Origin of the sequence: Spiroplasma endosymbiont of Cantharis nigra (genome assembly GCF_964019925.1) — a bacterium.
Lineage (GTDB): Bacteria > Bacillota_I > Bacilli_A > Mycoplasmatales > Mycoplasmataceae > Spiroplasma_A.
Map to the genome: position 1 here is coordinate 115,343 of NZ_OZ026470.1, position 461,373 is coordinate 576,715.

The following is a 461,373-nucleotide window of genomic DNA, read 5'->3' on the forward strand; positions in this document are numbered from 1 at the left end:
GTAGTTTTACTTTATATTTTTCTTCTAAATTTCTTACGCTTTTTAAGAAATGATATCGAGCAATAATACTTGCACAAGCCACAGAGATGTATTTAGATTCAGCTTTTGTTTCAAAATAAATATCTCTTATTATAATTTTTTGATCAGACAAATAATTATAATAATTTTTTTCAGTGGCAAATTGATCCATAATTATTGGTATTGTTTTTAAATCATCATTATTTCTAAATAATCTTTTTAATGCTTGGTTATGACAAATAGCCTTTAAAATATGAGTATTTTTATAAATATCATAAGCTTGATTATATTTTTGATTCTCTAAAATGTATACTTCTCAAATAACTTTATCTGTTATTTTCTTAAAAAGAGAATATATATTTGAATCTGTCATTTTTTTTGAATCTGTTATTTCAGCTAATAAATCAGGATATTTTTTCTTAAAATCCTTTTCCACATAGGCACAACAAGTTACTAATGGACCAAAAAAGTCTCCCACTCCAACTTCGTCACAACCAATATTTGGCAATTCAAATGATTTAATTACATTTTTAGAAGATAGTGCTTGTTTTAAGTTATATTTTAAACTAAATTCTAGGACATTATTTCCTTGAATTAGTATGGTATTTGTATGATAAACACTTATAACAAGACCATTAATTTTTAATAAAAACTTTATATTTAGGTTATTTGAGGGAGTTAAAAAATTCTTATTTTCTGCAATAATTTTAGTAATTATTTTCTCATCTACATTTTTAAAACTTAAGCTTTTCATATTTTTTCAGTCTTTCTAGATAAATTATAATGTAAAATATGGGTTATTATAAAATAATAAAATTGGTATAATTAAATTTAAGTAAGAATGGAGGTAAAGTTTAATGATTAATATAGGACCTTGATGACTATTTGATATATTGGCTTTTTCCATTATTATTAGTTGTACAGTTTTTGGTATGACAAAGGGTTTTTTTATTACCTTTTATGTATTAATTTTACAATTAATAGTTGTTATTATCTTACTTTTTGTTCCAGCATTGCTAACAAATGCTTTAAACCCATTGCTAATGCAATTATGGGTTAAATTAAAGTTTGTAGATGTTTTCTCCTATTTTGGTGACACGATAAGTAAATTAATTAGTTCATTGTTACCAGTTGGAGAAAGTGGCTCAACATTACCAATTAGTGGATCAGGAACTGGTTATGAAATTTTAAAAACACTATCTGGATTAGTATTATATCTTATAATGTGTATTTGAATTTTTGTAATAATAAATTTAATTGGTCTTATTTTATATAGAACATTTAAAAGAAAAATTAGTAAAATTAAAGTTGTTAGAAAAGTTGACACATTACTTGGAGCATTTAATGGTCTTGCTATTGGTATGACTTTATCAATGGGAGTAAGTCTTGTTGTAAGTTTTCCTTTATTTCAAACCGAAAATCAAAAAATTGGCTTAACAGATTTTTCAAATATGACAGAAGAGCAAATAAGAGATGTTTTTTTAGATGGTAATGCCTATAAAAAATACTCTATATCACGTAAAATTGCCTCACCATTACCATCAATACCTTTATTTACTTTTACTTATACAAATGCTTGTGTCAGTAAATATGTAATAAGTCCGTTATCTGTTATGGGAATGCAATTAATTACAAATCAATCAATGCCTAAATTAAAAAACTTCTTTTTAGTATATGAAGATGTTATGGCAGAAGGGTACGCAACAGCTAATCCACTTAAGTTTCCAATTTCTGCATGTATTGAAACAATGCCGCAAGATACACGTGCATTATTTAGATTAACTTCAGAAATGATGTTGATGGGTTCAACAATATTTGTCAATGGTTTAGAAAGTCCAAAAGCAACAGTTACAAGTGTTGAATTAATTAATGCTTTTGATAATTATTATTTATCATCTGGTAAAGAGGAAAGTAAAATACATGATGGTTGATTAGATTCTAATGAATTGGAAAAATTTTATAAATGAGCTCAAGAAAAAACAAATAACGAGGGTATTGAAGCAAATCCATTTATTAAACTTGCAGATAATTTAGATAAAATAACTAGTTCAGAGTCAACTGCAAAACAAAGATATCTATCAAAAGTATTAAGAGATGCAAAAATGACTTATAATTTCTTTAAAAGTATTAATTATGTAAATGCTACTACTAGAAATAATTTAGACTCAGTACCATTTTTATCAACGATATACACAGCAACTTATTTAATTGAGGGATTTGAAATTACTCCTTCTGGGGAAATGAAATTAGGAGAATTTTATGACTCAAAAATTCCTAAGGATGGAGTTAAAGCTTCAAATAATGATATTGAAAAAATAGAACATTATCAGGAATTTTGAAGAAATAAAGATAATAAAGGATATAGTGGAAGTTATTGAATAGAACATTATTTTGATTTTGCAAAAGGATACTGAAATTAATTATGGCAAAAATTGGTATTGATATTATTGAAAATGAAAGAATAACTTTAAATGAGAATTTTCTAAAAAAATTTTTACATAAAGAAGAGATAAATTTACTTAATAATCTTGAAAGTAATGAAGCTAAATTACAATTTGCATCGGGGAGATGAGCAGCTAAAGAAGCGCTTACTAAATGCATAGAAAAACCATTAAAGATTAATGAAATAAATATTATTTATAGAAATAATAAACCTATTATAGAAAATAAAGAATTTAAAAATATTGAATTATCTATTAGTCATGAAAAAAAATACTCCGTTGCAGTAGTTTTGAATTTGTAATAAAAAGATCAAATAATATATAATTAGTAATAATCATAATTTCAAATATTATATTGAGATATTTTTAGCGGTCTTTTTAAAAAATATAGAAGTAAAATTAATTTTAATAATCTATAAAATTAATAAAAAATAAACAAGATAATATCAAGTAAATTTTTTTACTCTGATAAATATAATTATTATTTAAATAAAAGTTAGTCATAACTAATTAATTATAATTGACCATTTATTATCTATTAAAACATAATTCTGATAAAAGCTTATTAATGGCATATATTAAAAAATTTAACCATATATATAACTGAATATAATCCTCTATGTATAGAGTTAGAATAAAAAAATTCTAATATAATCTATATAGAAGAGGATTTTTTATATGGCAAATTTTAAAGGAAATAAATCTAATATGGTATCTTTGGAAACTAAAATAGAAGTTGCAAAGGATTGAGCAATTAATCAACAAAGTTGAAAGAAATTAGCAAAAAAACATAATGTCTCATATTCTGCTGCAAGAAAATGAGCTTTAGGATATGAAGAATATGGAATTGAATATCTCAAGAAGATTTCTTCAAGAAAGGGACAAACCGCAGGAATTAAAAAAATTGATATAGAGTTAAAAAATAGCCCATTTAAAAAAGAGATTATGGAACTTAAAAAGAAAAATAAACTTTTAGAAATGGAGAATGAGATACTAAAAAAGTTCAATCAATTCCTGGAGGATTCAGAAAAAAACAGCAATTAAAGTATAACTATATTGAGAAAAATAAATCTAATTGACCAATTATTTTTTTATGTAAAGCACTTAAAACAACACAATCAAGTTATTACAGGTGAGTAAAAAAAGAAAAACCTACATTTAATTATAAGTTTGATGAGGCTTTAGCCGATTATATTTTAGAGATATTTAATTATTATAATCATATTTATGGTTATCCTAGAATCAATATAATTTTAAAGCGTTTTTATAATATCAATGTTTCAAATAAATTAGTTTATAAATATATGAAGCTTTTAGGACTGAGATCAAAAATTACAATAAAGAAAAGTATAAAACCAAAAGAGATTAAAGTTAGAAATTCTAAATACCCTAATATTGTTAATAGGCAATGAAATAGTTTTGATAAAGGTGAATTATTTGTAACGGATGTTACATATTTGCCTTATGGTTATAATAAGTTTGCATATTTAAGCATTATGAAAGATGTTAATACTGGGTTTATAGTTGGATATGATATATCTATGAGAAATGATAATAAAATTTATTTTAAAACATTGAAAATGGCTGAGGGCTATGCTAAAAAATAAAAACTTAATAATTCACTCAGATAATGGCTTTCAATATACTTCAGTTTTTAGTCAGATGTATTGTAAGATGAATAAAATCTCTATATCTTTAAGTAGACCTGGAAATTCACTAGATAATGCTGCTTGTGAAACTTTTTTCTCTTCTTTAAAAACAGAGTGATATCAAAAGAACTTGAGTTCTTTTCAAGAAGTATACAATAATGTTTTGGAGTATATTCAATTTTATAATTTCAAAAGAATAATGGTAAAGCATGAAAAAACACCATGAGAAACATGGTGTTCTAAATAGAATAAAAAAACCTATTCTATACTTGACATAATATGATTACCATATATATAACTTATTTTTTATTTTAAAGTTGTATTTTTTCTTTTTTTCTTTAAAATCATTTTTATAATATAAAAATGATTTTAAAGGGGAAAAACATGAAAAGATTATTAAGTTTATTGGGAACAGTGAGTTTAGTTGCAACTTCATCTGCAACAGTAATATCTTGTGGAGGTACAGTACCACCAACAGTGATACCAAATGAAAAATTAGCTTTAATTGAAGAATTAAAAAAAGATTTAGATAGTGTTATTGAAAGTTATTGATTAAAAATAAATAGTAATTTCTTTGATCTTACATCAAATCAAAGTAGTAGTTATAATTTCATACAAATGAAAAAAATTAAAGATTTATTAGGTAATAATCAACAAGAAGCTTTAATTGGTGATAAATTGTCAGAAAATGATAAAAAATCATTAATAAGTGATATTCAAAAAATTGTTCAAGAAGATAATTTTAAAAAATTTTTATTGGATAGTATTGATTTTAAAAAGTATTCTATCCTTTTAGAAGGAGTAAATTTATATAATGGCTTTAATGTTGATTGAAATACATTAGAAATAAATTATACTGAAAATTCAATAAATAATTCACAAAGGGAAGATAGTTTTCTATCTTATATAAAAGTAAATTTAGTATTTAATTTTCAATATTTAGATTCAGAGGGTCAAATTGCTTCTTATAAAAGTTTAAAAAATTTTATATTTACACTAACTTCTAATGAATTATTAATTACTGCAATTAGTAATTTAGAAAAGGGTATTAAAAGTGATTACTTTTTAGAAAGTCAAGATTATAGTTGATTAGATGCAAAAAGTTTTGGTTATAATGATGATCAATATAAAAAAGTATTTTTACCAAAAAATAATGACTTTAAAAATATTTATGAAGGGCAAGCATTTAAAGAAAATATTATAACTTATATGAAAAGTAAATACTTTAAACAAATTCCATCAGTACCATTAGAATTTAATGGAGATATTATTTTTGACAAATTTATTAAAAAAGATTTTGTAAATGCAAATACTGCTAAAAAATATGATTGAAAAGATAGTATGAGCGGTGGTCAACAAATGTACAATAGTATATTTAGTAAATTTGAAAATAACTCTAAAGCACAAATATTTGGAGTAGATTCTGATATTAATACGTATATGTACAATTATTTAAGAGATAATTTTATGAATTTTCAAAAAGATTATTTAGTAAAATTTAATAATTTTATTAGTAATCTTGAAAAAGAAGCTTCAATAGAAAATTCAAAAATTAAAGATGAAATTAAAAATAATTCTATAAGTTTTGGAGAAGTGAAATTAAAGGGATTATCAATTAAAATAAATGAATATTATATTCATCCAATTAATGATTTATCTATTTTTACATCAATTGCAGTATCAAATCTTGAAACTAAAGAGAATAGAGAAGAGGCAGCTTTTTCTTCATTATTTGGTGCAATGTATTATAATATGATTTCTGGAATAAAAGAGTTTCAAAGTATTTTTGATATTAAACCAAGAGGAGAAGAAGATTTACCTATAGCTAGTTTTTCTGGATATGGAAGCTCTGTTTCAGGAGATGCAGATAATATTTGAAATGGAATTCAGGTTAGCGGAAATCAGTATCCGCAGAACCTTAATAATAGCTTAAGTTTAAATAATACAAATCTAAAAAAACACAGAGATATTTTATTAGAGAATTCAAATCAAAATGTATTTAATTGAGCAGTTGTAGGAAACACAATACCTACATATCATAGAATTGATAAAACAGGAGTAATTCAAGCTGGATATTATTATGGTTTTAATGAGAATGAATTGGAATGGGCATTTAAGCAAAATTTTATTAATGTACAATTTCTTATTAAAGGAATATGAAAACAAAATAATGGTAGAATGTTTATTAAAAGAGCTGAAAAATAAATAATTAATCAATTTTTAAATTTTAAATATTTCATAAGGGGGAAAACATGAAAAAATTATTAAGTTTATTGGGAACAGTTAGTTTAGTTGCAACTTCATCTGCAACAGTAATATCTTGTGGAGGTACAGTACCACCAACAGTGATACCAAATGAAAAATTGGCTTTAATTGAAGAATTAAAAAAAGATTTAAATAGTGTTATTGAAAGTTATTGATTAAAAATAAATAATAATTTCTTTGATCTTACATCAAATCAAAGTACTATTTATAATTTCATACAAATGAGAAAAATTAAAGAGTTATTAGGTAATAATCCAAAAGAAGCTTTAATTGGTGATAAATTATCAGAAAATGATAAAATATTATTAATAAAAGATATTCAAAAAATTGTTCAAGAAGATAATTTTAAAAAGTTTTTATTGGATAATATTGACTCTAAAAAGTATTCTATCCTTTTAGAAGGAATAAATTTATATAATGGCTTTAATGTTGATTGAAATACATTAGAAATAAATTATACTGAAGATTCAATAAATAATTCACAAAGGGAAGATAGCTTTCTATCTTATATAAAAGTAAACTTAGTATTTAATTTTCAATATTTAGATTCAGAGGGTCAAACTGCTTCTTATAAAAGTTCAAAAAATTTTATATTTACACTAACTTCTAATGAATTATTAATTGCTTCAATTAGTAATTTAGAAAAAGGTATTAAAAGTGACTACTTTTTAGAAAGTCAAGATTATAGTTGATTAGATGCAAAAAGTTTTGGTTATAATGATGATCAATATAAAAAAGTATTTTTACCAAAAAATAATGACTTTAAAAATATTTATGAAGGGAAAGCATTTAAAGAAAATATTATAACTTATATGAAAAGTAAATACTTTAAACAAATTCCATCAGTACCATTAGAATTTAATGGAGATATTATTTTTGACAAATTTACTAAAAAGGATTTTGTAAATGCAAATACTGCTAAAAGCTATGATTGAAAAGATAGTATGAGCGGTGGTCAAAAAATGTATAATAGTATATTTAGTAAATTTGAAAATAATTCTAAGGCACAAATATTTGGAGTAGATTCTGATATTAATACATATATGTACAATTATCTAAGAGATAATTTTATGAATTTTCAAAAAGACTATTTAGTAAAGTTTAATAATTTTATTAGTAATCTTGAAAAAGAATCTTCAATAGAAAATTCAAAAATTAAAGATGAAATTAAAAATAATTCTATAAGTTTTGGAGAAGTGAAATTAAAGGGATTGTCAATTAAAATAAATGAATCTTACATTCATCCAATTAATGATTTATCTATTTTTACATCAATTGCAGTATCAAATCTTGAAACTAAAGAGAATAGAGAAGAGGCAGCTTTTTCTTCATTATTTGGTGCAATGTATTATAATATGATTTCTGGAATACAAGAGTTTCAAAGTATTTTTGATATTAAACCAAGAGGAGCTGAAGATTTACCTATAGCTAGTTTTTCTGGAAATGGAAGTTCTGTTTCAGGAGATGCAGATAATATTTGAAATGGAATTAAGGTTAGCGGAAATCAATTTACGCAAGAACTTAATAATAGCTTAAGTTTAAATAATACAAATTTAAAAAAACACAGAGATATTTTATTAGAGAATTCAAATCAAAGTATATTTAATTGAGCAATTAACAGAGATAGTATTGGTGCTTGACATAGAGTTGATGACATAGGAATAGTTCAAGGTGGATATTACGGATCTTTTGCTGAGAATGAATTAGAATGAATATTTAAACAAAACTTTATTAATGTGAAATTTCTTATTAAAGGAATATGAAAAGAAAATAATCGTAAAATGTTTATTAAAAGAGCTGAAAGTAATTAGAAGGCCTTAAGAATATGCAAGAAAAGGAAATTTTATATAGTAAGGTTCCATTTAGAATTTTACTATTATTTAATATTAAAAATATTTTCAATGAGTTAGTATTTGTAATTTTAAATTTTATGTTATTAATAAGTTCAATTATTTTTGGTATTATAACTTTATTCATGAAAGAACAAGAAAAAGTAGTTTTAGCTTTTAACTTTTATATATTATTTTATATATCTTGTTTTTTATTTATTCTAATTTTAAGGATGGTACAGTTTTTTTATCATAATAAAATGGAAGATAAGACTACATTTATTTCCATTTCAAATCAGGTTTCTAGAACAAATTTTTTTATTAGTCAATGATCAATAATTTATATAACAGTTTTATTAAATACTCTTATGACATTTATTTTAATTAATATTATAAATATTGTATTTAGTGGTTTTATTATTAATCCAGTTCTTTTAAGAATTACACTAGTATTTTTAATTTACACTCTAGTTTCTGGTTTTTTAATATTGAATTTTATTATATTTTTAATATTTATATTTTCATTACAAACTACAACTATTATTTGTACTTTAATATTATCACTAACATTTATTGCAAATTTACCAACAAACTTTCAAAAGACAAATGAAAAGTCAATGACAATAAAGTTTAATAATAATCAATTATTAACAGTTCCTGATTTATATGAGGCCTTTGACTTTCAACATTATGTTAGTCAAAATAAAATTAAATATAATTTTTTATCAAAATATACAAATGATTTTTTTATAAAAAATGAATATCAATTTAATGAATTTAATACAAATGAAAATATAATTAAGCAAAGAGTTGAAGAGTTATGAAATGATTTAGGAATAATAAAAAGAGAGCCATTAGTAATTGAAAGAGATAATTTATTTATAAATAATTTACCAAGTAATGATTCTAATATTCCAATTGATTGAGCAATTAATGATGAATTAAGTCTTAAGTTGACTTTAGAAAATACTTTTATTTCTATTGATGAGTTAAAAATATTAGTAGATTCAGAGCAAAATAAAGAAAAACAACTAATATTAGAAGATTTATATAATTTTTCAATATACATAAATAATGAGTTTAAAGATTTACAAAAAGAAAAGGTTGACTTATTTGAGACATTCATTTTTATGGAGAACTCAATTGATAAAAATAGTATCACTAATAAAAGTAAAAATAATTTAACTAACTTTAAAAAAGATTACTTATTATCAATGTATAATTATCAACTTGCAGGTACTTTTAAAGAAGCATTTACTTTAAAAAATGATGAAAATACCTATTCTTTAATTAGAAACGATTTAAACTTTGACTTAATGCTTTGTACTAGAATACTTGAACAATATTTTATTAAGTATACCGACAGATACATTGAATCAACAACATACTCTGTAAATAAAACAGCTGCAGATTGAAATAAGTATTATTCAACAAGAAAAAAATTAAATCTTTTTTCTTATATTAACATTTTTAATGGAATGTGATCAAATTATACTTTACACTCTGGTTTCTCTTATAGTGACTTTTGGTTTTTACCATATTCTGAATCAAAAATAACTTTTGATAATCAAAAGAGCTCATTTTTAGGATATGTTGAATATACATTTAAACTTAATGATAAAAATATAATTGAAAAGGATACTTATAATAATTATTTTAATCCTCTATACTTCATAATAGTATTATCTTTGCTTTCTATATTCAATATTTCTTTTGCAATTATTAAATTTAAAAAAATAGATATTAAATAATAAGGAGAAAAAATGAATAATAATGAAAATATTATAGAAATACAAAATTATATTAAAAAATTTAAAAAAAATTCTATAGGAGAAATCTCTTTTAAGTTTAAAAGAGGAGAAGTTACAGCACTTCTTGGAACAAGTGGTTCAGGAAAAAGTGTTTTAATTAATTCAATAATAAGTTGTAACAAAAAATATAGTGGAGTTATAAAAATAAATGACAAGAATATTAATGGAAAAAATGGTTATCAGGAGAATAAGGGAATAGGATTTTATACTCAAATTGATTTTTCTTTACAAAATATTTCGTTAAATAAATATTTAAAAAATATTTGCTTAATTATGGGTTTAAAAAAGAAATTTATTAAAACTCAAATTGAGTATTGAGTTAATTTCTTTGGTCTTGAAGATGCAATTGAAAAAAAAGTTAAAGATTTTTCATGGGGAATGAAAAATAGAGTTAACTTAATTTTGACTTTTTTAAAGAATCCAGAAATAATTATTCTTGATGAACCTGGAGCTAATTTAGACTCATATTGAAGAAATAAAGTTAAAAATCTTTTAATTAAATTAAAAGAAGAGGGCAAAACAATTATAATAACTGCTCATAACATTGATGAAATTAATGAGATAATTGATAATTATTTAGTTATTGACAGTGGAAAACTAATTTTTTCGGGTTCAAAACAGGAATTAAATGTTTATAACAAATACAAACTATTTTTGCAAGATAGTTTTGATACATTAGCATTTAGAGATTTTTTAATATCTAAAAAAATTAAATCATTTAAGTATAATGAAGTTGAAAATTCTATTATTTTTGCAACTAATCAATTAAAAGAAATTAATTGAGTATTTGTTTATTTTATTAGTAAATCGATATTAATACTTAATCTTGTTAAATTGCCAATAAACATGGAATCAGTTCATAAAGCAATTGAAGATAAAGAAACAATAAAAAAAGAGAACAGTAATTTAAAAGTAGATAAAAAATAAGTTATATATTATTTTAAAATTTATTCAACAATTAGTATTTAACTACTAATTGTTTTTTTATATATAAATATTTTTTAATTTAATCTTAATTTACTCATTAACAGTACTTGAAGATAAAAAATGACTATACTTTTATTTGTTCTCATATATAATCTTAAATGGTGATAATATGAAACAATATTTGGATTTGGTAAAACAAATTTTTGAAACTGGAGAAAAAAGATTAGATCGAACAAATACTGGAACTATCTCAAAATTTGGAACTCAATCAAGATATGACTTACGAGATGGTTTTCCATTAGTTACAACTAAAAAAGTCTTTTTTAAGGCAATAGTGCATGAAATACTTTGATTTATTAGTGGTGATACTAATATTAAATATTTAGTTGATAATAAAGTAAATATATGAAATGAATGACCTTATGAAATTTATAAAAAGTCTAAAGATTTTAAAAATGAAAGTTTAGAGGAATTTATTCAAAAGATTAAAGAAAGTAAAAGATTTGCTGATAAATATGGAGATTTAGGACCAGTTTATGGCAAGCAATGAAGGGATTTTAATGGAATAGATCAATTTAAAAATTTAATTAATGATATTAAAGAAAATCCTTTTTCAAGAAGACATATAATTTCTGCTTGGAATCCTGCTGAAATCAAACAAATGGCTTTGCCACCATGTCACTCACTATTTCAATTTTATGTATCAAAAGATGGCTTCTTAGATTTGCAACTTTATCAAAGAAGTGGGGATATATTTTTGGGAGTTCCATTTAATATTGCTAGCTATTCCTTATTATTAGAACTTGTGGCAAGTGAATGTAATTTAAAAGCTCGATATTTCATTCATACAATTGGTGATGCACATATCTATTCAAATCATGTGGAACAATTAAAAGCACAATTAATAAGAGAACCAAAAAAATTAGCAACTTTAAAAATTAATTCCAATAATAAATCAATTTTTGACATTAAATTTGAAGATATTAGCTTAGAGGATTACGAAAGTCATCCAGCATTAAAAGGAGCTGTGGCAGTTTAATGATTTCTTTAATATGAGCCCAAAGTAAAAATAAGATTATTGGAAAAGATAATAAGTTACCCTGAGATATAAAAGAAGAAATGCAGCATTTTATTAATTATACAAGAGGAAAAACTATATTAATGGGGAGAAATACATGGGACTCACTTTCAAAAAAACCATTACCCAATAGAAAAAATATTTTAATCACTTCAAGAGAATTAGAAAAGAGTTATAATAATTTAGAAGTATCTAGTAATTTAGAAGAAATTTTAAAAAAATATAAAGTAAAAGACGAAGAGCTTGTTATTATTGGCGGTTCTCAAATTTATAAAAGTGCATTAGAGTATGCAGATAAACTAGTAGTTAGTATTATAAATAAAGATTATCAAGGAAATATTTTTGCACCTCAATGAGATGAAAGTATTTTTAGACTAATCAATAAGATAGAGTTTAGTGAATTTACGACTTATTACTATGAAAGGTAACATTTATGCAAGAATTAGAAGTTAAAAAAGAAATTGTATTAAAGCAAGAAAAAGAGAATCAAGAAGATAAAGATAAAAAAGAAATGGCTTATGTAAGTAAGTGAAGACTATTTACAAATGCTTGAAGTATTTGAAGAGTAACAGCAAAAGCAAAAAAAATAACAAGAAAAATAAAGCAAGATCCTAACTTATATTCTGAAGAGTGAAGATATAACTGAGTTAAAAAGAAAATTAGAAAGGTTTTAAAAATTGCTAATGTGCAAATTGATGTAATTGGAATTGAAAACTGATTAGATCGTGGAATAGTATTGGCTCCAAATCATCAATCAAATTTGGACTCAATTTTAATGTTAGCAATTAATAATTTTTCATTACAACAACCTGTTGCTTTTATAGCAAAACAAGAATTATGAAAAACTAAAATATTTAAGCATTTTATGAATTTAACAGATAATGTTCCTTTAGATCGCAATAATCCAAGAAGTGCATTGAGTGCTATGAAAGAGGCAAAAGAATTAATTTCTGATTATAAAAGATCAGTTGTAATTTTTCCAGAAGGGACTCGTAGTGCAAAACAAGAACCAGAAGAGTTTATGTCAGCAAGTATGAAATTAGCACAGATGGCATATGTACCAATTGTGCCAGTTTCAATAATTGATTCTTATAAATTATTTCAAAAAAGAAAGCATGGTAGATTTGTTATTAAAGTGGTTTTTGGAAAACCAATGATGCCAGAAAAATTTATTTCACTTAAAACTGAAATGTTAACAAAAAATGTGCAAAAAGAAGTAGAAAAAAATATCAATTTATATAAAGATTGAGATCCTAAAAAATTAGGTCTTCAACCAAAAAAAGTAGATAAAAAAAATAGAACTAATTTTTATTAATTTATATAAGTAGGAGAGATAAGAATGAATTTTGCAGAAATCATCAATAAAAAGAAAAATAAAATTGAATTAACTTCTCAAGAAATTTTTTGAGTGGTTAATTCTTTTGTTAATAACACATTAAAAGATTATCAAATGGCAGCATTTAATATGGCAATTTGATTTAATGGAATGAGCTCATCTGAAATTGCCAATTTTACACAAGCAATGATTAATTCAGGAATAACTTATAATTTAGATGATGTAGTGGGTTTAAAAGCTGACAAGCATTCAACTGGAGGAGTTGGTGATAAAACAAGTCTTATTTTTTCTCCACTAGTTGCTAAGTTTGGAGTCAAGGTTGCAAAATTATCGGGGCGAGGTTTGGGACAAACTGGAGGAACAATTGATAAACTTGAAAGTTGTCCAGGGTGAACTGGAGAAATTAGTGAAGAAAAGTTTAAAGAAATTTTAAATACAGTGGGAATGTCAATTATGAGTCAATCAAGTGATATTGTTCCTGCTGATAAGAAATTATATGCTTTAAGAGATGTTACTGGTACAGTAGATTCAATTCCTTTAATAGCTTCAAGTATTATGTCAAAAAAACTTGTAATCCCTGCTGATAGCATTATTTTGGATGTAAAAATGGGTAGTGGAGCTTTTATGAAAGATTTAGCTAGTGCTATTGCCTTATCTAAAGCAATGATAACAATTGGAAAAGAACACAAGAGAAATGTTAGTGTTATGATTACAAATATGGATCAACCTTTAGGAAGAGCTATTGGTAATGCAATTGAAGTTAAAGAAGCTTGGGATACATTAAATGGAAAAGGGCCACAAGATTTAGTTGAATTATGTGTAACTGCAGCTGGTTTAACTTTAGTTCAAAATAAGGTTTTTAAAGACCTAAAAACAGCTAAAAATGAATTAACTAAGGTTTTAAACGATAAGAGTGCTGCTTACTTGCTTAGAGACTTTATAGAGGCTCAAAATGGCGATTTTAGTGTTATATTAGACTATGAAAAAAATTTCTCAACAAAACATGTAATTGAAATTAAGGCAAAAAAAGAGGGATATATTGCATTTTCCTCAGCAGATGAACTAGGTTATCTTTCAATGCATTTAGGAGCAGGTAGAGCTACAAAAGAAGAAAAAATAGATTTTGCTGCTGGAATTTACTTAAATAAAACTACAAATGAGTTTGTTAAATCGGGAGAAGTTGTAATGACACTTTATACAAATAGAGATGATATAAAAGTTTTCAAACAAAAGGCAGAGGATTTAATTTTAATAAAAGATAAGGCTCAAAATGAAAAGTTGATTTTAAAATTATTAACTAACGAGAATATTTAATATTTTCAAATTTCCATTTAATAACCATTGAAATTTAAGAAAATTTAAAATATAATAAATAAGTCTGGAATAGTTTTAAAAATCATTAGCCCATAATGTTTATTTAGCCCTATCAAATGAACATAATTATTTAGATTTATAATATTAGCTATTCTAGAAGTTTTAAATAAGTGCTCCGCCCAGAGTGCTTTTTTTTATTTCTTTTGAAAAAATATTGACTTTATATTCTATTTTTTTGTATAATTGAAAAGGTTCTTACTTTTACAAAAAAAGGATAATTGCTGACTTAGCTCAGTTGGTAGAGCAATTGACTAGTAATCAATAGGTCGAAGGTTCAACTCCTTTAGTCAGCACCACAATTTTATATTTTATATCTATGGGGAGTTAGCGAAGTGGCTAAACGCGGGTGGCTGTAAACCATCTCCTTACGGTTCGGCGGTTCGAATCCGTCACTCCCCACCAGTAATTGGGCTATAGCCAAGCGGTAAGGCAAGGGACTTTGACTCCCTCATGCGCCGGTTCGAATCCTGCTAGCCCAGCCATTTATTTTTATTATTAACGTCTCGTTAGCTCAGTCGGTAGAGCAACTGGCTTTTAACCAGTGGGTCATAAGTTCAAGTCTTATACGGGACACCATTTATTTTTATTATTAATCCCCGGGTGGCGGAATTGGTAGACGCACTGGACTTAAAATCCAGCGACTTTAAGCGGTCGTGCCGGTTCAAGTCCGGCCCCGGGGACCATTATTACGGACTTGATTAAAAAAGCACTTTATAAGTGCTTTTTTTATTTCTTTAATTTAACTTTAATTTAAATCTTTATAATATAAATATATAAAAACAAAAGGGAACAAAGCAATGAAAAATTTTTTAACTTTATTTGCAATTACAGGTCTAATTGCTTCTACAAGTACTATGGTAATATCGTGTGAAGAAAAAAATCCAAACATAGTAAAAATATATGATTACAATGGAAAACTTGTTGATAAAGTCGATAAGACTACTATTAAGGGATGATATTGTTTTGGAATACAATCTAACAATTCAAGCTATCTTATAATACGTTTTAAAAACGGAGAAGAAGAATCATTAAAGGAATATGGAGAATTAGCTGGAGAAGTGGATTGATGAAATATCTATTTATTCAAATTAATTTGAGATATAGATATAGAGCTTTAAAATTAATAATAAGCTTTGCAATAAATAAAAATCTTCTAAATTTAGAAGATTTTTATTTATTTATTTTTAAAACTATTAACTGAATAACTATTTATTAAATCATCTTGTTCAATTAAGTAGTTAAATTTATATGTGTTTGCTAGTTCTTCTCCTGGATCGGTACCTGGATCGGTTGGATCTGGTCCTTCTGGATCAGGTGTTTCTCCTCCACCAGTTGATTGCCCTTTATCGACTTTATCAATAAATACTGTTTCTTGATCGCTGTTATTCATTGCAATAATTAATGGTTCAAATAATTCATCAATTATTTTTTCTGTTCAACCTTGTTCTGATGAACCAAAACCAACTTCTCAAGAAACTAATTTACCATTTCTAATAATAATAAACATTGGTACTCCATTATTGTTATTAAAATAAGTCTTTACTTTCTTTTTAGATTCATTGTATGCAATTTTATCGTTTATTCCAGTATTTCCAAAAACTTTAGTTTTATAAATTTCAGTTACTTCTTCAATCATTCAATCTAAAATATTTTTACTTCATTTTTCATTGAATTTATTTTGAACTTCTTCTGTTTTGAATTCCCTAAAGTCTACTTTATTATTTAACTTTTCACCATAAGCTGTCATTGAATCTGGATAATTTGGTCCTTGATTAACAACTTTTTGTTCATAACTTGTATTTAGTTCATTCATTTTTGAATCAAATTTATCACTATAATCTTTTTTAGCATTATCAAAGTCCTTACAATGTGGACAATCATCTGCTCCCATATATAAGATAAATGACTCTTTATTATTAATTCAACCTTTAAATTCATTAAATTTTTTGTTTGAACTACAAGAAATAACAGCTAAAGTTGATGTTCCAACTAATGCTGTTGATGAAATTATATTAAGCAATTTTCTCACTTTTCTCACTCCTAAATTACTATTATTATTTTACACATATTTAAGCATTATTGCTTTATTTATTAAAAAAATCATAAAGATAAATATTTTTAAAAATTGGTATAATTTGGTTAATCTTAAATAAAAGATTTTTTAAGGAGAATATATGAAAGATAAATATATTGAATTTGCAGAAATTTTTAAAACTCTTGGAGATCCTACAAGGCTGCAAATAATAAATATGATCTGCGATTGTGGATGTAGTAAATGCGCACAAAATATTTTAGATAATTTAAATATAACACAACCAACATTAAGCTATCATATGAAGATGCTTGAAAAGGCGGGATTGATAACATCTTTTAAAGAAAAAAACTCTAAAATCTATAAAGTTAATAGTCAAGTTATTGACGAATTAAAACTGTTTGTTTCTGAAATTCAAGTTGAAAAAAGTTTACTATTTTGTTCAAATTGTAATGAAAAAAAATAGAGTTCTTTTTTACAAGAACTCTATCTTTTATTTTCCACATTGACAATTTGTACAAGTACATACTTCACAAGTACATAATGAATAAATTCCTAACATAGTGCCTCCTTAAGATAGTTATCTATATAGATAACTATCTATATAGATAATACTACATATAGCTCACAGTGCAACAATATTTTAAAAATCTAGTTTTTTAAATAGTTTTATTTTTAAATAAAATAAATGAAAATTTAAAAAAAACCAAGAATTAATGATTTTTTTTGGTATTATTAATTTGCTTATTATCTTAAAGACAGTACCAAAAGGAGGCTTAAGACTATGCGTGAAGGAGTTATTTTACGTTGTGCAACTTGTAAAGAAGAAAACTACATAGCAAAAAACGACAAAAGAAAAGAAAAGATTGAAGTTAAAAAACATTGCTTTAAATGTAATTCACACCAAGTTCATAAACAAAAAAAATAGGGATAGAAAATACTTTTTATAAGGTTTTTTCATCCCTTTTTTTGTATAGTTATATATAAGGAGTTATTAACTATGAAAAAAGACTTATTAAACAAAATTTTAAAAGAAACAGATGCAGATGCAATTTTATTATATTCACCTCAAAATAGATATTGATTTTCAAGATTTCATTCATCATTAGGATATATTTTATATACAAAGAATAAGTCTTACTTATTTGTAGATGGTAGATATATTACGGCTGCAGGAAACTCAAAGTTATTAATAAATATTGATGAAATAGTTGAATTTGGAAAATTGTATGACTTATTAAATAATAAAATTAAGGAAAATAATGTAAAAACCATTGTATATGAAAGTGATTGAGTTTTTGTCAAAGAAGCTCAAATTTTTCAAAAGCATTTAAAAGCAGAAGTTATTTCACATAATTTTGATGCAATAAGAATGGTTAAAGAAAAATGAGAAATTGATCAAATTAGAGAAGCTTGTGATATCACTCATAAAGTTTTTTTGGAAGTATTAGATTTTGTTAAACCAGGTATCAGTGAAAAACAATTAGCAAGATTTGTAAGTGATTCATTTTTAAAAAATGGAGCTGAGAAATTAAGTTTTGATACAATTGTGGCTAGTGGTGAAAATGGAAGTATGCCTCATGCAGTACCAACTGATAAAATAATTGCTGAAGGAGATTTTGTCACATTAGATATGGGATGTTACTATAATGGCTATTGTTCTGATCAAACAAGAACATTTGCTGTTGGAAATTCAAATAATGAAAAGTTAAAAGAAATCTATGAAATAGTTTATCAATCACAACAGTTAGGAATTGAAAGTATTAAACCAGGAATTAAGGGAAATGAAGTACATAAAATTTGTTATGACTATATAGAGTCTAAAGGTTATGGTCAATATTTTACTCACGGAACTGGTCATGGTTTAGGAATTGAAATTCACGAAGAGCCTTATAATTCAGTTGCAGGAGATAAAACTTTGCAAGAAGGTATGTGTGTAACTGTTGAACCAGGAATTTATATTCCTGGAATTGGGGGAGTAAGAATTGAAGATGATATCTTAGTTACAAAAACTGGTTATGAATTCTTAACAACACCATTGAGAGAATTACAAGTAGTTAAATAAAAAAGAGGGATATTCATTAAAAAATTAGAACATGTTGCTTTCATTTTAGATGGTAATGGAAGATGGGCAAAAGAAAAAAATAAGCAAAGAACTTATGGGCATAAAATTGGCATGGAAAATATTTATCCAACAATTTTGGATGCAAAAAACTATGGTATAAAATATGTTTCAATGTTTTGTTTTTCAACAGAAAATTGAAAAAGACCACAACAAGAAGTTAATTATTTAATGCAATTTCCATCTGAAATTTTTTCAAAAAAACAACAAGAAAAATATTTAAAAGAAGGTATTAAAGTTGTATGAATTGGTAGAAGAAATATAGTACCTGAAAAAACTCGAAAAGCTTTAGAAGAAATGGAAGAAAAAACTAAAGAGGCAAATCAAATTATTGTTCACATTGCTTTAGATTATGGTTCTTTTGAAGAGGTGGAAAATTGTTTTAAAATAGTGTTTAATGATATTAATAGTAAAAAATTATCAATTGAAGATTTTTCTATTAATACAGTTATAGATAATTTATATACAAAAAATGCTCCTCAAATAGATTTACTAATTAGAACTGGTGGGGAAAAAAGATTGAGTAATTTTATGTTACTTCAATTAGCTTATGCAGAACTATATTTTGTAGATACATATTGACCAGACTTTAAAAAAAACGATTTAAAATTAGCTATTGAAGAATATAATAATAGAAATAGGAGATTTGGGGTTATTCAAGATGAAAAAAAATAAAGATAAAAATGAGTTTGAAATGCCTGAAACAGTTGAAGTTACTCCAGATATAAATGGTGAAATTGGTAAAAATCGTTTCAAACTTCCATCTGCTAAACGTAATTTTAAAATAAGAGTTCTTTCAACAATAGTACTTTTAGCATTACTTTTAGGTTTTGTTGTTTCTGGAGCAATATATACTTCATTGAAAACTTATACAGATTTAAATGCTGAAGCTGCTTCATATACTTCAATCATTCTAACTATTGGTTTACTTTGAATATGTATGTTTGAAATGAATAAAACAATGGGATTTAAAAAATGATATTATCAAGTGCTAATGAATATGTTTGCTTCAGCAATATTTATTTTTCCTTTAAGTTTTCAAATGTATAATTTCTCATTCTACAGATCAATGAGTTTGGATACATGATTAAAAGCATGACAATTTCCACTTTTAGTTACAATTTATTTGATTGTGACAATTATAGTTGGATTTGCTGATAAGAAAATTGATGTTAAAAATGCTTTAATAAACTTTGTTATGACAATGGTTATAATTATGGGATTAAAAGCATTTTCAATTTCTTCTTTAGGATTAGTAGAAACAATTAATTCAGAAACTAATGAAGTTAAATTTAGTGCCAGATTCTCATTTGTTACAATTGTTTGAATTTGAATGATGATTATTTTAAGTGATTCATTCCAATATATTGGTGGAATGAGATTTGGAAAAACTAAATTAAGTCCAAATATAAGTCCTAAAAAAACTTGAGAGGGTGCTTTAATTGGACTTGGAGTTGCTGCAGGTTCTGGAATTATCTTTGCAATGATTTTTAAATTTGCACCACCACTACAAAACTTTCAACCATTAAGAGAACCAATGCAATCATTGGGTGGTCAATCAATTGCTCTTGAAATAATTGTTTATATCTTATTGGCAATTGTCTTTCCAATAATTGGATTGTTTGGAGATTTATTATTTTCATGAGTTAAAAGACAAGTTAACATTAAAGATTACTCAAACCTAATTCCAGGTCATGGTGGTGCTTTAGATCGAATGGATTCAATCTTATTTTCATTATTTATATTATTTATCTTTATTAGTAGTGTTGCCTAATTAAAGTGAAAAATATTGTATTATTTGGAGCTTCAGGAAATATTGGTCAACAATGCATAGAATTATTGCAAGAAAATAAAGATAAATTTAATTTAATAGCTTTGAGTGTTGGTGAAAATGATTCAAAAATTGAATCTTTTTTACTTTCTTTCCCAGCAATTAAAAAAGTATATTCAAAAAAGGAATTAAAATATTTAAAACTAAAATATCCAAAGGTTGATTTTTTAACAAATAATATTTTAGATATTTTTAGCAAGGATGATGAAATAATTATTAATGCTTTAAGTGGCTTTTATGGTTTACAAGTTACATTAAAAACAATTGAAAATAACTTAGTCTTATTAAATGCAAATAAAGAATCATTTGTTACTGCTGGAAACTTAATAAATAATATGTTAAAAAAAAGTGAGACAAAAATATATCCTTTAGATTCAGAACATTGTGCAATTTTTCAATGTCTAGAAAAAGAAAATCAAGCAAAAGTTTTATTTATAACAGCATCAGGGGGAAGTTTTAGAAACTTAACTTTACAAGAAACTAAAAAAGTAAGTTTAGCTAAAGCTCTAAAACATCCTAATTGAAATATGGGTTCAAAAATAACTATTGATAGTTCAACAATGTTTAATAAGGCTTTTGAAATCCTTGAAGCTTATCATTTATTTGGAATTAAAAACATTATAACTTTATTACATCCTCAATCAATAATTCATTCAATGGTTGGTTATAATGATGGGTCAATAAAAGCACAACTTTCGCTCCCTGATATGAAACAAGTGATAAATTATTTTTTACACTTTCCTAAAAAAAATTCATATTATAAGCAAAAAGAAATAGATTTTAATGATTTAATAAGATTAGATTTAAAAGAAATTGACCAAGATAGATTTAAACCAATTAAGTTTGCTTTACAGTGTTTGGAGTTAAATAATTCAAAATCAATTGCTTTAAATGCGGCAAATGAAATATGTGTTGAATACTTTTTAAAGGAAAAAATAAATTTCTATCAAATAACTGAAATAGTTGAAAAAATATTTAAGGAATGTGAAAATATTGAATTAATAAGTTATGAAGAAATACTAAAATATGACAAAATTATTAGAGAAAAAACAATTAAAAGAATTGAGGGATAAATATGAATGAAGTTAGTAGTGGAATGGTAGTTCTAGCTTTCTTTATAGGAATAGTGATTATGCTTTTACTAATTACTATTCATGAATTAGGACATTTAATTTTAGCTAAAGTTGCTAAAGCATATGTCTATGAATTTTCAATTGGATTTGGTCCTAGACTTTTTGTTATCAAAGGCAAGGAAACTTGAATCTCAATAAGAGCATTTCCTCTAGGGGGATATTGTTCAATTGCTTCAGATAAAAGTGATCCACCAAAAGATAGAGAAGATATTGTAGTTCCTGATGAGAGAAAATTAGATTATATTGCTAGATGAAAAAAAATGTTTTTTATTTTAGCAGGACCTGCTATGAATTTATTTGTGGCCTTACTTTTATTTACAACCATTTTTGCAGCGGTAGGTGCTAAAAAAAATGACATGACTTATTTTGGAGCAATTTATGATCAAAATAAAATAGCTGCGCAAGCTATTTTAGAAAATGAAACACAAACAGAAAATAATATTAATTATATCGGTCAAGAATATATCATTTGAGGATGAAAAATGACGGCAACAGAAGAAACAAAAGAAGTTATTCTTTTTGATAATATCTGTAGTGATTTAGAAAGTACAAGAGAATGTAATGCTAAAATAAATGAAGTTGATAATCAAAAAGCTGTCAGTTATACAAAGACAGTTTATAACTTCATTGATAATTTACCTCTTTCAAAAGATAAAGAGAATGTTAAAATTCAATTTATGTATAAAAAAGTTGATCCATATAGTGGAGTTGCTTTAAAAAATTATGAGCAGGGAAAATTGACACAATTAAAAGAATTTGAACCAGCAAGTAGTATTGGAATTAGTGCTCCAAGTAGAATTTATAAAACAACAGCTCAAGCATATGGTGCTGGTTGGGGTGAAACATTTAAGGCTTCTATTTCAATTTTAGAAGCATTTGGAAATATATTTACAGGTAAATTTTCAAATCTAGTAGGACCAGTTGGAGTTGCTAAACAAACAGCAACTTTACTTTCAAGTCCTGAACAGTTCTTTATTTATGTGGCTACAATTAGTGCAAATCTATTCATCTTAAACTTAATTTTCATACCACCACTTGATGGATATAGATTACTTGAAAATTTTATTGAGATGGTTATAAGAAAAGAGTTGCCAACAAAATATAAAGTAATTGTTAATGCAACGGGAGCTATTTTATTTTTAATATTGTTTATAATGATAACAATTAAAGATTTCATAGTATAAATATATAAAAGGGGGAAAAATAAATATGCATAAACAAATTAAGGATCTGTTTGATAGTTTAAACGTTTTTTTAAATTCAGATGAAGAAGCATATTTTGAGCAAGCCCATTTTTATAAAGAAGCTGAGTTTAGTCAAAGTGCAAATAAATTAAGAGTCTTTATTAAAATTAAAGATTTTTTACCAATTCATTTATTACATAAAATTGAAACTATTATGTTAATAAATACATTAGTTTCTACAAAATTAAATTTTTGAGTAGAAAATGAATTATACTCAAAGGAATTAATTTGAAACCATATTGAGTATGTAAAAGAACAAAAAGCAGAAGTAAAAACAGGTACTATTAAAATTCTTTCACCATCAAATGTTGATTATATAGAAGAACATAGAATGGTATTTTTTAATGTATCAAATGAAACTGAAAAATCACTTTTAGAAGAACATAAACAATATTATAAAAATAAATTATTAAAATATGGTTTTAGAGATATTGATTTAGAAATTAGAGTAAAAGAAAATTTAGAAAATGATGTTTTGGAATCAATTAGAGAAAAGTATCAAAAGGCAGCTGAATATATCCCAGATACTCAAAAAAGTAATTTTGAAACTCAAAGTCTCTCATCATCTGTAAAGTATAAATATAAATCAAATAATGATATTTTAAATACACCAACCTATGAATCAATAATTGATTTGGAAGAAGATGCTCAAAATGTAACAATTCATGGAGAAGTTATTTCTAAGAATATTAGAAAATCAAAAGCTGGAAGAAATGTTTATAATATTGCAATTACTGATGGAACCTCATCTGTAATGTGTATTTTCTTTCAAAGAAATAATGACCCAACTTTTTTTGATGAAATAACAGAAGAAACAAAAAGTAGTTTAATGGGCTTTGAAAACCAAATTATAAATAAGGGTGATTGAGTTTCATTTAATGGAAACTTCAATTATTCTTCTTTTGATAAAAGTTATATTTTTTATATTAGTAAATATAAAAAAATTGAGTCTAAAACAGTCTATAGAAAAGATGATGCAAAAGTTAAAAGAGTTGAACTTCACACTCATACAAAAATGTCAGTTATGGATGGTGTAAGTAGTGCCAAAGATTATATTGAGTGTGCAAAAAGATTTGGGTGAAAAGCAATTGCAATAACAGATCACTTAAATGTACAAACTTTCCCTGAGGCTTATTATTCTTTATTAAATGTTAATAAGGGAGTAAGCGACGAAGAAAAAATTAAATTAATATATGGAAGTGAACTTGTCATGTTAAATGATGAGTCATGAGTTGTAAAAAACCCAAAAGGTAAAAAGTTAAGAGAAGCTAAATTTGTTGTTTTCGACTTAGAAACAACTGGTCTTTCTCCAGAATTTGATGAGATCATTGAGTTTGGAGCTAATGTGTATGATTATGCAAAGGGAACTTCAAAAAAGTATGATATTTTTATTAAACCTAAAAAGTCTTTAAAAAAATTTACAACTGATTTAACTGGTATTACAACTGAAATGTTAGAAGATAAAAACTCAATTGAAGTTGAATTTAAAAATATAATGGATATTATTGAAGATGGTATTTTAGTTGCTCACAATGCCAATTTCGACTTTAATTTTTTACAAACATTTGCAAAAAAGCTTGGTTATGGAGAATTAAAAAATACAATTATAGATACATTGTCATTAGGAAGACTTTTACAACCAAGATTAAAAAATCATAGACTTGGAACTGTTGCAAAGGCTTATCAAATTCTTTATGATGAAAAAATTGCTCACCGTGCTGATTATGATGCAGAGGTTTTAACTAATATGTATGAGCATATGTGAACAGAGGCTAAAAAAATAACTCCAATTGATATTGACAGTGATTGAAATAAATTTAATAAAGATAAATATGAAAATGAAAACTTTAGAAGAACAAGAGGTTATCATATAAATGTTTTAGCAAAAAACCAAAAAGGTCTAAAGGATTTATATAAGTTAATTTCTCATTCGCATACTGAAAGTTTTTTAGGATCTCCAAAAGTCTTTCAATCAAAAATTTTAGAAGTTAGAAATGGAAATAATATTTTAATTGGAAGTGGTTGTGTTAATGGACTTGTTTTTGAAAATGCTAGAACAGGAACTTTTGAAATGTTAGAAAATGCTATACAATTTTTTGACTATATTGAAATTCAACCTTTAAGTGTGTATAAGAAATTAATTCAAACAGAAGATTTAACTAAGGAAGAATTAAAAAATATAATTCTTAAAATTATTGAAGTTGCAAAAAAACTAAATAAGCCAATAATTGCAACAAGTGATGCTCATTATGTAGAACCAAAACTTAAAAAAATTAGAGATATTTATATAAACACAAAAGGATTAGGTGGTGCTTATCATCCTCTTTATGACTTCAAACAAAGAGTTAAAGATAATCCAGATCAACATTTGAGAACAACAAAAGAAATGCTTGAAGAATTTAAGTGATTAGAAAATAGTGAACTAATTAATGAAATTGTTCTTGAAAATCCAAATAAAATTGCTGATATGATAGATGAAAATATAATTCCAATTAAAACAGGATCTTATCCTCCAAATATTGAAAACGTAGATAAATTATTAACAGACGAGTGTTATAAAAATGCAAAAATTCTTTATGGAGAAGAGTTACCTGAAATTGTAAAAGAAAGATTGGAAAAAGAGTTACTTTCAATTATTAAACATGGTTTTGCAGTTGTTTATTGAATTAGTCATTTACTTGTTAAAAAATCAAATGAAGATGGTTATTTAGTTGGAAGTCGTGGTTCTGTAGGAAGTTCATTTGTAGCAACAGTTGCACTTATTACAGAAGTTAATCCACTAAAGCCTCACTATAGATGCATAGAATGTAAATACTCTGATTTTAAGACCCCACAAGAAATTAAATGTGGTTATGATTTACCAGAAAGACAATGTCCAAAATGTAATACAAAATTATTAGGTGATGGTCATGATATTCCTTTTGAGACTTTCTTAGGTTTTGATGGGGATAAAGTTCCAGATATTGATTTAAATTTCTCAGGAGAGTATCAACCAATAGCTCATAATTTTACAAAAGAAATTTTTGGAGAAAATAATGTTTTTAGAGCAGGAACAATTTCTACTGTTGCTGAAAAAACAGCCTTTGGTTTTACAATGGGATATTTTGAAAAGCAAAATCTTGATTTTGATTTAATTAGAAGAGCAGAAATTGAACGATTAGCAGCTCTTTCTACTGGGGTTAAAAGAACAACAGGACAACATCCTGGGGGAATTATTATTCTACCAAAAGAATATGAAATTGAAGATTTTACCCCAGTAAATTATCCAGCAGATGATGAACAAAGTGATTGAAAAACAACTCATTTTGATTTCCATTCCATTCATGACAATTTACTAAAAATGGATATACTAGGTCACGTTGACCCAACAGCTTTAAGAATGCTTTATGATTTAACTGGTTTTGATCCAATTAAAGTTCCAACAGATGACAAGGCGGTTTATTCTTTATTTTCTGAACTTTCAGCTTTAAATATTGAAGCTAATTCACTTCTGGGTGAAACTACAGGAGCAATTGGACTTCCTGAATTTGGAACACAGTTTGTTAGAAATATGTTGAAAGAAACGAAACCAAAAAATTTTGCAGATTTAGTACAAATATCAGGATTAAGTCATGGAACAGATGTATATGTTGGAAATGCACAATCCCTAATTAAAGAGGGTGTAGCAAATATTTCTCAAGTTATTGGATGTCGAGATGACATTATGGTTTACTTAATGGCTAAAGGTTTAGATTCATCTACTTCTTTTAATATTATGGAAAGTGTTAGAAAGGGAAAAGGTCTTTCAAAGGAATGAATTAATCTTATGAAAGAAAATAATATTCCCGAGTGATACATTAATAGTTGTTTAAAAATAAAATATATGTTTCCAAAAGCTCATGCTACTGCATATGTTTTGATGGCTTATCGTGTTGCTTGATATAAAATCTATTATCCAGAAGAATACTATGCTGTTTGATTTTCAACAAGAGCTGATTTCTTTGATTTGGAAACAGTATTAAAAGGAAAAGAAGCAATTATTAAAACAATGGAAGATATTAAAAGTAGACAAAATAATAAGTTGCCTGTAACGGCAAAAGAAAATGCAATGTTAACAATTTTTGAAGTTGTCTTAGAGATGCTTGCCAGAGGAATAGAAATTACAAATATTGATTTTAATATTTCTGAGGGAGAAAGATTTGTTATTATAAAAAATGATGAGGGAAAAAAATTATTAGTACCTTCATTTAACGTAATTGATTCATTAGGTTTTGCTGTGGCAAATTCAATTGTAAATGCTCGAAGTGATAGACAAATAACAAGTGTTAATGATTTAAAATTGAGAACCCAAGTTACTCAAACTCAAATTGAAATTTTTAATAAATTAAAAATTACAGAAAAATTGAAAGATGATGAACAACTTTCATTTGACTTTTAAAATGAAAATCATTATCTTTTTTTATTTATTAACTTAAAATGCTATAAAATTAATTTATAAAAGAGGTAAATATGTCATTAGAGATTATTAAAAATAAATATTTAGAAAATATAAAAGAAATTCTTAAGGAGTGTGACTTTTTACTTTATGAACTTAATATTGTGAATGATTTTGACTCAAAAGTACTACAGATTCTAGTAGAAAATCAAGATATTAGTAAAAAAAATATGGATTTTGATTTATTAATAAAAGCTAATGAGAATATCTCAAACTTTTTGGACAATATTAAGGAATTAGATGATACATATATTTTGGAAGTAGCCAGTGCTGGTGCTGAAAGAAATGTTAAATCATTTGAAATATTAAAGCATAATATTGGTAGTTTCTTTTATTTAACAGTAAAAAAACCAATTGAAGTATTTACAGAATTTTCTGGAACTTTAACTGAAATTAAAGGAGAAGAATTACTGTTTAGTTTTTTTATTAAAGGAAGACCTAAAAAAGTTAGTTTAAAATGAACGGATATTGAATTTATAAGATTCGCTGTTAAATTTTAATTTAACTTTTTTTATTTTTTAAGCGATAAATTAAATGGTGATAAAATTGGAATATAAATTTTCAATACAAAAAAGTGAAAATGATTGTGGCATAGCAGTATCAACTATGTTAATAAATTATTATCATAGTAAAAATTTTGGAATTAAAGAAGTTAAATTTGATAATTCTTTAAGTGATGATATGTTGAGTTTATATGATATGGAGCAACTTTTAAATAATTATAATATTGAGATGACTTCCTATGCATGTAATTATGAAGAATTTAAAACTATAGAGATTACAAATCCAATAATTTTAAATGTTTTAAATAAAGAAAAAAATGAGCACTTTATAATTATTTATAAAAAAAGAAAAAATAATTATTTGGTTGCAGACTCCAATTTGAAAGATCTAAAGTGATTGAGTGAAGAGGAATTAGAACATAGTTATCAGGGTTTTTTATCTTTAACAAAACCATATAATAAAATAAAATTTAAATCAAAAACAATTTTGAATTGATTTACTTTTATTAAACAATTTAAAATAGAAATATTTATGTTATTTTTAATATCTATTCTTTTAAATTTACTGATTTTAATTACAAATAATTTTTTAAAGATATATATGGATAATATTGCAATAAAAAACAATCAAGGAATGAAAATCCTTTTTCTGATTTTTTTATTTGTTTTTATTATTCAAGTCTCAATTTCTTATTTTATAAATAAAATAATTTTTAGTATTAAAACAAAAGTAAGTAAAAATATATTTGTTCTATTTAAAAATAAAATGATAAATTTAGATATTGAAAAGTTTAACTCTAACTCTAAAGAGGAATGATTAAAAAAACTTGAGTATATCAATCTTTTATCTGATTTTATTGTTAAATCTAGTATTTCTTTTCCTTTGGGATTAACTCTTTTTTTAATGTCTTCCATTTTTCTAATTTTAATTTCTCCTCTAATATTAACTTTGGTTTTAATTCAAAATACAATATCTGTTTTTCTCTCTGTGCTCTTATTTTTTATTTTAAAAGAATATAAAATCAAAAAAGAAAGAGAATTAATTAATTTTTCTTATAGTTATAGAGAAATCTTGGATGGGTTTGAAGAAATAAAATATAAAAATATTGAAGAGGAAATAAAATCAATCAACTATAAAAACTTTAACTCTTCTGTAAAACAATCCAAAAATATTTTTAATTTAAATAATAAAGCAGAGTTAATTTTTTCCTTATTAAATAAAATATTTTTCTATTTAATATTTTATATTTCTATAATATATATAAATCAAAATAAATTTAGTGTAGCAGACTTGTTATTTTATACTTCAATAAGCTTTTATATAAATATTTTTTTCAACCAATTAACAAGTTACATAGTTGATATGCAAGAAATAATAATTGCAGATAAATCATTAAATTTTATTTTTTTAACTGAGAAAATTGAAAATGATTATATAGATATTAAGGAAATAAAAGCTATTGAAGCAAAAAGTTTATATAGTTATAAATCGGATAAATGTGCTTTAAATAATTTTAGTTTTAAATTTGATAAAAATACATTTGTTCATGGTAGAAGTGGAAGCGGGAAAACAACTCTGTTAAAAATACTATCGGGACATTTCAAAAAATATGAAGGAGAGGTGTTACTAAATAATACTGTTAACACTAATAAAATTAATATAAAAACTTATCAGAAGAAAAATATTTATTTAGGTCAATATGATTATTTATTTAAGGGAACAGTTTGAAATAATATTCAACAATTTAAAAATAAAATAAATTTAGATATACTAGAAAATTTTAAAATAATAGAAATATTAGAAAGAAATAATATAGATATAAATAAAAAAATTTATGATAATGGAATAAATCTTAGTAAAGGTCAAAGGCAAATTATTAATTTTCTAAGTTTATTTTTTACTAATAAAGATTTATATTTAATTGATGAACCTTTAAGTAATGTTGATAAACATACTGCCTATTACTTATTTAAGTTATTTATGGAGTTAAAAAAAAGTTCTTTAATAATTATGTGCGATCATGATATTGCATATTCTAAATATTTTGAAAGTAGAGTAGAGGTGATTTAATGAAAAAATATTTGAGAGTGCATTTTTCCTTATTATTTATACTAGTGATTTTTATTATCAGCTTAGTTTTATTAAAAAAACAACAAATATACACTGGTTCAATTTTTATTCAAGAATATATTAATGAAGATGGGACTATTAATGCTGATTTATATTTAATTAGCAATAATAGTTTGAATATAACTCTAATTGATTATATAATTTTAGAAACTAATCAAGGAAATATGTATGTTTATTCTTCTAATCTTGAGTATAGTAACTCTTTAATCAAGATAAACATAAATAATATAGGAAGTATAAAATATCCTTCAAATAATGTTTTAATATTTGGAGAAAAAATATCATTACTTTCTTATTTATTATCAAATGTTTTCTAAAAAAAGAGGAATTATTATGAAGGATTTATTGGAATTTAACTACAATACAGATGAGAATTTAAAAGGTTATGAAGTGCTTTTTAATAAATTATTAAAAGCTGCTAAACAAATATTAGATATTAATCAAAGTCTTAGTTTTTCAGTAAATTATATTGATGAAATTAAATCAAGACAACTTAATATGGAATATAGAGAAAAAGACTATGTAGGAGATGTAATTTCATTTCCTATTGATGATGATTTTGGTATATATAATCAACTAGATTTTAAAGAAGTGGGTGATATTTTTATAACATTTAGTGAAGCTAAAAATAAGGCATTAAAATATAAGCATAGTATTGAAGTTGAAATGGCTTGATTATTTGTTCATGGACTTTTACATATTTTAGGATATGATCATGAAATTAGCATAGAGGACGAAAAGGTTATGTTTGATTTAACAGATAGAATTTTAGATAAAGAAAATATCAAGTATAAAATGTCATTTTAATGGCATTTTTTTTAATGTAAAGTATAATAATAAAGCAGAAAAAGGTGTAATAATATGTCAAGAAAAAATGATATTAAAAAGAAATCAAAGGTTGGTACAAGAGTAAAAAATAAATTTGCAAATGCCGCTAGAGGTATTTTTACTGCTTTTAGAGAAGAGTCGACATTAATTGTCTATCTAATTATTGTTATTTTTGCAATTGGATTAGGGATTTGAGTTGGTTTAGATACAACTCAATGATCTATTGTTATTCTAACAATTGGAGTATTGACAGGTTTTGAATTCGTTAATACATCAATTGAAAACTTTGTAGATCTATTAAGTTTTGAATATAATATTCAAGCAAAAAAAATTAAAGATATTTGTGCAGCAGCTAGTATTATTAATGCACTATTATCTGTTGTTATTGGTTTTTTAATATATCTGCCAGCATTAATAACAACTATTGAAAACTTATTTAAGTAAAATGGAGAAAAAAGATGAATTTAAAAAAAGACGAAGTTTATGAAGAATTAAAGATATTAAGAAAAAATGCCTATGCACCTTATTCAAATTTTAGAGTAGCTTGTATTATTTATTTAAAAAATGGTCAAAAAATAAAAGGCGTTAATGTTGAAAATGCAGCTTATAATCCTTCAATTTGTGCTGAAAGAACTGCTTTACCGCAAATGATAACTCAAGGCTATAATAAAAATGATGTTGAATTAATAGCACTTTATACAGATTCGGAGGGATTTGGCTCTCCATGTGGAACTTGTAGACAAACTCTTTCTGAATTACTTTTAGAAAATCAGACAATATGGGTTTATAATAAAAAAGAATTTATTAATTCATATAGTGTTAAAGATTTTTTACCATATGCTTTTTCAAGTACAAATATTGGTTAAGAATCTTAAATTAATTTAATGAAAAATAAAAACTATGTATAACAGACATTAAAGTAGGATTATAGTTTTTTTAATATTTATATAAAAAATAATAATAAGGGAGGGTATTAGTATGTTTTATAGAAATAATGATTTTTGAAATGAAAAGGGAGCAGAATACATATCTTCTTATCTAAACTTAATAAAAATTGAAAATTCAAAAGAGGAAATCTTTGAATTACTTGTAGAAAACGATTATACTGATGAAGAATTATTAGAAGAATTTGATGTTGAATTTTTAAATCACATTAAAGCTTGAGAAGTAGTTAGAAAAATGGTTTTAAAAATTAGAGAATATGAAGAAAGTTTCAAAAAAAGATTTGATGAATTAATTCTTGAGGAACTAATAGAAATATATGAATATTTGGATCCAAGTAAAAAATACTCTTATATGTTTAAAGGTGAAAATGATAAGAGTAAAGAGTTTTTAAAAAAATTAAAGAAAATTATTGAAAAACTAAGTATTGTTGAAACTTTCGATTCTGTATTAGAGTATTTATTAGCTGCAGCATTCGACTTAACTTCACATCAATTTCTTGGTGAAAAAACATTTTTATATTTTTTCTGATTGTTTCAAGCTGCAATGATTTCTAGAAATCATGGAATTGCTGTCTTTGAAGAAAAATATGAATTAGATAGAATCTTAGAATTAAGTGAACAAATTGTAATTTATGCAAGACAAAATAAATCAAGAAATTTCTCATATTGTTCAGAATTTAGAGAATTTGTATCTTTATGTAGAGATAAAATTGACATTTTTTCTAATTATGAAAGACATAAATACGAGTAAAAACTGTAAATAAAATGGTAGGACTATAAACTATAATCTATTAAAAAATTTTTTAATAGATTATAGTTTTTTTATATTTCTAAAAATTTCCAATATATATTAAAATAATGGAAATTTTATGATTAAATAGATTTGAAGTCTAGAGCTTCTGAAAGAGGGAAAAAGTGGAAAAATTATAGAGAAAAATTTTTATTACATTTAATTGAATATTTACAGACTATATAGAAAGAGAATACTTATGACTAAAAATAATTATGATATTTGTATAATTGGTGCTGGAATTATTGGAGCGTCAATTGCAAGAGAACTATCTAAATTTAAGCAGAGGGTTATAATTTTAGAAGCCAATGCTTCTTTTGGTTTAGAAACTACCACAGGAAACTCAGGATTAATTCATGGAGGTTTTGATCCAACTCCTGGAAAATTAAATGCAAAGTTAAACTTACTTGGACGAAAGAGATATAAAGAAAATTGATTTAAGGAATTAGATTTTAATCATAAGCCTGTTAACTCGCTAGTTTTGACTTTTAATAAGGAAGAAGAAAAACACCTTGATATGTTAATGGAAGGTGGTTTTAAAAATGGATGTACAAAAGAAGAAATAACTTTAATTAATAAAAAAGAGATTCAATTACTTGAACCATCTATAAGCAAAGAAGTAACAAAAGCTTTATTATGTACTAGTTCTTTTATTATTAATCCAGTGGAATTAACTGGTGTACTTCTAAAAAATGCTAAAAAGAATGGAGTGGATGTTAAATTTAATCAAAAAGTTATTTCTATTAAGTATGAAAATAATATTTTTGATATATCATCTGAAAATGCAAATTATAAGGCGAAGATTATTATAAACTGTGCAGGACATTTTGCTGATAAAATATCAGCTCTAAGTGGTTATAATGATTTTCAACTCTCAACTAAAAGAGGTGAATATATAGTTTTGAAAAAAACTAAAGAAAATCAAGTTAACAATGTTTTATTTATGGTTCCAACAATTCATGGTAAGGGTGTAATTGTTGCTAAAACATTGGAAGGAAATTTACTAGTAGGACCAACATCTGAAGATAATGTTGCTAAAGAAGATATTAACTTAATAACTGAAGAGAAATTTAATCAAATAAAGGAAATAGGTAAAAAAATAATACCTTCTTTGGATATGTCAAAAATCATTTCTAGATTTGCAGGATCTAGACCTATTTATAAAGAAACAGATGATTTTTATATTCAGTATGCAAAATTTAATAATAAGTTTATAAATGTGGCTGGAACAAAAAGTCCAGGTATTTCTTGTGCTCCATCAATTGCTGATTATGTAATTGATATGGTTAAAGAGCAAATGAATTTGGAACTAAAATTAAATTGAGATAAATATGAAAAAAATATTTTATTTTAATAATGAGGGAAATAATTTTTATTATTCAACTTTAATATAAAGAGTCTCTTTAATGTATATTAAAAAATATTTAATAATACATTAATAATTTTTTAGTGTAATTTACTAACAAAAAATGAATTATTATAAATATTTCATAACTTTATATGAAAGGAAAAATATAATGGAAAAATATATTGTAACTTTAGATGAAGGAACAACTAGTGCAAGAACTTTGGTTGTCAATAAAAATGGTGAAATAGTAGCTTCAAATCAAAAGGAGTTTTCTCAAATTTACCCTCAAGAAGGATGAGTTGAGCAAGATGCGGTTGAAATCTGAAATACACAAAGAACTACATTAGTCTCTGCATTAAATTCAAAAGATATTGCTCCTGAACAAATTGAAGCAATAGGAATTACAAATCAAAGAGAAACAGTAGTGGTTTGGGATAAAAATACGGGTAATCCAATTTATAATGCTATAGTTTGACAAGATAGAAGAACAGATAAGTTTTGTATTGAATTGGCAAAAACTCATAAGGATATAATTAAAGAAAAAACTGGATTAGTAATTGATGCTTATTTTTCAGCAAGTAAAGTAAAATGAATTTTAGATAATGTAAAAGATGCAAAACAAAAGGCATTAAATAATGAATTATATTTTGGAAATATTAATACATGACTTATTTGAAAACTTACTGGTGGAAAGGAGTTTTATACTGATCATACAAATGCTTCAAGAACAATGCTTTATAATATTTCAACTCATGAATGAGATGAAGATTTATTAAAATTATTTGATATACCTTTAAGTATGTTACCTAAAATAAAAGGTAATAGTGAGGTTTATGGTTATACATTTCCTGAACTACTATCTAAAAACTCAAATCATAAAATAGCAATTGCATCTTCAATTGGTGATCAACAATCTGCTTTATTTGGTCAAATGTGCTTAGAATCTGGTGATATTAAAGTTACATTTGGTACTGGAGCATTTATTCTAATGAATACTGGTGATAAAAAAATTGACTCAAAAAATGGATTATTAACAGTAATTGGTTATTCAATTAATAATAAATTTACTTATGGTTTAGAAGGATCAGTAATGATGGCAGGCGCTACTTTACAATGATTAAGAGATGATTTAAGAATAATATATAAAACACAATTAAGTGAGTGATATTCAGAACAAGTTAATGATGATAGACAAGTTTATTTTGTTCCAAGTTTTTCAGGTTTGGGTTCTCCATATTGAGATCCTTATTCAAGAGGAGCTATATTTGGTCTTGATAGAGGTGTCAAAAAAGAACATATTATAAAAGCAGCTCTTGAATCAATTGCATTTCAAACAAATGATGTTTTAGAAGCAATGAGAGATGATTCAAAAATAAATATAAAAAGTATTAAAGTCGATGGTGGAGCTTCAAAAAATAATTACTTAATTCAATTCCAATCTGATATTTCAGAATCCGAGTTAATTAGACCTAAAAATGTAGAAACTACAGCAATGGGAGCTGCATATTTGGCTGGCCTTGCTGTGGGCTATTGAAAGGACATTGATGATATTAGAGAAAAATGAAAAGTAGATAAAAAAGTTGAACCAAAAAGAGATTCTTCAAAATTAATTAAAGGGTGAAAAGAAGCAGTTTCAAGAACTAGAAATTGATTAAAAGATATTAACAATTAGAAATTTAAATAGAGTACTTAGCAAATATAAAATTTATTCTTAAGAAAGGATTAAAATATGAATTGATCTGTATTGATATTAACAGAACTATTTGGTACGGCATTACTAATTATTTTAGGTAATGGTATTGTAGCCAATGTAGTTCTAAAAGGAACTAAAGGTAATAATAGTGGATTTTTAGCTATAACTGTAGGATGGGCATTAGCTGTGTTAACAGCGGCCTTAATTGCTAACGCTTTTGGAGGAGTAGCACATTTTAACCCAGCTGTCACAATTGCCATTGCTATTTCTGATAAAAGTAAGAACTTAGGTTTTGGAGGTTATGTTGGACTTTCGCCAGTTGCACTATTCTTTTTAGTAATTTTAATTCAATTTATAGGAGCTATGATCGGTCAGTTAATTGTTAATTTTGTTTATTATAAACATATTAAAAATACTTTAAATTCACTTAAAGTTGAAGACCAATCAAATGTACTTGCTATGCATGCAACAATTCCAACTGAAAGAAACCCATTATTTAATTTTGCTATGGAGTTTTTAGGAACAACAGTTTTAATAGTTGCTATATTGTCTTTTGGAAAATTTGCAAATGGAAATGGATTGCCAAACTATTTTGCACCGATATTAGTTGGAACAACAATATTAGCAGTGGGGTTATCACTAGGGGGAACAACTGGTTATGCCATTAATCCCTTTAGAGATTTAGCTCCAAGAGTTGTTCATTCATTAATGCCCTTTAATAATAAAGGAACATCAGATTGAAAATATAGTTGAGTGCCAGTATTAGCACCGTTATTAGCTGGAGTTACAGTAGGATTGTTATTTTTAATATAATTTATTAAAAATGTTAGTAATTGTCTTTTAAATTTTTTTAAAAAACTTACTATAAGAAAATATATGTAATAAAACTAGGTTTTTACCTAGTTTTTTTATATAATTTTATAAGATTAAAGGGAGAAAAAAGATGATCAGATTAGATACAATAGTAACTGATGTTTTAGCTGCAATTGGCTTATTTATAATAGTATTTTCTCCTTTGATATTTTCTAAAATTCAAAGAAAAATTTTGAATCAAAGATTACATACATCAATTGATGGTGAAAAACTATTTGAAAAGCTTAAATATGATCTTAAGTTATCAAAACTAACAGGAATTAATAAAAAAAGACTTTACAAAGATATTGATTATGCAAAGACTATTTTTAGAGGAGCTATGGAATATAACTCAAGAGAATTAGTTTGATATTTTAATGAATTATATGCAAAAACATACATTCACAAAACTATTAAGAAAAAGGCTGTAATTTATACATGAGTTTGAATAGTAACTATTGGAGTTATTATGGGAGGTTCATATTTAGATATTCTTTCATGACTATTTGATATGAAAAAACTTAATTCTTCATCAGGGATTGTATCAATTTGAATATTATTTTTTTGTGCCATGGGATTTAGTATCTTTATTAAATATCTAGAATTTTTTAAGGTAAAGAAAGTTATAAATGATGAAGTTAGACAAATAAATTTAACTAAGAAGGAAAAAGTTTGAAAAGACTATTTAATAATTTATTGAGTATCTTGTGCAGTTCCTTTTATTGGTTTTGCATTAATTTTAATAAATATTTTATTTATGTAATTATTTTTTTAGAGAAAAGGTGGTGAAAATATGAAAAAGACTGATTTACTAATTAGAGGAAAATTAGGAGAAATTATTACAAAGAGATTTCTAAAATCAAAGCATGTTAAAATGGTTTCTGAAGGGGATTATATTGCAAGATTAAGAGCTTGTTGTAAAGTAATCTACAGTATTCCAATTCAAGCAATCTGAATTGGCTTTTTCTTTTATGCACGTATTATTGTTCAAAAACATGTTGCAAATACACCATCAATACCCGAAAGTGAACTGTGATTGTATACTGATCAAATTAATGTTTTAAATACTTTTATTTTGATTCAATCATATCATCTCTTTATAATGGCTTGTGTTTTAATCGTTATGCTTAATATGACCATGTCTCGAGGCACTTCGATATTTACAGCAATATTTAATGTTTTGTATATATCTGAAGCACTTCTTTATGGTAGTTTCTTATTCATTCTTGATTGAGTTGGTTTACTTCATAAATTTCAAAGTCCACAAGAATTATTAATGGCAATAAGAACTCAATGATTATGAGTTATTGCAATATTTATTGCAGTCTTTTCTTGATTACCTTTAAAATCAGTTTTTGCAGATGTAAATATGTGAAATAGAGAATGAATTAGAGTTGATCGTTATAGAAAAACTGAAGATAGAGAAAATGGGTTTGTATTTAAAACTTGAGTAACACCTGGAGAAATTAGTGCAAGAAGATTAATGATCTCAACAGGGTGGTATCTAATATTTACAGCAAGTATTTTTCACTTAATGGATATATTTGCAAATACACAATTTAATACTGTAAAATATGTTTTATTAGTTGCAGGTTATATTATCTTTTTATCCGCCTATGTAGTACCATATAATAGTTTAAGTTTAATTTTTTATTGAACCAACTTTATATTCTTATTTTCTTTTACAGTTTATGGCTTATATATGGTTCAAAATGTAGCATGACAATGAACAATGTGATATTTATACTTATATCTATTATTAATAATCCCTTGTATAATTTCGTTTAAATCAGCTGTAAGATATACTTGAACAATTAAAGACAAAGAAGAAATTAAGGCAGTTGTTTTAAATATGTTTGAAAGTGAGAGTGCCTTTGAACAATTTATAGAAGAACGCGATAGTAAAGAAGTAGTTAAACAATCAGAAGATACACTTTAGGAGACAATACATTGGAAAAAATAAGATCAGGATTTATTAGTATTATAGGTAGACCAAATGTTGGTAAATCAACATTATTAAATACTTTATTAGGAAAAAAAGTTTCAATTGTTACTAATAAAGCACAAACAACAAGAAATCGTATTAATGGAATATTAACTCATCAAGATGCTCAATATATTTTTGTAGATACACCAGGAGTTCATAAAGCTCAACATGAATTGGGAAGATATATGAACAAAGTAGCTTTATCTTCAACAAAAGGAGTAGATGTTATTTTATTTTTAGCACCTAGTGATGAATTTATTGGAGAAAATGATAGATTTATTTTAAATGCTTTAAGGGAAAGAGATGTACCAGTATTTTTAATTATTACCAAAAGTGATTTACTTTCAGAAAGTCAACTTCTAAATAAAGTAGAAGAATGAAAACAACAAGATTTTGAATTTGAAAAAATTCTTAGTGTTTCATCAACAATGGGAAGTAACTTAGCAATGCTTTTAGATGAAATTAAAAAAAGCTTACCTGAAACAGGAATTAAATTTTATCCTGATGAAACTTTTACTGATCAACCTGAACGTTTTTTAATTCGTGAGGTTATTCGTGAAGAAATTTTATTGCAAACAGAACAAGAAATTCCACATTCAGTTGCAATTTTAATAGATATTTTAGAAGAGAAAAAAGATATTATTAAAGTAATTGCTTCAATAATATGTGAAAGGCAAAGTCAAAAGGGAATTATTATTGGTAACAAAGGTAGCAAAATAAAATCAATTGGTATTAATTCTCGTGAAAAGCTTGAAACATTATTTAACAAAAAATTCTATTTAGAGTTATTTGTTAAAACAAAAGAAAAATGAAGACAATCAGCATCATTAATCAAACAATTGGGATATGACAAAGATAGTTATTAGGTGATGAAAATGGGAGCAACAAAAATAAATGCAGTAGTTATTGAATCTAGTGATTTTGATGATTATGCCAAAATTGTTAAAGTATTTAGCAAGCAATTTGGTAAATTAAGCTTTATAGCTCCAGGTGTTAATAAATCAACTTCAAAGAATAAATATTCAGTTCAAACTTTTAGTTGAAGTGACTTTGAAATCTTTAAATCAAGAGGCGAAGATAGAATAAGTAAATTAAAAACAGGAGTTTTAAAGAAAGAATATTTTGATATAGCTAAGAATTATAATAACTATGTTTATGGATCAATTATTTTTAAAATTCTTGATCAAATAGAACAAATTAGTAATAAAAATTATAAGATTTTCAAAATGCTAATTTTTGTTTTAGAAAATATAAATAATAATAAAAATCCATTTATAAACTATTTATTTTTTATTACTCATTTAATTCAAGAAACAGTACAACCTTTTAGGTTAAATGGTTGCATTAGATGTAAAAAAACAACTTTTCCAATTGTAAGATTTGAATATAGTGAAAATGGGTTTATTTGTGCAAGATGTCTATGACCTGGTGAAATTGTTCAACCAGAGTCATTTATAAAAGTACTTTCAAATATTCATAAAAAGACAATTCACTTTAATATTGAACAAAAGTATGAGTATATTGATTTAATAGTTATTCACAATATTGTAATTAACTATTATGAAAATAATTTAGGATTTTATTTAGGCCCAATATATCTATTAAAAAATACAGTAGCTTTAAATGTAAATGAAAAAATAGCAGATCATTATAAATAACACTTATAATGTATTGACAAGACTAATTTAATGTAAGAAAATGCATAAGTATCTCGATATGTGCAAACATCAAGTTTGCTTTTTTTATTGTTAGGAGAAAAAATGAAGGTAGAAATAGAAAAACTAATTTCGCATTTAAAAACACAAGGTTTTGTATTTCCAGGATCAGAAATTTATGGTGGTCTTGCTAATTCTTGAGACTATGGACCGTTAGGTTCAGAAGTAAAAAATAAATTAAAAAAACTTTGATGGGATTTTTTTGTAAGAAGAAATGAATATAATATTGGTTTAGATTCATCAATAATATTAAATCCAAAAGTATGAAATGCATCGGGTCATTTAGGTAATTTTAATGACCCATTAATTGATTGTAAAAAGTGTAAATCTCGTTTTAGAGCAGATAAGTTAATTGAAGAAAAATTTAATGATATTAATGTTGGTGGATGAAATAATCAAAAAATTGAAGAATTTATCAAAGAAAAATCAATAAATTGTCCAAAATGTAACGCTAATGATTTTACAAATATTAGACAGTTCACATTAATGTTTAAAACAAATCAAGGTGTTGTTGAAGATGAAGCATCTACAGTATACTTGAGACCAGAAACAGCTCAAGGGATTTTTGTGCAATATAAGAATTCTCAGCGAGCTTTAAGAAAAAAACTGCCTTTTGGTATTGGACAAATTGGTAAATCATTTAGAAATGAAATAACACCAGGGAATTTCATTTTTAGAACAAGAGAATTTGAACAAATGGAATTAGAATTTTTCTTTTCACCCAATGATAAAACTGATTGATTTGAATATTGATTAGGAAAAGTTAAGTTTTTTTTAGAAAAAATAGTACTCATTGATGAAAAAAAATATTCAATAAGAGAACATGAAAAAGATGAGTTAGCTCATTATGCTAAAAGAACAGTGGATATTGAATTTGATTTCCCATTTGGGAGAGGTGAATTATGGGGTATTGCTCATAGAAGTGATTTTGATTTAAAACAACATCAAACCCATTCTGGACAGGATTTAACTTATTTAGATCCAGAAACAAATGAAAAATATTTAGCCAATGTAATTGAACCAAGTGTTGGAGTTGAAAGATTACTCTTAGCAATTTTTTGTCAAAGTTATGTTGAAGAAAAAATTGACAGTGGAGAAAGAATTGTAATGAAACTTCCTTATAAACTTGCTCCATATTCAATAGCAATTATGCCTTTGCAAAAACAGCAAAATAAAAGGGCAAAAGAACTTTATGATAAAATGTTAATTGATTTCGATGCAACATTTGATGAAACAGGAAATATAGGAAAACGCTATAGAAGACAAGATGCAATTGGAACGCCATATTGCATAACTATTGATTTTGACACTGAAACAGATAACAGTGTTACTGTTAGAAATAGAGACACTATGATTCAAGAGAGAATTGAAATTAAAAGTCTCAAAGAGTATTTATTAAAAAAAATACTTTAAGTAAGGAGTGATAAATTTGGCAATTTCACAGAATCAAATTGATTCAGTTTTATTAAAAGCTAATATTGTGGATGTTATTGGCAAATATATTGACCTTCAAAAAAAGGGAAGAAACTATGTATCAATTTGTCCATTTCATGATGATTCAGATCCATCCATGAATGTATCCCCAGATAAAAAAATTTTTAAATGCTTTGTATGTGGAACTGGTGGAAATGTTATTACGTTTGTACAAGAATTTAATAATATAACTTTTTTTAAGGCACTTTCCTTAATTGCAAAAGATTTAAATATTAAAATTGATGGTTTAAAGGAATTTGAAAATAAAGTAAAACATAATTCAAAAGAGAGTACTTTATTTGAAATAAATAAAGCTGCCGCGAACTTCTTCAATGGTTTATTAATTTCTTCACTTTCAATTAAGGCTAGAGATTACTTAAAAGAAAGACAAATTAGTGAGCAAGAAATTGAAAGATTTAAAATAGGTTTTTGTCCAAAAAATGTAAAAGTTTATGATTATTTAATTAAACTTGGTTTTTCACAAGAAAACATTTTTGACTCAGCAATAGTTTATAAAAGTGGAGTAGATTACAATTGTACTTTTGAAAATAGATTAATTTTTCCAATAACTGATGAAGACTCAAATATTATTGGTTTTTCTGGAAGAGTAATTAATTCAAATGATTCTCCAAAATATAAAAATAGTAGTGAAAATTTAATTTTTAAAAAATCTCAATTGGCTTATAATTTTGATAAGGCAAAAAAAGAGGCTAGAATTAAAAATGAAATAATTATTTTGGAAGGCTTCATGGATGTTATAAGTTTAGAAGCCATTGATATAAAAAACTCAGTTGCTATTATGGGAACAACAATGAGTGATTATCATTTAAAATTATTTTCAAGAGTAGCTAAGAAATATAAATTGTTTCTTGATGGAGATAAAGCAGGAGTCAACGCAGCATTAAAAATTTCTCAGTTTTTACTTGAAAAAAATATTGATGTAACAATTGTGGAAAATAATACTGGTAAAGATCCAGATGAACTAGTTAAAGCTGGAGAAAAAAATTTAATTAATCAAATGATTGAAAATAGTTCCCATCCTGCAAACTTTGCTACTAGATTTTTTTCAAAAGATTTAGATATAAAAAACTCTTTAAAGGTTAATGATTTTATTGAAAAAGTTATTACAGTTCTGAAATATGAAAGTAAAGAAAACATTGTTGAATCAGTTGTTGCAAATTTGGCAGATATTACAAGACTTGAAAAAAGTACTATATTTAAAACTTTAAACAAAGCAACTAGTAAAGTAAAATCTAGTATTTCAAAAAATATAGATGTAAATTATCAAGAAAATAATATGGTTGACTTTAACGAGGGACAAGATTATATCAACAGAATGTTAAATACTTTTGTAAATGATGAAAATAGTCAATTTGAAATTCCTGAATATGGTTATGAAACTATTAAGAAGGATAAAATAGTACAATCTAATCTTCAGCAAGTTAAAAAAAATCATTCTAAAAATTTTGCAGAGGCTGCAATTGTTTGAAATATTTTAGATAATGATTCTTTACTTGATAATTTGGATAGAAAAATAAATAATATTGAAAATATTAATGTTAAAAGAACAATAAACTTTATAATTGAACAATATAAAAAAAATGGCTATGTTGGTCATAATTGAGAACAAATAGCAAATGAAATAAAAAAACTAAATAAAAATTATTGTGAATATATTTTTGAAATTAAAAATAGACATTTCACGGCTTTGCAAAAAACTTTATCACCCAAGGGATTAGAAGATTGTTTTGACGCAATAGAACTTTATAAAATTGAAGATGAAATAATGCTTTATAGCGAAAAAATTAATTCAACTCAAGACAATGAATTAAAAATTAATTATGCAGAACATAGAGAAGAATTATTAAAACTTAGAAATAAAATATATGAAAAAAGGAGAAAAATATAATGGCACTAAACTTAAAAAAATTTGAAACAATGGAAGAATTTAAAGACTATCTTTGAATTTATTTAGATAAAAATGACAATGAGATAGCACAAGAGGAAATTCAAGAAGTTATTTTTAAAAAATTTCAAGATATAGAAGAAGAAGAAATTAGTTTACTTTTTGATGAATTAGCAAAAAGAGAAGTAGTATTTACAGATGACCTTATTGAAGAAGAACTAGATGAAGATGAAGAAGAAGAGGATGAAGATGATGCTGATGAACTTGAAGGTGAGTTTAGAAAAAGAGATAAAGAAAGAAAAGATTTAAAAAAAGCAAACGAAAATAATGCTCCTGTTAAATATCGTGTTGGGGGAATTAGTAATGAAACAAAAATTCAAGATATCATTAAATCATACTTTAACCAAATTGGAGCTTCAAAAATTTTAACAAAAGATGAAGAAGTTCAATATGCAAAAATGTTAGAAGATAGTGACCCAATAATTGCTAAAGAAGGTCGAGATAAATTAATTACTTCAAACCTTAAATTAGTTATTTCTGTTGCTAGAAAGCATTTAAATAGAGGACTTGATTTTGCTGACCTAATTGAAGAAGGAAACATTGGGTTAATGAAAGCAGTTGATAAATTTGATTATAAAAAAGGATTTAAGTTTTCAACTTATGCAACTTGATGAATTCGTCAAGCAATAACAAGAGCTATTGCTGACCAAGCAAGAACAATTCGTATTCCAGTTCACATGGTAGAAACAATTAATAAACTTACAAGAATTGAAAGACAATTAACTCAAGAATTAGGAAGAGATCCAACTTCAAAAGAAATTGCAAAAACTTTTGGTAAAGGAATTACTCCACAAAAAGTTATTGAAATTAAAAAATTATCAATTGAACCAGTTAGTTTAGAAAAACCATTTGGAGATGAAGATGATACTCACTTTGGTGACTTTGTTGAAGATAAAGATATTTCTTCACCAGATGAATATGCTGAAAAAGAAGCTTTAAGAGAAGTAATCGATGAAGTATTTTGTGATATTCTTGCACCAAGAGAAGAAAAAGTTGTAAGAATGAGATTTGGAATATTGCCAACTAAATTAAGAACATTAGTTAGATTAGCAGAAGAATGTGATGATGATAGTTTTGAAGATTTAAAACAAGAAATTGCTAATTTAGATATTCACTATGATACATCAATTGAAAGAATTCAAAAATACAAAAGTGCTATTATCCAATTACATCTTTCAAAATTTGATTCACCTAAAACTTTAGAAGAAGTTGGAAAAGAATTAAAAGTTACTAGAGAAAGAATTAGACAAATTGAAGCAAAAACAATTAGAAAATTTAAACCATCTGCATCAAATCCTAAAGCAAGAGTTTTAAGAGATTTCTTTAAAGGATAAGAAATGAGTTTTCTTACACCAAGATTATTTTCATTGGCAAAGTTAATTACAGAAGGAGAAGTTGTAGCTGATATTGGAACAGATCATGCATATCTTCCTATTTATCTTGCCAAAGATGGTAAAGCAAAAAAAATATATGCAACGGATGTTGCAAAAAAACCACTTGCTGTAGCAACAAACAATATTGCTTCATTTGGAGTTACAGATAAAGTTGAAACAATCCTTGCAGATGGAATTGAGTGAACAATTTCTAAGAACATAAAACTTGATTCTTGTATTATTGCAGGGATGGGCTCTACATCAATTTTAGATATATTAGAACAAGATAATGAAAATATTTATTCTTATGTTATTGCACCTAATACTAATTTAGAACCAATTAGAAGTTGAGCCAAAAAATTTAAATATTTTGTAGAAAATGAAATAATTGTTGAAGATAATAAGATTATTTATGAAATAATAAAAATTAATAAATTTGCTGGAACAAAAATTAAAAGTAAAAAAGATATTATATTTGGACCTTTATTAAGGCGTGAAAAAAATAATAAATTATTTTTACAAAAATGATTAGAAGAAGAACAAAAACTTTTAAATTTGTTACAACATGTACCTAAAAAAGATATGAAATATAAAGAGATTGGAAAAAAGAAAAAAATTATAAATAAACTTCTAAGAAGGAGAAATTTAATTAATGAATAAAATAAAAGCAAATGCTTTAATTAACTATTTAAATGATGTATTTCCACAAAAAAATGCATCTGAATGAGATAAGGTAGGATTACAATTAGAAGAGGTATATAACTTGGAAAGTCAAGATGAGATTGAACATATAGTTATTTGCCTTGATGTAACAAAAGAAGTAGTGGAGTTTGCAATTGCAAACAAGTCGAATTTTATTATTAGTAGACATCCATTTTTATTTTTTGACTTGGAAACAGAATTAAAAAATTTAGCAAAAAAGGAAATTTATGAATTATGTATAAAAAATGAAATTCAATTATTTTCTATACATACTAATTACGATAATAGTGATAAGCAAAATATTATTGATTTAATTGAAACACAATTAAATGTAAAAAATGTCGAAAAGGTGGGAGTATTTAATGAAGGTTATAAAATTAAATTATTAAGCTCATTAACTTTAAAAGAAATAATTGAAAAGTTAAAATTTATTTTTGGAAAACAACAAGCACTTTTAACAAGAAATTCAAATTTAGAAAAAGAAATTAATTATATTTTTCTAACACCAGGTTCTGGGGCATCAACTATGATGGACTTACAGTTACAAAATGAGTTTTTTGTAACTGGAGAGGCAAAGTGAAATGAATGACTTTATGCTGATCAAAATAAAATGGACTTATTGACTCTAGGACATTATATGGAAAATCATTTTATTGATGATTTAGAAAATAAATTATTAAAAACATTTAATGATGAAGTTAAAATAAGTGCCTTTGATATTAAAAATACTTTTATCATTTTATAAAATATATTAAAAAAACGAAATTAAGTAATTTCGTTTTTTATTTCCTCAAGATATTTTATAACCTGATTTTGAATAATACTTGATGTAGAAGCTCCTGCAGTAACAGCCACTGTATCAATATTTTCTAAGTCATTAATTTTAATATCTTCTTTACGATTTATTCTTATCGATTTTATTCCTTTATCTGATGCCAACTCTACTAATTTCATTGTGTTATTACTTCTTTCATCTCCAACAACATATAATAGGTCAACTTCCTTTGGATTTAAATCAAGTATTGCTTGCTGTCTTACAAGAGTGGCCTCACAAATATCATTTTTAAAAATGGCATTTTCATATTTTTCTTTTATTTTTTTATAAATTAAATCAGTGTCAATTATTGACAATGTTGTCTGATTTGTTATAAAAATATCTTTATTAGATATATTTAAATTTTCAACTTCTTGAGTGTTTGTTACTAAATGGATTTTTTTATTATCTAAACTTGTTAAAGCTATAGTTTCAGGGTGAGAATGTTTACCAATAAATACAATATCAAAACCAAGATTTAAGTATTTTTTTATTATATTTTCTGTTTCTAAAACTCACTCACATTTAGTATCTACAATAATTAATCCTTGTTCTTCAGCTACCTTTAAAACTTTTAAATCAGTTCCATGAGCTGAAAAAATAACAACACTTCCTTTAGGAATAGTTTTTATAATATCTAAACGAGACTTTTTTCAATCATCAATAGCTATTATGCCAAGTTCCTCTAGTTCATTTACTATTATTTTATTGTGTACTAATAGACCAATCATATATATTTTTTTATCTGGATATGCTTTTACTGTATCTTTTGCCATTTTTATAGAAATTACAACTCCAAGACAAAAACCACGCGGTGTTACTTTTAAGACTTTCATTAAATACCTCACTTTTATTATTTTACTATTTATTTAATAGTAAAGGTAGGAAAGTATAACTTTTGTTTTTTAAAAGCAATTTAAAGTGTAATTTTTCTCTTTTTATAAGTTATACAAAAAGATAAAAGTATATAAAAAAGTTATTAAGTTTATTTGGGTAGATTTTCTCAGCATTATTTTCAACATTAAGTTTTAATTTTTGGTTTGATACTACACTACAAATTAAATTTAGTTTTAAAGAAAATTTTTGTAATTCTAATTTAAAAACAATCTCATGAGTATAAAAAATATCAACTGTTGAAGATATATACTAAGCAATTTCAAAAGTTTAATAAAAACTTCAAGGTTGAGAATGCTTAGTAGGGTAAGAATATTTATTTCTTAAGGATCAAAAAAATTAAAAATATATTATTAAAGTTGAGGTAGATAAGGAATCCACAAGACTAATTAGAAAAGTGAAATTTACATATAAGATATAAAAAAAGAAAAACTATAATCAAGAAAAAGAAAAAAATGTTAAGTAGTTTTCCATTGCATTAAAGAACTTATTTTTTTATTTGTAATAGTATTGGTAAATCAAAAATTAATCTTTTCAAGAAGTATATAATAATGTTTTACAATATCTTCAGTTTTGTAATTATAAAAATCTTTATTTAGATTTTTCATATCAAACTATTTTATAATACAAGAATTTTAAAAATATTTTATAATTTTAATTACTATTTTTGTAATATAGATTGTACTTTTAAAAAAGTATAAAATATAACTTATAATTATAAATTATTGAGGAGAAAACATGAAAAAATTACTAAGTTTATTAGGTGGAGTTAGTTTATTTGCAACTACAAGTGCTAGTGTAGTTGCTTGTGGTAATACAACAACAAAGCCAGAAAAAATAGATTATAACAGACTAATTAAGGACCTTGAAAAAGATGTTAATAACATTTTTGTAGAACATTTAGAGAATAATGTTTATAAAAATTTAATAGGTTTAACTATTAATGAGAAAGAGAACAAGTTTTTAAATAGAACTACTATTAAAATATTTAAAGGTAAACCTGCAAGTGAAATAGGAGAAAAAAACTTAGCTCTTTTAGTTGAAGATATTAGTAACATATTAGAACTTAAAGAATTAGAATCTAAATTAAATGAATTAAAACTTGTTAATAAGTACAATATCCTTTTAAATGATGTAAATACTTTATACAAGGGGATTGTTTTTGATTGAAACACTTTGGATATTAATTCAAATGAAAGCAATGATATATATTTAGCTAATGTTTTATTGAATTATAAAATAGAAGTTCAATACAAAGGAGAAAAAGAAATTGAAGTATTAAGAATTAGTGAATCATTTAAATATACACTAACAAATGAAGAAAAAATAAAAAACTCATCAGATAATTTTTATAAAAATATTACAAAAGATTATTTTTCAACACAAGATTTAGATGCTCAAAAATACTCAAATTTACTTTGAAATGATATCAAAGGTTCAAAAAGTAAATTAGATGGATATGGAGATATTGAAAAAGAAATTGATAATTATTGAAATAATACAGCGAAACAAAATGGATTTACAGATTCTATTACTGAGTTTATTAAAGCTAATTATTTTAATGAACTGCCTACTTTACCTCTTATATTTGAAACAGATAATTTTTATAAGAGTACAGTTCTAAATGAAACTTCTTTATTTAACTCGATTAATAAACCAAAAGCACTTGAAGATTATGAGTCAATTAAGTTTGATTATAAAACTGAAGTAGGTCAATTAATGTTGGAAAGTATTTTTAGAAAAAATCCTGATATTAGTCCGACAGATTATCTATTAAGAAGTAACTATTTTACTGAAAAAAATCTTGATGTTTGAACAAAAGATTATAAATTATTAAAAGAAGAGTTTATTAAAAAATTAAATGGAAACTTAGAAGAGTTTGAAAAAACTGAACAATATAAGAGCTCATTTTCAATGGGTCACGTTAATTTAACTGGACTTTCAATTAATTTTCCTGATGATAAATATATTCATTATTTACCTGATTTTAAAATTGCTATTAATTATATAATTGATAGCAATCAAAGTTCAGATGAAATTTTGAATGATCTGAATGAATTTTCTGTAAATTCAATTAAGGCATTTCATGAGGTTTATGGAGTGGATTATGATTATGATTATTTGCAAAAAAATAATTCAGAGGAAGATATTCTAATGGCTATTAAGAAATCTGATTTTACAAATTCAATTAAATTTGAAAAAGATTCTATAGGTGGAGTATCATTAATTAATAAAGCTTTGTCATTAGATATTAATGAGACACTACCTTATAGAGAAAAACTGTTAAAAAAATCAAATTTACCATTGGATTCAATATATTTATTCGATTTTAGAAATTCTTATTCTTCTTCTGATAGTCCATCAATGATTTGTTGCAGTAAATACTTTAGAAATTATGATAGTGAAAGAGGAGTATTTTTTAACATTTATAACCTTAATAACAATACAATGTGGGAAGCTAAGCAAATGTATTGAAATTTAGGTTACCTAAATCTTCACTTTGATTTAGATAAAATAATGGATGGAATAAAAACTTTAGAGGAAAAAGACTTTATTGTATTTTCATAAAAAGTATTGGTGTCTCTAAATATAAATAAAAATAATACTGCATCAAGTATAAAATAATGTTTTTATAAAGAGATCACCTATAAGAAATTTAATAGTTTGCAAATATTGCAAACTATTTTTATATTTATTTTATATTTAAAGGCAATATTTAATTTTTTTGATTTGATAAGATATAGATAATAAGCAATTAAGTCCCAAAATATAAGATTTATCTAATAGATATATCTTGCAGTTTTTTATTAAGGAAATAGTAATCAAATCCTTTAAATGAGAATCAATATTTTGGTATTTTAATAGCTAAAATGATTATTAGATAAACGTCTTAGTACTTTTTATTCATAGGTTTAATTTTAATTAAACTAGATTTTAAATGATATTTGCAATTAATGCGTAGTGAATCTTATCTCACACTTTGTATCTCTAATTGCTCTTTAAACTTTGTCTATTATGTTAAAAGTATAGTATATCTTAAGACTCTGGTTTAAGACATATTTTAAATATAATTGCATAATTAATCTTAGTTTTTCTTGTTTCATGGTATTTAATAGTGGCTCTCTCATAAAACCTGCATTTACTGATTATAAAGGAGGACAAAGTCGCTTGTTAATATGTAGGGATATAATCGCTTATTACTCATAAAAGAGAAAGTAATTTTTTCTTTTTTCTTAAATTAAAAGAGAGATTTTCCTTTAAAATAATATTATGGAGTAAAAATATGAAAAAAATTAGTGAGTTTTTAATAAAATTAAAGCCATATAAAAGACTATATAAAATGTTTTGAATGATATTAACAATTACAAGTTTGTTAGTTTTTCAAATTTTTATGTTGTCGCTTTCATATGCTGTTCCACATGCCAATGGGGGATTTCATTATTGATTTAAGGGATTACATTCATTGCTTGGTGAGTCAAGACATGAACCTAATTCAAGTCAAGGTTTTATCTTTGCAGCAACAATAATTGGCTATATTCCAATTATTCCAATTATTCCATTTTTATATTTCACATTTACCAATTGGTTAATTCAAGAGAAACTAAGTGATAAGTTTATTGATGTTCCAAAAAGTAAATATTTATATTGATCAACTTTTATTCATTTTTCAGCAATAGCATTAGTTTTTTTAATAGTTCCAGGACTTTTAACTTATCTTGGTGGAGGAGGAATTCTTCCTCATCAAGCCTTTATAGCTGTGCAAAATACTTTTAGTGACAATGTTGGTGAAAGAATTGGTGCAATAAGTGGAATTTTATATTATGGTGTTGGTTGTCTATTTGCCACAATTATAATTTTTTGAGTAATATGAATGATGCTTTCTTGAGTTGGTAAACAATTTCAAAAACTTATTGATATGTTTAATAATTGAAGGTATTCAAGAAAAGAAATGAAACGTGAATTAAAACTTCAAAAATTAGAAGCAAAAGCAAACAAGAAGAAAAAACAAGAATAAGAAGAGTATAATAAAATAAAATTGAAAGGAAGTTAAGTTATGAAAAAGTTGTGTTCAATTTTAGGTTCATTGAGTTTGGCTGTATTTTCATCTGCAAGTGTTGTTGCTTGTAAGGGTGGTCTTGATCTTAGTTTAAATTACACTGATGAAGAAAAAATTATGTCTATTTATAACTTGACAACCAAAGATTTAGTTAAAAATGGTGTTAAAATAAAAACTTTAGTATCTCCTGAAGATATTGATGCTGTTATTAAAGCACTAGAACTGAGTGAAATTGTTAATGAAAATCCTAATGGAAGCTTATTAAAAAGCAGTTTGGGTGTTTTTATTATGTCAAATCAATTATTAAATGAAATATCTTCAAAAGTTCCTGGATATGGATGAATTTCAAATAAATTAACTTGACAATCACAATGGTCAATAAAAGATTTAATGGCAAGAGAGGATTTGTCATTATTTAATAATGTAAGTGGATGAATGTACAAGGGAAAAGAAGAAGATGATTCAAAATGGTCTTTATCTGTGACATTCTTAAATGAAGATAAAACTGGTTGAAATGGTGTTGAACCTGCTAAATATGCAAGAATTAATATAAATAGAAAACTTGTTGCAGATGATTTTGGAACAGTTAATAGTGATTTTTCAAATAAGAATGTAGTATATGGTGGTAATACTGCTAATGCTCAAGATAGTTTTTTAAATCCCAATAATCCTGATTTAGGTGTAATTTATCAAGGTTATGCTAATTCGTCTAAATTAATTGACTTAGAAAAAATTTTAAGTGATGATATTGGAACAATTCCGATTGGCTTTTTTAATTATTCACCTAGTGCAACTGATTTTGTGAATAATAAAATAATTTTATTAGATTTTGTAAATAAAGCTTTACAAGCAAGTAAAAAAGAAATTGAAGAGAGTTTAAATGATTATCTTTTAAATAACCCAATTTACTTGGGAGAGGGTTTAGCTGTTGAAGAAATTAATAATATTATAAAAAATCAAATATATATTATTTTAATGACTAATTCAATTGATAGAGAAAATTTAAGAGATAAAGAAGGAAAACCATTATTTGTTGATGAAGCAGAGCAAGCAGAAGCTTTAATTATAGTTAAATCAATGATAAATAAACTTAAAAAATTATGTGAACAAATGTTATTATCTTATAATACAAAATCTAATTCACAAAATATTGAAAAATTAATTAATATGTTAAACACAATTCAAAATGAAGATGGTAGGTTTAAAACAGTTAATAAAAATGATTTTAAAGAAACTCTAAAATTAGTAATTGAGAACTCAAGAGATGAAAATAATCCTAATTCATATCAAAAGGCTTTTTATAATGGAGAAGTAAATGCAACTTTATTTAAAGTTGAAGATCAAAGTAATGAACAAAAGCCTCTAACATTAATCACTGATTATTTGGATTTTGGTTTCAATGATCAATACAAATTTAAAGTTCAATATTGAGGTAATTCAACACCAATTAGCGGGGGAGAAGATCAATGATATTCTCCTGATGAGCAAAGAAATAAGGATGAATATATTGCAGATAAAGGTTTTAGAAATATATTCTTAACTCATAGATTTGACAATTCAGAAACTTCAAAAGATAGTGCTCAATTACTAAAAAAATATGATGAAAATGTAGGGATAACTTATGATATTTTTGACTTTGATGAATCTATTGCAAATCCAACTGATGAACAAATAGAAGTAAAAATGCTAGAAAAATTAAAAGAAGCTATTAAATTAGATCCAGAAGCTTCAATTGAAAATGTAACAGCAGATTCATGAAGAATTTATCATTTAATGGCGTTAATAAATAGTAAGGCAAATGAAAAAATAAAGTCTTTATTTTCATATGATAAGAATAATAAAATAGGAATTCATGAGGGTAATATCTCACTTGATTATTGAAATAAAGCACCAGGTGATTATGCTAAAGCTGATGATGATATTGCTTTTGCAGAACTGATTAAAGAAAATCAAGTTCCTCTTATTGTTACTGATCAAAAGTATAATAGTAGCAATACTAATAGAGAAGATATTTATAATTCAGGAGTAGAGTCTATTTGAACAAATAAATTAGAATTAAACATTTATGCAGGACAAACAAATATTTATGGAAAAAGATATGATCAAGATATAAGTGATATAAATAATTGATGAACTCAAAAAGATAGAATATATTGAAGTTTTAATTCACTAGTTTCAATGCCAGATCAATATAAAAGTAAATTAATAGAATACTGACAAAAACATGTTTCAAATAATCCAAAAAATCCAGATTATAAACCTTCTTTATAGTGAAAAATAGCAGTAAAAATAAGAAATTAACTATTTAATTAGTTATTAGTTAATTTAAAAAATAATGTAATAATACTAGTAATTAATTGCATTATTGTTTATAATATATAACTTTAAATAAGAAGTAATATTATGTTATAATAAATATATAGAATTTTAAAATAAGTGGGGGTTAAAAAATGTATATTATAAATTATATTGACGGAAATTATTGTGTAATTAATACTCTCTCTAATTTATTAGTTGCTAAATTCATTAAATTAGAAGATGCAACAAATTTCATTCAAGCAGCAAATACTATCAATTTTGGTTTTCCAAATAATATGAATAAATTCTCTAACACGGCACCTCAAAATGTACCTGTTGCTAGAAATAATACTCGTATAAAAAGAACTTATGATTGTTGCTCTCATGGAAAATGCCAACAAAATCATAATAAACCTGATGAAACAATGATAGTTGTTAAAAATATGAGTGAACAAAATAAAATATTGCAAAAAAAATTAAGAGATCTTAATAGTAAAATTAATTCAGTTATTGAAGAGAAAACAGCAATTTTAAACGAAAATGAAATTTTAAAATCAATTATTGTAAACTCTGATGATGACGATGATGATGAAATAATTGAAAAAGTAGAAGTAAAACAAGAATTTATTCCTCAACCTCCAATTATTGAAGAAGAATCTGAAGAGGATGAAGATGAAGAATCTGATGAAGATGAAGAAGACGAAGATGAAGAATCTGAAGATGAAGAAGATGAAGAAAATGAATTAGAAGATGATGAAATAATTGAAAATAACACAGATAAAGATACTAAGGAAGTTGAACTAGAAACAGCAGAAAAAGTTTATTTAAATAGGGAAAACGTGGACACACCCAAATCTAAAAAAGAATTAAAGAAACTTAAAAAAGAGCAAAAAAAGGCTTTAAAAAAAGCAGACTAAAATTTACAAGATATTAATAAAACGAAAAAAAAGCACTTTAGGGAAGTGCTTTTTTTATATATTATTATTAATCATGCTTTCGCATATTATTGATTTGCTAATAATTAAAAAGATATGAATGAGTAATGAAAGGTCACATAAAAGGCTATGAAAACAAAGTGACCTAATCGAAAGAAAGGATGTTATATTGAATTAAAGAATGAGTTTTTACAAACTATTGACAAATTTGTATTATCAAAATTTAATATTCATAGCCCTGTCCAAAGGACATAATTAAATATATCAAAAAAAACTCTAAAAATCAATTTTTTTTTAAAAAACTTTAAAAAGTAATATGTTTTTAAAATTTAAAAATATAAATAAAAATTGTATATTTTTTAAATATAATGTTTATATCTTAGAATTGAAGTGAAAAAAATGCAAAACTATATATGTGAAAATTGTAAAAAACCAGCATCTTACAAAAAAATTAATCAAGTAAATATATTAGTTTTTATTTGTAAAGATTGTATTATAACTGCATCAGGTGCTAAAATAGCAAATAGTAACTCTAAATGTAATGAGTGCGATAAGGATTCAAATTATATTGTAATCAATCAACTAAATAGATTAAAACAAATTTGCGAAGAATGTTTATTAAAACAATATCAAAAAATTTAATATTAACTATTTTTATAGTCAAAAAACTTGAGACTTTAAAATTAGTTAATATATTTTTTATAAAAACATTAGTATAAAGGCAATTAAACAGAAGTAATAAAAGCTCTGTTTTCCTTTAAATAACTTGCTCAAAATTGTATAATATTTCTTTTAGAAAATTGTATAATATTTATATTATTAAAGGATAAATATGAACTCAATATATACAAGAATTGATAACTTAGGCAGAGAAAATAGAAATACAGTATTTAGAATAATATCTAGAAAAATTTTAGAAGATTTTTCAAATGGGGTTTTTAGAAGTCAAGAAGATCTAGCATATATTTCTAATTGTTCTAAAGCAACTATAACTGCATTTTCCAAAGCAGCTTTAGTTAGTGGATATAGAGAGTTACAAATAAGGCTAAAAATTGAATATGAGAATAATTTTACTTTAAATAAATCGAATGAAAAATTAATTGATAATAAGGCTAAAAATGATTTTTTTCTAAATAATCAATATTTAGAAAAGTGAACAGTTGAAAGCTATGAACAAATAAGTAATTTTTTCTTAACAAACCTGGAGCATAAAATTCAGGTTTTTTCTGGTTATCAAACACTTTACTCAACTAATTTTCTTGAAGATGTTTTACAAAAAAATAATATTGATGTATGAACATTAAAGTTGGATAAAGATATTATTAGCATTAAAAATATAAACTATGAAAAAGTAAAATCAATTTTTATTTTATCTGGAAGAGATACTAACTCATTAAAAGGTTTTTTTGAGTATGTCTATAATAAAAACTCAAATATAATTGTGATTGCTTCTTTAAATTGAGAAAAGTATTTACAGTCAAAAAAGGCTAAAGCAATTTTTTTTGATAATGAACATTTTAATAGAAACTATATTGATAGAAATTTTCAATTAATATATCTTTGAAAATATTTAGATTATCAAATGAGCCTAATAAACTAGTTTGCTCTTTACAAACTAATTCATTTAACTTTCATATACACATATAATTTGCAAAAATATGTATGGAGGTTTTTATGGATTATAAAAAAGAAGATATTAAAGAAATAACCTTTTTAATAGGTGGTGTTGAAAACATAGAAAAAGTATATCATTGTATGACTAGACTTCGTTTTGTCTTAAAAGATGATAAGCTTTTTGATACCCAAGCTATTAAAAAACTAAAATTTGTACAGGGAGTAATACTTTCTTCAGGAGAGTTTCAAATTATTATTGGAACAAGTGTTAATAAACTTTATAAATTATTTTGTGAGCAAAATGCAATAACAACTGATTTATCAAAAAAAGATACTTCTAAGTTAGAAGTTAAGAAACCTAAAAAATCATTTTTAACATTTATATCACAAGTATTTGCCCCTTTATTAATTGTATTGGTTGCAATTGGATTTTGAGAAATGTTACGTATGCCCATATTTTTGGCATCTAATACAAGTGATGAGAAATGACTGCAAGATTTAAATGAATTTACAGAAACTATTTCGAGAGGTTTTACATATTTCATAGTTATAGGGGTAGCGTGATCAACATTTAAAGTGATGGGTGGTAATGAAATCTATGGTATTGTTATTGCTGTTATCTTATGTAACCCTAAACTTACTGCTTTAAGTGATCTTAAAGTTGAAAACGGTCAAACTATATTAGGTCAAATGCCTGGATGAAGCATTTTTGGAGATGTTGTTTATCCATGAAAAATTTCTTTTGAAGGTTTAGTTATTCCCATGGTACTTGTTGCTTTTATGGGTGTAAGTATACAAAAACTATTAGCAAAAGCTAATTTTGGAAATTTTAGAATGTTGATTGAACCCTTAATAGTAATAATTACTACAGCTTTAATTTCTATTTTAATTATTGCTCCAATTGGTTTATTATTTACAAGTTATTTATCAATTGCATTTAAATACTTAATGACAAATAATATTACAAAATATATATTTACTCCAATTATTGGGGCTCTATATTCTCCAATGGTTATATTTGGAATTCATAGAACTATTACACCAATAATTATGCAAGATATTGCGCAATTTAAAGGTAGTTTAATACTAGGTTTATTAATTCTTTCAAATGTCTCTACAGCAGTAGCCACTTTTGCCTTTGGGTTAAGATATAAAAATAATAGTAAAGTAAAACAAATAGCTTGAACAAATGCTACTTCTGGATTTATTGCAGGAGTAACTGAACCTTGCATATACTCAATAGGGCTAAAATATATTTTCCCCATGTTAGGTGCAGTAATCGGGACATATTTTGGATGTTTATTATATACTGCTTCGGGAGTATGAACATCAACAGCTCCCTTTGGTTTCTTAGGAGTAATAGGATTTATTTCAGGACCTCCCCAAGAGATTGAGTTAAGTACATGAGTTGGGGGCAGTGGTTTATGAGGAGCTCTTAGTATGCTAACAACAATTCTTGTTAGTTTCTTTAGTACTTTATTACTTTCAAAAATAAAATTCTTTAATAAAAGAACTTTAAAAATATTCAAAGAAGAATATGACTTTGACTTTTATAAAGTTAATAGTGAAATTATAAAACTAAGACAAGATTATAAAACTGAATTAAAGACTTATTTAAAAGAAAATGAAAATAAAAAAGAAAATCATATAAAAATTAAAGAGTTGAAATTAGATTATAAAAAAAATATTAACTTATTAAAAGGAGCAGAAAATGAAAAAAATTAGTAAAGATTTAATGTTGGGGTGTTCTATATCAGCAAATCAAGCAGAGGGTGCTTTTGATGTTAATGGAAAAGGACTTTCGATTGCCGAACTAAGAAGGTATAACCCTAATTTAGATAGAAAAGATATAAATACTGAAAGAAAAATGACAAAGGCAAAATTAAAAGAGGCTTTAAATGATAATGGAACTTATATATATCCAAAAAAAATTGGTGTTAATTTCTATGAGAGATATAAAGAAGATATAAAATTAATAGCAGATATGAAAAATGATTGTTTTAGAACTTCAATTGCTTGAACAAGAATTTTTCCCAACGGAGATGAGAAAGAACCAAATCAAAAGGGATTAGAGTTTTATGACGATTTAATAGATGAGTTAATAAAAAATAAAATAGAACCTATTATTACAATTTCTCATTATGAAATGCCCTATAATTTAGTTGATAAATATGGCGGGTGAAAAAATCCAATTTTAATTGATTTTTATACTAATTTCTCAAAAACAATTATGCAAAGATATAAGGATAAAGTTAAATATTGAATTCCCTTTAATGAAGTGAATGCAGCAAATTATAGTGTTTGAGCGGGAGCTGGTTTGCTAGATGATGAAGATTCAAATATTTTAGGTTTATCAATGATTGCATTACACAATATTTTTATTGCTAATGCAAAAACAATAAAAATTGGTAAAAAGATTAACAAGAATTTCTTATTTGGTTCTATGGTAGCAACTCTATTAAGTTATGCTGAAAATTGTGATCCACAATTAGTATTAAAAACTGAAAAAGATCAACAACTAAAAATATATTCTTTTTTTGATGTTATGCATAGAGGAGAGTATTCAAAATTCTCATTAAACTTGTTGAAAAAATTATCAATTGATTTAAAAATTACACAAGAAGATAAAAAATTACTTAAAGAAAATACATGTGACTTTTTAGGATTTAGTTATTATATGAGTGGAGTAGTAAATCAAATTGAAGGAGAAGTAACTGAGGGAAACCTTGCAAAAATTGGAAAAAATAAATTTTTAAAAGCAAATGAATGAGGGTGACAAATTGATCCAATTGGTCTAAGAATTTTAATGAATAGATTATATGACAGATATCAACAACCATTATTTATATTAGAAAATGGAATTGGCTTTGATGAAAAACCTGAGAATGGCAAAATTAATGATGATTATAGAATTGAATATATTAAAAATCATTTAGAGCAAATTCAAAATGCAATAGATGATGGTGTTGAATGTATTGGATATACTGCTTGAAGTTTAATGGATATTATTTCACATGGGACAAGCGAAATGACAAAACGCTATGGATTAGTTTATGTTGATCAAGATAGTTTTGGAAAGGGTACACAGAATCGAATTCCAAAAAAATCTTATGAATGATATAAAAAAGTTTGTTTATCTAGAGAAATTTAATTACAAAAAATGTTATTTTAGAATAACGTTTTTTTTATAAGGAGCTAAATATGGGAGTAGAAAATAGCTTAAAAAAAGGTATAATAAAATTATGTTTTAATGAGGAAAAATATGAGAAAACATTTTAATAAAATAGCAGGTAATAATGGTTTTTTTGATTTTGAAGAGAAATTAAATTTTTTTGAATATTTTGATATTAATAATAATGATTTAACTAATGCCTTTGATGTATTAAAAAAATATGAAAAAAATATGAAAAACTTAAGAAATATGATGGAAAATCAAATTATTGAAAGATTCAATTTTTATGTCAATAACTCTTTTAATAAAAAGGATAATAGTTTTGTTGAAAATAAAACAGAACAAGAAAAAAAGCTCTCAAAGGCATTAGTAATTAGTGCTATTTTTTTAGCAGCTAGATTAATTTCTCAAGAATATATTACATTGAGTACCTCAAATGAATTTTTATATCAAGATGAAAATAATTCTGATAGTAGTTTTAATTTCAAAAATTATAAAAATAGCTTAAAGGGTTTTTATGAAACCCTAACAGCTTGAGGATTATATTTTACAGATGATTGTATTGAAAATTTAAGTATTTTATCAAGAATGGATGAGTATATTAAAAAAGATGTTTATTCAATGAAAAGATATAAAGATATTTTTTTATATCTTTGACTTTATACTCATGTTAAAAATTCTTGTGATTTAACTACATATAAAAATAATGCAAGTGAAATAAAGTCATTCTTTCCAAAGATAACAGGAAATGCTTTAGCTCCTTTAAATTATGAATATATCTTTGATCAAGGAGAATATCCTGATGAAGCTGAAATAAGAAAAAATATTATTAATGACTTTAAAGCATGATCGCTTGAAGCATATGATAATGTAATTAATAATCAAATTAAAAAATATTATAAGAGTGCAGATTTTTTAGAAAATCTTAATTTTGAAGAATATTTTAACTTAGTAGATTTACTAAAAAATATGTATTTAAAAAGAAACTTTTATTCTCTTGGTGACATTCAAGCAAATATGGCTCAGGAAAGTTCAGATGCTGGTTCAATAAATTACTCAACTGAGCAGATAGAATTAACAAGCAATTATTTAGTATTTAATAAAAATTCAGGAGAGTTTAATAATAAAAATATTGATGAATATTATAGTTTAATTTATAAGAAACCAATACTTTCTTTTTTAAATCAAAATAAAGCTAAAATTTTGATAACTTATCCAGAGTTTTTATGAATGGCAAAGCATATGCAAAAGAGATATCATTTCTTTGATAGCAATATTTCAAACAAGTTTTTTTTAATGTTGAAAAAGGATTATTCTTTGATACTAAATCAGCAATTAAAGAAAATTGAAAGAAGATTTAATAATATTAAAGTTTTTAATGCAAATGAACTTTTGATTTTTAGGCCAAGTGATGATAAAGAACAAAATAATAGCATTGCTAACAGTATTATTTATGATCCTTGATTAAACAAAATATTTGTTATATTAGTAAATTTCTTTCCTCCAGAAAATATTGATTGATTAAATGAAAAAAGAACAATTGATACTTTATCTGAAAATTCAAATTATGTTGCAAATATATTTTCAGAACCTTTAAATTTTGTTTTAAAGGAATTGAAGAAAATAAAGAAACAATTAAAAAAATTGGAACTTAAATTTAGTGATGAAAAAACTGTTGAAGTAGAGGGAATTTTATTTGTCAATGACATTTTAAATGCTATTCCTAAAGTTGAAGTAAATGGAGTGAATGTTTATGTCAGTTCAATTTCTGCAATGGAACATTTTACAAATAGTTATATTTATAAAAAGTAACTTATTTTTAACACTAACAATGTGATTATTTTTGTTCAATGTTGTAAAATAAGTTTGGAGGATATAATATTATGAAATTACCTTATATTGGAAGTGACTTGGATGGAACTGTTGTTCAAAATAGTGACTTTAAAATATTGCAAAGCACAGCTAAAAACATCAATGAATACCAAAGTTTATCAAATAATAAGCTTTTTGTAGTAACTGGAAGATCTTTACAAAATATAAAATATTATATCAAGCAATTAAATATTAAACTGCCAGTTATTTGTTCTAATGGGGCTGTAATTGTAGATCCAATAACTTGAGAAGTTTATTATGAACAAGTTATGGAAAAAGAAATTATAATTGATTTATTAAAATATGCTATGGAAAATGATTTAGATGTATCTTTATATACACCAACTAGTGTTTGTTCATTATCAATTGCAGAAAGAATAAAAACCTATAAAAAGCTTTATGGTCATTATCCAAAAGATTGCCAACCTGACTTTATTTTATATGAAGATTATAATCAACTACTTGAAGATATTAACAATGATGTTCATAAAATTATTAGAGTAATGTATTCACTTGATTATGAAAAAGAAACACAAGTTGCTAATAAACTAAAAGAATATTTAGAGTCAAAAAATTTGTATTATCCAACAACTATTATTCAATCAAGAATTTTAATTGATGCAATGCCAAAGGGGATAAATAAAGCCACAGGTGTTAAAAAATGAGCTGAAATAATGAAAGTGGATCTAAAAGATATAATTGTTATTGGAGATAACAACAATGATTTAGAAATGATAAGTGAAATGCCCTTTGGAATTGCTGTGGGAAATGCCCATGATGAAGTTAAAAAGAAGGCTTGAAAAGTAATTGATAGAATTGAAAATAATGGTGTGGGTAAATTTCTAAAGGAATTAATTAGTAAAGGATAATAAGATGAAAAGAATTGCATTATTTGGGGGAAGTTTTGATCCAGTTCACAGTGATCACATAAATATAATCAAGAGCTGTAAAAAAAACTTAAACTTTGATGAAGTTTGAATAATGCCAGCTTATGTTAATCCTTTTAAAAAACTTTCAACTTCAAGTGTTACTCAAAGATTGGAAATGCTGAAAATAGCAACTCAAAATTTAGATTATGTAAAAATTAAAACTTATGAAATTTCAAAGCAAACTTCAAGTTTTACATATGATACAGTTAAATATTACAAAGCAAAATTTCCTAAAATGAAGTTTTCCTTTGTAATGGGTTCAGATCAATTAGATGACTTTGAAAAATGAGATAACTTTAAGCAATTAATTGAAGAAATAGACTTTAAAGTCTTTTTACGAACAAAAGACTTTAATCAAATTATTGTTAAGAAGTATAATTTAGAAACTTTTGAATTTGAAAATAATTATCTAAGTTCAACAAAAATTAGAAATCTTGTTGATTTGAACTTACAAATTAAAGAAGTTAATGATTATGTTAACAATAATTTAATGTATTTATATGAAAGAGTTGAAAGTAAAATGGATGAAAAGAGGTATTTTCATTCACTTAATGTAGGTCAAATGGCTATGGAATTAGCTAGATTGAACAATTATGACTTAAATAAAGCTTTGATTGCTGGAACGCTTCACGATATAGCAAAAAGGTGAAGTAAAGATGAGATGAAAGCCTCTCTTTTAAAGTATAATAAGGCCTTATTAGAAGAACCAGAACCAACATGACACTCGTTTGTCGGAGCTTATCACTTAAAAAATGATTGGTTATTTAAAGATCAAGAAATTATTCAAGCAGTCTACAATCATACTGTAGGCTCAAAAGATATGACTATGCTTGATATGATAGTTTTTTGTGCAGATAAGATTTCATCAGAAAGAGATTATCCTGGAGTTGATAATTTGAGAGCCTTAGTAAAATCTGATTTATTAACTGGTTTTAAGCAATTGCTTAAAAACCAATATGAAGTAGCTGTTAAGAAACATTCTAAAGATTCAATTGGAAGAAATTTAATTGAAGCTTATAACTTTTGAGTTAGGGAGAGTAAATAATGAAAACCTATGCTATTTTGTTTGCAATGAAAGAAGAAGCTAAAAGTTTAATTGAACATCTTTCACCAAAATTAGTAGAAGTTGAGCACTTTGAAATTTATCAAAAAGATAATATTTACATTGCAATATCTAAAATTGGATTAATTAATGCAGCAAGTTGCTTTACTTATATTAATCAAAAATTTACAATTGATTACTTTATTAATGCAGGTTTAGTAGGTACATTTTCTAAAAAATTAAAGTCTTTAGAACCAATTGTAGTAAAAAAATCATATTTAGGTAATGCTGATGCTAGGGGATTTGGCTATAAATTAGGTCAAATTCCAGGAATGGAGCAATATTACTGTTCAAATGATGAGCTTTTAAGTTTATTTGAAGCTTTTCCACAAGTAGATATTTGTTCAAGTGATATTTTTATTAACTCCCAAGAAAAAGTGGATGAAATTATTGCTCCAATTAGTAATTCTATAGCAATTTTTGATATGGAATGCTTTGGTTTTTATCAAGCAGCATATCTATTTAAAATGCCAATAATAGCTTTAAAATTAGTAAGTGATCATATTGATAATGGTAGCAATGAGTTACAATTTAATGATATTTTACAAAAAGGTAGTTTAAAACTTAGTCAATTACTTTTAAATATTATAAAGAAATAAATATTATTCTAGATATAGATTATAATTTATTTGGAAGGAAGTGACTAGTCATGGAATGTACAAAAGATTGCAAAGATTGTAATTGTAAATGTGAATTTGATGATAACTGTGCTAACTGTCAAATGTGTTCAACTGACACAAATCACGGTTAGTCAAAATGATTAAAAAAACCTAAAGATTTTTAGGTTTTTTTAATGCTTTAGTTACTATTGCTTAAATTTTTTACGCCTCATTCAGAAAGTGAATCTAATATTGGTTTTAAACTTAGACCTAAATCAGTTAGAGAATAGGTAACTTTTACTGGAATAGTTTCTTCAACTTCACGACTAATTATTTGCATTTTTTCCAAATGCTTTAAAGTTTCAGTTAAAACTTTAGTAGTTACACCATTAATTTTTCTCTTTAGTTCATTAAATCTTTTTTCAGTTGTTAATAATTCTCTAATAATAAAAATAGTTCACTTATTTTTTAGAATAGATAAACTAAATTCAACAGGACATACTTGCATTTTTAATTACTCCTTTTTAAAGTAAGTTACTTTAAAGTGCCTACTTACATTGTTATTTATTAATAGTTATTATAACAAATAAGGGAGGTGAAAAAAATGGCATTAGACTTAAATAACGTAGTTGAAGTTACTAACGGGGATTTTGGTGAAATTGATAATCAATTAAAACAAGGAAAAACAGTTTTAGCAGCTTTACAAAAAGGTGAATTATTAACACAAGCATTAAGTAAAGGTGAAATGAATGATGGATTTGCAAAAATAAAGTTCAAAGAAACAAAAGAAAATTGTGGAACTTGTGGTTGTCAAAAACCTGCAGATACTTTAGTTTATCTTTGAAGATAGTTATAAAACTTTAAATAAACTATTACTTATGGACAGTAATTTTGTATAAATAAACTAGAATCTAACTCATTAAAAAAGTTAAATTATGGTTTATTTTTTATTAAAATGTCTTAAAATAATAGAGAAAGGAATGATAAAAGGATGAAGTGATGAATTAGTGACTTTGATGGAACTCTTACGTTAAAAGAAAATAATCATAAAATTTCTCTTGAAGATGAGAATTTTGTTAAGCAGTGAACAAAATCAAATAAATTTGTAATTGCTACAGGTAGGGGTTTTTTAGAGTTGGATGAAATAATCAAAGAAAAGGGCTTTGATGTAGAATATCGAATAACTAATAATGGAGCTGCAATGTTTAAAAATAGTGAGTCTATTTATGAACTGTCAATTCCAATGAAAGAAAGAAAGCAAATATTAGAAAATCTTAAAAAACTGCACAAGTTTTGTGGTATTAAAATTTCAGATACAAAAAATACTAATATAATATCTGGGATTGAGGAAGTAATTCCAAGATTTAAAGAAACATTAGTACTTCCACATTGATTTAATGTAGAAGATCGATTTCAAGATTTTATGGAAGAAATTTTACAAAATGAAAAATTAAACAATATTTCATTATATGCACATGTTCCAGATTTTGATTTAATAACTGACTTATTTAAAAATGTAGAAGGTATTAAAATAGTTAAAACAGCGCCATTTGTATTAGAAATAATGCATGAAGATGTTTCTAAACATTTAGGGATCAAATACTTACAAGATAAGTATAAAATTGACAGTAATGATATTGTTGTAAGTGGTGATGGTGACAATGATTTTGAAATGCTAAAGAGTTTTGAAAACTCATTTGTAATAAAATCAGCTACACCATTAGCGTTAAGTGCTGGTAAAACTAAAATTAGTTCAGTTAGTGAAATTGGTAAATATATTAAATAAATTAAATAAATGTGAATCTAGTTTAATTTATTTTGTAAACAAAAAGGGTTTTTATTTTATTTAAATGCTTAACAAAATAAATTTTATCCTATAGAAGATTATTTAAATATTTATATTTAAATTGTAGTAATAAAAAACCTCTGAAATTAATAAAATTTTTAAGTTTAAAACCAATTAATTATAAATACTAAAAGTAAAAAATTAATCCACAAGAAAAAGAAATAAGTATTTTTAAAAATGTAATAGATTTAATTTTAAAAAAGAGAGGGGGAAGTAATAAATGGAAACAACTTTTAGAAATATCAAATTAATAAATATCGAAGAAGATATAAAATTATATAATTTATTGTTTGAGAAAACAAGTAGGAATAGATCGTTCTCATTTAGACAACTTTCAAATGAAGAGATCATTTTCCCTTCATCTAATCTGGGTTTTGAAATTATATATAATAAAAATGGATATTGTAAAAGAGTTGAATATAAAATAACAAAAATGAATTGAGAAAATGAAGAAGATTTAAAGGCTTTTTTTGAGGATATTAAAGACATTTTGGAAAAATCTGTTCAAAATGTTCCAAAATTGGCAACTAGATTTGGTCGAGAGACAATACAAATTAAGGATTTACATTTTTATCAATGTGCAAATGAGCATCATATTGCAAGTGTCAATTCGCTTCTTTATTTTAATTTTTTAGAGAAAATAAAAAATAAAAAGGAATATAGCATACTAGATTTTGGGATTGATATTTTTATTCGATTAGCTGATACACAACACTTACCTAATGGAAATAAAAGAAATGCAGTTTTATTTTTAATTTCTTTTTTGCAAACAAGAAATATTTATCTTCTTTTTTCTTGAAATATTAACAAAGAATATTTAGATTCATGAGAGGAAATTGTTACAATTGCTGCAACACATTATTATCAGAAAAAAATTATAGATGAATTTGGGGAATTAATAGACTTTGAGCCAATTGGAGAAAAAATAGATTATGAAGAACTACACAGCTATATAAAAAAACATATATTATCTATTGCATATATAAAAATTTAGTATATATTTTTATATATAAGAGGGGGGAAGTTAGTAAATGATAGATGAAAAAGATTTAAAATTTGCAAAGTATGAGTTTGATAAAAATGAAAACTTAGAGTGTGTTGAAGAGGTTGCTAATAACCCAAAACTAAAATCAGTATTTGAGAATTTAAGTACTAGATAAATTAGGTTTTTATTTACTTTTTGGTAATTATTATTAAATACTAAATTATTAAGTTTCTAAATACAAGAACTAGTTAATGGTTCTTGTATTTTTATTTTTAAAAAGTATCGGTATTAACACTTTTGTGTGATTTTTTTTAATTTTTTTAATTTTTTTAAAAAATTATTACATTTTTCAAATCTAAGAACACATTTAATTTGAAACATTATGTAAGTATAATTTCCAATTGACAAGAAATATACTATAAATTGTTTAAATAGATTTTAATATTAACTTATTTAATTGCTCCTTTTTAGTTTTTCTGTTTTTTAAACTAGTCTTTATATCACCTTTTAATTATAAATATTACTTTTAATTAAATAATTTTAAAATATAATTAAAGAGATAAGAGGTATAAAATGGAAAATCATTATAAACAAATTAGCAGTTTAATATATGACTTTACCAAACCTCCAGGAACAAGCATTGATGGAGATTTAGAATTTTATAAGTCTCAACTTTTACCAATTCAGGGAAAGGTATTAGAAGCAGGAGTAGGTAATGGCAGATTGTTCATTCCGCTTTTAAAATATAAAGTTGATATTGTTGGTATTGATAAGTCACAAGAAATGATCAATATTTGTCAAAAAAATTTAGAAAAAGAGAATTTAACAGGTCACTTAATTTGTCAAGATTTAGAAGAATATAGAGAACTTGAAACTTATGATTATATTATAGTTCCTAATGCAACTTTCAATTTGCTTGAAACAAGAATTAAAGCTAAAAAAGTTTTAAAAAACTTCTATGATTCTTTAAAACCACAAGGGACCATTATTATTGACTTAATACTGCCAATTGAGTTTAAAGCAGGAAGTAATCATGAATATAGTCACTATATTGATGATCAAACAATAGTTGTAAAAAATTTAAGTAAGGAAATTAATTGAATTGAACAATATAGCATTAATCAAATTGATTATTATATTAATGAACAATTACAAGAAAGCCAAGAGTTTAAATTATCTTGATATGGGTGTGAAGAATTTTGTAATATATTAACAAATATTGGTTTTAATGATGGAGTTTTTATTATAAACTATGGTAATAAAAGAAACTTAAATGTTAAAACAATTACATTTATTTTTAAAAAAGTTTAAAGAAAGAAAAAGGTAAAAAAGTATGAAGTTAGCAGTAGATATTGGTGGAACATCGATTAGGTTTGCTTTAATTGAAAATAATCAAATAATAAAAAAAGAAGTTATTGATACAGATGGCAATAACATGCAAAAAAACTTAGATGAAATTAAAGCAACAGTTGATAGTTGAAATGAACCAATTGATTTTATTGGTATTTGTTGTCCTGGGCCCTTAAACTTAAAAAGAGGAACAATTTTAGTTACTTATAATTTACCTGATTGAAATAATAAATGTATTTTACAAGAATTTAAAGAACTATTTGAAATTGAAAATGTCAAAATAAACAATGATGGTAATGTAGCTGCTTTAGGTCAATTTAGCATAAGAAAGAATTTACACTCACTTTTATACTTTACCTTTTCAACTGGAATAGGTGCTGGTTTCATTAATCAAGGAGAAATATTTGAAGGTTTTAGTGGGGCTGCTTTAGAGATAGCTAATGCTTTACCAATATATAATAGTGAAAATTCAAATAGAAGTGGTATTGAATTTTTAGCAAGTGGTAAAAATATTTGCTTACAGTTATCTAAATTAGGAGTTGAAGTTAATTCATCAAAAGAGGCTTTTGACTTATACAAAAAAGGTGATAATCAAATTGTTAATGAATTTTTTTCAATGATTGAGGAAAAATTAATAAGTTTAATATCTACTGCAATTTACTTTTTTAATCCAGAAATAATAGTATTTGGGGGAAGTGTGGCAATGTTTAATCAAGACTTTTTTGAATCAATATTTAAAAAAGTAATTGAAATTACAGCAGATATTGGCTATCAAACAAGATTTGAATTTGCTTTGGATTTAGATGATTCAACTTTATTAGGTTGTTGTCAAATGTAGATAAATTTGTTTTTTTGTTATAAACTCTTTAAGTATTTTAAGCAGAAAACAAAGAAAATAAAATTGTAGAACTAGTTAGAATAAGTTATTATATATAAAGTAATTTACTAATAAAAAAATTAGAATTTTTGATGTAATTTAAAGAAAGGTTTACTAATCTATGAAGGGAATAAGTTTATTTTCTAATGTTGGAATTGGCGAATATTTTTTTAAAGATAGTGGAATTAAAATTGTAGCAGCAAATGAATTAATTCTCAAAAGAGCAGAATTTTATAAGCATATTTATCCTGAATGTGATGTTGTATGTGGAGATATAACAGATAAAAAAGTCTTTAATAAATTAATTAATATTTATAAAGAAAATAATTGTGAGTTTCTAATAGCAACACCTCCATGCCAAGGAATGAGTATCGCTGGCAAAATGGACAAAAAAGATATTAGAAATCAATTGGTTAAGTATGTTATTGAATTTATTAAAATAGTTCAACCGAAAAATATAATTATTGAAAATGTAGCAGGAATGCCAAATTTTCCCATTACAGTAAATTCCAAAGTTCTTTTAATTAAAGATTATATTAATGATTCTTTAATTAAAATGGGGTATTTTATAAATTTTGGAATTTTAGATGCAGCAGATTTTGGAACACCTCAGTCAAGAAAAAGAAGTATCTTTTTAGCTTCTAAGTATGCGCCTTGAAATTTTCCAAATAAGGTCCCTAAAATAAACGTATTAAATGCTATTGGAGATTTACCATCTTTGGAGTCAGGAGAAGATAGTGGAATAAAATATCACAAAGCAAAAATTCATAATGATAATCATATAAAATGAATGAGAAATACACCATCAGGTAAAAGTGCTCACAAAAATGAAAATTACTTTCCTATAAAAATAGATGGTTCAAGAATAAAGGGGTTTTCAACAACATATAAAAGAATTGATTGATATAAACCAAGCCCCACAATTACTATGTGCAATGGAGCTATTTCAAGTCAAAATAATGTACATCCTGGAAGATTGAAAAGAGATGGTACTTATTCAGACGCAAGAGTTTTAACTATTTTAGAGCTTATGAGATTAACTGGATTGCCTGATAATTGAAATATTCCCAAATGAGCTTCAGAAAATATGATTAGAAATGTTTTAGGAGAATCGTTTCCTCCAAAATTCTCACAAAAATTATTAGAAAAAATGCCTAGAGGTTATGCAGATGGAAAAAGAAATAAAAATAGATAAGTGACAAGCACCAGGAAATTCAAAGATATTTGATTATGATTTTGTTGATATAAAAAATAAAAAAACTTATATTAGAGATAGAACAATTAATATATTATCATTTTTTAATAAAGTGAAATCTATTAAAATGGACAAATTATTAGAAAAAGAAATTTTGATTTTTTTAATAAAAAATATGAAAAACTTTGATAAAAATAATTCAAATGTAAGACATTTCTGAAGGCCACTTTTATTTTATGGTTTTTTAAAAGAAGTAAAAAGAGACAATAAAAAGTATATAGAGTTATCCTTTGAAGGTAAAAAATTTTTAGAGGAATATTTAAAGGGGAATTTTGAAACTGCAAAAGAAAATTTTATATATTCCTTAATGAAAGTTTCTTATCCAAATGCTGCAACAAATGAAGTAAAATTATCTTTATTTCCTTTTAGAATCATTTTTAGAATTTTTCTTGAAAAGAAAATTATCTCTAAAAGCGAAATGGATCATTCAATACCTTATATTACAAAAAAATCTGATATTGAAGAAATTTTAGCTAATAAATTTAATGAGAAAAAAAAGTATGATAAATTCAGAACATGAGTTATTAATTCATTAGTTGACCTAAAAATTTTAAGTTTTGATGGTAATTTTTATTCATTATGCGAAAATACTAGAGATTATGTATTAAATTATATTGATTTTAAAGATGATTTAGATTTATATTTTTTTGATTCTTATATTAAAAATACATATATAGACAAATTAAATTACTATAATTATTCAAAAATTAAAAGAGATATAAAGCTTGTAAAACAAGTTTATGAGAGAGATAACTACAAGTGTTTTTTTTCAAAAGAGCATTTTTCATTTTTTACAGAAGATGGAAATATGTACTTAGAGGCTCATCATATAATTCCGATATCTCTTACACCAATTTATAAAATAAAACTTGATCTACTAGAAAATATGATAAGCCTTTGTCCTAATTGTCACAAAAGTATGCACTATTCTGAAAATATCAACAAATATATGATGCTAGAAAAAATTAAGAAATTTGAAAATAGTTTTTTTAAAGAAAATTTATATCTCATGGAAGATATACAAGATATCTACTTAAATAATTCATATTTAGGAAGAAAGTAATAAAATTAATAGTAATGAGTTTATATGATTTGAAAAAACGTTTTTTTATTAGTAATCATATTATGTCAACTATAGAATAGATCTTTTATTATATTTAGAACACCATGTTTTCATGGTGTTTCTTATAATTTACCATTATTCTCTTAAAAATATAGAAATCTCCTTGTTTTTTCTAATAGATATACATATCCAAATATAAATCCAGTATTAAATATTTCATAATACTTTAGTATTCAAACTTATTATAACTATAAGGTAAGTATGTAACATTAGTTACAAATAATTCACTTTTTTTAGTCCTTTCATAAAACATCCATTTATTGATTATAAAGGAGGACAAAGTCGCTTGTTAATATGTAGGGACATAATCGCTTATTACTCATATTAAACTTTATTAGAATGTTATCAAATGTAGATAAATTTGTTTTTTTATTATAAAATATTTATACGTTCTAAAGTAAAATATTTTAAAGAATAAAAACTAAAAATAATTTCTAATTACTGAAATTAAAGAAAAAAAGATTAAAAAATATTTTTTTCAACCTAATTTAATAGAAAACAGAAAAGCTTTAGAATTTGGAGTGAGGTTAATACTTTTAATTCCACCAAAAGTACCAAAATAAGAATGGTAATTTTATATTAATAGGTAAAGAATTATGTATTTTAAAAAAATACAAATAGTGTATGAAATAGGTAAAAAACATGAAATAAGTATCTTTATTTTGTAGAATCGGGGTTCAAAACTTTTTAAATTATATTGGAGAGGGTGTTTTTTTTAGGACAAGAATTATTTGAAAATAGATCTAAGTTTTATAAAAATAGTGAGGTTATTATTGTAGATATTACTAATAAAAAAAATTATAATAAATTTATAAATAAAAGTAAAAAATATTATCTTGATTTATTAAAGGCAAATCTACCCTATTAGTGTAAGTTAACTGCCGTAAAATAAAATTAAGAGATAAAAGAAATGAATTATTCCTGTATGTAATTGAAAAAATTCTTGATATTAATTCGACTATATTTTTTAGAAAATATCGAACCTTTTTAAAAGTAAAAATATTTTATGAAAACAAACTCCAAAAAATTATAGATATAATATCATGTTAATTATCAAATCTATATCATATTTATATCTATAACTTTTTGGAAATAATGAGATTATAAATATACCAGATAATTGAAAAAATTCTAATTGTATAGTGAAAATTTTGTAAGAAAAATAATTGGTGAGTGGATCTATACCACCATTAATGACTAAAAGAATTATAGAGGTATTAATAAATGATAACTAAAAAAGCTAAGTATGGAATTAATTATCCAATGCTTAAAGAAATAGGCAGAATGCAATATTCAAACTATATAAATGCAATTAGTGAGCTTGTAGCTAATTCAATAGATGCTGATTCAAAAAATATTTATATTTTTATTAAAAAGAATAAAAATTTAAAAGGGGAAATAAGAATTGTCGATGATGGATTTGGTATGAGCGAAAATTTTATTTTAGAAAATTATGTAAAAATAGGTTTCAAGAAAAGAAAAAATGACTTATATAGAGATAAAAAAACTATGGGGAGAAAAGGAGTTGGAAAATTAGCTGCACTTTATCTAAGCGATAATTTTATATTAACTTCAAAAACTGAAAAGGATTCTAAATTAAGCACTTGAGAGTTTATTTATGAAAAAAATAAACAGAATAATATTGAGGAAGAACCTACATTAAATAATATTGATAACAATAAATACAAATTTAAAATTGAATCAGATCTTAATTTTAAATCAGGAACAGAAATATTTATGAGAAATGTGGATTTCAATAAATTTGACGTCGATAAAGTAAAAGAATTAAAAAATAGCTTAACTAAAATGTTTACATTAGAAGGACTTAAAGAAATTAATTTAATGTTTTGTTTAGAACATTTTGATCCAAAAAAAAGTGAATGCTTGAAATTAGAGAAGACAATTGATTTTGAAAGGCTTATTAAAGTTAACTATATAAATATTAATGAGAAATTTAATAGCCAAATTACAAAATTTAACGAGCAAGAATTTTCCTTAAAGGCAGAAGAAATTAAACTTGACAAAGAGATAATTACAGATGACTTAGTTTCTCAAAAAGTGACTCTGAAAAAAGAATCAATAAATTTAAATGATGACTCAAATTTTGTAAAAATTATGAATGAAGATATTAAAAATGTTGAACTTGATGAATCAGATGGTTATCAGGATATTAAAGCAGATAATATTAAAATTAAAGGTTGAATTGGAATTGTTGACTCCATAAATAAAAAGGCTTGAAATGAAAAAAAATGTCAACCTTTTGAAAACAAAATTAGATTATATATTAATAAAAAACTAGCTTATGAAAATATATTGGACTACAAACCTAAGAATCAGGTATTTGAGAAATATATTGAAGGTGAAATAGAGTTTGATCTTTTAGATGATTCTAATTATATAGATATAACAACTACTAATAGACAGGATTTAAATAAGGAAGACCCGAGATTTGTTAGATTATACGATTTAGTTAAATACATTATTAGTGATTTAGTTAAATTTAGAATTAACTCAGTTCAAAAAATAGAAAAAGAAAATAAAATAAAGAAAGATAAAATTGTTAGCAATATAAAAAATAACATAATAACCAATGTTTCTAGTCATATTGAAAGTGATGTAACAAAAAAAATAGTATCTGATGTTTTAAATAGAGATTTAATAGGAGATATTTTAAAAAAGGAATCTAAAATATTTATTTCACATTCTAGTCAAGATAAGTGATTTGGAGATTTTTTAAGGGATATGTTAATATACTTTGGTTTAAAAAGAGAGGAATTATATTATACATCCGATGAAGGAATCAGTGAATATAAACCAAAAACTAATATTTATGATGATATGAGAGAAATTTTAAAAGATAAAAAAACTTATATTTTATATTTAGTTACTGAAAATTTTTTAGGAATAACCGATGAGACTAAACATAAAAGTCAGGTTACTCTATTTGAAGCAGGAGCTGGATGAGTACTAAAATATGAGGATAATTCATATACGCTGCTTGGTGATTATGATAGTATTGAAAAATATTTAAAGCCTATTAATAGAGTACATGATACATCAAATTTCATTGCTAATAATAATTTAATTAAAATGAGCTTAAATTTTTTTAATAAGCATCTTCTGAATTTTTTTAATGATTTATTTAAACATATAAATCAAAATAGAAAATTAATAGGGGAAAAAGAAATCCCCACATTAGTTTTTGCTAAGAATGAAAAAGATAAAGTATATCAAAAAATTGAGAAATTTTGAAATGGATATATTAAAAATAAAAGATTAAAAAAATAATATAGGAGTATAACAATATGATTTGAGAAAAAATTTTAAAATTTAATAAGGAGTTTAAAAGCATTTCTGGTTTAAAGCCGTTATTAAAAGTAAATGACCAAAAAACTCTTGAAGTAAAAAAAATACTGAAATCCATTGCAGAGGAAATAATGCTGTTTTTTAATTTAGATAAAAATAAAATAAATTTATCAATAGGCCAAGGGAATATTACTTTCACTCCATGAATTGGAATAGATGAAACAAATGACTTATTTATGACTATAATTTTTTATCCAATAGAAGATGGACTAACAATAAATATTTGCCAAAAAACAGAAAAACTTACAAAAAATAAAGAAGGTAAGCAGCTGCTTATAAAAAATAGAGAAGTATTGAGTAATTATTTAAATAATAGCTTTAAAGATTTAAATTGAAAAAATTCTTATCCAAAGTCATTTGAAGAAAATAAATGAGATAGAGGGGCGAGTTATTCAAAAAGTTCACCAATTTCTATATTTCTAAATATTGAAAAATCTAATTTTGAAGAATTTAATAATTATTTTTTAAAAGTAAAAAATTTCTTTGATTTTATTAAGAAAGATTGAAAGTTTAAATTTGCAACTCCCGATAACTATATCGATATTTTTTCAAAGGAATCTAAAAAGGATTATAACGATGTGTTTGATGTAATTGATAAATATTACTCTTATAGTTTTTTTGAATCAAAAGATATCTTACTAAATTTAAAGGAGTTTGATATGGAAAATACAAAAAAAGCAAACTATAATGGAATTAATAGATTAAAGCATAAAGAAATTTTAAATAATAAAGTCCTAAATGGAGATAAAGCTGAAGATCATGTTGTTTTTTTTGAAAAAAAAAGTCTTATAAATGAAAATAGATTAGATCTCGCGAAAATGGTAAGAAAACTTGATACAGATGGTGACGGTTTTGATGTTTTAAGTTATTTTCCTGATGGAAAAATAAAAAGAATAGAGGTAAAATCATCTAAGAATGTTAAAAATAAAACCATTTACATAAGTCAAAGAGAATGAGAACTTTTTGAAAGTGCAAAATCAATAATTTACTATGTAAATGAGAGTCATAGACAGGTTAAAATAATAAAATTTAAATATCCAGATTTTAATAAAAAAAATTTAATTCCCACTTTATATAAAATCAATTTTTAAAAAAATGTGTGGATAATAAGCCATTATGTCTCAAAATACAAGTTTTATCTAATAAGTAGATCTTGTGTTTTCTCTTTTCTATCAAAAAAAATCAGTTTGTTGCTTTTCAAAGAGACTCAATTTTGGGTATTTTAGTAATTTCAAATTTCTCATTAGATAATGTTTTTATACTTATATGTGAGCAATTATCTCCCACTTGAATAAAATTGTAGATGTCATTTCTAATTAACTCATAATTTCTTTATTACTAGTTTCAATAATCATTACTTTTAACTTTGGTTTAAAGTAATTGGAGTAAAACCTTCAAATATAAATCACTTATCTTTTGTAAAACTAATACTGTGGCCATTATCAATAATTCTTTCACTTCGATAAGAGAAAACAATATCCTCCTCTTTAACAAATTTTCTAGTTACTGATTCTAATTATCTAAAGGTATTGAGAAATCTTTATTGTATTCCTAAATAAGATGGAGTAAATAATTATTTAATTGTTTAAGATTTTTCAAATCTAAGAGTCTAATTATTTGAGGCCTTCTTCTTTGTAATGTTCCAAAAAATTTCTCAGCTAAAGCTTTTTCTGAGGTATAGAAGTTATTTTTGTACTTACTTCAAGAAAGTGGAAAGTAAATGGCAATTGTGCATTGAAACATTATCCCCAAAATGGTCTCAATTATTTTTACTACTAAAAACGTTTCGATTATCACTAACATTTAATTTTGGTAAGCCATAATGTTTAAAGGTTTTTTTATAAATATTATAATAACTCTTAGTAGTTTTTTGCTCCTTGAAATAACCTCCCAAAGTCCTTTTACTAGATTTATCAATTACAATATGTAAATGACATTTTAAGTTTTTAATTCACTGATGATTTGAAGATCAGTTTCATAGATTTCTTCAAATTTTCTAATTTTTTTTTGCCTAGGATGAGGTTTGCTTGTTATAATTGAATTTAAAAGATACTCGCTTGTTAAATTTTCTTGGTTTTGTCCTTTAAATTTTTACCAATATCTTTTTTTGTTTTTCTGTTAAAAGCCTAAATTAAGATATTTCTTCTATTAATATTTGTCTGACTGCAGAGTAACTTATTTTACTTTCTCAGTTTAATTCTTAATAATTTTTAATACTAAAGTCATAATATTTAGTTTGAAATAATTTTATTATTGCATGTTTAAAGAGTGCTAAATTTAATTGTTATTTTACGAATAAAAAACTTATTTTCAAGCTTTTGATATTTTTTAAGTTTTTGTCATGTGTGTCTAAAACTATAACCTAATTTATAGGTTATATTTTTAAGAGATTCTTTCTTAAAGATAGTTCCTTAATTAATCTTAGTTGTTTTTGTTTCATCTCATTTAATAGTAATTCTTTCATAAAACCTCAATTTATTAACCATAAAGAAGGATAAATTTGCTTGTTAATATATAGGGAAATAACAGATTATTACTCATATTTAACATAACTTTTTTTATTCATATAAAAAAATAAAAAATATATAGTGTTATAATTAAATCAGTTATAAAAGGAAAATATCAATGGAAATTAAAAAATTATCTGCACTTCATTTATTATTGTCTAATTCGCAATTTGTAATACCGACTTTTCAAAGACAATATAGATGAGGCTTAGTTCAACTTGAACAATTTATTGAGGCATTAGAAATTATTAGAAAAAAAGATATTGACGAATATTTTATTGGAAGCATTATATTTTCTGAAAGACCAAGTAAATTAATTGTATTAGATGGTCAACAAAGGCTTACTACAATGTTTATATATACAGTAGCTTTTTCAAATTTTTATAAAAAGCATAATAGTTTATTATGAGATGAAAATAATTTATTTAATTTAGATAATAAAATAAGATTTATTAATAATAAAATTAAATTGGAATCATTAGATGATGATAAAATTTTTTTATCTCAGTTATTCAATAATGAAATAAATGAGTTAGCTAATAATAAAATTGCAAAAGCATACATATTTTTCATAAATTATTTTCAAAAAAATATTAGTTCTATCGATGAGCTCAATTTTCTCAATCTATTTAATAAATTATCTATAGCATTTATAAAAATTGCTGATTCAAAAATGGACCAATTAACTTTTGAATCAATTAACTCAACTGGAAAAGCGTTATCTTTAACTGATCTAGTGAGAAATTTTATATTAATGGGTTATAAAGATCCCGTTACTCAACATTTAATAAAAACTGAAAAATGAGATATCTGATCTAAATTATTAGGTGAAAAAATGGATGATTTTTTAATTAAATTAGTAACAATATGATCTGGTAAACAACCTTCAGTAAATTCACAAAAAGATGGAGAGAAAATGCAAAATAATTATAGAGAAATTTATGATTTATTTAAAAAATATTCTTATGAAAAATTTAAAAATAATTATGATAATTTAATTTTTGATATTCACTTATATGTAACTTCATATTTAATTATATTAAAGGGAAAATTTGAGGGTATTTTTTCAAAGAAATTTGAAAGAGATACAATAAATTTAAAATCATTCAACTCGTTTAATATTACAGGATATCTGCAAATTTATTTAGTAAAAAAGATGCTAATGGAGTCAATTTCAAATGAGGAACTTGAAAGATATACAAATTTGATAGCAAATTTTTATATAAGAAGAATTGTATTATTACCATCTTCAGGAACAAAGGATATTCAACGAAAATTTCCTTTAATTGTTAAAAAGTTGAGAGATAATGAGGATGTTTATAGATCATGTATAAATTATGAAAGTATTTTAAAAAAAGAACTATTTACTTCAAATAGTGAGAATCAAAATGCTGAAAATAATTATGAAATTTTAAAACAAAATAAATTATATGATTTCTCTGATTTGAGCTTAACAAAAGAATTAATATCAAAATATTATTTAGACAAAAGTAATTTTAATTATAATAATAAATCTGATGAACTTTATGAAGACTTTCTATTATTTAAATCTTTAACTAATGGAATTATTAAAAATAAAATTATATCTAGTTCTGAAAAGAAGGATTTGGGTCTAGTTGAACCAGAGCAAGTTATAAAAATAGAAAGAATGATTGGAAGTTTTTTTGTATTTGATGAGAAGCCCAAAAAGGGTCAAAAATATGAAAATAATATTCCTTTACTTACTTTAAATTATTTAAAAAATTCAATGAAATATGAAGATATTGTTAAAATTGATAAGAATTTATTTGAAAATAGATCAAATAAAATAATTGAGCATTTTTTGGAACAATATCCATACCCTGAGGAGGAATAAAAAATGGACAGAAGTGGTGGATTAAATTTAGCTGGACTTTTAAAAACATTTACAACTGATAATTATTTTCTAATAACAACTATTGGAGAATTTATTGATAATTCAATTTCTGCATGTCAAATTGCAAATCTTAAGGAATTACACTTTGAAATGATAGTGGATTATGAAGCAGAAAAAATATTTTTTATGGATAACGGTCCTGGAATTGAATCAAAAGATATTAAAAATAAATGAATTCTTTTTAATAAATATGATCAACTTGATAATATAGGTTTTAATAGAAAGCATGTCGGTTTTAAAAGGGGAGGATTTTGATTAGGGAAAAAAATAGAGTTATATACAAAAACATTATTATCTGAAAGTGGAACATATTTGGATATTGATGAAATTATATCAAAAGAAAATGATAGTTTTTCTATTGAAAAATGTATGGAAATTCAAGAAATTAATAATCAAAATTTGGTAATATTTAGAAATTTAATTAGTAAAATTTCTAAGCATGGAACTGGTACAATTTTTGCAATCTCAAAAAGTTATTTTGAATCTGCAAAAACTTTTAATGATAAAATTTTTCCATTAAAAAATTCATTCAAAATTGATGGTAAATATAAAGATAATAATATTTTGTTATTTCTTTACTTGAAATATTATAAGTTTATTGAAGGAAATGAGAATTTAAAATTAAATATTGAAATAAGAACTACAGTTAAAGATCAAAAATTGTCTATATCAAAAAAAGATTTAAAGCTTGGGAATTATATTTTTAATAAGGAGGACTTTTTAAACCAGTTTGCAAATTTTGATTTTGATGCTTTGGAAAAAAAATATTCAGACTTCTATGGAACAAATGTTCAAGAGGAGTATTTAAATACGTTTGGAATAAATATTGAAAAAATTATAGAGGATCTTAAAAAGGGTATTGCATCTTGAAAATTTAAAATGCCATATCACTCTATGAGAGGTGAAAGCAAGACGGAATTGCTAGATGTAAGCTTTTCATTTCTAAATAATAAATACATTGAGGAATTCTCTGTACAAGATATTTTTTCTGGAATTGTATTGATGCAAGATGGAAGAGCGATAAATATGGGAAATTATAATAAAAAAAATCCAAGCACAAGTGTTTTCTCAAGAATTAGTCAGAAAATAATTGGCTTTAATAGAACTGGAGATTATGTAACTCTTGATAAATATTGAACAGCTGAAATTAATTTGGATACAGATAATGAAATTCTATCAAGAGAATTTCAACCTATTGATGATAAAAGCAAGTTTGCTAATTCAGAAGTAATTCAAGATATTACAAAAGCATTCTCTGATTTTATATCAAGCAAATTATTATTAAATCAAATTGGTAATGAAATAGTTGATCATCAAAGATCAGAAAGTAATAGAGTATCTTCATCAAAATCTAAAAAAAATTTAAAAATAAACTCTATAACTATTAATAGTGAAAAGGAAATTGTTTCAAATAACATAGAAAAATTTATAAAAAAAAGTGAAGTTAAAATTGGTATTTCTGAAAAGTCATCGAAGGATAAAAAATATTTTACTTTACTAAATAAGACACTAAAGTTTAGATTTGAATTTACAAATAAACAGAGTAAGATGATTGATTTTAAGTATAGTTTTGATAGGGTTATAGGAGAAAACTCATTGTTAATAACTTATAATTTGAATTGCCATTTTTTTAATAAATCAAAAAATTTGGAAGAAATTTATTATAAAACTGCTTTTATGATGAGTATACAAATTGCTGAAGAATTATATTTAAATCTTCAAACTTTTGAAACTAACTCTAGAGCAGAGCAAGAAACACAACATTTTATAAATAAACTTTTAGTATTTAAGGAATATTCATATGAATAAGGTTTGGGAAATTGATTTAAATTTTTTTAAAAAAAAATTAAAAAATAACAGTACACAATTACCAGAATATATAAAAAGTGATTTAGTAAATGGAATAATAGAAAAATTAAAGGGAACTAATAATTTTTCTAACAATTATTTTGAAAATATTGTTGAAACTAATTTGAAAAGAATAGATAATGCTATCAATAATATATTTAATAATAAAAAAGGACTACTAATTTTTGGAAAAGTTCAATCTGGTAAAACTATTAACTCAATCTTTACCACCGCAATGTTATTTGATAAGGGATATGATATAGTTATTTTATTATGTGGAACAACTAATATTTTAAAAAAACAAAACTCTGATAGATTTGAAGAGTTTAAATTTCATTTTAATGATAATGGTTTTATTAAAATGAAAACATTAGCAGATAAAAACATAGTATCTTTTATTGATGATATTGGAAATAGGAACTTTAAATCAAAAATTTTTATACCAATATTAAAAGAGAAAACTAATTTAGAAAATTTAATTAATATAGTAAACACATCTGTTTTTATCAATAAATGCAAAATTGCTATAATTGATGATGAGTCAGATATTGCAAGTATTAATTATAATTTTATGGAAAAAGAACAAGAAGAAAGAAAAATTCCTGTTCTTATTAAAAACTTGTTAAGTAAAGTTGAAAATTCAAACTACATAGCTGTAACAGCAACTCCATACAATAATATTATTTTTAATAGACAAATAAAAGATGAGGGAATTAAAATTGATTATATTATAGGATTAGAAAATGATCTAAATTATCATGGTTTTAATTTTTTTCATCAGAATAAGAGTAAATATATAATTGAAGTAAAAAATAAGGAAATGAAAAAAAATATAATCTCACTTATTGAAATTTTTAAAGAAAATTATAATTCATATATTGAAAAAAAAGAAAATTTTTCTATTCTTATTAATACATCTGTTTCTACGACTGAACATTCAAAAATAAATAGGATTTTAAAAAAGGAACTTGAGATTTTATCTAAAGAATTAGACTTATTGAGTGATAATTACTCAATAAATATTTATAATTCAAAAAGTGAAGATGAGATATCTTTTTCCAAAAAATTTAACTTTATAATTGGGGGTAATTTACTAAGTAGAGGTATAACATTTCCAAATCTAGTTTTAGAGCTAATTACAAATTTTAATGAAGATGGATTTAACCCATCAACAATGATACAAAGGTGCAGGTGATTTGGATATAGAGATAAAGTTAAGGAAATAATTAAGATATTAATGCCATCTGACCTATCTAAATTTTATAGTTGTATAAGAAATGTTGAAAATATGCTTTTTGAAGCAATTGGCAATGGCATAGAAGTAGATAATTCATTTGTAGAGAAATTAGCAGGAGAATTTGAAAGAGAAGGTATCAAGTGAAATGCATAAACTCATTCCAGTAGAAAAGTTTAAAAGTGAATATTTTGATGTTTGTGATATAGAAGTAGAAAAATCACTAAAGTATAGAATAATAAAATTTAAGGAGCAATATGTAAATAGTCTTCAAGATACATATCTGCCAAACTATGAATGAACTTTGACTATGAATAAGAACTTGGAGTATTTTAGTGACACTCCTTTTAAAGTAGATGGAGTGGAAGATAAAGTTGTTGAAGTTATAAAGTACAATGTAATTGCTAAAGAAAATGATAATGAAGTACAGGAAGACTTTTATGCAACAGATGAATTTACAATAGATTTGTTAAGGGCAATAGACATAATATTTGAAAATAAGAGAATGAATCTTGGATGGATCTTAAATTATTATATAAAAATGTTTGATGGAAAAGAATTAATTAAGGAATATTATTTTTTTAAATTTGGAGAAATAATATTCCTATCAAAATTTAAAAATGATAAAATTAAAATAAACAAATTAATAGAAAATTTTAATAAAAAACTAGGATTTGATTTTTATGATAATAATGGCGGAGCTAATTTTAAAATTAAGGTAAAAAATAATACAGATAGAAATTTTAAAATTAAGTATGATACTTTTTCTGAGCATAAAGAAACAGATTTTTTAGTTTGTATTAATTTAAATATTTCTAAAGTTGGTTATTTATTAAGTAAATTTAGTGAAGATTTAATTCCTTTTCTTGAAAGCAAAGATAATATTGACAAAATAAAGGGTATTATAATTTATGCAAAATTTATGGAAAATAAATTATTAAACAGTTTACTTTCAGTTGATATTGAAAACTCTATTGTTGATTTTTTTAGTTCTAATGATTTACCATTGATATCTTCAAACTCTAATAATATTTTTAATTTAGTTTTTGAAATTGATGCTAATAAACAATCCAATATACAATTAGAAAGTTTAATATTTTAGATTCTCTATTTTTTTAAAGAAGATATTAAAATATAAATAAAAGAAATTTTATTTTTGCTAAAAAACTAATTATTAATAAGGGAATAGGTTTTAGCTTCAAAAGATTTAGAATACAATTTACTAATTCCAGAATTAGTAAATATTAAAATCAAAGAAAATTAAATGAGATAAACAACTGTTTTTTTCAGAACAAAATATAAGCAAAATAATAATAAAATTGCTAAGAATATCTTAGATAAAATTTATGAAAAGGTAACACAAAAAAGACTGAAATTAAATATAAGTATTTACTTCTTGTTTTAGATATTTTCAAGGAGATAAATTTAAAATCTCATAATAATATTTTTGTAATAAGAAAAGCATATAAAGAATTATATGCTTTTCTTATGGACATTTTAAAAATAATATTTTTGCAAGAATTTAGCAAATTTCACTCTAACATTTTTCAAAAAACTGGTGAAAATAATTTATTGAATAAAATAGATAAGCTTCAAAAATTAAAAACACTTTTAGATAATACAGAATTTTGGAAATTCCAATCTGAAGTTTTTTCCTTATTATAAGAATACTTGTGAGTTGTTCCTTAATTAATATTAGTCGTTCTTATTTCTTGGGATTTAATAATAATTCCTTCATAAAATCTCCATTTATTGATTATAAAGGAGGCCAAAGTTGCTTATTAATATGTAGGGACATAAGCGATTATTATTCATAAGTATATAGTATTTTTTATTAATATTTCTATAATAATGGAGTTATTTATAAAATATGAGTGTACTAAAAAAACAATAGAATTTTATTTTGTTAATTTGAAGTTATAATTATTTTGAAAGTTCATAATATATTTAGAATTATAGGGGTAAAGAATGATAAAAAGCATTAGAGAACAATTAATTAAAATAAGTCAATCAAATATTAATGATTCATCGACGGTGATTTCAAAAGAAATTATTAAAAGTTATGATAATTATATTTTTTTAAGTCAAAAAGAACTTGCAAATAAATGTTTTGTTTCAGAATCATTAATTACATACTTTTCCAAAAAAATGAATTATTCAGGATATCGTGAGTTAATATCGCGTTTAAAATTAGAGCGAGATATATATAATATGGATAAGCCAATTAAATTGGACGATAACTCAATTGTAAATTATCGTTTAGAGTTTGAAAAAACTTTAAGCTCAATTGATGCTCAGAATTTAGAAATAACAAAAACTATTAATTTACTTAAAACTGCTAAAAGAATATTTATTTTAAGTAGTTATGATCAAATTAATAATGCTGAATCTTTATTTAATATTATGCAAATACAAGGTAAGAATGTGCATTTTTCTAGATATCGAAAAACTAATGGTTATTATGTTAATGAGTTAAAAGAAGAAGATGTTGCATTTTTTTTAGTATCTGGATTAGATAATAATAGTTTAGTGAATTACTATGAAAGATTATTTGAAAAGAATTGTAAAAGAATTGTTATTGTTTCTAATAGTCAAGCATATAAATTTAAGCAACCTGATTCTTTAATAGTTATTCAAAATATTGAAAAGCACGAAATCTATGAAACTGCTCGTTCTGCTTATATTTATTATTTATTAAATTTTATTTTAATAAATATTTAGTATTTTAAACTACTTCAATGATTTTGCATTCATTTAAAGTAGTGTTTTTTTTATTGCAATTATTATATTTAACTATTAAATAATTAATGAAGGAGAAGGGAAAAAAAGGATATGAGAATTAATTTATATGCACCTTGTGATGGGATAATATATCCAATCGAACAATTAAATGATGGTGTATTTTCACAAAAAGCTCTGGGTGATGGTTTTTTTATTGAACCTACAAATAATATTATTTGTTCACCACTTGAAAAGGCAAAAGTTAGTTTGATCTTTGAGACACAACATGCTATTTATGTTGAGAATGAAGACTCAAGACTATTAATTCATATGGGAATTGACACAGTCACTTTAAATGGTGAAGGGTTTAAGACATCAGTGAAATTAAACCAAAAAGTTAAAAAGAATGATATTTTATCATCTGTAGACTTTACAGTTTTAGAAAAAAAGCAATTAAACAAAGCAATTATAGTAGTAATTGATTCACAAAAGGGTGAATCAATATTAAATTTAAAAATATCAAAAGAACAAGTTAAACAAGGAGAATTAATTGGTTACTTAGAAGTTAACCAAAACATTATAAATAAAGAAAAGAGCAATCCTTGAAAAGATATTAGTAATGATATTTTAATAAATATTGGGGGAAAAGATAATTTTAATTCCTATTATAATTGCATGACAAGATTAAGAATAAAAATTAATGATAAAAAATTAGTTAATGAAAAGGAACTTAAAAAAGTTGCTAAGGTTAAAGGGATAAATTGAAATGGTGACGAGCTTCAAATTATTATTGGTGGTGATGCTTACAAAGCAAAAGATCAATTTGATTTCATTTTAAAATCAAAAGATATTAAAACTGAAAAAAAGCCTTTTGGTAAAAAAATAACTCAATTTATTTCAAATGTCATGATACCAGCTTTACCTGTTTTAATGGCAACAGGAATAATTGCAGGAATTCAAGCTTTATTAGCTCAATTTGGTTGAGTTCAAATTCCAAGTGCTGAATTACCAGAGACACAATTAGACTTATTCTCAATGCTTTTATTTATTGGTTCTAAAGTTGGTTTAGAAATGATTGGAGTTGTATTTTGTTACAATACTGTTAAGTACCTTGGAGGAGATCCCATAATGGGAATCTATTTAGGAGTGGCTTTAACCACAAGACATTTCTTAGGTTCTGGCTTTGGTGAAGGGGCTTTAAATTGACAACATGATGGTAAAGGATATTATCTATTTAAATTATTTGGTAATAAAATTTATATTAAAGGTTATGAATCTAGTATTATTCCTTTAATAACTGGGGGAATTTTCTTATTTTATGTTGATAAATTTGTTAAAAAGTGAATGCCTGGTGCAGTTGATATTGTCTTTAGACCAGCCATTGTCTTTGCTACAAGTTTTGTAGCAACGCTATTTGTGATTGGTCCAATTACAGGTATAATTGAACAACTACTCGGTCAAAGTGTTATTGCTATTGGTGATCTACCAATTGGTTTAGGAGTTGCTATATTTTGTGGATTTTGACAAGTTTTGGTATTAACAGGAGTACATATTGCTGTTGCTAATGCTGTTAAATTTCCAATAATGGCGAATCAAGGTTCATCAATGTTAGCAGCTGGTTTTGGAATTGCTATTTTGGCTCAATTTGGTGCATGTATTGGAGTATTTTTAAGAACCAGAGATCAAAAATTAAAACAAGCTGCAGCAGGAGCTATGCCCTCAATAATTTTTGGGATTAGTGAACCAACAATTTATGGAGTTAATTTACCAAAAATAAGACCATTTGTGTGTGGTTCAGTTGCTGCTTTCTTTGGTGGAATGTTATCGGGGATTTTAAAATTAGATGCAGATGTAATTGGTGGTGGTGGTTTTTTACAAATAATGTGATTTACAGATGGTATTTGAGAAATGGTTCTTTATTTACTTGTTTTGATTGTAACAATTATCATTGCTTGTCTCTTAACTTTAACATTCTATAGTGAAAGAAAAACTGAATTGAAGCAAATAAAAGAACTAAATAAATCAATTAAAAAATTCTTTGTTACAAATAATATAGTTTCTAAAAAGGAATATAATTCATTATTAAGTAAAACAGAAAAAACTATTATAGATGATCTTATTAATAATAAAAAAGAATATTTTGAATATGAAAAGTTAAGTTTAGAACAGCTTAAATTAAGACAAAAAATGGAGGATAATGAAAATAATAAAAATAGAAATTATGAAATTAAATTAAATGAACTTAAAGTTAACTTAAAAGAACAAGAGGTTAAGATTAATAATTTGAATAACAAAATAGATAAAAAAATAGATAACTATTTATTAGAAGTTTCTAAAGTGTCTAAAAATTCTGATATTGTTCTTTTAAAAAACGATTATGTAAATAGTTTAAATTCATTATTTTCTACTTACAATAATTTGGAATTAAGGGAAAGTCATTTAGAAGTTATTAAGTTAAATTTTAAAAGTAAAGTAATGTACATATTTAAAAAATAAAAGGAGAAAAAATGAAAAAAATAGATAAAAATTTTTTATGAGGAGCATCAACAAGTGCTTATCAATTTGAAGGTGGATATAATAGTGATGGTAAAGGTCTTTCAATTCAAGACGAGAAGGAAATCCTAAATAAAGAGACATCAGATTTTAAAATTGCTTCAGATCATTATCATCATTGAAAGGAAGACGTTGCCTTAATGGGTGCAATGGGTTTTAAGTCTTATCGTTTTTCAATTTCATGAACAAGAATAATTCCTAATGGTATTGGTAAAGTTAATCAAAAGGGAATTGAATTTTACAGTAATTTAATTAATGAATTATTAAAAAATAAAATTGAACCAATAGTAACAATGTTTCACTTTGATATGCCAAATGAGCTTGAAAAAATTGGAGGATGAGGAAATCGAAAAGTAATTGATGCTTATGTTAATTACGCAAATATTTTATTTGATAACTTTGGAGATCGTGTAAAATATTGAATTACAATTAATGAACAAAATGTTTTATTACTTCAAGGACCAATTGTTGGAATTAAAAGACCACAAAATTGCAATGTTTTACAACATGTCTTTCAAATGAATCATAATATAACAGTGGCACAATCACTTGTTATGCAAGAATGTCATAAAAGGTTTGCTGCTAAAGTTAAAATTGGAACAGCTCCAAATATTTCATCAATTTATCCTGCAAGTTGTAAACCAGAAGATGTTATTGCTTCCAAAAATGTTGCTGTTTTAAGAAATTGATTTTATCTTGATATTATTGTTAAAGGATATTATAATCGAATTTTATTAGCACTTTTAGAAGAACAAAATGCCATGTTCGAAATTAAAGCTGGGGATATGGAAATAATTCAAAAAGCTAATCTAGATTTTATTGCTTTTAATTATTACACAACAACAACAGTAAAAATGAATGAAAAAATTGCCAATTATAAATTACCTATTCAAGAACGTATTTTTGGTTTTCCTGGTTTTGGAGAAACAGTATCAAATAAAAATTTAAATAAAACTCAATTTGGTTGAGAAATTGATCCAAAAGGGTTAAAAGTTACTTTACTAGAATTACAAGAAAGATATAATTTGCCAGTAATTATTACTGAAAATGGGATTGGAGCATATGATAAATTGGAAAATGAAAAAATTATTGATGATTATCGAATTGCTTATTTAAAGTCTCACATTGAAGCAATTAAAGAAGCAATTAATGAAGGTTCTCAAATATTTGGTTATAACTGTTGAAGTGCATTTGATTTAATTTCAGTTCACGAAGGAATTTCAAAAAGATATGGTTTAGTTTATATTGATCGTGATGAAAAGGATATTAAAGAAGCCAAAAGAATTAGAAAAAAAAGTTCTTATTGATATGAACAAGTAATTAGAAGTAATGGTGAAGAGTTATAAGTTTAAATATCTAAATTAATAAATTTTGGCATGAATTACAATATACAAATAAAGAGGCTTTTGACAAATATTGCAAATATAAATTTAGATTATTTGAAATAAAAGAATAGACACCCCCCAAAGAGATTAATAGTCTCAATAGAAAGGTTGTCTATTTTATTTTTAAATATATTGTATTCCTACAAGTCTATAGGGAGTAATGTAGTAAAATTACAATTAGTAAATAGATAATTACTAATTGTGATTTTAGAAAGGAAAAAAATATGGTTGTAGGAATAGTTACTGCTTTGTTAATTTTATGTTTTGTTTTTTTGATTTTAGGCTTATTTATTGCTAGAAAGGGCGATGTTTGAGGAATAATGATGGCAACAATTGGTTTTCCAATTTTTGGTACTGTGTGAGCTTTTTGTTTGTATGAAAATAAAAAAAATATAGAAGCAGAAATAAAATGAAAAAATTTAAATGAAAATATTAATTTCATATTATTAGAATTAAATAACAAAGATTAAATAATAATTTTTTATGAGATATTTACAAAACTAATGTCTATAAAAAATTATTATTACTTAAAGCATATATTAAAAGAAATGTAGTTTAACCTTTTCTTGGACATATTTTTTTAGATAATAAGCGATTATTTCCCAAAATAGAAGATTTATTAAATAAATAGATCTTGTATTTTTCCTTTTCTATCAAAAACATATCAGTTAATTGCTTTCCAGGGAGAGTTAATTTTGGATATTTTAGTAGTTTCAAATTCTTCATTTGATAGTGTTTTCATACTTTCATGAAATGTTCATCTTTAACTTGAATAAGATTGTAAATGTCATTTCAAATTAATGCATAGTGTTTTTATTTATTGTTTCCATAATCATTACTTTTAACTTTGGTTTAAAGTAAATTGGAGTATAGCCCTTACATATAAATTACTTAGCTTTTTTAAAACTAATACTATGACCATTATCAATAATTCTTTCACTTAGATAAGAGAAAACAATGTCTTCATCTTGATCAAATTTTCTAGTTACTGATTCTAACTGCTCTAAAGGTATTGAGAAATCTTGATTGTATTCCTGAATAGGATGGGGTAAATAATTATTTAACTGCTTAATATTTTTTAAATCTAGGAGTCTAATTATTTGAGGTCTTCCTCTTTTGTAATGTTCCAAAAGTTCTTTCAACTAATGCTTTTTCTTGAGGGATTGATGTTGTTTTTGAATTTACTTCTAAAGAGTAAAAAATAAATTGCAATTGTGTATTTGAAACACTATCACCAAAAAGGTCACGCTTATTTTTACTACTAAAAACATTTCGATTATCACTAACATTTAATTTTGTTAAATCATAATGTTTAAAGGCTTTTTTATAGATATTATAATAACTTTCAGTAGTTTCTTGTTCGCTGAAATAACCTAACAAAATCCTTTTACTAGCTTTATCAATTACAATATGTAAATGACATTTTAAGTTTTTAATTCATTGGTGATTTGAAGTATCAGATTCATAAATTTCTCCAAATTTTACAATTTTCTTTTGCGTAGGATGGGGTTTGCTATTTATAATTGACTTTAAAAAATACTTGCCTGCTAAATTTTCTTGGTTGGTTTCCTTTAAAATTTTTACAAATATCTTTTTTTGTTTTTCTGTTAAGAGTATCAATTAAAATATTTTCTTCTATTAATATGTGCCTAATTACAGATTAACTTATTTTCTTTTTTCAAGTTAGTTTTTAATATAAAGTTATAATATTTTGTTTGAAATAAATATTTAAAGAATTGCTGAATTTTATTTATAGGTATTTTATTGGTATTTTTATGAATAAAAGCTTTTGCTCCAATTTCTTGATATTCTTTAAGTTTTATTCTTGTGTGTCTAACACTATAACCTAATTTAAAGGCTGTATTTTTAATAGAGTCTTTTCTTAAAGATAATTTCTTAATTAATCTTAGTTGTTCTTGTTTCATGGTAATTAATAGTAGTCCTTTCATAAAGGATCGATTTATTGATTATAAAGGAGGGCAAAGTCTCTTGTTAATATGTAGGGACATAATCGCTTATTACTCATAAAAGAACTTCATAAAAAGAGAGATTAAATTCCTAAGGAGAAAGATAATATAGTAAAATATAAATAATGATAAATAAAAAAGGAATATTATTATGAAATATAAAGGTGAAGAAAAACAATTATTAAATTTTTTTGAAAGTAAAGGAATGAAGATTACCCTTAATAAAGGCACTATTGATCTTTGCGCTGAAAATAATTCAGGAACTATAGTAAATTGATATAAAAAAAGTGGAACCTTATATATACAAGGAACTAAAAATGAGCAATTTTCTGTTGATTTAGAAAATTTTATTAATGGAGCAGAGAATGAAAATTTTAAAACTTTAAGCCATAATATATATATAGTACATGGACACGATTTAGATGCTAAGGAACAATTGGAAAATATTTTATTAAAATGAGATTTAAAACCAATTGCAACAATGGATCAGCCAAGTTCAGGGGGAACAATTATTGAAACTTTAATAAGAGATTTAGAGTCTTGTGATTATGGCATAGTATTATTAACTCCTGATGATGAAGGAAATTCTAAAAAAGATGGTCCTGAAAGCAGACGCCCAAGAGCAAGGCAAAATGTTATTTTAGAGTTGGGAATTTTATTAGGAACATTAGGAAGAAAAAATGTAATGGTGGTTAGAAAAAGTGATATTGAAGAACCTTCTGATATTCACGGAATTTTATATAAAGCTTATAGCGAAAAAGTTTCTGAGATTAAAGACCATTTAAGAAAAGAGTTTAAAGCAGTTGGAATACAGATAAAGGAATAGTATTTAGTTGATACAAATTAAAAGAGTTTAGAACAATTGTAGTGTAACCTTTTTTCGGACACATTTTAAAAATATTTTATATATTGATATAAAATATTTGTGAACGAAGAGAGGTTTTATTTTGACTAAGTATTCAATCGATCAAAAAATTGAATTAGTATTAAATTTTTATAAATCCAATTTGTTATTATCACAATATTCAAAAGCAGTAGGAATTGATAAATCAAGATTGAAAAACTGAATAAAAACTTATGATGAAAATGGAAGAAGTGGCTTCAAAAAGTCCTTTAAAGCAAATAATGAGGAGATTATAAATTTGAAAAAAGAGCTTAAAAAATGAAAAAGAGAAAGTGATGATTTAAAATTAAGAGATGAAATGTTTAAAGAATTAAGAGAAATGATTGATAGAAAGAAGTAAATAAGTGAGAGTTAAACACATTTAAATCAAAAGTAGTTTATAACTTTACAATTAAATACCCAAATATTGCAATTAGAAGACTTTGTAGACTAATTGATCTAGCAAAAAGTACTTACTATGATTGAATATCAAAAGGTAAACCAAAAATTAAGGTTATTAATTGAGATTTGGTTTTGAGAGTTAATGATATTTATAAAAATGAAGTTAAAATCTATGGATCTAGAAGATTATTGAAGTATTTAAATTTAAATTGTAGTCATAAAAAAGTTCTGTGAATAATAAAGTTTCTAAAGTTAAAACATAATAACTATAAAATACAAAAGAATAAATCAGTTACTCTAGAAAAAATTGGTAAGTTTCCTAGATTATTTAAATATCAAACGGATTTGAAAAATTATTGAGATATTTTTTCTGTAGATATTACAGAGAAAATAATAGCAGGATGCAAACTATATACTTGCGCTTTTTATCATGTAAACACTAAAAAAGTTTATGGTTTGGTAACTAAAAATATTAAGGGTATGAAGTTAGTATTAGAGTCATTTTTTAATATGGTTAATGAGTTTGGAACATTTAAACCAAACTCAATTATTCACTCTGATAATGGTTCAGAACTTAAATCTTATCAATATCCTTTAGCTACAATGTGATTTGATTTTGGTTTAAGTATGTCTAAAATAGGCAGATCAACGAACAATGGATATATTGAAGGTTTTTGAAGCAGTCTTAAAAGAGAAGCAATCAAGGAAGGTTATAAATACAATGTTGTAAATGAATATATTTATAATTTGAAAATGTATCAATATTTTTATAATACTAATAGAGTTAGTTATAAAATATAGGTGTCCGAAAAAAAGGAACAGTACACTCATAAAAATAGTTATTAATATTGTATAATACATAGGGAAAAGACATTATAAAATGTATAATTATTAATATAAAAGGAATGGTAAAAAAATGGAATTTAAAATAATTTGTCCACATTGTAAAAAAAGTATAACAAAAGAGGATTTTGCATCAGATGAGCATTCTATTCTTGAACTTCAAAAATATTTTAAAAGTGAAGAAGAGGAATTTAAAAATAAACTTAAGAAAGAATTAATAGGCGAATTTAATGAAAATTCTAGAAGATTAATTTTAGAAAAGGAAAAAGAGATTTCTGATAAGAAAATTGGAGAAATTAAGAAAATTGAAGATGAGCATAAAAAGGTTATTGATAAATTACAAGAGGACTTAAAGAAATTAGAAATTGAAAAAGAGACTTTTGATAAAAAAACAAAGTTACTTATTAAAGACAAAGAGTTGGAAGTAACAAAACAAAAACAAGAAGAAATTGATAAATTAAAAGATGAATTAAAAGATTTTGAAACAAAAATTAAAACTAATGAAGGAGATCTAAAAAATAAAATTTTAGAAAAAGAGAAAGAGATTTCAGATAAAAAAATTGGAGAAATTAAGAAAATTGAAGATGAGCATAAAAAGGTTATTGATAAATTACAAGAGGACTTAAAGAAATTAGAAATTGAAAAAGAGACTTTTGATAAAAAAACAAAGTTCCTTATTAAAGACAAAGAGTTGGAAATAACAAAACAAAAACAAGAAGAAATTGATACTTTAAAAGATAAATTAAAAGATTTTGAAACAAAAATTAAAATTAATGAAGGAGATCTAAAAAATAAAATTTTAGAAAAAGAAAAGGAATTTTCTGATAAAAAAATTGGAGAAATTAAGAATATTGAAGATGAGCATAAAAAAGTTATTGATAAATTGCGAGAAGATTTAAAGAAATTAGAAATTGAAAATAGTAAATTTAGAATTATTCCTCCTAAAACTATGGGTGAAAATTTTGAAAAAGAATTTAAATCAGCAATTAAGGAAATATTTTTAAATGATAATATTGTAAAAATAACTTCAGGAAATAAGCGTGCAGACTTTAAACAAGAAATATTTGAAAGTGAAAAACATATAGGTCAAATTATTTATGAAGTTAAAGCTGGTGAAAATTGAGATGATAAATGAATTTCAAAATTTGAAGAGGATATAATTTCTAAGTCTGCAAAATACGGTGTTTTAGTTGCTAATTCTTTTAGAACAAAATTTTTAGATGTTCCTTTTGAAAAAATTCCAGGAAAAAATATTTTTGTTACGGATTATACAAGTTTCTCATTTGTAGCACATATTTTGAGAATTTTAATAATTAAAGAACATACTCTTTCTTTAAACTCAGAAAATTCTGAATTTAGAGAAAAAATGACAAATTTTATAGAATGAAGGGATCAAAAATTCTCTCAAATTGTTTCAGCAATAATTAAAAATTCTGACTTAATAGTTACATCAGCAAGTAATTTAGAAAAAATTAAAAAAGATATAATAGATTCTGCTAATATTATCAAAGAAAATATTATAAATAAAATTCAAGTTGAATTGGATACATTAATTTAGTAAAACATATTTATAATGCAAATAGAAACTAGCTTTGCGGGTAGAATCTATTTTTTTTATTTCGGAATTATAATAAGTCTTTAAAAGTGTTTCTTTATTTTTTTAAAGATAATCTTAAGTAATTGTAGTAATCAATGTACTTATCAATTTCTCTTTTTAATTTAATAGAAATAGTTTTTTAATGTTTGAGGGCTCTCGGGCTTAATTTGTAATAAATGTTTCAAAGAGACATTATTTACTGAGTTATCAGATCTTGATAAAGATATTAATATATTTTAGTCTCAATTTTCATTGAAACTTGAAGGCCAGTTATAAAGTCTGAATAGACATCTTTAATTATGTTCAAATATGCAAGTGAAACTTGCAAGGGAAAATATAACTAATATCAGTAACTCTTAGTTACTTTTGTTTTTATTTTTTTATTGTCTTTTAACTATAATTCTTAACAAACTTTGTTCTGAATCTCTGGTTTTTTTCAGTTTTGATTCTAATAAGTGAAGATATATTTAATTTCTTCATTGATTTATAGACATACTGATTAACACTATATTCACAGCATTTCAATAAAAAAGTAAGGCAATGATAACCATATTTATCTTTTTCTGGCTTATAAGGTTCTGATACTATTTAGTATATTCCAGATTCCCTTTATACTTAAAAGTATGAATTTTATTTTAAACTCGCAAATAATTTGATCTTCTAGTTGCATTAAATCTTTTTCATAATGAAATGAAGTAAATCTACTTTTTTAACTTTCAAATAACTAAATAATTTTTGTATTTACTTACCATTCAGTTAGTATAACTGTTTTAAAATTGCATTTTATAACTCAAGTTACTTACTTATTTTTAAGTAAATAGTTTATTGGAGCACTAGTTCTTTAGTTATTATATTTGCCACAAGATTTTTATGGTTGCTTTAATACATTTATAATTTTATATTTATTTTAGTTACCTATAAGTTACTCCTTGTTAATAGTGCTATTTAACTATTTCTAATTTAATTTCTTTGTCTGCATGAGAATATTTGCTCCTAATTGTTCTGAACATAAAAAAATTTTTCTTGTATTGATTAATAATAAATCTTTTATTTAATATTTTACATACTTAGAAAATTATACTCCCTTTTCATAAAACCTCCCTTTATTTATTATGAAGGAGGATAAACTCGCTTGTTAATATGTAACGACATAATTGCTTATTACTCATAAATAATTTATAGTATTATTTATAAAAGTTTGTAGATAATAAGCGATTATGTCTCAAAATACAAGATTTATCTAATCAATAGATCTTGTATTTTTTCTTTTTCTATCAAAAAAATATCAGTTAGTTGCTTTTCAAGGAGAGCCAATTTTGGGTACTTTAGTAGTTTCAAATTCTTCATTAGATAGTGTTTTATGATTTCCATGTAAGCGTTCATCTTCAACTTGAATAAGATTGTAAATGTCATTTTCAATTGATGCATAATGTTTTATATTTATTGTTTCCATAATCATTACTTTTAGCTTTGGTTTAAAGTAAATTGGGGTAAAGCCTTCACAAATAAATCACTTAGTTTTTTTAAAACTAATACTATGACCATTATCAATAGTTCTTTCACTTCGATAAGAGAAAACAATATCTTCATCTTGATCAAATTTTCTAGTTACTGATTCTAATTGGTCTAAAGGTATTGAAAAATCTTGATTGTATTTCTGAATAAGATGGGGTAAATAATTATTTAACTGTTCAATATTCTTTAAATCTAAGAGTCTAATTATTTGAGGTCATCTTCTTTGTAATGTTCCAAAAGTCCTTTCAACTAATGCTTTTTCTTGATGTATTGAAGTTGTTTTTGTATTTACTCCTAAAGAGTGAAAAATAAACTGCAATTGTGTATTTGAGACACTATCACCAAAATGGTCACGATTATTGTTACTACTAAAAACATTGCGATTATCACTAACATTTAATTTTGGTAAACCATAATGTTTAAAGGTTTTTTTATAGATATTATAATAACTTTTAGTAGTTTTTTGCTTATTGAAATAAACTGCCAAAATCCTTTTACTAGCTTTATCAATTATAATATGCAAATGACATTTTAAGTTCTTAATTCATTGATGATTTGAAGCATCAGTTTCGTGGATTTCTCCAAACTTTAAAATTTTCTTTTGCGTAGGATGAGTTTTGCCTGTTATATTTGAATTTGAAAGATACTAGCGTGTTAAATTTTCTTGGTTGGTTTCCTTTAAATTTTTACGAATATTTTTTTTGTTTTTCTGTTAAGAGTCTCAATTAAAATATTTTCTTCTATTAATATGTGCCTAATTGCAGAGTAACTTATTTTCTTTTTTCAAGTTAGTTCTCAATAATGTTTAATACTAAAGTCATAATATTTTGTTTGAAATAATTCAATTATTTCATCTTTAAATAATTGTTGAATTTTATTTATAGCTATTTCATTGGTATTTTTATGAATAAAAGCTTTTGCTCCAATTTCTTGGTATTCTTTAAGTTTTCTTCTTGTGTGTCTAACACTATAACCTAATTTAAAGGCTGTATTTTTAATAGAGTCTTTTCTTAAAGATAATTGCTTAATTAATCTTAGTTGTTCTTGTTTCATGGTATTTAATAGTAGTACTTTCATAAAACCTCCATTTATTGATTATAAAGGAGGACATAATCGTTTATTATTCATAAAATATTTCAGATTATTATTAATAAAAGTTATATAAATATTAATCGATATGATAAAATATTTTATGAATTAATTAAATTGTGCAAATTTTATTAAGTAAGGGTTTTAAAAAGGTACTTGTTCTTAGGGAATATGTTTTTAATAATATCTATATTTTTATTTTTTGCAGTTTAAAAAGTAAATTTTAAATTAGGCTTATAAAGCTATTTTTAAAATAAAAAGGAAATATTATGAAGAATATAGATATTATTAAAAAGTTTAAAATAAGATTAATTAAAACAAATAAATCGGGTACATTATTTTATAATTCTTTTTTAGAAACCCAAAACTCAATTGATTTAAATGATATATTAAAAGTTCTTAATCTAAAAGAGGATATATTAAAGATGTTTTTAAAAAGGAATATAAAAATTGATTTCTCTGATTTGAATTTGAAGGATATTGATAATAAAATCTTGGAACTCGTAAATGAGCACAGAAGTCAAACAATTGAAGAGTTAAGTTTTAATATAACAACAGTAAAGCTTTTACATGAAAATAAAATTTTTACTGTTGAAGAACTTATACAAACAGAAGAAGCAAAAATAAGAAATTTTATTTCGTCTAATACAAAGAAAATTGAAGATATTATCAATACAAGAAATGAAATTATAAACTTTTTAAAATCAGACGATAAGAAAAAGGAAATTATTAAAATAAAAACTAAAAAATCTAATAATCTATTATCAAGATTTAAAAAAATTGATAAAAAAAGCAGACTGCAAATTGAGCAAAAAAATATAAAGGGATTGGGAATTGGATATCCTTATATTACAGGTAAGCTTTCATCGGGGAAGGAAGAAATTTTTAGAGCTCCTTTATATATTTGAGATATTGATATTTCATTAGTTGGATCAAACTTAGAAATAAAAATTGGTGACCCAGTATTAAATAATTCCATACTTTCTATAATTGCAACAAGTAACAATATTGAATATGATTTTAGAGAACTTGAAGATAATAATTCAATATTAACAAATGATTATATAGAAAATTTAATTAAATCTATCTCAGTAAATAAATTTAAAAATCCTTACAATGATAGTTTACTTCACTCCTCATTAGAAAAACCAAGAAAAAATTCTAATAGTAAAAAAATAGATTATGAGGATTCAACTATAACATTAAATAATATAATTAGTTTTGGTATGTATGATGTAGCTTCATCATCAATATTGGGTGCTTATAATATAATTGAAGAAAAAGGAGATTTAGAATTTATAAATGATTTAGTAAAAACAGAGTATGATTGATTAAGTAATGTAAAAAATGAATATAAAGATGAAAATATTAAATTAATTTCATACTTAGATAACTCTCAGAAAATTGCTGTGGCAAACTCTATTAAGAAATCATCATATATTTGAGGACCTCCAGGAACTGGGAAATCTCAAGCTATAACAAATATATTAGCAAATTTAATTTATTCTAAAAATAAAACTTTATTTATAACTGAAAAGCAAGTAGCATCTGAGGTTGTATATGATAGAATGGGTAAATTAAATAATTTCGCTCTTAAGTTATATGCAAAAGAAAATAATCAAAGTTTTCACACAAAAATTAAAGCAACTGTTAATATAGTGGCAAATTATATTAGAGGATCAAGTTCAGAATTTAATCGTATAAAGGCAAGTAGGGATAGTCAAAGTGATTTAATTAAAAATATTGAGACCATTTTTGAAGAAATAAAATCATATAAAAATTTTATTTCTATGCAACAATCCTTAAAATATTTAAATATAGTAAAAACAATTAATATTAAGGAAAATCAAGTTTTGATAGATAGATATCTAAACTGCAGTTTAAAATATGCTAAAAAACTATTTGATATAATTGATAAATCTTTAAATAATTTAAGTGGTGTAGATTTAGCTAAAGAAATGTTTACATTCTTATGTTATATAAATAATAATTTTAATAATGATAGTGAATATTTTAAATATAGAGAAAAATTTTTTATTTTCAAAAAAGATAATCAATTATTTAATTTTATTGAAGATTTGAGTGTTGTTAATGAAAAAGAATTAAAAAATTATAAAAATAGCTTTCTCGATGTATTAAAATATGAGAAGTTTTTTGAAAACTTTACAGAAATAGAAACAATTATGCACTTTTTATCAGAGTTCAAACCGGAAGATTTAAATTTATATTTTGATTTAATCACTTCTCATAAAGATATGGAAAAAAACAATAGTATATTTAAATTTATTGAACATATAAATGATAATTTTGAAAATATTATTGATGAAAGTTATATAGATTTACTGAAACAAAATAAAATGATAAAAAATAGTAAGTTATTGTATAACAGAATTAATAATAAAGTAGATACATATAAAATTAAGTTATCTCAATATTTTAAATTTAAAAAGTGAAAAAAGGGAAGTCTTAACTTTTTAAATCAATTTTCCTTATTAATAACTAATGCGAATCAAACAAAGAAAATATTGAGGCTAATAACAGAACCAAAAAATAAAAAAATTTTTTTTCAATTAAATGATTTTGAATTTTTTAATATAACAAAAATAACTTATGAAACACTAAATTCATACTCTGATGAAAATATCAATACTCAAAAAATAATTTTTAACCAACTTAAATCTAATAATATTTATTTTAATATATATCAAGATTTTTTAACATTAGAAGATATTAAAAAAATATATTTAATTCTAAGTGAAATAGATTCGGAAAATAATTTTATAGATTCAAATTTATTTAAAGATTTTATAAGAAATATTAAAGATAATCAGGAATTATATCAGTTTTATTCAGAAGATTTAAATTATAAAAAAATTAATCATATATGAGCTCTAATTTATGAAAGAGTCAATGAAAATCAAATTAAAATTATTAAAGATACATATATGGAAAAAATGTTGAATTATTATCAAAAAATATCTGAGGGTGGAGAAAATGAAATATTTTTTGAACATTTAGAAAATATTAAAAATAAACTTTTATATCCGAATTCTAATCCATATTCTACTATGTTTCGACAATTAATTAAGAAAATAGATTCTGTTAAGGTAACCGTTAGAAAATCTACATACTTTAAAAATTATCTTCCAATTTTAAAAATTATCTTCCCAATATTTATTTCTTCTCCTGAAGAAATATCTAATAATTCTGTAATTCCACTTAATAAAGCAGAATTTGACTTTGCAATATTTGATGAAGCATCACAAATTTTTACCGAAAAAGCTATACCTGTTATGTATAGAAGTAAAAAATTTATTGTTTCTGGAGATGATAAACAATTACCACCAACTAGCTTTTTTAAGGCAAAAAATTATGATGATTATGATTTATTAGAGGAAAACGTAGAAAATCATGAAGAAGGAGAAATAGTTGATGCACTTCAAAATGAAAGTTTATTAGATTTCTCAAAACCTCGTTTTGAAAATTTTATGTTGAAATATCATTATAGAAGTAAATTCAAGGAGTTAATTAATTTTTCTAATAAAAAATTTTATAATAATGAATTAGTAGTTGTGGATCAACCTGAAAATTATAAATTACCTATAGAAGTATTTTTTGTCTCTGGAGTTTGAGAAAATCAGAAAAATATAGTTGAAGCTAATAAGGTTATTTCAGTTATTTTGGATTTAATAAACAATAAATACTCAAATTTAATTGGCAAAAGTATAGGGGTAATCACTTTTAATCAAAAACAACAAGAATTAATTGAAAATAAATTAGAGGAAATAGCCTATAATAATGAAAAACTAGCACAGCTTATTAATCCTAAAAACTCTGATGAATATTTGTTTATTAAAAACATTGAAAATGTTCAAGGAGATGAGAGAGATATAATAATTTTCTCTATAGGTTTTGCCATGGATACAAATGGTGTTTTTTCAAATAGATTTGGTCCAATTGGACAAAATGGTGGAGAAAGAAGACTTAATGTAGCTATTTCAAGAGCTAAAGAAAAAATGATTGTTATAAAATCAATTAATTCAAATATAATAACTACTAAACATCCTAGTTCTACTTTATTTAAGGAATTTCTTGAGTATGTTGAAAGACTACAAAATATTGATAACTCATTAGATCTTTCAAATGTTATTAACTATAAGAATGAAAAAATAACCAATATCTTTTTAAATGATGTATTTGAAGAAATATCAAGAAATTTGCCAGATCATTATTCAGTTATAAAGAATTTAAAAGTTGATAAGCATGAAATAAACTTAGTTATTAAAAATAATTTATCAAATGAATATTGTCTTGGTATAATGCTTGATGAATTTGAAAAATTTCTTAATGAAGAAGAAATAAGAGAGCAATTTAATTTTTTTAATTTTTTAAAGGTTAGAGGATGAGAAATTAAAAGAATTGTTTCAACAAATTGATATAGTTCTATAAATAACAAAAATAGAAGTATTATAATTGATAAAATATTAGAGATACTACAAAAAATGTAGAGTTTATTTTGCAACTATTATAATAATTTTAGAATTTAAAGTATATTTTGCTATATTTTCCTAACTTTAGAAAATTTTCATCTTGTAGGGTTGGGGTCTATTTGTTATATTTAATTTTTAAAGATACTCGTGTTTGAAATTTTCTTGGTTCAATGGCTTTAAATTTCTACTGATATCTTTTTTTTGTTTTCATTTTTTATAGTTTTAATTAAAATATTTTTCTTTATTAATATATATCTATTTACAGAGTAACAAATTTTACTTTCTCAGTTTAATTTTCAATAATTTTTAATGATAAGGTCATAATATTTAGCTGAAATAAGTCTATTATTTGATCTTTAAATAATTGTTGAAGTTTATTAACAGGTATTTTATTGGTATTTTTATGAGCTCCAATCTCTTGATATTCTTTAAGTTTTCTTCTTTTGTATCTAATACTATAACCTAATTTAAAGGCTGTATTTTTAATAGAGTCTTGTCTTAAAGAAAATTGCTTAATTAATCTTAGATGCTCTTGTCTCATGGTATTTAATAGTAGATTCTTCATAAAACCTCCATTTATTGATTATAAAGGAGGATAAAGTCGCTTTTTAATATGTAGGGACATATTCGCTTATTACTCATAAATTCCAATTCTATAATCCATTAAAATTATAAAAAAACTAAGAATTTGATTTATAATTTTAATGGAAAGAAATTTTAAGAAAATTAAATAAGTCATAATATATAAATTATCTCTTTTTCAATTTATATATATGGACTTCTTTAAATGCATATAAAAGGGGAAAAAATATGAAAAAAGTAAATATAGGATTAGATTTAGGAATTGCTTCTTTAGGTTGATCAATAGTTGAGATAGATACTAAGGAAATTATTGATGCAGGAATTTATCTATTCGAAGAAGCAAATAATTCAAACTCTTCAACAACATCAAGCTCTGATAGAAGAGCAATAAGGTCAAGAAGACGTATGTTAAGAAGAAGAAATTTGAGAAAAAGAGACTTATTAATTAAATTTAAGGAGCTAAATTTAATTAATAGTACTGAAGATTTTTATAAAATTGATAGAAATATTGACTATCTAGAAATCAGAAAAAAAGCATTAGTAGAACAAATTAGTAAAGATGAGTTAATGTTAATACTTTTTAATTACCTTAAACATCGAGGTAGTTTTAATTTTAAAGATGATTTACAAGAAATTAAAAAAATTAGTGATGATGAAATATCTATTGAAGATATTTCATCAAAAAAGTTATCGCCAATTGAGCTCCACTTATCTTTTAAGGAAAAATATAATAAATATAGGGGAGAAAAAATTAAAAATGATGAAAACTCTTTAATAAATCATGAATGATATATTGAGGAAATAAATTTAATTTTCGATAAGCAAATAAGTTTTGATAAAAGTTTAGAAAATTTAAAAGAAGAATTTTTTAAAATTTATAATAGAAAAAGAAATTACTATGATGGACCAGGATATCAAAATAAGAAAAATAATATTTTAAGCCCCTATGGTTGAAAAGATGAGATAGATTTTTTTGATAGACTAGCTGGAAAAGACACTTATGATAATAATGAACTTAGAGCTCCAAAACATTGTTTAACAAGTTACTTATTTAATATATTAAATGATTTAAATAATCTAAAAATTGAATCATTAGAAGAAGGTTTATCAAGAGAACAAAAAGAGTATATTATTGAAAGTGCTATTAATCATGATAGCAAAAAAGCAAAAAACATTAGTTTAAAAGAGATTGCTAAATTCTTACAAGTAGATTCAAATACAATTAAGGGCTATAGAATAAACACTAAGGATGAACCAATTTTTACAGAATTTGAATCTATTAACAAAATTAGAAGAAAATTATTAGTTGATAATGAAGATTATAGTTTTTTATCATTAAAAAATATAAATGAAATTGACAAAATTTGTGAAATTTTAACTAAATATCAATCTATTGATAATAGAGTCGAAGAATTAGTAAAATCACTATCGCATTTTTTGACAAAAAGACAATGTGAGTTAATTGGAGAAATTTCATTAACAGGGACACATTCTTTATCAATTAAAACAATGAATAAAGTAATTGAACATACTTGAACTGAAAATAAAGAGCAAATGGAAGTTTTTAAAGATTTGGGAATGAAACCAGATTATAAATTCTCTAAACTAGCATTTACTAATTTAAAAACTATTCCTGTATTTAGAAAAAAAATTAGTGAAATGTATATTTCTCCAGTGGTTAAAAGGTCTTTTATTCAAACTCTAAATTTAATTAAAGAAATAGAGAAAAATTATAAAAATATTGAGATTAAAAATATTGTTATTGAATTAGCTCGTGAAAAAAATTCAGAAGATATTCGTCTATTTAAAACTAGAATTAATAAAGAAAATGAAGATAATAAAAAAATAGTTAATAGTGCCTATGGTTTAGATTTCTCATCTTCTAATTCTAGTAGTTTTAAAGGACCATCAAAAAATACTTTACTAAAATTTATGCTTCTAAATGAACAAGATAATAAGTGCATTTATTCTGGTAAAACTATTGATATTGATAGATTAAAAACTGATGAAAACTATTGTGAGATTGATCATATAATTCCTCTATCAAAGTCTTTCGATGACTCACGTACAAATAAAGTTTTATGTCTTAGAGAAGAAAACCAAAATAAAGGTCAAATGACACCTTATGAATATTTTAGAAAAATAGGGAGAAATTGAGAAGAGTTCAAGATGAGATGTTTAACTACTTATCTTTCTAAAAATAAATCAAAGTACTTTTTTACTAAAGTATATGAAAATTTATTTCTTGAAGATGATTTAAATACTTTTGCAGCACAACAAAAATTTATTAGTAGAAATTTAAATGATACAAGATATGCAACAGTTGAGGTTAAAAACTATTTAAATTTTTTCAAAAAAGAACTAAAAAAAGAGTGAAAAATTAAAGTTATTAATGGTAAATTTACTGCATATTTGAGAAATAAAGTCTTTTATATTCAAAAAGATAGAAATCAATTTAAACATCATGGAATTGATGCAACTATTATAGCTTTATCTTCTTTAATTAAATTAAGTAAATCTAAAAATATTTTGGATATTTTAGAACCTAATTTAAAAGACCAAGAAGAATCAATTGAATTAGACTATGATAAATTGAAAAGCGAATATGCAGTATTAGGTAGCAAAATTGATAATTTTGATTATAAGTTTTCTAAGAAAACTTTAGGTAGAACTAACTTAAATTTATTTGATGAAACTATTTACTCAGCAAAAGTTATAGATAATAAAGTTTATAAGAAACGTAAATTTGACCTTTTTGAATCAAATGGTCAACAACTTGATAAACATTTAAATAAAAATTTTGAAAATGTTTTAATGTATCAAAATGATAAAAAAACTTTTTCATACTTAAAAGAGATTTTTAATGAGTATTATAATAAAACTTGAAAAGATGAAAATAATAAGGAACATAAAATTACAAACCCATTTGTCTATTATAGAGATATTTTGGGTAAAAAAATAGAAAAACAGTCTAATGAAGAAAAAAGACCAGAAATTACAAAGATTACGTACTTACAGGGTGCTGAGATATATTATGATATAAGTCATAAGTATAAAAACATTAAAAAAGATAAAAAAGTTATTATGACCTCAATGAACTCGTTAGCTTGAGATTTATTTTATAATAAGCACATTAATAAATATAAAATATTGCCAATTAATGCAAAAGTTGCCTATTTTAATTTTATTTCTAATGATAAAAGGGATATAGTAATTAATGAAGAAAACTATAAGAAATGTAAACAAGATATAAAAATTACTAAGGACTTTCAATATCTATTCAGACTAAAAAAATATGATGAAATTGAATTTGATTATGATGGGGTTCATGAGAGATTTATTATTGTGGGATTTGATTTAAACAAAGAAAGGATGGAATTAAAATATATTAATAGATTCAATGAAAAAAGTGAAAGAAAATCAATTAGTAAGGTTAAAAATCTTATTAAAATAAATTCAAATATTACAAAAACAAAAATGAAAATTTTTAAATAATTAAAAAATTTATGTTATTATAAATATGTATATGAAAAAAGTTCTACTACTACATAATTTTACAGGACTGTCATATATAAGGCTTTAATGCCGGACACGAGGGTTTTTAACCCTCTTTTTTTATTTTAAAATAAGAAAGGGGGATATTTAAATGTCCTGAAAAATTATTGTTATAAAGAATGGTGAAAGTACTAGTCTTTTTTTAAATAATTTAGTAGTTAAACAAATTAATAATAATTTACAAATTCCATTAGGAGATATTAATGTTGTAATTTATGAAAATTACAAAACAAACATTACAACTAGAATATTAGCAAAATTGGCTGAATATAAAATTTTAACAATTATTTGTGATGAAAATTTAATGCCTGCTTGTATTATGCAACCATATAAAGGAAATTTTCAGCAACAAAAAATAATTAGAGATCAATTAAATTGAACTAATAATCAAAAATTAATATTTTGAACTTATATTGTAAAAAGTAAATTGGAATCACAAATTGATATATTGAAGAAGAATAATAAGCCAAAAGATAGATGACAAATCATTTTTAATTATATTGATGAGATTAAAAAAGGAGATCCAACAAATAGAGAAGCACATGCTGCAAAAATCTATTTTAATACTTTATTTGGAAATAATTTTAAGAGAGATGATGAAAATCATATAAATAGTGCATTAAATTTTGGATATATTATATTGAGATCAGCTTTTTGCAGAGCAATTGTATCAAAGGGATTGCATCCGACAATATCGCTTTTTCATCACAATAAATATAATTCATTTGCTTTGGCAGATGATTTAATGGAGCCTTTTAGACCAATTGTTGATGACTTTGTTTATCTTAATATTACTCAAAATGATTATTTTTCTAGAAATGACAAAATAGGTTTAATTAACTTATTAAATTCACAAATTATTTTTAACTCAAAAAAGGTATACTTAACTCAAGCAATTAATGAATATGTTGATAAGGTAATAAATCACTTTGAAAAAAACGACTTTCAAAATTTTATTTATCCATTAGTATCATCAGTTGAATACTATGAACTATAGATTTATGAGATTAATGGTTTTTTATGATTTACCTTTTGATTCAAAAAATAATATAAGAGATTATAATCGCTTTAGAAATAATTTACTTAGTGAAGGTTTTCAAATGATGCAATTTTCAATTTATACAAAAATGTGTCCTAATGATGATTCAGCTAGATATGCTGCTAAAAGAATAGAAAAAATATTGCCGTCTTTTGGTAATATCAGACTTTTAGCTATTACAGAAAAACAATATCAAAAAATAAATATTTTAAGAGGAAAAAAAAGCAAACAAGAGTTATTAATTGATTTAAGGAGGTTTTTAGAACTCTAATGAAAATTAAAATTAACAATTATAATGATATAAAATTTAATCTACAAAATAAAAATATCTTTATATTAAATGATCAAGATTTAAATAATCATCTCTGAAATATATTTGAAAATATTACAAATAGTAAGTTAGATACGAATGAATATAAAATACTATTTGAAGATAATGATATAATTATCAACAAAACAACTCATAAAATATTTAAAATTCCTAGTTATCTTGATTTTTACAAGGATATACAAAATAATAACAAAAGTATATTTAAAGAATTAATAGCATTAGTTTTAAATAATGATTTATTTGAAAATGAAAATTTAAAGATTTTACTATCAATAATTCATACTCTTGATTTAACAGAATTAACAGGTATTAATACATTAAAAGTAAATTTAGAAAAAGTATCTAAATTAAATGTTGAAATAGGAGTAAATGATTTTTTAGTGAATTATTTGGTAGATAATGTATATCTAAATTTTATAAATGAGAATGAAATTATTAATAATAAATTAAATCAAAAAACTTTGAAGCAAATTTACTTGGAAATATTAAAATTGCTTGGACAATTAAATAATAAAGATTATCTCTACTTCTTTAATAATCCTTTTGAAGGATTATTTATTGAAGAAGAAGAAAGTTTTATTCAAAATATTAGTATGTTAAATAATTTCATAATAGTTACAGATAGACTTCATACTTTTGATTTAGAATTAGTAAAGAATATTAAAATATGTATGTCAAAGATAATTGATATCTCAGATATTATAGATAATATTGAAGAATATATACTCTATTCTGATATAAGTAATCAAAATATTTTTTTGGAGTATATAAGTACGTTGCTATTTAAATTAATAGATAACAATGTTTTTTTATATAAGGAATATACTAATAAAATGTCTCTAATTTTTAATATAAAAGAGATGGAAATATTGGAAGCTATATTTAATAGATAAAATTTAAACTTTTATGAAAAAACACTTGATTTGAGGTTATGGCACCCTGTAAAATTATGTAGTAGTAGAACTTTATTCTTTCGTCTATATATTTTTTATAAGTTATGGCACCCTGTAAAATTATGTAGTAGTAGAACAATTCTAAATTAAAAGTTTTATTTTTATAAGTTATGGCACCCTGTAAAATTATGTAGTAGTAGAACTTTAAAAAAACCAGAAGATAAAAAAATCAAGTTATGGCACCCTGTAAAATTATGTAGTAGTAGAACCACCAATATACTGGTTGTAATCCATAACCAGTTATGGCACCCTGTAAAATTATGTAGTAGTAGAACAATTTTGTATCATACTCAAAAAATGAGAACGTTATGGCACCCTGTAAAATTATGTAGTAGTAGAACGCTTTTATGATTTTTACTCATTGAAAAGCTGTTATGGCACCCTGTAAAATTATGTAGTAGTAGAACGTTAATGAAAGCGATTGATTTTTATTACACGTTATGGCACCCTGTAAAATTATGTAGTAGTAGAACGTAAGAGTACATTTGCATTTGATATTGGAGGTTATGGCACCCTGTAAAATTATGTAGTAGTAGAACGAAAAATCAATTAATGCTCTACCAGCACGAGTTATGGCACCCTGTAAAATTATGTAGTAGTAGAACGCTACTAATGAATTAGACCCAGATAATGATGTTATGGCACCCTGTAAAATTATGTAGTAGTAGAACAGTTGAATAAAAAGTTATCATATTTCCACTGTTATGGCACCCTGTAAAATTATGTAGTAGTAGAACAATAAATTAAATACAGCAATTATTAATATTGTTATGGCACCCTGTAAAATTATGTAGTAGTAGAACCATAGAATGTAATGGAAAAGTATGTTAAGTGTTATGGCACCCTGTAAAATTATGTAGTAGTAGAACTGAGTATTTGTTGTTGTCAAATGTTGATATGTTATGGCACCCTGTAAAATTATGTAGTAGTAGAACAATTAATCTAAATTAATTACTCCTTAATTCGTTATGGCACCCTGTAAAATTATGTAGTAGTAGAACATATTCTCACTTGTTTGAAATACCAGAGAAGTTATGGCACCCTGTAAAATTATGTAGTAGTAGAACAAAATGAGAAGGTTACTTCTGAGTTGGAGTGTTATGGCACCCTGTAAAATTATGTAGTAGTAGAACTCTATATTCCAACTTTGATTATGTAAATATGTTATGGCACCCTGTAAAATTATGTAGTAGTAGAACAAAATGAGAAGGTTACTTCTGAGTTGGAATGTTATGGCACCCTGTAAAATTATGTAGTAGTAGAACAGGATTCTCTACAAGGTCAGGATTCTCTCTGTTATGGCACCCTGTAAAATTATGTAGTAGTAGAACGAATATACATAATTACACAAATAATACGTAGTTATGGCACCCTGTAAAATTATGTAGTAGTAGAACTAATAGGGTATGCATAAAACAATACATAGAGTTATGGCACCCTGTAAAATTATGTAGTAGTAGAACCTTCCAGCATTAACAATTCCATTAACAGCAGTTATGGCACCCTGTAAAATTATGTAGTAGTAGAACAGATATTAAAGGTATAGATTTAGGTTGTTTGTTATGGCACCCTGTAAAATTATGTAGTAGTAGAACGCAGAAAAGAGATGAGGTTAATCAGACTTTGTTATGGCACCCTGTAAAATTATGTAGTAGTAGAACCTCAATCATGACAACAATACAGCATCCACCGTTATGGCACCCTGTAAAATTATGTAGTAGTAGAACGTTTTGGCAAAATACTTGCTCGTCATAATCGTTATGGCACCCTGTAAAATTATGTAGTAGTAGAACTTTATCAGCATCAATCTTCGTCTATGCATTGTTATGGCACCCTGTAAAATTATGTAGTAGTAGAACAAAAAGAATATTATCATTCTAATGCTTTAAGTTATGGCACCCTGTAAAATTATGTAGTAGTAGAACGCATTAGAAGCAACCAATACTCACTTAGTTGTTATGGCACCCTGTAAAATTATGTAGTAGTAGAACTCCACCAAATACACCTTGACCAAAGTTAATGTTATGGCACCCTGTAAAATTATGTAGTAGTAGAACACTTTAAGCAAAAATATTGTTTCTTTTCCTGTTATGGCACCCTGTAAAATTATGTAGTAGTAGAACTTAAATTAACATCATTTAATGCAGGTAGTGGTTATGGCACCCTGTAAAATTATGTAGTAGTAGAACTAATTTATTAAAGCTCTCTTGGTCTATTGGGTTATGGCACCCTGTAAAATTATGTAGTAGTAGAACCTATATTACTTTGTTTTTCTAAAATTTCTTGTTATGGCACCCTGTAAAATTATGTAGTAGTAGAACAAAAAGAATATTATCATTCTAATGCTTTAAGTTATGGCACCCTGTAAAATTATGTAGTAGTAGAACGCATTAGAAGCAACCAATACTCACTTAGTTGTTATGGCACCCTGTAAAATTATGTAGTAGTAGAACGCTTTCATATCTCCAAACCAAATCATCGGTGTTATGGCACCCTGTAAAATTATGTAGTAGTAGAACTCCACCAAATACACCTTGACCAAAGTTAATGTTATGGCACCCTGTAAAATTATGTAGTAGTAGAACACTTTAAGCAAAAATATTGTTTCTTTTCCTGTTATGGCACCCTGTAAAATTATGTAGTAGTAGAACTAATTTATTAAAGCTCTCTTGGTCTATTGGGTTATGGCACCCTGTAAAATTATGTAGTAGTAGAACTTTATCAGCATCAATCTTCGTCCATACATTGTTATGGCACCCTGTAAAATTATGTAGTAGTAGAACTTATTACCAACAATCCATACCAACCTATCTGTTATGGCACCCTGTAAAATTATGTAGTAGTAGAACATTCTCCTTTGTCCTTAGGACTACTTATATGTTATGGCACCCTGTAAAATTATGTAGTAGTAGAACATTGAATTATTAGATTGAATAGATTACTATGTTATGGCACCCTGTAAAATTATGTAGTAGTAGAACGTTTATCAATTAAAGGTAATATACCTATGTGTTATGGCACCCTGTAAAATTATGTAGTAGTAGAACTTATAAAACAATGGATTTAATGGAATGAAAGTTATGGCACCCTGTAAAATTATGTAGTAGTAGAACAGCAAAAATTGAAGATAGTTCTTTAATATCGTTATGGCACCCTGTAAAATTATGTAGTAGTAGAACTGCTACTAAAAAATCTTGTCATGTTCATAAGTTATGGCACCCTGTAAAATTATGTAGTAGTAGAACGAAAAAGAACAAGATAGTATATTTGAACCTGTTATGGCACCCTGTAAAATTATGTAGTAGTAGAACAGGTTGAAATAACCTATTTAAAAAAGTGCTGTTATGGCACCCTGTAAAATTATGTAGTAGTAGAACTCTTTCTAATTGTTTAGCACATACTGCAGTGTTATGGCACCCTGTAAAATTATGTAGTAGTAGAACTGGATTAGGATTATCAACACCTTCAAGGTAGTTATGGCACCCTGTAAAATTATGTAGTAGTAGAACTGTAATTCTTGTTTTGTTTTCATAAGAACCGTTATGGCACCCTGTAAAATTATGTAGTAGTAGAACTAAAGATTGATTTATAGATTATTCAGATAAGTTATGGCACCCTGTAAAATTATGTAGTAGTAGAACATGATACAGAATTCAAAATCTAAATCATTCGTTATGGCACCCTGTAAAATTATGTAGTAGTAGAACATATAAAGTAGGAATTTGTCCTAATTGTGAGTTATGGCACCCTGTAAAATTATGTAGTAGTAGAACAAAGTTGGGTACTCAATATCAAGTTTTTTAGTTATGGCACCCTGTAAAATTATGTAGTAGTAGAACAGATTGTAAATAGTTATTTATATTATGGTTGTTATGGCACCCTGTAAAATTATGTAGTAGTAGAACTTAAATTAACATCATTTAATGCAGGTAGTGGTTATGGCACCCTGTAAAATTATGTAGTAGTAGAACTCTTGCTTTATTTTTGTTTTCAGTTAATTCGTTATGGCACCCTGTAAAATTATGTAGTAGTAGAACAAATTCCCACAATTATAGCAAAAATGAACTGTTATGGCACCCTGTAAAATTATGTAGTAGTAGAACTCTATATCTCAGCTTTGATTATGCAAATAAGTTATGGCACCCTGTAAAATTATGTAGTAGTAGAACACAAGGTAATTGTTAAAAAAAAGTCAGTAGGTTATGGCACCCTGTAAAATTATGTAGTAGTAGAACAATTACAAAATTATTATTCAGTCAAGGGATGTTATGGCACCCTGTAAAATTATGTAGTAGTAGAACAATTACAAAATTATTATTCAGTCAAGGGATGTTATGGCACCCTGTAAAATTATGTAGTAGTAGAACCAGATTTTTAAAATTATGTAATATACACTTGTTATGGCACCCTGTAAAATTATGTAGTAGTAGAACTTAAAACTCTTGAGGAGTTAATAAAATTAAGTTATGGCACCCTGTAAAATTATGTAGTAGTAGAACAAAAATAAATAAACCATTATTATCATAATAGTTATGGCACCCTGTAAAATTATGTAGTAGTAGAACAGCTTCACTGCCAAAAAATGCAGATACTCCGTTATGGCACCCTGTAAAATTATGTAGTAGTAGAACAAATTCAAAATCTCAAGTCCCATTGATATAGTTATGGCACCCTGTAAAATTATGTAGTAGTAGAACAATAAAGTTATGAAAATAATCTATTCAATTGTTATGGCACCCTGTAAAATTATGTAGTAGTAGAACAAATTACTAAATATAGTGGAAAATACTTTAGTTATGGCACCCTGTAAAATTATGTAGTAGTAGAACACATATATACAGTAATAACAAATATAGAGAGTTATGGCACCCTGTAAAATTATGTAGTAGTAGAACTCTTTATATCTTAAAAAGATATATAAGTCTGTTATGGCACCCTGTAAAATTATGTAGTAGTAGAACAACTTGATCTATGATTAAATTTGTATATTCGTTATGGCACCCTGTAAAATTATGTAGTAGTAGAACGGTGAAGAGTTTTATTATAAAATTAGAGTAGTTATGGCACCCTGTAAAATTATGTAGTAGTAGAACTTTGACCTTTTGGAAACATTGCACTAAATCGTTATGGCACCCTGTAAAATTATGTAGTAGTAGAACTAGAAAAGGTAATTTAAAACCTTTAACTAAGTTATGGCACCCTGTAAAATTATGTAGTAGTAGAACAAATATATGCTTAGAGACTTGTAGAGAGATGTTATGGCACCCTGTAAAATTATGTAGTAGTAGAACGAAGCACTAATAAGAAGAAAAGAAATGCAAGTTATGGCACCCTGTAAAATTATGTAGTAGTAGAACCGTTACTTTTTCATTAATGCTTTATTCAATGTTATGGCACCCTGTAAAATTATGTAGTAGTAGAACTTTTGAAAAATGTTCTTCGCACACAACTTGGTTATGGCACCCTGTAAAATTATGTAGTAGTAGAACTATAAAACCTTTATATCTTAAAGCTTTGTGGTTATGGCACCCTGTAAAATTATGTAGTAGTAGAACTCTCAAAAGATGTTGGAATTAGAAAAAGTAGTTATGGCACCCTGTAAAATTATGTAGTAGTAGAACAATCTTGTATCATACTCAAAAAATGAGGACGTTATGGCACCCTGTAAAATTATGTAGTAGTAGAACGGAGAAAAGAAAAATGATAAAAGACATTAGGTTATGGCACCCTGTAAAATTATGTAGTAGTAGAACGAATTTATTTAAATCTTCTAAAATATCATAGTTATGGCACCCTGTAAAATTATGTAGTAGTAGAACCAAATCAAAATCAAATTTCTAATCTTATTAGTTATGGCACCCTGTAAAATTATGTAGTAGTAGAACAGCAACACCACCAGTTGAACCACCAATTTAGTTATGGCACCCTGTAAAATTATGTAGTAGTAGAACTTTATTGATGAATTTAATTTATCTGGTTCTGTTATGGCACCCTGTAAAATTATCTAGTAGTAGAACAATATCTAATCCAGATATAAAATGAGAGGTGTTATGGAACCCTGTAAAATTATCTAGTAGTAGAACAATCTCCATTATGGTCTGAACGGATGGACTGTTATGGCGCACCCTGTAAAATTATGTAGTAGTAGAACTTTTTATTGATGTATAATAAAACAAAAGTTGTTATGGCACCCTGTAAAATTATGTAGTAGTAGAACTTATTTTAAAAACAGATGTAATATACTTATGTTATGGCACCCTGTAAAATTATGTAGTAGTAGAACTTCATCTCTTGTTAATCATTTAATGAAAACGTTATGGCACCCTGTAAAATTATGTAGTAGTAGAACAATAAAATACTACTTTACCAGTTTCTTTATGTTATGGCACCCTGTAAAATTATGTAGTAGTAGAAATTTCTTGTTAGAAGAACATATTAAAATTAGGATATTTAAAATATTTCTTAAATTAATATAAAATATTTATAAGTTTAAAAAACTTAAATAAGAAATAAATACATTAGATACTTAATAATTCAAATCAAAAATATAAAGCCTATTTTTTATTTTATATTAATTAACATTTTTTTTGTTCAAATAAAATTAAAATAAATTTATTTGATAGAGGAGACTTATAGATGAATATATTGAATTTAATCAAAGAGAAGGAAAATGAATTATCTCCTCAAGAGAAAAAAGTTATTTATTTCATAAGAGATAATCTAAATAACTTTAGTGATATTTCAATAAAAAATATCTCAAAGCAATTAAATGTTCAAGAAAGTGTAATAACTAAAACCTTATCTAAAATAGGAATAGGGGGTTTTAAAAATTTAAAGCATATTTTACAAGATTCTTACTATTCGGTTGACAATAAATTAATAAATAAGCAAAGTATTGATATATATTTCAACAAGATAATTGAAAATATTAACTCAATAAAAAAATTTCTTAATAGTGATTCAATTTTAGAATTATCAAATTTAATTACAAGTAATAATCCAGAAATTATTTTTTTTGCAACGGGTAAAACCGCAAAAGTTATTGAACCATTTTTCTTTAATCTATTAGAGTTAAATTTTAAAGTAAAGTTAGAAACATCTTTATATAATCATCAAATATATGATGTGGAAAATAAACTTGTAATTGTTTTCACTATTTCTGGAAAAAACTCAAAGGTTTTTAGATATTTAAATTTGATTAAAGAAAGAAAACCATTAAGAATTGTAGGAATAAGTACAAATGAGTCTTTTGCAAATGATTTATTAGATGAACATATTTATGGCACTGTAAAAAGTTTTTTTACAGACAATAGTAGATCAACACCATTAATAGAAAAATATACAATTCAATTAATATGTGATGCACTTTTATTAATGATTATTTCCAAGTCAAGTAATAAACATTTGGAAATGAGAGAAAAAATTGCAACTAAAAATAAAGAGTAATTTAAATAATTTATATTTTATGTAAAAAATATAAATTATTTAAATTAGAAAATTACCTTTAAATGAATAAAATTTATTTGGGAGGTAATAATGAATAAAAAGATTAAAAAAGCAAAATTTAAAAGTTTTCTTACTAATTTACGAAGTGGTTTAGAACAATTTGGGAGAGCTATATTAGTTCCAGTAACAGTTATTCCACTTTTAGCTTTAATAGGTTCAATTGGTTATGCAGGTCAAGCAATTGCAACTGAAGTGGGAACTTATAGTGGTGGTACAAAAATTGCTTTAGATGCTATTAAAAATATTGGTATGATAGCAATTACAAATATTGACTTTTTAGTGGCTATTGGGTTAGCTGCTGGACTTGCAAAATCTGAAAAGGTTTCTGCAGCTTTATCAGGTATTATGGCATATGCAGCAATGCACTTTGCTGCAAATTTAATGCTTCAAGTTGTTTATCCAGAAATGTTAAAAAATGCAAAAGAGTATGGTTTGATTACAAGATTTGGAGTAGTTTCATTTCAATATAGTGCTTTTGGGGGAATGGTTGCAGGACTGATTGGTTATTATATTCATAAGCATACTTATAAATTAAAATTTCCAGCATTTCTATCATTTTTTGGTGGACCAAGATTTTCACCAGTAGCGTCAACTTTAGTAGCATGATTTATTGGTATGCCAATAGGGGTTGCTTGAATATATATTAATCAAGGTTTAAAATCAATTGGTGAATCTTGACAACATATGGGAGCAGGAGCACCGCTCTTATATGGAATGGCAAATCGAGCTTTAATTCCCTTTGGCTTACACCAAGTGATTAATTATTTCTTATATTATACTTCAGTTGGTGCAACTTGAGTAAATGGTGAAGGCGTTGCTATTGAAGGGATTTATAATATTGCTATTGCAAAATTAGGAGAAGGTGTCTTTATTACTGCAAAAGATACTTGGATTGTTAATGGAACGTTTCCAACTAATATCTTTAGTTTAGGGGGAGCTTCAATGGCAATGTATATGTGTATTCCAAAAGAGAATAGAAAAGTTGCTGGTGGAGCAATTATTTCAGCAATGCTAGCTTCAGCTTTAGCTGGAACTACCGAGCCAATTGAATTTACATTTTTATTTACAGCTCCTGTATTATATGTATTACATGTAATTTTTACAGGAATGACTTATATGAGTATGTACTTATGTGGCTTTGCACAAGTTTCTACCAGGGGTAGTGGTATTATTACGTGACTGGCAGTGGATGCAATGAACTTTAAAAATATTCAAAATGTTTGAGGTTTATTTATAGTAGGACCAATTGCTGGAGCCATATATTTTGGATCATTTTATCTATTAATAAAAAAATTTAATTACAATACACCAGGAAGAGATGGTCAAATAGCTGTAATGGGTGAACAAGATAATTCCAAAATACAAGAAAACATTTTAGAAAAAAACGAAGAAAAAGCAAGACCTAAAAATAATAAAAAAGAAGAATATGATGAAGAGTTTATTTTAAATATTATTAATGGATGTGGGGGAAAAGAAAATATTAAGATAATGGCAAATTGTATTACAAGATTAAGAGTGACATTAATTGATAAAGAAAAATTTAATTTAGATATAATTAATAAAACAAAACCTTATGGAGTTAAAGAAATAGGAAATCAAAAGCAAATTATTTATGGTCCCAGAGTTACTAATATTGCAACTATGGTTAGAGAATATTTAGGAGTTGAAGACTAAATGCCTTTTATAAAAATTACAAATAATTTATATCTAGGTGATCAATTTTCAAATAAACTTAAAACAAAACATAAGGAATTAAAAATAAGTAATATATATTATGATATGTTAAAACACCAATATGCAAATAAGCAAAATACTATTTATAATGATTATTTTGTAAAAATAGATGATAAACTAGCTTTGAATTTATTAGACTCACATGATCCATCTGATTTTAATGACTATAAGTTTGCCTTAGCAATAAAGTTTATCAGCGAAAATATTGAAAACAATTTAATTTATACACACTGTCAACTTGGTGTTAGTAGAAGTGCTTCAACTATATTCATATATTTAGTAATTAGTAAAACTTTAAATTTTAGTAGTTTTGAACAAGCTTTAAATGAATATTTAACAAAAATATATCCTTATATGAAAGTTAATTATGGTGTTTATAACTATCTAAAAAATAATTTTCCGTATACCAAAGTTAAAAACCTTTCTAAAAAGACATGAGGTGATTTACTTGCATATTAGTTATATTGATTTTGATTGAGATAAGGTAATTGCATATGATAATAATTTTAATGAAATTTTTAGAGAAAGTTGTTTAATTCTAAGGGACTTAAGAAATTATGAAGTACTTTTTATTGGAGAAGAAGCAATAAAAAATTTAAAAAAAGAGGGAAACTTTATTGCAATAAACTTTACAGAAAACTCAAAAATTGTATCAGAGGAAGACTTTATATTGTTTATTAGTTATTTTAAAAATAAATATAAGCTAATTGATTTTCCAATAATAATTGATAGATATAAAAAAGCAAATTTTTTTGAAACAAATAATTTAAAATTTATTGAGCTATCACAGTTTTATTCAAATAGAGGAAATGAATTTGGTTTTATTGATTTGAGAAATTCAGATTTAAATATATACAATAAGGAATTAAATGAACTATTTAAATATAATTTAGGAAAAATAAAAATATTGAATTTATTAAATAGATATTTTTATTTAAATTTCAATTCAACTTTAAATACAAAAAAAACAAAAGATTTATTAAAAAAAATATGTGAAGGTGAAAAAGTTACTAGTGTTACTTGTAGAAATTTTAGTACAGGTCAAGATAATGATATTTTAATTACAAACGTAAAAAAACTAACAAAAGAATTAGAAAAACAATTAAGTGCAATTTTAAAAGATGTATTTAATTTTAAAAGATATAGTATGAATTTGGATGCACAGGAGGTATTAAATTATGTTAATTAGTTTAATTATATTTCTAAGTATTTCTACTATTTTATTTATGTGTTCATTTATAATTTTATTTATAAATAAACATAAAAAAAATCCTAATTTTAAATTAGAAAGTAATAATAAGTCTTTTATTAAGTTTATGCCAATAGCCTTATTTTGTTCAGGTTTACTTGTTTTATTTGTGGGACTAGCCACCTATATATAGATTATAATTGGATACTTTTAAAACATATTCCATAAATTTGTGAATATGTTTTTTATTAGAGTATATTGCTCTACGGTATTGATGAGGAATCCAAGTGGAAAGTATTTAGTTTAAAATAACTCTAGTATTTCATCTTTAAAACATTGTTGAGTTTTATTTACAGATATTTTATTAGCATTTAATAATAGTTATTTTATAAAATCTCTATTTATTCATAATAAAGGAAGAAAAAAGGTGCTTATTAGTGTTTAGGACATAATTATTTATGCTTATAAAAATACTTTATTATAATAAAAATATTTTTATTATAATATATAATTATTATAGGTATAAATAAAAAAAGGGGTAAAAATATGAAAAAATTATTATCAATTTTATCTGCAATAGCATTTACTGCTTCAACATCATCAGCTGTTGTAAGCTGTAATTCAACTTCAGATAATACAAAAAACATTGATAAGATTATCAAAAAGAAGGATTTAGGTAAAATTAACAATGTAAGTGAGAATATTTTAAAAAAAGCACTTAAAGAGAATAATCCAAAAGTGGATGTTGATAAATTAGCACTAAAAGATGTTGATTTATTTAATGGAAATGCAGTATTTGTTGCCAAAAATAAAGCAGCTGATTATTCTGGAGAAGCTCGTGTTAAATTTGATTTTGGTAATAGAAAAGCAGATTCTCAATATTTATGAGAAGCTATTACAAATACTTGATTGGGAACAATTGACAAAAATGATGAAAAAACAATCAAAGAAGAGTTAAAAGGACTTAATCCTTTACTTAATACAGACCAATTAGAAGTTAAAAATATTAATTCATGAGGGGCTACAATTGAAGCAAAGAGTGATTCAACTCTTTATAAAGGTCAATCAACAGTTTCTTATAGTGTAATTAATGATGCATCTTCTTCAAAAAAAGCACTTTCTTCTGTAGTAAAAAACAGTTGATTAGGTGATATTAGTGTTGGTGCAAACAAAGAAGAAACTGAAAGAAATATATTAACTGCTTTAGAGCAAAAAAATAGTGGCATTAAAACTAGTGAGTTAGAAGTTAGATCAATAAGTGATTGAGGAGCACAAGTAAGTGCTAAACAAAACTCAGAGGTATATCAAGATGAATGCTATATTAGTTTTACTTTAAAAGGAAATTCAGCAGGTCAAGGAGCAGGAGCAACTTCACTTTATAATGAAGTTAAAACAACATGATTGGGTAGTGTTTCAGATACAAAAGAAGCAACAATTATGGAAGCTGTTAAAAGAAGTAATCCAAACTTAGATACTAGTAAATTAACTTTAAAAGGTACTAATCAATATAACTCAATTTTAATTCCTAATGAGGAAGGTAAATCTAAATATAAAGATGAAGTATGACTTTCATATGGTATTTCAGAAAATGCTAAACCATTTGAAAAAGAAGAATTAAGTAAAGTTATTGAAAATAAAAACTTTGATACAAATTCAGCTATTAAATTAGCAGAAGGTGAAGAACTAAAAGATTTAAAAGTAAAAGAATTAGTTTACAATTCAAATAGAAGTATAGATTCAAATCAAATTGAAATCTCTGATATAACAGAAATTTTAAGTGATAATAATAAATATCAAAAATTCTCAGCAAAAGTAAATGCTAAAGAAAACTCATATAGTTATAAAGGATCTACTGAGATTAATTTCTATACTTCAACAACTGTTATAGAGGCCAAAGAATTAAGCAATGTTATTGAAAACAATAAGTTGGGTGAACTTAATGAAAATACAGAAGCTACAATTCTAAGTACTTTAGTAGAAAAAAACCCAAACTTAGACTTAGGAAGTATTGAAGTTAAAAATATAACACAAACAAGTGCAACTATTAATTCTATTAGTGAAAGCAAAATTTATAAAGGTTCTGTTGAAGTTAACTTTACAGTTAAACAAGAAGAAGTTGTACCTGAAAATAAAAAAGATTTAGCCGATGACTTAAAAGTAACTGATTTAGGAGAACTTGATGACGCAAATACATCAACAATCTTGGATGCAGTTTATGGCAAAAATAAAAATGTAATAAAAAATGAAATTGAAGTTAAAAATATTACTGCAACTGGAGCAAAAATTAAAGCAAAAGCAAAATCTGAATTTTATAAAGAAGAGTCTGAAGTTTTAATTACTTATACTTTAAAAGCTAATGGTGAAAAACCAAAACCATCTAATGACGCTTTATTAGTAGGATACTGATATGAGTGAGGTGGAGCAGAACAACACAATAATCCAGTTGATCTATTAAATAGTAATGAATTATTAAATTCTGCATATAATGTAATTGATATTTCATTCTTATATACATGAGAACCATATGCAATGCCTACTTTTGAACCATTTAGTCCAACAAGCAAAACTAGAATTAAAGAAGGAATTAAATCTTTACAAAATGCTGGTAAAAAAGTAATTCTATCAATGGGTGGAGCTACTGGTGGAGAAATGAGATTTAGACAAGATCAAACTGATCAATTAACTGCTACATTTATTAAGTACATGGATGAATATGGTTTTGATGGAATTGATATAGATTGAGAAGGTGGAGCACTTGGGGATAGAGAAAGTCAACAAACTACAATCTCAGCTTTAAAAGAAGCTAAAAAAATTCAAAACTCAAAGGGTAAAGAATTTATGTTAACAATGGCTCCAGAATTACCGTACTTAAAATATAATACAGAAGCTGGTAGTCAAGGAAGTTATATTCCTTTCTTAAAAGGACTTGATGGTATTTATGATTTTATTAATCCTCAATACTATAATGGATGAGCATTTGGAACATTTATTGATCAAGAAGAAAAAGACTATTTAGGAGTTAATAAATCTTATATTTCAAATGATGATAGTGAGTATAGAGGAGAATTCTACTACTTAGTAACAAAATATTTAACAACAAAATATAGTTCTCAAAATGATTTCTATGAAAAAATTCCAACAAATAAATTTGTTTTAGGAGCTGCTACTAATGAAGCTGCAGGTAGAGGTGCAGCAACAAGAGAATCAATTTATAAAGCATATGTTTTATTAGAAAATGACAATATTCACATTCGTGGATTAATGACATGAGCTATTAACTTTGATGCTGTTGCAAATTGAATGTTTGAAGCTTGATTCAAAGAAACTTGAGGAAATAAATAGTTTATAGTTAAATTTAAGTAAATCAAAGAACTTATACAAATTATATGTATAAGTTTTTTTATTCTAATTTTTAATAAATTGTAATACTAAAGTCATAATGTTTAGTTTGAAATAATTCCATTATTTCATCTTTTAAAGATGCTAAATTTTACTTGCAAGTAATGTATTGGTATTTTATAAATAAAATTTCTAGTTTCAATCTCTTTATTCTTTTTAAGTTTTCATCTTGTATATCTAATACTATAAACTAACTTAAATCATTGTGTTTTAAAGGAGTCCTTTCTTAAAGATAATCCATTAATTAATCTTAATTGTTTTTGCTTCATTATATTTAATAGTAGTTGTTTCATAAAAAAATCATTTATTGATTATAAAGGGGAACAAAGTTTTTTGTTAACATGTAGCGAAATAATTGTTTATTACTCATACTATAATTTGAAAATGTGTCAATATTTTTATAATAATAGAGTTAGTTATAAACTATAGGTGTCATAAAAAAAATGACAATAAATCTCTTTAAATTGTTTTTCCTCTAATAATTACTTGCTTTTTTTTTTTTTTTTTAAAATATACTAAAAATAGTTTTAAAAAAAGGAGAAAATAAAATGAAAAAATTATTAGGTTTTTTAGGAGCAATTACATTTATTGCATCAACAAGTACTAGCGTTATTGCATGTGGTAATAAGGAGATTACTGATCCTGCTACAGATGAAAATGTCTTTGAGGAGTTATTTAAGAATTTTGAAAATGATATTCAAAACTCACTTAATAGTCATTATTCAGAAAAAAGTTTAGGTTTTTCTGTAATGAATGACAGTGTTGAAGAAAAGGGATTTACTTTTTTAAAGGAAAGTAAACTTACTGAAGTTGGTAATGGAGATCACGTATTAGAAGGGGAAAATCTTAATAGTTTTAATCATGACTTAAACCTTTTATTAGATGATACTGCTTTGAGAATAAAAATAAATGCTCTAGCAAATCAACCAGAATATAACTTATTAACATCAGGATTATCAAATGGTATTTATAATGGTCTTATTATAAAAGATAATAAAATTGGTATTAATATTAAAAGTGGAAATGAAAACAATACTGATGCCCAAAGTAATTTTTCAGCAACAGTTTCATTTTCAATAGCAATTGATATAAATTATATGAAAAATAATGAACTGCAACGTAAAAATAGTGATTATTTATCTTTAACATTCTCATTAATAAATAATGAAGACATTAGTGAAGCAATTAATGATATTCAACTATATTTAGGGGAAGAATTATATAAAAGTGCAAATTCACCACTATTTTTAACAGATTCAAAATTAGGTATAGCAGACTATGCTTTTAAAGAAGATATTAAAGATGATGTAAGAGAATATACTAATAAGTCTTCAAGTTCAACACAAGGAAGCTTTAAAAACCAAATAGCCAAAGTTACAAAAGAAATTTTGGATGAAAAATCTACAGTTAGTGGTTCACAAGTTATAGCCAATGAGCAAATGTCTACTGAAAATATTTTATGAGAAAAGCAATATGCTAAATTTAATGCCACAAATGCAAAAGCAATAACTACTAAATCAGATATTTACAACAAAATTTTAGTTAATAAAGATCCAAATATTACTTCTGCTCAAAAAGAAGAAGTAATAAAAAACGAGTATAATAAACAATTAGATGATACTAACTTTAAAAAAAGTTTTGAAACTTTTATAAAAGCTAGAGGATTTAGTTCAGTTGAAAGTAAAACTAATTTTGAAAGTGTTTTAGGTTTTGGAACTTTAAATATAGGTGGTTTACAAATTAAAGTAGCAGACGATATTTATGAAATACCAACAATAGTTTTAGGTTTTGACTATAGTGTTGAAAATGATGATAACTCTTTATTTAAAAGATCAGATTATTCAAAACAAATTTTAAATAGTATGGAAGCTTTTAGAAGTTCATTTGATATTAGTTATAGTGATGATGCTATTATGAATTTTTCAGACGAAAGAGTTTGAGTTAGAGCAAATGAGATATTTAAAGACAATAAAAATGATTTTTCAAGATCACAATTAAACTATTTAATTGGAGGTTCAGGATTTGAAGATAGTCCAGAATACAATAATGAAATTGCAAAAAATGGAAAAATGGGATATTTTAATTTCTACTTAAACTCAAGTGCAAGATTTTTATTAACAGAAGAAGGAATTAAATACAAATCAGGTAGTGCAAATGGTAATAAATTATGCCTTCAACTAGGAGTATTTTTCATTGAGATACGTTTTAACTCAACTGATAATGATCTACTATCAAAAAATGGAGGATTTTTATTTAAAAAGGGTGTAAGATAATATGATAGCAGAAAATAAAAATTCAATTCCTCTAAAAAAACTTATTGGATTCAATCTTAAACTATATTTAAAAGACAAATCAATTATTATTTTGTCTTTTATTATTTTATTTTTAACTTTATTTTTTAGTATTTTAATATCAGTATATAAAAAAACAAATGCCAATATTGTAGTTTTTTATAATTACTTTTTTATAATTACTTTTTCAGTTTTATTATTTCTTTTGATTTTAAGAATGATTCAGTTAATGCTTAATAATAAGATTGATGATAAAACATTTTATTTAATGATTTCTACTAATATTTCTAGAAAAAAAATAATATTTACATTAGTAATATCTACATTAATCTATATTTTAGCAATTCAAACAGTTATTTTTTTGTTACCCAATATTCTTTTTTCACTTACAACTATAAAAATTAATGAAGTTTTATTAAGAATTACTTTGGTTCACTTTATTTATGCTTTGTGTTATGGTTTTTGCTTAACTTCTTTTTTCATATTTTTATCAGCTACATTAAAAATGCAAGTTTCAACAATCTTATGTTCACTTATTTTGGCTACAAATTTTATTAATAGTTTACCAGCCCAATTCATGAAGGAATCTGAAAAAAGTATTGTATTAAGTTTTGAAGGTGGACAAGCATTTCAAGTTACTGAAATTTATAAGGCATTTGATTTACAAGAACATATTAAAGAAGAACAAATTAAATATCCTTCACTTAGTAAATACATTAATAATTTTTTTATACAAAATGAATTACTATCAGGACAAGCATTTCAAGCAGCAAATATTGTTAAACTAAGAAAACAATTTTGAACTGAATTAGGTTTAATAAATAATGAACCTAAAAATTATAGTTTGACTGATCAGAAACTAACAAAAACTCCAGATAACTGATCTAAAGCAGATTGAAAAATTGGAGATAAAGTAGATATTAATTTCTCACTTGAAAATACTTTTATTACTAGAGAACAATTAAAGCAATTATCAAATGATTCAAATAATGAAAATCAAAAAATTTTAATTGAGTTTTGAAATTTTATGAATTACATTAATAAATACTTTATTGATGATTTAAATTTTCAAAAAAACTTTTATCAATTATTTGAAGATTTTACTTCAATAGTAGAAGGATCTGATATATCTTATATAGAAAATAAAACTTCAAGAACTTTAAGAAATGCTTTAGAAGTAGAAAAAAATGATGAAGAAATTATTGTAGGAGCTAAAAATGATTTAACAAGTGAGCTTATAAAATCAATGTATACAAATTACTTAGGAAGAAATACTAGTGGAATTGCTTTAAGTGAGTCAGCAAAAATGGATGATCTTATTTATTCAGAAGAGGGTTTATTTAGTCCAGTTATGTTAACTGCCAGAATTATTGAAGACTATTTTATTAAGTATTGCTCTATTTATACAATTGCAACTACAAAAGCTATTTCAATGAATAAAAGCTATTTTGATTATCAAAAGGCAAGAACAAAAAATGAAATATTTTTTCAAATGAATTTTATTGCAAATAATTTATTAAATTTCACATATTATTCAAGAAATGCTTCAGATGAAATTTGATTTAATGAAGATAATACTAGTGTAATCAATTTTAATAATCAAGATAATTCATTTTTACCTTATAAACTTTATTCCTTTAAAATAGGTAAAAATGACTTTGGATTAGATTATATTGAGCCTTTATCTTATGAGAATTTTATTCCCCCATATATATATTTAATTATTCAACTTATTTTTGCAATTTTTAATTTATTTATTTCTATCTTACTATTAAATAGAAAGGATTTAAACTAATATGAAAAATTCAACTATAATTAAATTTGATAATTTTTTAAAAAAGTTTAAAAAAAGTGCAATAGGACCAATTAATTTTGAAATTAAACAAAATCGAATTGTTGCTTTTCTTGGTAGTAGTGGTAGTGGTAAAACAGTAATTTTAAACTCTTTGATTGGAGCTACTAAAAAATATAGTGGTGATATTTTTATTGATAAACATAATAGAAAAAAAATTGGTAATCATATTTTAAATAAGCAAATTGGAATTTATATTCAAATGGATTTTTCATTATATGATATGAAAGCATATAATTTTCTAAAAACTATGGCATCAATTTATGGAGTTAAAAAAGAATTAATTAATGAGAAAGTTAAATACTGAATGGAGTACTTTAGTTTATGAGAATCAAAGGATAAAAGTCTTAGAAATTTTTCATGAGGAATGAAAAATAGAATAAATTTTATTTTATGCTTTTTAAAGGATCCCAATATAATTATAATGGATGAGCCAGGAGCAAATCTAGATTCAATTTGAAGGAATAAGGTTAAAAACTTATTAATTAAATTTAAAAATGAAGGAAAAACAATTATTTTTACAGTTCATAATATTGATGAGATGACTGATATAATTGATGACTATATTATCATTGAAAGAGGAAAATTAATATTTTTAGGATCAAAAGAAGAATTAAATATTTATAATAAATATAAAGTATTTTTAGATTCTGAATTTGAAGTAGAAGAACTAAGATCATTTTTAAATAAACGCAATATAAAAAGTTTTAAATTTGACTTACAAGAAAATTCAATTGTGATTGCTACAAATAATACAAAGGAAATTAATTGACTATTTTTATTTTTCTTGAAGAAAAATATTCCAATAAAAAATTTAGTGAAGTTACCAGTAAATATGGAGTCAATTCATAAAGCTTTAGAATCAAAAAATTAGCATTTAATGATAATAGTTTTTTATATAATATTTCAGAATTAATTTATATACTTATAAAAATATAAGTGAAAATATTTTTATTTGAATTAAACATTTAATAGTCTATTAAATGTTTTTTTATATTTAATAAGTAATTAAAGTACTTTAAGCTTTTAATTTAAAACAATATCTTTAATTAGTAAATATATAATAAAAATATTGTATTTATCAATTAGGGATGTTGGGCGGGTTATGAAAGAAAGGGAAATTACAATTAATATATGAAAAAAATATTAAATCTTTTCGGAATTGTATCACTATCATCAGTTAACTTACTTCAGAACTCTTGAGTGAAAAATTCAAAAGAAGATATTAAAATATCAAATAAAATTAATCAGCAACTGAATAGTAACTCTTGTGATTGTTCAGATGTAATAACAAGCTATAAAGAATTTATAGCCTATAAAAGTGATTCTTATATATCACGAGTTAATCAATTATCTTTAGATCAATGAACTCTAAATTTTTTATTCAATGCTTTTAGAGCTAATCCAAAATTGGATTATACAGATGTGGAGAATTTTTTATCCAATTCAATTTTAGACTTTTCTTATAGCAAAAATACCAAAGCAAAAGAAGCAATATCTAAAGCAATAATAAGTCATGGTTTTAAATATGCCAATTATCAAGTTGGTGGAGTTTTTATTAAAGTGGAGGAAAGAAGGTATGATTCACCTGGTTATGAATGATGAATTAATGGTTTGGAAGTAGGGATTTTTGACACAACAAAAAGACAACCGTTAGAACAGGAAATATACTCTGATATAAAATTTAGTAAAGCTTTAAACTTATCTGAACCTTTTGAAAGAAAGACAATTGAGAGTGGAGGATTAATGAGTTATCATTCAATGCCAAGATTTGCATCGAATATCTCAATGCTCAAAGAAGATTTTGCTTATCTTTCTTTTCCTGATGCTAAAATGGAAGGAATTCTAATTGATGAATATAATGAAATCTATCAAAGATATAACTACTCAAAAGCTTTTAATGGATCAGATTTATATCAATCATTTAAAACCTATGATTTAAAATGGAATGGAAATAATGAAAATGAGTATTATTTAAATACAGAATTACAAGAAACATTTACTTATCAAAAGTTAGATCCATCCATTTTTCTAATTAATGATACTGAAGTTAAATTAATTTTTAGACAAAACTCTGAATTTAAAAATAAATATGACATTTGATTAGAAAATAAACATCATTTTCAAAATTATCGTCCTTTTTTTGAAGAAACCTCTATGACTTTTAATTTTAATTTAAATAATAAAATAGCTTTTTTTAATACATTAGAACTAAAAGAGGTTGAGAATGTATACAATAAAAAAATATTAGCAAGAGAAAAAAATCTTTCAAATGAAAGAATATTTCCTCCAATAGGGGGAAGTCCATTTTTAACAAGAATTATTTATGACGACTTTCATAATGACTTTTGAGGAATGGAAGTCTATTTAAATAGAGAAGCACTTAACTCACTTGCTAATATGATTTGTATTGGAAAAGATAATAATCAACCTTTTATAAACATAGTAAGAGAATTATTAATGTTAGCGGCACCCGAATATTTTGAATACACAATTGAAGAACAAAATTTAATTGTAACTCAAATTGATGCAGCAATTAGAAATAGATATGATAATCATCCAAATTATTTATCTCTTTTCTTTAATGAATTTTATTATAATGAAGAGGCTACAATTGGAGTTTGAATTCAAGCAAAGAACTTTGAAAATGGAGATCCTAATAATGTTGACTATGATATAGAAAATTGAGATTCTCCACCTCATAATTAGATAGCAAGATTTTAATAAATTTATATTTTTATAACTAATATATAAAAAGTAAATATTTATTATGGGAATTAGATATTAAAAAAAGCAGACTGATAATCTGCTTTTTTTAATGAACTATTTTGATAGTTGGTATAAAGTCTTAAATAAACCTTCTATAGATATAAGTTTTTCAAAGTTTCCAGTTTCAACAATTCCTTTATCTTGTTCTAATACATAAATTTCATCAAAGTTTTTAATTGTGCTTAATCGATGGGCAATTGAAATTGTTGTTCTTCCTTCCATTAGTTTTTCTAACTCTTTTTGAATCTCAGATTCAACAATATTATCAAGTGCACTTGTAGCTTCATCTAAAATTAATATTTCAGGATTTTTTAAAATAAGTCTTGCAATTACAAGCCTTTGTTTTTGACCACCACTTAATTGTGCACCACGTTCAGATAGAATTGTTTCATATTGATTTGGTCATTGCATAATTAATTCATGCATTTTTGCCTTTTTACAAGCTTCAATAATATCTTCATTAGTTTTATTTTCTAATCCATAGGCAACATTTTCAAAGATAGTACCACTTAAAATTTGTGGTTCTTGATCAACATAACCAATTTTATCTAATCATGATTTTAAATTTAAATCCTTTAATTTCATTTTATTATTTATTAGAATTTCTCCTTGTTGAGGATCATAGAAGCGCAATAATAATTTTGCTATTGTAGATTTCCCACTTCCTGTTGGTCCAACAAAAGCATATTTTTTACCTTTGACTAATCTAACATTTAAATCTTTAATAACATGCTTATCAGTGTCAGGATACATAAAATCAATATTTTTTAGTTCAATAGAATTAATTTTTTCATTAATTTCTTTTTCATTAAATTTTTCAATAGTAATTTCACTTTTTAAAATTTCACTAACATTGTTAGCTGAAATTCTGGCATGGGGAACAGCTGAAATTACTTGTCTTAATTGCATAATTGGAATTGTCATTACAATTACACCTGTTGTAAAAGCAGTAATAATACTGATTAAAGATTGAGTATTATTATAGAATAGAAATACTCCAAAGATAATAGAGGCCATTGAGAAACTACCAATCCCTCCAATTATTAATGCAGAAGGGACTTCTGAAGCAAAGAATTTTTTCTTTTCTTTTTTTGAAACTCTTTCAATCATTTCATTAAAATGATTTTTCTCATGTTTAAATGTTCCCATAGATTTTATTAATCTAATACTGTAAATTTTTTCACTAATATCATTGTCTAAATTTTGTGTAATTTTGCTAATTTTTTTAGTAGCACTATTTGATATTAAAATAGTGATAAAGATTATTATCATAAATGCTAATAATAGTCCAAAAACACAAAGTGCTAATTTTCAACTAATATTGAACATTAGAATAGCTGAAAATAGGATTGTAACTGTTGAAAGTAAATAAATAATTGGAGCTTCTTTAATAAAAGAAGAGACAATTGAACTATCCTTAATAATAGTTGAAATCAATTGACCAGCTTTATTAGAATTAAAATAATTTAAATCTTGATCAACTATTTTATTAATTAATTTAGCTTTTAATTGATTTTCATAGGCTTGAGCAATATAGCCACTTACAATAAAGTTTAAGTAAGAAAGCATAACAACGAAAATAACATCAACAATCATTGAATAGGCAAGAGTGAATAGTTTAAAATCTCCTCCTAAAATCTTAATATAAAGTTTGTTACCATCATAATAAACAAAATCATAAAAAAACTTTTGAATGATTTGCTCATAGACATTAGAACCTAGTGATATTGCACTAAGCATTTGTTCTAATTCTTCTTGTGTAATTTGAAGTCCAATTTCTTGAACTATTTCATAGATATCTGTTGTATTAATTGATTGCATAGAATCAAGAACACTTTTTGATACTAATAAAGCTGTAATAAGTTCAATTGCTTTAATATTTCATATGAATAATAAAGCAATTGAAATTGTTAAAGTTAACATTAAAAAAGTTAAAACCTTTTTATTTTTCATAGCTTGAAATAAGTGAGAATAGAGTTCAACTTTTTTTCTTTTTTTAATAACCATTTTTCAATTCCTTTCTTTTTTTCTTTATAATATTTAATAGTTATAAAATGATTTATTTTTAATAAAATCATTTATTTCAAATAAACTTACTTGTTTCATTTGAAATAAGATAATCTTATAACATTATTAGTGGGGTGTCAATGAAAAAACAATATAATTTAGATAATTTAAGTACCCTTGTTAAAGGTAATTTAGTTATCATTATAATAAGTAAAAGAATCAGTAAAGATATGATGAAAAAGTATCCAGATCTCTATTCATTAGCATATCTGCATTTAATGTTTATTAAAAATGTTGAAGGAATTAGTCAAGTAGAACTAGCGGATTTAACTAATACAAATACTTCAACCATGCACAGAAACATTAAATCATTAACTGATAATAACTATATTTTCAAAAGGATTTCTACAAGAGCAAATGAAAATGAAATTTACTTAACTCAAAAAGGTGAACAAGTAGTAAAAGATATAATTGAATGAGTTAATGAATATGAAAAAGAAATGGGTTTTAATGAAGAAAATACAATAGAATTAACAATGATGTTTAAAAAAATAATCAATAAGTATTCTGATTTTTAATATCAGAAATTATTAAAACAATTTAAATAATAGCTTATTAAAAAGCTATATGAGAATAGGCAAAATAATAGATCTTTTAATAGTATGCTATCTTTTTATCATCTTTAAATTCCCAATAAATAACACTTTTATATTTGAATTTTATACAATAAGTTATAAAATAATTATGTAATTAAATAAACTATAATAATTTTTTAGTTTATAAAATTATAAAATAGGTATTAATAATAAAGGGGTAAATTATGAAAAAATTATTAACAATTTTGGGAGCAAGTTGTTTATCAATTACAGCTAGTTCTAACGTAGTTTCTTGTTTTGATACTACACCAAAAATTAAACATACATTCGCTGATGAATTTGACATCTTTGAACTTGGCGATATTTCAGGACAAGAAGATGTACCAACATTGGAAACAATATATGATGCTATATTCAAAGCTCATGAAAATGTTATTGACTGAAGATTAACAGTCGAGTTTGAATGAATTGTATTTGTAGATACACCAACAAATGAATCTTGTATAATTAAAGTAATTGATAAAATGGCTGTTCCTTTTCATACAGGAGAAGTCACATTTACATATAAATATCAACAGATATTGGAACCTGAAATTTCTTAAGATTTTTTTCTTGAACAAAGAGATATTAAAAGAAGAACTGGTTCTTTAAAAGAAATAAGTAAATTCTCAAATTTAGTTTCTAATTGAAAATGAATTGCAAATTTAACATTATCATCTCAATTAGCTTATACTGATTTGAAAAGTTATGGAGCAAGTAGTGGTCAAGGATTATGCGAATATATAGCATTAAATATTTTAATAAATTATTCTCAAATATTTGGTAAGCATAATTTATATTCTACTTATAATAAAAATAAATATTTTTATCAGTTAAATTCTAAAGATGTAAGGCATTATGAATATGGTAGTGGTAATAAAAAAGCGATTCCTTATTTAATGTATGATAAAATTCGCTCAGATAAAGGGGGAAAATGAACTGACATTCGTGAAGGTAAAAGTATGAGAAAAATTATGAAGAAATGACTAAGTGATTATTCAAATAATTTAATTGATGATTATTCAGTTAGTTGATCACATACTTCAAAACCTGAAACTTGAATAAAAAAATATAATAGACCAGTATTACTTTCATTTTTTGCTAAAGGAGAGGCGCATTCAATTGTAATATATGGTTATAATAGTTCGACTGAAGAATATGCAGTTAATTATGGTTGACCTGGTATTGATAATGGGAAGCAAATAATTAAAAAATCTGAAATATGATCATATTTCAGTATGGGCTTTTGATATGGTCTAAGAGATAAATAAAATTAAATAATTTATTTGTCCAAAATAGTCAGTCAAGAAAATGGATAACTTTAAAAAGACTAAGCAGTTAATAGAAAGGTTGTCAATTTTTTCTGGCCAAATAATAGATCTTTTAAGAGTATTCTAACTTTTTATCATTTTTAAATTCACAATAAATAGCACTTTTATATTTGAATTTTATACAATAAGTTATAAAATAATTATGTAATTAAATAAGCTATAATAATTTTTTAGTTTATAAAATTATAAAATAGGTATTAATAATGAAAGGGTAACATTATGAAAAAATTATTAGGATTATTAGGGGCAAGCTGCTTATCAATTACAGCTAGTTCTAACGTAGTTTCTTGTTTTGATACTACACCAAAAATTAAACAAACATTTGCCGATGAATTTAAAGTTTTTGAGCTTGGTAATATTTCAGGAGAAGAAGAAGTACCAACTTTGGAAACAATATATGATGCTATATTAAAAGCTCATGAAAATATTACTGACTGAAGATTAACAGTTGATTTTGAATGAATTGTATTTGTAGATATACCAACTAATGAATCTTGTACAATTAAAGTGATTGATAAATGAGCTATTCCTTTTTATACAGGAGAAGTCACATTTACATATAAATATCAAAAGATATTAGAACCTGAATTTTTTTAATTTATTTCTTGAACAAAGAGATATTAAAAGAAGAACTGTTTCTTTAGAAGAAATAAGTAAAATCTGAAATTTAGTCTCTAATTGAAAATCAATAGCAAATTTATAATTAGTATCTCAATTATCTTATACTGATTTGAAAAATTATGAAGAAATGACTAGGTGATTATTCAGTTAGTTGATCACATACTTCAAAACCTGAAACTTGAATAAAAAAATATAATAGACCAGTATTACTTTCATTTTTTTAAGGGTGAGGCGCATTCAATTGTAATATATGGTTATAATAGTTCAACTGAAGAATATGCAGTTAATTATGGTTGACCTTTCAGTGATAATCGAGTACAAATAATTAAAAAATTTGAAATATGATCATATTTCAGTATGGGCTTTTAATATGGTCTAAGACATAAATAAAATTAAATAATTTATTTGGCTTTTTTAAATTTTATATTTAATTTGAGAGTACTAAAAGTTTTCAATTTACCAGTAGTTAAAATCTACTGGTTTTTTTAATTTTTTTAAAATAAAAAAATATAAAAGAGATTTTGAATTACTAATTAGTTCTTATATGAGTGAAGTTATTTTAATAACTAAAAGTCTAATAATTTATTATACTCCTTTAAATATAAACTTTACTTTTTTTATCTTTTGCTTGCTTTTTTTTTTTTTTTTCTATAATTAACCTAGATTATTAACAATAATCAAAGGAGGAATAAAAATGAAAAAATTATTAAGCTTATTAACTGCTTTTAGTTTAGTTGCAACAAGTAGTGTAACTGTAGTTGCTTGCGGAGACAAAACAGTTGAACCCCCAATTACTGAAGATAATAGTCAATTAATTAAGGAGTTAAAAACTGAAACTAATGAGATTTTTAAAAAGCACTTAGAGAATAATGTTTATAAAAATTTAATTGGATTACCAGAAATGGAAGTAAATAATAAGTTCTTAACTAAAAACAAGATTAAACAATACCAAGGTAAAACAGTAGGAGAAATTGATCCTTATGATCTACAACAATTAGAAATAGATATGAAAAAAGTTTTAGATATTAATGAGCTAACAAAGTCACTAAATCAATTAAAAAATGTAAACAAATATAAAATTCTTTTAAATGATGTTGAAAGTTTAATTAAAAATCTAATTTTTGATTGAGATACATTAGTAATTAAGGCTCATGAAGAAGATAAAATATATTTAGGAAATGTAATTATTGATTATAAAATTGAAGTTCAATATAAAGGAGTCAAAGATATTGAGACTTTTAATATCAATGATAATTTTAAGTATACTTCAACTAATAGTGAAGCCCTGAAAAAAGGAAGTGATGACTTTTATCAAAATATTGCTAGAGATTACTTATCTTCTGAAAATGCTATTGATAAAAAACATACAAATTTAAAATGAAATGATATTAAAGGTTCAAAAGATGAGTCAGATGGTTATGGAGTTTATGATGCTGAGTTTAAAAAATACTATCAAGACAATGCAAAGACAAACGGATTTGAAGGCTCAATGACTAATTTTATTAAAAATAATTATTTCAGTGAAGTAAGTAGTTCATTGCCACTTTCTTTTGAAGGAGATTTAATCTACAGATCATCTGACATGAATAAATACTCAATGTTTAATTCAATAAACACTGTAAAAAGTTATGAAAATGCCAACTCAATTAAATTAGATTATAAAACTGATGAGGGAAAGATATTGCTAAATACTATTTTTAGAAATGATCCAAATAAACCAGAAACTCAACAAGCATTAGTAAATAGTTATTTTACAAATGATAATTATAAAACTTGAGAAGAGCAATATAATCTTGCAAAAGAAAATTTCTTAAAAGAATTATCAATTGATAAAGAATCTTCACTTGTCCAGACAAATGAGTTTAAAAGTTCATTAGCATTAGGATATGTTAATTTAACTGGTCTATCAATTAATTTAGCAGATGGTAACTATATTCATGAATTACCTGATTTTAGAATAGCTGTTAATTATTTAATTGATGTTCAACAACCAACAAGTAAAGTTTTAGATAACTTATCTAAGTTTTCTGTAAATAGTTTAAAAGCGTGACACAAAACAATGGGAGTAAGTTATGGCTATGTATATCCAGAATATAATTCTGCTCAGGATTTTTTAATGGTTATTAAAAGTTCAAATCTAACTAATAGATTTGTAGAAAAAAATAAGACCACAGCTTGATACAATAATAACTCCTTCAATTTCTATTTAAATCTAGGCTTAAGCAACAGATTTGAATTTACAGAAGATAGATTAAATATGCTAAATCAAGCTAAACTTTCTGAAACTTCAATATATTCTTTAGGATTGCAACAAAAAATACATTCAAGTTCAGATAATGTATGAAATTATACAGACTTTGATTGAATTACAGATAAAAATGGAATTAGTTTAAAATGAAATGATGGAAATAGGAATATAAATAATAGCATTATGCTTTGAGATTTAGGTTATATTAATTTTTATATTGATTTAGATCAAATTACATTAGGTTCTAAAACTTTAGGTCAAAAGGACTTTATTAAATTTATCTAATGGAATTTAATAAATAATGAAAAAAATTATACCAGGCATTTGAATAATAAAATATAGTTTTAAATCTATTATAAAAGAGAGATCTTTTATAATATTTAATGGACTATATTTATTGTTTTCTTTTCTAATTGCAATTTATTCAGTTTTTCAAAGAAATAATAGTAATTTCTTGTTAATTTTTGATTACTTTGTTCTATTAACTATTTTTATAATATTATTTATTTTATGTTTACGATTGGCTCAATATTTTTATGTTGTGAAAAGAGACGATAAGACTTTAAATATAATAGTCACTCAGCAATTATCAAGAGCTAAATTATTTAGTTATCAATTTATGGCATTTATTTTATTAATGTTTTTTAATATATTAATTACGTATTTATTGATAAATCTTATTAATATGCTTTTTTTAGTGCAAGTAAATTTCTTTTTACTAAGAGTTACAACAACTTATTTTGTTTATGCTTTTATAAGTTGCTTATTTTTAATTAATTTTTTTCTACTAATATCTTTATTTGCAAATATTCAAGTTTCAACTATTATAGCAACTTTAATATTGGCAAGTTCTTTTATTAGTAATTTACCTTATACTTTTTTAATCCAAGGTGAAGAAAATAAAAGCATAACTTTTTCTTATAAAAATGCAAATACCGCCATGTCAGTCAATGAGATATATGATTCTTATAATCTTAAAAATCATGTTTTAAATAAAAAAATTAAATACTCTAATTTGAGTTTTGAAATATATAACAATTTTATAGATAATCAATTTGAAACAGATCCAAATTCAATAAATAATAATTTTAGTAATGCTTCTAGCATTCAAAAAAGAATTAATTTTTGATTGGATTTGGGCATTGTAGAAGAAAAGCAACAGATAGTAGAATTAAATGAACCTACAAAAATTATTGCAGTAAATAATAATTCACAATTATCAAAATGAAAAGGTGATGAAGTTAATTTAAAGTTTGAATTAAAGTATAGATTCTTAACAGTTGAAGAGTTAGAAAATAAAATTAAAGCAAATTCCTTTAGTAAAGAACAAGAAAAAATTATTAAAGAGTTTATTGAATTTACAAATTTTATAATAAAAATTAATAATAATTTTCAAGATAAGTTCTATGATTTATTTGATGTATTTATTTTTCTTAATGAAAAGGATAATATTGAGAAAAACTATATAAAAAATGTTACCAAGCCAGAGGAAGAAAAAATGTTATTAAATGATAAAAACATAGTGGAAATTTATCAAAGCTATTTCTCATTTTCTGATAATAAATTGAGATTGGAAAGTTCTAAAGTAAGTAATTTAATACAAGAAACATTATTTTTTCCAACAATGTTAAGTATTAGAATTTTAGAAAACTATTTTATACGTTATACAAATAATATGGTTATTTTTGAAAATAGCAGTGTAATTAAAAACGAAAATTGAACAAAATATATTAAATCAAGAAATTTATATAATATTTCATTTCAATTTAATTTTATTTCCAATATGTTGCAAAATTATACATATTTTGGTGGGAGAAGCTATGATCATATATGATTTGAACCAGAGAGTTCAAGTAAAATATACTTTAATAAGCAAGATAACTTGTTTATTTCTCAGCCATCTTATGTGTTTAAAATTGATTCAGACAACAAATTAGATTCTCAAACATATAATAATTTCATTAAACCTTATTATTATGTAATTTTTCAAGCCATAATTACTATTATTAATTATTATGTTGCAAAAAATAAATTTAGAAAGTTAGATTTAACAGGATAAAGTATGGAACAAATAATAAAATTTGAAAATTATATAAAAAAATTTAAAAAGAAAGTTATTGGTCCTTTGAATTGTTCAATTCAAAAAGGAAGAATAACAGCTTTGCTTGGAAGTAGTGGTAGTGGTAAAACTGTTGTAATCAATTCATTATTAGGAATAATTAAGGAATTTAAAGGAGATATTAAAATTGAAAATATCTCTAGAAAAAAGGGCAGATACTTTTTAGTAAATAGTAAAATAGGTTATTATACTCAAATGGATTTTTCATTATATGTTGTAAGTGCCTATAAGTTTTTATTGGATATGTGTATAGTGATGGGTCTAACTAAAGATACTTCAAAAAAAAGAATTGAATATTGAATGAAATATTTTGATATTTGAGAGTCAAGAAATAAGCCAATTAGAAGTTTTTCATGAGGAATGAAAAATAGAATGAATTTAATATTGTGTTTTATTAAAGAACCAGAAATTATTATTCTTGATGAACCGGGAGCTAATTTAGATTCGTATTGAAGAAATAAAATTAAAACATTATTGATGGACGCTAAAAAAGATGGCAAAACAATAATAGTTACTGTTCACAATATTGATGAAATAGCAGATATTATTGATGATTTTATAATTATTGATAATGGGCAAGACATATTTAATGGTTCAGCTGAAAAATTAAATGTTTATTCAAAATATAAAGTATACATAAGTGAACAATTTGAAGTACAAAACTTCAGAAATTTCCTATTAAATAACAATATCAAATCCTTTAAATATGATGATATTGAAAATTCTTTAGTAGTTGCAATTGAGAATTTCAAGCAACTAAACTTCTTATTTTTATATTTAATTAAAAATAATTTGCCCTTAAAAAACTTGCTTAAATTACCCATTAATATGGAAGCTATTTATAAAGCTTTGGAAAATTAATTTCATAGTTAACTTTAATTATGTAAGTATTGATTATATTGACAAAATTATATTTTTTAAAAAAAGAACTTGCTTTTTTTTTTTTTTTTAAAATATACTAAAAATAGTTTTATGAAAAGGAGAAATAAAATGAAAAAATTATTAAGTTTATTAGGTACATTAAGTCTAGTTGCTACAAGTAGTGCAACTGTAATAGCATGTGGTGGTGATAAAACAGTGGATCCAAAAATACCTGATGATAATAGTGAATTAATTAAGGAATTAAAGGTACAATCTAATGATATTTTTCAAAAACATTTACAAAATAATGTTTATAAAAATTTAATTGGTTTACCAGAAATGGAAGTAAACAATAAATTTTTAACTAAAAATAAAATTAAACAGTATCAAGATAAAACAGTAGAAGAAATTGACTCTTATGATTTACAACAGTTAGAAATTGATGTAAATAAGGTTTTAGATATTCCCGAGTTGACAAAATCATTAAATGAATTAAAAACAATAAATAAATATAAAATTCTTTTAAATGATGTTGATACTTTGGTTAAAAATGTAATTTTTGATTGAGAAACGTTAGTAATTAAAGCCTATGAAAAAGATGGTGTTTATTTGGGGAATGTAATTGTAGATTATAAAATTGAAGTTCAATATAAAGGAACTACTAATATTGAATCTTTTAATATTAGTGATAATTTTAAATATACTTCAACTAATAATGAGGCTTTAAAAAAGGGAAGTGATGATTTTTATAAAGGAATTGCAAAAGATTATTTTTCATCAGAAGATGCTCTTGACAAAAAACATACAAATTTAAAATGAAATGACGTTAAGGGTTCAAAAGATGAATCAGATGGTTATGGTAATTATGATGCCGAGTTTAAAAAATATTATCAAGAGAATGCTAAGACAAATGGTTTTGAAACTTCAATGACTAATTTTATTAAAAATAATTATTTTAGTGAAATAAGTAGTACATTGCCGCTTTCTTTTGAGGGAGATGTTATTTATAAATCTTCAGAAATGAATAAATATTCATTATTCAATACAATAAATACTGTAAAAAGTTATAATGATTCAAATTCAATTAAATTTGATTATAAAACTGATGAAGGAAGATTAATGCTGAATACTGTTTTTAGAAATGATCCAAATAATTCAGAAACACAACAATCATTAGTAAATAACTACTTTACAAGTAATAACTATAAAATCTGACAAGACCAATATATTATTTCAAAACAAAATTTCTTAAAAGAATTGTCAATTGATAAAGAATCTTCTATTGCTCAAACAAATGAGTTCAAAAGTTCATTGGCATTAGGATATGTTAATTTAACTGGCTTATCAATTAATTTAGCAGATGGTAGTTATATTCATGAGTTACCAGATTTTAGAATAGCAGTTAATTATTTAATTGATGTTCAGCAATCAGATAGTAAAATTTTAGATAATATGGCTAAATTTTCTGTAAATAGTTTAAAGGTTTGACATAAAACAATGGGAGTTGCTTATGGTTATCAATATCCTGAATATAATTCTGCTCAAGATTTTTTGATGGTCATTAAAAGCTCTAATTTAACTAGCAGATTTGTTGAAAAAGATAAAACAACAAGTGGAGGTAATAATAACTCATTTAATTTTTATTCAAATTTTGGTTTAAGTGATAGATTTGAATTTACAGAAGATAGATTAAATATGTTAAATCAAGCAAAACTTCCTGATAATTCAATATACTCAATAGGATTACAACAAAAAGGATTATCAAGTCCAACTAATGTATGAAACTATACAGACTTCGATTGAATTACAGGGAAAAATGGATTGAGCTTAAAATGAAATAATGGAACTGGAAATATAAATAATAGTCTTATGCTTTTTGATTTAGGTTTTATTAATTTCTATATTGATTTAGATCAAATAACATTAGGTTCAAAAACATTGGGTGAAAAAGACTTTATTAAATTTATATAATGGAGTTTTTGTAAACAATGAAAAAAATCATACCAGGAATATGAATAATAAAATATAGTTTTAAATCAATTATAAAAGAGCGATCTTTTATAATTTTTAATGGACTATATTTATTATTTTCTTTATTAATAGCAATTTACTCAGTTTTTCAAAGGAATAATAGCAGCTTCTTACTAATTTTTGATTATTATGTTTTATTAACTATTTTTATAATATTATTTATTTTATGCTTGCGATTAGCTCAATATTTTTATGTTGTAAAAAGAGATGATAAGACTTTAAATATAATAGTCACTCAACAATTATCAAGAGCTAAATTATTTAGTTATCAATTTATGGCATTTATTTTATTAATGTTTTTTAATATATCAATTACGTATTTATTGATAAATCTTATTAATATGCTTTTTTTAGTGCAAGTAAATTTCTTTTTACTAAGAGTTACAACAACTTATTTTATTTATGCTTTTATAAGTTGCTTATTTTTAATTAATTTTTTTCTACTAATATCTTTATTTGCAAATATTCAAGTTTCAACTATTATAGCAACTTTAATATTGGCAAGTTCTTTTATTAGTAATTTACCTTATACTTTTTTAATCCAAGGTGAAGAAAATAAAAGCATAACTTTTTCCTATAAAAATGCAAATACCGCCATGTCAGTCAATGAGATATATGATTCTTATAATCTTAAAAATCATGTTTTAAATAAAAAAATTAAATACTCTAATTTGAGTTTTGAAATATATAACAATTTTATAGATAATCAATTTGAAACAGATCCAAATTCAATAAATAATAATTTTAGTAATGCTTCTAGCATTCAAAAAAGAATTAATTTTTGATTGGATTTGGGCATTGTAGAAGAAAAGCAACAGATAGTAGAATTAAATGAACCTACAAAAATTATTGCAGTAAATAATAATTCACAATTATCAAAATGAAAAGGTGATGAAGTTAATTTAAAGTTTGAATTAAAGTATAGATTCTTAACAGTTGAAGAGTTAGAAAATAAAATTAAAGCAAATTCCTTTAGTAAAGAAAAAGAAAAAATTATTAAAGAGTTTATTGAATTTACAAATTTTATAATAAAAATTAATAATAATTTTCAAGATAAGTTTTATGATTTATTTGATGTATTTATTTTTCTTAATGAAAAAGATAATATTGAGAAAAACTATATAAAAAATGTTACCAAGCCAGAGGAAGAAAAAATGTTATTAAATGATAAAAATATAGTAGAAATTTATCAAAGCTATTTCTCATTTTCTGATAATAAATTGAGATTGGAAAGTTCTAAAGTTAGTAATTTAATACAAGAAACACTATTTTTCCCAACAATGTTAAGTATTAGAATTTTAGAAAACTATTTTATACGTTATACAAATAATATGGTTATTTTTGAAAATAGTAGTGTAATTAAAAACGAAAATTGAACAAAATATATTAAATCAAGAAATTTATATAATATTTCATTTCAATTTAATTTTATTTCCAATATGTTGCAAAACTATACATATTTTGGTGGGAGAAGCTATGATCATATATGATTTGAACCAGAGAGTTCAAGTAAAATATACTTTAATAAGCAAGATAACTTGTTTATTTCTCAGCCATCTTATGTGTTTAAAATTGATTCAGACAATAAATTGGATTCTGAAACATATAATAATTTCATTAAACCTTATTATTATGTAATTTTTCAAGCCATAATTGCTATTATTAATTATTATGTTGCAAAAAGTAAATTTAGAAAGTTAGATTTAACAGGATAAAGTATGGAACAAATAATAAAATTTGAAAATTATATAAAAAAATTTAAAAAGAAAGTTATTGGTCCTTTGAATTGTTCAATTCAAAAAGGAAGAATAACAGCTTTGCTTGGAAGTAGTGGTAGTGGTAAAACTGTTGTAATTAATTCATTATTAGGAATAATTAAGGAATTTAAAGGAGATATTAAAATTGAAAATATCTCTAGAAAAAAAGGCAAATACTTTTTGGTAAATAATAAAATAGGCTATTATACTCAAATGGATTTTTCATTATATGTTGTAAGTGCCTATAAGTTTTTATTGGATATGTGTATAATGATGGGACTAACTAAAGATATTTCAAAAAAAAGAATTGAATATTGAATGAAATATTTTGATATTTGAGAGTCAAGAAATAAGCCAATTAGAAGTTTTTCATGAGGAATGAAAAATAGAATGAATTTAATATTGTGCTTTATTAAAGAACCAGAAATTATTATTCTTGATGAACCGGGAGCTAATTTAGATTCGTATTGAAGAAATAAAATTAAGACATTATTGATGGACGCTAAAAAAGATGGCAAAACAATAATAGTTACTGTTCACAATATTGATGAAATAGCAGATATTATTGATGATTTTATAATTATTGATAATGGGAAAAACATTTTTAATGGTTCAGCTGAAAAATTAAATGTTTATTCAAAATATAAAGTATACATAAGTGAACAATTTGAAGTACAAAACTTCAGAAATTTCTTATTAAGTAACAATATCAAATCCTTTAAATATGATGATATTGAAAATTCTTTAGTGGTTGCAATTGAGAATTTCAAACAACTAAACTTCTTATTTTTATATTTAATTAAAAATAATTTGCCCTTAAAGAACTTGCTTAAACTGCCCATTAATATGGAAGCTATTTATAAAGCTTTGGAAAATTAGCTTTGTTTTAAATTTAATTATAGTGTATTGATTATATCGACCAAATTATATTTTCATAAAAAATTTCTTGCTTTTTTTATTTATTTTTAGTATATTAAAAATAGTTTTATATAAGGGAGAATATAAAGTGAAAAAAATATTAAGTTTATTAGGTACTGTATTAAACTATGCGTGTTTTGAAGGAATTACAACAAAAAATGAATTGAGCTTTAAATGAAATAATGAAACTGAAAATATAAACAATGCTTTTGTGCTTTTTGATTTAGATCAAATAACATTAGGCTCAAAAACATTGGATGAAAGCGACTTTATTAAATTTATATAATGGAGTTTTTCTAAACAATGAAAAAAGTCATACCAGGAATATGAATAATAAAATATAGTTTTAAATCAATTATAAAAGAGCGCTCTTTTATAATTTTTAATGGACTATATTTATTATTTTCTTTATTGATAGCAATCTATTCAGTTTTTCAAAGGAATAATAGTAGTTTCTTACTAATTTTTGATTATTATGTTTTATTAACTATATTTATAATATTATTTATTTTATGTTTACGATTGGCTCAATATTTTTATGTTGTAAAAAGAGATGATAAGACTTTAAATATAATAGTCACTCAACAATTATCAAGAGCTAAATTATTTAGTTATCAATTTATTGCATTTATTTTATTAATGTTTTTTAATATATCAATTACATATTTATTGATAAATCTTATTAATATGCTTTTTTTAGTGCAAGTAAATTTCTTTTTATTAAGAGTTACAACAACTTATTTTGTTTATGCTTTTATAAGCTGTTTATTTTTAATTAATTTTTTTCTACTAATATCTTTATTTGCAAGTATTCAAGTTTCAACTATTATAGCAACTTTAATATTGGCAAGTTCCTTTATTAGTAATTTACCTTATACTTTTTTAATCCAAGGTGAAGAAAATAAAAGCATAACTTTTTCTTATAAAAATGCAAATACCGTTATGTCTGTCAATGAGATATATGATTCTTATAATCTTAAAAATCATGTTTTAAATAAAAGGATTAAATATTCTAATTTGAGTTTTGAAATATATAACAATTTTATAGATAATCAATTTGAAACAGATCCAAATTCAATAAATAATAATTTTAGTAATGCTTCTAGCATTGAAAAAAGAATTAATTTTTGATTGGATTTGGGAATTATAGAAGAAAAGCAACAGATAGTAGAATTAAGCGAGCCTACAAAAATTATTGCAGTAAATAATAGTTCACAATTATCAAAATGAAAAGGTGATGAAGTTAATTTAAAGTTTGAATTAAAGTATAGATTCTTAACAGTTGAAGAGTTAGAAAATAAAATTAAAGCAAATTCCTTTAGTAAAGAAAAAGAACAAATTATTAAAGAGTTTATTGAATTTACAAATTTTATAACAAAAATTAATAATAATTTTCAAGATAAGTTTTATAATTTATTCGATGTATTTATTTTTCTTAATGAAAAAGATAATATTGAGAAAAATTATATAAAAAATGTTACCAAACCAGAGGAAGAAAAAATGTTATTAAATGATAAAAACATAGTAGAAATTTATCAAAGCTATTTCTCATTTTCTGATAATAAATTGAGATTGGAAAGTTCTAAAGTAAGTAATTTAATACAGGAAACATTATTTTTTCCAACAATGTTAAGTATTAGAATTTTAGAAAATTATTTTATACGTTATACAAATAATATGGTTATTTTTGAAAATAGCAGTGTAATTAAAAACGAAAATTGAAAGAAGTATATTAAATCAAGAAATTTATATAATATTTCATTTCAACTTAATTTTATTTCCAATATGTTGCAAAATTATACATATTTTGGTGGGAGAAGCTATGATCATATATGATTTGAACCAGAGAGTTCAAGTAAAATATACTTTAATAAGCAAGATAACTTGTTTATTTCTCAGCCATCTTATGTGTTTAAAATTGATTCAGACTATAAATTAGATTCTCAAACATATAATAATTTCATTGAACCTTATTATTATGTAATTTTTCAAGCTATGATTGCTATTATTAATTATTATGTTGCAAAAAATAAATTTAGAAAGTTAGATTTAACAGGGTAAAATATGGAAGAAATAATAAAATTTGAAAATTATATAAAAAAATTTAAAAAGAAAGCTATTGGTCCTTTGAATTGTTCAATTCAAAAAGGAAGAATAACAGCTTTGCTTGGAAGTAGTGGTAGTGGTAAAACTGTTGTAATCAATTCATTATTAGGAATAATTAAGGAATTTAAAGGAGATATTAAAATTGAAAATATCTCTAGAAAAAAGGGCAAATACTTTTTGGTAAATAATAAAATAGGCTATTATACTCAAATGGATTTTTCATTATATGTTGTAAGTGCCTATAAATTTTTATTGGATATGTGTATAATGATGGGTCTAACTAAAGATATTTCAAAAAAAAGAATTGAATATTGAATGAAATATTTTGATATTTGAGAGTCAAGAAATAAGCCAATTAGAAGTTTTTCATGAGGAATGAAAAATAGAATGAACTTAATATTGTGTTTTATTAAAGAGCCAGAAATTATTATTCTTGATGAGCCTGGAGCTAATTTAGATTCGTATTGAAGAAATAAAATTAAAACATTATTGATGGAAGCTAAAATAGATGGCAAAACAATAATAGTTACTGTTCACAATATTGATGAAATAGCAGATATTATTGATGATTTCATAATTATTGATAATGGGAAAAACATTTTTAATGGTTCAGCCGAAAAATTAAATGTTTATTCAAAATATAAAGTATATATAAGTGAACAATTTGAAGTACAAAACTTTAGAAATTTCTTATCAAATAATAATATTAAATGTTTTAAATATGATGATATTGAAAATTCTTTAGTGGTTGCAATTGAGAATTTTAAGCAATTAAATTTCTTATTTTTATATTTGATTAAAAATAATTTGCCCTTAAAAAACTTGCTTAAATTGCCCATTAACATGGAAGCTATTTATAAAGCTTTGGAAAATTAAGTTTGTATTTAAATTTAATTAGATAAGTATTGATTATATTGACCAAAGTACACTTATTTGCTAATATAAGTGAATAAGGGAGACAGATATTATGATATTAACATCAGCTTCAAAATTACTGGCAAATGATATTCTTGGCTGAGTTGGTTTTGCAACAAGTTTTTCAATGCTATTGCCTCAAGTGATTAAGGTATGCGTGACTAAAAATACAAAAGCTCTATCTCCAATTATGTTCTTTTTAACTTTTCTAAATGCTTGTATTTGAACTAGTTATGCATTTATTAAAGATCCTGTTGACTTACAAGTAGGTTGCGCTAATTTATCTGCAATGGTAGCTTCACTCTTCATATTGTCCTTTATTATTTCAAATAAAGTAAAAGATAAAATGACCTTGAATAGACTTAAAAAAGATAAAAAGACAAATGAAAATTTGGAAGAGATGTCAGCTATGAAAATAAAAAATGAAAATGAATTACTAAGTGAAGAGATAATTAATATGCAAGAGAAAATTGAAAAACTTCAAGAAAATGTTGAAATACTTGAAGATCAAGTTGAAGAATTGGAAGAAAAAGTTTAATTATTATATATTAATAATACATTTTTTTTTTTTTTTTATCAAAAAATAAAATTAATTTTTTTGATAAAAATATTTTTATGTTATAACCCACAAAAACAAAGTCCTTAAAGTAAATTATAATAATAGTAGCTTGAAATGTGTGTGGGGTGCTTTCAAAAAAAGTATGGAGGAATAAAAAATGAAAAAATTATTAAGTTTATTAGGAGCAGCTGGTTTAGTTGCTACAACAAGTGCAACAGTTGTTGCATGTGGTGGAGAAAAAGTAGTAGATAAATCTCTAGAAATTTCAAAACTTGAAGCAAAAACTATAACAATTAATGTTGGTACAAAAACTGATAAAGCAGTTGTTAAATCAGTATCTGATGCAAAAGATAAATCAATTTTAACAGTAGCTGCTGGTGAAGTTGCTGATAATGGTGATGTAGTAATTACTGTAACACCATCTGAATTACCAACTGAAAAAGATGTTAAAGAAGTTTTAACAGTTACATATGGTGTTGAAAAAGATGGAAAACAAGAAGTTTTAACAACAACAAAAATTAACGTTACTGTTAAAAAAGAGGAAGCTACAGTTCCTACATTAGTAAAAATTGAAACTCATGTAACAGTTAATGAATTAAAAATTACTGAAGTTAAAACTGCAGAAGCTTACTTAACAGATGTTAAAGGAAAAAATGCTAAATTAGAAGTTGCAGAAGTAACAGCTACATTAACAAAAGCTCCTAAAGCAGCTGTTGAAGCTGAGGGAGAAAACCCAGTTGTACCAGCAGTAAATGGTGAATTAACAATTACAGTTAATGAAGGTTCAAAAGTTTATGAACAAGGGTCAATTAAAATCGCTTTAAACTGATAATCAATTTTAAATTAATACTTAGATTTTTATAAAGAGATTCTTTAATTAGAGTCTTTTTTTTATTTTTATAAATTAAACTCAAAAAAGTTGCAAAGTTAATAATATCTACTAATTGAAAATAAAATTATTTTTCAGTGTTGTAATTTTTAAGTCACAAATTAGTTATAATAGAACTAGACTTGAGTGAGAAACAAGGTACTTTTATTATAAAAATAATAAAAGGAGAAAGAATGAAAAAATTATTAGGATTATTAGGAGCAGCTGGTTTAGTTGCTACAACAAGTGCAACTGTTGTTGCATGTGGTAAAGAAGATGATGGGGAGAAAATTGAAAGCTTAGAGTTTTCAAATCTTGAGCCTAAAAAAATAACAATAAATTTAGGGAAAAAAACTGATAAAGCAGTTGTTAAATCAGTATCAAATGTAAAAGAATCAATTTTAACAGTTACTTTTGGTGAGGTTGGTGATAATGGTGATGTAGTAGTTACTATAACACCATCTAAATTACCAAAAGATAAAGATGTTAAAGAAACTATAACAATTACATATGGTATTGAAGTTGAAGGGAAACAAAATGTTTTATCAACAAAAAAAATTAATGTTACTGTTAAAAAAGATACTTCAGTAGAAGTTAAAGAAGTTTTAACAAATGAAGTTCAAAGCATTTTAGATGCAGCAGTAAAAGAAAAAGAATTTAGTACTAAACAAGAAGCTGTTAATGTTGTTAAAGCTGCTCAATTAGGAGAAGGTTTACAACTTGATGGTGAACCTACGACTAAGGGTGACACAGGTGATGTAACTGTTAATGTTGTTGTGAAAGCAAAAGATGGTTACAAAATTAAAGATGGAGAAGAAACTAAATTCTCTGTTATTGCAAAAGTTACTGGAGTTATAAAAGAAGTTTCAACAAGTGGTGTAAAAGCTGCATTAGAAGCAACCACAAGTGGAAAAGAATTTGACAATAAACAACAAGCTATTGATGCTGTTAAAAAAACTCAATTGGCAGAAGGTTTAGAGTTTGATGGTGATCCTACAAGTGAAGGTGAAACTGAAAATATAACAATTAATGTTGTTGTGAAAGCAACAGAGGGTTATAAAATTAAAGATGGAGAAGAAACTGAATTCTCTGTTAATGCAAAAATTAAAATCCCTTTAAAAGAAGTTTCAACAAGTGGTGTAAAAGCTGCATTAGATGCAACTACAAGTGGAGGAGAATTTGATAATAAACAAGCTGCTATTGATGCTGTAAAAGCAGCTAAATTAGCAGAAGGTTTACAAATTGATGGTGAACCTACAAGTGAAGGTGAAACTGAAGATATAACTATTAATGTTGTTGTGAAAGCAACAGAAGGTTATGTTATTAAAACTGGAGAAGAAACTAAATTCTCTGTTAATGCAAAAATTAAAGTGCCTTTAATTGAAGTTTCAACAAGTGGTGTTCAAAGTGCATTAGAATTAACTACAAGTGGAAAAGAATTTGGTAGTAAACAAGAAGCTATTGATGCTGTAAAAGTAGCTCAATTGGCAGAAGGTTTAGAAATTGATGGTGAACCTACAAGTGAAGGTGAAACTGAAGATATAACTATTAAAGTTGTTGTAAAAGCAAAAGATGGTTATGTTATTAAAACTGGAGAAGAAACTACTTTCTCAGTCGTTGCTAAAATTAAATCAGCTTAGTTATACTAAATAAATATCAAAAAAAAGATTCCTTTAAGAATCTCTGAATATAATTCTCTAAGTATACAAATGATAAATAAAACATTTATTATTAATTTATACAAGGAGAATTTTTTATGTCAAGAACAGTTGGAAGTAAATCTACTCATCTAGACCCAAAAATTAAATTAGAAATAGTTAAAAAACATTATGAAAAAGGAGTAAATTATAGATTGCTAATAGCAGAATATCCATATTCATATTCTGCTATTAGAAAGTAATGTGTTGATTATGAAATATTTGGTAGGAATTTATTAATTTCTAACACAGGTAAGCATAAAAATCATGTGGGGAATAATGTAATTAAAGATCCAATATTGTGAGAGAACTTTTTACTTAAAAAAACAAGTAAAGGAAACTGAGTTAGAAAATGAAGTTTTAAAAAAGCTATGTGAACTGATGTGCAAGTAAACACAAAAATTATAGTATATAAAAAGTATTTTGATATTTGAAAGTTAAAAAGTAGATTTACTATCATTTCATTATGCAAGAGATTTAATGTAACTAGAAGATCATATTATTTCTGAGTTAAAAATAATAAGCCTATTTTTAAGTATAAAGAGAATCTGGAATTTAATCGATTAGTATTAGAAGCGTATAAGGCAGAAAAAGGTAAATATGGTTATCCACGCCTTACTCCTTTAATGGTTCATTTATATATTTGAGTATAATTAAAGATGTTTACTCAGTTTTTATTGTTTGTCATCAAGTTCCAATGAAAAATCATAATAAAATATATCAAGATACATAAAGAGAAGTAATCTCATATAAAAAGGAATTTGGTATAATAATAATTAATTCTAATAATGGGTATCAATATACTTCAAATTGAGTAAGGCAATTTTGCAAAAAAAGAAAAAGAAAAAAATATTTTTATCAAGACCATGTAACTCAGTAGATAACGCTGTATGTTAAAAATTTTTTCACAAATTAAACTTGAGAGTCCCTAAACTTTAAAACAAACTGTTTTCATTGAGTTAAAAAGATAGATTGAAAAGTACAATGATTATTACAATTACTTAAGATTATCATTAAAAAATAAAGGAACATCCTTTGAAGAAGATTATAAGTCAGAAATAAAAAGACCAACAAATAATGATTTGTTGGAAAGTAAAATTTTCAATAAATTGTTTGGTATACTTGACTAATTATATTTATGCATGTAAAAATAAGTGTTTTGTTTTAACTCCACAATATAAATATTTTTAAATTACACACCATCAACTCCAATCTTTTCTAAATATTTATTAGAACTATATTCTCCTTTTATAAGAACTAATGAGATATATTTCTTATGAGTACTTATTTCTATTCTTGTTTTTGATTTAACAGAAGTTATTTCTAATTTAATTTCTTGGTCTGCATGAACAAATTTACTTCCAACTGTTCTTGAAATAAAATTTTTTCTTGTATACAAAATAATAAATGTTTTATTTATCATTTTGTATACTTAGAGAATTATATTCATATTTTTACCTGCATATGGCTTTTGCTCTAATGAAATTAGTTCATATTAAGTTTGTAACTCAATATAATAGTAACTTTTGAGATGTTAGAAGACTTAATAAGAAAAATGGATTTAGTTAGAATAGAGAAATTATTATGCATAGTGATTTAGGTTCTGCATTTACAAGTAAAGAAACAGAAACATTTTGTATGCAACATAATATAATTAGATCAAATTCGGCTTCAGGATTTAAAGGAAATCAATTTGTAGAGCAAAGCCTTAGATAAGTCAAAAAATATTTTTATTTAATATTTGGTAATAAATTTAATAATGATCAGCATTTTGGAAGTAATATATATAAATTTGTTAAAATTTTTAATAATACAAATATGATCTTAAAAAATGAATGTACACCAAACAAAATGATTCAAAATTTTAGGAAATAATGTTACTTAGCTCCCCAATACCCAATATCATATTAACAAAGTTATATTTTTCAAAAAAGCAGTTGCTTTTTTTTTTTTTTTTTAAATATACTAAAAATAGTTTTATGAAAAGGAGAAATAAAATGAAGAAATTATTAGGATTATTAGGAGCAGCTGGTTTAGTTGCTACAACAAGTGCAACTGTTGTTGCATGTGGTAAAGAAGATGATGGAGAAAAAATTGAAAGCTTAGAGTTTTCAAATCTTGAATCTAAAAAAATAACAATAAATTTAGGTAAAAAAACTGATAAAGCAGTTGTTAAATCAGTATCAAATGTAAAAGAATCAATTTTAACAGTTACTTTTGGTGAGGTTGGTGATAATGGTGATGTAGTAGTTACTATAACACCATCTAAATTACCAAAAGATAAAGATGTTAAAGAAACTATAACAATTACATATGGTGTTGAAGTTGAAGGGAAGCAAAATGTTTTATCAACAAAAAAAATTAATGTTACTGTTAAAAAAGATACTTCAGTAGAGGTTAAAGAAGTTTTAACAAATGAAGTTCAAAGCATTTTAGATGCAACAGTAAAAGAAAAAGAATTTAGTACTAAACAAGAAGCTGTTAATGTTGTTAAAGCTGCTCAATTAGGAGAAGGATTACAACTTGATGGTGAACCTACTACTAAGGGTGACACAGATGATGTAACTGTTAATGTCGTTGTTAAAGCAAAAGATGGTTACAAAATTAAAGACGGAGAAGAAACTAAATTCTCTGTTATTGCAAAAGTTACTGGAGTTATAAAAGAAGTTTCAACAAGTGGTGTAAAAGCTGCATTAGAAGCAACCACAAGTGGAAAAGAATTTGAAACTAAACAAGAAGCTATTGATGCTGTAAAAGCAGTTAAATTAGCAGAAGGTTTACAAATTGATGGTGAACCTACAAGTGAAGGTGAAACTGAAAATATAACAATTAATGTTGTTGTGAAAGCAAAAGAAGGTTATAAAATTAAAGATGGAGAAGAAACTGAATTCTCTGTTAATGCAAAAATTAAAATTCCTTTAAAAGAAGTTTCAACAAGTGGTGTAAAAGCTGCATTAGATGCAACTACAAGTGGGAAAGAATTTGATAATAAACAACAAGCTATTGAAGCTGTAAAAGCAGTTAAATTAGCAGAAGGTTTAGAACTTGTTGGTGATCCTACAACTAAAGGTGAAACTGAAGATATAACAATTGATGTTGTTGTGAAAGCAAAAGAAGGTTATAAAATTAAAGATGGAGAAGAAACTGAATTCTCTGTTAATGCAAAAATTAAAATCCCTTTAAAAGAAGTTTCAACAAGTGGTGTTCAAAGTGCATTAGAAGCAACCACAAGTGGAAAAGAATTTGACAATAAGCAAAAAGCTATTGAAGCTGTAAAAAATGCTCAATTAGTAGAAGGTTTAGAAGTTGTTGGTGATCCTACAACTAAAGGTGAAACTGAAGATATAACAATTGATGTTGTTGTGAAAGCAAAAGAAGGTTATAAAATTAAAGATGGAGAAGAAACTGAATTCTCTGTTAATGCAAAAATTAAAATCCCTTTAAAAGAAGTTTCAACAAGTGGTGTTCAAAGTGCATTAGAAGCAACCACAAGTGGAAAAGAATTTGACAATAAGCAAAAAGCTATTGAAGCTGTAAAAAATGCTCAATTAGTAGAAGGTTTAGAAGTTGTTGGTGATCCTACAACTAAAGGTGAAACTGAAGATATAACAATTGATGTTGTTGTGAAAGCAAAAGAAGGTTATAAAATTAAAGATGGAGAAGAAACTGAATTCTCTGTTAATGCAAAAATTAAAATCCCTTTAAAAGAAGTTTCAACAAGTGGTGTTCAAAGTGCATTAGAAGCAACCACAAGTGGAAAAGAATTTGACAATAAACAAAAAGCTATTGAAGCTGTAAAAAATGCTCAATTAGTAGAAGGTTTAGAATTCGATGGTGAACCTACAAGTGAAGGTGAAACTGAAAATATAACAATTAATGTTGTTGTGAAAGCAACAGAAGGTTATGCTATTAAGACTGGAGAAGAAACTGAATTCTCTGTTAGTGCAAAAATTAAAATTCCTTTAAAAGAAGTTTCAACAAGTGGTGTTCAAAGTGCATTAGAATTAGCTACAAGTGGAAAAGAATTTGATAATAAACAACAAGCTATTGAAGCTGTAAAAAATGCTCAATTAGTAGAAGGTTTAGAACTTGTTGGTGAACCTACAAGTGAAGGTGAAACTGAAGATATAACTATTAAAGTTGTTGTGAAAGCAAAAGATGGTTATGTTATTATGACTGGAGAAGAAACTACTTTCTCAGTTGCTGCTAAAATTAAATCAGCTTAGTATACTAAATAAATATCAAAAAAAAGATTCCTTTAAGAATCTTTTTATTTTATTCAAAAATGACATCCTTATTGATTCAAAATTCATATGCTGGAATTTCAAATTCTTTATCATTTACCTTATAAATTGTGTTATTTGCTTTTTTACTTTTTCTTAAATGAATAGCTAAGTTATCTTTAATTTTAGTAAAATTTGGATCAATATCTTTTGTTATACCAAGAGATATAATTCTTTGAATTTCTTTTCTTGCATTGTAAAAAACACTTTGAGCTTTTTTAATATTTTCGTCACTTAGTCTAAATAACTTAAAGTTTAAAACCTGGTTATTTGTCTTATCAATCATTATTACAATATAGGTTTTTAAAATTATATCTTGATAAAATGTACTTTCTTCAAATTCATCATTTAAAATTTCAAAAGGATCTAATTCATAATTGGTTGAGATTTGTTCTTGAAGGTTACTATTATCAGTTAATTTATGAATTAACTTATAATTAGTTACTTTAATAAAGTCATACATTGCTCTATTATGTTCTTTTAAATAATTTTCAAAAGCCATTTGGTGTCATTGGTTAGCTTTTGATTGGGTATATTTAGAGATGTCTGTACCAATAATACTTGTTAGATACTCTTCAATTTGTTCATTTTTAAAATCTGCAATATCATTAACTTCTTTTTCTTCAAATATTTCATTTAAATAATCAATCTTTCTGATTTTTTTTGAAATAATTTCTTTTAAGAAATTAATATTAAATGAATAGTTTCTAAATCTTACTAAAACATTTGAATAGGGTTGTTTTTTTAAATCAATTCTATTTTGACTTTTTGTTGAAGCTGACAAAATATTTGTAAATCCTTCATTTAAATCTTCAGCTTTACCTTTTTTAACTTTTTCTTGAATTGCTAATCAATCATTAACAATTAAAAAGAATTCTTTTTGTCGACTAATATCAATAATAAAAGCATCTTTAATTTTATAATCTAAAAAGTCTTTTTCATAATCATGAATATAGGTCATGATTAGCAATAATTGATTTTTATTAATAAATCTACTTGTTTTAAATGTTTCATTAACGATTTCATCGTAATAAATGTCATTTAATACCATTCTTTCTTTTACAATTAATTCCCCATATTTATTATATTTTAATGCAACTGGTTTTAATTCTAATTGTAGATCTTCAAAGGTATATTCCATTTTACTCATTAAACCAATGTCAAAAACAGCTTGTTGAATAACATGTTTTACTTTTTCTTTATTATAAAAGTATCTTATTCTATCTAAATTATTACCAGCTAATTCTCTTAATGTTTTGCCAATAGCTTTTTGTGCTACTTCAAAGACTTCTAATAAGTCTTGTTTATATTGTTTATCATCCATGATATTAAAGTTCCTCTTTACTACTTGATTATAAAGTAATTTTTTACTTAATGGTCTATCAATAAGCAATATTTAGCTTTAATTTTCTATTTAGATTCAAGAGAATATAGAAACTTATGCTTTAAAATAATTATTTTAAAGCACTAGAAAATGTCAATAAGAAGTGGATTGTTGAAAATAAATTAATAATTGACTGAGAATAATTAATTTGTTAATAAAGGTATTTTTAATAAAGTTTTAGTTTGTATCTTTCTTTCAAATATAATATTTATATTGAATTGAGGGTAAAAAATGCAAGTGAAAATAAAAGAATTTGGTCCAATTAGTAATTTATCTTTTATATCTGAAAAGAATTCAATGGTAATAATAACAGGAGATAATGCCACTGGAAAAACAACTTTATTAAAAATATTGAAAGTATATAATCAAACAATAGAGATTACATCTGACATAAATTTAGATAATCAAAAAATGGATTTTATTGAAGCTATTATCAAAAGAATTAATGGCTTAAATAGAGAAATTGAGAGACTTTTAAATATTCAAATAGAAGATTTAAAAAATGACAATAATTATGAAATTAGTAAATTTGAAGAAATTATAAATTATTTAGGAGGAATAATAAGTAACTATCTTAAAGTCATATTTAAAAATCCTATTGGAGCTCTTTTTAATGTTTTGCAAAACTTATCTAATATTTCTGAAAGAATAGAAAAAATTAAAGAAGAGTTTGATAAAATTGAAAATCTAGTTAATTTTTATATTGTAAATTATGATAATAGAGAAAATTTACTTAATAGATTTGCTAAAATAATTTATAAAAAATTAATAGAGTTAAATTTTAAGGACTTTATTAAAAATGATGAATTTGAAATAGTTATTAAAGATGATAAAAATTCTCTTTATCATAATAAAGAGAATGTGGACTTTAGTATTTCATATTTTAATAAAATTACTGGAAGAGTAAAATATATATCAAATTTGAATGAAATAACAAATGGAATAGATATGATTGATAATAATATTAGACTAAGTTTTGTAGATAGCGAACTGGAAGGGTTTTTATTTGAGTTTGAGGAAAATAAAGGTAATTATTTTACAAAAGAAAATAAATTTATAGGAAGACATAGTCTTTCATTTAATAAAAATGGTTATGAATGATTAGCTGATGAAGATTCAAATGTAAAAAATAATGAACAAGAAAGAGAAAAGATACTAAAATTAATTAAGGACTTATTGTCTAAAATGGATCCAAATTTAGATCTTAATAAACTTAAAACAAATGATAATATTTTTAATAAAGATAATGACTATAGTTTATCTAATGGATTAAAAACTGTTTTAGGCTTATATTTTTTCATTGAAAATGCAAGTGATTTAGTACTTAATGCCATGTTTTTTGATGAGATTGAAGTTTCATTAAATTCTTTTTCACAAATTGATTTAATTAACATTATTATTCAATTACAAAAAAATTTTTTCTCAGATTTATTTATAACAACTCATAGTCCTTATGTTGTTAGTGCCTTTAGAAAATTTGAGAAGCAAGAAGATAAAAATACTTATATATTTTTTGAACGCATTGAAGGTAAGAATTTTGCATATGTTTCAAATAATTGTTTAGAGATTTTGACAAGATTTTCTTCTACTTATGATTATATGGAGGATTTAAAAAATGAATATTAAATTTCATAAAACCTTAGAGGTTTATAGAAGCTCTTGAAAAGTAGTATCTAAGACAACAGAAGAGGAAAGTGTTTTGTCTAGTGAAAATCAAGAGGTAATAAATTTTGAGGAAGCTATGGAATTGGAAAAGAAATTTTTTAATCAAATTAAAAGATGTGATGCATTAAGTATTTATAATAAAAAGACAATTGCTCTTATAGAATTCAAAATGCTTAAAAATTTTTTAAATTTTGATAAGGAATTTAAACTTAAAAAGGCCAAAGAAATATCTGAGCAATTAATCAAATCTTGAGAGTCATTAAATTATCTTTCATGAGCAAATCATTTTGGCTCAGTAATATTCATATGTGCAATTTCTTCGGACTGAGATGAAAACCATTCAAAAAATAGGCAAAAATTGGAAGAGTTTAAAGAAATGATTAATATTAATTTAGAAGAAGAGAAATTGAAAAATAAGATTGAAATTTATACAAGTAATACATTTAGGTATAAAAAATTCTCATTAAAATTTGAGCTTTAAATTAATAATAAAACAAAAAGATATGAGCAATGCTTTTAAAAATTAGAAGTTAATATATAAAAACATTTAATAAAGAGTCTAAAATATAAAATTTAAATCATATTAATTATTAACATTGAGTTTATTGTAATAAAAATTATAATAAGTATATATTATCTATTCAAATTTGTTTGAAAGATAATAAGAGGAGAACAAAAAAATGTTAAAAAATTTTAAAGGGTATCAACTAAATGAAATTGAAACAAGTGTGACAGAATTCATTAATAAAGAAAAATTTACATTAATGTATTTGAAAGAAACAGTATTCTTTCCAGAATCTGCAGGACAAATTAGTGATAAAGGAGTTATCATATTTAATAAAAAAGAATATAAAGTCCTTGGACTAGCTATTAGTGAAGATAAAGTAGTACATAAAGTAGAGTTAATTAAAGATATTAAAGTAGGGTCACAAGTAATAGCCAAGTTAGATAAAAATCACAGAGATCTTGTTAGTCAAAATCACAGTGCAGCTCATTTACTTTTTGACACTTTACGTGAAATTTTTCCTACCAGTATTGGTAAAGGATATTTCAATGATGAAAGTGGTTTAAGAATGGATATGTATATTGAGCAAAAAATTTCTTGATCAAATATTTATGAACTAAATAATATAGTAAAACAGAAAATGACAACTAATGCCAAAAAAGAAGAGTTTATTGTCGATGCAAAAACTGCAATAGAAAAATATAATTTAGCAATTGAATTTAATCAAAAACAATTAGAAGGTGACTTAAGAATTGTAAAGTTTGATAATGCTTCAATTCAACTTTGTAGTGGAACACATGTTAATTCTTTAAAAGATATTGAAGATTTTCTGATTACAAGTTATGAATCAAAGGGAAGTGGTGTTTATCGTTTCTATGCTAAAACAAAAAACTTTGAAATTAACTTAGCATATAATAGTTTTTGTGAAACAGAATTTAAAGAAGTTGAACAACTTATTTTAAAATATAGTAATTTAAAAAAGCATGGCAAAGATGATAATGTCGAAATGATGTTAAGTGCATGAGTACACTTAACAAAAAAATACAGTAAGCAAAAAGAAACTAGTTGACAAGATTATATAAAATTTAAATCATTGGCAACTGATTTAAAAATTCAAATCCCAGATTTTTTAAATGAAATTGATTCTAAAAAGAAAGATTTACTATATAAAAAATATAAAGATATTAGTCCAACTTCATCACTAGATTATAATTTATTTTTAATAGAAGAATCTTTTTTAGAAAATAAGGATTTAAATTTTATTGCAGATTTAATTTTAAAAAATAATAGTAATGCCTTTGTTGAAGTATTTGATTTAACTTCAAAAATTTATTTATGTAAATCAAACTCTAAAATTAATGCTTTAGAAAAAATGTTGAATCATTTAACTTTTGAAATTAAAGGTGGAGGAAATGATAAAACTGCCCAAGGAAAAATTATAATTAAAAGTTTCAATGCACCACTTAATTAAAAACTCTTTACTAAAAACAATCTTTTCTATGAGTTTCTTAAACTAAAAGAAAAAATGCTTTTAATCTATTAGAGAATAAGATACTTTTGTAGCATCAAGTAATTGATGCTACAAAAAGGAGAGAAAGAAAAGAATGAATTTATTATTAGGCTTTATTGCAAGCGTGGGGTTAACTTCTCCAAGCGTTGCTAAAATAGCAAATAATAACAACTTGAATAACACAATAGTATTAAATGAAAATGACCAAGAAAAAATACTACTGTCAAAGATAAAAACTAAAGATACTGTTAGTAATCTTAATTGAACTACATCAACAACAACTGAACAGGAAATTTTTGACTATGTAATAATGGATCTAATGTCATCAAATATGGATAATGATATTATTTTAGATGCTTTAATGGATGCTTTTTACTATCCAGAAAATTGAAGATTGACTGGATTTCCAATTCAAGTACCTGAACCAAATAGTAAAATAACTAGAGAATTAAAATTTATGGCAAAATTAAATAATTCTAGTTTTGAGGGATTTTTATCATTTAAGGTAGAAATAATTAATGAACAAATAAGTAAAGAATTAGAGGATGCTGTTAAAAACAAAAATTTAGGAATTATAGAGAATCCAACTCAAGAAAAAGTTTTGAATAAGTTTTTCAAAGATAACTCTAATATACAAAGAACAGATGTTAATGTAAAAGAACTAAACTATAAGACTTTATTATTGGAAGCAAGTAGTACAAGTAAATATATTGGTAGAGTATTAGTTACATATGACGCCAAAGTAAAATTATATGAAACTTGAGAATCAGAAAAAATAGAAGTTGAAGCATATAATTCAACTCAAACTGATTCAAGACATTATCAAGTTGAATATAGACCAGAATTTGGAGTTGATTATTTTCAACAAAAATTTAAAAAAATGGATCTTACTTATTCAGGAGAATACAAAATAAAGAATTATAATGAAGATAACTGAATTAATGTAAAACAAATTACAGAGTCTATGAGTTTATCAAATGGTATGACAAATGATTTATGAAATGAAGGATATTTTGGAAGTGTTAATTGAAATACTACTAAAGCTTGAACTTCAATAAAAATAGAAAATAATGTTATAACTATAAATTTTGATATTGAAGTTAAGGCTTATGCTAGTTGAATGAATGCCTATTGATCAAGAGCAGGAGCACAATTGAATATTAAAAATATTGAATTTAGCTAGAGTATGAAAAAAATATTCTTATTACTTAGTATAAATTCAATATTATTTCCATCTCTGTATACAATATCTTGTTCTTCATTTTATCCCTATTCAGGGGGTGAGGCACCACTACTAAAAGATTTTACTTTAATAAATTATTCAATAAATAAATATAATAGTCCAGATGAAGAAAGAAATTTTATATCTTTCTTAAGAACAGGTGGAACAACTTATAATAATGAGTTTAGTATGGGTCGTGTATCTGAAATTACTTATAAAGATCCAGAAACTATGAAAGCTAAATCAACAAATGAACATTTAGTTCATATTAAAGAAATTGAAAAATTTAATTATGATGTTTATAAATTTGAATTATCTATTTATACTTCTCAAATAGGTGGAAAATTTGTGTGAGTTGAATCAAGGCAATTTGAAGTGAAAATGATTTATGATCTAGAAAATTCAGAAGCTAAAAAAATCGTGAAAAATTATCAATTTTTCATAAAAGATTTCATTGGTATAAATATTCCATCAATAACTTATAAAAAGTTTTTTGATAGTTTTGAGTTATATATAAAGGAACTAGCAAGTGAGTACTTTTTAAATAAATTTAAAACAGATTTTGATATTCTAAATACTTCAATTGATAATATAAATTTATGAGATAGGTATGGCGAGAAAATAAGGAAGACTTCTGATGATAAATATATTTATTTAAAAGATGATGATTATTTTTATTTACAAAGTTTAAATTTTAAAAAAGAAAATGAGATAAATATTAGTTCACGAGTTTGAGGTAACCTTTATTTTAGTAAGTATCCTGGGGAACCAGAAATCCCACCAGAACCAAATATTATAGATGTTAGTGATGTTGTTATTAAAGATATTGAGTCTTATAAACAAAGTAATATTTTATTCTTTATATTTAGACAAGAAACAATACCACCTGATATAAGTAAAATAGTATCTGATTCAATTAAAGAGCAGAAGCAAATTAATGATGCAAATATAAATTGAAAAGATAATCGAAACTTCTTTTTGTGTTTTGATAAGGATGGCAAGAATTATTTTTCTTCTGAAGAAGATATGCAAGCTTACTTTGATAGTGGTGAAACAAAGATAGAACTTTATTTAGGGATAATGGAACATAATAATGACCCGGAATTAGTAGGAGAAATTCGAATTAATATTAACTGTGATAGGAAGTAAAGATAAGTATTAGTACTTATCTTTTTTCAATTAATTTTATCTTTCTTAAAATTTACTTTATATCAAACTAAAAAATATTTAAAATATGAATTAAAGGCATAAGAGTTATAATAATGAGAGTAATAAATAGCAGAGGAAACTTTTTAAAAATGAAAATTTATTTTATTAAAATTAATACTACTTATTTATAATAAGAAGTAATTAAATACCTTTGAATATTAAAATATAATTTACATGTTCTAAATTTGAAACTAGTATTAATACTTTTATTCAAATGTTAAAATTGAATATGTACTTATAAAAAGTATATTATCCAATAATTAAATACGAAAGGAATATTATAAAATGAAAAATTTATTTTTTATTAAAACTATTTTTAATATTAGAAATAAAAAAGCAGAAATTGCTTTTAAGAAAAAAAATTTTTTAAATTTAGATTTATCTAATGATAATGAAATAGCAAATTTTTATTCCTTAGAACAAAGTTATAAATTTATGAAAGAAATTGGACCAAGAGGTGGAATAAAGAGATATACAATAAAAGAATCTAATAAAATAAATCCTTTCATTGAAAGTTTAGAGTTTAATAAGTTTAATAATTTGAACGAATATAGTTCATATCAAATAGATAAAAGAAGACAAGCAAGTGATTTAGATCAAAAACTGGCAAAGGAAAATAAAAAGGGTGGTTTTATCCTTTTAACATCAATAATAAGTTTTCTACTTATATTTTTATTTGGCATTTCATTAATGATAAATCTTTCTAATGATAAACCTATGAACAATTTTTTACTTGTTATGTTACCACTCTCTTTTATAGTATCTTTATCATTTCTTATTTGATATTGTCTCTTATTAAATTATTTACGTAATTTATTTCATAATTTTTATTGTAATATTGAAATAATAAATAAGGAAACATACTTTAATTTAAAGTATAAAGTACTTGAAAAAAATGATAATTCTTTAGATATTTTTTTTAATATAAAAAGAGGTATTAGTTTTAATAATATAAAAAATGGCTTATATCAAAATAGTAATCAAGGTATTTATGGAATAAAAATTATAAATAATAATCAAAAAGATACTTATAAAATTCCAATCTATATTGGTCAAGCAAATAATATTTTTAGTAGATGAAAACAACATATTAATAGTATAGAAAAAGTTTTCTATCAGAATAGAAAAGATTTAGAACTAAAATATGAAAAAATAGTTGAGTATGTAAAACACTATGACTTAAAATTAGAAAACATTTACTTCTTTATTTTAGAAGAAAACTTATCACAGATAAGTTGATCAAGAGAAGAATTAAAGCAGTTAGAAACTAATTGAATAAAGGATACAAATTCTGGTTCAAGAGGTTTTAACGCTATTAGATAGACTTTTTAGGCCTAAAACTTTAAACTTTTATGTCTTTTTTATGTTTTTTTTGCTAGTATATAAGTGTTGCAATCAGCAACACCAAAAATAATAGTAAAGTTTAAATTATTACTGATGGATAAATAGTTCCTGATGGGTAAGTATAACTTATTCCAGCTCCTCTCAAAGAAAGAAAAAAAGAGGAAATAAAAAATGAAAAAATTACTAATAACTTGTTCAAATTGTAATCAAGAAATTGATTTAATGCAATTAGAAACTAGAGATAGTGAAAGTATCAATGAGTTTAAAAAACACTTAGAAGAAGAGTTAACAAAAGCAATTGAAACTCAAATTACACAAAGACTGCAAAAAACTTACAGTCTTGAACTAGATTCTTATAAAAAAGATTTGGAACTTCAAAATGAAAAAAACATTTCTGCTTTAAAAAACAATATTGATACATTAAATACAAGTATTGAAACTATTAAACTTAATAATCAAAGAGATTTAAAGGAATTAGAAGCAAATTTAAAAGCGAAATTCTTGGAAGAAAAACAAGTTGAAGTTACAGCTTTAATGAACAAAATTCAAAAATTGGAAGCTGAAGCAAATTCTTTAGATCAACTACATGAACAAAAAGTGGAAAAACTAAAATTAGAATTAGAAAGTAACTTTAATTTGCAAAGAGCACAATGAGAAGCTAAAACAAATCAAGCTCTTTTGGAACTGCAAAAAATTGAAAGTGAAAACAAATTAATTTTAAATCAAAAAGAGCTGGAGCTTAAAACAAAATATGAAGAAATTATTTCTTTAAAAGAAAAAGAAATAACTGATTTAAAAGTTGCTAATGCAACAAATAGAATTTTAAACAATAAAACAAAAGGTGAAAATTGAGAGAATGAAGTAGAGTTAGAATTAAGAAAATTAGCTTCTTTAACAGGAGATGAAATAAATAAAATTACACGAACAGGTACTAAAGCTGACTTTTTACAAATAGTAAGAGAGAAGGAATTAGATCTTGGAAAAATAGTTTTTGAGTGTAAAAATGGTGAATGAAAAGATAGTTGAGAGCCAAAATTAACAGAAGATATGGCAAAGGAAGGTGCTAACTATGCTGTACTTGTTGCAACAAGTACAAATGAAAAATTTAAAGTGCCATTTTTAGTTTCACAAAAAAATAAAAATATTTTAATTGCAGATCCTGATAGTTTTGTATTTGTGTCTTCAATGGTAAGGAAATTAATTTTAATTGAATCAAATTTAAGAGGCAAATCTGATAATAATGAAGCTTTTGATAAATTTAATTCATGAAAACTTAAATCCTTTGAAACATTTAAAGGCATTATACAAAAGTCAATTGAAGGAATTGAAGCTAATGAAAGAACAATTGTAAATAAAGTTGAAGATATCAAAAAAAATCGTGAAAAATTATGAAGAAATTGACAGACATTAATGCTAGATTTCTTAGAAGGGTTTAATATATAATGACTAACAATAGAGAAAATGAATTTTCTGAAAAAACAAAAAAGGAAATATACAAAAATGCAGAGAGCGTTTGCACCATTTGTATTAAACCAGTAATTATTGGATCATTAAAGAATGACTCAAATAAAGATTTCTTTGAAAAAACTTATTACTCTTTTGGCGAAATTGCTCATATAATACCTGCATCTAAAAAAGAAGGCGAACCAAGAAATGAATTTAGAGAGGAGTTTATTATAAAATACGGTGAAGATGCACTTAAAACTGAAATAAACGGATTATTAGTTTGTCAATCTTGCCATAAAATAATTGATAAAAACTTTCCTAAGGACTATTCTATGGAAAAATTAATGGAACTTAAAAAAACTTTGAATTATAGAATTTCAATTAAAAGTGATATGGATTGAATATTTAATCAGCAATTAGTTTATGCACTAATTTCAAAGTTGGAAATTGAGATCCATATGGGCGACGAACCTTATGAGACTTTAGAATATTACGAAAAAATGAAATTAAATCACTTTGATATAGATATTGAAATATTTATAAATATCTCAATTAAAAATTTATTGACAAATGACTATAAAAAATTTAGAGAACTATTTGAGAATACTGATAATGATTTTCAAAAAATAAGAGAGTTCTTTAAAAAAAATTATAAATATCACTGTGAAAATATAAAAGATACTGATAAAAGTGAGAAAAATAAAAAAGTATTAATAGCAATATTTGAGGATTTTAAAAGTTTAATCATTAGGGACTTTAAAAAAGAATATAAGTTTATAAAGATAAATGATGCTGAGATACCAACTGATAGAATAAAATATTATTTATTAAAAATTATATGAATAATATTTGTGGAGTGTGATATATTTGAAACTAAAAAAGATTAAAATTATTGGAATACTACCTAATAAAAATATAGATATAAAAAATAGTTTTCTTTACTTTATTTATTATATTAAAAAAAATAAAAGGATTAACTTAAAAAATTTTTCACTTACAAATAAAACAAAACATTTTTTATGTTTAGCTTATTATTTGAATTTTATAGACTACATTAGAGAGGATGAAAATGAAGTATGTATTATATCAAAAATATAAAATCAAATTTTTCTGATTTAACTAATTTTTATTTTTCAAAGAGTTTAACAATAATTGCTTCAGGAAATTTTAATGATGATTCTAATGATGATTCTAATGATTCAGGAAAATCAACTTTCTTTAATGTAATTGCATTATTATTAGGACGTGGAGAGAACAATAAAGTTAAAGTACTAACTTTAATAAAAGAAATAAATGAGCAAAAAAATAAAATGGATCTAAATGATATTTACTTTCAAATAACTTTTAAAAATGATAGTACTAATATTGAAAGAATCTTTAAATTATACCTATTCTCAGAATTAAATTATATTGATGGACAACTTGTTGAGTATAAGAAATATAAGAAAGAAATAAGTAATTTATATAACCTTAAAAATGATATATTGCTAGGTACTTTTTCAATTAGAAACTTGGATGAGGATAAATATACTGTTTTTGAAAATTATAAAATAACAAAAAATGAAACAAAAGATTCTATTATTAGGAGTATTTTTGAATATGACAAAGTATTATTTGATAGTAGTATCGCATTAGAGATTACAAATTTAGATATTCAGCTGAAAGTATTAGAAAAGAAGATTAAAATTAGTGAATTAAATAAGTTAAATAAGGAGTTAAAAAGTACTAATGAAAAGTATAATGAAGTTTATAATAATGAAGTTTATATAAATAATTTAGAAATGATTAATGAAATTATTTATCTAAAAAATTATAAAAAAAGTCTCAAAAAAAATTTTGATACTAATACATTTGATGCTCTTTTAAAAGAATATGATACTTATTTTCTAAAAAAAAGTAGTTTAAAAAAAATGGAAAGTGTAAAAAATTTTTTTAATATTATGAATTTAAATATTGAAAAATTTAAAATGAATAGTACAGAAATTGGGACTAGAGTTTCTGAATTAGAAAAAAATATTGAAAAAAACAAAATAGAATTAAAGAAAATAGGTTTAGTAAAAGATATTGAAGATAAGGCAATAATTGATACAAAAATTTTTCTAATAAGTAAAGAACTAGAGAAAATAGAAACTTTAGAAATTAAAAAAAATAATTTAAAGAACTCGCTTAATATTATGGAGAATTTTTCAATTAATTCTCTTATGAAAAAATTTATTGATGAGTCATTAAAAAACTGAAAAATATTTTTTAAATATTCAATTAATAGAAATTTGAAAATTAATTTTAATTCTAAAAAAGGACTAATAAACTATTCCATTAAAGCAGAAGCCCTAGAAACTAATAATCAGGCTTTTACAGGTAGAGGGAAGAGTCAAATAATTACAATTTTTTTAAAAGCTACTTTACTTGAAAGTACGGGTTTAAAAGTACCTTTAATAATAGAATCAGATATATTAGATAGCATAGATATTGAATATAAAAGAATATTATTTTCATATCTTAATCAGTTAAGCATTCAGACAATTATTTTCTATAGAAATCTTGAAAAAGAATTTTTAAACTATAAACTAAATAATAGAATATTAACGAGAGAAAATCCATTCTTGGGCTTTGCAATATAAAATAAAAGAGATATACATTGTTAATAAAAAAAATTCTTATAGTAGACAAAAAGATAAAAAAAAAAAAAAAATCTTGTATATAAGACAAATATAATTTTTAAATTATACAAAATCTTTTTATAAAATAAAGCAAAGAATAGACAACCTTAAAGAGACTTGCACTTGATTTTAAATCAACTGTAAATAGTCTCTTTTTTATTATAAATATAATCTTGAAGATTATTTCTTTCTAAAATGAATTCTTTAAACTTAGTTCTAAAATTCCCCAATGAATTAAAATAATTTCTATAATCTTTGAAGAAAATATATTTGTTTCATCCTTTTAAATACTCAGTAGCAAAATTGTGTTTAAATCCAACATCAGATATTGACAATGTAAGATTATTTCCTTCATCAAATAATTTTTAACAGTAAAAGAAGTATTGCAGTTCCTTTATTTGTTTGAATGATTGATTGCTCTACTAAATTAGCTTTGACAATTCTTTGAACTTGTGATAAACATTGTAAAACCTGTATTATTTTCTGAACTCTGAAAATAAAAATCTATTCTTTGTCTAATATTTATGGAGATACTTGCTTGTTTCTCATAAATCATATAAATGTTTAAAAAAAATCTAAGATTTATTAGACTCAATTATGTGATATTATTTTAAGAGTTAGAGATATTTATTTATTTTAAATTAACTTACTTTAAAATAAATAAATTGCTTTAAAAACTTCTAAGGAGAAAATATAATTTATGAATCTGCAATTTAAAATTTCGGAGAAAGAGTCAAATTTTGAAGAACTTAAACTTGAATTAGGTATTAAAAATTTTAATAAAAATAACATTACTTTATGTAGAGATATGGTTATTTCAAAAATTAAAAAAGTATTAGATTTAAGTTTTGAAACTGAAGAATTTATACTTACTAAATTTTTTGAATTATTAAATGAAAATAGTTTAATGGAGTTAATGTATTTAAACTTATCAACTTTTGATAATAATATTAGTAAAGATAAAGCTAATAACTCAACTCTTAGAAATTTACATGCCTTTGAAAATAAATTAAAAGATTTGAAAGAAAATAATGGCACATTGATAACTGGATTGGCCTTTATTTTTAAGTTTGATAAAAAAATTAATAAGAAATTTAATTTACTAAAAAACTCAATTATTATTTATGCAGATTTTTGCTATGAAAAAGAGGCAGATAATTCAGATACAAAACTTTGATTTGATATAACAAGGGTTGAGTCTATGGAGTTTAGTTATGAATCTGTTGATTCATTAAATATTAAAACAATAACTAATTTAATTGATAGTGTAGAATTTCTTGAAAAAAATGAAATAGATATTTTAAAGCTATATGAAAATAAAGAAGACTTTTTTAACTTATTTAGATCCGTTTCAAGATCTGAAATTCTTACTGGAAAATCTGAAGAAGGTCTAAATTTAAGAGGTTGACATGACTTTATTATTGATTTTAAAAGATATTTAAGAGACAAAAAAAAGGTGTCTTCCCAAGCAAAACTTTTTTCACTTAAAGATTTTTCTTTAGAAGAAAACACAAATGCAAAAGAGAATTTGATATTAATGATTGATAGTAAGACAAAAATTTCAGAGGGAAAGTATAAAATTATCTCAAGTGAAAGAGATGATATAAAAACAACTACTTCAATAAAATCTTTATCAGGCTTTGATATAAATGAATATATTAATCAACAAATTACTATTTTTAATGAAAAAATTACTCTAAATCTAGAGAAAATAAAATTAGATGAAACAAAAATTAACAAATTATTAGATGAAAAACGAGAATACACAATAACTTTAAGAGAATATGAAAAAAACTTAGATGGTGAACAAAGCAATAATAAAAGAGCCGTTGAAGAGGAACAAAAATTAAAAAAAGAAATATTAAATGTGGAAAAAAATATAGATATTTTTGAAAAAAGTAATAAAAAAAATAAAAAAATAAAAAAAGATAAAACATCTGATAATTTAAAAAATAATCAAGTTATTAAGGAATTGAAACAAGATTTACAGATTTTTAAAGAAAATTTAAAAAATATAAGTTTGTATTTAAAAAAAACAGTAGACCAATTAAAACTACATAATGAAGAAATAAATAAAAATAAAAATAAAATAGGTTTATTAGACGATAAATTAAATAAATTAAATGGTTCAAAGGAAGAATTAAACGAAGATATTTTAAGTTTTGAAAAAGAAATTAGTGACTATAATAATTTAAAAAGTAATATTGAATTATCAACTGCTAGTTTTAAAAAAGTATCTTTAAAAACTGACCCAAGAGATGACGAAGAAAAAATAATAAATTTTAATGAAATTGAATTATCATCTTTATTAAAAAATGATTATAAGGGAAAACAAATTTGATATTTATCAGATTTTGATCAGGGTTTGTTAACTAAAATAAATAGGTATCATTCAGCAATTGTAATGCTGGAGAAAGGTATATACAGAAATCCGTATCTTGCAACTTCATTAGAATATCCTGAATTGATTAGAGTAAATAAATTCCCAGTTATTGATTTAGATAATATAAATTTAAACTTAAATTCTAAACAATATGAAGCATTGGAAATGGCTTTAACTTCGAACTCTTTAAGTTATTTACAAGGTCCACCAGGAACTGGAAAAACTCAAACAATTGCTGCAATAACTTATCTTAGTTGTAAAAAAAATGAAAACACTTTAATTACTTCATTTTCTCATGAAGCAATAAATAATGCCTTTGATAGACTTAAAGACTTTTTTAAAATCGATCCCAATATTATTTTTTACAAAAATACTTATATTAGAGATAAAGAAGAAGAATTGAGTAGTGAAGGATATGACTACAAGCATATGTATCAAAATTTTTTATACTCAATTGATAACTTTATACTAAAAGATTTTGATAATCAAGATAATGATGAATTTGATTCATTTTCTGAACAATATAATTTTTCTAAGGGAGAAATAAATTTTGTTCCTACTTTTTTAATGCAAATGATAAAAAATCAAGAATATGACAAATATAATTTAAAAAATTATAAGTGAATTTATTCAGAATCAATGGCAAAAAACTTAGAAGAAGAAATAAAAGAAGCTATTACATATGGTGGTTCAAAAGAAGAAGTTTTAGATAGTAAAACTATAATTCTAGAAAGAAAATATGAAAAAGAAATAAAAAATTACATTACTCTGGATAAACAAATATCTAAGTTTATTGAAAAGTATGGTAATTTTAAATCAGATGAAATTGTTTCAATTGATAAAATCATTGAAACGATAATAAAAAAAGTAAATATTAATTCTGAAAAAACTTATATAAACAAGATAAGAAATCTAAATAAAAATTTGAAAAATAGAGTTAATAATAGCACTCTTAATAAAAATGAAGTTGAAACTTTTGCATTAACAGCATTAAATAAAGAATTAATAAATGTTATAGGTATCACTACAACAGGTAAGCAAAGCATAACCTATTTAAATGAAACAAGAGATTTGTTTATTGAATATCCAGTTAACTTTGAAATAATTGATGAAGTATCTAAATCAACTACAATTGAAATTTTGAATACTGCTTTATTAGCTGATAAAATTATGTTGGCAGGTGACTATAGACAATTACCTCCTAATTTATCTGATATAGATGAGAGTACTTTGAAAAAATATTTTCAATGAAAAACAAAAAAAGATGCAGATGACAAGACAAATGAAAGTGAATTTAAAATATTTAGAACTAAAATAGAAAAGTTATTTTTATTTCCCTTGTTTAAAAATCATGCGCAAAAGTTAAAAGGTATTGGAGATAAAGCTGCATATAAGTTCTTAAATATTCAACATAGATTTAATGAAGAAATTATGGATATAGTTAATTTTGTCTATGATGAAGAAGAAAAATTACAATTACCAAGTACTAAAAGAAATGAAATAATAGTTAAATTAAATTATGATAAAACATATAGTAATGCTGTAAATATTTTAGATACGTCTTACATAAGCGAAAAGTTTGTCAAATATGTTAAAGAAAATTCAAAATACAGTCAAACATTAAATATTTTTCAAGGTCAGGTTTCTTTTGATCAGAAAATTTCTTTATTTAATAACAGATCACTTGGATCAGCATTTAATGAGTACAATGCTTATTGCATTGTTGAACTAATAAAAAAAATAAAAGAAGACGTGTTAATTAATCCCAATCAAATTGGAATTATTGCTGTAACTAAATCACAAAAAATTATTATTAGAGATATGTTAAGAGAGAGCATTAAGGATAATAATTATTTAAGTCAGATTAAAATAGATACGGTAGACAATTTTCAAGGAAGAGAAAAAGACATAATAATAGTTGATCTTGTAAGAGGTAAGCAACTGCTTACTGTAGATAGAATAATTAGAGATTTTAAATCAAGAAATATTGATTTTTATAAGTCAATTGAAAGATTAAATGTAGCCGTTTCAAGAGCAAGACACAAATTAATAATAGTTGGAGCTGTCGAAGATTATTTTAGAAGTGAAGTAAAACCACTAATTGATAATGAAAAAGGTGAACAAACACCTTTAAATATATTTGATTTGTGATTTGAAAAAGTAGAAGATAATGAGGGTGTAATTAGAACATGAAAAATATAATAAAAGTAAATATAAATATCCCTTATTTTTTACAAGAAATTGAAGTTAATGTTGCTTCATTAAAACAATTAAATGATTTTAACTCAAGATTTTGCTTACTTTTGGCTTATAAAAACGAGTTAGAGGATTTACCTCCAATTATAGAATTGCAAGATTTTTTTAAGAAATATTTTAATTTAGATTCAAAAATGCATATATTTATTGAAGACTCTTTTAAAGAGATATTTAAATCAAAAACAATAACTTTTAAATTTAATAATTATGAAGATATTAAAAATATTTGAGAGATAAATTTTAATGAATTAGTTTTAAATAAAAAGATAAAAGAAAAAATAAAAAATGAAGAGTATTTTTCCTTAACAGAAAATCTACAAAAAAGAAAAAAAATATTTTTAAGTGAAATATTAAATAATAAAAGTCCAAAAGAGGTTGAATCAAAAATTGGTTATGAGAAAATTGAAAATAATAATGAAACTTTAGACTCTCAAGTTAATAGATATTTAGATCAAAATTATTATGAGACACTAGGTGAGGCCAATGTTAAAATAGATCATTTATCACAAGAGATTCAATCAATAGAATTATTAGATAGTTATTTAACTTATATAGATAAGGAACATGAATTCATTGTTGATGAATCCAAAAATTTATTAGCTAAAAATAGAAGAACTGAAAAATTAATTGAGCATATTAAAATTGGATTAATTGAAAAAGAAGACTTAAAAGAAACCATTAAGAAAAAATATAATTTAACTTTAAAGGAAAATAACTTTAAAGAGAAACTAAACTCAGAAGTAATTTATCCAGAATATGATAACTATGAAATTTACTTAGAAAATATTTTAGAAGAAAATATTGGTATTGAAAGTGATCTTTGCCTTTATGAAAATAATATCTACTTAGTTAATCCTTATAAAGATAAATTGTTTATTCCAGATTTAAAAGAAGAAATTGAATTAACTAGTTTCTTTATTCAAAAATTTGAAACTAAGTACTTTAAATTCATTGATTTGCAATTAGTTAAAAATGAAAAACTTATTAAAATATTATTAGAGTGATTTGAAAGTAAAGAAGACTATACTAATTTAGAAATTAATTTTATTAAAAATAATATTAATTTAATTTCTATTAGTGAAGTGTGAACTGAAAAGCTTATCAAATACATTTTAGAAGATGATGAAATAAAAGAAATGGTTCATACTAATTCAATAGAATTAAACGAAAATGTAATTGAATTAATTACAAAGAATACTGACATTTCATATGAAGAGTTGTATCTAATTAAAAAATGAGAATATAAAAATAAGCAAATTTTTAGTAATTGAAATAAGGAAATAAATTTCTGAAAATTAATAAAAATGAAAGAACAATTTGATGTATAACCAAAAGAAAATTTTACACTAGATGGTTTAAATCTTTTAAAAAATGAAGTAGAAAATATTGAAATATCACCAATTAAAGATATAAGAATTGATAATTTTTATAAAGAATTAAATAAACAAATTGAAGCGAATAAAATGCCCATTGAAGATAAATTTACAGTTAGAATTGTTAATTTGAGAAAAAAATTTGAAGATAAAATAGGTGTTACAAAGAAAAAAAGTTTCTCTAAACAGTTGAGTTCTAATTATGAAGAAGATGATACATATTCATTTTATAAGAATAGTTACAAATTTTTATCAGAGCATGTGCATGGAAGAAAAGAACTTCAAAATGAAGAAAACTTAAAAGAATTAGACCATATTGAAAGAACTATAGACTTAGTTAATTTAAAAAAGAAAGTATAGGAGAAAATTTATGAGTCATAATGCATCAATAACATTTGATATATGTAATAAAGATGAACTATTAGCATTATCACAAGTTAAAAAAGAAATTGCAGATTTAGAAAAGTTTGCACAGAAAAATAATTTTACAGATATTTTTAGTAAAGAAATTGAAAATATCTATACTCAATTAAATGAATCAAATCTACGAATTGAAAAAATTGGTGGTTCTCATACAATTAGCAGTGAATTTTATATAATAAATCAAGAAAAAAATAAACAAATTGAAGCTTATTATTTAGAATTAGACAATATTATAAAAAAAGTTCAAAATATTAAATATACTTTAAACTTAGAAAATGAATTAGTTAATTTTATTAATCTGGAAAAAAATAAAATAGCGGAATTAATTAGTCAAAATGGATTTATAGCAAATCAAGCTATTAAAAATTTATTTGCCAATAATTCTGAAATAACTTACAATACAGTCAATAAAGAAATAGAGAAAATTAGATTTAGAGAGTTTGATCAAGCAAATGCAAAGTTGTATAAAGAAAGCTTAAAGAAAGAACTAAATAATCTAGGTATTGAAAAAGAATTTAAAATTAAGTTATACTCTGATTTGGAAAAAATTCAAACTAATATTGAAATTATGGATTTCTCTGCATTAATAAAATCAATAGAATCAAACTTTTTCAAAACGACTCTCCTTGTAAAAGATGTAGAAGAGGAATTAAAGAAAATTGGTTTTAAAACTTTGATTAAGAAATATACAGTTCTTAAAAGTTCAAATGATGATGTAGCTGATCAGTTTGTAATTTCTTTAAAAACCATTAATAATAAAAATAATAACATAGTAATTAATTTTGGTTTAAATGGAACAATGGATTATAAAATGGGTAACTATGTTGATCACTTATGTGATGCAGATGCAGAAAAGTTTATTACTGGATTACAAAACAAACAGAGATTTATTGCAACTCAAAAAATTACAAGAACTTCTACTACATCAAGACCAATTCAAAGAGCTAAAAAAATGAAAGTAAGAGAAAAATAAAATGAAAAAATCAATTGAGCAATTAAAAGTTAAAATACAACAAAAAAATTTACTTTTAATTGGAGGAAATGTATATGATACTTTTTTGGAAAATGATCAAGATTCTAAAAAACAGTTTTGTAATTTAGATAATAAAATTATTCAAATTGCAAAAGAGATTGGTTATAAGGATGTTATTAAATTTTCACCATCAAAAGGAAAAATGTTTCTTTTGGGAGAACAAGAAATATTAGAAGAAGATAATGAATTTGATGAATTTGAAAGTCATAGTATTAAACAAGTATTAGAAGAATTTATTAATGATTTAAAAAATGAAATTCAAGATAAAGATTTAAATAGAAAAATTTATATTATAGATTTTTCTGATACCTTATTAAATCAAGAAAGTATCAAAGATTTAGTAGAACAAGCAGCTATTTTATTATCAACTATATTAGAAGATGATGTAAAAAATCAATATGATATTATTAACATAAATAAATTAAGTAAAGTAATTTTTATTAGCAGAGATACAGGAAATATTGCAAGTGATTTTAGTACAAAAAATATAGAATTTGCTTCTGTTAATATTAATAAACCTAATAAAAATGAAAGAGCAGAAATATTTAATAAATTTTATCGTTCATTTAACGTAATTGATAGAGAAAAACTTAATACAGATTCAAAAGAACATAATGAAGCTGTTGGATTAACAGAAGGCTTTGCTGTAAAAGAAATTATGCAACTGGCAAGAATACAAACAGAAGATGATAATTATACTTTTAAAGAATTATTCTCATTAGCTCAATTTAATAAAAGAGATTCAGAATGAGAAAAGATGGACTTGAAACAATTAAATACTTCTGATGATATTTTAAATAAAGTAGTAAAAGGTCAAGAATTTGCAATTGCTAATGTTAAACAAACTCTAATAAATGCTAGCTTAGGACTTAATGGTATTATGCATTCTGAAAAACTTATTAAACCTAAGGGTATTTTATTTTTCTCAGGGCCAACTGGAACTGGTAAGACAGAATTAGCAAAACAAATAGCAAAACTTGTTTTTGGAGATGAAAATAAGTTAATTAGATTTGATATGAGTGAATATAATCATGAAGAATCTGATCAAAGACTTATAGGAGCCCCTCCAGGTTATATAGGTTATGATTCAGGGGGAGAATTAACTAATGCTGTAAAGGAAAATCCTTTCTCTGTCTTATTATTTGATGAAGTTGAAAAAGCTCATGGAAGAATTTTGGATAAATTTTTACAAATTCTTGAAGATGGTAGACTTACATCCTCTAAAAATGAACTAATTGATTTTTCTGAAACTTTTATAATTTTTACTTCAAATATAGGAGTAATTGGCAATAACTCAAAAGCAAATCAAGACGAAATCAGAAAAAACTTTATTAAAGCTGTTGAAGACCACTTTATAAATGTTTTAAAAAGACCAGAATTATTAAATAGAATTGGAAAGAAAAATATAATTCCTTTCAATTACATTACAAGTAGAAAAATTTTTAAAGAGATAATTGAAAGTAAATTAATAAAATTAATAAGTGCTTTAAATAAAAAGCATAATGTAAAAATTTCATATAGTGAAGATGAATTAGAAAATCTTGTAGATCTTATTATGCAAGAAAAGGCAATTGAAGAAATGGGTGGAAGAGGAATTATTAACTCTTTATCTGAAAAAGTTATTAACTCATTGGCCTTATTTATTTTTGAAATGAAACTAAATAATAAATTAAGTGAGAAAGATATTACTCACGTAAAGATGAAAGTAATAGTAAATAAGGAAAAAGTTGTATTTGAGTTATAAATATTAAGAAGATTTAGTATAAATATTTTTTTATTACAATAATTAATTTTCTTAAAAAAGTGTAGTGTAACCTTTTTTCAGACACATTTTAAAAATACTTTATATATTGATATAAAGTATTTGTGAACGAAGAGAGGTTTTAATTTGACTAAGTATTCAATAAATCAAAAAATTGAATTAGTATTAAATTTTTATAAATCCAATTTGTTATTAGCACAGTATTCAAAAGCAGTAGTAATTGATAAATCAAGATTGAAAAACTGAATAAAAATTTATGACGAAAATGGAAGAAGTGGATTTAAAAAGTCCTTTAAAGCCAATAATGAGAAGATTATAAATTTAAAAAAAGACCTTAAAAAATCAAAAAGAGAGAATGAAGATTTAAAATTAAGAGATGAAATGTTTAAAGAATTAAGAGAAATGATTGATAGAAAGAAGTAAATAAGTGAAAGTTAAGCACATTTAAATCAAAAGTAGTTTATAATTTTACAATTAAATACCCAAATATTGCAATTAGAAGACTTTGTAGACTAATTGTTTTAGCAAAAAGTATTTACTATGATTGAATATCAAAAGGTAAACCAAAAATTAAGGCTATTAATTGGGCTTTGGTTTTGAATATTAATGATGTTTATAAAAATGAAGTTAAAATCTATTGATCTAGAAGAATATTGAAGTATTTAGATTTAAATTGTAGTCATAAAAAAGTTCTGCTAATAATGAAGTTTCTAAAGTTAAAACCTAACAACTATAAAATACAAAAGAATAAATTAGGTAATCCAGAAAAAATTGGTAAGTATCCTAGATTATTTAAATATCAAACAAATTTGAAAAATTATGGAGATAATTTCTCTGTAGATATTACAGAGAAAATAATAGCAGGATGCAAACTATACACTTGCGCCTTTTATCATGTAAACACTAAAAAAGTTTATGGTTTGGTAACTAAAAATATTAAAGGTATGAAATTAGTATTAGAGTCATTTTTTAATATGGTTAATGAATTTGGAACATTTAAGCCAAACTCAATTATTCACTCTGATAATGGATCAGAATTTAAATCTTATCAATATCGCTTAGCTACAATGTGATTTGTTTTTGGCTTAAGTATGTCTAGAATTGGTAGATCAACGTACAATGGATATATTGAAGGTTTTGAAGTGCTTTTAAAAGAGAAGCAATTAAGGAGTATTATAAATACAATGTTGTAAATGAATATATTTATAATTTGAAAATGTATCAATATTTTTATAATAATAATAATAGATTTAGTTATAAAATATAGGTGTCCGAAAAAAAGGAACAGTACAACTCATACTATTACTTATAATTATAATAAATTGACTATTTTTTATATTCTTATATAATTTATTATATATGTATTAAAATAAGGGGAAATATGAAAACTGATCTAGATATATGTAAATCAAGAAATTTAAAAACTTTAGCCGTAGTTATGTTTAATATTGTTAAGGAAGATAAGGAATTTTTTTATATAGGTAGTAACTATAAAAAAAGCAAGCACTCAAAATACAAAGTGGAAGATTTTTATTTAGAAAATAATAAACTTCTTGTGAAAGAAACAAGATTGCCATTCTTATTGAAAAATGGAAGATATATACATGAAGCAAAAATTAAAAAAACAATTTATAATAATTATGATGATTTTATAAATATTTTATATAAAAATATTTTGAAAGAAAGATATAAGTATTCTGATAATGAATATGAAAGCATTATTTTTTCTTCATATTTTTCTTTAAGGGGTTCTATAGATATTTCAGTTAAATATATATCAATAGATTTTTTTAGAAAATTTGAGACTCCAAATTCTTTTGATAAGATTTTTAAATTATTAACATGTATTAGTGATTTAAGACAATTAAACTTAAATTTTAGATATTTACAAAGTCAATATCTAAAAGGAAAAACAAGAAATGATCAAATTAGAGTTAATTTAAAATATTTTTATGATAATTATTTAGAAGATTTAGAAAAATTAAATAAATATAAGGCTCTTTTATTAAAAGAAAATGGTAATTTAATTAATTCTATGAATTATGTAAAAAAAATTAATATAGATATATACAAAAGAAAAAACTTTTATATTAATAATTATGTAGCAAATAATAATTATTTTGATTTTGAAGATATTCAAAATCAAAGACAAGAAATCTTTGGAATTGAGGAAAAGGACTCAAAGGGAAGGAATTATAGCATTGTAAATTATGCAAGAAATTACTTAGAAGATATATGTTTTGGATGTTATAATGATTTTAATATTAAAGTAAGATCTTTTAAAAGAAAAGGTTCTGATTCTTACTATTTGGAAATTCATCATGTATTAGCTTTTGCAAATAATGAAAAATTTGATCATATAGATAATCTAGTTAAGTTATGTCCTACATGTCACAAAGCTCTTACTCCAAATAGAGCTGAAGAAAATTTACAGAAGAAAATAATTTTATCAATTATAAACATTGCTGATTGAACTAGGAAATTTATTTATGAATTTCTTGAAGATGAAGTAGGTGAAGCTGAATTAGTTAATTTTATTTTTGAAAAACTTAAATAATATTATATTTTAGTGTATTATAATTATTGTGAGGAATAAAATATAATATCCTCAAAAGGAGTTTTTATGTTTAAAATTCTCGATCTTTTTTGTGGAGCCGGTGGGTTTTCTTATGGAATAGAATTAAATAAAAATTTTAAAACAGTTGTAGCTTTAGATTTTAATAAGTCTGCTAAGGATACTTTTACTAATAATTTTAAAAATGTTAAGGTAATATGTGATGATATTACAAGTGAACATGTAAAATCAAAAATTATTTCTTTATCAAAGAGTGAAGGAGTAAATATGGTTATAGGTGGACCTCCATGTCAAGGATTTAGTCTTAAGGGGAAAAAAGCAGGTTTAGAAGATTCTAGAAATTTTCTATTTTTAGAATACTTTAATATAGTAAAAGAAATAAAACCTGAAGTATTTATAATTGAGAATGTTAAAGCATTAATAAATTCTTGTAATGGATATTTTATTGATCAAATCATAAAAAAATTTAAAGAAATAGGATATTTTATTAATTATGGAGTCATGGACTCATCTAAGTTTGGTGTACCCCAAATAAGAGAAAGAACAATTATTATAGGATCACTTAGTAAAAAACTTAGCTTGCCAAAAGAATTAGGAAAGAAAAAAATTACTGTAAGAGAAGCAATTTCTGATTTAGAGTTTTTAAATTCTGCTGAAGGTAATTTTATATTGGATTATAAAATAAATCCCAAAAGTAGTTACCAAAAGATTATGAGAAAAAACTCATTGAATTTATATAATCACATTTCTACAAAGCATAGTGAATTAGCTTTAAAAAAATTAAGTTTTATTCCAGCTGAAGGAGATAAAAGTAGTTTACCAATGAATTTAAGGGGAAAACAAAAGTTTCATACAACTTGATCAAGACTTATTTGAGATAAACCAAGTCCAACAATTGATACAAGATTTGATACACCTTCTAATGGAAGAAATTCTCACCCAATTTTAAATAGAGCAATTACTCCTAGGGAAGCTGCAAGATTACAAAGTTTTCCAGATACTTTTATCTTTTATGGAAATAAAACGGAGATCTGTAAACAAATAGGAAATGCAGTGCCCCCGTTAATGGCTAAATGTATTGCTGATTCTTTGATATCTCAATATAATTTTGAAAAAGTGGAAAGTGATTTTATAAAAATTTATAATGAAGATGCATATGTATATATTGAAAAACTAAAAAAAGATAATATAAGGCCAAATCATATAATTACTGATCCACCATACAATATATCTACTGATAATAATTTTGATACTTTAAGAAAACCTAGGGTTGGATTAAAATTTGGCGATTGAGATACTAATTTTAATTTATATGGATGAATACCTAAGTATATTGAAATACTTGATAAAAATGGAAGTATTATAATTTTTTGTTCTTATAGATTTATTAGTTATATAATTGAGGTTTTAGAAAAAAATAATGCAGTTGTAAAAGATGTTATAAAATGAAAAAAAACAAATCCTATGCCGAGAAACATTGATAGAAGATATGTTCAGGATACTGAATTTGCAGTATGAGCAGTAAAAAAAAGTTCAAAATGAGTTTTTAATAGAAAAATAGATTCAAAATATCTGAGAGCAGAGTTTCAATCTTCAGTAGTTTCAGGTAAAGAAAAAACATTGCATCCAACTCAAAAAAGTCTTAAAATTTTAGAAGAAATTATTGAAATACATACAAATGAAGGTGATTTAATAATTGATCCTTTTATGGGAAGCGGCACCACAGGCGTTGCTGCAAAAAAATTAAAAAGAAAGTTTCTTGGGATTGAAATTGAAAATGAGTATTACAAGTTAGCAAAAGATAGAATATTTAAGGAAAATAAGGAGTAATTATTTAATATGTTTTTATCGGATAAAGACCATGAAAAACTAAAAAATATTTTTAGAGAGCTAATAAAAAGCTCTAAAGAAATTAATATAATTTCACCTTTTATTACTAAAAATGCATTTAATATATTTAAAAATGAATTTAATTCTTTTTTTGATCAAGATGGGTCAATTAAAATATTAACTACAAATTTTGATAAGGATTCCAAAAATTTTAATGTGTTAGATCTAAAAGAAATAAAAAATAATAACCCAGAAAATATTGAAATAAGCATTCAGATTATTGACGAATTAAATAAAAATCCTTTGCATATGAAAGCATATTTATTTAAAAATGATAACAAAACTCAAGCTATTGTTGGTTCTTCAAATTTTACTTTTAAGGGTATGAATCATGGAGAATGAAATTTTTTAATTCACGACTCAATAACAATTGAAAAAATACAAAAAAGATTTTATGAAATGATAGATGAACAAGATTATAATTGAGTATCCATTGATGAATTAAATCCTAATGATTTTCAAAATCAAAAATTATATTTAAATAAATATAATTTGAAAAAAAGTAGAACTAGTCTAATATTGAGAGATTATCAAAAAGAGATTATCAATTTATTTAATAATGAAAAAAATAAAACTAAAAATCATTTGATAGTTTTGCCAACTGGAACTGGAAAAACTATTACTGCTTTATATATGTATAAAAATTTTGTAGAGTCTAACATCAACAATAGATTACTTTTTGTTGCACATAGAAGAGAAATAATTGAAAATGCATTTATAGTATTTGAAAATGAAAAGCATAGTAATCAATTGATATTAAGTAGCAAGGAAGAAATATCTAAACTCTCGAATTTATTTATAACTACTAGTTTATTAAATAATTTAATTGAAAAGGGTTACTTTAAAAAAAATGAATTTCAAATTATCATTTTTGATGAAGCACATCATATTAATAATGAATCAGAAGTAAATCAATTTAACAAAATATTTAATTTTTTTGAATCAATAAATAATATAGCATTAACAGCAACACCGGAAAGAACAGATGGTTTAAATATTGAAAAAATATTTGGAAGTCCGCTTTATGAAATGAGAATTCATGAGGCCATTAATAAAGAATTAGTATCTGAATTTAATTATTTTCTTATTAGAGATCAAGATAGTGAAACTATTTTAAAAAATGATTTAAAAAATGATGAAATAATTTATAAAAAATTAAATTCAAATAAAAGAAATCTGTTATTACTTGATAGTATTAAAAAATATGTATCTAATGTTGATAATAAGACTGTTGTTTTTTGCATAAATCAGCAACATGCAAATGATATAAATAAATTACTAAATAGTAATGGGTACTATAGTGAAGTATTATTAAGTGATACTAATAATAGAAAAAATGTAATTGATAATTTTAAAAATGGTAGTATAAATTATATTTGTGTTGTTGATATTTTTAATGAGGGTATTGATATTCCTTATATTACGAACTTAATTTTTCTTAGACCTACACAATCAAAAATTGTTTTTTTACAACAACTTGGAAGAGGTTTAAGAAAAATTGAAAATAAGGTTCTAAATGTTTTGGATATAGTTAATAATATTGATAGAGAGAATTACTGATTTGATAAATTATCTTGTTTTTTAACAGAACAAGATATAAAAAATTTAATTGATTTAAAGCTTGAAGATTTAAAAGTAAACATTGTATTTGATAAATTATCAAAACAATTAATTCTTGAAAAATTAAAGAAATCATTTAATATGAAAAATGAGATAAAAGAAAAAAGCTATTACAAGTGAATTACTTCAGTTAGTTATGATAATAAGAAGGAAGAAAACCTAATCTTTTTGATAAGTAGAAAAAATAATGAAATAGTCTCTATTTATATAATGGAAAGCGGCTTATATAAAAATATAAATAGTACATTTTCAAATACAAAATATTTTTCAAATGTAAGAGAATTTGAGGGACTATTAATAAATAATTTAGTATCAAAATTTTCTAATCTTATTTCATTAGATAAGGAAATTGATATTAATAATGTTAAATTAAATACAAAGGAATTTATTTATAATTATTTAAGGTTAAAAAAATCTGAAGCAATGAAACTGCAATCTGATTTAATTCTTATTAAAAAATTTGAAGATGATAAAATAGCAAGGGTAAAAGTTTTGAAGGATGGCTATATTCTCTTAAAAAATTCATATGTTAAGGCTTTTGGACGAAAAATTCAAAGCCCTAATATAATAAAACTTTGAAAAAATGATGAGAATTTTATATTTGATAAAAGTGATTTAAATAGATTTAAAGTAACATCAAAAGATATTTTTTTTAAAAAAAGCAACTGACTTATTTCATTTTTAATGGGTGGAAATGCTAGTTTTCCTATAGAGTTAAAAATAGAAAACGAAGATATAACTGTAAATGAATATTACAAGAAATGAATTAAAAAATATTTAAGTTAATTAAAAAAAAAAAAAAAACTAAATTTAAAGAGTTATTATATAATTAATAAAATAGAGAATAGATAACTTTAAAGAGACTAATAGTCTCAAAAGAAAGGTTATCTATTCTGTAGTATAAAAAATGTTAATATTATATATTTAAAAAGTATTAAAATTAATTTATAATATATCTTATTAAGAAAGGTACTTTATATGAATTTATTTATAGGAATGGGCTCAATTGAAAAAATAAGTGAAATTAAAATATCAAAAACAGGTAGTAGTTATGTTAATTTTACATTATGAACAAATAAAATTGGCTTATATAAAGAGGATAGAAATGTCATGGTGATATGTCAAGCATTTGATGATATGGCATATGAGTTGTGTAAAATAAATGAAAATTTTTTGATTACAGATAATTTTATAGTTTTTGGGAGTGCCACAATAGCAAATAATTTTAAAGGAATATCTATTCAAAAAATAGAAAAGATTAATAATGAATCTGAAATAAAAGATTTTTTTGAAAAAAATATATGAAAGATTTTTTAAATATAGATGAATTTATAGATTTGATTAGAAAAAAGCATTCTCTTTTTGAAATTAACTCCGTTATTAATGAAAAAATTTATAAAAAGGAAATTTTTTTTAAAAACATCAATGAAGTTTACTTAAAGAATTATATATTAGAAAAAGATAATATTAAGAATATTAAAAATTTTTTAGAGGAAATTAAAAGTATAGTAAATTATTCTTGTATCTTTTCAAAAAGCTTTTTAGTTAGTTTTAGAATTAAAATTAGCATTTTTGATCTTTTAATATATCTTCAACTTTATTGTGATTATAACTATGAAATAATAGGTTCTCCAACAAATAATAACTTTAAGATTTTATTATATTTTTGCAAATACTCAAAAACAGAAATTATAAAAAAAATATTAAGCTCTTCAAAAACATTTGAACAGAAAAAATATTGTCTAATTAGTGAATTAGGATTTAACAAATCTGAAGTAAGAAAGGTATTACAAAATGAAAGATAAAAAAGAGATATATCTTTATTATTTAGCTTTTAAGGAAAAAGGTATTAAAAATAGTAAAAAAACAAATGAGGAATTACTTGATATTTTTTCTGATTTATATGATATTGACATAGAATTACTTAAAGAAATTATCACAACATATTCAAATCATAGTTTACTTAATTTTGAGGAAAATAATATTAAAAGATACTCAGCAGTTGACTTTGAAAAACTAAATTTATTTAGAAAATACTTGTCAACTTTAAGTGATAGAACTTTCAATGATATTAAAAGGCTTGAGGATGAAACACTTTCAATTGCAAATCATTTAAATGTTAATAATGATGTTGATAATTTTAAAATAAAAGGATTAGTTATAGGAGATATTCAGTCTGGTAAAACTTCTTCAATGATTGGATTAATGAATGCTGCATTTGACTTAGGATATAAAAGAGTAATAATTTTAACAGGACTAATTAATGAAATGAGAGAACAAACTAGTGAAAGAGTTAATGAGGCTTTTGAAATTGATGGAAAGAATATTGCAAATTATTTTAAATTAAGTGATGAGATTGAAAATCAAACGATTGATGGAGAGATTAATTTAAAAAATATTAATAGATATAAAGTTAATGAAAAACGTAGCACTTTTTGAATAACAAAGAAAAATATCAATGCTTTAAATAATTTGAATACTCTTTTTTTAGATTATAAAGAAGACGTTACATTTTCTGAAAAATTAAATGAAAAAACATTAATAATAGATGACGAAGCCGACTTAGCTTCTCAAGATAATTCAGCTAAAAAAAGTAGTGACGTATCTAAAACAAACAAAAAAATAATTGAATTAATAAATAACTTTAGAAAAGTTGCTTATGTGGGTTATACTGCAACACCATTTGCTAATCTATTAAGCGATAGAAATAAAACTCACGATGATACTTCATTATACCCTGATAACTTTATTTCTATAATCTCTCCGGGAGATTCATATACAGGGTTTAACACATATTTACAAAAATATGAAGAATCAAACTCTTTTTATTTTATTGATGAATCAAAATTTGAAAAATTAAAAACTGAGGAGTTTAACGGACTACATAAAAATGAAAATTTTCTAAATACTATTATAAGTTATTTAGTTTCAGCTACACTACTAAAGTTGAAAGAAATAAGATATGAAAACTCAACACCAATATCATCTTTTAAAACTTTAATGATTAATATAGAAGTAAAAAATATAGTACAAAAAAATATAGAGAACGAAACTCTTAAAGTAATTAATATGTTCAAAAGTTCTGGTATTGAAGAATATAAAAAAATGATTAAATCAATGATTGCTAAAAATCTTAAATGAAATAATCTGTTTTATGAAAATCAAAATGAATTTTGAGACACTTTTAAAGATATTATTGAAAAAATAAATGTAGAACTTGTTAATAAAGATTCTGACTCAAAAGTATTTATATTAGATAAATATGAAGAAGAAAAATATTTGATAGCAATTGGTGGATATAAATTATCTCGAGGTATTACAGTGCCCGGATTAATAACAACTTTATTCTATAGAAGTACCAATACGTTTGATTCCGCTATGCAAATGTGTAGGTGATATGGATATAGAAATAAGTACATTGATTTCTCAACAGTACATTTAAGTTACGATTCATGAACAAATTATATTTCAATGTTTCAAGAGTATGAAGAATTTAAAAGAGATTTATTAAATCAATATGAAGAAGGACTGACAGCAGAAGATTTTATTATAAAAATTAGAACAATTAATAAATTAAATCCTACTCAATCAAATAAAATGAAGGGTGCAAAAATAATTAGAGATAAAATATCTAAGACAGGAAGAAATCAAATTTTTAATTATATTCTTGATAAAAAAATACAAGAAGCTAATATTAAAAGTATTATTAGTAATATCAAAAAACTAGAATTTAAAAAGTATAATCCAAATTATATTTGCAAAGATGTTGATTTTTCTATTATAAAAAAAATAATGGAAGAGCAAGTCTATGAAGATAGAGCTAGAAAATTTATACGAGAAAAACTTTTAATGATTCATGAAGAAGAAAAAGAAAAAAAGTGAGATATTGTAATAAAAACAATTCATGATGAGAGTAATGGAAACCTATTCTTAGGTGAAAAAATTAATATAAATTTGTCAAGAAAAACATTTGATTATAGTACCAAAAATTTAAATAATAATAAGGAATATGAGATTGGTCACATTAAAACAGTATTAACAACGGATATTGAAAATTATTCATTAGAAATAAATGGGGAAAACATTAGTCAACGAAATTCAACTAAAAGTACTTTATTAGATTCTCAAAAATCAGTTTTATTTTTAACTTTTAATAAGTTTGTTCATAGAAATGATAGGAATGAAGTAATTGAGTACCCAATAGTATGTTTTGGTCTATATACTCCAATTGATAGACAAAAAAATAGTTTTTCACAAACTGTTTATATTAATGAATCTGGAACAGTAATGACTGAAAATGAATTTTCTAAAGATATGTTGCATTAGAGAACGTATTATTTTTTAATAGTCCATAAGTAAAAACTAATGTATAACTATTTTTTTAAAATATTTTTTTATACAATTTAATCTTTATAATTAATTTATTAGTATTTTTTTAGTGAGGTTAAAATGAAATTAAAAGACTTATTTTATATAAAAAGAGGAGCTGTTTTAAATAGAAGTGAGCATTTTATAAAGGAATGCAAAAACTGCTCTAGTAATAAATTTCAAACTATAAATGTTTTTCCAAATAATCAAAGAGACTTTTGTAAGGAAATAACAAAAGAAGTTTTTATTAAAGAAAATGATATATTAGTTTATTTAAATTATCCTTATACAATAAAAATTGCTGCAAAAGAAGATAATAATAAAATAATTTCATCAAACTATTTAATTTTAAGATCAATTAATAAAGTCAATATTAAAAAAAGTGTTCAAATTATCAAAGAGGGAATTATTGCTAACCAAGATAGAAGTAAAAAAGAAATCATTAAAATAGAAGAATTTAATGATTACAATTTAAGAGATTATGAATATTTAATGATAACTTCAAAAGTAAGTTTGGATAGAAACTTAACTAACTTATTAAAATTAATAATTATTAATTTCACAATATTGATGTTATGGTTGTTGCTTACTTCTGTTTTAGCAAGTATTGTTCAAGGAACAATAATCTTCACTTTTGTAATTGTTTCAATTTGTTTAACTATTACAATAGGAGTTGAAATTATCGTATTTCTTGTTTTGTATTTTACAAATAAAAATCGAGTTAAAATCTCTAAGACAAGTAAACGCTTAATAAAGTTACAAGAACTATATAAAAATGAGTTGATATCATTAGAAGAATATCAAAAACAACGTAAAGAAATTTTAAACTCAGTTTAGACATGTCATTGTTTTTCAATGACATTTTTATTTATTTTTTTCCACTAAATTAATAGTGGAGGAACAAAATATGTCAAAATTTTGAATTAGTTTTTATACAAAAGTATTTTTCTGTTTTATTGTTATATCAATTAAAAGTGTCATTATTATATCAACTGCTATAAATGGGGCAGTTAATGATAATATGCATTGAAGTGTAAAGTTCATCACTTCGCTGTTGTTAATGTTATTGTGAAGCTTGTGAGTCATTATTGATATTCTAGCTTGTATTTATTCAATTAAAGCAGAAAAGGCAAAAACTGCATTGAGTTGAAATATTGTGGGAATAGTTTTTAGCTCTATTAATTTTATTACAGCTATATCAGTATATTGTAATGATTATACTTATGATTACTTAATCTTAATGATTTGTTCATTGGGATTAATATTGATGTATGGTTTAACAATTTATTTTGAAAAAAATAAAAAGCAGATTTGATAATCTGCTTTTTATAATTACAAAGTATAGTCTTTAAATAATTTAAGCTTTATTGTTTGAACCAAAAGCTCTAATTTTAATAATGGCTTGTTTTTTTACATTTTCAATTGCAAATCTACCATATTTTCTGGCATCAAAGTCATTTGGGTTTTCTGTAAAATATTGCTTTAATCCATCAGCACAAGCTATTTTTAAATCAGTGCCAATATTAATTTTTGTAATTCCTAATTTTATAGCTTTTTGTAAATCTTTTAATGGAACTTGACTAGACCCATGTAAAACTAGGGGAGTTTTAATTTTGCTAGCAATTTCTTTTAGTAAGTCAAATTGTAATTTAATTTCGCCTTTAAATAAACCATGACTTGTACCAATTGCAATAGCTAAAGCATCAACTTTTGTCAAATTGTTAAATTCAATTGCTTGATTAATATCACTATAACCATTTGACTTTGAATTTCTATCATCTTCTTTACCACCAACATGACCAATTTCTGACTCTACTTCAACACCTTTAGTTCTTGCATAATTAACAACATCTAAAGTCTCTTTGACATTTTCATCAAAGGGTTTTAAAGAAGAATCTAGCATTACACTAGAGAAACCAGCATCAATTGCTTTTTTTATTAAAGTAATATCAAAGCCATGATCTCAGTGTAAAACAATAGGTACTTTGGCTTTATTGCATGCTGTTAAAGCAAGGGCAAAGACATAATCAAGACCCATATATTTAGCAGCACTTTCAGTTACCATTAAAATTACTGGAGAGTTTTCTTCTTCAGCAGCTTCAATAATAGCTTTCATCATTTCAAGGTTATCAAAATTAAAAGCAGGTAAGGCATAACCTAATTTTTGCGCTTTTAACAGTTCTGTTTTTAAACTAGTTTTCATATAACATCCTCATTCTTTCCTTTCACTAATATCTTACTACCTTTTAAACTTTTTTAAACTTTTTTAAACTTTTTTAAACTTTTTTAACAATATAATGTACTATAAAAGTGGGAGGAATATTTTTGCTTAAAGATGAAAGAAGAAAATTAATTGTTGAATTAATTGATAAACAAGGTTTTATGAAAAACATTACTTTATCTGAAATGACAGATTCAACAATACAAACAATTATTATGGATATAAAAGACTTAGACCAAGAGGGTCGTTTAATAAAAGTTTATGGAGGGGGTAAATCAATAAATAGTAATCAAAAAATAATTTCAAGAGAATCTTTTGATGAAGAAAAAGCTAGTTTAAATATAAATGCCAAAAATAAAATTGGTGAAATAGGTGCTAGTTTAATTGAAGATGGTGATCTAATATTTATTGATACAGGAACAACCACCAAACAAATGATTAAGTTTTTAATAGGCAAACAAATAGAGGTTGTTACAAATGGTTACTCAATTGCTTTAGAACTTTTAGAAAACGATATTTCTGTTTGTTTAGTTGGGGGAACAATTATAGCTTCAACTCATGCAACAGCAGGTGAATTAGCTTTAAAATTTTTAGATAACTTTTACTTTGATAAAGCTTTTGTTGGTATGAATAGTTTATATGGAAGAGATTTTTATACAACCAATATTGAAGAAGCTATGATAAAAGAAAAAGTTTTTAAAAACTCTGCAAAAGCCTATGTCTTAATGGATTCAACTAAATTTGAATCACGCAATAGAATTAAAGTTGAGGTCTCAAAAGAGACAGTGCTAATCAGTGAAAATTTTCCTTCTAAATAAAGAAAGGAATAATATTTTTTCATAGTTTAAAAATTGACATTAGTCTATGAAAAAATTTTAAAATGATGAGTAAAGAAGAAAAAAATAAAATTTTAATAGAAAGTATTTTTAACAATGTTGGTGGAGTTGAAAATATTAAAGATGTTTATCATTGTGCTACAAGAATGAGACTTACTTTGTTTAATTCAAAAATAACAGATTTAAAAGAAATTAAAAAGCTAGAAAAGATTAAGGGAGCACTTTGATCAAATGGAGAATTACAATTAATTATTGGTCAAGAAGTTTCTAAAATTACAAAACTTCTTAAGGAAAAATTAATTTTATTTAAAACCAATAATATTGAATTCAAAGTTGAAAAGAAAGAGAATTTAACTAACTTTTCTTTAGGGAGAAAAGTTATCAAAGTCATCTCTGCTATTTTTGGACCATTGATTCCTTTTTTGGTAGGTGTTGGACTAATTATTGCTTTTCAACAATTACTATTAGGAACAGGATTAGGAAATAATCCAATTTAGAGAATAGTATTCTAGGTCAAGATTACAATGTATTTGATGTTATATTAGACTTTATTGCTAACTCTGGTTTTAAAATGATGGGAGTTATTGCAATTTGATCAATAGTAAGATACTTAAATGGTAAAACACCAATTGCAATTGTTTTGGGGTTAACAATGATTACACGAATTATTCCTCAAGAGGGAATTGAGTTATTTAAAATTGGACAGTGAGATATTTTTATAAAACCATTTTATTCAATAATATTAGTATTTATTGTTATGGGAATTATCATAGCTAAAAAAAGGTAACCTAAGTTTACCAGTAGTTTTACTACTGGTTTTTTTAATGAAAGGAAAAAATGAGAAAAATAAAATACAGTAAAGAATTGAAAATAGAGGTTACAAAAAAGTTTAATCAAGGTCATACACCAAAAAAATTAGTAGAAGAATACAATTTAATTTCTGGAGTACAATTAGTTTATTTATGAAATAGAAAATACTCAAATTTAAACTATAATGATACTAACTTTTGTAAGGAGTTTAATATAGTGGCAAATAAATTGAAAAAAAGATTTTAAAGATAAAAGTATAAAAGAATATGAAAAAGAAATATCTAAATTAAAGAAACAATTAAAGGAGTCAAATGAATTAGTACTACTTTCAAATGCAAGATATGAAATTCTGGAAAAGTCCATTCCTTCTTGCACAACGGAAATGATCATCAACATGATGAAAATGAGCAAGAAGGACTTAATTCAGATAACAAAGACAAAAAATTATAAGCATTATTCTTTTTGCATAATATACAAATTTGAAGCGTTATATGGAATGGGAACTAATAAATTAATTAATTTCTTTTATGTATCTAAACAAGGTTATTCAAAATTTTAAAGAGGATTTGTTCTAATGTCACCAATAAAAATTTTCAAAGAAAATTATCATTGACTAATTTTCCAATTTTTTAAAGAAAAGTTTTAAAAAATGCTAATTTTTATATTGAAAAATACTTCAAAACCTTTAAAGGCTTTGTTTCAGGTGCTAATATAATTAATAAGTGAATTTTTGAAACTTATAATCTAAATATTTCAATTAGAGAAATAAGAAAAACTTAAAGAGAAAATATATTTAAAATGCCTACTTTTCAAAGAAATAAGATAAATAACTTAGGTATCAATAAAAGTAATAATTACATTAGAAAAGATTTAGTTATGAATAATTTTAAAAAGGAGAATGTTATTGGAATTGATGGAAGCCATATAAAAATAAGAATCAAAGGAGTATTAGAAAATCATGTTGTCATTTTTGGATACAATTGATCTAATAGCAATATAGTTTCTTATTCCTTCGATAGAACAGAAAATAGTAATAATGCTTTTAAAGTTTTTAATAGAATTAGAAATTATGTTAAGAACTTGTTAATATGTAAATTTTTAATACAAACAGATAGAGGCACAGCATTTGCCAATAAAATGATATTTAGTTTTATTAATAAGAACAGTAATTTTTTAACTCATTCTATGTCTGAAGCGGGTTTTAAGCATAATACTCCAACCGAATCACTTAATGGATGAGTGAAAATAAATTTTATAAACAATATAGTAATGAATTTACTTCAATGAAGGATTTTCATAATAAGTTCGCAAATTTTGTAGAAATGTGAAATTTAAATCATGATTTTAAATATAATATAAATAGAAAAGAACAGTTTGCAAATATTGCAAACTGGTAAACTTAGGCTATCGCATTCTGCTTATTTTCAAAAGTTCATTGAAAAGTATTTCAATCCTGTAGCAAATTTTATACATAATCCATTTTTAATATTATTGTTAGGTGGATTATTAGCATTTTTTATTATGGGACCAATAATGGGAATTTTAGAAAATTTACTATTAAATATTTTTAATTGATTTATGAATTGACCAATTGTTTTTAGGGGCGTTAATAGTTTGTTTAACTTGACAACCTTTGGTTGTCCTTGGAGTTCATAATATTTTATTTTTTACAGTAATTGCAGATCTTCCAAAAGGGAAATTCATCTTTATTTTTTGCACCAGCATTTGCACCAGCATTTGCAGCAACATGAGCACAAATGGGAGTAACAATTGCTGTTGGATTAAAATCTAAAATACTATATATTAAAGACAAAAGCTGTTTGTTAAAATTAGAGCAAATTAAGGAAGTTGATTTAACTATAATATTATTAAGTAAAAATAAAAAGTTAACTCATGCTAGCTTAATATAAAATAATTTAAGTATATTTTTTATTGTACTTACATTTTTGGATTCACTCTCTTTTTTATACAACCCATAAATGTTAAAAGTTTGAAAATTAACTAATTTTAAAGTATAATAAGTGTAGTTTTGAATTGTCAAAACAAAGGTACAAAAGGGGAAAAAACATGAAAAAATTATTAAGTTTATTAGGAGCAGTTAGTTTAATTGCAACTTCAAGTGCAAGTGTAGTTGCTTGTGGTGATCCAACTGAACCAACTCTACCAATAATAGAATATGAAAAATTAGTTCAAGAACTTGAACAAGATGTTAATAAAATTTTTGTAGATCATTTACAAAATAATGTTTATGATAAAATGATTGGTTTAATTGCTAATGACAATCACAACAAGTTTTTAAATAGAACTACTATTAAAACATTTAAAGGTAAATCTGCAAGTGAAATTGGAGAAAAGAATCTAGCTAATTTAGTTGATGATATCAATAGAATATTAGATGTTACTAAATTAGAATCTGAATTAAATAAATTAAAATTTGTTAATCAGTATAGTATTCTTTTAAATGATGTAAATACCTTATACAAGGGAATTATTTTTGATTGAAGTACTTTAAATATTAATACAAATGAAAATGAGGATTTGTATTTAGCTAATGTTTTATTAAATTATAAAATACAAGTTCAATACAAAGGCAAAAAAGAAGTTGAAGTTATAACAATTAGTGATTCATTTAAGTATACATTAACAAACAATGCAACTTTAAAGGAATCATCTGATAACTTTTTAAAAAATATTACAAAGGATTATTTTTCATCACAAGATTCTGATGCTAAAAAATACTCAAATTTACTTTGAAATGATATTAAAGGTTCAAAAAGTAAATTAGATGGATATGGTAATATTAATAAAGAATTGGACAATTACTGAAATAATACTGCGCAAATAAATGGATTTAAAGATTCTTTTACTAATTTTATTAAAACTAATTATTTTAGTGAATTGCCTACATTACCTCTAGGTTTTGAAACTGATAATTTTTATAAAGGTGAAGTTTTAAATAAGACATCTCTATTTTATTCTATTAATACACCAAAATCATTTGATAATAATGAATCAATTAAATTTGATTATAAAACAGAAAATGGTCAATTAATGTTAGAAAGTATTTTTAGAAAAAATCCTGACGTTAATCCAACAAGTTCTATATTAAGAAATAATTATTTCGTAGAAGACAATCTTAAAGTTTGAACAAAAGATTATAAATTATTAAAAGAGGAGTTTATTAAAAATTTAAATATAGACTCAAAGTTGCTTGAAGAAACTGAACAATATAAAAGTTCATTTTCAATGAGAATTGTTAATTTAACTGGACTTTCAATTAAATTTCCTGACCAAGATTATGTTCATTATTTACCTGACTTTAAAATAGCTACTAATTACATAATTGATTTAAATCAGTCTTCAGAAGAAATGTTGGATGATATGGCTGAATTTTCTGTAAATTCAATTAAGGCATTTCATAAAGTTTATGGTGTAGATTATAATTATAAATATGCGGAAAAAAATAATACCAAAGAAGACATTTTAATGGCAATTAAGAAATCTGATTTTACTAATGCAATTAATTTTCCACTATCTAGTATGGGTGGATTAGAATATGTGAACCCAACTCTTTCATTGGAAAATGCAATTACACTTTCTTATAAAGAAGAAATGTTAGAATTAGCAAACTTGCCAATAAATTCATTATACATTTTTGATTCTAGAAAATCTTCTGATTCTTCAAATTATGCAACAAGAGGTAGCAGAAGTCAATATTTTAGAAATTATGATAGTCAAAGGGGAATCTTTTTAAGCGTCTGGCTTCAAGGTGCTAATCATATGAATGAAAAACTATTTTATTGAAATTTAGGTTACTTAAATTTCCACTTTGATTTAGATCAAATAATTGATGGTATAAAAAAATCTCCAACAAGAGAAAAGGACTTTATTGTATTTTCATAAAAAAATGGGATAATCTATGTTCATCAGTCTGCAATATTTGCAGACTGTTTTCTATTTAATTTATAGCTAAGAACGTTATTCAAATTTTAAAGTTTTAAGAATCTTGAAGTTAGGTAATTTTCAACTTTCAATATAACTCTTTTTGGAACACATTTCTAAAGTAATTTATATATTTATATAAAATACCTCCTAGCTGCGAATAGAAAAAGTAAAGTTTAATAGTACAGGTGTTTGCAATGTTTTATCACAAGTTAAAAAAAATGTCAGTGCTAATTTAGTAGAGCATTCAATCATTCAATCAGATATAGGTGTTGCAAATACTTCTCTTATTGTTAAGAGATTATTTGATAAATAAAATAATCTTACACTGTCAATGCCCGATGTTGAATTTAAATACAATTATCCTACTGAATCTTTAAATGGATGATACAAAGATATTTTCTTCAAAGATTATGGAAATAGTTTTCCTTCATTTGAGAATTTTATAACTAAGTTCAGAGAATTTATTTTATAAAAATAATCCTCAAGATTATATTTATAATAAAAAAAAAAAAAAAAGAACTTGCACCTGATTTAAAATCAAGTGCAAGTTCTTTTAAGTTGGGTATTGGGGGGCTAAGTACATAGGTCTCCCAATTTTTTCGTTTTATAATTCCGAACAAGATTATAATTGTATTAGCAAGAAAGGTTGTATCTAAATGAAATATTCAAATGAGTTAAAAATTCAAGCTGTTAATGATTATATTAATGGAATTAAATTAAAAGATATTGCAATTAAATATAATATAAAAGCTAATTCAAGTATTTTAGATTGATATCAAAAATATCACGAGTCATCTGATATTAAAGTATTTGAGAGGAAAAAACGTAGTAAAACCAATGAAGTTAGACTTAAAAATAAAGTTAGCAAATATAGTGAAGAGAATAAAGAATTGAAAAAGAGGCTTTTGAATTAGAATCACAAATTAAACGAAGTGCTGATTTAATAGAACTTAAGAAGGAAAAGAAGAAAAGAGAACAAGCAGAGAAGGAAGTTAAGTTATTAAAAAAGTCCATAGCATCATTTCTAATAGGTTATCAAAAGGTTAATAAAAGGGCATATACAAAAAAAGATATAACTCAGATATATCAAACAGTATATGAATTATCATTAATGGGAAATGATGCAAAACAAACTATTCTAATTGATGGTGTTGGTTATCGTAGTTATACTAATTGAATTAAAAGAGGAAAACCCGAATATAAAAGACAATATCATATTCATGCAAAAGAAGCTGTAGAAAGTATTTATTCAAGGAAGGACGGTATATTTGGTGCTGAAAAAATGGACTCTATTAAAGATATTAAAAGACTTCAATATAAATCTTTCTAGAGAGACAATTATTGAACTTAGAAGAGAAATTTTATTAAAATTAAAAAAAGAAATAGCATCTTCTAAATCAAAAACAAGAATGGGAATAAGTACTCATAAGAAATATACCTCATTAGATCTTATAAAAGGAGATTATAGCTCTAATAAATATTTAGAAAAGATTGGAATCGATGGTACATGATTTAAAAATATTTAAATGCAGCAGTTAAAACAAAACGCTTATTTTTACCTGCATATGACTTTTACTCTAATGAAATTAGTTCATATTCAGTTGGCAACTCTGAAAATATACTAGTAACTCTTGAAATGCTAGAAGGTTTAGTAAGAAAAATGGACTTAGTTAGAATAAATAAAATTATTTATGCATAGTGATTTAGGTTCTGCATTTACAAGTAAAGAAACAGAAAAATTTTGTAAGCAACATAATATAATTAGATCAAATTCAGTATCAGGATTTAAAGGTAATCAATTTGTAGAACAAACAAATAGATGAGTCAAAAAGTATTTTTATTTAATATTTGGTAATAAATTTAATAATGATTAACATTTTAGAAGTTGTATATATAAATTTGTTAAAATTTTTAATAGTACAAATATAATCTTAAAAAATGGATGTACACCAAACGAAATGATCCAAAATTTTAGGAAATAATGTTACTTAGCCTCCCCAATACCTTGTTAAATTTTCTTGGTTTATTGCCTTTAAATTTTTACATTTTTTTTTTTTTTTTGCTTTCCTGCTTTTTAGAGTATTAATTAAAATATTTTCCTCTATTAATATGTGTCTGATTGCAGAGTAACTTATTATACTATTTTATTTTAATTCTCAATAATGTTTAATACTAAGGTCATAATATTAAGTTTCAAAGAATTCTATTATTTCATCTTTAAAAAATTATTGAAGTTTATTTACAGGCATTTTATTGGTATTTTAATGAATAAAATTTCTTGCTCCAATCTCTTGATACTGCTTAAGATTTCGTCTTATATGTCTAATACTACAACCTAACTAAAAGGCCTCTTTTAATAGATTTTTTTAAAAATAATTTTTTAATTAATCTTAATTGCTCTTGTTTCATGTTAGTCCCGTCATAAAAGTTTCATTTATTGATTATAAAGGAGGACAAAGTCGCTTGTTATTATACAGCGACATAATCGCTTATTACTCATAAATAAAGTTTGCAAGTTTTGTAAAAATGTGAAATTTAAATCACACGTTAAAATATAAATGTAAATAGAAAAAAGCAGTTTGCAAATATTGCAAACTGGTAAAATTAAGATATCGCATTAATAAATTTAACTTATAAGTTTTTAAAATTATAAATATTTTTTTAAATTCTACTTATATGTTTTATTCTTATATGTAGTACGGATATATTTTAAAAATATTTTTTATTTTTTTTATTTTTTTATAATACCTTGAATTTTTATTGTTTAGTCTTAGAATAGATAATAAGATTATAGAAAATAATCAAAGGAGAAAATATGAGAAAATTATTGAGTTTATTAGGAGCAGTAACTCTAATAGCCACATCAAGTACAACTGTAGTTGCTTGTGGCCAAGATAAAGTAGTTCCACCTATTATAGGAATAAATTATGAGGAACTTGTTCAGTCATTGAAAAAAGATGTGAATGAAATTTTTTGAAAGCATTTAAATGAAAATGTATATAAAAATTTAGTTGGTCTTCCAGATACAGAAAGTAATTATTATTTTTTAAATAGAACTAAAATAACTGAAAATAGTGAAAAAGGTGCAGCTGAACTTGATCCTTTTGATTTACGACAATTAGAAAATGATTTGAAGAAAATTTTAGAAATGGATCAATTATCAAAAGATTTAAATACTTTAAAAAATGTAAATGAATATAAAGTAATTTTAAATGATGTTAATAATTTATTAGCAAATATAATTTTTGATTGAAGTTCATTGACAATTAAATCTTATGAATCTGAAGAAGATAAACTTTATTTGGGAAATGTAATTGTTGATTATAAAATTGAAATTAAGTATAAAGGGGAAAAAGATATTGAGAGCTTTTATATAAATGAAAACATTAAATATACTTCAACAAATAGTGACTCTTTAAAAAAGGCAAGTGATGATTTTTATAAAAATATCTCAAAAGACTATTTTTCATCAACTGATTCATCAGATATTAAACATACTAATTTAAATTGAGAAAATCTTAGATCTAACAAAAAGTCTTCTGATGGTTTAGGAAAAACAGATAAAGAGTTTAAAAAATATTATCAAGATGACTCTAATCAAAATGGTTTTAAAAAATCAATGATAGATTTTATTAAGAAAAATTATTTTGATAAAGTTGGAAATACCTTACCTCTTTCTTTTGAAGGAGATTTAATATACAAATTTTCTGAGATGAATAAATTTTCATTGTTTAGCAGTATAAATAAATATAAAAACTATGAAAATGAAGAATCAATAAAGTTTAATTATAGTCAAGATGAAGGAAGAATAATGTTAGATACTGTTTTTAGAAAAGATCCAAATAGTGGAGCAACACAAAATATTTTATCAACTCAGTACTTTAAAATTTCAAATTATAAAGTTTGAAAATCTGATTTTGAAAATCAAAAGGATAATTTTCTAAAGGAATTAAAATTAAATGAAGAAGTAAGCAATCAAATAAAGCAAACAAACGAGTTTAAAAGTTCAACAGCTTTAGGTTATATTAATCTAACTGGGCTTTCAATTAATTTAGCAAATGGAACTTATATTCATGAACTACCAGATTTTAAAATTGCTGTAAACTATTTTATTGATATTGATCAAAGTGACGCTCAGATTTTATCTAAAATGTCTGAGTTCTCCGTTGAAAGTTTAAAAGTTTGACATAAAATATTTGGAGTTTCAAATAGTTATGAATATCCAGAACACAATTCAAAAGAAGATTTTTTAGTAAGTCTAAAATCTTCAGAGCTTACTGAAAAAATATCTGCTAGTTTTTTTTTAAACCCACCAGAGTGAGGAAATAATCATACTTATTACTTTAATAACAGTTTTAGTTTAAATAAACTTGCTTTATTAGAGGATACTAAAATAAAATTGATTAATGATGCAAATCTTTTTGAAGAATCTATATATAACATGTCAATTAGTACACCAGACTCTAAAAGTGTAGGAGCTTTAACATATTCAGCTTTTGATTGAACAGCTAATAAAAAAACTGGTATTAATATTGAAGCAAATGGTAAAAGTGAAAATAGAAATAATAATATAATGTCATTTACATTTGGTTATTTTAATTTCCATATTGATTTAGATAAAATAACTCTTGGGGCTTTAGAGCTTAATGATAAAGATATAGTTAAGTTTATATAAAAGAATGACTATTAAAATTAAAAAGTTAATAACAAATTTTACAAGTAGATTGACTACTTGTTTTTTTAAGGTTAAATATAAATGAAATAAATATATTAAAAATATAATATTTTAAAAAAATAAATATGATAGAATGCGATAGCCTAAGTTTACCAGTTTGCAATATTTGCAAACTGTTTTTTTCTATTTATATTATATTTAAAATCATGATTTAAATTTCACATTTCTACAAAATTTGCGAACTTATTATGAAAATCCTTCATTGAAGTAAATTAATTACTATATTGTTTATAAAATTTATTTTTCACTCATCCATTAAGTGATTCGGTTGGAGCATTATGCTTAAAACCCGCTTCAGACATAGAATAAGTTAAAAAATTACTGTTCTTATTAATAAAACTAAATATCATTTTATTGGCAAGTGCTGTGCCTCTATCTGTTTGTATTAAAAATTTAGATATTGAGAAGTTCTTAACTGAATATACTTTGTCAAGTATACAAAATGTTTTTTTATAAAGTAATTGCATTTAATGCAATTACTTTTATTTTGTTTCAATTATTAAAGTATTCATAAGATGGAGGGTTAGAAGTTTTAACTCGTATTCTTTCATAATTATAGAAGTGAATATATTTACTAATAGAGCTTTCCAATTTTTCAAAAGAGTTTACTTTTAACTCTTTTTTTCATTCCTCTTTTAATGAAGAAAAAAATGTTTCACACATTGCATTATCTATTGAATTTCCAGGTCTTGATAAAGAAATAATTATATTATTCTTTTTTGAATAGTTTTTTGCAAAAAATGATGTATATTGAGAACCATTATCAGAGTGAATTATAAGCGATTTACTTATGTCATTTCTATATTTTGTTGAATTAATAAGAGTATCTCTATAAATTTTTATATCATTTATTTTAGACAATTTATAACCAACTATAAATCCTGTCTTAACATCCTTTAAAATACTAAGATAAGCAAATTTATTATTTAATGGTAAATAAGTAATGTCAGTCACTCAGCATTCATTCTTCTCATAAATTTCTCATTTTCTATTAACAATATTGGGTCCATGAGTAATACTTTTCTTTTCCTTAGGTTTTCTAATCATCTTTTTAACTCTAATTACTGAATACATCTTATATATTCTCATTATTCTTGCTACTTTATTTTGACTAATCTTTATTCCCTTATTTTTTAAACATATTGTTATTCTTGGACTACCATAAATACCTTTATATTTAAAAAAGTGAAACTTTATTTCTTTTGCAATATTAATGTCTATTTTTATAATATAATCCTTTTTACCATTGCTAACTCACCTATAGTAACTTGATCTAGTAATTTTTAAAAGCTTACATAAATCCGAAATACGATATTTGTATTTAAATTCTTCTATGATTTTATAAATATAATTTATTTTTTCTTTTGATTTTCCATCATTTCATTGAACTTTTTTATAACTTCATTTTCCATTTCTAATCATTTAATTTTCTTTTTAAGAATTGCTAGTTCCTTATCTTTTGGGTCTAAAGAATTTGGTCTAACACTAGAATGCTTGTTGTGCTTTCCTGTTTTTGAAATTAAACATTCAGCTCCATATATTTTATAATTTATGCAAAGGTTTCTTGCTGTTGAATAAGATACACCATATTCAATTGAAAGCTCTCTAAAAGTTCTATTTTCATTATAGTGTCTATTTACTAACTCTTGCTTTTGTTTGATACTTAAAATATTTGATTTATTACCTGTAACATTTGACATATAAAAAATTCTCCTTGTATACATTCTATGTTTTTTTAACATTATGTATACTTAGAGAATTATATTCAGTCATTTATGTTTGGTTATTTTAATTTTTATATTGATTTAGATCAAATTACTATGGGTGCAATAGAACTTGGCGATAAAGAAATAGTTAAGTTTATATAAAAATATATTAAAAAAATTCTTTTTACCAGTATGAAGTTTTACTGGTTTTTTAACAAAAAATATTTAGAAACTTTAATAAAATAATAAGGACTAATTTTATAAATTATTAATATTTTCTTTAAAAAAGTTATTCATATTTAATTCTACTTATATGTTTTATTTCTTTAAAAAATAATCATTAAAGTGTTAAAAAAATATAATTTTAGTAAATAATTTTTAGTATTTCAAATTATGTTTATAAATCTTGCTTTTTTTTAATTTGTTTCTAAAATAACTATAAGATTATAAAAATAATCAAAGGAGAAACTATGAGAAAATTATTGAGTTTATTAGGAGCAATAAGTTTAATAGCAACATCAAGTGCAACTGTAGTTGCTTGTGGTCAAGATGAGGTTGTTCCACCTGTAGTAGTAAATTATGATGAACTTGTTAAGTCATTAAAAAATGATGTTAATGAGATTTTTTGAAAGCATTTAAATGATAATGTATATAAAAATTTAGTTGGTCTTCCGGACACAGAGAGCCAATATTATTTTTTAAATAGAACTAAAATAATTGAAAATAGTAATTTAAGTGCTGAGGATATTGATCCTTTTGATTTACAACAGTTAGAAAAAGATATTAAAAAAGTATTAGAAGTTGATCAATTATCAATGGAATTAAATAAATTGAAAAATGTAAATGAGTATAAGGTTATTTTAAATGATGTTAATGATCTATTAAAAGCTGTGGTCATCGATTGAAAATCATTAATTATTAAATCATATGAATCTTCAGCTGAAGATAAACTTTATTTGGGGAATGTGATTGTTGATTATAAAATTCAAATTCAGTATAAAGGTGAGAAATCAATTGAAACTTTTGATATAGATGAAAATTTTAAGTATACTTCAACAAATAGTGATTCTTTAAAAAAGGCAAGTGATGACTTTTACAAAAATATTGCGAAAGATTATTTTTCATCAACAGATTCAAATGATAAAAAACACACTAATTTAAATTGAGAAGATATTAAAGATAAGAAAAAGTCATATGAAGGACTTGGAAAAACAGATAAAGAGTTTAAAAAATATTATCAAGATGATTCAAAAACTAATGGTTTTGAAAAATCTTTAATTGATTTTATTAAAAAGAATTATTTTGAAAAAGTTGGAAATACATTGCCTCTTTCTTTCGAAGGAGATTTAATATATAAATCTTCAGAGATGAGTAATTATTCAATGTTTGATACAATTAATAAATTTAAAAAATATAATAGTAAATCAAGTGTACAATTTGATTACAAAGAGGATTCAGGAAGAATATTTTTAAACACTATATTTAGAAATAATCCAAATGATTTGACAACAAAAAATAATTTATTAACTCATTATTTTAAGAAAACAAATTATGATATTTGAAAAAGTGACTTTGAGATTAAAAAAGAAAGTTTCTTAGAAGGATTAAAATTAGAAAATGAAAGTAGTATAAAAGAAAGTAGTGAATATAAAAGCTCAACAGCTTTAGGTTATGTTAACCTTACAGGACTTTCAATTAATTTAGCTAATGGTATTTATATTCATGAATTACCTGATTTTAAATTAGCAGTAAATTATATGGTAGATATTAATCAAAGTGATGCACAAATTTTAGATAAAATTGCTGAATTCTCTGTTGAAAATTTAAAAATTTGACATAAAGTATTTGGAGTTTCACATAATTATGAATATCCAGATTATAATTCAAATGAGGATTTTTTAATGAGTTTAAAATCTTCAAAACTTACTGATGAAATGACTAAAAAGTTTCCTGATGGAAATAATGTAAATGCAAATTTGACTAGTCACTTTAACGAAGTTTTTACTTTAAAAAATAGTCCTTATTTAGTTGAAACTAGAGAAAATTTACTTAATGAGACAAATATTATTGAAGATTCATTGTACAGTATAGGAATTAATGATTTAGCGCAAAATTCTAATGCATGAACATATTCAGCTTTTGATTGAACAGCTAATAAAAAAACTGGTATTAATATTAAAGCAAATGGTAAAAGTGAACAGAGAAATAATAAAAATCTATACTTCATTTTAGGTTATGTTAACTTCTATATTGATTTAGATAAAATTACTATGGGAGCAATAGAACTTGGTGACAAAGAATTAGTTAAATTTATATAATAAAAAATTAAATATAGTTACAAAATTAAAGTTCTTTATTATTAAAACTTTAATTTATTTTTATGAAAAAACAAAAAATCTTTAGTATTTAATGGACAGTTTTACTAAAGAACGAAATACATTATTTAAATAAAAAAATGAAGAGCTGTTTTAAAATGGAAATTAATTTAAATAATTAATGAAATTTATATAATAGAAGTTGGATAGTAAATATGAAAAAAGTTATTCCTGGATTATGAATAGTAAAATTTAGTTTTAAATTAATTATAAAAGAAAGATCATTTGTGATATTTAATGGACTATATTTTTTATTCTCCTTATTCATAGCAATTTACTCTGTTATTCAAAAAAATATTAGTAATTTCCTAATGATTTTTGATTACTATGTTTTATTAACAATCTTTGTTATATTATTTATTCTTTGTTTAAGATTAACTCAATACTTTTATGTAGTTAAACGTGATGATAAAACCATGAATATAATTATTACACAGCAACTTTCAAGAAAGAAATTGTTTTCTTATCAGTTTATGGCGTTTATATTACTAATTTTTATAAATTTATTTATTAGTTATTTATTAATAAATATTATAAATATGCTTTTTCTACTAGAAGTTAATTTATTTTTGTTAAAGATTACAACAACTTATTTAGTATACTCATTAATTAGTTGTGTATTTTTAATTAACTTCTTTTTATTAATTTCTTTATTTACAAATATTCAAGTTTCTACAATTGTAGCTACTTTAATACTTGCAAGTACTTTTATTAGTAATCTTCCTTATACATTTTTAATTCAAGGAGAAGAAAGTAAAAAGATTTCTTTATCTTATAAAGGCAGTAATACTATTTTTTCTGTAAATGAAGTCTATGATAGCTATGATTTAAAAAAACATGTTTTAAATAAGCAATTAAAATATCCAAACTTGAGTTTTTCTATTTATGATGATTTTATTAAAAATAAATATGAGACAGATCCAAACTCACTTACTAATAATTTTGATACTGATAAAAATATTCAAAACAGATTACAATTTTGAATAAAATTGGGAATTATAGAAGAAAAAAATAAAGTTGTTGAATTAAAAACTCCAACTAAAATTGTTGGAGTTAACAGTAATTCAAAAATTGCAAAGTGAAAGGGTGACGAAATTACATTTAAATTTCAATTAAAATATAGATTTTTATCAATTGAAGAGTTAGAAAATAAAATAAAAAGTAATGAATTTGATGAAGAGAATATAAAAATTGTTGAAGAATTTATTAGTTTTACAAATTTTATAACAACTAAATTCAGTGATTTTCAAGATAAGTTTTCTAACTTATTTGATACCTTTATTTTATTAAGTGACCCAGATAACATTGATAAAAATTATATTAAAAATGTAACAAATCCAGAAGAAGAAAACTTATTATTTGAGAGTAAAAACTTAACTGAATTTTATCAAAGCTACTTTGCTTATTCAAATAACAAACTAGTTTTAGAAAACTCTAAAGTTGAAAATTTAGTTGAAGATGAATTGTTCTTTCCTACAATGTTAAGTGCAAGAATACTAGAAAATTATTTTATACGTTATACAAATAATATGGTTATTTTTGAGAATAGCACTGTTATAAAAGATGAAAACTGAACTAAGTATTCAAAATCAAGAAAAACTTACAGTATCTTTTTTCAAATGAACTTTATTTCAAATATGATGCAAAATTATATTTATTATGGTGGAAGAAACTATGATGATATGTGATTTGAACCTGAAAGTTCAAGTAAAATAATTTTTAATAAGCAAGATAATTTGTTTATGGCTAAACCAACATATACGATTAAACTTAATGAGAGAAATGCCATTGATGAAAAGACATATAATAATTTTATTGCTCCATACTTTTATATAGTACTACAGTTAGCAATAGCAATTATTAATTACTATGTAGCAAAAAATAAATTTAAAAAATTAGATTTGACAGGATAATTAAATATGGAAGAAATTATAAAATTTGATAACTATACTAAAAAATATAAAAAGAAAGTAATTGGACCTTTAAATTGTTTAATTAAAAGGGCTAGAATTACAGCATTACTTGGAAGTAGTGGAAGTGGAAAGACTGTTATTTTAAACTCATTATTAGGAATAATAAAAGATTTTAAAGGAAACATTGAAATTGAAACTAGTTCAAGAAAATCGGGAAAGTATTTTTTAGTAAACAAAAATATTGGTTATTATACTCAAATGGATTTTTCTTTGTATGTTGTTAGTGCATATAAATTTCTTTTAGATATTTGTATAATGATGGGTATTGAGAAAAAAGAATCAGTTAAAAAAATTGAGTATTGAATGAAATACTTTGATATTTGAGAATCAAAGGATAAATCAATTAGAAGTTTTTCATGAGGAATGAAAAATCGAATGAATTTAATACTGTGCTTTATTAAAGATCCAGAAATTATTATATTGGATGAACCTGGAGCAAACCTTGATTCGTATTGAAGAAATAAAATTAAGACTTTATTAGTAGAGGCTAAAAAAGCTGGAAAAACTGTTGTGATAACTGTTCATAACATTGATGAAATTGCAGATATTATTGATGACTTCATAATTATTGATAATGGAAAAAATATATTTAGTGGTTCTACTGAAGAACTAAATGTTTATGCCAAATATAAGTTATATGTAAATGAAAAGTTTGATGAAAAAGACTTTAGAACTTTTTTAGAGGAATTAGGCATAAAGACATTTAAATATGATATTGATGAGAATTCATTAGTAGTGGCAATTGAAAATTTTAAACAAATAAATTATTTATTTTTATATCTAATTAAAAATAATTTGCCAATAAAAAACTTGGTTAAATTACCAATAAATATGGAATCTATTTATAAGGCATTGGAAGCAAAAGAGTAAAACATTTTAAATTATAAATCTCTAATTTTAAATAATATTTATAGTATGACTTTTTAAAATGAGATTTTTTTTATTTTTATATATGAACTACCCTTAAATTAAAACGGTTTAAAAAGTTAAAACTTACTACTCATATTTTATTTAAAATAATTTCTATTTTAATTCTTAAAATTAGAAATTTTTTTAAATATTTGATAAAATATATTTGGATAAAGAAGTAATTAAAAAGTAAATAAATTCTGGTCTAACTTAACTATATAAATATTAATAAAATAACTATTGCTAAAAAGGGCGGCAGGGTGGGTTAAGAAAGAAGGGAAATAAAATATGAAATTATTATTAAGTTTACTTGGGACAGTAATAATACCAAGTGCCTCAATATCAAACATAGTAGTTAAAGAAGAAATACAAATTAATCATAATACTTATAGATGAACAGAAATGACAGCATCAAAAGTTAAATTCAATAATGAAAGGTTAATGCCTAACATTGACTATTCAAATAAAACAGCTTTTATTGAGAATTATGATATTTGAGATAGTTGAGCATTAATGAATAATGATGGAAGTGTAGCAACTGTAAATGGTTATCAAATATGATTTGCTTTATCAAAACCAGCTGATGGTAGTGGGGAAACAAAAATTATGTACTTTTATTCTAAAACAGGAAGTAATTGAATTCCAGGGGGATATGTTTTATATGAAAATTTAATTAAAGGTTCAGAAGAATGATCTGGCTCTGCTTTATATGATGAAAATACTAAACAAGTTAATTTATTTTATACTGTATCTAATCTTACTTATGGTAAGAACTGAAATCAAAGAATTGCTTTAGCAAAACTAAACTTAAATTTTGATAATATAACTCCAAAATTTGAGAAACCTATTTTTCACAAAATAATTGCTGAAGCAGATGGGGACTTATATCAAACTCATGAAGCAGCTGAAGCAACAGGGTATGATAAACAAAAATGAGCTTTCAGAGATCCATTTTATTTTAGAGATCCAAAAACAGGTCAAGAGTATTTATTATTTGAAGGAAATACAGGTTTATTAACTGGTAAAGAAGGAGAAAGACTACCTGAATATACTGGCGGTTTTGAAGATTATCCTGACGATTATGATTTTGAGAGATCAAATATGGCAAATTCAGCTATTGGAATTGCTAAATTAGATTTAGATAGTGGAAATGTTGAATTATTAAACCCTCTATGAGCTTCAAATTTAGTTTCTGATGAAACCGAAAGACCAAGTTTAATTTATAATAAAAAATTCGATAGATATTATATGTTTACAACAACTCATGGATACTATAATATGAATTTAGCTCCAGGTTTAAATGAAAATGATAGTTTACATGGGTTTACATCAAAAGGAAGTTTATTTGGTGAAATGACTCCTATAAATGAAGATGGTTTAATTTTATATTCTAAACCTGAAAAAATCGAAAGTGAAAATGAGATAATTTGAAATGAAAATTATGCTTATGCATGAGGAGTAATTTCAGATAATTTGGATTCAGAATATTTATTAACTTTAGCTTTTAGTAATTTTTCATCTGATGGTAAAAATGAATTGAAAAAAATAAGAGGAGCAGCTCCAAGTTTATTATTAAAAATTGTTGATGATAAAATATTAGTAGAGGATGAACTACTTCCTGCTCAAGTCATGAGATAAAAAAATTACAAAGCTATAAATATTTAAAAAAGTTATATAATTTTAGTTCCAGTTTTTATAAAGTTGGAACTTTTAATTTTATTAGTTTTTTTAAGTATATATCAATAGTATATTTATACTGAAAAAAATTTAATTCATTATTGTTTTTTTTTTTTTTTTATTAATAATCATATTTGACTATAAAGGAGCTACTAAATGAAATCTGTTCTAAATCAGTTATTTATTAATATAAATATTAATCCAAATTCTGCTAATAATGCTATTTCAAAGATTTTATTAAAATCCTATTTAACAAAAGTTATACCAAGTATTAAAGAATTAGCTAAGTTATCAAATGTAGCTGAGTCTACAATTTCTAAGTTCTCTATTTCTCTAGGTTATAAAGGATATAGAGAATTAATTTTTAAAATAAAATTAGAGATATCTGATCGTGAAACTAAGCAAAATTTGGACAGTTCTAATAAAAATTATTTAGATTTTGAAGCGGACATAGTTGGCGCTATAAAAGAATTTAGAAGTTTTGAAAATAAAATTATAAATTCAAAAATAAGTATAAAAAAATCAAAAAAAATATATATATTTTCTTCTTATCAATTTCAATTTGAATCCTTATTTTTTGCTGAATTATTAAGAAGAAATGGAAAAGAATGTGTCTATTACACTCAAATGCTTGATCAAATTAATCAAATAGCAAAAGTTGATGAAAATGACTTTGTTATTTTTATTGTTGGTGGACAAGATACTAAAACTTTGGAAATGATTTTAAATGACTTTTTATATAGTAATTATTTAGTATTAAGCACACATTCAAAAGTGAATGAATTTAGTAATAAGGAAAAAATTATATGTATTGATTCAAAAGATCTAAAACATCTTTATGAGTATAGAAGTTTTATTTTAAAATATTTATTTTTACAACTTTGTAATTAATTATATATTCAATTTCACTAATAGGAAAGTAGAATACTCTTAACTATTTTTTATATATATTATTTTTTATAATTGTATTCTTTTTATGAAAGGAGATTTCATAAATGGAAAAAAATATTAAAATTTATTCTCCCATAGATGGAAAAATAAAACCATTAAAAAATTTAAATGATGGTGTATTTTCTGAAAATATGTTGGGAGAGGGAGTTTACATTGAACCAACTTCAAGTGATTTTTATTCACCTTTTGAAGAAGGAACAGTTGCTCAAATATTTCACACTAAGCATGCTTTTCATTTTAAAAGTAAGCAAGGACCAATAATTCTTATGCATATTGGTCTTGATACAATTCATTTACAGGGAAAACCCTTTGATGTTAAAGTCAATGAGGGAGATTCAATTAATTTAAAAACAAAAATTGTTACTGTAGATTTTAAGCTTTTAGAGGAAAAAAACATTATCAAATCTACACCAATAGTAATTGATTTAAATGAATTTAAAGATTGAAGTTTTAATAGTAATATTCAAGGCGAAAAGTTAATAAAAAGAGGAGACTTAATTGGAGAATTAATTTTTAAAGAAAAAACTATTGAAAATTCAACTGTAGAACAAGTTCAAAAATTATTAAATACTAAAAATAAATATGAACAAGCAGCAGAAGATATTTATAAAGCAGTAGGAAAAAAAGACAATTATAAACAAGTTTATAATTGTATGACTAGATTGCGTTTTGAAGTGCTTAATACTAAAAAAGTAGATGTTGAAGCAATTAAAAATATTAATTTAGTTAAAGGTATTATTTGAGCTGGAAATCAAATCCAAATTGTAATTGGAGGAGAAGTTTATAAAGTTAAAGAGGCTGTAGATAATGTTGCTCAAGGTATTACTACTAATAAAACTAAAGTCAAAACTATAAATAAGCAAAGTTTGGCTAGAAGATTTATGATTGCTGTTGGAGCAATTATAATGCCATCATTGCCAATAATGATGGCTTCAGGTCTATTAATGGGACTTAAAACTTTGCTTGTAATGGGAAATGTAATTACTGATATGAAATTTGGTACGGGAGCTCCTATTGATATGAATGTGGATTTATTTTCATTATTTATTAATATTGCTTCAGAAACTGGACTAAAACTAATGGGAATTTTTATTGGTTATAATGCAATGAAGTGATTGGGGGGACCTACAATAATGCAGTTATTGCTTTCGCTATTAATTGCAGGAGCTCCTTTAGGTTTGGGTATACAACCTGATTTAACATTATTTAGTATTAATGGTTTTGTTGTTAAAGCTGCATTATATACTTCATCAATTATTCCCCATGTTGCTATGGCATTTATTATCTTTTATTTAGATAAATGAATTAAGGTTTGAATGCCTACTTCAATTGATGTTTTATTTAGACCCTTATTAATAGTTATTATTGCTTATGGATCAATGTTCTTTGTATTAGGACCAATATTATTTTTAGTAGAACAATTTATGGCGTTAATAGTTGGTTATTTATCACAAATTCCTTATGGATTTGGAGTTATGATATTTGTTGCAGCTTGGCAACCATTGGTTCTTACAGGAATGCATGTACCAGTTGTTATGACTGTAGTTATGCCAATGGCAGCGGGTCACTTTACAACTTTAATGGCCATTAACATCGCTGTTTTTGCTCAAGTTGGTGCAGCAGTTGGGGTGGCTATTAGAACCAAAAATGGTCAGTTAAGATCAACTGTTATTGCAGCTATTCCTGGAGGAATTGTTGGAGTAACTGAACCAATACTTTATGGAATTAACTTACCAAAAATGCGACCCTTTATTTCAGGAGTTATTGCAGCAGGGATTTTTGGATTATTATCTGGTTTAATGGGAATTGAAGCAAGAACTTCTGGAGGTTTAGGGATCTTTGGTTTTACAGGGACACTAATGGAACCAAGATATGTTGAAACAGTAATTAATGGAGTAAAATTAATGCCTTCGGCAAATAATATTTTTACGGGAGTTCCTAACTCTGCAGTCTTAAATTGTGTTTTATGATTTATTCTTAACATTGGAGTAATTCCAGCAGCGGCAGCAGTTGCCTACCTAATGTATATTGAAAGAAAAAATGAAATAAAATCTGTTAAATCTGCAAATAAAGCTCTTTTAAAATATTATAGCTTAGCTAAAAAAATTAAAATTGATGTTGCAAAAACACAATTGCAAGAAGAATTAAAAAAAATAGACTCGGTAATAACTTTAGAAGATAGTTTAAGATCAAAAGAAATTGAGAAAGTCTTTATTAAGATTAATTCCTTGGAATCCAAAATAGATATTTTATCTTCAAAATTAGAGAAGAAAAAACAGTCTTTAATTACAAAGTTAGCAAAAGTTTCAAATAAGAAAGGTAATGAAACAAAGTTAAAAACTTTATTAGAGAATTATAAACAATTAGAAAATAATTTAAAACTTAAAGAGTTAAGTGAACAATTAGTAAAAGTTAAAACACAAAATGATAAAGCAATTAATGAGTTTAATAATTGAAAAAAAGAATCTTATAAAGCTATTAATACTGTTGTATTAGAAATAAGTCAAAAAGCTGACAATAAAGTATTGGCAGAAGTGGGAGATGTATATTACAATGCCATTAATGCCTTAGAAATTGGTTATATGTTAATTGATTCAAAAGATTTCTATATTAGTAAAAAAAGAATTAGACAATAAAAAGGAGAAAATGTATGAATAAAATAACAAAAAACTTTCTGTGAGGTGCTTCTACAAGTGCTTACCAGGTTGAAGGGGGTTGAAATGAAGATGGTAAGGGTTTATCTGTTCAAGATGTTAGTGCGGGAGGTTTTATTAAAGGTTTAAATGTTAAAGATATTACTGATTTTAAAGTAGCCTCTGATCATTATCATCATTTTAAAGAAGATATTGCTTTAATGGCCGAAATGGGTTTTAAATCTTATCGTTTTTCAATTAATTGAACACGAATTTATCCTAAAGGAATTGAACTAGAACCCAATAAAAAGGGAATTGATTTTTATCATAAACTATTAGATGAGCTAATTAAATATAAAATCGAGCCTTTAGTTACAATTCACCATTTTGATTTACCAAATTATCTAGAAGAAAAAGGTGGTTGGAAAAATAAGGATTTAATAGTAGAAGCTTATTTAAAATATGCCAAGACACTATTTAACGAGTATAAAGGTAAGGTCAAATTCTGACAAACAATTAATGAACAAAACATGATAGTTATGTTTGGTCATTTACTGGGAAAACAAATGACAGGAATTGATAAAGGCCAAGAATCTTATCAAATGTTTCATAATATGAATGTTGCTCAAGCAAAAGCAATTATTCTTTTAAAAACTATTGATAAAAAAGCAAAAATAGGAGTAGCTCCAAATATCTCTTTAGTTTATGCACAAAGCAATAAACCTGAAGATGTTTTAGCAGCTCATAATGCAAATTTAATTAGAAATTGAATTTATATTGATCCTTTTGTAAAAGGAAGTTATGATAAAGTTTTATTAAACTTCTGAAAAAGCAATAATTACAATATTGAAATTACTAATGAGGAATTAAAATTATTTAAAAAAGCAAAAATTAATTTTATTGCTTTTAACTACTATAGTTCTATGAGTGTTAAAGCCCCAACAACAGACCAAGAATTTAAAGTTGGCGATCAACAAATGGGGTTTAACTTAGAAGAAATGTTTCAATCAGCAAAGAATGAACATTTAAAAACCAGTGAATATGGTTGAGAAATTGATCCACTTGGATTTAGGCTAACTGCAAGAGCATTACATGATAGATATAATTTACCAATAATTATTACTGAAAATGGCTTAGGAGCCAAAGACGAATTGACAAGTGAGGGTAAAATACATGATAAGTATCGTATTGATTATTTAAGAAAACATATTGAACAAATTCCAAAAATTATTAATGATGGTGTCAAATTATTTGGTTATAATCCTTGAAGTGCTATTGATTTGGTTTCAACCCATCAAGGAATTTCAAAGCGCTATGGTTTTGTTTATGTTAATCGTGATGAGTTTGATTTAAAAGATATGAAACGTTATAGAAAGGACAGCTTCTTTTGATATCAAAAAGTAATTAAATCAAATGGAGAAGATATTAGTTAATAAGGAATTTTAAAATAAGAGTATTTATATTTTTACAATATGGAATTTTATGTGTTTAGTTAAATTCAAAGATATTTAACTAAACTTTTTTATTATGAATTTTAATAATAAAAAGTCTTTATGCTATGGTTTACTTAAAAAAACACAACTCTCTTTCTTTTTTATTAGAATATAGCAATAAATTAAACTAAATTATTAATAAGTGATATAATTCTCTTAGAAAGTGGGCAATAAAATGAATAAAGTGAGTAAAAAAACATTAAAAGTGCTTAATATAATTCAAAAATTGGATGAAGAAGACTTTTTAACATTAAAATCAGTATTAAAAGATCAATTTTCAAAAGAAGAAATGGATTTTTTAGAGAATCAATATGCAGGAAGAAATTTTGTTCTTAAATCTTCTTCAATAATAAAAAGTAGTTCTTCAATTAAGGAAATATACAAATTAGAAATTGAAAAAATAAATAAATTATTAAATAGTCAAACTCTTATTGAAAAAATAGGAGGACTTAAAATTTTATTTTATGGTAAAACAGGAACTGGTAAAACATCATTAGTTGAAGAAATTGCGTATCTTAATAAGCATTTATTATTTGAAAAGATAACTTTAGAAAGTATTTTAAGTTCAAAATTAGGACAAACACAATTAAACTTAATTTCTTTGGTAACAAATTTAAATTTAAAATATAAAAATAAAAAGGTAATTTTATTTTTTGATGAGTTAGATTCTGTAATTTCAAATAGACAGAATAAAAATGATGTTGCAGAACACGACAGAATTGTAGCATCTTTTATAAAATTTTTTGATGAACTGGATATTAATTATATTATTTTTGCAGCTACAAATATGATGGAATCAATTGATATCGCTATTCAAAGAAGATTCAATATACATGTAGAAGGAAAATTATTCTCTGTTGAGACATTTGCAAAATTATACAATGATGAAAATGAAAATAATGAGTTATCTTTGAGATTATTGAACTCTACTTTTATTTTAAATGACGAATTACTCTTTTCACTTAGTGATTTAAAATCATTTGAACAGGAAGTAATTATTGATACTGAGATTTATAATAAAGTTGATACTCTTCAAATTTTTTGAAATAAATTTAAAAATTTTCTGGTTCTTAGATCAGATGATGAAATATCTAAAAGAACTAAAGAGAGGCTTGGAGTATAATGGCAGTTAAACTTAAAGCAACTAAATTTCAAGAGAAAGGTAATAGAGGAAGAATTGATAATAAATCTTTTGAAGAAGTAAATGAAATTGTTCAAAAAAATAAAACAAAATTACTTTCAATTACTAAAAAAGTTGAAAATTTTAATTCAACAATAGAGGGTAAGGTTATATTTTTTATTGAATATATTAATATAATTCCTCCTAAAACTAAAAGATTTATTTTTAATATTGACGGTAATCCAGAAAATATTTTAAATATTAAACAGAAATCAATTAGCTCAAAAAAAATTGATGGCAAAAGTTACATTAGAATATTTTATGAAATTAATAGCAATGAGTATAATAAGTTGATTTCTATGTTAAAAAAATTTCTAAACTATTCAGCTGAACTTTATGTTAGAGGAAAAGACGAGTATTTTTTGGCATGTATTATTCTTTGTGAAGGCTTCAGTCAAGAATATTACTCATATAGTGTTATAAATAAAGCATATGTATCAACTCTTCCATTGCCTTGGGTTTTTGAAGATTTAGTATCTAGAAAAATTATTTCTAAAAATGATTTCAATTCAGATTTGAATTTTGGTTTTTTTACTGGAGAGCAGGTTAAGAAAATAAATGAGTTATATCCTTTTATGATTATTGAGGTTTTTAATTCAATGACTCTGTATGAATCACCAATCAATATTTTGGACATGGATATAAAAGATAAAAATATAGAATTAGATAAACCAAGACAAACAATAATAGGAGTAATTGATTCAGGTAATAATTTACCAGAACCATTTTCTAAATATATTATTGGTATTGAGGATTGAAGGGAATTTAAAAAATTTTCAAATAATGAACATGGTTCTATGGTTTCTTCATTATTAGTTGCTAATGATGAATTAAATCCTGGTAGTGCAGATAAACTTGGTAATTTTTTTATTAAACATTTTGAGATGCTTGAACCAATTATAGAAGAAGGCAAGCCACAACTATCATTTGAACACTTACAAAATAATTTGGAGACAATAATATCTCAAAATTCCGATATTCAAGTTTGAAATTTATCCATTGGTGGAATTAAAAGTCCTTATTCACCTATAATGTCTAAAGTTGGAGCATTTCTTGATTATATTGCTAGAAAATATAATGTTTTATTTATAATATCTTCGGGTAATTTAAGAGAAAAGGTCTTTAATCCAATGGAGTCGTTATGTATGCCTGGTGATTCTTTAAATGCATTAACTGTAGGATCAATTCAAAAAGTTAAAAATAATATTGTACCTGCAAATTATTCTTCAATAGGACAAATCTTATATTTTGAAAAACCAGAGGTATCAACGTTTGGTGGTCCTGAAAATAGTGACAGTACTTCAACTGTTGCATATTGAAATGGTTTGAATTATGGAATAAAAGGTACCTCTATTTCTGCTCCAAGAATATCAAGAATTGCTGCACATTTAATAGAAGAAGGTTTTTCTCCTTTAGAAGCAAAAGCTAAAATATTAGCTATGTCTGTAAGAGAAAGACCTTCAAAAAAATCATCATCTTTTGGTTGAGTGGATAACTCTTTATTACTTAAACCAACATTGAAAGTAACTATTTCTCTTACAAATAAAAACCCTAAATATCTTGATATAAAAATACCTAAGGGAGTTACAGAAATTATTATTGGAGCCAGTCATTTTGTTCAACCTAATTCTATTTTTGGTGAAGAATACAGTATTCATAATTTTGATGTGGGATTAATTTGATATAATTCAGACGAAGAATCAAATAATCCGGAACACAAAGAAGTAACAAAAAAAGTAGGGGCAAAAGAAAAGTCAAATAATGATAGTAAGTATTTTAATGAAAAATTACTAAGATTAGAAGCAGGAAAATATTTTTCTTCATCTAAATTTAGGTATCTTAAAGAAAATATTGATAATGCTAGATTAGATGGAATTTATCAAAAAAAATTTACCAATGATAATGCACAACTTGCTATAAGAGTGAAAAAATTAGATTTATTTGATACAAAAGAGGAACAAGTAGAATCGGTTGCAATTGCAATTTTATTAATAGGTAATGTTACAGAAAATGATTTCATTATTGAAAATAAGGCAATTGTTGAGTTAGAAGCTGAAGTAGAAATATATTCATAAAAATAAATTAAAGTATTTAAAAAAATTAGATCTAATTTAAATTTAACAATAGCCATATTTTTTATGTGTAAAAATTTATTTTTAATTAGTTTATAAGGAAAGGAGTAAAATATGAAAAAAAGAAGTTTTTTCAGTATTAAAATTGAAGAAAAAAGGAAGATAGATATTTGAGAAGAAAACTCTAAAAATATTGATTGACAAAAAATATATGATAAGCCTGTAAATATTGTAGGAAATGAATGAAATAATCAGCTTAAATTTTTTGCTCTTGAAAATATTAATTTCTCACAAATTAAAGAAATAATTGAAGTTTTATCAACTCAGTAAAAACAGTATTTATTTTAATTACTATGAAATAATAGTAAAAGGATTATTGAAATTACTCAAGAAACTTTTATTTTTTAACCTCTTTTTTAATTATTAAAAAGACTATAATTATATTGGGTAAAGGAGAACAAAATGAATAAAATACTCGATAAAGCTTTAAAATTTAATAATGGTTTAGAAATACCGCAAATAGGATTAGGAACATATGAATTAGTTGATGAAAAGGAGACATTGGAATCTATTAAAGCAGCTTTAAACGCTGGATATAAACATATAGATACAGCATCTATTTATCAAAACCATAAAATAATAGCTCAAGCTATTAAGGAAAGTGGAGTAGATCGTCAATCATTATTTATTACTTCAAAAGTGTGAAATTCACATAATAAATATGAGTTGGCAAAAGAAGCTATTAATGATATTTTAAAAGAATTAGAAATAGACTATATTGATTTACTTTTAATTCACTGACCAACTGAATATAAATTAGAATGTTGAAAAGCATTAGAAGAAGCAGTTGATCAAGGAAAAGTGAGATCAATTGGAGTAAGTAACTTTCAAGTACATCACTTGCAAGAAATATTAGAAAATTGTAGAATTAAGCCTGTAATCAATCAAATTGAATTACATCCTGCTTTACAAAATCTAGAAGTTGTTAAATTTTGTCAAGCAAATGATATTTTAGTTCAATCATGAGGAACAATGATGAGAGGAAAATGTTTTGAGGTTGAAGAAATTAAAACATTAGCTAAAAAATATAAAAAGTCAGAAGCTCAAATATGTCTAAGATGAGGATTACAAATGGGTTACATAATAATACCAAAATCTTCAAAACCAAGTAGAGTAATTGATAACATTCAAATAGAAGATTTTGAGTTAACTCAAGAAGATATGAAATTACTAGGAAAAATAAAAAATGAAAGAGTTGGGCCAGATCCAGATAACTTCGATTTTTAAAAGCAATTAAAATAATTGCGATTACTAAAGTAAATTAAGTTATTAAGTGATGTAAAATCACTTAATAACTTTTTTATTTGATTAAATGTTAAAATATTTTGTAAATAAAAGAAAGGTAATTAACTTATGAGAATTATTCCATATGAACTTTATAAATATGCTCCTGATATTGCATTGACTGCTTTAAGAAAAGAATTTGGAATGCATGACTATTATCTAAATATAAATCCCAATAATAAAGCAATGCAACCTTTTTTAGACTTAGGAAGAAATTATTTTAACCAATTAATGTATGAATGAAAGAAAGAAATGGATAAAAGGGGCTTTTATGTTAATTCTTTTCATTCATTTTATTGCCTCAACAATAGTTTTGAGTCTCTAAAAACTAACTATTTTTTAATATTAGAGTGTATTATTCAATGAGAATTAAAAGATTTTTTACCTTATGATACAAGTTTGAGTTGGTATGAAATAACACAAAAGTTATTAGAGAATTACTCACTTAAAATAAGCAAATTTAGTCTAAAAAACTATCAAGATTTATTAAAATGATATAAAGAAAGCTTTATGACTTTAAATGAAGTAAATAGATTAAAACCTAAGAACTTGGATATGAATAAAGTTTTAAACCATTTTAAAACTTATTTTAATATTTAACTTGTTTTTTTTATAATAATGGGGTAATTTTTAAATAAAAGAAATAAGGGACTCTTTTAAAATTTAAATTCATTAATAAGCTTTATAAAAATAACTAGTCAATTTAGTAATCACACTATAGGAGTAATCTGGATTAATTATCTGATTAATTATTTGAAATACTCAATATAAAAGTGATAAAAATTCATATATTAAAAACATTTTTACTTACATAAAAAATTTTTCAAATACTTTAAAATAATTTAATTAAACTTATTTTAAATATAATTAAATTGTATTCTGGAAATACAAGTGAGGAAAAAAAATGAAAAAGTTATTAACACTTTTGGGAGCATTTGGAATGCTTACGTCAGCTGGAGCAACTGTAGTTGCTTGTGGATCAACTGGCCCAAATATAATTGATCCAGAAGATGATTGATCAGAAATTATTGAGGAATTTAACTCTGATTTATCATCATTATTTCAAGATTATAAAGATGATCAATTGAAATATTTAATTAATATTGAGACTAATGAAGCAACTGTAAGAGATGAAAATAAACTGAAATTTTTTACAAAATCTAATGTAGAGAGTTTCTTGAATAGTGGTAAAGACCTTACAGATGAACAAAAAAGAGATATTTTAAGTGACTTAGAATTGACAATGGATAAAGTAAAACTTGAAGACGAAATAAAATTATTGGCTAAAGAAGAAAAATATTCTATCTTATTTTCTAAGATAGAAGGTAATTTATTAGATGATTTTAAGATTGTTAGTGATATTAAAGTTATAAGTAATGCTGATTCAAAAGATGAAGAAGAAGCATATTATGCAAATATTATTTTTGATTATGAAATTTATGTAAATTATTCAAAATCAAGTGAAGAAAAAGCAAAATTTAAAATTGAAGACAACTTTAAATTTACAATTACAGATAGTTCAAAATTTGGAGAAATATTTAAAGATATAGTAGAAAATATTCAAAAAGATTTTCTTTCTTCAGTAAAAAATGACACCATGACAGACTTTGCAAATATTGATTTCAAAAATTTAGGTACAGACAAAGCTGATTTAGAAAATACAGATCAAGAAATCAAAGAGTATTTTAACAAAGATGAATACTTTAGAGATAAATTAGCTCTTTTCATTGATGATAATTATATTGATAATAATTTATCTATTAATGCAAAATTTCAAAATCAAATAATTACAAATACTAAAAGAGATATTGAATGACAAGTTGAGTATAGAAATGAAGCAAGTGAATTAACTACATCGACATTTAAAGACAAAAAAGAATTTGGTAAAGGTACTAAAATTTATAATCAAGTAAGTTTATTAACAGGTCATGATATGACAACTGCTGCTGGACAACAAAAAATTGAAGAGTATATTGAAAAATCAACTGAGTTAGAAGAAAAAAAATTCAATGATAAGTTTGATGAAATTACAAAAGATATTGAAAATAATTTATTATTAAAAGAAAATGTATTAAAAGTTGGAAAAATTAGGCTTAATAGTTTAACAATAGTAACTTCTAGTGGATATATTCATCAACTACCAGATTTTTCATTAATGATGGGTTATTATTCAGATGAAAGTAATAAAAGAGATAGTGAAATAACAGCAAAAAAATTTAAAGATAATATAGTTACAGCTATTAGCGAATTTCAAAAAATTTATGAAGTGGATTTTAGCAAAAGAAATAATGCTTTCTTTGGTGGATTTAAAGATAGTTCTGTTGTATTTAAAAAATGAAATTGAACTAATACACAATGAAATGGTAGAGAAGTTTGAGAAAATATGAGTTTAAGAACTTTGGAACTAGTTCAATATAGAGAAGAATTATTGGCAAATTCAAATCAAAGTCATTTTGATTTTCAATTAGGAAGAAATACAAAAGGTTTTGGTGTTTATAAAACTGATCAAAGAATTAGTCTTTCAGAATTTAGAGAAACCAGTGATCTTAAAAAAGAACTTAATCTTTATATAGAATTTGATTATTTCAAACTAAAATTAGATGGTGAACTAGAAAATTATAAAGATTGATATGAAAATAGACTATTTACAGGTTTAGATAAAGATGAATATTTAAAATAATTTAATATTTAAAATTACAAAATAAAAAGTTCAAATAAAATTATTCAATCATGTTTGTATAATTTTATTTTTTTATTAATAAATTAAAAAGGAGGAATTATTATTTTAATTAAAAATAAAATAAGTTTTATAGATATTTTTAATTATCAATTTAAAAATATTTTAAGAGATAAGTCTTTTATTATAATGTATTTTTTATCTATAAGTTTTTCTATAATAGCATCTATTGTAATTATGACAAAAAAAACTTCTGGAGAAGCAATAACAATTTTTAATTTTTATGTTCTTATTCATACATTTGTAATTATATTGATATTGATTTTAAAATTAATTGGTTTTTTCTTTTATATAAAAAAGGAAGATAAAACTATTAATATTATTACAGTCCAGCAAATTGGTCGAACTCAATTATTTAATGCTACAATTATTGTTATAGTAATATCTAGTTTAGCTTTGTTTTTAATAAATTTTATTTTAATAAATTTTATCTCATTTTTTGCAAATATGAAATTTGATGTTGTCATGTTAAGAGTTACATTGACATATTTAATCTTTTCTCTTGTTATTGTAATTTTATTAATAAATTTTATTTTATTTCTATATTTCATTTTTAATATTCAATTTGCAACAATTTTAATTACATTAATTATGGCTTTTGGTTTCATTGCTTCTTTACCATATCAATTTTTATATACATCTGAAAAGTCAAAAAGTTTAGTTTTTGAATCGGATTCAAATGAAAAAGTTATTTTAATGGTGGAAGATATTTATGATGCTTATGAATTTCAAAGTAATGTAAACAAGGGAAGAATTTTATATCCTAATCTTAGTAATTTTATAAATGATAACTTTTTAAAGGAAAAAATGAGAATAAGTAATTTTAGTGAATTAAATAATATTGATAGGAGAATAGATATTTGAAAAGATTTAAATATTATTAAAGATAAACCTTTAAAAGTTGGATATGAAGGAAAAATAACTAGAACAAAAATTGGTTCAGAAATTGATGATTGAAAGTTTGGATCAAAAATTAAATTTGAAACTTATTTAAAATATAATTTTTTATCTTTGGAAGAATTATCGCAATTAATTGATAGTTCTGATAATGAAAATAAAAAAATATTAATAGAGTTAGAAGAATTTACAAATTACATAATGGATCATTATTTAGAATTTCAAAAATCTTTTTATACATTATTTGACGATTTTATTATTTTAGAAGATTGTGAAAATATTGAGAATGAAAATTTTTGTTGAAACAATTCAAATGGACAAAAGGAAAAACATGGTTATATTGAAAAAATAGATGATCAAGGTCGTAAAGATAAAAGGTCATTTAAATTAGAATATCTTTTAGAATTGTATAAAAATTATTATTGAAATTTAAATGGATTTACTTTAAATAGAGATGAAGCAAGTGAGTTTATTGAATCTTACATGTCAGATGGGGGATTATTTAATCCTTTAATGTTATCAGTAAGAATTTTAGAAAATTATTTTATTAAATATACATCAAATTTTGTTATTGCAACAAATTATTCAATTAGAGATACTTCAAGTCAATGAAAAAGTTATATAAAACCAAGAAAAAATTATGACATAATTTTAAATTTTAACTTTTTATCTAATTTAATGTTGAATTATACTTATTATTCTGGTTTTAGTTATAACGACTTTTGATTTGAACCAAACTTTAACTCAAAAATTTCTTTTGAAAAACAAAAAAATATGTTTTTACCTTATACTACATTTACTTTAAAAATAAAAAATGATAGATTAGATCCTTATTCTTATAATTATTTTTTACCAGTTTACTACTATTTAGTATTTCAAATTTTTATGAGCATTATTTTTTATGTAGTATCATTTATAAAATTCAAAAATATGGATTTAAATTAGCAGAAGGAAGCGAAAAGATGGAGAAAATAATTACTTTTAAAAACTTTACTAAAAAGTTTAAAACAAATCAAATTGGACCTATAAACTTTGATATTGAAAGGGGTTCAATTACTGCTTTATTAGGTGGTAGTGGTAGTGGTAAAACAGTTGTACTAAATGCCCTAACAGGAATTATCAAAAAATATAAAGGTGAAATTATAATAGAAAAAATTAATAGAAAAAATAGAAAATCATATTTAATAAATAAAAGTATGGGTTACTACACTCAAATGGATTTTTCTCTTTATGATATTTCTGCATATAATTTTTTATACGATAGTTGTAAAATTTTTGGTTTGGCAAAAAATAAAATAAAAGAAAAAATTGAATATTGATTAACTTTTTTTGAACTATGAGATAAAAAAGATAAAAAGTTAAAAAACTTCTCATGAGGAATGAAAAATAGAATGAATTTTATAATTTGCTTTATTAAGGAACCTGATATTATTATTCTAGATGAGCCAGGTGCCAATCTAGATTCAATTTGAAGAAATAAAATAAAAAACCTTTTAATAAAATTTAAAAGTGAGGGTAAAACAATAGTTGTTACTGTTCATAATATTGATGAGTTAGCAGAATTATTTGATGATTATATAATACTTGAATCAGGAGCTATTATTTTTAAAGGCTCAAAAAAGGAATTGGATTTATATAATAAGTTTAAAATATTTTTTAGTGTTAAAGTTGATATTAAAAAATTTAGGGACTTTATGAATTCTAAAAAAATAAAAACTTTTAAATATGATTCTTTAGAAAATTCAATTGTATTTGCTTCAAACTCTGCTGAAGAAATTAACTGAGTATTTTTATTTTTATTAAAAGAATCCGTTCCAATTAAAAATTTAATTAAATTATCAATTAGTATGGAATCGATTTATAAAGCCTTAGAAAAAAATGAATAAAATATTTGACTGTGGATATAATTCCTTAAGTATACAAAATAATAAATAAGACATTTATTATTAATGTATGAATGTAATTCTCTAAGTATACATAATGTTAAAAAACATAAGATGGATACTTAGAGAATTTTTTTATGTCAAATGTTATAGGCAATAAATCAAATATGTTAAGTGTCAAACAAGAGCAAGAGTTAGTTAATAAACTCTATAATTAAAATAGAACTTTTAAATAACTATCAGTTGAATATGGTATATCTTATTCAACAGCAAAAAATTTTTGCATGAATTGTAAAATATATGGAACTAAAGGTTTAATTTCAAAAACTAGAAAGCATAACAGTCATTCCAGTATTAGACCAAACTATTTATACGCAAAAAATAAAGAATTGGCAATTCTTAAAAAGAAGATTAAATGATTAAAAATGGAAAATGAATTTATAAAAAGTTCAATGAAATGATGGAAAATTAAAAGAAAAAATAAATTATATTTATAAAATTATAGAAGGATTTAAATGTAAATATAATGTCTCAGATTTATGTAATCTTTTAAAAATTACTAGATTAAGTTACTATAGGTAAGTTAAGAATGGTAAAAGGATTATATTATAAAAATAGATATTAATATTGCAAAAGAAAAAAATCTTTATTTTTTAAATATGAGGGTATTTATGGTAACTCTAGAATAAAAATATGTTTAAAAAGGTAAGGGAATAAAGATTAGTCAAAATAAAGTAGCAAGAATAATGAGGATATATAAAATATATTAAGTAATTAGAGTTAAAAAGATGATTAGAAAACCTAAGGAAAAGAAAAATATTACTCATGTTCGAAGTATTGTTAATAGAAAATGAAAAATTTATTAGAAGAATTAATCTTCAGTGAACGAAATTACTTATATTTACCATTAAATAATAAATTTACTTATCTTACCTTTTTTAAAGATATTTAGACAGGGTTTATAGTTGGTTATAAATCCTGTCTAAAATTGTAGATAATAAGTGATTATGTCCTAAAATGCAAGATTTATCTAATAAATAGATCTTGTATTTTTTCTTTTTCTATCAAAAAATATCAGTTAGTTGCTTTCCAAGGAGAGTCAATTTTGGGTACTTTATTAGTTTCAACTTCTTAATTAGATAGTGTTTTAATACTTCCATGTAAGCATTCATCTTCAACTTAAATAAGATTGTAAATGTCATTTCCAATTAGTGCATAATACTTTTTATTTATCGTTGCCATAACCATTACTTTTAACTTTGGCTTAAAGTAAATTGGAGTAAGGCCCTTACAAATAAATCACTTAGTTTTTTTAAAACTGATACTATGACCATTATCAATAATTCATTCACTTCGATAAGAGAAAGCAATATTTTCATCTTGATCAAATTTTTCTAGTTACTGATTCTAATTGGTCTAAAGGTATTGAAAAATATTGATTGTATTCTTGAATAAAATGGGCAAATAATTATTTAATTACTTAATTTTTTTAAATATGAGAGTCTAATTATTTGAGGTCTTCTTCTTTGCAATGTTCTAAAAGAAGTTCTTTCGACTAAAGTTTTTTCTTGAGGGATTGACGTTGTTTTTGTATTTACTTTAAAAAGTGAGAAATAAATTATAATTGTGTATTTGAAACGCTATCACCAAAATGCTTACGATTATTTTTACTACTGAAAACATTTCGATTATCACTGACATTTAGTTTTGGTAAACCATAATGTTTAAAGGCTTTTTTATAGATATTATAATAACTATCAATAGTTTCATGTTCGCTGGAATAAGCTGCCAAAATTCTTTTACTATGTTTATCAATTACATTATGCAAATGATATTTTAAATTCTTAATTCATTGATGATTTGAAGCATCAGTTTCGTAGATTTCTCCAAATTTTACAATTTTCTTTTGCGTAGGAAGGGGTTGATATAGTTGAATTTGAAAGATACTGGCGTGCTAAATTTTCTTGGTTTGCTGCCTTTAAATTTTTACGAATATCTTTTTTTGTTTTTTGTTTTTCTATTAAGAGTCTCAATTAAAATATTTTCTTCTATTAATATGCGTCTAATTGCAGAATAACCTATTTTCCTTTTTCGATTTAGTTCTTAATAATGCTTAATAATAAAGTCATAATATTTAGTTTGAAATAATTGTTGAATTTTATTTATAGGTATTTTATTGATATTTTTATGAATAAAAGCTTTTGTTCTAATTTCTTGATACTCTTTAAGCTTTTGTCTAGTGTGTCTAACACTATAACCTAGTCCAAAGGCTGTATTTTTAATAGTTCCTTTCATAAAACCTCCATTTATTGATTATAAAGGAGGACAAAGTCGCTTGTTAATATGTAGGGACATAATCGCTTATTACTCATAATTTAGTTTATTTTTTTTAAAAAGAATTTTAATTTTCTAAAATATTTTTATATAATGTATTTAAGCATTAATATGCTACGAAAAGGGGAAAATAATTTATGAAAAAATTATTGGGATTATTATCAACAATTGGGTTAGTTGCTGCAACAAGTACAACTGTTATTGCTTGTAAAACAGATGTTACAACTGACCCAGATGATGATTTATCAGAAATTATTGAAGATTTCAATTCTGAATTATCATCATTATTTCAAAATTATAAAGATGAACAATTAAAAAATTTAATTAATGTTGATGTGCCATCAACAGAAGAAAGTAAATTTAAATTTTTTACAAAATCTAATGTAGAAAATTTCTTAAATAGTGGTAAAGAACTAACTGCTGAACAAAAAAATGATATTTTAAGTGACTTAGAATTAACAATGGACAAAGATAAACTTGAAGGTGAGATAAGGAAGTTAGCAAATCAAGAAAAGTATTCAATATTATTCTCTAATATAGAAGGTAATTTATTAGATAATTTTAAAATTGTTAGTGATATTGAAGTTATAAGTAATGCTGATTCAAAAACTGAGGAAGAAGCATATTATGCAAATATTATTTTTGATTATGAAATTTATGTAAATTACTCAAAATCAAGTGAAGAAAAGGCAAAATTTAAAATTGAGGACAACTTTAAATTTACAATTACAGATAATTTGGATTTTGGAGCAATATTTAAAGATATAGTAGAAAATATTCAAAAAGATTTTCTTTCGTCAGTAAAAAATAAAACTATGGAGAATTTCGCAAATATTGATTATGAAAATTTAGATACAGATAAAGGTCATTTAGAAAACACAGATACTGAAATTAAAAATTACATTAATAAAGATGAAAACTTTAAAGATAATTTAGCTATGTTTATTAATGAAAATTATATTAAAAATTTACCTATTAAAGCAAAGTTTCAAAATAAAGAGATTATAAATAATAAAAGAGAAATTGAATGACTTGCTGAATATAGAAATGAGGCAAGTGAAATAACTACATCTACTTATAAAACAAAAACAGAGTTTAATAAGGGTACTAAAATCTATAATCAAGTAAGTTTAATTACAGGATATGATATGAAAACTGATGAAGGAAAAGCAAAAATTGATGAGTATATGAAAAACTCTACTAAGGCAGAAGAATTAAAATTTAATTATCAAATTAATGAATTAACTAAGGATATTGAAGATAATTTATTATTAAAGGAAAATGTATTAAAAATTGGAAAAATTAGACTTTATTCTTTATCAATAGTAACTTCTAATAACTATGTTCATCAGTTGCCAGATATTTCATTAATGATGGGTTATTATTCAAATAAAAGTAATAAAAGAGATAGTGAAATAACAGCAAATAAATTTAAAGATAATATAGTTACAGCTATTAGTGAATTTCAAAGAATTTATGAAGTAGATTTTAATAAAAGAAATAGTGCATTTTTTGGTGGATTTAAAGAAAATGCTATTATATATAAAAAATGAAATTGAACTAATACACAATGAAATGGTAGAGAAGTTTGAGAAAATATGAGCTTAAGAACTTTGGAACTAGTTCAATATAGAGAAGAATTATTGGCAAATTCAAAACAAAGTCATTTTGATTTTCAATTAGGAAGATATTCAAAAGGTTTTGGTGTTTATAAAACTGATAAAAGAATTAGTCTTTCAGAATTTAGAGAAACAAGTGATCTTAAAAAAGAACTTAATCTTTATATAGAATTTGATTATTTCAAACTAAAAATAGATGGTGAATTGGAAAACTATCAAGATTGATATGAAAATAGGTTATTCACAAGTTTAGATAATAATGAATATTTAAAGTAATTTGATACTTTAAATTGGAGAATAAAAATTTAAATAAAAATATTTAATAAAATTTGTATAAATATAATTCTCTAAGTGTAAAAGATGATAAAAGCAAATATCACTTATATATAAGGAGAATTTTTATATTACAAGCTAAAAATAAAAAAGCTTAACAAGTAAATTTACAGTTAAAAATAAAGTAGTAAAAAAGTTAAATAAACTCAGGAAGAACTAGAAAAAAATAATTTGTGGATTTAAACTAAAGTATATTCCTTACAAATTATGTAATCTATTAAAAAATTGGTTGAAGTACTCCTACTTTAACTCATAAGTATTGGAGTCGGTTATTTATTATCTAATAAGTTTTAAATTGAATAGATTAGATTTAGATGATAACAAAATTGAAAAAAAAAAAAAAAATCATCCCATGCTACACTTCCCTAAAAAAAGCTATTAAAATGTTATTCAATATATGATTTAATAATCGATAAAACTATTAGCAATTTCATCAATTACCAAATCAAAAATATATAAAAATAAATGGAGAAAAATTAAAATAAATTATTGAAAACCTGCCAATATTCAATAAAATTTTATTGAATAAAATGAATCATGAGTTATAAATACTATCTATTTTCAAATTTAAAAAGAGTTGTATATTTATCAGTTAAAAGGTTTTTTAAGTTTTAATGTTGGTCATTCTATATCTGAAAATAATGATAATAAAATTTGTAATAGTATTTTATTAGAAGTTATGAAATGCAAATGAACAAATGAAAAAAATATTTTATTTAAATAATGAATAAAAAGACTATAACATTTTTTATAAGTCCATATAAATCAATACACATTACTTCTTGTAAGGAATTCTTAAAAGAAGAAGTATCTCAAAGTTTAGTAAAAATTATTAAAAACTATTTAAAGTATTATAACTATAATATTAATTCAATAAGATAAAGCGGAATATCTTTTGAATATTACTATAGTTATAAATTGAAAAACATAACACTCAATTTGTTTGAACCAATGTATATATAAAAAATTATTATATAGTGGACTAGTTATATCTACCATAAAATTTATATAATTTAATTTTTTATTAATTAGTTAAAAGAGGAGGAATTATTATTTTAATTAAAAAGAAAATAAGTTTTATAGATATTTTTAATTACCAGTTTAAAAATATTTTAAGAGATAAATCTTTTATTATTATGTATTTTTTATCCATAAGTTTTTCTATAATCGCATCTATTGTAATTTTTACAAAAAAAACTTCTGGAGAAGCAATAACAATTTTCAACTTTTATGTCATTATTCATACATTTGTAGTTATTTTGATATTAATTTTAAAATTGATTAGTTTTTTCTTTCATATAAAAAAAGAAGATAAAACCATTAATATTATTACAGTCCAGCAAATTGGTCGAACCCAATTATTTAATGCTACAATTATTGTTATAGTAATATCTAGTTTGCTTTTATTTGTAATAAACTTCACCTTGATAAATTTTATTACATTTTTCTCTAATATGAAATTTGATATTGTTATCTTTAGAGTTACTTTAACGTATTTAATATTCTCTTTTATCATTGTAATTTTGTTAATAAATTTCATTTTATTTCTCTATTTTATTTTTAATATTCAATTTGCCACTATTTTAATTACATTAATTATGGCGTTTGGTTTTATAGCTTCTCTACCTTATCAATTTTTATATACTTCTGAGAAATCAAAAAGTTTAATTTTTGAGTCGGATTCAAATGAAAAAGTAATTTTAATGGTGGAAGATATTTATGATGCATATGAATTTCAAAGTAATGTAAATAAAGGAAGAATTTTGTATCCGAATCTTAGTAATTTTATAAATGAAAATTTTATAAATGAAAAAATGAGAGTAAGTAATTTTAGTGAGTTAAATAATATTGATAAAAGAATTGAAATATGAAAAAAATTAAAAATTATAAAGGAGGAACCTTTAAAAATTAATTATGAGGGGAAAATAACTAGAACAAGAATGGATTCAGAAATTAGTGATTGAAAGTTTGGTTCAAAAGTAAAAATTGAAACTCATTTAAAATATAATTTTCTATCATTGGATGAATTATCAGAATTAATTGATAATTCTGATAATGAAATGAAAAAAATATTGATGGAGTTGGAACAATTTACAAATGATATTATGAATTATTACTTACAATTTCAAAAATCCTTTTACACGCTATTTGATGATTTTATTCTTTTAGAAGATTGTGAAAATATTGAGAATGAAAATTTTTGTTGAAACAATTCAAATGGACAAAAAGAAAAACATGGTTATATTGAAAAAATAGATGTTGAGGGTGTTAGGGATAAAAGATCATTTAAATTGGAATATCTTTTAGATTTATATAAGAATTATTATGCAAACTTAAATGGATTTACTTTAAATAGAGATGAGGCAAGTGAATTTATTGAATCTGATATGTCACAAGGAGGGTTATTCAATCCTTTAATGTTATCAGTAAGAATTTTAGAAAATTATTTTATTAAATATACATCAAATTACGTTATTGCAACAAGTTATCAAATTAGAGAAGATTCAGCTCAATGAAAAAATTATATAAAGTCAAGAAAGACTTATGACTTAATGCTAAATTTGAATTTTTTATCTAATTTAATGCTTAATTACACATATTATTCTGGTTTTAGTTATAATGACTTTTGATTTGAACCAAACTTTAACTCAAAAATTTCTTTTGAAAAACAAAAAAATATGTTTTTACCTTATACTACATTTACTTTAAAACTAAAAAATAATAGATTAGATCCTTATTCTTATAATTATTTTTTACCAGTTTACTACTATTTAATATTTCAAATTTTTATGAGCATTATTTTTTATGTAGTATCATTTATGAAATTTAAAAATATGGATTTAAATTAGTAGAAGGAAGTTGAAAATATGGAGAAAATAATTACTTTTAAAAACTTTACAAAAAAGTTTAAAGCAAATCAAATTGGTCCTATCAGTTTTGATATTAAAAGGGGTTCAATTACGGCTTTATTAGGTGGTAGTGGCAGTGGTAAAACAGTTGTATTAAATGCTTTAACAGGAATTATTAAAAAATATAAAGGTGAAATTATACTTAAAAAAAGTAATAGAAGAAGTAGGAAATCATATTTAGAAAACAAAAGTATGGGTTACTATACTCAAATGGACTTTTCTCTTTATGATATTTCTGCATATAATTTTTTATATGATAGTTGCAAAATTTTTGGTCTGGCAAAAAATAAAATAAAGGAAAAGATTGAATATTGATTAACTTTTTTTGAATTATGAGATAAGAAAGATAAAAAATTAAAAAATTTTTCATGAGGAATGAAAAATAGAATGAATTTTATAATTTGCTTTATTAAGGAACCCGATATTATTATTCTAGATGAACCTGGAGCTAATCTAGATTCAATTTGAAGAAATAAAATTAAAAATCTTCTAATAAAATTTAAAAATGAGGGTAAAACAATAGTTGTTACTGTTCATAATATTGATGAGTTAGCAGAATTATTTGATGACTATATAATACTTGAATCAGGAGCTATTATTTTTAAGGGTTCAAAAAAAGAATTAGATTTATATAATAAGTTTAAAATCTTTTTTAGTGTTAAAGTTGATATTAAAAAATTCAGAGATTTTATGAATTCTAAAAAAATAAAAACTTTCAAATATGATCCTTTAGAAAATTCAATTGTATTTGCTTCAAACTCTGCTGAAGAGATTAACTGAGTATTCTTATTTCTATTAAAAGAATCAGTTCCGATTAAAAATTTAATAAAATTATCAATTAGTATGGAATCAATTTATAAAGCCTTAGAAAAAAATGAGTAAAAATCTTTAAAAAATTTTAATTTATTTTTTTAAAATTTTCAATTTTTATAATAAGCCATTATGTCCTAAAATGCAAAATCCATTTATTAGATAGGTTTTGCATTTTTTTACTTTTTATAAAAGGAATTCTTGAAAGCAACCCATTTTTTGTGCTTTCTTCTAGATATTGAAAAATAAATTGCATATCTGTAATTAAAATAGTGTCACCAAAATAATTATGTTATTTTCAATAATATACAGATTTGAATTTTTACTAAATACAATTTCTAAATATTTATTCTCGTATATCTAATACTATATTCTGACCTAAGGAATGTCATTTTAAGAGATTACTTTCTTAAATATAATTATTTAATTAGGATTTGGTTTTATTATTTCATCCCATTTACTATTAGTCCTTTCACAAAGAATTTATTCATTTATTATAGATTTGGACAAAATTATTTGTTAATTTATGAGTACATAATTACTTACAATTTATAACTCCTTTTGTAATATGTAGTGTAACCTTTTTTCGGACACATTTTAAAAATACTTTATATATTGATATAAAATATTTGTGAACGAAGAGAGGTTTTATTTTGACTAAGTATTCAATCAATCAAAAAATTGAATTAGTATTAAATTTTTATAAATCCAATTTGTTATTAGCACAATATTCAAAAGTAGTAGGAATTGATAAATCAAGATTGAAAAACTGAATAAAAATTTATAACAAAAATGGAAGAAGTGAATTTAAAAAGTTTTTTAAAGCCAATAATGAGGAAATTATAAATTAAAAAAAAGCTTAAAAAATCAAAAAGAGAGAGTAAAGATTTAAAATTAAGAGATAAAATGTTTAAAGAATTAAGAGAAATGATTGATAGAAAGAAGTAAATAAGTGAAAGTTAAGCACATTTAAATCAAAAGTAGTTTATAATTTTACAATTAAATACCCAAATATTGCAATTAGAAGACTTTGTAGACTAATTGTTTTAGCAAAAAGTATTTACTATGATTGAATATCAAAAGGTAAACCAAAAATTAAGGCTATTAATTGGGCTTTGGTTTTGAATATTATAGAAACGATCTAAGAAAATTTCTGTAAGTTGCTTAAAAAACCTGCTCTTGAATTATTTGAATCATTTATTGTGAGTTTATTCAAATTTAAATTGTAGTCATAAAAAGTTCTGCGAATAATGAGGTCTCTAAAGTTAAAACCTAACAACTATAAAATACAAAAGAATAAAGCAGTTATTCTAGTAAAAAATGACAAGTATCTTAGACTATTTAAATATCAAATAGATTTAAAAAATTATGAAGATATTTTCTCTGTAAATATTACAGAGAAAATAATAGCAGGATGCAAAGTATATACTTGTGCTTTTTATCATGTAAACACTAAAAAAGCTTATGGTTTTTAACTAAAAATATTAAAGGTATGAAATTAGTATTGGAGTCATTTTTTAATATGGTTAATGAGTTTGGAACATTTAAGCTAAATTCCATTAATCACTTTTATAATGGTTCAGAATTTAAATATTATCAATATCGCTTAGCTACAATGTGATTTGGTTTATGTCTAAAATAGTCAGATCAATGGATAATGGAGGATATACTGCAGGTTTTTGAAGTACTCTTAAAAGAGAAGCAAACAAGGAGGGTTATAAATTTAATATTTTAAATGAATATATTTATAATTTGAAAATGTATCAATATTTTTATAGTAATAGAGTTATTTATAAAATATAGGTGTCCGAAAAAAAGAAACAGTACAATTTATAACTCTTTTTACCACTATAATAGGGTGGTGTTTATAAAATTAAGCATTATAATAAAATCATCTTGAATATTGACTAGGTAATAAAAAGGAGAACAATGAAAAAATTATTAAGTTTATTAGGTGTTATTAGTTTAGTAACTACAGCAAGTGCAACTGTTGTTGCTTGTGGCGATACTACTAGACCAGTTGTTACAAATTATGATAAAGTTTTAAATGAATTTAAAGCAGAAATAAATCAAATTGTAAATGAACATTTACAAGAAGTATCTAAGAATTTTTACATTAAAGAGGGTAAATCAAATGAAAGTTTTAGATTTATTAAGAAATCTGAAATAGAAAAATTCATGGATGGAAGTCAATCAAAAGTTGGTGACTACTCAATAATGGAAGATTTTTCAAAAGATTTTAATTCATTACTACAAGAGGATATTCTAAAATATAAAATTAACTCTTTAGCAAAAAAAGAAAACTACTCAATTATTTTAAATGGAGTAGATAATGTCTATCAAGGAGTTAATTTACCTGTTGCAAGTCAAATTAATCTATTAAATATAAATAAAGAAGTAGATGGAACTTTAACTTGATTTAGTACAATTGAGTTTAATTATTCAATTATAGTTAATTATAAAAATCAAGAAAAAAATAGTGAAGAGTATAAAATAACAAACTTAAATAGTGTTATATCATTAACGGATAATGAAAAAATTGCTGATAAAGTTCAAAAATTTTATGCTCAGATTGAAAAAAAATTTATATTGAATGAAGTTAGTTCAATTAGTGGTGAAAAGTTAGATATTAATAAGAACTATTTGGAAAATAATGATAAAGAAATTTTAGATTATTTAAATGGAAAAGACTATTCAGATAGCTTTAGAACTTTTGTTAATGAAAATTTTCAATTGGAATTAAAAGAGTTTGAATATGGTCAATTTGAAAAATTAACAAGAGATATTTCATATCGATCAGAAGCAAAAAAAATAAGTGATTCTTCTACCATTACTAAATATCAAGATATTTTATTTAAAAATGAGGGCGATTTCTCAGAAATTTTTAATGCTACAAAGAATGACGCTGATGATTTAATTATTAAGCAGTTGGAAAGCAGTTTAGATAAAATTGAAAAAAACTTACATTTGACAGAAGAAACAAAAGATATAAGAAAAAATAGTATAAGAATGTATGGGTCTAATGTAACTAAATTAAGTTATAAAGTCGACAATAATACATTTATTAGTATGCCAGATGTACATTTAAATTTATCATATGTAAAAAATAATGGAATATCTAGAGAAGAAATTCAAGAAGATATAGCTCAGAATATAGAAGTTGCTATGAATGCATTTTATGAAATATATGGAATAGATCTTAATCCTGAAGAACAACAGCATTTAGCTAGACCTAATTGATTTTATTTTAAAAATAATGATTCAAAAGTAAAAAAGGAATGGAACAAAGTATGACCATATCCTGATTTAAATAAAAGCTCGGATAGTAATGAAATATCATCTATTTTAAGTTTAACAGCGAACTCTACTTTAAATGATTATAGATATGAACTACTTAAAAATTCTAAACAAAGTAACTTTAATTTTGCAGTAGATTGAAGTGATCCAGCAAATATGGATAATAGATGATATCAAATCAGAACTGATAGTTATAGAGAACGAGCAGTTTATATTACAAGAAATACTGTTAATGATGAAATATTATTTAATACAACCTTTGAGTTTGATTATCTAAAGCTAAATTTTAGTAATCATATGGATTTAACAAAGGTTTCACCTACACTATTTTATTTAGGTGATACTAACCTAATAAGGAAGTAACCTCAAATTAAATAAATTAAAAAACTAAATATATTTTATAATTATAGTTTCTTAAATAAAAAACCTAAAGGGAGTAAATTTATGAAAGATATTAAAGAAAATATTAGTTTTTTTACTATTTTTAAGTATCAATTCAAAAGTATTATAAGAGAAAAAACATTTATGATTATGTATTTAATTTCAATAAGCTTATCTTTATTAATTGGATTAATGCTAGCATTATTACCATCATCAGAGACAAAAGTTATTGTTTTTAACTATTATGTACTTATCCATACTTGTGCAATAGTAATATTAATTACAATGCGATTGATGAATTACTTTTTTTATATTAAAAAAGCTGATAAAACAATAAATATAATTTCAACGCAACATTTAAAAAGAACTAAACTGTTTGTTGTAACTAATTTAGTAATTTGAATGTACTGCTACTTATTATTTCTATTAAATTATTTATTTATAAGTCTATTTAATTTTAATAATATTGTAGTTATAAGAATAGCTTCAGTGTATACTTTTTATTTATTTTTAATAGTGATTTTATTGTCAAACTTTATATTATTCTTATTTGCAATATCATCACCTCAAGTAACAATAATTATTGTTACTTTATTAATGTCTTTTAGTTTTATATCAAGTTTACCTTATCAATTCTTGAAAACATCTGAAAAAAGTAAAAATCTTTCTTTTTCAGGAGAGGGTGGTAATGTTACTTTAAGAGTAGATAATTTATATGAGTCTTTTGATTTAGTATCTAGAATAAATAAATCACAGATTGCATATCCAAATCTAAGTAAATATATTTTAGATTGTTTTTTAGAAAAAAAATTTAGAACAAGTACTTTTAGTAATGAAGAGGGTATTGAAATTAGAAAAAATATTTGAAAAGATTTAGGCATAATTGATGATAGGCCAGTTGTAATTAAATTTAATGGTAAAATTTCATCAGTTCCATTTAATTCAGATATTTCAGATTGAGAATTTGGTGATGAAATTAAAATAGAGACATTCCTAAAATATAAGTTCATTAGCTTAAAGGAATTAAATAATTTAATAGATACAACTGACCAAAAACTTATTGATGAAAATGGTTATAATAAATATTTAATATTGAAAGAGATTTATGAGTTTCATAATTTTATATATAATTACTTTAATAGTTTTCAAGAAAAATTCTATTACTTATTTGATGACTATATTCAACTAGAGTCATGTGAGAATTTTAATGAAAGTAAATGTTGAAACTTAACTAATGAACAAGGACAATTAGAAAAGCAAAAAAATGGCTATATTGAATTAGTTAAAAAGTCTAGTTCAAATTTAAATACCAAAGCAACAAAAAGTAATAAGAGAGCTTTTAAATTATCTTACTTAACTGATATTTATCAAAATTATTTTACTAATTTAGCGGGTTTAAGACTTCAAACTAATGATGCCAAAAATATTGTTACAACAGATATGGACTCAAGTTATATTCAAGATGCTTACTCAGCTTTATTCAATCCCTTAATGATTACAACTAGAATTTTGGAAGATTACTTTATAAGCTATATTTCTAATTATGTAGTTGCAACTAATTATACAATTAATGCTGATAGTGATGAATGAAAAGACTATATAAAATCAAGAAAAATTTATAATACTACTTTTAACTTTAATTTTTTATCAAATGTATTATTAAATTATACATATTATTCTGGTCTAAGTTATGGTGATGTTTGATTTAATCCAGAAGTTAAGTCAAACTTAATCTTAGATAGCCAGAAGAATTTATTGCTACCTTACAGTACTTTTACTTTTAAATTAAATCAAAATAAACTAGAGGCACTTTCATATAATAATTCAGCTAAACCATATTTTTATTTAATAGTACAAATTATAATAAGTGCTGTATTATTTGCAATAGCTTTTTACAAATTTAATACTGCTGACTTACAGTAATAAAAGGAATAAGACAATGGAAAAATTAATAGTATTTGATAATTTTCAAAAGAAGTTTAAAACAAATCTAATAGGACCTATTAGTTTTAATGTTGAAAAGGGAAAAATTGTTGGATTGCTTGGTTCTAGTGGAAGTGGAAAAACTGTTATTTTAAATGCATTACTTGGAATAATAAAAAAGTATAAAGGAAAAATTGTAGTAAATAATTGAGATCGAAAATCACATAGTTATCAAAAAGCAAATAGAGTAATAGGGTACTACACTCAAATGGATTTTACATTACATGATATATCTGCATATAACTTTCTAAAAGATAGTTGTATGATAATGGGAATTAACAATGATAAGATAAAGCAAAGAGTTGAATATTGAATGAAATACTTTGATATTTGAGAGCATAGATCTAAAAAACTAAAGGACTTTTCATGAGGAATGAAAAATCGAATGAATTTAATATTATGCTTTATAAAAGAACCAGAACTAATTATTATGGATGAACCAGGAGCAAATTTAGATTCTTATTGAAGAAATAAGGTTAAAAATTTGTTAGTTGATTTTAAAAAACAAGGTAAAACAATAGTTATTACTGTTCACAATATTGATGAAATTTCAGATATTATTGATGATTATATTATTTTGGAAAGTGGTAAAAAAATTTTTGAAGGGTCAAAAGAAAGTATAGATATTTATGCTAAGTATAAATTATTTATTAAAGATCAATTTGATGTTAACTCATTTAGAAATTATTTAATGCAAGAAAATATCTTATCTTTTAAATATGACAGTGATGAAAATTCACTAGTAATTGCTGCTAAAACTTATCGCCAAATTAATTACTTATTTTTATACTTAATTAAAAATAATTTACCTTTAGTGAATCTTTTAAAGTTACCAATAAATATGGAATCCATTCATAAGGCTTTGGAAAGTAAAGGAATAACAGAAATTAATAATATTGAAAAACATAATTTAAAACAAGACATAATAACTAAAAAAAATAAAAAAATAAAAAAAGTCAAACCTAAAAATGCGAGATTAAAGAAGTAAAGAATAGACAACCTTAAGGAGACCAACAGTCTCAATAGAAAGTTGAATATACTTTGTCAAGTATACAAAATGTTTTTTTATAAAGTAATTGCATTTAATGCAATTACTTTTATTTTGTTTCAATTATTAAAGTATTCATAAGATGGAGGGTTAGAAGTTTTAACTCGTATTCTTTCATAATTATAGAAGTGAATATATTTACTAATAGAGCTTTCCAATTTTTCAAAAGAGTTTACTTTTAACTCTTTTTTTCATTCCTCTTTTAATGAAGAAAAAAATGTTTCACAAATTGCATTATCTATTGAATTTCCAGGTCTTGATAAAGAAATAATTATATTATTCTTTTTTGAATAGTTTTTTGCAAAAAATGATGTATATTGAGAACCATTATCAGAGTGAATTATAAGCGATTTACTTATGTCATTTCTATATTTTGTTGAATTAATAAGAGTATCTCTATAAATTTTTATATCATTTATTTTAGACAATTTATAACCAACTATAAATCCTGTCTTAACATCCTTTAAAATACTAAGATAAGCAAATTTATTATTTAATGGTAAATAAGTAATGTCAGTCACTCAGCATTCATTCTTCTCATAAATTTCTCATTTTCTATTAACAATATTGGGTCCATGAGTAATACTTTTCTTTTCCTTAGGTTTTCTAATCATCTTTTTAACTCTAATTACTGAATACATCTTATATATTCTCATTATTCTTGCTACTTTATTTTGACTAATCTTTATTCCCTTATTTTTTAAACATATTGTTATTCTTGGACTACCATAAATACCTTTATATTTAAAAAAGTGAAACTTTATTTCTTTTGCAATATTAATGTCTATTTTTATAATATAATCCTTTTTACCATTGCTAACTCACCTATAGTAACTTGATCTAGTAATTTTTAAAAGCTTACATAAATCCGAAATACGATATTTGTATTTAAATTCTTCTATGATTTTATAAATATAATTTATTTTTTCTTTTGATTTTCCATCATTTCATTGAACTTTTTTATAACTTCATTTTCCATTTCTAATCATTTAATTTTCTTTTTAAGAATTGCTAGTTCCTTATCTTTTGGGTCTAAAGAATTTGGTCTAACACTAGAATGCTTGTTGTGCTTTCCTGTTTTTGAAATTAAACATTCAGCTCCATATATTTTATAATTTATGCAAAGGTTTCTTGCTGTTGAATAAGATACACCATATTCAATTGAAAGCTCTCTAAAAGTTCTATTTTCATTATAGTGTCTATTTACTAACTCTTGCTTTTGTTTGATACTTAAAATATTTGATTTATTACCTGTAACATTTGACATATAAAAAATTCTCTTTGTATACATTCTATGTTTTTTTTAACATTATGTATACTTAGAGAATTATATTCACTCAATAGAAAGTTGTCATTTTTATTTTATCAGTTCTTGTAGGTATTATTTTAATGATATTCAAAACATCAGATATAAAAATGATAGTTTTTAATTATTATGTACTAATACATACGTGTGCAATTGTAATTCTAATCTCAACGAGATTGTTAAATTATTTTTTCTATGTTAAAAAAACAGATAAAAAATAAATATAATCTCAACTCAACATTTAAAAAGATCAAAGATTTTTGTTGCAACAAATGCAGTTATTTTAGTTTATTGTTTTTTATTATTTACAATTAATTATTTAATTATTGCAATAGCAAATATTAGTAGTCTTGTTATTTTTAGAGCAGCGACTGTTTATACAATATATTTATTTTTAATTATAATACTATTATCAAATTTTATATTATTTTTATTAGCTGTTCTTTCTCCACAAGCAGCAATAGTTATAGTTACTTTAATTATGTCTTTTAGTTTTATTTCATCTTTACCTTATCAGTTCTTAAAAACATCAGAAAAAACACAAAATTTAACTTTTTCAGGACAATCAGGTAATGTTCTTTTAAAAGTAGATAGTGTTTATAACTCTTTTGATTTAGTTTCTTATGTAAATAAATCTGAAATTGCATATCCAAACTTAATTAAGTATATTGTTGATAATTTTCTAGAGCAAAAATATAGAATTAGTACAATAAATACAGATGAAAATATAAATAATAGAAAAAGACTTTGAAAAGATTTGGGAATTATTGATGATGAACCTTTAAAAATTCGCTTTGATGCAAAGATTTCATCAGTTCCTTTTCAATCTGAAATTTCAGATTGAAAATATGGTGATGAAATAAGAGTAGAAACTTATTTAAAATATAAATTTATTAGTATAAAAGAATTGGAGGCTCTAATTAAAAATACTAATCGACAAACTTATGATGAAAATGGTTATAATAAGTTTAATATTTTAAGTGAATTATTAGAATTTAACAATTTTATTAATTCATATACAAATGATTTTCAAAAAAATTTTTATTATTTATTTGATGATTATATTCAACTTGAGTCATGTGATACAAATAATATTGGTACTTGTTGAGAATAAACTGATGAACAGAGAAATATTGTTACACAAGAAAATGGTTATATAGAATTAATTAATAGTGTAAATAATACTTATGAAGGTGAAACATTACCTGCAAAAAAGGTTTTAAAAGATCTTTATCAAAATCACTTCATGAACTTAAACGGATTAAGAATTCAACAAACTGATGGAGAAAGAGTTATTCAAGGGGACATGGATGAAAACTATAACTCAAGTGAAAATTTTTATTCAACAATTTATAATCCATTAATGTTTACTACTAGAATATTGGAAGACTATTTCATAAATTATACTTCGAACTATGTTATTGCTACAACATATCAACTTGATGAGTTAACTGAAGATTGAAAGAATATCTTTCTAGTAGAACAGTTTACAATACATTCTTTAATTTTAATTTCTTATCAAATGTACTTGTAAACTATACATATTATGCTGGGATGAACTATAATGATATTTGATTTAATCCGAATTTAAAATCTAATTTTGAATTAGAATCACAAAAAATTTTACTATTACCATATAAAACTTATAATCTAAAGGTAAAAAATGGTTTTATAAATCCACAATCTTAGGATAAAGGTATAGATACATATTGATATTTAATTGCTCAAATTGCTATTAGTTTAGTTCTATATTTTATTGCTTTTTATAAATTTAATTCTTCAGATTTACAATAATAAATAAAAAAGGGGTAAAAAAATATGAAAAATTTAATTATCTTTGACAAATTTATTAAAAAATTTAAATCTAATACAATTGGACCAATAAGTTTTCAAATTGGAAAAGGAAGAATTTCAGGTCTTTTAGGTACAAGTGGTGGTGGAAAAACAGTTCTTTTAAATTCTTTATTAGGCATAATTAAAAAATATAAGGTTAAAATAACAGTTGATAACATAAAAAGAAAGTCACCAAAATATCATAAGTCAAATAGAGTGATTGGTTATTATACTCAAATGGACTTTGCTTTACATTATATATCTGCTTATAATTTTCTAAAAGATAGTTGCATGATAATGGGTGTAAAAAAGAATAAAGTTAATGAGAAAGTAAAATACTGAATGAAATATTTTGATGTTTGAGAACATCGTAAGAAAAAGGTTAAGGATTTTTCATGAGGAATGAAAAATAGAATGAATTTAATTCTTTGCTTTATAAAAGATCCAGAAATTATTATTATGGATAAACCAGGAGCTAATTTAGATTCTTATTGAAGAAATAAAGTAAAAAATTTATTAATTGAATTTAAAAATCAGGGTAAAACAATCATAATCACTGTTCATAATATCGATGAAATTTCAGATATTATTGATGATTATGCAATTTTGGAAAGTGGTAAAAAAATATTTGAAGGTTCAACTGACGAATTAAGTATATATCCAAAATACGAAATATTCATTAAAGATTTCTTTGATGTTGAGGCATTTAGAAAATATTTATTGCAAGAAAATATTAAATCATTTAAGTATGATGAAATTGAGAATTCCTTAGTAATTACAGCACAAACTTATCGTCAAATTAATTATTTATTTTTATATCTAATTAAAAATAATTTACCATTAGTTAATCTTGTGAAATTACCAATAAATATGGAATCAATTCATAAAGCATTAGAAAATAGAGATATTAAAAATTAATTTAATAATAAATATGATTAGACAATCTATAGAGACCAAACGTCTCAATAAAGAGGTTGTTTTTTTATGCCAAAAATAATAGATGAAAAAAAGGGAATAGTATTAGAAAAATTGTAGATAATAAGCGATTATGTCCCAAAATACAAGATTTATCTAATAAATAGATCTTGTATTTTTTCTTTTTCTATCAAAAAAATATCAGTTAGTTGCTTTCCAAGGAGAGTCAATTTTGGGTACTTTAGTAGTTTCAAATTCTTCATTAGATAGTGTTTTAACATTTCCATGTAAACGTTCATCTTCAACTTGAATAAGATTGTAAATGTCATTTCCAATTAATGCATAATGCTTTTTATTTATTGTTTCCATAATCATTACTTTTAATTTTGGTTTAAAGTAAATTGGAGTATAGCCCTTACATATAAATCACTTATCTTTTTTAAAACTAATACTATGACCATTATCAATAATTCTTTCACTTCGATAAGAGAAAACAATATCTTCATCTTGATCAAATTTTCTAGTTACTGATTCTAATTGCTCTAAAGGTATTGAAAAATCTTGATTGTATTCCTGAATAAGATGGGGTAAATAATTATTTAACTGCTCAATATTTTTTAAATCTAAGAGTCTAATTATTTGAGGTCATCTTCTTTGTAATGTTCCAAAAGTTCCTTCGACTAATGCCTTTTCTTGAGGGATTGACGTTGTTTTTGTATTTACTCCTAAAGAGTGAAAAATAAACTGCAATTGTGTATTTGAGACACTATCCCCAAAATGGTCACGATTATTTTTACTACTAAAAACATTCCGATTATCACTTACATTTAGTTTTGGTAAACCATAATGTTTAAAGGCTTTTTTATAGATATTATAATAACTTTCAGTAGTTTCTTGTTCGCTGAAATAACCTGCCAAAATCCTTTTACTAGCTTTATCAATTACAATATGCAAATGGCATTTTAAGTTCTTAATTCATTGATGATTTGAAGCATCAGTTTCGTAGATTTCTCCAAATTTTACAATTTTCTTTTGCGTAGGATGGGGTTTGCTTGTTATAATTGAATTTGAAAGATACTCGCGTGTTAAATTTTCTTGGTTTGCTGCCTTTAAATTTTTACGAATATCCTTTTTTGTTTTTCTGTTAAGAGTATCAATTAAAATATTTTCTTCTATTAATATGTGCCTAATTGCAGAGTAACTTATTTTTCTTTTTCAACTTAACTCTCAATAATGTTTAATACTAAAGTCATAATATTTAGTTTGAAATAATTCAATTATTTCATCTTTAAATAATTGTTGAATTTTATTTATAGGTATTTTATTGGTATTTCTATGAATAAAGGCTTTTGCTCCAATCTCTTGATATTCTTTAAGTTTTCTTCTTGTGTGTCTAACACTATAACCTAATTTATAGGCTGTATTTTTAATAGACTCTTTTCTTAAAGATAATTGTTTAATTAATCTTAGTTGTTCTTGTTTCATGGTATTTAATAGTAGTCCTTTCATAAAACCTCCATTTATTGATTATAAAGGAGGACAAAGTCGCTTGTTAATATGTAGGGACATAATCGCTTATTACTCATAATGAAAAAAGGGAATAGTATTAGAAAAATATCAAAATGGAGAAAGTTGTAATAAAATAGTGTAGTGTAACCTTTTTTAGGACACATTTTAAAAATACTTTATATATTGATATAAAATATTTGTGAACGAAGAGAGGTTTTATTTTGACTAAGTATTCAATCAATCAAAAAATTGAATTAGTATTGAATTTTTATAAATCCAATTTGTTATTAGACAGTATTCAAAAGCAGTAGGAATTGATAAATAAAGATTAAAAAACTGAATAAAAATTTATGACGAAAATGGAAGAAGTGGATTTAAAAAGTCCTTTAAAGTCAATAATGAGGAGATTATAAATTTAAAAAAAGAGCTTAAAAAATCAAAAAGAGAGAGTGAAGATTTAAAATTAAGAGATGAAATGTTTAAAGAATTAAGAGAAATGATTGATAGAAAGAAGTAAATAAGTGAGAGTTAAATACATTTAAATCAAAAGTAGTTTATAACTTTACAATTAAATACCCAAATATTTCAGTTAGAAGACTTTGTAGACTAATTGATTTAGCAAAAAGTACTTACTATGATTGAATATCAAAAGGTAAACCAAAAATTAAGGCAATTAATTGAGATTTGGTTTTGAGAATTAATGATGTTTATAAAAATGAAGTTAAAATCTATGGTTCTAGAAGATTAATGAAGTATTTAGATCTAAATTGTAGTCATAAAAAAGTTCTGCGAATAATGAAGTTTCTAAAGTTAAAACCTAATAACTATAAAATACAAAAGAATAAATCAATTACTCCAGAAAAAATTGTTAAGTATCCTAGATTATTTAAATATCAAACAGATTTGAAAAATTATGGAGATATTTTCTCTGTAGATATTACCGAGAAAATAATAGCAGGATGCAAACTATACATTTGTGCCTTTTATCATGTAAACACTAAAAAGGTTTATGGTTAGGTAACTAAAAATATTAAAGGTATGAAATTAGTATTAGAGTCATTTTTTAATATGGTTAATGAATTTGGAACATTTAAACCAAACTCAATTATTCACTCTGATAATGGCTCAGAATTTAAATCTTATCAATATTGCTTAGCTACAATGTGATTTGGTTTTGGTTTAAGTATGTCTAGAATTGGTAGATCAATGGACAATGGATATATTGAAGGTTTTTGAAGTAGTCTTAAAAGAGAAGCAATCAAGGAAGGATATAAATACAATGTTGTAAATGAATACATTTATAATTTGAAAATGTATCAATATTTTTATAATAATAATAGAGTTAGTTATAAAATATAGGTGTCCGAAAAAAAAGGAACAGTACAGTTGTAATAAAATAGCTTGAATCCTTAAAAAGATGATAGCAAAAATACTTTCTTTTATGATATTATGGAAATATTTTTTGTTCCATAAAAAATTCTAAATTTAAATCAAGAAATTCACTTTATAGATAAATAATAATCAAAATTACACTTATTTACATATAAAACTCACAATTTATTTGACAATAATTGTCAGTTTCTTTTAAGATTGCCTATTATATACAAGTATTTTAAAAATGTTTTTAGACTTTATTTATTCTTTATAATCATAGGTTTTGTTTTTTATAAATATAAAATTAATGTATTATTATAAAATAATTAAGGAGAAAACATGAAAAAATTATTAAGCTTATTAGGAACAGTTAGTTTAATTGCAACTTCAAGTGCAACTGTAGTTGCATGTGGTAATGGTGAAACTAAGCCTCCACCAGAAATAGAATATGACAAATTAGTTAAGGAACTTGAGCAAGATGTTAATAAAATTTTTGTAGATCATTTACAAAATAGTGTTTATGAAAAAATGATAGGTCTAACTATTAATGAAAAGGAAAATAAGTTTTTAAATAAAACTACTATTAGAACATTTAAGGGTAGAACTGCAAGTGAAATTGGAGAAAAAAACTTAGTACATTTAGTTGATGATATTAATAGAATATTAGATATTACTCAATTAGAATCTAAATTAAATAAATTAAAACTTATTAATGAGTATAATATTCTTTTAAATGATGTAAGTACTTTATACAAGGGAATTGTGTTTGATTGAAGTACTTTGGATATTAATACAAATGAAAGTGAATCATTATATTTAGGAAATGTTTTATTAGACTTTAAAATACAAATTCAATACAAAGGTGAAAAAGATATTGAATTACTAGAAATTAATGATTCTTTTAAATATACTCTAACAAATGATGCAACATTAAAAGATTCATCTGATAAATTTTATAAAAATATTACAAAGGATTATTTTTCATCACAAGATTCAGATGCCATAAAATACTCAAATTTACTGTGAAATGATATTAATGGATCAAAAAGTAAATTAGATGCATATGGAAATATTGATAAAGAAATGGACAATTACTGAAATAATACTGCACAAACAAATGGATTTAAAGATTCTATTACTAAGTTTATTAAAACTAATTATTTTAGTAAATTACCAACATTGCCTTTATCTTTTGAAACAGATAATTTTTATAAAGGCTCACAATTAACGTCAACATCTCTTTTTAATTCTATTAATAAGCCAAAATCATTTGTTAATGAAGAGTCAATTAAGTTTGATTATAAAACTGAAGAAGGTCAATTAATGTTGGAAAGTATTTTTAGAAAAAATCCTGATATTAATCCAACAAATTTTATATTAAGAAATAATTATTTTACTGAAAAGAATCTTAATGTTTGAAAAAAGGATTATGATATAAAAAAAGAAAATTTTATTAAAGATCTAAATTTACACTTAAATGAAGAGCTTAAACAAACTGAACAATACAAAAACTCATTTTCAATGAAGTATGTTGACTTAACTGGACTTTCAATCAAATTTTCTGATGATGAATATGTTCATAATTTACCTGACTTTAAAATAGCTACTAATTATATAATTGATTCAAATCAAAGTTCAGAAGAAATTTTAGATGATATGACTGAATTTTCTATAAAATCAGTTAAAGCATTTCATGAAATTTTTGGTGTTGATTATAATTATAACTATTTGGAAAATAATAATTCCAAAGAAGATATTTTAATGGCTATTAAGAAATCTGACTTTACAAATGCAATTTATTTTGAAAGAGATAATACGGGTGGGGTACATAGAATGAGTCGAGCTCTTTCATTGAGCGCTAACAACACTTTAATTTCTTATAGAAATAATCTTTTAGAATTGTCAAATTTACCATTAACTTCACCATATTTATTTGATTCTAGATCTTCAATTAGTAGTGAAAGTAGTGCGTCAGGAGAGACAACAACTAAATACTCTAGAAGTCATAATAAAGAAGGAATATTTTCAACAATATATAACATTAAGGTAAATAGTGATTATTATAATGAAAAAATATTTTATTGAAATTTGGGTTACTTAAATATGTACTTTGATTTAGATCAAATAATTGATGGAACAAGATTTGGAGAAAAAGCATTTATTGTATTTTCATAGATAATATTTTTATGTTTAATAATAAATATAACTTCAAATTTAGGTAGTTTTTATCAATTATAATACTTTTATAAAAAAATATTATAATCTAAATTTAATAGTTTGCAGATATCTGCAAACTATTTTTTATATATGAGGACATGATTTAGAGTTAAAATTTTTGGAAGTTAGGTAAGTCTAAAAGTGTAATATATTTTTTTGATAAGTCTTTTTAAAGTACTGATTTTGTTGAATTACTAATAAAAATGATATCCATTTATAGCAATAATCAAAAAGTATAAGGGAAAGATAACTACTAATAATATTAATAGAAAATCACATAGCGATCATAAATCAAATCGTGTAATAGGGTATACTCAAATGGATTTCTCATTATATGATATTTCAGCTTTTAATTTTCTAAAAGATACTGAATTAGTTATGGGGATTAAAAAGTCAAAAATTAATAAAAAAGTAAAATACTGTATGCAGTATTTTGATATTTGAGATAATAAAAAAAAGAAAAGAAAAGATTTTTCATGAGTTATGAAAAATCGTATGAATCTAATCTTATGATTTATAAAATATCCAGAAATTATTATTATGGATGAACCTGGAGTAAATTTAGATTCATATTGGAGAAATAAAGTTGAAAATCTATTAATAGATTATTCAAAACAAGAAAAACTGTAATTATAAATGTTCAAAATATTGATGAGATTTCAGATATAATTGATAATTATATAATTTTAGAAACTAGAAAAAAATATTTGAAGGATCAAAAGCGAGCTTAGGTATTTACTCAAAATATAAAATTTTTATAAAAGATATTTTTAATGTTCAATCTTTTAGAAAATACTTATTGCAAGAAAATATATTATCATTTAAATTTAATCCCGATGAAAACTCCTTAGTAAATTGCAGCACAAACTTATCATCAAATTAACTATTTATTTTCATATTTAATTAAAAATAAATTACCGTTAGTAAATCTTATAAAACTATCAATAAATATGGAATTAATTCATAAAACTTTGATGAGTCAAAACAGAAAAAAATAATAAAATATTTAAAAAATAATAAAATATAAAATAAAAATTAATATAAATAATGGATATTTTTATTTTAGTCAATTTATATCTTAAAAAATTTAATAACGTAATAAATTTTTTGAAAATAAATGAATTTATTGTATAACATCAATTCATAAAATTAATTTTAAAAGTTAATTAAAAATCTAATAACTCTATTTTTTTATTATATTTGTTATAAAATTTAATTATATTAAAAAATGGGTGCGGGTGGGAATTTGAAAGAAGGGAAAATAAACAAATGAAAAAACTTTTAAACACTTTAGCTATCTTTGGTTTAGGATTAGCTTCTGTAAATCAAGTTACAGCATTTACAATAAAAAATGATGAAGATTCTTTAAAGGCAAATGATAAATTTTCATTAAAAACATCTACTTCAAATTTTGAAGTAGATAATAAAAATGAACTTTTACCAAATAAAAGTTATGATAGAAAAAAAGAAATGCAAGAAAACTTAATTGAATGACAAAAGTATAAAAGAGAAAATAATATTACAAATTTAAATATTGAAAAGCTAGAGGCCCAATTTGGAGCATTAGATAGTTCTGGCAATAATATTGATAAAAATTTTTATTGAAAACTATTAATTTCAGATAATGTAGAAGTTCAGAAATTAAACTTTTATGTTTATGATAAGTTAGACCAACAATACAAAGTAGATTTTATTGGTGATTTTAAGATAGATAATATTGAATATGAAAATATTTCACTTTCTGGATATGACAAAAATCAATACTTTACATCTTGACAAATTTTGAGTGATTTCTTTATTATTACTGAATATCAAATTTATGATTTACTAAAATTTAATCATAAAGAAATTATTACTTTGGACTTAGGTATAGGCGATTCTCAATCAGTATTTGTAAAAACATTAAATGAATATAAATATTACTTTAATTCAAATCCTAATGAAAAACAAAAGATAGTAAAACCATATTGATCTTTTTCAAATATTAAAACTAAAGAAGAATTCAATGTCAATGCAACAGATTATAAAAATGATGATAGAGTGTTTACCGAAGAGGCTTCTGAAACAATGGTATCAATTAGATTAATAGAGGATAGACCAGGTACTGAAACTAGCGTTGTAGGTTTAAATTGAGTTACAATAATGGAAAGTCCTGGGAATTTATCGGGAGCTACTATTATTAAAAAATATGAATCTGATACTATAAAAGGAGACTTTGAACTTTCCTTAAATGTAACAATAAAAAGATAAATTAATTTTTGTATTGTATATAAATAAATCTAATTTTAATGAAAAGTAATATAAGAGTACATATAATTAAAGGGATGGTGAGGTTAACCATCTTTTTTAAATAGGAGTATAATATTATAATTTAAAACTAATAATTTAGAGACTAAATTATAAAAATTAAATTAATAAAGTAAAATTTAATAGAGTTTAAAATTTTCTACATAATTTTAAAATTCTGAGTTATTATTATTTTTATATAAGAAATATTATTTAAATAAAAATAATTAGAAAAGGTAATTATGATTTTTGATAAGTTAACTAAAATATCACAAAATAATGATAATAAGAATGATACGCTAATTGCAAAAAAGTTAATAGAAATGTATATTAATCAGAATTTCTTATCTATAAAAGAATTTGCTGATTGTATTCATGTATCTGAAAGTTTGTTAACAGTGTTTTCTAAAAAACTTAAATTAAGGGGATATAGAGAATTAATCTCATTATTAAAATTTGAATTATTAGAACAAATAGCTCCAAATTTAGATTTTAATCAAGAAAATAAAGACCTAAATATTTTTTCTCAAATGAAGGAAAGTGTTTTTAAGATTTATAATAACATTAAAGATCGCAAAGTTTATATATTAAGTTCTAGTCAATTAAAGTATTATTCCAATTTAATTGTCGAGTTATTTAATTTAAATAATATTGATACTATTAACATAGTTAATGATTATTTATTTTATACATATCTTGAAAAAATTAATTCAGAGGACACAATATTACTTTTTTTTGCAGGTCAAGGTAATGAAATACTAATTAAAATTTATGAAAAGATTATAAAAACAAATGAAAATATATTTATATTTTGCTCAAGTTCACAGAAATATAAACTTAATACATATAAAAGTAGAGTTATTTTAGATTTAAAAGAATTTCCAAGTAATTATATTTATAGAAATATTTCAATGAGTTATATATTAGCATTTTTTTATGAAGCTATTAATTTACTTTAATTAATTTAATTTAAAAGAAAAAAGACTTAAGAGTCTTTTTTTAATTTTATTTTTAGAGATAATACTAATTGGAGGATAATATGGAAAAAATAAAATTTTATGCACCATGTGATGGAAAAATTTTCAAAATTGAAGATTTAAAAGATGGTGTTTTTAGTGAAAAAATGCTTGGAGATGGTATTTATATAGAACCAGAATCTAATATTTTTTATTCACCATTTGAAGAAGCAAATATCAATATGATTTTTGATACAAAACATGCGATGTTTATACAATGTAAAAATGGTCCAAATGTTTTAATTCATATAGGATTAGATACAGTGAATTTAAAAGGAAAGCCTTTTAAAATTTTTACAGATATTAATAAACAAGTTTCTTTAAAAGATAAACTTGTTGAAGTTAATTTTGATATGATAAAGAAAAATAAACTTTCTCTTGCTACTCCGATAGTTATTGAAGAGAATTTAGAAGAGAATTGAAAATTTGTTTTAAATGATGATGTAAAAAGTGTTAAAAAAGGTGATGAGATTGGTTATTTTTATTTAGATAATCAAAAAGATATCTTAAAAAATATAGATGCACTTATATCTATAAATAAATATGATAAAGTAGCAGAAGATATTTATGAATTTGTAGGAACTTCTGCAAATTATTCTAAATTTTATAACTGTATGACACGTTTTAGATTAATTATTAAAAATAAATCAAAAGTTGATTTAGAAAGTATAGAGAAACTAAGTTTAGTAAAAGGGACTCATTGAAATGGTGAAGAGCTTCAAATAATTATTGGTGGAGAGGTTCAAAAAGTATTTACAGCCTTTACTATACTAAATGATAATCTTTTGAAAGAGACAAATGCAGTTAAAGTAAAAAGACCTTTTAAAGAAAGAATTATGGCTGCTTTAGCAGGGGTTATGGTTCCTAATTTACCAATTTTTATTGGTGTGGGAATGTTAATGGCTGTTCAAAGTATTTTAATTCAAGCTGGAGTTTTAGTTAAACCTGGGCCAGCGGGTTCCTTAGAAGAAATTGATCACTTTAGTCAGTATTTTTACATTATTACGGATGTTGCTTTTAAATTTCTAGGATTATTTGTTGGTTACAATACAATTAGATATTTAGGTGGAAATTCTCAAATGGGGTTACTAATTTGTTTAGTAATTGCAAATCCATTTTTATTTCAAAATGCAACTCCTATTTGAACTTGATTCAAAATAGGAGATGTATCAATAGGGATTAAAGCATACGCAAATACAATATTGCCTTGTGTAGCTGCAATGATTGGATATTATTGATTAGATAAATGAATTAAAACTTGAATGCCATCAATGGTAGATATAATTTTTAGACATACACTTGCTTTTATTGTAATAGTAAGTGCAACATTCTTTTTTGTAGGACCAACATTAGGTCTTGTTGAATATGGAATTGGTTATCTTGTAAATCAAATTGGATTACTTCCCTTAGGAATTGGGGTTGCTATCTTTTCATTTGTTTGACAACCAGCAGTTGTCCTTGGGATTCACATTGCTATTGCAATGCCAATTTCTGTACAAGTTCAACAACAAATTCCACAATTATTAAGTCCAGGTTTAATGTATGGTGTTTATGGACAAGTAGGAGCTTTAATTGGCTTAATTATTAGAACCAAAGATGCTAAATTAAGAGCTATAGGAATTGCAAATATTCCAGCAGGATTAATAGGGGTTTCAGAACCTATATTATATGGAATAAACTTACCAAAACAAAAACCATTTATGGCTGGAAATATTGGAGCTGCTATTGGTGGAATGATCTCTGGTATTATTGGAGTTAAAATGCATGTTCCAGGAGGTTATGGAATATTTTCAATAACAGGTTATATTCCTGGTGGCTCTGTTAATGTAGCAATGTTTTCAATGTGTTTATTAATAACTCTTGCTTCAAGTGCTTTAGTAACATTATTGATTTATAAAGAAAGACCTGATGAATTAAAAGAAATTCAAAAGATAAATAAATTATTAGTTTATGCTTATTGTCAAAGAAATAATTTAACTAAAAAAGAAGCTTATGCTCAATTAGATGTCTTTTTATTAAGAACAAATAATTTCTTTTCAAAAGAAGAATTAAAAAATATCAAAGAACTAGAAAAAGAAATAATTATTTTAAATAAAAAAGAAGCTGTTTATGAAAAATATAGTGAGAAGTACGAACTACAAAAAAATAAATATCTTTTAAAATTAAAAAAATTACGTAAAACAGAAGATATTGAAAAAATAAAAAATCTATATAATACATTTGAAAATTTTGAAAAAAACAATAAGCAAGAGCAAATGCTAGAAGAAATTAACTTGTTTAAAGAAAATGTTAAAGAAAAATCAAAATGATTTAATAGTAAGCAAGATGAGTTTATGGATTTAGTGTCTCAAAATACTGAAAAATTTGCAAATGATGTAGAATTTTCAAATTTAGTTAAACTTAATAATCAATATTTTAATGCAATACATTCTTTAGATATAAATTATGGTTTGACTCAAATTAACAATGATTATTTAAGAAAAAAAGATATCAAAATAAAGGCGGTTAGTTAAATATGAAATTAAAGAAAAATAATTTTCCTAAGGATTTTCTATGAGGAGCTTCTATTTCAGCATTTCAATCTGAAGGAGCTTATAACGAAGATAATAAAGGGATGTCTGTTCAAGATATAAAAAAATATGGAGATGATGTTAGTGATTTTAAAGTTGCATCAGATTTTTATCATAAATATAAAGAAGATATTATTTTATTTAAAGAGATGGGCTTAAAATCTTTTAGATTTTCAATTGCTTGGTCAAGAATAATACCAACAGGAGATGGAGAAATTAATGAAAAGGGATTGCAATTTTATGAAAATTTAATTGATGAACTAATTAAAAATAATATTGAACCAATTCCAACTTTATATCACTTTGATTTACCTCTCTCATTACAAGAACAAGGTGGGTGAAATAATAGGGAATTAACAGTAAATGCCTATTTAAAGTACGCTGAGGCACTGTTTAAGAGATTTGCTAAAAAAATAAAATACTGAATTACATTTAATGAACAAAATGTAATGATCATGATTGGAAGTAAAGTTTCTATTTTAAATGGTTCACAAACTGCAGTAAATGAAAAGGAATTGTATCAGCAATCTCATAATATGTTTATTGCTCAAGCTAAAGCTATTGATTTATTAAGAAAATACTCTACACAAGCAAAAATAGGACCTGCTCTGAACAATGTTTGTATTTATCCTGATTCTAAGAAACCAGAGGACTATTTAAGCGCTCAAAATGCTAGTATAATGAGAAATTGATACTATTTAGATGCCATTGTTAGAGGAATTTATAATCCAATTGCTAAAAAATATTTTTTGGATAATAATCTTATGCCAGAAATATTGGATAATGATTTAGATATTCTTAAAAAAGGTAAACCTGATTTTTTATCAATAAATTACTATACATCAGGAACAGTAAAAGAAAATCAAGAAGATACTAATAAGGCTATTAAAATAGATCAACAAACCATGTTTGATATTAATGGTTTATTTAGCTATTCAAAAAATGAATATCTAGGAAAAACAGAATATGGATGAGCAATGGATCCAGTAGGTTTAAGAATTACATTAAGAGAGGTATATGAAAGATATCAATTACCATTAATGATCTCTGAAAATGGACTTGGATTATCAGAAAAACTTGAAAATGAGACTGTTAATGACCAAATGAGAATTGAATATTATCATCAGCACATTGAACAATTGCAATTAGCAATTTCAGAAGGTGTTGAAGTTATTGCATATAATCCCTGAAGTGCTATTGATTTAGTATCTTCTCATCAAGGGTTTAAAAAGCGTTATGGTTTTATCTATGTAGATAGAACAGAAAATGACTTAAAAGAGCTAAAAAGATATAAGAAAAAATCATTTTACTGATATAAGGACTTAATATTAAAAAATGGTGATATTTTTTAATAAAATAGCTATTTTTGCACACTAAAGTATTTATTTTTAAATTTCTTTTAATTTATCTACCTTTATTCATAAAAATAGTTTATAGTTATTGTAAAGGAGAACGAAACATGGGTACAATTGTAAATATTACTATTACTAAAATTGTCGATTTCGGAGCATTTTGTGATGCTGAAATTGATGGTAAAATCTACAAGGGTCTTATTCATATTTCAGAAATTGCTGACGCTTACGTAACAAACGTAGCTGACTATGTAACAGTAGGTCAACAAATGGATGGATATGTTATTTCAGTTGATGAAAGCAAAGACCAAGCTAAGTTATCATTAAAAAGAGTATCAAAATAATATAATTTAGCTTTTATTTAAATAGGGTTTTGGTTTTAGTAATAATATTACAATTGTCTTGCTTTATGTTAAATTTCTAAATAATTTATTAATGATGTCATTTTAATTAATATGGCTAAAAAAACTTCTGTAAAGAAGTTTTTTTCTTTTTATAATAAATAGGGTATAAAAAAAGGTTTTATAAAACCTTTTAATTATTGATAAAACCAATAGTTGTATCAATATAATCTTGTAAATTTTTATGCATTGAACTTGAATGTTTTGCATTTTCATATAACTTAATTTGACTCAATTTAACTTTTTCAACTAAGTTTTTTAAAGAATATAGAACAACTGAATTATGATATAAAATAAAATCATCTTTTTTACCATGAATAAATAAAATTTTTAGATCATTTATATTATTATATTCTTTTAGTAAATTAACATCTTTAATGTTCATTTTAGCATATTTTCTAAAATTACGATTTATTCCTAATGACATTAATCATCAAGGGATTATCATATATTTTTGCAAAAAGAATCTAATTTGTGGAACAGCTTGAGTAAATGGACAGTCGGCAATTAGTCAATCTATTTTATTTTTTTCATAGTATTTATTTGCAAAAAATACTGCACTAGTAGCACCCATACTTGTGCCAAAAACTCCAATTTCCTCAACTTCAAATGAGTTTTTAACTCAAGTAATTACCTCATTTAGTACTTTTGCATTTGTAAGTCCAAAATCAGAGTATTTGCCATAAGTTGAACCATGAGCGAAGGCATCAAAACAAATAATATTATAACCTTTTTCATAAAGATGAAAAACTCCTCTTAAACCCATATACTTATTTCTTTTAAAACCATGTAGTCCAATAACTCATTTTTTTGAATCTTTATTTTTAACAATTAGAGCACTAATTTGTTCACTAGTGGGACCAATATTGAATTCTCTAATTTGTTCTTTTTTAATGTTAAAATTATTAATTTTTTTAACGTCCAAATCATAAAGTAAGTGCTCGTAGGTATTAAATTCAACACCCTTATATTTTCCTTCTCTTGTATACTTAAACAAGTATGGTACGAAGATAATAGAACATAAAATTGATAAAATTAATACAATAGGAAAAAGAAGGATCATTAATGTAATATTTAATCAATTATAGTGATATTTTTTTATTTTTTTTAAACTTTTTTTATAATTCATTTATATCATTCCTTTAATATTATTTTAAAGAAATTTCTGTAAAAAACTATTAATTTATTATAAAAAAATTGTACTTATCTATTTTTTTTTATATTTTCCAAAATCTTTTTAAATTTGTTCCTACTTATTTCTTTTTTTATTATGAAGATATAAAATTAAATTGCCTTACTTAGAATAGGTAGGGTTAAATAACTATTATTTAAATATCTTGAATTTTATATTTACTTAGATTTGAATTAATATATATTTTTAAAATAAAAAAGAGATAACAAATTAAAATTGATATTTTTAAAAAATACAATATAAATTGCAGTCTTATTAAAAAAGGACAAAGAAAATTATATTTTTAACAAGTATTTTATATATCACCTAACTATATATAAAATAAATTTAATTATAAATAAAATAACTAGTCAAAAGCTAGTTATTTTATTTATAATTTTATTGAGGACAATTTATGGAAAAGAAAGATTTTTTGAAGCAGTTAAATATAGAAATAAATAAGAGTAATTGTAGTGAAATAGAGTTTTATGAGCCAAAGGACTCTGGTGAATTAAAAGAGATATATAAAGTCTCATTTAGAAACAATGATTATAAAGTTATTAATTTATATATAGTTTTTGATAATAGAAACTGATTAATAAGAGCAAGCAATCAAAACTCACTAAGTCATTATCTTGATTTAAGCAATAAATCAGAAGAAGAAAGTCAAAAATTATTTGATTTATATTTAAGAAATCCTAGTATTTTAGGTTTAAATGAAATTATCCCAAGCATTCAATTGGGTCCAATCTTATTATTAGAAAGTGTTATTGATGACGAAACACATATTTGTGTAAGAATTATTAAAAATAAAAATGTTGCAGTTCAAAGTGTAACTAATTTTGATTGTTTATTTATAGATTCAGCTTCAGAATTTTTCTCAAAATTCTTACCAGTATGAATTTAAGAAGGGGTAAAAACAATGAGTAAAAAAATAGTTGAAAATTTATATCTTGGAGATATGAACAGTATTCCAAATGATTCACAATTAATTTTAAGTTGTGCTCAAGAAATTTTTCTTGATCAAAATCCAAAAGAAGGAGAAAATAAATTAATCGACCAAAAAAGTAATAGAATCTTTTATAATTTTGAAGATTATCCTTATTTTGAAGATATTGATGAGTCACTAATTTTAGATGCAATAAAACAAATTGAAGATAATATAGAAAATAAGAAAATTTATATTCACTGTGTTTGAGGAGTTAATAGAAGTGCAAGTATTGTTTTTATGTACTTAGTAAGAAATAATATAATAGAAGCTAATTCTTATTTTGAAGCTCAAAAGAAATATTGAAAAATTTATCCTAATCATTCGCCAAATCCTGGTTGAAAAAAATTTTTGGAACTTAATTTTCCATATAAATTTTAAATTTTGTAAATATTTGAAAATGAATCTTTTTACCATAGTAAAAAGATTTTTTAATTTATAAAAATAATTAATAACTAAAATTAAATTATTTGTTAAGCATAAAATAATAGTTGAGGACAAAGAAACAATTAAAATTTTACTAATTTATAGTAAAAGTAAAAAAATTTTAGAAAGGTAAAATTTATGTATTTGTCAACAAATATTGGAGAAACCGTAGTCAAGGTACTTGGCGATTGAGGGTTTTGAGGAGCTATTTTATCAACTTTAGCAGTAATTTTTTTGGGTTATATATTAACTAAAAAAAATATCCTTAATAAGGAATGAGATAAAGTATTTGTAAAAGTTGTTATGCTAATCGGATTACCTGCGCTTGCTTTGGATGGATTCTTAATAGATATCAAAGTACAAGATCTTATTAATCAACTTGGAGTTTTAATTATTGGTTTTTTATTTTATTCCATTATGCTATTTACTTCAAGATACTTTTTTTTAAAAACCAATAAAGATATTCAAGATACTTTAGCAATGTGTGTTGCTTTAGCTTCAACAACTTTTTTTGGTTTACCAATAGTGGGAGCAATTTTTGATAAAGCAGGAACTTTATCAGGAAACTTGTTCAATGTACCATATAGAATATTCTTATATAGTTTAGCACTAATGATTATGAGTCGAAAAAACCTTGCAGTTACGCTTACAAGAGAAGAAAAAAAAGAACATAAACTAGAACTTGCTAAACTGCCTGCTGAGGAAAAGAGAAAAAATAAAAAGGAAAGAAACATTCAAATAAAAAAAAGCTTAAAAGCAATTTTTATAAATCCTATTTTAATTGCCACTTTTGTAGGTTTATTTATTTGAGTTACACAATTAATTCCTGGAATTGATTTAATAAAAAAGGGTGAAGTAAATTATTCTATTTTCAGAATAGATATTTTATTTCCACCAATTAGTAAAACATTAAAACTAGTTGCTGGAATTTGTACACCTTTAGCATATTTGGCTATTGGAATGAGTTTAGCTTCAAGTGATATAAAAGCTGCAGCTAAGTCAAAACTAGTATGGTATTCAACATTTATAAAAGTAATAGTATCGCCATTAATTATTTTATTAATGGCGGTTGGTTATGCAGCAATTGGAAAAGTAATTACAGGTAATAGTGTTCTTACAGAAGCAAATCTAGGAGCACTTGTTGTAATGACTGCAGCACCACCAGCTTCTGTCGTTATATCATATGCAATTTCATATGATAAAGAAAAAATTCTTGCTAGTAATTTATCAGTTTTAGCAACAATAATGTCTGTTATAATGATGCCATTTTGAATTATTATAGTTAAAGTTATTGCAGCAACTAATTTGTTTAGTTAGGAGAAAAAATATGTCTAAAAAAGTTGTATGTTATGGTGTTAGAGAGTCTGAAAGAGCAATATTTAAAGAAGTTGCTAATAAGTTCACTTATGAGCTAATTTTAGAAGAAAATTTATTAACACACGAGAATATTAAAACAGCAAAAGGAGCATATGCAGTTATTTTAAGAGCAAATTGTATTGCTGATAAAATAAATTTAGATAAGTTTAAAGAATATGGAATTCAATATGTTCTTACAAGAACAGTTGGATATAATCATATTGATTTAAATTATGCCAAAGAATTAGGTTTTAGAATAGCAAGAGTTCCATTTTACTCACCAAATGCTGTAAGCGAACTTGCTGTTTCACTTGCTATTGGAATGATGAGAAATATTTTTTATATGCAAAAGAGAAGCGAAGAAAAAAATTTTATTGTGGACAACTTTATGTATGCAAAAGAAATTAGAAATTCTACAATTGGGATAATAGGAACTGGAAGAATCGGAATGGAAAGTGCAAAAGCATTTAAAGGTATGGGAGCAAAAATACTAGGTTATGATGTTTTTCCTAATAAATTAAATGAAGATATTTTAACTTATGTTAATTTTGAAACTATTGCAAAAGAAAGTGATACAATAATAGTCCATTGTCCTTTAATTGAAGGAGAAAATAATGAATTTATTAATAAGAATTTCTTTAATAAAATGAAAAACGGTTCTTTCTTTTTGAACATGTCAAGAGGAGAATTAATTAATAATGAGGATTTATTGGAAGCAGTTAAAACAAATAAACTTAAGGGTGTAGCATTAGATACACTTTCAAATGAATCTCAGATATTTTTTAAGGATTTTAAAAATTCTAAACTTCCCTTTGAAGTATATGAACAATTAATAAATTTTTCACCAAGAGTTATAATAACCCCTCATATAGGTAGTTATACAGATGAGGCTATAAAAAACATGATAGAGATCTCATTAGAAAATTTAGAAGAGTTTCAATTAAGCAATAATTGCAAAAACTCAATTTAAAGGAATAATAATAAAAAAAACCTTTTAAGCCATTATTGAGACTGAACCCTAAATAGTAAGTACAATAAAAAATATACTTAAATAATTTTATATTAGGCTAGCATGAGCTAGCTTTTCTTTTTACTTAATAATATTATAGTTGAATAAATTTGCTTAATTGCCTCTAATTTTAATAAGTTGCCTTTATCTTTAATATATCATTCATTTCATTTAACTATATCTAAAATATACTCCTCAAAACTTTTATAGATATTATTATGAATTGTTCCCTTTTTAAGAAGTGAGTGAAAACTTTCAATTACTTGATTATCTGCGCAAGTTTTTTTGGCTCCCATTGATATAATTATATTGTCTTTACTACATCTTTTGAATCAAACTAGTGATGTGTATTGACTTCCATGATCTGAGTGAATTATAATTCCACTCAGTTCTTTTTTATTTTCTTGATTTTATTTAATGCATCTTCTAAATTATTTAAAACCAATTTTACTGTCATTCTTTTACCAATCTTGTAATCGATGATCTGACGTGTAGCTCGATCAATAATGGTATACTGATAATAAGTTTGACCTCTGAAGGTTAAGTAAGTGATATCTGTATATAAAACTTTTAAGGGGATTTTTGCATCAAAATATTTACGTTTGATTAAATCAGAATAGTTATGAGTTGATTGTTTAATTTTTACTTTATTTGCTATTCTTTTTCTTACTTTTTTTTGATAAATTGACATAATAAAGTTTTCTTTCATTAATCTTAGAACTTTTTTGTGATTGATTTTAAATATGCCCAATTTATCATAGAGCTTATTTAAATATTCTGTCAATTTACGATATCCAAATTGTGATCTATGCAACTTAAATATAATTTTAATATTATTTAAATGCATTTGATTTACCATTGAATCTTCTATTTTATTCTTATATTTATCTCAATAAGAACGCTTAATATCAAAAACTTCTAACATTAAATAAAGCTTATATTCATTTAACATTCTTTTAATAAAAATTACTTTTATTTTCTTTGTTGCATGTAGAAGTCAAGGAACTTTTTTAGTATCTGATTTTTCTCCTTATAATTTTCACTCTTTGTTCTTCCACGTTTTAATTGCTCTAAAGAGCCTTTATGATTTCTTTTATATCTTCAAGTTTTTATTGTCCCTATAGGGATATTAAATTGTTCAGTTGTGATAAATATTGAATATTTATCACTATATTCAACAACTATTTTTCTAAATTCGTTTGAGTATTTAATAAACTCTTGTTCTTTTTTTGCCATAAAAAATGAACCTCCTCTTAGTATAAATTGTACAATCGTTTTTTTATTGTACTTACTATTTGGGGTTCATTTTCGTTTGATGGCTTTTTTTTCACTTTTTTCACTTTTTTATTGCAAAATAAAATAAAAGGAATAAAATAATTATGTCAAAAGAAATACTATCAATGGAGATAAAAAAATATTTTGACTTATATCGAATATACTAAAATGTTGTTTTCGATTGATATTTTATAATATTGTTTAATTATGAAAGTACTTTAACAGGTGATAACTAAATTAAAAAAAACTCTATTTTTGAAATAGAGCTTTAAGTGAAATTTTTTAAATTATTTAAAATTTTCATAAAAAAAAGGGAATATATTTATATTATCTTATTTGTCATATTTTAATTGATGTATATATACATTCAAATAAATGACTTAATTAAAAATGATAATAATCATATTTCCCTGCAGTTATTATAAACTTGGGAGGGCTTACAACAACTATAATGTTTTGCTGTTAATAAAATTAGCAAATTAACAGCTAATATAAATATATCAAAAAAAATAATATTTACAAACTTTTTTTAAACATAAAAATATTAAAATAACATAAAAAGTCTTTTATGTTATCTATTTATTATTGATTATTTATTTAAATAATCAATAATAAAGATTGTAAAGTATTTTAAGTACTTACAAATATTAAAATATAATTTAACAAAGTAATTATTTAAAAAAGTACTGATTTTATTAAATAATAGAATCTCCAAGCTTTCTTGTTTGTTTTAATTCAAAATTGAAACAAAAGGGTGTAAGGGTGGGATCAGGAAGCTACAAGTTAATGCTACTTGTAAAAAATGCTTTGAAAAAAGCAAATAAGTACCTAGAACAATTCAAGTTGTTAAATTTAAAATTATTTTACCCTTAAATAGTTTTAGTCCAGATTTAGGTCTGGACTTTTTTTTGTCTTTTTTCATAATAAGATAAAAGTAATTAAAATTAGATATTATTAGCTTTATTTTGAACTATTTAAAAGTGAAAAATTCAAAACTATAATTGTTATAATATAAATAAAAAAGGGGTTAAAACTATGACAAGTAAAAATATAGCAGTTATTTTTATAGTTTTAATTTGATTATTAATGGTATTTATAACAGGAATCTTGGCATTAATTTTTAAAGATAAATATAAAAACTTTAAAAGTAAAAATTTTAAACAAAAGCAAGAATTAGATGAATTAAGACAAAAATTTGAACTTAAAGAAGTAGCAATTAAATTTAAGTTACCAAAGAATGAAAAATGTTATTTTTTTGTGAATAATTTACAGTTTCATAAAATTAAGTTAAAAAATAAAAGGGCAAAAGAGAACTATAGTAAAGAGTTAAAAGAATCAAATATTAGCTCATCAATTTATATAACAAATGAGAGAATAATGATTCAATTAAAAAAGCAGTATTTTGAATATAATTTAGTAGATGTGATATTTTGTAATTATTTACTCATCTATGTCAAAAAAAATTGAAATAGATTTATTGAATTAGAAGTGGATAATGATAAATATATTTTCTTATTAGAAGATTTTAATTTATTGCTTACAATTAATGAATTAAAAAAAGGAGATAAATAATTATGATTTACTCAAATGTTTGAAGTGGCAGTGTTATAAGTGGCTATATTTTTTCCATACTTACTTCAATTACCTTAGTAGTTTTTTTTACTTTCTATTTTAATAGAATTAGAAAAATGAGCTCTCTATGATCAGAAAGTAGATATTTTAATAAGAAGTTATCAATTTTTTTTATATATTATTTTTTTATAGGATTTATATCAATGTTTATTTTATTAACAGGTTTCTTTATTATAAATTTAATCTTTAAAGATATGAAATATCTAGGTTTTGCTTTTACAATTTGTTACTTAATTTATACTCTTCAAATATTTATTTATATACTAATATTAAATATTAAGCAAAATTCTATAGTAGCATTTGAACATGACAATCAGTTATTCTTATTTAATGAAATTATTAGGTTAGAAAGTATTATTGAAATAAAATATAATCTTAAAAGAACGCTAATATTCATTACTTATAAGGATGAAAATGAGTTTGAAGATATTATTAAATTAAATTATAGTTTAGAACTATATGATTTTTTAATAAAAATAAACTATAAATAAAACATTTTTAGTCAATAAAATGTTTTATAATAATTACATATAATTAAGATCGGGGTAAAAGTATGCTAAAAAAAATATTAAGCAATGAAGAAAAGAAAATATTTTCAGAAAAATCAAAAAAAGCAATGAAAAGCAAAAATTATCAAAAATATATGGAATTTGAAATTGCCTATTTAGAGTCATTAAAAGAAAATAAAGGTAAAAGTAAATTACGTAATAAATATCTAAATGAGCATAATAAGTTTTTAGAAGAAACAATTGAAACGCAAGAAGATTTAGTAGGAAAACTAAGATTATTATACGAATCAGAGATTTCAAATAAAAGTGATGCTAATTTACAAGCACGAGATGAAATGTTTGAAGAAACAGAAGACTTCGAAAAAATGTTAAAAGAAATTGATAAAATTTTATCTTTATAATTGAAAAGTGGAGAACAAAACATTATGATAAAGCAAGCAAAATTTATTACATCAGCTGCAAATAAGAGTGGCTGATTACAAGATAATATCAAGGAAGTGTGCTTTATTGGTAGAAGTAATGTTGGTAAATCAACTTTTATAAATGCACTTACAAATCAAAACAAACTAGCTAAAACTTCATCAACACCTGGTAAAACAAGATTGTTAAATTTCTTTGATATCAATAATGGAGAATTTAGAATTGTTGATGCTCCGGGTTATGGTTATGCCAGAGTAAATCGTGATCAAAAATTAGCTTTTGGTAAAATGATGGATGAATATTTAACTAATAGAGAAGAGTTAAAATTTATTTGTCAATTAGTTGATTTGCGTCATAAACCAACTATTGATGATATTGAAATGTATAATTTTTTTAAACATCATGAGATAAGGGTATTTATAGTTGCTACTAAAAGAGATAAATGTAAAAAAAATGATATTGTAAAAAACGAAAAAATAGTGAAACAAACTTTAAACTTAGCTCCAGAAGATAAATTTCTAGCAATATCTTCAACCGAAAAAAATAACCTAGATAAGGTTTATGAAATTTTTATGGAAATGTTTGAAAATAATAACTAAAAAAAGTTTTTTTTTTTTTTTTTGATTTTCATGAATTTTATAATTAATTTATTTTAAAACAGTATTATAATTAAAATTATTATAGTCTTATTGTAAAATAATCAAATTTAATATTTAATAATAGGTTTTAGGAGAGAGTATGAAAAATAAAATAGAAGGTGTAATTTATGGTATGGCTATTGGTGATGCCATGGGAATGCCTGCTGAGTTATGAGGAAGAAATAAAGTTAGAAATTTCTTTAAAGATTATATTACTGAATTTTTAGATGGACCTCAAGAAAATGATATTGCAAAAAATTATAAAAAAGGTCAATTTACTGATGATACTGCACAGGCATTAGTCATTTTAGATTCTTTATTTGAAAATAATTTTATTCCAGATAAAAAAATAATTGCAAAGAACTTATTGATTTGAGCTGAAAAAAATAAAGCTTTTGAACAAAACATTTTAGGTCCAACTTCAAAAGAAGCCTTAAAAATGATTAAAAATAATTTAGAGCCAATTGAAATAACAAAAAAGGCATTAAGTAATGGATCAGCAATGAGGATAGCACCAATTGGTTTATTATTTAAAAAAAATCAACATCAACAATTAGTAGATTACGTTTTTAAAGTTTCACAAGTTACTCATACAAGTGATATTACTATTTCAGGAGCTTCAATAATTGCTATGTGTGTTAATTCAGCACTTTACAAAACTAACTTTGAAGAGATATTAGAGGATTTATATCTTGTTGATAAATTAGCTTTGCAAGTAGGAAGTGAAACATATAGTCCTTCAATGACTAAAAGAATTAAATTAGCAATTGAAATTGCAGATCGTTTTAAAGATAAAGATATTGAATTTATTGATGAGCTATATGATGTTATTGGAGCAGGGGTAAATATTAGTGAATCAGTTCCTACAGCAATTGCAATTGCATATTATGCTAAAAATGTAAACAAAGCTGCTTTTCTTGCAGCAAATTTAGCAGGAGATACAGATACTATTGGAGCAATGGCTTGCGCAATTTGTGGAGCATATACTGGTATTGAAGAAATTAATAAAAATTTTGTTAAAATAATTAAAGAAAGTAATAAAATAAATTTTGATTTTTATATTAAAAAAATTGAAACTTATTTAAAAGAAAAAGGTATTTAAACATGAAAACTTTAATTATCGGTTCTGCAATTGTTGATATAATAATGAAAGTTGAAAATTTACCACAAAGATCAGGTGATGTTGTTTCTAAACAAAGAACAATAAGCGTTGGTGGTTGTGCTTATAATGTAGCAAATACTTTTAAATTATTAAATCAAGATTGTTCTTTATTTGTTCCAATTGGGCAGGGAGTTTTTGGATCAATTATTGAAGAGCAACTTATTAAAGAAAATTATGAAATACTTTTAAAAAAAGATTACAAAGACAATGGTTATTGCATCGCCTTAATAGAACCAGATGGTGAAAGAACTTTTATAACTTATTCAGGTTTGGAAGATGATTTTGAAAAAGAGTGATTTGATAATATTAATTTAAATGAATATGAAAATATTTATTTTGAGGGTTACAAAGCATATAGTAGTGGTGGAGAAAAAATAGTTAATCAATTAGCTAAGTTAAGTAAAAAAAATATTTATTTCTGCCCAGGACCAATGATAACGTCAATAAATAAAAAGCTAATGAAAAAAATTATGAGTTTAAATCCGATTTTACATTTAAATGAAAAAGAAATTATTGACTATACAAATATAAAAAATTTAGATGAAGCTATAAAAAGTTTGTATTTACAAAATAGAAATGTAATTTATGTTACTTTAGGTTCGAGTGGAGTAATTTGTTATGATGGAAAAACTTTAGTTCGAGTAGATGGAATTAAAGTAAAAAAAGTCAAAGATACACTTGGCGCTGGTGATGCTCATATTGCAACCATTATGCTAAGCTTATCAAATGGTAAAACAATGGAAAATTCTTTGAAGTTAGCAAACTTAGTTGCAAGTAAAATAGTGGAAGTACAAGGAGCTAAAATTGAAGATGTCAAAGTAATCAAGTACTTAAGGGAGCAATATGAAAAATACTAGAGATGAAACAAATATTAATATTGAAGAACAAATTTCAAAAAAACAAAATGGCTTTATGAAATTTTTAAAATCTGAATTAACAGGTTGAAACCCATTTGAGATTTTACTTTTATTTATTTCTACAGCTTTAATATTAACTCTAGGAATAGTTGCAAAAGATAAGGCGATTGCAATAATTGCAGGTATAACTGGTACAATTGGTGTTATTCTTGGAGCAAAGGGAAAAATAAGTGCTTTTATTGTAGCAACTATTAATTCTGTTTTATATATTATAATTCTTATTCAAGGATCCTTGTTTAGTTCAATAATATTACATGCAGCATTCTATATACCAATGAATATAATTGGTTTTGGTCTTTGATTTAGAAAAAGAGATAATAAGGGAGATGTTATGTCAAGATTTTTATCATGACCTGCAATGATATTGGTTTATTTAACTTTAATTATAGTTTGAGTTACTTATTCCTTATTAATGATTAAGTTTAGTGACGCAAATAGTATATGATTTGATTCATTTATTTTAATGGGAACTATAATGGCAATTATCTTAATGATTTTTCGATATGTTGATCAATGAACATTATGATTATTAACAAATTTAGTAAGTTTAATTATGTGAACTTTTATTTTGATTAATATTGAAGATAGTTTATTTGAAAAATCTACAGTAATTATTTTTATAATTCAATATGCTTCAAGTTTAATTAACTCTATTTACGGATTTTGAAATTGAATCAGATTAAATAAAAATAGTAAAAGGTATCAAGTAAAAATACTTAATAAAGATGACTATGAAAAATTAACTAAGAGTCAAAAAATAAGTTATAGGTTTGATAAGTTTTTTACAAAAAAATAAAATATACTTTTTAATTTTAAAAATTTATTTATAAATTAAAAAACCAACACTTAAATGTTGGTTGAATAGATATTAAATTATTTTTTTTATTTAACTATTTTATAAGCTTTTTCAGCAGGTCTTCTTGTTTTTGAAAATGAATGATGAAATTCTTGAGAGGTGTCTACTTTTCCAATAAACATTCCAACTAAAACTTTTTCATTTTCTAAATTTATTAAATTATGTTTTGCAAGAATTTGTCCCACCATATTTGAATCTAATCCTTCACTTGGACAAACATCAATTTCCATTTCTTGTGCAGTATTAAGCACAGTTCCTAAAGAAATATATGCTTGTCTTGCAGCTCATTCATTAATAGACATATCTAATGAAGTAAGTACTGCATTAACTCCACCAATCATTGTTTCTCTAATACTTTCAAAACCATCTGGAATATTTCTTTCAGTTTGTTCTTTAAAATGAATATTTTTTAATATTCTTCCTTGTAAGCAACTCAAATAATTATTGCAGAAGCTTGTGTAACTCCAACTTGGTTTCATCAACCAGCTAATATTTCTTCTCTTATTTCTTTATTTTCAATTAAAAGAACTTTAAAAGGTTCCATACCAAAGAACTTGGTGCTCATCTAATAGATTCTAATAATTCAGTTTTTTGTTCATCAGATAATTTGAATTCCTTTTGGTATCTTTTAGCTGAAATACGATTATTTAATAATTGTAAACTTTTTTGTCATTTTTCTTTTTCCTCTCTTTTAAGAAACACTAAAAAATTTAAGTACTCACAAGTAGGTATATTAAATTTTTATTTTAGTAATTAAACCATTTATTTCTTAAATATTTTGTTATAAATAAAGTAATATGAATATTTTTGTATTATATTACTTTATTAGTATAAACCTAATATAAGTTTATAAATATATATTTTTTAGAAAAAATCAAGTTAAAATAATCTTGTAATGGAGGAATGCAATGAGAAAGATAAAAAAAATAGCAGCCACTGATATGATGGGACAATCATTTTTGAATTAGATACTATCAGTGAAGCAAATAAGAAACACTTATTAAATTTTCAAAAAAATTCAAATAATAGTTTAACTATTGTTACAGGAAGAAACTATTTTTTAACAGATTTTGCTGTAAAAGAATTAAATATTAATTTGCCAGTAATTTGTTCTAATGGAGCTTCAGTAATTGATCCTCAAACATTAAAATATGTTGCAAAAAGACATTTTAAAAAAGCAGAAATTAAAGAGTTATTAGAAAAATTTTTAAATACAACTATTGATATTTGTGTTCCAAATGATTTTAGAACACATTTTATTCAAGATGAAGAGTGAATTGAGTCATTAATTGAAAATAAGATGAACTTAAATTTTTCACATTTTCCTGATGGAAAAGTTTTATATAATTATGAAAGTTTAGAGCAATTAATTGAAAAGGGTTTAGATTTAGATGAAAGTTTTCCAGTTTTAGTAGCAAATGTTAAAAATGATAAACAATTAGAGTATGTTAGAAATATTGTAAAAAATAATAACGTATTAGCTTTGGAATTTCCAAGAGGTGATAAATGTAGAGTTGAGATTTTTAAAAAGGGTGTAACAAAAAGTTGAGGGTTGAATAAATTATTGGAAAAATATGATTTATCAAAAGAAGATATTCATTTATTTGGTGATGAACATAATGATTTTCCAATGTTTGAAGATTTTCCTAATTGCTATGCTGTGGGGAATGCAATTGAAGGTATTAAGGAATTATCTAAAGAAGTCATTGATACTGTTCAAAATGCAGGCGTAGGAAAAAAATTAAATAAAATTATTGAAGAATTTAAATAATAACTATTTTTATAATAATTGAAGAGGTAATGAAAAATGAAAAATAAAATTATAAAAATTAAACCTTTCTTTTCCAAAAGAATTGGGGTGGAGAGAAATTAAGGAATATGGTTTTCAAATACCAAGCAATGATATTGGTGAAGCTTGATTGATCTCTGCTCATGAAAATGGAATGTCTTTATTAGAAGATAAAACTACTTTTAAGTCTTTTTTTGAAAACAATAGAGATAAATTTGGAGTAAGTAAAGATGAACAATTCCCATTATTAGTAAAAATAATAACAGCTAATGATTATCTTTCAGTTCAAGTTCATCCAAACGATGAATATGCAAAAATTCATCATAACTCTTTGGGAAAACCAGAATGTTGATATATAATGGATTGTCCAAAGGACGCTAAATTAATTTATGGTCATAAAGCAACTAATCTGAGTTCATTTGAAAATTTAATGAATAATGGAGAATGAAAAAAATTATTAAAGGAAGTAGAAGTTCAAAGGGGAGATTTTCTTTATGTTGAACCAGGAAAAATTCACGCTATTACTCCTGGAGTTGTAGTTTATGAGTTACAAAGATCTAGTGATATAACTTATAGATTATATGATTATGATAGAGTTGATGATAAAGGAATAGCAAGAGAATTACACATAAAAGAGAGTCTTGATAATCTTACAATTCCTGATTCAAAAGATATTATTATTAAAAAACAAAATAATCTTAAGTTTAGTTGTGATTTTTTCTCATTTGAAAAAATTAAAGTTGATGGAGATAAAAAATTTATTTGGACAAAACAAGATAATGTAAAGTGATTTCAATTTACTATTTTAAATGGAAATTGTAAAATTAACTCTATAAATTTTACAATGGGGGAATCAGCTATTTGTATTGATAATTTAGAGCATTTAGAAATAATTGGAAAATGTGAAATCATTATTACTTGAACATAGATAACCCTAAAAAATTCATATTTTTATAAAACCTTTTTAGGTTTTTTTTCTTTTATAAATAAATGATTGACTTTTTAGATTAATTGGAAAATAATCTCTATGAAAGGAAAAAAATGGAGAATATGGAAAATATATACAAGGAAAAAAATATTTTTTTAAATATCGACCTCAATTCAAAAGATGAAGTTTTTAAATATATTTGTAATAAAGCAAATGAGTTAGGTATCTTTCAAGATACAGAAAAACTTTTAAAAGCTTTTTATGAACGAGAGTCACAAGGCACAACAGGTTTTGAAGATGGTTTTGCAATACCTCATGCTAAAGTTAAAGGTATTACATCAGCTTCAATAATTTGTGTTAGAACATTAAATGGAGTTGAATGGCAGTCTTTAGATGGTGAACCATCTAAAGTTATAATTGCACTTATTATTCCAGAAAATGCTTCAAAGGAGCACTTAGATATTTTAAGTCAAACTGCGAAAAAACTAATGGATGACAAATTAAGACAAAAATTAAAAGATGCAAAGGATGCAAAAGAGTTTACAAAATTAATTCAAGTCAAATATGCCATTTCAAAAAATAACTTAGAGGATAGCAAAAAAACAGGTAAAAATATTGTAGCTATTACAGCTTGTGTTGTTGGTGTTGCTCATACTTATATGGCAGAAGATAAATTGCTTTTGGAATTAACAAAAGCAGGACACAATATTAGAGTTGAGACACAAGGAAGTAAAGGAGTGGGAACACCCCTAACTGCAAAAGAAATTGAAAATGCCGATGTTGTAATTATTGCAGCAGATACAAAAGTTGATTTAGATCGCTTTAATGGTAAACTTGTTTATCAAACTCATGTAGCAAGAGCAATTAAAGAACCTTTAAAATTAGTTGATGAAGCTTTACTAAAAGCTACAATTCAAGTTAATAGTGAATTTAAAAATGAAGGTGGTATTAGTAAAACAAAACAAGGTGTATTACAACATATTTTAGCAGGAATATCATATATGATTCCTGTAATTATAATGGGGGGAATTTGTTTAGCATTTTCAATCGGAATTGCTAAAGCAATATGAGGACCTGCAGCAGGAACTGGGGGACCAATTGGTGAAAATGGTGAACCCCTTTATCCTTGAAATCCATTAGCTGTAATGGATAAAATTGGTGGAGCAGCTTTTGCTTTAATGATTCCAATTTTAGCAGGGTTTATTGCTAACTCAATTGCAGGAAGAGCTGCTTTGGCACCTGCAATGTTAGGAGCATTTATAGGAAATGATGCTTCTAAATTTATGCCATTACCAGGAATGACAGAAGTTTCAACACCAACAGGATTTATTGGAGCTATCATTGCTGGATTACTAGTAGGGTATTATGTAAAATGAGTTAATACATGAAAAGTTCATAAATCACTTAAAGCTGTTATGCCTATATTCTTTATTCCTTTAACAGCTGGGATAGGGATATCAATTTTATTTATTTATATTTTAGGTGGACCAATTGGTTGATTAATGAACCAACTTTCTTCTGCTATTGAAGCAGGATATAAAAGTGAAAACTTTGGTATTGGATTAGGTATTGGATTAGGTATTTTATTAGGGGCAATGGCATCATTTGATATGGGAGGACCAATCAATAAAATTGCCTTTGTAACTTGTTCTGCACTAGTAACTTTAGAAAAACCTATTGCAGAGCCTATGGGAGCAATGGCAGCAGCCATTCCAGTCGCACCATTGGCAATGGGATTAAGTACTATTTTATTTAAAAGATTTTTTACAAATGAAGAAAGAGGAATGGGTATCTCAGCTATGATAATGGGTACAATTGGAATTTCAGAAGGAGCAATTCCATTTGCCATTAGAGACCCAAAAAGAGCTATTGTTGCAAACGTTCTAGGTGGAATGGTTGCAGGAGCAATAGCAGGAGGATTTCAAGTTACAGACCTTGCAGCACATGGGGGACCAATCGTGGCAATATTAGGAGCTGTTCCATATGGATGATTTACAATAATATTCTTTATTGCAATTTTATCAGGAGTTGCAGTAACAACTTTAGTTTACGGAACATTATTAATTGTAAATAAAGGAACTATAGGTTCTTTAAAAGAACATCATGTTCTAAAATTAGAACAAATTATTGAATCTAAAAAAGAAAAACAAGATGAGATTAAAAATAAAATGTTGACTTTAAAATTATTATTAAAATCAGCAAAAACTCAAGAAGAATCAAATAATATGCAAAAACAAATTGAGGAATTAAAAAAAGAAAAAGCACAGATTAATCTTGATGCAAAAGAGCAAATTCAAGATGCTAAAAATGCTTTTGATCAAATCAAAGATGGTGAAAAATTATTTATTAAAGAAAATTTAAGTTCAACTAAAGAGTTTATTCAAAATTCAAAAGAAGCTAGAAAAAAATCTTTACAAGAAATAGCTAATAAAAAAAGTAATGAGATAGCTAACTTAGAAAAATTTGATAAAAGAAATTATATTGTAAATTACTCAAATCAAGTTGAAAATATTAAAGATGATTATCAAAAACAAATTATTAATTATCAAATTAAATTAAAAGAGAAGTTTATAATTGATTATAATAAAATTTTAAATAGTAAATTATAGTAACAAAAGAGTGTTTAAATATTTTTATTCAAAATTATTTAGATATTCTTTTTTTTTTTTTTTTCTATAATATTAAAAATATAAATAAAAATTCATTAATAAGATTTTATTAATTAGTAAGGATAAAAGTTACATGAGAATTAGAGAAAAACTTAAAAATGTTATAAAAACTAATGATAAAACTCTTGATTATCAAATTGCTAACTTTATATTAAAAAGTGCTTATAATAATGTTTTTTATAAATCAAAGGAAGTTTCTTCTAAACTAAATATCTCAAAATCTACTTTAACACTTTTTTCAAAAAAACTCGGTTATGAAGGATATGGAGAACTTTTACATAAATTAATTGCTGAGATGGAGTTTTATGGATTAACAGAACAAAGTAATAATCAAGAAAATGAATTAAGTTTAGTTGATTGAATTGATATAACTGACTTTATTGATAGTTTAGAAATCCAAAAAAAATTAGATTTTTTTGTAGAAGAAATTAATATTTCAAATAGATTAGCAATAATAAATAGTCAAGAAAGTGACTTTAAATTACTTACTCTTTTTTCACAAATAATTAATTATAATAAACAAACTTTTTATTTTAATAATAGAAAATTTGAAAGAAGTTTATTAATGAAATTAACTTCAAAAGATACAATTATTTTTTTTGTTACAGGACTAGACATTGATGAAATTATTAATTATATTAGTATTGCAAAAGATAATAATATAAATTTTTTAATTATTACAAGTGAATCACATGTTTCAAAAGTAACAAAATATCAAGATGATTCAAACAAAATTATTATTATAAAGTCACTAACAGGGTTTACTAGAGAAACAAGAATATTAATTAGATTAAGCCAAATTAATATAATACTGACTAACTTAATATTTAAGTTAACTAAACAAGTTCATAATAAATAAACGAGTTTAATAAACACAATATTTTTCATTTTTTTCTTAAAATTATTATTAGTTAGAAAAAATTCTAATAAGAAAGGAAACATATGGAAAAGATAAAGATTTATGCTCCAGTTGATGGGATTGTAAAGGCGATTGAGAATATTTCAGATCCTGTTTTTGCAAGTAAATCATTAGGTGATGGAGTTTATATTGAACCAAGTTCAGATATTTTTTACTCGCCAGTAAAAGATGGAAAAATAGAATTGATTACAGATACCAAACATGCAATATATTTTTCAACAAATAATTATAATGTTTTAATGCATATTGGTTTAGAAACAGTTGGACTTTCAGGTAAGCCATTCTCATTATCAAAAAAACAAGGTGAAAAAGTTTCTCTTGGTGATGAAATTGTTAAAGTTGATTGAAAAACAATTGAAAAAGCTAATCTAGAAAAAGTTACTCCTGTAGTAGTGGATTTAAATTCTGTTTCAAAATATAAATTAACAATTAAAAATGAAGGAAAAAAAGTTAAAAAGGGAGAGTTAATTTATGAGATAGAAATTGAAGATGCCAAAATAGTTAAAGATAAAAAAATTCAAATTGAAAAAAGAGAAGGTAAATATAAAACTCTTGCCTTGCAATATTTAACTGCCATTGGTGGTAAAAATAATCAAAGTCTTGTGCATAACTGTATGACAAGATTACGTTTTAAAATTATTAATAAAGATCTTGTTAATGAAAAGGCTTTAAAAGAAATAGAATTAACAAAAGGAATTAATTGAAATGGTGAAGAACTTCAAATAATTATTGGTGGAGAAGTTTATAAAGTTAAAGATGAATGTCAAAAAATAATTGAAAATAAATCAACAAATGATGAAAAAACAAAAGTAACTAAAGTTCCAAGAAAACAAAAAATTATGGGAGCAATTACAGCTATTGTTTTTCCAACAATTCCAATCTTAATTGGAACAGGAGTAATTAGTGGATTGCAAGCCATTCTTGCAATCTCAGGTGTAATTTCAAATCCAGCACCTGGGCAATCAATAATTGAGTTAGATTTATTTAGTGCCTTGATGTTTATTATGTCAAAAGTTGGAATTGAATTGGTTGGAATTGTATTTTTATGTAGTACTGTGAAATATTTTAATGGAGATCCATGACTTGCGATATGGTTAGGCGCTGCATTAACAAGTAGATATTTATTTGGAAGTGGTTGAACTTTATTTACAGTATTTGGAAATCCCATTGTTATTAAAACTTATGAAGGTACAGTGTTACCAATGATATGTGCTGGTTTATTATTAGTATTTCTAAATAATTGAATTAAAAAATGAATGCCAACTTCAGTTGATATTGTATTTAGACCAGCACTAGTATTTTTATCAACATTCTTAATAATGTTATTTACAGTAGGACCATTTTTTAGAATTATTGAACAATTTATTGCCAAGTTTGTAATTCTATTAGGAAAAATTCCATTAGGTATTGGTATGGCAATATTTGCAATGATATGACAACCACTTGTATTAACAGGAACTCACGTTGCTGTAGTTACTGTTATTACATTACCAATGAATGATGGAGATCCATCAGCAATGTATGCTTGTTTACAAATAGCTATTATGGGACAAATTGGAGCTGTTTTAGCTTTAAGTTTTATTACTAAAAATCAAAAAACAAAACAAGCAATCTTTGCTTCATTACCTGGGGCTATGTTTGGAGTGACTGAACCAATTATTTATGGTATTAATTTGCCAAAAATAAAACCATTTATTTTTGGCTGTGTTGGTTCACTAGTTGGTGGTTTTGTTGCAGGTATATTAGGAGTTGCTCAATATAGAAGAACTGGAACTGGTATTATGTCTTGAATGGGATTAGATATTGGATGAGGAATGGTATTTGGTATCTTAGCTGGATTTGTTTCATTATTCACAGCTTTAATTTTAACATTGATGTTATATCAAGATCGTAAATCTGAGTATATTGCTTTCAGAGAAAACAATAAGCTTTTATTAAAAACAATTAAATTAAATTTTGATTTTGATGATGCAAAATTAAAATCTCTAAAAGAGCAACTAGCAAAAGAAACTTTAGTTATTAAAGCGTTTAATAAAAATTATAAAAATTATGAAAACAACTTAATTGATTTACAAAAGAAACAAATCAAAAAACAAAATATAATTAACAAGTTTGAAATGAAAAAGGAAAAACTTTATAACAAAGTCTTGAAGTTGGAAGATAGAGACTTAGAAAAATATAATTATTTTGCAGAGAAATATAATAATTTAAAATTATCTGAAACTTTTAATGAGCTATTTAAAGAGATTAAAGAACTTGAATTGAAATTAGTTAATTGTGAAAAAGAAGTTAAAGAATTTAATATGAAAAAATATAAAGACATTTCAGATTTTATTGATAATTTAAATATTAATAAAAATCAAATATTAGACGATTATAAAAAAAATTATTTAAATGCTTTTAACTCTATTGATATTGCATATGAATTAACAGAAGTTAATAATATGGAATGAACAAAAAAAGAAATTCTTAATTTAAAAACAAGAGAGGAAATAAAATATGTCAAACAAAATACCAAGTAGTTTTTTATGAGGTGGGTCAACTAGTGCCTATCAATTTGAAGGAGGTTATGATCAAGAAGGTAAAGGAAAATCTATCCAAGATACACGAACAAATATTCCTCAAGGAACAACTGATTTTAAAATAGCCTCTGATCATTATAATCATTGAAAAGAAGATGTGGCATTAATGGCAGAAATGGGATTTAAGTCATATAGATTTTCAATTGCTTGAACAAGAATTTTGCCCCAAGGTGATGGCCAAGTAAATAGGGCAGGAATTGAATTTTATAATAATTTAATTAATGAGTTAATAAAAAATAAAATAACTCCAATAATAACTATGTTTCATTTTGATTTACCCCATAGTTTAAATATTGATGGAGGTTGATTGAATAAAAGAACAATTAATGCTTTTGAACAATATGCAAAAGTATTATTTGAATCATATGGTGATAGAGTAAAACATTGATTAACAATAAATGAACAAAATGTTATGATTTTATTTGGTGAAATTGTTGGAATAAATTTACCAAAAGAAGGTAATAAACTCAAAAATATATATCAAGTAAATCATCATATGATGTTAGCACAAGCAAAAGCAATTAATTTATGTCATGAAATTGTTAAAAATGGTAAGATTGGTCCCGCTCCAAATATCTCTAGTGTTTATGCAAACTCAAATAAACCCATTGACCAATTTGCAGCACTTAATATGAGAGTTATGAGAAACTGATTTTATTTAGATACTTGTGTTTTTGGCAGATATAATTCTTTGGTTATAAATTATTTAAAGGCAAATAACTCAATGTTTGAATTTAGTGAAGAAGAAATGAAAATAATTGAAAAAGCAAAACCAGATTTTATAGCTTTTAATTATTATGCTTCTTCTACTGCTAAAATGCCTAAAAGTGATGAAATATTTGATGAATTACCCGATCAACAAAAAGTAAAAAGTGTTAAAGGTATGTATCAACAAGTCAAAAATGATAATTTATTAAAAACTCAATTTGGATGAGAAATAGATCCATTAGGTTTTAGAAATACAATCAGAGAACTTTGAGATCGATATCAATTACCCTTAATAGTTACTGAAAATGGTATTGGAGGATATGATTCTTTAACAAAAGATGGTAAAGTACATGATGATTATCGAATAGAGTATTATAAAGTTCACTTAAAAGAACTTAAAGCAGCAATACTAGAAGATAAAATTGATATTTTTGGTTATAATCCCTGAAGTGCAATTGATTTAGTATCAACTCATGAGGGAGTTAAAAAAAGATATGGTTTTGTTTATGTTAATAGAGATGAATTTGATTTAAAAGATTTAAAGAGATATAAAAAAGATAGTTTTTATTGATATCAGAATTTAATTAAAACTAATGGTGAAGAACTTTAGAAGAAATTTACTTTATTTATAGATTAAAAAATTTGCTTTTAGTGCAAATTTTTTAATTTACTTTAAGATTTATTTCATTTAATTGTTAGTTTGTTTCCCATTTCAATATTATTTTTAAAGTCCTTAGTTTTTTGTATTAGTCTATTAAATATTATATTAATTATAAATATTTGGGAATAGAAGGAGCTTATCATTGGAAAGGAATATTTTTCTTTTGAATTTATTGAGTATAAAGCTGTGCATTTAGAATATTTAATAAATGTATTTTCATTTGTATTTTCATTAGATGTAATTAATAAATAAGGTATTTCCTTTTCCTTTAAAAAGTTCAAGACAAATATTATTTCTTTTGTTTTTAAAGTATTTGAAATTATTATAGATATATTTTTATTTTTTAAAAAACCTGATTGAATTAAAAAACCGTGAACTGAATCATGTAAACTAGAAAGTATACCAATTCTTTGTAACTGATTATTTAAAAATGAAGCTGAGTTTCTGGAATTTCCAATTCCAAAAATTGAAATATTCTTACTTTCTAAAATTATATTTACAAATTTTTCGATTGCTTTTTTATCTAAAGTTTCTTCAGTTTTAAAAATTGAATAAAGACTTAATGCAGTTATGCTTGAAATTGTATCGTCTATACTGGAACTTGTTTCAATTAAAAAATTCTCCTTAAATTTATTTAACATATTATTAATTTTTAATTTACTTCCAAACTCAATTTGCATTTCTTTTAGTGATTTATAATTCAATTTTTTAACTAATCTTAAAATTGATGCATCAGAAGCGTAATAAATTTTGCTTAACTCTGATATTGATTTACTTGTAAAAATTTCGATATCATTTTCAATTTTTAATAAAATTAATTTTTCAGTACTTGTTAATTCCATACAATCAGTCCTTTTCTTACAAATCAATTATATCTTTTAAAAAATGTTGTTTAGCAACATAAAATAAATAAAAAAAAGTAATACCTTTTATGATAATAAAATAATGCTGAAGGATAGGAGTATCCTCAATAGAAAGGTATTTATATGAAATTTTTTAAAAAAGAGTCTTGAAAAGTTTTTGGAACAAAAACGACAAACAAAATTTCTAAATTATCACAAGCAATAGTTTTTCCTATTGCAATATTACCAATAGCAGGTATATTACTTGGAATTGGTGGTGGATTTTTAGCAGCTGCTCAAACTCATAATTGGGGAATTGGCTGAGAGAATTTTTTTCAGGTTATAAAAACTATAGGAAATATTGTTTTTTCCTGTTTAGGAATATTATTTGCATCATCGATTGCTTTTGGTTTTTCAAAAAACTCAAAAGGGGTTGCTGCTGTATCAGCAATGATTGCATTTATGACAATGACAGTTACAGTTTCCGCTCTATTTCTACCTCATTTAAATCAGAATAAAGAGTTAATTGTTGGTTTTGATCCTTGAAAAATAACAGGAGATTCAAAATTGGTTGAGGTTGGTAAAAATAAAGGTATGTTATCAAATGTTATGGGTATAAATCCAACAATGGATCTTTCTGTTCTAGGAGGAATAATTGTAGGGTCCTTAACAGCTATCATACATAATAGAACTTATAATATAAAGGTTCCTAGAATGTTATCTTTTTTTGGAGGAGAAAAGTTTGTACCAATTGCAACTTTTTTTATGGGAATAGGATTAGGTATTATTATTTTCTTTGTTTGACCAATTATAATGTTAGGTTTATTTCAAGTTGGTTCAGGTTTAGGGAATTGAATGAATGTTGGAAGTAAAGAGGAATATGCAAGAACATCAGGTTCGATTGCAGCATACTTTTTTGGAGTTTTTGAACAATTATTAATACCGACAGGATTACATCATGTTTTTTATACTCCATTTTGATTTACATCAGTTGGTGGCACATGATATGCTCCAGAAATATCTGATGGAGTTATAACAGGGTGGAATTTATCTCAAGGAGCTTATACAATATTCTTTGAACAAATGAACTGAGTTGGAAGAAGCTTTGAACTATCTGAAAGTGCTTATCAAAGTATTATAGATAATAATATGACAAGTTACTTAGATATTATTTATAAAAGTGATAATGCTTGATATATATCATTTAATCACTTTACTACAGAAGTAGGAACAGGATTTATGAGTGGAAGATTTGCTGTATATAACTATGGTCTTCCAGCTGCTGGTTTAGCTATGATTTTTCTAGCTAAACCAGAAAATAAAAAAGAAGTTACAGGAATTTTAGGTTCTGCAATAATCACGTCTATGGCAACTGGCATTATTGAACCTCTGATATTTTCATTTATATTAGTTGCTCCCATACTATTTGGAGTTCATGCATTAATTGGAGGTTTTAGTTATTTATTTGCATATCTCTTAAACGTTCAAGCAGGTAATGGTTTTACAGCAGGAATGATTGATTATGTATTCTTTGGTTTAATTCCTGGTTATTCAAGTGGAGTAAACATTATTGGTGAAAGTGAGGGAAGTATTTTTGGGATGTTTGCAGGAAGAAACGGTGCCTTATGAATAATAATTTATGGTGTATTAATAATTGGTCCAGCATATTTTATTTCATTTTGAGCACTAATTAAATTTAAAAATCTTAAAACACCAGGAAGAAATTTTGAAGAAGAAGATGTGGCTCTAGAAAAAACTAAAGAGTCCTTAAATAAAAATAAAACAAATAAGGAAAAATTAAATGGTAAAGAACAAGTTAAAAAAATAATTGAAGGATTGGGAGGAAAAGAAAATATAATAGAAATTAATAATTGTGCTTCAAGATTAAGAATTAATGTTAAAGATCCAAAATTAATAAATGATAATTTATTAAAGGAAACCAAAAATATGGGAGTCATAAAAAAAGGTCAAAGTATTCAAATAATTTACGGACCTCACGTTTCAAATATTTCAATAAATGTAAAGGAAGAATTAGGTAAATAATATGAAAAGAAAAGTTGCAGTCTCAATATATGTATTTAATTTTTTAGAAATAGGTAAAAAAATTGATGAGTTAGTTATTGCCGGTGTTGATTGAATTCATGTTGATATAATGGATGGTAATTTTGTAAATAACTATGCTTTATGTCAAAAAATTTGTAGAGATATTAAGGATAAGTATAAAAACTTAATTATTGATGCTCATTTAATGTGTTTAGAACCACAAAGATATATTAAATCCTTTGCAGAAAATGGAGTAGATCATTTTAATTTTCATTTTGAATCAATTACAGATAAAAGTGAGAAAAATATTATTCATATTATTAATGAGATAAAAAAAAGTGGTATGAAAGTAGTTTTGGCAATAAATCCCGAAACTAATCCAATAATTTTGAAACCTTACCTTGATTTACTTGATGGTGTAATGTGTATGTCTATTAAACCAGGTTTTAATGGTCAAAAGCTTAATGAAATAGTTTATGAAAATTTAAGGTATCTTTCAGATTATAAATTAAAAAATGAATTAAATTATTTTATACAAGTTGATGGAGGAGTAAGGGAAAATACATACCAAAAATTGAAGTTAAAAGGTGCAGAAATTTTAGTTGTTGGAGCATTTATAAATAATAAGGAAATTAATTTAAAAGATCAATTAGAAAAAATTGAAAGGGAAGGATAAAATGAAAATTGCAGTTGGTAGTGATCATGTAGGTTTAATTTTGAAAGAACCAATTAGAGAATGATTCTATGAACTTGGTTATGAATTAATAGATGTTGGAACCAATGAATTTGAAAGAACTGACTATCCTATATATGGTAGGAAAGTTGCTCAACTAGTTGCTGATAAAAAAGTGGATTTTGGAATTATTTTTTGTGGAACAGGAGTTGGAATTTCATTAGCAGCAAATAAAATAAAAGGCGTAAGAGCAGTTGTTTGCAGTGAGCCATATAGTGCAAAACTTTCAAAGGAACATAATAATACAAATATTTTATCACTAGGTTCAAGAGTTGTAGGTTTAGAACTTGCTAAAATGATAATTAGTGAATGGATTAATGCTACTTTTGAAGGTGGCAGACATCAAAAAAGAATAGATATGTATTAATAAAACTTAAATAATTAAAAATTTTAATAAAAAAAGTACTTTTTTAAGTACTTTTTTTATTAATAAGCCTTGAAATCTAAGTTTTTAAGCTTTACTTTATTTTTTTTAATATAAAAGTGTGTTATAGTAAGTATTTATAAGGAGAATTTAAATGAAAACATTAATAGAGATAAATAATATTTCAAAAGCCTTTGGTAAAAAAGTAATTTTTAAAGATTTTAATTTAGAAATAAAGGAAGGTCAAAAAGTTGCTTTAATGGGTGCCAATGGATGTGGGAAGACAACTTTAGTTGAAATGATTGCTCAATTCTCAAAACCAGATTCGGGAGAAATTAAAATTCACTTAGAAGATAATATTAAACAAGAAATTGGGATTCAATTACAAGAAGGTAATTGACCTACAGGAATTACAGCACATAATATGTTAGATTTTTATAAAGCAGTATATCCAAAATTAACAAAAGAGTGAGAAGAAAAAATAAAAAATGTCTTTGAAATTGATGAGTTTATTGACAGACCTCTTAAAAAATTAAGTGGAGGGCAAAGACAAAGATTTAATGCAATGATTTCAATTATGAATAATCCAAAAATTATAATATTAGATGAATTAACAACTGGATTGGATATGGAATTACAATTTAAAATAATTGATTTTTTTTCAAAAAACACGAAAGAATTTAATCAAACTTTATTATTAGTTTCACATCACCCTGAAGAAGTTGAAGAAATGTGTGATCGTTTAATTATTATAAAAGATAGTAAAGTTTTTTATGATGACTCAATAGTTGATACAATTAAAAAGCACAAATCAGTTAGAGCATTAATGGATAAGTTCTTTAAAGGAGAAATTTAAAATGAATAAATTAAAAAAACAAAAGGATTTAAATATTAAAAGACAAATTAGTATTTTTAATAATCTGTCTCTTTTACTTTCTAAATCTTTTATTAAAGAACCAAAGTCAATAATTTTTATGATTGTTGTTCCAATCTTCTTCAATATTATGTTCTTCTTTATAATGGGAGAAAAGTCTGGCCAAGGTCACTCAATTCTATTTGCCTATACATTACTACCATGTCTTACAATTTTAACTCTACTAGCACCAGCTGTAGTAGAATGGAAAAACTCTGTTTTCTTAAAAAGAATTGATATAACTGGAATAAGAAAAGGGATGTTCATAGGAGCACTTTGATTTGTATATTTAATAGCTGGCATAATAGCATTTATATTAATGATGATCTTTAATTTAATATTTTCTGAAATTTATAGTTTAGCTTTAAATGACAACCAACCAACTTTTGCAAAACTATTAGGAGATGTTCATTGAGGTTATTTAATATTGTCTATGATTTTAATTACTCTAACTTCAATTGCTTTAGCTACATTATTTGGTGGATTATTTAGTTCTGTGGGTTCAATGCAAGGAATGATTATGATGATTTACTTTTTTAGTATATTTTTGTCAGGAATAATGTTACCACCAGAAACATTTGAATCTAGTAAAGGAATGATTATATTTACATATTTTATTCCTCATAAATATGCAGTCTTTATATTCTTATATGCCACAAGAGGATGAAGTGGGGATGGATGAGATAGTGAATTTAATTGACATGAAAAACTTGGAGATGGTTCAAGAGACTTCACTGCAACTTGACAGCCAGTGCTTGGAGCAATATTAATACTGATAACAATTTTTGTAATCACTACTTTAACTTTTAAATGAACAGCAAAAAAATAAAAATGAACATATTAAATAATTTTTGATAACTAATTTTAGTTATCTTTTTTTATTTATATGTTCATTTTAAAAAGCCTTATTTTACATGTAAATTTGTAGCTTCTTTTTTTAATTTTTTCATATCTTTTTTTAAATTTGAAATTTTATCTTCTGCTTTTTTATAAGCATCTCGACCTGTAAAAATATGAAGAGGTGGTTTTGAATCTTTATTAGTTAAATTAATAATAAATTCACAATATTTTTCTGGATCACCATCTTGTTGTTTATTAAATTTGGCAATTCCATCAAAATAAGCATCTCTTGCTATTTTATAGTCTTCAATTTTACTTTCTCCAGTTACCATTGAAGTTGCTTCTAAAAAGTTTGTTCTAAAACCTCCAGGTTTTATACAACTTACACTGATATTTAAATTTTCAAGTTCATGACTTAAAGCTTCTGTTCAACCATCAGTTGCAAATTTAACAGCTGCATATGTAGAAATATATGGATCTCCTACATAACCTCAAACTGAAGATGTTGTAAAGATATGCCCAGATTTTTGTTTTCTCATATATGGTAATGCTGCTCTAGTTGCATTCAAAGTTCCAAAAAAATTAATTTCAAAACACTTTCTAATTTCTTCATCAGTTGTTTCTTCAAAAGTCCATAGTTGACCATATCCCGCGTTATTTAGTAAAATATCAATTGAACCAAACTTATCAAAACATTGTTTCATTGCTTTATCTAGTTCCTTTTGTTTTGATAAATCAACTTTTACAGCTAATAAATTATCATTTTTACCAATTTCTTTAACTATTTTTTCTGGACTTCTACTTGTTGCTAAAACACAATGTCCTTTTTCTAACAATTTCTTAACAAATATTAGGCCAAATCCTTGACTTGCACCTGTTATAAATCACACTTTGTTTTTCATAAATTAATTTCTCCCTTAATTATTTTATTATTATACAACTTAAATAGGGATAATTAACTTAAAACTAAATATATACTTTTATTAATGTGTGTTAATTATAATAGGAAATAATTAACACCCTCTAATAATAAAAAAAAAAAAAAAAGCAAAGCAAAATATTAATTTTAAAAACATTTTACTAATTGTAAAACTTTTCCTAAAACATTTTTAAGTGGAGTATTTATTTTTAACTTATAAAAGTGTATAGATTTTTTCTTCTTTTTTTGAAACAATCTTATTGAAGGAGATTTAATCTTCTTCACAAATGTTTTTCTCATATTACTAATACTCTTAAATAAATAAACAACAAATAGGAAATTTCTTTGTTCTTAATTCCTGTTTTATAATTATTTATAAATTTACTATTTACTTATATAACTACTCATAGTTTTCCAAATAAATTTTTAAAAGTATTAGTCTTAAAAAATATTTCCAATAACCAATGTTATGTCCTTAATATTGGTTATTTTTTTTGTTTTTTTACATTTTATATAATAATTCTTTTAAATAATAAAAACTTATGATTATAGGTATATAACTTTTTAGCAAAAAACTAAATAATGAAAGTGTAAAGGATTTGAAGGTGTTAAATATGTCTAAAAATATATTTTATGACAATGCAGTTTTAATGGTGGATTTACTTGGTGGTAAAGAAAATATTAAAGAAATCCAGCATTGCGCAACAAGATTAAGATTTGTATTAAAAAATGATGATAAATTTGACTTAGAAAAAGTTAAAAAACATCCTTTATTTAAAGGTTATAAAAAACAAGAAAATCAACATCAAATTATTATTGGTACAGGGGTTGTTGATAAACTTTATAAACAAATAGAAATTGTAATTGACACTAAAAATACTGATGGAGATTTAAAAATTGAAAATAAACAGCCATTATGAAGAAAAGATGTTTCTGTAAAATCTAACTTGTTTATGATTTCAAAAAATGGAATGAATTCATTTGCATCAATTTTTGTACCATTAGTTCCTGTTTTTATTGCTGGGGGAATGTCTTTAGCACTTAAATCCTTAATTGGTTCATTTGCTCCATCTTCAGGTTTTACAAAATTACTTGATGTAATTGGAGGAGCAATTTTAGGATCAATTCCCGCATTTGTTGGTTATACTGCTGCAAAAAAATGAGGAGGTAATCCTTATTTAGGAATGGCTATGGGGCTTGTATTGATATCTCCAGGTTTATTAAATAGTTATTCAACAAGTACTCCAGTTTTATTAGGATTTGATTTAAACACTTCTGCAAGTGCAATTGAAAATGCTAGACAGCTTGCTTTTAGTGAATATTTATTGAATAATAATTTACCTATTATTGGTCCAGAAGATCAGGGTTATTTAGAAGCACTAAATAAAACAGTAGGTGTTTATTACTATATTTTTGGTGGTGGTGCAGGTGGATTTTTCAAAATTAAATTAATAGGTTATCAAGCTCAAATAGTGCCTGTTTTATTAGTTTTAGCTCTTTCTGTAAATTTAGAACGACTTTTAAAAAAAATTACTCCTAATGTAATTGCTATATTAATAATTCCATTAGGAACAGTATTAATTTCATCATGATTAGCTTTTTGAGTAATCGGACCATTAGGACAAATTATTGGAAAAGGGATATCAATTGGTTTAGCAGGAATTTTTAAATATACAAATTGAAGTTTTATTGGATTTGGGGGAATGATATTTGCTTTCTTTTATCCTTTCCTTGTTATCACAGGTTTACATCAAGGTTTTTTACCAATTGAAACTCAACTATTAGTTGATAGTCAATTAAAGTATGGTCACTCATTTTCATTTATAACTCCAGTTGCTTGTGTATCAAATATTGCACAAGGAACTGCAGCATTAATGTTAATTTTCTTTGTAAAAAAAGATAAGGAACAGATTACAAAAGCAAGTTCAAGTGCAATTGGTGGTTATACAGGTATAACTGAACCAGCTATGTTTGGAATTAATTTACAAATAAAACCTTTATTTATTGCAGCTGCAATTGGAAGTGGTATTGCTGGTTGATGATTAGGAATGACACATACAGTTGCAAATTCCTTGGGAAGTGCAAGTTGAATTGGTCTTGTTCAATTTGATTGAACAACAAGTCATACAATTAATTACTTTAATCAGGAAGGAATTAATTCGGTATTACAATCAGTTCCTATGGGTGCACATATTTCTATTGCTATGTTAATTTCGGGTTTATCAACGGCTGGAATTAGTACTGGTCTATTGAAAACCAAATGGGGGAAAAAGTCTCTTGAAAACTACTTAAAGTAGTATAATAAGTGTAATAAAGGGACACTATTATGGATAAAAAATGAGAAGTTATCTTTGACTACTTAATGTATTTAATTAGAGAAAATAAGGTTGTTAGAGGTGAAGTTTTACCTAGTCAAAATATGTTGAAAACCAAATTTGGCTATTCAGAACAACCAATAAGAATAGCTTTTAATAAATTAATAGAATTAAAAATTGTTAAATCAATTAATGGAAAAGGTTTTGTTGTTCAAGATAAAATTTCTAATAATTTATTATTTAGTTTTAGGGAATTATTTCCGGGTTCAAACAACAAATATTATGATTTAGTTGAAATTGTTTGTAGTAAAGAATTAGCCAAAGTTAGTGGATTTCAAGAAAATAGAAAATTATGACACTTTAAATGCTTAAGAAAAACAAATACAAATGAAGTAATTTTGTACCAAGAAAGTTATATTTTAAAAGATAAATTTAGAAATGTAACAATTGAAAAATTAAATGAAAGTGGATTAATGTTTTTAATTGAAAAACACTCAAATTCAATTATAAGTCATTCTTCAAAGTCAATTTCCTTTGTTAAAGAAAGTGAAAATGAAGAATTATTAAAAAATTTTAAAGATAGAGACTCATTTAACTTTATTCTTGATTTAGGTAAAGTTTATGATATTTTTGGTGAGATATTGGAATTTAGAAAAAGCTGATATGATCCAAAACATTTTAAATGAAACTTTATTGAGTGAAGAAAATAAATTAATAATAAAATAAGTGGAAGGAATATATATCAATGAAAAAAGTTAATTATTCACTAGAAGCACAAAATTTTATAAATGCTGTAGGTGGTAAAACAAATATTGAATCTTATTTACATTGTGTAACAAGATTACGTTTTAATGTAATTGATAAAGAAAAGGTGGATGTTGAACAAATTAAATCATCACCAATTGCAAAAGGAATAAATTGAACACAAAATCAATTACAAATTATTTTAGGAACAGGAGTTGTGGAAGCAACTTATAGTGAAGTTCAAAAAATATTGGAAACTAATATTTCTCAAGCAGGTGATGAAGGTTCTTCATCAGATATTTCATATGAAGAATTTAAAATTAAAGTAAAAGCAAATAAGGAAGCATTAAGAAATAGTGGGGGAAAATTTGCATGATTGCAAATGAGCATGAAAACATTGGGAGATATATTCTTGCCAATTATTCCAGCTATTGTAGCTGCTGGTTTAGCAATGGGTTTTGCTGCTTTAATAAAAAATTTAATTCCATATAATTCATCATCAGATTCATTGCTTTGAATAATTGTTGATATTGTAACTAAAACTGCTTTTAGTTCATTAGCAGTATTAGTTTGTTGATCAACTGTTAAAAGATTTGGTGGAAATCCTGTATTAGGTATTATTATTGGCTTAATGTTAATTAGTCCATTATTACCTGATAAGGGATTAATTGCAGCTTATAATGCTCAAAGTAATTTCTTAGATGGTGGAGGAACAGAACAAGAATGAATTAATGCAGGTTTAAAATGATTAGATGAACCAGTTCTTCCAATAATGGTTTGAATAATTCCAATTACAGGATATCAAGGATCAGTTTTACCTGCTTTAGTAGTAGGTATTGGTGTTGCTTATCTAGAAAAGTTTATTAAAACTTGAATGCCTAAGTCTGTCAATATTATTTTTACACCATTCTTAACAATTTTAATTGCATTATTAGCAGCATTATTTATATTAGGACCAATTTTATTATTAGTAGAAAATGGGGTATTAATTGGAACAAAAGCAATTTTGGGAGTACCATTTGGTTTTGGTACAGCAATAGTTGCAGGGTTATTACAAGTAATTGTTATAACAGGATGTCATCAAGTTTTACAAGGATTAGAAATGCAATTAGTAATTGATGGAAGTATTCCACAGGGGGCTAATGCTGAAATAATGGGTTCAATCTTCAACGCTATTTGAACTGCTTCAATTATTTCACAAGGTGGAGCTGCAATGGCAGTTGCTCTTAAAACTAAATCTAAACAAGAAAAAAACTTAGGAATGTCTTCAGCAGTTTCAACAATGTTTGGAATAACAGAACCTGCTATATTTGGAGTTAATTTACCGAAAATAAAACCATTTATTTATGCATCAATAGGTGGTTTTGTTGGAGGATTCTTTGCAGGGTTATTAAATGTAACGTGTCCTGGAATGGGTGTTACTGTAATTCCAGGTCTATTATTATACTCAGGAGATTGAGTAAAATTAATTTTAATAATTTTAGTAAATATTATTTCATTTGGTTCTGCATTTCTTCTAACAATATTCTTTTATTGAGAATCAGGAAGAAAAATTTCTGAAAAACAAATTAGTAAGCAAGCTGAAAAAATAGTAAGTGCACAAATAGATATTAAAAATATTCAAAAAAATAAAGAAGTAGAAAACTATAATAATTTATTTACTAATGCAGAAAAAAAATTAATTAAATTACAAAATAAAGAAAAAAAATTAATAGAAGATAAATTAAAATATGAAAAATATGTTGAGGAAGTAAAAGTAATAAAAGAAAAAGAAAAAGAAGAAAATGAAAAAAATAAAAGTGATAAAATTAAACTTAAAGAAGAAAAAAAGAAATTAAAAAATAAAAATGGGGATTAAAAATGAAATGAGAAAAATATAGTTTAATTAATGAAAGTCATTTAAATTTATTTAAAAAATATCATAATAAAAAACAAAAAAATTGATACAACAATCAATTTCATTTAGCAGGTTATTGTGGATCAACAAATGATCCAAATGGATTAGTATATTATAAGGGACAATATTTTATTTTTATGCAAAATTGTCCTTTTAGTATTCAACATTATAATAAGTCATGAGCATTATATACAACAAAAGATTTTATTAATTATGTTTATGAGGGTTTAACTTTAATTCCTTCAACTGATTATGATAAAAATGGAGTTTTTTCAGGTAGTGCAAGAGTCAATAAAAATGGAGAAATAGAAATCTATTACACAGGTAATGTTAAGTTTAATGATTTAGAAAGAACAAGTTATACTTTAAAAGCTTTAATTGATTTAAAAGAAAAAATTATAACTAAGGAATTACTATTTGAATGTGACTTAAAAAAATACACTGGTCATTTTAGAGACCCAGTTGTTTTTGAAAACAATAACAAATTATTTATGTTGAATGGTGCTCAAACTTTAGATAAAAAGGGAGTACTAAATGTATATGAATTTATTAATGAATCTTGACAATGAACTAAGGACATAATAGTTGATGAAAAGGATGAACAAAATTCTTATATGGTTGAATGTCCAAATTTTTTTAAAATAGAAAATAAAGAGTATATTATGGCTTGTTTAGAGCAAGATGCCTCTTTAAAAGATGGAAGTCACTTTGTTAAATATAGAGAAGTTAAATTTGATAGCAAAGCAAATTTTAAATTTAAATCAAGTTTTAATAAAATAGATTTAGGTTTTGATTTTTATGCTCCTCAAATATTTTCAAATACTGATGATAGAATTATTATGTTGGGTTGACTAGGAAATTCAAAATCTAATCCATTTCCAAAAGAACTAAAAACTTGAAGTAATCATTTAACTATACCAAGACAGTTAACTTTAAAAAATAATATAATTACTCAATTACCAATTAAAGAATTAGAAAAATTAAGATTAAATAAAATTTCTTTAAAAAATAATAGTTTTTATTATGAAAATGGTTTAGTAGAACTTAAGGCCAATAAAATTTTAAATAATGATTTTGAAATTTTAATTAAAAATAAAAATAAAAATGTAGTTCTTAAAAATAAAAATAATATTTTTTCAATAGATAGAAGTCTAATGGATTATAATGATGAATTAAATTTACCTTCAAAATTAAATTTTGATAACTTAAAAATTAATACTCTGAGAATTTTAATTGATAGAAGCTGTTTAGAAATATTTATTAATGAAGGGGAACAAGTTATCTCTTTAAGATTTTTTATTAAAAACCATAATCAAATAGTAACAAACTTAAAAGAAGTAGATGTAATACAACTTGATTCAAATAAATATATTTGAAATAATATAATTTTTAAAAATGAATTAAAGGAAAAATAAATATGAAAAAAATAATTTCAATAGGTGAAGTTTTAATGGATGTCTATTCTCATGGCAAAAATATTCAAAGTGAAGTAGGTGGAGCAAGTTTTAATGTTGCATGTTCAATTGCAGCTTTAAAAAATAACGAAAGTTACTTTATGGGAAGCTTAGGAAATGATGAGTATAAACAAGAAATAGAGCTGTTAATAAAAAAATTTGATATTAAAAGAGATTTTATTCAAAATTCAAAGCTGCCAACAACAATTGCAAAAGTTACACTAGATGAAAATAGAGAAAGGTTTTTTGAATTTATTAGAAATAGCGATGCTGATTTCTCACTATCTAAATTTGATGAAAAGAAATTAATGGAAATTGATTTTATTCATTTCGGTAGTGCTACTGCCTTTTTATCAGGAAATTTAAATAAATCTTATTGAGATTTATTTAAATTTGCCAATGAAAATAAAATCAGTTTTTGTTTTGATCCAAATTTTAGAGATAAACTTTGAACTACTAAAAAAGAAATTGCTACATTTAAAAGTTTGTGTAGTAAATTTTTGGAGAAAGCAAATTTAATTAAATTAAGTGATGAGGAATTATTTTTATTAACTCAAATTAATAATGAAACTGAAGCATTAAAAAATTTAATGAATAATAATCCCAAAAGTTTAATTTGTATAACAAGAGGTAGCAAAGATACAATGTGTGGTTGAAAAAATGAAATTATTTTTGTAAGTACTATAAAATCTGATATTGTAGAAGATACAACAGGAGCGGGTGATGCTTTTATATCTTTTTTAATAAATGATTACGTTACAGAAAAAATATGTAGTGATTCATCAAAAGAAAAAATTATTGAGATAGTTTCTAAAGCTAATGGTTTTGCAAATAAGGCAGTTAGATACATTGGAGCACTAGCATTTCTAGAAAAGCTATAAGAATAATTTTTACTAAAGATAGTATTAAAAGGAAAATTTAAAATGATAAATATAATTTTTAGTTCAAGATTAATTTTAAGAAAAGTTAATTTAGAAGATGCTTCTGATATGTTTGAATATGCTTCAAATTCAGAAAATATAAAATATGTAGAGTTTGAAAAACATAAGTCAGTTGAAGATACAAAGCTGAATATAAAAAATTATTTTCTAAGAAACTCTGAAAATAAATTTGCAATAGTTTTGAAAGAAAATAATAAAATGATTGGCACAATAGAGTTCAGAATTAATGGTAATGAAGCAAATTTTGGATGAATTATTAATAAAGATTATTGATCAAATGGTTTTTGTACTGAAGCTGCTAAAGAGTTAATAAAAATTTATAATGAAAAATATAACATTAGTTTATTTTCAACTTTAGTTATGCCAGAGAATTTAGCTTCAAAAAGGGTTCTTGACAAACTTGGATTTAAATACGAAAAAAATCTAATTAAAAAATTTACTTATGAAAAGTATATTTTAAAGTTCTAAAAAAATTATAATTGAATTATTTTATTAGATATCTTTTACACATCTAAAACCCATATTACCAGCAGTTGATCTTGGTGCAGTTCCATTTCTAGAATATACTTTATATCTTTTACAAAAACCATCATGACATAAGTATGAACCACCCCTTATGGCATAATCTTTATTTTCATTAATTTCTAAATTAGATATTTCATTAGTTTTCTTTTTTTGAAAATATTCTAAGGAAACATTTTTTGCATTTATACATCATTCTCAAATATTTCCTAACATTTGATAAACTCCATAACCATTTGGTTCAAAACTTTTTGCTGGAGCTAAATCTAAGAAACCATCTTCTAATGTATTCCCAAACGGAAAGTCTCCATTTCAAATATTTAAATTATGCTTATTATTTTGTTTTAATTCATTTCCTCAACTAAATTTATTTTGTATTAAACCACCTCGAGCTGCATATTCTCATTCCGCTTCGGTTGGCAATCTTTTTCCAGATCATTTGCAATATTCAATAGCGTCATATAATGAAACATGAACAACGGGGTAGTTCATTTTATTTATAATATTTGATTTAGGACCTTGAGGGTGTTTTCAATTTGCACCAGGAACATCAAATCAAATACCCATTAAATCTGCTTTTTGATATTTAAGTCTTTCTTCTTTATTTAACAAAGCTGCAAATACAAATGAATTACCAAATTTTTCTGCTTCAGTTATATAGTTAGTTTCATTAATAAATTTTTGAAATTCTTCATTTGTGACAGAAGTTTCATCGATATAAAAGCCATTAATCTCTATAAGAGTAGGAGGGCCTTCTTTATCATAAATAAAACCATCTTCAGATTCACTTCCCATTAAAAACTTACCACTTTTTATTAAAATCATAATTCCTCCATTAATATAATTATAGAATTTTTTCCAAAAAATGCAATTATTATTGTAAAATTTATTTGGAGATATAAAAATGGGAATTACATTACTATGATTATCTATTATTGTTTTATTGATCTCAATATTGGGATCAATTTCAGGAGTTGGAGGAGGGGTACTTTATGTTCCCTTATTTCTAGTATTCTTAAATGATGAATTGAATGAGATAAAATATATATCTACATTTTTAGTATTTTTAGGTTCCTTTATGAACGTTGCAATTGAAATAGTAAAAAAAAGACTTAACTATAAAATTTTATTAGTAGGAGTCGTCTTTTCAACAATTTCTATTTTAATTGGAAATGTAATATCTAAAAGTATTAATTCAGATGCTGTAATTAAAATTATTGTAGCAGTAACATTAATTATTGTAACTTTTATGTTAATTTATTCAGAATATTTCTTAAAAGTAAAAGATAATAGTCAAAAGCAATATAAGCTTAATAAAAACTTTTACATAATAAATAATGAGGGTGATAAAATTAATATTATTTTATTATCTTTAATTTCATTTATTGGTGGAATTATAACATCTTTAACTGGAATGGGTGGTGGTCCTATAATAATGCCTCTACTTATAATTATTTTTTCTTTAAAAATTAGTTCTGCAGCACCAATTTCACATTCTTTAATCATGGTTTCATCATTTATCTCTTTAATCTTAAATCCAATATCTATGGGTTATAATCCATGAGTTGTTAAAGAGATTTGAGTCAAGAATTTAGTTTTTGCTATACCAGTTATACTTGGTTTTATTGCAGCTATATATTTAAAAAAAGTTATTAAAAAAGAAATTTATATTAAGTGACTATTAATAATTGTCATTTGAATTTCTATCATAAAAATAATTTTAGATTTAATTTAAATAAAATTTATTACATTGAATTCATTTTCATAGTAATAATTCCAAAAATGTATATTAATTTTGGAATATTTACTATATTATATTTGTAGGCTACTATTAGTCTACAAAGGAGAAAAAATGAGAGCAGTTATATTAATGTTTGATACTTTAACAAGAAAGTATTTACCTAATTATGGTAATGATTGAGTTCATGCACCAAATTTTAAAAGACTAGGCGAAAGAACAATGACATTTGATAATTTTTATGCAGGAAGCATGCCATGTATGCCTGCAAGAAGAGAAATACATACGGGAAGATATAATTTTTTACATAGAGATTGAGGTCAATTAGAACCTTTTGATAACTCAGTATTTGAGCATTTAAAAAATAGTGATATTTATACACACTTAACAACAGATCATTGACATTACTGAGAAGATGGTGGAGGAACTTATCATACAAGATATAATACTTGAGAAGGATTTAGAGGTCAAGAATATGATCAATGAATTCCTGCAGCATATGGTAAAAATCACGAACAACCTCATAAAAATAATATAAATACTTTTTTTGACCCAAAAACTAGACCAGAGAAATATAATTTTTTGAAATATGGAAAATCTAATTTAGCACATTTAACGCAAGATGATACAAGTTATCCTAGTGTACAAACAATGTTATCAGGAATTGAGTTTTTAAAAGGTCATAAGGATTTAGATGATTGGTTACTACAAATTGAGTGTTTTGACCCTCATGAACCGTTTGTAACTCCTCAAAAATATCGAGATATTTATGATGCCAAATATACAGACAATATTCCTAATTGACCTAAATATAGTCACTATGATGAAGAAAAAGATGCAGAAACAGTTAAGAAACTTCAAATAGAATATGCTGCATTAATTTCAATGATAGATGTTTATTTAGGAAAAATTTTAGATTACTTTGATGAAAATGATTTATGAAAAGACACAATGTTAATTGTAAATACAGATCATGGGTTCTTAACTGGTGAACATAACTTTGTTGGTAAAACAGCAGCACCTTGATATGATGAATTAATTCATACGCCATTCTTTTTACACATTCCAGAATTTTCAAATATGGATGGAAAAAGATTTGACAAGTTATGTCAAACAATTGATATAGCTCCAACTTTATTGGATTATTTCAAGTTGGAAAATAATTTTGATCAAGATGGAAATTCAATTTATGAAGCTCTAAAAAAAGATCAGAACAATCACAAAGAAATTTTATTTGGAAATAATGGTGGTCATGTAAATATATATGATGGAAAATATGTTTTTATGAAAGCATCTAAAAGTGAAGCAAATTTCCCAAATACTCAGTATACTTTAAATTTTAATTTTATGAAGGGGTTCTTACCAAGTTTCTTTTTAAATAATATGGAGTATGTAAAGGGAACACGATATTCAAATGGAATGCCAATGATGAAATATAATTTACAAGAATTTCCTATGACACCAAATTCATTTAAATATGGGGATTTATTATTTGACTTAGAAAAAGATCCAAAGCAATTAAATCCATTAAAAGATAAAAAAATTGAATTAATGATGATTAAAAAATTAATTAAAAAAATGAAATCTGTTGATACACCTCCAGAGGTTTATGAAAGAATTGGTTTAACAGAAGAGGCATTAAAAATAGATTAATATTCCTATAATAAATAAAACTTTGAAAGGAATTATTTATGCACAAAAAAGTTTTAAATGTATATGCTATTTGCGATGGTGTTATAGACATAATAGAAAATATTGATGATAATGTTTTTAAAAATAATTTATTAGGAACAGGTTATTTCATATCTGCTACATCTAATGAAATTCATAATCCAATTGAAAATGCTAATATTGATTTGGTTTTTGAAACAAAACATGGTTTATTTTTAAAGCAGGAAAATTTGGATTCTTCTATTATGATAAATATGTGTCTTGACTTTAAAAAAGAAGATAGTAAATATTTTAATATTGCAAAAGAGCAAAATGAAAAAATAAAAAACTTTGAGAAATTAGCAGAAGTAAATGTAGATTATTTAAAAGTAGTCCATAAAAATACTAATATTGCTGTTTTAATTAATGATGAATCTAATAAAATGAATTGAATTTTTCAACCTTATTTTGCAGGAGCAACAAAGGTTAAAAAAAATGACCTAATAGGTACTTTTGAATCAATTTTAGAAAGTGAAAAAGATATTAAAGCTGATGAATACTTTAAAACTAGTTCAAATTGAGAACTGATTGCAAGACAAATAATTGAACTTGTTGGAAGAAAAGCAAATTATAGTAATTCTTACAATTGTTCAACTCGTCTTAGATTTAAAATAAAGGATAAAACTCTTGTAGATATTGATTCACTTCAAAAAATCAAACAAGTAAAGGGAGTTGTTTGAAAAAATAATGAACTGCAATTAATTTTAGGCAAAAGTGTTTATAAATTATATACAGGTTTAAAAAAACTGGAAGATTCTGGAGAATTCGATTTGTTGGCAAATAGAAAAATGTCTCTTGGAAAGAGAATGTTAGTTGCTCTTTCTTCAATCATGATTCCATTAATTCCAATATTAATTGGAGCTGGAATTATAATGGCATTTGTTGGTATATTACAAATAACAAAGTTAATGCCAGATATAGTTTTAAAAATACCAGAAACAGGATTGAAACCAGGTCAAGAATATATTAGAGATACAAATGTAATGTGAGCAATGTTATATGTAATAGCTAATACGCCTTTGAGATTTATAGGTATATTAGCAGGAATAAGTGCTGCAAAATATTTTAAATTAAATATATTCTTAGGATTGTCGATTGGTTTAATTTTAGGTAGTCCTTTAATATTTGGAGATGGGGGACCAATAGGATTTGGTTATAGTTGAGATTTATTTAAAACTGGAATAAGTCCTGATGATTCTATTTGATATGGTCTTTCTTCAATAAAAGTAATGCCTCAAGGAGCAAGGGTAATTGTTGTAATATTAGCAGTTTTAACTACAAAGAAAATTGAAAACTGAATTATAACATGAGTGCCAAAATCTTTAGAATTAATTCTAAAGTCAGCTTTAACATTATTAATTGCAGCTCTAATAACATTCTTTATTATTGGACCGATTTGATATATTTTTGAGCAATTAATTGGTGTTGGTTTGAGGTTTGTTACTAAAACTCCACTTGGAATTGGTACTGGTATTTATGCTTTAATTTGACAGCCCTTAGTTATAGTAGGTATGCACTCAGCAGTTGCTCAAATTTCACAAATGCAGGTATTAACAGATGGGGTTAGTTACTTAACACCTGGTGCAGAATTTTCTGTATGAGGACAAGTAGGAGCTGTTATTGCAGTTATCCTTATTTCTAAAAATAGTGCAACTAAAAGAGAAGCTCGTTCAACTGTAATTACTGGTTTCTTTGGTGTGCCTGCTCCAATTGTTTATGGAATTAACTTACCTAAAGTAAGACCTTTCATTGCAGGAACTCTAGGAGCATTCTTTGCGGGTTGTTTCAGTAATATATTAAGTGTTTCACAAAGAGTTAATACGGGTTTAGGAGTATTTTCCTTCTTTGGATTTTTCTCAAACCCAATAAATCCAGAAATTGTAACTGTTGAGTTAGTACCCAATACTTTGAATGGTCTATATAATATATTATGCTGTGTGATGGCAACTGGATTAGCATTAATGTTTACAATATTTATGTATAAAGAAAGAGTTCTTGAAAATAATATTCTTAAAAAAAATAATGCAAAAGTTATTAAAATAATTAACTTATCAAATTTTAATTTAACTTCTGAAGACAAACTAAAAGTAACAAATATTTTAAGAGCAGAAGAAAACTTTTTTACAAAAGAAGAAATTATTAAAATTAAAAAACTTGAAAAATTATTAATTGAAAGTTTAAAATATAAAATTGAATTAGAGATTATTTTTGATAAAGAAAATAAAATTAAGGATAGATTATTTCAACAAGGATGTAATTTGATTAATAAAAATAAACCTTTAAAAGCTAAAACAATTATGGAAAAACATAAAGATATTTATTTTTTAAAGAAAAAAGAAACACTACAAAATAAAATCCAGCAGTTAGATATCAAAATGACTGATAAATTAAAATGATTAGATGAACTTATTAAGACTAAAGAAAATGTAGTACTAAGTAATTTTAAATTATTAGAAGATTACTTATCAGAAGATAATCTTTATTCAATAAAATTACTATATAAAAATGCTTTAAATGATTTAAAAATAACTTATAAATTACAAAAACCAGTTGATACTAAAATTACTTTAAATAGTATTATAAAAAAAATCTCACAGGAAAATAATTTAAATAAAAAATTAACAAAATAATTAAATAGTATTTGAGAAAGATAGGACAATTAGTTTATGAAAAATATAAATTACTTATATGATATTGGAGGATTAAGTACCAAAAAAATTGTTATGGATCATAACAATAAAATAATATCAGAGGATATAATTTCTTATGATGATACTAAAAAACCAAATGCATGACAATTAGATGCAAACTATGTTTTTAGTTTAATAAAAAATGATTTACCAAAAGATATTAAAATAAATTTAGGAATTAGTATTCCTGGAATTATTGATTCAATTAATTATAAAATATTATCTGAATCTGCATTAACAAATATTAAAGAAATTAATTTAAAAGATTTTTTTAGTGACTTAAAAAATATAGAAGTATTTGAAATAGAAAATGATGCCAAGGCTGCAGCTTATGGAGAATATTATTTTGGTCAAAAGCAAAAATACAAAAATATGCTTCATGTAACTGTTGGAACAGGTCTTGGTGGAGGAATTATTATTGATGGTAAAATTTACAAAGGTTTTAAAGGAGGAGCTGGTGAATTATCAAAGCTATTTGCAAATTTTGATTCTGAGAACATTAATTTAGTTGTTCAAAGTACTTCAACAGGTGCAAATTTAAAAAGATATGCGGACTCAATTGAATTAGGAGAACTTTCAGAAATTGAAGATGTTGTAACAGCTAAAGCAAAAAATAATTTTAGAATGAAAAAAATAACTGATGGTAAATCATTTATGAAACTAGTTGAAGAAAATGAACCAATAGCTGTTAAAGTTTTTGATATATGAACAACAAGCTTAACTAAGTATTTAGTTTCTTTAAATTTTTTGATGGATTTTGAAGCAATAACTATTGGAGGGGGAATAAGTTCTAATAGTAAATTTTTGGATACGATAATTAAAAAAGCTGATAATTATATTATTTTATTTAAAAATTTTTCTCCAATTGAAAATATAAATATAATAAAAAGTAATTTAGAAAATAAGGCTGGATGTTATGGTATTTTAGCCAAATTAATAAAAGAGTAATTTATCAAAATTTAAATATATTATTGATTAGAAACCTTATTTAATATGAGGTTTTTTTCATTTAATAGTTTATACTATAAAATTTATTATTTTTTTATATAAATTGAAAGTATAAAAGTGTTTATATTATTTATTTTATTTTCAACTTTTTTCTATAAGTTGATTTTTTATTTTTATTTGAGAGTATTAACTCACAACTAAACAAAAAAGTTTAGTTTTTAAATTTTAAAAATGATATATATTTAAAAGGGGTATATTATATGAAAGAAAATAAAAGTTCTTGTAAAAATATTACTATAGAATTTAATCAAGTAATTTCAACAATAAATAATGATATTAAAAATGAAAATGCAAATATGAATGGTGATACACCAAGTGGTAAAATGATGAAATTTGCTTCAATATCAGCAAAAAATTTTGCATTGGAAAATTTAGTTAAGTTAAAGCATGCAGAGTTACATAAAAGTTCATTAATTCATATTCATGATTTGGATTATTATGCTACAAAATCAGCAACTTGTGTTCAATATAATATTGAGGAAATATTTAATAATGGTTTTAAAACAAAAAATGGTTTGATTAAAGAACCTCAATCAATTGGCGTATATGCTGAGTTAGCATCAATTATTTTTCAAACGGCGCAAAATGAAATGCATGGAGGACAATCAATTCCAGCTTTTGATTATTTTATGGCTCCAGGAGTAAATAAAACTTTTAGAAAAATTCTTTTAGAAAAATTAAAGAACTTCTTATTTTTTTTAAACATAGATTTTGATAAAAATAAAATAAATGATATAAAGAAAGATGAAAGTATAAAGTTTAAAAATTTAAAAAGAGAAATGCTTAATTTATATTTACCAAAAATTAATATCTCCCAAAAAGATTTTGATAAAATAAATCAATTAACAATTAAAGAGACAATTAGAGAAACTAATCAAGCAATGGAAGGTTTTATTTATAATCTAAATACTCAACATTCAAGAGGGGGCAATCAAGTTGTTTTTTCTTCAATAAATTTAGGAACTGATACTTCAAATGAGGGAAGACAAGTTACAAAATCATTATTTAAAGCTTTAGAAAAAGGATTAGGAAATGGTGAAACCTCAATTTTTCCAATAGTTATTTTTAAAGTTAAGGATTTAGTAAACTTTCAAGAAGAAGATTACAAAAAAGCAATGAATCAAAGTCAGGAAGAATGATTCAATGAAAGTAATATTTGAAATGTCAAAAACTTTGATTTATTTTTAGAAGCAATTAAAACAACGGGTAAAAGATTATTTCCAAATTTTATGTTTTTAGATCAAAAATATAATCAACATCAGTTATGAAATGAAAATGATAGTAAATCTTGATATTATGAACCAGCAACAATGGGATGTCGTACAAGAGTTTTTGAAAATATTAATGGTGAGAAAACATCAGTTGGGCGAGGGAATTTAAGTTTTACTTCATTAAATTTACCTTATATAGCATTAGAACTTTTAGAAAAAGAAGGTTTTTTTAAAAATGAAATAATTAATTACTCTAAAATTAATTCTTCAAAAATAAAAACATTATTTTTAGAAAGGGTTAAATATTATAGTCAAGAAATTTGCAATCAATTAAAAATTCGATATGATTATCAAATAACAGCTATTGCAAAAGAATTTCCATTTCTAATGAGCAATAATATTTTATCTGGGGGAATTAATTTAAAATCACAAGATTTTGTAGAAGATGTTTTTAAGCAAGGAACGTTAACAATTGGATTTGTTGGTTTGGCAGAAGCATTAAAAGCACTGTTAAACTTCCACCATGGTGAAAATGACGAAGCACAAAAATTTGGATTAGAAATTATAGAAGTTATTAACAATGTTTCACTTATATGAAAAGAAAAAACTCACTTAAATTTCGGAGTTATAGCAACACCAGCAGAGTCAGTTGCAGGTAGAATGGCAAAGCAAACTAGAAAAGTTTTTGGCTTAGTATCTGGAGTTACTGACAGGGAATACTTTACAAATTCAAATCATATTCCAGTTTATTATAATATTAGTGCTATTGAAAAAATTAAAAGAGAAGCAGAATATCACCTATTAACTTTGGCTGGTAACATAAGTTATGTTGAATTAGATGGTGAAGCTAAAAAAAACTTACATGCTGTTCTTTCTATAATTAATGCAATGCGAATTCATGGAACAAATTATGGAAGTTTAAATCATCCTGTAGATAGATGCAAAAAATGTAATTATACTTCTTTAATTCCCTTATATTGTCAAATGTGTAATAGTAAAGAAATTTCAAGAACTAGAAGAATTACAGGATATTTAGTTGGAGACTTAGAGTGTTGAAATAAAGGAAAGCAGGCTGAAGAATCAGAAAGAGTAAAGCATAAAATTAAAAATTAATGAAAATACTTAAAATTTTTAAAGAAACAATAAGTGATGGTCCTGGAATTAGATACTCTATTTATATTGCTGGATGCTTGCATGCTTGTTATGGTTGCCATAATCTTTTGAGTTGAAATTTCAGAATAGGAAAAGACTTTGACAAAGAATATGAAAAAGAAATTATCTCAGAAATTAAATCAAATTCATTATTAAATGGAATTACTTTTAGTGGTGGAGATCCAATGTTTAGTGCAATTGAATTGTTACCTTTTGTAAAAAAACTAAAAAAAGAAACTGGTTTAAATATATGACTATATACAGGTTTTACTATAGAAGAAATAATAGCAAAAAAAGATAATTCTAATGAGAAAGAATATTCTATGTACAAATTATTACTTGAAATAGATACATTAGTAGATGGTAGATTTGTAAAAGAGTTATATGACCCTAATATTCTATATAGGGGAAGTTCAAATCAACGATTAATTGATGTAAAAAAATATTTTAATTTACTTTAAACTTAAAAAACATTTTTTATTTAAATTTAAATGTTTTTTTTTTTTTTTTTATAATTATCATTAAATATATAAGAAAGAATGAAAATTTAAAAGGTAATGATAATGAAGTATGTATTTGAGAAATTGGAAATTATTAGTAAAGAATTTGATGATACCACTTTTAAAATAATAGCTAAAAAAATATTGGATAATGCTGAAAGAGGTATATTCTGTTCCCAAGAGGAATTAGCAGCACAAACTTTTGTATCAATTTCAACTATTACCAAGTTTTCTAAAAAAATGGGTTTTTCAGGTTTTAGAGAATTAAACTTTAAAATGAAAACAGAATGAAAAAAACTTGATTATGAACAGATTGAAAGGTCAGATACATTTGAAATTTTTCAATTAATTGAAAAATGAATTTCTTATAATGAAGATTTTATAAATAGTATTTGTAAAAAAATTAAGGAGAGTAGTTTTATCAATATTTATTCTTCTTATCAAGCATTTGAGTCTTCAAAGTACTTTGCAAATATCTTAATTGAATATGGAAAAAATGTTACAGTTTTAAATAATGAGTTTAGATTTAAAGCAAAAGTTAATAATGAAAAAGGTTTTAATTTATTAATATTAACTGGTAGGGATAATGATACACTTATTGACAATTTTTATAAAGCTTATGACGCAGATTATACTAACTTTATTATTGCTTCAGAAAAACAAATTGATAAGATAAATTTAAAATTTACAAAAAAAATGATAATAGATTATTCATTAGATAATTCACAATTGTCATCAAGACAAATAGTACTACATATGCTATTTTTTTATATTTTTAAAAAGTTATAAAGATTTTTAAAAATATAAATTACAATGATATAGAATAATTTATTAATAATTAAAATATTTATAATAGAAAATTACTTTACATTTTATAAAGTACTATAAAAAATATAACTTACTATTTATTTTTAACTAAAATTGATACAAAATACTTACATAGGAGAAAAAATAATGAAATTTGTAAGAAAAAACTTTTTATGAGGCGGAGCAACTTCTGCTTCTCAAATAGAAGGTGCTTATAACTCAAGTGGTAAGTCTTTAACTTTAGCTGAAATGAGACCTTTTAATCCTAATTTAAATAGAAAAAGTATTGAAGAAATAAATAATTATTCTAAAAAAGAATATGAAAAGTCAATTGAAAATGTTAATAAACTTCATTATCCAAAAAGATATGGTATAGATTTTTACCATAAGTATAAAGAAGATATTGCTTTGTTTAAAGAAGCTGGGATGAAAATATTCAGAATGTCAATTTCTTGATCAAGAATTTATCCTAATGGAGATGAAAATAAACCAAATCAAGAAGGCATAGAGTTTTACAGAAAAGTATTTGAAGAATGTAAAAAAAGTGGAATGGAAATAATGCTTACAATTCAACATTATGATATTCCATACTCAATTGCTAAAAATTATAATGGGTGATCAAATAAAAAAGTTATAGATTTATACATTAAGTTTGCTAGTACTATAATGGAAGAATATAAAGATTTAGTTAAATATTGATTACCTTTTAATGAAATAAATGTGGCAACGCTATCACCAATTACGGGATTAGGTATTTTTAGAGAAGATTATAAAACTGAACATGAGTTTTTAAATGCATCATATCAAGGCTTACATAATCAATTTTTTGCTCAAGCAAAAGTGATTGAATTATCAAAAAATATTTCAAAAAATATTAAGATGGGCTGTATGATTGCTAATATAACTACATACTCAAGTGATTGTAATCCAATTAATATCTTAGAAAATTTACTAACTCAACAAATGAATAGATATTTTTATTATGATGTTGTGGCAAAGGGAATATATCCAACATATTCAAAGAGATACTTTAGAGAAAGAAAAATAGAAATCAATATTACAGAAGAAGAATTAAAAGTAATTAAAGAAAATACTGTTGATTATATTACATTTAGTTATTATATGACTTCAACTGTATCAAAAAATACTCAAGATAATAATTCAGGAAATTTAATAATCGGAGGTAAAAATAAATTTTTAAACTCCACAGAATGAGGATGACAAATTGATCCTATTGGGTTGAGAATTACATTAAATGAATTATGAGATCGATATCAATTACCATTATTTATTTCAGAAAATGGAATTGGTGTTGTTGAAAAATTGGATGCGAATAATACAGTGAATGATAATTATCGAATAGATTATCTAAAAGAACATTTTATTCAAATAAATGAAGCAATTCTTGATGGAGTAGATGTCTTTGGTTATACTATGTGGACTCCAATAGATGTAGTTAGTCTTTCTACAAATGAAATGTCTAAACGTTATGGTTTAATATATGTTGACTATGATGATTATCATAATGGTAGTGGAAAACGATATAAGAAAAAGTCCTTTAGTTGATTTAAAGAATTTATTGAAACAAGTGAATTTTAATAAAAAAATATTTATATAAGTAAATATTATATTTACTTTTTTTTATTGAAATATATAATTTTAATTAGTAGAAAAAGGGTAAAACTATGTCAGTAATTAACAAATTAATAAAATTAAGTGAATCAGTTGATGATACTAATTTTAAAAGTATTGCAAACCAAATTATAGATAACTTCACAAATGGTGATTTTAAAAATCAAGAAGAACTTGGAAAGCAATGTTATGTCTCACTGTCAACTATAACAAAATTTTCTCAAAAAATTGGTTGTACTGGTTATCGAGAATTAATTTTTACTTTAAAAAATGAATATAATCATTATGGTTGAGCTGAGAATGTAAATAAGGTTAGCTCTTTAGAAAGATTTGATTCTATTCAAAAATGAATTATAGAAAATAATTCTTTTATTGAAAATATTGCACAAGCAATTAAGGGGGCAAAAATAATAAATTTATATGCCTCAAATCAAATTAAACATGCAAGTTCTTATATATTAGATTTATTTGATAATATGAATAAAATTGTTAGAGTATGTTCTTCAGAATATAAAAATAATTTAATAAAAAATGGTGAAAAGGAAGTTGAAATTTTAATTATTTGTTCAAGTAATAATGGTTCTCTAATGAGAAAGTATGAAAAAGAAGCAAATGAAAAAAACAATAAATTTCTTATTACAACAAATAGTCAGGAAATAAAATTAGATATAATTTTTACAGATAAAATGTTGATCAATTATCAATTTGATAAATCAAAATCTATCTATAGAAATATAGCTTTAGAAATGTTGTTTCTATATATATATGAATACATCCAAAATACTTTCTAAAATAGAAAGTATTTTCTTTTTATGGAGAAAATATTTTCTTTAAATCATTTTAGTGGAAAATATTACTGTAAGGGGGAAATATATGAATTTAAATTTATATGCACCAGTTGATGGTGAAATAAAGGGCATCCAAGATTGTTCAGATTCAATGTTTGCAGATCGTATGTTAGGTGATGGATTTGTTATTATTCCAGAATCAAATGACTTTAAAGCTTTTTTTGATAAAGCAACAGTCACAATGATATTTGACACATATCATGCATACGGTTTTGATGTTGATGGATTAAAGTTTTTAATTCATTGTGGAATGGATACAGTAGCATTAAATGGAGAGGGATTCACTACTAATTTAAAAGTTGGAGATAAAATATCTAGAAAAAGTGATATTTTTAGTGTTGATTTAAATTTATTGAAAAAAAAGAAATTATTAAGTGAAACCCCAATAGTATTTGAAATGAGTGATTTAGCTGATTATCAAATAAATAATTTAAAATTAGGAAAAGTAAAACAAGGTGAGTTAATTTGTACAATTAATTATGAGTTTAAATCAGAAATTAAAGAAACAAATGTAAATAGTAAGACAGATGCTGTTGAATTCTTTAGTGTATCAAACAAGTATGAAAAAAATGCTAAGTTAATTAATAAGTTTATCGGTAATCAATCAAATTATAATGAAGTATACAATTGCATGACAAGACTTAGGTTTAGCATTAAAAATAAGGAACAAGTAAATATTGATGAAATAAAGAGATTAGAGCTTGTTAAAGGTACTGTTTGAAATGGTAATGAATTGCAAATTGTTATTGGCCAAGATGTTTATAAATTAAAGGAGGAGGTTATAAAACTTAACAATCAATCCTTGGCAATAAAAGCTTCAATAGGACTTAATAGTTCAAAAGTTTCTTTAGGAAGAAAGTTTTTATCAATGTTTTCAGGAATTATGGTCAAAATAATTCCTGTAATGGTCGGAGTTGGTTTAATTCAAGCTGTTATGGCTATTTTAATGCAAGCAGAAATAATGCCCAATATTGTCTTTAAATTAAGTGAAAATTCAGGAATAAATGATGTTTTATTTAAAGATGCTGCAATAGGGTGAATAGTCTTATTTGCAATGGCAAAAACAACAACCTATTTTATGGGAATAATGATTGCAGTTTCTGCAGCTAATTATTTTAAATTAGATAGTTTAATGGGTATAGCGCTTGGACTTATTCTTTGTTGTCCTTTAATGTTTGGAGATGGTGGCAGTCTTGGTATAGGAAATGATTTTCTTTTATTAGATTTAGGAAATATTAATACTGGAAATCCTATGTTAGATCAAATAACTAAAATAAAGATTAATGCCATGAGTACAAAGGTCTTTGTTATTGTAGGTGCAATATATACAGCTAAAAAATTAGATATTTGATTAAAAAAAGTAATTCCAGTTGCATTGGAACTAATGTTTAGACCGTTTATTATCATTATTTTGATTGTTCCGTTATCATTTTTTGGTTATGGAATTGCTTGAAACTTTATTGAAACTTTATTTGGAGCATTAATGTTCTATATCGGAAAAATTCCTTTAGGAATTGGAGTTGGTATATTTGTATCAATGTGGCAAGTAGCAGTTATTTTTGGTTTACATTTAATGTTGGGATTAATTTCCTTTCTTGACCGTTTGTCTCCAGCAACAGGTGGTCAAACAGTATATGGTATTGCTGGTTCAATTTCAGTATGATCTCAAGTTGGAGCATTGATTGGAGTAATATTAATTACTCAAAATGCTAAATTAAAGAAACAAGGAATAGGTATGCTTCCAGCTGGATTACTTGGTATTACAGAACCAATTCTTTATGGAATTAATTTACCTAAAAAAAGACCATTAATTTCAGGGGTATGTGCAGCTTTTATTGCTGGAGCCTTTGCAAATATTATTGGAGTTACACAAAGAGCACAAAGTGGAATTGGAGTATTTGAAGCAATTGGTTTCTTCTCAGATCCAATTTATGGAGGTACTGGAAAACTTAATCCTGCTATCAATGGTTCATTTTATTTATTAGCTAGTTTATTAGCAGTATCAAGTGCAATACTTTTCAGTATGTTATCTTATAAAGAAAGAGAAACAGAAAAAACCTTATTAAATAAAACAATTAGTAAATTAAAGTTATTAACAATATTAGAATTAAATTTAAATAAAGAAGACACAACAAAATTAAAAAAAGAGTTAGATGAAGTTAATAATCTTTTAGATAAAGAAGCTATTAATTTTATTAAAACTATTGAAAAAAATATTCAAACTTGATTAAGATATAAAATTAAATTGAGTACTATAATTGAAAAAGAAGAAATTGAAAAAGAAAAAATAATAATTAAAGGTAAGAATTTAATTAGTAAAAAGAAATTTGATTTAGCAAATATTTATATGCAGAAATATAACTCAATTGATAATTCTGAGAAAATAAATTTATTAAAAATAAAAATTGATAATCAATATAAAGTAATTGAGTTAGAAAAATTAAATAAAAATATTTCAAAATTAAAAAAATTAATTTTAGAAAAATTAGAAAAATCAAATTTTATAAAAAAAGAAAATATAAATGAATTAGAGCCAATAATATTTAATAATTTAAATAGTGTTCAAATTTATTATGGGTTATTAGAAAATAAGATACCAAAAATTAATTTAAATGAAAAAATTTATTATATAAAAAATAGTAACTCTCTAAATAAGGAGAAGGTGAATCTAAATGTTTAATTATTGTTTTGATATTGGTGGAACATCAACAAAGTGTATTATTTTTAAAAAAATATTTTATTTAAAAACTTTTCTTCTGTGTATAAAAAATCAGAAATTAATAGCTTAGAAGATTTTCAAACACCATTTATAAATATATTAGATCAGATATCAGATTTCTTAAATAAGGAAACAAAGGAATTTAATTTATCTATTGTATTACCGGGGACTATTGATTCTAAAAATAAAAAATTATTAACTCAGTCTGCAATAAAAGATATTGACTTAATTAAATATTTTATTAAAACTAGAAAAAAAATAACGGGTAAAAATTTTTTTGAACTATTTAATCAAAATGATAAAACATTAGTTGAAATGATGGAGGACTTTACTTCTCATTTAACAAAACTAATAATAAATTTGATTTTCCATTAGATTTTGATTTAATCACTCCTGGTGGAGGGATTAGTTTTAATAAACAGTTTATTAGTTTAATTAAAGAAAAATTATTAAACATAAAGATTTTTATTGGCAAGAAAAATTATTTTACTCTTGCGAAAATCTTGAAAATAAATTTGATGTATCAATCTTAAAAAACCAAGCGGCATGCTATGGTGGATTATATTTATTAAACAAGGAGGAAAAATAAAATGAAGAAATTTCCTAAAAATTTTTTATGAGGAGCTTCAAGTAGTGCCTATCAATTTGAGGGAGCTATAAATGAAGGAGGAAAGGTACCATCGATAATGGATAAGTTTGATGAAAGAAAAAGTTATCCAAAAGGAATTACAGGATTTAAAGTTGCTTCAGATCATTATAATCATTGAAAAGAAGATATTGCTTTAATGGCGGAAATGGGATTTAAATCTTATAGATTTTCTATCTCTTGACCTAGAATAATTAAAAATATTAAAGGAGATATAAACCCTGAGGGTATTAAATTTTATAGTGATTTAATTGATGAACTTATAAAATATAATATTGAGCCAATTATTACTATATTTCATTTTGATTCACCATCTTTCATTGAAGAAATAGGCGGATTGGATAGTAGTGAATTTTCAAATATATTTGAATTATATTCAAAAGTACTTTTTGAAAATTATGGATCAAAAGTTAAGTATTGATTAACAATTAATGAATTAAATATGTTTGCTTTTGTTGGTCAAGCAATTGGAGTTATTTCAGAAAAGTCTAAAAGTACAAAATGACAAATTATGCATAATTTAAATGTTGCACAAGCTAAGGCAATTAGATTATGTAAAAAAATGTTACCTCATGCAAAAATTGGACCAGCACCAAATATATCTTCGGTTTATGCAAATTCAAATAAACCTCAAGATCATTTGGCAAAACTAAATTTTGATCAAATGAGAAATTGAATATTTTTGGATATTGTTTGTCGTGGAGAGTATGGAGCTTGATTTAAAAACTTCTTAAAATTAATAAATGAAGAAATAATTATTACAAATGAGGAGAGGGAAATTTTAAAAAACTCTAAACCAGACTTTATCGCTTTTAATTATTATTCAACAATAACTGTTGAATATGCAAGCAGTAAAAATAGTAAAAATTCGCTAGAGAGTCTTGGTGACCAGCAATCTGGTTTCATAATTCCTGGGATAGGTAAAACTGTAAAAAATAAAAATTTAGAAGCTACACACTTTGGTTGAGAAATTGACTCTATTGGTTTTAGAAATACTTTAAGAGAAGTTTATGACAGATATCAATTACCAATTATGATAACAGAAAATGGAATTGGAGCTAGAGAGGTACTAACTGATGATGAAAAAATTCATGATGACTATCGAATTGAATATTATCAAAAACATATTAAAGCAATGAGCGAAGCTATTGCAGATGGAGTTGAAATGATAGGTTATATGCCTTGAAGTGCAATTGATTTAGTTTCAACTCATGAAGGAATTTCAAAACGTTATGGTTTTGTTTACGTTAATAGAGATGAGTTTGATAAAAAAGATATGAAAAGAATTAGAAAAGATAGCTTCTTTTGATATAAAGATTTAATAGAGAAAAATGGAGAAAATATATAATGGCAAAAAAATTGGAGTTCCCAAAAAACTTTCTTTGGGGTGGAGCTACTGCAGCTTCGCAAATAGAAGGAGCATATGATGTTGATGGAAAATCTTTATCTATTCTTGAAATGATTCCTTTTATGGAATTAAAAGATAGAAAAGATTTATCTGTAACAAGAAAATTAACTAAAAAAGATTTACTAGATTCAATTGAAAATAAAAAAGGATTACATTATCCAAAAAGATATGGAATAGATTTTTATCATAGATATAAAGAAGATATTGCTTTGTTTAAAGAAGCAGGATTAAAAATTTTTAGAATGTCAGTTGCTTGAGGAAGAATATTTCCAAATGGTGATGAGAAGGAACCAAACCAAAAGGGATTAGAATTTTATAGAAATGTATTTAAAGAATGTAAAGTTCAAGGATTAGAAGTGATGGTTACAATAAATCACTTTGATACACCATTTCCAATAATGCAAAATTATGGAGGATGAAAAAATAGAAAAGTAATTGATATGTATTTTAAATATGCAAAAGTTCTTATTGATGAATTCAATGAATATGTTAAATATTGATTACCATTTAATGAAATAAATTTAGCAGTTTTAATTTCAGCTTTTTTTGTAGAAGATAAAAGTGGAAATAAAACAACATTTGAAAAAATTAATGAATCTTATCAAGATTTACACAATCAGTTTATTGCTCAAGCAAAAGTGGTTGAGTATTCTAAAAAATTTAAAAATATTCAAGTTGGATGTATGGTTGCTAATTCAACAACCTATGCTTTGGATTGTAATCCAGTTAATGTATTTGAAAATCAACAAAAAGAATTAATGAAAAAATTATTTTATTATGATGTAATGATTAAGGGTGAATATCCTTGATATTCAATAAAATATTTTAAAGATAACAATATCAAAATTATAAAAGAACCAGGAGATGATGAATTATTGAAAAATAATCCAGTGGAATTTATTACATTTAGCTATTATATGTCAAGTACTATAGCAAAAGAAGAAGGTGAATTAACTGAGGGTAATTTAATGAAACTTGGAAAAAATCCATTCTTAGAAGCAACAGAATGAGGATGACAAATTGATCCTATTGGTTTAAGATATACTTTAAATCAATTATGAGATAGATATCATGTTCCATTATTTATTTCAGAAAATGGGATTGGGATGTTAGAAAAATTAAATAATAAAAATACTGTTGAAGATGATTATCGAATTGATTATTTGGCAAGACACTTTGAACAAATGAGTTTAGCAATTAAAGATGGAGTAAATTTATTTGGTTATACAATGTGAACTCCAATAGATGTTGTTAGTGCTGGTTCAAATGAAATGTCAAAGCGTTATGGTTTAATATATGTTGACTATGATGATTACCATAAAGGTACAGGTAATAGATTTAAGAAAAAATCATTTAATTGATTTAAAAAATTTATGAATACAAGTGAAATTTAAAAAAAGAATGTTATTTTAGTTTAAAGAATAACATTCTTTTTCTTTTTATATTTTTATTTCAATGTTTTTTTGAAACTTTTTATATTTTTGTTTCAATTTTTTTTGAAACTTTCCAGATTTAAAAGTATTTTCCTCTTAGCAAAAAGTCATTAACTTTTATATCAAATTATGAAAATATTACAATGAGGAGGAAAAGAATGGAAATTAATTTATATTCACCAGTTGATGGTGAAATTAAAGAATTAAAAGAATGTAGCAATGAAATGTTTGCTAAAAAAATGCTAGGTGATGGTTTTATTATAATGCCAGCATTGGATAATTTTAATGGTTTTAGTGATAAAGCAACAGTGACTATGGTTTTTAAAGCATACCATGCTTATGGTTTTAATATTGAAGACTTAGATTTTTTGGTTAATGTTGGAATGGATACAATTGCCTTAAAGGGAATTGCATTTTCTACAAAATTAAAAATCGGGGATATAGTTAATAAAAGCGATAGTCTTTTTAAAGTAGATTTAAACTATTTAGAAAAAAATAATTTATCAAAGGAAACAGCTATTGTTTTTGATATTAATGATTTAAGTGAATATAAAATAAATAATTTAAAAATTGGTAATGTTAAACAAGGAGATTTAGTTTGTACAATAACATATAATTTTTTTCCTAGAAATCAAAAAAAAAAAAAAAATTAGAATCCTCTATAGATCCAAAAGAGTTTTTTAATTTTTCTAATAAATATGAAAATGCTGCAAAATTGATTAATCAATTAGTAGGTGGCAATTCTAATTATGAAGAGATATATAATTGTATGACAAGATTAAGATTTAAAATAAAAAATAAAAACTTAGTCGATATTGAAAAACTTAAGCAAGTTAATCTAGTTAAGGGAATTGTTTGAAATGGCTCTGAATTGCAAATTGTAATTGGGCAAGATGTCTATAAAGTAAAAGACGAAGTAATAAAACTAAACGATTATTCAATAGCAATTAAAAATAAATTAGTTTATAAAAATGAAAATGTATCTTTTATAAGAAAATTGTTAGCAATGCTATCGGGAATTATGGTTAAAATAATTCCAATAATGGTGGGGACAGGTTTGATTCAAGCAATTATTGCTATTTTAATTCAAACCAATGTAATGCCCAATATTATTTTTAATGAAATACAACAAGAGGGAATATTAATAACAAAAGCAGGCATTGGTTGAGTTATTTTATTCATTATAGGTGTTTCTAGTAACTATTTTATGGGAATAATGATTGCAGTTTCTGCAGCTAATTATTTTAAATTGGAAGGACTTATGGGAGTTTCTCTTGGTGTTATTCTCTGTTCACCATTACTTTTTGGTGATGGAGGTCGTTTAGGGATGGGAAATGATTTTTTAATCTTTGACTTTGGAAACATTAATACTGGAAATCCTATCCTAGATGAAATAACAAAAATAAGAGTTAATACAATGAATACTAAAATATTTGTTATTATAGCTGCCATATATACAGCAAAAAAATTGGATACTTGATTAAAAACAGTAATTCCAGTAGCTTTAGAATTAATGTTTAGACCATTTATTGTAATTATATTAATTTGTCCTTTAACATTTTTTGGCTATGGAATTATTTGAAATTTTTTTGAAACTTTATTTGGTTCATTAATATTTTATATGGGAAAAATTCCTTTAGGAGTTGGAGTTGGTATATTTGTTGCTATGTGACAAGTAGCAGTAATATTTGGATTACATATGGTACTTGGCATCATATCAATGATTGACCATTTAGCAAATGGGGGACAAAGTGTTTATGGTATTGCTGGTTCAATTTCAGTATGATCTCAAGTTGGTGCTTTAATTGGAGTTATCTTAATTACTCAAAATGCAAAATTAAAAAAGGAGGCAATTGGAATGCTTCCTGCTGGATTTCTTGGTATTACAGAACCAATTCTATATGGAATAAATTTACCAAAAAAAAGACCATTAATTTCCAGGAGTAGCAGCTTCATTTATAGCAGGAGCATTTGCCAGTCTTTTAAATGTAACTAAAAGAGCAAATACTGGGATTGGGGTATTCGAGTTAATTGGTTTTTTTGCAGAGCCTCAATTAGGTGGAAAAGGAGCAATTAGTCCAATTGAAAATGGTTCATTTTATTTATTAGCATGTATAATATCAATTTCATTGGCTATTGCTTTTAGTATGATGTCTTATAAAGAAAGAACAAGTGAAAAAACATTGTTAAATAAGACAATTAAAAATCTGATTATTTCAACTAAATTGGAACTAGGTTTAAATAAACAAGATGTTATTTCTTTAAAAGAAAAGTTAAATAAAGTTTCAACAATTTTAGATAAAGAGACTTTAAAATTAATAAAAGCTAGTGAGAAAAATATTCAAACATGATTAAAACTAAAAGAAAAAACAAATAGTCTAATTGAAAAAAGCGAATTAAAGAAAGAAAAAATAATATTAAAAGGTAAGAATTTAATAAGTAAATCAAAATTTGATTTAGCAAAAATCTATATAAAAAAATATAATAATATTGATAATTCTCAAAAAATAAATACGTTAGATCAAGAAAGTAAAGAATTATTTAAAAAAATAGATTTTGAGAAATTAAACTCTCGAATTTCAAAAATTGAAAAAAAAGTTGTAGAAGAAATTTTAAAATCAACTTCTCTTAATAAGAATATTCATAATGAACTGAATGCAATCATTTTTAATAATTTAAATAGTCTTCAAATTCACTATGATTTATTAAAAAATAAGGAGCAAAAAATTAATTTAGATTTATTTATAATAAATCTAAAAGATAGGAATTTAAAACATCAATTATAGAGTTATTTTTTAAAAAAAGGAAAATTTAGATATGTCTTGAAAATACTTTCACTTATTGAAAGTATTTTCATTTTGGAAAAAATATTACATTTTATATTTATTTATGGAAATATTACTAATAGGAGGGAAAGTAAATGGAAATTAATTTATATTCACCAGTTGATGGTGAAGTAAAAAAAATTCAAGAGTGTAATGATTCAATGTTTGCTGATCGCATGTTAGGCGATGGAATAGTTGTTATTCCAGAATCAAATAATTTTAAAGCTTTTTTTGATAAAGCAAGAGTTACTATGATATTTGATACGTATCATGCATATGGTTTTGATGTTGAAGGTTTACAATTTTTAATTCACTGTGGAATGGATACAGTATCGCTTAATGGTAAAGGTTTTTCTACAAAATTAAAAGTTGGAACTAAAGTTCTTAAAAATGATGATATTTTTACAGTCGACTTAAATTTATTAAAAGAGAAAAATATTTCAAAAGAAACACCAATTGTATTTGAAATTAATTCTTTAATTGAGTATACAATTAAAGAATTAAAAGTAGGTAAAGTTAAACAAGGAGATTTACTTTGTAAAATATCTTATACCTTAAAAGAAAAACAAGAAGATCAAGATTTGAAAACAATAACAGACCCAGTTGAATTTTTTAATGTTTCAAACAAATATGAAAAAGGAGCAAAATTAATTAATCAATTTGTTGGAACTAAGAGAAATTATAATGAAGTATATAATTGTATGACAAGATTGAGATTTAATATTAAAAATAAAGAAAAAGTTGATATTGAAGCAATCAAAAAAGCTCCACTTGTTAAGGGAGTAGTTTGAAATGGGCCCGAGTTACAAGTTGTAATTGGTCAAGATGTTTATAAACTAAAAGATGAAATAGTAAAGTTAAATACTGAAGAGCACACTTTAAATGTTTCAATGGGTCTTAATAGTGAAAAAGAGACTTTTTTTAGAAAAATGTTAGCAATGCTTTCGGGCATTATGACAAAAATAATTCCTATAATGGTTGGAGCGGGTTTGGTTCAAGCAATTATAGCAATTTTAATGCAAGCAGGAATTATGCCCAATATTGTCTTTAAAAGTCCAGGACCTAATGATGTTTTAATAACAGAAGCAGGAATTGGATGAATAATTCTTTTCATTGTTGGTAGGTCAACTACTTATTTTATGGGAATAATTATTGCAGTTTCTGCAGCTAATTATTTTAAATTAGAGGGACTTATGGGAGTTGCTCTTGGTGTTATTCTCTGTTCACCCTTACTATTTGGTGATGGAGGACGTTTAGGAATGGGAAATGATTTTTTAATCTTTGATTTTGGAAACATTGACACTGGAAATCCTATGCTAGATGAAATAACAAAAATAAGGATTAATACAATGAATACAAAAATATTTGTAATTGTTGGTGCAATATATACTGCAAAAAAATTAGATACTTGATTAAAAAGAGTAATTCCAGTAGCTTTAGAATTAATGTTTAGACCATTTATTGTTATTCTTGTAGTTAGTCCTTTATCATTTTTTGGTTATGGAATAGCTTGAAATTTCTTTGAAACATTATTTGGTGCATTAACATTTTACTTAGGTCAAATACCAATTGGTATTGGAGTTGGTATATTTACAGCTATGTGACAAATAACTGTTATTTTTGGTTTACATATTATGTTAGGAATGATCTCAATGTTAGAGCATATTTCAAATGGGGGTCAAAGTATATATGGAATAGGTCCATCAATATCAATTTGAGCACAAGTTGGAGCATTAATTGGAGTTATCATAATTACTCAAAATGCAAAACTAAAAAAAGAGGCAATTGGTATGCTTCCAGCGGGATGTCTTGGTATTACAGAACCAATTCTTTATGGAATTAACTTACCTAAAAAGAGACCTCTAGTTTCAGGGGTATGTGCAGCATTTATAGCTGGGGCATTTGCAAATATTATGGGTGTAACACAAAGATCACAAAGTGGTTTAGGAGTTTTTTCAGCTATTGGTTTCTTCTCTGATCCAATATATAATGGTGAAGGAAAACTTTCGCCAGTATCAAATGGTCTAATTTATCTAGTAGCATGTGCAATGTCAATTTCTCTAGCAATACTTTTCAGTATGTTAAGTTATAAAGAAAGAGAAACTGAAAAAACCTTATTAACTAAAACCTTTAGAAAGATAACTACTATATCATTATTAGAACTAAATTTAAATAAAAATGATCTTCAAAAAATGAAAACAGAGCTGAAAGAAAATTTAAATCTTTTGGATAAAAACACTTTAAGCTTAATAAAATCTGTAGAAAAAAATATTCAAAAATGACTAAAATCAAAAGAAAAACTAAATTCTTTAATTTCAAGTGAAGAGATGAAAAAGGAGAAAATAATTAATAAAGGAAAAAAATTGGTTGCTAATAAAAAATATGAAAAGGCGCAATTTTATATAAAGAAATATAATGAAATAGATAATCTTGATAAAATTAATTTATTAAAGATTGTAATTGAAAATCAATATAAACTTATTGATTTTGAGAAATTAAATCAAACTATAGATAAAATTAATAAAGGTATTAATAAAAATATTTCAAACTCTAAATTCATTAATAAAGCCATAAAAAAAGATATTCAAGCAATTATTTTTAATAATATAAATAGTGTCCAAATTCACTATGGTTTATTAGATAATAAAATACCAGATATCAATTTAAATGAGATAATCAATGAGAAAATAGCAGAAAAAAAATTATTAAAAAGTAATCTATAATTATTAAAATTAAAATTATTATATAAAGTTATTTTTCTTTAAAATAATGAACATTAAAAACAATAAATCTAGTATTATTTTTATATATAAAAGTTTAAGGAGAATAACTATGAAAATGAATCCAATAATTGAAGAATCATTAAAAAATGAATTAAAGCGTCAACAAAGTCATATTGAATTAATTGCATCAGAAAACTATGTTTCGGAAGCAATTTTAAAATTAAATGGTTCTGTTTTAACAAATAAATATGCTGAGGGTTATCCTGGTAAAAGATATTATGGTGGGTGTCGCTATATTGATGAAATAGAATCTTATGGAATAGAATTAGCAAAAAAAATATTTAAAGCTGATCATGCAAATATTCAACCACATTCTGGAAGTCAAGCTAATGAAGCAGCTTATAGAACTTTGATAAAACCTGGTGATACTGTACTTTCAATGAGTTTGGATGCTGGTGGTCATTTAACACATGGTTATCCTATAAACTTTTCTGGACAATTATATAACTTTGTTTTTTATAAAGTTAATAAGAAAACAGAAGAAATTGATTTTAAAGAAATTAGCGATTTAGCAAAAAAACATAAACCAAAATTAATTCTTGCAGGAGCAAGTAGTTATACAAAAATTATTGATTTTAAAAAATTTAAAGAAATTGCAGATAGTATTGGAGCTTATTTTATGGTTGATATGGCTCACATTGCAGGACTTGTAGCAGGTGGAGTTCATCCAAATCCTTGTGAATATGCAGATGTTGTAACAACAACAACTCACAAAACTTTAAGAGGAGCTAGAGGGGGGTTAATTCTTTGTAAGGCTAAATTTGCAAAGAAACTTGACTCAACAGTTTTTCCTGGAGTGCAAGGAGGACCTTTAGAAAATCAAATAGCAGGTAAAACCCAAGCCTTATTTGAAGCTGATAGTCAAGAATTTAAAGAATATGCAAATCAAGTTGTAATTAATGCAAAAAAATTAGCAAAAACTTTAAGTAAAAATGGGCTAAGATTAGTAGCTAATGGGACAGAAAATCATACAGTAATTGTTGAAGTTAAAGATTCAATTGGAATTACTGGAAAAGAAGCTGAAAGTATTTTAGAAGCAATTGGTATAGTTTCAAATAAAAATATGATTCCATTTGATCAAGAAAAACCAGTGCATGCTTCTGGAATAAGATTAGGAACTCCAGCAATGACTACAAGGGGTTTTAAAGAAGAAGAATTTGAACAAGTTGGCAATATTATTGCAAGTATTTTAAAAGACCATAGTGAAGAAAATTTAAAAGAGTTAAGTAAACAAGTTAAAGATTTATGTGATAAATTTCCAATATATGAAAATTTATAATATTAATGTCTTTTTACTTGAAACTTTGCTAAAAAAGCAACAAATTTATTAAAAAGAAGCAATTTAATTGCTTTTTTTTAATAAAGATAAGTATAATATTAATAGTAAGGAATGAAAAAAATGAAAACATTAATTAAATCATTAAAATTTAGTGGTTATAAAGCATTTGAAAAAGAAGTATTAATTAATTTTGAAACAAATAAAAACAAATATAATTTTAAAGAATCAGTAAGAGACTTTAAAACTCAAGATGGTGTTTTTCATTATAATAATCATTTAGGTTTTATTGGACCTAATGCTTCTGGTAAAACATCAATATTAACAATTTTAAAACTATATAGAGTTTTTTTAGAACAAGGTGTCAATGGTCTTAAAAGTGGATTATTTAATCCATTTACTGGAAATTTAGATCCAATTACTGTTGCATTAAATAAACATGATTTTAATAAAAATAGTGATTATTTAAAAATTGAATTAGAGTTAGTTAATGAAGAATTTATTATTAAGCATCAAATTAAAATTAAAAATAACTTTAAATTTAGTGAAGAAGTTGATATTAAAAAAACTAAAAATAAAAATATGATTTGAGAAAATATTTTTAAAAAAGAATTTGATGATGATATTGATTTTATTAGTTATTCAAATTTCATTAACTCAAGTTCAAATAATAATATAGCGAAATTAGAAAAAAAAGAAGAAACAAAAAAAATTGCAGATTCGCTTAAAAATTTAATGAATGGAATAATCTTTTTTACATCACAGATATCATCGATATTTTGAATTAATGAGTTTACAGATTTCTTATTTAGTAATGAAGCAAATGATGAAATTATAAATAAAATGAAAAATTTTATTGAAGTAGTAGCTAAAAATATTGATTCCAAAATTAAAGGTGTAGAAATAAAGAGAGTAATTCAAAATCAAACTAAAACTTTTGCTTTTGATTTTATTTTAAATGATAATCAATTAATACCTTATTATGCAATATCAGAAGGTACTTGAAAAATTATTGGAATGTTTGTTAGGTTATATTTATTAAAATTAAATAAGAGAAACTATTGATACTTTTTATTTGATGAAATAGATAATTCTTGACATCCAAATTTAACAAGAATTTTCTTAAGACTAATAAAGTCTAATTTATTTGAAAATACAGTATTTTTATTAACATTTCATAATCCATATATTGCAGAAGAAATTAGGCAAGATAGTTTATATTTAATTCTTCAAAATCAGGAAGTATCAAATTGAATTGATCAAATAAAAATTTTTAATGAGGGTAAAAATAATAAAACACTTAGATTATCAACTAATTTTGCAAATAAATATTTGGATGAAGTTATTTGTTCTGGTCCTGAAAACTTTAAAGCTGATACAATTTTTGAATTATTTGATAAGGAATAAAATTGATTATGCTTTTAATTATATGCTTTGAATCATATGAACCAGTTACAGAAAAAAATGTTTTTAATAAATTAAGACAAAAAGATGAAATTTTAGAAAAACTTGATTGAAAAGATGTTATTTTTCATTCATTTCAATTAAAAGATTATCAAAATGAAAAGGTTATTGATAGACTAAAAACTAGTCTTTTCTCAATACCACATTATGCAAAACCTAAAAAATTTAATCGTGTTTTATTATTACTAGACAATGATGTTAAAGAAATAATAAATAAATTTTTATTATTGAAGTCAAAAATAATTAAGAGTTTAGAAGAATTATTTATTAAAGCAAAGGGAAATATTCATCATATAAATATACCTGAAAATCAAAGTTTTGAGTATTTTTTATCACTTTTTTGTCAAGATAAAAAAATAGATTTTTCTAAGAAGGTTTGAGAAACTCATAAATCTAGTTCCTCTAATATTCCAGACAAAATATGAACTATGGAAAGATTAGATATTTTTGAAAAGAATTTAAAAAAATATAGTAAGGATACAAATTGAAGATTAATATTTAAAAATGAGAAATAATTTTATCAAATATAATATTTGATAAAATTTTTTTATATTTTTGTTATAATTTTATATATAAATATAAAAAAGAAGTGGAAACAAATATGGATGAAAATCTCTTAAGTTCTGATAAGGAACTTGAAAAAAAATTAGAAACAAATATCAAAAAGGGTTTAACTACTGAAGAAGTTTTAGAAAAACAACAAAAGTTTGGGAAAAATGAACTTCCAAAAGGTAAAATTACACCTTGATATTTAATATTTTTAAAAACTCTAGTAGAGCCAATTTTATTAGTATTAATGGGTGCTGCAGTTATTTCAATTATTGCACCAATAATATCTAATAAGGGTCACATTGAAGCATCTGAATTTATTGATGCAATTGTTATTTTTTCAATTGTTTTAATTGATGCTATTTTAGAAACGGTACAAACAATTAAAGCACGAAAGTCAATGGATGCTTTGAAATCACTTTCTAAACCAAAAACCGTTGTTATTAGAAATGATATGCAACAAGAAATTGATGCATCAGAATTAGTACCAGGTGATATTGTTGTTTTAGAAGCTGGTAAATATGTGCCAGCAGAGTTAAGAATTATTGAAGCAAATGACTTATCAATAGATGAATCAATTTTGACAGGTGAGTCAGTACCTGTTCAAAAGACTCATTTAGCTTTAAAAGAATCAACAACAATTTTAGCTGATATGAAAAATATAGCATTTATGTCAACCTTTACAACATCAGGAAGAGCTATTGGATTAGTTATTAGAACTGGAGTTGAAACTGAAATTGGAAAAATTGCTAAATCAATTAATGAAAATGAAGAGGAATCAACACCTTTAGAAAAAAAATTAAATTCTTTTACTTATTGAATAAGTGGTTTGAGTTTTATTTTAGCGATTCTAATTTTTACAACATTATTTTTCAGTGGTGATCAAAAAGCATGAGCAAATTATTTAATGGTGGCAATTACATTAGCAATTGGAGTTATTCCAGAATGTTTAGCTGCAGTTGTTTCAATTACTTTAAGTATTAGTACTAAAAAAATGGTTAAGCAAAATGTTATTATTAAGAAACTCCAGGCGGTTGAAACCTTGGGTAATGTTAATTTTATTTGTACTGATAAAACGGGAACTTTAACTCAAAATAAAATGACAGTTAAAAAGATGATTATGGATAATAAAGTTATTGCTTCAAAGGAATATGCTAAAGAGAAAAATGATAAACATATGGACCTCTTTTTAAAAGCATTAGTTTTATGTAATGATTCAGTTACAGAAGGTAATGAAAGAATTGGTGATCCAACAGAGTTGGCACTTGTCGATTTTGCTGAAACAATAGGCTATGATGAACAAGATTCACGTGATGTTTGACAAAGAATTGATGAAATGCCTTTTGACAGTGAAAGAAAAATGATGACTACTGTTAATAAAATTAACAAAGTAAATACAACCTTTACAAAAGGTGCAATTGATCAATTATTGCAAAGATGTACCAAAATAATGGTGGATAATGTCTTAAGAAATATTACAGAAGAAGATAAAAAAATGTTATTAGAAGCAGCAACAGAGCTTTCAAAAGATGCTTTAAGAGTTTTAGCATTTGCATATCATTTAAACTATGATAAATTAAAAGATAAAAATAACTTGGAACAAGATTTAGTATTTTTAGGTGCTGTTGGAATGATAGACCCTGTTAGAGAAACTGCAGTTAATGCAGTTAGATTAGCTCATGAGGCTGGAATTGAAGTTGTAATGATAACAGGTGATCATGCTGTCACTGCTCTTGCTATTGCAAGAGATTTAGATTTAGCACATTCAGAATATGAAGTTATGAGTAGTAATACTTTAAATCAATTAGATGACAAACAGTTATTAAGAGTAATTGAACAAATAAAAGTATTTGCTAGAGTAAATCCTGAACATAAAGTAAGAATTGTGGATGCTTTAAAACAAAAGGGTAATATTGTTTCAATGACAGGTGATGGGGTTAACGATGCACCAAGTTTAAGTAAAGCTGATATTGGTGTTGCAATGGGAATTACGGGAACTGATGTTGCTAAACAAGCAAGTGATATTATTTTAACTGATGATAACTTTGAAACAATAATTAAAGGTGTTAATGAAGGTAGAAACGTTTATCAAAAAATTAAAAGAGCAATTGCTTTTGTTATTGGAGTTAATTTAGCTAATGTTTTAGCAATATTTATTCTTTCAGTAATTAATACAGTTTCTCCATTAGAAGCTACAAATATCTTATGAATGAATTTAATTGTTGAATCAATTATTGCTTTATCAATGGGTATGGGTTCAAATGATCCAACTTTAATGAAAATAAAGCCAGTTAAAGGTAAGAATTCATTATTTAAAGGTTTAGGTTATACCTTATTTAAAATAATCTTATTTACAACAATTGCTTCAATTGGAGCATACTATTTTGGAATGATGTTTGTAACAGATGATTATTTAAAAGAAATTTTAGGTGATAATTATAACCTAAGCTGACATCAAGCGTTAAGAAGTAATGATTTTAGTGTTGAACAAAAAATTAAAATTGGAAATTTTGGAAGAACTGCAATGTTTGTAACAATAACTTGTGCTCCATGTTTCTATGCAAACTTTATAAAATTATCAAATTGAAAATCTGATAAAAAAGTAAATTTAATAGTTAATAAACCTTTATGAATTGCAAGTATGTCAGCAGTATTAGTTAATTTAGCTGTAATTATGATTCCTGGATTTAATGAGAAAATATTAAATCTTGCATCAATTAGTAGTTACAATAGCAGCAATTGATACCTAATTTTAGGAGCACTTGCAATATCACTTATTCCAGTATTGTTTATGTTATTGTTAGATGGAATAACATTTGGAATTTATCATTATAGACCAGATCCTTGAAGAAGAAATAGAATTTTAGCTCAAGAATTGGTAGAAATTGATATTCAAAAAGAAAAACAAAAGAGAAGAAGTAAGAAAAAATCAAATTAGTACTAAAATTATTAAAAATTCCTAAACTCATTTATTTTAAATGAGTTTTTTTTATTTGATTGTACAATTAAATAAATTAGAAAAAAGTGTTCTATTAAGCAATATTTAACACTTTTTAATTTTTAAAAAAGTTTTTAAGTTTTCTCAATTTAAGTACAAAAATCAAGAAAAATGAGTTAAAAAGGTTAAATTACATAAAAATATTTTATTTTTAATAAAATATTTTTATGTAATTTAATTTTGAATTTATCATAGATTTTTAACACTTATATAACCCTTTAAAATGGGACTTTTATAAGTGTTATTTTTTATGTTATTTTTTTAAATAGATAAAATTCAAAAAAGTCAAGTCAAATTATACTCATCAATAAATTGTTATACCTTTTTTAAAGGAGTATATTTTTTGTAAGCCTATTTTTAAATAGATATTTTTTTTTATTAAAATTAGGTGGAAAAATAATTAGCTTTACTTTATGAGTTATTTTATTTTTTTAAGTTAAAAGGGGATAAGAAATTTAGAGAAGGGTTTATCAAAATGAAACAGAAATTCAAAAATTTTCTTAATGAGAAATTGAAATTGAAAATAATAATTTCATCATCGATAGTTGGCTTTTTATTTCTATTTAGTTTTTTGATGGTTGTTCCAGGATTAGGAATTGAATCAAAAAAGTTTATTAATAGCATTGAAAAGCAAATAAAAATCATAATGCCTAAAGGTATGTATGTAATTGATGGTCAAGATGTAGTTTATGAACAAGTAATGAATACAGCTATTAAAAGTGCATACACAAGTGATGCACTTTCAACAATCAATTATTATGAAGATAGTAATTATGCTGTTAAAAAAGAAGACTACATTAATTTTTCAAATGAATGATTTGAAAAAAGATGAGGTGATGATATTAGAAATCAAAGAGATGTTGATTTATACGAATTAGGAATGGACTTAATTAAATTTGATCAAGCAGTTGCTACAAAGTTTTTAAGTTATGGTTATGTTCATCCAGGAATTCAGTGAATGTTTAAAAATGGAGGATTAAAGGAAATTTTTTCTTCTCAATTTTATGAACAAGCAAAAAGAGATCAAACAATTATTAATCAAGAAACTTATGATTCTTGAATGAAATATGAGGGTCCTGGATTAAATGGAATTAAAGTAGAAAAAAGTTTAGGAACAATGATAGTAAATAATAAAGTTTGATTTTTAAATAGACAAATTGAAAATATAAAATTTGGTTTGAATATTTTAGGACATAGTATTTTTAAAAATAAAGAGTTAAACGAAAATAATATGTCAAAGACAAAAGTCACTTTTGATGAATTATCTTATCCATTTTTTACAGAGACTTTAAAAGTTCTAAGAACTGGAATTATTATATTTTTTATTTTTTTAGGAATTGTTTTACCAATTTATACAGCATTTTTAACTATCTGAATAATCAATTTAAAGAAAGGAAATAAATAAGTATGAAAAAACTATTAGCAATTCTTTCGTCAGTTAGTTTACTAACAGTTTCTACATCAGCAGTAGTATCATGTATACCAACAGCAACTGAAATTAATTTTGATTTCGATAAAAATATTGGAACTCAATTTGATACTAGATTTGCAAAAGATACAAGTGACGATAAATCTAACCATAAAGGTTTTTCAAACTTTTTTACACTAGGCGATTCATTGAGTGATCAAGGTGGTTTGCAAACTGTTGGAAAAGATCAATTTAATATTGAAATTAAAATGTCAGGACAATATGTTGGAGGATTTAGTAATGGATTAACAACAGCCGCTCTGATAAATGAAGAACTAAACTTTTCAAAAGAAGAATTTAAATCTTCAAATTTAATTCATAAGCCTGATATTGAATTAAATGGAGAAAAAGTATGAGGAAAAAATTATTCTGTTGGAGGAGCAACAGCATATGATTCATCAGGAGCAACAGCTTTATTATTGGGAAATACGGGGATTTATAAGCAAGCACAAGCTCTTGTAGAACAACAAAAAATTCACGAGGATGACTTATTTTTAGTGGAAATAGGTGGAAATGATATGTTTGCAATATTAGATAATCTAAATAACTCAAATAAGCGAGAAGAAATTATGCAGAGTGCTTTATTAAATATTAAAAATGCTCTTTATACTTTACTAAATAATGGAGCTAAAAAAATGGTTTTTTTATCTCCTCCAGATATGACGTTAATTCCAAGATATTATAAGGCTAATCAAACTAATAAAGAAATAATTAAAATGATTGGTGATGATTTTAATTATGAAATTTCAAAAATTATTAAAAAGGCTAATAAAATGTTTAATGATTCAATTTTGTTTTTTGACCTTTATACAAGATTTGGTGAAATTACACAAGAATTTCAAAACTCAGGACCTAATAAAAATATTACAGAAGAGTTATGTGATTCAACCTCACCAGATTTAAGTGGAATTGATTTAACTAATTTTGAATTAAAAGCAACTGTAAAACCAGAAAATGTGGGCAAAGAAGAAGACTTTTTCTTCTTAGATTATGTTCATCCAACAAAAAATGGACATAAATTTGCTAAAAAAATTATTTTTAATGAAATTGAATCAAAATGAAATGAAGAATAAAATAGAAAAGAGATGAATTTTAAAATGAAAAAATTATTAAGTTTAATAGGAGCCATGACATTAATGGCTTCGCCAATTGGAGCTGTTGTAGCGTGTGGAAATAAAAATGCAAAGGAAGAAGAAAAACCTGATAAAGTTGAAGACAACTTTGAAACTGCAGAAAGACAAGATACAATCTCAAAATTAATGTCTCAATATGCAAAATCACTTTATTTAAATCAAAATGAATTATCTGATGGTGAAACACATTTTAGTTCAAAATATATGATGGAAAATAATGTAAAAAATGAATACTTAAAAACACTTAATCTAACTGATTTTAATGAATCAGAAGGTGTAGAAGGTAATGGTAAGTTTTATAAAGTTGCAGATAAGTATTTTAATACAAATGACTTATTAGCATCTGACTTGAAAATATCTGATAATGTTTATCAAGATTATGTTCTAGATCCAAGTGCACCTGATGAAGGAATTGTTGATATTGTTAAAAATACATTACCTACAATATTATCACTATTATCAGATCCCACAACTTTACAACAATTATTAGGAGTAGTTGCAAGTAATCCTTCAATGATAGGGTCAATTATTTCTCCTGATTTACTTAAAACTTTAGGAAAAGTTTTAAATCAAGATAATTTAAAACTTTTGGAAAATGCTTTTAGTAATAAAATATATGCAAATATGAGTTATCAAACAGCATTAGATTCAAGTATGATAGGATTATCAAATGCAGTTAATAAATTATTAAATGGTAGTGAAACAAAATTGTCTTATGAAACTCAAGCAGATGTAGAACAAAATATTGATAGTGCAACAACTAATTTAGCAGACAATATCTCAAATTTAATGAGTGGTACAGCTGAGTTAAAAATAGATTTCATTAGCAATATTGACTCTATTGCTGAAGTTATTCGTTTTATAAGAACATTAGTAGTTTATATGGAACAATTTAGTTATGAGGAAATGACTTCTTCAGTATTAACTTTAGAAAAGATTGAAGAAAAAAGAAATCAGATTTTTAATTCTAATTCAATTGATATTAAACAATTATTTAAAAAGATAAATTACATGGTAAATGATGATCTATCAGGAGTTGTATTTAAGAATTATATTGGAATTTTATTTGCAACAAATTCTAAAAACTTTTCAATTGGTAAACAATTTACAGAAAATGTAAATGATGGATTAATGGGTTTACTTTCAAAAATTGGAGTTAAAGCTATGAAAGAAGAATCTATTAATATAATCATTTCAAAAGTATATGTAAATTCAATGATAAGGTCTATTATAAATGGTGGTTTAAATTCAAGTTATGGAGGAAGTTTATTTTCTACTGTAATTGGAGCTCTTGTAACAATGCCAGGTATTCTTCCTAGTCCTGTTAAAGAATTAATGCAAAAAATTACTAGTGTTTCAGGAGAAGGGAAAAAGTTTAAATCAGATTGAATGGGTTATTTATGAAATAACACTAATGAAAATTTTAATTTCTCTATCAGAGATTTAATGTCAAAACCTATGAATGAAATTAGTTTATCAGGATTATTAGGCGAAGAAAAAACTTCACAACCAGAAGATGAACAAAATCCAATTGAACCGGCAAAAAGATTTAATGAAGCTAAAGAAAGTTCAATGAATTTTTTAACAAATAAATCTATTAAAGAACTTGTGAATGAATTCAATATAGAATTTAGTTCAACTACAAAATCAACAATTAACTTTTCTGATTTTGGTGAATTAATGGCTCGTTTTGCAAAAGATTCAACACTTGAAAAAGCTTTAAATGACATTGATAATATGTTTGAAATATTAGGTTATAATAGTGATGGATCACTTAAGGAAGGCTCAGTTTTTGAGCAATTATTTAAAATTCTAAATGATGAAGATGAATTGATTGCTAAAATGAGTAATATTCTATCAAAATGAATAAAAGAAAGTAATCAAGAAGTAACTGATTTAAAAAATCAAGCCGAAGAATTATTTAAAAAATTAACAGTTAAAACTGAAATTAAATCTGTAAATAATTTTAGATATACTGTAAATGACGGAACAAATGAATTAGTATTTGATATTGCCATGAAATATAAAAATAAAAAATTAGTAGTTTCAGAAATTAAATTAATGGCATAATAAAAAAGTAGTAAAACAATTATGAATATTTATTTATAATTGTTTTTTTTATTTTTTATTAATTATAAAAGTTATTTTTCTATTAAAATATAACTATAAACAATATAAAAAAATGGAGAGTTTTGTATGCGTAACTATAAAAAAAATAATGTCAAAAAATTATACATGCTATTGGTTTTAACACATCTGATTATTATTTTTTTTCAGCTTTTTTTAAAAATTCAAAAAATGGTTTTTTATATAGCTATTCAATTTACATTAATAATAAATACAATAATAATTACATCAGTATGCTTTTGAATTGTAATTGAATCAATAGTTATTTTTAATAAAATTAAAAAAAATTTTATTAATTTTAGAACCTTTAACTATATTAAAAGATTTAATTATTTAAATGATTTTTTTAAATTAATATTAATTACTGTTCCTATTTTTATTTCTAGTGAATACAAAGCAATAGAATACTTTTTAAACTCAAATCAAATTGTAAAAAGTTGAGAATTTTTCTTAATAATTGGTTTTTCAATAATAATTTCTGCTACTTGTTTATTTGTTTCTTATTTTTTCATATTTGAAAAAATAAGAAAAAAAATAAAATTTGAAATAACTGAAAAATTATTTTTTGTGATCTCAAAAATAATGCAACCAAACTTAGTGTCTTTAGAATATATTAATTTTACAAAGGAATTACTGCGAAAATTTGAACTATACTTTATAACTTTTTTAGAAAAAAATAATTTTGTAGAGCAGATTATTAATTGGAAAAAAAGTTTTCATCTTAAAATATTTAAAAAAGGAGTAACTCCTCCATCACTTATTTTTTAATGTACATATAAAGGTTATTAAAAAATAGGAGGAAACTAAATATGAAAGGAATTAGGCTTTTACTAAAGAATTCTTTTAAGTCCGCTAAAAAAAATAAGTCACAAATTATTGGTTTATCACTTTTAGTTATGCTAGTATCTTTAGTTATATCTGTATTAGGAGCAACTTCAACAAGAGTTTCAGGAGCTTATAATCAGTTAAGGTCACAATCAAATTTAAGAGATTATATTGTAGATATCAATATAAACGATAAAATATTAAACCCAGATGAAAATGCTAAAGATATTAAACAATGGCAAACTCATGAGCAACTTGTTAAAGATGATATACTTTATCAACAATATATTATGAATCAAATAGCACTTAAATATAATTTAGATGTATCATTTACTGAATCTAGGTTAATATCGGGTTTATATGGCAAAAAGGGTGATATTAGAGTTAAAGTTATCTCAAAAATAAATTCTGATATAAATAATGGTGTTGATAAACTTGTAGTTTCTAAGGGTCGAAAATTCAATGAAGGTAAAAAAGAAGTTGTTATTGGTGAATCTTATGCTAAGAAAAATGGAATTAAAGTTGGCGATATTATTAGAATAAATCCAGATAAATATGGAATGGATTTATTAATTAAAAATACTACGGGTAATTCATTAGAGATAAAACAACTTAATAAAGATTTAGAAAATATGACGGATGCTCAAACATTTTTAAATAGTAATAATTATCAAAATCAATTATGATTTGAAGTTGTTGGTATTGGAACTTCAGTAGATTTTACAACGCCAATTATGGATCAAACAACAATAATTCCAAATATGAATAACGAAGTTTTAATATATATGGATCCATCATGAATGGGATATAAAAGTTATTCATACACTTTTACAGAAATTGATTATAGTCAGTTAATGCAAAAAAATCAGGTACAAAAAAATATGGCACCATATATTGCTTCAAATGCAAAAGTAGTTGTAACTTCTGAAAATGATAGAGAGGCATATATTTCTATTAAATCATCAATTCAAAGAGATAATGATTTTTTAAATATTTTAGAAGAAGAATATAAAACTTGAACCAATATAAAAATAAAGGATAAATATATATATGATTCCAATGATTCCCTATATAAATTTTCTTCAAGAATCACAACTTTTAATTCTATTATGGCTGGATATAATGGAATAGCAACTGCTTTAATAATAATTATTGTCACTATTGCTGGATTTACAACAATTTTAACTACTAAAAAGCAAGTTGAATTACAAAGTAGACAAATTGGTTGTTTAAAATCATTAGGTTATAAAAAACGTCAAATTGTTAATAATTTTATTGCAATTCCATTAATTGTTTCAATTCTTGGTGCTTTAATGGGTTATATTATTTCTATTTTTATTGAAAGTTTAATAATAAATATTTTTTCAAACTACTTTAATATAGCATTTTTAAAATTTCAATTTAATATATTTTCTTTTGCAACTAGTATTATAGCTTTATGAATTGGACTTACATTATTGTCATTTATAATTGGTTATTGAACTATTAGATTACCTGCATTAATTCTTTTAAATGGGGGAAATGATAAAATAATTAATAAATTTTCAATGAGTATGAAATCACTATTTTCAAAAAGAAAGTTTAATCCAAGATTAAGAGCGGCTTTACTTACAACTTCTTTAGGAAAATTAATAGGAGTTAGTGCTACAATGCTTTTATCAGCAACTTTGCTTACAACAACTATTGTGGCACCAAAAGTTATGAGAGATAATATGACAGCTACTTTTAATGGAATGAATTATGAAAATATGGTTGAATATAGTCAACCCATTGCAAATAACCCCTGATCTTTTCAAAGGACATATAATCCAAATTGAGATAGTGAAAAAGAGGGTTGAGGTCAATATAAAGATGAATTATTAATAAGAAATGGTGGAGTTGGAAGTGGAGTTGGAGGATTTAATAAACCTAAAGGATTTACAAAAGGTTGAACAGCATATCCAACTGTGGATGGTTATGACCCTATTGCAAATAAAAATACCAAAATAATAAATTGACAAAAAGTTTATTCAGATCTTCTAGAAGGTAAAATAAGTCCTTATTACTATACATATGATATAGCTAAGGATAATAAATTCTTTTGAACTGAGTTATCATATTCAAATTGAAAAAATATGTCAACAAAATTACTTCAAAACTTAGATAAAGCAAATGTATCCGGTCCACTTGGAGATCTTGCTCTATCACAATTGCATGCTCAATGACCAGACTATACAAAGTTAATTGGTGATATAAAAAATTTAAGTGAGCCATCATCAGCAGAAGATTTGCAAAATTATTCAATATTAATGCTACAAATTTATAGTAAGTATATTAATGGATTAAAACTTACTTATAATGAAGGAATGATTGATAGAAATCAACCTAATGAATTCTTTATAAATTCAACAAAAGCAGAAAAAAAATTAAATTTTGCTTTTAAAAGTAAGAAAATAAAAAAATATTGAAACTCAAATAAAGAGATAAAAAATATTATGAAAATTGATGAACAGTATACTGCTGACTTTACAATTAATTGAAATGATAAGTTTATAACTCCATTAGAAATTAATGAGAATGAGATTCGTTCAACAACAGATGAAGAACAACTAAAAGAATTAAATAAGGCCTTGACGCTATGATTTGGTTCTAGTATGGATGGAAGAATGGGATTAGCTATTTTACAAACTGGTTATACAAGGTCACCATATTTTGTTCAAGAATATATTAAAACAGCAATTGAAAGTAATCAAAATTATAATATTACTTTTAATTTAGTTCCTTATGATAATAACAAAGATGAAATTGGAACTATGCTTAATACAAATTTTTTATCTAAGAATGGTAAGTTAGAAAAAGCAAAAATTTTTGGTATTGAATCGGATACAAATCTCGTTTCATTAAAAAATAAGAGAGGTAAAGATTTAACTAATACATTATTTAATAATGATAATAATTTAGTTCCTTTAAGTATTAATGAAAGCTTTTATAAGAAAACAAATAAAAAAATAGGAGATACTATCTCCTTAGAAGTATTGAAAGATTTACTTTCATTAGAGGGCAATGATAAAGAATTAACTTTAAAGAATGATATAAATTATGGACATAATTTATTAGAAAATAATAAATTGGACTTTTCTAAGGAATTTAGAACACAATCAACGTATGGTTATTATACCAATGGAGGTATATATGCAAATAATTTATCAAATTTAGCTAGTGATGGTGGGGTTAATTCATCAACAATTGGGGATATAAAAATAGCTGCTCCTTATGCTGATAAAGCTACAAATCCAATTGAAGTTTATGAAAAATATAAAGATGGAACTCTTAAAATAAATTCAAAATATTATGATACTCAATTTATAATTACAGGTGTTCAAAATGGATATGGTCAGCCACAAGGTTGAATTTCAAATGAAAATGCTAATAAAATAATGCAATATGATCAAGTTAAAAAATATAACTTTGAAAATTGATTTGCAAGAGAATATCCTAAAGGAAACCCTTTATATCAATTAGAAGAATTTTCAAAGAAAAATGAAAAAAATATTGATGGAGCAATATTGGAGGAATTTATTCAGGAAGTGTATCAACATAATAAAACATATGAAGATTTTATAAATAATGTACAAAGTAGTGAAATTGGTTCAAGTTGAAGAAATATGAATCAACTTTATGAAAATTTATATCCTATTTTTAACTATAAATATAGTTATGATAATAATATTGTTGATTTAACTCAAGGATTTTCAGTATCTTCAAAAATTGGAGATTTTAGTTCAGTTGGGCTAAGCGGTAGCTTTGAAACCATTAATGTTCCTTGTTTAGGAGAAGATTTACCTTTTAATTATCAAAATGAGTGCACAATAGTTAATCCAGAAAAATTTAATCAAGGTTATGGAATAGGGACATTATCAACAATGTTACCAAAGGAGCAAACTAGACAAATATTAAGTCAAGTTACTGATCTTATAAACTTAGTTATGATATTCTTTATAATAATTGCTATAATTGTTTCTACAACAATTATTCTTTTAACAACAAGTCTAATTATTTTTGAAAATAAACAATTTATTGCAACAATGAAAACCTTGGGATATTCAAATTCTTATGTTGTGAGACAAATTTTAGGAATGTATATTGCACCAATTTTAATTATGTATGTTATTGGTTTTATAACAGGATGGTATATCTTTGTAATAATATCTGATTTCTTAGCTTTAAATACAGCATGGGTTTTACCAGTCAATTTCTCACTGTGATTACCATTTAGTGTATTTGCTGTTATTGCAACAATTTATATAGTAACTTTTGCAATTGGATGAATAAATATACAAAAGATAAATCCATTAGAAGCTTTAAAAGATAAAAACTAAATATTTATTTTAAAAATACAAGACTTTTTACTAGAAAATCTTGTATTTTTTTAGTTTCTTTTAATAAATAATAATTAAATCCTTTTTATCTTTTAAAAGGAATAATAATTAATAGTTTTTACTTCAATTTTTATAGAAAATATTTTAATTTATCTAAATCAATAGTTTATAATTATAAAAGATACCAATAAATAGGAGACAAAATGGAAAATAGAATCAAAAATATTAAACAGGGTGTCTATAAAGTTGCATTATGCTCAGCTATTATTTTTTTAGTTTCTTTAGTACTAACATCAGTTTTTATAACTTTATTAGTAATTACTTTAATGCAAAAAGTATCTTGACTATGACTAAGTCTAGCAATAGTAACTTCTTTGATTGCTGGATTTACATTAATTGCAACTATTTGTGGATTAACTTTTCTTAAATCAAATAAAAATTGAGTAGAAATAGAGAAGGTAACAAAAAAATCTTTTTTGGATTGAGGTTTATTCTACTTTGTCTATTCTAATAAAATAGATAAATTTTCTGAAAAAAAAGAAGAAAATTAATAAAAACATTCTAGTAGTTATGCTTTTAATTAAGTATTTTTTTGAAAAATATAAGTTTATATAGGATTTAATTTATTGAAAGTTATATATTTTTTTTAAAATTTAATGACTTATTTTTCTTAATAAATAGTTAAAATAAATTATTAAATTTTAAAATTTTTTATAATAAAATACACCCATAAATGTGATATAGTTAATTTTAAAAGAAGGCGAATGTATTGAAAATTTTAAGAAGCTATTTAAGATTGAACTCATTTTTAATTTTATTATTAACTTTTTTTTGTTTTGCTTTTATTTATTTGAATGATGAAATAATAAAATTAGTTTTAAGTATTTTTATAGTAATTTTAGCTTCATATATTTTCTTGAATTTTCAAGTTAGATTATGAGTTATTAACAGAAGTAATTATAATGCTCTATTAAATGACCAAGTAAATTATGATAGCATTAAAGTCACTATAAAAGAGTTAACTTTAATTCTTATTAATGTCTATTTTTTAATAAACATTGTTTCAAATATTTGTGTTTCAAATATTGAACTTAATTTTAGAAATATACTTTTACCAATAATAATTTCTTTTTCTTTATTTTTATATATTTTTATTAAAATAGAAATGTTTAAATTTTATATTATAAAAGAAAAGGTTTTTAGCATTAATATAAAAATCTTTAAGTTTATCATGAAAATTTTGGTAAGTATTATAAGTTTTGCAAGAAAAGTATTTTTAGCGATCAAAAAACTATATTTTAAGATAAAAAACTTGTTTATTTTGAAGTTAAAAATAAAAATAGGGTGAGAAAATTACCACAAACATTGAAATGAGAAATTAGCTATGATTAAAATTGCTTATGAGGACAGTTATTAGTCATTTTAATTTTTAAAATTAAGTTAAGTAAAAAATATAAAAAGAGGAGGACTTTTATGTCTAATAATGCAATTATTGTAAAAGATTTAAATAAAAAATTTAAATCAGGTTATGGAATTTTCGATATTAATTTTAGTGTAGAGTATGGTAAAGTTTTTGGTTATTTAGGGCCAAATGGTGCTGGAAAATCAACAACTATTAGAAGTTTAATGGGGTTTATCAGATCTGATTCAGGAACTTCAAATGTTTATTTAGAAAATCATGCTAATTTTAAAGATGATCAAACTTTAGTTCAAGATTTAGTTCAATATGATTCATGAACTGATGCTAATAAAATTCAAAGAAATTTAGGATATGTTCCAGGAGAAATAGCTTTTCCAATTCAAATGACAGGAATTGATCTTTTAAAACAAGTTTTTAAATTAAGAAATATGACTAACTGAGATGACGTTAGAAAATATATTGATTATTGAGAATTTAATCCAAATATGAAAATAAAAAAAATGTCTAAAGGGATGAAACAAAAGGTTGCTTTAGTAATTGCTTGAATGCACAATCCAGATATTATTGTACTAGATGAGCCAACAAGTGGATTAGATCCTTTAATGCAAGAAAAATTTGTTAAACTAGTTCAAAAATCAAAAGAAGAAGGTAAAGCGATTATTTTATCTTCACACATCTTTTCAGAAATTGAAAGAACTTGTGATTATGTTTCAATTATTAAACGTGGAAAAATTATTTCAACTATTAATATTAAAGACATTCAATATAATGATGAAAAAACTTATGAAATTAAATTTAAAGATAAAGTAATTAAAAGTGATGTAGAATCATCAAAATGAACTATTAAAAGTTTCAAGGATAATACTTTGTTTGCAGTTGTTGATAACAAAAATATCAATGACTTTATTATCAAAATGGGAAAAAATAAAATTGAGTTTATTAAAGAGCATCCATTAAATTTGGAACAATATTTTATGAAATATTATCAAAATGAAATTGAAACTGATGTAGCAGATTCATTAGATAATATAATATTGAAATCTTCAACAAAAGAAAGAGCGATTTCTTTTGAACTAATTAAAGATACTATGAGAAAGACTCTTGGATTATGATTATTTTCAACTCTAATACCAGTTATTTTAATTATTGTAGCGTTTTCTATAATGATTAATGACAGTTCAATTAAGGAAATGATTGCTCAAGGAAATGGTACTTGAAATACCATATTAAAAGAGGCTACAGTAGGATTAGTTGTCAGTTCAACAGGAATTACATACTCATTAATGTTAGTTTATTTATTAACAAGTGGTAATTCCATTGTTGCTGGAGAAGTCGATAAAGGAACGATGGTTAATTTATTAACAACTAATCAATCAAGAAAAAGTGTAATTTTAACAAAAGGTGGGACTTTCATTTTCTCATTATTTATAAGTATCTTTATTCAATTTTTAACAACTATTATAACAATTTCAGCTTTGGGAAAAGGTGGAGAAATTAATTTTGGATTATTTGCAATGTACTTTTTTGGTTTATTTTTAATGTTATATGTAATTAGTTCAATTGCATTTATTTCAAGTTGTTATTTCAACAAATCTGTAGCTTCATTGTCTGTGGCTGGAGGAATTAGTATTATCTTTTATGTACTTTATTTTGCAAGTCAAATTCCTTCAGTAGAATTTCTAAAATACTTTTCATTGAATAGTTTATTTACAATTGATTTTACTAGCGTAAGTGAGGTTTCAAAGTATTTAGGTGAATATATTGCTTTAGCAGTTATTGGAACTGGATTATATGTTGCTTCATATTTAATTTTTACAAAAAAAGATTTACCATTATAAAATTAAATCATTATTTTAAAAATAATGATTTTTTTATAAAACAAATTCTAATAAAAAACTTGCTTTTTATAAAGTAATTGCTAGACTTAATATAATAATAAGTAAGGAGATCAAATAATATGAAAACAATATACTTAGCAGGGGGATGCTTTTGAGGAGTTCAAGCTTATTTTGATTTAATTAAGGGTGTAACAAAAACAAAAGTAGGTTATTGTCAAGGAGAAATTCAAAATCCAACTTATGAACAAGTTTGTTCAGGAAAAACAAATCATGCAGAAGCAATTTTATTGGAATATGATAAAAATCAAGTAACTTTGGAAAAGATACTTGAAAAGTATTTTAAAATAATTAATCCATATTCTTTAAATAAGCAAGGAAATGATGTAGGGACTCAATATAGAGTTGGAATTTATTGAGATAATGAAGAAGATTTTAAAATAATTCAGCAATTTTTAGAAAAAAAACAAAGCGAAAGTGAAAAAAAAATAGTTGTTGAGAATGAAAAAGTAAAAAACTTTTTTGATGCAGAAGCATATCATCAAAATTATCTAGAAAAAAATCCCTTTGGTTATTGTCATATTGATCTTTCATTAGCTTATGAAGATGATTAAACTGCTAAAAAATTCATTATAAAGTTCACTGTGTATAATTAAATTTTATGATAATATTTAATTAATAATTAAGGACCACATTTTTTTTATTTAATTCATATCACAAGAATGGAATAAAAAATTGGCTTTTTTAGTGTATAATATTATTATTAAAAGTAATAAGATTGAATAATTTGGAGGAATAATTATGTACTACATATTAGTAAAAGATGGAATATTTTTTGTTGTTAGTCCTGATATGACAGAAGTTAATCGTTTTTATAATTATGATGAAGCTCAGGATTTTTGTAATAATTTAAATTTAATGAATAATCGTTCTAATAATATTTCTAATCCAAATTTTGGTATTAGAAATAACGGTACAACAGAATTTGGAACTTCTGAATTTGTACCATTTTCAGGAATGAATAAAATAAAACCTAATAACACTCCATTAGTAAATTATGGTGAAATAGTTTTTAATTATGGAGAAGATATGACACAAGATCATAATAATTTAATGCATAACAATATTCATCAAAATCCAACTGATTTTATAGTAAATAAACCAAATAATTATAATTGCAATCATCATGGAAATAATCAAAGTTTAGGATGTGAAAATTGTGCAAATCCTAGTAGTATAGATTATAATAATTCATTAAATATGAATATGGATTACGAAACAAAAAATATTGAAGAACCAAAAAGATTAAGTTTTGAAGAGCAGAAACTTAAAGAATTAGAGATAAGAGAAAAATTGGAGAGATTAAAGGCTCTAGAAAAACAACAAAAAAACAAAAAACAAAAAGTTATAATTCAACAGGTACAAGCTCCAGCTCCAGCACCAATTCCTGCTCCAGTGCAAGAAACTGCTGAACCAAAAAAAGTCTTAAAAGAAGAGAAGAAAAACAAAAAGAAAAAAATAAAGGAAAATAGAAATGTTTCTGATAGTGATGAGTTTTTAACAACTGATGATATAAGAAACTTTATAACAAAATTGAAAAAGTAGTAAATATAATTTTATTAAACATCTAAATTAAAAATAACAGTCATGAGTTAATCTTGATATTGTTAGTATTTATTTATAGGTGTTTTTTTATTTTTTTATTTAAATATTAGATCTATAAATAAATATAAAATAGTGAATTATTTTATAAAATAGTCTATAATTTCTTTATATGTTGAAAAGAGTGAAAAAATGTTTATTACTAAAAAAAATTTAAAGGACTGAAAAATCTGATATAAATTAGCAATTGCTTTATTAATAATTGGTTTTATTTTACAAGGATTAATTCGAGGAATTATTAATATTGGTGATTCAGTCTATAAAATAGATGGTCAAGAATTTAAAAAGTGAGCTGTTTATATAGGAGATAAAGATTCAAATGACCCAGCAAAATTTGTTGGTTATGATTATCAAGGATATATTATTAACTATTTTAGTTTTTTTACAATTCAATCAAATATACTTGTAGCAATTTGATTTATGATATCATTTTTTAATCATAATAAAGAAAGTGAAACTAAATTTTTATCAAGATCTATTTCTTTATGTGTTGTAACTTATATTACAATTACAGGTTTAATTTTTAATGGAATGCTTCTTCCACAGGTATTATTGACTGGAAATGATTTAATTTTAACTCCATTTTGATGAGTTGAGCAGATGGTATTACACACAATTGTGCCAATAGCTACAATTGTTTATTACTTATTATTAATGAAACAAGAATTAAATTTTAACTTCAAAGAATTTGTCAAAAAAGATTTCACAGTAATGTGTATTTATCCAATTATCTATTTAATTTGTTCTTTAGTTAGAGGAGAATTAATTTATAGAAGTGTAGGTTCAGATGCTATATTAGCAAGTAAAAAGGGAGCATATCCATACTTTTTCTTAGAAATTCATAATAAACAAGTTTCTGGACTAAGTGGAATTGCTTGAATGTTTATAGCTATAATAGCTATTCTTACAATAATAATTGGTTTAGGTAGTCTTTATCTATTTGTTGCTTTAAAAATTAATAATTATAAAGGGGAAATTAATAATGAGGAATCAAAAAAACAGTCTTAATTTACTTAAAAAACATAATAAAATAATTAGAAGTTTTTTTAAAACAAATTTAATGAGCTTATTTGCTTTTATTTTTGATCAAGTTATTTTTTCAATAACTTTGATTTTATTTATTACAAATTTATTTATAAAAGAGCAAGTGGATGCTTTGTCATATTCAATTGTTGGGGGAAGTATTTACTTACTGTTAAAATTTACTTATATCAATTGATTTTCAAAATCTAAATTTTTTCAATTAATTTGCTTATTTGATTATAATCTGAAGTTAGAAAATCATAAATTCAAGGCTCAAAGAAGTATTGAATTTACACCAATTTGATTTTGAATTTATATAATCTTTTCTAATTTTATAACAGTAATATTTATAAATTATGAATTGAGCTCTATTTTGAGTGATAAAAAGCTTTTAACAGCTATATTAGAATCAATGCTAAATGTAATGTTGCTTCCTTCATTTTTAAACTCATTTCAAAAATTAACTCAATCTAATAATAATGTTGATGCAAAATATAAAAATTTAATCAAAACCCAGTATTTTTCAAATGAATCTCTATTCAAAGATGCAAAATTTTCTGAAAACTATTTAAATGTGATTTTCAAAAAAAATGAGTTAACTTCTAAAAATGGTTTATTCATTTTTAGTAATAAAAAAGATTTAAGCAATAATGAAATTTTGGAAATTAAGAAAATAAATGACAAAATTCTAGAAAATTACACAACAATTTGAAGTAATTATTATGAATTACTTGAAGAAAGTTCAATGCTTGAGTTTTCAAGAAAAAAGGCAAAAAACTTATTTTGAATTGAAAGAGTCTATGATCATATATTCTTAGATTTCTTAGATATTTAAGAAATCTAAATATTTTCTTTTGATATTTTAAATAAAAACAGTTTTATTTTTTCATAAAATTAAAATAATTTAAAAATAAATGTTTGATTTATTAATTAAAAAGTCCTATAATATTTAAAAGGAGAGTAAGTTAATGAAAATAAAGAGTATTTATAAAAAAATTGATTGAAATAATATAATAGTATATTCAGCAATAATATCTCTTTTTGCAGTTTTTTTATTTATTCCTTCTGTTGATAATTTAAGATTTAATTATGTTAATTCAACAATTTTAATTATGCTTAAGTTATTCTTAGGAACAATTTCAATTGTTTCAATATTATGAAAATTTTTTAATGATTATGATGAATTTATGTCAACAATTGATTTTAAAAAGATGTCAGCTATATCATTTAAAAAAATCTTAATTAAAAAAAATTTCTTTGCTTTTTTAAAAATATTTATCTTAGTTTCACCGTTAATACTTTTTACAATTATTCAAGGAATGAATTTAGAAACAAATATTAATAATATTAATAATTTACCAGTTAGTATATTTGATGAAATGGGACCATTATTTACTATTCCAAAAAGCGTATTGTATTCATCAATTGAAAAAATTATCAAAATTAATAAAGAAATATCATTTGTATTATCTCTAATTTTTATAGGATCAATTTTTTCACTATTTGCTCTAACATTTGTTTATATTGCTTATTGAATTTCAATGAATAAGATATTAAAAAGCATTAATAGTACTTTTACTAAAATTCTTAAAACTTTAAAACATGAAGAAATTGAAAATTCAAATGAAAATTTAGCAAAAATAATTATGGAATTAGAGCTAAAAGAAAAAGCAATTCAATATGAAAGAATTTTGAATTTATATAATTTATTAGAGCATAAAGAATCTAAATTATTAAAAACAATTAAGAAGTCCATTAATGAGCCAGAATTCTTAACTTTAACTTTTTAAAATATTTAGTTAAAACAAGTGAAGATATTCAATACTATATGAAGCAAAAAAATATGAATGAAATAATTTAAATAATAAATCACAATTAGTGTCGGAGTTTTTTGTGATTGAATAGCATTTTTATGCTATTTTTTTTATTTGCTTTGATATAATAAAAAGGTAAGAACTTATAAGGAGTAAATAAAAAGTAATTTTCAGAGATCTAGTGTATGGTGCGAACTAGAATTTACTATTATTGAAGGTTGTATAAGTTATAAAATTAGATATAAGAGTGGGTTGCTTTAGAACAATCAATTAGGATGGTACCGCGTGTTATTTTAAATAGCTCGTTCCTATTTTTTAGTAATTATTAATTACTAAAAAATAGGTTTTTTTAATTAAAAGGAGAAAATATGAAAGAATTAGATAAAAAATATAATCATAAAGAAGTTGAAAAAGATAAATATAGTAAATGACTTGAAGAAAAATTATTTAAACCAAAAATTAAGTCTAAAAAACCAGCTTATTCAATTGTGATACCTCCACCAAATGTAACTGGAAAGTTGCACTTAGGTCACGCTTGAGATGGCTCATTACAAGATTTATTAATAAGATTCAAAAAATTAAATGGTTTTGATACTGTTTGAATACCTGGAATGGATCATGCTGGAATAGCTACTCAAGCAAAAGTTGAAGAACGATTGAGAGAACAAGGAATTTTAAGAAATGATTTAGGTAGAGATAAATTTATTGACAGGGTTTGAGAATGAAAAGAAGAGTATGCTTTAACTATTAGAGAGCAATGAGCAAAATTAGGATTAAGTTTAGATTATTCTAAAGAAAAATTTACATATTCAGAAGAATTAAATCAAATTGTAAACTATGTTTTTGTAAAAATGTATGAAGATAAATTAATTTATAAAGGGAAAAGAATTATAAATTGAGATCCTAAACAAAAAACAGCACTTTCTAATATTGAAGTTATCTATAAAGAAACTAAAGGAGCAATGTATTATTTTAAATATTTTTTAAGTGATAATAAGAAAGACTTCTTAGAAGTAGCTACAACACGCCCAGAAACAATGTTTGGAGATGTTTGTTTAATTGTAAATCCAAATGATGAAAGATATAGCAAATATATTGGAAAAACAGTTATAAACCCCTCAAATAGGGCTTTAATACCTATTATAAGCGACAAATATGTAGAAATTGAGTTTGGAACAGGGGTAATGAAATGTACGCCAGCACATGACCCTAATGACTTTGAATTAGGTCTAAAACATAATTTAAAGCAAATAGTTGTTATGAACGAAGATGCAACTATGAATGAATTAGCAAATGAGTTTAAAGGGATGGATCGTTTTGAAGCAAGAAAGCAATTAGTTGAAAAATTAGCAAAAGAAGGGACTTTCTTTAAAAAAGAAGATATTGTTCATCAAGTTGGTTATTCAGAAAGAAGTAATGCAATTGTTGAACCTTTCATCTCTGATCAATGATTTGTAAAAATGAAACCCTTAGCAAAACAAGTTTTAGATTTACAAAATTCAAAAGAAGCAATTAATTTTTATCCAAATCGTTTTAATGAAACATTAAATAAATGAATGGAAAATACTTATGATTGAACTATTTCACGTCAATTATGATGAGGTCATCAAATTCCAGCTTGATATCATAAAAAAACAAAAGAAGTATTCGTGGGTATAAATGCTCCAGAGGATATAGAAAATTGAGAACGTGATCCAGATGTTTTGGATACATGATTCTCGAGTGCATTTTGACCATTTGCAACAATGAATTGAAATCAAAAAAAACAATCAGAAATGATGAAAAGATATTTTCCAGTATCAACAATGGTAACAGGTTATGATATTATTTTCTTTTGAGTAGCAAGAATGATTTTTCAAAGTTTAGAGTTTACGAAGTCAAAACCTTTTAAAGATGTTTTAATTCATGGTTTAATTCGTGATGAGCAGGGAAGAAAAATGTCTAAATCTTTAGGCAATGGTGTTGATCCAATGGAAGTTATTGAAAAATATGGAGCTGATTCATTAAGATATTTCTTATTAACTAATTCAAGTCCTGGTCAAGATTTAAGATATAGTGAAGAAAAATTAACTAGTACTTGAAATTTCATTAATAAAATTTGAAATGCTTCAAGATATGTAATGTTAAATCTTAAAAAAATCCCTACTAATCAACAATTTAAGAATTTATTACTAAAATCTAACAAAAGTAATAATGAAATTGATTTTTGAATTTTAAATCGATTGAGTGAAACAAAAAAAATGGTTAAAGAAGCAATTGATAAATATGAGTTTACAATTGCAGGAAAGCTTCTTTATAATTTTATTTGAGATGATTATTGTTCATGATATATTGAACTTTCAAAAGCTCAAATTAGTGAAAATAATCTATTAAATAAGCAAGAAAAGGAATTTAGTCAATCAACATTAGGGTATGTTTTAAAAAATATTTTAATTATGTTACATCCATTTATGCCTTTTGTTAGCGAAGAAATATATCAGTCATTTGAGTTAAAATCTTCAATTTTAAGAGAAAGGTGATTAGAAGAAAATTATCAATTTGAGATTTCAAATACTAATCATATTTTTGAAATAGTAACTAATTTAAGAGAATTTAGAGCTATTCAAAATATTAAAAATTCTATTTCTCTAAATATTCATTTAAATTTGAAGAAGTCAAACTTTAAATTACAAATGGAAAAAGAAATTAATTATATTAATCTCTTTGTTGAAAAATTAGTTAATTGTAAATTAAATATTAATAATATTCAAAAAAAAGATTTAACTTCAATTGCTATTAAAGACTATTTTTTAGATATTGCAAATGAAGATTTTTTTGATAGAGATAAAGCAATTCAAGAAACTGAGGATAAAATTTCTGAACTTTTACAAGAAATTGAAAGAAGTGAGAAAATGTTAGCAAATGAAAACTTTTTAAAAAGAGCTGCAGCAGATAAAGTTTTAGTTGAAAAAGAAAAGTATTCTAATTATAAAAAACAACATAAATTATTAATTGAAAAATTAGGGGAATTAAAAATTAAAAATTAAAAAAATGAAGAATATTCTTCATTTTTTTAATCGCTTACTGCATTTGATAACTTAAAGATTCATAATATAGTTAAGATAATATCTGGTTCTGATTTTGATAAAAAATTTAAAACTTCCATTGTATGATTAATTTTTTCATGATTTGTTATTTCTTCTATAAAAACCTGAAATATATTATTATATATTTTATTATAGTTATTAAAAATCTCACTTATTTTTTTATCTTTAAAGTTAGATAAAAAGTCCATCTCAGTATCCGGAATTTTATTTAAGCTAATTTGTTTTTTAAACTTAGTTGTCTTTAAGGGACTAGAATTAGTTTTAAGATTTTTTAAATGAGTTTTTATATGTTTTTTGTATCTATTATAAATAGACTTAATAAGTTTTTTATTTTCAATTAAAAAACTTAGAAAATATAAAATTTTATTTAAATCATTTTCTATTAAGTCGATATCATTAGAATTTTTTTCACTATTATTTAAATAGTTATTCATTTCTTTTAAAAGATTTTTATTAAAAGTGAAAAAGTACTTTTCCTTAAATTCTCTATAAAAATCTTTATAATCATCTTTCCTATAAATTCATATTGATATAAAAGTTGCCAATATTAAACTAATTATTCCAGTAATTAATGCGATAATATCAACTAAAGTAAATTGAAACATTTGTTATTTTCCCCCATAATCAATAAAATTTTATCATTTATAAAGTTATTTTTAACAATAATAAAAGTGTGTTTGTTATTGTATCTTTACATTTTTTTCATTTTATAATCGATATACATATTTGAGGTGTCTATGAAAAAAATAAGATTTATTTTGTTACTTTTACTTTCACTAATGGTTGGTATTAGTACTTTATTAATAACTAATCTAGAACAGTCAGTAAAAATTGAAATTATTGAAAAAAATGAAAGTTATATATATTTAAAAGTTAAATATGATATTACTCTAGAAGACGAAAATATATTGCCTGTTAAAATAAAAAATGATTTAAATATAAATGAATCTAAAGAATTTTTGGAAATAAGTAATTTAGATTATTTGAGTAATATATTTGAAATTGATGTTAATAATAACTTACAAAAAAATAACACAATTATGTTTTATCCAAAAGATTATATTAAAGTTATTAAAACTAGTAGATTTGAAGTGGATAGTGATTTTTTTTATACAAGAGGTGTTAGTGAAAATGTTTCTAAAAAGAGTAGCAAAATTCTTTTAGATATAGATAATTCCTATGATGATTGTATGAAACAGCTGAAAAAAATATATGTAGGAAGTAATTTTAATACACAGTTTTATGCTAAAGCAATTCCAAAATTGATCTATTAGAAGGAACTATTTATTTCAGGTTTTTTTAGTTATAGTTTTAATATGTTTAAGTAGGGATATAGAAAATATTTATATATGTATTAGTATCTATACAATTTCTTGTCTTTCTTTTATTTGAAAATTAAATAAATCTTATCCTTATTTCATTATTGTTAGTCTTTTTTTAATGTTTTTTCTATTATTCTATAAGTTGGACATCAATCAAAAACTAAATTTTAAGATTTATAAAGTAGTAGAGGTAAAAGAAGGATATATTTTATTAAAACAGTTAACAACTCTTTATTATATTCCAGTAGGGGAAGAGGAGTTATTAGTAGGGGAGTTTATTAGGCTTAATGGAGTTAGTGAAAAAGTCAGTGTTTATGGGAACTTTTGAGAGTTTGACTTTAGTTCGTATTTACTTAATAAAAATGTTAAATTTCGAATACTAGAACCAAAGATAGAGAAAACAAATTATCATTTTGTGCAATTTTATTTATATAAATTCATTAATTCTTCTAACAAATTAACTAAACTATTCTTATTTCAGCAAAAAGCGAATGATCCAATTTATACTACTTTAACTTCATATTCCTTAAGTTTTTTAATTAATTTAAGTGGTTTTAATATCTATATTATCAGTTGTTTTTTTAGTAAAAAATTGTTTAAGAATTCAAAAAAATATAAAAAATATAAAATTATTGTTTTAATTCTAGTTTTATATTATTGTGCACTATTAAGTTTTCCCTTATTTTTTTTAAAAACTTGCATGTTTTTGATAATAAGATGAATAGAAGAAAATTGAAAATTCAGATTTTCAAAAATAACCAAATTTTCAATCATTTGAATTATTTGTTTATTTGTTAATCCATTATTTGTATTTAATATAGGTTTTATTTTTACAATTATTGTTTTTTTATTTATAAAAAAATATGAGGATAAAAAGCCAATTACTAATATATTTTATAATTTTTTAATTGTGAATGCAGTATTCATTCCAGTTCAAATATATTTTGATTATAAAATATATTGATTAAGTTCATTTTTTGAAATACTTTTAATTCCATTAATTAGTTTTTCATTCATTTTATCTATATTTTTTTGAATTCCATTTTCTAGTTATTTACTAAATTTTAATTATCAAATTCTTTATTCATATTCTAAAAGTTTTCAATATATTAATATCTTTACAATATGTGGTCACTTTAGTATATTTTTTTTAATAACTTATTTTTTAATGTTTAAACTTATAACTACGTATAAGTTTAATAAAAGAAAAATTCAAAGAATATTAATTATGTTATTTACTTTAAATGGTTTTTATTTTTTTCAATCAAATCAATTCACTAAAATAAGTCCCTCAGTGACAATGTTGAATGTTGGGAATGGAAATAGTTTCTTATTACAATATAAAGGTAAAAATATTTTATTTGATGCTGGAAAGGGAAGCGGTTTTAGTAAAAAAAGTTTACAGCAATATTTAGTATATGATGGAGTTAGAAAAATTGATGCTATTTTTATAAGTCATAACCATAAGGATCACTATGATCAAATTGATGATTTAAAGACTATCTACAATATTCAAAATATTTTTTACAATTATGATTATCAATTCAATTTTAAATTTAAGGGCTTAAAAATTAGTAATTTTATTGAGACTCAAAATAAGGATGAAAATGATAATTCTCAAGTTTCAGTAGTAGAAGTAAAAGATAAGAAAATATTATTTACAGGAGATATTTCCAAAAAGAGAGAATCTAGATTATTGCAAAATAAAGAGTTTCTAGAAATAATTAAAGGGGGAGTTGATTTACTTCAAGTTGCTCATCATGGTAGTAAAACTAGTAGTTCTGAATTATTTATTCAGACAATAAAACCTCAAACATGTTTTATCTCTGGGCATAAGTCAAAAATGTATGACTTTCCAAGTAAAGAGACAATAGCAACATTAAAAAAATATCAATGTAAAACTTATATTACAAATTCTAGAGATAGTTATAAATATAAAGTTAAAAGTAATAAAGTGATTAAAGTACAAAAAAAACTTCTTTTATAAGAAGTTTTAAATTAATTATTTCATTAATCTTGATTTTTCTCTTGCAGCTTTATTAGCTTTAAAAATTCCTTTTGTTACTGATTTATCTAATAAACTAATTGCTTCATTTATTAAAGTTTCTTTTTCTTTAGAATCTTCTTGTTTTGCAACTAAAGCCTTTTTGATTGCAGTTTTAACTGAACTTCTAAATGCTTTATTAGCTAAACGTGATTTTTCATTAGTTAAAATACGTTTTTCTTGTGATTTAATATTTGCCATGTTTGTAATTCACCCCTCTAAACAAGATATTTATATACAAATAGAGTATATAGTAAAAAAATATCTAATTCAAAATAAATTATATTTTTTGTTAATTTTTAGTGGTAAATTATACTTAATAGGTGATAAATATGTTCTTTGTATATTCTAATGATAATTTTTTAATTAAAAAGCAAATTGACAAATTATGTCAAAAAGCAAATATAGATAATGAATATGATATTTTTGAATATTCATTAATTGATGATTCAATTATAAAAATTATTGAAGAAATTACTACATATTCAATTTTTTCAAGTAAGAAAATTATTGTTATAAATGATTGTTGATTTGTTAATGAATCAAAAATTAAGCTTCATAAGGATTATGATTCTAAATATGTAGAGCAAATTTTAAGAAATAATAGTAGTGAAGTTGAAATAATAATGACTTTAAATTCTGAGAAGTTTTCAAAGAAATTAAAAATAGCAAAATTAACAGAAGAAAAGTGCAAGATGTTAAAATTAGAGGAACCTAATTTAATACAAAAAAAAGAAATAGTAACCAAAAGATTAGAAAATGAGAAAATAGAATTTGATATAGATTCAATTGAAATATTTTTAGATAAATTACCAAATGACATGCAAGTATTTACAAATGAAATTAATAAAATAATTAGTTTACGAAAAAAAGTAACAAAGAGCTTAATAAATGAAATAACATCAAAGTATAATAACTTTGATAGTTTTCAAATTGCTAATTGTTTTATTTCAAATGATATAAAAACTTTTTTAAAACAATGATCAAATTATATGGAAATAAATAATGATATTTTCTCATTTCTTGGATTATTAGCAAGTAATTTGATTACATTAAGAAATATTATTTTATTAAAAGAAGAAAGAATGAGTAATTCAGAAATTGCTTCAATTTTGGGAGCAAATCCATATCGTATTTCAAAACTATTAGAGCAAAATAAACTAAATATTAAACAAATAAATGATAAAATTAAATTGTTATATTTACTTGAAAAAAATATAAAAAGTGGGGTTTTTGATAATAAAATTATTCCAGAGATTGAGTTGCTAAAAATGTTTGATGTTTAATAAGAATAGAGGTTAAAAAATGGAAGCTAACAAGATATATCAAAGTTCGATATTTTTATTAGCAAATTTAATAAAAAATGAAAAACTAAGAGTTGAATTACTAAATAACTTAGATTATAAGAATCAAGTAATAGAATTAGTTAATGACTTATTAATTTTAGAAATAGATGAAAGTTGTAGTTTTAAAGATAAAAAATGAGGACCAATTTTTGGAAAGTCTTTAGTAAATATTACGAAGGAAAAAATAAAATTTGTAAAACCAGATAATAAAAGTATTGATGAAATATTAAGTGATATTACTTATTTGCAAACATATTGTTTTAATAATTTGCAAATATCAAGAGATTCTTTAACAGATGAAAATTTTGAATTAACAGAAGAGTTTATTAAAGAAAACTCAAAAATATCAGCAGAGTTAAAAGAAAAATATTTAAAAACAAGTGAAAAAAGTAATGTTGAACCAGAAATTGTTGATAAACAAAAAGAAAAACCAAATACAGAAACACCTGATTATTCAAAAATAGCAGGGGCACAAAGTGCACAAGGAAATCCTTTTATGGGAAGTGTTCCTTTACATCCTGCACAAGATCCAAGGTTTTATCCATATAGTAGTAAACCAAAATATATAAAATGATTGAAATTGTCATTGGCAATTTCAATTGGGGTTTTTACACTATTGTTTGTGGCATTATCTATTTTTGTTCAAGTTGCAAAACCTTTTCTAATCGATAATAACTTAAATGAAATTGATGGCTTTACTTCAGCATTTCATCAACAATGAAAAGAGTTTTTAGCAGAAAAATTAAAAGCAGATAATGCTGCTTGACTTTTTGCAAATTCATTGGGAATGCAATCGGGGTCTATGGGAATTACATATATGATCATTATGACACTAGTAATCACATGAACTATTTATACAATTCTTCAACCTCCAAAAACTTATAGACAAAAATTTCTTATTCCTGGAATGAATTTAATTATTCCTTCAATGTTTCTGATTATGATGTCATTTAGTTTTATTAAAGGATTTTCATTGATTTTTGGTTCAAACGTACCATTATCACAATTAACTAGTTCATTTTTTAATGTTGCAAAACAACAAGGAGAAAAAGCTAATTTTGATGAATGATATAAATTAAATCAAGATGGACTTAAAAATTTAATTAATGTTATAAATGATTCGTTTAATATGACAGCGGCTAAAGTATTATTTTGATTATTCTTTGTTTCACTTTTAATGACAGCGGCTTCAATTATTGTAATTCTTTGTTTAAATCCTAAATTAGATAGAGAAAAAATTGCAAAAGCTAATAATGAATATCAAACAATGATTGCAGAAGCAATGCAAGGTAGAAAATATGAAATAGATCAAAGTATTTATGAAGATCAAAAAGATATTGATGACTTTTTAAGTGAACTTCAAAATAGAAAAAATAAGCATAATAATAAAAGTAAAGACAATGAAAAGGATAAAGATATTTAGAAATTTCATTTGAAATAAAAATATAATTAACTTTTAAAATATATTGATAAACTCAACTGATGTTGAGTTTTTTAAATATAATTTAGATGGGTGATATTGATGGAAGAAAAAGTTCTTAAAATCTTTAAAATAAAAATGTTTGAAAAGGAAGTTGTTAAAATAGGGATTATTAATAATAAGTTGAGTTATATTGGTTTTGAACGCGACAATATTCATGATTTTTACAAAAATTATAAAATAAGAAATGTTTTAAAAAATGATGAATTTATTAAATATATTGAATATCTAAAAAAGTTTGAGAATAGAGAAGATTTCGAATTAAATTTTGATGAGTTATCTTTACCAAATTTGACAGATAAACAAATAGATATTTTAAAAGAACTTTGTAAATTAAAATATGGGGAATATAAAACATATTCAGAATTTGCAAAAGATATTAATAAGAGTGATTACACGCGTTTTATTGCTTCTTGTATGAGTAAGAATCCAATTTTATTGCTAATTCCATGTCATAGATTAATTAGTAAAAATTTGGATATTAAATATAGATCTGGAAGAGAAATAAAGAGTTTTTTATTAAAAAATAATTTTTAATACTTATTATCTTTTTTCTCATAAATGAGAATGGAATTACTTCATTATATAAAACTTACAATATTTTTTTCTAAATATTTATATTTATTTGGAAAAAAATATTGGTTTTTTTTTTTTTTTTTATAACATATTAGTGGTTATAAAAATTTATAATCATAGAAAGAAAAAAAAGATGGAAAAAAATATTTTTAGTAAAAATCAAATATTTTTGGATATAAAATTAAATACACAAAAAGAAGTTTTTGAATTTATTTCTGCTAAAGCTTTTGAATTAGGTATTGTTTCAAATCAAGAAGCATTAGTTACTGGTTTCAAAAATCGTGAAACTGAAGGTACAACTGGATTTGAAGATGGATTTGCGATACCTCATGCTAGAATAAAAGAAATAAATAAATCAGCTTGTATATTTGTAAAATTAGAAAAAGAAATTGAATGAGATTCTCTAGATGGAAAACCAATAAAATATATATTTGCATTAATAGTTTTAGAAAATGAAAATGATAAGTATTTATCAATATTAAGTGAATTCTCAACAAAGCTTTTAAATGAGGAATTTAAATTAGGGATTAAAAACTCAAAATCAAAGACAGATATTTTAGATACTTTTGAATTAAAAAGTCAAAAAGTTAAAAATGAAAATTTAACTAAAAATAAAATTAGAGTTGTTGGTATATCAGCTTGTCCGACTGGTGTTGCACATACATACATGGCAAGAGAGGCATTATTAAAAGCGGGGCAAAATCTTGGATGAGATATAAAAATGGAAACCCAAGGTCAAAAAGGTCAAGAATTTAAATTAACAGAAGAAGATATTAAACAAGCTGATATCGTTTTTTTAGCTGTTGATATTTCTGTTGATAAAAGTCGATTTAATGGTAAAAAAATTTATCATGTAAGTACAAAAAAGGCTTTAAGAAATGCTGAACAGGAGTTACAAAATTCAATTAAAGAGGGTTTTATTTTTACAAATGATAGTAAAAATAAAACATTTGATGTAAAAAATAAAAATAAACAAAGTATAGTCCAACATTTGATGGCAGGTATTTCTTATATGATACCTTTCATTGTTTTTGCAGGTCTAACCTCTGCAATAGTTGCAGGAATTGCTAATGCAGCAAAAGTAACATTAACTGCGGATTCAACAGGGTGAATTAAATTTATGTGACATTTAAACGAATTTTCTAATATTGGATTTTCTGTTATGATGGCAATTGCAGGAGCATATATTGCTAATTCTATTGCAGGACGAGCTGCAATAGCTCCTGCATTTATATTAACTATGATCGGTAATAATCCTGGACTTGTATGGCAAGGATATTTCCAAAATATCCTTGTAGAAGGACAAAATGGTAGCATGGTTTCAATAAATTCTGTAATGCAACCATTAAATATTTTTGGAGCAATTATTTTTGGTTTGAGTGTGGGTTATACTGTTCAATGGATTAATACAAAATGAAAAATTCATCAATATATACAACCAATTATGCCTATAATAATAATTCCAGTTTTTTTAACATTATTCTTTGCAATTATTTGAATGTTTACATTTGGACCATTAATTGGAATTGCAATAGGTTATTTGTATACAGGTATTTTATCATTAGAAAATGCAGGCGTGGGAATGATACTAGTAGGTTTAGTACTTGGACTTTTATCTGGAGTAGATATGGGTGGTCCCATAAATAAAATTGCTTCATTTGGAGCTACAGCGATGATACCAGTCGATGGGGGACTTGCAATGGGTTGTGCTGCCGCTGCTTTTGCTGTGGCACCACTTGGGGCTGGGATTTCAACTATGCTTTTTAGAACAACTTTTAAAGAAGATAAAGAACTAGGAATAAATGCAACAGTTTTAGGAGTTATGGGTGTAAGCGAAAGTGCCATTCCATTTGCAATTAAATATAAATGAGCTGCAATAATTCCAAATATTATTTGTTCTGGTATTGCAGGTATGATAGCTGGTGCATTTATGGTTCAAGGTCATGTTGGTGCTTGAGGTGGACCAATTATTGCAATTTTTGCTGGAGTTACAGATAAAAGTGGTAATTTTATTGGTATTCTATGATATTTAATTGCCATTAGTATTGGGGTTATCTGTCATATAATTTTATTTAGAATTTTGGTGGAAATTCAATCTAAAGGTAAAATATCAAAAGATAGTTTTAAATCAATTTTTAAGGAAAATAAAAAATTAAATACTAATAAAAAAAATAGTAAAGCTTAATAAATGTTATTTAAAAGATACAATCTTCATATGAGTGTTATATGAAGATTTTTTTATTTTTACTTTAATGTAATATAAAAAAACTTTATAATCATAAAGGTGAGGTACGTTAATGAGTTATTATTATAAGCATAAATATGGATTTTCAACTCATTCAATCCAAAGAATAAGAGAAAGACTTAGACTTAAAGATGAAGAGGAATTCAAATTAAAAGAAAAAATACTAAAAATGATTGCAAAATCAACTTATAGTTTTGAAACAAATAAATTTATCTATATAAAAACATTAAAAAATGAAGTGTACTTTGTTATTGATAAAATTCAAATGACAATTATAACTGCAACACCAATTTCATCAACAAAACAATTATGATTAATAGAAAATGAATAAGACAGGTGCTAATATGAAAAAAATAAAAAGAAATTTGATATTACCAAGTGAATTTTTAAATAATTGACAAACCCAAAATGAAGATGGAACTTTTTGTTTTAAATATATTGATTTTGTAAGTGATAAAATTGAAGAAATTAGAATTGATAATGTACCTTTTATAGAAGTTTTATTTAGTGATTATGAAAATTATGATCTTAAAAAAATTATAAAACAATTTAATCAAATATCAAAAGTAGCAAAAGCTATTATTGATAAGAGAATTAAAAAAAATAAAGATAATATTGAAGTTACTGGTAAAGAAGTTCTTTTCTTAAAATATTTTTATTTTCTAATAACAATAATAAATGGTGAGTACAAATATTCATTTTCAAATTCTAATAAAAAATATAGAATATTTGATGTTTTGAATAAAGAAGTTCAAGAGGACTATAGACTAATAATTTTAGATATAGTTAGTTATGTTCTTTTTGAAATGTATGATTATATTTTTAGTAAAAGAACTTTTGAAAGTTTATATGAATATGTTGAAGATTCTTCAATAAACTTTGATTTACAAGAATATCAAAAAAGAATAATTATTCCTTATGACATTTTGGTGACTCAAAATTACAAATTTTTAGATGTATATTTTCACAATATTGTAAATAATACTTTCTTTAAATTTTTTAGAATATCTGACTTAGATAGAGAAACATTTTTATTAACAAATAAAACAGTTGCTAATTTTATTGATGATAGAACCAAAATTAATATTTTAAGTATTTTTGTAATAGATCCAAAAATGGCAATTGGACTAGTAAATTTAGGACCAGGAAGAGGCGAGTATCGACCATTGTTTAAATACTTTAATGAAAGTGTTATAAATAAGGAAATTATGCCTTATTGTTTATCACCAGAACATAAAATAGAGCAAGATGGAATTTATCTTTCTGGAGATCAAAGGTTTAAATTTTCAATTTTTGAATTAATTGAAAATCAAGTTAAGTTAATTAATGATTGTCTTACATACAGAGATTTAAAATCTGATTTTGAACAATTTATTAAATATTAAAATAAAAAAATTCTATTATGAAATAGAATTTTTTTATATAAAAATCATTATTTAAAAAAGTAGAAAAAATATTATATAATTATTATAGTTTATGGGGATGTTATATCATGGGAAAAGTTAAAATTTTAAAAAATAATAAAAAATCGCAATTTATGATAATTGCTTTAATGATTTTTTCTTCTATTATATTAATATATTCAACATTGCTAGCTATTTCACCAATAATAAATAAAAATAATATTGAAACAATTAATAATGCTATTTTAGAAGAAAATTATCAAAAAATATTGTCAATTTTTTTATACAATGGTAAATCATGAATAGTGGGGCCAAGCAAAACATTAATTTCTTTTTTGCCAATGATTTTAAGTTTAATAATAATTATATTTTTAAGTAGTAGAATAATAATTCATAGTGTAGGTTATAGAACTAAAACTGCAATGGGAATTTCTAGAATTATTAGACCAATCAAAAGTTATCAATTTACAATGATTTTTGTTTGAATTTTTTTAGTATTATTGATGATAACAATGACTTTATCTTTAATATCTGCATCACCATTTTTTATGGGAATAGCATTTCAATTCAGTGCTTCAAATTTTATAACAATTGAAGAAACAATTACAGTTAAAATTGTTCAACAATTAGATGGTCAATTTGGACAAATTTATTGATTATCTTATGGAGCATTTTCAAAATTACAAGGTGTTAATAATCCTTCACAAGTTTATAAAATGATTGATAAAGCTATGTGATTTATAATGCCAATTATTATTCAATTTCTAGCTTTAATTTTAGGATTTGTTGGAGCTATATTTGGTGAATGTAGTTGATGATCAATTAATATGCTTGTTTTAAAAACATTTGATTTTCAAGCAGGTACAACATTAGTAGATGAATATGTTAAAGTTAAAAAACCTAAAATTAAAGAAAAAAAATGAAGCAAAAAGTCAAAAAAGGCAAAAGCTTTAAAAGCCAAAAAAGCAAATTTATCTACAAATCTTAATAATGATGAAATTAAAACAATTGAAATAATTGAGCCAAAAAATTATGAAGAATTACAAGAAATGATGTTAGAAGAAAATAATGAAATAATTAAACCAATTGAAGTTGTTGAAACTATTAATAATAACGTTGAAGTAAAACAAGAACTTGAAGAAGTAAAAAATGATGATAATCTTGAAGAAAATATGGAAAACAAGAAAATTGAAGAAAATCAAAGAAATAGTGAAAACAGTCAACATAATCGTATTGAATCTTTACAAACAACTGAGTTTGGAAATATAACAGAAATTGAAGATATTTATAATGAAAAAATATTAGAAGATAAAACTTTTGATCCATTAATTGAAACTAAGTGTGTTCTATTTTACAAAAAAATAATTAAATTATTAGAGCAATCAGATAATACAGATACTTCATTGTATTGAAATACAATTAAAAAGTCAAAAGAAATAAGGGATTCAAAAAATAATGATTGACTAAATATTTCAAATGAAATAGAAAAAGAAATAAAATCATTTTCTACAGTTGATATTGAATTTGTAAATTTAATTGAAAAACTAATCTTTGATTCAAAAAATAATTTTTTTGGTAGATACAAAAGTGATTTAGAAGAGTTAATTGAAGATTATCATTTTGCATTAAAAACATGAGATTTATTGGCAGCTGAAATAAAACTTGAACAAATTTTGGCAATTACTTTTAGAAAAAAAGAATTATTACCAAAAGTAGGTTTTTGTTTGAAAAATAAGGTTTTAAACAATTATAAAAACATTGACCAAAAAACAAATGTCATTAATCGATTAGAAACTGCAAAAAATAATAGAGATTTTAAAGGTTATAGAGATATCTGTGTAGAAATAATAAAAAACGTTTCACCAATAAAACCAATAATTAGTAATTATGTTAACAAAATAATTTATAATTAACATAATTAAAAGAGGTGTTTTTATTGAAAATAATAGGAGTTAGTGGTTTTATTGGAACTGGTAAAACAACTTTGTTAGATCATTTAAGCAAAAACCCTAAAATAAAAGTAATTCAAGCTGATAAAGTTTCTAAAGATATTCTTTATGATAAGAAAATATTAGATTTTATTAGAAAATTTATGCCAGAAATTATGAATGAAAATAAAATTGAAAGATCAATTTTGAGAAAGTTTTTATTTAACAATCATAAACTTAATGAAAAATTTACTAAAATTGCTTGACCATTAATTTCAAATGAAATTAAAAAAATTATTGAAATTGAAAAAGGTGCAGAATTAATTTTTATTGAAGCTGCAGTTATAAGCGGAATTAAACTAAAGTTTGATAAGAAAATATTATTAACAATGGATAATGAAAAAAGATTAGAAATTGTCAAACAAAGAGATAATAGGGAACTAGAGGAAATAGAGTCCATTACAAAATTTCAAATGAAAAAACTTAAAAATACTAAATTTGATTATGTTTTAAATAATAATAAAAATAAAAAGGAATTTTTAAAAGAGATTGATAATTTAATTGAACTAATAAAAAGGGATAGTTCTTGTAATTTATAAAAAAACTGACATTTTAAATAAAAATCAAGATTTAACTCTTGATTTTTATTTTTTATTTATAGGTTTTTTTGCAATTGGTCTTTTAATACTGTTACTTTTCCTATCATCATTAATCAAACCAACTTGCTTTAATGCCTCTTTAACAGCTTGTTGAATTAATTCTTGGGTTTCTTCTTGAGTAAACATTTTTTCATTAATTTTTTCCTTTTTTACTGGTTTTATTGCTTTGGACTTAAGTTCTTGAATTTTATTAGATTCATTAGTAGTTAAATTGCCTTTTTTAGAGACAATAGAAGGTCTTTTTGTTCTTGGTAGTAGTATTTCACTAGAATCACTTTTATTTACTCTTTTAGGGGCCTTATATTGAGTTTCTGGATGTTCTTTTTTATAAGATTGAGCATTTTCAACATTTTTTTGTAGATCACTTGAAGTATTTGAACGTGAAGAGGGTGTTTTAGACTTATTCATTTTTGCTTTTAAAATTGCAATCCTGTCATTAATTTCTTCACTAGTAACTACATTTGTTTCTGGTTCATCTAATGTACGTTTAGCTATTTTTTCTTTTTCTTTTTTAATTCTAACTTTTGCTTTTGCTAAAATGTCACCAATACTACCTGGAGCATCTTTTTGTTTTGATTGACTTTGGCTAATTTCTTCTTCTGTTTGAATACCATGCATTCTTCTAATTTTTGCATTAAGGTCTTCTTGAATCACTTTATTTTTATTAAAGACATTTTGCAACTCACAAGTATGAATTTTTAGATGAGTAGGGCAAAACTTTGGTACAATTCCTGACATAAAAACCTCCATAGAATTTATTTTAAAGTAGTTATTCAATACGATTTTAACATTATTAAGTGTTTAATAAAGGCCAAAAATCTTGTTTTTACAAAAAAAGTGCATATTGTAATATGCACTTTTTATAATATTTCAAACATTATATTGCAGTCCATACACTTAATATTTAACGTTGCTTCTCTTGAATTGTTTATAATAGTATCACAGCCTTTACAAAGATACTTATTACTCTTATTATAACCCTTTGGTTGATAATTAATAGCATCTTTGTGCATTAGAGACTTAAATAGGTCTTTATTAAAATCTAACTGATTTTCAATATAATTTATAAGATCTAGTGTAGGGGAAGTGGATGAGAAACCACGTCTAGAGTTTTTAGCAACAGTTAACATAGCAACCTCTTCACAAGTTTTTTTAAAATGTTTATTATGTCTTTGATTGTTTTCAACATCTTTAATATTTCTTTCAAAATTGTATTGGTGTACCATTTCATGAACAAGTACCCCTATTATGTTTAAATAATCTCCATTTAAAGCTAAAGTTCATATAGTTATCTGATTTAACTCATCTGATCAATCTTTTGCTGTATCAAAATGGCCTAATGTTAACCTACTTTTTCGCTTACTAGTTTCAATATTTATTTTAATTTGTGAAAGGGTATTAGAAAATAAGAATTTATTTAATTGATTATGTATTGAATGTAGTTCTAAAATTAAATCATCAATTCGATATTTCATATAAGACCCCCTATTTATTTTTTCATTTATTAATAATTTGTTCGTTAGAAATATGAACATCATCATTTTTTAAAAATTTAGATTGAACCATATTTTTATCCATATACTTTAATAGCTTCTCTCCAGTAAAAATTTTATCTTTTCCAAATTTTAAATTTAAGTTATAAATAACTTTTTCAACCTCATTATAGTCTATTCCTTCTAATAAATCTATTTCATCAATTGATAATTGTTTTGTTTGTTCAATTTGATTAGATAAATTACTTATTCGAACTCCCAATAATAATATTGGCTGACCAGTTCATAATTCATAAAAACATTGTTTTGCAATTGAATAAATTATTTCTGGATTATTTGTAGGTTCTTGAACAGACTCTTGTTTTGTAATGTGTCTTTTTCTTAACTTATCATTATAAAATTCAGTAATATTATCATCTAAATATTTAACAACTATTGTGATAGTTTTTCCTTGTAAAAATCTCTTTTTTGCTCTGTCAGCAATTTTTAAACTTAACTCATAAATTATTTCTTCAATTTCTTCATGATTAGTTGTTGTAAAGTTTAAAGTTAATTCGTTACCAATTGATTTAAATTCACTAGCTTCTCTTGAAACTTCATCGTTGCCTTTACCATTAGCTCAATATCAAAGTGTCATTCCCCTTTTACCTAGAATTTCAATTAAAAAATTTAAATCCATTAAAGCTAAATCTCTGATAGTTAAAATATTATTTAAATTTAAAATTTTTTGAGTTGCTGCTCCTATCATAAACATTTTTTCAACATTCATTGGTCAAAGTTTTTCTTGTATTTCTTCTTCTAATAAAAATGAAATACCTTTTGGTTTATTAAAGTCTACACAAGTTTTTGCTAAAAATTTATTTGTACTAATTCCAATTGAACAAGTCAGACCAGTTTCTTTGTAAATCATATCTATAATTGCTTGAGCGGCTTTTTTAACAGAACCATATTTTTTTCAACTTTTTGTCATATCAATATAGCACTCATCAATTGAAGCTACTTCAAAATTTTTTGTAAAATTATTATAAATGATATCAAAAACTTTTTCTGAATAATCAATATACAAACTAAAATCAGAATTAGCAATGTAAAGATCCTTACACATTTCCATTGCTTTAAAAACTGGTGTTCCTGCTTTTATTCCAAATTTTCTTGCATTATAACTTGCTGTAGTAACAATAGCTCTTCTATTTGGCGAAGCAACAACAACATTTTTATTTCTAATACTTGGATCTTTTGCCATATGACAACTTGCAAAAAAAGCATCCATGTCTAACAAGAAAATTACTTTTTTATTATTCTCCATTATTTTCAAAAAACTCCCAACATTCATTTACAAGATTTAAAATTAAATTTACATTAAAAATATTTTCTACATTATTTGTTTTTTTAATATAGCATAAATACTCAATATTTTTTTTCTTACTACCAAGAATTGGAGATCAATTAATATCAATTATTGAAAAATTATTTTGATTACAATAATTAATAACTCTTTTTATCGCTTTTATATGTCCTTCTTTTGAATTTATTTTACCATTTTTTACATCTTCACGATCTGATTCAAATTGAGGTTTTATTAAAATAACTCCACTAGTATTTTCCTCAACAATATCTTTTAATGGTAATAATATTTTTTCTACTGAAATGAAGCTTACATCACAACAAAAAAAATTAATTTCACTTTCAAAAAAAGTTTTATTTACAATTCTAAAATTAGTTTTTTCTAAAGATTTAACTTTTGGATTACTTCTTAATTTTCAATCTAATTGATTTGTCCCAACGTCAATTGCATAAACATAATCTGCATTATTTTGTAAACAACAATCTGTAAATCCTCCAGTTGAAGAACCTATATCTAAACAAACTTTATTTTCAATATTAATATTTCAATATTGAATTGCTTTTTGCAATTTATTTCCAGCTCTACTTACAAATTCATTTTCTTGTTTAATTAATTTTATTATTATTTTTTCTTGATCAAATAATGTACCAGGTTTAGTTATTTTTTCTTCATTAACTAAAACTTTTCCATCAATTATAAACCCTCTTGCTTTATTTCTGTTTTCAGTTAATTCTAAATCCAATAAAATTTGATCAAGTCTTTTTTTCATATAAAATTATCTCCTGGAATTTTTATTTTTTAAATTTTCTTTTCTTCGTTAGATTTATTCTTCGTTCTTTTAAATTACTTATTTTTTTATTATTTTCAATATTTTCATAAAGTTGATTTTCTTTATGAACTCATTTACTTAATTTTTTAAATAATTCACTACCATATGTATCTTCGAAACCTTTTTTTATTGTTTCTAGTTTTTTCATATATTTGGTTGTTGATAATGAAAACGGTTTTGTTAAGTTCAATTTCTTGTAGTTACCTTCGTTTAAAGAATCTTTAATATCTAAAAGCATTTTATCTTTTTCTTCATTAGAATCGACATAAATTTCTTCACTATTTTTAAGAACTTCAGATTGAAAATCATCTTCTTTTAAAAGATTTTCTAAAAAATTATCTTGATTAGATTCTTTTGAAATTGATTCTCGAAAGTCTTGAATTGTTTTTTCAACTAATGGATCCATTTCTTTTGTATAAAGAATATCATCATCTAGTTCCATTGAAGAATGTTCTTTAAATGGCTCTGAAAGATTTAAAATATTTTTTTGATAAGCTTTTTTTAAGTTGGTACCAGTATTATCTACATTATATTTTTGATTTTCAAAATCTAAAATATAATGTTCTGGTAAGTTATCATATAATTCCTTATTAAATTGATTTAACTCTCTTATCAAAGTATCTTCTGAACCTGTGGGAATAATAATTAATTTATCATACTCTAATAAAATTTTTTTATCAGTTTTTGTTTTTAAATGTAATATTCTTCTTAGTTCTTTTAAGTTATCAAAAAATTCAATGTTTTCCTTACTAGTTTGCTTATGAAGTAAGTCAACAATTTCCTTATCTTTTGAAATTTTTTCTAAAAAATAATTTTTATCAATAATATCTTTCATTTTTTTATTCCTCAAATATTTTCTTTATGACTGTTTCAACGTCCATGTCTAAATCTTTTAATAATAATTCTTTTTCACCATGCTTTATATTAATTTTATCAAATGAGAAGCTATATATATTAAGATTATTATATCTATTTTTAATATTTGCAAATAAATTATTTTTATTAATTACTTGTTCATAGACAAAAATTTTATTATCTTTATGTTTTTCAAGTAATTTAATATCTATTGGATTAATGTATCTTGCATTTATTAAGTTAATTTTCAAATTATTTGTTTCTATATAATTTTTAAATTCACTTAGTATATTTCCATAGCTAATTAAAGTAATATTGTTATTTTTGTTAAAAATTAATTCTTGTCACTCACCAATTTTAAATTCTGAATTTGTTTTATCTTCAATAGCTTGCATATTTTCATATCTTAAAAAGAATTGTTTATCATTTGTTAAATATGACTGTTTAATCATAATTTTTAAGTCATTAATACTATATGGTTGGCAAATTATAGCTTGATTAAAGTTATTTATCATGAATAAATCATATATTCCATGATGACTAACTCCCCCACTGTAACTTAAACCTCCCCTATCTATTAAAAAGCTCATAGCAAAATTATTTCTAAAGACATCATGAATTAATTGATCAAAAATTCTTTGAAAAAACGTTGAATAAATTGAAATAAAAGTCTTTTTATTTGTATTTGCTATTGCACAAGCTGCTAGTACACCAAATTCTTCATTTATACCAACATCAATTACATTATTTTTAAATTTAGTTTTTAAGTTAGTAAAATTTGAAGAATTTAGCATTGCAGGACAAACTAAATAATCATTTTTTGTAAAATACTTTTCTAATTCAATAGCTATTAACTTAGAATAGTTATTTACAATATTAGGTTCCAGAGAATGTTTTTCAAATAGATTTTCTTCTCCACTATAGCCTAGTGCTTTTTTAGTAAAACAATGAATTACAACATGTTTTTCTTCTTCATTGGCTTGATCTAGCGCTTTAAAAACTTGATCAAAATTATTACCATCTTCACATTTAATATATTTTAAGCCTAAAGATTCAACATACATTTTCATATCTTTTATCTTTATTGAATTTTCTCCAATCGCTTGATTGTTATCATTTAAGATTGTAATAGTTTTTTTATCTGCATTTTGTAAATTAAGCAAACCTGCTAATGTGTATGAACCTAAAAAGGCAGCATCTCCTATGATAGAAATAATATTTTTTTTATTGCTTGCAATTGCATAACCAAATTGATATGCAATTGAAGTTGAACTATGTCCAGTACTAATTCAATCATGCTTAGACTCTCCTATTTCTTGAAAGTTACTTAAGCCATTAAATTTTTTTAATGTTTTAAATTTTTTTAAACCATGAACTAAAAGTTTATAAATATGTGATTGGTGACCTGTATCAAATAAAACTATTGATTCATCTAAATTATAATAAACTAAAATAGATAATGTCAATTCTACAACTCCAAGATTACTTCCAATATGACCCTTATTTATTTTTACAAAGTCATTTAAAAAAATTCTTATTTCTTGTGCTAATTGTATTAAACTTTGACTATCTTTCATTTTGTATAAGGTTTTATAATTTTTTAAATCTACTAATTTCATTTGTTTTCACCTATCTTATTTTACAATATTGAGTCTATAAAAAAACAAAATGTTTATGTTTTTTTTGTTATTTACTTTCCAAAGAGGAAAGTAAATAACAAGGATCTTATTTTAAAATTGGATTAGAAGAAAGGAATTGAAATATGAATGTTATAAAAACTAAAAATTATGATGAAATGAGTGATATGACTCTAGATTTATTTATAGATATTATTAATAAAAATAATAAAGAAAGAATTAATATTGCATTAACTGGAGGTAAAACTCCGTTACTATTTTATAAAAAGTTAATTGCTAATTTAGCTAGAATTAAAGATATAAATAAAATACACTTCTACAATTTTGATGAAATTCCTTATAAAAAAGATCTTTCAAAGGGAATGACTATTGCAGATTTAGAAAAAATATTTTATTTACCAGCTAAAATAAATGAAAAAAATATTAAGAGAATGAATATCTTAAATTGAAAAGAATATGTTAGTCAATTAGAAAAAGATGGAGGTTTGGATTTAGTTTTATTAGGTATTGGTACTGATGGTCACTTTTGTGGAAACCTATCAGGAGTTACAAAATTTGGTGACACAACAAGATTAATTAATAATAAGGATTTAGAAAAAAATCCTAGTGTACCTAAGTTAGATGCTAACTTGTTTCACAGTCATTATGTTACTTTGGGACCTAGAGAAATAATGGCAAGCAAAAATATTATTATGATTGCTAATGGAGAAAACAAAGCAGACATAATTAATAAAATAATAAATGGTCCAATTATAGAAGAAGTTCCATCTTCTATATTAACATTACATCCAAATTTTAATTTAATTATTGATGAAGATGCAAATAAAATAGTAAAAGTATAAAATAAAATCTGGTTTTTAACCAGATTTTTAAAAATTTGTTACATCATTATTATCTAAAACTTTTTTAACTTCACCCTCAAGAAAAGTTAATTGTTCTTTAGCTTCTTTTATCATATCAGTCCCTTTTTTAAATAACTCAATAGAATTTTCCATTGAAGTATTCGAATCATTTAATTTATCTGATATATTTTTTATTTCATCTAATAACTCATTAAAATTTTTTTTATTCATATTATTCACTTCCTTCTTCTAATTTAAACTTAACAGTACCATCTTTTAAGACTGCATTTATAATTTTATTTTTTGATACTTCCTTAATTGATCTAATAACTTTATTATCTTGTTTTAAAATTGAATAACCTTTTGATAAAGGTAAGTAAGGACTTTGTAATTCAATTTTTTCTTCATAAGTTTTTAGTTCTATAATATTTTTTTCTAATTTATTAATTAAACTTCTTTTTCAAGTTGAAATATTATTTTCAAAAGTTGTATTTATAAATTTTAATTTGTTAATAATAATTGAATTAAAATTTATAGAAGTATTTTTAAAATTATTAATCATTTGATTAAATTTATTTTTAATACTTAAATTTAATTTTGAAGATAAATTATTAACCTCTATAATTACTTTTTCAATTTTAGTTTTTAATATTTTACCAAATTCATTTGTTTTTGTAGATAAAGCTTGTAATACACTATCCTTATCAGGAGTTGCTTTTTCTCCAGCTGCAGTTGGTGTTGAAGCTCTAAAGTCAGAAACATAATCTGTTAAAGTTATATCAGGTTCATGTCCAACACCACTAATTATTGGTATTTGACTTTCTCTAATTGCTTCAAGAACTTCCATTTCATTAAAAGATCAAAGGTCTTCATAACTTCCTCCACCTCTTCCAACTATTAAAGTATCAATTTTTATTTCAAATTTATTTGCTTGTCTTATTTTTTTAGCAATATCTTTTGCTGCTCCATCACCTTGAACTAAAGATGGAAATAAAAATATATTTACTGGTGGATATCTTCTTTTAATAGTAGTAATTAAATCTTTAACTGCATCACCTGTTGCAGCAGTTATTATACCAATATTCTTTGGGAATTTAATAATTGGCTTTTTAAATTCATCAAGAAATCAACCCTGCTCTTTTAGTTCTTTATATCTTTTGTCGTATTGAAGAGCAAGTTCTCCAATTCCATCTACTCGAACATCATAAACAACAAAAGTTATTTTTCCTGTTGGTTTATAATATGATAAAGAACCTCTTGCAATAATTTCAGTTCCCTCTCTAATATTTAAATTTGTAAAGATACTTGCATTAGTCTTTCAAATTGCACAATCAATTTTTGATTGACTATCTTTAAGCGAAAAATAAATATGCCCAGTCTTATTAAGAGTTAAATTAGCAACTTCACCTTTTACATTTACATTTTTAAAAGTATTTGAATCTTCAAGATATTCCTTTAACATATCTGTGAAGTCAGTAATTTTAAATATCATTTCTGTCATTTTAGCACCTCTTAAATATTATATGCTTCTTTATTTTTTTAATTCATTTCTTCAAGACATTTTTTTGTTTTTAAATATAAAATTTCATAATTTACTAAATCTTGTTTTAATATTTTTTTATTTTTTAAATAAAAAACTAAATCCTCATATTTATTGTCAATAAAATTTGATAAGTCTCATATATTTTTTTTATTAACCGATTCTTTAAAACTTAGATATTTATCTTGATCATAATTATCAGTTAATAATTCTATCTCATCTTTACTTTCCTCATATAATTTTATAAAATTTTTAAATCTAAGTATTTTTTCATTTGAAATAGTTTGCTCTACTTTCTTATTAATTTCTTCTTTGTTTTCTATTTGATTTAAGATATCATCTTGTGGTTCAAAAATATTATCATTTGATAAATCTGTTAAATTTTCATGATCATTAAAAGTAACTGTTTTTTCTAAGTCTTGTTCTTCTTCTGACTCTAAAGAAGTATTTACTTTGTCTAACTCCAACTTTTCTTCTTTTTTATCATTATTTTCTAAAATTTTATTTCAATATCAATTTAAAGTATCTGATGTTTTAGAATTATCTGTTGTTAATTCTATTTCTGGTTTTCTTTTTTGATTTTTAGATAAATATTTTATAAGCTCATTAAAATTTTTAAAGTTTCTTAAAGATAATGGTTTTAATAAACTAAAGAAATTATTTTTATCCACTGTGAAAATAGGTCCATCATCTTTAATAAATTTTGCAAAAAACTTTAAATCATTTACTAAAGTGGTTTTATAGTTTTCTTTTACTTCAACATTGTTAAAAAAAACATAAATTGTATCTTCTGTTATTACTTCAGATAACTTTTCCATTTTATTTTCATATCTTAATTCATCATAATTAAACGGTGTATAAAGAAATTTATCTAAACTATTTACAATATTTTTTGCTAAAAATTGATTTCACTCATTCTTATAACTTATTTTAGTTCCACTAAAAATTTTATTAGAAACAACATTAAATAATTCTTTGTCATAAACTTTTAGTAATTTGATTAATTGATCTTGATAATGAGAAATTTTTCTATCAAACTTTGCATACTTTAGGAAGTGCTGATTATTATATCAGTCCAAATTTCTAATTGTTACATTTACATTTAAATCATCTGTAAGTTTGTGAATTAAATTTTGAATTTCTAAATCTTTTTTTGATACTTTAGATGCAGTTATGAAAACAACATTTTCAAAATGTTGTTTTGAAAATTTTCTCTTTGATTTTTTTAAATAATCTTTTATTAATAAATAATCTTTTGAATTAAAAATTTTAGATTCAAAACTTTGTAAATAAGAATAAGTTGAAAGTTCACAAAAAGCTTTTGTTAAAAAATTTTCTTTAACTTCATCATAAGAACTTATTTTTTGTTTAAAAATATAATTTTTAAACTCCTTATAAATTAAAAGTTTGATTTCTTTTGCCATCAAAAATAGATGATCATTTAAATCATTTTTAAAATTTGTGAAATTTGTAATACTCATATCTTTACCCTCTTATTTTATATTATCTAAAAGACCATTTACAAATGCTGTTTCAAAGCTCGGTAAATACTGTCTTGTTAATTCGATACTTTCATTTATTATTATTGCCTTTGGAGTTATTTCTTTTTTTATTTCATAAACTGCATTAACTAAAATTGCTTGAATAATTTTAGGCAATCTAGTTCAGTTTCATAATTCAGGCAATAATGATGAAATTATTTTTTTGTATTCAAGTGTGTTTTCTAATATATCAAAGATATAATTATTTAATTCTTCATCCAAACTATCTAATTGAAAACCGTCTAAAACTTCTTGTTTTATTTTATTTATATCTTCTTCTAATAAAAAAAGTCTATATAAAATTTGAATTGTATTTTTTCTTCTTTTTTTTAATATGGTAATTGTTTTTTCCATTTTCTTTTTTTATCTTTCTTTTTTTATTCTTTTAAAACAAAAGTTTTATTGTTTAATCCTAATCAATTATCAGATTCTTTTGTAGTGTTTCATTCTTTACCAGATTTAAATTTATTTATGAGTTCTATAAAGCCATTTAATAAATTAGGATTTTTAGGTTCTTTTTTATTTTCACTAGTTTCTTTAATTGCTATTAAATCTTTATATAATTTTTCTTCAGGTGATAGAACTTTTCATTCCTTATTTTCTTTGCTAGGATAATGTGGATTCTCAACATTAATTCATTCTAAACTATTTGATAGATCAAATTTATTTTCAGAAGCTTCTTTAATTGCTTTTAAAATACCTTTTATAAATTTTATTGTAATATTTTTATTTTCCTTAAAAAAAGTCAATTCAAGTTCAGGTTTATTTTTATCAATTAAATTAGACAAATCATTAAAAAAGTATTTTTCAATTTTAATTATATTTTCAATATCTCCAAAAATACCATTTGAATCCTCAGCTTTATAAACTCCATCAGTCATTTCTGGAATATTTGTAAATTTTAATTCTAAGTATTTTTTATTAAATTCTGTTTCGGTTCCATCAGACTTTATTTCCCTATATGTAAAATAAACAGGAATTGTCTTATGTTTATTATTATCATTAAAATTTTTCTCTAAATAAGTAATAAGATCTTCTGATTCATTCTCTTCACCTATTGGAAATCCTGTATTACTTTTATAAAACTTAAATTCAATGTTATCTTCTTCAATGTTATTATCACCAATACCAAATTTTTCATTGAATTCTTTTTGATTAGTAAAGTTATTTGCAATTATTTGTTTTATTTCAGTATTAATATTTTCTTTAGTAGTATCTTCTGCTTCAGTAGTATCTTTATTAAAAACAATTGTATTATGAGTTTTTGTTCCTCAAAATTTTTCAATATCTTTGAAACTTTTAAAAGTATTATCACTTGTTATTTTACAACTAACTATTTGAGTTGCTGGAGTAACAATTATTGATAAGCCAGTTAAAATTGTAAGTAATTTTTTCATTTTTTTCACCTTAATTCCCTATTATTTTACATTAATATATTATTAAATAAAGAAGAAATTTAGTGATGAGTGATGATTTTTTAGACTATAATGTCAAAATGAATACTTTATTTCATTTATTAGGCAATAATCAACAATTAGAATTAACAAATAGACAAATTAATGAATTATATATAAAAGTATTAACAAATTTTAAAGAAATTTATGTAGATTTAAAGATAGTTATCTTATTTGATAAAGAATGCTTAAAAGATATAATTTTAACCTTAATAGATTATTTAATGATTGTCACATTGATCTAGATGAAATGCAACAATATAGTAAAAATCAATATATTAGAGTGGAATTTTTAACGCTATTTTCAATGTTAATGCCACTAGAAAATGGTTATTTACAAGCAAATTTTTATAATCAAATTAAAGAAATTAATCAAAATATTGTAGTTCTTGATAAAACCTTATGACTAAGATTAAATTTATTTCATAAATAATAAAAAACTGCTTTAAAAGCAGTTTTTTACTTCATTTCCTTATCTTTAAATGGATTTGTAAATTTATTATTTTTAATCATTTCAATTTCAACCTTATATGGACTGATTTTTCCATCAATTCAAGGTGTTTCTAAAACAATCGGTATTTCTTTAAATAATGGATTATGAACAATATTTGCAAGTGAATTAAAACCAATATAACCATATCCAATATTTTCATGACGATCTTTATGATTTGAAATAGGATTTTTACTATCGTTTAAATGAATGGCCATTAGCTTATCTAAACCAACTTTTTCATCGAATTCTTTAACAACTTCATCAAAGTTATTTTTAACATCATAACCTGCATCATGCATATGACATGTATCAAAGCATACTCCAACTTTATCTTTTTGTTCGACTAAATCAAGTACTGTTTTAATTTCTTCAAATGTAATGCAAACTTCTGTCCCTTTTCCTGACATAGTTTCTAAAGCAACTTTTACTGGAGTATTTGGTAGAGCTTTATATACCATATTTAGCCCTTTTGCAACATTAGCTAATGCAAGTTCTCTTGGAGCTCCAACAGCTGCACCTGGATGCAATACAACAGTATGTACACCAATTTCTTCTAATCTCATTAATTCTTCTTTTAACAATCTAACTCCCAATTCAAAAGTTTCAGGTTTTACTGTATTTGCTAAATTTATTGTATATGGTCCATGACAAATAACCTTATTGATATCGATGTTATTATCAATTAGCATTTTTTTAAATTCAACAATATTAAGTTTACTTGTTTCAGTTCTTCTAGTATTTTGTGGAGCTCCTGTAAAAAACATTAAAGTATTTGCTCCATTTTCAATTGATTCTTTTGCACTACCAATTAAATAGTTATTGGGTGCATTCATTCCAACATGACTTCCTAAATAAAATTTTTCTTTTTCCATAGTTTATATTGCTCGTTTCTTTCATAATTATTTTAACATAATTAAATTAAAGTAAATATCTCACATAATAGTTTAGTCTTTTATTACTTTAAAAAAAATATCAGCTTTTAAAATTTAAAAAACTGATATTTTTAATGCTATTTTATATATTTTTTGAATTTAAGTGTATTTTCAACATCTTTTTTTAGTAAATCTTTTAATTCTTCAAAACCACTTACTTTAATATTTTCTCTTAATTTTTCAAGTAAAGTAACTTCAACTTTTCAGCCATAAATTTCTTTATCAAAATCTATTAGAAATATTTCAAAAACATCTTGATTCATTTCATTTTTTCAATAACATCCAGAACCTAAAAAGTGTTTTTCCAAACTTTCAACGTAAACATCACAAGCGTATACTCCATAACTTAAAGCTATAAATTCTTCTGTTATTAAATTTATTGTAGGAAAACCAATTGTTCTTCCCCTCTTTTTACCTTCGCTTACTCTTCCAGTAAATTGATAATTTAGATTATTTATTTTTTCAAATTCTTTAAACTTACTTTCCTTTAATAGGTTTAAATTAATTTCAAGATCTTTTGTTTCTTTAGAATCAATTATTATTGCATCCTTTTCTCAACATTTTTCAATGAAATTTGTAGAAAATTTATTTGCTTCTGGTAGATTAAAGTTTTTAGCTACTATCATTTTTTTTATATTTAAAAATCCATTAATATTTTTATAAAGATCAATATCATTCATAGAATTAATCATTGGATTTAATTGATAAAAAACTACATAATCAATTTTATTTTCTTCAGCCTTTTTAATTATATTTTTAGAATTTCAAAGACCATAATTCATTTCTCGAGTGCTTAAAACAAAAAGAGTTGTCTTTATTTTTTCTTTTAATGCTATTTTTTTTAGTAATTCTATTTGTTGATCTTCTTTTTTACTTCAATTTTCAAAGTCTGCTAATAATCCAACTGATTTATCAAGGTGTAACATAATCATTGTCATATTATTATAAAAAAATGTAATAGTATTAGATTTCATTTTTATCACCACTTCTTAATAATTTATAGTTATTTTCTGCTTGTTCAAAATCAAAATTTGTTAAAATTCTTTTTTTAAACTTAAATGCCTGTTTCATACTTGTAAATGTAAAAATAGTAAAGCATTTTGTACATTTAAAATAACTATCTCTCTTGTCTTCAGCAATATTATCATGAAGACAATCGCTTATTCCTTGATTAAAATATACATAATCAAGATCAAATTCCAATTCCTCATTTAAGTCAAATATTTTTTTATTCATAAGTTATCACCAAAGTATATTTTAACATATATGGATTTATTTTAAAATTACTTTTTCTTAATTTATTATACAAAAATAAACTTTTAATTTACTTTATACAATAAATTATTTTTAGATTTATGTGAAATATTAAAAATTATTTTACAATTACTTTTAAAATAATGAATAAAAAAAATAAGATATATAATACTTTTGAGTAAAGAGAAATAAGAACAAAGAGAATATGAATGAACTACTATATAAAAAAATTGAAAAAATAAGTAAAAATTATATTAATGATACATTTAAAATTATTAGTCAACAAATTTTAAAAGATTTCTGAAATAATAATTTTAGAAAACAAAAGCAATTAGCAAAAATGTGTAATGTAAGTGAAGCTACAATTACAAATTTTTCAAAATCAATTTCACTTTCTGGTTATCGTGAGCTAATTATAATTTTAAAGATGGAATATAAAAATAATTTTATTGATATTAAAACTAATAAAGTAAATAAGATTTCAGAAATATTTACTAATTTTACAAGTTTTACAAAAGATACTGATTTTAAAATAAATTTATTTAAAAAAATTATTTTGGAAAATAATAAAGAAATTATTATAATGTCTTCTTACGAAACATTTTTCTCATCAATTTTTTTATCTGATTTATTAAATCAAAAAAATTATAAAGCTACTGTTTTTGATTTATCAAAAAGTGTAAATAATTTAAATCAATCACATTATTTTGAATATTCTTATATTTTTATTTTTACTGGTGATGAAGCCCATAGTCTTTATAACGCCTATGACTTTTTAAAAAATAAAATAGATAAAAATAATATTTTTATCTTATATACATATTTGTGAGAAAAAAACTTTGATCTTATTGATAACAAATTATTTTTAGATCAAAATTATTATGAAACAAATATTACAGGATTAAATTTTTTTCTTATTAATTTTTTTAAATATTTTTCTACTTTAATTGATTATAAAGTTGATTAATAATTTATTAAATTAATCTTGCTTTAACTTCAATTTTAACAACTTCTCTTGCATTATCAGCATTAACTTTAATAATTGCATCTCCTATTAGTAGAGCCTTAATTGAAATAGTATCTCCTTTAACAGTAACTGTTATTAAACCTGAAGAACTATCTTCAACTGTGGGATTTTCTAAATCATCATAATTTAAAATTTTAACTTTTGTCATAGCACTACCTACTCTAATTTTAACTTTTGTTTTATTTACTTTTATATCTATTAATTTTTTTGTAATGTTAATATTAACTTCTATTGGATTTTTTGCATTATCAGCATTAACAATTATTTTTGCTTCGCCTTCTGCAAGACCATCAATTAGAATATTATTATTTTCATGAGTTACTCTAATGATATTTGGATTATTACTTGTAACTGTAACATTAATTAAACTTTCAAAATTTTCTATTTTTATTAAAACTTCATTCTCTGCTTCAATACTAATATTTGTATTATCTAATTCAATATCTATTAATTTTTTTGTAACTATAACATTTATTTCTACAGAAGCTTTTGCATTATCAGCATTAACAATTATTTTTGTTTCACCTTCACTAACACCTGTTATTTTAATAGTTTCATTTTCAATTATTACTTCAGCAGTTTTTAAATCCTTAGACTGAACACTTACATTATTTAGACTTTCAAAATTTTTGATTTTTATTGAAGAATTTGTTTCTCCTGACTCTAAAGTAGTATCATTATTTGATAACTCAATGTTAAATAATTTTTTTGTAACTATAACATTTATTTCAATTGGCATTATTGCATTGTCAGCATTAACAATTATTTTTGTTTCACCTTCACTAACACCTGTTACTTTAATAATATTTTTTTCTATGATTAACAAAACAATATTTGAATTATTTGCTTCAGCATTAACATTATTTAAATCGCTATAATTTTCTATTGTTATTAAATCACTGTCATCAACTTCCATGCTAGTAGTATTATTTGATAACTCAATGTTAAATAATTTTTTTGTAACTATAACATTTATTTCAATTGGCATTATTGCATTGTCAGCATTAACAATTATTTTTGTTTCACCTTCTACAAGACCTGTTATTTTAATAGTTTCATTTTCAATTATTACATTAATAATTTTTTCATTATTTGCTTTAACAGAAACGTTATTTAAACTTTGATAATTTTTTATTATTATACTTGAATCAGTTTCTTGAGCTTCAACACTAACTTTATTATTTGATAGATCAATATCAAATAATTTTTTATTTACTATTACATTTATTTCAACAGCATTTTTTGCATTGTCAGCATTAACAATTATTTTTGTTTCACCTTCACTAATACCTATTATTTTAATAGTTTCATTTTCAATTAGTACTTCAGCAACACTTGTATTTTTAGATTGAACACTAACATTATTTAAACTTTGATAATTTTTTATTTTTATTGAAGAGTTTGTTTCTTCTGCTTCAAGACTAACTTTATTATTTGATAAATCAATATCCAATAATTGTTTATTAACAGTTACACTTATTTCCATTGCTTCTTTTGCATTGTCAGCATTAACAATTATTTTTGTTTCACCTTCACTAATACCTATTATTTTAATAGTTTCATTTTCAATTAGTACTTCAGCAACACTTGTATTTTTAGATTGAACACTAACATTATTTAAACCTTGATAATTTTTTATTTTTATTGAAGAGTTTGTTTCTTCTGCTTCAAGACTAACTTTATTATTTGATAAATCAATATCCAATAATTGTTTATTAACAGTTACACTTATTTCCATTGCTTCTTTTGCATTATCAGCATTAACAATTATTTTTGTTTCACCTTCACTAACACCTGTTATTTTAATAGTTTCATTTTCAATTATTACTTCAGCAACACTTGTATTTTTAGATTGAACACTAACATTATTTAAACTTTGATAATTTTTTATTTCTATTGAAGAGTTTGTTTCTTCTGCTTCAAGGCTAACTTTATTATCTGATAGATCAATATCCAATAATTGTTTATTAACAGTTACACTTATTTCCATTGGATTAACTACATTGTCGGCATTAACAATTATTTTTGTTTCGCCTTCTTCAATAGCAGTTATATGAATTGTTTCATTATCATTAAATACTGTTGCAATATTTTTATCTGTTGATTCTACATAAACATTATTTAATGCTAAGTAGTTTTCAATTTTTAATGAAGAATTAGTTTGCCCTACTTCAATAATTGCTTTATTATCTGATAATTCAATATTAGTTTTTTCTGGCTCTTCTGATTCATTAACTATTGCTTTAAAAGTTCATTTTTTCTCTAAGTTTGAATTTTTAGTTGACCCAACTAAAGTTAAAAAAGTTTCACCAATGCTATTTGCATTTAATTCAAATTTACCATCATCATGTATAACTTTTTCAGTAACATGTGCAATTTCCATATTACTTGAATACATTTCAAAATTTTTATGATCCTTATTGTATTCTTCTCAATCTTGAATTCAATGTCAATCCTTGTTACCATGATTCATAATAAAATTTTGCTCTTGTACTTTTTTTTCTTTTGTACTTGGCACTGTATACATAATAATTAATAAAATAAGCCCAATGATTAGTAAAATAATTACTAATGGTTTAAAGATTTTTCCCATATTATACCTCTAAATTTTTCTATTTATATTATAATATTTAGAAAAGTTAAAGTACTTTAATAAAGTTAAAGTACTTTAATAATTGACTAATAAAATAATTAATAGATTTTTTTAGAGTGATTTAAATATTTAAATTATTTATTTTTTTAAAATTAAAACTAATTCATAATAAAAAATAAATTATATCTACAATTATAAAACCAAAATTGATTCCGATATTAACTCCTCACGAAGAAGTTCATATTAAAAAAGTAAAAACATAGAGAAGAATAATTCATATAATATTTAATAATGCCATATTAATATATATAATTTTAAATATTTTCTTTGTGTCTTTTTTAAAGTAATTTCCAACTGAAAAATATATAAAAAAAATGGAAATAAAGTTTAGAGTAATAAATTGAATAATTTCAAAAGTTGATCACATTAGAAAATTAAACCTCCATAATTCTTATAGTAATGTTCCCCACTACTAAAATTAGCTGTTTTATAATTATTTTCAGCTAAATATAATAATAAATCTGGAAGCCATTCTTTTGCATAATCTCTTGTATGACAAACTAATATTTGTCCAGGTTTGATATTTTTTTTATATTGCTTTAGAATTTTATTTTTTCCACAAATACTTTCATTGTAATCACATCCTAAATAACCTCTAACAAAGTAGTCAATTTTCATTTTGCTTTTAATATAATCCATACCTCTATAATATTGAAGATATGGCATTCTTACTGGAATGTCACTAATATTTTTTTCTATATTATTCTCTTGATAAATTTTAGCTATCATTTCACTAGTTTGATAAAATTCATTAAAACCCTCTTTTGTTTTAAATTGATAATTATTATGATTATAGGAATGATTTCCTAATGAATGACCCTCATTAATAATTCTTTTGACAATCATTTCAATTTTTTTATCTGTTCAATACTTTTCATAATTTATTCCTGTTCCAAAAAAAGTTGCCTTGGCATCATTTTCTTTTAAAATATCTAATATTGTTTCATCTTCAAAACCAGGGCCATCATCAAAAGTTAACATAACAATTTTTTCTTTTGTATTTATTCTATTTACTTCATAATTAACTTTTGGAGTTGAAAAATTAAAAATAATAGAAAAAAGTAAAATTAATAATAGAAAAATATGCAATATGTTTTTAAATTTAATTTTTTTCATATATTTTCTCCTAGTAAAAATATTTTAAATTAAATTAAAAAAATGTTCCACATTTAATAGGACATTTTTTTAATTTATATTACTAATAAGTTACTATTATAATTTATTAGTAACTCCATTATTTCTTTTTTCTAATAAAATTCGTTGTTTTAAAGTTTTTTTAGATTCCCTTTCTTTTTTGATTATTTCTTTAAATTCTGTCTTAGATATTAATTTTAATTCATTTAAATCTTCATTATATTCTTCTAATAGAAGATCACGAGTTCTCTCTTGAAAGAATTTAATTTTTCCTAATAATAAAGTCATTATAAAAGTTACAGTACAACTAATTGTAATTGAAATTCCACCTCAAAGAAATCCACCTCCCATTCAAGTAGTAACGCCAGTTGCACTTGGTGCTTTATGTTGGAACATTAAGAAACCAAATATTGAACTTGCTCCTTGTAAGGCAAAAGTATTAGAAGCAACAAGAATTAAACTTCCGCAAAATACTCCGATTGAACATGCAATTAAAGGATATAAATGTTTCAAATTTACTGTAAATAAAGATGGTTCTGTAATTCCCCCAACAATAGCAGAAACTCCATTTGAGACACCCAATTCTTTTAATTGTCTTACTCTTTTATTTAATATTACAAAAGCTATTGTAGCTACACCTTGGGATACATTTGATAATGTACATAAACCCTGAATAATAGTTGCTCCATAAGCTGATTGACCTTGTAATATAATTGGAGTTAAAGAATGATGTAAACCTGTTATTACAAGAGGACCATATAGTGCTCCCAAAAGTGGTAAAGCAATATATTTTGCAATTCCATTTGTACTTAATCAATTAACTGAAATTGATAAATAATTTGTAAATAATAATCCAATTGGAGCCACAATAAATATTGCAAATATAAATGTTACACCTATTATAAGAATTGGACTTAAAATATTTTTAGTAGTAGTGTTAGATATTTTAGAAGTTCATCTTTCCATATAAGCTCCAAAAATAGCTACACCAATCATTGGTACCATTAATCCATTGAAGTTTATTTTTCATGGATATACTATTCCTTTACCAAATAATGTTCATCCAGGATATTGTGACAAAATAGTTTGTCCTTCTTGAACTTCAACAACTCCCATTGTTACTAATCCTGGAGCTGTCAATACAACTCCAATAAGTATTCCATAAATTGAACTACATCTCATTGCTTTAAAAACAGTGTAACTAACTGCTATTGTAATAAATAGTGAAAAAGTACTAGTTAAAATATCAAGAATACTTGCAAATTGACCAAAGAAATGAACACTATTGGCTAATGAAGTTCCATCTCCATTTCATTCAACGGTCATTAGTGATCAAATTGTTAATAATAGCCCATAACCAATTAAGGGATATACTATTGGTGAAAATACCTTACTAATAAAAGAAAGACATTTATTGGTAAACCCTTTAACTCTAAATTTACCTTTAATTTGTTTTATCTCTTCAAGTTGTTTTGTTTTAAAATCAGTATCCTTTGAATTAGTTGATTTTAATAATAAAGTTCTACCATCAAGGTCATAACCATTTATTTCACAAAATGTTTCATAAAATTCAGCAACGTCCATACCAATTATAATTTGGTATTCATCACCACCTTCATTTTTTTTGATTCCTGTTACAGCTTCACTGGATTTTAATTTTTCTTCATCAATTACTTTCCAATCTTTTAAATGAAATCTCATTCTTGTCATACAGTGAGTAAAGTAATTTATATTTCCATAGCCACCTAAGTATTGAAAAATATCTTGAACTGATTGAATATATTTCTTCTTAATCATCTTAATTATCCTTCCTTATTTTCAATTAATTTTTTATATCAAAAAGCTGATTTTTTAAATTTTCTGCTTTGATCTTTTAAATTAACTTCAATTAAGCCATATCTATTTTTAAAAGCATTTCTAAAACTTCAGCAATCCAAGGCAGCTCAAATATGATAGCCAAAACAATTTGAACCATTATCAATTGCTCTTTTGATTTGAATAAGATGATCTTCTAAAAATTCAATTCGATAATCATCATTTATTATTCCTTGTTCATCTCTAAATCTATCTTCATTTTCAACACCCATTCCATTTTCTGCAATATATCAAGCAATATTGTTATATTTTTCTTTAATCTCCATCCCAATTTCATAAAGAGCTTCAGGATATATTTCTCATCCTCTATAAGGATTTATTTTAGCTTCCTTTGGAATATCAATAATAAAATTATCCATAATTCATCTTTCCTTGTGATTACTTTGAACTTTTACTCTACAAGGGAAATAATAATTTATTCCTAGAAAATCTATTTTAGTTTGTTTAATTATTGCTAATTCCTCATGACTATAACTAGGTAAAATTGAATATTGCTTCAAAGTTTTTACTAAAATGGGGTCAATTACACCATTAAACATAATATTTAAAGGTCCCCTATTAACATATGCATCATAAATTTTTGCCCCTTCTTGATCTTCATCAGAATTAGAAAAAGCATAGGTATAATTTCAATTAAAAACTAATCCAATTTGAGCTTTTAAACTATATTTTCTAAAAACTAATAGTACTTTGGAATGAGCTAAAAATATTCCATATGCTTGCTGTACAGCTTGTTTAGGGTCATCCAAAGCAGGATAATGTTTATCATTTAAATAACCTTCATATACAGGAACTAAAGGCTCATTAAATGTCACATAAGAGTCAACACTATCTTGATACTCTTGAAAAATAAATTCACAATATTGAACAAAAGATTCAATTACTTCTCTTGAAGCTCACCCTCCTTTTTGATGGGCTCAAAGTGGCATATCAAAGTGAAATAAAGTCATAATTATTTTGATGTTATTTTTTTTATATTCATTAATATAATCGTGATAAAACTTCACTGCTTGTGAATCAAGTGTTTTACCATCTGGAAATAATCTTGCTCAAGAAAATCCCGTTCTTAATGAATCAAAACCAATCTCTTTAAACATTTTGATATCTTCTTTATAATGTCTTGTAATATCACATGTTACATTAGGTCCAACATTATTATGAAATAACTCAGGGCTTTCTTGATAATATTTATCAAAAGCTAAATCACCAATCTTTGTGATACCCTTTCCTTCAGTTTGCAGTGCACTCATGGATGCTCCTATTTCAAATTTTTTTGAAAACTTAATCATTTTTACTTACCTCCAAATTAATTCTATTAAATAGAATATTTTTTTACAATAAATTATATTAATGGAGAATTTTTTTGGAAAATCAAAAAAACTTTGTTAATATATATCTAGGAGATAAATATGTTCAAAAGCATTAAAGAAAAATTGATATTAATAAAAGCCAACCTTGAAAATCAAACCCATGTTTCAATTGCTAATTATTTACTTGACTGTATTGAAAATAAAAAAACGCCTAAAATTAATGAATGTTCAAAACAAAGTTTTTGTTCTGAATCTGTCATTACAGCGTTTGCAAAAAAATATGGTTATGATGGTTTTAAGGAACTGGCAATAAGAATTAAAGTTGAAACTGAATATTATAACTGAACAACTTTAACAATTAATAATGAAAATAATAACAATTCCTATAGAAATTTAATCAATAAATCCATTGATTTAATCGATTCACAAGAAAACAAAATAATAGATCTTGTTAACTCTATTAAAAAAACAAAAAATACTTATGCTATAAGTTGTTACCAACAATTATTTAATACAGAATTGTTTATAAGTGAATTAAATCTATTAGGTTATAATGCTCATTTTAATTATCAAAGAAAATTAAATGAAACTTGAGTTAATAGAGTAACATCTGAAGATACTTTCATAATAGTTGCTTTTGGTTTGGATAATCAATATGTAATTAATTTTTATAATTTACTTAAAAACAAGACTGACAATATTTTTATTATATGTTCACCATCACAAGAACATAAATTTGACAAGTATAGTCAAATAATAATTATTGACTATTATGAACGCACTACATTTTTGGAATCAACAAGAAGTTCCTTAATTATGTATCTTATGAGTTTTATAGTCTATAAACTATAAAAAAATTATTTTGAACTAGTTTCATTTAACTTTTCAATTTTGGATTTAATAAATTGAATTTCTAATTCAATATAAATTAACTCCTTTTTTTTATCTTTAATAATATAATAGTTTTTGTCATTTTCTTTTCTTCTTTTAAGATGAATTTGATAAAAAAGAAAACCTAATAAAGGAAAGAAAAATCAAAATCACAAATTTTTTCTAACTTTTTTATCAATTTGCTTTTCTTGTTTTAGTAAGTCTTTATAATCTTTTTCAATAATAATAAGCTTTTCTTCCAACTCTTTTTGATTCATTTTGTCATATTTATTAAACATATTTTTTTCCTTTAAACAGCAATAATTTGCTTTAATATTTCATTTACTAAATGATTTAATGATTGAAATATTATTTTTACTTCATTTGTATGAGCTAAAAACTGTTGTTTTTCACTTTCTAAACCAACTACTTCTAAACTAGAATAAATATTTTTTGTATCTTGTAAGAATAAAACTAATTTTTCGCAATTTTGTAATTTTTCTTGAAAATTATTTGAATTATTAATGTTTTTAATTAACAAACAAATATCTTGTGAAAATTTTTTATTTCAGTTATCAATATTAAACTCTTCAATAATTTCTTGATAACTTTTATTATAAAGATCTATTTGATCATTAAAAAATTTACTAATATAAGTTAAAAAAAATTCACCAGGATCTTTTTCTTCAATTTTTTCAAAATTATTACAATAGCTTCTTCACTCTAATTCAGTTTTATAAAAGTAGTGATATCTTTGCAAAATTAAAGTTAGCATCAAACTTAGTTCGATTGGTTCATTATTAATGTTTTTTTCAAAAAAATTATTAATTCCTTCAAATAAAGTTTTACATTCATCTGTTTGACCTAAAAAAATTAGTTCATTTTTTTGTTCTTTATTTAAATTAAATTCTTTCTTATTTAAAAGACCATATAAATCCTTTTTATATAAACTAAAAATAATACTTTTTAAATTTATCTTTTCACTTAATTTCATTCTTAATAAACCCTCCTATTTTAGGAAATAATTTGTAGGACTATTTTATTATTCTAAACTATTTTATTGCATATTACTATAAGTTTATAGTAAGATAACTTATGATTATTAGATATTTTACAAGGAGCGTAGAACATGACTTTAGGAATTATTTTAGGAACTTTTATAACTTCTATTCTCGCATATCTCTTAGGAAGTTTTTCTTTTTCAATTGCTATTGTAAAATGAAAAACCAATAAGGATGTTAGAGAGCAAGGAAGTAAAAATGCTGGTGCAACTAACGCAAGTCGTATGATTGGTAAAAAATGAGGAGTTGTAATTATGTTATTAGACTCCTTTAAAATATTTTTAGCGGTACTTCTTGCATTTTTAATTAGTTTAATACCAACTGGCTCAACTGAAATTTTTAAAAATACAATTTTAATTATTCCAGGTTTCTTTGCTTTAGTTGGTCATTGTTGACCAGTTTACTACAAATTCAAAGGTGGTAAAGCTGTAAGTTGTTTTTTAGGTTTAATGTTAGTTGCTAACTTTCTTGTAGGTTTAATATTCTTTACAATATGATTAATTTTAGTATTAGTTTCAAAAAAAGTAAGTATTGGTTCTATTTTTGCAACAATTTTAGCTGCAGCATTAATGTGAATTCCTCAACTTTCTGGATTAAGTAATTTTTCAATTAATGGTAATGACTTTGAAAATGCCTTCCCATTTGTTTGATATAATAAATTTCACTTAGTTAATGGTTCACCAATGGATAGTTTTTTAGTAATAAACTTAGTTGTAACTTTTGCAGCACTTATTTTATTGGCAAGACATTATCAAAATATTATTAGACTAATTAAAGGTACTGAACCTGCATTTTTGGGAAAAGGGAAAATTAAGTCAAATGAAGATGATATTGAAGTAAATGAATTGGATAAAAAGAATAAAAATGCAAAAAAAATTATTATAAATGAATCTAATTCAAAGGAAAAAAACGGCTTAAAAATAAAAAATAAAAAAAGTACTTAATTATAATTATGAATATACTTTGTCAAGTATACAAAATGTTTTTTTATAAAGTAATTGCATTTAATGCAATTACTTTTATTTTGTTTCAATTATTAAAGTATTCATAAGATGGAGGGTTAGAAGTTTTAACTCGTATTCTTTCATAATTATAGAAGTGAATATATTTACTAATAGAGCTTTCCAATTTTTCAAAAGAGTTTACTTTTAACTCTTTTTTTCATTCCTCTTTTAATGAAGAAAAAAATGTTTCACACATTGCATTATCTATTGAATTTCCAGGTCTTGATAAAGAAATAATTATATTATTCTTTTTTGAATAGTTTTTTGCAAAAAATGATGTATATTGAGAACCATTATCAGAGTGAATTATAAGCGATTTACTTATGTCATTTCTATATTTTGTTGAATTAATAAGAGTATCTCTATAAATTTTTATATCATTTATTTTAGACAATTTATAACCAACTATAAATCCTGTCTTAACATCCTTTAAAATACTAAGATAAGCAAATTTATTATTTAATGGTAAATAAGTAATGTCAGTCACTCAGCATTCATTCTTCTCATAAATTTCTCATTTTCTATTAACAATATTGGGTCCATGAGTAATACTTTTCTTTTCCTTAGGTTTTCTAATCATCTTTTTAACTCTAATTACTGAATACATCTTATATATTCTCATTATTCTTGCTACTTTATTTTGACTAATCTTTATTCCCTTATTTTTTAAACATATTGTTATTCTTGGACTACCATAAATACCTTTATATTTAAAAAAGTGAAACTTTATTTCTTTTGCAATATTAATGTCTATTTTTATAATATAATCCTTTTTACCATTGCTAACTCACCTATAGTAACTTGATCTAGTAATTTTTAAAAGCTTACATAAATCCGAAATACGATATTTGTATTTAAATTCTTCTATGATTTTATAAATATAATTTATTTTTTCTTTTGATTTTCCATCATTTCATTGAACTTTTTTATAACTTCATTTTCCATTTCTAATCATTTAATTTTCTTTTTAAGAATTGCTAGTTCCTTATCTTTTGGGTCTAAAGAATTTGGTCTAACACTAGAATGCTTGTTGTGCTTTCCTGTTTTTGAAATTAAACATTCAGCTCCATATATTTTATAATTTATGCAAAGGTTTCTTGCTGTTGAATAAGATACACCATATTCAATTGAAAGCTCTCTAAAAGTTCTATTTTCATTATAGTGTCTATTTACTAACTCTTGCTTTTGTTTGATACTTAAAATATTTGATTTATTACCTGTAACATTTGACATATAAAAAATTCTCCTTGTATACATTCTATGTTTTTTTTAACATTATGTATACTTAGAGAATTATATTCACTTAATTATAATTAAGTACTTTTTTTATTAATAAAAACTATTTTGATATATATTTTCTTAAAAGTTTAGCATCTTTATCTTCTAAAATATTATTTATTTTAAAACCATAATCATAATGACCAGTAAAAACTTTAAAATCTTTATTAAAATTACTTATTAATCAGTTAAAAGTCTCTAAAATTAACTTTTCATTTTCATTATTTAGTTGCAACAATCCATCAACTAAATAAGTTTCATCTTTAAGAATGAAATCACCTGTAAATAAGAATTTTTCTTGTGGTACTGAAATGATTAAAGAACCTTCTGTATGACAATTCTTTTTAAATATTTCAATATCATATCCATTTAAATTTACTTTTCCATCTTGTGATATTACTTTTAAATTTTTTATAGGTTCTAATATACATTTATTAACACCTTCAAAATAATTACTCATATTTTTTATTGGATCAAAAAGATTTAATAAATCCTCTTTTCCAATAAAAACATTAGGATTATTTTGACTTTTTGAAATTTCATTTATTCCATAAAAATGTGGAAAATGACCATGTGTTATAAAAATATCTGTTATTTGAATATTATTGCTCTCCACAAATTTTATTATATCTTTATAAGATTCATATGCTGTATCAAATAATACACCCTTTTTTTCTTCATTGTGTAATAAAAATGCATTTACCCTTTTAAATTTTTTACAAGTAAAAACTTGTATCATTTTTTGTCCACCGTTCTAATATTTTATAATTGATATTCTGTACTTCATACGGAATTAAATTCCTAATTAATTATATAATATTTTTTTAGTAAAAAAAAAAAAAAAATGTTTTTTAATAAAACATTTTTAATAAATTTTTTACTTTCCTCTTTTAACAGCATTCATAGTTTTTTTAATATCACTTTCAGTTGGTTTTCTTCCCATACTTCTGTACATAGCTCTAATTTGATTTTCATTAATTGGTGGATTTTCTCTTAATTGTTTTTGAATAACTTTTCTTGTTATTATAAAACCAATTATTCCCCCAACAATAGCAGTAGCTATTGCTATTAATAATGCCCCTCATCATACTATAGTTCCCATTATATTTAAATCCTCCTTGATTAATAATTCTTTTTTAATATTAACATAATTTTTAATTATTTTAAGATAGTTAATATGTCTTTTGCTATATCTTCGCTAGTAAATCTAATTTCTTTAATAACATCATTGAATGGTGCAGAATAACCAAATGTATCAATTCCATAAGCTTTACCATTATCACCTAAAAATTTATGTCAACCAAAAGTTGTTGAAAGTTCAATTGAAAATCTTTGAGTACTTCTATTAATAATAGTATCTTGGTATTTTTTTGATTGTTTAATAAACTCATTCATATTTGGCATTGATACAACATTTACTTTATGACCCTTAGTTTCTAAAATTGATTTTACTTCCATTGCTAAAGCAACTTCACTTCCTGATGCAATTAAAGTAACATTTGCATTTTTTGTTTCGCTTAAAATATAAGCACCTTTTTTTACATCTTCAATAATATTTTTATTATGATCTAATTCTTTTAAATTTTGTCTTGTTGCAACAATCACACTTGGAATATTTTTATTATTCAAAGCAATATAATAACTTGCGATAGTTTCTGCCATATCACATGGTCTATATAAACTTATATTAGGAATACTTCTTAACATTGCCAATTGTTCAATTGGTTGATGTGTTGGACCATCTTCTCCAACTGCCACAGAGTCATGAGTGAAAATACTTAAAGTTTGAACTTTCATAATTGCACTCATTCTTAAAGCAGGTTTTAAATAATCTGCAAAAACAAAAAACCCTGAAGCTACTGGCAATAGACCACCATGAAGTGCAATACCATTATTAATTGCACACATTGCAAATTCTCTTACTCCATACATAATATTTCTTGCACTTAGATTATTAAAATCATAATTTCCATCAGCACCTTTTATTTTAGTTGATTCACATAAATCAGCACTTCCCCCAATAATTGAGCTAATATTTTTGCTTAAATAGTTAAATACTTCTCCAGAACTTACTCTTGTTGCTTGTTCTACATTTCTATTTAATGCTTGCAACTCTTTTAAATCAATATTTCACTCTTTATTAATTGAGTTAATAAGTTCTTGTGCTAATTTTGGGTTTTTTGCTTGATATTTTGCAAATTTTGAATTCCACTCTTGTTCACTTTTAACTCCCCTACTTAAAACATTTTCTTTTCAAAAGTTATAAACTTCTTGGGGGATGTTAAATTCTTCTTCTTTTCAATTGAAATAGTTTTTAACTGTTTCAATATCGCTTCCCAATGGTGCTCCATGAACCTTAGTAGTTCCTTGATTGGTTGCTCCAATTCCAATAATTGTTTTAACTTCAATATATGTTGGTTTATCACTTTTTTGTGCTATTAAAATAGCCTTTTCAATTTCTTTTAGATCCTCACCATTTTTAATATGTAACGTATTTCATCCAGCTGCTTTAAATTTAAGAGTAATATCTTCACTTTGAGCTAATTCAACTGGAGCATCTAATTGAATGTCATTTGAATCATGTAAAACAATTAACTTATTTAATTTATATCTTCCTGCAAAACTTATTGCTTCATGACACACACCTTCTTGTAAATCACCATCACCACATAAAACATAAGTAAAATGATTAACAATATCAAAATCTTTTGTATTATATTTTCCTGCTAAATGACTCTCTGCTAATGCCATTCCCACTCCCATAGCAAAACCTTGCCCTAATGGTCCAGTTGTTGCTTCAACTCCTTGAGTATGACCAAATTCAGGGTGACCTGGTGTTTTTGAATTCAATTGACGGAATTTTTTCATATCCTCTATTGATAAATCAAATCCTGATAAATGTAGTGCACTGTAAAGTAATGCGCTCCCATGACCTGCGCTTAAAACAAATCGATCTCTATTAAATCAAGATGGATTTTTAGGATTTAAATTCATAAGTTTTGTAAACAAAGTAAATACTATTGGACTTGCTCCTAAAACTATTCCAGGATGCCCTGAATTTGCTTTATTAACAGCTTCTATGCCTAAAATTCTTAGAGCATTTAGATTTTTATTGTCTTTATTCATATTTCTTTTGAACCTCACTTTTATTCAAAATAATTATATCTCTAAAATTAAAAAAAATTTAATTTGTATCAAGATATGTTTTAAATTTTTGATTAAAAAAAAAAAAAAAATCCAATAAATGGATTTTTAAATAATTTTGTGGATAAATTATTTTTTACAATATGTTTAAATTTTCTTGTATTTTTTCTAATTATAAATTATTCTGCAGCAACTACAGTAATTTCTTTTGAACCAGTTAATAATGTTGATGCTTCAACTGCTTCAACTTTAAATGTATCTCCAGCAGTTAATGCCTCAGCATATGTTCCACCTTTTGCAGTATAAGTAATTTTGTAATCTGTAGTTTCTTTAGCATCTTTAGATAATTTTACTATTGCAGCTTTAATTGCATTATCAGCAGTGTCTTTATCCATATCTGCTGTAATTTTAATGTCTAAAGTATCTAAATTAACTTTTGTTGCTGCTTTTTCAGCAATTTTAATAGTTTTTGTACCAGTTAATAATTTTGAATCTTTTGTTGCTGCAACTGTTATTTCAGTTCCATCAGCTAAAGCTTCTTCAGTTTCATCTTCATCAGCTCTTGTTGGTGCTTTTACAGAAATTGTATAATCTGTAGTTACCTTAGCATCTTTTACTTTAGCAGTAATTTGTTTTGCAATTGATTCTTTTGCTTCTGTTTCTGTTAATCCTGATTCAACACTTAATTCCATTTTTGCTAAATCAGTTTTATCATCAACTTTATCTCCACATGCAACAACAGTTGCACTTGTTGTAGCAACTAAACCAGCTGCTCCTAATAATCCTAATAATTTTTTCATTTTTTTCCCTTTCGTAGCCAATTAAGGCTTAACTATATTATATAAAAATATTTTAAAATATAAAAATATTTTTACAAATTTTTACACTTAATAAGGATTTATTAAGTGTAAAACAACCCTTATTTGCTTATAAAAGAGCTTTAAAAGGCAAAAAAAGTTACTTTTGGTATTAACTACTATGGTTACCTTTTTTCTTTACTATAGCGCCATTTTCATCAATAATTGTTACATTTTCTAGTTGTTGTTCAAGTCCCTTTCGAAAAATAGCAATATATTTTTTTCTTAACTGATCACGTTCTTTTAATTCTTCATTTGTTAATTCTCTTTCTTTTGCAATTTTAGCAAGTTCATTAATTCGTTTTAACAGACTTTCCATTTCCATAAAAAAAACCTCCATAAAAAAATGATTGAAAATTAGAATATTTTTCAATCATTTAATGCATAATAAGCGCTTCCAATCATTGCAGAATCATTTCCTAATTGTGCATTCTCAATTGTTAATTCTTCGGCAAACATTTCAATAATATACTTTTTAATATTTTTCTTAATAATTTTTATTATATGATCATCTAATTGAGTTAGACCACCTGCCAAGATAATAGCTTCTGGATCTAATGCATTTATCATTGCTGCCATATGCATAACAAGTGGTTCAACAGCTTCTTGTAAAAGTAAGATCACTTCAATTGGATCTTCATTATTTTCAAAAACCTCAACAATTTCTTTAAAAGTGATTGTTTCAATATTATTGAAATAACTTGATGCTGGATGATTTCTCTTTGATTTTAAACTTGTTTTAAAATGATTAACAATTCCTGATGTTGAAGACATTGGTTCAATACATCCTTTTAAACCACAAACACAGTCATACTTAGTTTGAAAGATTCCTCCACCATGACCAAATTCTCCTGCAAAACCTCTAGAACCAGGTGACAACTTTCCTTCTGTTATCACAGCTCCACCAATTCCACTATCAATATAGTAAAAAATGATTGAATCATATTGTTTTGCAACACCTGTTCAAAATTCTCCTAAGGCACTTGCATTAGCGTCATTTATTACAAAAATTTGTTTTTTAAATAAATCTTCTGCTTCTTCTTTTATATTATAATTTGTCAACTCAAGATTTGCTGAATATCTAATTATTCCAAGCATATGATCAACATAACCTGGAATTGCAATCCCTACTTTATCAATATCATCATCATAACTAATACCAATAGTTTCTAAACCATCAATAATCTTTTCATATAAATTGGGAATAATTCTATCTTTTTCATGATCAACTGAAAATTGTGCTTGTAAATCACCATATTGATTAACCAAACCTACTTTTGATGCTGAAATTCCAACTTCAATAACTAAAATTAATTTCATTATTTTTGTGGCCTCCCCAAACTTATTTAATATAAATATATCATTTTTTTACTTGATTAATAACATATTTTACAAAAATGTTATTTTTTATTATTTCAGTTAAATGAGAAATATGCTCCAGTTAATAAAGCTGAAGTATACAATAATCCAGTTAAACTTACTAAAGTCAAATTATAATTAAAACTAACTATTTTTCTATCACTATTTTCAATTATTCAACTTAGATTTTTAGCAGATGAACTTATTAAACCTACCCATACTGAATGTTTTTGAGGAAATAAATAACTAAAAATAACAACGCCTTTATTTATAGACATTAAATCAATTGGTAATAAATTATCTGAAAAAACAATGCATAAAATAATAATAATTATTGTTAAACTTTGTGATAATGCAATACTTTTAATCAGACCACTTATTATTGTTCCAATGGCAATTGATATTAAAATATTTAAACTAATTGCATATAAAATTCCTAATCACTCGCTAAAACTAATTAATGCAAAAGAAGTGGCTATACTTTCATCTATTGGTTTTACGTATAAAAGTCCTAATATCTCAATGGTAAAAAAACCAACCAAAAATGCTATAATTCCTGCTAAGAAATTAAAGGCTCAAATACTTAATAAAAACTCCATTTTAGATACTCCAGCACTATGTACTCTTTTTAAAAAAACTGAATTTTTTCACTCCGAAATAGAAATGTTTACTAAAAATACAATTGAATATGTTGGAATCATCATAAATAAGAATAATTTTGTTGGTTTATAATTAGCATTCATACCACCAGTAAATCATGTAAAAACGCATAAAAAGAATATTGGTATAAAGAATAAATAAACATAAGTTCTAAAATTTTTTAAAATTGAACTTGAAACTAAAAGAAAATTGTTAAAAAAGTTTTTGTTAAATTTAATAAATTTATTATTCATTTTTTTCAAACTCACTTTCATAATATTCAATTAACATTTTTCTTATACTTCCATGTTTTTTGATAATATTTTCAGTTATATCATCTAAATAAACTTCACCATTTTTTAAAATTATTACTCGATCGCACATTTCTTCAACTTCTTCAGGATTATGAGATATTAGCACAATTGTTTTGCCCTCACTTTTTAATTTTTTAAAAAAAGAAATTAATTTCAATTGCATTTTTAAATCCAAACCAGAAATCATTTCATCTAAAAAAATGAAGTGTGGATTGTTTATAACCGCTAAAAAGGCATTAACTCTTTGTTTTTGTCCTCCGCTTAAATTATTTAAATCTTTTTTTAAAATTTTTTCTATTTCAAAAATTTTAATTAACTCTTTTGTGTTTTCATCTATTTCTTTAAATCAATTTTGTTTAAAAAACTTAACTAATATTTTGGAATTGACTCCCATTGGTCACATTCCCTCTTGAAATTGAATCCCAACTTTTTTATAAATATTTTTCTCTCCGTCAATAAGTATCTCACCACTACTTGGCTTTATTTGACCAACTATCAGTTCCATTAATGTAGTTTTTCCCGCTCCATTTGAACCTAAAATTCCAAGACATTCTCCATTTTTTATTTCTAGATTTATATTTTTAAGAACCTTATATTTTCCAAAGTTCTTAGATAAATTTTTTATTTCTAACATTATTACCTCTCCATTTTTAATTTAATTCATTTAACTTCTTTTGTAGCATTATTTTGAACTTTTATATAAAGTTCATTGGTACTATTTGGAATATCTTTTACAAAATAATTGTTAGAGTTAGTTTCACCAACTCTAACTAGTTTATTTTCTTGTTTAAAATAGACTTCATAATAAGAATAGATATCTTTATCTTTTAATAAATTTTCAAAATTAAGTCTAATATTTTGAAAATTATTTCCTCTATCAATTAACAATTCTGATTGAGCTTTTAACTGTAAATTATCTTCTAAATTTTGAGTAATTTTTTCATAATTTACTGCTAATTGTCCTATATTAATTTTATTTTTTTCCTTTGAAGATTTAAATTGTAAACCAATTTTACCTATTATCCCTCCAGATGGTGTTATAGTAGTTTTTATTTCTTTTCAACCATCATCTAAATTCTTAACATCTATATTTGAAATAGACTTTATATTTGAATTATTTGATTTTATTTCTTCATATACTACACTTTCATTCGAAACTCCATTATTTGATTTATATACAATTGAAACTGTTAAAGGTTTATTATCTGTATAATTACTTCCCATAATCATTCAACTATAATTTTTGCTTGTATCAAATGTGGCCTCTTCAATTTCTCCATCATTTTTAATTGCATTTTGTTTTTTCGAACCTAGTGCAATTGAATTACCTTTCAAATAAGGATTAAGATAATCATAATAACCAGTAATATCTGCAAGTTTTTCAATTTGTTGTTTTTGGCCAGTACCATCGTTTTGCAAAATCATTCATTTATATGTAGGTTGCACGTCAGCTATATTAGTATTACTTCACGGATAATTTTCTTCAATAATTCTTTCTTTTTTATCATTAAATGAAACAAATTTTGACCCATTACCAGTTGAAAAATTTGTAAAGAATGATTTATTAAAATCATTCATAACTGTTCTTTCATTTACTAAATTTCCTACTCCATAACTTAAATCATTAGGAGGCAAGAAAGTTGAATCATTATAAGAAACAGATCCCTTATCTTCATTTGATAACTGTCTATTTTTTCCAGTATAAATCATGTCATCATAATAATTTTGTAATGTCATTCCATAAAGATCAGTTTCCTGATTAGGAATTGTATTATTAATTTTATCCATCTCTTGTTGTGCTAAATCACTTGCCGTATGTGCAGCAAAAATAGCTAAAGAATTATGAGAATTAGCTTGCTGTGCCCCTTTTTCAATATAGGTTCATTTATTATTATCTTTATCTTCTCTTTCTTTTACAACGTCACTTAATTTATATTCATTTCCATTCTCATCAAAATGTTTATAAACAAGATCTCTAAGATCTCTTTGACCTATTTTGTTTTTATCATAAAATATTTGCCCATTGATTCATCCACCCAAATTATACATATTAAAAATTTTGTGCGAATCTTTTTCAATTTTATTTTTCTTGATATAATCAAGAGATTTATTTGTAGTAATTCCAAAATCACTTAAAAAATAATCAGTATTTTTTTGAAGAGCTTCGGACTCTTGGTTTGCTGTTTTACCAGTTGAATCTAATTCCAAATTACCATTATTTTTATATGAAAATAATATTAATTTCTTAATATTTTCATCTTTTGAGTCTTTAATTTTTTGATTTCATTGTTTCATAATTTCAATAACAATTTTATAACTTAAAATATAACCATCTTCAAAATAACCATTTGGTTCATTGTTTCAAAATCATCCATCAAATCCTAAATCAACTGCCATATTAATTAAAATATCTACTATTAGATAATTTCCTTTAGTATCCTTTTTTAAAAATTTTTCTAATATATCCTTTTTTAGACCATGATATCCATCCAAAAAAATATTTCCTAATATTTTGGTTCCATTTATATGAGCTTTTTCAACTTCATTTTTTCCTGGAGGAACAATGATTCCTTCATCAGCTGCTCCTGCTCAACTAACCATAATATCATTGTATTGATAATTATTAAAACTTCTTGAATAAGTTCTCTTATTTCCAATAATAGTATTTTCATTAGAAGTACTATTAATAATTGTTGTCATATTCATTTGTTGAATTTTTTCGTCTTGAGATTCAACTCATTTTGAAGCAACATTGGTTCTCTTTTGAAGTTCAATTCTTGATTTATTATACTTAGCATCTAAATCATCTTTGTAGTTTCATTCTAGTATACTATTTACCTTATCAAAAATTTCATTTCTTTTAATTTCCATTATATCTTTTTTTCTATTACCATTTGGTAAAAATTTTGAATTTAATGGTACACCAGTTGGCGCTTGTTTTAAAACTTCTAAAGCTGTTTTAAAACCTGTATTTAAATATTTATAATTTAAATAGCTATTTTTTTCTTTAATTTTTAGTTCTATTTCTTCATCTGACACTGATGAAGGAATATCATGTAATATCCTTTTAGTTTTATCATAGTATGGTTCCTCTTTTTTCCAGTTATAATCTGATATTTTTGAAAGATCTGTACCATAATTAACCTTATTGTTTCCACAAGAAACTGTATATACTAAAAAAGGTATTACTACTGTTACTGATAACAATATAAATACTATTTTTTTCATTTATTTTATTCCCCTTAAAATAAATTTAGCAAAAAAAAAAAAAAAAGTAAATAACTTTTTTTAATTATTATTCAATTCACTCCAATAATATACTTTTTTTAAATCAATGCTTCTAACTGACTTACTTTTATTCCATATTCTGTTTTAGGTACAGTTATTTCTAATTTCATACCCTTATAAGTCTTAAAGTTTATTCAACCCAAACCTGAAATATGTAAGTCTATTTTTTTCTCGTCATTGTATACAAAAGTATGAACTTCAAAATCACTGTCACTTGAAAGTAATCTTGGAGATAAATTATAACGATTCTTTTTAAAGTATTGTTGAGCATTTACTTTTTTTGTTCTATGTAAAGGCATTTGTTTATTGATATAAAAGTGAAAATTAGTTTTAGTTGGTTTATGATTCTTTTCATTAATTGCTTGACCTTCAACAAAACTAAACCATGCAAGTCCTCCATAAAAAATTGACTGACCAGCATTTAACTGATAAGTAACTTGTTTAATTTCTTTTTTAAAAAAGAAGAAATCTCAATAATTTGGTGCAGTTGCAATAGCTATATGATTGTGTTTTACAAGACCAGGTGTATCATAAACAAAATTATTTTCTGTAAAGTTAATTTTAATTTTATCTAAAGTTGTATTAACATATTTTGAAGTAACAATTGATGGAATTTGATTATTATATGTTAAACAAGCATTTATTAAACTTGATTTACCAGCATTTGAAATTCCAACAATATATTGATCATATTCTACTGATTTTAATTCATTTACTAATGGAAAAATATAGTCAGCTTTAAGAGATGAAGTAAAGATAATTTTTGATCCAGAAATTGGTGAATCTTCAAAGAATTTTTTAACATAGTTTAAAATTTTTAATTTTTTTACTGCTTTTGGAAATAAGTCAATTTTATTAACTAAAATAACAACTTCCTTTTTTGATATTAATTTTTCTAATCAAGTTAATCTACTCCCAGGTAAATCAAACATATCAACTACATAATAATATCTAATTTTATTTTTAGTTTGATTTATTTCATCAATAATATCAATAAAATCCTTATCATTTATTTCTTGTTCTACTAATTTATTGTAGTACTTTATTTTAAAACATCTTAAACATAAATCTTGTTTTTCAATATTTAAACTAAATCCTGGTAATCTTTTATCAAGAGTTTGCAACTCTTTTCCACAACCAATACATTTTTTAGGTCCTTGTGATTGATAGTTTGTAGTATTACCAATACCAGGTTTAGCTTCTGTTAAACTAACTTTACTTCTTTGTTTAATTTTAATTGATTCTGGTTCTTCACTATTAGCATTAATTTGTAAGGCTTTATCTTCCAAATCTGCCAATTGTTTTTCAATTTCATTTAATTTTTCATTATTAGAGAATTTCATAGTTACCTCCTATTTCTCCTTCATTATAGAATCCCTCATGTAAGATATTCCTTTGTGATAATTTCTTCAAAATATGTTTTTCTAAAAACTGTACTGTTTTACTTTCTTCTTTATTTCTGCTTAAAGGTGATACTAAGATACTTTTAATATGTGCTCTATTTGCAACAAGTACATCTGTAACAAGTTGATCACCTATTATAATCATTTCTTCTTCTTTATATTTAAATAGTTTTTTAACTAATTTCATCTTACCTAAAAGTGGTTTTTTACAATCTCAAAAGTAATTTTTAATCCCTGCTTTTTTTGCAAAATTTTCAACCCTACTTCTAATATTATTAGAAAATAAGACAAATTCCATATTATGCGAATAAACATTTTTAATAAAATTTAATACATTTGGTGAAGGAATTCTTTCATTTCACCCAATTAATGTATTATCCATATCACACATTATTAGTTTTATTCCACTATTTTTTAGTGAGTCCAAATTTATCTTTTCATAACTTTCAAGATAGATAGAGGGTTTAAAATAATTTAACAATAATAAATTTCTAGATTTTTTATTTGACATTAAAAACACCTCACATTATTAACTTAATTATACCAATTTTATTGTTTTATCAATCTTAATCTTTTTTAATATAAGTATTTTTAGCATAAGGAACTTGTGTAAATTCATATACAAAAGATAAAAATTCCAAAACTTTTAAGACATCATTATAGCAATGGTCAATTACTCTTTTTATGTTCTTATTCATTGCTTTAAACTCTTCATATTCCATTTTTCTATTAACTGATCTTGAAAAAAATGAGTATGCACTACAACACATAGTATAAATATCATCTTTTTCATCTTTGAAGATATTTTGATTAATATCTTCAAATCAATCAAAGAATTTTTTAGTTCCTGTTAAAGCAATCATTTCATCACTTTGCTTTCCTGCAGGTAGATTTTCACGCTTTCAAAATTCTTCACCTAATTTATTAGTATTTGAAAATGAAAAAGTATTCTCTAAAATATCATAAATATCAAAATAATTAGCATTTAATTCTTTACTATCTTTATTATAAAAAGCCATTTTTAGTGTTTTTCTTGCAAATAATCTTTTATTATCATTAATTCATTTATTAATGATTTTTACATCATTGCTTGCCCCAGCACAAACAATTGTTCTTATTTCCTTATTTCGACACATATTCAAAAATGAAATAATCATTTTTGAATATTGATCAAAAAAATCATATGCTTTATCATTAAAATTTCTTTTAATTGTAATTGATTTAATTGCTTTTTTATTATCTCTATTTGAGATCTCTTTTAAAGATTTGGCAAAAGAATACTGTATGACATAAACTAAATCTTTATTATTGTCATCGTATAGTTTTTTCTCATTTTCACCATTATCATGTGAATGATTAAAAAACTCAGTATCTAAAACAATTATTGGAAACTGAATGTTTTCCAGAATCTTTTTAGAACCTTCCCTGTCAAATCTAAAGTTTTGGTTTTCATTAAGTAAAAAGAAGCCCTCATCAATTATTTTTATTGAATTCCTTTTCATTTTAATACCTACTTTAAAAAGATAATATCATATTTTTAGGTATATAATTTTGATAAATATAAGTTATTATATTTATAAAGGTGAAAATAAATGCAAAATTCAAATAATTTTAAAAAATATTTAGATGAAATTTCAGTAAAATGATTCAAAAATTTTATAATTGAAAAAATTGAAAGTTTTAGAAATGGTTTTATAGAAGAAAATGACCCAGGTTTTGGAGACTTTACTCCTGATTTAAATGTCACATCTTATATTTTAAATAATGTAAAAACTGATATTGAAACTATTAGCAAATATAGTGATATCAAGGAGTTTATTGAAAAATATAGTTTAAATATCAAAAATAGTGAAGATCTTAAAAGTATTGGTAATGCTGCCCAATCAGAATTATTAGAAACAATAGAAAAAAATCCTAATAATATTCAAGAAAAAATAACTGAATTGATAATGAAAATGCAAATAAACAATATAACTAAAAATCTAGACAAATCTTTAAAAATTATTGAAACTTTACTTAATAAATTAGGTGAAGATACTTCAATTAATGAAATTGAATATGAAGATTTAGAGTATATTCTTCAAAATAATTTAGAAAAAACATTGAAAAAATTAAAACAATGAAATCTTGAAAATCCAAAACAAAGTGACTTTTATAAAGAAGAAATGGTTATAGTTGAAAATGATCCTGACTTTCAAAAAAGAAAGGAAGCAAGTGAAATTATTGAACATTACTTTGGTAATATAATTGGTCAAGAAATTGAAGAGAACGAAATTGAAGGACTTTCCGTTGAAAATATTAATGAAAACTCTAAGATTATTATATTTAATAAAGGAATCATGATTAGTGAAGAACTGCGTGGAAAAATTGAATTAATTAGCTGTATTTTTAATAATAGTAAAGAGTTTAAAAAAAACAATGTCTAAGGACATTGTTTTTTAAATGAATTTATACCTAAATCCATCAATAATCATAAATTCTTCTTGAGTACTACTATCTTTTTCAAAAGTTATTTTGCCTGTTAAATCTAACGATAATTTTGTTTTTGCTGATCAAGTTAGTTTAGAAATAAATGCTTTTTTTTGATCTTCATTTAATGTACCATCAATTTCATAGTCTCAATCGCCTTTTTCATTCTTTTTTTCTAATACTTTTAATCTGAAATTAATTCCATCAATTATTTTATTTATAAAATTAAACGTTTCACTTTTATTTAAAGGATTTGAGTTAGTTAAGGATGCTAATACTTTTCCCTGATCTTTTCATCCTTTTTTTATAGTTAAGGCTAAATCTGATTCAACTTTTGTACTATAAGCACCATCAACATTTTTAACAACTATTGAGTTTAAAAAAATATTTTCTACAATAATTGTCATTCCTGTAAAATCATAAGAATTTTCTATTATATTTGGATTATAAATTTCTGCTAATATCTTTATAAATTCAGCTTCAGTTGGATTATCTAAATCTAATTCAACTTTATTATTTGCTATTTTATTTGAAGATAAATTTGATTCAAAACCATTGTGCTCTCATGAATCATTTATGAATTCTAAATATTCAAGATTATATAATTTAATAGTTTCATTATCTTTAAAAAATATATTTATGTCATTTGTAAAACCCGTAAAACTTTTCGATGCAATAGAAATTAATGGATCACATGAAACACTCATAATTGCGGAAGTTGGTATGATAAATAAACTAGATAGTATATAAATTATTTTCTTCATTTTCTTCCCCTTTTATATTAATTTCTATAGAAATTTTATCAATTTTTATATTATCTATATTAAAACTTTTCAAGTTAATTGATTCATATTCTTCTTGATTATTTTCTAATTCCTTTTCTTCTATTTCATTATTATTTAATTTAAACTCTAAATCTTGTTGATAATAATAAAATAAGTTTTTTACAATATTTATTTTTTCCATTTTTTTTGTCTTATCAACATCTTCAAAAGATATTTTTAAAATATTATTTATCTCTTTTTCTTCTGTATCTTTTTCAGCGATTTCTTCAGTTTCAATGTTAACTGATTCAGCTAAAAGTAAATTTTTAATAATTTCTTCATTTAAAATAAATTCTTTATCAAAAAAATTAAATTCTGTATTAATCTTTTTATCTTTCTTTTTATCAATTATTTCTAAACTATTTTGTTTAGATAAAAGAATTAAATTATCTTCTTTTCTATACTTTCCAAAAAAATATATATTTTTTGAATAATCTAAACTTAACTCTAGATTTGAATAATCATAGAAAATATTTTCCTTTTCATTAGGTTCTATATTAAATCATTGAGCCAAATCATCCAAGGCATATTGTGTCATTATTCTATCTTTTATATTATTATCATTTCCAACATTACCATATTCGTCTGAACTAAGTTCATTACCAAAAAAAGTATTATCTCTATCACAAATAAATTCATCACAATTTAATTTTAATTCATTTCCATTTAAATTAAGTAGTTGTGCTTGTTTTTCAATTTTAGTTTCTGGTTCTGGAATCTCAAGTTTTTTTTCTAAATCAGGAAACATAGAAAATTCCTTTATTTTAGTGTTATTCTGATTATTAAAAACTGTTTGAAATGCTTTATTATAGTTAGTTTCATAAAATCTATTACTATTTTCAGTGTTTCCACAAGCCACAACGGCAGCTGTTGTTGAACTTAGCAAAGTTACAACACTAAAAAAATTAATTATTTTTTTCAAATTTATCACCTTTTAAAATTATAACAAATAAAAAAAGAAATTTATATTCAGTTAACTTTAATTGTCAAAGTATAAGCAAATAAATTTCCATTTATATATTTTTACGATTTTATATAAAATGTATTGTATTTTTAAAAAATTAGTTTCATTTTTTATTTTAACTCTTATACCTTCTATTAGATTAAAAATATATTAGTAAATCTTTAATAATCTAGTTTTACTACTTAAGATATTTTATAAGTTTTTATAATGGCGAACATCTTCATTTCTCCAAGTCTAGACTCGCCTTGTATGTGAGTTATTTTTTAATACACTATTTTAATTTAAAAGAATATAATGACTGTCAATAAATCACTTAATAGTTCTTAATTTTTATTAAACCACAAATAAAATTTATATATTAGACCATACTAATAAAATAATTCATTTTAATTAAAATATTTTTATCAATATAATAATTTAAAAAATTTACTTGAATAAAGATTTTGTTTTATTCAAGTAAAAAACTTATTAGTTCTAACTATTTTAAATTATATTTATTATTTGTCTTTAAAATTTTAGCTCTTTACTTTTTAATAAAAAAAAAAAAAAAACTCCTTGTAAACTTTAATGATATCTATTCATTTTGTATACTTAGAGAATTAATCTAATATATTTACTATTATTATTTTACAACACCATCTTCTCAGAAATTAATTGCTAAAATATTTTTTATATATCTTATTGATATTTCCAAATCATTTATTGGTATTTTTAAATGACCATTTGTATTTCCAGTTGCAATATTAACTAAAATTAATTGAGGAATTTCAGGTTCAGAATTAATAAAATCAATTGGATCCATATTTTTTATTTCTTCAAAACCAGAGTTTTCGTATAATTCTCTTTTAAAAGAAAGAATTCCAGTTTCCATTCAATTTTGAATTAATCAATCTTTAATTTTATTATTTAGTTCAGCTATATCATTTATATTTGAAGAAATAATTTCTAATGATCATTTAGGAAAAGTTCTTATTAATTCTTCTAAAGATTTAATAATTAAAATTTCTCTAAAAGTTTCACCACTATCACTTTTACCTTGAATCATACAAAATGATGTACCCTCTTGAAATGTTACTTTACCTAAGCTTGATTTTTTTAAATTATAAACTTTCTTTTCCATACTAGCCCCTTTGAAATACGATTAACAATATTATACACTAACTTTTTATTAAAATTAAATATAAAAAATTGCTAAATCAACGAGTTGATAAAATTATTTTATTCTTTAATTATTTTTTTATCTTCATAATTATCAAGATAAGTTTTTGCAAATAAAATTCCAAATAATGAACCTATTAATAAAAGTGAATTACTTAATCCCATTAATAAAAAAAATATTAAAGACAAAAGTATTGAAAGCTCATCACCATTTTTAAAAACTCCAAAAATTATTGCAGGTAAAATTGAAATTATAAGTCCTACACCACTCGCACATAAACCAAAGATGTAACCAAATCTTTGAGATATTGATTTTCTCGAATTAATAAAAATTAAAATAAAAATTAAAATAATAAATGATATAAAAGTTACTAATAAAATTGTAATACCAATACCTTTTATTAAACTTAAGCTTGCATCTAAATTTGTTTGTAATCATTTTCCTAAATCTAAAAAATATTTATAGCTACCTTCCATAAGAGGTTTTATTGATATTAATAAAATAGAAATAACCATTACATTTATTAATAAAGTAAGGATAAGATATATAGAAATGTTTGATAAAGTTCGTGAAAGTCTTAACATGATAACTCCTTTTAATATTAATTTAATTTTAGCATTTTAAATATCTTGTTTATATTTTTTTTAAATATTAAAAATAAATACTTAAACCAAAATTTCTTTTTCTAATCATTGAATTGCTTTTTCAGTTATTTTTCTTCCTTTAAAAGTTTTCTCAACTAAAAAGTTTCTAATTAAAATTGGTTCAATTAATTTTATAATTATTTGTTGCTGTAATCCCATTACTTATTGAATGGTTTCAATACCTAATACTGAATGTTTATATAAAAGTTTTAAATAAGAAATTTCTTGATTGGTTAATCCAAATTTATAAATTTCCAATTTTAAAAAAATACTTTTAATAATTTTTATATCAATATTTTTAAGATCTAAAGTAATAATATAATCATAAATTCTTTTTAAAAGATTAATTGCAACTCTTGGAGTATTTTGACAAAACCTTGAAATATAATTTATTACTTCTTTATTTAAATCTATTTCTAACTTCTTACAATTTAATTCAATTATATCTGCAATTTCATTTTCACTATAATGTTGAAAATGAAATAATATGGGAAATCTATTTTTAAATGGTTCGGCTAATTTATTTATTTCTGTTGTTGCACCAACTAAAGTAAAGTTTGCAACTTTTATATTAACAACTTTTGAGTTATATTCTTTACCTACAATTATGTTTAACTTATTATCTTCTAGCACTGGATATAAAATTTCAAAAACTTCTTTTGAAACAGAATGAATCTCATCAATGAATAAAATTTCATTTTCTTTTAAAGATGTCAATGGTGAAATAATATCACTTGGTTTTTGTAAACTTTGACCATTTAAAATATAAATTTTTTTATTTATTATTTTAGATACTAAATAAGCTAAACTTGTTTTACCTAAACCAGATGACCCATGAATAAGAATATGATCTAAATTTTTATTTCTTTTTTGAGCAGACCTTACAAATATATTTAAATTATTTATTATATTTGTTTGTCCAATAAATTCCTTTAAACTATTTGGTCTAAAAACATTATTTTCCATAATTGTTTAAACTTAAAATTGTTTTAGATAAAAGAATTTCTTCACTTAAATTTAAATCAATATTTTGAATAGCTTTATAAATGTCAGATAATTTATATCCAAGTTTGTTTAAAGAATTTATTACATTCATTTGTTTTAAACTATATTTCTCATTAAATAATTTTAATCTTATTTCACTGATGACTTTTTTAGAAATACTTTCAGATAAATTACAAACTCTACTTAAGGAATTTATATCCTGCTCTTTGCAAATTTTAATGAAATCTAAATGATTTAAATTTTTAAATATTTTTTTAATAGTTGTTATTCCAATATTTTTAATATTTAGAATTAAATCTGCTAAATCTCTTATTGATTTACTTTGAAAAAATAGTAAATCATTAGAATAATCATTTTTATAATTTATAACATACAAAATAAGCATTTTGTTTAGTTGTAAATTCTCATTAAAAATTTTGTAACCTTTATAGCCAATATTATTAACTTTTAATAAAATAAAATCTTCATCTTGTTCTGTTATAGTGCCTTCCAAATAATACATTAAAGTATCACCCCTATTACATAATCGCTATAAAATAAAAAAAACAAAACAAATTTTGTTTTGAATATAATTTTTTATAATAATTTAAATTTTATCAAGATAAGTATATTATTCTTCGTATACTATTTTTATTTTTCTTTTTTTATTTTGTTCTAATTTCTCAATATTTTCTTTAAAGAATGCAATTCTTTCTTCTTTAATTTGACTTGCTCTTTTTTTATCAATTGGTTTCTTTTCCATTGCTAATTTTATTTTTAAATCTTCAACAGTATAGTTTCTTCCATTATTTAAAATCTCATGAATTCTGGCTTTATTTTTAATTGCCTTTTTAATTTCTTCAGGTAAATCACCTAATTTAGAAGATCCCGTACTATTTGACTTTCTTAATAATTCAATTTTTGTAATTTGATTATTTACTACTGCTTCTGGTTTACCAACAGTTCTACCACTTTCAAGTTTTTCTAATGATCCAAGTGAATATAAATTGTTAATTGAATATGCCTTTTTGTCCTTCTTTTTCATTTCACAATTTCTCCTTTAAAGTTTTATTATTACATTTAATTATATCTTATTTGCTTCTATTAAGGTTATAAAAAATAAAATAATTATTATTTTAATTAACAAAATAATTTATATAGATTTATAAAATATTTTAAGAATATGATGAAATTACATATATTAGTTTAAAACCAATTTCAAAAAAATAAAAAAAAATTTGATTTAACCAAATTTTTTGTTTTGTTTTTGTTTGTAAATACGTTTTTCTTTTTTACTTAAATGATATTCACGTTTTCTTGCTTCTGATTTATTTGAAGCAGCTACTTTTTGAAAACGTTTTAGTGCTTTTTCAATTGGTTCACCTTCGCGTACAACAACACTTGCCATTTTTTCAACTCCTAGTCAACAATAATTATAGATTGTAAATTGCTTTGTGTCTATATTTTTTGCAAAAAAAGTGAAAAAAATGATAAAAAAGTAGATAATATTTAAAGAAATGGGTAAAAATTCATGAAAAAACAAATAAATTTAATAGTTACAGGAGGAATTGCTGCTAGTAAAGCTCTAAAACTATATCAATTATTAACAAAAACATATGAAGTTAAGTTAATAATAACTAAAAATTCTAAAAAGTTTGTAAATTTTGGTGATATTGACTATTTAGAGGACATATTTGATAGAGATTTCTATGACTCACATCATTATGGTGAGCATATAAAAATCGCCTTTCAAAGCACTCTAAATGTGGTTTATCCCGCTTCTTACAACTATATTGGTAAAATTGCCAATGGAATAGCTGATGATTTAGCTAGTTTAATATTTTCTGTTTCAAATTACAAAACAATTTTATTTCCAAGTATGAACTCAAATATGTATTTAAACCCTATTTTAGAGAAAAATAAGAATATTTTAGAGTCTAGTGGAAATGTTAAGTGAATTGAACCAAAATATGGTAAATTAGCAAGTGGTCATGAAGGAATTGGTAGATCATTAGAACCTGATGAAGTAATAAAAGTTATTGATTTCGAACTAAACAGTTTTAAAAACTTATCAAATAAAACAGTTCTACTAAATTTTGGTAAAACTAGAAGTTATATTGATAAAGTTAGATATATTACAAATGCAAGTAGTGGCAAAATGGGATCTGAATTAAAAAAAATCCTAAAAACAAATTGTAAAGATTTAAAAACTGTCTTTGGTGACACATTAGTGGCAAATATTTCAGATAATGATAATATTTACGTAAAAACAAACTTTGAAATGTTAGAACAAATGTTAAAAAACTTTGATAAAGCAGATATTGTCATTTGTTCAGCCGCTTTATATGACTTTGAAGTTGAAAATTATATTGATAAAAAAATAGAAAAAAGATCTCTTTCAAAAAAGGATTTAAATTTAACCCTAAATCCCGCAATTGATGTTTTAAAGGAACTAGGAAAAGTTAAAAAAAATCAATTCCTAGTTGGTTTTTCCTTAGCAAATGATTTTGATTTAGAGAAAGCTTGAAAAAAAGCACAAGAAAAAAGTCTTGATATGTTAGTAGTAAATTTAGCAAGCGCTATGGAATCAAATAGTAATGAGATTAAAATATTATTAACAAAAAACAAAAAAATTATTGAGTTTAATAAGGCAAAAAAAAGTGAAATTGCCTTTAATATTATAAAAACAATTAATGATAATATTTAAAAAAGAACTATTGAAGTTCTTTTTTAAATATTTTTTTCTTATTTTTATTTGAAATAATAAAATTTAATATTTCAATCTTTTCTTTATTGTTATCAAAGATTGAAAAAATCATAGTATCTTCTTTTTTTTCAATTTTTTCAAAATGATCGAATAAGTTTATAGCATTATTACTGTTTTTAAATTTAATAGTTAAGTCTTTTTGAGTTAAGTGATAACTAAGAATATTTTTTATTCCTCCAAAATCTTCAATTAATTTATAAATTGAATCTCTCAATAACTTAGCATTTATAATATCATTATTTTCTTCTCTATTAAATTTCTTAAATCAAAAGAAGGCAACAATAAATATAAAGATACTTGCAATAACTCCTACTATTGGAATTATTCATATTTTTGTATTTACTCCATTTGCAGTTGGAATAATACCACTTAATATAAAATCAAAAATACCAGTTGAAAATGATGTTCCTAGTTTAACTTTAAACAACGAGGTTAACATTGCTAAAATACCATTTAAAGGACAATAAATAGCAAAATAAAATAAAGGCATTGAATAACAAAATAGATATTCTACAGGTTCTGTTACTCCTACAAGCATAGCTGTTAAAGCAGCTGTAATGTAAATGCCCATTTTTGATCTTTTTTCCCCTTTTGGTGTCATTAATAACAAAGTTAGTGATAAAGTTGGCAGAACAAAAATTGAATTTATATAACCTCCTGAAATAAATCTACTTACTCTTAAACCAACATTTCAACAGTCATCAACGGTAATATATTTATTAGTTGAAACAATATTTCAAATAATTTGATCTCCACTTGGATTTGATTGAAAAATACTTTCAGTTTCTTTAAATCAAAAATTGATTGGAGTTTCAATTAATTTAAAATCATTCTCTCCTAAATAATTTTTAAAAATAGTAGTAATTTCTTCTTGTCCGAATCCCTTTTCTTTAATATTTAAAAGTTCAGTTACAATAGCTAGATTTTCACCATTTGATTCTCTTAAAAGATATTGAATTAATAAGTCTTGTTGATATGAATTTAAATCTCCACCTACTTGGGTATATCACATTGGAGATTGTCAAAGTAAATTTGAGCCAAATGGTATTAACATTCTTTGTATTGTTCTAAATATAAAAGCATCTAATCCAATTGGTGATTTGGCAACAACACTTCCCATCATGGACAAAACATAACCAAATATTGGTCATACTATTATAAAAAAAGAAGCAAAAACCATTGAAAAAATAATAGTTAAAATTATTACAAATCTTTCTTTAGCAAAAAATTCTAAACCCTTTGGTAAATTTATATCTTTAAACTTCTTATAAATAAATGTAACATAGGTTCCAACAAGAATACCACCAATAACTCCAGAATTAAATGTTTCTAAACCACCAAAAAATAATTTTGAAAGATAGAGATTTTTTTGCAAGTCCTTTCAAAATCAAATATCAAATAAGTTTTTATTGACTGAATTATCTTTAATTGAAGCTCAAATAAAAACATTAAAGACTAAATAAGATAAAATCCCACAATAAACAGCAACTCCCTTATTTGAAGTAAAACCTATAATAATTGCTAGTGCAAATCAAATACCAATATTTGAAAATAAAATATTGCCGATATTAATTAGTAGATCTACTTTTGTAGCATTTCCAATCGATAAAATAATTCCAAAAATAGGCATTAAAATAATTACAAAACCAAAACTAGTTCCTAATTTTTTCAAGAAACTTTTTGTTTTATTTTTTGTATATCATGATATATCAAATCCTCTAAATTGAGTTTGGTAATTTTCCATGACTTTTCCGCCTTTTATATGGTTATTTTAGCATAAAAAAAAGATATGTTAATCAACCTATCTTTTAACTAATTTATACTTACTTAAAACTATTTTAGATGAAGTATGATGATTTTTTTTCTTTTTAAGCTCTAACTCTTTTGCTTCATCTTTTGTTATTATATTTAAATTTTTTCTGCTTTCTAAATATAAAATCCTTTTTTCATCACCCTCATATTGATTTTGATTTTTTAATTCAGTTGAAAAATTATTTTTATTTGCAAAAGATATTTTTTGATTAACAATTATTTCTTTTGAATTATTTCTTTTTGAATTAACTATCTTACTTTGATTTTTATTTGTATTGGTTGTTGTAACTATAATCTCTTTTGTATTATTTACCAAGTTATTTGTGTTATTTTCAACACTAATTTCTGAGTTATTATTAACAGTTTGTTTTTGACTTAACATTTTATTTTCTGTTAAATTATTTACTCCACTCTTGTTTTCAACAATGTTTTCTGAATTATAATTAATAACTTTATTTTTATTAGTTGAGTTTTTCTTATTTACTGTATTATTCTCTTTTTTATCTTTTAGTTGCTCAACATTTTTATTTTCTATGATTACTTGTAAGCTATTGTCCGGTTCTTGTAAAAGTTTTGATTTTTCTTTAATAGAATTTACTACTCTAAAAGCTTTTTGTTTTGAATTTAAGGACCTATTAATTGTTTCTGCCCTTCATTTTCTCTCAAGAATTTGAAAAGTAGTTTCAATTTTTCTTTTTTCTTTTTTAATAGTATCTTCAAAATTTTCATTAAGTTTTCTTTTTCTATTTTCCAGTTCTCTTAATTCAGAAATTTTTCTTTCTTCTCTTAATTTAGTAAGTTCTTTATGAAGGAACTCATTTTCTCTAATTAACTTCTCAATTTGTCTATCTTTAGCTCTTGCTTTCTTTTTAATTTTTTTAATAATTTTTTCAGAATTAGCTTCAAATAATAAGATATTATTTTTTTCTCCAGCTTCAGAAAGTTCAAGATCTTTTTGAAATTTATTACCTGTAATAAGTTCTCTATTATTTTTATTTTCAAATAAATAGCTATTAATTTCTTTAATAATTACTTTTGGTTCTGTAAGATTATTACTTTCTTTAGAGTTTTTATTCAATTTACTTTCAGTATTTTTGTTTTCATTAAGTATAAATTCTTGTGAATCCTTATTATTTTTAATTTCTTTTTTAACTGTTGAGTGATTTTGTTCAATACTGTTATAGATTACTTGATTATCAATATTGCTTTCAACTTTTTTCTCAACTTGATGAGTAATTTTATTATCTTTTAAACTATTTTCTAAATCTTGTGCTTTTTTTAGTTCTCTTTTCTCTGATTTATTTCTATATTCTTGTGTATATCTAGATCTGCTCATATTAATCATTTCTTCTTGATAGTCATCAAATCCAGGAACATCAAAAAATGTTTCAAGATTAATTTCTATTGTTTTTAGAATTTCAGAGTTGAATTCACTTTCATCTAAATTACAAAGCTCATGAGCCATTTCTTTATAATCAAATTCACTCTCATCATTATAAAAATTTTCCTCTATAATTTCATCAGGAATTTTATCAATAGTTTTATAAGTAGTTATAACATTTGATATTTTTTTTAATCTATTATTTGCAAATTTAGCAATATTTAATTTTAACTCTTGGGTAATTTCATCATCTTCAAACTTAGCTATTTCATATTGTTTTTGAGCTAACTTTATTTTTTCTTGTTCTTTTTGAATAGCCATCTGAATTTTTAATTTTTTGCTAGCAATATCTTGCATTTTATTTATTTCTTCCATAGAACCAGTAAAACTATGCAAATTTTCAGAAATATTATTAATTGTTTGATATTTCTTTCTTAATGCCTCTCCATTAGTTTGCTTTTTTTGAAAAATTTGTTGAATTATTAATAGATTAGAATGACGCTTTTGCGAATTTAAATCTTGTTTTAAGTTTGAACCACCACTTTTTTTACTATTTTGATAAATAATAAAATCTTCTATTTCTAAAAGTTTTGTTATGTATCTGCCAATATTTTCTTTTGTTTCTTCACTTGAAGAAGAAAATTCAGTTGTAATAAGGTTTATAGTTGAAGGATTTATATTTAATTCAACTAAATCATCAATTCTCTTTCTGATTGAACTTGGTAAATTATAATCATCCATTTCAAATCCGTACTTTTTCATTGATAACCCCCCTGAAATACAAATATTACCTATATTATATCAAAAAAAATGCCTTTTTATTAAAACCTTTCCTTATGACTTTATATAAATTATGACTTTTAATTAATTATTTATAAATATCAAAAAAAAAAAAAAAAAGTTTTAATTTAAGTTAATTGATAAATAAAATTGTTATTTTTGACTAAATTAAGCTAAATTAGCCAAAATTTACCCTTTTTTAGCTATTTATTTTAAGTTTTTAGCAGTATTTAATATTATCTTAATAATTCTCTATTTAAGTTAATATGAGATAGAGTATAAATTTTTCACCATTTATTTAATTTATTAATATACTTTCCTTTTAAATAAGTAAATTTGCTTATTTTTTGAATGTTTTTGATGAAAGATGCAAAAAATAACTTAAAGTCACTATTCAACCCAAAATTACAAATCCAGCAATTAGTAATTTTGTTGTAGATAATTCTATTGATCCAACAACATGACTGTAGAACATATATAAACATCCAAAAGGAGTTAATACTTCTATATAATAGAAATTTTGATTTTCTTCCATTAAACTTTGCAATGGAATAACTAAATCTGATAAAAACAAAAATACATAGAATAATAGCATTGAAAAAAGGAATTATAGAGTTAATAGAAGTAACCAAAGATCCCAAAATTATAGCTATCATAAAAGCTAATGAATAAGAAATAATTGGAAATGTTAATAGCATTAAAATAGCTTTATAATTAATATTTACTTTAAAAAGCAATATTGTAATTAAAAAAATCATCAAAGAAACAAAGATAAATATAATTAAATTAACTAAGTATAAGGCAATAGTATATCTTTTTATCGCCCCTTGAATGATTAAATAATGCTTAATTCTTTTTTCAACTTTATCTGAACAAAAATAAATACTTATAGGAATAATTGTTCCAGTTAAAGATATTAACAATATTATTCCCATTACTCCATAATGCAAATATTCCCTTCCAAGTAATAGTCCAAAAATTATTATTAATGCAATAGGAAAAACCACAGAAAAAATTCAATTAATTGGAGTTTTTATAACTCTTAAAAGTTCAACTTTAAACATCTTCTTTAACCATCTCTTCTAATATTTTTACTCTTTCCTGGTAGTTTCCTTCTAATTTAAAGTCTCTGATAATTTTTCCCTTTTCTAAAAAAATAACTCTATTACAAATTTTTGCAACTTCCTCAGGATTATGTGAGACTAATAATAAATTAATTTCATTATTTTGATAAACATAATTATAAATAATATTAATTATTTTAATTCTTCATTTGTAATCAAGTGAAGTTGAAATTTCATCCAAGACTAAGAAATTAGGTTTATTTAATAAAGCAATTAAGAATTTAAATTTTTGTTGTTGACCTGCTGAAATTTTTTTAAACTTATTATTCATAATTTCTTTTAATTCAAAATTATTAAAATATTTATTATGATCCAAACTAATTTTATATAATTTGCAATATAAATAAAAAATATCTTTTAAACTAATGTCTGTATTAAAATTTGAATCTTGAAAAACGGCATTATAAATATATTTTTTATCACAATAAAAATTTCCTTTATATGAATTTTTTAGATTTAAAATTAATTCTACAAGAGTTGTTTTACCTGCACCATTTAATCCCATAAATGCTATTCTTTCACCATCATTAATAATAAAACTTTCAATATCAAGAACTTTATTTTTTTTATAATAATACTTAAGCTTAGTTAACTTAATCATTTTCTCTCTCCTTCTCTAATGATTAGATTGTTATTGAAAATGTTTTTAGCAATTAAAAATAATGCCAATGATACATAATTTTAAAACATAAAGAAATTAAATAATTAAAACTTTATTAAAATAAAAAAATAAAACTTTATGTTAAAAGTTTTATTTTAATTATTAATTTTAATACCCAGTCTTATGTTCTTCACCTTTAACGATTGCAACTCCACCACTTGTTCCTAAACGTGACGCACCATTTTCAATCATTTGTATAGCATCATCATATGTTCTAACTCCACCAGCTGCTTTAACTTTTGCATTATCTTTTACAATTGACTTCATTAATGAAACATCTTTAAAAGTAGCACCTCCTGATGAAAAACCTGTTGAGGTTTTTACAAATTCTAAATTTGCTTTCAATGCTAATTCACAACATTTAATAATTTCTTCTTGTGTCAATAAACAATTTTCTAAAATTACTTTTACACAATTATTTGGTGCTGCTTTTTTTACAGCAACCATGTCATTTAAAACCAAATCTCAATTAGCATCTTTTACTGCTCCTACATTTATTACCATATCGATTTCACTTGCACCATTTTCAATTGCTTGTTTTGTTTCAAATGCTTTTACTTCACTTGTTGTTGCTCCTAATGGAAATCCCACAACAGTTGTTATACCAACATTACTTCCTTTTAATAAAGATTTTGCATAAATTATATGACTTGGATTAATACAAACTGTTGCAAAGTCATATTCTTTTGCTTCAATACATAATTTTTCTATTTCAACTTTTTTAGCATCCGCTTTTAATAAAGTATGATCAATATACTTATTTAATTTCATCTTAAATTTCTCCTGGTTTTTCTTGATTTTTTTCAACAAGATTTAAAACTCTTATTGTTTCACAACTAATATCTAATAAATAATCTCTTAAATTAAAATCATTTTCAGCTATCATTTTTAAGAAAACTGATATTTCATATTCAAATAAATCTTTATCATTTTCTGTCTTATGAATTACTTCGGCTTCATTTGAATTTGTTTTATAAACATTGATTTCTTCTAATTCTATAACATTTTTAAACGTCATAGTTGCAATATCTGATAGTAACTCATTTTCAATTATTCCCCTACTTGCTTTACTACAAACTATATTTGTTAAAACATCACTATCATGTTTTAAAATAACACAATCATTCATCCCACTTCCGTTACCAAGTCTCTGACCCATTGATTTAACTTCAATAACTGGTCCAAAAAGAGCAATGCTTAATTCAACTGGATAAATTAACATATCATAAGTTGAACCCTTTCCAAGTTTTGAATCAAAAACTGAATCATATTGCCCCATTTTAACTTGAGCCATTCTTGAAGAATAGCGATTTAAATTTAAATTAGCAATAAATGGTTGATAGCTTTTAACAAACTTAAATAAATGAGAAATTTGCGGACAGTGAAATGTTTTATAAGCTTCCATTAAAAAAACATTATTTCTTTTTGCAATCTCTGCTATCTCAAGTGCTTGTTCAAAAGATAGTGTCAATGGTTTTTCAAGTAAAACATGTTTTTGTTGTGTTAAAAAATATTTAGCTTGCTCATAATGCAAGCCATTTGGTGAGGCAATATAAACTGCATCAACTTCATCTAACATTTGATCAAAATTATCAACAGCTCTAGCATATAGCTTATGATCACGAATAAAATCTTTTGCTCTAGTCTTGTCTCTTGAATAACAACATACAACTTTACAATTTGGATTTTTTACAGCAGCACTTATAAACTGTTGTGTAATTTTTGAAGTACCAATTGTTCCAAACTTAATCATGTTCTTCCTCCTGCATAAATGGATTAAAATCCTCATCTTCTTTTTCTATTACTTTTGATTTTTCTTTACTAACTTTGAGTTTAATTTTATCCTCTTGTTCAAACCATAATTTATTTGCAATTACTTGTTCTGATAACCTTGAAAAGCTTTCTAGTATTGAAATAACTACTCCTAAAATTAATTGAACTATAATAAATATTATAACCATTACATAAATATTTTTTGAAACAAAGAATATAGTTAGAATATCAATAATTGAAAGAATAAAAATAGTTAAAATAAATATTGAACATAAAAGTATTTGAATTTTTTCTCTTCTAATATAATTATAGTTTAATTTTTTGTTAACATTTCTTCTAACAAAAAAGAAAATTAATAAACTTGCAATAGCTGATAATAATAATAAAATCTGAACTGCAATATAGGTTTTGTTATCTATTAATAAATTTTGTCCATCACTTTTAAAAACATTAATAAATGATATTAATGAAATTGAATAATTAAAAATTAATCCTAAAGTTAATAAGAATTTTATCATAGTAAAACTTCTTGGATTAACTTTATTTTTCATAAACCTTTTCACCTTCTACAAATGTTTTTAAAACTTCTAAATTTTTATTTAGAACAACTAAATCAGCAAATTTATTTTTTTCAATACTTCCTCGCTCATTAAAAATTTTTAATTGCTTTGCAATATTGATTGAAGTCATTTTAATTAATTCTGTCATTTTAATTTCGGGATTAGCTTCAAGCATTACTCTAATATTAAAATCATAAGTCGCTCCTGCTCCTGCTAAAACACCAGTATCTTTTAATGAAACTCTCATTCCCTTTTTAATTACTTCTAAATTTCCTAATTTATATTCACCGTCATCTAATCCTTTAGCATTCATAGCATCTGTTATAATGCAAATATTTTCTGCTCCTTTAATCTTATAAATTAATTTTAAAGTATCTTTTTCAATATGAATTCCATCGGTAATTACTTCACATAAAATATCATCTTTATATAAACTAAAAGTTGCAAGCCCTGGTTCATATTGACTAACTCCACTCATTCCATTAAATAAATGAGTTACATGTCTAAAACCAATTTCATAATCTTTTTCACATTGAGAAAAACTCATGTTTGTATGACCAACACTTGGTAAAATATTATTTTCTAATAAATACTTGGTAAAACTACCATCTTGTAAGTCAGCTGCATAAGTCATAATTCTTATACTATCATTTGATGCTTTAACTAACTCTTTTAAATAGTCAATATTTGGATTTGTTAATAAAGAAACTTCATGCGCTCCCTTTTTTTCTTTTGATATGAAAGGACCTTCCATATGCAAACCCAAACATTTTGACCCTAACTTTTGATTTTCCATGAATTTACTAAATTCTTTTAAATACTTAATATTATTTTCCTTAGAATTGGTAACACTTGCTTGAACATAACTTGTAATACCCTCTTTTGATACATTTTTTGAGAAATTTTCAAAAGCGCTTATCGTACCGTTCTCAAAGTCGTAACCATAACCACCATGAACATGACAGTCAATAAATCCAGGTAAGAGTCAATTACCTTCAATATCAATACCTTCCAAATTAGTTTTACCCTTATTAATCGATTTAATAATTTTATTTTCTATTTCTAATCAACCATTTTCAATTACTTCATTTTCAATTACAATTTTAGCATTCTTTATAATCATATTTCAGCTCCTAACAACTATATTTTAAGTCAAAAAGTGAAAACTTTATTAAAGAAATTAAATAATTCAAGATTTTATTGCTCTTTTAATAACATAATTGCTTCTTTTAAAGTAGTTAATCTTGGTTTTGGGTTCCTATTACAAGCTTTTATAAAGAGTAACTGATCTGAAATTATAAACAAATTTTGTTTTGCTCTGGTAATAGCAGTATACAACATTTTCTTATTAAGTATAAAATTAGAGTTTCTATTATTTCCATCTAAAATAATAATTGTATTTTTATATTCGCTTCCTTGAGTTTTATGAATTGAACAAGCATAACTCAATTTAACTTTTTGAAATGAACTTAATCCCATTTCTATTTCTCTTTCGTTAAAAACTATCTTTGCAGTTTTTAATTTATCACCAATGAAATTTAATTCTTTAATATAACCTACATCTCCATTTGAAAGTTCATAGATTGGGTCATTTTCAATATACATAACTTTATCATTTACTCTAAACTCTAAATCATATCTTTTATAAGCTTTTGATTTTGAAGGATTAACTAAACTTTGAATAATGCTATTTAAATTATCAATACCTAAATTTTCTTTATACATTGGAGCAATAATTTGTAAATCATTTAATTGATCTTCAATATTTGTTGGATTTAAATTACTATAGGTCTCTTTTAAAATATTGACAACATGATCATAGTCCTTTGAAAAAGTGAACTTAACATTTGAAGTATTTTCAAAATTAAAATTATTAATAGTTTCATTTTTAATTGCATCTGAAAGTTCAATAATAGAATTAATCTCTCCTTCACTATTTAATTGTCGATTATTTTTAATAAGTCTTGTTGTTTTAAAATAATTGCTAACAATTAAATCTTCATAAAGATTACCATAACTAACACTTGGTAGTTGTTCAACATCTCCTACTAATAGCATTTTTTTAATACCCTTTACTCCTCTTAAAAGCGAAGCAAATAAATGATTATCTATCATTGAACATTCATCAATAACAACTAAGTTTTTAAATATTGGTTTAGATTCATTTGCTTCAAAAATATCATTACCAGAATATTGCAATAATCTATGAATTGTTGAAGTTTTGTATCCTGAGTCATCTTTTATTTTTCCAGCTGCTCTACCAGTTGGCGCAGTTAGCGCAAAATTATTATCGTTATAGACTAGTTCATACATTTTTACAATTCCAGTAATAACTGTTGTCTTACCAGTCCCAGGTCCTCCTGTTATTATTGAAATATCATTTTCCATAAAATTTTTAATTGCTTCTACTTGTTCGTTATTATATTTAAAATTTTTAATTCCACTTCTAGTAGAAATAAAATTTTCAACTTCCTCTAATTTTTCTTCAAAGTTAAATTCTTTTTTTAAATAGTTAGTTCTATTTAACAAGTCAAATAATTCTTTTGCAATAAATTGTTCATCTTCATAACTCTCTTTAGTATATATTTTTTGATTTTTAAAATAAATAATTTTTTGATTTTTTGCATAAAGAAGTTTGTTTTTAATTTCTTCATCACTTAAATTAAAATGTGTTTTCATTTTTTTAAACAGCTGATTTATATCAGTAAAAGTATTACCCTCTTTAAAAAGAATTTCTTTTACAAACTCATTTGCAAATCAAGAAACTCTTTTTTCATCATTTTCTTCCATACCAAAAGTTGTACAGACTCTGTCAACTTCATAAAATGGTTGCATTCCTTTTTCATTTGCATAACTATAAAAATCTTCTCTTAAAATTTGTTCAATAAAATTAATATCTTCTTCTTCCTTTTGCAATAAATTTAAAAATTCTATTTTTAAATTATTTTCCACAAATATATCCAAAATTTTTGTATCACCAAATTTTGAAATGACTACATCATAAATTATTTCTGCTTTTGCTTGTGTCATATCTTTTATATTAAATAACTCAGCTTTATTATTCATTATTTTTGCAAAAACATCATCTTTAAAATATTCAACAATATTTTTTGCTAAATTTTTACCAACTGTTGGAAAAATTGGTGAACTTAGATACTTAATTAAACCATCTTGATCAAAAGTTTTGACTTGACTAAAACTTTTTATTGATAAACTTTTTTGATTTCTTTTTGTATCATCAACTTCTTCTCCACTAACTTCATAAATAATACCAATTTTCATCATGCCAATTGGTCCTGTTATTACAATTGATTTTTTTTCATCGCTAAACAAAACAAAAATTGCTATCGCATAGCCATTATCTGATTTAAAAATAAATTTTGACACTTTACCTTTGTATTGTTTCATGTTTCTTACTTTCTAAAATAAAAATTATATTAATTTAATCATAATTAAAATAAAAAAACACATAAAGTGTTTCTAAATTAAGTCTTCTAAATCTAATTTAAGTTCACTAGTTTCTTCATCACTAATACTTACTTTTTTACTTTCATTAGATTCTCTTGATTCCTTGATCATTTCTTCTTGAAACTCTTCAGATATTATTTCTTCTTCAACTTCATCAAGAATTATTTCATCTTCAACTTCATCAAGAATTATTTCATCTTCAACTTCATCAAGAATTATTTCATCTTCAACTTCATCAAGAATTATTTCATCTTCAACTTCATCAAGAATTATTTCATCTTCAACTTCATCAAGAATTATTTCATCTTCAACTTCATCAAGAATTATTTCTTCTTCAACTTCATCAAAAATTACTGCATCTTCAACTTCATCAAGAACTATTTCATTTTCAACTTCATCAAGAACTATTTCATTTTCAACTTCATCAAGAATTATTTCATCTTCAACTTCATCAAGAATTATTTCATCTTCAACTTCATCAAGAACTATTTCATTTTTAAGTTCATTAAGGATTACTTCATCTTCAACTTTATCAAAAATTACTTCATCTTCAACTTCACTATTTAGATTTTTTGATTTTTCAATTTTATTAACCGCTGTTTTTTTAGCGGCTAACTGCTTTTTTACATTCACAACTTTCTTTGGTTCTTCATCATCTCCACCTTTTGGAGTTGGTGGTACATCATTATTATTAATAATGAATGATTTTTCTAAAGTTGTTGTAATTATTTCAGCCATATCTAAATCTTCTGGTACATCTTCTAAGTCAGCAAATTTAAAGTTTTTAACATTTAATTGTATTAAATTATCTTCTTCATCTAAAATATTTAAAATATCATTTGTTTGAATGTTATATAAGAATGTCGCAAATTCATCACGTTTTTTATTTCAAGGATATAATCTAACTCCTCTTTTTGGTCTCGCCATAATTGGAACATGATCTTGCTTAATTTTTTTAACATTTCCTTTATTTGTAATGATTAAAACATCACCATTACCAAATGCTTTACCAGCAACAATATCTTCATCTTTTACTACAGTTGACTTAACTCCTTTTGCATTAGGACCTGCTGAAGGTATCTCAGCGATATCATATCTAACAGCAAAACCAGTTCTTGTTAACATTGTTGCAGATTTTGTTTTTGAAGTTACAAGTGAAGCTGATACAAGTTCATCTCCATTTTGTAATTTAATAATTCTAAAAGGTTTTGAAAACATTTTAGTTTCTAAATCTTCAACTGGTGTACGTTTTATCATTCCCTTTTTAGTTGCTAAAAGTATTTCTTGTTTTGCATTTTTAAATTGTTTAATAACAAATGCAGCAAGAATTCTTTCATTTCCAGAAATTGTTGCAACTTTATTTATATGCATTCCAATTTCTTTTCATTTACTTGGAATAATTTTATAAACAGGAATTGAATAATATGTTCCTGCACTTGATACAAGTAAAATAAAATCTAAACTTGATGCTGGAACTTGTGAAATTCAAATATCATTTGGTTTACGTTTGAAATCTTCCATTGAGTTTTTTCCCAATTGAGAATCTTCAATTGCTTTTAAATAACCGTCTTGTGAAATTCAAATTGTGTAGTCCTTTTGAACAATTGTTTTTTTAATTTCAACTTCAATATTTTCAATTTCACTAACAACTTGACTTCTTCTTGGAACACCAAATTCTTTTTTAGTTGCTGTCAACTGTTCGATTACTTTTTGATCAAGAACTTTAGCATCACCTAAAATTGCTTTATAACCATCAATTAAAGATGATAATTCTTTTTTCTCTTCTTCCAATTTAACAATATCAGTTGAAGTTAATCTATATAGTCTTAAATCAACAATTGCTATTGCTTGAGTCTCACTAAATTGATATTTTTCAATTAAGTTTAAAATCGCATCACTTCTATTTGATGAATGTCTGATTATCTTAATAACTTCATCAAGAATTGAAATTGCTTTAATTAAACCTTCAATAATTTCTAATCTTTTTTGTGCTTTTTCTAAATCAAATTTAGTTTTTCTTGAAAAAATTTCTTTGTAATGCTTGATATAAGCAGTAATAATATCAATTATTCCTAACTGTTTTGGTTGTTTTTCAACAATAACAACATTATTATAGTTATATGAAATTTGTAAAGGAGTATTTTTTAATAAAAATTTTCTTGTAATTTCATAATCAGCTTTAGGAGAAAGTTCAATTACAATTCTTAAACCAGTTCTATCAGTTTCATCACGAACTTCTTTTACTTCTAAATGAGGATTTGCATCAACAACATCTCCCATTTTTTTAACAAGATCTTGTTTAATAATTTCATAAGGAATTTCATCAATAATAAGATTGTCACCTTCTCTATGAATTTTTGATTGAACAATTACTCTTCCTTTACCAGTTGCAAATGCAGAGTCAATTCCTTCTTGACCCATAACAATTCCCCCTGTTGGAAAGTCTGGTCCTTTAACAATTTTTGAAATATCACTTAATTTTATTTTGGGGTTTTTAATAGTTGCAATAACTGCATCTATTATTTCAATACTATTATGAGGAGGCATATTTGTTGCATAACCAGCAGCAATTCCTGTAGCACCATTTACCAAGACATTTGGAAAATATCCTGGCAAAACTGTTGGTTCTCTTTCAGAATCATCATAGTTTGGTGCAAAAAGAACTGTATTTTTTTGCAAATCAGCTAAAATAATACTTGATATTTTAGCAAGTCTTGTTTCAGTATAACGCATAGCAGCAGCACTATCTCCATCGATAGAACCATTATTACCGTGCATATCAACTAAAGGAATATTTAATTTTCATGGTTGACTCATACGAACTAAAGCATCATAAACAGATGTATCTCCATGAGGGTGATATTTACCAATAACATCTCCAACCACACGAGCAGATTTTTTATAAGCTCTGTCATGAGTTAAATTTATTTCGTTCATTGTAAATAAAATACGTCTTTGTACTGGCTTTAAACCATCTCTTACATCAGGTAAGGCTCTTTCTTGAATAATATACTTAGCATATCTTCCAAATCGATCGCCCATTAAGTCTTCAAGCGCGAAATTAATTATTCCTTTTTCTTCTTTATTATTTGACATTTTTATATCCTCCTAGTTTATATCAAAGTCCATCTCACTAATATCAGTGTTAATGAAGTCGATAATATTTAAATTTTTAATTGTTTTTCTACCCTCATATGATAATTCTCAAAGTCCTGTGATAGAATTTTGAACATACAATTTTGGATTATTTTTTGATACTAAACTTCTTCCAAGATTTGCCATTATTTTACTTACTTCTTCATCTTTTCTAATTTGAATATATATTTTTTCTAATTCTTCAATTTCATTAATATTAGCTTCTAAACTAACTTCATTAACTTTATTTTTATCTTCAGCTGCTAAACCAAAATCTATTGTGGCATAGCCATTATAATACATTATTTTATCATCTACTTCAATTGATGAAATATATCTTGGAATACCTTCTATTTTCATAATTTTTTTTGCAAGCATATTAATTGATTTTAAAGAATCATCAATTTTTACAATTACTTCTTCAAGATTGAGTCCAAAAATCTCAACTGCTCGATCCTCTTCAACTGCAACTGAACGCAAGTTAATAAAGATATTGAAAATGTCTATTCTCGTGGAACTTATCTCTTTTAAAACTTCTTTTGATTTTAAAAGAATTGGTCCTGTTGTTGGATTTAAATAATATGAATCAGTGAATTCATCATAGACAAGAATACCCACATGTGGCTTAGATATTTCTCTGGCTTTTTGCATAACACTTTTAGATTTTTCAAGAAATTTGTTTATTGTTTTTATTAATCAGTTTACTTCTTTGTCTTTTTCTACATTTATTTCAATTCATTGTTCAGTTGCTAAAGATGTGGCTGAAAAATCATTTTCAGCATAGTCTGTACTTTTTAATTCAAAAAAAAGGATAGGTTCTTTCAATTCATAATAAAAAGAAAATGTATTAAAAATATCTCCATATCTTTTAATTTCCTTATTTATTTTATTATATTCTTCAATTTTTTGAATAATAATCTTTGCCTTTTGTGCAAAAGAAAGTTTATTTTCCACATTTACCACATCCATCCTAGCAACTGTTTAACTAAATAAATTCCGTATTTTCTTCAAGTGTAAATTTAACATTTTCTTCAATTCATTCTTTTCTTTTTTCAGAATTATCACCCATTAGAGTTCTAAAAGAATTTTCAGCAGCTAGTGCATCATTAATTGTTACTTGTATTAATTTTCTATGTTCTGGATCCATTGTTGTTTCTCAAAGTTGATCAGCATTCATTTCTCCTAACCCTTTGTACCTTTGAATCTCAATTTTAGCTTTAGTTTTTTTCATATGACTTGCTAATTCTTCTTCTGTTCATAGATACATAAAGTCCTTTTTATTTGAACCTGTTGTGACCTTAAACAATGGAGGCATTGCGATGTAAATGTTTTTATTGATAATCAATTCTTTCATATAGCGATAAAAGAAAGTTAGCAATAAAGTTTGAATATGAGCACCATCGGTGTCAGCATCTGTCATTAAAATTATTTTTCCATAATTGATATCACTAATATCAAAATCACTTCCAATACCAGCACCAATTGCATTAATTATTGTTGTTATTTCTTCATTTTTAAGCAAATCAATTAATTTTGTTTTTTCAGCATTTATGACCTTACCTCTTAATGGTAAGATAGCTTGAAATTTTCTATCTCTTCCAGATTTTGCACTTCCTCCAGCTGAATCCCCTTCAACTAAATATAATTCATTTTCTTGTTTATTTTTTCCTTGTGCTGGAGTTAATTTCCCAAGCATTGTTCTTGATTTTGATTTTGATTTCTGATCTCTAACTGCTTGTCTTGCTTTTCTTGCTTCTTCTTTTGCTCTTCGAGCCAATAATGCTTTTTCAATAATTGAAATAGCAATTGTTTTATTCTCTTGCAATCAAAAACTAAAGTGCTCTTCAGTTACTTTTTCACAAGCATACTTAGCTTCACTTGTTCCTAATTTTCCCTTTGTTTGACCTTCATATTGAATTAAACTTTCTGGAATTTTTACAGTTACAATTGCTATTAAACCTTCTTTAATATCTGATGAATCTAATTTTTTATCTTTTTCTTTCAAAATACTTTGAGTTTTACCATATTCATTTAAGGCTTTAACCATTCCTGTTCTAAAACCAGTTAAATGAGTTCCTCCATCACTTGTTTTAACATTGTTGGCAAATCCTAATACTGTTTCTGAAAAATCAGTTGTATAAGTTAAAGCAATTTCTACATCAATATTTTGTTCACTACCTTTTAACATAATTGGTGAGCATAAAGCTTTTTGATCACCTCTTAGTTCATTAACAAATTCTGTTAATCCATTTTCATATAGATATTCAACATACTTATCACTTCTATTATCTTTTAAAGTTAATTTAAGTCCAGAATTTAAAAGCGCTGATTCTTTTAATCTTTCACTAATTGTTGAAAATGAAAACTTTGTTGTTGAAAACATTGTTTCATCTGGTAAAAAGTTAACAATTGTTCCAGTTTGTTTTGAAGTTCCAGTTTGTTTTAACTGATCAACTAATTTTCCCCCATGAGCAAACTTAATTTGTGATATAAGTCCATCTCTGTGAATAATTACTTTAAATTTAGATGATAGTGCATTAACAACTGATGAACCAACTCCGTGCAATCCTCCAGAAGTTTTATAACCATCACCACCAAATTTTCCCCCAGCATGTAATACTGAGAAAATAATTTCTGGTGTTGATTGACTTGTTCCTTTATAACTTCCTATTGGAACCCCTCTACCATTATCTTTTACTGTCACTGAACCGTCTTTTTCAATTGAAACGTTAATTTCACTACACACTCCAGCAAGAGCCTCATCAATTGAGTTATCAACTATTTCCCAAACTAAATGATGTAAACCCCTTGAATCAGTTGAACCAATATACATACCAGGTCTTTTTCTAACTGCTTCTAAACCTTCTAATATTTGAATACTATCTTCTGTATACGATAAATTATTATTGTTTTCAGCCATATTTTACCTCATTGTTTCATAATAGAATTAATATATCACATTTCATTAAAAAATGTCAATTTAATCAAAAACCCTTTAAAATAGGCACTTGTCTTCGAAATAGTTAGTTTTTACGATAAAAAACACTTAATGTGAGAAAAGTTTTAATAAAAAAAAGAGTTTTGTAACTCCTTTCATTCAATTATCAATGATTTTACTTTTTCAATAAACTGCTAATTTTTGCAGCTACTAAATCAATTGCAATATTATTACCCTCATAATAAGGAATTATTAAATCAGCATGTTCAATTGAAGGCTCTACAAAAAATTTATACATAGGTCTTACAGTATTTAAATATTGATTTGTAATGTCATCTAGTTTTCTTCCACGTTCATTGACATCTCGCATAAGTCTTCTAATAAAGCGAATATCATCATCTGTTCTAATAAAAATTTTGATATCACCTCTTTTGCGAATTTCTTCAATATGTAATGCTAATATACCATCTAAAATAACTACATTTGAAGGTTTTACTTTAATAAACTCACCACTTTGTGAGTGAGTTTTAAAATCATAAACTGGTGTTTCAATTGCTTTAAACTGTTTTAAATCATCTAAATGTTTACAAAGCAAGTCGATGTCTAATGAACTTGGATGATCAAAATTTACTAATTGCTTTTCTTCAAAGGTTAAATCACTAAAATCTTTATAGTAACTGTCCATTGTTAAATGCGTTACAGGCTTGTTCATAAAGATTTCATTGGCAATAGTTTGTGCTACAGTAGTTTTTCCACTAGCACTACCCCCTGCTACAATAATTATTGTGACTTTTTTCATATGTACCTCTATATAACCATTTAATATTTTATATTTAATTATTAAAAAAATGAAGTATTTTTGACAAATTTAACTATAAAATTAACTTGATAAAGGAGAAAATTATGGCAAAAAAAATTTTAGTAATCACAGGTACAGTTAGTCCTGTTGAAAAATCATTTTCATTAGCTTTAACAAATCGTTTTGTTAAAGAATATCAAACATTAAACCCGCAAGATGAAATTATTCATTTAGATTTAAACAATGAGCAAATGGCTCATAAGACTCTTTCAAGAGAAAACTTTGGTACATATTTTAATGAGCAAGATGCTTTAAAATATATTAATCAGTTAAAAGAAGTTGATAAAGTTGTTATTTCAAGTCCAATGAATAACTTTAATGTTTCAGCTTTAATTAAAAATTACTTAGATCACATATTATTAGCAGATCAAACATTTTCATATAAATATGTTAAACAAGGAGATGCTAAAGGTCTATTAGAACATTTAACAGTACAAATTTTAACAACTCAAGGTGCACCATTTGGATGATATCCATGAGGAAATCACACTGAATTTTTAAAAGGAACTTGAGAGTTTGTTGGTGCAAAAGTTAATCAACCAATTCTGTTTGCAGGAACTAAAATAGCACCTGTTTCAACAACAAATCCAAATGATGCAATGAATGCAATTGCTGATAAAATTATTGAAGCTGCTAAAAAGTTTTAAAATAACCTTAAAGGTTATTTTTTTGTTTTAACTAATTTTCTTTTTTAAGCTTTTATTGCTATAATTTCAAAGGAATAAGGAGAAATGTAGATGTACGCTTTTGACTATGAAGATATTCAACTAATACCAAGTATGTGTGTTGTTAAATCAAGAAATGAATGTAATACTGAAGTTAAACTTGGCAAACATACTTTTAAAATGCCTGTGATGCCTGCAAATATGGCATCAGTAATTAATGAACAATTATGTGAGATGTTAGCCAAAAATGGTTACTTTTATGTTATGCATCGTTTCAATGTTGACTCATATGCTTTTGTTAAAAAAATGCTTAAAGCTAATTTAATTGCATCAATTAGTGTGGGAGTTAAACAAGAAGATTATGACTTAATTGAAAAACTTGCTAAAGACAATATTATCCCTGATTATATTACAATTGATATTGCTCACGGCCATTCAATTAGTGTTAAAAATATGATTGAACATATCAGAAAACATATGAAAAAATCAACTTTCATTATTGCTGGAAATGTTGGAACACCCTATGCTGTTAGAGATTTAGAATTTTGAGGAGCTGATGCAACTAAAGTTGGAGTTGGTCCTGGAAAAGTTTGTATTACTAAATTAAAAACAGGATTTGGAACTGGTGGATGACAGTTGGGTGCTATTAAGTGATGTAGCAAAGCTGCTCACAAACCAATTATTGCTGATGGTGGTTTGCGTGTCAATGGTGATATTGCTAAATCAATTCGTTTTGGAGCTACAATGTGTATGATTGGAAGTTTATTTGCAGCTCATGAAGAATCACCTGGAGCTAATGTTACTGTTGAAGGTGAATTATTTAAAGAATATTATGGTAGTGCCAGTGAATATAATAAGGGTGAAAAAAGATATGTTGAAGGAAAAAAAGAATTAATTAAAGTAAGAGGAAAATTAATGGAAACTTACAAAGAAATGCAAGAAGATCTGCAATCATCAATATCATATTCTGGGGGAACTAAGCTTAATGATATTAAAAAAGTAGATTATGTAATTTTGAAAACAAGTAACTTCTAATTTGAATATTTCAAATAAATGCACTAAACAGTGCATTTTTATTGACTTTTATTACATTTCAAACTCCCCTATCGGCTAATTTCAACTCCCCTACTCACTCTTTTATAAGATATTAGGTTTTTAAATTATAAAAATATTCAATTGACTTTCTATTTTATAAATATCTAGTAAAATTAACTTAAGGAGTGATTTAAATGAAAGAAAAATGTCAAATTGTAAATTGTAATCAGGATCTAAACTTTATGGATAAAAAGAGAATTTATCAATATGATGAAAATTTAGAAGATGAAACTGCAATTTATGTTTGTGATGAATGTTATAAAAAAAATAAAGCTGAAGAAAATAATATTGATTGAGAACATTCTTCATAATAAAAAAATACTAACTTGGTTAGTATTTTTTTATAATTAATTTAAAATTTAAACTTCTTAAAAGAAATTATTGCCTTTATTAAACCCCGCAAAGAATTTCATTTTTAAATATTCTTGACCCATATTTGGATGTTGGAATCTAAATTTATTTAAAGCGGAATACAATAATTTTTCTTGTTCATCTAATTTATCAAATCATTGTTTTTGAAATAAAATATTATCTGCCAATATCAGCGAACAATTTGAAATAAAAGCCGCTTCATTTTTTGATTTTAAATGAATAATTTTTAAATACTGTTCAAAGAAAGTATTTAAATTTTCTTTGCTTTTGTCATAAACCATTGTCACAAAAGAATTTGCTTTATCTGAAAACATGACAATCGTTGCAAAATTTTCAGAGATAAAAAAGTTATTAATTGAGTTTACAACTTTAAAATCATCTGGTGTTATCTGTGGTTGAAAGACATCTTTAATTGTAAAATTATTTGTTTTGGGTAAACTAAATTTCACAATCCCAAAGTTCTTGTATTGCCCTTTTAAAGTTTTTACAAAGAAACTATAAGTATCTAGTAAAGAACTTACATGATTTGAAACTTTCTTTAAATTATAAATAAACATAGTTTTAACACCATCTTCTTCAATTGAATTAAAGTAGTTTCTAAATTCCTCTTTTAAAGCTTCAAGTTGAACTCTAGAGATGAATAATTTATTTACAATTGCTGGAAAGTTAAATAATAGGATTTCTTCATCACTACTATTTTTATTAATTTTAATGTCTGCAATTTGATTCATATGATCTTGACAAAAACCAAAATACTTAAATTGATTTGGCTCAACTTCCTTGAAAAAAGATTCACCCATTTTATAGTTATTATCAAACACATTTCTTTTATTTGATGTTAAATAGTTTATATGATCTAATTCCTTAAAATCATACAAACTATTTTCAACAGCTTTTTGTTCACAATTAACAAAATTACAATTTTCAGTCTCACTCATTTTTTTGTATTTATTTTCAAATAATTGCGAAGAAAATTTTAAGTAATCTTCATACTTATCATTGGCAATAATTGCCTTAATAAAGGGCGTATAACTTGAATTTTTTGTTTCTATTAAGTGTTTTTTGCAACATGCTAAAAATTGCTCTCCACTAAGGCAAAAACATAGTTCTTGGTCCTTAAAAGTAAAAAAATTATAGCCATTTTTAACTAAAAAATTAATATTGTCATTATCTAGAAAATAATTACTAAAAATTGATTCAATAAATCTTCGTGTGTCCTCATTTGATAACTTTATATTTTTAGCTGCCTTATATAAATCTTGTTTACTAACAAGATTTTTTAATAATTCATTTTGTAGTATTTTTTCACCCATAGTAAACCCTCCAATAAAAATAGTTTTTTACATTAACTTTATACATTTCATTAATTCTATTTTCTTTTTTTATTTCATGCAAACTTTGGTTCCACATATTTTGGTTCTACAGCATCCTTTTCAAAGATTTTATTATATTTAAGCTCATTTGTAAAAACCAAAGTTGGATCAGCTTTAGCATTAAATTTGCTAACTCCTGAATAATAATTAAAGTTCTTCTTATTTAAAACCAATTTTGTATTAAAAAATTCTATTAAGTCTCTTGAATAAACTGCATTTTCACAATGATTTTCATAGGCAATTTTTCTTATTTCAACAATATCATTTGCTGTTTTTACAGAATAAATTCACTTTAAATCTACTAAATAAACATCAAATAATAAATTAGCAAAATCCTCACGATATTTTTTATTTTCTCTTAATAATGGAATTGTATTTAAAAAATTGTCAAAGTGATTATTTCTTAAGAAAAATTCAATTTCATCAGCATAATTGATAATATCACCATCATCAATGCTATAAATTGCTTGACCCAATTTTTTAATAAACTCTTCATCATATCTAAAAGTTGTTTTTAAAACTTCTAGATATCTTTTATACTCTTCTTTTTCTTCTTCTTTAATTTTGACATCTTTATATTCAAAATACTTTTCTCTTAACTGAGCCACAGCATTAATTCCCATAGTAGTTAAAATATCTCTTTTACTTAAGTTAGCTTTAAAAAACTTTTCATAGTGACTTCCAATACCAATTACTTTATCTGTTTTGAACTCTGCTGGCACTAAACTTACAATTGGGAAAATATAAGGATAAATACACTTAATTGAATAATAAAATATTCTAGATTTTCATGCTTTGATAACTCCAAGAGATTTTAAAATTTTATTTAATTGTACTAATTCCTCTTCTTCAATAAAAAATAAGGCATCAATTTGGAGATTCATTTCTTTATTTGCTAACTTTTTTGCAAATTTTGGATAATACTTTTCAAAACTCATATTTGATTCTAATCAAGAACCATTAAATATCTTGTTTAGCTCTAAGATATCGTTTGCATCACTATATATACCTTGTTTTAAAATATGATCTTCACTTAATGTAAAAGTTTGTTTTCCTGGCTGAATAAAATTCTTAGCTATAATTTTTTGTAATTTCATGTTTCTTTCTCCCATTAAGTTAGTTTCTTCTATTATATCAAATTTTAATAGGTTTTTAAAGGGGTTATTAATAAGGAATATATAAAGTTTTAGAGCTGTACTGTTCTTTTTTTCGAACACCTATATTTTTATAATTAGAGAATTAATTATAGCTGCTATTTGGATTTAATTTTCTATATATAGATTACATTAAAAATTATTTGTTATAAATTATGCATAGAGGATTATATAAAACTTATTTAATTTTATTTCTTTAATTGAATTTTTACTTACATATTTTAAATTAGATTAGAATAGTATTATTTTCGATTCAGGTAAAAAATCTTCCAGATATTCAAAAATATCATATAAATTATCTACACAATAAATATTACTATTATTATCTATTTTTATTTTTATTTTAAATAATAGAAAGTTATTATCAATTAAAAATAGTTCATCTATTCATTCATCATAACTATCAATCTTTTTCCTTATTTGATTGAAATATGCTGGATAATAATTCCTTATTTCATTATTTAAATTAAATTTAAATATTTTTTTATCTCTAATTATATTTACAAAAATACTAAAAAGTAAAAAGTTTTCTTTATTTTTAGAATATTTATTTTTTAAAGAAAATGAACCTGATAATCTATTAATTTCAAATATGGAATTCTCAATTTTTAATTTTAAACATAAAAGAAAATTGAGGATTTTAGAAAAATAACTTTCAAGCATATTTTGAAATAGTTTTAGGTTATTAAAAACTAATTTTAAATCTTCATAGATTGATTGCACACTTTGACTAAAAGTATCATAAAAAATCTGTATTATACCTGATTTCAATAAATTAAGATTTTGATAACTTTCAAAAAAAATACAAATTAAGTCTAATATATATCTTGAATTTTTATTGTAATTTTGAAAGTATTTAATAACATCGAATTGTTTAACATTTTTTTGTAATTTCCTATATTTAAAATCAGAAAATCCTTTAAAATAAATATTTTTAATATTCTTTATTAAATTAATTTCCTTAAAAGCATTATTTATTTTTTTTAAATAACTATTAATATTCTCATTAGAATAATTAAAATATTTAATATCTATTGAATTCTTCATTAATATACTCCAATATTTTTGTAAAATTTTTTTTTGTTTTAATATTTCATGGGTATTCTTTTAAATTAAAATCTTTGTTAATGAACTTAAGCAGCTGCTCCTTTTTCATTTTATTTTCAAAGAAAAGATCCTCAATTTCTTTTTTATTATTTTGCTTATAAAAATTTAATAAATTCATCCTTTTATAGTTTTTTTTAAATACAATATCGCCTGCATCATCATTGTCCAAAAGACAAATTACATTTTTATTAATTATTTTAATAATATCATTAAAATATGGAACTTTAGAAGCACCCGCAGAATAAATAATATCAAATTCTAAATTAATGTTTAGAATCTCAGAAAAATAATGAAGGTATAAAAAATCACTTTGACCCTCAACTATTAATATATTTTTCTTAAAGTTATATGTAGATATGCAAGCTCCCATACCTTTAATAATTGCTGGAATTGTAGACTCTAATTTTGAATTAGTATCTTTTACCGAATTTGATAACTCAATTTTACTACCTTCTTTATCTTTTTTTATTATATTGATTGAGAATAAACATTTAAAATCAAGCATAAAAACACTATGAGTAGAATAAATTATAGTTATGTTATTCCTTTTTAAAGTTAACTTAAAAAATTCATCCAATAGTTTTTTTTGTCTATCAATATGTAGAAAAGAATCGGGTTCATCAAGAATTATATAGCAATTTTGCTTATCTGATATATTTTCAACTTTATTTAATAATAACCTATAAAAAAAATTTTTTAATGTTCCTAAACTTTGATAAGAAAGCATATTCATATTATTCTTTGCAACAATTATACCAACTTTTAAATCATACTTATTTTCATTTTTTGATAAATATAAACATCAATAATTATTATCGATATCTTCTGTATTTAATTTAATTTGTTCAGATAAAAATCTATTTATATTCTCTAGACTTTCATTAAAATTTATTTCCTGAATAACTTTTTCAATATTATTGGAATATGCTATTTCATTAATTAAATCAAAATTTGCTCCCTTTTCAATTTCCCTATTTTCATTTATTTTAGCTACCAAATTAGATACTTTTTGATTATCAAATAAACTTGATATGTAATAGAATTTTGGAAAATTCAGTATTTTTTTGTACTCTAAAAAAAAATTCTCTATTAACTCAGTAAACTCAGTAAAACTTTCTTCAAAAGTTATTAAATTATCTTTATCTAAAAAAACATAGTTTGATATATTTTCTTTAACTTTATATACAGCAGTTTTAAGTGAATTAACTAGATTTTTTTGTTCAATTAGAGTTTTATATTCTAAAGAATTTTTTTCTGAACTATTTTTTAAATTAATTGCACTTATTATTTGTTTTAAAGAAACATATAAATTAGATTTTCCATATAAATCTATTTTATTAAATATATGATTAATTTTATTATCCATTTTTTTTGAAAATTTTAAAATAAATTTTAAGCTTTCATATAAATTTAATAAATAAACTTTACTATTCTTAACTTTTATAATTACTGTATGAACTTCTATATTAGGTTTTTTTATTTTAAAATAAAAATCCACATCATAATCTAAATCTAAAATATTTTCATTAAAATAAAAACTTTTATTTTTAATAAGGTGTTCAATTTGATCTTCATTTCTTTCATTTATATATTGAAAGTCTCTACTATTCATTACCTTATTCAATAAATTTATGCACTCTAATAAATTTGTTTTACCAGCATTATTTTCTCCTACTATAGGAATTAACTTATTCTTTTTAATCAAAAAGTTTTGATTAAAAATTGATTTATATTTATTTATTTTAATCATGTCTAAGTCCATTTTAATAAGCTCCCTTATATTATATTTTTATTATAACTATAATATACTCTATTTTAATATATAAAATATTTTATGAATAGGTTTTAAAAAGTTGTTAAGATAAATTTTTTTATATTTAATTAGCCTAAATGGATCTAAATAAAAAATATATCATACTTTACCAAGACTTTTTTTCTTTAGCTTCTCTAACTAAATTTTGTATCTTTTTTTAAATCTTTAAATCAATTAATAATATTATAATTATAATATGAACTATAATTATAAACATTAACCGAGTAATAATTTTAATTTATTAAAATACCGAAAATTGATTAAATATGAAAACAAATAACTAATATTTTTTTAATATAAAAGAAAAGATACAATCTCTATTTATTAGATAAATCTTGTATTTTCAGACATAATCACTTATTATCTACAAATTTTAATTTCATTTAATGTATTAAATATAGATAAAATAGCTTTTTTAATAATCTCTTTGAGTATAAAGTGAAGTTAATGATGACGTGATTTGGTTTTTTGGATGCAAAATATAATTTTTCAATTGGATTTTATTAGTCTTTTTAGCTTCAAATATAATTTTATAACCCTCATATAAAATAGTAAAGTCAAAATCCTTTGGTATCATTTTTTCAAAAGTTAGAGTATTGTCTTTCATATTAAATTCTGAGAATACTTTTTCTATTTCATCTTCACTTAATTTTATAGGTAGATTCAATAAATTTGAGAATTCAATCAATTCTTCTAAGTTTTTCTTGACTATTTCTACTTTTACGACTTTTTTATAACTTCAATTATTTATTGATGAGTTTATTTCAAGAGCTCTATTTTTATTTATTTCATCTTCTGAAAAAATAATTTGTATATCACAATTAGGATCTTTATGACTGTTTAAGGCAATTAAAGATGTTTTTATATTTAATAATGTTCTATAAATTTTTAATATAATTCATCTTCATATTGATAAATCATTTAAATCTTTTATTTCTTTAAATGACTTTATAAACAATAATAAATCATCATGTGATATATTATTTAGATTAAGTTTAATACATTCATTTGGATGTAAATATAATAATGTTGTTTGGTCTCTTTCATCTTTATTTTCATGAAGATTAGATATCATTAGCATAAGATAATTAAAATTATGTGTTAAAATTATTATATTTTCATAGTAATCTCCTAATTTATTAAATAGAAAATCTCTGATTGAATGCTGTGTACTAATATCTAAAGTTGAAACTGGATCATCTAAAATTAAGTATTTCAATTGGTTTTGTAGAGAATAAAATTCAGTAACTTTTAGAAAAAATATTGCTAAGGCTAGCTTATGTTTTTGCCCCTCGCTTAATGTATTTAGTTTGCTACTATCAGATATTTTTAAACTTATCTTCCTTTGAGATGATTTTTTATCTGTTACTATTTGCATTTCCCTATCATAACCAAAAGTAATTAAGATTGAGTTTAATTTAGTTTGTAAGTCTTCGTTATATATTTCATATTCTTGATCTAACTCCCTTTCTCAATTTTTTTTAAGTGAATCCAATTTTTCCTGAATTATAATTGGACCATAATATTCCTTTAAATTCTTATTTAGAATATAATTCTTAACCTCATTAAGTTGACTTTGATCAGACTCTAAAAAGGAATCTTTTTTTATTTCCATATATGAATATTGAACTATTTCATTTTTTAAAATTTTATTTTTGAAATCTAAAAAATAATTCCTAATTTTTTCCAAACTTTCTTTAATTAATGGTAAATACTGAGTATAAATTTCTGACTTTATAAACTCATTACAGTTGCTAATTATTTCTTTTGATATTACAATTAAATATTTTTTAACTTCAAGTATATCTGAACTTAAATTTTCTTTTCATATTTCCTTTTTCTTGCTAATATTTTCATTTTCACAAAAAAGACAATCATCAATATTTTCATGCAAATTTAAACCATCAGAAATTCATTTTTTATATTCTTCAATATATTCACTTTTAGAGAAACAATTTTCAGCATCTCTCATTCTATTTAAATTTTCTAAATATAAACTAGTTTTTTCTTCAATTATTTTATTAATTGAAATATCAACATTTACAATATCATTCAAAATTTCATTTTCTTTAATAAAAATAAGAGTTTTTTGTATATTTTCTTTTTCATTAATACTAATAATAGCAGCTTTTAATTGTTCATCATTCTTTATATCAGTTTTTAAATACTGAGTAATTTCTAAACCTAACATATTATCGTCATATTTTTTTTCATAGTTATAATTGAAATTATAATTACTACTAATATCCAAATATAATAAATCTGAATTTTGTAAGCAATTATTCTCATTAAAAACTTGAGTTAATTTATTTTTTACTTGGCCCATTTTTTCTTTATTTTCTTTTAAGTTTTCTTCCAATTTTATCAATTTCTTTTTTAATTCAATTTCTTTTTCATCAATAAGTATTCTTGTTAAACCATCTTTTGTACTTGAGTCATCTTTAATGCCATCTTTATCTACAATAAATAAATTTTTATTTATAAAATCAACATTAAATACGAATGATTCCTTCAATTCTGTTTTAGCCACTCTTGAAAGTGTAGTTTTTCCAACACCATTTCCACCATATATATATGTATTTTTTTTACTAATATCTATAGAATGTTCAACTTGATTTTTTTTATTTATAAATTTCAGTTTTTTCATATATACCTTATTTCTATTTTATTTAATTCTTTTTTCAAGTAAAATTAAAAATCGAGAATCTTGTTTATTAAATAAAAATCATTCTCCTTGCAATGCATCAAAATTTTCACAATCATTTGCTATATAACTTCTATTTTGGTATTAGAATATTTGAAAACCAAGAGAATTCAACAGACAAGTATCTTTGAGAATTAATTTTAACAAAAAAACCCTCCTACACAAAATAAATTGTAAAATATGGAGAAGTATATGAAACTGAGATCTCAAATCAAAGGTGAATTAATAACAAAACAAGCAATCTGTATGTTGCAATTGATAAAACTAGTAAAAGGATTTTGGCAGGTTATTTAGTAAACATGAAACTACTGAAAGCTATTATAATATCTATAAAAAAATCCTTAAACATTAAGGTTTACCAAAATTAAATTTTAGTGATAATCATAATGTTTTTACTATTAAAAATAAGTGCGACCATTTTGATGATAGTGTTTTAAATACACAATTACAACTTGTTTTCCACTCTTTAGGAGTAAATATCATAAGAACTTACCTCGTATAAAAGACAAAAATAATGATCAATACAATAGCACTAATAATACAGTTAATCAAAAAAACAAATAGTAGTAAATAATTTTATTTAGTAACTTTGGGTAAAAAGATCATTTAATTATTTAATATTTCCTTTAAATGTATCGAACTTATAATAATAGATAATGAAATCAAAATATTTATAATTTTTTTCGCTTAATAAAAAAATATATGGAATAATATATTCTCATTTACACTAAATATAAAAAATATTTTTTTAGTTTTCTTTTGTTATAATGTTCAATTAAGAAATATATAAATAAATATTTTTTATTAGTATGTTCATTTTTGCCCCTTCATTGACTTATATTTTTGTGTAAAATCTTTTGTTCCTTTTTCTCTATTACAATCATAATGAGTAGCAACTCAATTACTACGAACTCCATTTGACTTATTGCCATCTAAATGGTCAACATTTCATCCATTTTTTGGATTCATATCCGAATTTCATTTAGTGCCATGATTCATTTTTTCTTTACATAGATAACACATTCTATATTGCTTTGAATTTAAATTATCAAATGCAATTGCATTTTCTCAAGCATAATAAAATTTATTCATGTTTTTTCCTTCCTTATTTTATTTATAACTTTTAACTCTATAGTATAAAAACTATTTAACTTTTTCAATATTTTACTTTGGTAAAAAATCCACTTTATTATTTTTAATATTTTCTTTTTTTGTTTTTTCAATTATTTTAATGCTAGCAAATATTCTTTTTTTTAATAGGAATATACCATTTGAAAAATAAATATAGAATTTTGATTTTGTTTATATAATTAAATAAAAATAAAACTTTATAAACCTAAATTTTCAATTCTATAAATATTATTTTCCTTCATTGTTTTTCTTGCCTTTTTAAAATCCTCTTTATTCTCAAAAATTAAATATCTTGATGTCTGAGAAAGATTCATTGCATTAATTAAATTAACTTGATTTGAATTTTCTAATTTGTATACTTCAAATTCATATTTATCATTATTTGAATAAAAAGTATCATAGATTTCCAGAAATGAGGCGTTTGGGTTTTTTTTAATATGTATCTGAATATCATCATTTATTTTTTTACCATATTCATATTCAACTTTATTATTTTTTAAAAATAAGTTTGGAAATACTTTAATTCAAAATGAATTATAGACATGATTTGTTACTTTTACATGATCAAATAAATCCAAAGGCATATAAGCTAAAGCGAGTTTTGGATTAATTATTTTTATCATTAATATAGGTAATCTAAATTTTTTACTATTATTATCACCAAAATATTCTACAAGCATTGCATCTGTTAATAGAAATCTCTCGTTTATAGCATCAGGGATAGATATGAATTTTGTATTAGCTTTATATATATCCAAAATATTTGTTGCTATTCTATCTTTTAAATCTTCATTATAAGGTTGTTTAAAAATTTCATCAAAATCATTTTTTTCTTCTATATATTTTTGGATTTTATTAATTTTATTTTCAATTCTTAAAATCATTTCCTCATTAAACATACTTATATTATTTTTACTATAATTATAAATATTAGTAACTAAATAATTTAACTCACTTAAATACTCCTCTTTTATTTGCTCAAAAGTTTTATTTTTATAATAATTATTATATTGAATACCTCCTTCTAAATTTAATGCTCTTTCAAGAGCTGCATTTGATCTGTAAATATCAATTAAAGTATACAGTCTTAAAAATTTTGTTTGATATCTGTTTAAAGAAATAATCTGCTTATTTTCAATAAGTTTTAAAATATTTTGATATTCCACCTCAATTTTAGTTAATTTATTTTCTATTTCATTTATTTTCATTTTTCTAGATTCATAAAAATTTTTAATATGAAATGGATCATTATTATAATTTCTAATGTTATATTGCTTATAAATATTGTTTTCCAAATCATAAGTTGTATAGAAATCTTTATCAGATCATTTCTTTAAGATAAACCTAGGTATAAAATGTTGTCTGTATTTTATTTTCATATTTTCCCCTTAGTATAATTAAATAGTATCAATTTTTTTATAGTTTGTGTATATAAATAATAAGTAATTATATTTATAATGTTCTTTTTTTCGAACACCAATATCTTATAACTATCTATATATTATTATAAAAAAATTGATACATTTTCAAGTTATAAATATATTTAAAATATTATTTTTATAGCCTACCTTGTTTGTATATTTTTTAAAAGTACCTCAAAATCTTCAATATATTAATTATCTGTTACTTTGCCACTATGGGCATATTTAAACTAAAAGCAAATTACATTGTAGTTAGGAGATATTGAGAACTCTTAAATTCTTAACGATTATTATAATAAGTAATTTAGTTTTGTTTAAAACTTATCATATTCAAATTCTTTATTTTTTATGAAAATAAAGAATTTCTTCCAAAGTTTCCACTATTTTTTTATACTATAAAAATTTTTAATAATAAGAAAATATTTATATTAAAAAACTTCTTACAATTTATTTAAAATAAAAACAGAATAAAAGTAACTGAATACTCCTCAAAAATTAAAAGCTTTGATAAAATTAATAGTAGCTTAATTTAAAATTATTTACTCTTGACAATTTGATTTTAATACTTATTATTTAATAAAAAACCAATAATAATCATATAAAATAACTTACTAATTTTAGTTTACAAATAATTTTTCAATAATAAAAATATAATTAAGCATTAAATTACTATAATAGTCTATATAATTTATTGTACTATATTTTTGTTGAAAATGTAATCCAAAAATAGTTGAATTTAAGTAGAAGCTATAAGATTTTAATTTTTTCTTTTAGAATGTTTAGAATACTTAATTAAATCTTCTATTAAACATAAATTAATAGTATTTACAATTTCAGTTTCCTTTGGAGACTTATAACTGAATATTATTTCATTTTTAAATCATTTAAAAATATTATTTATCTCAAATATTTATATTTTTCTATTAGTAAAAATTTTTTGAGTTAATTGAAGATGTTTAAGTTCTTTATCTAAAGTTATTTCATAAAAATTAATTTTAATCATATCTTTATTTTTAATTACTGTTACATAATTATTTATAATTAATTTTTCAAATTAATGGTCTAATAAAAATTTCTTAAATGAATTGCAATCAATATATTGTCTTTTCAATTCGATATTAATTATATTAAAATTATTTTGATTGAATAATTTTAATAAACTAATTCTATCTATTTTTTTCAAATTTGATATTTCTTTTTTAATTCTATTTTCTTTAATTTTTTTAAAAAAAGAAATAAAATAACTAAAAATAAGAGCAATTACAAAAAATGTAGGTAATATTAAAATCTCTCCAAGTAATAAAAATAATTCGTTTTTAGTTGATAAAGAAATAAAAAAACCAATGATAAAATTATTATATAAATGCCAATTAAAATAATTAAAAATCAGTATTTATTAATATTTTCTTGATCTATCTTCTCAATATTTTTGAATATATTATTCTTATCTAACTCATGTTTAATATTTATAGTTCGTTTTATTCTCCCTTTTTTATTAAATAACTAAGATACAATAAAATATATAATTTTTTATTTTATTTTAATGAAATAAGTTTTACCTGTTAATTTAAGATTAAAATATTTTTCTAAATCATTTTGAAAAAATTTAGAAGTTTTGCTATTCTTTGAACCATAATTTTTTGGATTAAAATCTCTTATTTCCTTATACAGACTTTCAATTACTTGAGAAAAACGAACATAACCATCTTCTTCATTTAAATCATTTATTATAGACTTAACAGTTTCAACTAAATCATGTATTGGTTCTTTATCTTGATAGTTCTTACTTTCATTTTGAGCTTCATAAATTTTATCCACACTAATAAATCTATCGCACAATTTTTTATAATTATCATTTGTATTAAAATTTCCTGCTCCAATTACTAATTTATTTTTCTCCTTTAGTTTTTTAAGAATTGGAGCAAAATCTAGATCATTTGTTGCTAAGCAGAAGCAGTTAATATAATCTTTATTTGCAATATCCATTACTTCTAACGCAATTCTTATATCTACTGCATTTTTTGCTTCAGAAAATGAAGGCTCCATAATAATTGATGTAAATCCATACTTTAAACTTTTTTCATTTAACTTTAAATCATTAAAGTTTGAGTAAAATAATGAATTATTTAAAATATTACCATATTCTTTAAGCTCATTAAAAAGTATTTTCAAATACTTATCTTGATTAAAATTATCAAAGTCAATTATTAAAGCTATTTTATTTTGATTACCTATATCCATAATTTATTTTCCCTTTATAATCTAATTATAGCAAAAAAACTTATAAGTAAGCTTATTCATTATTATATTGATGTTCTCTATAGTAGTTTACTTTAAATATAATTTAAAAATCAGTACTTTATTAGTCTTTTAAAACCATAAATTTTAATTTAATTTTTATAGACATCATTAATTTTTAAAAGTTGATTCAATTAATAATTTTTTACCTTTTTTAATTTCTAATTTAATAAATGAAGCATTATAAATTGCTTCTTTTTAATTTTATTGCATGTTTAAATTAAATATTTATATGTATTTTTAAAATCCAAGGTTTTAATATTAAACATATTCTTTAGAAATTAAATCATAGGATTTTTAAGGAGTTTTAAATTACTCTATTCAATGTTCATCATGAATTTTCATTTAGTCTTTCAGTCTTTTTTACTTAATTATTTTAAAAAGTGTACAAGAAAATATTTCACATTATATTAATAATAATCTGATTATTACATAATTTATAATAAATAAATTGATTATTTATTATAAAAGAATATATTAAACATTATGAAATAAAAGAAAATTAAAATAATTAAAAATTCTTTATAAGAAAAAAAGCCTAGTAATTAATTAAAAGAATATCTAAAAAATATCTAAAAAGTTAAAAGTTTTTAAATTTAAACAATCTTTTTTTACAATATCTATCATTTTTTTATTAAAATTTTTATTATTCATTTTTCTCATACTAAAAAGACCTGGAATTACTGATATTGTATTTATTAATCTATTTTCACTAGTATGAAATTCATCTAAATTATCTAGATCATTATATCTATCAATTTTTTTATAGAAAGTAATAATAGTATCATTTTTTGAATTTTCTAATTTATATTTCCTTTTAGTATTTAGAAATTCTGATAAATCATTAAATACAACATTTTCATGCTTATTATTAAAAAATTTAACCTTTACTTTACAATAAATTTTATTAGTCTTCTCTTCTAAAAATAATTCCATATATGAGATTTCTATTTCTTGCTTTAAAACTCTAAACTTTATAGTATTATTTACTTTTAAATTTTTTTGAAAATACTCTTCATTAATCATTTCATCAATAATATTTAAATTGTCACTAAAAATCAAATCATTTTTTACAAATAAATTTTTTATGGGAATGAAGAAAGCATTAATATTTACATTTAATATCTCTATGCCTTTTATTGAATTTTTTTTATAAAAATCAGTTCAATTGAATAACAATAATTTTTGATAATTTTTCTGATAATTTATTTTTCTAAAATTTTTAAGTATTTCTTTATTAATAAAAAATGACATTACAAATAAGATTAGAAATAAAAATAATCCAAGTAAATAAATAATATTAAAGTTAAGAAAAGTAAATGTTATAAAAAAAATAATTAAAACAAGTAATGAAAAAACACCAGATATAATTAAAATTAAAATCATATCATTTTCGTGATTGAGTTTAAAGTCTTTATAATTAATTTCATTAGATTCATTTTTAATCATTATAATCTTTCCCCCTTAAAATTCTATCAATAATAATGTTATTTAATTTAAAATTGTTTCTGCTGTATTAGGTAAAGTTTATTTAAAAATGACTTATATTATAAAAAAATTATAAGTTAATATTTTTTATCTTCTATATTTTAGTATAAATATATGTATCAAGTGAAAAAATGAAAGTCTTTAAAAGAATATATTATTTTATTACTAAAATTAGTTATTATAGAAATAAAATATTTTAATTTTACCTTATTATTTTTCATTTTTATAACGTTCTATTTGTGATAGGATATTGAAATCACATTTATTAAATTCGTCTATAGGAACAACTTTCTCTTCTAATAAACTTTTAATATTTTTCTTATCATAAATTTGATCTGAATTATAAAAGTATCCTTCACCATCTATCATTACATAACTTGATTTAATAGTTTCTTCATCTTCAATAGATTTTATAAAGTTAGTTTTTTCAAATAATTTATTAATTTTTAAAAAATTATCAAACTCTTTTTTTGTAATAATAAAATTCTTATGTGATTCCTGCCCAACTGAGCTTACTTGCATAATTTTTCATTTACTTGGCTTTACTTTATTTATAAAGTCAATCATTTTTGATTCCTTATTTAATGAGTGCACAACTGAGTTTATTTTTAAGCTACATCCTGCTTTTTTTATTTTCTTTGCAATTTCTAAATATTCCTTTTCAGAAAGTGAATTTCTATTGTTAATTGCCCTTCCAGATTCTTGATTGATATTGTCACTTATAGAGTCCATACTTATACCAACACTATCAAAATATTGAAGCAAATCATTTACATCATCTTGTGATTTTTTTAAAATTATACTTCCATTAGTAATTAGTGTAACATCTAAATTTATTTTTTTTGATAACTTTGCCATTTCCTTTAATTGATCTCAAAAAAGAGTTGGTTCACCACCAGCAAAATTTATAGCTTTAAAAAAATCTACTTTATTTATAATTCTTAATCAATTTTCTAAATTATTTTTATAATTTGCTTTTGCAATTAGAGGCGCATAAAAGCAAAATTTACATCTCATATTACAAAACATACTAAAATGAAAATTCAGTTTTATATTTTGCAAGTCACTAATTTTATACATATATTAAAATTCCCCTTAAATTTTTAATATTTTATCACATTTAATTAGTACATTTTTATTAAGTTTTTATATTCAGAAAATTTAAATCCTAATAAATTTAAATAAAAATTTTGGATAAGCGGTAGTTTTTAACAATTCTATTAAAATAAATTATTAAAAATAAATTAAAATATACAGTATTTAAAAGAAATTAATATAAATTATTAATTATTTATAAAAATTAATTTTATAAAAGAGATAAGACAATAGAATTAATAATGTGCAATAAAATAGTACTATTTATTGCATTTCTTATGCACTGCTTTAAGATTTTCCTTTTGATTTGTACCACCTTGTGCTTTGGGATTTAAATGCTTGACATTTCAGCAATTTTAATTATTAGGTTGTCATCCTTGATATGCACCATATTCCATTTGTTCCTTACATCTACTAAAGCATTTTTTATGACCTCTATCGCTAGTATCTTGTTGTGCTCCGCAATTGCATTTTGGTACATTCTCTCAGGAATGTCTTGCAGTTATTGGTAAATCTTTTTTTGCCTTTTCTTTATTTCATTGTTCTACAATATTATTATATAAAAAAAGCAGACTTTTATAAAGATTTTACTAAATATTAAAATAATTAACTTTTGACTATCTTAGTGAAAAACTATTATTTAAGCTGAACTACTAATAAGTTTCTTATTAGTTTCATATCAAATGATTAATATTTTTAACATTTTTTTGATAGCTTGCAATTTTAATTTACACAATGAATTATTTTTGGTATATAGATATTAAAATAAATTAAAAAAATTTATACATATAGAATTATGTATAAATTAAATTAATATTTGATTTTTTATTCATGGATTGCCTCTTGTTTAGCTCATTTTTGAATTTCCAACATATACTCTTTTGTATTATTATTTAAAGTTTCTTCCTTTTGTCATCCTTCAATATATTCATCAAAGTAGTCGGTATTAACTATAGTATAAGTTTCTTCTGATATTTTTGATTCTAAAGTTTCATATTTTAATTGCAACATTTTATAAGATGTAAAAGCTCTTATAAAAGCTTCATATATTCTGCTTTTTTGTCAAGAATCACTATTTAATTGTATTAATTCTTCTTGTTCTTTATTACATTCATTACATTCATCAAGTTCTTTTTTTCAAATTTCATCCACTTGACTTTTTTCAGAACGATATTTATCTAAAGCTTCTACAATATCATCTCCAGATTTTGGTTGATCTGGTAATTCAAGTTTTTTCTCACTTTGACATGATATAACAGATGTTGAAGTTGAAGCAAATAAAGTTATTGCTGTAAATAAAGTTAATAATTTTCTCATAATTTCTCCTTTTAAATGAATTAATAAATATAGAATTATGTATGAATTAAATTACTATTTTTCTTTTTATTCATGGATTGCCTCTTGTTTAGCTCATTTTTGAATTTCCAACATATACTCTTTTGTATTATTATTTAAAGTTTCATCCTTTTGTTTTGATGCAATAAATTCATCAAAAGTATTTGTTTGTCCTCTAAAGTAAGTCACTTTTGAAACTTTTGAGCTCAAAGATTCATAGTCTAATTGCAACATTTTATAAGATTTAAAAGCTCTTATAAATGTTTCATATACTCTACTTTTCTGTCAAGATTCACTATTTAATTGTATTAATTTTTCTTGTTCTTTACTACATTCATTACATTCATCAAGTTCTTTTGCTCAAATTGCGTTCATTTTTTCTTGTTCCAAAACATAGTTATCTAATGCATCTACAATATCATCTCCAGATTTTGATTGATTTGGTAATTCAAATTTTTTCTCACTTTGACATGATATAACAGATGTTGAAGTTGAAGCAAATAAAGTTATTGCTGTAAATAAAGTTAATAATTTTTCATAATTTATCCTTTTAAATGAGTTAATAAATATAGAATTATGTATAAATTAAATTACTATTTTTCTTTTTATTCATGGATTGCTTCTTGCTTAGCTCATTTTTGAATTTCTAACATATACTCTTTTGTATTATTATTTAAGGTTTCATCCTTTTGTCACCCTTCAATAAATATATCAAAACCTTCTGTTTCAATTCTAGAATAAGTTCCACTTGATATTTTTGAATTTAAATATTCATAATCTAATTGCAACATTTTATAAGATTCATAAGCTCTTATAAATGTTTCATATATTCAACTTTTCTGTCAAGATTCACTATTTAATTTTATTTTATTTTGTTCTTCTTTACTACATTCCTTACATTCATCAAGTTCTTTTGCTCAAATTGCGTTCATTTTTTCTTGTTCCAAAACATAGTTATCTAAAGCCTCTACAATATCATCTCCAGATTTTGGTTGATTTGGTAATTCAAATTTTTTCTCACTTTGACATGATATAACAGATGTTGAAGTTGAAGCAAATAAAGTTATTCCTGTAAATAAAGTTAATAATTTTTTCATAATTTCTCCTTTTAAATGAATTAATAAATATAGAATTATGTATAAATTAAATTACTATTTTTCTTTTTATTCATGGATTGCTTCTTGTTTAGCTCATTTTTGAATTTCTAACATATACTCTTTTGTATTATTATTTAAGGTTTCATCGTTTTGTCACCCTTCAATAAATATATCAAAGAAATCTGTATTTACTATAGAATATGTTCTTTCTAATATTTTTGATTCCAGAGTTTCATATTTCAATTGCAACATTTTATAAGATAAATAAGCTCTAATAAACGCTTCATATATTTTGCTTTTTTGTCAAGCATCACTATTTAATTTTATTTTATTTTGTTCTTCTTTACTACATTCCTTACATTCATCCAGCTCTTTTGCTCAAATCGTATTCACTTTCTCTTGTTCTAAAAGATACTTATCTAATGCTTCTACAATATCATCTCCAGATTTTGGTTGATCTGGTAATTCAAATTTTTTCTCACTTTGACATGATATAACAGATGTTGAAGTTGAAGCAAATAAAGTTATTGCTGTAAATAAAGTTAATAATTTTTTCATAATTTCTCCTTTTAAATTAATTAATAAATATTTGACGATTCAATTTCTATAATTTTGTTTATAGTTGACATAATATCATTATCATAAATTAATAAAGGTATAGTTAAACCTAAACTTGTTTGATAATTATATAAATAAGTTTTATAAACTTGTACATTTATATTACTATTTTGTTTAGCAGCCTTTTTAACGGCATCAAGTGCTAAATCCTGACTTTGATAATAAATAAAGTTAGAACTATCATTTACATCTCTAATTCTATACACAGCATATCTACCATCTGAAATAATATTATCATAAGATAATTTAAAATTTGGATCTCATGTTTTTATTTCATCTCTATGTACATATTTTGCTGTTAATGAAATATTATTATGTAATTTTCTTAATGCTGCTTCTTCACTCTCTCCAGATGATTCTACTTTTCCAAAAGCATCATAAACTATATATTTTTTTTGTAATGTTCTTTTGCTGTTTATAATTTCCTTTTCTTTGGCCTCTTCAAGAGTATTTGCCAATAGTTTACCATCTCTACTTGATAAATCTTGATCTGTTCCATATGAATATTTTAATATAGAACTAAAAGTACCTTGCAGTGGTAAAAAATTATCTAATTGTTCTTTTGTAACATAAAAATCTTCTCTCATTTTATACATTGTTTTATTATCAATTATATAAGGCTCTTTTAATATTCTTTCCTTTATTGGTAAAAAGTCATTATAACTTTGAATTAGTGAATATTTGAAACCTTGATTACCATTAACATCATATAATTTATCTTTTGCAATAGATCCTTCTGTATTTAAATTTAAATTATTATTTTTAAGATCTTTAAAAGTTAATTCCTTATTTGGATTTTCAAAATTTTGCAATCCATTAAAATAATTTGAGAATCATTTACTATAAAAATTTGCTAAATTATCTTGTGTCATATCACTTGATGTATATGCATTTCCCATTTCTGGTGAGAATCATATTTCATCTCCACTTTTTTTATCTTTTGTAGTATATCCTGTAAAAGAAGTACGAGTTTCATCATAATAACTAAAATCATCTAATGTAACTTTTCTATTTTTATAACTAGAATGCATTAAATTAATGTTTCCATTACTACATGATTTTTCATTATATTTAAAATTAAAAGTCTTTGTTAAATAAGGTCTCTTACCTTCATTTTTACTTTGTCAATTAGCTCTAAAATCTCCAAGAAAAGAAGATCAAGAATTAAATGTTTTATTATCTAACATTTCCAAATTAACATAGTCACCAAAACCATAATCATCACTTGCTCCTTGACATTGAACTGTTATTCTATAATCTTTTTTTGGCATAAATTTTATTCTATATTTCGAGTTAGCATCCAATAAATTTTTATAATAACCTTCATAAAATTCTGATTCCAACTCTCTTTTTAATTTAGCAAAACTCTCTTCTTGAGTTCCAAAGAAATTAATTGGTTTAATTGCTTGTTGATTTAATCCTGTTTTTTTATTGACATAATATCCAGAAGTAAATTTTGATATTAAAGCTTCAACATCATTTTGATTGAAAGCATTATAGTACTCATTTGCATAAATATAGTATAAAGATTTATTAATTTTTAGATTATATTTCTCATTATTTTTGGCTTCATCTGGTGTATCAAATCATTCAATTTGATCATAACTGTACTTTGCTTTTACATTTCCTAAATTAGCATAAGTATTCAATGCATTTTCTTTTGATAGAGCTATATTTCCAAAAGCATCTCTATATACTTGACTAAAATTATTTATATTAATATCATAAATTTTTTTATCATCTAATGTCATATGCTCATAATTTTTAATAATTTTTGATGGATTTGAAGAGGTCAATTGCATTTGCACAAAGTTATTTTTTAGAATATACTCATCTAGTTCCTGAGGAGAATTAAATTTCTTTCCATCAAAATAACTATATTCAGTATCTCCAATATATAGTCTATTTTCTTCTATATCCTTATAAAGCTCTTCAATTTGTTGATTTGATAAATTGCGAAATCTTATATTACTAATATTGTTTTCACTAGTAACTAACGGTAGTATAGTTGAACTACTTAATACCAGAGCTAAACTTACTTTATATAATAATTTTTTAAACATGTTTTTTTTCACCCCTCTTTTAATAAACTTCATGAGTTTGTTGCTCAATTCATTTTCTAAATTCTCATTCATTTAAAAATATATTGTCTTTAAAATCAAAGGTTTTTAACTCACCATTTTGATTAATTACTTGATAATTAATATTATTATCTAGATAAGTTAATAATTGATTTAATGTTTTAAAATACTTATTTTGTCCATAAAAATCCAACTTATAAAAATCATACTGACTTCCTTGATATTCTTCTAAACTATTATAGATTGAAGTTTTTATTAGATCACTGTTAATAATTAACTTAGATTCAATCGGTTGATTTGTTTTAATGAAAGAAATAATTTCTTCTTCACTATCCTTATAAATTTTTTCACCATTTTTCATTATATAAAAATATTTTTTATTAAATTTAGAATTAGCAATGTTTTCTTTTAAACTTGATATTGCATCATACTTATTTTCAAAAGCATTTCCAAAACCATCTAAATAATATTCTTTTTTATGCATTACATATTCTTCTTTAAATAGCTGTTCAATAAATATTTCTTTTTCTTTATCTAAAGCTTCTTGATATTCAGATCAAGTATATCCACCTGGTGAGTTTACGGGCTTATTAAATTTATCATTTGTTAATGTATAAACCTTGCTTTTGTTCATAATACTTGCAAATATTTTCCTTGAAGAAAAGTAATTTTGAGGATTTTTGTAAGCATCTAATATTAACTCTTCTTCTGCTGTATCTTTATGCAAATAATACTTATTTTTAAACTCATAAATAGTTGTTGATGTTGACTCTGGATTTTTTGGAACTAAATAATTTATTGCTGAATCTGAAATTTTTATAACGTTTACTTTTGGATTTGGTTTTTTAATTGATATATTAATTAAAGGAATTTTAATTGTAGGCACTGTATAAAATAATGATGTATTTTGATCTAATTTTGCTTCAAAACTAACTACTGACATAAAACTTAAAGCTTGGCTTATACTCCATGCCTTTCCTACTCAACTTAATCCAGATATTAAACTAGTAGCACTGGCTTTTGAATTATAATTCTTATTTGTAAATCCTTTAAAACCAATTCCCTTATAAATATCTTCACTTTTACTTTCAATTTCCTTTTGATTTTCTTTATGAATCTCTTCCATGCTACTATCTATTTGCAACTGAGAAGTATTTTTATCTTTAAAGGTATCTTCAGTTTTTTTCTTATTTTTGCTTAACTTTTCAAGTGGTTCCATTACAGTTTCTGCTATTTTTTGAAATTTTACAACTCCATCCAGTAATCTTTTATTTGCACCACCTTCTGAATAAAATTTATTCACATTTATAAAAAGAGAATATATATCTTCAAAACTACTTTCTCTTAAAGATTCCAATCCATTTTCAGAATCATTTGAAAAAACATTTTCAACCATTTCTTCTTGTGAATTAATTATATCTGCTAATATATATACAAATGATTTTTCTAACTCTTCATAAGAAACACCAATTCTATGTACTCTGCTTTTAATTAATAATTTATTAAATACAACTAGCAATTTATTAAAATTTGTAAATTCTTTATCTTTAATAAGATTTAAATCTAATGATGCATCAGCAAAATATTCATAAGCAATTTCTTTAATTATAAATTCTAATTCCTCCTTGCCTTTTTGACTCCACTCAATATTCTCTCTTAAATACTTTAAATATTCAAAAGAGGCAAAATTACTTTCCTCATCCTTATTTGGTTTATGAATTCAAGGCAAAACAATATCTATGACAGTACTTGTCATTGATGATAAACTGACAGCATAACTGTAAGCAATTAAAGGATTAATATCAACTGAACCAGTTTGCTCAAATTTAATATTATTATCTTTAATTTCTTCAGTTGATTCAAAGTATTTTGGACCAACTAAATAACCATTTTGTAAATTAAGATTTCCTACTTGTGCTCAATAAGATTTTTTATCTGCATCTAAAACTTCTTTAATATGCTCTCTAGATAATTTTGGATCTAAAGGTTTTATTAAATTTTCATATTCTAAGTAGTTATAATCGGAAAAAGATTTTCCATTATATTCAAAACCAGTTGTCATATTTTTTCTTAATCAAGATTTAATTTCTGTTTCTGTTTGACATATTCCACTTTGCAAATAGCAAGTAGTTTTATCATCACTTTTTTCCAACTCTTTTAGCTTAATTTCTTCATAGTAAGATCTTGCATCACTTTCATTGTTTGTTTCTTTACCTTCAACGAAAATTGATGATTCATAATTAAAGTATGTTTCTAAAGCATTATCTCTTGAAAGATATGCTTGATTATCATGACCCCTATAAACTTTGACCTCTTCTTCTACATTAGAAGTTACAATATCAGAAGAAAGTTCTCCAGAAGCATTAATTGTATAATTGCCTGGATTTCTCATTGTCTTTTCTTCTGTTATTTTGAATTTCTGATTTATATATAAATCTAACTCTTCTTTTGTGTTAAATAACTGATTGTCAAATTTAAAAATATTTGTTTCGTAGTTAAAAGTTCTTTGTGCTTCATTATAAGCATAATTATAAACTTCTTCTTTTGTTAAAAACTCTTTACCTGCAAAACTATAACCTATTGGTTGAGGTTCTACAATATTATTATTTGTTAATACAATACTAATTGGAACTATTGTTCCAATAGTTCCAATAGATATAAGTGAAACAATAGAGAGTCTCTTTTTTGTTAATCACTTGGCATTTTTTGATTTAAATATTTTATTTACTAATTCAGTGAAATTATTAGTCTTTTTTCTCATTTTTCTTTCTCTTTTGAAAATAAATTAAATAAGCGTAATAGAGTTTTTTTCATCTAATTGCTTTATTTACTAAATTTTCCTCCCCTTATTTGCTGAATTTTACTCTTATGTGCATTAGTAAAAACGTCACATAGTTATTTTATACACCTAATTTATTACAAAAGCAATATTTTTACCATAAATTTAATAAATTTTGGAAAATTTTGTATTAATCTTAAATGTCCATTTTATAATGCTATACATAAATGTAATAATTTGTTAACTATAATTAGTAACATTGTGCTTGTAATATTCAACTTTAAAAACAGCTTCTTATTTGAAAACAAAAAAGACCAGTTATTAAACTGATTATTTAAAATATGAAAGAACAATATTTTATTAAATATTTATTTTATTAAAATTATAAATTGTATCTAATTCAATTATTTCAAAATAATTTGTCATTTCTCATTAAAAATTCTTTGATAAGACTTTTTAATTCGTTTTTTAAATAAATTTCTTTTTACTCTCTAATTATTGTCAAAGAATTACCAAGATCTCAATCAAGATTTGAAAAATAAGGTATAATTAGGCTTCCTCCATTTATCCATACTTTTGTATAGAATATAAAATGTAGTCTAAACAGTTTTTCTATCTCGTTATAACTTCACAATGTTCCTGCTTTTACACTATATCCAACTAGACCAATTCTAAAAACTCATAAATCATTGCTATATTTTCTAGCTGATTCAATATTATTTACATCTCCTTTAACTTCTTCATAATATTTATAAACAAATCCCTGTTCGTTTGATTTATCAGTACAAAATGATGACCCAAATTTTAATGTTGGCTCTGCAGAAGTTCTATTTCATCATCGTTTAGTAAATTCCTTGTATTTAGGTTCATCATCAAAACCCAATGTAATAACTAAATATTGCTCAACAACTGGACTACCAATTGAACTGGCATAACCGCTATCTGATAATCATAAAGAGCTCATTTTCAAGTAAGAGATTCATTATTACTAATCGGATCTACTTCATAAACAAAATTTTCAGATTCTGAAGTGCAATCAATAAATATTTCATTTTCGGATTCACTTCTATAATTTGCTTCAACTTGTCTTTCCTCGATTAATACATTACTAATAATTGGACTTGCACCACTATTCATATGGATGCAGTTCATAATAAACATATCATTTTAGATATTTTTATTTCCTTTTCCTTAACTCCATAAGTACCTACAAATAATATATCAATTGGTCAAATAAAAATAGTTTATAAGTACTTATGGTGATTTTTTAACACCAATATTTGTAACTAAAACTATTATTATAATAAAAAGTGTTATTAATTCAATTATCTACCTTTAGCAATTTGCAATATTTGCAGTTATAATATATTAAGGAGTTTAAATAATGTCTAGGGAAGAAAAGATTTTTAATTATTGAATAAAACTTTTAAATGACTTATTTAGTTTAGATCAAAAACAAATAGAAAAAGAAAATCTATTAAATTCATCTAAAATAAAAAATCAATTAGCAGTTACAAAAAATGATAATAATAGTGTTTATAGCAGTATAAGGTATTTTTTTAATAAACATTTTCAAAATAACTATAAAAATTTAAATAAAGAAAGTGTTTTATATTACTACATAAATAGCTCTTATAAAAACTGAGACAATATAAAAAATAGAAATTTTATATACCCTTTTGGAATAAATAATAGTCAAAAAAAAGCTGTGGAAAATGCTTTTAAATCTAATTTTTCTATAATTCAAGGTCCACCAGGAACAGGAAAAACTCAAACAATATTAAATATTGTTTCAAATATTCTTTTAGATAAAAAAACAGTTGCTATTGTTTCAAATAATAATTCAGCTATTGATAATATATTTTATAAACTGAATCCTAAAATTAAGAATAGCAATAAATATGAAGAACAGCTAGAAGTAATTTGATTCTTGTCTTCTTTTTTAGGGTCATTTTCAAAAAATAGGAATTACTTTACATTAGAAATGCAAGAAAAAATAGTACTTGCAAAAGAAAAATGAAAAAAAGCATTTGAAAACTCCAATGTAAATATGGAAATTAGTGTGCAAAATAGTAAATTTCAAGTACTAGTTGAAGAAATTGAAGAAATTGAAATCTTAAAGAAAAAAATATTAAGAGATGAAAAAGTATTACCTAAAGTTAAAAAAGAAAAAGAAATATATGAATCAAAAATTATATTAAAATATAAAGATAACACTAATTTATTGAAATTATCCCTTGATAAATTAAATAAATTTTATATTAAAATTAAGGTCTACAAAAAAGATAAGCTATCATGATGATTTAAATTAAAAAATAAATTTAAATATAAGCTACCTAAGAATTTTTTTAAATACGACTTCATATCAGAAATATACTTTCACGTTTTAAATAAAAAAACTCAAGAACTAAAAGAAAACTTAATTAAAAATAAAAAATTATTAAATGAGATTGATAAAAATCAATTAGATGACTTAATAAAAATATCAAAAGAAATATTATATAACTCTATTTATGAAAACTATATGTCTGAGGTAAAAATAAACTTAACAGCAAATAACTTTACTGAAGTTAGTTCTGAATTTATAAGATTACTTAATAAACAACCAATAGTTCTAAGTACAATTTTTTCATTAATAAATTCTAAACCAGCAGATGTACTATATGATTATTTAATAATAGATGAAGCTTCACAAACAGACATATTAGCTAGCATTGCTTCAATGGCTTGTGCAAAAAACATAATAGTAGTTGGTGATTTAAAACAGTTATCTCAAGTCAACTCCCCTAACTATAAAAATTACTTTGAAGAAAATAAACTATTTTTAAATGAAGGATATGAATACTGAGAAAATAATATTTTGAAATCTCTTATAAAAATATATGGTGAAAAGATTCCTAATCAACTATTAAGAGAACATTATAGATGTGATCCTGCTATCATTGAATTTTGTAATCAAAAGTACTACAACAATGAACTGATTATTATGACTGAATCAGAAAATGAACAAAGTCCTTTTGAATTAATAGTTGGTGAATCTTTATACTATACTGACACAAATAACTCTAAAACTAGTAAAAAAGAGTTAGAAAATATTAAACAATATCTTAGTGATAATAAAATTAATGACATAGGAATTATTAGCCCTTTTAGAGATCAAGCTAATATCTTAAATAAACAATTAGGTACAGATAAGATAATTGCTAATACAATTCATGCTTTTCAAGGACAAGAAAAAGATTCAATACTATTTGCTGTTACAAGACAATCAATAAAAGGAAAAGGTGATTTTGTTTCTAATCCAAAATTAATAAATGTAGCTGTTTCAAGAGCAAAAAATAAGTTTATACTTGCATATTCAAAAAATATTATTAGTTGTCCTGACAATGATATCAAAGACTTAATAAATTATATTCAATTTAATTTTCCAAATAGCAAAGAAGTTTATAAAAAGAATACTGAGTTTTATATTTTATCAAAAGAATATAATAATGATTTAATAGAGTTTATTAAAAACTATAATAAAAACCACTTCAATGGTGCTAAAGAACCAACTGAAATAATAATACATACAGTTCTAGAAAAAATTATATCACTGGAAGAATTTAATAACTTAGATGTTACCCTATTCAAAAAATTAAGTCATATTATTCCTAAAGCTATAGAGAATGATATTTTTAATAAAAGAGAAAAAGAATTTTTAAATCATCACTGATCTCATATTGATTTTCTAGTTTATGATAAATTTAGTTTTGAACCTGTCTTAGCAATTGAAGTGGATGGATATACATTTCACAGAAAAGAAAAACAAAAATGAAGAGATAACTTAAAAGATAAAGCTTTAAAAATTCAAAATATACCTATCATGAGAATTAGTACAGATACATATAAGAAAATTGGACTTTCAATAATTAATAAAATAAGAGAAATAAAAAATAAATAGAGAACTTTAATAATTGAATAATCTTTAATTTATTTTAAAAACAATCTTCACCTTTTTAGAAACTCAAAATCATATCATTGGTTTAAAAAAATATTTTTAGAGTTAATTTTAAAATCAGTTCTAATAAACATGCAAAATAGTTTTTAATTACAATCAAATAAGTAGAGTTATAAATTTAATAATATTTGCTTAAAGAATAAATAACTTTGCCTTTAAAATATTAATCACTAAAAAAACTAATAAAATTTAAAATAAATTATTCTCTGTTTATTAAAAAATCATTAAAAAAATTTTAAGTCAAATACTTTTAAAATTTGAATATTTTATTAATAAATATATCTATTTTATAATTGTGAAATATAATACTTAAAAAATATTTAACTTTTTGCTTTATATAATGTTTTATAATAGTCAAAACAAAATAAAAGTAAATTCATTGAATGAATTTACTTTTATAAAAACTTTATCCTTTTATAATTTAACTATCAATTTTCAAGAGAACAATAAAATATTATTCTGCTTCTAATATTATTTTTAATTTAAACTTAATTAATCAACTACTTTATGTCAATAGTTTATCTTAATTATTTAATTTATTAATTTAAATGGCCCTTTTCATTTATATAAATTTTTAAATATTTTTCCTAATAGCTTTTTTTATTAATAAAAATTGAATATGCACCAAAAATTAGGATTAAAGATATTAATGTATAAGTTATATATAATATTTCTACCTTCAAGAATCTTTTAGCTTTTAAATTTGTTATAGTTATTTCAGATTCTTTTGAATAACTCTTAATATTGTTTAAACTTGAAAATAGCTTCTGGCGTGCCCCTATTTGATTAATTAATACATCATTTTTATAATCCACTGATTGATACATCAATGAAAAATGTCTAAGAGGATTAAATACATTTTTAATATTTTCAACCTTTTGAGCATTAATAATATCTTCGGTTGTTATTACAGAACCTTCCATCTTAGTAAATGGTCTTTCTAAAATTATATAATATACTTTATTCATAAGTGTTCTTGTAAATAAATACTCATCAGGGCTATAGTTATTCTTAATTTTTTCTTGTAAATCTAAATTTAAATTAATTTTTTTTGGTTTATAAGACAGATCTAATTCTTGATAGAACAAATAGTTTACAGCATCTTTATTAATAAAATTATAAACTTCATGATACTCTATGCCATTTTTTGCTTCTATAGCTTTATTTGTTAGTTTTAATATTTCTTCTGAATTAGTAGTATACTCATTAGAAAATTCATAAACATTTTCTCATGTATTTATCTTTGATTCTGAAAAAAGAGATTCAATTTCAAGAGAGATATCTTTAAATACTACAGCTTTATTTTGAACCTCCAATTCTCAAGTTTTATAACCAGCCATTACTTCTTCAATATCCATAGACATAAATTCAGGTTGCTGTAAAGCAAAGTGAATATTTGATATTTTCTCACTTTTTTTTATTTCCTCAAATTGCTGATTTGCATAACTAAAGTTCATTGCCATATTATTAAATTGTTTAATATTTGAAGAGGAATTAAAACTTGATATCATTCCTAATAAACTAACCACTACCAACAATAACACTGAAAATAATGTAGCCAGTGTACCAATAATTGATTCTCTTTTTAATAACATTGAGAATAAAATAGTCACTGAGAAAACCATTAAAACAAAAATAGAGTATCACCCATATACTGAGATGTATATCTTATATACTAAAATATTTGCATTACCATTCGCTAAAAAAATTGAATAGAAAATAATTGACTTAAGTAAACTAATAAGTAAAAAAGAAAACAGAACAATTAATATAAAAATAACTCTACTAAAAAAAATACTTTTTTTAGTAATTCCATATCTTAACTCAAGTTTATAAGTATTATCAACTATTTGATTTAATAGTATTGTCAAACTGTAAAAAATTGTAATAAATAAAAATATTATAGAGTTTATTATAATAATTAAATTAATTGACAAATATATATTTTCTACACTTTTGTTTGTATTTAAAATTAAAGACGAGATAAGTTCAGATACAAAAATAGATAAGAATGTTATTACATATATTAATCAATTTGTCTTTTGATTTTTAAATATAATTAATTGATTAATAAAAGTAATTTTAAGAGAATTTTTTTTATTTTTCATTCATATACTCCTCTAAACTATTTTTTATTTCCTCAGCATTGTTTGAACTATATTTATTAAATATCTCATTAATATCATCACTCTTATTAAATTTTTTATTATATGTAATTTGACCTTCATCCATAATAATTACATGGTCAATTAATTGCATTACTTCCGAGATTAAGTGAGTAATTATAACTATGATAGTATCCTCAGACTTTAATTTACTAATTACATCTAAAATAATTGTTTTATTTTTAATATCTAAATTCGCTGTAGGTTCATCAAAGAAAATAATCTTTGGTTTAAAGAGCATACAAGCATATAATGATAATAATTTTTTTTGTCCTGCTGACAAATTTTTAATTTTAACTTTTCAATATTTTTTTACATCAAAAATACTTGCTAAATAATTAACTCTATTATTATATTCTTGTTTTGAAAGTAAGTTGATATTTACTAGTATCTCAATAAAATTTCTTACACTAATATCATTAGGCAGTTCATTATTTTCTGTAAAAAAATATCAATCTCTAAAATCAATATTTTTTTGTTCCAAATTATCTAATTCAATTTCCCCTGATGATTTACTCAGCTCATTAAAAATTATTTTTGTTAATGTAGTTTTACCTACTCCATTATTTCCAAAAAGTCCATAACAATTCCCTTTTTCTAAAGATAAGGAAATGTCTTTAAGAATTTTTTTGTCTTTAAAGTTCTTATTTATTTTATTTATTTTTAGCATTTTATTTTCCTAACTATATATTTATTAGTTGAGGTTAGTTCCCACCTTATAAAGATTCATTAAATTTAGTATGATCTTAATTAAATTAGTTTTCAAACCATAATATTCCTTATTATCTATAATAAGAGTAGAAAAATTTATAGAGTAAATACAGAAAATGTATTAATGACTCTATTTTTTTCAAGTTATCTTTTTAATTATTGTAAAATTAAAATAATTTTACAATTCATGTTTATTGTTAAATAAATTAAAATGTATTATAGTAATTTATACTTTTATTACTAAATTTTTAGAATAATTTCACTTTATTAATAAATACTTATTATTCTTAATTAATACTTATTAATCTTTAGTAATTAATAAATTAATACCAATAAAATATTTTTATATGTACAAAATTTATTTATACAAAATTATTATAATGTATATTTCTAAATAAAACATAAGATATTATAAATTCTAAGGGAACTACTTATTAAGCTATCTTTTATTTGAGAGATATATTTTATAAATAAGTATATTAATATAGAGATACTAATTCAAAATATTACATTTATAACTTAGACTACCTATTCCTTAACTCTATTTTATTTTAGAAAGGTTTATAAATATTTATTATAAATTTTTATATAGTATTTTAGCCTGATTTCTCTAACACTCTACTTTCTCATACTTAGTCAAAATAAAACCTTTTTTCAATCACAAATATTTTAATATTTGTGAGTGAAAAAAGGTTATGCTATAAAGTAATTTAAAACATTAGAATTAATCTTCTCATATTTCTTCTTCTTCATTAAAATATTTAACAGGATTTTGAAAATGTTTAAGTAATTTTTTATTTAAATAGGAACTGTTACTTTCATCATTTATATCTGTAATTGTAAAATGAATTTTATTTTTTATCTGATTTGGACAACTACATAATTTTCACTCTTTTGGTTTAAAAACACTAACTACTTTTTTATTAACTACAATTAAAACTAAATCAACTTCACTAATTATTTCTGCTTTAGCAGTTCAACATCCATTTGAAATATCATATATTTCATCTCTAGTCATTAATTCATTATATCTTTTTGAACAATTTAAAATAACACCTTTCATTTTTACTTTTCCTTCTTAATCACTTATATTTTATATGATATTTTTAATAAATGAAAATTTAAATTACTTTCTAAAAATTTTTATTTCTGAGTAATAAGTAATTCTGTTCTACATATCAACAAGCATCTTTGCGCTCTATTATAATCAATAAATCGATGCTTTATGAATAGAATGGATAATCCTTCTATTGAGAAGATCGGTCTCTTTAAGATTGTTAATTCCAATTCTTTTGTAAAGCTCATTTTTTATTTGACTTCTATATTTTGATTTTCTAAAGCTTTATGAATTGACTCCATATTTATTGGCAATTTTACAAGATTTATTAATGGCAAGTTATTTTTTATTAAATATAAGAATAAGTAATTAATCTGACGATAGTTTTTAGCTGCAATTACTAAGGAGTTTTCATCTCTATCATATTTAAAGGATTTAATATTTTCTTGTAATAAAAAATCTCTAAATTTTTCTACATCAAATAAATCTTTAATAAATAATTTATACTTGGAGTAAATGTTTAATGTCTCTTTTGTACCTTCAAATATTTTCTGACCACTTTCTAAAATAATATACTCATCAATAATATCTGAAATTTCATCAATATTATGAACAGTAATAATTATTGTCTTACCTTGTTTTTTAAACTCTACTAATAAATTTTTAACTTTATTTCTTCAATATGAATCTAAATTTGCTCCAGGTTCATCCATAATAATTATTTCAGGATCTTTTATAAAGCATAGAATTAAATTGATTCTATTTTTCATTCCCCATGAAAAATCTTTAACTTTTTTATTTCTATGATTTCAAACATCAAAGTATTCCATTCAATACTTAACCTTTTCTTTTATTTTGCCTTTTTTTACTCCCATAATTAAACAACTATCTTTTAAAAAGTTATACGCAGATATATCATGTAAAGCAAAATCCATTTGAGTATAATATCCAATCATTCTATTTGCTTTATGATAACTTCTTGATTTTCTTTTTATATTATTAATTGTTATTTTACCTTTATATTTTTTAATTATTCCCAATAGTGCATTTAAAATAACAGTTTTACCACTACCACTAGTACCTAATAGTCCAACAATTTTACCTTGTTCAATTTGAAAGCTTATTGGGCCTACTTTATTTGACTTAAACTTTTTAATAAAATTATCAAATATAATTAATTTTTCCATTTTATTCTAACCTCATTTTCTATTATTGTAAATCTAAGGAATTAAATTTATAAAATGCTATGGAGAATAAAATTATACTAATAACTCCTTGAATAACTAAATACCAGCATGGATTTGTTCCACTATCATAAGAAGTTTTATCAATTGAACCATTCTTAACTTTTAAATCATATGTGCTATAAGGTAAAAGTATATTTTTTTGTGAGTCTAGTGAGATATAAGACTTTAATTGTGGGTCAAATCAAATATCTTCATAACTTAGACCAGAGTAATAAGTATAATTTACAAATACATTTGATAAAAAATTAAAATGAAAGAGCATATTATAAATTTTTCTTGTACTTACATAATCATTTCACTCCTGACTTGATTCATTTAATTTATAGCTTGTTGCAACAACATAATTTGAAGTGTAATTAATAAAATAATCTTCAAGAATTCTTGTAGTAATCATTAAGGGATTATAAATTGAAGAAAATATTTTCTCATTTGAGTTATAATTTTCATCCATATCAGCTTCAACTACTCTTTGACCATCTTCATCTTGAATTCTTAAACCATTTAAATTCATAAAATGATTTTGATAGATATCTTTTAAATAAGAAATATTAAAACTTCTCTTATCTAAAGAAGCATCATCTTTTAAATTATTACTTGTTTGCCCTTTTCTAATTAATTCAATATAGCCTTTTTTTTCTTCTGTTATAGCTCCTTGCTCATCTACTGATTGTCAACACGCACTTGGATCAACATTATCACATGAATCTAATTGAATATAATCATCAAATAAGTAATAAAACTTTTGTTGAAAGTGAGTAGTATATGAATTAATGTAATTATTAAATTCTAGTAGTTCCTTTAAGATTTTAAACTTGTTATAACCATTTTCATCATTAAAGTTAGGATCACTATTTTTAATTTTATTTTCTAATTCACTAATACTAATAAATTTATATTTTAAATAAGTCTCCAGCCTTATTTCATCATCAAATTTCAAATCTGAAAGAGCTGAGTCAAATGGAACTGAAGATATTTTAGCATCAAAGCGAATTTTTAATGGTTCATCATCAATTATTCCTAACTCTTTTCAAAAGTTTTTTCTATTCTCTATATTTTTAGTTTCACTTATTGTGCTTATTCGATATTGATTCTCTAAGAAGTTATCAACAATATATTTACTTAAATTAGGATAAGCTATTTGGGATTTATTAACATTAGAGATTAAATCAAATGAGTTATAAATATTATCTGTTCTTAAGATAACAGTTCCTGCATCTCCTGAAAAACTTATATTTTTTGATTTTTCTGATGTCTTTAAAAATTGATATGGTAATGATGAAATAAAGCTAAATGACATTATTAAAGTAACTATAATTATTGATGCTTGCTGTGAAAGTACTGATAATAGAAATAATACAAAATTTGATAATAAAATTATAATTAGAAATAAATATAATGTATAAACCATAGATATCTTAAGAACGACTGGATTATTAAAGTTAGTAACTGCAATAATTAAAAAATTAATAGTAAATAGTATAAAACAATAAACTCAAATAACCATGTTTGTTGTAATAAATAATTTAGATCTTTTTAAATGTTGTGTAGAAATAATATTTATTGTTTTATCAGTTTTTTTAATATGAAAAAAATAATTTAATAATCTCATAGAAATTAAAATAACAATAGCACATGTATGTATCAAAACGTAATAGTTAAATACAATAACTTTCATATCAGAAGTTGGAAATATCATTAACATTAAACCAACTAATACTGATAGACTCATAGATATTAAATACATTATCATAAAAGTCTTTTCTCTTAAAATACTTTTAAATTGATATTTAAAAATTGTGAAAAAACTAATATTCATTTTAATATCTTTCATAATTTCTCTCCTTTTTTATTTTAAATTTTGTTACTAAGAAAATTAATTAACAAGTTTAGTAAGTTTTACTAAGAAAATATATATTTTATTAAGGTATTATATTGTTTGCCTATTTTAATTTTAAAAACTTTAGGAATCATAGTAAATGTAAAAGACTCTGATCCCTTTATAAAATGAATAATATAATCAATTCATATATTTAAAAAAGAATTGCTCCTTTTAAAGTTAATAACTATTTATACTCTTAAAGATAAAGTGCCCTGTTTTTAAATTGTTTAATACTATTTTTTAAATGGGATATCTGAAAATTTGCATTTTAAAATTAATTTTAAACAAAAAACAAACTATTTAAGTTTGCCTTTTACCAGAAACATATTTACAGTTTTGACAATATGTTTAATATTTACAAAAAATAAACTCTATTCTTTAAAAATTATGACAATATCTATTATTATTTTGAGTATCCTTGAGAAAATAAAACAGTTCTTTTATTTATGTTTACTGTGTAGCTTGATTTGAAATAATCCATTTCAAATGCAACCGATAATTTATAACCACCTAAGTAGCTATCTTTAAATAAAGTATATGCATCTCCTGAATTATAAGCATGTTTAATAATATGAGCATATTTTCCATCTTGGCTATCAGCAGTTCATGATATGTTAAATAAAAACTGACTCTGTTTTGAATTTGAAATTAATTTATCTCTCTCTGTTCTTAAATTAGAATGCTCTAAGTTTACGAAACTATTGATATTTTGAGTTTTATTTTCTATCCCTAAAGAAGATCATTTATTAAATAATTGTGAATTTCTAGAAAAGGAGAATATTATATGTTCTTGATCATAACTTGCACCAGATCACTTAACTGTTTGATAAATATCGCCAAAAGCCTTAGTTGCAACTTTGAAATTTTCTTTTAGTACATTAACAAACTCGCTACTTTTTCTTGATACCACTTCTCTATTTTGAAAATATCCAAAACTTAAAGATAAATTGGGTATATCAATCTGTTCTTGATCATTAATTTTATAATTAAGATTAGTTAAAGTTATTGAATTGAATTTAATAACTGAGTTTATAAAAACATTCATATTTTCATTATTACCTAAATTCAATGAAATTTGATTTAATTTAGATGATAAGTTATCTTTCATGTATTCTTCTGAAATATTTTCAGTAGAAGAAATCAAACTTTCAATATTTGCATCATTTGATTCTCTATTATCTAAAAATCTTTTTAATTCATCTTCTCCAAGCTTATTTTCCCTGTAGGATAATAAATTCTTAAGATTAGTAAAAGACTTTTGTTTAGATATTGTTAAATCAATGTTGAACTCATCTTTTACAAATTGTAAAAACTTATTTGAATAACTTGAATCATTAAAGTAATTCATAATTTCATTATTATTCTGTTCCAAAAATGTCTTATTACCTAAATTTAAATCTGTTGAATAAACTCTACCAATATCATTTAATAGAAATTTTTCTTCAACACCATTGTACATATCCTGAATATTTCCACCAATTTCTTCATCATCTGTTATAGAAATAACATTTGGTACATCTTGAATTTTATACTCTTCAAATTCTCCTGTTTTATTTTGATAATTAACTGATACTGAATAATTGAATTTAGTTGTTCCAAATCATATTCTCTTATTACTCTCTTCGTATGACTTAGTTTTAATTTCAATCTGCTCATTAGGAACTATAACTAGTTCTTTAAAAACAGAACTAGTTCCTGCTAACAGAACTGAATATTTTTCAACCTTATTTAAATCATTTATTTTTTGTTTTAATTCATTTAGTTTAAATAAATTATTAAAATCTTCAATAATAATTGATCTTACTTCATCATCTGCAGTTTTAATACTATCACTTCCCATAAAGTCTTCAAATTTCTGTTTTGTAAAAAATTTTAAATTACTTCCTGGTTTATCTATTAGTAAAAAATTTTTATTAGTATCTGCAATATGTTCATTTAAAATCTTATTTACATCATTTTTAAACTCCTTTATCAGTGATTCAAGTTCTAAAACTGGTGGAGCTACTTTATTTCCACAAGCCATAACGGTTAAACTTGGTGTACTTATTAAACCAATAGCACTTAATAAACTTAATAATTTTTTCATATATTTTATTCCTTTT

376 protein-coding genes, 5 tRNA genes, 4 pseudogenes and 1 CRISPR repeat array (1 of these 386 running past the window's edge) are annotated in these 461,373 nt (G+C 23.8%); of the genes and pseudogenes, 272 read left to right on the forward strand and 113 right to left on the reverse strand.

The genetic code is table 4. The features are described 5' to 3' along the window. Positions 1-772: the 5' portion of a ribonuclease HIII gene (gene rnhC, locus AACL04_RS00520; RefSeq protein ID WP_339030427.1), read on the reverse strand. The gene continues 107 nt to the left of window position 1, outside the view; only the first 772 of its 879 coding nucleotides appear in the window; its start codon is at positions 770-772; its stop codon lies beyond the left edge, outside the window. Positions 773-875: 103 nt separating this feature from the next. Between rnhC and AACL04_RS00525 the strand changes: the two genes are divergently transcribed. From AACL04_RS00525 to AACL04_RS00615, 19 genes are all read left to right on the forward strand, one after another. Continuing rightward, positions 876-2,438 carry a hypothetical protein gene (locus tag AACL04_RS00525; RefSeq protein WP_339030429.1) on the forward strand — a complete coding sequence of 521 codons (1,563 nt, stop codon included), beginning with the start codon at positions 876-878 and terminating at the stop codon, positions 2,436-2,438. A gap of 2 nt (positions 2,439-2,440) precedes the next feature. After that, a complete protein-coding gene (locus AACL04_RS00530; RefSeq protein WP_339030430.1) occupies positions 2,441-2,761 on the forward strand; it encodes a holo-ACP synthase in 321 nt (106 codons plus the stop codon). A gap of 376 nt (positions 2,762-3,137) precedes the next feature. Next, positions 3,138-3,503, forward strand: coding sequence for a helix-turn-helix domain-containing protein (locus AACL04_RS00535; RefSeq protein ID WP_339030432.1), 366 nt, complete (start codon positions 3,138-3,140; stop codon positions 3,501-3,503). Positions 3,504-3,640: 137 nt separating this feature from the next. After that, positions 3,641-4,066, forward strand: coding sequence for an IS3 family transposase (locus AACL04_RS00540; RefSeq protein WP_339031167.1), 426 nt, complete (start codon positions 3,641-3,643; stop codon positions 4,064-4,066). Then, positions 4,053-4,355, forward strand: coding sequence for an IS3 family transposase (locus AACL04_RS00545; RefSeq protein ID WP_339030434.1), 303 nt, complete (start codon positions 4,053-4,055; stop codon positions 4,353-4,355). The genes AACL04_RS00540 and AACL04_RS00545 overlap by 14 nt, the downstream gene beginning before the upstream one ends. Before the next feature lie 137 nt (positions 4,356-4,492). Continuing rightward, positions 4,493-6,313 carry a lipoprotein gene (locus AACL04_RS00550; protein WP_339030436.1) on the forward strand — a complete coding sequence of 607 codons (1,821 nt, stop codon included), beginning with the start codon at positions 4,493-4,495 and terminating at the stop codon, positions 6,311-6,313. Positions 6,314-6,360: 47 nt separating this feature from the next. After that, complete coding sequence (locus AACL04_RS00555; protein WP_339030438.1) at positions 6,361-8,184, forward strand: lipoprotein; 1,824 nt, start codon at positions 6,361-6,363, stop codon at positions 8,182-8,184. 14 nt (positions 8,185-8,198) lie between these two features. Further along, positions 8,199-9,953 (forward strand): ABC transporter permease, encoded by a 1,755-nt coding sequence (locus tag AACL04_RS00560; protein ID WP_339030440.1) that lies wholly within the window; start codon positions 8,199-8,201, stop codon positions 9,951-9,953. A gap of 12 nt (positions 9,954-9,965) precedes the next feature. Further along, entirely contained in the window at positions 9,966-10,940 is a 975-nt protein-coding gene (locus AACL04_RS00565) for an ABC transporter ATP-binding protein (RefSeq protein WP_339030442.1), read from the forward strand. A gap of 169 nt (positions 10,941-11,109) precedes the next feature. Continuing rightward, entirely contained in the window at positions 11,110-11,979 is an 870-nt protein-coding gene (locus AACL04_RS00570) for a thymidylate synthase (protein ID WP_339030444.1), read from the forward strand. Further along, positions 11,979-12,446, forward strand: a complete 468-nt coding sequence (locus AACL04_RS00575) for a dihydrofolate reductase (protein ID WP_339030446.1) — start codon at positions 11,979-11,981, stop codon at positions 12,444-12,446. The genes AACL04_RS00570 and AACL04_RS00575 overlap by 1 nt, the downstream gene beginning before the upstream one ends. A gap of 5 nt (positions 12,447-12,451) precedes the next feature. Further along, the gene (locus tag AACL04_RS00580; protein WP_339030447.1) at positions 12,452-13,333 is read left to right on the forward strand and encodes a lysophospholipid acyltransferase family protein; all 882 of its coding nucleotides are present in this window, start codon (positions 12,452-12,454) and stop codon (positions 13,331-13,333) included. Between the two features lie 24 nt (positions 13,334-13,357). After that, on the forward strand, positions 13,358-14,668 hold the full coding sequence (locus AACL04_RS00585; RefSeq protein ID WP_339030448.1) for a thymidine phosphorylase: 1,311 nt from the start codon (positions 13,358-13,360) through the stop codon (positions 14,666-14,668). A 280-nt stretch (positions 14,669-14,948) separates the two neighbouring features. Next, a tRNA-Thr gene (locus AACL04_RS00590) sits at positions 14,949-15,024 on the forward strand. Positions 15,025-15,046: 22 nt separating this feature from the next. Then, a tRNA-Tyr gene (locus AACL04_RS00595) sits at positions 15,047-15,130 on the forward strand. A 5-nt stretch (positions 15,131-15,135) separates the two neighbouring features. Then, positions 15,136-15,210, forward strand: a tRNA-Gln gene (locus tag AACL04_RS00600). Positions 15,211-15,228: 18 nt separating this feature from the next. Continuing rightward, positions 15,229-15,304, forward strand: a tRNA-Lys gene (locus AACL04_RS00605). Positions 15,305-15,322: 18 nt separating this feature from the next. Further along, positions 15,323-15,411: transfer RNA gene (locus AACL04_RS00610), tRNA-Leu, on the forward strand. Positions 15,412-15,525: 114 nt separating this feature from the next. Next, positions 15,526-15,846 (forward strand): hypothetical protein, encoded by a 321-nt coding sequence (locus AACL04_RS00615; RefSeq protein WP_339030449.1) that lies wholly within the window; start codon positions 15,526-15,528, stop codon positions 15,844-15,846. A gap of 56 nt (positions 15,847-15,902) precedes the next feature. Here AACL04_RS00615 and AACL04_RS00620 read toward each other — a convergent pair whose 3' ends face one another. Further along, a complete protein-coding gene (locus AACL04_RS00620) occupies positions 15,903-16,757 on the reverse strand; it encodes a lipoprotein (protein WP_339030451.1) in 855 nt (284 codons plus the stop codon). Positions 16,758-16,902: 145 nt separating this feature from the next. On the opposite strand from AACL04_RS00620, the gene AACL04_RS00625 reads away from it, so the two are divergent. The 27 genes and pseudogenes from AACL04_RS00625 (at position 16,903) to AACL04_RS00755 (ending at position 46,614) form a co-directional block, all read left to right on the forward strand. Then, complete coding sequence (locus tag AACL04_RS00625; protein ID WP_339030453.1) at positions 16,903-17,226, forward strand: metalloregulator ArsR/SmtB family transcription factor; 324 nt, start codon at positions 16,903-16,905, stop codon at positions 17,224-17,226. A gap of 318 nt (positions 17,227-17,544) precedes the next feature. Beyond that, positions 17,545-17,688 (forward strand): 50S ribosomal protein L33, encoded by a 144-nt coding sequence (gene rpmG, locus AACL04_RS00630; protein ID WP_053946403.1) that lies wholly within the window; start codon positions 17,545-17,547, stop codon positions 17,686-17,688. Between the two features lie 72 nt (positions 17,689-17,760). Further along, the gene (locus AACL04_RS00635; protein ID WP_339030456.1) at positions 17,761-18,825 is read left to right on the forward strand and encodes an aminopeptidase P family protein; all 1,065 of its coding nucleotides are present in this window, start codon (positions 17,761-17,763) and stop codon (positions 18,823-18,825) included. Positions 18,826-18,870: 45 nt separating this feature from the next. Further along, positions 18,871-19,473 (forward strand): annotated as a pseudogene (gene uppS, locus AACL04_RS00640) (polyprenyl diphosphate synthase); the annotation flags it as partial. Positions 19,474-19,951: 478 nt separating this feature from the next. Continuing rightward, complete coding sequence (locus AACL04_RS05505; RefSeq protein ID WP_422397904.1) at positions 19,952-20,656, forward strand: phosphatidate cytidylyltransferase; 705 nt, start codon at positions 19,952-19,954, stop codon at positions 20,654-20,656. Positions 20,657-20,661: 5 nt separating this feature from the next. Continuing rightward, positions 20,662-21,786, forward strand: coding sequence for a 1-deoxy-D-xylulose-5-phosphate reductoisomerase (gene dxr / locus AACL04_RS00650; protein WP_339030460.1), 1,125 nt, complete (start codon positions 20,662-20,664; stop codon positions 21,784-21,786). Between the two features lie 2 nt (positions 21,787-21,788). Beyond that, the gene (rseP, locus tag AACL04_RS00655) at positions 21,789-23,030 is read left to right on the forward strand and encodes an RIP metalloprotease RseP (RefSeq protein ID WP_339030462.1); all 1,242 of its coding nucleotides are present in this window, start codon (positions 21,789-21,791) and stop codon (positions 23,028-23,030) included. A 25-nt stretch (positions 23,031-23,055) separates the two neighbouring features. Beyond that, positions 23,056-27,507, forward strand: coding sequence for a PolC-type DNA polymerase III (locus AACL04_RS00660; RefSeq protein ID WP_339030464.1), 4,452 nt, complete (start codon positions 23,056-23,058; stop codon positions 27,505-27,507). 71 nt (positions 27,508-27,578) lie between these two features. Then, the gene (locus tag AACL04_RS00665; protein WP_339030466.1) at positions 27,579-28,064 is read left to right on the forward strand and encodes a hypothetical protein; all 486 of its coding nucleotides are present in this window, start codon (positions 27,579-27,581) and stop codon (positions 28,062-28,064) included. 46 nt (positions 28,065-28,110) lie between these two features. Next, entirely contained in the window at positions 28,111-30,138 is a 2,028-nt protein-coding gene (locus AACL04_RS00670; RefSeq protein WP_422397905.1) for an ATP-binding cassette domain-containing protein, read from the forward strand. Beyond that, positions 30,138-30,515 (forward strand): hypothetical protein, encoded by a 378-nt coding sequence (locus tag AACL04_RS00675; protein ID WP_339030468.1) that lies wholly within the window; start codon positions 30,138-30,140, stop codon positions 30,513-30,515. The genes AACL04_RS00670 and AACL04_RS00675 overlap by 1 nt, the downstream gene beginning before the upstream one ends. 16 nt (positions 30,516-30,531) lie before the next feature. Continuing rightward, positions 30,532-31,005 (forward strand): rRNA maturation RNase YbeY, encoded by a 474-nt coding sequence (gene ybeY / locus AACL04_RS00680; RefSeq protein WP_339030469.1) that lies wholly within the window; start codon positions 30,532-30,534, stop codon positions 31,003-31,005. Between the two features lie 54 nt (positions 31,006-31,059). After that, positions 31,060-31,470 (forward strand): diacylglycerol kinase family protein, encoded by a 411-nt coding sequence (locus tag AACL04_RS00685; RefSeq protein ID WP_339030471.1) that lies wholly within the window; start codon positions 31,060-31,062, stop codon positions 31,468-31,470. 14 nt (positions 31,471-31,484) lie between these two features. Next, a complete protein-coding gene (gene cdd / locus AACL04_RS00690) occupies positions 31,485-31,892 on the forward strand; it encodes a cytidine deaminase (protein WP_339030473.1) in 408 nt (135 codons plus the stop codon). Between the two features lie 112 nt (positions 31,893-32,004). Then, a complete protein-coding gene (locus tag AACL04_RS00695) occupies positions 32,005-32,721 on the forward strand; it encodes a hypothetical protein (protein WP_339030477.1) in 717 nt (238 codons plus the stop codon). 238 nt (positions 32,722-32,959) lie between these two features. Further along, the gene (gene glpO / locus AACL04_RS00700) at positions 32,960-34,114 is read left to right on the forward strand and encodes a type 2 glycerol-3-phosphate oxidase (RefSeq protein WP_339030479.1); all 1,155 of its coding nucleotides are present in this window, start codon (positions 32,960-32,962) and stop codon (positions 34,112-34,114) included. A gap of 163 nt (positions 34,115-34,277) precedes the next feature. After that, a complete protein-coding gene (gene glpK / locus AACL04_RS00705; RefSeq protein WP_339030481.1) occupies positions 34,278-35,780 on the forward strand; it encodes a glycerol kinase GlpK in 1,503 nt (500 codons plus the stop codon). A gap of 57 nt (positions 35,781-35,837) precedes the next feature. Further along, entirely contained in the window at positions 35,838-36,614 is a 777-nt protein-coding gene (locus AACL04_RS00710) for an MIP/aquaporin family protein (protein ID WP_339030483.1), read from the forward strand. 130 nt (positions 36,615-36,744) lie between these two features. Next, positions 36,745-37,416, forward strand: a complete 672-nt coding sequence (locus AACL04_RS00715; RefSeq protein WP_339030485.1) for a hypothetical protein — start codon at positions 36,745-36,747, stop codon at positions 37,414-37,416. 30 nt (positions 37,417-37,446) lie between these two features. Beyond that, positions 37,447-38,592 (forward strand): hypothetical protein, encoded by a 1,146-nt coding sequence (locus AACL04_RS00720; protein ID WP_339030487.1) that lies wholly within the window; start codon positions 37,447-37,449, stop codon positions 38,590-38,592. An 11-nt stretch (positions 38,593-38,603) separates the two neighbouring features. Continuing rightward, on the forward strand, positions 38,604-39,506 hold the full coding sequence (era, locus tag AACL04_RS00725) for a GTPase Era (RefSeq protein ID WP_339030489.1): 903 nt from the start codon (positions 38,604-38,606) through the stop codon (positions 39,504-39,506). A 9-nt stretch (positions 39,507-39,515) separates the two neighbouring features. Then, a complete protein-coding gene (recO, locus tag AACL04_RS00730) occupies positions 39,516-40,298 on the forward strand; it encodes a DNA repair protein RecO (RefSeq protein ID WP_339030491.1) in 783 nt (260 codons plus the stop codon). 102 nt (positions 40,299-40,400) lie between these two features. Next, positions 40,401-41,768, forward strand: coding sequence for a glycine--tRNA ligase (locus tag AACL04_RS00735; RefSeq protein ID WP_339030493.1), 1,368 nt, complete (start codon positions 40,401-40,403; stop codon positions 41,766-41,768). Positions 41,769-41,784: 16 nt separating this feature from the next. After that, positions 41,785-43,737, forward strand: coding sequence for a DNA primase (gene dnaG / locus AACL04_RS00740; RefSeq protein ID WP_339030495.1), 1,953 nt, complete (start codon positions 41,785-41,787; stop codon positions 43,735-43,737). After that, the gene (locus tag AACL04_RS00745; protein ID WP_339030497.1) at positions 43,737-45,128 is read left to right on the forward strand and encodes a sigma-70 family RNA polymerase sigma factor; all 1,392 of its coding nucleotides are present in this window, start codon (positions 43,737-43,739) and stop codon (positions 45,126-45,128) included. The genes dnaG and AACL04_RS00745 overlap by 1 nt, the downstream gene beginning before the upstream one ends. A gap of 3 nt (positions 45,129-45,131) precedes the next feature. Further along, positions 45,132-45,827, forward strand: coding sequence for a class I SAM-dependent methyltransferase (locus tag AACL04_RS00750; RefSeq protein ID WP_339030499.1), 696 nt, complete (start codon positions 45,132-45,134; stop codon positions 45,825-45,827). Next, complete coding sequence (locus AACL04_RS00755; protein ID WP_339030501.1) at positions 45,820-46,614, forward strand: Nif3-like dinuclear metal center hexameric protein; 795 nt, start codon at positions 45,820-45,822, stop codon at positions 46,612-46,614. The genes AACL04_RS00750 and AACL04_RS00755 overlap by 8 nt, the downstream gene beginning before the upstream one ends. Positions 46,615-46,634: 20 nt before the next feature. Here the strand turns inward: AACL04_RS00755 and ispH are convergent, their stop codons facing one another. After that, a complete protein-coding gene (ispH, locus tag AACL04_RS00760) occupies positions 46,635-47,519 on the reverse strand; it encodes a 4-hydroxy-3-methylbut-2-enyl diphosphate reductase (protein ID WP_339030503.1) in 885 nt (294 codons plus the stop codon). A gap of 796 nt (positions 47,520-48,315) precedes the next feature. Here ispH and AACL04_RS00765 point away from each other — a divergent pair. The 12 genes from AACL04_RS00765 (at position 48,316) to mtnN (ending at position 64,155) form a co-directional block, all read left to right on the forward strand. Further along, positions 48,316-50,145 carry a lipoprotein gene (locus AACL04_RS00765; protein ID WP_339030505.1) on the forward strand — a complete coding sequence of 610 codons (1,830 nt, stop codon included), beginning with the start codon at positions 48,316-48,318 and terminating at the stop codon, positions 50,143-50,145. Positions 50,146-50,860: 715 nt separating this feature from the next. Continuing rightward, positions 50,861-51,592 (forward strand): hypothetical protein, encoded by a 732-nt coding sequence (locus AACL04_RS00770; protein ID WP_339030508.1) that lies wholly within the window; start codon positions 50,861-50,863, stop codon positions 51,590-51,592. Positions 51,593-51,631: 39 nt separating this feature from the next. Next, on the forward strand, positions 51,632-53,905 hold the full coding sequence (locus tag AACL04_RS00775) for a hypothetical protein (RefSeq protein WP_339030509.1): 2,274 nt from the start codon (positions 51,632-51,634) through the stop codon (positions 53,903-53,905). A 179-nt stretch (positions 53,906-54,084) separates the two neighbouring features. Then, positions 54,085-54,849, forward strand: coding sequence for a hypothetical protein (locus AACL04_RS00780; RefSeq protein WP_339030511.1), 765 nt, complete (start codon positions 54,085-54,087; stop codon positions 54,847-54,849). 417 nt (positions 54,850-55,266) lie between these two features. Beyond that, on the forward strand, positions 55,267-55,509 hold the full coding sequence (locus tag AACL04_RS00785; RefSeq protein ID WP_339030512.1) for a hypothetical protein: 243 nt from the start codon (positions 55,267-55,269) through the stop codon (positions 55,507-55,509). A gap of 190 nt (positions 55,510-55,699) precedes the next feature. Then, the gene (locus AACL04_RS00790) at positions 55,700-56,467 is read left to right on the forward strand and encodes a hypothetical protein (RefSeq protein WP_339030515.1); all 768 of its coding nucleotides are present in this window, start codon (positions 55,700-55,702) and stop codon (positions 56,465-56,467) included. A 74-nt stretch (positions 56,468-56,541) separates the two neighbouring features. Then, entirely contained in the window at positions 56,542-58,206 is a 1,665-nt protein-coding gene (locus AACL04_RS00795; RefSeq protein ID WP_339030517.1) for a PTS transporter subunit EIIB, read from the forward strand. Continuing rightward, positions 58,193-59,632 carry a glycoside hydrolase family 1 protein gene (locus AACL04_RS00800; RefSeq protein WP_339030519.1) on the forward strand — a complete coding sequence of 480 codons (1,440 nt, stop codon included), beginning with the start codon at positions 58,193-58,195 and terminating at the stop codon, positions 59,630-59,632. The genes AACL04_RS00795 and AACL04_RS00800 overlap by 14 nt, the downstream gene beginning before the upstream one ends. Before the next feature lie 111 nt (positions 59,633-59,743). Continuing rightward, complete coding sequence (locus tag AACL04_RS00805; protein ID WP_339030521.1) at positions 59,744-61,465, forward strand: hypothetical protein; 1,722 nt, start codon at positions 59,744-59,746, stop codon at positions 61,463-61,465. A gap of 71 nt (positions 61,466-61,536) precedes the next feature. Beyond that, on the forward strand, positions 61,537-62,394 hold the full coding sequence (locus AACL04_RS00810) for an HAD family hydrolase (protein ID WP_339030523.1): 858 nt from the start codon (positions 61,537-61,539) through the stop codon (positions 62,392-62,394). A 4-nt stretch (positions 62,395-62,398) separates the two neighbouring features. Next, positions 62,399-63,499, forward strand: a complete 1,101-nt coding sequence (locus tag AACL04_RS00815; protein WP_339030524.1) for a nicotinate-nucleotide adenylyltransferase — start codon at positions 62,399-62,401, stop codon at positions 63,497-63,499. After that, positions 63,499-64,155: a 5'-methylthioadenosine/S-adenosylhomocysteine nucleosidase gene (gene mtnN / locus AACL04_RS00820; RefSeq protein ID WP_339030526.1), complete on the forward strand. Its 657-nt coding sequence runs from the start codon at positions 63,499-63,501 to the stop codon at positions 64,153-64,155. The genes AACL04_RS00815 and mtnN overlap by 1 nt, the downstream gene beginning before the upstream one ends. Positions 64,156-64,354: 199 nt before the next feature. Here mtnN and AACL04_RS00825 read toward each other — a convergent pair whose 3' ends face one another. Next, entirely contained in the window at positions 64,355-64,663 is a 309-nt protein-coding gene (locus AACL04_RS00825; RefSeq protein ID WP_339030527.1) for a helix-turn-helix domain-containing protein, read from the reverse strand. Between the two features lie 96 nt (positions 64,664-64,759). On the opposite strand from AACL04_RS00825, the gene AACL04_RS00830 reads away from it, so the two are divergent. The 18 genes from AACL04_RS00830 to AACL04_RS00915 all read left to right on the forward strand — a co-directional run bounded on the left by AACL04_RS00830 (position 64,760) and on the right by AACL04_RS00915 (position 89,590). Next, complete coding sequence (locus AACL04_RS00830) at positions 64,760-65,005, forward strand: hypothetical protein (protein WP_339030528.1); 246 nt, start codon at positions 64,760-64,762, stop codon at positions 65,003-65,005. 141 nt (positions 65,006-65,146) lie between these two features. Next, complete coding sequence (locus AACL04_RS00835) at positions 65,147-65,941, forward strand: Cof-type HAD-IIB family hydrolase (RefSeq protein ID WP_339030530.1); 795 nt, start codon at positions 65,147-65,149, stop codon at positions 65,939-65,941. Between the two features lie 280 nt (positions 65,942-66,221). Further along, positions 66,222-66,995, forward strand: a complete 774-nt coding sequence (locus AACL04_RS00840) for a hypothetical protein (RefSeq protein ID WP_339030531.1) — start codon at positions 66,222-66,224, stop codon at positions 66,993-66,995. Between the two features lie 37 nt (positions 66,996-67,032). Beyond that, entirely contained in the window at positions 67,033-67,161 is a 129-nt protein-coding gene (locus AACL04_RS00845; protein ID WP_339030533.1) for a hypothetical protein, read from the forward strand. Positions 67,162-67,559: 398 nt separating this feature from the next. Continuing rightward, positions 67,560-68,297, forward strand: a complete 738-nt coding sequence (locus AACL04_RS00850; protein ID WP_339030534.1) for a class I SAM-dependent methyltransferase — start codon at positions 67,560-67,562, stop codon at positions 68,295-68,297. A 22-nt stretch (positions 68,298-68,319) separates the two neighbouring features. Beyond that, positions 68,320-69,174, forward strand: coding sequence for an ROK family protein (locus AACL04_RS00855; protein WP_339030535.1), 855 nt, complete (start codon positions 68,320-68,322; stop codon positions 69,172-69,174). Between the two features lie 160 nt (positions 69,175-69,334). Then, a complete protein-coding gene (locus AACL04_RS00860; RefSeq protein ID WP_339030536.1) occupies positions 69,335-70,408 on the forward strand; it encodes a DNA cytosine methyltransferase in 1,074 nt (357 codons plus the stop codon). Next, positions 70,383-71,531 (forward strand): HNH endonuclease, encoded by a 1,149-nt coding sequence (locus AACL04_RS00865; RefSeq protein ID WP_339030538.1) that lies wholly within the window; start codon positions 70,383-70,385, stop codon positions 71,529-71,531. Before AACL04_RS00860 ends, AACL04_RS00865 begins: the two co-directional genes overlap by 26 nt. A 1,284-nt stretch (positions 71,532-72,815) precedes the next feature. Further along, the gene (locus AACL04_RS00870; RefSeq protein WP_339030540.1) at positions 72,816-74,879 is read left to right on the forward strand and encodes an ATP-binding protein; all 2,064 of its coding nucleotides are present in this window, start codon (positions 72,816-72,818) and stop codon (positions 74,877-74,879) included. A gap of 17 nt (positions 74,880-74,896) precedes the next feature. Continuing rightward, complete coding sequence (locus AACL04_RS00875) at positions 74,897-76,048, forward strand: protein NO VEIN domain-containing protein (protein WP_339030542.1); 1,152 nt, start codon at positions 74,897-74,899, stop codon at positions 76,046-76,048. A 1,534-nt stretch (positions 76,049-77,582) separates the two neighbouring features. Next, positions 77,583-79,319, forward strand: coding sequence for a DUF262 domain-containing protein (locus AACL04_RS00880; protein WP_339030544.1), 1,737 nt, complete (start codon positions 77,583-77,585; stop codon positions 79,317-79,319). A gap of 3 nt (positions 79,320-79,322) precedes the next feature. Further along, positions 79,323-81,188 carry an ATP-binding protein gene (locus tag AACL04_RS00885; RefSeq protein ID WP_339030546.1) on the forward strand — a complete coding sequence of 622 codons (1,866 nt, stop codon included), beginning with the start codon at positions 79,323-79,325 and terminating at the stop codon, positions 81,186-81,188. Continuing rightward, positions 81,181-82,617 carry a Z1 domain-containing protein gene (locus AACL04_RS00890; RefSeq protein ID WP_339030548.1) on the forward strand — a complete coding sequence of 479 codons (1,437 nt, stop codon included), beginning with the start codon at positions 81,181-81,183 and terminating at the stop codon, positions 82,615-82,617. Before AACL04_RS00885 ends, AACL04_RS00890 begins: the two co-directional genes overlap by 8 nt. Further along, the gene (locus AACL04_RS00895; protein ID WP_339030550.1) at positions 82,610-83,563 is read left to right on the forward strand and encodes a hypothetical protein; all 954 of its coding nucleotides are present in this window, start codon (positions 82,610-82,612) and stop codon (positions 83,561-83,563) included. The genes AACL04_RS00890 and AACL04_RS00895 overlap by 8 nt, the downstream gene beginning before the upstream one ends. Before the next feature lie 866 nt (positions 83,564-84,429). Then, positions 84,430-85,182, forward strand: coding sequence for a hypothetical protein (locus tag AACL04_RS00900; protein ID WP_339030552.1), 753 nt, complete (start codon positions 84,430-84,432; stop codon positions 85,180-85,182). A 111-nt stretch (positions 85,183-85,293) separates the two neighbouring features. After that, positions 85,294-87,678 carry a glucose PTS transporter subunit IIA gene (locus AACL04_RS00905; RefSeq protein WP_339030554.1) on the forward strand — a complete coding sequence of 795 codons (2,385 nt, stop codon included), beginning with the start codon at positions 85,294-85,296 and terminating at the stop codon, positions 87,676-87,678. Between the two features lie 11 nt (positions 87,679-87,689). Beyond that, positions 87,690-89,081 (forward strand): glycoside hydrolase family 1 protein, encoded by a 1,392-nt coding sequence (locus AACL04_RS00910; RefSeq protein WP_339030555.1) that lies wholly within the window; start codon positions 87,690-87,692, stop codon positions 89,079-89,081. Positions 89,082-89,344: 263 nt separating this feature from the next. Beyond that, positions 89,345-89,590, forward strand: a complete 246-nt coding sequence (locus tag AACL04_RS00915) for a hypothetical protein (RefSeq protein WP_339030557.1) — start codon at positions 89,345-89,347, stop codon at positions 89,588-89,590. Between the two features lie 153 nt (positions 89,591-89,743). Here the strand turns inward: AACL04_RS00915 and AACL04_RS05510 are convergent. Then, positions 89,744-91,069, reverse strand: a pseudogene (locus AACL04_RS05510) (ISNCY family transposase); the annotation flags it as partial. A 169-nt stretch (positions 91,070-91,238) separates the two neighbouring features. On the opposite strand from AACL04_RS05510, the gene AACL04_RS00940 reads away from it, so the two are divergent. The 4 genes from AACL04_RS00940 (at position 91,239) to AACL04_RS00955 (ending at position 94,773) form a co-directional block, all read left to right on the forward strand. Beyond that, complete coding sequence (locus AACL04_RS00940) at positions 91,239-91,913, forward strand: nucleotide-binding protein (protein ID WP_339030567.1); 675 nt, start codon at positions 91,239-91,241, stop codon at positions 91,911-91,913. A gap of 121 nt (positions 91,914-92,034) precedes the next feature. Further along, positions 92,035-92,331 (forward strand): transposase, encoded by a 297-nt coding sequence (locus AACL04_RS00945; RefSeq protein ID WP_339030569.1) that lies wholly within the window; start codon positions 92,035-92,037, stop codon positions 92,329-92,331. Positions 92,332-92,504: 173 nt separating this feature from the next. Then, positions 92,505-93,173 carry a hypothetical protein gene (locus AACL04_RS00950; protein ID WP_339030571.1) on the forward strand — a complete coding sequence of 223 codons (669 nt, stop codon included), beginning with the start codon at positions 92,505-92,507 and terminating at the stop codon, positions 93,171-93,173. Between the two features lie 115 nt (positions 93,174-93,288). Next, positions 93,289-94,773 (forward strand): DUF2130 domain-containing protein, encoded by a 1,485-nt coding sequence (locus AACL04_RS00955; RefSeq protein ID WP_339030572.1) that lies wholly within the window; start codon positions 93,289-93,291, stop codon positions 94,771-94,773. 1,279 nt (positions 94,774-96,052) lie between these two features. Here AACL04_RS00955 and AACL04_RS05515 read toward each other — a convergent pair. Further along, positions 96,053-97,404 (reverse strand): annotated as a pseudogene (locus AACL04_RS05515) (ISNCY family transposase). A 281-nt stretch (positions 97,405-97,685) separates the two neighbouring features. On the opposite strand from AACL04_RS05515, the gene AACL04_RS00970 reads away from it, so the two are divergent. Further along, positions 97,686-101,924: an AAA domain-containing protein gene (locus AACL04_RS00970; protein WP_339030577.1), complete on the forward strand. Its 4,239-nt coding sequence runs from the start codon at positions 97,686-97,688 to the stop codon at positions 101,922-101,924. Positions 101,925-102,195: 271 nt separating this feature from the next. On the opposite strand, the gene AACL04_RS00975 is transcribed toward AACL04_RS00970, so the two are convergent. Beyond that, positions 102,196-102,471: a hypothetical protein gene (locus tag AACL04_RS00975; protein WP_339030579.1), complete on the reverse strand. Its 276-nt coding sequence runs from the start codon at positions 102,469-102,471 to the stop codon at positions 102,196-102,198. A 245-nt stretch (positions 102,472-102,716) separates the two neighbouring features. Here AACL04_RS00975 and cas9 point away from each other — a divergent pair, with 245 nt between their 5' ends. The 9 genes from cas9 to AACL04_RS01020 all read left to right on the forward strand — a co-directional run bounded on the left by cas9 (position 102,717) and on the right by AACL04_RS01020 (position 122,137). After that, on the forward strand, positions 102,717-105,983 hold the full coding sequence (gene cas9 / locus AACL04_RS00980; protein WP_339030580.1) for a type II CRISPR RNA-guided endonuclease Cas9: 3,267 nt from the start codon (positions 102,717-102,719) through the stop codon (positions 105,981-105,983). A gap of 151 nt (positions 105,984-106,134) precedes the next feature. Continuing rightward, on the forward strand, positions 106,135-107,040 hold the full coding sequence (cas1, locus tag AACL04_RS00985) for a type II CRISPR-associated endonuclease Cas1 (RefSeq protein ID WP_339030581.1): 906 nt from the start codon (positions 106,135-106,137) through the stop codon (positions 107,038-107,040). Beyond that, positions 107,030-107,353, forward strand: coding sequence for a CRISPR-associated endonuclease Cas2 (cas2, locus tag AACL04_RS00990; RefSeq protein ID WP_339030582.1), 324 nt, complete (start codon positions 107,030-107,032; stop codon positions 107,351-107,353). Before cas1 ends, cas2 begins: the two co-directional genes overlap by 11 nt. After that, positions 107,353-108,306: a hypothetical protein gene (locus tag AACL04_RS00995; RefSeq protein ID WP_339030584.1), complete on the forward strand. Its 954-nt coding sequence runs from the start codon at positions 107,353-107,355 to the stop codon at positions 108,304-108,306. The genes cas2 and AACL04_RS00995 overlap by 1 nt, the downstream gene beginning before the upstream one ends. Positions 108,307-108,341: 35 nt before the next feature. Next, a CRISPR array of direct repeats spans positions 108,342-114,781; the repeat unit is 36 nt; unit sequence GTTATGGCACCCTGTAAAATTATGTAGTAGTAGAAC. A gap of 221 nt (positions 114,782-115,002) precedes the next feature. Then, entirely contained in the window at positions 115,003-115,812 is an 810-nt protein-coding gene (locus AACL04_RS01000) for a hypothetical protein (protein WP_339030586.1), read from the forward strand. 90 nt (positions 115,813-115,902) lie between these two features. After that, entirely contained in the window at positions 115,903-117,546 is a 1,644-nt protein-coding gene (locus AACL04_RS01005) for a PTS transporter subunit EIIC (RefSeq protein WP_339030589.1), read from the forward strand. Next, positions 117,547-118,065 (forward strand): dual specificity protein phosphatase family protein, encoded by a 519-nt coding sequence (locus tag AACL04_RS01010; RefSeq protein WP_339030591.1) that lies wholly within the window; start codon positions 117,547-117,549, stop codon positions 118,063-118,065. Beyond that, positions 118,055-118,795 (forward strand): hypothetical protein, encoded by a 741-nt coding sequence (locus tag AACL04_RS01015; RefSeq protein ID WP_339030594.1) that lies wholly within the window; start codon positions 118,055-118,057, stop codon positions 118,793-118,795. The genes AACL04_RS01010 and AACL04_RS01015 overlap by 11 nt, the downstream gene beginning before the upstream one ends. Before the next feature lie 546 nt (positions 118,796-119,341). Next, a complete protein-coding gene (locus AACL04_RS01020; RefSeq protein ID WP_339030596.1) occupies positions 119,342-122,137 on the forward strand; it encodes a glycosyl hydrolase family 18 protein in 2,796 nt (931 codons plus the stop codon). A gap of 101 nt (positions 122,138-122,238) precedes the next feature. Here AACL04_RS01020 and AACL04_RS01025 read toward each other — a convergent pair whose 3' ends face one another. Further along, positions 122,239-122,487, reverse strand: a complete 249-nt coding sequence (locus tag AACL04_RS01025) for a hypothetical protein (RefSeq protein ID WP_339030599.1) — start codon at positions 122,485-122,487, stop codon at positions 122,239-122,241. A 255-nt stretch (positions 122,488-122,742) separates the two neighbouring features. Between AACL04_RS01025 and AACL04_RS01030 the strand changes: the two genes are divergently transcribed. The 4 genes from AACL04_RS01030 to AACL04_RS01045 all read left to right on the forward strand — a co-directional run bounded on the left by AACL04_RS01030 (position 122,743) and on the right by AACL04_RS01045 (position 129,046). Continuing rightward, positions 122,743-124,467 (forward strand): lipoprotein, encoded by a 1,725-nt coding sequence (locus tag AACL04_RS01030; protein ID WP_339030601.1) that lies wholly within the window; start codon positions 122,743-122,745, stop codon positions 124,465-124,467. A 1-nt stretch (position 124,468) separates the two neighbouring features. After that, entirely contained in the window at positions 124,469-126,280 is a 1,812-nt protein-coding gene (locus AACL04_RS01035; RefSeq protein WP_339030604.1) for a hypothetical protein, read from the forward strand. A gap of 1 nt (position 126,281) precedes the next feature. Next, positions 126,282-127,211, forward strand: a complete 930-nt coding sequence (locus AACL04_RS01040; RefSeq protein ID WP_339030606.1) for an ABC transporter ATP-binding protein — start codon at positions 126,282-126,284, stop codon at positions 127,209-127,211. 260 nt (positions 127,212-127,471) lie between these two features. Next, positions 127,472-129,046 (forward strand): hypothetical protein, encoded by a 1,575-nt coding sequence (locus tag AACL04_RS01045; protein WP_339030607.1) that lies wholly within the window; start codon positions 127,472-127,474, stop codon positions 129,044-129,046. A 114-nt stretch (positions 129,047-129,160) separates the two neighbouring features. On the opposite strand, the gene AACL04_RS01050 is transcribed toward AACL04_RS01045, so the two are convergent. After that, positions 129,161-131,113 (reverse strand): ABC transporter ATP-binding protein, encoded by a 1,953-nt coding sequence (locus tag AACL04_RS01050; RefSeq protein ID WP_339030609.1) that lies wholly within the window; start codon positions 131,111-131,113, stop codon positions 129,161-129,163. Positions 131,114-131,253: 140 nt separating this feature from the next. Between AACL04_RS01050 and AACL04_RS01055 the strand changes: the two genes are divergently transcribed. From AACL04_RS01055 to AACL04_RS01135, 17 genes are all read left to right on the forward strand, one after another. Beyond that, positions 131,254-131,691 carry a MarR family winged helix-turn-helix transcriptional regulator gene (locus AACL04_RS01055; RefSeq protein WP_339030610.1) on the forward strand — a complete coding sequence of 146 codons (438 nt, stop codon included), beginning with the start codon at positions 131,254-131,256 and terminating at the stop codon, positions 131,689-131,691. Positions 131,692-131,933: 242 nt separating this feature from the next. Further along, positions 131,934-132,311, forward strand: a complete 378-nt coding sequence (locus AACL04_RS01060; RefSeq protein ID WP_339030612.1) for a lipoprotein — start codon at positions 131,934-131,936, stop codon at positions 132,309-132,311. Positions 132,312-132,446: 135 nt separating this feature from the next. Next, positions 132,447-133,019: a putative cysteine peptidase gene (locus AACL04_RS01065; RefSeq protein ID WP_339030614.1), complete on the forward strand. Its 573-nt coding sequence runs from the start codon at positions 132,447-132,449 to the stop codon at positions 133,017-133,019. 279 nt (positions 133,020-133,298) lie between these two features. Then, a complete protein-coding gene (locus AACL04_RS01070; protein ID WP_339030615.1) occupies positions 133,299-133,676 on the forward strand; it encodes a lipoprotein in 378 nt (125 codons plus the stop codon). A gap of 718 nt (positions 133,677-134,394) precedes the next feature. Then, entirely contained in the window at positions 134,395-136,233 is a 1,839-nt protein-coding gene (locus AACL04_RS01075) for a lipoprotein (protein ID WP_339030617.1), read from the forward strand. Positions 136,234-136,249: 16 nt separating this feature from the next. After that, a complete protein-coding gene (locus AACL04_RS01080; protein WP_339030619.1) occupies positions 136,250-138,007 on the forward strand; it encodes an ABC transporter permease in 1,758 nt (585 codons plus the stop codon). A 3-nt stretch (positions 138,008-138,010) separates the two neighbouring features. Further along, complete coding sequence (locus AACL04_RS01085; protein ID WP_339030621.1) at positions 138,011-138,928, forward strand: ABC transporter ATP-binding protein; 918 nt, start codon at positions 138,011-138,013, stop codon at positions 138,926-138,928. A gap of 129 nt (positions 138,929-139,057) precedes the next feature. Next, a complete protein-coding gene (locus tag AACL04_RS01090; protein WP_339030623.1) occupies positions 139,058-140,899 on the forward strand; it encodes a lipoprotein in 1,842 nt (613 codons plus the stop codon). 17 nt (positions 140,900-140,916) lie between these two features. Continuing rightward, positions 140,917-142,674, forward strand: coding sequence for an ABC transporter permease (locus AACL04_RS01095; protein ID WP_339030625.1), 1,758 nt, complete (start codon positions 140,917-140,919; stop codon positions 142,672-142,674). A gap of 3 nt (positions 142,675-142,677) precedes the next feature. Then, positions 142,678-143,595, forward strand: coding sequence for an ABC transporter ATP-binding protein (locus AACL04_RS01100; RefSeq protein ID WP_339030627.1), 918 nt, complete (start codon positions 142,678-142,680; stop codon positions 143,593-143,595). Positions 143,596-143,722: 127 nt separating this feature from the next. After that, the gene (locus AACL04_RS01105) at positions 143,723-143,920 is read left to right on the forward strand and encodes a hypothetical protein (RefSeq protein ID WP_339030628.1); all 198 of its coding nucleotides are present in this window, start codon (positions 143,723-143,725) and stop codon (positions 143,918-143,920) included. A gap of 17 nt (positions 143,921-143,937) precedes the next feature. Then, entirely contained in the window at positions 143,938-145,695 is a 1,758-nt protein-coding gene (locus tag AACL04_RS01110) for an ABC transporter permease (protein WP_339030630.1), read from the forward strand. A gap of 3 nt (positions 145,696-145,698) precedes the next feature. Further along, entirely contained in the window at positions 145,699-146,616 is a 918-nt protein-coding gene (locus tag AACL04_RS01115) for an ABC transporter ATP-binding protein (RefSeq protein WP_339030631.1), read from the forward strand. A 91-nt stretch (positions 146,617-146,707) separates the two neighbouring features. Further along, the gene (locus tag AACL04_RS01120; protein ID WP_339030632.1) at positions 146,708-147,193 is read left to right on the forward strand and encodes a SemiSWEET family transporter; all 486 of its coding nucleotides are present in this window, start codon (positions 146,708-146,710) and stop codon (positions 147,191-147,193) included. 178 nt (positions 147,194-147,371) lie between these two features. After that, positions 147,372-148,046 carry a lipoprotein gene (locus AACL04_RS01125; protein WP_339030634.1) on the forward strand — a complete coding sequence of 225 codons (675 nt, stop codon included), beginning with the start codon at positions 147,372-147,374 and terminating at the stop codon, positions 148,044-148,046. Between the two features lie 230 nt (positions 148,047-148,276). After that, a complete protein-coding gene (locus AACL04_RS01130; protein ID WP_339030635.1) occupies positions 148,277-149,722 on the forward strand; it encodes a lipoprotein in 1,446 nt (481 codons plus the stop codon). Positions 149,723-149,838: 116 nt separating this feature from the next. After that, on the forward strand, positions 149,839-149,982 hold the full coding sequence (locus tag AACL04_RS01135; RefSeq protein WP_339030636.1) for a hypothetical protein: 144 nt from the start codon (positions 149,839-149,841) through the stop codon (positions 149,980-149,982). 989 nt (positions 149,983-150,971) lie between these two features. Here the strand turns inward: AACL04_RS01135 and AACL04_RS01140 are convergent. Further along, complete coding sequence (locus AACL04_RS01140; RefSeq protein ID WP_339030637.1) at positions 150,972-151,202, reverse strand: hypothetical protein; 231 nt, start codon at positions 151,200-151,202, stop codon at positions 150,972-150,974. Positions 151,203-151,363: 161 nt separating this feature from the next. Here AACL04_RS01140 and AACL04_RS01145 point away from each other — a divergent pair, with 161 nt between their 5' ends. Together AACL04_RS01145 and AACL04_RS01150 are read left to right on the forward strand one after the other, a co-directional pair. After that, positions 151,364-151,495, forward strand: a complete 132-nt coding sequence (locus tag AACL04_RS01145; protein WP_339030638.1) for a hypothetical protein — start codon at positions 151,364-151,366, stop codon at positions 151,493-151,495. A gap of 281 nt (positions 151,496-151,776) precedes the next feature. Further along, the gene (locus AACL04_RS01150) at positions 151,777-154,005 is read left to right on the forward strand and encodes a lipoprotein (protein ID WP_339030639.1); all 2,229 of its coding nucleotides are present in this window, start codon (positions 151,777-151,779) and stop codon (positions 154,003-154,005) included. Positions 154,006-154,054: 49 nt separating this feature from the next. Here AACL04_RS01150 and AACL04_RS01155 read toward each other — a convergent pair whose 3' ends face one another. Further along, the gene (locus AACL04_RS01155; protein WP_339030640.1) at positions 154,055-155,386 is read right to left on the reverse strand and encodes a MutH/Sau3AI family endonuclease; all 1,332 of its coding nucleotides are present in this window, start codon (positions 155,384-155,386) and stop codon (positions 154,055-154,057) included. Positions 155,387-155,677: 291 nt separating this feature from the next. On the opposite strand from AACL04_RS01155, the gene AACL04_RS01160 reads away from it, so the two are divergent. The 24 genes from AACL04_RS01160 to AACL04_RS01275 all read left to right on the forward strand — a co-directional run bounded on the left by AACL04_RS01160 (position 155,678) and on the right by AACL04_RS01275 (position 188,008). Further along, the gene (locus AACL04_RS01160) at positions 155,678-157,072 is read left to right on the forward strand and encodes an AAA family ATPase (protein ID WP_339030642.1); all 1,395 of its coding nucleotides are present in this window, start codon (positions 155,678-155,680) and stop codon (positions 157,070-157,072) included. Beyond that, positions 157,062-157,592: a hypothetical protein gene (locus AACL04_RS01165; protein WP_339030644.1), complete on the forward strand. Its 531-nt coding sequence runs from the start codon at positions 157,062-157,064 to the stop codon at positions 157,590-157,592. Before AACL04_RS01160 ends, AACL04_RS01165 begins: the two co-directional genes overlap by 11 nt. 199 nt (positions 157,593-157,791) lie before the next feature. After that, entirely contained in the window at positions 157,792-159,087 is a 1,296-nt protein-coding gene (locus AACL04_RS01170; RefSeq protein WP_339030646.1) for an alanine--tRNA ligase-related protein, read from the forward strand. Positions 159,088-159,220: 133 nt separating this feature from the next. After that, the gene (locus AACL04_RS01175; RefSeq protein ID WP_339030647.1) at positions 159,221-160,309 is read left to right on the forward strand and encodes a hypothetical protein; all 1,089 of its coding nucleotides are present in this window, start codon (positions 159,221-159,223) and stop codon (positions 160,307-160,309) included. A gap of 3 nt (positions 160,310-160,312) precedes the next feature. After that, positions 160,313-161,497, forward strand: coding sequence for a hypothetical protein (locus AACL04_RS01180; RefSeq protein WP_339030648.1), 1,185 nt, complete (start codon positions 160,313-160,315; stop codon positions 161,495-161,497). Positions 161,498-161,842: 345 nt separating this feature from the next. Continuing rightward, complete coding sequence (locus AACL04_RS01185; RefSeq protein WP_339030650.1) at positions 161,843-162,880, forward strand: GIY-YIG nuclease family protein; 1,038 nt, start codon at positions 161,843-161,845, stop codon at positions 162,878-162,880. 192 nt (positions 162,881-163,072) lie between these two features. Beyond that, entirely contained in the window at positions 163,073-164,344 is a 1,272-nt protein-coding gene (locus AACL04_RS01190) for a DUF2130 domain-containing protein (protein ID WP_339030651.1), read from the forward strand. Next, positions 164,344-165,234 carry a hypothetical protein gene (locus AACL04_RS01195; RefSeq protein ID WP_339030653.1) on the forward strand — a complete coding sequence of 297 codons (891 nt, stop codon included), beginning with the start codon at positions 164,344-164,346 and terminating at the stop codon, positions 165,232-165,234. Before AACL04_RS01190 ends, AACL04_RS01195 begins: the two co-directional genes overlap by 1 nt. Positions 165,235-165,423: 189 nt before the next feature. Continuing rightward, the gene (locus AACL04_RS01200) at positions 165,424-166,968 is read left to right on the forward strand and encodes a hypothetical protein (RefSeq protein WP_339030655.1); all 1,545 of its coding nucleotides are present in this window, start codon (positions 165,424-165,426) and stop codon (positions 166,966-166,968) included. A 739-nt stretch (positions 166,969-167,707) separates the two neighbouring features. Further along, positions 167,708-171,592 (forward strand): DEAD/DEAH box helicase, encoded by a 3,885-nt coding sequence (locus AACL04_RS01205; RefSeq protein WP_339030657.1) that lies wholly within the window; start codon positions 167,708-167,710, stop codon positions 171,590-171,592. After that, entirely contained in the window at positions 171,580-172,974 is a 1,395-nt protein-coding gene (locus AACL04_RS01210) for a hypothetical protein (protein ID WP_339030659.1), read from the forward strand. Before AACL04_RS01205 ends, AACL04_RS01210 begins: the two co-directional genes overlap by 13 nt. 135 nt (positions 172,975-173,109) lie before the next feature. After that, positions 173,110-173,379, forward strand: coding sequence for a hypothetical protein (locus AACL04_RS01215; protein ID WP_339030660.1), 270 nt, complete (start codon positions 173,110-173,112; stop codon positions 173,377-173,379). 10 nt (positions 173,380-173,389) lie between these two features. Further along, positions 173,390-174,415 carry a hypothetical protein gene (locus AACL04_RS01220; RefSeq protein WP_339030661.1) on the forward strand — a complete coding sequence of 342 codons (1,026 nt, stop codon included), beginning with the start codon at positions 173,390-173,392 and terminating at the stop codon, positions 174,413-174,415. 1 nt (position 174,416) lies between these two features. Further along, positions 174,417-176,219: an AAA family ATPase gene (locus AACL04_RS01225; protein WP_339030663.1), complete on the forward strand. Its 1,803-nt coding sequence runs from the start codon at positions 174,417-174,419 to the stop codon at positions 176,217-176,219. A gap of 144 nt (positions 176,220-176,363) precedes the next feature. After that, positions 176,364-176,660 carry a hypothetical protein gene (locus AACL04_RS01230; protein WP_339030664.1) on the forward strand — a complete coding sequence of 99 codons (297 nt, stop codon included), beginning with the start codon at positions 176,364-176,366 and terminating at the stop codon, positions 176,658-176,660. A gap of 173 nt (positions 176,661-176,833) precedes the next feature. Next, a complete protein-coding gene (locus tag AACL04_RS01235) occupies positions 176,834-177,430 on the forward strand; it encodes a DDE-type integrase/transposase/recombinase (RefSeq protein WP_339030666.1) in 597 nt (198 codons plus the stop codon). A 188-nt stretch (positions 177,431-177,618) separates the two neighbouring features. Then, complete coding sequence (locus AACL04_RS01240) at positions 177,619-178,794, forward strand: HNH endonuclease signature motif containing protein (RefSeq protein ID WP_339030667.1); 1,176 nt, start codon at positions 177,619-177,621, stop codon at positions 178,792-178,794. Between the two features lie 66 nt (positions 178,795-178,860). After that, on the forward strand, positions 178,861-180,642 hold the full coding sequence (dcm, locus tag AACL04_RS01245; RefSeq protein ID WP_339030668.1) for a DNA (cytosine-5-)-methyltransferase: 1,782 nt from the start codon (positions 178,861-178,863) through the stop codon (positions 180,640-180,642). A 9-nt stretch (positions 180,643-180,651) separates the two neighbouring features. Continuing rightward, positions 180,652-183,108, forward strand: a complete 2,457-nt coding sequence (locus AACL04_RS01250; protein WP_339030670.1) for a DEAD/DEAH box helicase family protein — start codon at positions 180,652-180,654, stop codon at positions 183,106-183,108. A gap of 192 nt (positions 183,109-183,300) precedes the next feature. Then, a complete protein-coding gene (locus AACL04_RS01255; protein WP_339030672.1) occupies positions 183,301-183,639 on the forward strand; it encodes a hypothetical protein in 339 nt (112 codons plus the stop codon). Next, entirely contained in the window at positions 183,624-184,127 is a 504-nt protein-coding gene (locus tag AACL04_RS01260) for a hypothetical protein (protein ID WP_339030674.1), read from the forward strand. Before AACL04_RS01255 ends, AACL04_RS01260 begins: the two co-directional genes overlap by 16 nt. Further along, on the forward strand, positions 184,117-186,648 hold the full coding sequence (locus AACL04_RS01265) for a Z1 domain-containing protein (protein ID WP_339030676.1): 2,532 nt from the start codon (positions 184,117-184,119) through the stop codon (positions 186,646-186,648). The genes AACL04_RS01260 and AACL04_RS01265 overlap by 11 nt, the downstream gene beginning before the upstream one ends. 123 nt (positions 186,649-186,771) lie before the next feature. Then, complete coding sequence (locus AACL04_RS01270) at positions 186,772-187,527, forward strand: hypothetical protein (protein ID WP_339030678.1); 756 nt, start codon at positions 186,772-186,774, stop codon at positions 187,525-187,527. A 70-nt stretch (positions 187,528-187,597) separates the two neighbouring features. Continuing rightward, complete coding sequence (locus AACL04_RS01275; protein ID WP_339030680.1) at positions 187,598-188,008, forward strand: hypothetical protein; 411 nt, start codon at positions 187,598-187,600, stop codon at positions 188,006-188,008. A gap of 39 nt (positions 188,009-188,047) precedes the next feature. Here AACL04_RS01275 and AACL04_RS01280 read toward each other — a convergent pair whose 3' ends face one another. After that, complete coding sequence (locus AACL04_RS01280) at positions 188,048-188,893, reverse strand: class II fructose-bisphosphate aldolase (RefSeq protein ID WP_339030682.1); 846 nt, start codon at positions 188,891-188,893, stop codon at positions 188,048-188,050. Positions 188,894-189,015: 122 nt separating this feature from the next. Between AACL04_RS01280 and AACL04_RS01285 the strand changes: the two genes are divergently transcribed. The 12 genes from AACL04_RS01285 (at position 189,016) to AACL04_RS01340 (ending at position 199,177) form a co-directional block, all read left to right on the forward strand. Continuing rightward, positions 189,016-189,729, forward strand: a complete 714-nt coding sequence (locus tag AACL04_RS01285) for a DeoR/GlpR family DNA-binding transcription regulator (RefSeq protein ID WP_339030684.1) — start codon at positions 189,016-189,018, stop codon at positions 189,727-189,729. Between the two features lie 62 nt (positions 189,730-189,791). Beyond that, entirely contained in the window at positions 189,792-190,244 is a 453-nt protein-coding gene (locus AACL04_RS01290; RefSeq protein ID WP_339030685.1) for a PTS transporter subunit EIIB, read from the forward strand. A 74-nt stretch (positions 190,245-190,318) separates the two neighbouring features. Then, entirely contained in the window at positions 190,319-190,534 is a 216-nt protein-coding gene (locus tag AACL04_RS01295) for a hypothetical protein (RefSeq protein WP_339030687.1), read from the forward strand. 50 nt (positions 190,535-190,584) lie between these two features. Further along, a complete protein-coding gene (locus AACL04_RS01300; protein ID WP_339030689.1) occupies positions 190,585-190,803 on the forward strand; it encodes a hypothetical protein in 219 nt (72 codons plus the stop codon). A gap of 630 nt (positions 190,804-191,433) precedes the next feature. Then, positions 191,434-191,877 (forward strand): hypothetical protein, encoded by a 444-nt coding sequence (locus AACL04_RS01305; RefSeq protein ID WP_339030691.1) that lies wholly within the window; start codon positions 191,434-191,436, stop codon positions 191,875-191,877. Positions 191,878-192,233: 356 nt separating this feature from the next. Then, a complete protein-coding gene (locus AACL04_RS01310; protein WP_339030693.1) occupies positions 192,234-192,467 on the forward strand; it encodes a hypothetical protein in 234 nt (77 codons plus the stop codon). Positions 192,468-192,624: 157 nt separating this feature from the next. Then, entirely contained in the window at positions 192,625-194,460 is a 1,836-nt protein-coding gene (locus AACL04_RS01315; protein ID WP_339030695.1) for a lipoprotein, read from the forward strand. Between the two features lie 698 nt (positions 194,461-195,158). Continuing rightward, positions 195,159-195,416: a hypothetical protein gene (locus tag AACL04_RS01320; protein ID WP_339030696.1), complete on the forward strand. Its 258-nt coding sequence runs from the start codon at positions 195,159-195,161 to the stop codon at positions 195,414-195,416. Between the two features lie 197 nt (positions 195,417-195,613). Then, the gene (locus AACL04_RS01325) at positions 195,614-195,832 is read left to right on the forward strand and encodes a hypothetical protein (RefSeq protein WP_339030698.1); all 219 of its coding nucleotides are present in this window, start codon (positions 195,614-195,616) and stop codon (positions 195,830-195,832) included. Continuing rightward, positions 195,771-196,028, forward strand: a complete 258-nt coding sequence (locus AACL04_RS01330; RefSeq protein ID WP_339030700.1) for a hypothetical protein — start codon at positions 195,771-195,773, stop codon at positions 196,026-196,028. The genes AACL04_RS01325 and AACL04_RS01330 overlap by 62 nt, the downstream gene beginning before the upstream one ends. 165 nt (positions 196,029-196,193) lie before the next feature. Continuing rightward, positions 196,194-196,376 (forward strand): hypothetical protein, encoded by a 183-nt coding sequence (locus AACL04_RS01335; RefSeq protein WP_339030702.1) that lies wholly within the window; start codon positions 196,194-196,196, stop codon positions 196,374-196,376. A gap of 941 nt (positions 196,377-197,317) precedes the next feature. Next, positions 197,318-199,177, forward strand: coding sequence for a lipoprotein (locus AACL04_RS01340; RefSeq protein WP_339030704.1), 1,860 nt, complete (start codon positions 197,318-197,320; stop codon positions 199,175-199,177). A 272-nt stretch (positions 199,178-199,449) separates the two neighbouring features. On the opposite strand, the gene AACL04_RS01345 is transcribed toward AACL04_RS01340, so the two are convergent. The 3 genes from AACL04_RS01345 to AACL04_RS01355 are packed head-to-tail and all read right to left on the reverse strand — an operon-like array spanning position 199,450 to position 200,937. After that, positions 199,450-199,704 carry a hypothetical protein gene (locus tag AACL04_RS01345; RefSeq protein ID WP_339030706.1) on the reverse strand — a complete coding sequence of 85 codons (255 nt, stop codon included), beginning with the start codon at positions 199,702-199,704 and terminating at the stop codon, positions 199,450-199,452. Beyond that, positions 199,688-200,659, reverse strand: coding sequence for an IS3 family transposase (locus tag AACL04_RS01350; protein ID WP_339029629.1), 972 nt, complete (start codon positions 200,657-200,659; stop codon positions 199,688-199,690). Before AACL04_RS01350 ends, AACL04_RS01345 begins: the two co-directional genes overlap by 17 nt. Then, entirely contained in the window at positions 200,590-200,937 is a 348-nt protein-coding gene (locus tag AACL04_RS01355; RefSeq protein WP_339029627.1) for a hypothetical protein, read from the reverse strand. The genes AACL04_RS01350 and AACL04_RS01355 overlap by 70 nt, the downstream gene beginning before the upstream one ends. 476 nt (positions 200,938-201,413) lie before the next feature. Here AACL04_RS01355 and AACL04_RS01360 point away from each other — a divergent pair, with 476 nt between their 5' ends. The 16 genes from AACL04_RS01360 (at position 201,414) to AACL04_RS01435 (ending at position 223,564) form a co-directional block, all read left to right on the forward strand. Continuing rightward, positions 201,414-203,261 (forward strand): lipoprotein, encoded by a 1,848-nt coding sequence (locus AACL04_RS01360; RefSeq protein ID WP_339030707.1) that lies wholly within the window; start codon positions 201,414-201,416, stop codon positions 203,259-203,261. Positions 203,262-203,473: 212 nt separating this feature from the next. After that, positions 203,474-205,231, forward strand: coding sequence for an ABC transporter permease (locus AACL04_RS01365; protein ID WP_339030710.1), 1,758 nt, complete (start codon positions 203,474-203,476; stop codon positions 205,229-205,231). Positions 205,232-205,237: 6 nt separating this feature from the next. Continuing rightward, a complete protein-coding gene (locus tag AACL04_RS01370; protein ID WP_339030712.1) occupies positions 205,238-206,161 on the forward strand; it encodes an ABC transporter ATP-binding protein in 924 nt (307 codons plus the stop codon). A gap of 327 nt (positions 206,162-206,488) precedes the next feature. After that, positions 206,489-207,838, forward strand: coding sequence for a glycoside hydrolase family 68 protein (locus AACL04_RS01375; RefSeq protein ID WP_339030714.1), 1,350 nt, complete (start codon positions 206,489-206,491; stop codon positions 207,836-207,838). A gap of 195 nt (positions 207,839-208,033) precedes the next feature. Next, a complete protein-coding gene (locus AACL04_RS01380; RefSeq protein WP_339030716.1) occupies positions 208,034-208,768 on the forward strand; it encodes a hypothetical protein in 735 nt (244 codons plus the stop codon). A gap of 104 nt (positions 208,769-208,872) precedes the next feature. Next, positions 208,873-211,464 carry a glucose PTS transporter subunit IIA gene (locus AACL04_RS01385; RefSeq protein WP_339030719.1) on the forward strand — a complete coding sequence of 864 codons (2,592 nt, stop codon included), beginning with the start codon at positions 208,873-208,875 and terminating at the stop codon, positions 211,462-211,464. A 14-nt stretch (positions 211,465-211,478) separates the two neighbouring features. Then, entirely contained in the window at positions 211,479-212,894 is a 1,416-nt protein-coding gene (locus tag AACL04_RS01390) for a glycoside hydrolase family 1 protein (RefSeq protein WP_339030720.1), read from the forward strand. Between the two features lie 235 nt (positions 212,895-213,129). After that, the gene (locus tag AACL04_RS01395; protein ID WP_339030723.1) at positions 213,130-214,077 is read left to right on the forward strand and encodes an ATP-binding protein; all 948 of its coding nucleotides are present in this window, start codon (positions 213,130-213,132) and stop codon (positions 214,075-214,077) included. After that, positions 214,077-216,209, forward strand: a complete 2,133-nt coding sequence (locus AACL04_RS01400; RefSeq protein WP_339030724.1) for a S8 family serine peptidase — start codon at positions 214,077-214,079, stop codon at positions 216,207-216,209. Before AACL04_RS01395 ends, AACL04_RS01400 begins: the two co-directional genes overlap by 1 nt. 111 nt (positions 216,210-216,320) lie before the next feature. Beyond that, complete coding sequence (locus AACL04_RS01405; protein ID WP_339030726.1) at positions 216,321-216,536, forward strand: hypothetical protein; 216 nt, start codon at positions 216,321-216,323, stop codon at positions 216,534-216,536. Positions 216,537-216,668: 132 nt separating this feature from the next. After that, the gene (locus AACL04_RS01410; RefSeq protein ID WP_339030729.1) at positions 216,669-217,493 is read left to right on the forward strand and encodes an aldo/keto reductase; all 825 of its coding nucleotides are present in this window, start codon (positions 216,669-216,671) and stop codon (positions 217,491-217,493) included. Between the two features lie 126 nt (positions 217,494-217,619). After that, positions 217,620-218,150, forward strand: coding sequence for a hypothetical protein (locus tag AACL04_RS01415; RefSeq protein WP_339030730.1), 531 nt, complete (start codon positions 217,620-217,622; stop codon positions 218,148-218,150). A 304-nt stretch (positions 218,151-218,454) separates the two neighbouring features. After that, positions 218,455-220,230, forward strand: a complete 1,776-nt coding sequence (locus AACL04_RS01420) for a lipoprotein (protein WP_339030732.1) — start codon at positions 218,455-218,457, stop codon at positions 220,228-220,230. Positions 220,231-220,464: 234 nt separating this feature from the next. Beyond that, positions 220,465-222,129 carry a hypothetical protein gene (locus tag AACL04_RS01425; RefSeq protein WP_339030735.1) on the forward strand — a complete coding sequence of 555 codons (1,665 nt, stop codon included), beginning with the start codon at positions 220,465-220,467 and terminating at the stop codon, positions 222,127-222,129. Positions 222,130-222,146: 17 nt separating this feature from the next. Beyond that, positions 222,147-223,070: an ABC transporter ATP-binding protein gene (locus tag AACL04_RS01430; protein ID WP_339030738.1), complete on the forward strand. Its 924-nt coding sequence runs from the start codon at positions 222,147-222,149 to the stop codon at positions 223,068-223,070. A 281-nt stretch (positions 223,071-223,351) separates the two neighbouring features. Then, positions 223,352-223,564 (forward strand): hypothetical protein, encoded by a 213-nt coding sequence (locus AACL04_RS01435; protein ID WP_339030740.1) that lies wholly within the window; start codon positions 223,352-223,354, stop codon positions 223,562-223,564. A 1,121-nt stretch (positions 223,565-224,685) separates the two neighbouring features. Here the strand turns inward: AACL04_RS01435 and AACL04_RS01440 are convergent. Continuing rightward, entirely contained in the window at positions 224,686-224,895 is a 210-nt protein-coding gene (locus AACL04_RS01440; protein WP_339030742.1) for a hypothetical protein, read from the reverse strand. 275 nt (positions 224,896-225,170) lie between these two features. Beyond that, positions 225,171-225,362 (reverse strand): hypothetical protein, encoded by a 192-nt coding sequence (locus tag AACL04_RS01445; RefSeq protein WP_339030744.1) that lies wholly within the window; start codon positions 225,360-225,362, stop codon positions 225,171-225,173. A 176-nt stretch (positions 225,363-225,538) separates the two neighbouring features. On the opposite strand from AACL04_RS01445, the gene AACL04_RS01450 reads away from it, so the two are divergent. The 10 genes from AACL04_RS01450 (at position 225,539) to AACL04_RS01495 (ending at position 237,721) form a co-directional block, all read left to right on the forward strand. Beyond that, positions 225,539-227,296 carry a lipoprotein gene (locus AACL04_RS01450; RefSeq protein WP_339030745.1) on the forward strand — a complete coding sequence of 586 codons (1,758 nt, stop codon included), beginning with the start codon at positions 225,539-225,541 and terminating at the stop codon, positions 227,294-227,296. A 1,193-nt stretch (positions 227,297-228,489) separates the two neighbouring features. Continuing rightward, positions 228,490-230,202, forward strand: a complete 1,713-nt coding sequence (locus tag AACL04_RS01455) for a hypothetical protein (RefSeq protein ID WP_339030746.1) — start codon at positions 228,490-228,492, stop codon at positions 230,200-230,202. An 18-nt stretch (positions 230,203-230,220) separates the two neighbouring features. Next, positions 230,221-231,144, forward strand: coding sequence for an ABC transporter ATP-binding protein (locus tag AACL04_RS01460; RefSeq protein ID WP_339030747.1), 924 nt, complete (start codon positions 230,221-230,223; stop codon positions 231,142-231,144). Between the two features lie 581 nt (positions 231,145-231,725). Beyond that, entirely contained in the window at positions 231,726-231,923 is a 198-nt protein-coding gene (locus AACL04_RS01465; RefSeq protein WP_339030750.1) for a hypothetical protein, read from the forward strand. A 399-nt stretch (positions 231,924-232,322) separates the two neighbouring features. Beyond that, positions 232,323-232,547 carry a hypothetical protein gene (locus AACL04_RS01470; protein ID WP_339030753.1) on the forward strand — a complete coding sequence of 75 codons (225 nt, stop codon included), beginning with the start codon at positions 232,323-232,325 and terminating at the stop codon, positions 232,545-232,547. Positions 232,548-232,564: 17 nt separating this feature from the next. Next, positions 232,565-232,714 carry a hypothetical protein gene (locus AACL04_RS01475; RefSeq protein ID WP_339030754.1) on the forward strand — a complete coding sequence of 50 codons (150 nt, stop codon included), beginning with the start codon at positions 232,565-232,567 and terminating at the stop codon, positions 232,712-232,714. Further along, positions 232,702-232,875 (forward strand): hypothetical protein, encoded by a 174-nt coding sequence (locus AACL04_RS01480; protein WP_339030756.1) that lies wholly within the window; start codon positions 232,702-232,704, stop codon positions 232,873-232,875. The genes AACL04_RS01475 and AACL04_RS01480 overlap by 13 nt, the downstream gene beginning before the upstream one ends. Positions 232,876-233,001: 126 nt before the next feature. Beyond that, positions 233,002-234,732, forward strand: a complete 1,731-nt coding sequence (locus AACL04_RS01485) for a lipoprotein (RefSeq protein ID WP_339030758.1) — start codon at positions 233,002-233,004, stop codon at positions 234,730-234,732. A gap of 81 nt (positions 234,733-234,813) precedes the next feature. Next, entirely contained in the window at positions 234,814-236,673 is a 1,860-nt protein-coding gene (locus AACL04_RS01490; protein ID WP_339030760.1) for a hypothetical protein, read from the forward strand. Positions 236,674-236,689: 16 nt separating this feature from the next. Beyond that, positions 236,690-237,721, forward strand: a complete 1,032-nt coding sequence (locus AACL04_RS01495) for an ABC transporter ATP-binding protein (protein ID WP_339030762.1) — start codon at positions 236,690-236,692, stop codon at positions 237,719-237,721. Between the two features lie 77 nt (positions 237,722-237,798). On the opposite strand, the gene AACL04_RS01500 is transcribed toward AACL04_RS01495, so the two are convergent. Together AACL04_RS01500 and AACL04_RS01505 are read right to left on the reverse strand one after the other, a co-directional pair. Next, the gene (locus tag AACL04_RS01500) at positions 237,799-238,770 is read right to left on the reverse strand and encodes an IS3 family transposase (RefSeq protein WP_339030764.1); all 972 of its coding nucleotides are present in this window, start codon (positions 238,768-238,770) and stop codon (positions 237,799-237,801) included. Further along, positions 238,701-239,048, reverse strand: coding sequence for a hypothetical protein (locus tag AACL04_RS01505; RefSeq protein WP_339029627.1), 348 nt, complete (start codon positions 239,046-239,048; stop codon positions 238,701-238,703). Before AACL04_RS01505 ends, AACL04_RS01500 begins: the two co-directional genes overlap by 70 nt. A 520-nt stretch (positions 239,049-239,568) precedes the next feature. On the opposite strand from AACL04_RS01505, the gene AACL04_RS01510 reads away from it, so the two are divergent. The 3 genes from AACL04_RS01510 to AACL04_RS01520 all read left to right on the forward strand — a co-directional run bounded on the left by AACL04_RS01510 (position 239,569) and on the right by AACL04_RS01520 (position 241,838). Further along, on the forward strand, positions 239,569-240,201 hold the full coding sequence (locus tag AACL04_RS01510; RefSeq protein WP_339030767.1) for a hypothetical protein: 633 nt from the start codon (positions 239,569-239,571) through the stop codon (positions 240,199-240,201). Between the two features lie 132 nt (positions 240,202-240,333). Continuing rightward, the gene (locus AACL04_RS01515; RefSeq protein ID WP_339030770.1) at positions 240,334-240,621 is read left to right on the forward strand and encodes a hypothetical protein; all 288 of its coding nucleotides are present in this window, start codon (positions 240,334-240,336) and stop codon (positions 240,619-240,621) included. Between the two features lie 284 nt (positions 240,622-240,905). Next, positions 240,906-241,838 carry an ATP-binding cassette domain-containing protein gene (locus AACL04_RS01520; RefSeq protein ID WP_339030772.1) on the forward strand — a complete coding sequence of 311 codons (933 nt, stop codon included), beginning with the start codon at positions 240,906-240,908 and terminating at the stop codon, positions 241,836-241,838. 153 nt (positions 241,839-241,991) lie between these two features. Here the strand turns inward: AACL04_RS01520 and AACL04_RS01525 are convergent, their stop codons facing one another. Further along, positions 241,992-243,344, reverse strand: coding sequence for a hypothetical protein (locus AACL04_RS01525; RefSeq protein ID WP_339030773.1), 1,353 nt, complete (start codon positions 243,342-243,344; stop codon positions 241,992-241,994). 690 nt (positions 243,345-244,034) lie between these two features. Between AACL04_RS01525 and AACL04_RS01530 the strand changes: the two genes are divergently transcribed. From AACL04_RS01530 to AACL04_RS01570, 9 genes are all read left to right on the forward strand, one after another. Beyond that, the gene (locus tag AACL04_RS01530) at positions 244,035-244,361 is read left to right on the forward strand and encodes a hypothetical protein (protein WP_339030775.1); all 327 of its coding nucleotides are present in this window, start codon (positions 244,035-244,037) and stop codon (positions 244,359-244,361) included. 21 nt (positions 244,362-244,382) lie between these two features. Continuing rightward, the gene (locus AACL04_RS01535; RefSeq protein WP_339030777.1) at positions 244,383-244,703 is read left to right on the forward strand and encodes a hypothetical protein; all 321 of its coding nucleotides are present in this window, start codon (positions 244,383-244,385) and stop codon (positions 244,701-244,703) included. Positions 244,704-245,057: 354 nt separating this feature from the next. After that, positions 245,058-246,893, forward strand: a complete 1,836-nt coding sequence (locus AACL04_RS01540) for a lipoprotein (protein ID WP_339030779.1) — start codon at positions 245,058-245,060, stop codon at positions 246,891-246,893. 360 nt (positions 246,894-247,253) lie between these two features. Continuing rightward, positions 247,254-247,565 (forward strand): hypothetical protein, encoded by a 312-nt coding sequence (locus AACL04_RS01545; RefSeq protein ID WP_339030780.1) that lies wholly within the window; start codon positions 247,254-247,256, stop codon positions 247,563-247,565. A 639-nt stretch (positions 247,566-248,204) separates the two neighbouring features. Continuing rightward, positions 248,205-249,185, forward strand: coding sequence for a hypothetical protein (locus AACL04_RS01550; protein WP_339030782.1), 981 nt, complete (start codon positions 248,205-248,207; stop codon positions 249,183-249,185). A 278-nt stretch (positions 249,186-249,463) separates the two neighbouring features. Next, positions 249,464-250,180: a hypothetical protein gene (locus AACL04_RS01555; protein WP_339030784.1), complete on the forward strand. Its 717-nt coding sequence runs from the start codon at positions 249,464-249,466 to the stop codon at positions 250,178-250,180. An 80-nt stretch (positions 250,181-250,260) separates the two neighbouring features. Then, positions 250,261-252,750, forward strand: a complete 2,490-nt coding sequence (locus AACL04_RS01560) for a glucose PTS transporter subunit IIA (protein ID WP_339030787.1) — start codon at positions 250,261-250,263, stop codon at positions 252,748-252,750. 2 nt (positions 252,751-252,752) lie between these two features. Then, positions 252,753-254,159 (forward strand): glycoside hydrolase family 1 protein, encoded by a 1,407-nt coding sequence (locus AACL04_RS01565; RefSeq protein WP_339030789.1) that lies wholly within the window; start codon positions 252,753-252,755, stop codon positions 254,157-254,159. Between the two features lie 107 nt (positions 254,160-254,266). Further along, on the forward strand, positions 254,267-254,503 hold the full coding sequence (locus AACL04_RS01570; protein WP_053946295.1) for a S1 RNA-binding domain-containing protein: 237 nt from the start codon (positions 254,267-254,269) through the stop codon (positions 254,501-254,503). Positions 254,504-254,693: 190 nt separating this feature from the next. Here AACL04_RS01570 and AACL04_RS01575 read toward each other — a convergent pair whose 3' ends face one another. Next, positions 254,694-255,689 carry an alpha/beta hydrolase gene (locus AACL04_RS01575; RefSeq protein WP_339030791.1) on the reverse strand — a complete coding sequence of 332 codons (996 nt, stop codon included), beginning with the start codon at positions 255,687-255,689 and terminating at the stop codon, positions 254,694-254,696. A gap of 457 nt (positions 255,690-256,146) precedes the next feature. Here AACL04_RS01575 and AACL04_RS01580 point away from each other — a divergent pair, with 457 nt between their 5' ends. The 4 genes from AACL04_RS01580 (at position 256,147) to AACL04_RS01595 (ending at position 259,471) form a co-directional block, all read left to right on the forward strand. Next, the gene (locus tag AACL04_RS01580; protein ID WP_339030794.1) at positions 256,147-256,638 is read left to right on the forward strand and encodes a hypothetical protein; all 492 of its coding nucleotides are present in this window, start codon (positions 256,147-256,149) and stop codon (positions 256,636-256,638) included. 15 nt (positions 256,639-256,653) lie between these two features. Continuing rightward, positions 256,654-257,100: a dual specificity protein phosphatase gene (locus AACL04_RS01585; RefSeq protein ID WP_339030796.1), complete on the forward strand. Its 447-nt coding sequence runs from the start codon at positions 256,654-256,656 to the stop codon at positions 257,098-257,100. A 183-nt stretch (positions 257,101-257,283) separates the two neighbouring features. Next, positions 257,284-258,462, forward strand: coding sequence for an AEC family transporter (locus AACL04_RS01590; RefSeq protein WP_339030798.1), 1,179 nt, complete (start codon positions 257,284-257,286; stop codon positions 258,460-258,462). 10 nt (positions 258,463-258,472) lie between these two features. Then, a complete protein-coding gene (locus AACL04_RS01595; protein WP_339030799.1) occupies positions 258,473-259,471 on the forward strand; it encodes an NAD(P)-dependent oxidoreductase in 999 nt (332 codons plus the stop codon). 107 nt (positions 259,472-259,578) lie between these two features. Here AACL04_RS01595 and AACL04_RS01600 read toward each other — a convergent pair whose 3' ends face one another. The 3 genes from AACL04_RS01600 to AACL04_RS01610 form a co-directional block, all read right to left on the reverse strand. Then, complete coding sequence (locus tag AACL04_RS01600; protein ID WP_339030800.1) at positions 259,579-259,806, reverse strand: hypothetical protein; 228 nt, start codon at positions 259,804-259,806, stop codon at positions 259,579-259,581. Between the two features lie 77 nt (positions 259,807-259,883). Beyond that, positions 259,884-260,435, reverse strand: a complete 552-nt coding sequence (locus AACL04_RS01605) for an IS3 family transposase (RefSeq protein ID WP_339030801.1) — start codon at positions 260,433-260,435, stop codon at positions 259,884-259,886. Positions 260,436-260,482: 47 nt separating this feature from the next. Continuing rightward, positions 260,483-260,746: a hypothetical protein gene (locus AACL04_RS01610; protein ID WP_339030802.1), complete on the reverse strand. Its 264-nt coding sequence runs from the start codon at positions 260,744-260,746 to the stop codon at positions 260,483-260,485. A gap of 1,074 nt (positions 260,747-261,820) precedes the next feature. On the opposite strand from AACL04_RS01610, the gene AACL04_RS01615 reads away from it, so the two are divergent. The 7 genes from AACL04_RS01615 (at position 261,821) to pnuC (ending at position 266,859) form a co-directional block, all read left to right on the forward strand. Further along, a complete protein-coding gene (locus AACL04_RS01615) occupies positions 261,821-262,357 on the forward strand; it encodes a hypothetical protein (protein ID WP_339030803.1) in 537 nt (178 codons plus the stop codon). A gap of 2 nt (positions 262,358-262,359) precedes the next feature. Next, positions 262,360-262,908, forward strand: a complete 549-nt coding sequence (locus tag AACL04_RS01620; RefSeq protein WP_339030805.1) for a hypothetical protein — start codon at positions 262,360-262,362, stop codon at positions 262,906-262,908. A 62-nt stretch (positions 262,909-262,970) separates the two neighbouring features. Continuing rightward, the gene (locus AACL04_RS01625) at positions 262,971-263,327 is read left to right on the forward strand and encodes a hypothetical protein (RefSeq protein ID WP_339030807.1); all 357 of its coding nucleotides are present in this window, start codon (positions 262,971-262,973) and stop codon (positions 263,325-263,327) included. Positions 263,328-263,351: 24 nt separating this feature from the next. Beyond that, on the forward strand, positions 263,352-263,945 hold the full coding sequence (yihA, locus tag AACL04_RS01630) for a ribosome biogenesis GTP-binding protein YihA/YsxC (protein ID WP_339030809.1): 594 nt from the start codon (positions 263,352-263,354) through the stop codon (positions 263,943-263,945). 139 nt (positions 263,946-264,084) lie between these two features. Beyond that, positions 264,085-265,086, forward strand: coding sequence for an ADP-ribosylglycohydrolase family protein (locus tag AACL04_RS01635; protein ID WP_339030811.1), 1,002 nt, complete (start codon positions 264,085-264,087; stop codon positions 265,084-265,086). Between the two features lie 2 nt (positions 265,087-265,088). After that, positions 265,089-266,003 carry a PfkB family carbohydrate kinase gene (locus tag AACL04_RS01640; protein ID WP_339030813.1) on the forward strand — a complete coding sequence of 305 codons (915 nt, stop codon included), beginning with the start codon at positions 265,089-265,091 and terminating at the stop codon, positions 266,001-266,003. Continuing rightward, the gene (gene pnuC / locus AACL04_RS01645) at positions 265,990-266,859 is read left to right on the forward strand and encodes a nicotinamide riboside transporter PnuC (protein ID WP_339030815.1); all 870 of its coding nucleotides are present in this window, start codon (positions 265,990-265,992) and stop codon (positions 266,857-266,859) included. Before AACL04_RS01640 ends, pnuC begins: the two co-directional genes overlap by 14 nt. 86 nt (positions 266,860-266,945) lie before the next feature. On the opposite strand, the gene AACL04_RS01650 is transcribed toward pnuC, so the two are convergent. Continuing rightward, on the reverse strand, positions 266,946-267,356 hold the full coding sequence (locus AACL04_RS01650; RefSeq protein ID WP_339030817.1) for a hypothetical protein: 411 nt from the start codon (positions 267,354-267,356) through the stop codon (positions 266,946-266,948). Next, a complete protein-coding gene (locus AACL04_RS01655; RefSeq protein ID WP_339030818.1) occupies positions 267,329-267,484 on the reverse strand; it encodes a hypothetical protein in 156 nt (51 codons plus the stop codon). The genes AACL04_RS01650 and AACL04_RS01655 overlap by 28 nt, the downstream gene beginning before the upstream one ends. Positions 267,485-267,814: 330 nt before the next feature. Here AACL04_RS01655 and AACL04_RS01660 point away from each other — a divergent pair, with 330 nt between their 5' ends. The 6 genes from AACL04_RS01660 to AACL04_RS01685 all read left to right on the forward strand — a co-directional run bounded on the left by AACL04_RS01660 (position 267,815) and on the right by AACL04_RS01685 (position 277,124). After that, positions 267,815-268,690 (forward strand): HAD-IIB family hydrolase, encoded by an 876-nt coding sequence (locus tag AACL04_RS01660; protein WP_339030820.1) that lies wholly within the window; start codon positions 267,815-267,817, stop codon positions 268,688-268,690. 82 nt (positions 268,691-268,772) lie between these two features. Beyond that, positions 268,773-269,636 carry a type I phosphomannose isomerase catalytic subunit gene (locus tag AACL04_RS01665; RefSeq protein WP_339030822.1) on the forward strand — a complete coding sequence of 288 codons (864 nt, stop codon included), beginning with the start codon at positions 268,773-268,775 and terminating at the stop codon, positions 269,634-269,636. Positions 269,637-269,758: 122 nt separating this feature from the next. Next, entirely contained in the window at positions 269,759-272,245 is a 2,487-nt protein-coding gene (locus AACL04_RS01670) for a fructose-specific PTS transporter subunit EIIC (protein WP_339030824.1), read from the forward strand. A gap of 133 nt (positions 272,246-272,378) precedes the next feature. Then, entirely contained in the window at positions 272,379-273,164 is a 786-nt protein-coding gene (locus AACL04_RS01675; RefSeq protein ID WP_339030826.1) for a hypothetical protein, read from the forward strand. A gap of 83 nt (positions 273,165-273,247) precedes the next feature. Further along, positions 273,248-275,746, forward strand: coding sequence for a glucose PTS transporter subunit IIA (locus AACL04_RS01680; protein WP_339030828.1), 2,499 nt, complete (start codon positions 273,248-273,250; stop codon positions 275,744-275,746). Continuing rightward, entirely contained in the window at positions 275,724-277,124 is a 1,401-nt protein-coding gene (locus AACL04_RS01685) for a glycoside hydrolase family 1 protein (protein WP_339030831.1), read from the forward strand. Before AACL04_RS01680 ends, AACL04_RS01685 begins: the two co-directional genes overlap by 23 nt. Before the next feature lie 62 nt (positions 277,125-277,186). On the opposite strand, the gene AACL04_RS01690 is transcribed toward AACL04_RS01685, so the two are convergent. After that, the gene (locus tag AACL04_RS01690) at positions 277,187-278,017 is read right to left on the reverse strand and encodes a MurR/RpiR family transcriptional regulator (protein ID WP_339030832.1); all 831 of its coding nucleotides are present in this window, start codon (positions 278,015-278,017) and stop codon (positions 277,187-277,189) included. A gap of 144 nt (positions 278,018-278,161) precedes the next feature. Between AACL04_RS01690 and AACL04_RS01695 the strand changes: the two genes are divergently transcribed. From AACL04_RS01695 to AACL04_RS01715, 5 genes are all read left to right on the forward strand, one after another. Beyond that, positions 278,162-280,060 (forward strand): PTS transporter subunit EIIC, encoded by a 1,899-nt coding sequence (locus tag AACL04_RS01695; protein WP_339030834.1) that lies wholly within the window; start codon positions 278,162-278,164, stop codon positions 280,058-280,060. Between the two features lies 1 nt (position 280,061). Continuing rightward, complete coding sequence (locus tag AACL04_RS01700) at positions 280,062-280,736, forward strand: ribulose-phosphate 3-epimerase (protein ID WP_339030836.1); 675 nt, start codon at positions 280,062-280,064, stop codon at positions 280,734-280,736. A gap of 1 nt (position 280,737) precedes the next feature. Beyond that, positions 280,738-281,160 carry a ribose 5-phosphate isomerase B gene (rpiB, locus tag AACL04_RS01705; RefSeq protein WP_339030838.1) on the forward strand — a complete coding sequence of 141 codons (423 nt, stop codon included), beginning with the start codon at positions 280,738-280,740 and terminating at the stop codon, positions 281,158-281,160. 151 nt (positions 281,161-281,311) lie between these two features. Further along, entirely contained in the window at positions 281,312-282,013 is a 702-nt protein-coding gene (locus AACL04_RS01710) for an ABC transporter ATP-binding protein (RefSeq protein WP_339030840.1), read from the forward strand. A gap of 1 nt (position 282,014) precedes the next feature. Next, positions 282,015-282,899, forward strand: coding sequence for an ABC transporter permease (locus AACL04_RS01715; protein WP_339030841.1), 885 nt, complete (start codon positions 282,015-282,017; stop codon positions 282,897-282,899). Positions 282,900-282,975: 76 nt separating this feature from the next. On the opposite strand, the gene AACL04_RS01720 is transcribed toward AACL04_RS01715, so the two are convergent. After that, the gene (locus AACL04_RS01720; RefSeq protein ID WP_339030843.1) at positions 282,976-283,812 is read right to left on the reverse strand and encodes an SDR family oxidoreductase; all 837 of its coding nucleotides are present in this window, start codon (positions 283,810-283,812) and stop codon (positions 282,976-282,978) included. Between the two features lie 631 nt (positions 283,813-284,443). Here AACL04_RS01720 and AACL04_RS01725 point away from each other — a divergent pair. From AACL04_RS01725 to AACL04_RS01750, 6 genes are read left to right on the forward strand one after another with little or no spacing between them, the layout of a single operon-like run. Next, a complete protein-coding gene (locus AACL04_RS01725) occupies positions 284,444-286,126 on the forward strand; it encodes a PTS transporter subunit EIIC (RefSeq protein ID WP_339030846.1) in 1,683 nt (560 codons plus the stop codon). Positions 286,127-286,155: 29 nt separating this feature from the next. Then, positions 286,156-286,854 carry a GntR family transcriptional regulator gene (locus AACL04_RS01730; protein ID WP_339030848.1) on the forward strand — a complete coding sequence of 233 codons (699 nt, stop codon included), beginning with the start codon at positions 286,156-286,158 and terminating at the stop codon, positions 286,852-286,854. A 35-nt stretch (positions 286,855-286,889) separates the two neighbouring features. Beyond that, entirely contained in the window at positions 286,890-288,746 is a 1,857-nt protein-coding gene (locus AACL04_RS01735) for a PTS transporter subunit EIIC (RefSeq protein WP_339030850.1), read from the forward strand. Positions 288,747-288,748: 2 nt separating this feature from the next. Then, positions 288,749-290,200, forward strand: a complete 1,452-nt coding sequence (locus tag AACL04_RS01740) for a glycoside hydrolase family 32 protein (protein WP_339030854.1) — start codon at positions 288,749-288,751, stop codon at positions 290,198-290,200. A gap of 2 nt (positions 290,201-290,202) precedes the next feature. Next, positions 290,203-291,120, forward strand: a complete 918-nt coding sequence (locus tag AACL04_RS01745; RefSeq protein ID WP_339030856.1) for a carbohydrate kinase — start codon at positions 290,203-290,205, stop codon at positions 291,118-291,120. 42 nt (positions 291,121-291,162) lie between these two features. Then, positions 291,163-291,648 carry a GNAT family N-acetyltransferase gene (locus tag AACL04_RS01750; protein WP_339030859.1) on the forward strand — a complete coding sequence of 162 codons (486 nt, stop codon included), beginning with the start codon at positions 291,163-291,165 and terminating at the stop codon, positions 291,646-291,648. Between the two features lie 24 nt (positions 291,649-291,672). Here the strand turns inward: AACL04_RS01750 and AACL04_RS01755 are convergent, their stop codons facing one another. Next, a complete protein-coding gene (locus AACL04_RS01755) occupies positions 291,673-292,527 on the reverse strand; it encodes a formylglycine-generating enzyme family protein (protein ID WP_339030861.1) in 855 nt (284 codons plus the stop codon). Positions 292,528-292,606: 79 nt separating this feature from the next. On the opposite strand from AACL04_RS01755, the gene AACL04_RS01760 reads away from it, so the two are divergent. The 35 genes from AACL04_RS01760 (at position 292,607) to AACL04_RS01930 (ending at position 343,790) form a co-directional block, all read left to right on the forward strand. Next, positions 292,607-293,437: a sulfite exporter TauE/SafE family protein gene (locus tag AACL04_RS01760; RefSeq protein ID WP_339030863.1), complete on the forward strand. Its 831-nt coding sequence runs from the start codon at positions 292,607-292,609 to the stop codon at positions 293,435-293,437. A gap of 117 nt (positions 293,438-293,554) precedes the next feature. Continuing rightward, the gene (locus AACL04_RS01765) at positions 293,555-295,093 is read left to right on the forward strand and encodes a sulfatase (protein WP_339030865.1); all 1,539 of its coding nucleotides are present in this window, start codon (positions 293,555-293,557) and stop codon (positions 295,091-295,093) included. A gap of 38 nt (positions 295,094-295,131) precedes the next feature. Beyond that, complete coding sequence (locus tag AACL04_RS01770) at positions 295,132-297,780, forward strand: PTS transporter subunit EIIC (RefSeq protein WP_339030867.1); 2,649 nt, start codon at positions 295,132-295,134, stop codon at positions 297,778-297,780. Between the two features lie 36 nt (positions 297,781-297,816). Continuing rightward, positions 297,817-298,788 (forward strand): ROK family protein, encoded by a 972-nt coding sequence (locus AACL04_RS01775; RefSeq protein ID WP_339030869.1) that lies wholly within the window; start codon positions 297,817-297,819, stop codon positions 298,786-298,788. A 260-nt stretch (positions 298,789-299,048) separates the two neighbouring features. Beyond that, a complete protein-coding gene (locus tag AACL04_RS01780; RefSeq protein WP_339030871.1) occupies positions 299,049-301,172 on the forward strand; it encodes an anaerobic ribonucleoside triphosphate reductase in 2,124 nt (707 codons plus the stop codon). After that, positions 301,172-301,672, forward strand: a complete 501-nt coding sequence (gene nrdG / locus AACL04_RS01785) for an anaerobic ribonucleoside-triphosphate reductase activating protein (protein WP_339030873.1) — start codon at positions 301,172-301,174, stop codon at positions 301,670-301,672. Before AACL04_RS01780 ends, nrdG begins: the two co-directional genes overlap by 1 nt. Positions 301,673-301,774: 102 nt before the next feature. After that, positions 301,775-302,500 carry a hypothetical protein gene (locus AACL04_RS01790; RefSeq protein ID WP_339030875.1) on the forward strand — a complete coding sequence of 242 codons (726 nt, stop codon included), beginning with the start codon at positions 301,775-301,777 and terminating at the stop codon, positions 302,498-302,500. 165 nt (positions 302,501-302,665) lie between these two features. Beyond that, positions 302,666-304,117 (forward strand): glycoside hydrolase family 1 protein, encoded by a 1,452-nt coding sequence (locus tag AACL04_RS01795; RefSeq protein ID WP_339030877.1) that lies wholly within the window; start codon positions 302,666-302,668, stop codon positions 304,115-304,117. Positions 304,118-304,203: 86 nt separating this feature from the next. Then, positions 304,204-304,941 carry a hypothetical protein gene (locus AACL04_RS01800; RefSeq protein WP_339030880.1) on the forward strand — a complete coding sequence of 246 codons (738 nt, stop codon included), beginning with the start codon at positions 304,204-304,206 and terminating at the stop codon, positions 304,939-304,941. A gap of 82 nt (positions 304,942-305,023) precedes the next feature. Continuing rightward, complete coding sequence (locus AACL04_RS01805; RefSeq protein WP_339030882.1) at positions 305,024-307,678, forward strand: glucose PTS transporter subunit IIA; 2,655 nt, start codon at positions 305,024-305,026, stop codon at positions 307,676-307,678. 78 nt (positions 307,679-307,756) lie between these two features. Further along, positions 307,757-308,092, forward strand: a complete 336-nt coding sequence (locus AACL04_RS01810) for a hypothetical protein (RefSeq protein ID WP_339030884.1) — start codon at positions 307,757-307,759, stop codon at positions 308,090-308,092. 215 nt (positions 308,093-308,307) lie between these two features. Further along, the gene (locus tag AACL04_RS01815; protein WP_339030885.1) at positions 308,308-309,711 is read left to right on the forward strand and encodes a glycoside hydrolase family 1 protein; all 1,404 of its coding nucleotides are present in this window, start codon (positions 308,308-308,310) and stop codon (positions 309,709-309,711) included. After that, a complete protein-coding gene (locus AACL04_RS01820; protein ID WP_339030887.1) occupies positions 309,711-311,165 on the forward strand; it encodes a glycoside hydrolase family 1 protein in 1,455 nt (484 codons plus the stop codon). Before AACL04_RS01815 ends, AACL04_RS01820 begins: the two co-directional genes overlap by 1 nt. A 197-nt stretch (positions 311,166-311,362) precedes the next feature. Beyond that, a complete protein-coding gene (locus AACL04_RS01825; protein ID WP_339030889.1) occupies positions 311,363-311,857 on the forward strand; it encodes a PTS glucose transporter subunit IIA in 495 nt (164 codons plus the stop codon). Positions 311,858-311,919: 62 nt separating this feature from the next. Beyond that, positions 311,920-313,200, forward strand: a complete 1,281-nt coding sequence (locus AACL04_RS01830) for a PTS transporter subunit EIIC (protein ID WP_339030891.1) — start codon at positions 311,920-311,922, stop codon at positions 313,198-313,200. 151 nt (positions 313,201-313,351) lie between these two features. After that, entirely contained in the window at positions 313,352-313,990 is a 639-nt protein-coding gene (locus AACL04_RS01835; RefSeq protein ID WP_339030893.1) for a hypothetical protein, read from the forward strand. Between the two features lie 134 nt (positions 313,991-314,124). Beyond that, the gene (locus AACL04_RS01840) at positions 314,125-316,752 is read left to right on the forward strand and encodes a glucose PTS transporter subunit IIA (protein ID WP_339030897.1); all 2,628 of its coding nucleotides are present in this window, start codon (positions 314,125-314,127) and stop codon (positions 316,750-316,752) included. Between the two features lie 109 nt (positions 316,753-316,861). Next, positions 316,862-318,091, forward strand: a complete 1,230-nt coding sequence (gene glyA, locus AACL04_RS01845) for a serine hydroxymethyltransferase (RefSeq protein ID WP_339030898.1) — start codon at positions 316,862-316,864, stop codon at positions 318,089-318,091. Positions 318,092-318,211: 120 nt separating this feature from the next. Then, positions 318,212-319,495, forward strand: coding sequence for an ATP-binding protein (locus AACL04_RS01850; protein ID WP_339030899.1), 1,284 nt, complete (start codon positions 318,212-318,214; stop codon positions 319,493-319,495). 8 nt (positions 319,496-319,503) lie between these two features. Continuing rightward, a complete protein-coding gene (locus AACL04_RS01855) occupies positions 319,504-320,067 on the forward strand; it encodes a hypothetical protein (protein ID WP_339030900.1) in 564 nt (187 codons plus the stop codon). Between the two features lie 86 nt (positions 320,068-320,153). Beyond that, positions 320,154-323,039 (forward strand): cation-translocating P-type ATPase, encoded by a 2,886-nt coding sequence (locus tag AACL04_RS01860; RefSeq protein WP_339030901.1) that lies wholly within the window; start codon positions 320,154-320,156, stop codon positions 323,037-323,039. Between the two features lie 535 nt (positions 323,040-323,574). Continuing rightward, a complete protein-coding gene (locus AACL04_RS01865) occupies positions 323,575-324,504 on the forward strand; it encodes a hypothetical protein (RefSeq protein WP_339030903.1) in 930 nt (309 codons plus the stop codon). A gap of 2 nt (positions 324,505-324,506) precedes the next feature. Further along, the gene (locus AACL04_RS01870; protein ID WP_339030904.1) at positions 324,507-325,640 is read left to right on the forward strand and encodes an SGNH/GDSL hydrolase family protein; all 1,134 of its coding nucleotides are present in this window, start codon (positions 324,507-324,509) and stop codon (positions 325,638-325,640) included. Between the two features lie 24 nt (positions 325,641-325,664). Next, the gene (locus tag AACL04_RS01875) at positions 325,665-327,770 is read left to right on the forward strand and encodes an MOLPALP family lipoprotein (protein WP_339030905.1); all 2,106 of its coding nucleotides are present in this window, start codon (positions 325,665-325,667) and stop codon (positions 327,768-327,770) included. Positions 327,771-327,896: 126 nt separating this feature from the next. Then, positions 327,897-328,595, forward strand: a complete 699-nt coding sequence (locus AACL04_RS01880; protein ID WP_339030907.1) for a hypothetical protein — start codon at positions 327,897-327,899, stop codon at positions 328,593-328,595. A 41-nt stretch (positions 328,596-328,636) separates the two neighbouring features. Continuing rightward, on the forward strand, positions 328,637-333,010 hold the full coding sequence (locus tag AACL04_RS01885) for an ABC transporter permease (RefSeq protein ID WP_339030909.1): 4,374 nt from the start codon (positions 328,637-328,639) through the stop codon (positions 333,008-333,010). A gap of 203 nt (positions 333,011-333,213) precedes the next feature. Beyond that, entirely contained in the window at positions 333,214-333,561 is a 348-nt protein-coding gene (locus tag AACL04_RS01890) for a hypothetical protein (RefSeq protein WP_339030910.1), read from the forward strand. Positions 333,562-333,779: 218 nt separating this feature from the next. Next, entirely contained in the window at positions 333,780-334,427 is a 648-nt protein-coding gene (locus AACL04_RS01895; protein ID WP_339030911.1) for a hypothetical protein, read from the forward strand. Between the two features lie 56 nt (positions 334,428-334,483). Next, positions 334,484-336,268, forward strand: coding sequence for an ATP-binding cassette domain-containing protein (locus AACL04_RS01900; protein WP_339030913.1), 1,785 nt, complete (start codon positions 334,484-334,486; stop codon positions 336,266-336,268). A gap of 119 nt (positions 336,269-336,387) precedes the next feature. Further along, positions 336,388-336,879, forward strand: a complete 492-nt coding sequence (gene msrA, locus AACL04_RS01905) for a peptide-methionine (S)-S-oxide reductase MsrA (protein WP_339030915.1) — start codon at positions 336,388-336,390, stop codon at positions 336,877-336,879. 187 nt (positions 336,880-337,066) lie between these two features. Further along, entirely contained in the window at positions 337,067-337,870 is an 804-nt protein-coding gene (locus AACL04_RS01910; protein WP_339030918.1) for a hypothetical protein, read from the forward strand. Between the two features lie 189 nt (positions 337,871-338,059). Continuing rightward, positions 338,060-338,935, forward strand: coding sequence for a Pr6Pr family membrane protein (locus tag AACL04_RS01915; protein ID WP_339030920.1), 876 nt, complete (start codon positions 338,060-338,062; stop codon positions 338,933-338,935). Next, entirely contained in the window at positions 338,910-339,785 is an 876-nt protein-coding gene (locus AACL04_RS01920; RefSeq protein WP_339030921.1) for a hypothetical protein, read from the forward strand. The genes AACL04_RS01915 and AACL04_RS01920 overlap by 26 nt, the downstream gene beginning before the upstream one ends. Positions 339,786-339,918: 133 nt before the next feature. Further along, positions 339,919-340,740 (forward strand): hypothetical protein, encoded by an 822-nt coding sequence (locus AACL04_RS01925; RefSeq protein ID WP_339030923.1) that lies wholly within the window; start codon positions 339,919-339,921, stop codon positions 340,738-340,740. 392 nt (positions 340,741-341,132) lie between these two features. Continuing rightward, the gene (locus tag AACL04_RS01930; protein WP_339030924.1) at positions 341,133-343,790 is read left to right on the forward strand and encodes a valine--tRNA ligase; all 2,658 of its coding nucleotides are present in this window, start codon (positions 341,133-341,135) and stop codon (positions 343,788-343,790) included. 26 nt (positions 343,791-343,816) lie between these two features. On the opposite strand, the gene AACL04_RS01935 is transcribed toward AACL04_RS01930, so the two are convergent. After that, a complete protein-coding gene (locus tag AACL04_RS01935) occupies positions 343,817-344,455 on the reverse strand; it encodes a hypothetical protein (RefSeq protein WP_339030926.1) in 639 nt (212 codons plus the stop codon). A gap of 132 nt (positions 344,456-344,587) precedes the next feature. On the opposite strand from AACL04_RS01935, the gene AACL04_RS01940 reads away from it, so the two are divergent. Beyond that, on the forward strand, positions 344,588-345,124 hold the full coding sequence (locus AACL04_RS01940; protein ID WP_339030927.1) for a hypothetical protein: 537 nt from the start codon (positions 344,588-344,590) through the stop codon (positions 345,122-345,124). Between the two features lie 1,276 nt (positions 345,125-346,400). Beyond that, positions 346,401-347,159: a ComEC/Rec2 family competence protein gene (locus tag AACL04_RS01945; protein ID WP_339030928.1), complete on the forward strand. Its 759-nt coding sequence runs from the start codon at positions 346,401-346,403 to the stop codon at positions 347,157-347,159. Positions 347,160-347,174: 15 nt separating this feature from the next. Here AACL04_RS01945 and rpsT read toward each other — a convergent pair whose 3' ends face one another. Further along, positions 347,175-347,417, reverse strand: coding sequence for a 30S ribosomal protein S20 (gene rpsT, locus AACL04_RS01950; RefSeq protein ID WP_339030929.1), 243 nt, complete (start codon positions 347,415-347,417; stop codon positions 347,175-347,177). Between the two features lie 131 nt (positions 347,418-347,548). Between rpsT and holA the strand changes: the two genes are divergently transcribed. From holA to coaE, 8 genes are all read left to right on the forward strand, one after another. After that, the gene (gene holA, locus AACL04_RS01955) at positions 347,549-348,502 is read left to right on the forward strand and encodes a DNA polymerase III subunit delta (protein ID WP_339030930.1); all 954 of its coding nucleotides are present in this window, start codon (positions 347,549-347,551) and stop codon (positions 348,500-348,502) included. 19 nt (positions 348,503-348,521) lie between these two features. Then, positions 348,522-349,985, forward strand: a complete 1,464-nt coding sequence (locus tag AACL04_RS01960; protein ID WP_339030931.1) for a hypothetical protein — start codon at positions 348,522-348,524, stop codon at positions 349,983-349,985. Positions 349,986-350,084: 99 nt separating this feature from the next. Continuing rightward, positions 350,085-350,579, forward strand: a complete 495-nt coding sequence (locus AACL04_RS01965; protein ID WP_339030932.1) for a methylated-DNA--[protein]-cysteine S-methyltransferase — start codon at positions 350,085-350,087, stop codon at positions 350,577-350,579. Positions 350,580-350,751: 172 nt separating this feature from the next. Continuing rightward, on the forward strand, positions 350,752-352,803 hold the full coding sequence (locus AACL04_RS01970; RefSeq protein WP_339030935.1) for a fructose-specific PTS transporter subunit EIIC: 2,052 nt from the start codon (positions 350,752-350,754) through the stop codon (positions 352,801-352,803). Between the two features lie 112 nt (positions 352,804-352,915). Further along, positions 352,916-353,194, forward strand: coding sequence for a hypothetical protein (locus AACL04_RS01975; protein WP_339030937.1), 279 nt, complete (start codon positions 352,916-352,918; stop codon positions 353,192-353,194). Positions 353,195-353,207: 13 nt separating this feature from the next. Then, the gene (locus tag AACL04_RS01980; protein WP_339030939.1) at positions 353,208-354,248 is read left to right on the forward strand and encodes a hypothetical protein; all 1,041 of its coding nucleotides are present in this window, start codon (positions 353,208-353,210) and stop codon (positions 354,246-354,248) included. A 107-nt stretch (positions 354,249-354,355) separates the two neighbouring features. Next, positions 354,356-356,179, forward strand: coding sequence for a hypothetical protein (locus AACL04_RS01985; protein WP_339030941.1), 1,824 nt, complete (start codon positions 354,356-354,358; stop codon positions 356,177-356,179). A 23-nt stretch (positions 356,180-356,202) separates the two neighbouring features. Then, on the forward strand, positions 356,203-356,793 hold the full coding sequence (coaE, locus tag AACL04_RS01990; RefSeq protein ID WP_339030942.1) for a dephospho-CoA kinase: 591 nt from the start codon (positions 356,203-356,205) through the stop codon (positions 356,791-356,793). A gap of 45 nt (positions 356,794-356,838) precedes the next feature. On the opposite strand, the gene AACL04_RS01995 is transcribed toward coaE, so the two are convergent. The 6 genes from AACL04_RS01995 to AACL04_RS02020 form a co-directional block, all read right to left on the reverse strand. Then, positions 356,839-357,591: a hypothetical protein gene (locus tag AACL04_RS01995; protein WP_339030944.1), complete on the reverse strand. Its 753-nt coding sequence runs from the start codon at positions 357,589-357,591 to the stop codon at positions 356,839-356,841. 122 nt (positions 357,592-357,713) lie between these two features. Next, positions 357,714-358,328: a SprT-like domain-containing protein gene (locus AACL04_RS02000; protein WP_339030946.1), complete on the reverse strand. Its 615-nt coding sequence runs from the start codon at positions 358,326-358,328 to the stop codon at positions 357,714-357,716. A gap of 10 nt (positions 358,329-358,338) precedes the next feature. After that, positions 358,339-359,652, reverse strand: a complete 1,314-nt coding sequence (locus AACL04_RS02005; RefSeq protein ID WP_339030948.1) for a DNA polymerase IV — start codon at positions 359,650-359,652, stop codon at positions 358,339-358,341. Next, positions 359,642-360,460 (reverse strand): TlyA family RNA methyltransferase, encoded by an 819-nt coding sequence (locus AACL04_RS02010; protein WP_339030950.1) that lies wholly within the window; start codon positions 360,458-360,460, stop codon positions 359,642-359,644. The genes AACL04_RS02005 and AACL04_RS02010 overlap by 11 nt, the downstream gene beginning before the upstream one ends. 22 nt (positions 360,461-360,482) lie before the next feature. Beyond that, positions 360,483-361,355, reverse strand: a complete 873-nt coding sequence (locus AACL04_RS02015) for a hypothetical protein (RefSeq protein WP_339030951.1) — start codon at positions 361,353-361,355, stop codon at positions 360,483-360,485. 4 nt (positions 361,356-361,359) lie between these two features. After that, positions 361,360-362,994 (reverse strand): 1-deoxy-D-xylulose-5-phosphate synthase N-terminal domain-containing protein, encoded by a 1,635-nt coding sequence (locus tag AACL04_RS02020; protein ID WP_339030953.1) that lies wholly within the window; start codon positions 362,992-362,994, stop codon positions 361,360-361,362. A 143-nt stretch (positions 362,995-363,137) separates the two neighbouring features. Between AACL04_RS02020 and AACL04_RS02025 the strand changes: the two genes are divergently transcribed. Further along, positions 363,138-363,854: a glucosamine-6-phosphate deaminase gene (locus AACL04_RS02025; RefSeq protein WP_339030955.1), complete on the forward strand. Its 717-nt coding sequence runs from the start codon at positions 363,138-363,140 to the stop codon at positions 363,852-363,854. Positions 363,855-363,881: 27 nt separating this feature from the next. Here the strand turns inward: AACL04_RS02025 and xseB are convergent, their stop codons facing one another. From xseB to AACL04_RS02050, 5 genes are read right to left on the reverse strand one after another with little or no spacing between them, the layout of a single operon-like run. Continuing rightward, entirely contained in the window at positions 363,882-364,085 is a 204-nt protein-coding gene (gene xseB, locus AACL04_RS02030) for an exodeoxyribonuclease VII small subunit (RefSeq protein WP_339030956.1), read from the reverse strand. 1 nt (position 364,086) lies between these two features. Continuing rightward, positions 364,087-365,355, reverse strand: a complete 1,269-nt coding sequence (gene xseA / locus AACL04_RS02035; protein ID WP_339030957.1) for an exodeoxyribonuclease VII large subunit — start codon at positions 365,353-365,355, stop codon at positions 364,087-364,089. Positions 365,356-365,393: 38 nt separating this feature from the next. Further along, a complete protein-coding gene (locus tag AACL04_RS02040; protein ID WP_339030960.1) occupies positions 365,394-366,875 on the reverse strand; it encodes a hypothetical protein in 1,482 nt (493 codons plus the stop codon). Positions 366,876-366,887: 12 nt separating this feature from the next. Further along, positions 366,888-367,289 carry a transcription antitermination protein NusB gene (locus tag AACL04_RS02045; RefSeq protein ID WP_339030962.1) on the reverse strand — a complete coding sequence of 134 codons (402 nt, stop codon included), beginning with the start codon at positions 367,287-367,289 and terminating at the stop codon, positions 366,888-366,890. A 23-nt stretch (positions 367,290-367,312) separates the two neighbouring features. Next, positions 367,313-368,332 carry a lipoprotein gene (locus AACL04_RS02050; protein ID WP_339030963.1) on the reverse strand — a complete coding sequence of 340 codons (1,020 nt, stop codon included), beginning with the start codon at positions 368,330-368,332 and terminating at the stop codon, positions 367,313-367,315. Positions 368,333-368,397: 65 nt separating this feature from the next. Between AACL04_RS02050 and AACL04_RS02055 the strand changes: the two genes are divergently transcribed. Further along, positions 368,398-368,634 (forward strand): hypothetical protein, encoded by a 237-nt coding sequence (locus AACL04_RS02055; RefSeq protein WP_339030965.1) that lies wholly within the window; start codon positions 368,398-368,400, stop codon positions 368,632-368,634. 5 nt (positions 368,635-368,639) lie between these two features. After that, the gene (locus AACL04_RS02060; protein ID WP_339030967.1) at positions 368,640-368,822 is read left to right on the forward strand and encodes a hypothetical protein; all 183 of its coding nucleotides are present in this window, start codon (positions 368,640-368,642) and stop codon (positions 368,820-368,822) included. Positions 368,823-368,848: 26 nt separating this feature from the next. Here the strand turns inward: AACL04_RS02060 and AACL04_RS02065 are convergent, their stop codons facing one another. The 3 genes from AACL04_RS02065 to AACL04_RS02075 all read right to left on the reverse strand — a co-directional run bounded on the left by AACL04_RS02065 (position 368,849) and on the right by AACL04_RS02075 (position 371,050). Then, a complete protein-coding gene (locus AACL04_RS02065; RefSeq protein ID WP_339030969.1) occupies positions 368,849-369,754 on the reverse strand; it encodes a deoxyribonuclease IV in 906 nt (301 codons plus the stop codon). A 137-nt stretch (positions 369,755-369,891) separates the two neighbouring features. Then, positions 369,892-370,788: a riboflavin kinase gene (locus AACL04_RS02070; RefSeq protein WP_339030971.1), complete on the reverse strand. Its 897-nt coding sequence runs from the start codon at positions 370,786-370,788 to the stop codon at positions 369,892-369,894. Further along, complete coding sequence (locus AACL04_RS02075; RefSeq protein WP_339030972.1) at positions 370,778-371,050, reverse strand: hypothetical protein; 273 nt, start codon at positions 371,048-371,050, stop codon at positions 370,778-370,780. Before AACL04_RS02075 ends, AACL04_RS02070 begins: the two co-directional genes overlap by 11 nt. Positions 371,051-371,273: 223 nt before the next feature. On the opposite strand from AACL04_RS02075, the gene AACL04_RS02080 reads away from it, so the two are divergent. Then, positions 371,274-372,035: a hypothetical protein gene (locus AACL04_RS02080; RefSeq protein ID WP_339030974.1), complete on the forward strand. Its 762-nt coding sequence runs from the start codon at positions 371,274-371,276 to the stop codon at positions 372,033-372,035. A 7-nt stretch (positions 372,036-372,042) separates the two neighbouring features. Here the strand turns inward: AACL04_RS02080 and AACL04_RS02085 are convergent, their stop codons facing one another. The 4 genes from AACL04_RS02085 to AACL04_RS02100 all read right to left on the reverse strand — a co-directional run bounded on the left by AACL04_RS02085 (position 372,043) and on the right by AACL04_RS02100 (position 379,046). Then, positions 372,043-374,688 (reverse strand): Ig-like domain-containing protein, encoded by a 2,646-nt coding sequence (locus AACL04_RS02085; protein ID WP_339030975.1) that lies wholly within the window; start codon positions 374,686-374,688, stop codon positions 372,043-372,045. A gap of 426 nt (positions 374,689-375,114) precedes the next feature. Further along, positions 375,115-375,864, reverse strand: coding sequence for a polysaccharide deacetylase family protein (locus AACL04_RS02090; protein ID WP_339030976.1), 750 nt, complete (start codon positions 375,862-375,864; stop codon positions 375,115-375,117). 96 nt (positions 375,865-375,960) lie between these two features. Then, positions 375,961-377,679 (reverse strand): PTS transporter subunit EIIB, encoded by a 1,719-nt coding sequence (locus tag AACL04_RS02095; RefSeq protein WP_339030977.1) that lies wholly within the window; start codon positions 377,677-377,679, stop codon positions 375,961-375,963. Positions 377,680-377,684: 5 nt separating this feature from the next. Next, positions 377,685-379,046, reverse strand: a complete 1,362-nt coding sequence (locus AACL04_RS02100) for a glycoside hydrolase family 1 protein (protein ID WP_339030979.1) — start codon at positions 379,044-379,046, stop codon at positions 377,685-377,687. 120 nt (positions 379,047-379,166) lie between these two features. On the opposite strand from AACL04_RS02100, the gene AACL04_RS02105 reads away from it, so the two are divergent. Beyond that, on the forward strand, positions 379,167-379,919 hold the full coding sequence (locus tag AACL04_RS02105) for a hypothetical protein (RefSeq protein ID WP_339030981.1): 753 nt from the start codon (positions 379,167-379,169) through the stop codon (positions 379,917-379,919). A gap of 5 nt (positions 379,920-379,924) precedes the next feature. On the opposite strand, the gene AACL04_RS02110 is transcribed toward AACL04_RS02105, so the two are convergent. Together AACL04_RS02110 and AACL04_RS02115 are read right to left on the reverse strand one after the other, a co-directional pair. Then, positions 379,925-380,236: a hypothetical protein gene (locus AACL04_RS02110; protein WP_339030982.1), complete on the reverse strand. Its 312-nt coding sequence runs from the start codon at positions 380,234-380,236 to the stop codon at positions 379,925-379,927. Positions 380,237-380,247: 11 nt separating this feature from the next. Then, complete coding sequence (locus AACL04_RS02115) at positions 380,248-380,931, reverse strand: hypothetical protein (protein WP_339030984.1); 684 nt, start codon at positions 380,929-380,931, stop codon at positions 380,248-380,250. 135 nt (positions 380,932-381,066) lie between these two features. On the opposite strand from AACL04_RS02115, the gene plsY reads away from it, so the two are divergent. Further along, positions 381,067-381,942, forward strand: coding sequence for a glycerol-3-phosphate 1-O-acyltransferase PlsY (gene plsY, locus AACL04_RS02120; RefSeq protein ID WP_339030986.1), 876 nt, complete (start codon positions 381,067-381,069; stop codon positions 381,940-381,942). A gap of 43 nt (positions 381,943-381,985) precedes the next feature. Here plsY and AACL04_RS02125 read toward each other — a convergent pair whose 3' ends face one another. The 14 genes from AACL04_RS02125 to AACL04_RS02190 all read right to left on the reverse strand — a co-directional run bounded on the left by AACL04_RS02125 (position 381,986) and on the right by AACL04_RS02190 (position 395,786). Further along, on the reverse strand, positions 381,986-382,957 hold the full coding sequence (locus AACL04_RS02125) for an IS3 family transposase (RefSeq protein ID WP_339029629.1): 972 nt from the start codon (positions 382,955-382,957) through the stop codon (positions 381,986-381,988). Further along, on the reverse strand, positions 382,888-383,235 hold the full coding sequence (locus tag AACL04_RS02130) for a hypothetical protein (protein WP_339029627.1): 348 nt from the start codon (positions 383,233-383,235) through the stop codon (positions 382,888-382,890). Before AACL04_RS02130 ends, AACL04_RS02125 begins: the two co-directional genes overlap by 70 nt. Before the next feature lie 106 nt (positions 383,236-383,341). Next, entirely contained in the window at positions 383,342-384,019 is a 678-nt protein-coding gene (locus tag AACL04_RS02135) for an MBL fold metallo-hydrolase (RefSeq protein ID WP_339030987.1), read from the reverse strand. A gap of 138 nt (positions 384,020-384,157) precedes the next feature. Further along, the gene (locus AACL04_RS02140) at positions 384,158-384,382 is read right to left on the reverse strand and encodes a YneF family protein (RefSeq protein ID WP_053946172.1); all 225 of its coding nucleotides are present in this window, start codon (positions 384,380-384,382) and stop codon (positions 384,158-384,160) included. Between the two features lie 56 nt (positions 384,383-384,438). Beyond that, complete coding sequence (tkt, locus tag AACL04_RS02145) at positions 384,439-386,406, reverse strand: transketolase (RefSeq protein WP_339030992.1); 1,968 nt, start codon at positions 386,404-386,406, stop codon at positions 384,439-384,441. A 197-nt stretch (positions 386,407-386,603) separates the two neighbouring features. Next, positions 386,604-387,224 (reverse strand): lipoprotein, encoded by a 621-nt coding sequence (locus AACL04_RS02150; RefSeq protein WP_339030993.1) that lies wholly within the window; start codon positions 387,222-387,224, stop codon positions 386,604-386,606. Positions 387,225-387,393: 169 nt separating this feature from the next. Then, entirely contained in the window at positions 387,394-387,606 is a 213-nt protein-coding gene (locus AACL04_RS02155; RefSeq protein ID WP_339030994.1) for a DUF896 domain-containing protein, read from the reverse strand. Positions 387,607-387,638: 32 nt separating this feature from the next. Continuing rightward, a complete protein-coding gene (locus tag AACL04_RS02160) occupies positions 387,639-388,601 on the reverse strand; it encodes an ROK family protein (protein WP_339030995.1) in 963 nt (320 codons plus the stop codon). An 80-nt stretch (positions 388,602-388,681) separates the two neighbouring features. Continuing rightward, positions 388,682-389,533 (reverse strand): hypothetical protein, encoded by an 852-nt coding sequence (locus tag AACL04_RS02165; protein WP_339030996.1) that lies wholly within the window; start codon positions 389,531-389,533, stop codon positions 388,682-388,684. Beyond that, positions 389,526-390,227: an ABC transporter ATP-binding protein gene (locus AACL04_RS02170; protein ID WP_339030998.1), complete on the reverse strand. Its 702-nt coding sequence runs from the start codon at positions 390,225-390,227 to the stop codon at positions 389,526-389,528. The genes AACL04_RS02165 and AACL04_RS02170 overlap by 8 nt, the downstream gene beginning before the upstream one ends. Before the next feature lie 2 nt (positions 390,228-390,229). Beyond that, on the reverse strand, positions 390,230-392,821 hold the full coding sequence (locus AACL04_RS02175) for an endo-beta-N-acetylglucosaminidase (RefSeq protein WP_339031000.1): 2,592 nt from the start codon (positions 392,819-392,821) through the stop codon (positions 390,230-390,232). A 98-nt stretch (positions 392,822-392,919) separates the two neighbouring features. After that, complete coding sequence (gene yqeH / locus AACL04_RS02180; RefSeq protein WP_339031002.1) at positions 392,920-394,224, reverse strand: ribosome biogenesis GTPase YqeH; 1,305 nt, start codon at positions 394,222-394,224, stop codon at positions 392,920-392,922. Continuing rightward, complete coding sequence (locus AACL04_RS02185) at positions 394,211-394,795, reverse strand: YqeG family HAD IIIA-type phosphatase (RefSeq protein ID WP_339031004.1); 585 nt, start codon at positions 394,793-394,795, stop codon at positions 394,211-394,213. The genes yqeH and AACL04_RS02185 overlap by 14 nt, the downstream gene beginning before the upstream one ends. A gap of 55 nt (positions 394,796-394,850) precedes the next feature. Then, a complete protein-coding gene (locus AACL04_RS02190; RefSeq protein ID WP_339031006.1) occupies positions 394,851-395,786 on the reverse strand; it encodes a hypothetical protein in 936 nt (311 codons plus the stop codon). A 90-nt stretch (positions 395,787-395,876) separates the two neighbouring features. On the opposite strand from AACL04_RS02190, the gene AACL04_RS02195 reads away from it, so the two are divergent. After that, positions 395,877-396,710 carry a hypothetical protein gene (locus tag AACL04_RS02195; RefSeq protein ID WP_339031008.1) on the forward strand — a complete coding sequence of 278 codons (834 nt, stop codon included), beginning with the start codon at positions 395,877-395,879 and terminating at the stop codon, positions 396,708-396,710. A 12-nt stretch (positions 396,711-396,722) separates the two neighbouring features. Here AACL04_RS02195 and AACL04_RS02200 read toward each other — a convergent pair whose 3' ends face one another. The 9 genes from AACL04_RS02200 to rpsU form a co-directional block, all read right to left on the reverse strand. After that, complete coding sequence (locus AACL04_RS02200) at positions 396,723-397,517, reverse strand: hypothetical protein (RefSeq protein ID WP_339031010.1); 795 nt, start codon at positions 397,515-397,517, stop codon at positions 396,723-396,725. Next, positions 397,489-398,499, reverse strand: coding sequence for a lipoprotein (locus AACL04_RS02205; RefSeq protein WP_339031012.1), 1,011 nt, complete (start codon positions 398,497-398,499; stop codon positions 397,489-397,491). The genes AACL04_RS02200 and AACL04_RS02205 overlap by 29 nt, the downstream gene beginning before the upstream one ends. A 664-nt stretch (positions 398,500-399,163) precedes the next feature. Continuing rightward, entirely contained in the window at positions 399,164-399,661 is a 498-nt protein-coding gene (locus tag AACL04_RS02210; RefSeq protein WP_339031013.1) for a hypothetical protein, read from the reverse strand. 98 nt (positions 399,662-399,759) lie between these two features. Then, the gene (locus tag AACL04_RS02215) at positions 399,760-400,284 is read right to left on the reverse strand and encodes a hypothetical protein (protein ID WP_339031014.1); all 525 of its coding nucleotides are present in this window, start codon (positions 400,282-400,284) and stop codon (positions 399,760-399,762) included. An 81-nt stretch (positions 400,285-400,365) separates the two neighbouring features. Continuing rightward, positions 400,366-400,503, reverse strand: coding sequence for a Holliday junction DNA helicase RuvB C-terminal domain-containing protein (locus AACL04_RS02220; RefSeq protein WP_339031015.1), 138 nt, complete (start codon positions 400,501-400,503; stop codon positions 400,366-400,368). A gap of 3 nt (positions 400,504-400,506) precedes the next feature. Beyond that, positions 400,507-401,310: a Holliday junction branch migration DNA helicase RuvB gene (gene ruvB, locus AACL04_RS02225; protein WP_339031017.1), complete on the reverse strand. Its 804-nt coding sequence runs from the start codon at positions 401,308-401,310 to the stop codon at positions 400,507-400,509. Then, complete coding sequence (locus tag AACL04_RS02230; RefSeq protein WP_339031019.1) at positions 401,300-401,851, reverse strand: hypothetical protein; 552 nt, start codon at positions 401,849-401,851, stop codon at positions 401,300-401,302. Before AACL04_RS02230 ends, ruvB begins: the two co-directional genes overlap by 11 nt. 108 nt (positions 401,852-401,959) lie before the next feature. Continuing rightward, positions 401,960-402,373: a hypothetical protein gene (locus AACL04_RS02235; protein WP_339031020.1), complete on the reverse strand. Its 414-nt coding sequence runs from the start codon at positions 402,371-402,373 to the stop codon at positions 401,960-401,962. 198 nt (positions 402,374-402,571) lie between these two features. After that, the gene (gene rpsU, locus AACL04_RS02240; protein ID WP_020834273.1) at positions 402,572-402,736 is read right to left on the reverse strand and encodes a 30S ribosomal protein S21; all 165 of its coding nucleotides are present in this window, start codon (positions 402,734-402,736) and stop codon (positions 402,572-402,574) included. A 123-nt stretch (positions 402,737-402,859) separates the two neighbouring features. Between rpsU and coaBC the strand changes: the two genes are divergently transcribed. Then, positions 402,860-404,035 carry a bifunctional phosphopantothenoylcysteine decarboxylase/phosphopantothenate--cysteine ligase CoaBC gene (gene coaBC, locus AACL04_RS02245; RefSeq protein ID WP_339031030.1) on the forward strand — a complete coding sequence of 392 codons (1,176 nt, stop codon included), beginning with the start codon at positions 402,860-402,862 and terminating at the stop codon, positions 404,033-404,035. Positions 404,036-404,042: 7 nt separating this feature from the next. Here coaBC and AACL04_RS02250 read toward each other — a convergent pair whose 3' ends face one another. The 13 genes from AACL04_RS02250 to udk form a co-directional block, all read right to left on the reverse strand. Next, complete coding sequence (locus AACL04_RS02250; protein ID WP_339031032.1) at positions 404,043-405,839, reverse strand: PTS transporter subunit EIIC; 1,797 nt, start codon at positions 405,837-405,839, stop codon at positions 404,043-404,045. Positions 405,840-405,896: 57 nt separating this feature from the next. Beyond that, a complete protein-coding gene (locus AACL04_RS02255) occupies positions 405,897-408,050 on the reverse strand; it encodes a hypothetical protein (protein ID WP_339031034.1) in 2,154 nt (717 codons plus the stop codon). 358 nt (positions 408,051-408,408) lie between these two features. Continuing rightward, complete coding sequence (locus AACL04_RS02260) at positions 408,409-408,543, reverse strand: hypothetical protein (protein WP_339031036.1); 135 nt, start codon at positions 408,541-408,543, stop codon at positions 408,409-408,411. Positions 408,544-409,124: 581 nt separating this feature from the next. Beyond that, on the reverse strand, positions 409,125-409,793 hold the full coding sequence (locus AACL04_RS02265; protein ID WP_339031038.1) for an ATP-binding cassette domain-containing protein: 669 nt from the start codon (positions 409,791-409,793) through the stop codon (positions 409,125-409,127). A 168-nt stretch (positions 409,794-409,961) separates the two neighbouring features. After that, entirely contained in the window at positions 409,962-410,624 is a 663-nt protein-coding gene (gene deoC, locus AACL04_RS02270) for a deoxyribose-phosphate aldolase (RefSeq protein WP_339031040.1), read from the reverse strand. Between the two features lies 1 nt (position 410,625). Further along, positions 410,626-411,606 carry a Gfo/Idh/MocA family oxidoreductase gene (locus AACL04_RS02275; protein WP_339031042.1) on the reverse strand — a complete coding sequence of 327 codons (981 nt, stop codon included), beginning with the start codon at positions 411,604-411,606 and terminating at the stop codon, positions 410,626-410,628. Beyond that, positions 411,599-412,177, reverse strand: coding sequence for a hypothetical protein (locus AACL04_RS02280; protein WP_339031044.1), 579 nt, complete (start codon positions 412,175-412,177; stop codon positions 411,599-411,601). Before AACL04_RS02280 ends, AACL04_RS02275 begins: the two co-directional genes overlap by 8 nt. Then, the gene (nagA, locus tag AACL04_RS02285; RefSeq protein ID WP_339031046.1) at positions 412,167-413,309 is read right to left on the reverse strand and encodes an N-acetylglucosamine-6-phosphate deacetylase; all 1,143 of its coding nucleotides are present in this window, start codon (positions 413,307-413,309) and stop codon (positions 412,167-412,169) included. The genes AACL04_RS02280 and nagA overlap by 11 nt, the downstream gene beginning before the upstream one ends. A 74-nt stretch (positions 413,310-413,383) precedes the next feature. Further along, on the reverse strand, positions 413,384-415,594 hold the full coding sequence (locus AACL04_RS02290; RefSeq protein WP_339031048.1) for an AAA family ATPase: 2,211 nt from the start codon (positions 415,592-415,594) through the stop codon (positions 413,384-413,386). Positions 415,595-415,666: 72 nt separating this feature from the next. Continuing rightward, the gene (gene parC / locus AACL04_RS02295) at positions 415,667-418,750 is read right to left on the reverse strand and encodes a DNA topoisomerase IV subunit A (protein WP_339031050.1); all 3,084 of its coding nucleotides are present in this window, start codon (positions 418,748-418,750) and stop codon (positions 415,667-415,669) included. Between the two features lie 12 nt (positions 418,751-418,762). Further along, positions 418,763-419,743, reverse strand: a complete 981-nt coding sequence (locus tag AACL04_RS02300; RefSeq protein WP_339031051.1) for a hypothetical protein — start codon at positions 419,741-419,743, stop codon at positions 418,763-418,765. Positions 419,744-419,774: 31 nt separating this feature from the next. Further along, entirely contained in the window at positions 419,775-421,709 is a 1,935-nt protein-coding gene (gene parE / locus AACL04_RS02305) for a DNA topoisomerase IV subunit B (protein ID WP_339031052.1), read from the reverse strand. 193 nt (positions 421,710-421,902) lie between these two features. Then, the gene (udk, locus tag AACL04_RS02310) at positions 421,903-422,526 is read right to left on the reverse strand and encodes a uridine kinase (RefSeq protein WP_339031054.1); all 624 of its coding nucleotides are present in this window, start codon (positions 422,524-422,526) and stop codon (positions 421,903-421,905) included. Positions 422,527-422,630: 104 nt separating this feature from the next. On the opposite strand from udk, the gene AACL04_RS02315 reads away from it, so the two are divergent. The 3 genes from AACL04_RS02315 to AACL04_RS02325 all read left to right on the forward strand — a co-directional run bounded on the left by AACL04_RS02315 (position 422,631) and on the right by AACL04_RS02325 (position 424,657). After that, positions 422,631-423,233, forward strand: coding sequence for an FMN-dependent NADH-azoreductase (locus tag AACL04_RS02315; protein ID WP_339031056.1), 603 nt, complete (start codon positions 422,631-422,633; stop codon positions 423,231-423,233). A gap of 90 nt (positions 423,234-423,323) precedes the next feature. Then, positions 423,324-424,286 carry a GMP reductase gene (locus AACL04_RS02320; protein ID WP_339031058.1) on the forward strand — a complete coding sequence of 321 codons (963 nt, stop codon included), beginning with the start codon at positions 423,324-423,326 and terminating at the stop codon, positions 424,284-424,286. A 194-nt stretch (positions 424,287-424,480) separates the two neighbouring features. Further along, positions 424,481-424,657 carry a hypothetical protein gene (locus tag AACL04_RS02325; RefSeq protein ID WP_339031060.1) on the forward strand — a complete coding sequence of 59 codons (177 nt, stop codon included), beginning with the start codon at positions 424,481-424,483 and terminating at the stop codon, positions 424,655-424,657. A 57-nt stretch (positions 424,658-424,714) separates the two neighbouring features. Here the strand turns inward: AACL04_RS02325 and AACL04_RS02330 are convergent, their stop codons facing one another. The 20 genes and pseudogenes from AACL04_RS02330 to AACL04_RS02415 form a co-directional block, all read right to left on the reverse strand. Beyond that, positions 424,715-426,031 (reverse strand): hypothetical protein, encoded by a 1,317-nt coding sequence (locus AACL04_RS02330; protein WP_339031062.1) that lies wholly within the window; start codon positions 426,029-426,031, stop codon positions 424,715-424,717. A 56-nt stretch (positions 426,032-426,087) separates the two neighbouring features. Further along, complete coding sequence (locus AACL04_RS02335) at positions 426,088-427,188, reverse strand: hypothetical protein (RefSeq protein WP_339031064.1); 1,101 nt, start codon at positions 427,186-427,188, stop codon at positions 426,088-426,090. A 288-nt stretch (positions 427,189-427,476) separates the two neighbouring features. Continuing rightward, a complete protein-coding gene (locus AACL04_RS02340) occupies positions 427,477-428,292 on the reverse strand; it encodes a hypothetical protein (RefSeq protein ID WP_339031066.1) in 816 nt (271 codons plus the stop codon). Further along, on the reverse strand, positions 428,270-430,114 hold the full coding sequence (locus AACL04_RS02345; protein WP_339031068.1) for an AAA family ATPase: 1,845 nt from the start codon (positions 430,112-430,114) through the stop codon (positions 428,270-428,272). The genes AACL04_RS02340 and AACL04_RS02345 overlap by 23 nt, the downstream gene beginning before the upstream one ends. A gap of 466 nt (positions 430,115-430,580) precedes the next feature. Next, positions 430,581-432,812, reverse strand: a complete 2,232-nt coding sequence (locus tag AACL04_RS02350) for a hypothetical protein (protein WP_339031070.1) — start codon at positions 432,810-432,812, stop codon at positions 430,581-430,583. 861 nt (positions 432,813-433,673) lie between these two features. Next, entirely contained in the window at positions 433,674-433,961 is a 288-nt protein-coding gene (locus AACL04_RS02355) for a hypothetical protein (RefSeq protein WP_339031072.1), read from the reverse strand. Between the two features lie 236 nt (positions 433,962-434,197). Continuing rightward, a complete protein-coding gene (locus AACL04_RS02360) occupies positions 434,198-435,379 on the reverse strand; it encodes a DUF4238 domain-containing protein (RefSeq protein WP_339031074.1) in 1,182 nt (393 codons plus the stop codon). 1,572 nt (positions 435,380-436,951) lie between these two features. Further along, complete coding sequence (locus tag AACL04_RS02365) at positions 436,952-437,662, reverse strand: NYN domain-containing protein (protein ID WP_339031076.1); 711 nt, start codon at positions 437,660-437,662, stop codon at positions 436,952-436,954. Positions 437,663-438,280: 618 nt separating this feature from the next. Next, complete coding sequence (locus AACL04_RS02370) at positions 438,281-439,168, reverse strand: hypothetical protein (protein ID WP_339031077.1); 888 nt, start codon at positions 439,166-439,168, stop codon at positions 438,281-438,283. Positions 439,169-439,417: 249 nt separating this feature from the next. Next, complete coding sequence (locus AACL04_RS02375; protein ID WP_339031078.1) at positions 439,418-440,287, reverse strand: viperin family antiviral radical SAM protein; 870 nt, start codon at positions 440,285-440,287, stop codon at positions 439,418-439,420. 275 nt (positions 440,288-440,562) lie between these two features. Further along, a complete protein-coding gene (locus tag AACL04_RS05520) occupies positions 440,563-440,637 on the reverse strand; it encodes an HNH endonuclease (protein WP_422397906.1) in 75 nt (24 codons plus the stop codon). Positions 440,638-441,127: 490 nt separating this feature from the next. Continuing rightward, positions 441,128-441,619, reverse strand: a complete 492-nt coding sequence (locus AACL04_RS02380; RefSeq protein WP_339031079.1) for a lipoprotein — start codon at positions 441,617-441,619, stop codon at positions 441,128-441,130. 66 nt (positions 441,620-441,685) lie between these two features. After that, positions 441,686-442,012: a hypothetical protein gene (locus AACL04_RS02385; protein WP_339031080.1), complete on the reverse strand. Its 327-nt coding sequence runs from the start codon at positions 442,010-442,012 to the stop codon at positions 441,686-441,688. 99 nt (positions 442,013-442,111) lie between these two features. Further along, positions 442,112-442,219: pseudogene (locus AACL04_RS05525) on the reverse strand (hypothetical protein); the annotation flags it as partial. Positions 442,220-442,242: 23 nt separating this feature from the next. Next, on the reverse strand, positions 442,243-442,734 hold the full coding sequence (locus tag AACL04_RS02390) for a lipoprotein (RefSeq protein ID WP_339031081.1): 492 nt from the start codon (positions 442,732-442,734) through the stop codon (positions 442,243-442,245). Between the two features lie 66 nt (positions 442,735-442,800). Beyond that, complete coding sequence (locus tag AACL04_RS02395) at positions 442,801-443,292, reverse strand: lipoprotein (protein ID WP_339031082.1); 492 nt, start codon at positions 443,290-443,292, stop codon at positions 442,801-442,803. A 20-nt stretch (positions 443,293-443,312) separates the two neighbouring features. After that, a complete protein-coding gene (locus tag AACL04_RS02400) occupies positions 443,313-445,415 on the reverse strand; it encodes a hypothetical protein (RefSeq protein ID WP_339031083.1) in 2,103 nt (700 codons plus the stop codon). 19 nt (positions 445,416-445,434) lie between these two features. Beyond that, the gene (locus tag AACL04_RS02405; protein ID WP_339031084.1) at positions 445,435-448,194 is read right to left on the reverse strand and encodes a hypothetical protein; all 2,760 of its coding nucleotides are present in this window, start codon (positions 448,192-448,194) and stop codon (positions 445,435-445,437) included. Between the two features lie 502 nt (positions 448,195-448,696). Next, complete coding sequence (locus AACL04_RS02410) at positions 448,697-449,176, reverse strand: hypothetical protein (RefSeq protein ID WP_339031085.1); 480 nt, start codon at positions 449,174-449,176, stop codon at positions 448,697-448,699. Continuing rightward, positions 449,104-449,364: a hypothetical protein gene (locus AACL04_RS02415; RefSeq protein ID WP_339031087.1), complete on the reverse strand. Its 261-nt coding sequence runs from the start codon at positions 449,362-449,364 to the stop codon at positions 449,104-449,106. The genes AACL04_RS02410 and AACL04_RS02415 overlap by 73 nt, the downstream gene beginning before the upstream one ends. A gap of 232 nt (positions 449,365-449,596) precedes the next feature. Here AACL04_RS02415 and AACL04_RS02420 point away from each other — a divergent pair, with 232 nt between their 5' ends. Beyond that, positions 449,597-452,155: an AAA domain-containing protein gene (locus AACL04_RS02420; RefSeq protein WP_339031089.1), complete on the forward strand. Its 2,559-nt coding sequence runs from the start codon at positions 449,597-449,599 to the stop codon at positions 452,153-452,155. A 644-nt stretch (positions 452,156-452,799) separates the two neighbouring features. Here AACL04_RS02420 and AACL04_RS02425 read toward each other — a convergent pair. The 6 genes from AACL04_RS02425 to AACL04_RS02450 form a co-directional block, all read right to left on the reverse strand. Continuing rightward, the gene (locus tag AACL04_RS02425; protein WP_339031091.1) at positions 452,800-454,320 is read right to left on the reverse strand and encodes a hypothetical protein; all 1,521 of its coding nucleotides are present in this window, start codon (positions 454,318-454,320) and stop codon (positions 452,800-452,802) included. Beyond that, positions 454,310-455,047: an ABC transporter ATP-binding protein gene (locus tag AACL04_RS02430; protein ID WP_339031093.1), complete on the reverse strand. Its 738-nt coding sequence runs from the start codon at positions 455,045-455,047 to the stop codon at positions 454,310-454,312. The genes AACL04_RS02425 and AACL04_RS02430 overlap by 11 nt, the downstream gene beginning before the upstream one ends. Before the next feature lie 765 nt (positions 455,048-455,812). Then, on the reverse strand, positions 455,813-456,151 hold the full coding sequence (locus tag AACL04_RS02435) for a hypothetical protein (RefSeq protein WP_339031095.1): 339 nt from the start codon (positions 456,149-456,151) through the stop codon (positions 455,813-455,815). Positions 456,152-456,396: 245 nt separating this feature from the next. Continuing rightward, the gene (locus AACL04_RS02440; RefSeq protein WP_339031097.1) at positions 456,397-457,332 is read right to left on the reverse strand and encodes an ABC transporter ATP-binding protein; all 936 of its coding nucleotides are present in this window, start codon (positions 457,330-457,332) and stop codon (positions 456,397-456,399) included. Positions 457,333-457,354: 22 nt separating this feature from the next. Beyond that, positions 457,355-459,223, reverse strand: coding sequence for a hypothetical protein (locus tag AACL04_RS02445; RefSeq protein WP_339031099.1), 1,869 nt, complete (start codon positions 459,221-459,223; stop codon positions 457,355-457,357). 451 nt (positions 459,224-459,674) lie between these two features. Beyond that, entirely contained in the window at positions 459,675-461,357 is a 1,683-nt protein-coding gene (locus tag AACL04_RS02450) for a lipoprotein (protein ID WP_339031101.1), read from the reverse strand. Positions 461,358-461,373: the final 16 nt, after the last annotated feature.